The sequence below is a fragment of the Streptomyces sp. NPDC002032 genome (assembly GCF_042890765.1).
GTDB lineage: Bacteria > Actinomycetota > Actinomycetes > Streptomycetales > Streptomycetaceae > Streptomyces.
This window is the reverse complement of record NZ_JBIASM010000002.1, coordinates 365,636-818,948: the sequence shown is the minus strand read 5'-3', so window position 1 is coordinate 818,948 and position 453,313 is coordinate 365,636. Positions and strand designations below refer to the sequence as shown.

Genomic DNA, 453,313 nt, shown 5'->3' with positions numbered 1-453,313 from the left:
CGTAGGCGTGCGGAAGGCGGGCGGGGTCCAGCTTCTGCACCCAGCCGAGGCGGATCATGCGGGCGGCGAGCCAGTCGGTGACGACGATCAGGTCGCGGCCGGTGTCCTGGCCGGCCGCGAGCTGCGGTCGTATCTTCCCGAAGAACTCGACGTTGTCGTTGATGTCCTCGGTGTACTTCACCTGAATACCGGTCCGCTTGGTGAACTCCTCCAGCGTGGGACGGGACTTCTCGTCCTCGCTGGTGTCCATGTACTCGGTCCAGTTGGAGAAGTTGATCTCCTTCTCCCGCTCCGAGTGGTCGTCGGAGGCCGCCGCCGCCGCGCCGCCCTCGCGCTTGGCGGGCGGGATCCCGCAGGAGGTCAGGGCCGAGAGGCCGCCGAGGGTGAGGGCCCCGACGCCGGAGGCGCGCAGCAGCGAACGGCGGGTGAGGGCCCCGCGTCCGCTGGTCAGGCTGCGCCGCATCGCCGCGAGCTGGGGCGCGGAGAGGCGGTCGGGCTCGAACTGCTCCATGGGCTGTGCCCTTTCGGGAGGTGGGCCGCCGGTCGGGCGGCGGGCTGCTATCGGTCCCCGAAGATCGTGCGGTGCCAGTCCTTGGCCGCCACCGCGGTGTTGTCGTACATCACGTGCTTGACCTGCGTGTACTCCTCGAAGGAGTAGACGGACATGTCCTTTCCGAAGCCGCTGGCCTTGTAGCCGCCGTGGGGCATCTCGCTGATGATCGGGATGTGGTCGTTGACCCACACGCAGCCCGCCTTGAGCTCGCGGGTGGCGCGGTTCGCCCGGTACAGGTCCCGGCTCCAGGCGGAGGCGGCGAGCCCGTACGGGGTGTCGTTGGCCAGCGCGAGTCCCTCGTCGTCGGTGTCGAAGGGCAGCACGACCAGGACCGGTCCGAAGATCTCGGACTGCACGACCTCGCTGTCCTGGGCGGCGTCCGAGATCAGGGTCGGCCGGTAGTAGGCGCCCTCCGCCAGCTCCCCGCCCGGGGCCTCGCCGCCGGTGACGACGGTGGCGTAGGCGCGGGCGCGCTCGACGAAGGCGGCGACCCGGTCGCGCTGGGCGTGCGAGACCAGCGGGCCGAGATCGGTGCCGGGCGCGAAGGGATCGCCGAGCCGCACGGTCTCCATCAGCTCCGCGACCCGGGCGACGAAGGCGTCGTGCAGCGGGCGCTGGACGTAGGCACGGGTGGCGGCGGTGCAGTCCTGGCCGGTGTTGATCAGCGAGGCGGCGACCGCGCCGTGCGCGGCGGCCTCCAGGTCGGCGTCGTCGAAGACGAGGAAGGGCGCCTTGCCGCCGAGCTCCAGGTGGAGCCGCTTGACGGTGGCGGTGGCGATCTCGGCGACCCGCTTGCCGACGGCCGTGGAGCCGGTGAAGGAGGTCATGACCACATCGGGGTGGCCGACCAGGTGCTCGCCCGCGTCCCGTCCGGCACCGGTGACGATGTTGATCACGCCGTCGGGCAGCCCCGCCTCCTTGGCCGCCTGCGCGAACATCAGCGAGGTCAGGGGGGTGAGCTCGGCGGGCTTCAGGACGATCGTGTTGCCCGCGGCGATCGCCGGGAGGATCTTCCAGGCGGCCATCTGGAGCGGATAGTTCCAGGGGGCGATCGAACCGACCACGCCGATGGCCTCGCGGCGCACGTACGAGGTGTGGTCGCCGGAGTACTCGCCGGCCGCCTGGCCCTGGAGGTGGCGGGCCGCCCCCGCGAAGAAGGCGGTGTTGTCGATGGTCCCCGGTACGTCGAACTCCGTGGACAGCTTGAGCGGCTTCCCGCACTGGAGCGACTCGGCGTACGCGAAGTCCTCCGCCTGCTCGGCCAGTACGGCGGCCAGCCGGTGCAGCGCGTCCGACCGCTCCCCGGGGGTGGCGGCCGACCAGGCCGGGAAGGCCCGTTTGGCGGCGGCGACGGCCTCGTCCACGTCCGCGGTGCCGGCCAGTTCGTAAGTCAGCACCTCCTGTCCGGTCGCGGGGTCGACCACGGTGTGCGAGCGACCCGAGGTACCGGACCGGAGCCGGCCGTCGATGTACTGCGCGCCGTCTGCGAAGCGGTCCTTAACCTGGAAGCGGTTACCCATCACGCTCTCACGCTCTCCGTAGCTACAGCTCGAATTGAGTGCCGATCCTGACAGAGGCCTTGTCCTCCGCCAAGTGATTCCGTTGTTGCCTTTTGATTACGCGACGGAATCGGTCGACCATGTGTCGAGACGCGCCCGAAATCCCGTACGAAGTGTCCGTGGTGGCTGAAAGACTCGCGTGCATGGAGATGATCGACACATTGATCGGGCAGGTCAGCCGTGGTGAACGGGTGAAGTACCTGCCCTTCTGGGGGCACCGGCCCCGGCCGGACGGACGGATCGGACCGAGCTGTTTGAGCCAGTGGTGGCCCTCCCCCTTCACTGTGGGTGACGTCCGCTACGCCACCGCCGAGCACTGGATGATGGCCGGCAAGGCCCGGCTGTTCGGGGATGCGGAGGCGGAGCGGGCGGCCCTGGAGGCGAAGAGCCCGGCCGCGGCGAAGAAGGCCGGGCGGCTGGTACGCGGCTTCGAGAACGCCGTGTGGGAGCGGGAGCGGTTCGCGCTGGTCGTGGCGGGCAGCGTGCACAAGTTCGGCTCCGATCCGGCGCTGCGGTCCTACCTGCTCGGGACCGGGTCCCGGGTGCTGGTGGAGGCGAGCCCCGTGGACCGGATCTGGGGCATCGGGCTGGCCGCCGACGACGAGCGCGCCCTCGATCCGGCGCGCTGGCGCGGGCTGAACCTGCTGGGCTTCGCCCTGATGGAGGCCCGGGAACGGCTCCGGGAGCAGACGCCGGCGGAGGCCGGGGAGTGAGCGGAGCGGGGCGCCGCAGGGTGGCGGCCGTCATCCTGCGGGAGGGCAGCGTGCTCATGGTGCGCGAGCGGGGCCGGGGGGACTCCGGACGGCACGACGGGCCGGAGTACTGGACCCTGCCGGGCGGCGGGGTGGAGCCCGGGGAGGACCTGGAGGCCGCGGTGCGGCGGGAGGTCGCCGAGGAGACGGGGCTGCGGGCGCTGTCGGTGCGCCGCTCCCACGAGGCTCCGTACCCCTCCGGCCGGACCACCTGCTTCCGGGTGGAGGTCGGCGCCGGGGAGCCGGTGCTGGGGGTGGACGCGGACCTGGAGTGCGCGTGCCCGCGGATGGTGGGCCTGGTCTGGGTCCCGGTGGCCCGCAGCGCCCCGGACGGGCCGTACATGGTCCCCACCCTGCTGTCCCCGGCGCACCCCTGACCGGCCCCCGGCCCGTGCGGGCGGGGAACCGGCCTGCGGGGCCGGGCGTCAGACCCGGGCGCGCTGGGGGGCGTCGACCTGGGAGATCGAGGCGGGGCCGTGCGGGACGGTGTCTCCGGTGGAGTCGTCCAGCGCGGGCAGGAAGAACATCAGCAGGGTCATGCCTATGCCCAGCAGGACGCCCACCCCGCCGAGGATGATCCCCGCGAGGGCCATCCCGCCGTTGGTGGCTTCGCCGCGGCTCGCCTTGCCCCGGCCGAGCGCGCCGAAGACGATCGCAGCGATGCCGAGGGGGATGCCGCCGACGACCGTGGTGCAGCCGAACACCGCGACGATGCCGAGCACGAGCGCGGTGATGCCGAAGCCGTTGCTGGCGGGCCGGGGGTACCCGGGATATCCGGGGTACCCCGGATATCCCGGGTAGCCGGCCGGGCCGGGAGCGGGCGGCGGCCCGGGGTACGCGTACGCCCCGGGAGCCGGCTGGGCCGGATACCCGTACGCGGCCGACGCGGGTGGCGCGAACGGCGCCTGGGCGGGCGGAGCCTGACCCGCGGGCGGAGCCTGCCCCTCGGCCGGGGTCTGGCCCGGCGCCGTCCGCGCGGGCTCGGCCCATGGGGACGCGGGCTGCGCGGGGGTGGCATCCGCCGGCCCCGGGGCGTGCCCGGGCGGGGTCTGCGCGGGCGCGGCGTCCACCGGCGGCGGAGTCTGCGCGGGCGGTGTCTGCGCGGGCGCCGGCCCGGCCGCCGGCGCGTCGGCGGGCCCCCCGCCCGCCTTGCCCAGATCGACGGCGGGCCGCTCGGGCGGCGCCCACGGATCCCTCGGCTCGGGGCTCTGGTCGGTCATACGGCGCCCCCCTCTCGTACGCCCATGCTATGCGTTGCCGCCGACACTCCCCCGGCCTGCCTACGATGAGGCCGACCCGCCCGCACCGCGTCCTCCCGGAGGCCCCCATGCACGATCTGCACCCCTTCATCGCGGGGCTGCCCAAGGCCGAACTCCACGTCCACCACGTCGGCTCGGCATCCCCGCGCATCGTGGCCGAACTCGCCGCCCGCCACCCCGACTCGCGCGTCCCCACGGACCCCGAGGCGCTCGCCGACTACTTCACCTTCACCGACTTCGCCCACTTCATCGAGGTCTACCTCTCGGTCGTGGACCTGGTCCGCACCCCCGAGGACGTGCGCACCCTCACGTACGAGGTGGCTCGCGACATGGCCCGGCAGAACATCCGCTACGCCGAACTCACCATCACCCCCTACTCCTCCACCCGCCGCGGCATCGACGAGCAGGCCTTCATGGAGGCCATCGAGGACGCCCGCAAGGCCGCCGAGGCCGAGCTCGGCGTCATCCTGCGCTGGTGCTTCGACATCCCCGGCGAGGCCGGTCTGGAGGCCGCCGCCGAAACCGCGCGCCTCGCCGTCGACCTGCGCCCCGAGGGCCTGGTCTCCTTCGGCCTGGGCGGCCCGGAGATCGGCGTGCCGCGCCCGCAGTTCAAGCCGTACTTCGACCGGGCGCGGGCCGCGGGCCTGCACAGCGTCCCGCACGCCGGCGAGACGACGGGCCCGCAGACCATCTGGGACGCCGTCCACGAGCTCGGCGCCGAGCGCATCGGCCACGGCACCAGCGCCACCCAGGACCCCGCACTGCTCGCGTACCTCGCCGAGCACCGGATCGCGCTGGAGGTCTGCCCGACCTCCAACCTCGCCACCCGCGCCGTGCCGGACCTCGACCGGCACCCCGTCAAGGAGATGGTCGCCGCGGGCGTGCTCGTCACCATCAACAGCGACGACCCGCCGATGTTCGGCTCCGACCTCAACAACGAGTACGCGGTCGCCGCCCGGCTGCTCGGCCTCGACGAGCGCGGTCTCGCGCAGCTCGCCAAGAACGCCGTCGAGGCGTCCTTCCTCGACCCGGCCGGCAAGACGGCGCTGAACGCGGAAATCGACGCCTACACCGGCGCGTGGCTGGCCCGCTGACGTCCCGTCGGACGGCTCGACCCCTGAGAATGGGTGCATGAGCACCCTGACGGCCGTGGGCCACCGCGGCGATCCCTACCGCTTCCGTGAGAACACCCTCGCCTCCGTCCGCTCCGCCTTCGCGCGCGGGGCGGACGCGGTGGAGATCGACGTACGACTGACCCGCGACGGGGTTCCGGTCCTGCTCCACGACGAGACCCTGGAGCGGCTGTGGGGCCATGACGTACGGCTCGACGCCGTCACGGCGCCGCAGCTCAAGGAGCTTGCGGAGGGCGGGATCCCGACCCTGCGCGAGGCCCTGATGGCCGCCGGGGCGGGGCGGCTGATGATCGACCTGCCGGGGGCCACGGCCGAGGCCGTCCAGACCGTCGTCGGCCTGGTGCGCGAGTGCGGGGCGCGCGAGCGCACGTACTACTGCGCCGGCCCGAACACCATGCTCGCGGTCCGGGCCGCCGATCCCGGCGCGGAGATCGCGCTGACCTGGACGACGCTCTCGCCCCCGCGCCGGGTGCTGATCGACGCGGTGGCCCCGCGCTGGCTGAACTACCGCTTCGGCCTGGTCGACCGGGAGCTGACGGACGCCCTGCACCGGGACGGGCTGCTGGTGTCGGCCTGGACGGCGGACACGAAGCGGTCGATGCGCGCCCTGCTCCGGGCGGGCGTGGACTCCGTGACCACGAACCGGGTGGACGCGCTGGCCTCCGTACGGGCCGAGCTCGGCCGGTGATACGGGCCTGGGGGGAACGGCTGTGGGCCGCCGACCCGCGCCGGCGGGATGTGGGGCTGGCGCTGCTGGTGCAGGCGGCGGTGACCATTCCGTTCGTGGTGCCCCGCGATCCGCGGGATTCGCCCGCGACCTGGACGGCGTACCTGCTGACCTCACTCGGCACCGTGCCGCTGGTGTGGCGGCGGCGGGCCCCTGTCCTCGTGCTGTTCGGGGTGGTCGCGGCGGGCTCGGTGTACGGGCTCGCCCTGGACGGCCCCGGGCAGCCGCTGCCGTACGCCGGGCTGATCGCCGTCTACACGATCGCGCTGTACTCCTCGGAGCGGGTGCGGACGGTGATGGCCGTGGTCGTGACGGTGCTGGTCTTCGCTTCGGTGGCGCTGAACACGCGGACGGCCCGGGAGCTGCTGTTCGCGCTGTTCGTGTTCGCGGCGGCCTTCGCGCTGGGGCGGCTCCAGGCGACCCGGCAGGCGTACACGCAGGCCGTGGAGGACCGGGCGGCGCAGCTGGAGCGGGCGAACCGGATCGAGGCCGAGCAGGCGGCGGCGCGCGAACGGGCGCGCATCGCGCGGGAGATGCACGACATCCTCTCGCACGCGGTCAGCATCATGATCGTGCAGGCGGAGGCGGGCCCGGTGACGGTCCGCAAGGCCCCGGCGCGGGCGGAGGCGGCCTTCGAGGCCATCGCCGAGACCGGCCGGGACGCGATGGCGCAGCTGCGCACCATGCTGGGGGTGCTGCGCACGGACGAGCCGGCTCCGCGGGCCCCGCAGCCCGGGATCGACGCCCTGCCGGCGCTGCTGGAGCGGGTGCGGGCCGGGGGCCCGGCGGTCTCGTACGCGCGTACGGGCGCGGTGCGCGAGCTTCCGGCGGCGCTGGAGGCGACGGTGCACCGGGTGGTGCAGGAGGCGCTGACCAATGTGGTGAAGCACGCGCGGGCCTCGTCGGTGGACGTAAGCCTGGAGTACGGGGAGCGGGAGCTGACGGTGACGGTCTCCGACGACGGCCGGGGTCCGGGCGGCGACGCGGCGGACGGCAGCCCGGCGGGCGGGGGGCACGGGCTCATCGGGATCCGCGAGCGGGCCGCGGCGCACGGCGGGACGGCCTCGTTCGGGGCCGGGCCGGGCGGCGGGTTCACGGTCGGGGTCCGCCTGGCCGCCGCACCGGCGGAGGTGGTGGGGGCATGACGATCCGTGTGGTGGTGGCCGACGATCAGGAGCTGGTGCGCAGCGGCTTCGCGATGATCCTGGACGCGCAGGACGACATCGAGGTGGTGGCGGAGGCCGGCGACGGCGCGGCGGCGGTGGAGGCGGTGGACCGGCTCGCCCCGGACGTGGCCCTGCTGGACGTCCGGATGCCGGTGCTGGACGGGATCGAGGCCTGCCGGAGGATCTCGGCGGGGAGCAGGTGCCGGACCGTGATGCTGACGACCTTCGACTCGGACGAGTACGTGTACGAGGCGCTGCACGCGGGGGCGAGCGGGTTCCTGCTCAAGGACGTGCGGCGGGATGATCTGGTGCACGCGGTACGGGTGGTGGCGGCGGGCGAGTCGTTGCTGGCCCCTTCGGTGGCGCGGCGGCTGATCGAGGAGTACACGGCGGCGACGGCCCGGCCGGCCGCCGTCCGGGGACTGTCGGCGCAGCGGCTGGAGGTGCTGACGGCCCGTGAGCGGGAGACGCTGCTGCACCTGGGGCGGGGGTTGTCGAACGCGGAGATCGCGGTGGCGCTGACGGTGAGCGAGCACACGGTGAAGTCGCACGTGGGCAACGTGCTGGCGAAGCTGGGCCTGCGGGACCGGATCCAGGCGGTGATCTGCGCGTACGAGACGGGGCTGATCGCCGCCGGTACTCCCTCGCGGGAGTGAGGGGCGGCGTGTCGTATCCCCCGCGCCGGTGAGTTGTCGTACCGCTGAAGACCCCTCTCGCTGGTGATCCGCGACTACGCCCGTGGCCGGGAACATGGAGTCATCGGCGGGGCAGTGGGCCCCGCGGAGCACATCCAGGGGGAGCCCGTCATGAACGTTCGCAGGCGCACGCTGATCGCCACCGCACTGGTCCTCGGGATCGCGGCCGGCCCGGTGGCCGCCGCCCGGGCGGCGACGGTCCCGGCGAGGGTCCCGGCGACGGCTCCGGCGCTGGGGTCGGCCGGATCCACCGGGTCCGCCGGGGCCGAGTTCACGACCCCGCCCGACGCGGCGGCGCTGGCGCGGGCCATCGCGGGGCTGGGCGCCCACCATCCGGACGCGACGGCCGCGCTGGTCCGGGTGGGCGGTACGAGCGGTGTCTGGCGGGGCCGCTCCGGGGTGGCGGACGTCCGCAGCGGGCGCGGGGCGATCGAGGACGCCCGGTTCCGCGCCGGATCGGTGACGAAGACCTTCACGGCGGCCGTGGTGCTCCAGCTGGCCGCCGAGGGGCGGCTGGAGCTGGACCGGCCGGTGCAGCAGTACCTGCCGGGGCTGCTGCCCGGCGGCCCGGGCGGCTTCGCGCCGGTCTCCGTACGCCAGTTGCTGAACTACACGAGCGGGCTGCAGTCGGCGGACGGTCCGGGCGACACCTTCGAGGACGCGTATACCCACCGCTTCGACGTGGTGGACCCGCGGGCGCTGATCGCCGACGCGGTGGCCAAGGGGCCCGAGTTCCGCCCCGGCGAGAAGCAGCGCTACAGCAACATCCACTACACGGTGCTGGGCGTGCTGATCGAGAAGGTGACGGGCATGACGTACGAGAAGGCCGTGTCCGAACGGATCGTCAAGCCGCTGGGTCTTCGGCACACTTCGTTCCCGTCACCCGTCCAGAACCGGATACCGGGCCCGTACAACCGGGGTTACCAGGCGGTGGCGAAGGCCGGTGGCGGCAGCTCGCTGGTGGACGTGACGGAGTGGAACTCCACTTCCAACTGGGCGGCCGGGGACCTCATATCGACCACGGAGGACCTGGAGCGGTTCACGGTGGCGCTGTTCGGCGGCAAGGTCGTGCCGAAGGCGCAGTTGGAGGAGATGTTCACCGTCCCCGATGTGCGGGACGCGGAGTCCGGCGGGCACGCGGTCGAGACGGCCGGCATGAAGGAGTTCGCCCTGGCGGACGGGACTCTGGTGTACGGCAAGACGGGAGCCCGCTACGGCTACAACACGGTGATCGGCGGCACCCGTGACCTCTCGCGCACCCTCGTGTACTCGGTGAACTCCACGGACGCCAAGGGTGAGGAGATGAACAAGGTGGCCATGGGCATCGTGGGGGCGGCCTTCGCCAGGTAGGGGCTTCAGTCGGCGGGCAGGGCTTCCAGCCGCTTGGTCATGCGGCGCAGGGCGAGCAGGGGGATCACCCCGAAGACCCCGAACGAGATGTCGATCACCGTCCACCAGAAGGGGATGCCCCGTACCGCTCCGCAGATCAGGGCCAGCGGGACGATCCCGAGGCAGGCGATCATGCCGGCCTCGACGATCCAGATGTTGCGGACGGGGTCACGGTGGACGCCGTAGAAGAAGACGGCGATCACCAGGTGGGCGAAGGCGAGCCAGTCGGTGCCGTAGAGGAGGAAGGGGTACTGGGCGTCGGCCCGGTCGAGCCCGTCACCCACCCGCCGCAGCCAGTCGTTGCCGACCAGGGAATTGACCCAGTGCAGCTCGGTGACCAGGGGGAAGGCGGTGAGGCCGCTGAGGACCAGGCAGACGACGAACAGCAACAGCCAGGCACGGATCCGCCGTTGGAGGGCGCTTCTCTCGCTCATGGGGGAAGCCTACGCCTAGAACTGAACACGTTCAGCCAATTCCTTGAACATGTTCAGTACTGGCGCAGCCGTATGGTCCGGGGCGGGCCCCGTCAGAGGCCGACGATGGCGTTCCAGCGCTTCGCGAAGGACTGGCGCTCGGCCGAGGAGATGTCCCGGGCCACGACGAGACGCTTGCGCATCTCGCCGTCGGGGAAGATCAGCGGGTTCGCGGCGAGCTCGGCGGTCTCCTTGTCGGAGGAGGCGGCCAGCACCTCACGGGCGGCGGGCACCGGGCAGACGTAGTTCACCGCGGCGGCGAGCCGTGCCGCCACAGCGGGGTCGTAGTAGTAGTCGATGAGGGCCTCGGCGTTGGCCTTGTGCCGGGCGAGGTTGGGGATGAGCAGGCTCTCCGCCCAGAGCTCGGCGCCCTCCTCGGGAACCACGAACTCGATGTCGGGGTTGTCGGCCCGGAGCTGGATGACGTCGCCGGAGTAGGCCTGACAGGCCAGGACGTCGCCCTTGCTCAGATCGGAGGTGTAGTCGTTGCCGGTGAAGCGGCGGATGTGCTTCTTCTTCACCATGCTCTCGACCCGGTCGCACATCCGGTGGAAGTCCGCTTCGGTCCACCGCGTGACGTCGACGCCGTCGCCCTGCATGAGGAGGGCGAAGGACTCGTCGAGGCCCGAGAAGAGCGTCACCTTGCCCGCCAGGTCCGGCTCCCAGAGGTCCTTGACGGACTTGATCTCCCGGCCCAGGGCCTTGCGGTTGTAGGCGATGCCGGTGATCCCCGACTGCCAGGGGACGGTGTGCAGCCGGCCCTGGTCGAAGGCGGGGGAACGCAGCTGGGGGTCCAGGTACCGGGCCACGTTGGCCTGGGCCGTACGGTCCATCTTCTGGGCCCAGCCCAGGTGGACGAAGCGGGCGGCCATCCAGTCGCTGATCACCACGAGGTCGTGGCCGGTCGCCTGGTGGTTCATGAGGGCCGGGCTGACCTTGCCGAAGAACTCGTCGTTGTCGTTGATCTCCTCGGTGTACCGGACCTCGATCCCGGTCTTCTCCGTGAAGGCGTCCAGGGTCGGCCGGCTCTGCTCGTCCTCCTCGTCGGTGTCGATGTAGAGCGGCCAGTTCGAGAAGGCGATGGCCTGGTCCCGGTCCGAGAGGTCCGGGCCCTGCCGCCGGTTCTCCGGAACGTAGGCGGCGGGCACACCACAGCCGGTGAGGGCGGCCAGCAGGCCCGCGGCACCGAGGCCGCGCAGCGCCGCGCGGCGGGAGAAGGCGAGTTCAGGCATGGGCACAGCCTCGGTCAACGCGAAGGGGCGGACAATAGACAAGATGTCTACTGCCCGCCCCATCAGCGGCCTGCGGTGATCAGTGCGTCCGCCACCGCGGCGGCATCGGCCGGTCAGCCGTCGAGCGAGGTCATCACGTGCTTGATGCGGGTGTAGTCCTCGAAGCCGTAGGCGGAGAGGTCCTTGCCGTAGCCGGACTTCTTGAAGCCGCCGTGGGGCATCTCGGCGACGAGCGGGATGTGGGTGTTGATCCACACGCAGCCGAAGTCGAGGTTCTTGGACATCCGCATCGCGCGGCCGTGGTCCTTGGTCCACACGGAGGAGGCGAGGGCGAACTCGACGCCGTTCGCGTACTCCAGGGCCTGGGCCTCGTCCGTGAAGGACTGGACGGTGATGACGGGGCCGAAGACCTCGTTCTGGATGATCTCGTCGTCCTGCTTGAGGCCCGAGACCACGGTCGGGGCGTAGAAGTAGCCCTTCTCGCCGACGCGGTGGCCGCCCGCCTCGACCTTGGCGTGGGCGGGGAGGCGCTCGATGAAGCCCGCGACCTGCTTCAGCTGGTTCGGGTTGTTCAGCGGGCCGTACAGCACGTCCTCGTCGTCCGGCTGGCCGGTCTTGGTGTCGGCGGCGGCCTTGGCGAGCGCGGCCACGAACTCGTCGTGGATCGACTCGTGCACGAGCACGCGGGTGGCGGCCGTGCAGTCCTGGCCGGCGTTGAAGTAACCGGCGACCGCGATGTCCTCGACGGCCTTGGCCAGGTCGGCGTCCTCGAAGACCACGACCGGGGCCTTGCCGCCGAGCTCCAGGTGGACGCGCTTGACGTCCTTCGCGGCGCTCTCGGCGACCTGCATGCCCGCGCGCACCGAGCCGGTGATGGAGGCCATCGCCGGGGTGGAGTGCTCGACCATGGCCTTGCCGGTCTCGCGGTCGCCGCAGACGACGTTGAAGACGCCCTTGGGCAGGACGGAGTCGATGATCTCCGCCATCAGGACGGTGGAGGCCGGGGTGGTGTCCGAGGGCTTGAGCACCACGGTGTTGCCCGCGGCGATCGCCGGGGCGAACTTCCACACGGCCATCATCATCGGGTAGTTCCACGGCGCGACCTGCGCGCAGACGCCGACCGGCTCGCGGCGGATGATCGAGGTCATCCCGTCCATGTACTCGCCGGCCGAACGGCCCTCCAGCAGGCGCGCGGCGCCGGCGAAGAAGCGGATCTGGTCCACCATCGGCGGCAGCTCCTCGCTGGCCGTCAGGCCCAGCGGCTTGCCGGTGTTCTCCGACTCGGCGGCCACCAGCTCGTCCGCGCGCGCCTCGAAGGCGTCCGCGATCTTGAGCAGGGCCTTCTGCCGCTCGGAGGGGGTGGTGTCGCGCCAGGCCGGGAAGGCGGCGGCGGCAGCGGCCATGGCGGCGTCCACATCGGCCTGCCCGGACAGCGGCGCGGTCGCGTACACCTCGCCGGTGGCGGGGTTGACCACCTCGGTGGTCCGCCCGTCGGCGGCGTCCTTGAACTCCCCGCCGATGTAGTTGCGCAGACGACGCAGTTCGGTGGTCACTCCAGCCACTCTCCTGATCACATGTCCAACGATTGAGACGACCCTGCAAGAGTAGCCCCTAGGAAGACGCTTTCGACAGAGCTGGACACCACGAACTACGAAATCCGTGCAATCCGAGATCCCCAACAACGGATTTCATCGCTCACGGGTTGCGGAACAGACGACTCCTCGTGCACAGTGAGGTCGTGGTCAGTCGAAGCGCAGATGCCAGGAACAGACAACCGTCCCCTTCGGTCGATGCTGTGTCCCTGGCGATCATCGAGCAACTGCAGGAGGACGGTCGCCGTCCCTATGCATCGATCGGCAAGGCCGTCGGCCTCTCCGAGGCAGCCGTGCGCCAGCGCGTGCAGAAGCTGCTCGACCAGGGCGTCATGCAGATCGTCGCCGTCACCGACCCGCTCACCGTGGGCCTGCGACGCCAGGCCATGGTCGGCATCAACGTCGAGGGGGACCTCGACCCGGTGGCGGACGCACTGACGGCCATGGCCGAGTGCGAGTACGTCGTGATGACCGCGGGGTCGTTCGACCTCATGGTGGAGATCGTCTGCGAGGACGACGACCACCTGCTGGAGACGATCAACAAGAAGATCCGCACGCTCCCCGGCGTGCGATCAACCGAAAGCTTCGTTTATCTGAAGCTGAAGAAGCAGACCTACATGTGGGGAACCCGATAACCGTGAGCCAGGACCTCTCCAAGACCGCGTACGACCACCTGTGGATGCACTTCACCCGCATGTCGTCCTACGAGAACTCCCCCGTCCCCACCATCGTCCGGGGCGAGGGCACCTACATCTGGGACGACAAGGGCAAGCGCTACCTGGACGGCCTCGCCGGCCTGTTCGTGGTCAACGCCGGTCACGGCCGCAAGGAACTGGCCGAGGTCGCCTACAAGCAGGCGCAGGAACTCGCGTTCTTCCCGATCTGGTCGTACGCGCACCCCAAGGCCGTGGAGCTCGCCGAGCGCCTCGCCCACTACGCCCCCGGTGACCTGAACAAGGTCTTCTTCACCACCGGTGGCGGCGAGGCCGTCGAGACCGCCTGGAAGCTCGCCAAGCAGTACTTCAAGCTCCAGGGCAAGCACACCAAGTACAAGGTCATCTCGCGTGCGGTCGCCTACCACGGCACCCCGCAGGGCGCCCTGTCCATCACCGGCCTGCCGGCCCTCAAGGCCCCCTTCGAGCCGCTGGTCCCCGGCGCGCACAAGGTGCCGAACACCAACATCTACCGCGCCCCGATCTTCGGCGACGACCCGGAGGCCTACGGCCGCTGGTGTGCCGACCAGATCGAGCAGGAGATCCTGTTCGAGGGCGCCGACACCGTCGCCGCCGTCTTCCTGGAGCCGGTGCAGAACGCCGGTGGCTGCTTCCCGCCGCCGCCCGGGTACTTCCAGCGCGTCCGCGAGATCTGCGACGAGTACGACGTGCTGCTCGTCTCCGACGAGACGATCTGCGCCTTCGGCCGCCTCGGCACGATGTTCGCCTGTGACAAGTTCGACTACGTGCCGGACATGATCACCTGCGCCAAGGGCATGACCTCGGGCTACTCCCCGATCGGTGCCTGCATCATCTCGGACCGCCTCGCGGAGCCCTTCTACAAGGGCGACAACACCTTCCTGCACGGCTACACCTTCGGCGGACACCCCGTGTCCTCCGCGGTGGCGCTGGCCAACCTCGACATCTTCGACAAGGAAGGCCTGAACCAGCACGTGCTGGACCAGGAGGGCAACTTCTTCAACACCCTGAAGAAGCTGCACGACCTTCCGATCGTCGGCGACGTCCGCGGCAACGGCTTCTTCTACGGCATCGAGCTCGTCAAGGACAAGGTCACCAAGGAGTCCTTCACGGACGAGGAGACCGAGCGCGTGCTCTACGGCTTCCTCTCCAAGGCGCTCTTCGAGAACGGCCTGTACTGCCGCGCCGACGACCGTGGCGACCCGGTCATCCAGCTGGCGCCGCCGCTGATCGCGGACCAGGGCACCTTCGACGAGATCGAGGGCATCCTGCGCTCGGTGCTCACCGAGGCCTGGACCAAGCTCTAGGCACGGCGCGGTCGGCACCGCCGGCCCACGGCTCCACTAGTCCGAACCACACGGCCCGGATCCCCCGTTCGAGTGAGAACGCGGGGGTCCGGGCCGCGTGCTGTCACCATCCAAGACGTTCATCTCTTTACATCTCATTTGCGGCGCCAGTGACCGAAACGGCTCCGCTTCGTTCCCCCGGACGGAGGTGTACGCCATGGTGGCTCCATCGGACAGTGCCCCGGACCAAGCCCCACCGGCCGACGAGGTGCTCTGGGCACGGTCCCTGCACTACTCCCACAGCGGTTCCCCCGGCCTCATCGGGGTCAGCGCCGGAATGCGCCGGGGCGAGATCCTGGCCGTGACCGGCCCGCGCGGCAGCGGGAAGACCACCCTGCTGCGCTGTCTGAGCGGTCGGCTGGTCCCCGAGCAGGGCGAGGTCTGGTTCGACGGCATCCCCGTCCACACCCTGGGCGCGGTCGTCCGCGAACGGCTGCGCCGCGACCGGTTCGCCTGGCTCGGGCCCGAGCCCCAGCTGCTGCCCGAGCTCAAGGTGTGGGAGAACGTGGCCCTGCCGCTGCTGCTCACCGGCTCCCCCGGGCGCGCCGCCCGGCAGACGGCCTGCGCCTGGCTGGACCGCCTCGACATCGGCGGCTTCGCCCGCAAGCGCCCGGCCGCCCTGACCCGGGCCGAATGCCAGCGCGTGGCCCTCGCCCGGGCCCTGGTCGGGGAGCCCGCCGTGCTCTTCGCCGACGAGCCGACGGCCCCGCTGCACCGCGCGGAGCGTGCCCTGCTGCTCCGCACGCTGACCACGGCCGCCCGCTCGCACGAAATCACCGTGGTGATCGCGACCCACGACGAGGAGACCGCCGCGGCGGCCGACCGAACGCTGGCCCTGCTCGACGGCCGGCCGGCCGGGACCGCGACCGCGGCCGCCGGTACCCCCCGGACCACGGAGGACCAGGCCGCGTGCTCGCTCTCCGCCTAGCCCGCGGCTCCCGCCCCGCGGTCCAGCTGCGCCGACTGCTCGTCGCGGCCGCCTCGGCCGGGACCGGCTTCCTGCTGCTGTACGTCCTCGCCGAGGCGATGGACCGGCCCGCAGGATCGTTGCTCCGGCTGCTGTGGGCCCTGGTGCCGCTCGCCGCCACCGTGCAGCTCGCGGTGGCCGTGGCCCGGACCGACCCGGCGTCCCGGCCCCGCGAGGGGCTCGACGCCGTGGGGCTGGGACCCGTACGGCTCACCCTGGTCGGCGCCGTCTCCACCGCCGTCGCCTGCACCCTGGGCAGCCTCCTGGCCCTGGCCGCCTTCCTGCACCTGCGGGGCGACCTGGCGGGCCTGCCCTTCGACGGCGCCGGAGCCCGGCTGCTCCACGCCGACCAGCCGTTCCCGGTGGCGGCCGCCCTCACCCTGCTGACCCTGATCCCGCTCACGGCCTCCGCCGCCACCGCCCTCGCGCTGCGGCCCCGGCCGCCGATGACTGGGCTCAGCCCGCAGGCCGGGGTGCCCTGGGGGGTGGCGCTCGCCGCCTGCGGACTCACCGTCGAGGCCTACGCCGGCCCGCGCGGGGCGGCCTTCCCGGCCGGCTGGGTCCTGATCGCGGCGGGGCTGGCCCTCGCCGGACCGGGGCTGGCCTACGCCTGCGGCACCCTCGTGCAGTCCGCCCGTCCGGGCGCGCTGCGGCTGCTGGCCGGGCGGGCCCTCCAGGAGGAGGCGCCCCGGCTCGGCCGCCCCCTCGGGGTGCTCTGCGCCGTCGGGGCCGCCGCGCTCACCGCCGTGGCCCTGCGCGACCAGGGCGGGCCGCTGAGCCCCCTCGGCCCGCTCACCGGTCCGGCCGGGGCGCTGGTGGCGCTGTGCGCGGCCGCGACCCTTCTCACATCGGCCGCCGAATCCCGTCGGTCCCGCTCCGCCGCCCGGGCGGCCCTGCTCGACCTCGGAACCCCGGGAACGGTGCTGCGTACGGCGGTGACGCTGCGCGCGGGCGCCCTGATCGCCGTGTGCCTCCCGCTCAGCTGGGGTGTCGCACAGCTCACGTCCATGGCGTTGACCCGCTGAAATGAGCCCTTAGGGTGGGCCGAATGGTCAACCCAGACATCGAGATCGAGACGCTCGCGGAATTCGACCGGGTCGCCGCCCGGGGCTCGCTGAGCGGTTACCGCATCCAGTCGGTCAACCTGCTCGAACGCACCTTCGCCCTGCTGTCCGCGGACACGTCCGACGCCGTCTTCCTCGGCTGCCCGATGGAGCCCGACGCCTCGGCGAAGGTCCGGGCGGACGGCGCGCTCGTCTTCCCGCCGGTACCGGACCTGCCGTTCGACCCGTACCGGGGCCTGCTCTACACGCCGGACGAGCTGTTCGCCGGCCTGGCGGAGGGCTACGAGTCCACCCCGGACGCCCAGGCCTACGCCTGGTTCCAGGAGACCAAGGCCGACGGCGACGTCTTCTCCTCGATGCTGCGCTCCATCCACGACGACGCCGTCTCCGACGCCCTCGACGAGCACCTCGCGGGCACCCCCGTGGTGGGAGTGATGGGCGGCCACGCGATGACCCGCGGCAGCGCCGCGTACCAGGGCGCGGCCGAGCTCGGCCGGACGCTGTCCCGGTCGGGACTGACGGTGGCCACCGGGGGCGGCCCCGGCGCCATGGAGGCCGCCAACCTCGGCGCCTACCTGGCGCCCGCCCCCGACGAGGCCCTCGCCGAAGCCCTGGAACTGCTGGCCAAGGCCCCTTCCTTCGCCCCGTCGGTCTCCGAGTGGGCGCGCGCCGCCTTCGCCGTGCGGGAGCGCTGGCCCGCGGGCGGCGATTCCGTCGGCATCCCGACCTGGTTCTACGGGCACGAGCCGCCGAACGCCTTCGCCGGCCAGATCGCCAAGTACTTCGCGAACGCCCTCCGCGAGGACGGACTGCTGGCCCGGTCCACGGCGGGCGTGGTGTTCCTGCCCGGCGCGGCGGGCACGGTGCAGGAGATATTCGACAACGCGACGCCCAACTACTACGAGTCGCGTTCCGCGCCGGCCCCGATGGTCCTGGTCGACCGCGTCCACTGGACCGAGCACCTGCCCGCCTGGCCGCTGCTCCAAGCGCTCGCGCGCGGCCGTGCGATGGAGTCCCGGATCGCGCTGGTGGACTCGGTGGACGAGGTTCCGGCGGCCCTCGCCGCAATGCGCTGACCTCCGGAGGCAACTTCCGGAGCCTTTCGCACGTCTGGCAGAGGTACGCAAAACCTGCCAGACGTGAACGGAGCCCTCTGTGCTCATAGGCCTGCTGACCGCTGTCGCGGCGTCCATCTGCTACGGCACGGGATCCGTCCTGCAAGCCGTGGGCTCGCGCCGGGCGGCCCGGACATCCCCGGCCGCCGCCGGGGTGACCGCGCACGGCGGACCGAACCTGGCCTCCACCGCCAAGGCCGCGATGACGTGGGAGTTCATCGTCGGCACGATCCTCGACTTCGTCGGCTTCGGGCTCGGCGCGCTGGCCGCCCGGCTGCTGCCGCTGTTCCTGTCGCAGACGGTGATCAGCGCCAACCTGGTCATCACGGCCGTGCTGAGCGTCAAGCTGCTCGGGATCCGGCTGACCCGCAAGGAGTGGACCTCCATCGGGGTGGTGTGCGCCGCGCTGGTGCTGCTGGCCACGGCCGCCGGGCACGAGGGCGGCCACCACGCGCCGATGTCCACGCACTGGTGGCTGCTGGGCGTGACGGCGCTGATCATCGTCGGCGGCACGGTCGCCGTACGGTTCCTCGGCGCCCGGGCCGCGATCCTGGCGGGCCTGCTGTCCGGCCTGGCCTTCGGCGCGCTGGGCGTCGGCGTGCGCATCCTGAACGGCGTGGAGCCCTTCTCCCTGGGCACGCTGCTCGCGGACCCGGCCCTCTACGCGATCGTGCTGGCCGGAGCCGGAGGCATGTACCTGCACACCATCGCCCTGCAGATCGGCTCCGTGAACGGCGCCACGGCGGCGCTGGTCGTCGGCGAGACCGTGCTGCCGGGCGCCATCGGCGTGCTCTGGCTCGGGGACGCCTCCCGGCCGGGCCTGGCCTGGCTGGCCGTGCTGGGCTTCGTCCTGGCCGTCGCGGGCGCGGTGGCGGTGGCCTGGTACGGCAACCACGACGGCGCCGAGGCGCCCGCGCAGGAGCAGGTTCCGGCCCCGGTGTCCTGAGCTGACCGGCTACGGCAAGCGGCCGCGCTCCCGCCCCCCGCGTTCACCCCCACGGGTGGGCGGGGTGGCGGGGCCGCGGCCGCTGCCGCTTGCTGGGTGCATGGAGACCTCGACCGCCCGGATGGAGACGCCACGCGCCGCGGGAGCGGCGGGCGTCCTCTTCGCGCTGCTGCTGGCGGCCTCGATCGTCCTGATGCGGTACGCGCTCCCCTCCGACGCCGCCCACGCCCCGGTCGACCCCGACCGCCGCTGGGCGGTGAGCACGGCGCTGGAGATCGTGCCCTTCGCGGGCATCTTCTTCCTGTGGTTCATGGGGGCGCTGCGCGCGCACACCGGCGCGGCCGAGGACCGGTTCGTCGCCACCGTCTTCCTCGGCAGCGGCTTCGTCTTCGCCGCCGCCCTCTTCGTCGCCGCCGCCGCGGCGGGCACCGTCCTCGCGGAGAGCACCGGCACCGCGCCCTCCGGTTTCGGCCGCTCCTTCGCGTACACGGTGCTGACCACGTACGGGATGCGGATGGCGGCCGTGTTCGTCTTCGCGACCTCGACCATCGGCCGCCGCCTCGGCGTCTTCCCGCACGCCCTGGCCCTGCTGGGCTTCGGGGTGGGGCTGGTGCTGCTCCTGGCGGGCTCCAGCGTGCCCTGGTCCGAGCTGGTCTTCCCGGCCTGGGCGCTGGCCATCAGCATCTACATCCTGCGGGTGAGCCGGCTGTAGCCCTCCCGGCAGGCGGCCCCCGCCCGGTCCGTGCATGCTGGAAGTCGGGGATGACGGGGGTGTTCGGGCCACGGAAGGGCTGATGCCTCATGAGGCTTGTCGTCGACCTCAACCGCTGCCAGGGCTACGCGCAGTGCGCGTTCCTCGCTCCCGACGTGTTCGCCATGCACGGCGAGGAGTCGCTCCTCTACGATCCTCAGGCCCCGGACGAGCAGCGGGAGCACGTCGAGCGCGCCGTCCACGCCTGTCCCGTGCGGGCCATCCTCGTGGACACGATGAACGGTTCCCTGTCCACCCCGGAGGCGAGCGGTGAGCGGTGACGCGGCCCTGGAACGGCTCAAGCGCGAAGGACGCATCGTGGTGGTCGGCGCCTCGCTGGCCGGTCTGCGGGCCGCCGAGACCATGCGCGAGAAGGGGTTCGCCGGCTCCCTGACGATGATCGGCGACGAACCGTACGAGCCCTACGACCGGCCCCCGCTGTCCAAGCAGGTGCTGCTCGGCAAGGCCGCGGCGGACCGGACCCTGCTCCCCCGCCGCCGCGACATCGACGCCAAGTGGCGGCTCGGGGTGCCCGCGAGCGGCCTGGACATGGCGGCCCGCAAGGTACTGCTCGCCGACGGCGACGCGGTGGAGTACGACCGGCTGCTGATCGCGACCGGCGTACGGGCCCGCCCGTGGCCGCACGAGGACCAGGGGGCGCTGGGCGGGGTCTTCGTGCTCCGCACCCGCGACGACGCCGTCGGCCTGGAACGGGCCCTGGCGGCCGGCCCCCGGCGGGTGCTCGTGATCGGCGCCGGGTTCACCGGCTCGGAGATCGCCTCCGCCTGCCGGGAGCGCGACATCCCCGTGACGGTCGCCGAGCGCGGCGGCGCCCCCCTGGTCGGCGCCCTGGGCGGGGTGATCGGCGAAGTGGCGGCGGACCTGCACCGCGAGCACGGCGTCGACCTGCGCACCGGGGTCATGGTGACCGGCCTGGAGGGCGATTCCTCCGGGCGGGTGCGCGCCGCCCACCTGTCGGACGGCACCTCGCTGGAGGCGGACGTCGTCATCGTCTCCCTCGGCGCGATGCGCAACACCGAATGGCTGGCCGGTTCGGGCCTCGGGGCGGGTCCGCGGGGCATCGCCTGCGACGCGGGCTGCCGGGCGTTCGACATCCGGGGCATCGTCACGGACGACATCTACGTGGCGGGTGACGTGGCACGCTCCCCGCACGCGCTGTTCGGCTACCAGTTCCTGTCCCTGGAGCACTGGGGCAACGCCGTGGCACAGGCCGAGACGGCCGCGCACAACATGCTCAGCGAGAGCGTGGACCGGCGTCCCCACCTGTGGGTCCCGGCGTTCTGGTCCTCCCAGTTCGGCATCAACATCAAGTCGGTCGGGGTCCCGTCGATGGGCACGGAGATCCTCATCGCCCAGGGCTCCCGCGCCGAGCGGCGCTTCACCGGCGTCTACGGCTACCAGGGCCGCGTCATCGGAGCGGTGACCTTCGACAACTGCCGCTGGCTGGAGTTCTACCAGCGGCAGATCGAGGAGACGGCTCCGTTCCCGCTGCCGTTCCCGACGATGGACCGGCGCCCCGAGGGCAACAAGCCGCTCCCCGCGGACTTCCCGGACCCGTCGGTGCCCACCCACGGCCCGACGATCACGCTCAGCGGTTACTCGCCGGCCGACCGGCGGATCACGTTCACCCCCGCCCGCCACTGACCCGGACGCGCCCTCCACCGAGGAGCACGAGGAGCACGAGGCCCCCTCATGACCCAAGACATCCTCCGGCAGATCCTGGACTACTCCAACCGGGCCGACCCGTACCCGCTCTATACGGAGCTCCGCAAGACCCCGGTCTACCACGACGGTTCCGGTCCGTACGTCGTCAGCACGTACTACGACATCCAGAGCCTGCTCCACGACCCGCGGATCAGCTCCGACGCCCGCAACCTGGCCGCGTCGGCCCACGACCCGCTGGCCGAGCCGGGCGAGGAGGAGGAGACGGTCCTGCCGCCGTCCTTCCTCAAGCTCGACCCGCCGGAGCACGACCGGCTGCGCCGCATGACCAACCGGCCCTTCGGGCCCCCGCACTCCCCGCACCGCGTCCACGACATGCGCGGCGAGCTGCACGACATCGTCGGCGGGCTGATCGACGGGATCGCGCGCAACGGCAATGCCGGGGAGATCGACCTGGTCGAGCAGTTCTCCTACCCCTTCCCGGTGACGGTGATCTGCCGGCTGCTCGGCGTGCCCAGCGAGGACGAGCCCAAGTTCCACGTGTGGGCGGACACCCTCGCGGCCAGCCTGGACCCGGACCCCGACGCCGACCCCCGGGAACGCGAGCGGCGCACCCACGACTCCCGGATGGAACTGGGCATGTACCTGTCCGGGCTGATCGAGGAGCGGCGCAAGAACCCGAAGGGCGACATGCTCTCGGAACTGGCCGCGGGCGGCGGACCGGACGGCACGATGACCACGATGGAGGTGCTGAGCACCGCGGCCCTGCTGCTCATCGCCGGTCACGAGACCACCGTCAACCTGATCACCAACGGCATGCTGACGCTGCTGCGCCACCCCGAGGTCCTGGAGCGGCTGCGCACCGATCCGGAACTCTCCGTACCGCTCGTGGAGGAACTACTGCGCTACGAGCCCCCCGTGCAGCTGGTTCCACAGCGCACCACCCTCGCCGACGTCGAGGTCCGCGGCGTGACCGTGCCCAAGGGCGCCTCCCTCTGGCTGATCCTGGCCGCCGGCAACCGCGACCCCCTGCGGTTCGAGGACCCCGACCGCTTCGACCCGGACCGCCAGGACGTCCAGCACCTGGGCCTGGGCAGCGGCATCCACAGCTGCTTCGGGGCACCGCTGGCCCGGCAGGAGGCACAGCTGGCCCTGAGCGAGCTGGCCCGCAGGCTGGAGAACCCCCGGCTGCTGGCCGACCCGCCCCCGTACCGCCAGAACGCGGTGCTCCGCGGTCCGCGCCACCTGCCGGTCGCCTGCGACGGCATCAGGCCCTGACGGGCCCGCGGCGCGCCGGCCTCACGGGGCCCCGGGCAGGACGACCACCTCGGACGGGCTGAAGCCCACCGAGACCCGGTCGCCCACGGCCGGGGCCCCCGCCAGGCCGCACTCCGCCTCCAGCACCGGGCCGGCCTCCGGCCGCAGCAGCAGGGCCACATGGGTGCCGCGGAACGTACGGGAGACCACCTCGCAGCGCAGGCCGTCCGCGGCGAGCACCACCCCGGCCGGCCGGATCAGCAGGTTCCGCTCGCCTTCCGGGGCTCCCGCGGGCACCGGGACCTTCCCCCACGGGGTCGCGGCCGCGCCGCCCGCCACCGTCGCCGGGACCACGTTCTCGAAGCCGAGGAAGCGCGCCACGAACTCCGAGGCCGGACGCTGCCACACCTCCAGCGGGGTCCCCGCCTGCGCGATCCGCCCCTCCCGCATCACCACGACCCGGCCGGCCAGCGCGAAGGCCTCGCCCTGGTCGTGGGTGACGGCGAGCACCGTGGTGCCCAGCCCGGAGAAGAGCGAGCGCAGCTCCACGACGAGCCGCTCCCGCAGCCCCCGGTCGAGCTGGCCCAGCGGCTCGTCCAGCATCAGCAGCCGCGGCGAGGGCGCCAGGGCCCGGGCCAGGGCGACCCGCTGCTGCTCGCCGCCCGACAGCGAGGCCACCGCCCGGCCCTGCGCGCCCGGCAGCCCGACCAGCTCCAGCAGCTCCGCGACCCGGGCCTGCCGGGAGCCGGCCGTCGCACCCCTCATCCGCAGGCCGAAGCCGACGTTCCCGCCGACGTCCCGGTGCGGGAACAGCTGGTGGTCCTGGAACATCAGGCCCACCCCGCGCCGGTGCACCGGCACCGCGGCCTGGTCGGCGCCGGCGAGCAGCACCCGGCCGGCGGACACCGGCTGAAGGCCGGCCACCACCCGCAGCAGCGTGGACTTGCCGCTGCCGCTCGGCCCGAGGACGCAGACGACCTCGTGCTCGGCGACCGCCAGGTCCACCGCGTCCACGACCGCCCGGTCGCCGAAGCGGACCGACACCCCTTCGAGCCGGAGCAGGGTCATCAGAACTCTCCCGAGGTCTTGTCGGGGCGCAGCCGCTCCAGCACCAGCAGGGACACCGCGCACACCAGCATCAAAATCGTGCTCAGGGCCATGGCCTGCCCGTAGTTCATCTCCCCGGCCCGCCCCAGCAGCCGCGCCACGGCCACCGGGAGCGTCGGGTGGTCCGGCCGCGCGATGAACACCGTCGCCCCGAACTCGCCCAGCGAGACCGCGAAGGCGAAGCCCGCCGCGATCAGCAGGGCCCGCCGCACCAGCGGCAGGTCCACCTCCCGCCAGGCCCGCAGCGGCGACGCGCCGAGCACCGCCGCCGCCTCGCGCAGCCGGCCGTCCACGGCACGCAGCACGGGCAGCATCGTCCGCACCACGAAGGGCACCCCGACGAGCGCCTGCGCCAGCGGCACCAGGATCCAGGAGGTCCGCAGGTCCAGCGGCGGCTCGTCCAGGGTGATCAGGAAGCCGAAGCCCACCGTCACCGCGGACACCCCGAGCGGCAGCATCAGCAGCGCGTCGAAGCCCCGTACGAAGCGCCCCCCGCGCCGGGTCAGCGCGGCGGCCGCGAGCCCGCCGACGGCCAAGGCGATGCCGGTGGCGGCGAGCGCGTACCGCAGGGAGTTCCAGATGGCCTCCAGCGGCGGCACCAGGAACGTTCCGCCACCGGCGCCGGCGTCCTGGAGCGCCCGGTAGAAGCCCAGCCCGTACCCGCCGGGCGCGTCGAACGACCGCTCCACCAGCACCGCCAGCGGCGCCACGATCAGCAGCAGCACCGTCAGCAGCACCCCGCCGAGCAGGCCGCGCTGGGCCCCTCCGCGCGGCGGCCGCGCGGTGCGCGCCGGGTCCACGAGCCGCAGGGCGCCCTCGCGCCTGCGCACGGTCCGGGCGTGCACGCCGAGGATCAGGCCGATGGCGGCGAACTGCACCATGGTCAGCACGGCGGCCGTCGGCAGGTCCAGGAGCTGCGCGGTCTGCCGGTAGACCTCCACCTCCAGGGTGGAGTACGAGGGTCCGCCCAGGATCTGCACGACGCCGAAGGAGGTGAAGGTGAACAGGAACACCATCAGCGCGGCGGCGGCGACGGCGGGCGCGAGCGCGGGCAGGGTCACCCGCCGCCACGCGGCGAAGCGTCCGGCGCCCAGCACCCGGGCGGCCTCTTCCTGGCGCGGGTCGAGCTGGGCCCACAGCCCGCCGACCGTCCGTACGACGACGGCGTAGTTGAAGAAGACGTGGGCGAGCAGGATCGCCCAGACGGTGGTGTCCAGCCGGACGCCCCACAGCTCGTCCAGCAGTCCGCCGCGCCCGACCAGCGCCAGGAAGGCCGTGCCGACGACCACGGTCGGCAGCACGAACGGCACGGTGACCAGCGCGCGCAGCAGCTGCTTGCCCGGGAACTCGAACCGCGCGAAGACGTACGCGCCGGGCAGGGCGAGCAACAGGGTCAGCGCGGTGGAGGCCAGCGCCTGCCAGGTGGTGAACCACAGCACGCCGGCGATGTCGGGGCGGGCCAGGACCTCGCCGATGCGGCCGAACTGCCAGCCGTCGTCCGTCTTGAGCCCGCGCCCGACGATCGCGGCGACGGGATAGGCGAAGAACAGCCCGAAGAAGGCGAGCGGCACGGCCATCAGGGCCAGCCGGACGGCCGTGGCGCGCCCGCCCTCCTTCGGGGAGTCCTGCCGCACTACTTCACGACGAGCGCGGACCATGCCTTGACCCACTGCTCACGGTTCTTGGCGATGGTGTCGGGGGCGACCGTTTCCGGCTTCTCGACGACCACGCCGTGCTTCGTGAACACCTCCGGCAGCTTCGCGTCCTTGACCACCGGGTTCACGAACATCTGGAGCGGCATGTCCTCCTGGAACTTCTTGCTCACCAGGAAGTCGACGAGGGCCTTGCCGCCCTCCTCGTTCTTCGCGCCCTTGAGCAGGCCCGCGAATTCGACCTGGCGGAAGCAGGTGCCGGTGGCCACGCCCGTGGGGGCCTCGGCCGGCTGGGGCTCGCCGTAGAGGACCTCGACCGGCGGGCTGGAGGCGTACGAGACGACCAGCGGCCGGTCGCCCTTGGCCTTCTTGCCGCCCGCGGAACCGGAGAAGCGCTCGTTGTAGGCCTGCTCCCACCCGTCGACGACCTCGACGCCGTTGGCCTTCAGCTTGCTCCAGTAGTCCTTCCAGCCGTCGTCGCCGAACTTGCCGACGGAGGCGAGCAGGAAGCCGAGGCCGGGCGAGGAGGTCGCGGCGTTCTCGGTGACCAGCAGGTTCTTGTACTCCGGCTTGACCAGGTCGTCCAGGGTCTGCGGCGGGGCGATCTTCTTGTCGGCGAAGTACTGCTTGTCGTAGTTGACGCATATGTCGCCGGTGTCGACGGGGGTGACCCGGTGCTGCTGGTCGAGCACGAACTCCGGCTTGACCTGGTCGAGGCCCTTGGCCTGGTACGGGGTGAAGATCCCGTTGTCGAGGGCGCGCGAGAGCAGCGTGTTGTCGACGCCGAAGAAGACGTCGCCGCGCGGGGAGCCCTTGGTGAGGATCTCCTGGTTCAGCGCGGCGCCGGCGTCCCCGGACTTCAGGACCTTGACGGTGTAGCCGCTCTGCTGCTCGAACTCCTTGAGGACCGTGTCGGTCACGTTGAAGGAGTCGTGGGAGACCAGGGTGACCGTCTTGGACTTCGGGGCGTCGCCCGCCCCCGCCGGCTTGTCCTTGGCGTCGCCGCCGCCGCAGGCGCCGAGCGTGGTGATGCCCAGCGCGGCCGCGAGCGCGGCGCCCGCGATCTTCTTGGTGGTGCTCACTGGTGAATTCCTCCTGGGATGTCCAGGAGAAGACGCGGCCCTGCCCGGCGCTCTGTGGGAGCGGACGCCGGGCAGGGCGCAACAGCTTGAGTGATGACCGAACTTCCTACCCCGAATGACCGGGGCGAGGTTCAGAGGGTCTGCGGATGACGGTTACCGCACTCTCAGCGCTGTGGCGCTCCCCTGTCGGAATGATGAAGTTGTCCGGCCACAGGGTACCCCGCGGCCGGTTGTGGGCCTTCCTGGCCGGAATCTAGCGCTCGGAGGCCGCCAGCTGGCCGCACGCGCCGTCGATCTCCTGACCGCGGGTGTCCCGCACGGTCACGGGTACGCCGTGCCGCGCGATGGCCTCGACGAAGGCCTTCTCGTCCTCGGGACGAGAGGCGGTCCACTTCGAGCCCGGCGTCGGGTTCAGCGGGATCAGGTTGACGTGCACGCGCTTGCCCTTGAGCAGCCGGCCGAGCAGGTCACCGCGCCACGCCTGGTCGTTGATGTCGCGGATCAGCGCGTACTCGATGGAGATGCGCCGGCCGGACTTCTCCGCGTACTCCCAGGCCGCGCCCAGGACCTCGCGGACGTTCCAGCGGGTGTTCACCGGGACGAGGGTGTCGCGCAGCTCGTCGTCCGGCGCGTGCAGCGAGACGGCGAGGCGGCACTTGAAGCCCTCGTCGGCGAACCGCAGCATGGCCGGGACCAGGCCGACGGTCGAGACGGTGATGCCGCGCTGCGACAGGCCGAGGCCGTCGGGCTCCGGGTCGGTGAGCCGGCGGATGGCGCCGACCACGCGGTTGTAGTTGGCGAGCGGCTCGCCCATGCCCATGAAGACGATGTTGGACAGGCGCGCCGGACCACCGGGGACCTCGCCGTCGCGCAGGGCGCGCATGCCGTCGACGATCTGGTGCACGATCTCGGCGGTGGAGAGGTTGCGGTCCAGACCGGCCTGGCCCGTGGCGCAGAAGGGGCAGTTCATACCGCAGCCGGCCTGCGAGGAGATGCACATGGTGACCCGGTCGGGGTAGCGCATCAGCACGGACTCGACGAGCGTGCCGTCGTGCAGCTTCCACAGGGTCTTGCGGGTGGTGTCCTCGTCGCAGGAGATGTGCCGGATCACCGACATCAGGTCCGGCAGCAGCTCCTGCTGGAGCTTCTCGCGCGAGCCGGCGGGGATGTCGGTCCACTCGGCCGGGTCGTGCGCGTAGCGCGCGAAGTAGTGCTGGGAGAGCTGCTTGGCCCGGAACGGCTTCTCGCCGATCGCGGCCACCGCCTCCCGGCGCTCGGCCGGGGTCAGGTCGGCGAGGTGGCGGGGCGGCTTCTTGGCCCCGCGAGGGGCGACGAAGGTGAGCTCTCCCGGGACGGGACGGGGGGCCATGGGTGGTTCTCCTCAAGTCTGACGAACCCTGCGCGGGCGGTCTCCGCGCGCGAGCGGAGACGAAGTGATGGCACGCCCGACGCCTCGGAGAGCTCACGGGTCCATCCCCGCAGAAGCGGGAAAGCGCGCCACTTGTCAGTGACGCGCTTTCCAGGATAACCCGGACGGGTCAGCCCGTGCCGACGAAGGCCGCGAGCAGCAGCCAGACCACCGGGGCGGTCGGCAGCAGCGAGTCGAGCCGGTCCATGATGCCCCCGTGGCCCGGGAGCAGGGTGCCCATGTCCTTGATCCCGAGGTCCCGCTTGATCATCGACTCGCCCAGGTCACCCAGGGTGGCGCTGACGGCGACCGTGAGGCCCAGCAGCAGGCCCTGCCACCAGGCACCGCCGTCGATCAGGAACTCCATGCACAGCGCCCCGGCCGCCATCGCGAAGGCCACGGCCCCGAAGAGCCCCTCGCGGGTCTTGCCCGGGCTGATGCGCGGCGCCAGCTTGGTCTTGCCGAAGCGCCAGCCCACCGCGTACGCCCCCGTGTCGCTGACCACGGTCAGGACCAGGAAGGTGACGACCCGCTGGGGGCCGTCGTCGGCGGTGAGCAGCATCGCCACGAAAGTGGCCAGGAAGGGGACGTAGAACGCGGCGAAGACACCGGCCGTGACGTCCTTGAGGTAGTCCTCGGGCGGTTCGGTCATGCGCCAGACGAGCACCGCCAGCGCGGTGAGCGCCATCGCCACCCAGGCGCCCTCGGCGCCGCGGACGTATCCGGCGATGATCATGGCCGCGCCGCCGACCGCGAGCGGGACGAGCGGGGCCTTGATGCCCTTCTTCTCCTGGAGCCGGGAGGTGAGCTCCCACAGGCCGACGACGACGGCGACGACGATCACGCCGACGAAGACGGCCTTGACGATGAACAGCGAAGCGAAGATCACCGCACCGAGGCCGACACCGACCCCTATGGCGGCACGCAGATCCCGCCCCGCGCGCTTCTTCGGCGGTGGCGGGGAGGCGTCCTGCGGTGCCTGCGAAGGCGGAGGCGGGGGGCTGGGCATGGGCTCCTGCGGCGGCGTCTCGGCGCGGAACGGGGGGCCGCCGAAGCCGGCGGCCCCCCGATCGCGTGCTTCCCGGTCGTCGAAGTCACGGCCGGCGGCATCGGGCACGATGGGCATGGGCCGAGTGTGCGGGCCCACCAGCGCATCGTATGCGGGACCCGCCGCGACCGGCTCCGCGGCCCAGGGAGAGTCGTTCATCAGACCTCGAGCAGCTCGGATTCCTTGTGCTTCAGCAGCTCGTCCACCTGCGCCACGTACTTCGCGGTGGTGTCGTCGAGCTCCTTCTCCGCACGGCGCACCTCGTCCTCGCCGGCTTCCTTGTCCTTGACGAGCTTGTCGAGGGCGTCCTTGGCCTTGCGGCGGACGGCGCGGATGGAGACCTTGGAGTCCTCGGCCTTGGTGCGCGCGACCTTGATGTACTCCTTGCGGCGGTCCTGCGTCAGCTCGGGGAAGGTCACCCGGATGATGCGGCCGTCGTTGCTCGGGTTGACGCCGAGGTCGGAGTCGCGGATGGCCTGCTCGATGTTGCGCAGGGCGGACGAGTCGAACGGCGTCACGATCGCCATGCGCGGCTCGGGCACCGCGAAGGACGCGAGCTGGTTGATGGGCGTGATGGCACCGTAGTAGTCCGCCACGATCTTGTTGAACATGGCCGGGTGCGCACGTCCCGTGCGAATCGCCGCGAAGTCTTCCTTGGCGACGACGACGGCCTTCTCCATCTTCTCCTCGGCCTCGAGGAGGATTTCTTCGATCACCACGTGCTCCTGCATGTCAGATATGGATGGTTCAGGCGGGCGGGGGCGGTGCGAGCCGCCCGGACCGGGCCCGGCCGGAGCCGGGCCTCGGTGGGGCTCAGACCCGGGTGCCCTGGTCGCTCACGAGCGTGCCGATCTTCTCACCCTTGACGGCGCGGGCGATATTGCCCTCGGCGAGGAGTTCGAAGACCAGGATCGGCAGGGCGTTGTCGCGGCACAGCGTGATGGCCGTGGCGTCGGCGACCTTGAGGTCCCGGGACAGCACCTCGCTGTACTCCAGCGCGTCGAACTTCACCGCGTCCGGATTGGTCTTCGGGTCGGAGTCATAGACCCCGTCGACGCCGTTCTTGCCCATGAGGAGGGCTTCGGCGTCGATCTCCAGGGCACGCTGGGCGGCCGTGGTGTCGGTGGAGAAGTAGGGCATGCCCATGCCGGCACCGAAGATCACGACGCGGCCCTTCTCCAGGTGGCGGACGGCGCGCAGCGGGATGTACGGCTCCGCGACCTGGCCCATGGTGATGGCGGTCTGGACACGGCTGTCGATGCCCTCCTTCTCCAGGAAGTCCTGGAGGGCGAGGCAGTTCATGACGGTGCCGAGCATGCCCATGTAGTCGGACCGGGCCCGGTCCATGCCGCGCTGCTGCAGCTCGGCGCCGCGGAAGAAGTTGCCGCCGCCGATGACGATCGCGATCTCGGCGCCGTCTCGGACCACGGCCGCGATCTCGCGGGCGATGGCGTGCACGACGTCGGGGTCGACACCCAGCCCGCCGCCGCCGGAGAAGGCTTCGCCGGACAGCTTCAGCATGAAGCGGCGGCCCTTCTTCTCGTGGTCGCTCTTGTCGTCGGAAGCGGTGTGGGGGTCCACGCCCTGATTCATGGAGATCTCCTCGTGCACATACGAAGAAGGCCATTGCCGGTGGGTCCTCGCGGTTCCCTCTTCGGCAATGGCCTCCTCGTCAGATCTGCGGTCGCCTCGCGCGTGCGCGGACGACTGCTTCAGACCCTACCGGGGTCCGGTGTCCGTCGCGTACGGACGGACTCAGATGCCGACCTTGATGCGGGTGAAGCGCTTCAGGGTGACACCGGCCTCGTCCAGAACCTTCTGGACGGACTTCTTGTTGTCCAGCGCGTACGGCTGGCCGAGCAGCGTGGCGTCCTTGAAGAAGCCGTTGACGCGACCCTCGACGATCTTGGCGATCGCGGCCTCGGGCTTGCCCTCGGCGCGGGTGGTCTCCTCGGCGACGCGGCGCTCGGACTCGACGATCTCGGCCGGCACCTCGTCCGCGGTGAGGTACTTCGGCGCGAAGGCGGCGATGTGCTGGGCGATGCCCTTGGCCAGCTCGGCGTCGGCCTTGTCCAGCTCGACCAGGACACCGATCTGCGGGGGCAGGTCGGGCATGGTGCGGTGCATGTAGGAGGCCACGAAGGCACCCTGGTACGCCGCGAAGCGGTCCAGGACGATCTTCTCGCCGAGGTTGGCGTTGGCCTCGTCCACGAACGCCTGGACGGTCTTGCCGGCCTCGATCTCGGACGCCAGCAGCGCCTCGATGTCGGCGGGGGCGGTGGCGGCCACGTGGGCGGCGAGCTGGTCGGCGACGGCCAGGAACTTCGGGCTCTTGGCCACGAAGTCGGTCTCGCACTTCAGCTCGACGAGCACGCCGGAGGTGGCGTCGTCGGCGATCAGGGAGGTGACGGCACCGTTCTCGGCGGAACGGCCCTCGCGCTTGGCGACACCCTTCAGGCCCTTGACGCGCAGGATCTCGTTGGCCTTGGTGACGTCACCGTCGGCCTCGACGAGCGCGTTCTTGCAGTCCAGCATGCCGGCGCCGGTGAGCTCGCGGAGCTTCTTGACGTCAGCGGCGGTGTAGTTCGCCATGAGTCTGTGATTCTCTCTCGAAGTCGTGGATCTACGGGTGAACGGCGGAGGAGTCGCGCTCGTGGCGCGGCTCCCCCGCCGTCATCGTCCGTGCTGCGGGTGCCCGGCGGATGAACGCCGGACCCCCTCAGTGGGTGGGTCAGGCCTGGTCGGCGTCGGCGGCCGGAGCCTCGACGACGGCCTCGGCGTCGGCCTCGGCCGCGGGGGCCTCGGTCTCGGCGTCGGCCTCGACGACCGGAGCCTCGGCCGCGGGGGCCTCGGCGTCGTCGGCCTTCTTCTCACCCTCGAGCAGGTCGCGCTCCCACTCGGCGAGCGGCTCGGCGGCGGCCTTCTCGCCCGGCTTCGAGTCACCGGTCGCGGCACCGGAACGGGCGATGAGGCCCTCGGCGACGGCGTCGGCGATCACGCGGGTGAGCAGGGTGACGGAGCGGATCGCGTCGTCGTTGCCCGGGATCTTGTAGTCGACCTCGTCGGGGTCGCAGTTGGTGTCGAGGATCGCGACGACGGGGATGTGCAGCTTGCGCGCCTCACCGACCGCGATGTGCTCCTTCTTGGTGTCGACGATCCAGACGGCGCTGGGAACCTTCGACATCTCGCGGATACCACCGAGGGTCTTCTCCAGCTTGGTCTTCTCGCGGGAGAGGACCAGGAGCTCCTTCTTGGTGAGACCCGAGGCGGCAACGTCCTCGAAGTCGATCGACTCGAGCTCCTTCAGACGCTGCAGGCGCTTGTAGACGGTGGAGAAGTTGGTGAGCATGCCACCGAGCCAACGCTGGTTGACGTACGGCATGCCGACGCGCGTCGCCTGCTCGGCGATGGCCTCCTGCGCCTGCTTCTTGGTACCGACGAACATGATGGAGCCACCGTGCGCGACGGTCTCCTTCACGAACTCGTAGGCGCGGTCGATGTACGACAGCGACTGGAGCAGGTCGATGATGTAGATGCCGTTGCGCTCCGTGAAGATGAAGCGCTTCATCTTCGGGTTCCAGCGGCGGGTCTGGTGACCGAAGTGGACGCCGCTTTCCAGCAGCTCCCGCATCGTTACGACGGCCATGGCCATCTCCTTGTTTTCTCGGTTTGGTTCCTGACGCCCCGCCGCGCCCTGCCCCGCAGAAGGGACCGAGAGACGCTTTCACCAGGCCGTTTCGGGCTGGTGCTGGGGCGTGCGAAGTCGACCCGGTGACCCGGATCGCCACAAGAAGTGTACGGGACCCGGCGGTATGCCGGGTGACGCCTTTGTCCACACCCCGTCGGTCATCCACAGGCGCGTCCTGCGCCGGCGTCCGCGCGGGAGCCTGGTGGGCATGACGACACTGCTGCTCACCGTGATCATGGCGCTCGCCCAGACCCTCGTCCCGGGGGTCCGGCCGCTGCCCCCGCCCCTGTCCGTGGCCCGTTGGTGGGACCCGCCGCCCACGCCGTACGCCGCCGGCCACCGCGGGGTGGACCTGTCGGCCCCGGTGGGGGCGCGGGTCCGGGCGGTCGGGCCGGGGCGGGTGCACTACGCCGGACAGGTCGCGGGCCGCGGGGTGCTCTCGCTGACCCTTCCCGGGGGGCTGCGCACCACCTACGAGCCGGTGCGGCCGCTGGTCGCGGAGGGGGAGGAGGTGACGGCGGGGCAGGAGGTCGCGGTCCTCACGGCCGGCTCCCACTGCCCCGGACCCTGCCTGCACTGGGGCCTGCTGACCGGGGAGGACGCCTATCTCGATCCGCTCACCCTGCTCCCCCGCCCCACCCCACGGCTGCTGCCCGCGGCGGAGCCGGAGGGCGGCTCGCCCTAGGGGCGGTCACCTTGGGGGCGGTCGCTTTGCGGGCGGTCGCTTTGCGGGCGGTCGCTTGGGGGGCGGTCGCCCCGCACGCCCCGCAGGGCCATGGCGACGGCGGTCTCGGTCACCACCGCGGGATCCTCCGCGGCGCCGAGCTCGATGCGGCGCACGGCGGCGTCCACGACGCCCTGCAACAGCATCGCGGCCAGCCGCGGCTCCGCCTGGCCGAGGGCGCCCAGCGCCTCGACGATCATCGCCACGAGACCACCGTGCGCGGCGCGGATCTTCTCCCGCGCCCCCGCGTCCAGCTCGCTGGCCGAGATCGCCACCACCGCTCGGTGGCGGCGGTCATCGACCAGCCCCAGCTGGCTGCGCACGTACGCCTCGATCTTGTCCTCCGGCGTCCGCGCCGCCTCCATCGCCGCCTCGATCTCGGCGGCCCACACGGGGAAGTCCACCGCGCACAGCTCTTCTACGACGGCCGCGCGTGACCGGAAGTACTCGTACACGGACGACCGGGCGAGCCCGGTGCGCTCCGCGAGGGCGGGGAAGGTCAGGGCGTCGGTCCCGCCTTCGGACAGCAGGGAACGCGCCGCGTCCAAGAGGGCGCCGCGCTGCATCGACCGGTGCTCGGCCACGGAGGCCGCTCGAATCCTGGGCACGTCCCCACTCTACGGAGGGTGCGCAAGGCCCGGGCCCCGAGCGCGGCCCCTCCCGGGCGGCTCAGCGGCCGACGTCGGCGAGCTTCGCCCGCAGCTGGAGCACCGACTTGGTGTGGATCTGGCTGACCCGGCTCTCGGTGACGCCCAGCACGTTGCCGATCTCGGCGAGGGTGAGCCCCTCGTAGTAGTAGAGGGTGACCACCGTCTTCTCCCGCTCGGGGAGCGTGTTGATGGCCCGGGCGAGCAGTCGGCGCAGCTCGCGGTCCTCGGCCACCTCCACCGGATCGTCGGCGGCGTGGTCCTCCAGGGTGTCCATCAGGGACAGCCGGTCGCCGCCCTCCCCGCCGGCGTGCAGCAGCTCTTCGAGGGCGACCACGTTGGCGAGGGACAACTGGCTGAAGACCGTGTGGAGTTCCTCCACACCGATCCCCATCTCGCCCGCGACCTCGCTCTCGGTGGGGGTCCGCCGCAGCTGGGCCTCCAGCGTGGCGTAGGCGCGCTCCACGGCCCGCGCCTTCTGCCGCACCGAGCGGGGGATCCAGTCCAGGGCGCGCAGTTCGTCGATCATCGCGCCGCGGATGCGGGTGATCGCGTACGTCTCGAACTTGATCGAGCGTTCGATGTCGAACTTCTCGATCGCGTCGATCAGTCCGAACACCCCGGAGGAGACGAAGTCGGCCTGCTCGACATTGGGCGGCAGGCCGACGCTGACCCGGCCCGCCACGTACTTCACCAGCGGCGAGTAGTGCAGGATCAGCTGCTCCCGCAGACGTTCGTCACCCGAGGCCTTGTATGAGCGCCAGAGCAGCTCCAGGGACGAGGGCGCGGTGGACCGCACGCCGCCACGGGCAGCGGGGGGCACCGCAGCGCGGTCGGACCCTGAGGTGTGCTGGGGCATGCTTCGCCTTTGCCGGAGCCGGATTCCTTGGGAGCGTAGCGTGACGGAAGTGTCGCGGTGCGCGAAGAGTACGGGATGACCCGGGGGCCGGGCGGCGTCCGGACTCGCGCGGGCGGCCCGGGACCGGCGCCTGGCGCTCGGTCCCGGCAGCTGCCACCGGGAAGACCGCGTCTCTCATCGCCGTCACTCTTTCACCGGAACGCCCCAGGTCAACGACCGCCTCGCCGGTCGGCTCCGGATTGCGCCCCCTCTCCCGGCGTGCGCGGCGCCAACCGCCAGCCGTCGCCCTGCCGTTCGACGAACCCCAGAGAGTGAAGTTCGTACAGTCTGCCGATGACTTCATCGGTGCCGGTGCCCGCGGCGAGCGAGATCTCCTGCGGTTCGGCGGCCCGGCCCGCCGGGAGGGCTTCGAGCACCCGTGCGGTGGCCGGGGCCAGGAGGTCCCGGGCGAGGACGGGGCCGCGCCGCACGGGGGCCAGCTCGCCCATGCCGCCGACGAGTTCGACGACCTCGGCGGCGTCGGTGACGAGCTCCGCCCCGCCGCGCAGCAGTTCGTGCACCCCGGCCGAGAGGCCGCTGGTGGCGGGCCCGGGCACGCCCATGGTCAGGCGGCCCAGCCGCTGGGCCCGGCGGGCGGTGACCAGGGAGCCGCTGCGCAGCGCCGCCTCCACGACGACGGTGCCCCGGGTGAGGGCGGCGATGACCCGGTTGCGCAGCACGAACCGGCTCGGGGTCGGGTGGGCGCCGGGCGGCAGCTCCCCCAGCACCAGCCCCTGGCGGGCGATCCTGCCGAGCAGCCCGGCGTGCCCGCGCGGGTAGCCGACGTCCACCCCGCAGGCCAGGACCGCGGCGGTGACCCCGCCCGAGGCGAGGGCGCCCCGGTGCGCGGCGCCGTCGATCCCGTAGGCGGCGCCGGAGACCACCACCCAGCCGCGCTCGGCGAGCCCGGCGGCGAGGGTCTGCGCCATGTGGGCCCCGTACGGGGTGCACGCGCGGGCTCCGACCACGGCGACCGAGCGCAGGGCCCAGGTCCGCAGGTCCGGGCCGCCCCGCAGCCACAGCCCGACGGGCCGGGCGTCGCCGAGGTCCTCCAGCTGGGTCGGCCACTGCGCCGACCCGGGGCAGACGAACCGGCAGCCCGCCGCGGCCGCCTCCGCCAGGTCCCGCCGGGGCTCCGCGACGGCGGCCCGTCTGCGGTATCCGGCGAGCCGCTCGGGGCCGACCCCGGTCAGCGCCCCGCACTGCGCCTCGGGGCCGGTCAGCAGGCGCATCAGCCGGACGGCGCCGATCTCGCGCAGCCAGCGCCCGCCGTGCTCGTCCCCGGGTTCCAGCACCCGGGTCAGCGCCGCCCGGGCGAGCACCTCCGGGCCCGGCTCCGGCGCGCCGTCGGCGGCGCTCACGGCTCCGCCCCCGCCCCGGCCGCCAGGACGGCCCCCCGGGCGATCCCGGTGCGCAGCTCCAGCGCGACGGCCACGTCCAGCGCGTCGGGGTGCCCGCGCCCCCGCAGGTCGGCCACGGTCCAGGCGACCCGCAGCACCCGGTCCAGCCCCCGCGCGGTGAGCAGTCCGCGCTCCATGTCCCGCTCCGCCTGGGCCATCGCCCCGGAGCCGGCGGGCCAGCGGGTGCGCAGCTCGTGCCCCGGAACCTCGGAGTTGAGCCGCCACGGGGTCTGCGCCAGCCGGTCGGCGGCCCGCTCCCGGGCCTCACGGACCCGGGCCGCGACGGTGGCGGTGGACTCGCCCCGGCCGCCCCGGCCCAGCAGGTCGGAGCGGGTGACCGGCTCGACCTCCACGCGGAGGTCGACCCGGTCGAGCAGCGGCCCGGACAGCCGGGCCTGGTAGCGCCGGACGACGGAGGGGGGACATTCGCAGCCCGCCCCCAGCAGGCTGTGCCGGCCGCAGGGGCAGGGGTTCGCGGCGAGGACCAGCAGGAAGCGGGCCGGCAGCCGTACCACCCCGGCGGCCCGGGCGATGACCACGTGTCCCGCTTCGAGGGGCTGCCGCAGGGCGTCCAGTGCCTTGCCGCTGAACTCCGCGGCCTCGTCCAGGAAGAGCACCCCGCGGTGGGCCAGGGAGACCGCCCCCGGCCTGGGGATCCCGGCCCCGCCGCCGACCAGCGACTGCATGGTGGCGGAGTGGTGCGGGGCGCAGTACGGGGGCCGGGCGACCAGCGGTTCGCCGGGCGGCAGGATTCCCGCGACGGAGTGGACGGCCGTCACCTCCAGGGAGTCCTGCCGGGTGAGCGGCGGCAGGATCCAGGGCAGCCGCTCGGCCAGCATCGTCTTGCCCGCGCCCGGGGGCCCGCTGAGGAAGAGGTGGTGTCCCCCGGCGGCGGCCACTTCCAAGGCGCGCCGGGCCCGGTGCTGGCCGGCGACATCGGCGAGGTCGGGGACCTCGGCGGCATCCGCGCCGCCCCGGGCCAGGCCCGTACCCAGCCCGGCACCCGGCAGCACCAGCCCCGCGAGCATCGGGTCGGGACGCCCGGCCCGGACCGGTTCCTCCTCGGGCACCACCCCGTCGGTCAGGACCGCGATCAGCTGCCGCAGGCTGCGGACGCCGAGGACGGACACCTCGGGCACCAGACCTGCCTCCCCCGCGCACTGCTCGGGCACCACCACCTGCCGGTACCCGGCCTCGGCGGCGGCGAGCACCGCGGGCAGGATCCCGCGCACCGGGCGGACCCGGCCGTCGAGGCCGAGCTCCCCGATGAGCACCAGGTCGGCGATGGCTCCCGGATCGACCACCTCGGCGGCGCCCAGCACCGCCGCCGCGACGGCCAGGTCGAAATGCGCCCCGGCCTTCGGCACGGACGCCGGGCTGAGCCCGACCGTGAGCTTCTTCTGCGGCCATTGGGCGCCGGAGTTCACCACGGCGGCCCGGACCCGGTCGCGGCTCTCGACCAGCGTCTTGTCGGGCAGCCCCACCAGGGTGAAGGCCGCGACCCCCGGCTCCAGGTCGGCCTGGACCTCCACCAGTACGCCCTCGACGCCCACCAGGGCCACCGAGCAGGCCCGCGCGAACCCCATCACGCCACCCCCCTGACATGCTCGACCCGGGGTGCGCCGCGCCTCGGCAGCAGTACGGCGACGAGGTCGATCCGCACGCCTCCGGCGGGCGGTCCCCCGTGGTCGGCGAGCCAGCGCCCGGCGAGCCTGCGCAGCCGGTCGGCCTTGCCGGCCCGGACGGCCTCCATGGGGTGTTCGAAGCCGCCCGCCCGGCGCGTCTTGACCTCGCACACGACGAGGGCGTCCCCCTCCCGCGCCACGATGTCGATCTCCCCGGTCCGGCAGCGCCAGTTCCGGGCGATCACCGTCATCCCCGACTCGGTCAGCCGCCGCGCGGCGAGGTCCTCGCCGTACCGCCCCAATGCCTGCTGTGCCACGCCCTTCGCGTTCATCCGGCACCACCTCCGTGCCGAGAGTCCCGCGTTCCCGCCCCCGGAGTGGATCTTGGTGGAAAACTCCGGCGATGTGGAAAACCCGCTCACCCTCCAGGGTGAGCGGGCGGTCCGCGACGCCGGGCGCGGCCCCGTCAGGCGCGGGGCGCGGGCCCGGTCAGGCGCCGGGCGCGGGCCCGGTCAGGCGCCGGGAAGTTCGAGGTCGCTCTTGTTGAGCTCCTCGATGTTCACGTCCTTGAAGGTCAGCACCCGGACCTGCTTGACGAAGCGGGCCGGCCGGTACATGTCCCAGACCCAGGCGTCCGCCATCGAGACCTCGAAGAAGACCTCCCCCTGGACCGAGTGCACCTGCATCTCGTAGTCGTTGGTCAGGTAGAAACGACGTTCGGTCTCGATCACGTACTTGAACAGCCCGACGACGTCGCGGTACTCCCGATAGAGCTTCAGCTCCATCTCGGTCTCGTACTTCTCGAGGTCCTCGGCGCTCATGGCATGTTCCCCTTCAGCCGTGCGTCCCCCTATTGTGCGCCAGCGCCGTCCGCCCCTAAACGATTTCCGGGGGCAGGACCACCGGAGCACCCGGAGGACCGTCGTCGAGCAGCGTGCGCAGCAGCCCGGCGAGTCTGGTCGGGTACACCGTCTCACGGGCCGCCAGCAGTTCCCCGGAGGTCCACCACCTGGCTCCCCTGACGCTGCGCCGCTCGAGTTCGGTGAGGCCGCCCATCCGGGTCTCGGTCCGGTCGGTACGGGCGAGGAAGTACCACTCGTCCTGTTCCCAGCGCCGCCCGTCGAAGGGGAAGGAGCAGTACCGGTGCCACAGCACCGGCCCCAGCTCGACCTCTGTGATCCCCGTCTCCTCCGCCAGCTCCCGCAGGGCCGCCTGCTCGCGCGTCTCGTCGCCCTCCAGGCCGCCGCCCGGCGTGAACCACCAGTCGTCGGCCGGATCGGCCGGTTCGAAGCCGTGCAGGAGCAGGATCCGGTCCGCCGGGTCCAGCAGGATCACCCGTGACACCTTCCTCGGCTCCCCCGCGCCGGCGCCGCCGGGTTCAGCGGGCACCCGAGGACTCCCGCCGGCGCCCGCGCCCCAGGATCCGTACGAGGGGACCGTAGGCCGCGCCCAGCAGTACCAGGGCCGCACCGCCCACGACCGCGGCCAGCTGGAGCCGCAGCGGACCGGGCGCGGAGATCCCGCCGGGCAGGGAGGCGAACGTCGCAGGGCGGTCCAGCATCTTCATGGACGGCCACGCCAGCGCGTCGACCCGGGCCGACACCGCCGACCGGGGCACGGTCCCCTGGCCCGCCTCCTGGAGGTGTGCGCGGGAGTCGAGCGAGGCCACGCGGTGGTCGCCCATCAGGAAGAGGTTGCCGTCGGGCACCTTCACCTCGAACGGGACGCCACCGGTCCCGATCGCGGCGACCTCGGTGCCCGCGTGGTCCAGGTAGGGCTCGTCGAGCTCCTTGCCGTTCACGGACAGCCGGCCGCCCTGACCGCAGCAGCGGACGGTGTCCCCGCCCACGGCGACGACCCGCTTGACCATGGGCGAGGCGCCCCACTGCGCGTCGATGAAGACGACCACGTCACCACGGCGCACCGCGTCACCGTCGATCCGCTGCGCCAGCACCCGGTCGTTCGGCCGCACGGTGGGCACCATCGAGTCGGTCGGCACCGTGTACGGCTGGTACATCACCGCGCCCCAGCCGAAGCCGCCCAGGAAGAGCACGAAACCGATGGCCACGGCGATGCCCGACAGCACGTTGCCGAGGCCGCCGCGGCCACCGGTGGTCCCGCGTATTGCCTGTGTTCCGCCCATTGCAGCGCCCCCACCTCGGAGATCGTCGACCTGGGCGGCACCCTACCGGGCGGTACGCCCGTTGGTCAGCCTCCGCCTGCGCCACAGGACGACCGGAACGGCGCCCGCTACGCCCAGCGCGGCCGGGCCGAGCCCGACCGGGGCGAGGCCGGAGGCCCCGAGACCGAGGGCGGTCGCCGCGGCCTGGTGGTTGATGCCGGGCTGGTCGAAGGTGTCCGGGACCGGGAGCGTGGCCCACCGGGTGACCGGCCAGGCGACGACGACGGCCCGCCCGACGACCTTGTCGACCGGCACGAAGCCCTGCGTGGAGTCCTGCATGTGGTAGCGGGAGTCCTGGGAGTTCTGGCGGTGGTCGCCCATCACCCAGATCTTGCCCTTGGGCACGGTGATCGGGCCGAAGGGGGCGTCGTCGCACGGGGTGTTGCCGGGGTAGATGTACGGCTCGTCCAGCTCCTTGCCGTTGACGACGACCGGTCCCCCCTTCTTGCACTCCACGGTGTCCCCGCCGATGGCGATGGTCCGCTTGATCAGGTCCTTCTCCTCGGCGGACGGCATCAGACCGATCCAGCTGAGGGCCTTCTGGGCGAAGTTGGGCTCCGGGGTGGGCTCTCCTGCCAGCCAGCTCGCCGGGTCGTGGAAGACGACGACCTCACCGCGCTCGGGCTCCGAGCCGAACCACGGGGTCAGCTTGTCCACAAGCACCCGGTCCCCGCGCTGGAGGGTGTTCTGCATCGAGTCGGAGGGGATCGAGAACGCCTGGACCAGGAAGGTCTTGATCAGCAGGGCCAGCAGCAGGGCGATACCGATGAGGAGCGGGAGCTCCTTCCAGAACGAACGCTGGGGCCGCGCGGCCGCACCGCCGTCCTCTGTCTCGGTCTCGCGCTCTACGGCGTCGTCCGGCCGCTCCTCGCCCTCGTCGCGTCCGGATCGTGCGCCTACCGCCACATCCCCCACATCCACTCCTCAATCGGAATTCGCGTCCCGCGCCGGATCGGTCGACGGGCCCTCCCCTCCCTTAACGAGCGGGAGTTCCCTAAGGCGCGGGAGACCGAGGACACACTATGCGAACGCCGTGCCCCGCCGACGCCCAAGACGCCCGCGCCGCCGACCGGTTCGCGCCGGGTCCGGCACCGAGAGGAAGGTCGCCGGCTGTTCCAGCTCGCGCCAGTGGCCGAAGGGCCAGGCGATCACCACGGCCCGCCCGACCACACCGTTCTCGGCGATGGTGCCCTCGAAGGCCTCGTCGAGGTGGTAGCGGGAGTCGGCGGAGTTGGCCCGGTGGTCGCCCATCACGAAGAGCCGTCCCGCCGGTACGTGCACCTCGAAACGGATCTCCGAGGGGGCGTTGCCCGGTGACACGTACGGCTCATCGAGCGGCGCGCCGTTGACGGTGACCCGCCCCTGCGCGTCACAGCACTTCACGGTGTCCCCGCCGACGCCGATGGTCCGCTTGATCAGATCCTGCTCGTCGGCGGACGGGAGCAGCCCGATGAAGGTCAGGGCCTGCTTGATCTGCTTGATCCCCGCCGGGTCCTGGGCAGGCCGGGCGGCCTCGCCCTTGAGCCAGCCTCCGGGGTCCTTGAACACCACGACGTCGCCCCGCTCGACCGTGGAGCCGAACCACGGGGTGAGCTTGTCGACCAGTACGCGGTCGCCGATGCGGATCGTCTGCTCCATCGACCCGGAGGGGATGAAGAAGGCCTGCACCAGGAAGGTCTTGAGGAGCAGGGCTATGCACAGCGCGACCACCACGAGCAGCGGCAGCTCGCCCGCCCGCCGGGTGCGCCTGCGCCGCCGGACCCGGCGGGCCAGCCTGCGCCGCTCGGCCCGTCCACCGGGCTCTGCCGCCGTCTCCCGGGCCCCGCCGGGCACCGCCGTGGACGGCTCGGCGCCATCACCGGCACCCGCATCGACACCGACGCCATCACCGGCACCGGTACCGGCACCCGCCGACGCACCCGCCGAGGTACCCGCACCCGCACCGGCCACGTACCGTCCCGGCGGTTCCGCCGCCGGCCCGGGCCCGCGCCACAGCGGCTCGTCCGGCTCCGGGCCGCGCCGCCCCGCCGCACCCTGCTCCGGCCCGCGCCACAGCGGACCGCCGCCCTCAGGACCGCCCCGGCGCGGCGGAAGGGGTTCGCCCGGCAGCGGCTCGCGCGCCGGCGGCGGAGACTGCGGTGCGCGCGCCGCGTCCCGGCCGCCCCGTCCATCCCCGCCGCCCCGTCCGTCCCGCCCATCCCTGCCGACCCGTCCCTCACTACCGTCCCGGCCGCCCCTGGGCCGGCCCCGGCTACCCATGCGAACCGCCGCCCACCCGGGACCAGGCCTGCGCGCCGTTCCCGGGCACCGACCCCCACCGCGTCACCGGCCAGCCGAGCCAGTCGGCCCGCCCGATCACCTTGTCCACCGGCACCATCCCGCCGCCCGGCTCCCCCAGATGGTCCCGCGAGTCCCGGGACTGGGAGCGGTGATCGCCCATCACCCACAGGGTCCCCAGCGGGACGACGATGCGGAAGGGCACCGCCGACGGCGCGTCCCCGGCGTACAGGTAGGGCTCGTCCACGGACACCCCGTTGACCTTGAGCCGGCCGCCGGCGTCGCAGCACACCACGTCGTCCCCGCCGACGCCCACGACCCGCTTCACGAAGTCCGTGTCGGAGGGCTCCGCGAGCCCGAGCGCCGAGAAGGCCCCGTGCACGGCCTCGCCGACGGGGTTGCCCGCCGGGCGCTCGCGCACGAAGGAGCCGGTGCCGTCGAAGACGACCACGTCGCCGCGCCGGGGCTGATCGCCGAAGCGGTACGCCAGCTTGTTGACCAGCACCCGGTCGCCGACCTTCAGCGTCGGCTCCATCGAGCGGCTCGGGATGAGGAAGGGCTGGACCACGAAGTTGGAGAAGAGCAGCAGGAACACGGCGCAGGCCACGCCGAGCAGGCCGGCCCGCCGCCGGGACCGGGGGGATCCCCACCACCCGGAAAACGCAGAACGCGGCCGCCCCTCCCCCTGTCCGGGGGAGGAGTGGCCGCGCTGTGTGAGCTCTGCTTCGGTGTCCATCGGGGGCGAGCCTATCCGGCCGTCCCCTGGAGCCGGAGGGGAGATCAGCGGTCGCGCTTCTCCTTGATCTTCGCGGCCTTGCCGCGGAGCTCACGGAGGAAGTACAGCTTGGCGCGACGCACGTCACCGCGGGTGACGAGCTCGATCTTCTCGAAGATCGGGGAGTGCACGGGGAAGGTGCGCTCGACGCCGACGCTGAAGGAGACCTTGCGAACGGTGAAGGTCTCGGAGACGCCAGAGCCCTGGCGACGGATGACAACACCCTTGAACTGCTGGATACGGGAGCGGTTGCCCTCGATCACGCGGACGTGCACGTTGATGGTGTCACCGGGGCGGAAGGCCGGGACGTCCGTGCGCAGGGAGGCGGCGTTGACGCCATCGAGCAGGTGAGACATGTTCTTCGTCTGCTTTCTTCGCACGACGCCACAGGTCGCCGGTGCGGATTTCCGTAGAGAATTCGGGAGCCGTGGGACATCGCGGGCGACGGTCCCCCTGTGGCAGGGGCGCACGCGAGCACACAGCAGCCACCTATTCTTCCACGGCCGGGGGCCTGCGCCAAAATCGCCCGTCGGCGCTCGGCCTCCAGCCCAGGATACTGAGGATCTCGCGGTCCTTCTTGTCGAAGGCGGAGGCCTCGCAGCGCTCGATCAGGTCGGGGCGGTTGCGCGCGGTGCGGCGGAAGGCCTCGTCCCGGCGCCAGCGGGCGATCTTCCCGTGGTGGCCGCTGAGCAGCACCTCGGGGATGCCCCGGCCGCGCCACTCCGGGGGCTTGGTGTAGACGGGGCCTTCGAGCAGATTGGCCATCTCGCCGGGCGCGAACGAGTCGTCGCGGTGCGATTCGGCGTTGCCGAGGACCCCGGGCAGCAGCCGGGCCACGGCCTCGGTGATCACCAGGACGGCGGCCTCGCCGCCCGCGAGCACGTAGTCCCCGATGGAGACCTCGTACACCGGCATCCGGGTGGCGTACTCGTCCATGACCCGGCGGTCGATGCCCTCGTAGCGGGCCGGGGTGAAGATCAGCCACGGCCGCTCGGAGAGCTCGACGGCCAGTTCCTGGGTGAAGGGACGGCCGCTGGGCGTCGGAACGACCAGCACCGGGCCGCGGGCCCCCGACTCGTACCCGTCGGCCAGCGCCGAATCCAGGGCCTCGCCCCACGGGTCGGTCTTCATGACCATCCCGGGACCGCCGCCGTACGGGGTGTCGTCGACCGTGTTGTGCCGGTCGTACGTCCACTCCCGCAGGTCGTGCACGTGTACGTCGAGCTGGCCGCGCGCCCGCGCCTTGCCGACGAGGGAGACGTTCAGCGGCTCCAGGTACTCGGGGAAGATCGTGACGACGTCCAGCCGCATCAGGCGCCGACCTCGCCCTCGGCCTCGCCGCCGGTCTCCGCCTCGCCCTCGCCGCCGCCCCCGGCCCCGCCCTCACGCGAGGAGGCGACCACCGCGCGGTCGTCGATCAGCCCGGGCGGCGGCGTGATGACGCAGCGCTGCTCCTCCAGGTCGATCTCGGCGACGATCTCCTCCACGAAGGGGATCATGACCTCGGTGCCGTCCGGCCGCTCGACGATGAAGAGGTCCTGCGAGGGCAGGTGGGAGATCTCGGTGATCCGGCCGATCTCCGTACCGTCCTCCAGCACCACGTCGAGGTCCATCAGCTGGTGGTCGTAGTACTCGTCGGGCTCCGCGGGGAGCTCCTCGGGGTCCACCTCGGCGATCAGCAGGATGTTGCGCAGCGCCTCGGCCCCGGTGCGGTCCTTGACCCCCGCGAAGCGGAGCAGGAGCCGGCCGCTGTGCACCCGGCCCGTCTCGATGGTCAGCGGACCCGCCGACGCCGGTTCGGTCTCCAGTACGGCGCCGGGCCCGAGCCGCAGCTCCGGCTCGTCGGTCCGCACCTCGACGGTGACCTCACCCTTGATCCCGTGGGCGCGGCCGATCCGCGCGACTACCAGCTGCACTGTGTGTCTCCGTTGTGGTTTCTCTGTCAAGGGTCGCTCCGCCCGCGGTCGACCGGCGGCGCCCCGCGTGCTCCGCGTGGCCCCGCGCGGCTGCGCTCATGGGCGGAAACGACTCAGGCCGGGGAAGGCGACGAACGCCCTCCCCGGCCCGTGCCGGTGCTTCAACTTCTCAGCGGACCTGGTCCACGTCGACGAGGTCGACGCGGATCCCCCGGCCGCCGATGGCGCCCACGACGGTACGCAGCGCACGCGCGGTGCGGCCGTTGCGGCCGATCACCTTCCCGAGGTCGTCCGGGTGGACCCGGACCTCGAGCACCTGTCCGCGGCGCAGGTTGCGCGAGGCGACCTGCACTTCGTCGGGGTTGTCCACAATGCCCTTCACGAGGTGCTCAAGAGCCTCCTCGAGCATGATCAGGCCTCGGTCGACTCGGCGGTGGCCTCAGCCTCGTCCGCCTTCTTGTCGGCCTTCTTCGCCTTCTGCGTGATGGCCTCGCCCTTGGTCTCGCCGATGCCCTCGAGGGCCTTGGCGAACTCGTCGAAGGAGCGACGCTTGCTCTCCTTCGTCTCCGGCTGCAGCAGCGGCGCGGGGGCGGGGAGGCCCTTGTGCGCCTGCCAGTCACCGGTCAGCTTCAGGATGGCGAGCACGGCCTCGGTGGGCTGGGCGCCCACGGACAGCCAGTACTGCGCACGCTCGGCGTTGACCTCGATGCGCGACGGGTTGTACGTCGGGTGGTAGATACCGATCTCTTCGATCGCGCGACCGTCCCGACGGGTACGGGCGTCGGCGACGACGATGCGGTAGTGCGGCTGGCGAATCTTGCCGAGGCGCTTGAGCTTGATCTTGACTGCCACTGGAGTGGTGTCTCCTGAACTTGACGTGGTTGGGCACATGAGATGCCACGTGGGGTTGCGGTACTCGGGTGCCCGATGGACGCGTCAGCCGGAGGAGAGAGGGGTCCTATGCGACTGTCGAGTACAGCTGTCCATTGTGCCATACGCCCGCGGCACGCCCAGCCGGGGTCAGGAGGCCGCCGCGGTGGCGACCTCCGGGATGCGGAACGGCTTCATGCAGCCGCCGCACACGATCGGCGCCTGGGCCAGGACGGACGGGACCACCCGGACGTTGCGCCCGCAGTCGCACACCGCCTTGACCCGTACGCCGCCGCCCGAGGACCCGTGCCGGGCGGCCGGACCGCGGAAACTGCGCTTGGTGTCGGCGGCCGTGGCGGCCGTGTGCGCCTTCAGGGCGCGCTGGAGCCGCTCCATGGTGGGGCGGTAGCGCTTCTTGGCCTCGGGGTTGAGGGAGACCAGGGAGAACCCGCTGCTGGCGTGCGGCTCCTCGGAGTGGTCCAGCCCCATCTCCTCGGCGATCGCGAGGAATCTGCGGTTGTGGTAGCGGCCGGCTCGCGAGGTGTCACGGACTCCGCGGGCGGCGGCGATGCCGTGGACTGCCTCGTGCAGCAGTCGCTCGAAGGAGAGCTCGGCGCCACAGGCGGACGAGGACTCTCCGATCAGGGACTCGGGCGCGGCAAGGTCAGGCAGCTCGGGGTGGTACCGCTGAATATCGGCCCACGCCTGCGCCAGCTCTGCGGCGAGAACAGGGGGTGTCGTGCTCACGTCGTGACAACGAGCCGAGGTGCCCCGGTGTTCCGATTCCGGGCCATTCCAAATTTTTTGCACGTACCAGTCAGTTCAGTCTGATGCGTCCTGACGAGGACGGGTGCGTCGATCTCAGGAGGAGTCGGTACGTAAGGAGTACCAACGACGACCGAGCCCCCGGAGCGCGGCCGGAGCCGCGCGCCGGGGGCGTGGGGGTGCGTCAGTACGAGCGCGCGACGATGGCGAGGGTACCGGGGGCGTCGTCCGACTCCGGAACCGACCCGTCCGCCGCGACCAGGCAGCGTACGGAGACGGCCTGCTCGGCCAGCTTGGCCTCGCCCTCGGGGCCCAGGTCGGCCCACGGGATGCGCGCCCAGCCACCGGCGATGGCCGCCTCGGCGGCCTCCTCGATGGTCGCGACGTCGGAGGTGCGGGCCTCGCGGCGCTCGCGGGACTCGCGCAACAGCTGCGCCTGGTCCTCGTCGAGGACCTTGGGCAGCAGGTCGAGCAGCGCGGAGATCTGCACGGCCTCCTTGCCGCCGGGGATCCGCCGGGCCAGCATCGCGGTGCCGGCCTCCAGGTCGCGGGGGCCGATCTCGATGCGGACCGGTACGCCCTTGAGCTCCCAGTCCACGGCGCGGCGGCCGAAGGGGGTGTCGACGCGGTCGTCGACCTGGACCCGGATGCCCGCGGCCTTCAGCCGCGCGCCGAGCTCGCGGACCTTCGCCACGGCCTCGTCGCCCTTGATCGCCATGATCACGACCTGGACGTGCGCGAGCCGCGGCGGGACGCGCAGGCCGTTGTCGTCGCCGTGGGACATGATCAGGCCGCCGACCATGCGGGTCGAGACGCCCCACGAGGTCTGCCAGACGAGCTCCTGCTTGCCTTCCTTCGACAGGTACTGCGTGTTGAAGGCCTTGGCGAAGTTGGTGCCGAGCTCGTGGCTGGTGCCCAGCTGGAGGGCCTTGCCGTCGCCCATCATGCCCTCGAGGGTGAGGGTGTTGATGGCGCCGGCGAAGCGCTCCTTGGCGGTCTTGCGGCCGAGCACGACGTCGATGCCGAGCACGTTCGTCATGAAGTCGCCGTAGACGTCGCGGTGGATGCGGGCGGCGTAGTCGCGGGCGTCCTCGTACGTGGCGTGGGCGGTGTGGCCCTCCTGCCAGAGGAACTCGCTCGTACGGAGGAACACGCGCGGGCGCATCTCCCAGCGGACCACGTTGGCCCACTGGTTGATCAGCAGGGGCAGGTCCCGGTAGCTCTGGACCCACTTGGAGAAGTAGTCGTTGATGATCGTCTCGGAGGTGGGCCGGACGACGACGGGCTCGTCCAGCTCCTTGCCGCCGCCGTGCGTGACGACCGCGAGCTCGGGGGCGAAGCCCTCGACGTGCTCGGCTTCCTTGGTCAGGTACGACTGCGGGATGAACAGCGGGAAGTACGCGTTCTGGGCGCCCGCGTCCTTGATGCGCGCGTCCATCTCCTGCTGCATCCGCTCCCACAGCCCGTAGCCGTACGGTCGGATGACCATGGTGCCGCGTACCGGACCGTTGTCGGCCAGCTCGGCCTTGTTGATCAGATCCTGGTACCAGCGGGGGAAATCCTCCGCCTGGGGGGTGAGAACGGGTGCCTTTGCCATGGCGCGAATGGTACGGCGCCGGGCGCACCGAGCGTGAATCGGGTGGCGCACTCCTCTGGACGCGGGGGCCGATGGGGAGTTCTCTGGCAAGGGGGGCCAGGGGGCGACACAGGAATCAGGAGCGCTCTTTCGATGACACCGACGCCGATGGCGACGCTCGTCGCCCGGGACTGGGCGGAGATCCAGGAACGGATGCTGGTACCGCTGTACGAGGCGGTCTACGACCGGCTGGAGGTCGGCCCGGGCAACCGGCTGCTGGGCCTCGGCTGCGGGGCCGGTCTGCCGCTGCTGCTGGCCGCCGGCCGGGGTGCGGCCGCCACGGGAGTGGAGGCGGACCCGGCCCGGCGGGCCCTGGCCCGCGAACGGCTGCTGGAGGTGGTGGCCGCTCCCCCGGCGCCCGCCGCGCGGCCCTACGACGTGCTGCTGGCCTTCTCGCCCTCCCCCGCCGCCCTGGCGGCGGCGCTGCCCGCGGTCCGGCGGGGCGGCGCGGTGGTGCTGGCGGACTGGGGTCCGGCGGAGCGCTGCACGGTCCCCTCGGTGCTGGGCGGCGGCCCGGTGCCCCGGGACCTGGACGCGCTGGCGGCGGAGGCCGGACTGCTGCCGGACGGCTCGGGGCGGGTGTTCTGCCCGTTCGGGTATGCGGATGTGGACAGCGCGGTACGGGGGCTGCTGTCGACGGGGCTCTACGACGCGGCGGCCGATCCGGCGCTGGCGGAGAAGGAGCTGTCCGAGGCGCTTCACCCGTACGAGCGGACCGACGGCGCCGTCTGGCTGCCGAACATCTTCCGCTACGTCGTCGCCCGCGTGCGGTAGGCGGGGCGGGCCGGGCGGCCCGGGCCGCCCGGCGCTACTTCTCCAGGCGGGTGATCCCGGCCGCCGCGTACGCCGCCTTCTCGTCCAGGGTCTCGTTGGCGAGCAGGGCCTCGGCCAGGGCGTCGAGCTGCGGGCGGTGCTCGCGCAGGACGCGGCAGGCCTCCTCGTAGCAGTCGTCGACGATCCGCCGCATCTCGTGGTCCACCGCGTCGAGGGTGGCGGGGGCGGCGGACAGCCCGTAGGGGCTCTGCCCGTCGGACGGGATCGCGGTCAGCCGGCCCACGCGCTCGCTCATCCCCCAGCGGCCGGCCATGCCCCGGGCGAGGGCGGTGACCTGTTCCAGGTCGCTCTCCGAGCCGGTGGTGATGACGTCGTAGACCACGTGCTCGGCGGCCATGCCGCCCAGCGCGCCGATGATGCGGCCGCGCAGGTAGTCCTCGGTGTACGCGTACCGGTCGGCGTCCGGGGCCGAGAGGGTGACCCCGAGGGCGCGGCCCCGGGGGACGATCGTGATCTTGCGTACGGGGTCGGCGCCGGGCCTGAGCATGCCCAGCAGGGCGTGGCCGCTCTCGTGGTAGGCCGTACGGCGGCGCTCGTCCTCCGGCATGACCAGCGAGCGCTCCGCCCCCAGCTGCACCTTCTCCAGGGCGTCGGAGAGGTCCGCCGGGCCGACCTGGGCGCGGCCGCGTTTGACGGCGAGCAGGGCGGCCTCGTTGGCGAGGTTGGCCAGTTCGGCGCCGGTCATGCCCGGGGTGGTCCGGGCGATCTGGTCCAGGTCCACGTCCGGGGCGAGCGGGATGTCGCGGGTGTGGATGCGCAGGATGGCGGCGCGCCCGGCGCGGTCGGGCGGCGAGACGACGACGGTGCGGTCGAAGCGGCCGGGCCGGGTCAGCGCGGGGTCCAGGACGTCGGCCCGGTTGGTGGCGGCCAGCACGATCACGCCCTCGGAGCCGGAGAAGCCGTCCATCTCGGTGAGGATCTGGTTGAGGGTCTGTTCGCGTTCGTCGTGGCCGCCCATGCCGGCGCCCGCGCCCCGGGCCCGGCCGATGGTGTCGATCTCGTCGATGAAGATGATCGCGGGGGCCACCTTGCGGGCCTCGGAGAAGAGCTCGCGCACCCGGGAGGCGCCGACGCCGACGATCATCTCGATGAACTCGGAGGCGGACGCCGAGAAGAAGGGCACCCCGGCCTCTCCGGCCACGGCCCGCGCCAGCAGGGTCTTGCCGGTTCCGGGCGGGCCGGCGAGCAGGACCCCGCGCGGCATCCGGGCGCCCATCCGGCGGTACTGCTCGGGGTTCTTGAGGAAGTCGACGACGTCGTTGAGCTCGCCCTCGACCTCGTCGATGCCCGCCACGTCCTCGAAGGTGGTGCGCTCGGTCGCCGCCAGTTCGACCGGCTTGGGCGGGGTCTTGCGGCCGATGCCGCCCATGCCGCCGCCCATCCCCGCGCTCATCCGGCGGGCGACGAACACCCACAGGACGATCAGGAGCAGCATGGGAGCCAGCGAGAGCAGCAGGTTGGCCAGGAAGCTGCGCTGTTCGACGACCGGCGAGGCCGTCACGGTCACGTTGTGCCGGGTGAGGTTGGACCAGAGTTGGTCGTCCGCGAAGGCGGGGCGCTGGGTGACGAACTTGGTGTAGTCGCCCTTTCCGCCGGGGACGGGCTGCTTGCCCTTGAGTTCGCCCTGGATCGCGTCGCCCTTGGAGTAGATCTTCTCGACGTTGCCGGCGGCGACCTGCTTGCTGAACTCCGTGTACGAGACGACCGGCTCGTCGCCCTCGTTGAAGAAGGACAGCACCACGTTGGCGATCAGGTAGACGATCAGGGCGGCGAGGATCAGGCCGCGCCAGCCGCCGGGCATCCGCTTCTTGGGCGGCGGGGCGGGCGGGGCCCCTTCCGAGCGCCAGGGGGTGTCGGCCCGGTCGCGCGGCGGTACGGGGGTGGGGCTGGGCACGGGGCCTCCTTATGCCGTCCTCCCGGCCGACCATAGGCGACAAACAGGACGTTTGCCCCCGCAGAAACGGGAGGGCCCCGGCCGTGCGCGTGCACGGCCGGGGCCCTCCTCACGTACCGGGTACGCCCGCCCGGTCTACTTCATGAACTTCTTGAACTCGTCCGGCAGGTCGAAGTCCTGACCGCCCTGGCCGCCCGCGGGGAGACCGAACGGGTTGCCGCCGGCGGCGGGCTCGACGGCCTGCGGACCCTGCTCGCGCCGGGCCGCGGCCGCGGCCTCCTCTTCCTTGCGCTTCATCGGGTTGCCGCTCTTGCGCTTGCCCTTGGCCTGCTTGATCTGCTTCTTCTGCCGGCCGGGACCGCCGCCCATGCCCGGGATGCCCGGCATTCCGGGCATCCCGCCGCCCTGGGCCATGCGGGACATCATCTTGCGGGCCTCGAAGAAGCGCTCGACGAGGCTCTTGACGGCGCTGACCTCGACGCCGGAGCCCTTGGCGATGCGGGCGCGGCGGGAGCCGTTGATGATGTGCGGGTCGTGGCGCTCGGCCGGGGTCATCGACTTGATGATCGCGGCGGTGCGGTCCACGTCGCGCTCGTCGATGTTGTTGATCTGGTCCTTGATCTGGCCCATGCCCGGGAGCATGCCGAGCAGCTTGGAGATGGAGCCCATCTTGCGGACCTGCTCCATCTGGGCCAGGAAGTCGTCGAGCGTGAACTCCTTGGGACCCTTGGCGAGCTTGGCCGCCATCTTCTCGGCCTCGGCCTGCGAGAAGGTCTTCTCGGCCTGCTCGATGAGGGTGAGCATGTCACCCATGTCGAGGATCCGGCCCGCCATGCGGTCGGGGTGGAAGGCGTCGAACTCGTCGAGCTTCTCGCCGTTCGAGGCGAACATGATCTGCTTGCCGGTGACGTGCGCGATCGAGAGCGCGGCACCGCCGCGGGCGTCGCCGTCGAGCTTGGAGAGCACGACGCCGTCGAAGCCGACGCCGTCGCGGAAGGCCTCGGCGGTGTTGACCGCGTCCTGGCCGATCATGGCGTCGACGACGAAGAGGATCTCGTCCGGGCTGACGGCGTCGCGGATGTCCGCGGCCTGCTGCATCAGCTCGGCGTCGATGCCGAGGCGGCCGGCGGTGTCGACGACGACGATGTCGTACTGCTTGGTGCGCGCGTACTCGACGGAGTCCTTCGCGACCTGGACCGGGTCGCCGACGCCGTTGCCGGGCTGGGGCGCGTAGACCGCGACGCCCGCGCGCTCGGCGACCACGGACAGCTGGTTGACGGCGTTGGGGCGCTGGAGGTCACACGCGACCAGCAGCGGGGAGTGGCCCTGGCCCTTCAGCCAGAGGCCGAGCTTTCCGGCCAGGGTGGTCTTACCGGCACCCTGGAGACCGGCCAGCATGATCACGGTGGGCGCGGTCTTGGCGAAGCGCAGCCGGCGGGTCTCACCGCCGAGGATGGAGACCAGCTCGTCGTTGACGATCTTCAGGACCTGCTGGCCGGGGTTCAGCGCCTTGCTGACCTCCTCGCCACGGGCCCTTTCCTTGACGTTCGCGATGAAGGAGCGGACGACGGGAAGCGCGACGTCGGCCTCGAGGAGGGCGATACGGATTTCCCGCGCCGCAGCGTCGATGTCCTGCTCGGAGAGGCGGCCTTTGCCCCGGAGGGACTTGAAGGTCGCGCTGAGGCGGTCGGAAAGCGTATCGAACACGGTGGTCGCGATTCCTCGGGTCGGGGGCGTGGTGGTCGTCCCCCAGGGTATCGGGCCACGCCGCCTGCCCGGCCCTGCGGGCGGATTTCCGCCCGGCGGCACCCCTTCCGGTGCGCCGGGGCTGCCTCCCCGGGCCCCGGGCGGGGGTCCGGAGAGGCGGGCGGGAGCCTACGCCAGGGCAGCCGCCACCGCCGTGGCCAGGGCGGCCGCGTCGGGGGCGGGCAGGGGTTTGCCGTCGGTGTCGACCACGTACAGGGTGTCCACCGCGTTGGCGCCGAGGGTCGAGACGTGGGCGCTGCGCACCCGGACCCCGCAGGCCTCCAGGGCGCGCCCGATCCGGTGCAGCAGCCCCACCGCGTCGGGCGCCCGCACCTCCAGGACGGTGGCCAGCGAGGAGACGTCCGGGACGACCGCGACCCGGGGCGGCGGCGGGACCACCCCGCGCCGCCTGGGGTACGCCGCCTCGCGGTCGGCCAGCTTCGCCGGGACGTCCAGGGAGCCGTCCAGCGCCCGGAGCAGGTCGGTCCGCAGCTGGGCGGCCTGCGGCAGCGCCCCGTATTCGGCGGCCACCCGCCAGCGCAGCACCAGGGCCTCGCCCAGCCGGTCGGGGAGTTCCAGGAAGCGCAGCTCGGCCGCCCGTACGGTCAGCCGGTGCAGCGCCAGGACCCCGGCCGCCGCCGGGAGCACCCCGGGCTGGTCCGGGACGGCGACGACGAGTTCGACCCCGACCGCGTCGTCCTCCTCCCGGCGGGTGTGCAGCGCGAGCACCGGTTCCCCGGTGCGCAGGGCCTCCACCGCGAGGCGTTCCTGTTCGGTGGTCGGGATCTCCAGCTCGGCGGGGGCGGGCGCGGCGCCGCTCAGCAGGGCGGCGACCCGGGAGACGAGGTCGGCCACGAGGGAGCCGCGCCAGGTGCTCCAGGCGGCGGGCCCGGTGGCGAGCGCGTCGGCCTCGGTGAGGGCGTGCAGCACCTCCAGGGTGGCGGTGGAGCCGACGGCCTCGGCGACGGCCTTCACCGTCGCGGGGTCGTCGAGGTCGCGCCGGGTCGCGGTGTCGACCAGCAGCAGGTGGTGGCGTACGAGGGTGGCCAGCACGGCGGCGTCCTGCGGGCCGAAGCCCAGCCGGACGGCCGTGTCGCGGGCGATGGTCTCGCCGGCCACCGAGTGGTCGCCGGGCCAGCCCTTGCCGATGTCGTGCAGCAGGGCGGCCATCAGCAGCAGGTCGGGGCGGCCCACCCGGCGGGTCAGCGCGGAGGCCCGTACGGCCGTCTCGATGAGGTGGCGGTCCACCGTCCAGGTGTGCACGGGGTTGCGCTGCGGCCGGCAGCGCACCCGTTCCCAGTCGGGGAGCAGCCGGGTGATCAGCCCCTCGGCCTCCAGCGCCTCCCAGACGGCCACCGTGGGCTCCCCGGCGCCCAGCAGGGTGAGCAGCTGTTCCCGGGCCTCCGCCGGCCAGGGCACGGGCAGCGGCCGGCTCTGGGCCGCGAGGCGGCGTACGGCGTGCAGCGAGACGGGCAGGCCCGCCTGGGCGGCGGCCGCGGCGAAGCGCAGGGGCAGGACGGGATCCCGGTCGGGCCGGGCGGCCAGCGCCAGCACGGCCTCGCCGTCGGACTCCACCACGCCCTCGGCGAGCGGGGCCCGCTCGCCGGCGGTCGCCCCCCGGGCCGCGAGCAGTCCGCGCAGCCGGGGCCGGGCGGCCCGGGCCCGCAGCACCCGGCCGACCTCGCGCCAGGTGACGTCGCCGGCGTAGGAGATCACCCGGGCGGCCTCGTACACCTCGCGCAGCAGCGCGTCCGCGTCGAGCAGTCCCAGCCGGGCGGCGACCTGGGGCTGCTCCTGGAGGGCGAGCCGGTCGCTGGCCCGGCCGGTCACCAGGTGCAGCGCGTCCCGCGCGTCCAGCAGCCGCCGCCGGGCGTCGGCGAGTCCCTCGCGGGGGGCGTCGGCCAGCCAGGAGGCGGCGACGGCCCGCAGCGCGGTGGCGTCGCGCAGCCCGCCGCGGGCCTCCTTCAGGTCGGGTTCCAGCAGGAAGCGCAGCTCCCCGGCCCGTTCGGCCCGTTCCAGGCACAGGGCGTGCAGCTCCGGGAGCCGCCGCAGCGCCTGGTTGCGCCAGTCGGCCAGGACCGTGGTGCGCACCCCGGCGAGCAGCCCGGCGTCCCCGGCGACGAGCCGCGCGTCCAGCAGTCCGAGGTGGGCCTTGAGGTCCTCGGCGGCGGTCTTGCGGGCCTCGGCCGGGGTCCGTACGGAGTGGTCCAGGGACAGTCCGAGGTCCCAGACGGGGTACCAGAGGCGGTCGGCCAGCGTGCTCAGCGCCGCGGGCCGGGCCTTGCCGTCGTGGAGCAGCAGCAGGTCTAGATCGCTGCGCGGGGAGAGTTCCCCGCGCCCGTAGCCGCCGACGGCGACGAGGGCGGCGCCCCGTACGCCGGCCTCCCGGGCCGCGGTGGTGAACAGGGCGTTCAGCCACCGGTCGGACAGCGTGGACAGGGCGGAACGCCGGGCGGGCCCGGACCGCGTCTCCTCCTGGAGGAGACGCAGCCGGGCCGCGGCGTAGCCGCCGGGTCCCGAGCCGTCCGGGCGGTCGTGGCCGTCCGTGCCGTCGGTGGTGTCTTCGACGCTCGTCACCCGGGAGCTCCCGTCACCTAGAGCGCGTCAGCGCCGCGCTCGCCGGTGCGGACCCGGACGACCGAGTCCACGGGGACGCTCCACACCTTGCCGTCGCCGATCTTGCCGGTGCTGGCGGCGCTCACGATGACGGAGACCAGTTCCTCGGCGTCGGCGTCGTCGACGAGCACCTCGATGCGGATCTTCGGTACGAGGTCGACGGTGTACTCGGCGCCCCGGTAGACCTCGGTGTGGCCGCGCTGGCGCCCGTAGCCGCTGGCTTCGGAGACGGTCAGTCCCTGGACCCCGAAGGCGTGGAGGGCTTCCTTGATCTCGTCCAGCTTGTAGGGCTTGACGATCGCGGTGATCAGCTTCATGCGTCGACCTTCTTGCTCGCTGCGGCAGCGGGGGCGGGGGCGGTGGTGCTCCGGGAGGAGATGCCGCCGCCGGCTCCGCTGAAGTCGTAGGCGGTCTCGGCGTGCTCGTGCTGGTCGATGCCGGAGACCTCCACGTCCTCGGATACCCGCATCCCGATGGTCTTGTCGAGGAGGAAGGCCAGGACGGCGGAGACGACGAGGGAGTAGGCGAGGACCGAGAAGACCCCGACGGCCTGCTTGCCGAGCTGGGCCAGGCCGCCGCCGTAGAAGAGGCCGGCCGCGTCGGACTGGACGCCGCCGGTGGCGAAGAGGCCGACGAGGAGGGAGCCCGCGACGCCGCCGACGAGGTGGACGCCGACCACGTCGAGGGAGTCGTCGTAGCCGAAGCGGTACTTCAGGCCGACGGCCATGGCGCACAGCACACCGGCGATGGCGCCGACCGCGATCGCGCCGAGCGGGCTGACGGAGCCGCCCGCGGGGGTGATGGCGACGAGACCGGCGACCGCGCCGGAGGCGGCGCCGAGGGTGGTGAAGGAGCCGTGGCGGAGCTTCTCGTAGCCGAGCCAGGCGAGCATGGCGGCGGCGGTGGCGACCTGGGTGTTGACGAACATGACCGCGCCGACGCCGTCGTCGTTGCCGAGCCAGGATCCGGCGTTGAAGCCGAACCAGCCGAACCACAGCAGACCGGCGCCGAGCATCACGAGGGGCAGGCTGTGCGGGCGCATCGGGTCCTTCTTGAAGCCGACCCGCTTGCCGATGACGAGGATGACGCCGAGTGCCGCGGCGCCCGCGTTGATGTGGACGGCGGTGCCGCCGGCGAAGTCGATGACGCCGAGCTCGAAGAGCCAGCCGCCGGCGCCCCAGACCCAGTGCGCGACGGGGAAGTAGACGACGGTGACCCACAGGGCGGAGAACAGCACCCAGGCGCTGAACTTCACGCGGTCGGCGAGGGCGCCGCTGATCAGGGCCGGGGTGATGACGGCGAACATCAGCTGGAAGACGGCGAAGACGTAGACCGGGATGGTGTAGCCGTCCCACAGCTCGGTGATCCCGATGCCGCTGAGGCCGACGTAGTCGGAGTTCCAGCCGATGAGGGAGCCGGAGTCGGTGCCGAAGGCGAGGCTGAAGCCGAACAGGACCCACAGGATCGTCACGATCCCGAGGCTGATGAAGCTCATCATCAGCATGTTGAGGCTGCTCTTGACGCGGACCATGCCTCCGTAGAAGAAGGCGAGTCCCGGGGTCATCAGCATGACCAGGGCGGAGCAGATGAGCATGAACCCGGTGTTCGCGGCAGACAGGGTCGGGGCGTCTGCCGCGAGGGTCGTGATGGCTGATGCCATCGGCGTCTCCTCGTCGTCGGTACGTCCGCGTGCGGGCGAACGTGAAAACCTGAGCGGCGCAAGGCGTAGGCCGGGGGGGCTGGCCTGGGGACTGGCCGGTTATGAGCCCTGAGATTCGCGCAGGCCGGTTTCCGGCGGCGCCGCTGGGTGTTTCGCCGCGATGACGAAGGGATCGTGCGTGTTACACGTCGATGAACGGAACTCGAAGGCTCCTGGAGCCCCGGGGAGGGCTAGACCGCCTCGGCGGCCTCGGGAAGCCGGGAGGCGAGCAGGTCGGTGAGCCGGACCACCTCGGCGACGTCGCCGTATTCACGGGCGGCGCTGTCGACGGTCTTGCGGAGCCGGTTGTTCACCCGTTCGGAGCGCACCTTTCGCGCCACGTCGAGCGCCTGGTCCACGAGGACCGTGGCCTGCTCGGGTTCCCGCTGGAGGAGGTGGACGGTGGCCATGCCGATGAGGTTCAGGGCGTACGAGCGCTGATGTTCCTCGTCCTTGGAGAAGAGCTCGACGGCCCGCTGCATCACCGGCTCGGCGAGCGAGGCGTAGGTGGGGCTGCGCCCGGCCACGTAGGCCAGGTCGCGGTAGGAGTGGGAGTTCTCGCCGTTGAGCTCGGCCTCGGAGAAGAAGCGGATCCAGTCGGGCTCGGGCTCGCCGTCGAAGCCGATGTCGGAGAAGGTGTCCTCGGCCATCCGCACGGCCCGCTTGCAGCGGCTGGGCTGTCCCATGTTGGCGTAGGCGCGGGCCTCCATCGCATACAGCATGGCCTGGGTGCGCGGTCCGGCGCAGTCGCGGCTGCCGTACTGGGCGAGGTGGACGAGCTCCAGCGCGTCCTCGGGGCGCCCGAGGTGGATCATCTGGCGGCTCATGCTGGAGAGGATGTACGAACCGAGCGGTTTGTCGCCGCCCTCCTTCGCGGCGTGCAGCGCGAGGACGAAGTACTTCTGGGCGGTCGGGTGCAGGCCGATGTCGTAGCTCATCCAGCCGGCCAGCTCGGAGAGCTCCGCGGCGACCTTGAAGAGCCGCTTCATGACCGGGGCCGGGTGGTTCTCCTGGAGCAGGTCGGTGACCTCGTGCAGCTGCCCGACGACGGCCTTGCGGCGCAGTCCGCCGCCGCACTGGGCGTCCCACTGGCGGAACATCACCGTGGTGGCCTCCAGGAGGCCGAGCTCCGGTTCGGAGAGCCGGGGCGGCCGGTGTCCGGCGGCGCCCGCCGCAGCGCCCCCTTCCCGCGCTCCGGGGTCGGCGGCCGGGGCCGGGACGAGCCAGCGCTGCATGGGCTCGATGAGGGCGGGGCCGGCGGAGAGCGCGAGCGAGGTCCCGAGGAAGCCCCGGCGGGCCAGCATGAGGTCGCTGCGGGAGAACTCGCTGAGCAGTTCCACCGTCTGCGGGCCGGCCCACGGCAGGTCGACCCCGGAGACGGAGGGGGTCTGGTGGGCGGTGCGCAGGCCGAGCTGCTCGATGGCGACGACGGAGCCGAAGCGCTCGGAGAACAGCTCGGACAGGATGCGGGGCACGGGTTCGCGGGGCTGCTCGCCGTCGAGCCAGCGGCGCACCCGGGAGGTGTCGGTGCTGATGTGGTGGGCGCCCATCTGGCGGGCGCGACGGTTCACCTGGCGGGCGAGTTCGCCCTTGGACCAGCCGCTGCGGACGAACCACGAGGTCAGCTGATCGTTCCGGTCGGCGGCCTCGCCACTCGTTCCGCTTGCGCCGCTGCCGCTCACTGGAACGCCCCCATCCTGCATCGCCTCTTCACCACGAACCTTGGCCGGAGCGGGTGGCGCCGCCGGGGACCTTCACAGGTCCTTCACAAATTGCCTCCGGCATACCCACGGTCGGGTCCGCCCGACGGGTTCGTGCACCGAAAGTAATCCTACGATCACCCCTGCCGCGAGGTCGATTCCAGAAACGCCACCATTCGCCACCCCTTCGAATGAACTCGCCACCGGCCAGGCGCGATTCACTTGACACCGAGGCGAAACGGAACGGTTGGACGGGAGTGCGCACGGGGCGCGCGCGGCGAGGAGTGCGCCGGGCAGCCCCGGTGGAAGGGCGCACCGCACCCATCCGCCGACCGGTCCCGCCGACGTCGTAACCACCGGCGCGTCCGACCCGTTGGAGGGGGCATGGGCATGGGCTTCACGATCGGCGGCAGCCGCGGCACCAAGGAGTTCCGTTCCGGCGTCCGGCGCCGCGGCCGGACCTCGGAGTGCATGACGGTGGCGGAGTACACGGGGCTGTGGGGCTGGGCCGCGGTCCCCGGCGCCCGGGCCGCGGCCCCGGGCCGCGACTGCTCCTGCGGTCATACGAACTGCCCCGCGCCGGGGGCGCATCCGCTCGACTTCGCTCCCACCGTTCCCGGCGGCGCCACCCTGGACGAGGTCGCCGAGGTGTGGGGCGAGTACCCGGGCGCGGCGATCCTGCTCCCCGTCGGCCGCGCCTTCGACCTGATCGAGGTGTCCGAGGAGGCCGGCCGGCGGGCCCTGGTGCGGATGGAGCGCATGGGGCTGCCACTGGGCCCCGTGACGGTGACCCCGGACGGCCGCGCGCAGTTCTTCGTCGCCCCCGGGGCGGCCGCCGAGCTGCCGCGGCTGCTGTACCGGATGGGCTGGGACGACGCCGATCTGGACCTGCGCGCCCTGGGCGAGGGCTCTTTCCTGACCGCCCCGCCCTGCGACCACGCGGGCCTGGGCCCGGCCGGCTGGCTGCGCGGCCCCGCGCTGGACTGCGCCGGCGGCCCCCCGCAGGCCCGGCTGCTGCTGGGCACCCTGGCCTACATCTGTCACCGCTTCCGGGCGTGAGCCCCGCCCCCCGATCGCCAGTGCCCCCGCATCCGGCGCGGATGCGGGGGCACTGGTACGCGTAAGGGCGGCTGATCCCGGAGCCGGGCCTCAGTCGCCGGTCAGTCGCCGATGAGGGCGTCGACGAACGCCTCCGGCTCGAAGGGGGCCAGGTCGTCCGGGCCCTCGCCGAGGCCGATGAGCTTGACGGGAACGCCCAGCTCGCGCTGGACGGCGACGACGATGCCGCCCTTGGCGGTGCCGTCGAGCTTGGTCAGCACGATGCCGGTGATGTCGACGACCTCGGCGAAGACGCGCGCCTGGGTCAGGCCGTTCTGGCCGGTGGTGGCGTCGAGGACGAGCAGCACCTCGTCCAGCGGGCCGTGCTTCTCGACGACCCGCTTGACCTTGCCGAGCTCGTCCATGAGGCCGGTCTTGGTGTGCAGCCGGCCGGCGGTGTCGATGAGCACGACGTCCGCGCCCTCGGCGATGCCCTCCTTGACCGCGTCGAACGCGATGGAGGCGGGGTCGCCGCCCTCGGGGCCGCGCACGGTGCGCGCCCCGACCCGCTCGCCCCAGGTCTGGAGCTGGTCGGCGGCGGCGGCGCGGAAGGTGTCCGCGGCGCCGAGGACCACGCTGCGGCCGTCGGCGACGAGCACGCGGGCCAGCTTGCCGGTGGTGGTGGTCTTGCCGGTGCCGTTGACGCCGACGACCATCACGACGGCCGGGGTGTCGACGCCGCTCTCGGTCTTCACGGCGCGGTCGAAGTCGGTGCCGAGCAGGGTCAGCAGCTCCTCCTTCAGCAGCGCGCGCAGCTCGGCGGGGGACCGGGTGCCGAGCACCTTGACCCGCTCGCGGAGCCGGTCCACCAGCTCCTGGGTCGGCGCGACACCGACGTCGGCGATGAGGAGGGTCTCCTCGATCTCCTCCCAGGTGTCCTCGTCGAGGTGCTCGCGGGAGAGCAGCGTGAGCAGTCCCTTGCCGAGCGAGTTCTGGGACCGGGCGAGCCGGGCGCGCAGCCGGACCAGGCGGCCGGCGGTGGGCTCGGGCACCTCGATCTCGGGCGCCGCGACCACCGGGTCCTCGATGGCGACCGGCGATTCGGTGACCGGCTCCGCCTCCGGGAGTCCGACCTCCTCGATGGTGCGGCGCGGCTCTTGCGCCGTCTCTACGGCGTCCTCCCCCACCTGCGGTTCGGCAGGCGGGGCAGTGATGGTCGGCGTGCTCGGCGGCGCCGTGGGGGGCAGCTGCTTCTTCTTGCGGCTGCTGACCACGAGCCCGCTGATCGCGCCGACCGCGACCAGGGCGATGACTACAGCAAGGATCAGGATTTCCATAACCACCCCAGTATCGGCCACGGGCCGGCCCAGACCTCGGACCTTGGACGTTCCCACCAGGCCGTAAGCCTCTATTTGTTGTTTTAACGACAAATCTACGATGATGGACGACTTGCCCCCGCCCTCCCCCACCGGAGTACCGCATGCCTGCCGAAGAGACCTCCGTCGAGACCCGCGGCCTGGAGCCCGTTCCCGACGGGGAGCGCGGCGGCCGGGTCCGCGAGCTCGTCCCCACCTGGGTGGCCGCGAACATCAGCGTGCTGCTGCTCACCATGGGCGCGGGACTGGTGATCTTCAACAAGCTGAACATCTGGCAGGTGCTCGTCGTCGCGGTCGCCGCCCCCGTGGTCTCGTACGGGATGGTCGGCCTCATCTCCATCGCCGGCAAGCGCGGCGGGTCCCCCGGCATGGCGCTCTCGCGGGCCGTGTTCGGCCAGCGCGGCAACCTCTTCCCGGGCGCCCTGATCTGGGTGGCCCGCTGGGGCTGGGAGACGATCAACGCGGTCAGCGGCGCCTACGCCGTGCTGACCGTCCTCGATCTGCTCTTCGGCATCAAGAGCAGCACCCCCCTGATCGTCATCACCCTGCTCTTCTTCGTGGGCTGCACCTTCGTGGTCTCGGGGCTCGGCATCAACGCGCTGCGCGTCTGCTCGAAGTGGTCGACGTACCTGTTCGGCGCGTTCAGCGTGCTGGTGCTCGGCTACCTGCTCTTCACCACCGACTGGGCGGCCGTCTTCGGCAAGCCGGCCGGGTCGACGGCGATGATGGTCGCGGGCATCGGCACCATCGCGGCGGGCGGCATCAGCTGGGTGCCCTCCGGCCCGGACTTCACCCGCTACCTGCCCCGGACCGCCTCCTCCAAGGCCCTGGTCGGCGCGACGATCGGCGGCGCGGGCGTGGTCGTCCTGCCCATGGTCCTGATGGGCGCGGTCATGGCCGTCGGCACCCCCGACCTGGCCACCGCCCAGGACCCGGTCTCCTTCATCGGCGAGCTGCTGCCGACCTGGATCGCGGTGCCGTACCTGCTCATCGCCCTCATCGGCATGCTGCTGATCAACTCGATGTCCATGTACTCCGCCGGGTTCACCGCGCAGACCCTGGGCATCAAGGTCCCGCGCGCCTGGGCGGTCAGCGTCAACGCGGTCATCAGCCTGGTCTTCGGGTTCCTGCTGATGGTCGTCGCCACCAGCTTCTTCGGCTCCTTCATCTCCTTCCTGACCCTGCTGGCCGTGGCCTTCTCCGCCTGGATCGGCGTCTTCGGCGTGGACATGCTGCGCCGCACGTCCTACGACGGCGCCGCCCTGCTGGACACCACCCCGGGCAGCGCCTACTGGTACCGGGGCGGTTTCGCCTGGCAGGCGATGACGGCCTGGGGATCCGCCCTGGTGGCGGGTCTGCTGTTCACCAAGGTGGAGTGGTTCAGCGGGCCGCTCGCCTCCACCTGGATCGGCGAGAACGGCCTCGGCTGGGTGACCGGCATCCTCACCTCCGGCGTGCTGTACGCCGTACTGCCGCGCACCGCGGCCCCGGCCGGGAGCGGGGCCGCCGAGGAGCCCGAGCCGGCCGGAGCCCTGTCCAACTGACGCTTCGTCAGCTAGCGTCCCCCTTCGCCCGCCCACCCACCTCCGGCGAAGGGGGACTGCGCCATGCCCATCACCGTGGCCCGGTTCAATCTGGTCGACCCGAACGGCACTCCCGAGACCCTCTCCGCCCGCTACCGGGCGGCCCTGGAGATGGCGAAGTACGCGGACGACCGCGGGATCGACACCGTCCAGACCGAGGAGCACCACGGCGCCGCGAACAACTGGCTGCCCTCCCCCTTCGCCTTCGCGGGCGCAGTGTTCGGCGCCACCCGCCGGATCTCGGTCACCGTCTCGGCCATCATCGGCCCGCTCTACGACCCGCTCCGGGCCGCCGAGGACATCGCGGTCCTGGACCTGCTGAGCGGCGGCCGGCTGGTGACGGTGGCGGGCATCGGCTACCGGCCCGAGGAGTACGAGCAGCAGGGCGTGGAGTGGGGCCGGCGCGGCCGGCTCCAGGACGAGCTGCTGGAGACCCTGCTGAAGGCGTGGACCGGCGAACCGTTCACCTTCCGCGGCCGCACCGTACGGGTGACCCCGCGCCCCCTCACCCGGCCGCACCCGCTGCTGCTGGTCGGCGGGAGCTCCGAGGCCGCGGCCCGGCGCGCGGCCCGGCTCGGGCTGCCCTTCTTCCCCAGCGCCCACCTGCCGGAGCTGGAGGCCTACTACCGGGCGCGCCTGGCGGAGTACGGCACCGAGGGGTTCTGCATGATGCCCGCCGCCGAGACCCCGCTGCTGCACATCGCCGAGGACCCGGACCGGGTCTGGGCCGAGTACGGGGACCGGTTCCTGCACGAGGCCGGGATGTACGCCTCCTGGCAGTCCAAGGACATCCGCAGCGCCGTGCGGTCGGGCGCCCGTTCGGTGGCCGAGCTGCGCGCGGAGGGCGTCTACCGGGTCCTGACCCCGGACGAGGCGGTGGCGTACGCCCGGAGCGCGGGCGAGACGGGGAACCTGGTGCTGCACCCGCTGTGCGGGGGGATGCCCGTGGACGAGGGCTGGCGCAGCCTCCAGCTGCTGTGCGAACGGGTACTGCCCCGGCTCAAGGACTGAGCCGGGGCAGTGCCCGTGGAGGGGAGGGGTGGTGGCGGGGGATGGTTACCCCATCTCCTCCAACGCCTTGCCCTTGGTCTCCGGCACCCACTTGAGGATGAAGGGGATCGAGAGCACGGCGAAGACCGCGTAGATGACGTAGGCGCCGGAGAGGTTCCAGTCCGAAAGGCTCGGGAACGACACGGTGATGGCCCAGTTGGCGATCCACTGGGCGGCGGCGGCCACGCCGAGGGCGGCGGCGCGGATGCGGCCCGGGAACATCTCGCCGAGCAGCACCCAGACCACCACGCCCCACGAGAGGGCGAAGAAGAGGACGAAGCAGTTCGCCGCGATCAGGGCGACGAGCCCCTGGGCGTGCGGCAGGGCGATCTCGCCGCCGCTGGTGTCCTTGTAGGAGAAGGCCCAGGCGGCGAGCCCGAGGGAGACCGCCATGCCCGCGGAGCCGATGAGGGCCAGCGGCTTGCGGCCGATCCGGTCCACCAACAGCATCGCGATCACCGTACCGACGATGTTCACGACCGAGGTCTCGAAGGAGTACAGGAACGAGGAGCTCGGGTCGACGCCGACCGACTGCCACAGCGAGGAGCTGTAATAGAAGATCACGTTGATGCCGACGAGCTGCTGGAAGAGCGAGAGGCCGATGCCGGTCCACACGATCGGCAGGAAGCCGAAGCGGCCACCGAGGAGGTCCTTGAAGGTGGACTTCACCTCGGAGTGGATGGCGCTGTCGATCTCGCGGACCCGGGCGTCGGCGTCGATGCCGTCGCCCTCGACCTCGCGCAGCACCGTCTTGGCCTTCTCCATGCGGCCGACCGAGACGAGGAAGCGCGGGGACTCGGGGATGGCGAAGGACAGCAGGCCGTAGAGCGCGGCCGGGACGACCATGACGCCGAGCATCCACTGCCAGGCTTCCAGGCCGGCGATCTCGCCCCGCTGGTCACCGCCGGCGAGGTTGAGGATGCCCCAGTTGACCAGCTGCGAGACGGCGATGCCGATGACGATGGCGGCCTGCTGGAAGGAGGCGAGCCGGCCGCGGTAGGCGGCCGGCGAGACCTCGGCGATGTAGGCGGGGCCGATCACCGAGGCCATGCCGATGCCGATGCCGCCGACGACGCGCCACATGGCGAGGTCCCAGAGGGCGAACGGCAGGGCGGAGCCGATGGCGCTCGCGGTGAAGAGGACGGCCGCGATCTGCATGCAGCGGATACGGCCGATCCGGTCGGCGATGCGGCCGGCGGTGGCGGCGCCGACGGCGCAGCCGATGAGCGCGGCGGCGATCACCTGGGCAAGGGTGCCGGAGCCGACGTCGAACCGGTCCCGGATGGCCTCGACCGCTCCGTTGATGACGGAACTGTCGTATCCGAAGAGGAATCCGCCCATGGCTGCGGCGGCGGTGATGAAGATGACGTGCCCGAGGTGGTCGGGCTGCGGCGCGCTTCCGCCGCCGGGCGTCGGTGCCTTCGCTGTGCTGCTGGTCAAGGTGTGCTCCGTGGGGGGTTTCGTCCGTTCTCCTAGTGGCGCACAGGTCAAGATCGGGCACCACCGGAAGCCGGGAGACAGCGGAGCGAGCCTATTCGTTCATTTCATGAAGTCAAGGGTCCATGTGAAAGTCGTGTAAACCGCACACGGCGGCGGGTTGACTTCAGTTCTTGAAAGCAGAGGGGGGGTCAGCGCAGACGCTGGCTGATCACCTTCGAGACGCCGTCGCCCTGCATCGAGACTCCGTAGAGCGCGTCCGCGACCTCCATCGTCCGCTTCTGGTGCGTGATGACGATCAGCTGCGAACTCTCCTGGAGCTCCTCCATGATCCGGATCAGCCGCTGGAGGTTGGTGTCGTCCAGGGCCGCCTCGACCTCGTCCATCACGTAGAACGGACTGGGCCGCGCCTTGAAGATGGAGACCAGCAGCGCCACGGCCGTCAGCGACCGCTCGCCGCCCGAGAGCAGCGACAGCCGCTTGACCTTCTTGCCCGGCGGGCGGGCCTCCACGTCCACCCCGGTCGCCAGCATGTCGTCCGGATCGGTCAGCACCAGCCGCCCCTCGCCCCCGGGGAACAGCCGCGAGAACACCCCCTCGAACTCCCGGGCCGTGTCCCGGTAGGCCTGGGTGAACACCTCCTCGACCCGCCGGTCCACCTCCTTCACCACTTGAAGGAGATCGGCCCGCGTTTTACGCAGATCCTCCAGCTGTTCGCTGAGGAACTTGTGCCGCTCTTCGAGCGCCGCGAACTCCTCCAGCGCGAGCGGGTTGACCTTGCCGAGCTGCTGGTAGGCCCGCTCGGCCGCCTTCAGCCGCTTCTCCTGCTGGGCGCGGACGAAGGGGCCGGGCCGGTTGCGCGGATCCCCGGGATCCTCCGGAAGGACCTCGCCGTCGGCCGCCGGGGCCGGCGGAACCGGCTGGTCGGGCCCGTACTCCGCGACGAGCGCGGTCGGCTCCACGCCCAGCTCCTCCAGCGCCCGCGTCTCCAGCTGTTCGATCCGCAGCCGCTTCTCGGCGCCGAGCACCTCGCCGCGGTGCACCGAGTCGGTGAGCTTGTCGAGCTCGGCCTTCAGGTCCCGGCCCCGGCCGCGGGCCTCGCCGAGCTCCCGCTCGGAGCGTCCCTTGGCCTCTTCCGCCGCCGTGCGCTCCCGGTCCGCCCGGCCGATCGACACCTCCAGGTGCGCCAGCAGCTGCCGGGCGCCGTCGGCCACGGCCCGGCCCACCTCGGCCTCGTGGCGCAGCCGCCGGCGACGCCGCTCGGCGCGTGCCCGGGCCTCGCGCTCGGCCCGGGCCGCGCGGTCCAGGCCGTCCGCACGGCCGGCCAGTCCCTTGACTCGCTCCTCGTGGGTGCGCAGCTGGAGGCGGGCCTCCATCTCGGTCTGCCGCGCGTTCGCCCCGTCGGCCGCGAGGCGGTCCCGCGCGGAGGTGTCGGGCTCCCGCTCGGCCGGCATGTCCTCCACGGCCGCGAGCCGCTCCGCGCATTCCTCTACGTCGGCCCGCGCACGTTCCAGCGCCTCCCCGGCCTTGGCTGCGGCCTGGGCGGTGCGCTCCGCTTCGCCGAGGGCCCCCTTCGCCTGCCCGGCCAGCCGCCCGAGCTGCTGGGCGACCCCGGCCCTGGCCTGCTCGCCGGCCCGGCGCCGCTCGGCCAGCTCCTCGGCCAGGGCCGCCGCCGCGGCCCGCCGCTCCCGGGCCGCCTCCTCGGCCCCGGCCAGCTCCCGGCACTCGCCGTCGAGCCGTTCCAGTTCCGCCGCCGCCTCGTCCACGGCGGCCTGCACCTCGATCAGGCTGGGCGCACCGGCGGAGCCGCCGTGGGCGAGGTGAGCGCCGAGGACGTCGCCGTCGGCGGTCACCGCGACGAGCCCGGGGTGTGCGGCCACCACCGCCTCGGCCTCCTCCAGGGAGCCGACCACGACGTGGTCCCGCAGGACCCAGGCCACGGCCTCCCGTGCCTCGGCGTCCCCGGCCACCAGCCGGGCCGCCTCCACCCACGTCCCCCGCGCCCCGTCCGGCGCCACCGCGGCCACCCGTGCACCACCCCCGGGCAGCGGCCCCTCCCCGGAAACCGCTCCCTGACCCGGGGCCGGGCCCGGAGCGAACCCCGCAGCCGAGGCCTGAGCCCGGCCCGAATCCGGCGCCGGCCCCTCGCCCGGACCCGGCGTCTGGCCGGGAAGCGGCGTCCCGGGCCCGGCCGGGGCGGCGGGCTGGGGCGGGACCGCCGGGGGGCGGGGCGGGGTGATCAGGAAGGTGGCGCGGCCGGCGTCGGCTTCGCGCAGGTGCCGGATGGCGTCGGCCGCCGACCCCGGCGAGGCCACGGCCAGCGCGTCGGCGGCGGCCCCGAGCGCCGCCGCGACGGCGACCTCGTATCCCGCGACGACCGTGACCCGCTCCGCGGCCGGCCCCAGCACCCCGGCCAGCCGTTCGCGCGCGGCGAGCAGCGCCCCCGTTCCGTCCTTGCGCCGCAGCCCCAGCGCGAGCGCCTCCCGCCGGGCCGAAACCGCCGCCCGGGACCGCTCCGCCGAGGTCAGCGCCTCCCGGGCGGCGGCCAGGGCGGCCTCCGCCCCGGCCAGCCCGGCCCGCGCCTGCTCGTACTCCCCCTCCACCGAGGGGTCCTCCAGACCGCCGACCTCCTCGGCCAGCGTCTCGTACTCCTCCCGCGCGGCCTCCGCCCGCAGCCGCGCCTCGTCCCGGGCGGCCACCAGCCGGTCGATCTCGGCCTGTGCGGCGCCGGCCCGGGAGCGGGCGGCGCCCAGCCGCCCGGTCAGCCGGGCCAGCTCCTCGCGCCGGTCGGCGATGGCCCGCGCCGCGTCCCGCAGCCGGCGTTCCTCCTCGGCGAGGGCCCGCTCCAGCCCGGCCCGGTGCTCCGAGGTGTCCTCCAGCGCCCGCTCGGCGGCCTCCAGAGCGGCCGTCAGCTCCGCCTCCTGCTCCCGGATCCGCGCGGCCTCCCGCTCCAGGTCCTCGGGGTCGCGGCCGCGCCGCTCCTCCTCCACCGGCGCCGAGGCGCTCTTGACCCGCGCCGCCGCGAGCGATTGCGTCCCCCGCACCCGCTCGGCCAGCTGGGAGAGCTCGTACCAGGTCTGCTGGGCCCGCTGGAGCCGCGGTGCGAGGCGGCGTACCGAATCCTCCAGGCCGGCCTCGCGGTCCAGCGCCTCGGCGAGGGCCCGTTCGGCGGCCTCCTTGCGCTCCTTCAGCGCGGCCTCGTCGGCGACCTCCGCGTCGAGCGCACCGCGCAGCGCGACCAGGTCGTCGGCGAGCAGCCGCAGCCGCGCGTCGCGCAGGTCGGCCTGGATGACCGCGGCCCGCCGGGCGACGGCGGCCTGTCGTCCCAGCGGCTTGAGCTGGCGGCGCAGCTCGTCGCCCAGGTCCTGCACCCGCGCGAGATTGGCCTTCATCGCGTCGAGTTTGCGCAGCGCCTTCTCTTTGCGCTTGCGGTGCTTCAGCACCCCGGCGGCCTCTTCGATGAAGGCTCGGCGGCCCATCGGGTCCGCGTGCAGCACCGAGTCGAGCTGGCCCTGACCGACGATGACGTGCATCTCGCGGCCGATGCCGGAGTCGGAGAGCAGCTCCTGGATGTCGAGGAGCCGGCAGGTGTCCCCGTTGATCTGGTATTCGCTGCTGCCGCCGCGGAACATGATCCGCGTGATGGTGACCTCGGCGTACTCGATCGGCAGCGCGCCGTCGGAGTTGTCGATGGTCAGGGAGACCTCGGCCCGCCCCAGCGGGGGGCGGCCCGTGGTGCCGGCGAAGATGACGTCTTCCATCTTGCCGCCGCGCAGGGATTTGGCCCCCTGCTCCCCCATGACCCACGACAGCGCGTCCACCACGTTGGACTTGCCCGATCCGTTCGGGCCCACCACGCAGGTGATGCCCGGTTCGAAGCGCAGGGTGGTCGCGGAGGCAAAGGATTTGAAGCCGCGCAGGGTCAGGGACTTGAGGTGCACGCCGCCGGACTCTACCTTCCACCGTCGTTGTGGCGGCGCCCATCTGGCCGTACGCGGCTCGCGGCGGGGCCAAGGCGGTGAAAGAAAGAGGCGGTGAAAGAAAGAAGGGACGCCGAAGCGTCCCTTGCAGATCTTGCGTGGCTGGAGTCGAACGACGGGTAAGCGCGCGGATCAGGTGAGCGCAGGCTCCGCCTGGGGTACGTCGAGGTCAATGCTGTCCAGCAGCGAGTCTCCGTGCTGAGCGGCGGCCGCGTTCAGTGCGTCGTTCTCGGACTGGATCCGTCCGAGCTCGGACTCGAGGTCCTGGACGCGCTGCTGAAGCCGTCGCATCTCGGCGAGGAGTCGCGGATCGGAACCGCCGACGTAACCGAGAAGCGCCTTTGCCATGATGGATGGTCCTCCACACTGAGTGACCGACCGAAGCGGTGTGGGTCGTGAGGGAATCGCACCCGCGGATGTCCGGCAGCGACTGTCAGTCACTGCGCTTACTACTGCCAGCACTGCCAAACAGCTCAGGTGCGCGGGGCTTCCAGCGTCTCACCAAAAAGTTTGACGGTCAACACGATCACGCCCCGTATCGGCGGGCGGCCCGGCCCGCGAGGGTGGCGGAGAGATCAGCCTCGTCTCCGAGCCTTCCACGGATCGGGCCGCCGGGCAACGCGTCGGCGACGAATGCGCAGTTCCGACCGGGTGCGCACCGTCCGGAGATCCGATCAGACCATGATCGGTCGATCGGTCACCGAATCGCGAACCCGTCGTAACCACCGCGCGGTGTGCCCCATATCTCTGTCACACCGTCCACCCGTCCGGGCGTGTCGGCGGAGCGGAGCCAGTCGAGCAGCCGGTGGCAATTCTCACGTTGACCTTCGGCCACGACCTGTACTCGCCCGTCGTCGAGGTTGAGCGCGAAGCCGGCCACGCCGCCGATCTCCAGAGCGTTGGCCCTGGTGAACCAGCGGAAGCCCACTCCCTGTACCCGGCCGCGTACCCAGGCGGTCAGGCGGACATCTTCATTCATGCATGAACGCTAACCGGGCAAACACTTTTGGAGCACATCGCCCCCTATGGCTCATCGGCTACAGTCCCCCACCAATGACTCACCCGTTCGGGTGAGGAGCTCGATCTTGCCAGGAAAGGCACGCCGCCGATGGGACGCCACCGACTCCACACCACGCCGCGCCCCGGCGGCCGGCGCCGCACCGTCGTGCGGGGCGGCCTGCTCGGCGTGTCCGTGGCCGTGGCCCTCGGTACGGCGGCCGTGACCACCGGCTTCGTCCCGGTCGGCGGCTCCTTCCCCTACGTCGGCACGGACTCCGGCGGCGACGTACGGGCCGTGGCGAAGCCCTCCCCGAGCCCGGACGGGTCGGACGCCGAGCAGCAGGGCGGCCTGGCCAACCTGTCCGGCCGCGCCTCCTCCGTCCCCGACCCGGGAGCCGGGACGGGCATCCCCTCCGTCACCCCCTCGGCCCCGGCGTCCCCCCCGGCCTCCCCCTCGCCTTCGACGGCGCCCCCGGCCTCCGCCTCCCCCAAGGCACCGGCGGCCGCCCAGCCCGAGGTCAAGAAGCCCGAGCCGGCGGCGCCGGAGAAGAGCCCGGCCCCGGCGACCACGAAGCCCGCGGCCACGAAGCCCGCGGCCACGACCCCCGAGCCGGCCGCCCCCAAGCCCCCGGCCCCCGCGCCCGCCACCCCCTCCGCCACGAAGCCCGGCACCGGGAACTCCGCCGAGGAGACCGCCGTCCTCACCCTGGTGAACCAGGCGCGCGCGCAGGCGGGGTGCGTCCCGGTCCGGGCGAACCCGCCGCTGGCCGCGCTCGCCGGGGCCTTCAGCAAGGACATGGCCGTCCGGGGCTTCTTCGGCCACACCGACCCGGACGGGAACACCCCCTGGAAGCGGGCGGACAACGCCGGGATCGGCGGCCTCGGCGGCGAGAACATCGCCCGCGGGCAGGGTGACGCCGCGTCCGTGATGGACGCCTGGATGAAGAGCCCGGACCACAAGGCGAACATCCTCAATTGCGAATTCCGCACCCTCGGCGTCGGCGTCTACTTCGCCGACGGCGGCCCCTGGTGGACCCAGGACTTCGGCTTCTAGAGCGCGGCGGCCAGCGCGGCGCGGCCCGCCACGACCACGCGGGTGTGCTCGGCCACGCGGCGGCCGAGGTGCTCGGCGGTCGCGAGGTCGGCCTTGTGGACGCCCTCGGGGCCCTCGTCGGAGTTGGTCTGGGCGGCCGCGCCGGAGGAGAAGCCGAGGCGGTTGAGGTCGTACTCGCTGCCGGCGGTGGAGTTCCAGCCCGGCTTCAGGCCCAGGCTGACCCAGCTCATGCCGTGCTGGGAGGCGAGCATCTGGAAGAACTGCAGCGTGTTGAGCTTGTCGCCGGCCTTGGAGGCGGAGTTGGTGAAGCCCGCCGCCACCTTGTCCCGCCACGCGTCGCCGAACCAGCGCTTCGAGGTGGCCTCAGCGAAGACGTGGAAGGCGCCGGAGGCCGTGCCCATGTAGGTCGGGGAGCCGAAGATGATCGCGTCGGACGCGTCGAGCAGTTCCCATTCGGCTTCGGTGATCGCGTCGACCTTGATCAGGTGCACCGTCGCCCCGGCGGCGGCGGCGCCCGCCCGGACGGCCTCGGCGACGACGGCGGTGTGCCCGTAGCCGGAGTGGTAGGCGATGGAGACGACGGGGGCGGCGATGGTGGGCATGGCGGAACTCCTCAAGAGCGTTTCGGGTGCGCCGCGGTCCGCCGGGATGGAGGCGGTGCGACGAGAGAAAGAGAAGCACTAACTTTTGGAAAGCGCAAGCAGACAGTTAGCGCTGCCCGGGAGTACGCTGTCCGTCATGGAGACACCTGTCTGTACCGGGACCGACGCGGCCGGCCTGCCGTTCGACGTCTTCGCGCGCGCCTGCCCCTCCCGGGAAACCCTGGAGCACGTCACCGGACGCTGGGGCAGCCTCACCGTCGGCGCGCTGCGCGAGGGCCCCTGCCGCTTCAACGAGCTGCGCCGCCGCGTCGAGGGCGTCAGCGAGAAGATGCTCTCCCAGACCCTGCACGCCCTGGAGCGCGACGGCCTCGTGCACCGCGAGGCGCAGCCCACCAACCCGCCCCGTGTCGACTACGAGCTCACCCCGCTCGGCCGCGAGGTCGCCGACCGCCTGCTCTCCCTGATCCGCTTCGTGGAGGGCGGCATGGACGAGGTCCTCGCCGCCCGCAGGGTCTACGACGCCGCGCGCGGCGGCCGCTGACAGCGCGGGCAGAAGTAGCTCGACCGGTTCATCCAGGCCCGGCGCCGCATCGGCGTGCCGCAACGGCGGCAGGGCTCGCCCTCGCGCCCGTACGCGTCCAGGGACCGGTCGAAGTACCCGGACTCGCCGTTCACGTTCACGTAGAGGCTGTCGAAGCTGGTGCCGCCGACGGCCAGGGCGGCGCCCATGACCTCCCGCACGTGGGTCAGGAGTTCCGTGCTCCGGGGACGCGTGAGGGTGCCGGTGGGGCGCTCGTAGTGCAGCTTCGCACGCCACAGGGCTTCGTCGGCGTAGATGTTGCCGACCCCGCTGATCAGCGACTGGTCCAGCAGGGCCCGCTTGACGGTGGTGCGCTTCGCCCGCAGCGCGAGGTGGTAGGCCCCCTCGTCGAAGAGCGGGTCCATGGGGTCGCGGGCGATGTGCGCGATGGCGTCCGGCAGGCCCTCGGCGCTGCCGGGAACGGTCTCGTGCAGGGAGAGCCCGCCGAAGGTCCGCTGGTCGACGAAGCGCAGCTCGGTCCCGGCGGAGTCGGCGAAGCGGATCCGGATCCGCAGGTGCTTCTCGTCGGGGGCGCCGGCCGGCTGCACCAGCAGTTGCCCGCTCATCCCGAGGTGCCCGAGGACGGACAGGTCCCGGCCGTCCAGCGGCAGCCACAGGTACTTGCCGCGCCGCATCGGCACCCCGATGGTCCGGCCGGCCAGCCGGGCGGCGAAATCGGCCCCACCCGCCGGGTGGCGGCGTACGGCCCTGGGGTGGAGCACTTCCACCGCGGCGACGGTGCGCCCGGCCACCCATCGCTCCAAGCCGCGCCGCACCACTTCGACTTCGGGCAGCTCGGGCACGGTTTCTCCTCCGGGGTGACACGGATCCGGTCGCTGCCGCCGAGCCTACCGGCCCCGCTCCGGGCCCCGGAAACGGGTCCGCCCCGCCCCCTGCCGGAGCAGGGGGCGGGGCGGGGAAACGTCCCGAAGGAAGCGTCAGGCCTGCGGTGCGGGGTCGACGGGAGCCGGAGCCCCGCCGTCCTCGCTCCCGGCTTCGGCCTCGGCCGTGGCCGTGACCTCCGCCGAGGCGGCGGCGGCCGCGGCCGACGCCGCTGCCGCGATCCGCTCGTCCGCGGCGGCACGGATCCCGCGCCACGCGGACTCCGCCGCCTGCTGTTCCGCTTCCTTCTTGCTGCGGCCGGTGCCGGTGCCGTACGAGACACCACCGACGCGAGCGGCAGCTGTGAAGGTCTTCTCGTGGTCCGGTCCGGTCTCGGTGACCAGATATTCCGGTACGCCGAGGCCTTCGGCCGCCGTGAGCTCCTGGAGACTGGTCTTCCAGTCCAGGCCGGCCCCGAGGTTGGAGGACTTCTCGATGAGCGGGTCGAAGAGCCGGTGAACCAGCTCCGAGGCCGCGTCGAGGCCCTGATCGAGGTAGACCGCGCCGATCACCGCTTCAAGGGTGTCGGCGAGGATGGAGGCCTTGTCCCGGCCGCCCGTGCCCTCTTCGCCCCGGCCGAGCCGGATGAAGGAGCCGAGTTCGAGGCCACGCCCGACCTCCGCCAGTGCACGCGAGTTGACCACCGCGGCCCGCAACTTGGCCAGCTGGCCTTCGGGCAGGTCGGGGTGGGTGGTGTACAGCGTGTCCGTGACCACCAGGCCCAGCACGGAGTCCCCGAGGAACTCCAGCCGTTCGTTGGTGGGCAGACCGCCGTTCTCGTACGCGTACGAACGGTGGGTCAGTGCACGCACCAGAAGGGCGGACTCGAGTCGATACCCGAGCCGCCCTTCCAGAAGCGTGTGGGACGAGGCCGCGTTGTTACTGTCTGCCTGCTTCTCAGCGTTGGACAGCTCAGACATTGCGCCTCTCACCAGCCGCTCAGACCTCGAGGACCTGGCGCTTGTTGTAGGTGCCGCAGCTCGGGCACGCAATGTGCTGGAGCTTCGGCTCCTGGCAACGCTCACACGAAACCAGGGTGGGGACCGCAGCCTTCCACTGCGACCGGCGGTGGCGCGTGTTGCTGCGCGACATCTTCCGCTTCGGAACAGCCACGGCTACTTCTCCTGCTTCTCGGCGGCGCTCTGAACTCCGTCAGACGCAGTGCCGCTCATGTTGTCCTTCTCGTCGTCCTGATCGGTCACGACGAGTCCTTGCAGTGCCGCCCAACGGATGTCGACGGCGTCATGGTGGTGGTCCGGGTCGTCGTTCAGGCTGAGCCCGCAATCGGGGCACAGTCCGAGACAGTCCTCCCGGCACACCGGCTGCAGCGGCAGTGCGAGCACCACCACGTCGCGCAGCAGGGGTTCGAGGTCGAACAAGCCGTCCTCGAGAAAGAGCGTGTCCTCGTCGTCCTCGGCGTCGTCGGCCGGCTCCGCCTTGGAGCGGTTCCGGTCGTCGGCGTCAGGGTACGAGAACATCTCCTGGAAGTCCGCCTTGAGCTCGCGCTCGACGGCCTCCAGACACCTTACGCACTCCCCCACGGCCGATGCACGGGCGGTGCCTGTGACAAGCACCCCTTCCATGACCGACTCCAGGCGGAGCTTGAGCTTCAGCGGCGAGCCTTCCGGCACTCCGATGACTCCGGCCAGACCGAAGTCGGCCGGGGTCGAGATCTCGCTGGACAGCCGCTGCATGGCACCAGGACGCCGACCCAGCTCGTGCGTGTCGAACACGAGGGGGTTGCGGGGGTCGAGGCGGGTATTCAGGGCCGTTCCTGCTTTCACAGATCGCTGAAGATCAAAGTCCTGCCCCACAAGCGGACGACGCTTACGGGCAGCATGGATCGCGGTGCATACGCGCGACCGAAGAGCCAGGATACCCGGCGCTTCGCTCTGAGCCCAATCCGGGTCAGCGCCCCTGCTCGTACTGGCGCAGCTGATCCAGGTTGATCATGCTCGTGTCGAAGAAGCTGGTCTCGTCGAGCGCGGGCTGCTGCGGCTGCTGGTGCATCTGCTGCGTCTGCTGCGCCTGCTGAGGGGCCTGGGGCTGCTGGTAGGCGGCGTACGGATCCGGCTGCTGCTGGTAGGCCGCGTAGGCGTCGGGCTGCTGCTGGACCCCGTAGGGCTGGCCCGCGTACGGGTCCTGGTAGCCGTAGCCGTCCTGCTGGTGGACGGCCGGCTGCTGCGGATAGGCGTACCCGTCGTACTGCGGTGCGGGCTGCTGCGTCTGCGCGGAGATCTGTGCGGGGATCTGCGCGCGGACCGCTTCGGGGGCCGGCTCGGCGAGACCGGCCAGGAAGTCCGCGTCGCTCGACGGGCGGACCCCCGCGGCGCCGGCCGCGTCCTGGGCGGCCATGTGCGCCCCGAGGTCGTCGGTGGGGACCCGGCCGAGCAGCTTCTGGCGGCCCCGGCCGACGGCCTCCAGGGTCTTGGCGAGCACTGCCTCGAAGGTCGCCAGCTTGGTGTCCACGTACGCGTCCGCCTGCTGGCGCTGCACCTGCGGGTCGTGGCTGCGCTCGGGGGCGTCCGTGTCCGCGAAGCCCTGCTCGTCCAGGCCCGGGCCGCGGCCCAGGAGCTTCTCGCGGCCGCGGTCCACCGAGCCGATCGTCTTGCTGAGCACGACCTCGAAGTTGGCGAGCTTGCTGTCGACGTAGTCGTCCGCCTCGGCCCGGATCTCCGCGGCCTCCCGGCGCGCCTCGGCCAGGATCCGGTCGGCCTCGGCCTGCGAGCGGCGGGCGATCTCCGTGTCCGAGATCAGCGAGCCGCGCTGGGCGTGGGCGGACTCGATGATCCGCTCCGCCTCGCGCCGGGCCTCCTCGACCAGCTGCTCGCGCCCGCCGATCAGCTCACGGGCCTGGGCGAGCGAGCCGGGCAGGGCCTCGCGCACCTCCTGCAGCCGGTCGAGGAGCTCCGAGCGGTTGATCACGCAGGAAGCCGACATGGGCATGGACCGGGCGCCGCCGACGGCCGCGACGATCTCGTCGAGCTTCTTCTGTACGTCCATGGGGGCTCGCACTCTCTCTGCCTCGGACGGGTCCTGTGCCGGACGGGACCGCTGACGAGACGACTGTAGGGCCACCGGACGCGGGTGCGGCGCGGACCGGGTGAGCCCGGTCCGGCCGCCGCCGGGTCACTTCGCGCGCAGCCGCTCGGTCAGCGCCGCGTGCACGTGCGCGGGCAGCAGGTGGGCGACGTCGCCGCCCCAGGTCGCGACCTCCTTGACCAGGGAGGACGACAGGAAGCTGTACGTGGGGTTGGTCGGCACGAACAGCGTTTCGACGCCCGACAGTCCCATGTTCATCTGGGCCATCTGGAGTTCGTAGTCGAAGTCGCTGACGGCGCGCAGGCCCTTGACGATGGCGGGGATGTCCCGCTGCTTGCAGAAGTCCACGAGCAGTCCGTGGAAGGACTCGACCTCCACGTTGCCGTAGTCGGCGGTGGCCTCGCGGATCATCTCGATCCGCTCCTCGACCGTGAACAGGCCCTTCTTGGACTGGTTGATCATCACGGCGACGTGGACCACGTCGTAGAGCCGGGAGGCCCGGCCGATGATGTCGAGGTGCCCGTTGGTGATGGGGTCGAACGACCCCGGACAGACGGCGCGGCGCAACTGAATTCCCTCGCTCCCCGGTGCGGGCATCATGAAACTTCGCTGGTGAAGGCGGCGCGACCGTACCAAAGGGTGCCTTCGCCGTACTTGCGGGACCGGAGCGCCTCGAAACCCTCGGGCCACGGGAACGCCCCGCTCCTCGTGCTGCGCTCCACGGTGACGAGCGCATCGCCCGTGAGCCAGCCGTTGGAGCGGAGTGTGAGGAGGATCTCCCCCAGCTCGGCGTGCTCGACGGCGTACGGCGGGTCCAGGAAGACCACGTCGTACGGGTCTGCCTGCGCGGCGGCCGCCACCACCTGCTCGGCCTTGCCCGCCCGGAATTCGGCGCCGGGCAGGCCCAGGGCCGCGATGTTCTCCCGGATGGCCTTGGCGGCCTTGGCGTCGGCCTCGACCAGCAGGGCGTGGGCCGCGCCCCGGGAGAGGGCTTCGAGACCCACGGCGCCGGAGCCGCCGTAGAGGTCGAGGACCCGCGAGCCCTCCACGCCGTGCAGTGACTCCCAGGTGGAGAAGAGCCCTTCGCGCATCCGGTCGGAGGTCGGGCGGGTGCCGGTGCCGGGCGGCACGGTCAGCCGCCGCCCGCCGGCGGTGCCGGCGATCACGCGGGTCATCTGGGGTCCTTCGGTGTCCGGGGGTTCGTACAACGGGCACCCCCATTGTCAGCCCTTCTCCAGGTACCGCTCCCGCTCGGTGTCCAGGAGCGCGTCCAGCGCGGTGCGCAGCCCGGGGAGGCCCGCCAGCTCGGGGTCGGCGCCGACCACGCGGGTGGCCTCCTCCCGGGCCTGGGCGATGACCTCCTCGTCCTCGATGACGGCGAGCATGCGCAGCGAGGAGCGCACGCCCGACTGCGCCTGGCCGAGGACGTCGCCCTCGCGGCGCTGTTCCAGGTCGATCCGGGAGAGTTCGAAGCCGTCGAGGGTGGCGGCGACGGCGGCGAGCCGGGCGCGGGCGGGGCTGGCCTCGTGCATCTCGCTGACCAGCAGACACAGGCCCGGCGCGGAGCCCCGGCCGACGCGGCCGCGCAGCTGGTGGAGCTGGGAGACGCCGAAGCGGTCCGCGTCCATGATCACCATGACGGTGGAGTTGGGGACGTTCACGCCGACCTCGATGACCGTGGTGGCGACGAGCACGTGGACCTCGCCGGCCGCGAAGCGGCGCATGACGTCGTCCTTGTCGGCGGGGTCCATCCGCCCGTGCAGGACTTCGACGCGGAGCCCGGCGAGGGGTCCCTGCGAGAGCTGCCCGGCGATCTCCAGGACGGCGAGCGGGGGCCGCTTGTCGTCGTCCTCCTGCGCGGCCTTCTTCTTCTTGGGTTCGTCCTCGCCGTCTCCGATCCGGGGGCAGACGACGTACGCCTGGTGGCCGTTCTCGACCTCCTCGCGGACGCGTTCCCAGGCCCGGGTGAGGAAGTGGGGCTTGTCCTTGGCGGGTACGACGTGGGTGGCGATCGGGGAGCGGCCGGCCGGGAGCTGGTCGAGGACGGAGGTCTCCAGGTCGCCGAAGACGGTCATCGCGACGGTGCGCGGGATCGGGGTCGCCGTCATGACCAGCAGGTGCGGGGGCTGCTTGCCCTTGGAGCGCAGGGCGTCGCGCTGTTCGACGCCGAACCGGTGCTGTTCGTCGACGACGACGAGGCCGAGGTCGTGGAAGCGGACCTTGTCCTCGATCAGCGCGTGCGTGCCGATGACGATGCCGGCCTCGCCGGTGACCAGGTCGAGCAGGGCCTGACGGCGGGCGGGCATGCCCATGGAGCCGGTGAGCAGGACCACCTTGGTCCCCAGGTCGGAGCCGCCGAGCAGGCCGCCCTCGGCGAGCTCGCCCATCATCTCGGTGATGGACCGGTGGTGCTGCTGGGCGAGCACTTCGGTGGGCGCGAGCATCGCGGCCTGCCCGCCGCTGTCGACCACGGCGAGCATGGCGCGCAGGGCGACCATGGTCTTGCCGCTGCCGACCTCGCCCTGGAGGAGGCGGTGCATGGGGTGGCAGGTGGCGAGGTCGTCGAAGATCTCCTTCGAGACGTGGCGCTGGCCGTCGGTGAGGGTGAAGGGCAGGGTGGCGTCGAAGGCGTCCAGCAGGCCGCCGGGGGCGGGGCGGCGCGGGACGGCCGGGAGCTGGGAGTCGGCGTGCCGGCGGCGGGCGAGGGCGACCTGGAGGACGAAGGCCTCGTCCCACTTCAGGCGTTGGCGGGCGTCCTCGACGTCGGCCTTGCTGGCGGGGCGGTGGATCTTGAGGAGGGCCTCGGTGAGCGGGACCAGTCCGCGGCCCTCGCGCAGGGCGGCCGGCAGGGGGTCGACGGTCTCCTGGACTCCGGGCAGGACGGCGTCGACGCATTTGGTGATCTTCCAGGACTCCAGCTTCGCGCAGGCCGGGTAGATCGGGATGAGCCGGCCGGCGAAGGCGGTCGCCGCGTCCTGGTCGGAGGCGTCCGCGCCGAGCGGTTCGTAGGCGGGGTGGGAGAGCTGGAGCTTGCGGTTGAACATGCCGACCTTGCCCGCGAACATCGCGCGGGTGCCGGGCAGCAGCTCCTTGTGCGGTTTGTGGACGCCGGCGCCGAAGAAGACCAGCTGGAGGCGGCCGCTGCCGTCGGTGATGGTGACTTCGAGGCGTTTGCCGCGGCCTCCGTTGAAGGTGAGGACGCGGGCGTCGGCGACCTGGGCGACGACGGTGACGTGTTCGTCGAGCTGGTTGGCGAGCTCGGCCAGCGGGGTCAGCTCGCCGCGCTCCGCGTACCGCCGGGGGTAGTGGTGGAGCAGGTCCAGGGCCGTGTGCAGGCCGAGCTGCTCGGCCAGCACCTTGGCGGTGGCGGGGCCGAGGGTCTTCTTGAGGTCTTCGTCGAGCGCGGGCACGTGTTCCATTGCACACCATCGCGCTGACAAGCCCGCCGTCCGACCCTTATTCGACCCCGATCAGGAGCGGCGCCGAGTACCGCCCGCCCCGGTAGGTGACGGTGTCGACGGCGAGGTGCGCGTGCTGGACGTACTCCTCCAGGCGCGCGGCGAGGGCGTCGGGGACCTCGGGTCCCAGGACGAGGGTGACCAGTTCGCCGCCGGAGCCGAGCATCCGCGCCAGGACGGCCTCGGCGGTCTCGGGCAGGCCGGGGCCGATGACGGCGATGTCCCCGTCGATGAGCCCGAGCACGTCGCCGGCCTGGCAGATGCCGGCGGAGGTGAAGGACTGCCGTTCGGCGACGGCGAGTTCCCCGTAGCGGGTGGCGCCGGCGGCCGCGGTCATGGCGACGACGTCCTCGTCGAAGCTGGCCCCGGGGTCGTGCACGGCGAGGGCGGCCAGGCCCTGTACCGCGGAGCGGGTGGGGATGACGGCCACCCGTACGCCGTCGGCGCGGGCCTGTTCGGCGGCGGCCGCGGCGGCCGCGCGCAGTTCGGCGGCTCCGGGCAGCAGGACCACCTCGCGGGCGTGCGCCCGGCGGATCGCGTCGAGCAGTTCGGGGACGGACGGCGGTTCTCCGGGGCGGGCCGGCACGGCGGTGGCGCCGGCCTCCCCGCACAGCCCGGCCAGCCCCTCGCCCTGGACCACGGCGACCACGGCCCGCTGGACGGGCGGGGCGGTCGCGCGGCGGCGCTCGTCGCCGAAGTGGGTGATGCGGATCCGGTACGGCCGGCCCGCGACGACCCCGGCCTCGACGGCGGCGCCCGGGTCGTCGACGTGCACGTGGACGTTCCACAGCCCGTCGCCGCCGACCACCACCAGGGAGTCGCCGAGCCCGTCGAGTCGCGCGCGCAGCTCCCCGACCGCCTCCTCCCCGGCCTCCAGCAGGTAGATCACCTCGTACGCGGGCCCGTCCTGCTCCTGCGCGCAGGGCTTCGGCGGCTGCGGTACGGGCACGGCCCGGCCGCGGACCGGCTCGGCGGCGGGTTCCTGCCCGGACAGGGCCTGCCACAGGGCCCCGAGTACGGCGACCAGCCCGCAGCCCCCCGCGTCGACCACCCCGGCCCGGCCCAGCGCGGCCAGCTGCCCGGGGGTCTCGGCGAGGGCCGCCCGGGCCCCGTCGTAGGCGGCCCGGGCCACGTCGGAGGCGGTCGCCGCGGCGCCCCCGGCGGCGGCTCCGACGGCCCCGACGGCCGATCCGGCCCGGGCGGCGGCCCCGGCGACGGTGAGCATGGTGCCCTCGACCGGGTGCGCGACGGCCTGGTACGCCTCCTCGGCGGCCCGGGTCAGGGCCTGCGCCAGCAGCGGGCCGGGCGCCCGGCCCGCGGGCTCGGCGCCCAGCACGTCGGCGACCCCGCGCAGCAGCTGGGCGAGGATCGTCCCGGAGTTCCCGCGGGCGCCTATCAGGGCGCCGTGCGCGTAGGCCCGTACGGCGTCGGAGAGGGTGGGGGCGGGAGCGGCGGGTGTGCCTTCGGTCACGCCGGCGGGATCCGCGGAGCCGTCCCCGAAGGCCGCGGCCAGGGCGCGGTCGGCGGACTCGGCGGTCAGGTAGAGGTTGGTGCCGGTGTCGGCGTCCGCGACCGGGTAGACGTTGATCGCGTCGATGTCCTCGCGGGCCCGGCCCAGTGCGGCCAGGGCCAGCGAGCTCCAGGTGCGCACCGCTTCGGCGTCGAGGGTGTGCGGGCCAGGCTCGTGCGCCACCGGGCGTTCCTCCTTGTGCGGGCCAGGGTTCACCGCAGGGTAACGAAGGCGCCCCCGCGGCCCGGGACCCCGGGGCGGAGGGGGACCCGGACATGGTAGTTTTCTTGGACCGAAGCAGTCGTTGTATGCTGCTCAGGTTGCCCGGCGAGAGTCGGGACACTCGTCCGGCAAGCCACTTCAGATCTCTGATTCCGGTGCGCCGGATTTCACTGTAAGTGCATCTGAAGTCTTTGGAGTGACCTGTGGCTGCCAACTGCGACGTTTGCGCCAAGGGGCCGAGCTTCGGCAACAGCATCTCCCACTCGCACCGCCGCACCTCGCGTCGCTGGAACCCGAACATCCAGCGCGTTCGTGCCGTGGTCAATGGGACGCCGAAGCGCCTCAACGCCTGCACCTCGTGCATCAAGGCCGGCAAGGTCTCGCGCTGACGCCTTACGTCGTCGTAAGCGCAGCCCTTCCGGTTGCCAAAAAGGCCGGTTCACCTAGGTGAACCGGCCTTTTGCCTTGCCCGGACGCCCCCGACGCCCCCGACGCCCCCGATGGGCCTGCGGGGCGGGCTCCGGGGTCTAGGGGCGCTGCCGCCAGGCGTGGTCGACCGGGCCGATGCCGCCGCCGAGCGAGAAGCCGGCCGCGATGGCGCCGGTGACGTACTCCTTGGCCGCCGTGACCGCCTCCGGCACGGCCAGGCCCTTGGCCAGGCCCGCCGCGATGGCGCTGGCGAGGGTGCAGCCGGTGCCGTGCGTATGCCGGTTGTCGTGGCGGGGGGCCCGCAGCCACAGCTCCTCCGAGCCGTCCGTCAGCAGGTCCACGGCCTCGTTCCCGTGCGCGGCGAGGTGGCCGCCCTTGATCAGCGCCCACCGGGGCCCGTAGCCGAGGATGGCGTCGGCGGCCCGTCGCATGCCGTCCTCGTCGAGGACGCGCACCCCGGTGAGCTGGGTCACCTCGTCCAGGTTCGGCGTCGCCACCGTGGCCCGCGGCAGCAGTTCCCGGCGTACGGCGTCCAGCGCGGAGGCGGCGAGCAGCGGGTCCCCGTGCTTGGACACCCCGACGGGGTCCACCACGGCCGGGGCCTCGGTGGTGGCCAGCAGGCCGGCGACCGTCTCCACCAGGACGGCGGAGGACAGCATCCCGGTCTTGACGGCCCGCACCCCGATGTCGTCGGCCACCGCCCGGTACTGGGCGGTGACGGCCTCGGCCGGCAGCTCCCAGACGCCGTGCACGCCGAGCGAGTTCTGCGCGGTGACGGCGGTGAGCACGCTCATGCCGTGCACCCCGAGCGCCATCATGGTCTTGAGGTCGGCCTGGATGCCCGCGCCGCCGCCGGAGTCGGATCCGGCGACGGTCAGGCACGCGGGGGGCGCCCCGGCGTTCATCGCGCGGCGTCCTCGTCGGCCGGGTCGGCGCCGAAGTGGTCCCAGCCTCCGGTGCTCGTCCAGGGGGCCCCGTCCACGGTCACCTGGGGCAGCGCGGATCGGTTGAGGACCTCCCCGATGACCTTCCAGCGGGCCGGGAGCTTCACGTCGGGCGGGAAGGTGGCCACGATGGCGTGGTCCTCGCCGCCGGTGAGCACCCACTGGAGCGGGTCCACGCCGACCGCCTGGCCGATGTCGTGCATCTGGGTGGGGATGTCCACGGCTCCCGAGCGCACGTCGATCCGCACCTTGCTGGCCTCGGCGATGTGCCCGAGGTCGGCGATCAGGCCGTCGCTGACGTCGGTCATGGCGGTGGCGCCGAGTCCGGCGGCCGCCGGACCCGCGTGGTACGGAGGCTCGGGGCGGCGGTGCGCCTCGACGAAGGCCCGCGGGGAGCGGAAGCCGCGCGAGAGGACCGCGAAGCCGGCCGCGGACCAGCCGAGCCATCCGGTGACCGCGACGACGTCCCCGGGCCGGGCGCCGGAGCGCAGCACCGGCTCGTGGTTGCGCAGGTCGCCGAGGGCGGTGATGGCGACGGTGATCGTGTCGCCGCGCACGACGTCGCCGCCGACCACGGCCGCTCCCGCGACCTGGCATTCGTCGCGGATGCCGTCCATCAGCTCGGTGGGCCAGGTGACCGGCAGCTCCGCCGGGACCACGAGGCCGAGCAGGAGGGCCGTCGGCACCGCGCCCATGGCGGCGATGTCGGCCAGGTTCTGCGCGGCGGCCTTGCGGCCGACGTCGTAGGCGGTGGACCAGTCGCGGCGGAAGTGCCGGCCTTCCAGCAGGATGTCCGTGCTCGCCACGACCCGCCGGTCGGGGGCCGACACCACCGCGGCGTCGTCGCCCGGTCCGAGCCGGACCGCCGGGGTGGTGGTGAGCCGTGAGGTGAGCTCCCGAATGAGCCCGAACTCCCCCAGCTCGCCCACAGTGCCCTTCATCGCTGTGCCCCTTCTTGGCAAGTCCGCTTGCGGTCGCGAGCCGTCACAGCTCTGGGTACCGTCAACAGATACGTCAACTTCTGCTCTCCGTGCGCCCCGCACTGCGCGCCGCCGGGCCCGCGGGTCTCCCCGCGGCGTACGGCGACGCGGTACCGTGGCGTCCCTTCTTCCCCGGGCCCGCCCGATCTTCCTGGGCCCATCCGAAGGTTAGGGGAAATGATCCTCGTGGCCGCCCTGGAGGTTCCGTGGTACAGGCGTACATCCTCATCCAGACCGAGGTGGGCAAGGCGTCCTTGGTCGCCGAGTCCATCGGGAAGATCGCGGGGGTGATCCAGGCCGAGGACGTGACGGGTCCGTACGACGTGATCGTGCGCGCCCAGGCCGAAACGGTCGACGATCTCGGCCGCATGGTGGTCGCCAAGGTCCAGCAGGTGGAGGGCATCACCCGCACCTTGACCTGCCCCGTGGTCCATCTGTAGCCCCCGTCTACTCTTGGCCGGTGATGTCATTCCACCGCCGGCCGTTCCGTCTAGCCGCCCTGCTGGCCCTGCTGGCCCTCGCGGGCTGCGCCCCGGGGGATTCCGCGGCCCGGGTGGAGCCGCCGGCCGCTCCGCCGGCCGACGTCGCCGGGCTCTGTGCGAAGCTGCACGCCGGGCTCCCGGAGACGGTGGCCGGTCTGGCGCGGACCCCCACCGAGCCGGAGTCGGATCTGACCGCCTCGTGGGGCGGCTCGGCGATCGTACTGCGGTGCGGTATCCCCAAGCCCCCCGCGATGGCGGATCCGAAGCAGGAGGGCGTCGAGGTGAACGGCGTCGGCTGGCTGCTGGAGAAGACGTCCGACGGTGGCTTCCGGTTCACCACCGGGGCGCGGCTGGCGTACACGGAGGTCCGGGTCGACAAGGAGCATGCCACGGACGCGGGCATGCTGGTCGGTCTGTCCGCCGCCGTGGCCGGGGCGGTGCCCGTGGGCATCTCCTCGTACTGAACCGGTACCGGTCCTTCCGCTCCGGCCCCGCTCACACCGCCGCCCGTCGGCCGCCCCTCTCGGGGCGGACGGCGGGCGGTCGGCTGTACGGGGCCGGGTGCGGCCGGGGGGTGTCCGGCTAGCGCAGCCCGGTGGAGCGGCGCAGGGCCGCCTGGATCAGGCGGTCCACCAGCTCCGGGTACTCGATGCCCGACTCCTGCCACATGCGCGGGTACATGGAGATCGGCGTGAAGCCCGGCATCGTGTTGATCTCGTTGATCACGAACTCGCCGTCCTCGGTGAGGAAGAAGTCGGCGCGCACCAGGCCCTCGCAGGACGCGGCCTCGAAGGCCTCGATCGCGAGCCGCTGCACCTCGGCGGTCTGCTCCGGGGTCATCGGGGCGGGCACGAGTCCGGACGCCGAGTCGATGTACTTCGCCTCGAAGTCGTAGAAGTCGTGGCTGGAGACCGGCGGGATCTCGGCCGGGACGCTGGCCCGCGGGCCGTCCTCGAACTCCAGCACGCCGCACTCGATCTCGCGGCCGCGCAGCAGCGCCTCCACGATGATCTTCGGGTCGTGACGGCGGGCCTCGCGGACGGCCTCCTCCAGCCCGGAGGGGTCGTCGACCTTGGTGATGCCGATGGAGGAGCCGGCCCGGGCGGGCTTCACGAACAGCGGCCAGCCGTGCTCGCCGGCGAAGTCCAGGATCTTCGCGGTGGCGGCGGCCTGGTCGGCCTCCCACTCGCGGGGCCGGATGGTCACGTACGGGCCGACCTTCAGCCCGAAGGAGGTGAACACCCGCTTCATGTAGTCCTTGTCCTGGCCGACGGCCGAGGCGAGGACGCCGGAACCGACGTACGGGATCCCGGACAGCTCCAGGAGGCCCTGCAGGGTGCCGTCCTCGCCGTAGGGGCCGTGCAGGACGGGGAAGACGACGTCGACCTCGCCCAGTGCCTTGGGAACGGCGCCCGGCTCGGTGTAGACGACCTCGCGGCTGGCGGGGTCCACGGAGAGCACGACGGTGCCGTCCGGGGAATCCGCGAGCGCCTCCACGTTCGGGAGGGCGCGGTCCGCGATGGCCATGCGGTCGGGCTCGTCGGCGGTCAGCGCCCACCGGCCGTCCGTGGTGATGCCGATGGGCAGCACCTCGTACTTGGCACGGTCGATGGAGCGCAGCACGGCGCCCGCCGTGACAACCGAGATGGCGTGTTCCGAGCTGCGGCCGCCGAACACGACGGCCACGCGGGGCTTGCGGCCCTGCTGCTCAGGGGTCTGGGGGAGGTTCTCGCTGCTCATATCGCCACGAGGGTACCCGCTCAGACGTCCGGAAAGGACTCAGCGGCGTTCCGGTTTGGCGCTGCGCCCCATCAGTTCCTTCAGCGCGACCAGGGGCGGCTTGCCGTGGTGCACGATGTCGACCACCGTGTCGGTGATCGGCATGTCCACCCCGTAGCGGCCGGCCAGATCCGCCACCGACTGGCAGGACTTGACTCCCTCGGCGGTCTGCTTGGTGACCGCGATGGTCTCCTCCAGGGTCATCCCGCGCCCCAGGTTGGTGCCGAAGGTGTGGTTCCGGGAGAGCGGCGAGGAGCAGGTGGCGACGAGGTCGCCGAGCCCCGCGAGGCCGGAGAAGGTCAGCGGATCGGCGCCCATGGCCAGGCCCAGCCGGGTGGCTTCGGCGAGTCCGCGGGTGATGAGCGAGCCCTTGGTGTTGTCCCCCAGGCCCATCCCGTCCGCGATGCCGACGGCGAGGCCGATGACGTTCTTGACGGCGCCGCCGAGCTCGCAGCCGATGACGTCGGTGCTCGTGTACGGGCGGAAGTACGGGGTGTGGCAGGCGGCCTGGAGGCGCCGCGCCACGGACTCGTCCACACAGGCGACGACGGAGGCGGCGGGCTGCCGGTCGACGATCTCGCGGGCCAGGTTCGGGCCGGTGACGACGGCGACGCGCTCGGCGGGGACCTTGGCCACCTCTTCGATGACCTCGCTCATCCGCTTGGCGCTGCCGAGTTCGATGCCCTTCATCAGGGAGACGAGCACGGCGTCGGCGGGCAGCAGGGGGGCCCAGGCCGCGAGGTTCTCGCGCAGGGTCTGCGAGGGGATGGCCAGGACGGCGAAGTCGGCGTCCCGGGCGGCCTCGGCCGCGTCCGTGGTGGCCCGCAGGTTGGCGGGCAGTTCGACGCCGGGGAAGTAGTCCGGGTTCGTCCGGCCGTTGTTGACGGCGTCGGCGAGTTCCCGGCGGCGGCCCCACAGGGTCACCTCGCAGCCGGCGTCGGCGAGCACCATGCCGAAGGCGGTGCCCCAGGAGCCGGTTCCGAAGACGGCCGCCTTCACGGGACGTGTCACTTGTCGCCCTTCCCCGCGGCGTCTCGCCGCTGCTGCGCCCTGGCCTTGCGGTGGTCGTAGGGCTGCGCGGGCGCACTCTGTCCGCGCAGCTCCTCCAGGAGCTTGGTGATGTCGGCCATGATGGCCTCGGTGGCCCCCTTGAGGACCTCCGGGGTGGGTTCCCGGTCGTAGTACGCCGAAAGGTCGACGGGCGGCCCTGCGAGGACCTGGAGGGTCTTGCGCGGGAACAGCCGGAGCTTGTTCTCGGTGGCGTACGGCGGCATCGCCAGGTTGGCGCCCCACTGGGCCACCGGAATGACGGGGGCCTTGGTGATCAGCGCCACGCGGGCGGCGCCGCTCTTTCCGGCCATCGGCCACATCTCGGGATCGCGGGTGAGCGTGCCTTCCGGGTAAAAGGCCACGCATTCGCCGCGCTCGATGGCGGCGACGGCCGCCCGGAATGCGTCCAGGGCGTTGGTGGTCTCCCGGTAGACGGGGATCTGGCCGGAGCCGCGGAGGATCATGCCCACGAAAGGCACCTTGAAGAGGCCGGCCTTCGCGAGCAATCGCGGCACCCGGCCGGTGTTGTACTGGAAGTGCGCGTAGGAGAGCGGGTCCAGATACGAGTTGTGATTGACGGCGGTGATAAATCCGCCCTCGGCCGGAATGTGATCCATTCCCCGCCAGTCCCGCTTGAAGAGCACTACCAGCGGCGGTTTTGCGATGACCGCCGCCAGGCGGTACCAGAAGCCGATTCTGCGGCGGGGCACTCGGACACCTTCCTCTAGGACCGGTGCGTGGCCTCGGCACCTTGTGGGCCGGACAAGTGTCGCTCCGGGTCCGATCTCTGTCGAGGACACCGTACGCCCCGCTCGCACCGCCGGGGCTCCCTCCGGCCGCTCTGCGGCGACAATGGGCCGACCGGGGGCCGGGCCGCGGCCCGCCGACGGCCTGGGCGGGTGCGCGAGCGCACCGGAGGGAAGGGGTGCGTCACGAACGCCGACTGGAGTCTCGTCGTACCGCTGAAGCCCTTGGCACTGGCCAAGAGCCGTCTCGCGGCGGCGGTCGGCACCTCCCGCGCCGGGCTGGCGCTGGCCTTCGCCCAGGACACCGTGGCGGGGGCGCTGGCCTGCGCTTCGGTCCTGGATGTGGTGGTCGTCACGAACGACCCCACGGCCGGTGCGGAACTCGCCGGGCTGGGGGCGCGGATCCTTCCCGATGCCCCGGGGGCCGGTCTCAACGCCGCGCTGGACCACGGCGCGCGGGCGGTGCGCGCGGGCCGGCCGGGGGCCCGTCTCGCGGCGGTCAACGCGGATCTGCCCGCCCTGCGCCCGTCCGAATTGCTACGGGTGCTCGACCGCGCCGCGACATTTCCCCGGGCATTCCTGGCGGATGCGGCGGGAATCGGGACGACCCTGCTTTCCGCCGGCCCCGGCGTGGAATTGGCACCCGCGTTCGGCGGCCCGTCCCGGGCCCGCCATTCGGCGTCGGGGGCGGTGGAAATCGCCCTGCCGGACGTCGACAGCGTGCGCAGGGACGTGGACACGGCGGCGGACCTGAGGACGGCCCTCTCCCTCGGCGTGGGGCGGCACACGGCCCGATACAGTGCCCGTATGCAGGCGACCGCGTACACGTACGACTCCCGGACCCGCAGCGGCAGTGTGCTGCTGGACGACGGCACCCCGGTGCCCTTCGAGGCCGCCGCCTTCGACGCGGGCGGTCTGCTGCTGCTGCGTCCCGGCCAGCGCGTCCGCGTCGAGACGGACGGCGAAGGCCCTGCGCTGCGCATCACCCTGGTGACCCTGCAAACCTTCTGACCTGCGCCGACGCGGGGCGGACGGCCCCGGCGGAACGCACCGCGGGCCGGCTTCCCCCGTGGGGGAAGCCGGCCCGGCGTGTGTGACTCGTGCCCCTTACTTCTTGCGGGCGGTGGTCTTCTTCGCGGTGGTCTTGCGCGCCGTCGCCTTCTTCGTGGCGGGCGCCTTGGTCGCCGGGGTGGCCTTCTTGGCCGCCGGCGCGGTCTTCTTGGCGGTGGCCGTGGCCTTCTTCGCCGTGGTCGCCTTGACGGCGGTGGTCTTCTTGGCCGGCGTGGCCTTCTTCGCGACCGCGGTCGTCTTCTTGGCGGTCGCCGTGGTCTTCTTCGCCGTGGTCTTCTTCGCGGCCGGCGTGGCCTTCTTCGCCACCGCGGTCTTCGCCGCCGCCTTCTTGACGGTCGTGGCCTTCTTGGCCGCGGCCTTCTTGACCGTCACCGAGGCGGAGCCGCCCGACAGGCTGCCCTTCGGCGCCTTCTTCACGGACACCTCGCCGCCCTTGGGGAGCTTCTTGGTGCCGCTGACCAGGTCCTTGAAGCCCTGACCCGCACGGAAGCGGGGAACCGAGGTCTTCTTGACCCGGACGCGCTCACCCGTCTGCGGGTTACGGGCGTACCGGGCCGGCCGCTCGACCTTCTCGAACGAGCCGAAGCCCGTGACCGAGACCCGGTCGCCCGCGACGACCGCGCGGACGATCGCGTCGAGTACCGCGTCGACAGCGTCCGCGGCCTGCTGGCGGCCGCCAACCTTGTCGGCAATCGCTTCTACGAGCTGCGCCTTGTTCACGTCTTCCCCTTCGGAGACTTCGCCAGAACGAATGTGTTCAAGCTTATTTCGCACGTTAGGCGGATATATACCGCAAATCAAACACGAAACGGGCTAATCACCCTAGTGCCGCAACGTTGTAGGCCGTTACGGAGTTCCTTCGCATCAGTCGCCTTCAGGGAATCGACCCTCGTCGAGGTCCTTCATCAACCTGTCCAGGCGCCTTGCCGCATCGACGAGATCGTGCTTCGCCGCGGCAGTGACGACCAACAGCTTCCGGGACAGCGCCATCCTTACGCCCTCCGGGACTTGCAGTGTGCGCACCCTTGTGTGTGCTTCTTTCAGCCGGTCCGCGACGAGTTCGTAGAGCTCGAGTTGACTGTCGCGTTCCATGCACAGATTGTGCCATCTGGGGCGAGTTGTCGCCTCACGGGGCCTCAACATACGGCGGTGCCCCCCGCCTGAAGGCGGGGGGCACCGTGTTGCCGATGTGATCACCCGAAGGTGAATAAGCGCTGATCAGGCCGGAATCACGCCCGAATCGTCTGCGGCTTGAAGGAGGGGCGGGTGCTTTCGTAAGCGTCGATGTCCCCTTCGTTCTGAAGGGTGAGCGAGATGTCGTCCAGCCCCTCCAGGAGACGCCAGCGGGCGTTGTCGTCGAGTTCGAACTCCGCCTCGACACCTTCGGCTCGGACCTTGCGGTCCACGAGGTCGACGGTGATTTCGGCGGTGGGGTCGGCCTCGGTCAGCTCCCAGAGCCGGTCAACGGTCTCCTGCGGCAGGACGACGGTCAGCAGACCGTTCTTCAGCGAGTTGCCGCGGAAGATGTCGGCGAAGCGGGCGGAGATGACCGTCTTGAAGCCGAAGTTCTGCAGGGCCCAGACGGCGTGCTCGCGCGAGGAGCCCGTACCGAAGTCGGGGCCGGCGACCAGTACGGTCGCGCCCGCCCGCTCGGGGCGGTTCGTCACGAACTCCGGGTCCTTGCGCCAGGCCTCGAAGAGGCCGTCCTCGAACCCGTCGCGGGTGATCTTCTTCAGCCAGTGGGCCGGGATGATCTGGTCGGTGTCGACGTTGCTGCGGCGCAGCGGGACGGCCCGGCCGGTGTGGGTGGTGAAGGCTTCCATGGTTATCGGACTCCGGCGTTCACGGGGGCTTCGGACAGGTCGGCGGGAGAGGCCAGATGGCCCAGCACCGCGGTGGCGGCGGCCACCTGCGGGGAGACCAGGTGGGTGCGTCCGCCCTTGCCCTGCCGGCCTTCGAAGTTGCGGTTGGAGGTGGACGCGGAACGCTCACCGGGCGCCAGTTGGTCGGGGTTCATGCCCAGGCACATCGAGCAGCCCGCGTGCCGCCATTCGGCGCCGGCCTCCTTGAAGACCTTGTCCAGGCCCTCTTCCACGGCCTGGAGGGCCACCCGGACGGAGCCCGGGACGACCAGCATCCGTACGCCGTCGGCGACTTTGCGGCCCTCGATGATGCCGACGACGGCCCGCAGGTCCTCGATGCGGCCGTTGGTGCAGGAACCTACGAAGACGGTGTCGACACGGATGTCGCGCAGCGACTGTCCGGCGGTCAACCCCATGTACTCCAGGGCCTTTTCGGCGGCGTTGCGCTCCGAAGCGTCCTCGTACGAAGCCGGGTCGGGGACGTTCGCCGACAGGGGCGCGCCCTGGGCCGGGTTGGTGCCCCAGGTGACGAACGGGGCCAGTGCGGCGCCGTCGATGACGACCTCCGCGTCGAAGACCGCGTCCTCGTCGGTGTGCAGCGTCTTCCAGTACGCGACCGCCGCGTCCCACTCCTCGCCGGCCGGGGCGTGGTCGCGGCCCTGGAGGTAGTCGAAGGTGGTCTGGTCGGGGGCGATCATGCCCGCGCGGGCGCCGGCCTCGATCGACATGTTGCAGATGGTCATGCGGGCTTCCATCGAGAGCTTCTCGATGGCCTCGCCGCGGTATTCCAGGATGTAGCCCTGGCCGCCGCCGGTGCCGATCTTGGCGATGATCGCCAGGATCAGGTCCTTGGCGGTGACGCCCTCGGCCAGCGCGCCGGTGACGGTGATCGCCATCGTCTTCGGGCGGGCCAGCGGGAGCGTCTGGGTGGCCAGCACGTGCTCGACCTGGCTGGTGCCGATGCCGAAGGCCAGCGCGCCGAAGGCACCGTGCGTGGAGGTGTGCGAGTCGCCGCAGACCACGGTGGTGCCGGGCTGGGTCAGACCCAGCTGGGGGCCCACGACGTGGACGACGCCCTGCTCGACGTCGCCCAGGGAGTGCAGGCGGACGCCGAACTCGGCGCAGTTCTTGCGCAGCGTCTCCAGCTGGGCCCGGGAGACCGGGTCCGCGATCGGCTTGTCGATGTCGAGCGTGGGGGTGTTGTGGTCCTCGGTCGCGATGGTGAGGTCGAGGCGTCGGACCTTGCGGCCGGCCTGACGCAGACCCTCGAAGGCCTGCGGGCTGGTCACCTCGTGCAGCAGGTGGAGATCAATGAAGAGGAGATCGGGCTCGCCCTCGGCGCGCCGGACGACATGGTCGTCCCAGACCTTCTCCGCGAGTGTCCTACCCATCGCTTTCCCTCCGGCCGGCCGGTCGGGCCGGCGCTTATTAGAGATCTGTAGCGCCTGATCGCCCGCTACCCCACGTGCGGAACGACGGCTCGGACCCAGTGGTTCGTGGACCCGCACATACAGACTCGCTGGTTCTTGGAAAAATTGAACTTGCGTTTCACAGTGTGAGACGCGAATATCGTTTCATGGACAACTCTAGCGGCGTCGGCGTTCTCGACAAGGCAGCTCTGGTATTGAGCGCACTGGAGTCCGGTCCGGCCACCCTCGCCGGGCTGGTCGCGGCGACAGGGCTCGCACGACCCACGGCGCATCGCCTCGCCGTGGCACTGGAACACCACCGGATGGTGGCGAGGGACATGCAGGGCCGGTTCATCCTCGGTCCGCGGCTGGCAGAGCTTGCCGCCGCGGCCGGCGAGGACCGCCTGCTGGCGACGGCCGGACCGGTGCTCACACACCTCCGTGACGTGACGGGCGAGAGCGCGCAGCTCTACCGTCGTCAGGGCGACATGCGCATCTGCGTGGCGGCCGCCGAGCGGCTGTCGGGCCTGCGGGACACGGTCCCGGTGGGCTCCACGCTCCCGATGAAGGCCGGCTCGGCCGCGCAGATCCTGATGGCCTGGGAGGAGCCCGAGCGGCTCCACCGAGGCCTTCAGGGCGCGCGCTTCACGGCCACGGCCCTGTCCGGCGTACGTCGCCGCGGCTGGGCCCAGTCGATCGGCGAGCGGGAGCCCGGCGTGGCCTCCGTCTCGGCGCCGGTGCGCGGGCCGTCGAACCGCGTGGTGGCCTCCGTATCGGTCTCCGGGCCGATCGAGCGCCTGACCCGGCACCCGGGGCGCATGCACGCCCAGGCCGTCATCGACGCGGCCGCCCGCCTGACGGAGGCCCTGCGCCGCTCCGGCTGAGCCTGCACCTCCGACCTCCCACCACCCCCGGGTCCGGGGGCGCGAACGACGCCGCACACGTCCTGACTCGCGCCTCCGGGCCCGTACTTGTCCGCCCCGGGCGGCTCCGGGAACAGCGAAGAGGCCCTCCGCGATGATCGCGGAGGGCCTCTCCTGTGCGTACCCCCGACCGGATTCGAACCGGCGCTACCGCCTTGAGAGGGCGGCGTGCTAGGCCGCTACACAACGGGGGCTAGCTGTTACTTCGGTACTACGCTGGGCTACCAGGACTCGAACCTAGAATAAGGGAACCAGAAACCCTCGTGTTGCCAATTACACTATAGCCCAAAGGTCTAGACCAGCTAGACACTGTACCCCCGACCGGATTCGAACCGGCGCTACCGCCTTGAGAGGGCGGCGTGCTAGGCCGCTACACAACGGGGGCCCTAGCGATCCTGCATCAAAACGTCTGGGTGCGACCCTGGACATCTCACGGGAAGGATCTGTACCCCCGACCGGATTCGAACCGGCGCTACCGCCTTGAGAGGGCGGCGTGCTAGGCCGCTACACAACGGGGGCAAGCACTGCGTTACTGCTGAACTGCGCTGGGCTACCAGGACTCGAACCTAGAATAAGGGAACCAGAAACCCTCGTGTTGCCAATTACACTATAGCCCACCGAACTTCAACCCCTTGAGGGGCTTTCGTTTGGTTAGCGCCTCCGTGTCCGGCCTTTCGGCCCGCTCCGGCGGCGCAGAAAGAACATTACCGGATGCCTGACCGTGCTCCAAAACGGGTATCTGTGGCCAGCAGCTCCGGCAGGCGCTCCAGTCCGGCGATCCGGTGCACGCCCGCCGGGCCCGGGCCGCGGCCGCCGTCGCGGTCGAGCCAGACCGCCTCCAGACCGGCGTCGCGGGCTCCCCGGGCGTCGATCTCGGGCTGGTCCCCCACGTACGCCACCTCGCCCGGGGGCAGGCCGAGCGCCTCGCAGGCGGCGAGGAAGGCGGCGGCGTCCGGCTTGCTGACGCCCAGCTCGGCGGCGCAGACCAGCACTTCGAAGCGGTCGCGCAGCCCGAGGTGGCGGAGCTTGGGGTCCTGGTTGGCGGCCGAGGAGTTGGTGAGCACGCCGTGCCGGTAGCCGTGGGCCAGGGCGTCCAGGGCGGGCACCACGTCCGGGAAGAGCGCCCAGGCGGCCTTGTAGTGCGCGACGTAGCGGTCGAACCAGGCGTCGGCCAGCTCGGCGCTCAGCCCGGGTGCGTCGAGGAAGTCCCGTACCCGGTCCTGGCGCTGGCCCCGGAAGGTGACCTCGCCGGCGGCGAAGCGGGCCCAGTTCAGTTCGGTGAGGCGCCGCCAGAAGGCGAGGGCCTCCGCCGGGGTTCCGTAGCGGTCGCCCAGGCCCTCGTCGACGAGGTGCCGGGCCAGGCCCGCCGCGTCCGCACCCGTGTAGTCGAACAGGGTGTCGTCGATGTCCCACAGCACGGCGCGGATCGGCATACGGGCGAGCCTACGCCGCGGCGCCGCCGGGCGGGGGCACGACGGAGAAGTCCGTCAGGGGCCGCCGGCGTCCTCGCCGGGGACGGTACGAGCGCTCCGGCAACGCCGAAGGGGGCGGCGGCCGGGTCGGCCGCCGCCCCCTTCGCGGGGTGCGGATCAGGCGGCGAGCTTCGCCAGCGCCGCGTCGATGCGCGCCAGCGAGCGCTCCTTGCCCAGGATCTCCAGGGACTCGAAGAGCGGCAGGCCGACCGTGCGGCCGGTGACGGCCACGCGGACCGGCGCCTGCGCCTTGCCCAGCTTGAGGCCGTGGGCCTCACCGGCGGTCAGGACGGCCTGCTTGAGGGACTCCGGGTCCGACCAGTCGGCGCCGGCCAGGTTCTCGCGGGCCGTGGTCAGCAGGGCCGTGGGCTCGCCCTTCATGGCCTTGTCCCAGGACGCCTGGTCCTCGACCGGCTCCTTGCGGAAGAGGAAGTCCACGTTCGCCGTGATGTCGGACAGCACCGTCACACGGGTCTGGGCGTGGGGCGCGATGCGCGCCCAGGCCTCGGCGTCGAAGTCCTCCGGCGCCCAGTTGGCGTGCGGGGCCGTGAGCCAGGGGGCGCAGGCGTCCGCGAAGGCCTTCGGGTCCAGCTGCCGGATGTGGTCGGCGTTGATCGCCTCGGCCTTCTTCAGGTCGAAGCGGGCCGGGTTCGCGTTGACGTCCGGGATGTCGAACTTCGCGACCATCTCCTCGATCGAGAAGATGTCCCGGTCCTTGGAGAAGGACCAGCCCAGCAGCGAGAGGTAGTTCAGCAGGCCCTCGGGCAGGAAGCCGCGCTCGCGGTAGAGGTTGAGCGAGGACTCCGGGTCGCGCTTGGAGAGCTTCTTGTTGCCCTCGCCCATGACGTACGGCAGGTGGCCGAACTCGGGCACGCCCTTGGCGACGCCGAGCTCCATGAGCGCCTTGTAGAGGGCGATCTGGCGCGGGGTGGAGGACAGCAGGTCCTCGCCGCGCAGCACGTGCGTGATCTCCATCAGCGCGTCGTCGACGGGGTTGACGAGCGTGTAGAGCGGGGCGCCGTTGGCCCGCAGGATGCCGAAGTCGGAGACGTTCTCCGGGGTGACGGAGATCTCGCCGCGGACCAGGTCCGTGAAGGTGATCGTCTCGTCGGGCATCCGGAAGCGGACGATCGAGGGGCGGTGCTCGCCCTGGTACGCCTCCAGCTGCACCTGGGTCAGCTCGCGGCAGTGGCCGTCGTAGCCGGAGGGCTTGCCGGCCGCGCGGGCGGCGGCGCGGCGGGCGTCCAGCTCCTCGGTCGTGCAGTAGCAGTCGTACGCGTAGCCGCCGTCGCGCAGGCGCTGCGCGACGTCCGCGTAGATGTCCATGCGCTCGGACTGGCGGTACGGGGCGTGCGGGCCGCCCACCTCGGGGCCCTCGTCCCAGGTGAAGCCGAGCCAGCGCAGCGAGTCGAGCAGCTGGGCGTAGGACTCCTCGGAGTCGCGCGCCGCGTCGGTGTCCTCGATGCGGAAGACGAACGTACCGCCGTGGTGGCGGGCGAACGCCCAGTTGAAGAGGGCGGTGCGGACCAGGCCCACGTGGGGGTTGCCGGTCGGGGAGGGACAGAAACGTACGCGGGGGGGTGCCCCCTGCTCGAGCGGAGTCGAGAGCTTGGGGGAGTTCGCGTTAGCCACGCTTGATCACCTTGTTGGTGAGAGTGCCGATGCCTTCGATGGTGACGGCGACCTCGTCGCCGACGTTGAGGGGGCCGACTCCGGCCGGGGTCCCCGTGAGGATGACGTCGCCCGGGAGCAGGGTCATGGCCTCGCTGATGTGGACGATCAGCTCCTCAACCGAGCGGACCATGTCGCTGGTGCGGCCGAGCTGGCGCTGTTCGCCGTTCACGGTGCACTGGATGGCCAGGCCCTCGGCGATCGCCGCCGGGTCGAGGCCGGTCTCGATCCAGGGGCCGAGCGGGCAGGCGCTGTCGAAGCCCTTGGCCCGGGCCCACTGCTTCTCCCGCTGCTGGACGTCGCGGGCGGTGACGTCGTTGGCGCAGGTGTAGCCGAGGATCACGTCCTTGACGCGCTCCTTCGGCACCTCGCGGCACATGCGTCCGATGACCACGGCCAGCTCGGCCTCGTGGTGGACGTCCTGGGAGAAGGAGGGGTACGTGATCGGGTCGCCCGGGCCGACCACCGAGGTGGAGGGCTTGAAGAAGGTGATGGGGGCGTCCGGACGGCCTTCGCTGTCGACGATGGTGTTGCCGAGTTCCGCCGCGTGCTCCGCGTAGTTGCGGCCCACGGCCACGATCTTGTTCGGGAGCACCGGCGGCAGCAGCCGGACCTTGCTCAGCGGGACCTTCGTGCCCGAGAGCTCGAAGTCCGCGAAGGGGATGCCCTTGATGATGTCGAGCACGAGCTCCGCCCCGGCGCCGGGGGCGGCGTCGCCCTCGACCGCGCCGAAGGCGACGTTTCCGTCGATCGAGAACCTGGCGATGCGCACGTGTTGCGTCTGCCCCTCTGGATGTTTCCGCTGGCTGGAGTCTGCGGACTCCAGGCTAACGCGGCGGGCGGCGGCGCTTCGCGTCCTGCGCCGCGGTACTACTGCGCGGCGACGGCGACGGGCGCGTCCATCAGGACGGTGCGGCGCGGGTTCGCGGTCTGGGCCGGCAGCTCGACGGAGTGCTCCGGGGTGGCCGGGGCCGCCTGCAGTTCCTCGGCGTCCTTGAGGTGCGCGAGGGTGGTGCGGCGGGGGTTGGCTATGTTGCGGAACATCATCGTCGTCTTCATCGGAGTTTCGGGCCCTCGGCTCGCTCGTGGGGTGGGGGTCGTCGGATGCGCCGGGTGTGGCGCCAACCCTTTAAAAGGCAAGGCTAAACATCTGAATCCCCGGCTGAACCGGGAAGTAATGGCCACGGCCGTGTGAGTTTGCTCACCAATGACCGGGCAATCCGGGCATAATGGGCAGTCAATTCCGCCCGGAGAAACGGACATTGCGCCACTGAATGAGCCATTCCGCTCCTGATCATCAGGACTGGGACACCTTGCCAGACGCAAGCTTTGATTGGCGTAAGTCCGATTCATCCCGATAGCGGTTCCACGTCGCGTAGCCCGCCCATTACGAAACGTGACCGGCTCGCCGGGGCGACACGCGCACCTTGTTGGAGATCCCCCACTGTGCTGGAATTCGCGGGACCGCCGCGGGAATCAGCCGGCGCGCAGGTGGCGCGAGACAGCGCCGAGCGCGGTGGCAAGGAGAGGGAGACGCGCCGGTCACCGACGACCACCATGGGGCCGTCAGTGCCCCACGACTCGACACCGTGCCGCCGTTCATCCGGCGGGACGCCTGGTCCAGAGGTTGCGACGCTAGTGCAGGGACGATTCAAGAGGGATGGCAAGGGGTCTCCCCAGGCCCGCCAGGGACGTGGGGACGCTGCTGCGGAGCAGGAGCCGCGCGGCGGGACCGACCGTGGCTCCTCACCCCAGCACGCCCAGAACCGCGGGCCGGCTGTCGAAGGAGCGGGCCCCGTCGCCCCGGCCCCGGCCAAGGCGAAGGGCCGCGGGAAGTCCGTCAAGGCGGCCAAGCCCGCCCGGGCCAAGGGCCCGGGCGAACCGGCCGAGCCCGACACGGCGATACCGAAGGCCCCCAGTGGGCCCGGTTCCCGTCTCGCCATGCAGAACTGGCGCATCAGCACGCGACTGGTGTCGCTGCTGACGCTGCCGGTCGTCGCCGCCACCACGCTCGGTGGCTTCCGCATCAACGACTCGCTCAACGACATCGCCCAGCTGGAGCACATGCAGCTGCTGACGACGATGACCCGGCAGGCCACCAACCTGGCCGCCATGCTCCAGGAGGAGCGGGACAAGTCGGCGGGTCCGCTGTCGGTCGCCAACGCCGCCGCCAAGGGCCCCGACAAGCCCCCGGCGGACAAGCCCAACAGCCTCGTCCAGGGCGTCCGCGACCAGACCGACGCCGCCGCCAAGGCCTTCGCCGCCGCGACCGACAAGGTCGACAACGCGCAGGACAAGGACGAGACCCTCAAGTCGATCCGCAACAACATCCTGCAGATCGGCCGCCAGCTCACCGGCATCGAGGACATCCGCAAGAAGGCGTACCAGAACGGTGCCCAGCAGACCGTCACCGAGTACAACGCGCTGATCGTCTCGCTGCTCTCGCTCTCGCAGGACATGGCCCAGGCCACGTCCAGCCCCGAGATGATCAAGCGCACCCGCGCCCTCGCGGCCTTCTCCTCCGCCAAGGAGTACGCCTCCATCCAGCGCGCGATCGTCGCCGCCTCGCTCCCCGAGAGCGGTGACAAGCCGGGCAAGCTGGAGGAGAACGACCGCCTCTACGCGCTCTCCGCGCTGCGCGGCGAGAGCCAGCAGAAGAAGACCTTCGAACTCGTCTACCAGGGCAAGCCCGAGGAACTCCTCGCGGCGCTCGGCGACGGCAACACGGAGATCGGCACCGCCGACCACTACGCCCGCCGCGTGCTGAGCACCCAGGGGCAGTTCGGCAAGGAGAAGAACCGGTCCTGGATGGACTGGTACGACGCCGACGACACCAAGCTCCGCGCGATGGGCGTCATCGAGCTCACCCTGCTCGAGGACATGGAGCAGAAGGCCCGCGAGCTCAAGAGCCAGTCGCAGCAGGACGCCATCATCAACGGTGCCCTGATCCTGCTCGTCCTCGGCGTCTCGCTCGTCGGCGCCTTCATCATGGCCCGGTCCATGATCCGCTCGCTGCGCCGGCTCCAGGACACCGCGACACGCGTCGCCCAGGACCGTCTGCCCGAGCTCGTCAAGCAGCTCTCCGAGTCGGACCCGCAGGACGTCGACACCTCCGTGGAGTCCGTCGGCCTGCACACCCGCGACGAGATCGGCCAGGTGGCCGCGGCCTTCGACGACGTGCACCGCGAGGCCGTCCGCCTCGCCGCCGAGCAGGCCCTCCTCCGGGGCAACGTCAACGCGATGTTCACCAACCTCTCGCGCCGTTCGCAGGGCCTCATCCAGCGCCAGCTCTCGCTCATCTCCGAGCTGGAGTCGCGCGAGGCCGACCCGGACCAGCTGTCCTCGCTCTTCAAGCTCGACCACCTCGCGACCCGCATGCGCCGTAACGGCGAAAACCTCCTCGTCCTCGCGGGCGAGGAGCCGGGCCGGCGCTGGACCCGCCCCGTCCCGCTCGTCGACGTGCTCCGCGCGGCGGCGTCCGAGGTGGAGCAGTACGAGCGCATCGAACTCTCGTCGGTGCCCGGCACCGACGTGGCCGGCCGCGTCGTCAACGACCTCGTGCACCTGCTCGCCGAGCTGCTGGAGAACGCCACCTCGTTCTCCTCTCCGCAGACCAAGGTCAAGGTCACCGGTCACGCGCTGCCCGACGGGCGCGTGCTCGTCGAGATCCACGACACCGGCATCGGCCTCTCCCCCGAGGACCTCGCCGCGATCAACGAGCGGCTCGCCGCGCCGCCGACCGTGGACGTCTCCGTCTCCCGCCGCATGGGTCTGTTCGTGGTCGGCCGCCTGTCCCTGCGACACGGCATCCGCATCCAGCTGCGCCCCTCCGACTCGGGCGGTACGACGGCCCTCGTCATGCTCCCGGTGGACGTCGCCCAGGGCGGCAAGAAGCCGGGTCCCATGCCGGGCCAGGGCGGTCAGGGCGGCCCGGCGGGCGGCCAGGGCGGTCCCGCGGGCGGTCAGGGCGGCCCCGGTGGGCAGGCCTCCGTGCCCGGCGCCGGTACGCGTCCCCCCGTGGGCGCCGGCCAGCAGCGCGGCCAGGTCTCCGGCGGCGCCCAGCGCGCCGCCCTGCCGGGACGTGACGGTGGCCAGGGCCAGCAGCGTCCGCAGGGCGGTCCCGGCGGCGCTCCGGGCCAGGCGCAGGGCCAGGGTGCCTTCGGCGCCGGCGCTCCGCTGCCGGCCCGCGGTCAGGGCGGCGCTTCGGGCGGTCAGGGCGGTCAGGGCGGTCAGGGCGGTCTCCTCGGCGGCGGCCCGCAGGCGCGCCCGGCCGGCGTCCCGCCGGTGTCCCCTCCCCCCGGTTTCCCCCAGGGCAACGGCTTCGAGCGGCCGCAGCAGCAGCCGCAGCCGGGACAGTTCGGCCAGCAGGGGCAGCAGTCGCACCCCCAGCAGCCGCAGCAGTCCCAGCAGTCCCAGCAGCAGTCCGCCCCCCAGGCCCCCGTCCAGCGCCGGCGTCCGCAGCTGCCGCCGCGCGGCGGCGCCCCCCGCCCGGAGCTTCCGGGTACGGGCGCCTCCCCCGCCGGTCAGCCGCAGGCCGCCAGCTGGGGCTCCGGCCAGGGTGGCCAGGAGGTCCCGCGCGGGCACGACGAGCTGTCGGGCCCCGGCTCCACGGCCGAGTTCGCCCGTCCGGACTTCAACGCCCCGCCCCCGCAGGCCACCGGCCCCCACCCGGGCAACAGCACGACCGGCCAGTTCGAGCGCCCGCAGCTCGGCGGCCCGCTGGACCCGTCCGCCACCGGCCAGTTCGCCCGCCCGGGCGGCCCCGGCGCGGGCGGCTACGGCGAGCAGCGGCCCCAGGCCCAGCAGCAGCAGGCGCAGCAGCAGCAGGCGCAGCAGCCGGGCGGCTACGCCCCGGCGCCCGTACCGGCTCCGCGCGCCGACCTGCCGCGGGCCGAGGCTCCGCGGCTGCCGCAGGCCTACCAGGCGGAGGCGCTGCCGCCGGCCCCGGCGCAGCACACCGGCGAGGTCCGTAGCCCGATCTTCGACACGCTGGAGTCGAACTGGGTCCACCAGGAGGGCGCTCAGTCCTCCGGGCAGGCCCCGGCCGTTCCCCAGCAGCCGCAGCAGCCCCAACAGTCCGCCGCTCCGCAGCAGCAGCAGCGTGGCCAGGAGTTCGGGGCCGAGCCCGCCACGGCCCTCACCGGCAGCTCCCCGACGGTGAGCTGGAAGTCGTCCCCGAACGACGAGCTGATGAGGCAGGCCGAGCGCGTGCGCCAGCCCGCCGCCGGCGGCATCACGACCTCGGGGCTGCCCCGACGGGTACCGCGGGCGAACCTCGTCGCCGGGACCGCGCAGCAGCAGGCCGAGGCCCAGGCGGGCCCGCAGGTATCGCGCGCCCCGGACGACGTCCGCGGCCGTCTCACCAACCTCCGACGTGGTATCCAGCAGGGGCGTCAGGCCGGTACCTCCGGCCCCGCGACCGGCAGTTACCACATCGACCCCACTTACCAGCAGGAGCGATAGTTGAGTTCGATGAGCCAGGCGGCACAGAACCTGAACTGGTTGATCACCAACTTCGTGGACAACACCCCAGGGGTGTCCCACACCGTGGTGGTCTCCGCCGACGGACTCCTTCTGGCGATGTCCGAAGGGTTCCCCCGTGACCGCGCCGATCAGCTGGCGGCCGTGGCCTCCGGTCTGACCTCGCTGACCGCCGGGGCCTCCCGGATCTTCGAGGGCGGCGCCGTCAACCAGACCGTGGTCGAGATGGACCGCGGGTTCCTCTTCCTCATGTCCGTCTCCGACGGATCCTCCCTGGCCGTGCTCGCCCACCCCGAGTGCGACATCGGCCTCGTGGGCTACGAGATGGCCCTCCTCGTGGACCGCGCGGGCAGCGTCCTCACCCCGGACCTGCGCGCGGAACTGCAGGGAAGCCTGCTCATCTGACTCGTCACCTCCCGGCCGGACGGTACTTCCGGCCGGGGGGCCGGGCCCCCGTACCCGGAACCCAGTACCCCCGCCAGGCCGTCATCACGTCCCCCCACCGGCCGCCCCGTCAGACGGCACGCTGACCACTGCTGTCCAGCCCGGAGGATCAATGACCCCGCCCCCCGCCTATCCCGATGCGTACGGAGATGCGTACTCGGAAGGCGACCAGCCGCTGGTGCGTCCGTACGCGATGACCGGCGGCCGCACCCGGCCCCGCTACCAGCTCGCCATCGAGGCACTGGTCAGCACCACGGCCGACCCGATGCACCTCTCGACCCTGCTCCCCGAGCACCAGCGCATCTGCACCCTGTGCCGCGAGGTGAAGTCGGTCGCGGAGGTCTCCGCACTGCTGTCGATGCCGCTCGGTGTCGCCCGGATCCTCGTCGCCGACCTGGCGGAGGCCGGAATGGTGGCCATCCACCAGCCGGGCAATGGAGAGGCCGGCGGAACGCCGGATGTAACGCTGCTCGAGAGGGTTCTCAGTGGACTTCGCAAGCTCTGACGGCGGAGCGGCTCCTCGCTCCACCACCTCCGCGAAGATCGTGGTGGCGGGCGGCTTCGGCGTGGGCAAGACCACGTTCGTCGGCGCGGTCTCCGAGATCAACCCGCTGCGCACCGAGGCCGTCATGACGTCCGCCAGCGCGGGCATCGACGACCTCACCCACACCGGTGACAAGACGACCACCACGGTCGCCATGGACTTCGGCCGCATCACCCTGGACCAGGACCTGATCCTGTACCTCTTCGGTACGCCGGGCCAGGACCGCTTCTGGTTCATGTGGGACGACCTCGTCCGCGGCGCCATCGGTGCCATCGTGCTGGTCGACACCCGCCGCCTCGCCGACTGCTTCCCCGCGGTCGACTACTTCGAGAACAGCGGCCTGCCGTTCGTCGTGGCGCTCAACGGCTTCGAGGGACACCAGCCGTACACCCCGGAGGAGGTCCGCGAGGCCCTCCAGATCGGCCCCGACGCCCCGATCATCACCACCGACGCCCGCCACCGCGCGGACGCCAAGAGCGCGCTCATCACGCTCGTCGAGCACGCGCTGATGGCGCGTCTCAAGTAGCACGGTTCGCAAGTGAATACGCCGGGGCGGGCTGTGTCATCGGACACGGCCCGCCCCTGTCGTTCATAACGTTTCGACAGAGAATTGCCGCCAGTTGGGCACAGCGTGCGTTCGGGCGGTGTCACAGAGCGCACAACTGGCCCCGTTTTTGCCGCAGCTCGCTCTTTATGTCCGGTTTATGTGGGTCATAAGGCCCTAGGAACGGCCTGTTCCAACTGTTTGGAACAGGGCCGTTGGCCGTGCTGGAATTCATCGAACTAGCTAGTAGCACCGCCGAGAGGTTGTTGGTCGAGTGAGGCGAAGCAACTCGAGCCCCGCGGATGAACCCGCGCGCGGCAACTTCACCCCGCCGCCGCGCGCGGCCACGTCGCCCGTCGACGTGCCCGTGGAACCACCCGCGAGAAGCGGCAGCACCAGCAAGCTCTCGCCCCGTAACTGGCGCGTGCCGACCCGTCTGAACGCCATCCTCCTCGTACCCGTCCTCGTCGGACTGGTCATGGGCGGCTTCCAGGTCAAGGGTTCGGTCGACAACTGGAACGAGGCGAAGGACGCCGAGCAGACCGCGCGGATCGTCCAGGCCGCGACCGAATACGGCCAGGCGCTCCTGAACGAGCGCGACCTCACGGCGGAGCCCCTGCTGAAGGGCGACCGCACCAACGAGGTCGTGACGAAGGCCTACGCGGCCACCGACGCGGCGAAGGCCAAGTTCGGCGAAGCCGTCAAGGGCCTGCCGAAGAAGCAGGGTCTGGAGCGCCGCCTCCAGCTCTTCCGCCAGGAGGAGCCCAAGCTGGAGCAGGTCCGCAAGACGGCGTACGCCATCCCGGAGACCGCCAAGAAGAACCTCCCCGCGCAGGGCGGCCCCATTCCGACCGAAGAGGGGTACGTGCTGGTCCAGCACTACCTCATGCAGTTCTCCAACGAACTGGGCCTCGGCACCGGAAACGTCACCAGCTACGGCCGCATGGTCTACGCGGTGGAGCTGGCCAAGGCCGCGAACTCGCTCCAGCGCTCCGTCGGCACGCACCTGCTGGTGCGCCCGAACGAGGACGAGAACGTCCGCAAGGCCCAGCTCGTCGCCTTCTCCTCCTACGCCTACCTCGAAGAGATAGCCATCGGCGAGTACGTCGCCGCCGGCACCGACGAGGACACCAACCGGCTGAAGGAGGTCATGGGCAACAAGGCCAAGGAGGGCGCGGAGAAGCTCGCCGCCGCCAAGACGGCCGCCGAGCAGTCAGGCAGCACCTTCAAGGCCCCGCCCGTGGTCAACGGTTCCGCCCTCACCGGCATGACCGAGGCGATAGCCGGCGGCGAGAAGCCCGCCAAGCTCGCGCTGGGCGGCACCACCGCCCCCGCCTGGCAGGCCGCCGCCACCGCCAAGTTCGACGGCTACGCCGAGATCGAGAAGGACCTCCTCGACAAGGCCGTCCAGGACGCCGTCGCGGTGTCCGACAAGTCCCAGAGCGACGCCATCCTCACCGGCGCCATCGTGGTCGTGGCCCTGCTCGCCGCCTTCATCCTGGCCGGCATGATGGCCCGCCAGATGAGCCGCTCGATGCTCCGCCTGCGCAGCTCCGCCTTCGACATCGCCGAGCAGCGCCTGCCGATGCTCGTCGACCAGCTCTCGCGCACCGACCCGGGCAAGGTCGACACCCGGGTGCAGCCGATCCCGATCACCTCCCGCGACGAGATCGGCGAGGTCGCCCGCGCCTTCGACCAGGTCCACCGGGAAGCGGTCCGGCTCGCCGCCGAGCAGGCGCTCCTGCGAGGGAACGTCAACGCGATCTTCACCAACCTCTCCATACGCAACCAGTCCCTGATCGAGGGCCAGCTGACCCTCATCACCGACCTGGAGAACAACGAGGCGGACCCGGACCAGCTGGAGAACCTCTTCCGCCTGGACCACCTCGCCACCCGTATGCGCCGCAACGGCGAGAACCTCCTCATCCTCGCGGGTGAGAACCCGGGCCGCCGCTGGGACCAGCCGGTCCCCCTGGTCGACGTGCTGCGCGCCGCCTCCTCCGAGGTGGAGCAGTACGAGCGCATCGAGCTCTCGGGCGTCTCGGAGGCCGAGATCCACGGCCAGGCCGTGACCGACCTCGTGCACCTGCTCGCCGAGCTGCTGGAGAACGCCACCACGTTCTCCTCCCCGCAGACCAAGGTCCGCGTCAACGCCACGCGTCTGCCCGACGGCCGCGTGATGGTCGAGATCCACGACAAGGGCATCGGCCTCACCGCCGAGGACTTCGCCGACATCAACCACAAGCTGGCCAACCCGCCGACCGTGGACGCCGCGGTCTCGCAGCGCATGGGTCTCTTCGTGGTCGGCCGGCTGGCGGACCGCCACGACATCCGCGTCCAGCTGCGCCCCTCGGGCGAGGCCGCGGGCACCACCTCGCTGGTGATGCTCCCGGACGCCATCACCCACGGTGGCGGTGGCGAGGGCATCCCGGACGACGACTTCACGGTCTCGTCGATGATCCCGCAGCAGCAGGCCCAGCTGCCCGCCCCGCTGCGGACGGCCGCCGAGCTCGGCTTCGACGATTCGCGCTACGACGCCCAGGGCGGCCAGGACGGCGCCGAGCCGCCCCTGGACCCGGTCGTACGGTCGCTGGGCCGCGAGGAGCGCAGGGCGCAGCTGGAGGCGCAGCTCGGCTACCCGCAGGGTCAGCAGGCGCAGCCCGGCCAGGAGCAGCAGCCCGGCCAGGAGTATCCGGAACCTCAGCCGGAGCACGCGTACCAGCCGTACCAGGGCTACGAGCAGCAGCAGGCACCCGCGTACGAACCCCCGTACGAGGACGACCGGCAGCAGCAGGCCTACACGCCGTACCCGGAGCAGGGCTATGCCTATCCGGAAGACGGCTACCAGGAACAGCAGCAGCCCGCTCAGGCGTACGAGGGCGGCTACGGTGAGCAGTCCGCGCAGGCCGAGTGGCCCGCGCAGAACACCTTCCCGGGCTCCTACCAGCAGGAGTACGCGGCCGAATCGGAATCCCAGGCCGCTCCCGAACCGGCCCGGGACCGCGTAGGCTTCGACCGTCCGGGCGCCGCTGCCGACACCGGTCACGAGATGACCGGAGCGGGCCTGCCGCGACGCGGCAGCCAGCAGCAGTGGCAGCCGGCACAGCAGGAAGCGGAGTCCACCGGATCCCTCTTCGAGCAGCGGCCGCAGCGTCAGCAGCAGCCCACTGAGGCGGAGCGGGCCCCGGAGGAAACAGAAGGCACCGCCGCCTGGCGTTCGCGCAACGACGAGCGCTGGCAGCAGGCCGGCAAGCTCCGCGAGCCGAAGGCGGGCGGGGTCACCCCGTCCGGTCTCCCTCGGCGGGTGCCCAAGGCCAACCTGGTCGAGGGCGCTGCGGAGACGACCCCGCAGGGCGGCCCCCAGGTCTCCCGCGCACCGGAGGACGTCCGGGGCAGGTTGAGCAACCTGCGCCGCGGTGTCCAGCAGGGACGCAGCGCGGGTTCCGAGCAGTCAAGTAACAGCTATGACCAGGAGCGTTAGTGTGAGCCCGATGAGCCAGGCGGCACAGAACCTGAACTGGTTGATCACCAACTTCGTGGACAACACCCCAGGGGTGTCCCACACCGTGGTGGTCTCCGCCGACGGCCTTCTTCTGGCGATGTCCGACGGGTTCCCGCGCGACCGCGCCGATCAGCTGGCGGCCGTGGCCTCCGGTCTGACCTCGCTGACCGCCGGGGCCTCCCGCATCTTCGAGGGTGGCGCCGTCAACCAGACCGTGGTCGAGATGGACCGGGGGTTCCTCTTCCTCATGTCCGTCTCCGACGGGTCCTCGCTCGCGGTGCTCGCGCACCCCGAGTGCGACATCGGCCTCGTGGGCTACGAGATGGCCCTCCTCGTGGACCGCGCGGGCAGCGTCCTCACCCCGGACCTGCGCGCGGAACTGCAGGGAAGCCTGCTCAACTGACAGACAGGCCGTGTGTTTCGCGTCATCGCACCGTAGGGTGCGGTGGCGCGGTTCCACAGGGAGTACTGCGTTCTTGGAGTCGGAGGAGGAAACGTGACAACACCCGGAGGACATCCTTATGGCGGCGCGCAGCAGCCGCAGGGTGGGCACGACCAGAACCGATTCAACTTCCCCTCGGCTCCGAGCCGTCAGATGCCGGAGCACAATCCCTACCAGCAGCAGCCGTACGGTCAGCCCCAGCAGCCCCAGCACCACCAGCAGCCGCAGCGCCCTTCGCAGCAGCCGTTGCGCGGCTCCCAGCCGCAGGCCCCCAAGGCTCACAACCCGCTGGTGCGTCCGTACGCGATGACCGGCGGCCGTACCCGGCCGCGTTACCAGCTCGCCATCGAGGCGCTGGTCAGTACCACGGCCGATCCCGCGCGGCTGCAAGGGCAGTTGCCCGAGCACCAGCGCATCTGCCGTCTGTGCCAGGAGATCAAATCCGTCGCGGAGATCTCGGCACTCCTCTCCATTCCTCTTGGTGTCGCCCGCATCCTCGTCGCCGACCTGGCGGAGGCGGGCCTTGTCGCCATTCACCAGCCCGGCGGCGACGAGTCTGCCGGCGGCCAGCCAGATGTGACACTGCTCGAAAGGGTGCTCAGTGGACTTCGCAAGCTCTAACGGCGGAGCGGCTCCCCGCTCCACCACCTCCGCGAAGATCGTGGTGGCGGGCGGCTTCGGCGTGGGCAAGACCACGTTCGTCGGCGCGGTCTCCGAGATCAACCCGCTGCGCACCGAGGCCGTCATGACGTCCGCCAGCGCGGGCATCGACGACCTCACCCACACCGGTGACAAGACGACCACCACGGTCGCCATGGACTTCGGCCGCATCACCCTGGACCAGGACCTGATCCTGTACCTCTTCGGTACGCCGGGCCAGGACCGCTTCTGGTTCATGTGGGACGACCTCGTCCGCGGCGCCATCGGTGCCGTCGTCCTCGTCGACACCCGCCGCCTCGCCGACTGCTTCCCCGCGGTCGACTACTTCGAGAACAGCGGCCTGCCGTTCGTGATCGCCCTGAACGGTTTCGACGGCCACCAGCCGTACACCCCGGAGGAGGTCCGCGAGGCCCTCCAGATCGGCCCCGACGCGCCGATCATCACCACCGACGCGCGCCACCGCGGAGACGCCAAGAGCGCGCTCATCACGCTCGTCGAGCACGCCCTGATGGCCCGTCTGCGCTGACGGCACCCGCCAGTACCTCCGAGCGCCGGGATCCCGCCACGGGACCCCGGCGTTCCGCGTTTCCCCTCGCCCCGCCCCGCGCGTGGCACGCCCTGGCAGGCCGCCCGTTGTGGGATCGTCTGGCCACCGGATCGGCGAGCGGTGAGTCTTGAGGTGATGGGAATGTCCGTGTCCCGCGACGACGCGTACGGGACCTGGTTCTACGAGAGCCAGCAGGACGGCTCGGCGCGGTCCGCCGGGCGCGTGCTGCCGCTGGTGTTCGACCTGGTCCGTCCGTCCAGCGTGGTCGACCTGGGCTGCGGTACGGGCTCCTGGCTGGCGGCGGCCCGGGAGCTCGGCGCGCGGACGGTCCTGGGGGTGGACGGGGACTGGGTCACCGAGGAGGCCCTGCGCATCCCGCCGGAGTGCTTCCGCCGGCAGGACCTCTCGGGTCCGCTCCGGCTGGACGAGGGCCCCTTCGACCTCGCCATGTCCCTGGAGGCGGCCGAACACCTGGACCCGGACCGTGCCGGTCCCCTGGTCGCCGAACTCTGCGCCCTGTCCGAGGTGGTGCTCTTCTCGGCCGCGATCCCCGGGCAGACCGGCAGCGACCACCGCAACGAGCAGTGGCCGGGCTACTGGCGCGACCACTTCGGCCGGTGGGGCTACGAACTCGTCGACTGCCTGCGCACCCGGCTGTGGGACGACCCGGAGATCGAACCCTGGTACGCGCAGAACGCGTACCTGTACGTGAGCGCGGAACGCCTGGCCCGCGACGAACGCCTGCGGGAGGCCGCGGCGGAGACCGGGCGCATGCCGCTGTGCGTGGTGCACCCCGGACTGCTGGCCCTGTTCTCCAAGCCCTTCGCACCCGAGGTGCCCGCCCCGCCGCCGCTGCGTCCCGCGCCCCTGCGCTTCACCACGGCGGCGCGCTAGCCGGGGCCGCCGGCCTCAGGCCCCCGCCGCTACCGCCGTTGCCCGCAGGGCGTAGCCCCGGTTGAGGAGGGTCTGGCGCCGGTAGGGGGCGGGCAGGTCGGGCAGGGCGAGGAGCCGGTCGCAGGCCCGCAGGGAGGCCGCCGGATCCCCGACCCAGTACGCGGTGATGGAGTACTCGAACAGCAGCCCCCAGCGGTAGACCCAGGGCTGGACGAACAGGACGTCGTCCGGGGCCGGGCGGTCCAGGCAGGGTTCGACGAGGGTGTGGGCCGTGCGGTGGCGGCCCAGCAGCCGTAGCCGCGAGACGAGTTCGTAGCGGGCCTCCAGCCGCTGCGGGCGGGCCTCCGAGGCCCGGTCCAGGGCGTCCATCGCGGCGGGCCAGTCGGCGGGGTCACCGCTGTCCCCGTGCAGGACGCCGGCCTGGAGGAGCGACTGGTACACCTCCTCCGGCCAGCCGCCCATGGCGGCACGGCGCTCGTAGAGGCGGATGGCCTCGGCGCGCCGGCCCATGTCGCGCAGGGTCTGGGCGAGGTAGAAGACGGTCCGGCCGTTGTCCGGATCGCGTTCCAGCTCGGCGCCCAGCAGCCGGGCGTCGCGTTCGAACTTGTCGTGCTTGGAGCCGCCGTCGCCATGGTCCTCGATGACCAGGGCATCCAGATGGGCGACCGGCTCCGCGGCGTCACAGGTGATGTACTCGTGGGTGACCCCCTCGTACCGCCACGGCAGCGCTCCGCTCACCAGGCGCTTGATGCGGTATTCGGTGTCCCCCTCGTGGCGGAGCATGTACGAACCGGCCACCAGCGGGGGCAACGGCCCCTCGGCGCGCAGGACGAGGTCCGCGTCGAGGAGGAGCAGGTAGTCGGCCTTTCCCCGGGCGTGGGCGATGTTCAGGCTCCGGTTGTGCCCGAAGTCGACCCAGGGCTCCTCGTGGAGCTCGCCGGGGATGCCGTCCAGAGCACGGCGGATCAGCCGCTGGGTGCCGTCGGTGGAACCGGTGTCGGAGATGACCCAGGTGTCGATGTGCTCCCGTACGGAGGCCAGGCAGCGCTCGATGACGGCCGACTCGTTCTTCACGATCATGCAGAGGCAGAGGGTGGGCTTCACGGGGCGGACCCCAAGGAGCTCGGCGAGGGTACGGGCGGCAGCGCGCCGTGCGGCTGATCCGGCCGGGTGCGCGCGCTGGGCCGAACCGCCGACAGACGGGCGCGGCGCGGACCGGCGCGCGGGAGGCCGGTCCGCGGGATGTCTGCGGACACCGGACCAATCCGGTGATCATCAGATCAGGTACGCCCGAGGAGGGCACATGCGTCCTGAGAACAGGACCAGATCGACCCTGGGCCCGTTGCCCAGACGAGCCGGCTGGCTGACCGGCGGAGCCTTCGCTTCCCTCGCCCTGGTGCTGGCGGGGGCCGTCTCCCCCGCCGCGGCGGCGCCCCCGAGGGAGTCCCAGGGCGGAGGGGACCACTGCTCGACGTCGGACCACCGGCCGAAGGCGGCCCCGTCCGGCGGGCACGACGACGACTGCCGCGGCCCGCAGGGCCCGCGGGGCCCACGCGGCCCGAAGGGCAAGCCCGGCCCGCCCGGTCCGACGGGCCCGACGGGCCCGACGGGAGCCACGGGCGCAACGGGGGCCACGGGCGCCACCGGAGCCACGGGCGCCACGGGCGCCACCGGAGCGACCGGTGCAACGGGCGCCACCGGAGCGACCGGTGCAACGGGCGCCACCGGAGCGACCGGTGCAACGGGCGCCACTGGAGCAACCGGAGCCACAGGGGCCACCGGAGCGACGGGTGCCACCGGAGCAACGGGCGCCACCGGAGCCACCGGAGCGGCGGGCGCCACCGGAGCAACCGGGGCAACGGGAGCAACCGGAGCCACCGGGCCCAGCGGGTGTGGGAACTCGGTGGACTCGATCCTCTCCAACAGCACCGAGGAGTTCAGCGTCTTCCTGATCAACGGGGTGACGTACGGCGGCCACCGCGACGACCCGCAGACCGGGAACTACAAGCGCGAGGACCTGACCACGACCGCGCAGAACCCCGGCTACCCCGACCCGGCCACGGTCTGCACCGCCACCATCTCGTCCCTGGGACAGGTGACGAACTTCAAGGTGATGACCACGGACGGCACCGTGTACGAACTCCAGTGCAATTCCGCCGGCACGATCCTCAACTGCGGTTCCACCACTCCCGGGAACCAGATCCCCTGGAAGAAGCTCGTCATCCAGCCGGTGGCCAGCGGGCCGTTCCTGACCGGGAAAACGGCACCGCGGCGCTGACGCCGGACGGCCGCCCGGCGCACTCCGCCCCGAGGGGCGGGTGCGGCCGGACGGCCGTCGGGGTGGTGCGGGAGGTCAGCCCTGCCAGCTGTGCGGGGCCTGGAAGCCCCGGCTGCGCTCCAGGCGGCGCCAGCCGGCCTGGGAGCGGCGGGTGGTGACGGCCTCTTCCGGGGTGGCGGCGGCGCGGGCGAGCAGGATCGCGGTGATCGCGGCCAGCTCCTCCGGCTCGGCGTTGCCCTTCTCGACCTTCAGCAGGGTGTCCGTAGCGGTGCTCATCGGTGGCGGGTCTCCTTTCGCTCGTTACTGCGGCGGGTTGCCGTGCTTGCGGGACGGCAGATCGGCGTGCTTCGTGCGGAGCATCGCGAGGGCGCTCACGAGCACCTCGCGCGTCTCGGCGGGGTCGATGACGTCGTCCACGAGGCCGCGCTCGGCCGCGTAGTACGGGTGCATCAGCTCTGCCTTGTATTCCTTGACCATCCGGGCGCGCATCGCCTCGGGGTCCTCGGCGTCCGCGATCTGCTTGCGGAAGATGACGTTGGCCGCGCCCTCGGCGCCCATGACGGCGATCTCGTTGGTCGGCCAGGCGTAGGTGAGGTCGGCGCCGATGGACTGGGAGTCCATGACGATGTACGCGCCGCCGTAGGCCTTGCGCAGGATCAGGGAAATCCGCGGGACGGTGGCGTTGCAGTACGCGTACAGCAGCTTGGCGCCGTGGCGGATGATGCCGCCGTGCTCCTGGTCGACGCCCGGCAGGAAGCCGGGGACGTCCAGGAGGGTGATGATCGGGATGTTGAAGGCGTCGCAGAGCTGGACGAACCGCGCGGCCTTCTCGGAGGCGTGGATGTCCAGGACGCCGGCGAGGTGGCCGGGCTGGTTGGCGACGATGCCGACGACCTGGCCGTCCATCCGCGCCAGGGCGCAGATGATGTTGCGGGCCCAGCGCTCGTGGATCTCCAGGACGTCGCCCTCGTCGACGAGTTCCTCGATGACCTTGAGCATGTCGTACGGGCGGTTGCCGTCCGCCGGGACCAGGTCCAGCAGGACGTCGGAGCGGCGGTCCTTCGGGTCGTCGGTCTCGTGGACCGGCGGGTTCTCGCGGTTGTTCGAGGGGAGCATCGTGATGAGGTAGCGGACCTCGGAGATGCAGGTCTCCTCGTCGTCGTACGCGAAGTGCGCGACGCCCGAGGTCTCGGCGTGCACGTCCGCGCCGCCGAGGCCGTTCTGGGTGATCTCCTCGCCGGTCACCGCGCGGACGACGTCCGGGCCCGTGATGAACATCTGCGAGGTCTCGCGGACCATGAAGACGAAGTCCGTGAGCGCCGGGGAGTACGCGGCGCCGCCGGCGCAGGGGCCCAGCATGACCGAGATCTGCGGGATGACGCCGGAGGCCTTGGTGTTGCGCTGGAAGATGCCGCCGTAGCCGGCGAGGGCGGAGACGCCCTCCTGGATGCGGGCGCCCGCGCCGTCGTTGAGGGAGACCAGCGGGGCACCGGCCGCGATGGCCATGTCCATGATCTTGTGGATCTTCGTGGCGTGGGCCTCGCCCAGCGCGCCGCCGAAGATCCGGAAGTCGTGCGCGTAGACGAAGACCGTGCGGCCCTCGACGGTGCCCCAGCCGGTGATGACACCGTCGGTGTAGGGCTTCTTGGCCTCCAGGCCGAAGCCGGTGGCGCGGTGCCGGCGGAGCTGCTCGACCTCCTTGAAGGAACCCTCGTCGAGCAGGAGCGCGATGCGCTCGCGGGCGGTCAGCTTGCCCTTGGCGTGCTGCGCTTCGGTCGCACGGTCGCTGGGGCCGCGCCGGGCCTCCTCGCGGAGGGAGTGCAGCTCGGCCACGCGCCCGCGGGCGTCCGTCGGCCCGCTCGGAGTCTGGTCCACAACGGTCATGTACCGACCTTACGAAGCGCGGCCATGAAAACCCTCCGTTGGTTCTACACAGTCTCGGGCCCCTTCCGCTGTGCGGGCCGGACAGAACCGGCGGGGGATGTAGGGACTCCCCCAGTCGGGACCTTTGACCTTTGTGGAGGTCCTACAAAACCGCGCGACCCGCGCTAGGAAGTTGAAATTTGAACGGAATGGGTCTAGCGTCGTTCTCGTTGAAAGTTCAACGAAAAGTCGCCAGCAGGATCTCCCGAGGAGGAAGCCATGGGTCTCTTCACCCGCCGTCAGAACAACTCCCCCGCCGCGGCCGTCGGCACGCTCGAAGTGGACCCGGCGCTCGCCGCGCTCACCGGTGACTACGTCATCGACCCCAGCCACAGCAGCATCGGCTTCACCGTGCGCCACGCGATGGTCACCAACGTGCGCGGCGCCTTCGCCGAGCACGAGGGCACCCTGCACCTCGACGGCGCCGACCCGTCCCGCTCGACGGCCGCCATCGACGTCACGATCGCCTCGGTCAGCACGGGCATCGCCGACCGCGACGCGCACCTGCGGGGCGGCGACTTCTTCGACGCCGACGCCTTCCCGCTGATGCGCTTCCGCTCCACCTCCGCGGCGCCGCTCGGCGGCGACACGTACCGGATCAGCGGCGAGCTGACGATCAAGGACGTCACGCGCCCGCTCTCCATCGACCTGGAGTTCGCGGGCAGCGCGACCGACGTCTACGGCAACGAGCGCGTCGGGTTCGAGGGCTCGGCCGAGATCCTGCGCTCCGACTGGGGCCTGACCTGGAACGCGGCCCTGGAGGCCGGCGGTGTGATGGTCAGCGACAAGGTGAAGCTGACCTTCGACATCTCGGCGATCAAGCAGGCCTGACGCCGGACGCCGGTCCGGCGCCGGGCCCGGGGGCGGCTACCAGCCGCCCCCGCCGTCGAACCCGCCGCCCCCGTCGAAGCCGCCACCGCCGCCGAAGTCCCCGCCGCCGAAGTCGGACGGGTTGAAGTCGGCCCCGGAGACGTCGCCGCCCTCGAAGCCGGATCCCATGCCGCCGCCGAAGTCGGCGGCGTAGGCGGGCGAGGACATCATCGAGCCGAGCATCGTGCCCACCAGCAGGCCGGGCAGGATGCCGCCGCCGAAGTAGCCGCCGGCCCAGGGACCGTACGCCGGGCCGGCGTCGTAGTAGGGGCGCGGTCCGTGCTCGGTCTCCACGGTGCGCACGGCGGGGTCGAGTCCGTCGCGCAGCCGTACGGCGTCCGCCGCGCAGACCGGAACCGTGCGTGCGGCCCCGCCGGCCGGGGCCCAGGCGGCGTCCTCGGTGCTCGGCCCGTGGCGCGGGTCGAAGAAGCACGGCGCACGGCGCTCCGGCAGGGGCCTGCCCTGGCGGCGCGCGTCGAGACGGGCCAGCGCGAAGCGGCCGTCCTCCAGCGCCTGGGTCACGCCCTGCACCTCTTCCGGGCGCCGCACCGCGGCCATGATCTGCTTGGCCTTCTCGTACGAGTCCAGGCCCTGCTCGTAGTCCTTGCGCATGGCGTCGTCGGCGCCGGGCTCGCCCGGGTGGAAGTCGAGCCGGTCGAGCTCCTCGCCGAAGGCGGTGATGTCCTCGTCCACGACCACGGCGAGGCGGGCGACGGCCTCGCGGCGGGCCTCTTCCTTCTGCCTGCGGCTCCGGCGGACCAGCGCGTACGCCCCGCCACCGCCGATCACCGCGACCGCGCCGAGGCCGATCAGGGTGCCGGCCGGGAAGCCTCCGTCGGCGGACTGCCCGCCCCAGGACGCCGGGGCGTGGCCCTTGACCTGGGGCAGGGCCTGGTCGACGAAGTTGTTGAGCTGGGTGTTCGCGTCCACCGGGGTGCCGGTCTTGACGGCGTCGGTGAGGTTGCGGACGGCGTTGACGGGCATCACGGACCGGTCGGCGCCCGCGTTGAAGCCGTCGCCGAGGCGGATCGCGTACAGCCCGGTGACACCGGTCTCGGCGCGGACGGCGCCGAGCACCTTGTCCTGCGGGAACTCGGCGCTGCTGGGCAGTACGGCCACGAACAGCGGCTTCCCGGCGTCCTTGATCTTCTGGGCCAGGGCGTCGGCCTGCGCCGCGGACAGCTGGGCCCGCGCCCCGGGGTCGACGTAGACCGGGCCCTTCTTGAGGGCCGCCCCGACGTCGGAGACCCCGGTGGCCGCCGCCGCCACGGGGGCGGCCACGAGTCCGGCCCCCGACAGCCCCAGCAGGAGCCCGGCCAGCAGCCGACCGGATCGAACGGAAATCAGCCTGGTCCTCATGCCTATGACGCTACCCGAACCGGAATTTTCCCGTGTGAGCTGGACATAAGCCCCGCTATTCGGCCGGTTCGACGCCCGCGTGCAGGAGGCCGAAGGTGAAGGCGTCCTCCAGGGCCTGCCAGGAGGCGGCGATGACGTTCTCGGCGACGCCGACCGTGGACCACTCGCGGGTGCCGTCCGTCGTGGCGATCAGCACGCGGGTCGTGGACTCGGTCCCGTGCTTGCCCTCCAGGATGCGGACCTTGTAGTCGCTCAGCTCGAACTTGGCCAGCTGGGGGTAGAAACGTTCCAGGGCCACGCGCAGCGCCCGGTCCAGGGCGTTGACCGGGCCGTTGCCCTCGGCCGTGGCGACGATCCGCTCGCCCTTGGCCCAGACCTTGACGGTGGCCTCGTTGGCGTGGGTGCCGTCGGGGCGGTCCTCGACGATGGCCCGCCAGGACTCGGTGCGGAAGTACTTGCGGGCCCGGCCCTCGACCTCGGCGCGCAGCAGCAGTTCGAAGGAGGCGTCGGCGGCCTCGTACGTGTAGCCGCGCAGTTCCCGCTCCTTGACGCGCTCGACGACGCGGGAGATCAGCGCGCGGTCCTCGCCGAGGTCGACGCCGAGCTCCCTGCCCTTGAGCTCGATGGAGGCGCGGCCGGCCATGTCGGAGACGAGCATCCGCATGGTGTTGCCGACCCGCTCGGGGTCGATGTGCTGGTAGAGGTCGGGGTCGACCTTGATGGCGGAGGCGTGCAGGCCGGCCTTGTGCGCGAAGGCGGAGACGCCGACGTAGGGCTGGTGGGTGGAGGGGGTGAGGTTGACGACCTCGGCGATGGCGTGCGAGATGCGGGTCATCTCGGCGAGCGCGCCCTCGGGGAGGACCTTGCGGCCGTACTTGATCTCCAGGGCGGCGACGACGGGGAAGAGGTTGGCGTTGCCGACGCGCTCGCCGTAGCCGTTCGCGGTGCACTGCACGTGGGTGGCGCCCGCGTCGACGGCGGCCAGGGTGTTGGCGACGGCGCAGCCGGTGTCGTCCTGGGCGTGGATGCCCAGCCGGGCGCCGGTGTCGGCGAGGACGGTCGCGACGACGGCGGTGACCTGGGCGGGCAGCATGCCGCCGTTGGTGTCGCAGAGGATGACGACGTCGGCGCCGGCCTCGTGGGCGGCGCGGACCACGGACTTGGCGTACTCGGCGTTGGCGCGGTAGCCGTCGAAGAAGTGCTCGCAGTCGACGAAGACGCGGCGGCCCTGGGCGACGAGGTGGGAGACGGTGTCCCGGACCATCTCGACGTTCTCTTCGAGGGTGGTGCGCAGCGCGAGCTCGACGTGCCGGTCGTGGGACTTGGCGACGAGGGTGATGACCGGGGCGCCGGATTCCAGCAGGGCGCGGACCTGCGGGTCCTTGTCGGCGGAGCCGCCGGCGCGGCGGGTGGCACCGAAGGCGACGAGCTTGGCGTTCTTGAAGTCGATCTCGGCACGGGCCCGGGCGAAGAACTCGGTGTCGCGGGGGTTCGCGCCGGGCCAGCCGCCCTCGATGAAGCCCACGCCGAAGTCGTCCAGGTGCCGCGCGATCGTCAGCTTGTCCGCGACCGTGAGGTTGATGCCCTCACGCTGGGCGCCGTCGCGCAGGGTGGTGTCGAAGACGTGGAAGCTGTCGTCGAGGGCCTCTGTCGGCTCAGTCGCCTCTGGCGTCGTCATGCTGATCTGACTCCTGTCGGATGAGTGGTTCCGGAATCCCGGGTTCCACTGCCCCCATCATCGCGCGCTGCCGGTCCGGCGGGTTTTTCGCCGGGAAACGAAAAGACCCCTCGCGGGTGCGAGAGGTCTGCGCGCGGGTCCGAGGCACGGTGGCCGCTGCCGCGAAGGTTGTCCACGGTCTCAGCGGCCACGGGGGACCGGCGCGCTGCTGTCCATAATCATGAGCTGAGCAGGCACGCTCGCAGTGTGCCACACCGCCCGGCGTCCGTGGACGCCGGTCTCAGCATCCGGTCACCCGTGCGGACGGGCTCATTCCTGGGGGGCGAGCGCGTCCGCGAGGAACTCCCGTACGTGTTCCAGGATGGCCTCGCGGGAGAGCAGCGGCAGCCCGACGGCCAGCTGGATGCTGAACCCGTCGAGCAGGGCCCGCGCCCGGGCCGCCAGCCGGTCGGGGTCCACCGGCCGGAACTCCCCGCGCGAGATGCCCTCGGCGAGGAGGGCGACCAGGTCGCGGTGCCAGGCCCCCTCGATGGCGGCCTGCCGTTCGCGTTCCTGGGGGCCGGCGTTCTGGGACCGGTTCCAGACCTCCAGCCACAGGGTCCAGTGCGGGTCCCGGGGGCCGTCGGGCACGTAGAGGTCCACGTACGCCCGTACCCGCTCGTGCGCGGTGCCGGGCCGGGACAGCAGGGCCCGGCGCTCGGTGCCCAGGGCCGCCTCGCTCCACTCCAGGGTCTGCAGCAGGAGCTCGTCCTTGCTGCCGAAGTAGTAGAGGAGGTGGCCGCTGCTCATGCCGACCTGCCGGCCGAGGCCGGCCATGGTCAGGCCCTCCAGTCCGCGCTCGGCGATCGTGGCCATGGCGGCGACGAGTACGTCCTCGCGCGGGGGCGCGTTCTTGCGCGCCGCCCGTACCGGTACTCCACCCGCCACCATGGGCCACTCCTTCACGAGGTACGCCGGTGGTCCGTGGATCAGACCTTCGGCTGCTGCTGGGTGATGCAGTGGATACCGCCACCCCCGGCGAAAATCGTACGTGCGTCGACGAGGGTCACGGTCCGCTCGGGGAACAGACCGCGGAAGATCTCGGCGGCCTCCTCGTCCCGCGGGTCGTCGAAGGCGCAGAGCACCACGCCGCCGTTGCACAGGTAGTGGTTGATGTAGGAGTAGTCCACCCACTCGCCGTCCTCCTCCAGCACCGTCGGCGCGGGGACCTCGACGACCTCCAGGCGCCGGCCCCGGGCGTCCGTGGAGGCGCGCAGGATGGCGGCGATGGTCTTGCAGCGCTCGTGGTCGGGGTGGGCGGGGTCGGGCTGGGTGTGGACCAGCACCACGCCGGGGCGGGCGAAGGCCGCGACGATGTCCACGTGGCCCTGGGTGCCGTAGGTGCCGTAGTCGCCGGCCAGGCCGTACGGGAGCCAGATGGCCTTCGTGGTGCCGAGGTGGGCGTGGATCTCCGCCTCGACCTGCTGGCGGGTCCAGCCGGGGTTGCGGCCCTCGCCGAGCTGCACGGTGTCGGTGAGCAGCACGGTGCCCTCGCCGTCGACGTGGATGGCGCCGCCCTCGTTGACCAGGCGGGTGCTGAAGGTGCGGGTGCCGGCCAGGTCGGAGACGTGCCGGGCGATCTTGGCGTCGTGGTCCCAGCGGGCCCACTCCTGGGCGCCCCAGCCGTTGAAGGTCCAGTCCACCGCGGCCAGTTCACCGGCGTCGTTGGTGACGAAGGTCGGGCCGATGTCACGCATCCAGGCGTCGTCGAGCTCGCGCTCGACCAGCTGGACGTCCTCGCCGACGACCGCACGGGCGGACTCGGCGTCGCCCGGGGAGACGACGAGGGTCACGGGCTCGTACGCGCGCACGGCGCGGGCGACGGCGCCCCAGGCCTCGCGGGCCTCCGCGAGCTCCTGCTCGTTGGTGAAGGTCGGGTTGGGGCTGGGCCAGGCCATCCAGGTGCGCTCGTGGGGCGTCCACTCGGCGGGCATCCGGAAGCCGGCGTCGGCGGGGGTGTTCGAGGTCATGGCAGGCGTCCTTAAAGGCTCTACAGGAAGTACAGGCGGTTGAGGGAGACCGATTCGGCCGCTTCGGAACGCAGCGGTTCCCCGTCGAGGGAGACGAGTCCGCTGCGCGCGTCCACATCGACCGCGCCCACCCGGGAGTTGAGGAGCAGGTCGCCCGGGCCGATGCCGCGGGTGCCGCGGACGGCGACGCGGCGGCGGCGGGTCGGCATCTCGTCGGAGCCCAGCGCGGCGGCCGCGGCGGAGACGAAGGCGACGGAGATGTCCGCGGCGGTGGCCCCGTAGGAGCCGAACTGCGGTCCCAGCACCAGCGGTTCGCAGGTGTCGGTGGCGGCGTTGGGGTCGCCGGTGACTCCGTAGGCCGGGAAGCCGGACTTGAGGACCAGCTGCGGCTTGGCGCCGAAGAACTGGGGGCGCCAGAGCACGATGTCGGCGAGTTTGCCGACCTCGATGGAGCCGATCTCGTGGGCCAGGCCGTGGGCGATGGCCGGGTTGATCGTCAGCTTGGCCATGTAGCGCAGCACGCGGGCGTTGTCGTCGCCCTCGCCGTCACCCTCCAGGGGGCCGAGCTCGCCCTTCATCTTGGCGGCCATGGCGAAGGTCCGGCGGATGGTCTCGCCCGCGCGGCCCATGCCCTGCGCGTCGGAGGAGGTGATGCCGATGGCCCCGAGGTCGTGCAGTACGTCCTCGGCGCCCATGGTGCCCGCGCGGATCCGGTCGCGGGCCATGGCGGCGTCGCCGGGGAGGTCCGGCTTGAGGTCGTGGACGGAGACGATCATGCCGTAGTGCTCGGCGACCGCGTCCCGGCCGAAGGGCAGGGTGGGGTTGGTGGAGGAGCCGATGACGTTCGGCACGCCCGCCATCTTCAGCACGTTCGGGACGTGCCCGCCGCCGCAGCCCTCGATGTGGAAGGCGTGGATGGTGCGCCCGTCCAGGACGCGCAGGGTGTCCTCGACGGAGAGGCATTCGTTGAGGCCGTCGCTGTGCAGGGCGACCTGTACGTCGTGCTCCTCGGCCACCCGCAGCGCGGTGTCCAGGGCGCGGGTGTGGGCGCCCATGTCCTCGTGGACCTTGAACCCGGACGCGCCGCCCTCGGCCAGCGCCTCGATGAGCGGGGCCGCGTCGGAGGAGGAGCCGCGGGCGAGGAAGCCGATGTTGACGGGCCAGGCGTCGAAGGCGTTGAAGGCGTGCTTCAGCGCCCACGGGGAGTTGACGCCGACGCCCCAGACCGGGCCGAACTCCTGGCCGATGATCGTGGTGACGCCCGCCGCGAGCGAGGCCTCCATGATCCGGGGGGAGAGCAGGTGCACGTGGGTGTCCACGGCTCCGGCGGTGGCGATCATGCCCTCGCCGGAGACGATCGAGGTGCCGGTGCCGACGACGACGTCCACGCCGTCGAGGGTGTCGGGGTTGCCCGCCCGGCCGATCGCGTGGATGCGGCCCTCGCGGATGCCGATCGACACCTTGCGGATACCGAGGACCGCGTCGATCACCAGGACGTTGCTGATCACGACGTCACAGGTCTCGCGGACCGCCGCCGCCTTCAGGTGCAGCCCGTCCCGGGCCGTCTTCCCGAAGCCCGCCAGGAACTCGTCGCCCGGCTTCTGCGCGTCGTACTCGACGCGGACGGTCAGCCCGGAGTCGCCGAGCCGGACCCGGTCTCCGGCGCGGGGGCCGAAGACGGAGGCGTACTCGTGCGGGTCGATGTGCCGGCTGCCGGGAGCGCAGTGGTCGCTGTGGGGGGTCTTCTTGCTCACGCCTGGTCTCCGTCCGCGCTCTCGTTGGTGGCGGGGGTACCGCTCTCGGCAGGGGCGCCGCTGTCGGCAGGGGCGCCGGCCCCGGCGGCGACGCCGAGGTAGCCGCACGCGGCGGCCCGGCGCAGGGCCTCCGCCTTGGCGTCGGGGGCGTCGAGGGGGCCGTCGACCAGCCCCGCGAAGCCGATCGCGATCCGGTCGCCGCCGATCGGGACCAGGCCCACCTCGCCCTCGCCGTGCGGGTCGAACCGTACGGAGGAGCCGGCGGGCACGCACAGCCGCATGCCGTAGGCGGCGGCCCGGTCGAAGTCGAGGCGCGGGTTGGCCTCGAAGAAGTGGAAGTGCGAGGTCACGCTGACCGGCACGGAGGCCGTGTTGCGCACCCGCAGGGTCACGGCCGGCTCGGGCTGCGGGGCGCCCGGGCCCGGCAGGACCGCGCCGGGGGCGTCCTCGCCGAGACCGGCGGCTCCCCGGACCGGGGAGGAGACCACCGCGAGCCGGGACCCGTCGTCGAAGACGGCCTCCACGTGCACCTCGGTGACCACGTCGGCCACGCCGGGCAGCACGTCGTCGGGGCCGAGGACGCTGCGGGCCTCCTCGATGGCCTCCGCGAGCCGCTTGCCGTCGCGCGCGGCCTCGCAGACCGTGTCCGCGATCAGCGCGGTGGCCTCGGGGACGTTGAGCCGCAGACCCCGGGCCCGTCGGGCCCTGGCCAGTTCCGCGGCACTGCGCAACAGCAGTCGGTCACGCTCCGTAGGGGTCAGCCGCACGCCGATCCACCACCTTTTGAGTCGATGGGTTAGAGCATCACTCTAACTCTTCATTTGCTTGCAAGGAATCATTGACCTGGGACCAGGGCTTAGGTCACATTGAATGTCGCTCAAACACATGCGCAACCACCCCCCGCCCTGCCAAGGGAGTCCCCCCATGCCCATCGAACAGCGCGGAGTCGACACCATCCCGGAAGAGGAGCGAACGAGCGGTCCGCGTGACCTGATCTCGATCCTCCTCGGCTCCAACCTCTGCCTCGGCGTCATCGTCTTCGGCTGGCTGCCCCCGTCCTTCGGACTGGGCCTCGTGCCCTCGGTCACCGCCATCGTGACCGGCACGCTCGTCGGCATCGCCTTCACCGCGCCGCTCGCGCTGGTCTCCCTGCGCACCGCGACCAACCTGTCCACCTCCAGCGGCGCCCAGTTCGGTGTACGGGGACGGCTCGTCGGCTCGGTGGTGGGTCTGCTGCTCTCGCTCGGCTACACGGCCCTCACCCTGTGGATCGGCGGCGACGTGATGGTCGGGGCCCTGGCCCGGCTGACCGGCCTGCCCGACACCGGGATATCGCGGGCCGCCATGTACGGGGTCCTCGCCGCGTGTACCGTCGTCGGGGCCGTCTTCGGCTACCGGCTGCTGCTCCGCATGAGCAAGGTCCTGTCCATCGGCATGGTGGTCCTGCTGGCCATCGGCGTCTACGCCTACGCCCCCGACTTCACCAGCGCCGCCCCGCCGGACACCTCGTACCTGCTCGGCTCCTTCTGGCCGACCTGGCTGCTGGCCGCCGTCGCCGCCGGCCTGAGCGGGCCCGTCGCCTTCATCACCCTGCTCGGCGACTACACCCGCTACATCTCCCCCACCCGGCACACCCCCCGCAAGGTGTTCTGGGCCACCGGCTTCGGGCTCCTGATCGGCCTGCTCATCCCGCAGCTGTTCGGCACCTACACCGCGCTCGCCGCCCGGGCCGGCACCGACTACGCCGGCCCCCTCGTGGCCGCCGCGCCCTTCTGGTACCTGGTCCCGCTGCTCGCCGCCGCCGCGGCCGGCTCGGTCGGCAACGCCGGGCTGATGCTCTACTCCATGGGCCTCGACCTGGACGCCATCGTGCCCAGGGCCACCCGGACCAAGGCCACCGTGATCGCCGCGACCGTGGCCACCGCCTTCGTCTTCGTGGGCTCCTTCGAGTGGGACGTCCAGTCCGCGATGACCTCCTTCGTCCTGGTGCTCACCGCGATCGGCACCCCGTGGGCCGTGATCACCCTCATCGGCTACCTCCGCTGCCGCGGGCGCTACGACGCCGACGCCCTCCAGGTCTTCAACCGCCGTTCGGTCGGCGGCGTCTACTGGTACCGGGCCGGCTGGAACGTCCAGGCCACCGCCGCCTGGGCGATCGGCGCGGGCACCGGCCTGCTCGCCGTGACCACCCCCTTCTACGAGGGGCCCCTGCTCGCCCTGACCGGCGGCGTGGACTGCTCCTTCGTCCTCTCCGGCCTGGTCGGCGGCCTGGTGTACGTGGCGCTGACCGCCCGCAGCGCGCCCGCGGGCGCCCCCGCCGCGGCGGCGGCCGCCGCCGAGGAGCCGGCCGCCGCCTGAGGTTCCCCCCGCCGGCGTACGAAGGCCCGCGCTCCCCGATCCGGGAGCGCGGGCCTTCGTACGTACGGGGACGGGGCGGCGGCAGGGACTAGCCGAGCGGGTGCATCCAGCCGTGGGCGTCGGCGGCGCGGCCGGTCTGGAGCTCCAGGAGCGCCTTGCGGAGCTTCATGGTGACCTCGCCGGGCTCACCGTTGCCCTGCGTCCAGTTGGCGCGCTCGGACTTGACCGAGCCGACCGGGGTGATGACGGCGGCCGTGCCGCAGGCGAAGACCTCGGTCAGGGTGCCGTTCTCGTTGTCGCGCTTCCAGTCCTCGGTGGTGATGCGGCCCTCCTCGGCGGTGTAGCCGAGGTCGCGGGCGATGGTGAGGAGGGAGTCGCGGGTGATGCCCGGCAGGAGCGAGCCGGTCAGCTCGGGGGTGACGATGCGGTCGCCGTACACGAAGTACAGGTTCATGCCGCCCATCTCCTCGATCCAGCGGTGCTCGACGGCGTCCAGCCAGACGACCTGGTCGCAGCCGTGCGAGGCGGCCTGGGCCTGGGCGACGAGGGAGGCCGCGTAGTTGCCGCCGGTCTTGGCCGCGCCGGTGCCGCCCTTGACCGCGCGGACGTACTCCTCGGAGAGCCAGACGGAGACCGGCTTGACGCCGCCGGGGAAGTACGCGCCGGCGGGCGAGGCGATGACCATGAAGAGGAACTCGTTGGCCGGGCGGACGCCCAGGCCGACCTCGGACGCGAACATGAACGGCCGCAGGTACAGGGAGGCCTCGCCGGAGTCCGGCACCCAGGCGCGGTCCTGCTTGATCAGGGCGTCGCAGGCCTCGATGAAGAGGTCGGCGGGCAGCTCGGGCATCGCCATCCGGCGGGCGGAGGCCTGGAAGCGCTCGGCGTTGGCGCGCGGGCGGAAGGTGGCGACGGTGCCGTCGGGCTGCTTGTAGGCCTTGAGGCCCTCGAAGATCGTCTGCGCGTAGTGCAGCGTCATGTTCGCCGGGTCGATCGACAGCGGCGCGTACGGGACCAGCTCGGCGTCGTGCCAGCCGCGCCCCTCGGTCCACTTGATCGTCACCATGTGGTCGGTGAAGTGGCGGCCGAAGCCGGGGCTGGCCAGGATCGCCTCGCGCTCCGCGTCGGACAGGGGGGTCGAGGAGGGCTTGAGCTCGATCGTGGGCGTCGTCATGAGTGCTTGTCCTTCACCGGTTGGGTAGGGCGGACCGCGCTCATGTCGTACTAGGACGTCCGAGCTTCCCCGTATTCCGCGGCCTCGCGTTCGATTATCGCCCGGGAGGAGGGTGCGGTGAAACGGGGTCTTTAGCGGCCCTGGGGAGATGGTGGCACCCGGGGCCGCACAGGAGAAGCCGCCGGGTCGGTGGTCGCTGCCCGGCGGCTTCCTGGGGTGGAGCTGCCGGGTCAGCCGGCTACGCGGGCGGCGAGGGCGTCGCCGATCGCATCGGTGGAACGGAAGGTGCCGTCACGCTCGGCGAGGTCGGCGGAGACGGCGTCCTCGATGCGGACGGCCTGGGCCTCGTAGCCGAGGTGGCGCAGCAGGAGGGCGACCGAGAGGATCGTCGCGGTCGGGTCCGCCTTGCCGGTGCCCGCGATGTCGGGGGCGGAGCCGTGGACCGGCTCGAACATGGACGGGAAGGCGCCGGTCGGGTTGATGTTCCCGGAGGCGGCCAGGCCGATTCCGCCGGTCACGGCGGCGGCCAGGTCGGTGAGGATGTCACCGAAGAGGTTGTCCGTGACGATGACGTCGAAGCGCTCCGGCTGGGTGACGAAGAAGATCGTCGCGGCGTCGACGTGCAGGTAGTCGGTGGTGACCTCGGGGTACTCCCGGCCGACGGCGTCGAAGATGTTCTTCCACATGTGGCCCGCGTACACGAGGACGTTGTTCTTGTGGACCAGCGTCAGCTTCTTGCGCGGGCGGGCGTTGGCCCGCTCGTACGCGTCGCGGACCACGCGCTCGACGCCGTACGCGGTGTTGATGCTGACCTCGGTGGCCACCTCGGCGGGGGTGCCGGTGCGCAGGCTGCCGCCGTTGCCGGTGTAGGGGCCCTCGGTGCCCTCGCGGACCACGACGAAGTCGATCTCCGGACGGCCGGCGAGCGGGGTCGCGGTGTTCGGGAAGAGCTTCGAGGGGCGCAGGTTGATGAAGTGGTCGAACGCGAAGCGGAGCTTGAGCAGCAGACCGCGCTCCAGGACGCCGGACGGGACCGAGGGGTCGCCGATCGCGCCGAGCAGGATCGCGTCGTGGTGCTTGAGGGCTTCGAGCTCGGCCTCCGGGAGGGTCTCACCGGTGCGGTGCCAGCGCTGGGCACCGAGGTCGTACTCCTTGGTCTCCAGCTTCACATCCTGGGGCAGGACCGCGGTAAGGACCTTGAGGCCCTGAGCCACGACTTCCTGGCCGATGCCATCACCGGGGATCACTGCGAGATTGAGGCTGGTCGACATGACGGAACCGTACTCCGTGTATCAGCCCTCGGGCATATCGCGTCCACCATATGGACGCGATATGCCCGGGGGGAGGTGCGACGGGAGGTGCGACGGCGGCCGGGCGGCCGTACGGCCTCAGTGGCCGGTCGAGCCGCCGTTGTCGCGGCGGTCCAGGGCGCGCTGGAGGGCTGCGGCGGCGTTCTTGCGGTCGGCGTCGGCCGGGGAGGAGTGGCGGACGCGACGGGTGGCGGCGGAGGTGGGGGTCATGGTGATCGACTCCTTGAGATCACGGCGTGGCGGGGCCACGGATGAGGGGTTCCTTCAAGGCGCCGGAAGAGGCGGGGAGCGGGGCGCCGCAGGGGTTGCCTGCCAGGGGCGCGCGCTCTCGACCGCCATTCGCCGGATCGGCGAGACGTTCGGCTCCTACAAAGCTAGGCCAGGTCCGGCTGTCTGTCTCCGCAATTACTCGGACTTCCTACTATCTGAGACGCCTGACCGCCCGAAAGGCCCCACCGGGAGTTCCGATTTCAGCCCTTCTCCGCCCTGAGTTCCCTGATCAGAGCCCGTACGGCGAAGGTCGATGCCAGTTCCGGTGTGGTGACGTATCCCACCCGCCTCACCGGCCCCCCGGGCCCCAGAGGAGCGATCTCGACGGCGTCCGTGGCCTCCCTCAGCGACAGCTCGGGCATGATCGCCATGCCCAGCCCCCGGCCGACCAGGGTGAGCACCATCGCGTCGTCCTCGGCCTTCACCGCGGCCCGCGGGATCCAGTCCTGCGCCCGCCACCAGTCCCGGGTGTGGGAGCCGCAGTTCTCGTCCCAGTCCAGCAGCGGCAGCTGCCTCGGGTCCGGGTGGCCGGCCGGGTGCACGAGCGCGTACGCCTCCCGGGTGAGCTCCCCGGCCAGCAGCCCCGGCGGGAGTCCTTCGGACGGTACGTCGCCGGGCCCGCCCAGGGTCGCGATGCCCAGGTCCGCCCGCCCGGCGGCCACCTCCCCCGCCGTCCCGGCGCCGAGTTCGCGGACCACCCTGACCTCGGGCCGGATCCCGGGGTGCAGCGCGGCCAGCCGCTCCAGCGCCGGCGGCAGCAGGTGCAGGGCCGCGCTGCGGAAGGCGGCGACGCGCAGCACCCCGCCCGGCACTGCGCCCGGCGCCCCGGCGGCGCGGCCGGCGGCCCGGGCCTCCGCGCCGAGGACCTCGTACAGCCGCAGGATGCGCCGCCCGAGGGCCACGGCCCGCTCCCCCGCCGGGGTGGGCGCGGCCCCGGCCCGCCCGCGCTCGAAGAGCACCGCGCCGACCTTCGCCTCGCTGCCCCGCACGGAGTGCGAGACGGCCGACTGGGTGACCCCCAGCCGGACCGCGGCGGCGGAGAAGCCGCCCGTCTCGGCGACGGCGACCAGCACCCGGAGTTCTTGCGGGACGAGCTCGGCCACGGGGCTGCCACCTCGGAGTATGAGCCGCGCTCATGGATGTGCGGCTTCCATGAGGCCAACCCCCTGCCCGGGCCCGGGATTCCTTCCTACGGTCGTCGCCATGACCCCGCACACCGCTCACGCCGTCCACCTGACCGCCCGCCCCGCCGGCTTCCCCGCCGCCTCCGGTTTCGCGTACGTCCCCTCGCCCGTCCCCGAACCCGCCCCGGGCACGGCGCTGGTGGAGAACCTGCTGCTCTCGGTGGACCCGTACCACCGCGGGCTGATGGACGGCGGCGAGGGCGGCTTCGAGCTGCACTCCCCCCTGGAGGGGCGCGCGGTGGGACGGGTGACCGCCTCCCGGGACCCGGGGCTGTCGGAGGGCGACCTGGTCTTCCACCGCGCGGGCTGGCGCACCCACGCGCTGGTCACCCTGGGGAGGGACGGCACCCGTAAGCTCCGCGGCCATTCGGGCGTCCCCCTGGAGGCGTACCTGTCCGTCCTGGGCGGGACCGGCCTGACCGCGTACGCGGCCCTCACCCGGACGGCCGTCCTGCGGCCGGGCGAGGACCTGTTCGTCTCGGCGGCCGCGGGCGGGGTGGGCACGGCCACCGGCCACCTCGCCCGGCTGCTCGGCGCCCGCAGGATCATCGGCAGCGCCGGTTCGGCGGCCAAGGTCGCCCACCTCACCGGCGTCCTGGGCTTCGACGCGGCCTTCGACTACCACGACGGGCCGGTCGGCGAGCAGCTGGCGCAGGCCGCCCCGGACGGCATCGACGTCTACGTGGACAACGTGGGCGGGGACCACCTGGAGGGGGCGATCGATGTCCTGCGGGAGTACGGACGGATCGCCTGGGTCGGCGGGATCTCGATGTACAACGGCGACCGCTCCCCCGCCGCGCCGCGCAACCTCTTCGAGGTCGTACACAAGTCGCTGCGCCTGGAAGGCGTATTGGTTCGAAATCACACCAATCTGCAGGACGAGCTGGAGGATTTCCTGGTCCCCCATCTGCAGAGCGGCCGGGTGGGCACCGACACCACCGTTGTGCAGGGATTCGACCGCACGGTGGAGGCGTTCCTGGGCATGCTCCGAGGGGACAATCTGGGCAAGATGCTCGTCCGTCTCAAGGACTGATTCCGGCCGACCGGATGTTCACCGAGTTCTTACCGCACGGATGTAGACCTTTGCAGCGGCTCCCGCCACTCTTGCCGTCAATGTGCCAGCGGGGCACCGGAGTTGGAGGCGAGCAGCCAGTGACACCCATCAGCCGCAGAGGTTTCGTGGGAATCGGCGCCGGGCTCGTGGCGGGGGCGACCCTGCCCGCGCTCGCACCGGCGTCGGCGGCCGCGGCCGCCGCGAGCGGCACGATCACCGACGTGAAGCACGTGGTGATCCTGATGCAGGAGAACCGCAGCTTCGACCACTACTTCGGCAGGCTCAAGGGCGTCCGCGGGTTCACGGACCGCGCCGCCGGCAACATCCCGGGCGGCTGGGGCACCTTCAACCAGCCGAACTGGGGCGGGCGCCAGTACCCGTGGAAACTGTCCGCCACACCGCCGGCCGGCGGCGCCGACGGCCAGACCCTCGCCCAGTGCACCGGAGACCTCCCGCACAGCTGGACCTCGCAGCACGCCGCCTGGAACAAGGGCCGGATGGACAACTTCGTCACCGGCGTCGGCAACACCCGCACCCTGGGCTACCTGGACCGCGACGACATCCCCTTCCACTACGGGCTCGCCGACAACTACACCATCTGCGACGCCTACTTCTGCTCGACGCTGAGCGCCACCGGCCCCAACCGCACCTTCCTGTGGAGCGGCAAGATCGACCCGTCCAGCAAGGACGGCGGCGAGGAGTCCGGGCTGACCTGGGAGACCTACGCGGAGGCCCTCCAGCGCGCCGGGATGACCTGGAAGGTCTACCAGAACGCCCAGGACAACTACGGGGACAACGGCCTGGCCTACTTCAAGCAGTTCACGGACGCCGCCCCCGGCACCCCGCTGCGCGAGCGGGGCATGGGATCGGTCCCCAAGGTCACCGGCTCCACCCCGGACGACATCGCCGCCGCCATCCGCGCGGACGTGGTGGCGGGCACGCTGCCGCAGGTGTCCTGGGTCGTGGCGAGCGAGGCCTTCTCCGAGCACCCCTACGCCCCGCCCGGCGACGGCGCGCACTTCGTGGACCTCGTCTACCGGGCGCTGGCGGCGAACCCGGAGGTCTTCGACTCCACCGTCCTGTTCCTCAACTACGACGAGAACGACGGGTTCTTCGACCACGTCCCGCCGCCCATCGCCCCGCCCGGCACCCCCGGCGAGTACATCGACGGCCTCCCGGTGGGCCTCGGTTTCCGCGTGCCGATGCTCGTGATGTCCCCGTGGACCCGGGGCGGCTGGGTCAGCTCCGAGGTCTTCGACCACACCTCCGTGCTGCGCTTCATGGAGACCTGGACGGCGGCCCTCGGAACCCCGGCCAACTGCCCGAACATCAGCGACTGGCGGCGCAAGGTGGTGGGCGACCTGACGGGCGTCTTCGACTTCAAGCACCCGCTCTACGGGGTGCCCTCGGGCCTGCCCTCCACCGCCAAGGTGATCGGGCAGGCGACCTGCGGCCCGATGCCCAACCCGGTCCCGCAGGACAACGCCCTCCCGGCGCAGGAGCCCGGCACCCGCCCGGCGCGCGCCCTCCCGTACCAGGTCAACGGCAACCTCGACCGGCTGGAGTTCGGGGCGGCCGGGCAGATCCTGGCCTGGTTCTCGATGGCCAACCAGGGCGCGGAGGCCAAGCGGGCGGCGCACTTCTCGCTGCACCCGCACCAGTACCGCGACACCACCCCCTACCAGTACACCGTCGAGCCGGGCTCCACCTCGACGGACTTCTTCAACATCGGCCTGGGCAACGGCGCCGGGAAGTACGACATCTCCATGTACGGACCGAACCGCTTCCTGCGCCGCTTCATCGGCGACGCGGCGAAGCCGGGCAAGTCCCTGGAGGTGGCGTCCCGCTTCGCGGTGGAGCCGGGCACCGGCAAGATGGCGATCTGGTTCAAGATGACGAACTCCTCGTCGGCGGCGGTCACCTTCACCATCCGCTCGAACGCCTACCGCACGGACGGCCCGTGGACGTACACCGTCCCGGCGAACTCCTCGCGCGAGGACTTCTTCAACGCGGTGGCCTACAACAAGGGCTGGTACGACTTCACGGTCCTGGCCGGTTCGGACGGGACCTGGTCGCGCCGCTACACCGGCCACATCGAGACGGGCGCGGCCAGCATCAGCGGCAGCTAGGCGGCGTCGGGGGGGCAGCAGCCGGGCGGCCTAGACGACGTCACCCTCGCGCCAGTCGAAGTCGATCCGTCCGGCGGGATCCAGCACGGTCCCGCCGGGCGGCGTCCACACGTAGGCCGAGCCCTCCTCCTCGGGGAGCCGCTCGGGGCCGTGCGGTCCGAGCACCCCCACCGGCCCGGGGTGCGGGCGCCAGCCGCGGGCCCCGTACAGGGCGGCCCCGGCCTCGGAGGCGGACAGGGCGCCGAGTACGTAGGCCCCGGCGATGACCCCCTCCAGGCCCTCCATCACGGCCCCGCCCAGCCCGCGCCGGCGCGCGTCGGCCCGTACGGCCACGGCCTCCACGTACCCGGTGCGCAGGGCGCGGCCGCGGTGCAGCACCCGGCGCTGGACGACGCTGCCGTGCGCGACGAGCTCCCCGCCCCGGTGCACCAGGACGTGCATCCCGCCGAGGGCGTGCTCGAAGTCGGCATCGCCGAAGTCCCCCTCGAAGGCGGCGTCGAGCAGGGCGCGGATCCCGGCGAGGGCGTCCGGACCGAGCTGCGAGGTGTGCGCGAGGCGGGTGCGCGTAGGCGTCATGCCCCCAGTCTGCCGCGCAGCCGCGCCAGCTCCCGCCCGCTCAGCCCGGCGGCCCGGAGGTAGGCCCCGGCGTCCAGCCACCGGGCGGCGCCCTCGGCCAGCGCGTGGACGGTGGTGCCCAGGCCCGCGACGTACTCCTCGATCGTGGTGGCGTCATAGGGCTGCCCCCCGGCGGCGTACCGGGCCCGGACCCGGGGCTCGCTGCGCGCGTGGTCGTCGGCGATCTCGACGGGATCCGCCCCGGCCAGCCGCAGCAGGACCAGCGCGACGATGCCGGTGCGGTCGCGGCCCAGACCGCAGTGGAAGACCACCCCGCCGGGCGGCGCGTCGGCGACGGCGCGTGCGACGGCAGCGACGCGGTCGGGGAAGCGCTCCAGGAAAGGCCGGAAATACGCGGGGGTTCCGAAACCCGGAGTGCCCCACCACACGTCCCAGAAGTCCCGGTGCTCGATCCCGTCGAGCGGTATCCGCAGGGTCGTCAGCCCGGCCGGGCGGGGCGCGTGGTCCACCCCGGGCTCGCCGTCGTTGCGCAGGTCGACGACCGTCCTCACCCCGTGCGCGGCCAGCGTGGTCCAGCCCCGCGCGGTGAGCCCGTCGAGGCTGTCGGACCGGACCAGGACCCCGGGCGCCAGCGTCCCGATGCCGCCGAGGTCGCGGGCGTTGAAGCAGCCCTCCCAGTCCACGAATCGACCGACGTTCGTCACGGTCATAGCCCCCCTGTCAGTACACATCGGACAGCCGTGGAGGACGCGACTCTGGCCTCAGGGGTTCCCCCGCGTGAAGATCGGCGCATGTCGCCCGAAACCCAGCAGTGGACCCCGACCCATGGCCAGCCCTACCGGCCCGTCGCCTACCGGCCCGCGCGCATGCCGAGTCAGGAATCCCTCGCGCGCGCGGCGGAGCTGCGGACCCGGATGGACGAGCGGCGCACCGTACGCCACTTCTCCCCGGACCCCGTCCCCGACCAGGTCGTCCGCGACGCCATCGCCTGCGCGGCCACCGCCCCCTCCGGGGCGCACCAGCAGCCGTGGACCTTCGTACTGGTCAAGGACCCGGCGATCCGCCGGCAGATCCGCGCCGCCGCCGAGCAGGAGGAGCAGATCTCCTACGACGGCCGCCTCGGCGACGAGTGGCTCGCGGCGCTGCGCCCCATCGGCACCGACGCCGTGAAGACCCACCTCACGGACGCGCCGGCGCTGATCGTGGTCTTCCAGCAGCGCTACTGGCTCGGTCCGGACGGCGCGAAGCGCAAGCACTACTACGTCGACGAGTCGGTCGGCATCGCGGTCGGCATGCTCCTGTCCGCCCTGCACCTGAGCGGTCTGGCGGCCCTGATCCACACCCCGAGCCCGATGCGCTTCCTGTCCCACGTGCTTTCCCGGCCCGAGAACGAGAAGGCCTTCGCGGTCATCCCGGTCGGCTACCCCGCCGAGGACTGCGAGGTCCCGGACCTGATCCGCAAGTCCCTGGACCAGGTCCTGGTGGAGGTCTAGCCGCCGCCACCGACGGGTGCGGGCGGTTCCCCGGCCGCCCGCCCACCGAGGACCCCGGCTCGTCCTCCTCGCTGTCCGCGAGGACGCTCTGCCGCAGTCCGCGCATCATCCTCAGCGCTCCGGGAGCGCAGCAGCAGTCGATGACGAGGATGGAGGAAGGTGCCGGGCGCTGCCGGGTGATCAGGCCCTCCGAGACCCACCGCGGGCAGGTGCGGTACGGGGTCCCCGTGGACGAGCCGGGGCCCGAGGTTGAGGAGACGGGTCGCCGTACCGACAACTGCGTTCGGGCTGGCACCGGTTGGGGCGGCCGGAGGGGAAATGGAGACCGCCCCCGCTCCGGACTTGGGGGTACCGGAGCGGGGGCGGGGTTCAGCTGGGGGCCGGATCAGCCCATGTGGGGGTAGCCGTACTCGGTCGGCGGGACCAGGGTCTCCTTGATGGAGCGGGTCGAGGTCCAGCGGAGCAGGTTCGAGGCGGCGCCCGCCTTGTCGTTCGTGCCCGAGGCGCGACCGCCGCCGAAGGGCTGCTGGCCGACGACGGCACCGGTCGACTTGTCGTTGATGTAGAAGTTGCCCGCCGCGAAGCGGAGCTTCTCCATCGTGTCGGCGGCCGCGTAGCGGTCCTGCGCGATGACGGCGCCGGTCAGGGCGTACGCGGAGACGTTCTCCATCTGCGCGAGCATCTCGTCGTACTTGTCGTCCTCGTAGACGTGGACCGCGAGGATCGGGCCGAAGTACTCGGTCGTGAAGACCTCGTTCTCCGGGTCGGTGCACTCGATGACCGTCGGGCGCACGAAGTAGCCCTCGGAGTCGTCGTACGTGCCGCCCGCGACGATCGTGCAGGTCGGGTCGGCCTTCGCACGGTCGATCGCGGCCTTGTTCTTCGCGAAGGAGCGCTCGTCGATGACCGCGCCGATGAAGTTGCCCAGGTCGCGGACGTCACCCATGGCGATGCCGTCGACCTCGGCCGCGAACTGCTCCTTGAAGCCGTCGTTCCAGATGGAGGCCGGAACGTAGGCGCGGGAGGAGGCCGAGCACTTCTGGCCCTGGAACTCGAAGGAGCCGCGGGTCAGGGCGGTCTTCAGGATGGCGCGGTCGGCGGAGGGGTGCGCGACGACGAAGTCCTTGCCGCCGGTCTCGCCGACGAGGCGCGGGTAGGAGCGGTACTTCTCGATGTTGTTGCCGACCGTCTTCCACAGGTACTGGAAGGTCTTGGTCGAGCCGGTGAAGTGGATGCCCGCCAGCTCGGGGTGGTTCAGGGCCACCTCGGAGACGGCGATGCCGTCGCCGGTCACCAGGTTGATGACGCCCTTGGGCAGGCCGGCGGCCTCCAGGACCTCCATCAGCAGGACCGCGGAGTGGGTCTGCGTCGGGGACGGCTTCCAGACGACCACGTTGCCCATCAGGGCGGGAGCGGTCGGCAGGTTGCCGGCGATGGCCGTGAAGTTGAACGGCGTGATCGCGTAGACGAAGCCCTCCAGCGGGCGGTGGTCGCTGCGGTTCCACACGCCGGCGGAGTTCGCGGCGGGCTGCTCGGCGAGGATCTGCCGGGCGAAGTGGACGTTGAAGCGCCAGAAGTCGACGAGCTCGCACGGGGTGTCGATCTCGGCCTGCTGGACGGTCTTCGACTGGCCCAGCATGGTCGAGGCGGCCAGCTTCTCGCGCCACGGACCGGACAGCAGCTCGGCGGCGCGCAGGATGATCGCGGCGCGGTCGTCGAAGGACATCGCGCGCCACGCCGGGGCGGCGGCGAGGGCGGCGTCGACGGCCTCCTGCGCGTCGGCCTCGGTGGCGTTGGCGTAGGTGCCGATGACGGACTTGTGGTCGTGCGGCTGGACCACGTCGAAGCGCTCGCCACCGCCCATCCGCTTGACGCCGTTGATCGTCATCGGGAGGTCGATGGGGTTCTCGGACAGCTGCTTCAGCTGGATCTCGAGGCGCGCGCGCTCCGGGCTGCCGGGGGCGTACGAGTGGACCGGCTCGTTGACCGGCGCGGGGACCTGGGTGACAGCATCCATGGGGCTGGTAACTCCTTGAGCTAGTGGGGTGCCTAGTTCTTGGTGATCATCGAGCGGAGGAAGAAGAGCAGGTTGGCCGGCTTCTCCGCCAGGCGGCGCATGAAGTAGCCATACCAGTCGGTGCCGTAGGCCGTGTAGACCCGCATGCGGTGGCCCTCGGCGGCGAGCCGCACGTGCTCTTCGCTGCGGATGCCGTACAGCATCTGGAACTCGTACTCGTCCAGCTTGCGCCCCGCCTGCCGGGCGAGCTCCTGGCCGATGGCGATCAGCCGCGGGTCGTGGGACCCGATCATCGGGTAGCCGTCGCCCTCCATCAGGATCTTCATGATCCGGACGTACGCCTTGTCGATCTCGGCCTTGTCCTGGTACGCGACCTCGGCGGGCTCCTTGTAGGCGCCCTTCACGATGCGGACGCGGCTGCCGGCGGCGGCCAGGCGGCGGGCGTCGGCCTCGGTGCGGAAGAGGTAGGCCTGGATCACGCAGCCGGTCTGGGGGAAGTCCCGGCGCAGCTCCTCGTGGATGGCGAACATCGAGTCGAGGGTGGTGTGGTCCTCGGCGTCGAGGGTGACGGTGGTGCCGATGGCGGCGGCGGCCTCGACGACCGGGCGGACGTTGGCGAGGGCCAGCTCGTGGCCGCCCTCCAGGGCCTGGCCGAACATGGAGAGCTTGACCGACATCTCGGCGGTCTCGCCCAGGCCCAGCGCGGCGAGGCGTTCGATCAGCGCGAGGTAGGCGTCGCGGGCGGCGTGCGACTGCTCCACGGCGGTGATGTCCTCGCCGACGACGTCGAGGGTGACCTCCAGGCCGGCCTTCGTGAGTTCCTCGACGATCGGGATGACCTGGTCGACCGTCTCACCCGGGATGAACCGGTTCACCACGGGCTTGGTCACCGGGGCGGCGGAAACGATGCGGCGCATCTTGTCGCTGCGCGAGGCGGCGAGGATCACGGGACCCAGCACGGGGCACCTCCAACGGGTGGCAGAAGCGGACTACGGCCGCGCGCGGGGGTGGGCCGCGGCCGTAAGGAAAACGCAAGTAGAACCACCGTGAAACCTAAGGATCTCCACGATCCTCTGCCATCGACAGCTGTCACGCATCCCTGTCCCCTATCTCATACATCTGTCTGAAGGGCCGTCCCCGGGGTGGGAGAATGGGCGCGTGAAGGGCGATTACCAGGACCTGGTCGACGAGATCTCGGCGCTGCTCGGCGCCCCCGCCACGCTGGAGAACCGGGATTTCCGCCTCATCGCCTTCGGCGCCCACGACAGCGACGACGACCTCGCCATGGACCCCGTCCGCACCCGCTCGATCCTGACCCGGCAGTCGACGGCGGCCGTCCGGTCCTGGTTCGAGGCGTACGGGATCACCCGCGCGACCGGCCCCGTCCGGATCCCGGCCGCCCCGGAGGCGGGGGTCTTCCGGGGCCGGATCTGCCTGCCCGTGCGCTACCGGGGCATCGTGCAGGGCTACGTATGGCTCCTCGATCGGGATCCGGGCCCGGAACCGCAGGCGCTGGCCGCGGCCATGGAGGTGGCCCAGCGGATCGGGGTGCTGCTCGCCGAGGAGGCCAGGGCGGGCGCCGACCTGTCCCGGGAGTTCCTCGCCGTGCTCACCGCCGGCCGGGGCTGGCAGCAGGACATGGCGGTGGCGGCGCTGCGGCTGGCGCTGGGGCCGGGGGCCGGGGGACTGCACGCGGCCGTGTGCGTGGCCCCGTGGGCCGGGGAGGCTCCGGCGACGGTGCCGGGGGCGTCGGCGGTGTGCGTGGTCCCGGAGGCCGTCGGCGGGGCCGGGGCGGCGGGGGGCGCGGCGGTGCTCGCCGTCCTGCTCCGGCTGCGTTCGGCGGACGCCCTGGCGCCGGCCCTCACGGCGGTGACCCGCCTCCTCCCCCGCCCCGCCCCCACCCCGGCCCCGCCGACGGCCTCCGGCCCGGCCGACGGGGGCGGTGGCGGTGGCGGCGGTGACGGCGGCGTACGGGGCCACGGCGTCACCGCCGGGGTGTCCGATCCCGTCCGGGCGCTCGCCGGGCTGCCCGCCGCCTGGGCGCAGGCCGTCGCCGCCGCCCGGGCGGCCGCCGCGCAGCCGCGCTTCGGGCCGGTGGCGCAGTGGTCGGCGATCGGCCCGTACCGGATGCTGGCCGCCCTGGCGGCGGACCCCGTGGACGACCCGGCCACCCGGTCCCTGATGGGCCCGGCCCACCGCGAACTGGCCCGCACCGCCGAGGTGTTCCTCGACTGCGCGGGCCAGGCGGGCCGCGCGGCGGCGGCACTGGGCATCCACCGCCAGACCCTGTACTACCGGCTGGGGCGGGTGGAACAGCTGACGGGGCTCGACCTGGACGAGGGCGAGGACCGGCTCCTGCTCCACATGGCTCTCAAGGCCTCCCACCTGCACGGCTGACCGGCCGCCACCACCGCCCGCGCAGCCCGCCCACCCCGCACCCCGCGTACGCGGCGGACGCTCAGCCCGCCTCCGGCTCCTTCGGCGCGGCCGGTACCGGCGCGCCCGTCAGCCCCTCGGCCATCCGGCGCAGCCCCTCCGTGAACTCCTCCGCCGAGGCGGCGCTCGCCGGATCGAACAGCCACTGGAGCATCAGGCCGTTGAGCAGCGCCTGGTAGACGGTGCCGAGGGTGCGCTCGTCCTCCTCGGTGACCTCGTCCTCCGGCGTCCCGGTCAGCATCGAGACCAGGCCCTTGCGCCCCTCCCCCTGCGAGGCGGCGAGCAGGGACCGCAGCTCCGGGAGCCGGTCGCCGCTCAGCGCGACCTCCATGCTGGCGGCCCAGACGGGCGCCGTCGCCTCGTGCTGCGCCAGGACCCCGTCCCACAGTCCGCGCATGCGCTCCAGGGAGCGGTCGGCTCCGCCGAGGCCCGCGCCGTGCACACCCTCCCCCCACTCCTCGATCAGGGCGATGAACGCCTGGGTGAGCAGGGCGTCCTTGGAGCCGTAGTGGTAGCCGATGGACGCCAGGTTGGTGCCGGAGGCACTGACGATGTCGCGCGCGGTGGTGCGCACGAAACCCTTCTCGGCCAGGCACTTCTTGGCGCCTTCGAGCAGATCTTCGCGATGTCCCATACCGCCACCGTAGCAAGACAGCCGTCCTAGACGGAAGTTCCACACATCCGTCATAGACAAGCGTTTATGACGGATGTACATTCCTTCTCATGACGAACCCCGCCGCTACGGCACGCCTCGCCGGACGCCGTGAATGGACCGCCTTCACCGTCCTCCTGCTGCCCCTGCTCCTGGTCTCGATGGACGTCTCCGTCCTGTACTTCGCGATCCCTGCCATCACCCGGGAGCTCGACCCGAGCGCCACCCAGCAGCTCTGGATCTTCGACAGCTACGCCTTCGCCCTCTCCGGCCTGCTGATCACGATGGGCTCCCTCGGCGACCGGATCGGCCGCCGCAAGCTGCTCCTGACGGGCGCCGCCGCCTTCGGCCTCGCCTCCGTCGCCGCCGCGTACGCCACCAGCCCCGGGATGCTGATCGCGGCCCGCGTCCTCCTCGGCATCGGCGGCGCGACGCTGATGCCGTCCACCCTGGCCCTCATCCGCAACCTCTTCCGCGACGAGAAGCAGCGCGGCAAGGCCATCGCCATCTGGTCCGGGGCCATGACCGGCGGAGTCGTCCTCGGCTCGGTGCTGAGCGGCGTGATGCTGAACCACTTCTGGTGGGGCTCGGTCTTCCTGATCAACGTGCCCGCGATGCTGCTCCTGCTGGTCCTGGTCCCCGTGCTGGTACCGGAGTTCAAGGATCCGGCCCCCGGCCGCTTCGACCTGCTGAGCGTCCCGCTGTCCGCGGCCGCCGTGCTGCCCCTCGTCTACGGGCTCAAGGAGATCGCCGCCGAGGGCTTCGCGCCGCTCCGCCTGGCCTGCGTCGCCGTCGGCCTCGCCTTCGGGTACGTCTTCGTCCGCCGCCAGCGCCGCCGCGAGGACGCGATGATCGGCCGGGCGCTGTTCCGGGGCCGCGGCTTCGGCGTGGGCATCGGCCTCAACACCATCGCCGCCTTCGCCATGATGGGTTCGGCCTACTTCACCACCCAGTACCTCCAGTCGGTGCTCGGCATGGGCACCCTGGAGGCCGCGCTCTGGAGCCTCGCCCCCTCCGTCTTCATCGGCGCCGCCGCCCCGGTGAGCGCCGCCGTGGCCCAGAAGACCGACCGGGCCCACGTCATCGCGGCCGGCTTCGTCCTGGCGGCCGCCGGATTCGGCCTGATCTCGCTGGCGGGCACCGACTCCCTGTGGCTGGTGCTGGCCGGAGCCGGAGTGCTGGCGAGCGGCATCGTGACCGTGATGAGCCTGGTCACCGAGCTGGCCCTGGGCTCGGCCCCCGCCGAGAAGGCCGGTACGGCCGCCTCCCTGCTGGAGACGGGCCAGGAGTTCGGCGGCGCGCTCGGCATGGCACTGCTGGGCAGCCTCGGCACCGCCGTCTACCGCTCCGACCTGGCCGGCGCCGCCCCCGCGGCCCGGGAGACCCTGGGCGGCGCGGTCGCCACCGCGCGGCAGGCCGGCGGCGAGGCGGGCGGGCAGCTGCTGGCCCTGGCCCGCGAGGCCTTCGTCCACGGAATGCAGTACGCGGCCTGGGGCGGGGCGGCGCTGCTGCTCGCGGCGGCGGCCCTCGCCCTGGCCCTGGCCCGCGGCGCCGGCGCCCCGGCCCCCGCCCCGGCCGAACCGGCCGGCCCGGCTGCGGCGCCGGCGCGCTGAGCCCCGTACGACGGGGGTACGCGAAAGGGCCCGGGGTGGGTACCCCGGGCCCTTTCGGATGTCGTGCGCAGGTCAGCCGAGGTTGACCGTACGGGCCGACGCGGCGCCGATCTCGTCCGAGATGGCCGCGAGGACGTCCACCGGGACCTCGGCGTCGACGGTGAGGACGACGAGCGCCTCGCCGCCCTCCTCGGCACGGGCGACCTGCATGCCCGCGATGTTCAGACCGGCCTCGCCGAGGACCTGTCCGACCTTGCCGACCACGCCCGGGCGGTCGGTGTAGCGGAGCACGATCATGTGGTCGGCCAGGGCCAGGTCCACGTCGTACTCGCCGACGCCCACGATCTTCTGGAGGTGCTTCGGGCCCGCCAGGGTGCCGGAGACCGACACCTCCTGACCGTCCGACAGCGTGCCGCGCACCGTCACCACGTTGCGGTGGTCCGGGGACTCCGAGCTGGTGGTCAGCCGCACCTCGACGCCGCGCTCCTGGGCGAACAGCGGGGCGTTGACGTAGGAGACCGTCTCGTCGACGACGTCCTCGAAGACGCCCTTGAGCGCGGAGAGTTCGAGCACCTTGACGTCGTGCTGGGTGATCTCGCCGCAGACCTCGACGTCGAGCCGGACCGCGACCTCGCCCGCCAGCGCGGTGAAGATGCGGCCGAGCTTCTCGGCGAGCGGCAGGCCGGGACGGACGTCCTCGGCGATGACGCCGCCCTGGACGTTGACCGCGTCCGGCACGAGCTCACCGGCGAGCGCGAGGCGCACCGACTTGGCGACCGAGATGCCGGCCTTCTCCTGGGCCTCGTCCGTGGACGCGCCGAGGTGCGGGGTGCAGACGACCTGGTCGAGCTCGAAGAGCGGGGAGTCCGTGCAGGGCTCCTTCGCGTAGACGTCGAGACCGGCGCCGGCGACGCGGCCCTCCTTGATGGCCGAGTACAGCGCGGCCTCGTCCACGATCCCGCCGCGCGCGGCGTTGACGATGCGGACGGACGGCTTCACCTTGTGCAGGGCCTCGTCCCCGATGAGACCGAGGGTCTCGGGGGTCTTGGGCAGGTGCACGGTGATGAAGTCGGCGACCTCCAGCAGCTCGTCCAGCGTCAGCATCTTGACGCCCATCTGGGCGGCGCGCGCGGGCTGTACGTAGGGGTCGTACGCGACGACCTTCATGCCGAAGGCCGACATGCGCTGGGCGACCAGGACGCCGATGCGGCCGAGGCCGACGACGCCGAGGGTCTTCTCGCTGAGCTCGACGCCCGTGTACTTGTTCCGCTTCCACTCGCCGTTCTTCAGGGCGGTGTTGGCCTGCGGAATGTGCCGGGCGGTGGCCACGAGCAGACCGCAGGCGAGCTCGGCGGCGGTGACGATGTTGGAGGTCGGGGCGTTCACGACCATGACGCCGGCCTTGGTGGCGGCCGAGACGTCGACGTTGTCGAGGCCGACACCGGCGCGAGCGACGACCTTCAGCTTCTTGGCGGCGGCGATGGCCTCGGCGTCCACCTTGGTCGCGGAGCGGACCAGGATCGCGTCGACGTCGACGATCGCGGGCAGCAGCTCCGCGCGGTCGGCACCGTTGACGTGCCGGATCTCGAAGTCCGGACCGAGCGCGTCCACCGTGGCGGGCGACAGCTCTTCGGCGATGAGTACGACAGGTTTCGAGCTCACGTGGGTCATCCTCACAAGTCCAGTGCGGACGGCCGTCCCGACGGCCGCAGGCGGTGGAGGGGGTAGCCGCGTGGAAGACGCACGACACTGTGGGCCTGACGCGTTGTTCTGAGCAGTGTAGTGGCGGATCCGCACCGGAATTCCGCCTGTACGGAAGGATCACCCGTCCGGGATTGGCCGGGGTGGACAATCCGAACTACAGGACGGCTACATTCCCGCCACCTCGCGCCCGGCTGCCCCCCGCCGATGGGGTGATGCGCGGCGGGGCCGGGACGATCGTCCCGGCCCCGCCGCCTACGAGATCAGCTCTCGTCGTTGTCGACCCAGCTCATCAGCTTGCGCAGCTTCTTGCCGGTGGTCTCCAGCAGGTGGGCCTCGTCGGCCTTCTTGTACTCGTTGTACTTCGGCAGACCGGCCTTGTACTCGGCCATCCAGGTGTTGGCGAACTCGCCGCTCTGGATCTCGGCGAGGACCTTCTTCATCTCGGCCTTGGTGGCGTCGGTGATGATGCGGGGGCCGGTGATGTAGTCGCCCCACTCGGCGGTCTCGGAGACCGACCAGCGCATCTTCTCCAGGCCGCCCTCGTACATGAGGTCGACGATGAGCTTCAGCTCGTGGAGGCACTCGAAGTAGGCGATCTCCGGCTGGTAGCCGGCCTCGGTCAGGGTCTCGAAACCGGCCTTGACCAGGGCGGAGGCGCCACCGCAGAGAACGGCCTGCTCACCGAACAGGTCGGTCTCGGTCTCCTCGGTGAAGGTGGTCTTGATGACGCCCGCGCGGGTGCCGCCGATGCCGGCCGCGTACGAGAGCGCCAGGTCGAAGGCCTTGCCGGTGGAGTCCTGCTCGACGGCGGCGATGCACGGAACGCCGCGGCCCTCCTCGTACTGACGGCGGACCAGGTGGCCCGGGCCCTTCGGGGCGACCAGGGCGACGTCGACGTTGGCCGGGGGCTTGATGAAGCCGTAGCGGACGTTGAAGCCGTGGCCGAAGAAGAGCGCGTCGCCCTCCTTGAGGTGGTCCTTGATGGACTCCTCGTAGATCTCGGCCTGGAGCGGGTCCGGCGTCAGGATCATGATGACGTTCGCCCACTCGGCGGCCTCCGCCACGGAGACGACCTTCAGACCCTGCTCCTCGGCCTTGGCCTTGGACTTCGAGCCCTCCTTGAGGCCGACGACGACGTCGACGCCGGAGTCACGGAGCGACAGCGCGTGGGCGTGGCCCTGGCTGCCGTAACCGATGACCGCGACCTTGCGGCCCTGGATGATGGACAGGTCGGCGTCGTTCTCGTAGAACAGCTCGGCCACTGGGATATCTCCTTGGTGCGCTGGTGTTGCTCCCACCGTACGGCGGGGAACGGAATCTGAGTTTGTCGGTCTCGCCATTCGAGCCGGTGAACCGGGGCGGTCGACCGGCGCGGCGGCGGGGGTCAGGCGCTGCGGTCGAGCGAGCGCAGGCTGCGGTCCGTGATGGACCGTCCGCCACGCCCTATGGCGATCGTGCCGGACTGCACGAGCTCCTTGATGCCGAACGGTTCCAGCATCTTGAGCATGGCGCCCAGCTTGTCGGTGCCGCCGGTGGCCTCGATGGTGACGGCGTCCGGGGAGACGTCGACGGTCTTGGCGCGGAACAGCTGGACGATCTCGACGATCTGCGAGCGCGTCTCGTTGTCGGCGCGGACCTTCACCAGAACGAGTTCGCGCTCGATGGCGTTGTGCGGCTCCAGCTCGACGATCTTGAGCACGTTGACCAGCTTGTTGAGCTGCTTGGTCACCTGCTCCAGCGGGAGGTCCTCGACGTTCACGACGATGGTGATGCGGGAGATGTCGGGGTGCTCGGTGACGCCGACCGCGAGGGAGTCGATGTTGAACCCGCGGCGGGAGAACAGGGCGGCGATCCGGGCGAGGATGCCGGGCGTGTTCTCGACCAGGACGGAGAGCGTGTGCTTGGACATGTGGGGCGTTCTCTCTCTCGGCTCTCTCGGCTCAGTCGTCTTCGTTGTCGCCGAAGTCGGGGCGGACGCCCCGGGCTGCCATGACCTCGTCGTTGGAGGTGCCGGCGGCGACCATCGGCCACACCATGGCGTCCTCGTGAACGATGAAGTCGATCACGACGGGGCGGTCGTTGATCGCGTTGGCCTCGGCGATGACCTTGTCCAGGTCCGCCGGGTCCTCGCAGCGCAGCGCGACGCAGCCCATGGCCTCGGACAGCTTGACGAAGTCCGGGACGCGGGTGCCGCGGCGCGGGGCGAGCGACTCGCCGAGCTGGGAGCCCACCGTGCCGTGGCCGGTGTCGTCCGCGTGCAGCACGGTGTTGGAGTACCGCTGGTTGTAGAACAGGGTCTGCCACTGGCGGACCATGCCCAGGGCGCCGTTGTTGATGATGGCGACCTTGATCGGGATGTTGTTCAGCGCGCAGGTGGCCAGTTCCTGATTGGTCATCTGGAAGCAGCCGTCGCCGTCGATGGCCCAGACCGCGCGGTCGGGCATGCCGACCTTGGCGCCCATCGCGGCGGGAACCGCGTAGCCCATGGTTCCGGCGCCGCCGGAGTTCAGCCAGGTGCGGGGCTCCTCGTACTTGACGAAGTGGGAGGCCCACATCTGGTGCTGGCCGACACCCGCGGTGAAGATCGTGCCCTGCGGCGCCAGCGCGCCGATCCGCTCGATGACCTGCTGCGGCGAGAGGCTGCCGTCCTCGGGCAGGTCGTAGCCCAGCGGGTAGGTCTCGCGCCAGCGGCTGAGGTCCTTCCACCAGGCGGTGTAGTCCCCGGCGTTGCCGTCGGTCAGCTCGGCCTGGACGGCCTGGATCAGGTCGGCGATGACCTCGCGGGCGTCGCCGACGATCGGGACGTCGACCTCGCGGTTCTTGCCGATCTCGGCCGGGTCGATGTCCGCGTGGATGACCTTGGCGAAGGGGGCGAAGCTGTCGAGCTTGCCGGTGACGCGGTCGTCGAAGCGGGTGCCGAGGGCGATCAGCAGGTCCGACTTCTGCAGGGCGGTGACGCCGGTGACCGAGCCGTGCATGCCCGGCATGCCGACGTGCAGCGGGTGGCTGTCGGGGAAGGAGCCCAGGGCCATCAGCGTCGTACAGACCGGCACGCCCGTGAGCTCGGCGAGGACCTTCAGCTCGGCCGTGGCGCCGGACTTCATGACGCCGCCGCCGACGTACAGGACCGGGCGCTTGGCCGCGCAGATGAGCTTGGCGGCCTCGCGGATCTGCTTGGCGTGCGGCTTGGTGACCGGCCGGTAGCCGGGGAGGTCCATGGCCGGCGGCCAGGAGAAGGTGGTCTTCGCCTGGAGGGCGTCCTTGGCGATGTCGACCAGGACCGGTCCCGGGCGGCCGCTCGCGGCGATGTGGAAGGCCTCGGCGATGGTCCGCGCGATGTCCTCGGCCTTGGTGACCAGGAAGTTGTGCTTGGTGATCGGCATGGTGATGCCGACGATGTCCGCCTCCTGGAAGGCGTCCGTGCCGATGGCCTTGGAGGAGACCTGCCCGGTGATCGCGACGAGCGGGACGGAGTCCATGTGCGCGTCGGCGATCGGGGTCACCAGGTTGGTGGCGCCGGGGCCGGAGGTCGCCATGCAGACGCCGACCTTGCCGGTGGCCTGCGCGTAGCCGGTGGCGGCGTGGCCGGCCCCCTGCTCGTGGCGGACCAGGATGTGACGGACCTTCTCGCTGTCCATCATCGGGTCGTAGGCCGGGAGGATGCAGCCGCCCGGGATACCGAAGACGGTGTCGCACCCCACCTCTTCGAGCGAGCGGATGAGGGACTGCGCACCCGTGACGTGCTCAACTGCGGTGGGCTGGTGTCCACCCGTACGGGGCCGCGGCTGCGGATGGTGGGCCCCGGTGGCCTGCTCGGTCATCGGCATTCTCTTCTCGAAGCTGAGGGTTTTACGAGGAGCGGGGGTGCCCCCGGATCAGGGCCGGGGGCGTGTGCCAGTGCAACAAAAAACCCCTCGTGCCTGGTGGCAAGCGAGGGGAGCGCGTCGGTAGCGTTGAGCGGGGACGTGATGGTCCCAGCTTCAGCCGACGCGCTTTCCAAGTACGAGAATTCGGGTGCGCATGGCATTGACCCTCCCTCCGGCGGGAGGTGGATGTCAAGTGGGTGGGACGGGCGTCTCATTATTTGAGCCTCTACGGATGACCATCGAGCCACCGGACGCGCCTGCGGCCAAGGCGTGCTGAGCCGTACCGCCCGGTACTGGGAACGTACCCCTGACGAGCGCACGCCGCAGCCTGTATTCGTCGAGGGGGCCGGAGAAGGCCGCTCCCTGGCCGTGCGAGCACCCCATCGCCCGCAGGGCGGCCACCTGCTCGGGCAGGTCCACCCCGTCCGCCACGGATTGCATGCCCAGGTCATTTGCGATGCGCAACAATCCCGCCGTGATCTTGTGCAGGCGGGCGGATTCGACCACCCCTTCGACCAGCCCCCGGTCGAGTTTGAGCAGGTCCACGGGGAGCCGCCGGAGGGCGCTGATGGCCGCGTAGCCGCTGCCGAAGCCGTCCAGGGCGATCCGGACCCCGAGGCGGTGCAGGGCCGTCAGGCGGCGCTCCAGCTCGTCGAAGGGCACTCTGGGGTCGGAGGCGGCCAGTTCCAGCACCAGCGCCCCGGAGGGCAGTCCGTGCCGGGCCAGCAGCGCCTCCACCGAGCCCCGGGGCAGGGACCGGTCGAGCAGCCGCTGCGCGGTCATCCGTACGGCCACTGGTACGTCGTGCCCCGCCCGGTGGCGCTCGGCGGCCTGCTCGACGGCCTCTTCGAGCAGCCATCGGCCCAGCTCGGCGGTGCGCGAGGCGTCCGGGCCCCCGGCGGCGCCGCCCTCGCTCTGTTCGGCCACCCGGAGGAACTCGGCCGGGGTGAAGAGGATCCCCTGGGCTGAGCGCCAGCGGGCCTGGGCGACGACCACCGTCACCTCACCGGTGGCCAGCGAGACCACCGGCTGGTGCAGCAGGGCGAACTCCCCCTCGTGCAGGGCCGTGCGCAGCCGCCCCGCCAGCTCGGCCTTGCGGACGACCTCGGCCTGCATCTGCGGGGCGTACAGCTCGACGCGGTCCTTGCCCCCCGCCTTGGCCCGGTACATCGCGAGGTCCGCGTTGCGCATCAGGTCCGAAGGGGTGATGCCGGGGTCGGCGAAGGCCACCCCGATGCTGGCGGCGACCCGCACCTCGCTGCCGGCGATGCGGTAGGGCTGCGAGAGGGTGGTCCGCAGCCGCTCGGCGATCTCGTGCACCTGGTACTCGCGGGCGCTGCGGTCGCGGCTGCCGTCGCCGAGGATCAGCGCGGCGAACTCGTCCCCGCCGAGCCGGGCGGCGGTGTCCCCGGCGCGGACGGCGTCCTGGAGGCGGCGGGCGGCCTCGACGAGCAGCTCGTCGCCGGCCTGGTGGCCGATGGTGTCGTTGACCGCCTTGAAGCCGTCGAGGTCGATGAAGAGCACGGCGGTGCTGTGGTCGCCGGCCCGGCGGCCGGTGAGCGCCTGGCGGACCCGCCGGGTGAACAGGGCCCGGTTGGGGAGGTCGGTCAGCGGGTCGTGCTCGGCGCTGTGCTGGAGCTGCGCCTGGAGGCGGACCCGTTCGGTCACGTCGCGGCTGTTGAGGATGAGGCCGCCCTGGTGGCGGTTGACGGTGGACTCCACATTGAGCCACTCGCCGCCGCCCGATTTGAACCGGCATTCGATGCGGGTGGTGGGCTCCTCGGCCGGCGGGGCGGCCAGGAAGCGGCGCACCTCGTGGACCACGCGGCCGAGGTCGTCGGGGTGGATCAGGGTGGCCAGCTCGCTGCCGACGAGCTCTTCCGCCTCGCGGCCGTAGACCCCGGCGGCGGCCGGGCTGACGTAGCGCAGGGTCCCGGTGGGCGCGGCGATCATGATCACGTCGCTGGAGCCCTGGACCAGAGAGCGGAAGTGGTTCTCCTTCTGGGCCAGTTCCTGGGTCAGCGCGATGTTGTCGAGGAGCATGATGCCCTGCCGGATGACGAGGGCGAGGACCACGGTGCAGCCGGTGAAGACGACCATCCGGTCGACCTTCCGGCCGTCGACGACGTTGTAGAGGATGCCGAGGGTGCAGACCGCCGCCGCGAGGTACGGGGTGAGGGCGGGCAGCGAGCCGGTGATGGGCCGGCTGTGCGGGCGGTCGGCGCGCTGGTGCGGGCCGCGGTCCAGCGGCTCGGGCCGATGGGCGCCCCAGGGGGCGTAGGCGAGCAGCAGGGAGCCGGCGAACCAGCCCGCGTCGAGGATCTCGCCGGAGCGGTAGGTGGTGTTCAGCAGCGGCGAGGTGAAGAGCGCGTCGCTCAGGACGGTGAGGGCGAGCGCCGCGATGGCCGTGTTGACGGCGGAGCGGTTGTTCGCGGAGCGGCGGAAGTGCAGGACCAGGACCATCGAGACGAGCGCGATGTCGAGGAGCGGGTACGCGAGCGAGAGGGCGGCGCGCGGGACGCTGCCGGGGGCTCCGGACTGGGCGGTGCGCGCGGCGTTGGCGAGGGCCAGGCTCCACGACAGGGTGAGCAGGGAGCCGCCGATGAGCCAGGAGTCGAGTCCGAGACAGACCCACCCGGCCCGGGTGACGGGACGTTTGGCGAGGACGAGCAGGCCCACGATGGCGGGCGGGGCGAAGCAGAGGAAGGCGAAGTCGGCGAGCGACGGCTCGGGGACCTTCTCGCCGAGGAGCACCTCGTACCAGCCCCAGACGGCGTTTCCGAGGGCTCCCATGAACGAGGAGAAGGCGAACATCAGCCAGGCGCCGCGTTCGCGGCGGTCCACGGTCCGCGCGTAGTGGTAGCAGGAGACCGCGGCCAGTAACCCGGCGGCGCTGAGGCCGAAGTCGCCCATGAAGTTGGCGAGTTTCTCGGACCCCCACCCGAGGGCGGCCCCGACGGCGTATCCGCCGCTGACCACCGCGAGGACGAGCTGCCCCGCCAGACCCTTGCCGCCGCCCGCGACGGGCGGCCGGGTCAGGAGCGCCGCCCCCGGGGGGCTCACCGGGCCCCCTCGCCGGCTGATTCCGGTGCAGCCCAGTCTCGACTGCGTCGCCTCCGGCGGCTCTGCCGCGTCGGATCCTTCGTCCATTGGCCGTGCATCGCCCGTCGCCCCCCAAAGTGTCCGATCACTCCCCAGCGCCAGACGTACGTGGCGCAGCCCCTTGTTCCGGACGATACACCACTTTCGTCACTCAGCGACATACCTTCTCTACTCTCCGTTACCACGAAGGGGGTTGTGGACACCGCGCGCATTCGGGTGGTCGCGCTGCGTGCCCGCCGGTGCGCCTAGCCGGTGACGAGGACGGTGTTCTCCACCGGCTCCCCGGCGGCGAACCGGGTGAGCTGCCGGGCCACCAGCCGCTTCGCCCGCGGCTCGAACGCCGAGCTGCTCCCTCCCACATGGGGCGTGATCAGGACATTCGGAGCATGCCAGAGCGGGTGGCCCGGCGGCAGCGGTTCCGGGTCGGTGACGTCGAGCGCGGCGCGCAGCCGCCCGGTCTCCAGCTCGGCCAGCAGCGCCCCGGTGTCCACGACCGGGCCGCGCGCGACGTTCACGAGCAGGGCGCCGTCCTTCATCCGGGCCAGGAAACCGGCGTCCACGAGGCCCCGGGTCTCCTCGGTCAGCGGGGTGCAGAGGACCACCACGTCCGCGTCGGGCAGCAGCCGGGGCAGCTCGGCCAGGGCGCGCACCGGCCCGTGCGGGGCGGCGCGGGCGGAGCGGGCGACGCGGGTGACGGTCCCGGTCTCGAAGGGGAGGAGCCGGTCCTCGACGGCCGAGCCGATCGATCCGTAGCCGACGATCAGGACGGACCGGTCGGCGAGCGCGTCGTAGAAGCCACCGCGCCACTCCTCGCGGTCCTGGCCGCGGACCATGCCGGGGATGCCGCGCAGGCAGGAGAGGACGAGGGTGAGGGCGAGTTCGGCGGTGCTCGCCTCGTGCACGCCGCGGGCGTTGCAGAGCCGGACGCCCGGGGGCAGGTCGTCGAGGCCGCCGAGGATGTTGTCGATGCCCGCGGTGAGCGTCTGGACGACCTCCAGCGCGGGCATGTGCGCGAACGGGCGCAGCGTCACCGCCTGGGACTTCATGTACGGGGTGACGTAGAAGACACAGTCCGCGGGGTCGGCCGGGAACGATTCCTCGCCGTCCCACCGTCGGTAGCGGAAGGAGCCGGGGAGACCTTCGATCTCCTCGGCCGGGAAGGGGAGCCAGACGTCCCCGGTCGCAGCAGTCATGATCACGAGGCTATGCGAAGGGATGCGGACCGAGCCGTTAGTTTGAGGTCCGGACCGGGAGGGGGACGCAGGGGTGGAGCGCAGGGCGATCGGGGCGGGACCGCTGACGGTCGGGGCCATCGGACTCGGGTGCATGCCGATGAGCTGGGCCTACGCGCCCTCGCGCCGCCGGGGCGAGGAGTCGCTGCGCACCGTGCACACGGCGCTGGACCTGGGCGCCAGCCTGCTGGACACGGCGGATCTGTACGGGCCCTTCACCAACGAGCTGGTGGTCGGGCGCGTGCTGCGGGAGCGGCGGGCGGAGGCCTTCGTGTCCGCGAAGGTGGGGCTGCGCGCCGGGGAGCAGCACGTGGTGGCCGACGGCCGGCCGGGGTACGTGCGGCGGGCGTGCGACGCCTCGCTGCGCCGGCTGCGGACCGACGTCATAGACCTGTACCAGCTGCACCGGGTGGATCCGGACGTCCCCGTCGAGGAGACGTGGGGCGCGATGGCGGAGCTGGTGGGCGCGGGGAAGGTGCGGGCGCTCGGCTTCTGCGCGCTGGGCGCGGGGGCCGGGCCGGGGGCGGGGCGGCGCGGGGACCGCGGCTACCGCTCGACGCTGCGTCAGCTGGAGCGGGTCCAGCAGGTGTTCCCGGTGACGGCGGTGCAGGCGGAGCTGTCGGTGTGGTCCCCGCAGGCGGCGTGGCAGCTGCTGCCGTGGTGCGCGGCGCGGGGGGTGGGGGTGCTGGCGGCGATGCCGCTCGGCAGCGGGTTCCTGACCGGGACGCTGACTCCGGGGCAGGGGTTCGAGGACGCCGACGTACGGGCCCGGCACCCCCGGTTCACGGCGCACGCCATGGCGTCGAACCAGGTGCTGGTGGCGGGGCTGCGGCGGGTGGCGCGGCGGCACGGGCCCGAGGTCACGGCGGCGCAGGTGGCGCTGGCGTGGGTGCTGGCGCAGGGGCCGCACGTGGTGCCGGTGCCGGGGGCGGAGCGGGCGCACTGGGCGGCGGAGAACGCCCGGGCGGCGGAGGTGCGGCTGACGGCCGCGGAGCTGGCCGAGATAGCGGCGCTGCCGGCGGCGGTGGGGGCCTGGGACTGAGCCGCGGCCCCCTGCGGTCGGGGGGCCTGGCGGGCGGGCGGGGTTCCTGGCGGGCGGCGGGTTCCTGGCCGGAGCCGCACAACCACTCGATCGGGTGTACGAGTGGTGGAACTCGATGATGTGCCCGTGAGGTTGAGAAGGGTGGAAGGCGGGACCGGAGGACCTGAGGGGAGTGGGGCCATGCGGTACGGACGAGGGACCGAGGGCGGGGCGGTCGGTGCGCCGGGCGCCGGTGCGGTGGGGTACGGGGGCGGGCGCGCGCGGCGCCGGGGCGTGCTGGCGGTGTTCGCGCTGGCGGGCTGCGGGGCCCTGCTGACGGCCGGCTGTTCCGCCTCGGGAGGGGCGCCGGCGGGTACGGGCGGCTCCCCACCGGGCCCCCCGCCCGCGGGGGCGTCCTCGCCCGGCGCGACGGGCCCGGCGCAGCGGCCGGCGGCCCCGGCCCGGGGTTCGGTGACGGTGTCGGGCGAGGCGGCCAAGGGGCTGCGGTCGCCCTGGGGCGTGGCTCCGCTGCCGGGCGGGGACCTGCTGGTCGCCTCCCGGGACAAGGGCACCATCAGCCGGGTCCGGACGGACACCGGGGCGGTGACGGAGATCGGCAAGGTGCCCGGGGTGGCGCCGGGCGGCGAGGGCGGGCTGCTGGGCCTGGCCCTGTCCCCCTCCTTCGCCTCGGACCGGCTGGTGTACGCGTACTTCACCACCGAGTCCGACAACCGCATCGCGCGGATGCGCTACGACGAGCAGCGCGCGCCGGGACAGCAGCTGGGCGCCCCGGACACGGTGCTGCGGGGCATTCCCAAGGGCGTCGTGCACAACGGCGGCCGGATCGCCTTCGGCCCGGACCGGATGCTGTACGCCGGTACCGGGGAGACCGGGGACAAGGCGCTGGCCCAGGACAAGAAGTCGCTGGGCGGCAAGATCCTGCGGATGACCCCGGACGGGCAGCCGGTGCACGGCAATCCCGAGGCCGACTCCGTCGTCTACTCGTACGGGCACCGCAATGTGCAGGGCCTGGCCTGGGACGAGGACAAGCGGCTCTGGGCCGCGGAGTTCGGCCAGAACACCTGGGACGAGCTGAACCTGATCGAGCCGGGCGGCAATTACGGCTGGCCGGAGGCGGAGGGGAAGGCGGGCAGAGCGGGCTTCCGCGATCCGGTGGCGGTGTGGAAGACGGACGAGGCCTCGCCGAGCGGGATCGCCTGGGCGCAGGGGTCGGTCTGGATGGCCGGGCTGAAGGGCGAACGGCTGTGGCGGATCCCCCTGAAGGGGGCCGTACCGGCGGCGGAGCCGGAGGCATTCCTCCAGGGGAAGTACGGGCGGCTGCGCACGGTGGTCTCGCTCGGCGGGGACAAGCTGCTGCTGGTCACGAGCGAGACGGACGGGCGCGGCTCGCCGGAACCGGGCGACGACAGGATCCTGACCCTGACGGTGAAGTGAGCGGCTCGTGCCCCCGAGGGGGCGGAAAGGCACGGTGGGCGCGGTGTTCAACATGATCCAGGAGCTGTTCGGCCCGGGTTCGCGGCACACCCGGGAGGAGCAGAAGCGGCTGGAGCTGTCCCGGACCGATGTGACCGACGGCGATCCGGGGCGGGGTCCCATAAACCTCGACTCCGGCACGGTCCTCATACGCCCGGACGGGGACGGCCCGGACGGCGAAGGGCCGGACGGGGACGGCCCCGAGGGGCCCCGGGCGGGCCGGGAGGCCGGGGCTCCTTAGGCGCGGTCCGCCGGCGCGGCCGGGGTGAGAGGGGCGAACAGGCGCAGCCGGTGCGCGAGGGCCGCGGCCTCGCCCCGGCCGGCGACGCCCAGCTTGGCCAGGATGTTCGAGACGTGCACGCTGGCCGTCTTGGGGGAGATGAAGAGTTCCTCCGCGATCTGACGGTTGGTGCTGCCGACGGCGACCAGCCGCAGGACGTCGCGCTCGCGGCTGGTCAGGCCCAGCGCTTCGAGGGGGTCGGTGTCCTGGGCGGCGGGGTCCGGGCGGGGATCGTCCGGGGCCAGCGGGAGCCGGGCGCGCTGGGCGAGCAGGGCCAGGTCCTCGCGGAGTCGGCGGCAGCCGAGCCGGTCGGCGGTGGCGTGGGCGTCGCGGAGCAGGGCGCCGGCCTGCTCCCGGTCACCGCCGGAGGCCAGCAGGGCCTCGGCGAGGCGGTGGCGGGCCCGGGCCAGCAGGTAGGGGCGCTGGAGCGGGCGGGCGGCGGCCTCGACCCCGGCCCAGTCGGCGGGGGTGTCGCGGCCCTCGGCGCGCAGCAGCTCGGCGCGGAGGTAGTCGGCGTGGGCGGCCCACACGGGTACCGGGGTGGCCAGGGCCTTGGCGGCCGTGCGCAGCAGGGCCACGGCCTCGTCCCGGCCGGCGTCGGCGGCGGGCAGTCCCCGGGCGTCGGCCTCGGCGGAGGCGGAGGCCAGCAGCAGGGGCCAGGCGTAGCGGTGGTGGCCGAGGGGGAAGCCGTGGGCGACGGCCCCGGCGGTCTCGGCCCGGAGGTCGGTGAGCCGGCCCTCGGCCGCGGCGATGCCGATCGCCAGCCGGTGGAGCGGCAGCCGGTGCTGGGGCTGGGCGTCGTGGGTGCCGAAGTGGGTGTGGGCGGCGGCCAGCTGGTGGGCGGCCTCGGTCAGTTCGCCACGGGCCAGGGCCAGGTAGACCAGACGGGCCGCGGCCATGCCGCGCGGGGGCGCGCCCTGGCCGTCGCGCAGGGTGCGGCGGGCCTCCGTGGCGGCCTCGTCCCAGCGGCCGAGGCTGTACAGGCTCTCGGCCATGTTGCCGCGGAGCCAGGCCTCGGTGTCCAGGAGCCGGGACTTGGCGACGAGCCGGATTCCCTGTTCGGCCAGTTCCACCGCGTCGTGGGACCGGCCCATCGCTTCGAGTTGGGAGCTGAGGTTGATGTGTGCGCGTCCCGCGAGCTGGATGAAACCGAGTTCGGCGGCGCGGTGCATGACGGCCCGCATCTCGGCGAGGCCGCGCTCCGGGTCGCCGGAGTCGACGAGCAGGCTGCCGTGGGTGATCCGGGCGCCGAGTTCGGTCTCCTCGGCGCCGACCATCCGCGCGTACTCGACGGCGCGTTCGGCGGCGGCGAGGTTGTCGGGGCCGGGGTTGTGGAGCATGCCCCAGCCGGCGGCCCGGACCAGGACGTCGGCGTGCACCTGGGACGGGGGCAGCCCCTTGACCAGCTCCTGCGCCCTGGCGATCTCCTCCCAGCCGTCGCCGCGCGCGAGGTTGGCGACCAGCCGGGAGCGTTCGGTCCAGAACCAGGCGGCCCGCAGCGGGTCGGACCCGTCCTCGTCGAGGATCCGCAGGGCCAGTTTGACGAGTTTGAGGGCGCGTTCGCGCTCGCCGCCGAAGCGGGCGGCGACGGTGGCCTCGGCGAGCAGGTCGAGGCGCTGGAGGGGGGTGGTCGCCGGATCGCAGCCGCAGGGCGGGTACACGTCGGTGTAGTCCGCCGGGCGCAGGGCCTCGCGGACCTCGTCGGGGGCGGTGTCCCACAGGTCCATGGCCCGCTCCAGCAGGGTGAGCTGCTCGGAGTAGGCGTGCCGGCGCCGCGCGGTGACCGAGGCGGCGAGGACGGCGGGCAGCGCCTTGGCGGGGCTGTTCGCCGCGTACCAGTAGTTGGCGAGCCGGATGACCCGTTCCTCGGCGCGGACCAGCGTCTCGTCGGCCTCGACGGCTTCGGCGTAGCGCCGGTTGACGCGGGCGCGTTCGCCGGGGAGCAGGTCGTCGCTGACGGCTTCGCGGACCAGGGAGTGACGGAAGCGGTAGCCGTCCCCGTCGGAGGTGGCGAGGAGGATGTTGGCGCCGACGGCGGCCCGCAGGGCCTCGATCAGTTCGTCCTCGCCGAGCTGGGCCACGGCGCGCAGCAGGGCGTACTCGACGGTGGAGCCGCCCTCGGCGACGATGCGCACCACGCGCTGGGCGGCGTCGGGGAGCACCTCGACGCGGACGAGCAGCAGGTCGCGCAGGGATTCGGTGAGGCCGGTGTGGCAGCCGCTCTCGCGGGAGGCGACGAGTTCCTCGACGAAGAAGGCGTTGCCGTCGGAGCGGTCGAAGACCGAGTCGACGAAGGTCTCGTCGGGTTGCGCGGAGAGGATCCCGGTGAGCTGGCGGCGGACCTCGGCGCGGTTGAAGCGGCGCAGTTCGATCCGCTGGACGGTGCGGAGCCGGTCGAGTTCGGCGAGGAGGGGGCGCAGCGGGTGGCGGCGGTGGATGTCGTCGGCCCGGTAGGTGGCGACGAGGACGAGCCGGCCGCTGGCCAGGGTGCGGAAGAGATAGGCGAGCAGGTGCCGGGTGGAGGTGTCCGCCCAGTGCAGGTCTTCGAGGACGAGGACGACCGTGCGGTCGGCGGCGAGGCGCTCCAGCATCCGGGCGGTCAGCTCGAAGAGCCTGGCGGTGCTCTCCTCGTCGTGCGGCCCCCGGGGGGTCTCGCCGAGTTCGGGGAGGATCCGGGCCAGTTCGTCCTCCTGGCCGGCGGCCGCGGCGGCGAGTTCGTCGGGGAGCCGGCGCAGCAGGGTGCGCAGGGCGGTCGAAAACGGGGCGAAGGGAAGGCCCTCCGCCCCGATCTCCACACAGCCTCCGACGGCCACCACGGCTCCGTGGCGCGCGGCTTCGCCGAGGAACTCCTCGGTGAGCCGGGTCTTGCCGACACCGGCCTCTCCTCCGACGAGCAGGGCCTGCGGCTCCTGACCGGCGGCGCGGGTCAGGGCGTCCACGAGTACGGCCAGTTCGTCGGCTCGGCCGACGAACACCGGGCTGACAGATCTGGTCTCCACGTCGCCGAGCATCGCACACGAGTGCGGTTCGACGGGACCCGTTATCGGTGCGCTCCTCATCACGGCCGGATCGCGGTCCGCGGCGCGGCCTACGCGGCGCGGGTGAAGAGACTGCGGTGTGCCCTCACCGGCCTTTCGGATTCCTGGCCGCGCGAGGAGGCGGCACGCGCCTTCTTGGCCTCCATCGCCATCCGGAACAGCTCGGCCTCGCGGATGAGGTCGGCGCGGCGGGCGGTGGCCATCTCGTACTCGAACATCTCGTACTCCCTGGTTGCGTTTCTCGGGCACCTCGTTCGGTGTGATCCAAGATTCGCGTCCCAGAGGGGTCCGCCGCATGGGGCGCATGCCGCATCTGTGGGATGCGGGGTGCCTTAGTCCCCGGCCCCAAGTCCCCGGGGGGACTTAGGGAGGGGCCGTGCGGGGCCGGGGGACGGCTAAGGCGGTGCCTAGGGGTGCGCCTGGGGGAGCCCAGGGGTGCCCGTCGGCGTCCGACGGAGCCCGGCTGTGCCCGGCGGTGCCTACTCGGCGGCCGTGGGGAGGGCGACGAGGAGGTCGAAGTACATGAGGCCGAAGACGAGGACGCCGATGATGCCGAGGGCGACGGCGGCCCAGGCGACGGAGCGGACCCAGACGGGCAGCACCCGGCCGGGGGCGCCGAAGGCGGGGCGGGCCAGGACGAAGACGGCGATCAAGAGGGCCAGGGTGGCCAGGACGCCGTTGACCAGGGCGGTCATGTGCCAGGCGTCGCCGTACAGGGCGGCGATCTTCGCCTTGGCGGTGGTCGCGCCGGCGGACTCGATCTGGCCGATGAGCGTCTGGCGCTCGGCGATCACGCGGGACACCCAGCTGCCGCTGAGGGCGACGAGGGCGAGAGCGGCGGCGACGATGGCGGAGGCGGCGGAGCCGACGCCGGAGCCCTGCGCGGCGGCCCCGGCCGCCGGGTCGGCGTCCTGGTCGAAGTCCTCGTCGGCGTCCTCGTCGGCGTCCACGTGGGCGTCCGCGGCGGGCGTCCCGGCGGGCGTCCCGGCGGCGGCCTCGGGGGTGGTGGCGTCGGCCGGGGTGTTCGGTGCCGCCTTGTCCTCGGCGGTGTCCGCCTCGGCGGCGGTCGGGGCGGCGGTCTTCGTGGTGTCCATGCCGGGCACGGTAGGGGGCGTTTCTGAGAGGTTCCTGAGAAGCTCCGCCCCCCACGGAGCTCCGCCCCGCGCGAGCCCGCCCCGTCCGTCAGCGGGACACCGGGGCCGCCCGCTCCCGGTCCGGGTCCGGCCGCTGCGCCGGAAGCGTCGCCCGGGGGCGGTGTTCGGGCGGCTCGATGCTGATGCGGGGCAGCCGGCGGTCCAGCCAGCGGGGGATCCACCAATTGGCCCCGCCGAGCAGGTGCATGAGGGCGGGGACGAGGAGGGTGCGCAGGACGAAGGCGTCGAGGGCGACGGCGACCGCGAGCGCGATGCCGAACATCGCGATGAGCCGGTCGCCGCTGAGCACGAAGGCGAGGAAGACCGAGATCATGATCACGGCCGCCGAGTTGATCACCCGGCTGGTCTCGGCGAGTCCCACGCGCACGGCCCGCCGGTTGTCGCCCGTCTCCAGCCATTCCTCGTACATCCGGCTGACCAGGAAGACCTGGTAGTCCATGGAGAGTCCGAACAGTACGGACACCATGATCACCGGGAGGAAGGGTTCGATCGGGCCGGCGCTGCCCAGGCCCATGAGCTCGCTCCCCCAGCCCCACTGGAAGACGGCGACGACGACGCCGAAGGAGGAGGCGACGGCCGCGACGTTCATGGCGGCCGCCTTGAGCGGGATGCCGAGCGAGCGGAAGGCCAGCAGCAGGAGTACGCAGCCCAGCGAGATGACCACGCCCACGAACAGCGGCAGCTTCCCGACGATCACCCCGGCGAAGTCGTCGTAGCCGGCCGTCACCCCGCCCACGTGGGCCCGCATCGAGCTGCCCGCCGCGGCGCGCGGGATGACGTCGCGGCGCAGGGTGTCGACCAGTTCGCTGGTCGCCCGGGACTGCGGGGCGGAGCGGGGCACGACCGTCAGGACGGCGGTGTCCCCGCTGCGGTTGAAGACGGCGGGACCGGCCGAGGCGACGCCCCCGGTGGTGCGCACGGCCTCGGCGAGCCGGTCCACGGCGACGTGGTCCGCGGCCCCGCCGAGGCGGGCGACGACGGTGAGCGGGCCGTTCGTACCGGGCCCGAACCCTTCGGCCAGCAGGTCGTACGCCTTGCGCGTGGTGGATCCGGCCGGGTTGTTGCCCTGGTCGGAGGTGCCCAGGTGGAGCGAGAGGGTGGGCAGCGCCAGTACCGCCATGAGGAGGGCGGCGAGCAGGCCGAGCGGTTTGGGGTGGCGTTCGACGAAGGCGGACCAGCGGGCGGCGAACCCGGTGGGCGTCCCGGGCCGGGGGCCCTCGGCGGCGAGCCTGCGGCGTTCGCGGCGCGAGAGGGCCCGCGGGCCGATGGCGGAGAGGAGGGCCGGCAGCAGGGTGACGGAGGCGGCGACGGTCAGGACGACCGTGAGGGACGCGGCCATCGCGACCCCGTCGAGGAAGTTCAGCCGCAGCACCAGCATGCCGAGCAGGGCGACGCAGACGGTGGCCCCGGCGAAGACGACGGCGCGGCCGGTGGTGGCGACGGCGCTCTCGGCGGCCTCGGCGACGCTGAGCCCGCCCGTCAGCCCCTTGCGGTGCCGGGTGACGATGAACAGGGCGTAGTCGATGCCGACGCCGAGGCCGACGAGGGTGCCGAGCATCGGCGCGAAGTCGGCGACGGGCATGGCGTGCCCGAGGAGGGTGATCCCGAAGTAGGCGCTGCCGACGCTCACCAGGGCCGTCGCGATGGGCAGCAGGCTCGCGGCGAGCGAGCCGAAGGCGAGGAAGAGGACCAGGGCGGCGATGGCGACGCCGATGACCTCGGCGAGGTGCGGGCTGGGCGCCTCGGTGAGCCCGACGGCCCGGCCGCCGAGTTCCACCTGGAGGCCGTCGGCGCGGGTGGTGTCGTTGCGGGCCGCCTCCACGACGGCCTTGGCCTGGGACTTGGGTACGGAGTCGGCCTGCCGGTCGAAGGTGACCACGGCGTAGGCGGTGCGCCCGTCGGGGCTGATCTGCGCGGCGGCGGGGTCCGGCCCGTAGGGGCCGGCGACCGATCCGACGCCGGGGAGGGCGGCGATGCTCTCCAGGGCCCGGGTCATGCGCCGTTCGACGTCCGGTGCGCGCACGCTCTGGTGGGCGGGGGTCCGCCACACGACGGTGTCGGTGTCGCCGCCCTGGCCGTGGAAGCCCTCGCGCAGGAGGGCGTGGGCCCGGGCGGATTCGGTGCCGGGCACCTCGTAGTCGTTGGAGAACGCGGTCCCGGCCGCGCCGGCGGCCGCGGCGCTCGCGCCGAGGGTGAGCAGCCAGATCAGGACGGTGACCAGACGGTGCCGCATGCACCACCGTGCGATTGCTGCCAACGGACGTGCTCCCTGGTGGTTCGCGTCCTCACCGGGGTACGGCCCGGGACGAAGGACGCTGGAACAAACGCGTCAACGGACGCGTGAACTCGCGAGCTTCGTTCCGTACGGTCGTGAACTGCCGGACGCGCGAGGGGCGCGGATGGTCTGCGCCCACATCAGACGATCTCAGCGTTTGGTGATCATTGGCCTGTTTCGTGTGCATCGTCACAGGCCGGAGCGGTGGCGCGGGACCTTGGTCAGCCGGCCGGCGGGACCGAAGGCCGGGGATCCGCCCGGTAGCCGGGGACCGAGGGCCACCGCACGGTGAGGACGACCGAGTCCTCCTCCGCGTACCAGGAGTGGTCGACGCCGCGCCCCCAGACCACGTAGTCCCCCTGCTCCGCGAGGACCACGGTCCGGCCGGGGAACTCCAGCCGGAACCGGCCGCTGATGAGGACCTGGAGGGCGGTGCGCCGCTCGCCGGTGACCCACCGGGCGCGCTCGTCGCCCTGGGGGTGGACGCCCCACTTGATCTCGACGTCCTCGCTGTGCCGGGGGTCTCCGGGCTCCTTGAAGTGCCCCAGGAGCCAGCCCCGGTCGGCGGCGGCGTCGGGGGTGGCCCGGCCGGTGTAGATGGCGGATTCGTCGTTCACGGGGCGAGGTTAATGCAGTTGGCAGGCCCGGTCCCAAACTGGTCAGCTGCTCCGATGACGATGGATCCCGATGAACTGCTGAAGGTGCGCGACCACTACGACGCGCGGATGCGGCGCGACGCCCCGCCCGACGCGCCGGGGGCGCGCGTGGAACGGGTGGGGGCGGTCGTCCGGCAGACCGCGCCCGGGGTCGGCTGGAACGGCGTGCTGTGGTCGGACCTCGACGAGGCCACGGCGGACGCGGAGATCGCGGCGCAGGTGGCGCACTTCGCCTCCCGCCCGCCACAGGAGGGGGGCGGCGAGTTCGAGTGGAAGCTGTACTCCCACGACCGCCCCGCCGATCTCGGGGAGCGGCTGCGGGCGGCGGGCTTCGTGCCGGAGCCGCCGGAGACGCTGCTGGTGGCCCGTACGGCCGAGCTCGCCGGGCTGCCCGTCCGGCCGCCGGAGGGGATCACCCTGCGGGTGGTCACCGACGAGGCCGGGGTGGAGCTGATGATGGAGGTCCACCACCGGGCCTTCGGTACGCGCCGGCCCCGGATCCGGGAGCAGATGCTCACCCTGCTGCGGGACGAGCCCCACACGATCGAGGCCGTGCTGGCGATGGCAGGGGAGGTTCCGGTGAGCGCGGCCCGGATGGAGATGCGGCCGGGCAGCCCCTTCGCCGGCCTGTGGGGCGGCGGTACGGACCCCGAGTGGCGCGGCCGGGGCATCTACCGCCTGCTGGTGGCCCACCGCGCCCGGGTGGCCGCGGCCCGCGGCATCCCGTACCTCCAGGTCGACGCCTCGGACGACAGCCGCCCGATCCTGGAACGCCTGGGCTTCGGCGTCCTCGGCGTGACGACCCCTTACATCTGGCCCGCGTCCGCCTGATCCGGCCGCGCGGGGCGGGGGCGGACACACCACCCGCACACACCCCTATAGTTAGGTCAGCCTAACCTAAGACGCTTGGGGAAGAGTGTGAGCAGTGTGAATACCGAGGCCTACGAGGTCTTCCGTGACGGCTGGGGCGTCCCGCACCTCCGCGCGTCCGACCCCCTCCGGCTCTCCTACGCCCAGGGCCGCGTCACCGCCGTGGACCGGGCCTGGCAGCTGGAGGTCGAGCGGCACCGCGCCCAGGGCTCCAGCGCCGCCTTCCTCGGGGCGGAGTGCGTCCCCTGGGACCGGTTCGCCCGCCAGGCCCGCCTGGACGACACCGCCCGGCGCTGCTACGAGGCCCTCGACCCCGGGACGGCGACCTGGGTCCGCGCCTACGTCGACGGCGTCAACGCGGGCCTCGCCGAGGGCGCCGCCCGCGACGGCCGCTTCGCGCGCACCGGCCACACCCCCGCCCCCTGGCAGCCGTGGGTCCCGCTCTCGGTCTGGGTCGCCACGCACATCCTGTTCGCGGGGTTCGCCACGAAGCTCTGGCGCGAGCGCGTCGCCCGCGCCCTCGGCGACGGCGCGGCCACCCTCTTCGCCACCGACGGCCCGGGCACCGCCGGCAGCAACGGCTGGCTGGTCCCGGGCGAGCGGACCGCCTCCGGCGCGGCGATCATCGCGGGCGACCCGCACCGGTTCATCGAGGATCCGGGCGTCTACCAGCAGATACGCCTGGCCTGCCCCGAGTACGACGTCCTCGGCCTGGCCGTGCCGGGCGTGCCGGGCCTCGGCCACTTCGGGCACACCGGCAGCGCCGCCTGGGCGATCACCAACGCCATGTCCGACTACCAGGACCTCTACGCCGAACGGCTGCGGCCCGCGCCGGACGGCGACGGGGTGGAGGCCCTCGGCCCGGACGGCGGCTGGGAGCCGGTGGCCCGGCACACCGAGACGATCACCGTGGCCGGGGGTCCGGACGTCGAGGTCGAGGTCCTGGAGACCGCCCGCGGCCCGGTGATCGTCCGCCCCGAAGCCCCGCAGGCCCCCGAAGCCCCGCAGGCCGCCGAAGCCGACGGCGGTACCCCCGAAGCCGACGCCGAAGCGGACCCCCCGCAGACCCTCTCCCTGCGCTACCCGCCCCGCGTCCGCGCCGACCTCGGCTTCGCCGCCCTCCCCGCCCTGCTGCGCGCCCGCACCGTCGCCGACATCGACCGCGCCCTGGACGGCTGGGCCGAGCCCGTGAACGTCGTCCACGCCGCCGACACCGAAGGCGGCCTGCTGCACCGCGTCGCGGGCGCCGTCCCGGTGCGCGATCCGGCGAACCGGCTCCGCCCGGTCCCCGCCTGGGAGTCCGCCCACGCCTGGCGCGGCTGGGCCCCGACCCCCGCCGAACCCGTCCAGGGCTTCGCCGTGATGGCCAACGCGCGGGGCATCGCCTCCCCGCTCGGCGTGGAGTTCGCGCCGCCGCACCGCGCCGACCGCATCCGCGAACTGCTCAGCGGGTCGGCCGACTGGACCCCGAAGGCGATGGCCGGCATCCACGCCGACACGTTCCTCGCCTCCGCCGGGCCCCTCCTCGCCCTGCTGCCCGGCCTCGACGGCCTCTCCCCCGCCGCCGCCGCGCTGCGCACCCGACTGCTGTCCTGGGACCGCCACATGGCGGCCGGCAGCACGGACGCCACCGTCTTCGCCGCCTTCCGGACGGCGACGGTACACCGCTTCGCCGCCGACCCCGTCTTCGCCGGGCTGGCCGGCGCACCCGAGGGCCCGGAGGTGTTCCACCCCTGGCTCCACCTCCTCCCGAAGGTCGGGTACGCCCTGGAAGGGCTGCTCGGCACCGCCCTGCTGCCCGGCCTCGACCGGGCCGCGCACGTCCGGGCCGCGCTGGAGGAGACGGCGGCCTCCGCGGCCCCCGAGGCCGCCTGGGCCCGCGTACACCGGCTCGCGCCCTGGCAGGCCCTGCCCGGCGCGGACGCCCCGGACGCCCCGGGGGCCCCGGACGACTGGCCGGGCCTGGGCGGCGACCACGACTGCGTCAACGCCACCTCCTCCGTGCCCGGTTTCACCGACCGCTTCGCCCGCGCCTCCGCGGCCCGCTACGTGTGGGACCTCGCCGACCGCGACAGCAGCCTGTGGGTGGTCCCGCTGGGGGCGGACGGCGTCACCGGCTCCCCCCACCACCTCGACCAGCTCCCGCTGTGGGCGCGCTGCGAGCTCGTCCCCGTCGTCACCGACTGGTCCCTCCTCACCAAGGAATCCGCATGACCACCACCCGTCAGCCCGTGCACCACGAAACCGTCGAGGGGTTCGGGACCGTCACCCTCACCCCCGTCGACCCCGCCGCCGACGCCGCCCTGATCCACAGCTGGGTCAGCCAGGAGCGGGCGCGCTTCTGGGGCATGAACGGGGCCGGCATCGACCTGGTGCGGGAGATCTACGAGGACGTCGACCGCCGCACCACCCACCACGCCTTCATCGCCGCGCTCGACGGGGAGCCGGTGGCGCTCTTCCAGACGTACGACTGCGCCGAGGACCGGGTCAGCGAGTGCTACGAGGTCCAGCCCGGGGACGTCGGCGTGCACCTGCTGATCCGCCCGGACGGGGGCGCCCCCCGCGAGGGCTTCACCGGAGGCCTGCTCACGGGCTTCCTCTCCTACCTGTTCCGCGACCCGGCCGTCCGCCGGCTCGTCGCCGAGCCGGACGCGCGCAACGCCAAGGGCATCGAGCGCCTGGTGCGCACCGGCTTCGAGCTCGGCCCGGAGGTGGAGCTCCCGGAGATCGACCTCCCCGAGGTCTATCTCCCGGCCAAGCCCGCCCGGCTGGCCTTCCTCAGCGCGCGGACCGCTCACCGGGGAACTGCGTGATCAGTGCGGCCCGTTCGGCCGGGCGCCCGGCGAAGGGGAGTTGCCCGGTGGGCAGTTCCGCGTACCGCGCACCCGGCACCCCCTCGGCCGGCTCCCGCTGAAGGCTCCCCCCGGTCCCGGGGTGGTCTACGCCGACGACCACGGAAATCGCCCCGCGCCCGGACGCGTCGCGGTCGGACGCCCTACACCCCGAGGTCCGCGCGCATGGCGGCGCGCATCTCCCGGGTCAGCTCCCAGATCGCGTACTGGGCCCGGGACACCGTCTCCCTCGTCTCCCCCGCCTCCGGCGCGTCCCGCTCCAGCCGCTTGACCTGCCCGTACACGGAGTTCAGGGCCCGGTTGACGGCGGACGCGCGCTCCAGCACCGCGTCGGGGGCGACCATCTGCGCCTCCGAGTAGCTGCCCCGGTGCGCGGTCTTCGCCGCTTCGAGCACCTCCCGGTCGGCCTCCTCGACGGCGCGTTCCCGCATCACGTGCAGGTGGCGGTTGAGGGCCGTGGTGAACTGGCGGGAGTCCCGGTTGAGGGCCGCGTAACAGCTGCGCCGCAGCATCAGGTTGTCGCGCGCCTCCGCATGCTCCTGGACGAGCTCCATCTCCCGGCGCTTCGCCCGCTCCGCGCCCCGCTGCGTGAGCAGCGCCCCGCCCAGGGTGCCGGTCACCCCCACGATCGCGATGACCATCGCCCCGATCTCCACCCGCACGCCCCCCATGTCGAATCCGCCCGCCCCGGGCCCAGTCTGCCGGGCCCGGCCGGGGTGCGGAAACGGCTGCGGCCCGTACCGGTCGTGTCGATCGGTACGGGCCGCGGCCGCTGGGTTCCCGGGGGCTACTCGCTGACGCCGAGGCGCTCCAGGATGAGCTCCTTGACGCGCGCGGCGTCGGCCTGGCCGCGGGTGGTCTTCATGACCGCGCCGACCAGGGCGCCGACGGCGGCGATCTTGCCGCCGCGGATCTTGTCGGCGATGGCCGCGTTGCCCGCGATGGCCTCGTCCACGGCCGCGCCCAGCGCGCCCTCGTCCGAGACGACCTTCAGGCCGCGCTTGTCGACGACCTCGTCCGGGGTGCCCTCGCCGGCGAGGACGCCTTCGAGGACCTGGCGGGCCAGCTTGTCGTTGAGCTCACCGGCCGCCACCAGGGCCGCGACGCGCGCGACCTGGACGGGGGTGATGGGCAGCTCGTCGACGGCGACGCCCTGCTCGTTGGCGTTGCGGGCCAGCTCGCCCATCCACCACTTGCGCGCGGCCGTCGGGTCGGCGCCCGCCTCGATGGTGGCGACGATGGAGTCCACCGCGCCCGCGTTGAGGATCGACTGCATGTCGTGCTCGGTGACGCCCCACTCCTGGAGGAGGCGGTTGCGGCGCACGCGCGGCATCTCGGGCAGACCGCCGCGCAGCTCCTCGACCCAGTCGCGGGCCGGGGCCACGGGGACCAGGTCCGGCTCCGGGAAGTAGCGGTAGTCCTCGGCGTTGTCCTTGATGCGGCCGGCCGTGGTGGAGCCGTCCTCCTCGTGGAAGTGCCGGGTCTCCTGCACGATCACACCGCCGGAGGAGAGCACCGCCGCGTGGCGCTGGATCTCGAAGCGGGCCGCGCGCTCGACGGAGCGCAGCGAGTTGACGTTCTTCGTCTCGCTGCGGGTGCCGAACTCGGACTCGGGGGTCGGGCGCAGCGACAGGTTCACGTCGCAGCGCATCTGGCCCTTGTCCATGCGGGCCTCGGAGACGCCGAGCGCCTTGATGACCTCGCGCAGCTCGGCGACGTACGCCTTGGCGACCTCGGGGGCCCGCTCGCCCGCGCCCTCGATCGGCTTGGTGACGATCTCGATGAGCGGGATGCCGGCGCGGTTGTAGTCCAGCAGGGAGTGGGACGCGCCGTGGATGCGGCCGGTGGCGCCGCCGACGTGCAGCGACTTGCCGGTGTCCTCCTCCATGTGGGCGCGCTCGATCTCCACGCGGAAGATCTCGCCGTCCTCCAGCTGTACGTCGAGGAAGCCGTTGAAGGCGATCGGCTCGTCGTACTGGGAGGTCTGGAAGTTCTTCGGCATGTCCGGGTAGAAGTAGTTCTTCCGGGCGAAGCGGCACCACTCGGCGATCTCGCAGTTCAGCGCGAGACCGATCTTGATGGCGGACTCGACGCCGATCGCGTTGACGACCGGGAGGGAGCCGGGCAGACCGAGGCAGGTCGGGCAGGTCTGCGAGTTGGGCTCGGCGCCCAGCTCGGTGGAACAGCCGCAGAACATCTTGGTCTTGGTGCCGAGCTCGACATGGACCTCCAGGCCCATGACGGGGTCGTACGACGCGAGGGCGTCCTCGTACGACATCAGTTCGGTGTAGGTGCTCACGGTGAAACTTCCCTCTCAGCCCAGCAGGACGTCGTCGTCGCCCAGGCGCTTCAGCTCGCGGTACAGGATCGCGAGGCCGGTGGCGATGGCGGCGGCGGACACGACGGCGTCGATCAGCTTCAGCGTGTCGTGCTCGGTGCGGGCCTTGCGGGCCTGCTTGATCACGCTGATGGCGCCGAAGGCGGTGGTGCCGATCGACAGGTAGGTACCGGACTTGGACTTCTTGAAGCCCTTGGCCTTGGACAGTGCACTGGTGCTCACAGCGACGGTGCCTCCTCAAGCAGCGGGTGACCCCAGCGCGCGACGAAGGCGGCCTCGACGGCGGCACCGACCTTGTAGAGCCGGTCGTCCTTCATCGCCGGGGCGATGATCTGGAGCCCGACCGGGAGACCGTCCTCCGGTGCCAGGCCGCAGGGCAGCGACATGGCGGAGTTGCCGGCCAGGTTGGTCGGGATGGTGCACAGGTCCGCGAGGTACATCGCGAGGGGGTCGTCGGTGCGCTCGCCGATCGGGAAGGCGGTGGTCGGGGTCGTCGGGGAGACGATCACGTCGACCTTCTCGAAGGACTTCTCGAAGTCCTGCGTGATGAGCGTGCGGACCTTCTGGGCGGAGCCGTAGTACGCGTCGTAGTAGCCGGAGCTCAGCGCGTACGTACCCAGGATGATGCGGCGCTTGACCTCGTCGCCGAAGCCGGCTTCGCGGGTCAGGGCGGTGACGTCCTCGGCGGAGCGGGTGCCGTCGTCGCCGACGCGCAGGCCGTAGCGCATGGCGTCGAAGCGGGCCAGGTTCGAGGAGCACTCGGACGGCGCGATCAGGTAGTACGCGGCCATCGCGAGGTCGAAGGACGGGCAGTCCAGCTCGACGATCTCGGCGCCGAGCTCCTTGAGGAGCTCCACCGACTCGTTGAAGCGCTGGACGACACCGGCCTGGTAGCCCTCGCCGGCGAACTGCTTGACCACGCCGACGCGCATGCCGGCGACGGAGCCGTTGCGGGCCGCCTCGACGACCGGCGGGACCGGGGCGTCGATGGAGGTGGAGTCGAGCGGGTCGTGACCGGCGATGACCTCGTGCAGGAGCGCCGCGTCCAGGACCGTGCGGGCGCAGGGGCCGCCCTGGTCGAGGGAGGAGGAGAAGGCGACCATGCCGTAGCGGGAGACCCCGCCGTACGTGGGCTTGACGCCGACGGTGCCGGTGACGGCGGCGGGCTGGCGGATGGAGCCGCCGGTGTCCGTGCCGATGGCGAGGGGGGCCTGGAAGGCGGCCAGCGCGGCCGCGGAGCCGCCGCCGGAGCCGCCGGGGATCCGGGTGAGGTCCCAGGGGTTGCCGGTCGGGCCGTAGGCGCTGTTCTCCGTCGACGACCCCATGGCGAACTCGTCCATGTTGGTCTTGCCGAGGATGACGACGTCGGCTTCCTTCAGCTTGCGCGTCAGGGTGGCGTCGTAGGGCGGGATCCAGCCTTCGAGGATCTTCGAACCGACGGTGGTCGGGACCCCGACGGTGGTGAAGATGTCCTTGAGCGCGAGCGGGACGCCGGCCAGCGGGCCGAGCTTCTCGCCGGCGGCCTTCTTGGCGTCGACGGCGCGGGCCTGCGCGAGGGCACCCTCGCGGTCGACGTGCAGGAAGGCGTGGACCTTCTCGTCGGTCGCGTCGATGCGGGCCAGGTGGGCCTCGGTGACCTCGACGGCCGTGAGCTCGCCGGAGGCGATCTTCTCGGCGGTCTGGGCCGCGGTGAGCTTGATGATGTCAGTCATGGCTGTTAGTCCTCCCCCAGGATCTGCGGCACCTTGAAACGCTGCTGCTCCTGGGCGGGAGCGCCGGAAAGCGCCTGCTCGGGGGTGAGCGACGGACGGACCTCGTCCGCGCGCATGACGTTCGTCAGCGGCAGCGGGTGGGAGGTCGGCGGAACGTCTTGGTCGGCGACCTCGGAAACGCGGGCGACCGCGCCGATGATGTCGTCGAGCTGTCCAGCGAAGTGGTCGAGCTCTTCGCTCTTCAGCTCCAGACGTGCCAGCCGAGCGAGGTGGGCGACCTCCTCGCGCGTGATGCCAGGCATGCAGCGATCCTCTGGGGGTGGTGAGTGTGTAGGTTTCGGGCCCAATCCTATGGGGCCCGCCCCCCGACGCACTAAACGGTTGCCCCCGGACGCCCGGCGCGCCCCCGCGCCCGCCGCCCCGGCCGCGCCTCAGGTGGCGCCGGTCGGGGTTTCCGAGGTGGCCGCGGCCGCGGCCGCGAGTTCGGCCGTGATGTCGGCCGGGCGGCGCCAGCCGCGCTCACCGCGGGCCAGCAGCCACGCCGTGGCCTCCTGGGGAGGCATCGCGGCGGCCACCAGCCACCCCTGGACGGCGTCGCAGCCCAGGTCCCGCAGACGCTCCCAGGTCTCGTCGTCCTCGACGCCCTCGGCGACGACCAGCAGGCCGAGGGAGTGGGCCAGGTCGACCGTGCACCGGACGATCTCCGCGTCCTGCGCGTCCACCGCCAGGCGGGCGACGAAGGACCGGTCGATCTTGAGCTCGCTGACCGGCAGCCGCCGCAGGTGCACGAGCGAGGAGTAGCCGGTGCCGAAGTCGTCCAGCGACATCTTCACCCCGTGCCCGGTCAGCCCGGCCATGGTGTCCGCCGCCCGCTGGGGGTCCTCCAGCAGGACGTGTTCCGTTATCTCCAGCTGGAGACCGCTCGCCGGCACCCCGTGCCGGGCCAGCCGCGCGGCGACGGCGCCCGCGAAGCCGGGGGTGTGGACGTCGCGCGGAGACACGTTGACGGCGACCGGCACCTTCAGGCCCTGGGCCCGCCAGCGGGCGACCTGCGCGAGGGCCGTCTCCAGGACGTACTCGGTGAGGTGCGGCATCAGCCCGGAGGTCTCGGCGATGGCGATGAACTCGTCGGGGGGGACCCGCCCGCGCTCCGGGTGCACCCAGCGCACCAGCGCCTCCAGCCCGGCGACGTGCCCGTCGAAGCGGACCTTCGGCTGGTAGTGGAGCTCCACCTCGCCCGCGTCCAGGGCGCGCCGCAGGTCACCGAGGAGGCCGAGCCGGTCGGGGGTGTTGCTGTCGCGCTTGGACTCGTAGACCTCGACGCCGGTGCGGTCCCGCTTCGCCTGGTACATGGCGACGTCGGCCCGCCGCAGCAGGCCCTCCGCGTCCAGGGCGTGGTCGGGGAAGACGGCGAGTCCCGCGCTGGCCTCCAGGACGAGGGTGAGCCCGTCCAGGTCCAGCGGGGAGCTGAGCTCGGCGACCAGGTGGCGGGCGACGCGCTGGGCGCTGGTGGTGGAGTCCGCGATGGGCAGCAGGACGGCGAACTCGTCGCCGCCGAGCCGGGCCACCTCCGCGTCGGGCGGCAGCGCCTCCCGCAGCCGGTCCGCGATCTGGAGCAGCAGCCGGTCCCCCGCCAGGTGGCCGAGGGTGTCGTTGACGGCCCGGAACCGGTCCAGGTCGATCAGCACGAGGGCCGCGCGGGTGCCCGACCGCTCGGCATCGTCCAGCGCGGACCAGGTCCGCTCCAGCAGCCACTGCCGGTTCGGCAGGCCGGTCAGGGTGTCGCGCAGCTGCTCCTCGGCCCGGGCGCGGGCGATCCACAGGGTGGAGTCGAGCGCGATGAGCGGGACGGCGAACAGCGGCAGCAGCACCGGCTTCGCGCAGGCGACCACGCAGATCAGCGGGGCGATGCCGAGCAGGGCCGCGGCGACCAGCGCCTGCCGGAGCAGGGCGGTGCGGGCCACCGTGGGCAGCCCGCTGCCGCGCGGGTTGAGCGCGAACCACAGCAGGACCCGGGTGACGAGCAGGTAGGAGACGGCCACGAGGACCACCTCGGGGACGGCCGCGAAGTCCCAGGTGGTGGGCAGCCAGGGGGACTCGACGGTCGGCGCGTCGCCGAAGGCGGCCAGGACCAGGCCCCCGGCGCCGATGCCGAGGAGGTCGACGGAGCCGTGCAGCAGGCCCTGCCGCCAGCGGTGCCGGCGCGCGGCGCCGACCAGGGAGACCACCGCGAGCGAGACGAGTCCGGCCGGGACCCATCCGTAGAGGAGGAGCACGCCGAGGGTGAGCGCGGCGCCCGATCCGGTGCCGCCCCACCAGCGGTCCCGGCCCAGCGCGACCAGGTGGCCGACGATGATTCCCGTGAGCAGGGCCAGCGCCCAGCCGACCGTGCCTCCGGGGAACAGCGCCTGACGATCGGTCAGTGCCGAGACGACGCCGCCGAGGAGGACCACGGCGGACAGGCCCACGATGACGAGGGGCAGCACGGTGCGCCGCCGCCGTCCCGGGCCGCCCGGCCCGGGGTCGTGGGCGCGGGTCCCCGGCGTCCTGGCGCCCAGGACGCCGAGCCGTCCCGCCCGCATGGACGGGGTGTCCCCGCCGAACTCAGGTGACGGGTCGGCGCTTTCGGTGGGTTTCATGCCCGTCCCTCTCACAGCCGGCGATGCCGATGTCACGCGATGGCCCCGGTGTCATGCCATCACGGCCGGAAGCGCGTCAGGCAGCCGTGCACGACAGGCACACCCCACAACAGTAGGACGCGAGAGGCTCCCAGGGGCAGCGGTCGGCGGCGGTTGCCCGAATGCGACCCAGCCATCCTCATCAGTACGGTATCCGCCGAACGGGTGAGTTTGGACCAGGACCCCCGGGTCACCCGTCCGATGATCCGACAGGTCACCGCCCCCCGGCCAGGCTTGTACCGGCCGTTTACCACCGGGCACCGCGCCGGGCGTGCGCCCGCCCGTACGGCCGCACGCCACGCATCCGTTCGCCCCGGCCGCTCCGCCGCGGTGCCCGCCCGCGGGCCGCCCCCGCGGCGGTCACCCGATTACTACTCGGCCCCGCCGTCGCCGTCCAGGGGGAGGGCCGCCTCGCGGGCCGCGTCCGGGCCCTGTTCGAGCAGGACCGCGAATCCGGCGTCGTCGAGGACGGCCAGTTTCAGCTGCACCGCCTTGTCGTACTTGGAGCCGGGGTTGTCGCCGACGACGACGAAGGAGGTCTTCTTCGACACCGATCCGGTCACCTTGGCCCCGCGGCTCTGCAGGGCCTCCTTGGCGCCGTCCCGGGTGTGGCTCTGCAGGGTGCCGGTGACGACGACGGTCAGCCCCTCCAGCGGCCGCGGCCCCACCTCCTCGCCGGAACCTTCCTCCTCCATCCGCACGCCGGCCTCGCGCCACTTGCGCAGGATCTCCTGGTGCCAGTCGACGGCGAACCACTCCTTGAGGGAGGCGGCGATGATCGCCCCGACGCCCTCGGTGGCGGTCAGCTCCTCCTCGGTGGCCTGCTCGATGCGCTCGATCGAACGGAACTCGCGGGCGAGGGCCTCGGCCGCGACCGGGCCGACGTGCCGGATCGACAGGCCGTTGATGATGCGGGCGAGCGGGCGCTCCTTGGCCGCCGCGATGTTCTCCAGCATGGCCAGGGCGTTCTTCTTCGGCTCGCCCTTCTGGTTGGCGAAGACCGTGACGATCTTCTCCTCGCCGGTCTTCGGGTCCCGCTTGGGCAGCCCGCTGTCGGGGTCGAGGACGTACGCCTTGATCGGGAGCAGCTGCTCGATGGTCAGGCCGAAGAGGTCGCCCTCGTCGAGCAGCGGCGGCTCGGCGGGCTCCAGCGGGCCGGTGAGCGCGGCCGCGGCGACCATGCCGAAGTTCTCGATGTCCAGGCTCTGGCGGCCGCCGAGGTAGAAGAGCCGCTCGCGCAACTGGGCCGGGCAGGTCTGGCCGTTGGGGCACCGGACGTCGATGTCCCCCTCCTTCATGGGCCGCAGCTCCGTACCGCACTCGGGGCACTCGGCGGGCATCACGAACTCCCGCTCGCTGCCGTCGCGCAGGTCGACCACCGGCCCGAGGATCTCGGGGATGACGTCGCCGGCCTTGCGCAGCACGACGGTGTCCCCGATGAGCACGCCCTTGGCCTTGACGACCTCCTGGTTGTGCAGGGTCGCGAACTCCACCTCGGAGCCCGCCACCGTCACCGGCTCCACCTGCGCGTACGGGGTGACGCGCCCGGTGCGGCCGACGCCGACCTTGATGTCGATCAGCTTGGTGTTGACCTCCTCGGGCGCGTACTTCCAGGCGATGGCCCAGCGCGGGGCGCGGGCCGTGGAGCCGAGCCGGCCCTGGAGGCCGATCTCGTCGAGCTTGACGACCACGCCGTCGATCTCGTGCTCCACCGAGTGCCGGTTCTCGCCGAAGTACGCGATGAACTCGCGGACCTCGGCGAGCGAGGAGACCACCTTGTTGTGCTGCGCCGTGGGCAGCCCCCACTCGTGCAGCAGCTCGTAGGCCTGCGACTGGCGCTCGATCGCGAAGCCCTCGCGGGCGCCGATGCCGTGCACCACCATGTGCAGCGGGCGGCTCGCGGTGACCTTCGGGTCCTTCTGCCGCAGCGAACCGGACGAGGCGTTACGCGGGTTGGCGAAGGGCTTGCCCTCGGCCTCGACGAGTCTCGCGTTGAGCTCCTCGAACTTCTCCATCGGGAAGAAGACCTCGCCGCGGATCTCGACGAGGGCCGGGATCCGGTCCCCCTTGAGGCGGTCCGGGATCCCGGCGATGGTGCGGACGTTGGGCGTGACGTCCTCGCCGGTTCGGCCGTCACCACGGGTCGCGGCGCGGGTGAGGCGGCCGTTCTCGTAGGTGAGGTTGACGGCGGTGCCGTCCACCTTGAGCTCGCACAGGTAGTGGTAGTCCGAGGTGTTCGCGTCACGGGCCACCCGCTCGGCCCAGGCGGCGAGTTCCTCGTCGTCGAAGGCGTTGTCGAGGGAGAGCATCCGCTCCCGGTGCTCGACGGAGGCGAAGTCCGTCTCGTACGCCCCCGCCACCTTCTGGGTGGGCGAATCGGGGGTGCGCAGCTGCGGGTACTGCTCCTCCAGCGCCTCCAGCGAGCGCAGCAGCTTGTCGAACTCGGCGTCGCTGACGACCGGCTGGTCGTTCACGTAGTACCGGAAGCGGTGCTCCTCGACCTGCTCGGCGAGCAGCTGGTGCTGCTCGCGCACCGCCGCCGGTACTGCCGTGTCCTGCTGTTCGGCTGCCATGCCGTGTCCTCCCGTGGCCCGTCTCGACCGTCACTCAGGGTTGTCGGCGAGCGACCTCGCCGCTCTGACGCAGTGCGCCTGCACCGCGCGCGCGTAGGCGGGCGAGGCGCCCGCCAGCCCGCACGAGGGGGTGACCACGACGGACTCGGCGAGAGCCCCCGGGGACAGCCCCAGCCTGCGCCAGAGCTTCCTGACACCCATGACGCTACCGCCCGGGTCCGACAACGGGCCGTCGACGCCGGGTACCACTCCGGCGAAGAGTTTCGTGCCGCCTTCGACCGCCTCGCCGATGGCGTCGTCCTCGCGCTCGGTGAGCAAGGAGAAATCGAACGAGACACCCGTCGCGCCGGCCCGGCGCAGCAGCGCGAAGGGGACCTCGGGGGCGCAGGAGTGCACGATGACCTCCCCGTCGTGGACGGCGAAGAGCTCCCGGAGCGCGGATTCGACGACCTGCCGGTCGACGGCCCGGTAGGTGCGGTAGCCGCTGGCGGAGCGGACCCGGCCGAGCAGGACGGCGGTGAGCGAGGGTTCGTCGTACTGGAGGACGATCTCGGCGCCGGGGATGCGCCTGCGGACGTCGGCCAGGTGCTCGCGCACGCCCTCGGCGAGGGATCCGGCGAGGTCGCGGCAGGCTCCCGGGTCCTGGAGCAGGGCTTCGCCGCCGTGCAGTTCCAGGGCGGCGGCCAGGGTCCACGGGCCGACGGCCTGGACCTTGAGCCGGCCGGTGTACCCCTGGGTGAACTCCTCCAGGGCGTCGAGGTCCTCGCCGAGCCAGGAGCGGGCGCGCCGGGTGTCGCGGCCGGGACGGTCGCTGATGCGCCAGCCGCTGGGCTCGACGTGCGCGTACAGGTCGACGAGCAGGCCGAGCGAGCGGCCGATCATGTCGGCGCCGGGTCCGCGCGCGGGCAGTTCGGGCAGGTACGGGAACTCCTCGAAGGAGCCGGTGACGGTCTTGGCGGCCTCGCGGGCGTCCCCGCCGGGCAGCGAGCCGACGCCGGTGGCGCTCGCGCTCATCGGCCCGGCCGCACGGTCAGGTCGTTGACCTCGGCGTCGCGCGGGAGGTCGACGGCCATGACGACGGTGGTCGCCACCGATTCGGGGTCGATCCAGTGGGCGGGGTCGTACTCCTTGCCCTCCTGGGAGTGCACCTTGGCCTGCATGGGGCTGGCGGTGCGGCCCGGGTAGACGGAGGTGACGCGGATGCCGTTCGGCTTCTCCTCGGCGCGCAGGGAGTCGGCGAGGGCCTTGAGGCCGTGCTTGGAGGCGGCGTAGGCGCTCCAGTCGGCGTGCGCGGCGAGGCCGGCTCCGGAGTTCACGAAGACGACGGTGGCCTTGGATGCGCGCAGGGTGGGCAGCAGCAGCCGGGTGACCTCGGCGGGGGCGATGAGGTTGACGTTGAGCTGCTGGTGCCAGGTCTTGGGGCGCAGGTCCGCGACGGGTCCGAGGTCGACGATCCCCGCGATGTGCAGGAGGGAGTCGATCCGCTCGGGGACGGCCTGCTTGGAGAAGGCCCAGGAGAGCCGGTCGGGGTCCGCGAGGTCCCCGACGAGCACTCCGGCGCCGGGGAAGCGTTCGACGAGCTGCTTGCCGCGCGCGGCGTCGCGGGCCAGGAGGACGATGTCGTCGCCGCGCGCGTGCAGGCGGGCCGCGACGGCGGCGCCGATGCCGGATCCGGCACCGGTGATCAGGTGAGTAGCCATACCGCCCATGCTCGCACCCCGGCGCGGTGCCTCAGAGTGCGGCCGCACGCAGGGCCGCGGCGGTCGCCGCCGCGTCGTAGTCGGCCGGGACCCCTTCGACGAGGAGGACCTCGGCGGGGATGTGGTCCGTGCGCAGCGGGAGGATGGCCTGGTAGGCGTCGGAGGCGTACCAGGCGCGGGCCCGGTCCATGTCGGGGAAGCCGATGACGACGACGGTGCCGGGGAAGGGACCCTCCAGGACCTCCACCTCCGCGCCGTGCACGAGGAACCGGCCCTCGAAGGGGTCCAGCGTCGACTGCATGGTCTCGATGTACCGGAGGATGTCCTCGTTCATCGAGACGGGGCGCAGGTGGGCTATGGCGTAGGCGGTCACGGTGTACTCCCCTGTCGTGTCGGCGGGCCCCGTGGTGCGGGCCGTTGCGGCGATCATGTCAGGGGGCGGCCGCGGCGGCGATGACCCCGGAGGTCATGCCCGCGCGGGGGCGGGGCGGAAGGTGCGCCGGTAGGCGATCGGCGAGAGGCCGAGCGAGGCCCTCATGTGCTGGCGCAGGGAGTTGCCCGAGCCGAAGCCGGCCCGGTGCGCGACCAGGTCCACCGGCAGGTCGCTGGACTCCAGCAGGTGGCGGGCCAGTTCCAGGCGCTGGACGGTGAGCCACTGGACCGGGGTCATGCCGACCTCGTCGCGGAAGCGGCGGGTGAAGGTGCGCAGACTCATCCGGGCGTGGTCGGCGAGCTCGGCGAGGGTGACCGGCTCGGCGAGGCGCTCCAGGGCCCAGGCGCGGGTGGCGGTGGTGGTGGCGACGGTGGGTTCGGGGACGGGCCGGTCGATGTACTGGGCCTGGCCGCCGTCGCGCCACGGCGGTACGACGCACAGGCGGGCGGCGCGGTTGGCGACGGCGGTGCCGTGGTCGGCGCGGATCAGGTAGAGGCACAGGTCGATGCCGGCGGCGACGCCCGCCGAGGTGAGGACGTCGCCGTCGTCGACGAAGAGGACGTCCTCGTCGAGCAGGACGCGCGGGAAGGCGCGCTGGAACTCCGGGGCGTGCGCCCAGTGCGTGGTGGCGCGCCGCCCGTCGAGGAGTCCGGCGGCGGCGAGGACCTCGGAGCCGGTGCAGATGGACACGGTCCGGGTGCCGGGCCGGATGTGGGCGAGGGCGTCGACGAGGGCCGGCGGCAGGGGTTCGCCGCGCAGCAGTCCGGGCATGGCGTGGGCGGGCGGGATGATCACGGTGTCGGCCGCGGCGAGCGCCTCGGGGCCGGCCGTGACGCCGATGGTGAAGCCCGCGTCGCTGGCGACGGGGAGGCCGTCCGCGGTGCAGACGGTGACCTCGTAGAGGGCGCCGCCGTCCCCGGCGCGGGCGTTCCCGAAGACCCTGGAGGGCATGCCGAGCTCGAAGGGGGCGACGCCGTCGAGGGCGAGTACGGCGATTCGATGCAAAGCGGGCATGGCCAGATCCTGTCACATGGTGACTGTTCGGCCAACACCACGAGCGGCTCCCGGGCCGGAAGCTGGTCTCACCTTCCGGAACCCGGGGGGTGACACAGCAAACAGTTCCAAGGAGACATCCATGCGCGCCGTCGTCGTCAGCCAGTGGGGCGGACCCGAGGTCCTCGTCGAGACCGAGATCGACCGGCCCGAGCCCGGGCCCACCGAGATCCTGGTCCGGGTGCACGCCGCGGGTGTGAACCCGGTCGACTGGAAGGTCCGGGGGTCCGGCGCGCTCATCGCCTGGGACGCGGTGCCCGTGGTCGGCTGGGACGTGTCCGGCACCGTGGAGGCCGTGGGCGCGGGCGTGACGGTCTTCGAGCCGGGTGACGAGGTCTTCGGCATGCCGCGCTTCCCCAGGCAGGCGAGTGGTTACGCCGAGTACGTCACCGCGCCGGCCCGGCAGTTCGTACGCAAGCCCGGGGCCCTGGACCACGTGGCGGCGGCCGCGCTGCCGCTGGCGGCGCTCACGGCCTGGCAGAGCCTGGTGGACACCGCCGACGTGCGGCCGGGGCAGCGGGTGCTGGTGCACGCGGCGGCCGGCGGGGTGGGCCACCTCGCGGTCCAGATCGCCAAGGCGCGCGGCGCGTACGTGATCGGCACCGCCAGCGCCGCCAAGCACGAGCTGCTGCGCGAGCTGGGCGCGGACGAGCTGATCGACTACCGGAGCACCGACTTCTCCGAGGCGCTGCGGGACGTGGACGTGGTCCTGGACACCATCGGCGGGGACTACGGACGGCGCTCGGTGAAGGTGCTGAAGCCGGGCGGCCACCTGGTCACGATCGCCGGCGTCGAGGGCGTGGACCCGGACGCCGACGGGGTGCGGGTCAGCTCGGTGCTGGTGGAGCCGGACCGGCAGGGCATGGCCGCGATCGCCGCCCTGGTCGAGGACGGCCGGTTGCGGCCGCTGATCGACACGGTGCTGCCGCTGGAGCAGGCGGCCAAGGCCCACGAGATCGGCGAGCGCGGCCGTACCACCGGCAAGATCGTCCTGACGGTGGTCTAGGGCGGATACGCCCTGGCAGGCCTTCCCGGATCAGACCGCGGCGGCGGCCCGCGTGGTCGTGGCGATGGTGGCGGAGCCGAGCACCCGGGTGCCGTCGTAGAGGACGATCGCCTGGCCGGGGGCCACGCCGCGGACGGGCTCCGTGAAGCGCACCCGCAGCTCGCCGTCCACCATCTCGGCGAAGACCTCGCTCTCGCCGCCGTGGGCACGCAGCTGCGCGGTGTAGGTGCCGGGGGCGGCGGGGGTGGAGCCGCACCAGCGGGGGCGGATCGCGGTGAGGGCGCTGACGTCGAGGGCCTCGACGGGGCCCACGGTGACGGTGTTGTTCACCGGGGAGATGTCGAGGACGTAGCGCGGCTTGCCGTCGGGCGCCGGGTGGCCGATGCGCAGGCCCTTGCGCTGGCCGATGGTGAAGCCGAAGGCGCCCTCGTGGGTGCCGACCTTCTCGCCCGTCTCGTCGACGATGTCGCCCTCGGCCTTGCCGAGGCGGTCCGCGAGGAAGCCCTGGGTGTCGCCGTCGGCGATGAAGCAGATGTCGTGGCTGTCGGGCTTCTTCGCGACGGCCAGGCCCCGCGCCTCGGCCTCGGCGCGGATCTCTTCCTTGGTGGTGAGGGTGTCACCGAGCGGGAAGAGGGCGTGGGCGAGCTGCTTCTCGTCGAGGACGCCGAGGACGTAGGACTGGTCCTTGGCCATGTCCGAGGCGCGGTGCAGCTCGCGGGTGCCGTCCTCGTTGAGGACGACGGTGGCGTAGTGGCCGGTGCAGACGGCGTCGAAGCCGAGGGCGAGGGCCTTGTCGAGGAGCGCCGCGAACTTGATCTTCTCGTTGCAGCGCAGGCACGGGTTCGGGGTGCGGCCGGCCTCGTACTCGGAGACGAAGTCCTCGACGACGTCCTCGCGGAAGCGCTCGGCGAGGTCCCAGACGTAGAACGGGATGCCGATGACGTCGGCGGCGCGGCGGGCGTCGCGGGAGTCCTCGATGGTGCAGCAGCCCCGGGCGCCGGTCCGGAAGGACTGCGGGTTCGCGGAGAGCGCCAGGTGGACGCCGGTGACGTCGTGCCCGGCTTCGACCGCGCGGGCGGCGGCGACGGCGGAGTCCACACCGCCGGACATGGCGGCCAGGACGCGAAGGGGGCGGGCGGTGCGCGGCAGGTTCTCAGTCATAGCACCGTCCAGGGTACGGGGAACCGCGCGGGGGTACGGCGCGTTATCGCCTGTGGGGGGTGGATCACGTGGTGGAGCGGGGTCGGCAGGGCAAGGAGGACCCGGGGAATCCGGGCAAGGGGGGCGCGCGCCGGACCCGGCGGGCGGTGCTCTTCGGCGGGCTCGGGGTGCTCGCGGTGGCCGCGCTCGCGGGCCGGGAGGAGATCGGCCGGGCCTGGTGGCTGCTGCCGGGGGTGAGCAAGCCCCGCAAGGAGGGCGAGCTGGACCACGCGGGGGCGAGCTGGACCGCGGCGTCCCCGGCGAACTGGCGGATGGCGGACCGGCCCGATGACTACCGGGTGGACCGGATCGTGGTGCATGTCACCCAGGGCAGCTTCGCGTCCTCGGTGGACGCCTTCAAGAACCCCTTCCACAAGGCGTCGGCGCACTACATAGTCCGCAAGGACGGCCATGTGGAGCAGATGGTGCGCGAGCTGGACGTGGCCTTCCACTCCGGCAATCGCGCCATGAACGAGCGCAGCGTCGGCATCGAGCACGAGGGGTTCGTGGACCGTCCGCAGGACTTCACGGACGCCATGTACGCGGCCTCGGCGCGGCTGGCCGCCGATGTCTGCCGCCGCTACGGCATACCGGCGGACCGGGGGCACTTCCTCGCCCACTCCGAGATACCGGGCACCGACCACACGGATCCGGGCCCCCACTGGGACTGGGACCGCTACCTCGGGCTGGTCCGCGCCGAGCTCGCGGCGCCGGCCCCCGCGCCGAAGCCCACGCAGAGCCCGGCGGGCTGACACCCCCTAGCTGAGGCCCGCCGTGCGGGCGCGGTCCACCGCCGGGCCGATGGCGGCGGCCACCGCGGCGACGTCCTCCTTCGTGGAGGTGTGGCCGAGGGAGAACCGCAGGGTGCCCCGGGCGAGCTGCGGGTCGGTGCCCGTCGCGAGCAGGACGTGGCTGGGCTGGGCGACGCCCGCGGTGCAGGCGGAGCCGGTGGAGCATTCGATGCCCTGCGCGTCCAGGAGCAGCAGCAGGGAGTCGCCCTCGCAGCCGGGGAAGCTGAAGTGGGCGTTGGCGGGGAGCCGGTCGTCCGGGTCACCGCCGAGGACGGCGTCGGGGACGGCCGCCAGGACGGCGCGGACGAGGTCGTCGCGCAGGGCGCCGACCTCCGCGGCGAAGGTCTCGCGCCGTTCGGCGGCGAGCACCGCCGCGACGGCGAAGGCGGCGATGGCCGGGACGTCGAGGGTGCCCGAGCGGACGTGCCGCTCCTGCCCGCCGCCGTGCAGGACGGGGACGGGGCTCTGGTCGCGGCCCAGCAGCAGCGCGCCGATCCCGTACGGCCCGCCGATCTTGTGCCCGCTGACGGTCATGGCGGCGAGGCCGCTGTCGCCGAAGCGGACGTCGAGCTGGCCGAGGGCCTGCACGGCGTCGGAGTGCATCGGGATGGCGAACTCGCGCGCGATGGCGGCCAGTTCGCGGACCGGCAGGACGGTGCCGATCTCGTTGTTGGCCCACATGACGGTGGCCAGGGCCACGTCCTCGGGAGCCCGCTCGACCGCTTCGCGGAAGACCTCGGGGTGGACGCGCCCGTAGCGGTCCACGGGCAGGTACTCCACCCGCGCCCCCTCGTGCTCGGCGAGCCAGTGCACGGCGTCGAGGACGGCGTGGTGCTCGACGGGGCTCGCGAGGATGCGGGTGCGGGCGGGATCGGCGTCGCGGCGGGCCCAGTACAGGCCCTTGACGGCGAGGTTGTCCGCCTCGGTGCCGCCCGCGGTGAAGACCACCTCGCTCGGGCGGGCGCCGAGGGCCTCGGCGAAGGACTCGCGGGCCTCCTCGACGGTGCGGCGGGCCCGGCGGCCGGCGGCGTGCAGGGAGGACGCGTTACCCGTGGCGGCGAACTGCGCGGTCATCGCCGCAGCGGCTTCCGGCAGCATCGGCGTGGTCGCGGCGTGGTCGAGGTAGGCCATGATCCCCCGATTCTACGAGTCCCCGCGGCCCGCGGGTTCCCCGCGGTACGCGGGGCCCGTGCGGGCGGCCGCCCGGGCCGCCCGCGGGGCCGCCGCTCCGGGCCCGCGCCCCGGCTCCGGGACCCGGCCGGGACGGCGTCGCGGACCGGGCGGGGCCGGGTGGGGGCGGGTGGGGGCGGGCCGGGGCGGGCGGCTACGGGCGCGGGGCGCGGGCCAGTTGGCGGGACTGGGCCACCAGGTGGTCCGTGGAGTCCCAGACCTCGGCGTCCTCCTCCAGGAAGCCCCCGGCCAGGTTGCGGGTGACGATGGCCACCCGCAGCGGCCCGGGGGCCGGGCGGCGGCGGACGTGGGTGGTGAGCTCCACGGTCGGGGCCCAGCCCACCAGGCCGAGGTCGAAGGCCGTCGGCGGGAGCGCGTCCACCGCGAGCAGCAGCGACAGCGGATCGGCGTCGCGGCCGTCGGCCAGCCCGAACCAGGCGCGCATCTCCCCCTTGCCCGAGGGCGCGCCGACCGCCCAGCCGGCCGTCGCCGGGTCCAGCCGCAGCCGGAGCCGGTCGACGATGGCGGAGCTGCCGGGGATCGGGGCCGGGCCGGCCTCGGGCCCGAGGCAGTCCTCGTAGGCGGGCATGACGGGCGGCCGCGCCACGGTGTGCACCGAGTCCGGGAGGGCCGCGAGGTCCCCGTACGAGGCGAGGACGCGGATGCGCTCGACCTCGGCGCCGGTCTCGTCGAACTGGAACAGGGAGGCCTGGCCGGTCGAGAGGTTCCGGCCGGCCCGGACGACCTGGGTGCGGATCACGGCGGGGCCGGGCACCGAGGAGGTCAGGTAGTGGGCGGAGACGGTGAAGGGGTCCGGGTGCGGCAGGGCTGCCGACAGGGCCCGGCCGACCAGGGCCAGCAGGTATCCGCCGTTGACGGCGGTGATGATCGTCCAGCCGGCGGAGAGCTCCGCGTCGTACACCCCGGGCTCGCCCGCGCGGGGGGCGATGGTGGTGTCGCGGTCGAACTCGCTGTCGCCGATGGTGGCCTGGGCAGCTGCGTATGACATGGCTCGACGGTACACCGCTAAGCTACTGAGCGGTAGCTTTTACTAGGGCTCTTCGGCCACGGCGGACCGGCGGTTCCAGGCCAGGGGGGCCCGCCAGTGGTAGCGCATCGCGAGCAGGCGCAGCACGAAGGTGGTGACGATGGCGACGCCGGTCGTCACGGCGTTGAGCACGCCGAGCCCGATGAACACGGCCACCATCGAGGCGCCGGCCATCGCCGGGACGGCGTACATCTCGCGGTCGCGCAGCAGCGAGGGCACCTCGTTGACGAGGACGTCGCGCAGCACGCCGCCGCCGACGGCCGTGGCCAGGCCGAGCGCGGCGGACGCGGTCAGGCCCAGGCCGTACTCGTAGGCCTTGGTCGTGCCGGTGACGCAGAACAGGGCGAGGCCGGCGGCGTCGAAGACGTTGATCGCCCGGTTGATCCGCTGCACCTCGGGGTGCAGGAAGAAGACCAGCGCGGCGGCCACCAGGGGCGTGACGAAGAAGCTGAGCTCGCCGAAGGCGGCGGGCGGCACGGCGCCGATCACCAGGTCGCGGAAGAGGCCGCCGCCGAGGGCGGTGACGAGGGCGAGGACGGCGATGCCGAACACGTCGAAGTTCTTGCGTACGGCGAGCAGGGCGCCGGCCGTGGCGAAGACGAAGATGCCCGCGAGGTCCAGGGCGTGCTGGACGTCGGGCGGGAAGAGATCGTGGAGCACCCCGACATTGTCGCCCGCCGCCGGGGGTGGCTCCGCCGGCCGGCTCCGCCGGCCGCACGGTACGGCGGAGCCGGGCCCGGCGCGCGACAGCCCCTCGGGCCGCAGCCCGGCAGGACGGACCGGCGGGGCCGGCCCCCCGGGGACTCCGCCCCGGACCCCCGCGCCTCGAACGCCGGCGAGGCTGGATTGCGCCCCCGGCGGGATCACCCGCCGGCCGGGCTGGATCTTGGCCTCCGGGCCGGGTCGGGGGGTGGTGGGGCGGCCGCTACTCCGGCCCACCACCCCCCGCGTCACTGCGCCCGGCCGGGGCTACGGCGCGACCGCGTCCACCGCGTCCGCCGCGCCCGGCAGCGCCGGGTCGCCCGGCGCCTGGTCGGGGGCGTTCTCCGGGTGGTGGCACGCCACCTGGTGCCCGGTCTTCAGGGCCACCAGCGGCGGGTCCACCTTCGTGCACATCTCCGTCGCCTTCCAGCACCGCGTGTGGAAGCGGCAGCCGGCCGGCGGGGAGATCGGCGAGGGCACGTCGCCCTTCAGCAGGATGCGGCCGCTCTTCGCGCCGCGCCGCCTCGGGTCCGGTACCGGCACCGCCGACATCAGGGCCGTCGTGTACGGATGCATCGGGGCCCCGTACAGCGACGTGCGGTCGGCCAGCTCCACGATCTTGCCGAGGTACATCACCGCGATGCGGTCCGAGACGTGCCGGATGACCGACAGGTCGTGCGCGATGATCACGTACGTCAGGCCGAGCTCCTCCTGGAGGTCGTCCAGCAGGTTCACCACCTGCGCCTGGATCGACACGTCCAGCGCCGACACCGGCTCGTCCGCGACGACCAGCTTCGGCTTGAGGGCGAGCGCCCGCGCGATGCCGATGCGCTGGCGCTGGCCGCCCGAGAACTCGTGCGGGTAGCGGTTGAAGTGCTCGGGGTTCAGCCCGACCAGCGACAGCAGCCGCTGCACCTCCGCCTTCACACCGCCCTCGGGGGTGACCTTCTGGAGCCGGAACGGCGCCCCGACGATCGTGCCGACGGTGTGCCTCGGGTTCAGCGAGCCGTACGGGTCCTGGAAGATCATCTGCACGTCGCGGCGCAGCGGGCGCATGCCGGACACGCCCAGGTGCGTGATGTCCCTGCCCTCGAACTCGATCTTCCCGCCGGTCGGTTCGAGCAGCCGGGTGATGAGCCGGCCCATCGTGGACTTGCCGCAACCGGACTCGCCGACGATGCCGAGGGTCTCGCCCCGCCGGACCTCGAAGTCGATGCCGTCCACGGCCTTGACGGCCCCGGCCTGGCGGCGCAGCAGCCCCTTGCTGAGGGGGAAGTGCTTGACCAGCCCGGTCACCTTCAGCAGCGCGTCCCCGTGGTCCGCCTCAGGTGTCTCGGGCGTCTCGGGCGTCTCGGTCACGGTCTCGCTCACAGCTTCGGCGCAATCTCTTCGGTCCAGATCCGGGTCCGCTCCTCCTGCGACATGTGGCAGGCGGACCAGTGCAGGCTCTCGTCCTGGGTCAGCTCGGGACGCAGGGTCCGGGTGATGCCGCCCTTGGGGATGTCCGCGTAGGGGCACCGCGGGTTGAACGCGCAGCCGCTCGGGATGTTGATGAGGCTGGGCGGCGAGCCCTTGACCGGGATCAGCCGCTCGGTCTGGTCGCGGTCGATGCGCGGCATGGAGCCCAGCAGGCCCCAGGTGTAGGGGTGCCGGGGGCCGTAGAAGACCTTCTCGGCGGTGCCGCGCTCGACGCACCGGCCGCCGTACATCACGAGGATGTCGTCGGCCATCTCGGCGACCACGCCGAGGTCGTGCGTGATCATGATGACCGCGGACCCGAACTCCTTCTGGAGGTCCCGGATCAGGTCGAGGATCTGCGCCTGGACGGTGACGTCCAGAGCCGTGGTCGGCTCGTCCGCGATGAGCAGCTCCGGGTTGTTGACCAGCGCCATCGCGATCATCGCGCGCTGGCGCATGCCGCCGGAGAACTCGTGCGGGTAGGCGTCCACCCGCTGGTGCGGCTCCGGGATGCCGACGCGGTCGAGCATCTCGATCGCGCGGATGCGGGCCTTCTTCTTGTCGACGTCGTGGTGCGTCCGGTACGCCTCGACGATCTGCTTGCCCACCGAGTAGTACGGGTGCATCGCGGACAGCGGGTCCTGGAAGACCATCGCCATCTTGCGTCCGCGCAGGCGCCGTACGCGGTCGGCGTCGGCCGCGACCAGGTCCTCGCCGTCGAGCACCACCTCGCCCGAGATGTGCGGGCGGCTGCGCGCGTTGCCGGTGCGGTGCAGGCCCATGATCGCCAGCGAGGTGACCGACTTGCCGGAGCCCGACTCGCCCACGATGCCGAGGGTCTTGCCGCGCTGCAGGTCGAAGGAGAGGCCGTCGACGGACTTGACCAGGCCGTCGTCGGTCGGGAAGTGGACCCGCAGGTCGCGCACCGAGAGGAAGGCAGCCCCGTCGGCCGGGCCTGCCTGCTCGGGCACGAAGGCGGGCGCGCCGTTGTTCTGGTTCTCGGTCACGTCAGCCTCACGCGCGGGTCGATGACGACGTACAGCAGGTCCACGATCAGGTTGGCCATCACCACGAAGAGCGCGGCGAGCAGGGTGACTCCCATGATCACGGGGAGGTCGCCCTGGCTGATGGCGGCGACGGCCGCCGTCCCCAGGCCCTGGAAGTTGAACGTGGTCTCGGTGAGCACCGCACCTCCGAGGAGGCCGCCGAGGTCCAGGCCGAACATGGTGACGATCGGGGTGAGGGTGGAGCGCAGGGCGTGCTTGCGGATGACCACGCCCTCCTTGAGTCCCTTGGCCCGGGCCGTGCGGATGTAGTCCTCGCCGAGGACCTCCAGCATGGTCGCCCGGGTGATGCGCGCGTAGGTCGCGGCGAAGAGGAAGGCGAGGGTGATCCAGGGCAGCAGCAGGCTGTTGAGCCAGGCCAGTGGATCCTCGGTCAGGGGTTTGTAGTTGGAGACGTTCAGCCAGCCGAGGCTGTAGACGAAGATCGCCGGGGCGACCATGCCGGTGAAGAAGATCGGCAGGGAGACGCCGGCGAGCGCGCCGACCATCACCGTCCGGTCGATGGCGGTCCTGCGTTTGAGCGCGGAGACGACGCCGGTGGCCACGCCCGCGAGCACCCAGATGACCGCCGCGCCGAGGGCGAGCGAGAGGGTGACGGGGATGCGGTCCATCATGGTCTGCCAGACGGGCGCCTCGGTCTTGAAGGAGTAACCGAAGCACGGGGCGGCGCAGTGGGTGACGCCCGTGCCGCCGTCGTAGTCGCGGCCGGCGAAGATTCCCTTGACGAAGAGCAGGTACTGCTCGGAGATCGGCTTGTCGAAGCCCATCTTGACGCGGATGCCCGCCAGGGCGGTCTCGTTGGTCTCGCGTCCGGCGTACATGAGCGCGGGATCGCTGCCGGTCAGCTTCGGGACCGCGAAGAAGATGCCGAAGGTGACCACGGAGACCACCAGCAGCGTGGCGGCGACGTTGAACAGCCGCCGTATGAGGTAGACGAGCACTGCAGTCGGCCGCCCGGCGCGGGTGGCCGCCGCCCCTCGTGGGGACGGCGGCCACCGCCTGCGGCCTTCACCTGCCCTTCGGACTAGCGCATGTGCGGTGAAGGCACTTGCCTGTGGTGTTACGTGGTACGTGGTGCGTGGGGCTCGGGCCGGGAGCCGGCCGGGGCCGCTACTGCTTGATGCCCACGGTGGCGAGGTCGATCTTGCCGAAGGACTCGTTGAAGTAGACGTTCGTCAGGCGCGGGTTGTGGTAGACGAGCGCCTTGTCGAAGTTGATCGGCAGGTAGAGCGCCTTCTCCATGACCTTCTTGTTGATCTGCGTGTAGAAGGGCGCTGCCTCTTCCGGAGACTTGGCGGCGGCCGTCTTGAACAGGCCGTTGATCTCCGTGTCGTTGATCATCGTGTAGTTGTTGTTGCCGTTCGGCAGGATGAACGAGCCGTCGACCAGGGGCTGGAGGAAGCCCGAGCCGGAGTTGTAGTCGGCACCCCAGCCCATGACGATGATGCCGTAGCCCTTCTTCTTCACGTTCTCGGGCGAACCGATCACGGAGGAGTTGAGCTTGCCGTCGTACTGGTCGATGGTCGCCTTGATGCCGACCTTCGCGAGCGAGGCCTGGAGGGACTCGGCCGTCTTCACCTCGGGCGCCTTGTTGTTGCGCACCGCGATGGTGGTCTCGAAGCCGCCCTCCTTGCCGCAGGCCTTGAGGGCCTCCTTGGCCTTGGCCTCCTGCGGCTTGCCCTTCGTCAGACCGAACGGGTCGTAGCCCTTGTCCGAGCCGGGGACGCCGGGCGGCAGCATGTTCGCGCCGAGGTCACCGCTGGTCGGGCCGCCGCGGGCGGTCTGGAGGGACTTCGGGTCGGCCGCGTAGATGACGGCCTTGCGGCACTCGATGTTGTCGAACGGCGCGACCGTGGTCGGGAAGGCGAAGTAGCGGATGTAGCCCGTGAACGGGTTGTCCGCGTTCTTCTTGAGGTTCGTGTCCTTGAGGATCTTGTTCTTGGCGGCCTGCTGCACACCGGTGCCGTCGATGGCGAGGTCGATGTCGCCGGAGAGCAGGCGCTGGTCCATGTCGTCCGGGTTGGTGGTCACCGTGAAGGAGACCTTGTCCGGCAGGCCCTTGCGGATCGGGTCCGTCTTCGGGTCCCAGTTCTCGTTGCGGACGAAGGTCGCGCCCTTGCCGGCGGTGAAGCTCTCCACCTTGTAAGGGCCGGTCGAGATCGGCTTGTTGGTGTAGGTGGCCCCCGTGTCCTTGCCCACCGGGACGGGCGAGGAGGTCGGCATGGCCAGCAGGTAGCTGAAGTCGGCGTTGGGGCTCGCCAGGTTGAAGACGATCGTCTTGTCGTCCGGCGTCTGGACGGACTTCAGGCCCATCTTGTCCGGGTCGGTGTCCTTGTACGGGCCGGGGTACTTCTGGCCCTGGTCGAGGACGTCGATCAGGTAGGTCGGGCCGCCGGACAGCACGTCCTGCGCGAAGACGCGCTCGATGCCGTACTTGACGTCCTTCGAGGTGATCGGCGTGCCGTCCTCGAACTTCACACCGTCCTTGAGCTTCACGGTGTAGGTCTTGCCGTCGTTGGTGACGACCGGCAGGGCCTCGGCGAGGTCCGGGACCGCCTTGGTGCCGTCCTTGCCCGGCTTCGCGTCGTAGGCGAGCAGGCTGCGGACGTACAGGCGCTGGATGTCCCAGACGAAGCCGTAGTAGGCGCGGGCCGGGTCGAGGTAGTCGACGTCCTGCGGGGACCAGAGCTTGAGCTCGCCGCCCTTGGCGTCGGAGGCGTTGATGACGCCATCGGCGGCGCCGCTGTAGCCCTTGGCGCTGTCGGCGTCCTTGTTGCCGTCCTTGGTGCCTCCGTCGCCCCCGCACGCGGCGGTCATCGACAGGGCGGCGATCACGGCGGCGATCGCCAGGGCCTGCTTTCTGCGGATCACGGTTGTCCAACCTCCATAGGTGGTGAAGCGAAGAAGCGGTTCAGCTGCCCTTGGGGTCGAGTGCGTCACGCAGCCCGTCCCCGAAGAGGTTGAACGCCAGGACGGTGATGAAGATCGTCATACCGGGGACCACCATGTACATGGGGTCGTCCTGGTAGATGGGGACGGCGTCGGAGAGCATCTTTCCCCAGGAAGAGGTGGGCGGCTTGACGCCGGCGCCCAGGAAGCTGAGGGCCGCTTCCGTCAGGATGTTGGTCGGGATGATCAGCGTGGCGTAGACCAGGATCGGCGCGACCAGGTTCGGCAGCAGCTCCTTGACGAGGATGTAGCCGCGGCCGGCGCCGAGGCTGCGCGCCGCCTCGACGTACTCGCGTTCCCGCAGGGAGATCGTCTGGCCGCGGACGATGCGTCCGATGTACGGCCAGCCGAAGAAGCCGATGACGAGGATGAGCACGCCCATCCGCACGCCCGAACCCTCGAAGCCCCAGACGGAGTTGGGGACCACGGAGACCAGGGCGATGGTGAACAGCAGCTGCGGGAAGGCCAGCAGCAGGTCCATGAGGCGGCTGATGACGCCGTCGACCCAGCCACCGATGAAGCCGGCGAGGGCGCCCAGGAAGCTGCCGAGGACCACCGAGACGAAGGCGGCCAGGAAGGCGACGATCAGGGAGATGCGGGCGCCGAAGACGATGCGGCTGAACACGTCGCGCCCGTTGGTCGGTTCGACGCCCAGCAGGAAGTCGGAGCTGATGCCGCCGAAGGAGCCGACCGGCGTACCCAGGTCCGGGTCGATCATGTCCTCGTGGAACTCGTTGGGATCGTGTCCCAGCAGGCTCACGATCAGCGGCGCGAAGACCGCCACCAGGATCAGGAGGATCACGACCACACCGCCCGTCAGCGCGATCTTGTCGCGCTTGAGCCGCATCCAGGCGATGCGGCCGGGCGAGCGGCCTTCGATGGCCTTGGCAGGGACGTCGGCTACGGACACGGGTGCGGGCGTTTCCGCGCTCGTGTCGTGCAGTGGTGCCGTCATCGTGGTGGGGACCCCTCTCGGCCGACGGGTGGCCGGCCCATGCCCGCCGCTGTGGCGGCGTTGGTGCGGAGTGGCGCTCGGAGTGCTCGGGACACCCGGAACGCGTGCGAAGTGCGGTGGAGGTGCGGTGCGGAGCGGAATGCGGTGCAGCCGAGGTACGGAAGTGCGGGAGGTGCGGGAGGTGCGGGAAATGCGGTGGTGCCGTGTGGAACAACAAGCGAAGACCACGTGCCGAACCGTGCCCTGGAAGGACTGACCGGCTCTTGGGTGGGGAGTCTTCATCGGGCGCTCGACCAGCCGCCAGACCCGCAGATGAATGGATGCGCAAACGTGATCTGAGCCTTGAGTTCCCGTTATCCGGACTCCGCTCACGGCTCAGCGGAGCAAGACCGTCCGTTCGGTACGCAAACGGACATGACGCCCAACTCGCAAGAGGGGTGCGCCTATTGGACGCCCATCATGGGTGATATCCGGACAAGCGGAAGGCCGCCGGGAACCGTGGTTCCCGACGGCCCGTGGTCCGTCGCGGGGGCCCGTCCCAGGTCGCGGGCACAGCCGGACAACTCCCTGTAGGCGGGTCGGTACTCGGCCCGTGCGGGCCTGCGGGGAGGCGTGCCGGATCCCTAATAGGCCGCGGCCTGGCCTTCCCGGTCGTAGAACGGACGGGTCTGGGCGCGCAGCCACATCGCCACCGGGTCGTGCTCGTCCGCCAGCGCGACCGTGCAGACCGGCACCCCTTCGGGCACCGCGCCGACCGACTGGCGCATCATCTCCCGTACGGACTCCAGTGCGGGCGCGGAGGCGTCGTACAGGTCGAGCCCCACCGCCAGGTACGCCGACCCGAGCGCGGGCTGCACCCAGGCGCGGCGCAGCGAGCGGACGGCCGGCGTGCGGTGCGCGTGCTGGGTGAGCAGTCCGTAGAACTGCGGGAGCTCCAGGGCCGGCTCGGACAGCCGCAGCGGGCCCGCGGGCATCCGGTCCAGGCCGGTGGCGACGCGGCGCAGGTCGGCCCAGGGAACGCCGAGGCCGCCGCCCTGCGCGTGCGGGTTGACCCACAGGCCCCACCGGTCGGGGTAGAGGGCGCGGGCGATGTCCCGGCCGGTGACCACCTCGTAGCCGCGGTTCCAGCCGCTGGCGGCCAGCTCCTGCGGCGAGGTCACGCAGGGCGCGTACCCCAGGCCCTCGACCTCCATGCCGCCGTACTGGGCGTCCGGCGAGCCGGGCTGCCCCTGCCACAGCAGCATCCACAGCCGGCCCTCGGCGAGGGCGTGCAGGAATGACTCGTAGCCCTCATAGCGCCCGGGAGTCACCTGGCGCAGCATGTGCTCGACCTGCCCGGCCGCGGCCGTGCCTGACGCACTCACCCGGTACCCCTCTTCGTCCGCCCGTCGTCCACCCGTACCCACCAGCTTAAGCGGCGCTAGGGAAGGTAGAAGGGGCGTACGCGCTCACGAATCCAGTCCGTGACCGGGTCCTCGGCCGCGTCCAGCAGGATCAACTGCACCGGCCAGGGCGCCGGTACGCGGGCCAGGGCGCGTCCGAGGGCCGCCAGCGGGGCGTCCCGGGTCACGGGATCCCATCCCACCAGCCGGACACCGACGAAGAGCTGGGGCGGCCCGGCCTCGACGCTGGCGAGGCAGCGGTGCGCGGCGGCGACCACGCCGGTGGCGCGGAACTCCTCGGCGGCGGCGGCGAGGAAGTCGACCGGGTCCTCCTGCCAGTCGGGCTCGAAGAGCCGGACGCGGCCGCCGCCGGCGGGACCGTCGAGCGCGGTCCGCCCGGTACGGCACAGCTGCGCGACGGCCGCCGGGGGCAGCGGTACGCCGACGGCGCCCTCGGGGTTCACGGCGATGCCCAGCTGCGGGGGCAGGCCGCGGGCGAACTCGACGGCGGGGGCGACGGCGAAGTCCATGGCGGGCCCGGCGCAGAAGCGGAACTGGGCTTCCGAGCTGTAGACGGGGACGTACGCCTCCCCGCCGATCTGCATCGTGGGGAGGTCCAGGGCGGCGTGCCCGGGGCTGCCGCCGTGGGGCAGCGGGACCCACACCTGGCTGCGGCCGAGCGCCTCCAGGATGCGCGGCCCGGCGTCCGCGGCGCCCAGGGCCGCCCCGAGGACCTGTTCCAACTCGTTCGCCGGCCAGCCGCTGCCCTGCATGTACGCCCTCCGTAAGGCTCCGCCCCGATGTCGCCCCGAGGCTACCGCCCGCCGCGCGGCCGCCGGTCAGCGGTGGAAGGCGATCCGGGTCACGGCGGCGGCCGAGCGGCGGTCGAGCAGGACGGCGGAGGCGCAGCCGGCCGGGAGGCGGCCCGCCTCGGCCTCGCGCAGCAGCCGGCCCACCGCGCCCCGGTGCCGGGCGAAGGCGTACGCCGAGACGCGGCGGCCCCGCGCGGCCTGGCCGGACGCGGCCTCCTCGGCGGTGGTGTCCAGCAGCAGCAGGTGCAGCGAGCGGCCCCGCCGGCGGGCGGTGGCGGCGAGCAGGGCGCGCACCCACACCTGGGTGCCGCAGTCGTGGACCACCAGGGAGGACCCGGAGCGCAGCCGCCGCCAGAGCCCCCAGTAATGGGCGGCGCGCACCAGCGGCCGGTACACCGCGTACGGCAGGGCCCCCGGCATCCGCCGCTCCCAGCGTTCGCGGGCGTCCTGGGAGTCGATGCCGTCCTCGGCCGCGCGCTTGATCAGGGTGCTCTTGCCGCCGCCGGGCAGCCCGGAGACCACCACGATGTCCCCGTCCGCGAAACCGAGCCGCCGCGGGCCGGGGGCGGCGGCGCCGCGCAGGTCGCGCACCGGGCCGGCGGTCCGCCGCCGGGGGCCGCGCTGTGCGCTGTGCTGTGCGCCGTGCTGGGTGCCGTGCTGGGGCGGGACCCCGTCGGCCCACGCCTGGGGCCCCGTCGTCGTCAGCGCTCCGAATCTCCGCACAGTGATCGTCTCCCCCCGATGCCGGGCCGCCGGGACCCGATGCCCACTGAGTGTAAAGAGACGGTAATCCCGGGGTCCCGGTTCCGGTCCGTCCGTTCTGCGGGGCCCCACTGCCCGTTCCCGAGCGGCCCGTGCAATGATGTGCGCCATCTGGACACCAACTGCATACCGGCCGCTTGAATCCGCGCGGGAGAGTCCCGGCACGCCGCGAGGCCGTGCCCGGGCGCCGAAGGAGCAAGTACCTCCCTTGAATCTCTCAGGCCCCGTACCGCGTGGATGAGGCAGATCTGAAAAGCGAGCCGCGCGCGTCCGTCCCCGACGGCCGCCGCGCGCTCCACCCAAGGTGCAAGCCCAGGGCGTCCCGTCCTTCACACGGGGAACTCTCGGCGAACCTCTCAGGTTCCGATGACAGATGGGGAGGATCGTCCTCGTCATGTCATGCCCTGGGACCCGGGAGCCACACCCATGAGCACTGCCCCCCGCCTGACCGCGCTCGACGCGCTGCACCGCCAGCTCGGTGCGACCATGACCGACTTCGCGGGCTGGGACATGCCGCTGCGCTACGCCAGTGAGCGCGACGAGCACAACGCCGTGCGCACCAAGGCCGGCCTCTTCGACCTGTCCCACATGGGCGAGATCACGCTGACCGGCCCCGAGGCCGTCAAGGTGCTGGACTACGCGCTGGTCGGCAACATCTCCACCGTCGGCGTCGGCCGCGCCCGCTACACGCACATCTGTCAGGAGGACGGCGGGATCCTGGACGACCTGATCGTCTACCGCCTGGGCGAGACCGAGTACATGGTCGTCGCCAACGCCTCCAACGCCCAGGTCGTGCTGGACGCGATCACCGAGCGCGCCGCCGGCTTCGACGCCGAGGTGCGCGACGACCGCGACGCCTACGCGCTGATCGCCGTGCAGGGCCCCGAGTCCCCCGGCATCCTGAAGTCGCTGACCGACGCCGACCTGGACGGCCTGAAGTACTACGCGGGCCTCCCGGGCACCGTCGCGGGCGTGCCCGCCCTGATCGCGCGCACCGGTTACACCGGCGAGGACGGCTTCGAGCTGTTCGTCTCCCCGGAGCACGCCGTGGAGCTGTGGCAGGCGCTGACGAAGGCGGGCGAGGGCGCCGGCCTGGTGCCCGCCGGCCTGTCCTGCCGCGACACGCTGCGCCTTGAGGCGGGCATGCCGCTGTACGGGCACGAGCTGACCACCTCGCTCACCCCCTTCGACGCGGGGCTGGGCCGGGTCGTGAAGTTCGAGAAGGAGGGGGACTTCGTCGGCCGCGCCGCGCTGGAGGCCGCCGCCGAGCGCGCCGCGACGAACCCGCCCCGCAAGCTGGTCGGTCTGATCGCCGAGGGCCGCCGCGTCCCGCGCGCCGGGTTCCCGGTGGTCGCCGACGGCCGGGTGATCGGCGAGGTCACCTCCGGCGCCCCGTCCCCGACCCTGGGCAAGCCGATCGCCATGGCGTACGTCGACGCGGCGCACGCCGCGCCCGGCACCTCCGGCGTCGGCGTGGACATTCGCGGTACGCATGAGGCGTACGAGGTCGTGGCGCTGCCGTTCTACAAGCGGCAGAAGTAGTCACCACCGCCGTGGGGCCGGCCGGCCGTACGGCGGTGTCCGGGCCCCGTGCGCCCGTCCCGGTACGCGAGACCACTGTTCACATCCACTCCCCCGCATCCAGGAGAATCAGGTCATGAGCAACCCCCAGCAGCTGCGTTACACCAAGGAGCACGAGTGGCTGTCGGACGCCGTGGACGGCGTCGCGACGGTCGGCATCACGGAGTTCGCGGCCAACGCGCTCGGTGACGTCGTCTACGCCCAGCTCCCCGCGGTCGGCGACACCGTCACCGAGGGCGAGACCTGTGGCGAGCTGGAGTCGACCAAGTCCGTCAGCGACCTGTACTCCCCCGTCTCCGGTGAGGTCGTCGAGGCCAACCAGGACGTCGTGGACGACCCGGCGCTCGTGAACTCGGCTCCGTTCGAGGGTGGCTGGCTGTTCAAGGTGCGCCTGTCGCAGGAGCCGAAGGACGTGCTCTCCGCCGACGAGTACGCCGCGCTCACCCACTCCGACAACTGATACCCCAGGGGATCTTGATGTCCGTACTGAACACCCCTCTCCACGAGCTCGACCCGGACGTCGCCGCCGCCGTCGACGCCGAACTCGTGCGCCAGCAGTCGACCCTGGAAATGATCGCGTCGGAGAACTTCGCTCCGGTCGCCGTCATGGAGGCCCAGGGCTCGGTCCTGACCAACAAGTACGCCGAGGGCTACCCCGGCCGCCGCTACTACGGCGGCTGCGAGCACGTCGACGTGATCGAGCAGATCGCGATCGACCGCATCAAGGCGCTGTTCGGCGCCGAGGCGGCGAACGTCCAGCCGCACTCCGGTGCGCAGGCCAACGCCGCCGCGATGTTCGCGCTGCTGAAGCCGGGCGACACGATCATGGGCCTGAACCTGGCCCACGGCGGTCACCTGACCCACGGCATGAAGATCAACTTCTCCGGCAAGCTCTACAACGTGGTCCCGTACCACGTCGACGAGTCGGGCCAGGTCGACATGGCCGAGGTCGAGCGCCTCGCCAAGGAGTCCAAGCCGCAGCTGATCGTCGCCGGCTGGTCCGCCTACCCGCGCCAGCTGGACTTCGCCGCCTTCCGCCGCATCGCGGACGAGGTCGGCGCGTACCTGATGGTCGACATGGCGCACTTCGCCGGCCTGGTGGCCGCGGGCCTGCACCCGAACCCGGTGCCGCACGCCCACGTCGTCACCACCACCACGCACAAGACCCTCGGCGGTCCGCGCGGCGGTGTCATCCTGTCGACGCAGGAGCTGGCCAAGAAGATCAACTCCGCCGTCTTCCCGGGCCAGCAGGGCGGCCCGCTGGAGCACGTGATCGCCGCCAAGGCCGTGTCCTTCAAGGTCGCCGCCTCGGAGGAGTTCAAGGAGCGCCAGGTCCGCACCCTGGAGGGCGCGAAGCTCATCGCCGAGCGCCTGGTCCAGCCGGACGTCACCGAGGCCGGGGTCTCCGTCCTGTCGGGCGGCACCGACGTGCACCTGGTCCTGGTGGACCTGCGCAACTCCGAGCTGGACGGCCAGCAGGCCGAGGACCGCCTCCACTCGATCGGCATCACGGTCAACCGGAACGCGATCCCGAACGACCCGCGTCCGCCGATGGTCACCTCCGGCCTGCGCATCGGCACGCCGGCGCTCGCCACCCGGGGCTTCGGCGCCGAGGAGTTCGCCGAGGTCGCGGAGATCATCGCCGCCGCCCTGAAGCCCGACTTCGACGCGGCGGACCTCACGGCGCGCGTCTCCGCGCTCGCCGCGCAGTTCCCGCTGTACCCCTCGCTGTAACGGCGAGGGGGAGGGCCCGGCCGTGTTTTCCACAGGGCCGGGCCCTTTTCATGACCCGTTTCGTGACCAATGTCCTCGGTGGATGTCACCTATCGCCCCTGAAACACTCAAAAAACGGCAAATAGGCTGCACATAAAGGAATCCCCTCCAGGACGGACACCCACCCCATGGACATGAGCGCGGCGCACAGGAAGGGCCTCAGTCTCTTCGCGCTGATCATGATCGGCATCGGTTCGATCTTCGGGTCCGGCTGGCTCTTCGGCGCGGGCACGGCCGCGCAGGTCGCGGGTCCCGCGGCGCTCGCCGCCTGGGTCATCGGCGCGGTGTTCATCGGCATGATCGCCATGTCCTACGCGGAGGTGGGCGCGGCCTACCCGATCCCCGGCGGCATGGCCCGCTACGGCGCCCTCTCGCACGGGCCGGTGCTCGGCTTCATCACCGGCTGGGCGGTCTGGATCGCGGTCGCCTCGCTGATCCCGATCGAGTCCATCGCCGCGACGCAGTACATGTCCTCCTGGAGCTTCGGCTGGGCCCGGGACCTGGTCGACGCGCGGTCCCACCAGCTGACCGCCTCCGGCATGGCGGTGGCGCTCGGCCTGACCTTCCTGCTCTGGCTGTCCTGCTACTGGTCGGTCCAGCTGCTCGCGAAGATCAACGCCGCCCTCACCCTCGTCAAGTTCGCCATCCCGGTGCTGGCCGTGGCCGCCCTGATCGCCTCCGGATTCCACACCGAGAACTTCACCGCCCACGGCGGCTTCGCCCCGAACGGCTGGACGGCCGTCCTGACCGCCGTGACCACCTCGGGCGTGGTCTTCGCCTTCAACGGGTTCCAGGCCGTCGTCAACCTCGGCGGCGCCGCCAGGAACCCCGGCCGGGCCATCCCGATCGCCCTGGTAGGCGCGCTCTCCCTGGGCCTGGTGATCTACCTCGCCCTCCAGGCGGCCTTCCTGGGCTCCGTACCGCCGGAGCACCTGGCGCAGGCCGGCGGCTGGTCGGGCGTGAACTTCAACAGCCCCTTCGCCGAGCTCGCCAAGCTGCTGATGATCCACTGGGTCGTGGTGCTGCTCCAGTTCGGCGCCTTCATCTCCCCCGCCGGCTCCAACATCGCCAACGTGGCCTCCGCCGCGTACATGGTGCAGAACCTCTCCGAGACGGGCTTCTTCCCCAAGCGGCTCAAGGAGACCCACCCCGTCTACGGCACCGCCCGCCCGGCGATGTGGACGAACCTCGGCTTCTCCGTCCTGCTCCTGGTCACCGTCGGCCACAGCTGGAAGACCCTGGCCCCGATCATCTCGGCCGCGATGGTGATCTCGTACCTGATCGGCCCGGTCGCGGTCGGCGTCTTCCGCCGCACCAAGCCGGGCCTGCCCCGCCCCTTCCGGCTGCCCGCCGCGAAGCTCCTGTGCCCCCTGACCTTCGTCTTCGCCGCCTGCGCCCTGTACTGGTCGAAGTGGCCCAACACCGGCATCGTCACCGCCCTGACCCTGCTGGCCGCCCCGGTCGCCGCGCTGGTCCTGTTCCGCAAGGGCGTGAAGGACCTGGGCCGCCAGTTCGCCCCCGCCTGGTGGATCGTCTTCTTCCTGGGGGCCCTGTCCCTGCTGTCCCACCTCGGCTCCACCGACTTCGGCGGCCGCGGCGTGCTCCCCGGGGGCGCCGACATCGCCCTGGTGGCCGCCATGGCGCTCGTTACGTACTTCTGGGCCGTACGGGCCGGCGTCCGGGCCCACCACGCGGGCCTGCCCGGCCCGGACCCGGTCCTGGACGGCTCCGAAGGCCCTGACAACGGCTCCACGGCACCGGAGCGCGAGCTGACCCACGTCTGACCGACCCGTCCGGGAGCCGAACCGTTCACCTGTACGCGTTACGCTCGACTGCCGGACAAAATCCGCAGATCAACCCCTGATCACCACCCCTGCCCCCTCCCCACCCACGAGCAGACAAGGGAGTCCGCCAGTGGCCATCTCCGTCTTCGACCTCTTCTCCATCGGTATCGGCCCGTCCTCCTCCCACACGGTCGGCCCGATGCGGGCGGCGCGCATGTTCGTGATGCGGCTGAAGAAGGACGGTGTCCTCGCCCAGACCGCGTCCGTGCGCGCCGAGCTCTTCGGCTCGCTCGGCGCGACCGGCCACGGCCACGGCACCCCCAAGGCCGTCCTGCTCGGCCTGGAGGGGCACTCCCCCCGCACGGTGAACGTGGAGACCGCCGACGCCGAGGTGGAGCGCATCCGCCGGAGCGGCCGCCTGCGCCTGCTGGGCGCGGAGATAGGCGAGGTCCACGAGATCGCCTTCGACGAGCCGAACCAGCTGATCCTGCACCGCCGCCGCTCGCTGCCGTACCACGCGAACGGCATGACGCTCTTCGCCTACGACGAGTCCGGCACCCCGCTGCTGGAGAAGACCTACTACTCGGTCGGCGGCGGCTTCGTCGTGGACGAGGACGCGGTCGGCGAGGACCGGATCAAGCTCGACGACACCGTGCTGAAGTACCCCTTCCGCTCGGGCGACGAGATGCTGCGCCTCGCCAATGAGACCGGCCTGTCGATCTCCTCCCTGATGCTGGAGAACGAGAAGGCCTGGCGCACCGAGGAGGAGATCCGCGAGGGCCTCCTGGAGATCTGGCGGGTCATGCAGGCCTGCGTCTCGCGGGGCATGTCCCGCGAGGGCATCCTCCCCGGCGGGCTGCGGGTCAAGCGCCGGGCCGCGGGGACCGCCCGCCAGCTGCGCGCCGAGGGCGACCCGCAGGCGCACGCCATGGAGTGGGCGACGCTGTACGCGATGGCCGTGAACGAGGAGAACGCGGCGGGCGGCCGGGTCGTCACCGCGCCCACCAACGGCGCCGCGGGCATCATCCCGGCGGTCCTGCACTACTACATGAACTTCGTGCCGGGCGCGGACGAGGACGGTGTGGTCCGCTTCCTCCTCTCGGCGGGCGCGATCGGCATGCTCTTCAAGGAGAACGCCTCGATCTCGGGCGCCGAGGTCGGCTGCCAGGGCGAGGTCGGCTCGGCCTGCTCGATGGCGGCAGGCGCCCTCGCCGAGGTGCTGGGCGGCACCCCCGAGCAGGTGGAGAACGCGGCCGAGATCGGCATGGAGCACAACCTCGGCCTGACCTGCGACCCGGTCGGCGGCCTCGTCCAGATCCCCTGCATCGAGCGCAACGGCATGGCCGCGGTGAAGGCCGTCACGGCCGCCAAGATGGCGATGCGCGGCGACGGCAGCCACAAGGTCTCCCTCGACAAGGTCATCAAGACCATGAAGGAGACCGGCGCCGACATGAAGGTCAAGTACAAGGAGACCGCGCGCGGCGGTCTCGCGGTCAACGTCATCGAGTGCTGACCCCCGCTCCGGCCGCTTTGCTCCCGAGTGGGCGAACTCCTCACCGGTTCGATGTTTGAACCGAGTTGATCACGCTTGCGAGGGAACAAGGCGGTCTGGGCACTCGCCGAGATCCTGGGCAGCGGAGCCGGCGGCAGCAACCTCGGCAACTCCTCCATCGCGCGGCCTGCCGCCGCAGGCCCCCCCGAGCCCGCTCTCCCCCCGAGGGCGGGCTCGTCCGCGTCCCGGCTACGATCGGGCACGCGGACGCACCGCATCCGGCGCCAAGTGCGGCTTTACCGTGGACCGTTGAGGGGTGCGAGCCGCCCGTCGCGGCTGCGGGCCGGGCTCGCCGGGACCGCGCGAGGGTCCCGGAATCGGGCCGAGCGGCCCGCCCGGCTCGGGACCTTCGGCCCCGGGGAGTGCCGGATGCGTCGGCTAGCGTGCCCGAAGGGGGGCACGTGAAGGCCCACCGCGCGAAGAGAGGCAGAGCCACCATGGCCACCACCGAACACCGCGTCCTGCCGTTGCGGCTGGAGGCCGCACCGCTGTCCGTCCCCCTGACCGGCGCCTTCGTCTACCGCACGGACCGGCCGTACGAGCTGGCCGTCGACTTCCGCGGCGCCGGGACGCACCTCGCCCGCTGGGTCTTCTCGCGGGAGCTGCTCCTGGACGGGCAGACCTGCGGCACGGGCGAGGGCGACATACAGGTGTGGCCGCTGCGCCGGGGCACCGAACCGCGCGTGTTCCTCGCCTTCAGCAACGGCGCGCAGAGCTGTGTGGTCTCCGCCCGCGCCAAGGACGTGCGGGAGCTGTGCCGGCGGATGACCGAGCTGGTCCCGCGCGGGCAGGAGCGCCGCCACTACGACCTGGACGCGGAGCTGAGCGCGCTGCTGGCGCACTGAGGGAACCGCCCGGCCCCCCGCGGTGTCCTTCCCGGTGACAGGCCAGTCCCCGTCTCACGAGAATCGGGGGGACGTCATGCGTCACCCGTACCGCACGCGCCGCCGCCGGACCGTGGCCCTGGCCACGGGCGTCCTGCTCACCGCCGGGCTCGCGCTCTGCGCGCCCGCCTCGGCCGCCGCCGCCTCCGGCCCGGCCGCCACCCCATCGGCCCGCTCCCAGACCCCGCTCGTCGTGAACGCCCGCTGGGGCGGTCACTGCACGTACGACCGGATCGTCATCGACCTCCAGGGCGCCGCCCCGCCGGTCACCGTCACTCCCGTCTCCCAGCTGGTCTACGACGGGTCCGGCAAGCCCGTCCCGCTGCCCGGGACGTACTTCCTGGAGATCCGCCTGCACCCCGCCGCCGGGCACGACGACGCGGGCCAGAACGTCTACCAGGGCCCCAAGCTCCAGAAGATCCAGCTCAGCAAGCTCAAGGGCCTCGCCCTGACGGGCGACTACGAGGGGTACGTGACCTTCGGCGCCGCCTTCGACACCCAGCCGGTCTTCACCACCAGCGTCCTGCACTCACCCGAGCGGTACGTGGTGGACGTCGCGCACCCCGCCACCTGCTGAACCGGGACGGCGGCCGCTCCGCGCCCCTGGCGGCCCGGAGCGGCCCGGAGCGGCCCCGCCCTAGCGGTGTTCGGGGTTGGGGAAGTCGAAACGGCAGCCCGCGTCCCACAGGGAGCGCTGGTTGCCGTGCGCGGGGAAGCCGCCGGCGCGCTTGAGGAGCGCGGCCAGGTGCATCAGGTTCCAGGACATGAAGGTCGTGTTGCGGTTGGTGAAGTCGTTCTCCGGACCGCCCGACCCCGGGTCCAGGTACGAGGGACCGGGCCCGGCCTCGCCGATCCAGCCCGCGTCGGCCTGCGGCGGGATCGCGTAGCCGAGGTGCTGGAGGCTGTAGAGGACGTTCATCGCGCAGTGCTTGACGCCGTCCTCGTTGCCGGTGATCAGCGCTCCGCCGACCCGTCCGTAGTAGGCGTACTGGCCCCGGTCGTTCAGCAGCGAGGAGCAGGCGTAGAGCCGCTCGATGACCTGCTTCATCACGGAGCTGTTGTCCCCGAGCCAGATCGGGCCGCAGAGCACGAGGATGTCGGCGTCCATGATCTGGCTGTAGAGGACCGGCCACTGGTCGCTCTCCCAGCCGTGTTCGGTCATGTCGGGCCAGACGCCGGTGGCGATGTCGTGGTCGACGGCCCGGATCAGTGAGGTCCGGGCTCCGGCCGCCTCCATGACGGCGCGGCTCCTGGCGATCAGGCCCTCGGTGTTGCTGGTCTCGGGCGAGCGTTTGAGGGTGCAGTTGACGTAGACGGCGGAGAGGTCCGGGTAGGCGAAGGACCCGGCGGGCGCGGAGGAGTCGGCTGGCACGCCTCCCAGCCTCGCCCGGGGTCGCGGGGGGCGCCAGCGGGGCGCGCCCGTCCGGGCCACGGCCCCGGAGGCAGAGCTCCTCGCGGCCGGGAGCGGAACGGTGTGGCCGGCTGGGACAGCCGGCCGTCGGGGGGCACAGGTGGGCGGAACTCCCTTTTCGGGCGGGATGGTTGGAGCGGATCGTGGCGCCGGAAACACAGCGGGTGACCATCAAGCGGAATGCGGCGGCCCGCCCGGCGGGGCCGGGGCGGGTTGTTACCGGTCCGTGCGGGCGACTAGGGTCAGCGGGCCTTGGTGTTCGGGAAACCGGTGCAAAACCGGTGCGGCCCTCGCCACTGTGATCGGGAAGTCCGGCTCCACTCCTGCGGGAAGCCACTGGGCCCGCGCGGGAGACCGCAGGGGCCCGGGAAGGCGGAGACAGGGCATCAACCCGTGAGCCAGGAGACCGGCCGGGGCGCGTCGTCCATCCACGAGGTGCTGGAGAGGTCTCCCAACCATGCATATAGCCGAGGGGTTCCTGCCCCCCTTGCACGCGGCCGCCTGGGGCGTCGCGTCCGCCCCGTTCGTCGTCCACGGTGTCCGCGCCCTCACCCGCGAGGTGAAGGCCAACCCGGAGAGCACCCTGCTGCTCGGCGCGTCCGGCGCGTTCACCTTCGTGCTGTCCGCGCTCAAGATTCCCTCGGTGACGGGCAGTTGCTCGCACCCGACCGGGACCGGACTCGGGGCCATCCTGTTCCGGCCGCCGATCATGGCGGTGCTGGGCACGATCACCCTGCTCTTCCAGGCCCTGCTGCTCGCGCACGGCGGGCTCACCACGCTCGGCGCGAACGTGTTCTCGATGGCCATCGCCGGCCCCTGGGCCGGCTACGCCGCGTACCGGCTGCTGCGCAAGTGCGGCGCGCCGCTGATGGTGACCGTCTTCGCCGGGGCGTTCGTCGCCGACCTCGTCACCTACTGCGTGACCTCCGTCCAGCTGGCGCTCGCCTTCCCCGACCCGGCCAGTGGGTTCCCGGGCGCGCTGGAGAAGTTCGCGGGCATCTTCGCCCTGACCCAGATCCCGCTCGCGGTGAGCGAGGGGCTGCTGACCGTCCTCGTGATGCGGCTGCTGATGCAGTCCAGCAAGTCCGACCTGGTCCGGCTCGGGGTCGCCAAGCTGACCGGCACCGGCGCGGCGCAGCAGGCCGCGACGCGGCAGGGGGCGGCGCTCTGATGGCGATGACCCGGAACGCGAAGATCAACACCCTGCTGCTGCTCGTGGTGGCGGCGCTGGCCGTGCTCCCGCTCGCGCTGGGGCTCGGCGACGGCAAGAAGGAGCCCTTCGCGGGCGCGGACGCGCAGGCGGAGTCGGCCATCACGGAACTGAAGCCGGACTACGAGCCCTGGTTCTCCCCGCTCTACGAACCCCCCTCGGGGGAGGTCGAGTCGGCGCTGTTCGCCCTCCAGGCGGCGCTCGGCGCGGGCGTGCTCGCGTACTACTTCGGGGTCCGCAAGGGCCGCCGTCAGGGCCTGGCCCAGGCGGCCGCTTCGGCCCCCTCGGCGGATTCGGCCCCCGCGCCGGTCGTGGCCCCCGCGCCGGAGGCCTAGCCGGTGCTGCCGATCGACGTGGCGGCCCACGGCAGCCGCTGGCGGGGCCGGCACCCCCTGGAGAAGGCCCTCCTCGGACTCGGGCTGACGGTCACCGCCGTGTGCCTGCCGCCCTGGCCCGGCGGCCCACTGGTCGCGGCCGCCACCCTCGCCGTGCTGCTGGGCCCGGCCGGGGTGGCGGGCCGGCGGCTGTGGCGGGCCTTCCGGGTGCCGCTGGGCTTCTGCGTGACCGGGGCGCTGCCGCTGCTGGTCTCGCTGGGCGGCCCGGACGGCTTGTTCGCCCTCGCCCCGGACGGGCCCCGGCAGGCGGCGGAACTCCTGCTGCGCACCTCGGCGGCCTCCCTCGGCGTGCTGCTGTTCGCCTTCACCACCCCGGTCTCGGACGTGCTGCCCCGGCTGGTGCGGGCCGGGGTGCCCGCCCCGGTGGTGGACGTGGCCCTGGTCATGTACCGGATCGGCTTCCTGCTGCTGGACTCCATGGCGCAGGTGCGCCGGGCCCAGGCGGCCCGGCTCGGGCAGACGAGCCGGGCGGCGGTGTGGCGTTCGCTGGCCGGGCTCGCGGCGACCACCTTCGTCCGGGCCTTCGACCGCGCCGCCCGGCTCCAGGAGGGGCTGGCCGGGCGCGGCTACGACGGCGCGCTGCGGGTCCTCGTACCGCAGGCGTCGCTGTCCTGGCGGTTCCTCGCCGCCTCCGCCGCCCTGCTGACCGCCCTGGTCGCGGGGACCCTCGTACTGAAGGAGCTGTACCTGTGACCGTGGTGGTGGAACTGTCCGGCGCGGGCTACGCCTACGAGGACGGCCCGGCCGTGCTGTCCGGCGTGGACTTCGGGATCGAGGGGGGCCGGGCGCTGGTCCTGCTCGGCCGCAACGGCAGCGGCAAGACCACGCTGATGCGGCTGCTCAGCGGGGGCCTGCGGCCCGCGCCCGGCACGTTGCGCCTGGACGGCGCCGAGGTGGCGTACGACCGGGCGGGGCTGACCCGGCTGCGGACCTCGGTGCAGCTGGTGGTGCAGGACCCGGACGACCAGCTCTTCGCGGCCTCCGTCGAACAGGACGTGTCCTTCGGGCCGATGAACCTGGGGCTGCCGCTGCCGGAGGTCCGCGAGCGGGTCGGGGCCGCCCTCGCCGCCCTGGACATCACCGCGCTGCGGGACCGGCCCACGCACCTCCTGTCGTACGGGCAGCGCAAGCGGGCGGCCATCGCGGGCGCGGTGGCGATGGCCCCGCGGGTGCTGATCCTGGACGAGCCGACGGCCGGGCTGGACCCGGACGGGCAGGAGCGGCTGCTGGACGTGCTGGCGGGCCTGCGCGCGGCGGGCACCACGGTGGTGATGGCCACCCACGACGTGGACCTCGCGGTGCGCTGGGCCGACGACGCGGCGGTGCTGACCCCGGCGGGCATCCGGACCGGTCCGGCCGGGGAGCTGCTGGCCGACCCGGAGCTGCTGGCCTCGGCGGGCCTGCGTCAGGCCTGGTCCCCGGCGGTGACCGCCCTGCTGCGCGCCCGCGGGCTGCTGGCCGCCGGGGCTCCGGGGCCCCGCGTCCCGGAGGAACTGGCCGCCTGGCGCACGGGCGCGCCCGCGAAGTAGCGCCGGGCGCCCGGCGGCCAGGCGCCCGGCGGAGGAGCGGCGGCTTACGGGCGGCGGCGTACGGCCCGCCGCAAACCTAGGATGGCCGCATGTCGCTGCCGCACGCCATCCTCACCGCCCTGCTGGAGAAGCCCTCGTCGGGGCTGGAACTGACCCGGCGCTTCGACAGGTCGATCGGGTACTTCTGGTCGGCGACGCACCAGCAGATCTACCGGGAGCTCGGGCGGCTGGAGGAGGCCGGGCTGATCCGGGCGCTGCCCAGCGAGGGGCCCGTGCGCGGTCAGAAGAAGGAGTACGAGGTGCTGCCCGAGGGCAGCGCGGAGCTGGCCCGGTGGGTGGACGAGAGCCAGGACCCCAAGCCGATGCGCGACGCCCTGCTGCTGCGGCTGCGCGCGGCGGGCGTGGTGGGGCTCCAGGGGCTGGGGCCGGAGCTGCGGCGCCATCTGGCGCTGCACCGGGAGCAGCTGGCGAAGTACGAGGCCATCGAGGCCCGGGACTTCCCGCCGGACCGGGACGCCGTGGAGGACCGGCTGCGCCGGCTGGTCCTGCGCGGCGGGATCGCCCTGGAGGGCTTCTGGCTGAGCTGGCTCGCGGAGGCCATCGAGGAGGTCGAGGACACGGCGGGCGCCCCCGGGAACTGAACGCGCCCCCGCACCGGAGGCCGGTACGGGGGCGGGGGCGCGGGGCTTCAGCGGTTCAGAGCGGCCCAGAACTCGTCGAAGCTCAGCAGGCCGTCGCCGTTGGCGTCCTTGGAGGCGACCACGGCGTCCGCGACCGAGGCGGTGACGAACGCGTCACCCATCGCCTTCATGGCCGCGCTGTACTCGTCGGCCGTGATGAAGCCGTCACCGTTCACGTCGAACTTGTTGAACGTCGCCCGTGCGCTCTCGATGTCCGCCACTGGGTCCACCCCTTCTTGGTGCTTGTTGACCGGCTCAGGGTAGCGCCACCTGCGGCGGGTCCCGTCCGCGGGTCCCGTTCGGGCGGCAGAAAGAAATTCAATTACCCTTCCGTAACGCGGAAGCGATAATTCCAGCCAACAAATAAGCCTTCCACTTGTCACGCTCCGGCATCACCGCATAACGTACAGACATTGCCGCCACACCAGGAGCGCAGGGCTCCCAGGGACAAGCGGCAACAAGGGCGATCACACACAGGTGACGATCACAGCTGACGCATCATTCGAAGTTCTGCCCTTCACCCGCACCTGCCGTCATATCTGGGAAGATGGCGACCATGTGCTCATCGGAGTGAGTCCCGGCAACAGCTACTTCAGCTCCGAGCGCATATCCAGCCTCACCCGCTGGGCCACGACCCGATTCGCCCAGGTCGACTTCGTCTACGCGGACCTCCACGTGGACCGGATGTTCGCCGCTTTCGGCTACACCCGGGAACACGCGGAGAAGCGTGCGGCGAAGGAGATCAAGGCGGTCCGCAGAAGGATTCTCAAAGGCGTCGAGGAATCAGGGCCTCAGCATGCCGAGATCCGGGTGAGGGCACTTTCCGAGTTCCAGTCGAACCCCGTGTACCAACTTCTGCACCGACGCGTACTCCATTTCCTGGAGACGGACGACGTATTCCGGAAGGGCTGCGAGGAGATGGCCCTCCACTTTGTCGGCTCGAAGTTGCCGGAAGGTGAATCCATCACGGACGCGCAGTTGCAGGTCTGTTTCGATTACATGGCAGCGGAGCTGCCGTTCTTCGTGGACACCCCGAGCATTCTGGACGTGCCGTCCTCGGTGGCGGCCTACCACGTCAAGATGCCGATGACCGATGTCCTCTTCGCCCGGGGCGGCGGCCTGCGCGCGACCCGCAACCAGGCGTACGCCGTCGTACGCCCCGAAGCCGCCGCGCCCGCCGCGCCCGCCGCACATGGCACCGCACCCACCGAAAGGACCGCCGATGAGCGTCGAGCAGCTTGAGGGCACGCGGGACCGGGAGCGCCCGCTCCTCGACTTCCCCCTCTCCCGGCGCGGTGACGTGCTCCCCGAGGAGTGCGCGTGGCTGCGCGAGAAGGCCCCGGTCGCCCGGGTCCGCACGCTGACCGGGGACCAGGCCTGGCTGGTCAGCAGCTACGCGCTGGCCAAGCAGGTGCTGGAGGACGAGCGGTTCAGCCTCAAGGACACCGCGAACGCCGGGGTGCCCCGCCAGTACGCGCTGACGATCCCGCCCGAGGTCGTCAACAACATGGGGAACATCCAGAGCGCCGGGCTGCGCGACGCGGTCATGAAGGCGCTCAACCCGCGCCGGGCGGGCCTGCGGGAAGAGCTGCGCACGATGGCGGGCGAGCTGATCGACGCCCTCGTCGCCGAGGGCGGGCCGGCGGATCTCCGGGCGGGGTTCGCCGACCCCTTCTCGGCGTTCCTGCACTGCCAGGTCCTCGGGGTGCCCTTCGCCGACTGGCGGCGGCTGATGTCGGGGCTGGACGTCGCGTTCATGACCGCCCGCGAGCCCTTCGCCGACTCCGCGCTCAACTGGTACAAGGACGTCGGTCACTTCGCCGACGCGCTGCGGGCCCAGCTCGCGCTGCCCGCCGAGGAGCGTACGGGGCTCCTCGGCCGGTTCGCCGGGCTGCGGGAGGCCGATCCCGAGTCCTCGCACCTGACGGACGAGATGTTCGCGACCGTCGCCGTCTCCCTCTTCGGGGCCGGCGCGGTCTCCACGTCCGCGTTCCTGGTCCTCGCGGTCCTCGCCCTGCTCCAGCGCCCGGAGCTGATCGGGTACCTGCGCGCCCACCCGGAGCGGATGGGCCGGGCGGTGGACGAACTGCTGCGCTGGAACCTGTCCGTGGGCGACGGCCTGCCGCGGATCGCGCTGGCCGACGTCCAGGTGGGGGACGTCCTGGTGAAGCAGGGTGAGCTGGTGCTGGTCCTGCTGGAGGGGGCCAACTTCGATCCAGACGCCTTCGAGCGGCCCGACGAGCTGGACCTGGAGCGCGAGCCCTCCCACCCCCACCTCGCCTTCGGCGCCGGCCGGCACTTCTGCCCGGCCTCCGCGCTGGGCCGGGCGCACGCCGAGATCGCGCTGGAGGTGCTGGTCGAGCGGCTGCCCGAGCTGAGGCTGGCCGTCCCCGCGGAGAACCTCGTCTGGCGGACGGGGTTCATCAAGCGGCTGCCCGAGCGGCTGCCGGTGGCCTGGGTCTAGCCGGCCCACCGGGCCCGGCGCCCCGAACCCGGTGTCCCGGGAGCTGTGCGAGCTCCCGGGGCACCGCCGCCCGGCGCCCGGCGCCCGGCGCCCTAGCGGAAGATGCCGGTGTGGCCGAGGGAGTAGCGGCCCGGCTGCGGGTACACGGCGAGGCCGTGCGGTCCGTCACCGACGGGGATCCGCGCCAGTTCCCTGCCACTGGCGGTGTCGATCGCGTAGACCTCGGAGTTGTAGCGGCCGGACAGCCACAGCACCTTGCCGTCGGCGGAGACCCCGCCCATGTCCGGGCTGCCGCCGTCGGGCAGCTCCCACTTCTTGGTGAGCCGGTTCTCCTTGAAGTCGAAGACCGAGATGGTGCCCTCGCCGCGGTTGGAGACGTACATCTCCCGGGAGTCGCGGCCGACGTACAGGCCGTGGCAGCCCTTGCCCGTGGGCAGCAGCTTGGGGACGTCGAACTTGTCGCCGCTGAGGACCCACATGCCGTGCGCCATCATGTCGGCGACGTAGAAGGTCTTTCCGTCGGGAGAGATCTTGACGTCCTGCGGCATCGCGCCCTCGAAGGGCAGTTTCTGCTGGCCGACGACTTCCATCTTCTCGGTGTCGACCTTGAGCAGTTCGCCGGAGAACTCGCAGCTCACGATGAAGTAGCGGCCGTCCGCGGAGAAGTCGGCGTGATTGACGCCGAAACAGGTCACCGGGACGGTTTTCACGCGCTCCATGGTGTGCGGATCGCGGAAGACGAGTTCGCGGTCCATGGAGGCCATCACGACGGCGTACTTCCCGTTGGGCGTGAAGTACAGGTTGTACGGGTCGTGCACCTCGACGGGCTCCCCGGCCTCGCCGGTGGCCGGGTTGATCGGGGTGAGCGTGTGCCCGCGGTTGTTGTTGACCCAGAGGGTCTTCATGTCCCAGGACGGCACCACGTGCTGGGGCTGCGCGCCGACCGGGATGGTGTCGATGACCTTGTAGGTGGCCGGGTCGATGACGGACACCGTGTTGGAGTTGGTGTTCGGCACGTAGACGCGCGACGGGAAGTCCTTGACCACCGGGGACAGCTGGTTCGGCCGGTCCGCCGCGTACACGTCGGCCGGGTCGAGCACCGGGGGCATCCCGGCGAGGCCCGGAGGGACGGCCGGGACGGCCTTGACGGGACGGGCCGGCCCCTTGGAGCCGAGTGCCTCCGGTTCGCCCTTCCCGCCGGATCCGCAGCCCGCCAGGGCGGCGAGGACCAGTCCGGCGAGGAGTGCGGTGGCCTTCCGGGGAAGGCGGTTCGTCGTCATGAGGTCAGCAGCTCCGTGGTGGTCACCGCGCGCAGTCTGCGACGCGCGAGTTCTTCGAGGAGGGGCGGCAGCGCGTCGACCGTGTCCGCGTAGCCGAAGTGCAGGCTCACCACCGATCCGCCCTGGATCGTCCCGGTGACGGTGCGCAGCACGGCCGCGGCGCCGGGCGAGGTGAAGTCGAGCGAGTCCACGTCGTACGAGAGGACGTGCGGGTAGCCCGCACGCTGGGCCAGCTCGCGGACGAGCGGGGAGGCGTACTGGGTCTGGGAGGGCCGGAACCAGGTGCCGATCGATCCGGTGAGCCGTTTGATTCGCTGCGCGCAGCCGGTGATCTCGGCGTAGGCCTCCGCCTCGGGCAGGTCGTTGATCGCCAGGTGGCGCTGGGTGTGGTTGCCGAGCTCGTGGCCGCCGTCCAGGACGCGGCGGGCCATGTCCGGGTGATCGTCGAGCCAGGTGCCGATGGCCAGTACGGTGACCCGCGCGCCGGCCTTCTCGGCCTCGCCGAGGAGGGAGCGGGCGATGGCCGGGTCGCCGTTGCCGTGGAAGGTGAGGGCGACGGCGGGACGGTCGCGCGGCCCGTGCCCGATCTCCACCGGCTGGCCGGGGAAGCGGTGGGGCGCGGGGGCGGGGCCGGCCGGGGCGGGTTTGGCCCGGCCCGGGCCGGCGGAGGCGGAGGCGGTGGCGGAGGCGGTGGCGGAGGCGGCGGGTCCGGCGGCGGTCCGGTCCGGCGCGCAGGCAGCGGTGAGGCCGGCCAGGGCGGCGGCGCCCGCGCGCAGGGCCGCGCGGCGGCCTGGTGGTGAGAACACCTGCCCATTTAAGAGGTGAATGGGCGAGAACATAACGATTGACCCGATTCGGGACCTACGCCGCCAAAGGGCCGGACGGGTGGCCGCTCGCTGCGTAGTCGATGATTCACGCAGAGCTGCGGATAGTTATTCATGGAATGAGAGGCGAGTGGCCCACCTCACCTAAGATTTAGGTGGAAACTCTTACGATATGCATACTTACGTCCGACTTGGGACTTTTGGCGTTTGGACCCTCGTCTGCCATAGTCGGAATCACGGCTTCCCTTTGACCCGAGCGAAGTCCTCCGCCGAGGATCACACACCCCATCGATCCTCGGCGCACCCATGAAACCCCCGCAGCGCCCCATCACGGCGACAGGGGGTTTCTGGCGTTTCCCGGGCCGGTACGGGCCTCCGGCGGGCTCCGGCAGCCCTAGCGGTCGGCGACGCGCATCTCGAACCAGGTGATCTTGCCGCGCGGCAGCAGGTCCGCGCCCCAGCGGTCGGACAGCTTGTCGACGAGGAACAGCCCGCGGCCCGTGACGTCCAGCTCGTGCACCGGCATCAGACAGGGCAGCCCGCGCGAGGGATCGCGCACCTCCACCCGGATCCAGCCCCGCCGGCGCACCATCCGTAAGCCGAAGGTTCGCGCCCCGGTGTGGCGCACCGCGTTGCCGACGAGCTCCGAGACCAGCAGGACGGCGTGCTCGGCGATCTGCGGCGAGAGGCCCCAGAAGCGGATCACCACGCTCTGGGTGAGCCGGCGGGCGGTGCACGCGGACTCCGGCATGGACGGCAGCGTCACTTCCTCCTCGGCCGGGTTCCCGTACGACTCCAGCGCCTGGAGGCCCCGTTCGTCTTCGACCGCCGCCGTGAGCCGCACGGCCGAAGCGCTGCTGCGCTGCCGCGGCTGTTCCACACCCTCCAGGCCCGCCATGCACCCATCATGGACGGCCGACGCGCCCGTCCGGGCCGTTCCCCGGGAAAACACCCTCCGGGGCCACGGGCCCCGGAGGGGCGGTCCGGCATATGCGAAAGGCAACCGGGAACCGGTACAACGGACCTGACCTGCGGTGACGTTGAGCTCTACGGTGATCACCCTCAGTGGATCTTCCGGTCCGCTTAAGGTTCTCTTAAGGCCTGGCTAATCCACTCGCAGGGGGTGTCCGGCAACGCCCCCGCCGGCGCTGTGGCACCGCTGTGGCACCGGTGTGGCGCGCCTAGAGGAACTTCGCCTTGCCCGGGCCCTCTTCGACGAAGCTGCGCATCCCGCGCTCGCGGTCCTCGGTGGCGAACAGGCCCGCGAACCAGGTGCGTTCGATGGTCAGGCCGGTGTCGATGTCCGCCTCCAGACCCGCGTCCACGCACTCCTTCGCGGCGCGCAGCGCGAGGGCCGGGCCCTGCGCGAGCTTCGCGGCCCAGGCGTGCGCCTGCCCGTAGACCTCGGCGGCGGGCACGATCCGGTCCACCAGCCCCAGCGCGAGGGCCTCTTCGGCCTTGACCATCCGGCCCGTGAAGATGAGGTCCTTGGCCTTGGAGGGGCCGATCAGCCGCGACAGGCGCTGGGTGCCGCCCGCCCCCGGGATCAGGCCGAGCAGGATCTCGGGCTGGCCGAGCTTCGCGTTGTCGGCGGCGATGCGGTAGTCGGCGCACAGGGCGAGTTCGCAACCGCCGCCCAGCGCGTAGCCGGTGACGGCGGCGACCACGGGCTTGGGGATCCGGGCGACGGCGGTGAAGGCGTCCTGGAGACCGCGGGACCGGGCGACCATGGCCGCGTGGTCCATCACCTGCATCTCCTTGATGTCCGCGCCGGCCGCGAACACCTTCTCCCCGCCGTAGAGGACCACCGCGCGCACGTCGGCGCGGTCGGTCGCCTCCAGCGCGAGTTCGCGCAGCCGGTCCTGGGTGGCGACGTCCAGGGCGTTCATGGGCGGGCGGTCCAGCAGGATGGTGCCGACGCCTTCGGAGACTTCGAGAGAGATGGTCATACGGGGAAGGTTAGCGCCGGTTAACGCACGTCGGCCCGGTGCTGTGGGTCACAGCACCGGGCCGGCGGACTACGCGGGGAGGGGGATTACTTGGTCCACTCCGCCCAGTCCATGTTCCAGCCGTTGAGGCCGTTGTCCGGGGCGATCTGCTTGTCCTTGGAGTTCTTCACGACGACCACGTCGCCGATCAGGGACTCGTTGTAGAACCAGGCGGCGGGGGTGCTGTCGTCACCGGCGCCGCGCTCGTCCTCCAGGCCGACGCAGCCGTGGCTGACGTTCTCCGAGCCGAAGGTGCTGGAGGAGGCCCAGTAGTTGCCGTGGACGAAGGTGCCCGAGTTCGACAGCCGCATCGCGTGCGGGACGTCGGAGATGTCGTACTCGCCGCCGAAGCCGACGGTGGCGCCGTTCATCCGGGTCACCTTGTACTTCTCGCTGATGACCATCTGCCCGTTGTAGGTGGTCGTCGCGGGGGCGCCCGCGGTGATCGGGATGTCCTTGAGGACCTTGCTGTCCCGGACGACCTGCATGGTGTGCGCGCTCGCGTCGACGGTGGTGACCTGGGAGCGGCCGACGGTGAAGGTGACCGTACGGGTCTGCTTGCCGTAGACGCCGGGGCGGCCCTCGACGCCGTCGAGGGCGATCTTCACGGTGACCTTGGTGCCCGCGGCCCAGTACTTCTCGGGGCGGAAGTCGAGGCGGTCGTTGCCGAACCAGTGGCCCTCGACGGGCACGGAGGGCTCGGCCGTGACGGTGATGGCCTTCTCGACGGCCTCGGTGTTGGTGATGCCCCGGGTGAAGTTGACGGAGACCGGCATGCCCACGCCGACGGTCGAACCGTCCTCGGGCGTGTAGTGGCCGACGAAGGTGTTCTGCGGGGTGAGGGTGGTGAAGGCGGTGTCCTTCGCGGACTCCCGGCCGGCCTCGTCCTTGGCGACCGCGTGCACCTTGTACTCGGTGGCGGCGGCCAGGTTGCGGGCGGGCTCCCAGCTCAGGCCGTCGGCGGCCAGCTTGCCCTCCACCGCGTTGCCCTTGGTGTCGGCGACCGTCACCGCGCTGAGCTTGCCGCCGGTGCTGGAGACCTTCAGGACGCCGCTCGTCGCTACTTCCTTGGCCCCGTCGTCCGGCTTGACGCTCACGGTGGCCTTGGAGGCCTCGGTGCCGCTCTTGGCCCCCGCCGTCGTCCCCTTGGCGTCGCTCCCGCCGCTGCCCCCGCTGGTGTCTCCGCCGCCACTGCACGCGCTGGTCAGCAGCAGGGCCGCCCCCAGCACAAGGGCCGGCAGGCCGGTGCGGACTCGGCCGCGTATCGGCTGCAGGTTCACTCGTGTTCTCCCCATGTCCCCCGCGCGCGGACAGTCGCGCGCTTGTCGACAGGAAATCACATGGGCGGAGTACGAAAAGGCACGGTCATGTCACTGTTCAGTCCCAAGTGACGCAACCGCGGATGCGTCAGTCGTCGGTACCCGGCTTGGTACCCCAGACGTAGACGGCGTCCCCTTCCGACAGCAGGTTCCACAGGCGTTCGGCGTCCGGCACCGAGAGGTTCACGCAGCCCGCCGAGCCGCCGTTGGCGTAGAGGTTCCCGGGGCGCCCGTGCAGGGCCTGGCCCCCGTCGAAGAACTGGGCATAGGGCATGGGGGCGTTGTCGTAGAGCGAGGAGTAGTGGTCCTCGTGCCGCCAGTAGATCTCGTGCCAGCCGGGGCGGGTCTCCTGCTCGTCGCGGCCGGTCCGGACGGGCACCGGCGCGAAGACGACGCGGCGGCCGCTCTGCACCCACAGGAGCTGGCGCTCCAGGTCGACGCAGGTCACCCGGTCCTCGCGGACGGGGCAGTGGCCCGCGGCGTTGGGGTTCGCGCGGGCGGCGACGGCCGTCATCGTACGGAACGCGGCGAGGCCGGCGTACCCGTCGGCGGGGGTGACTCCGTTCGCGCGCTGGAAGGCGCGGACGGCCGCGCAGTCGGCCGGTGACTGGACCCCGTCGACGGGGCGGTGCAGATGGGCCTCCAGCTCCCGCTGGTAGGGGCCGGTGCCGGCCGTGCAGGCGGTCTCGGGCTCGGGCTCGGGGGCGGCGGCCAGGGCCGGGGCCGGCAGGGCGGCGAGCGCGAGGAGCGCGACCAGGGCGGCCGCCGCGGCCGTACGCGGTGTCGGGCGCAGGGTCATCGGTCCTCCTCGGGCCCGCCGGCGGGGCCGTCGCGCCCCAGCCAACCCGCGGGGGCGGCAGGCCGCGCGCGCGGCTGCGCCGACGGGGTGAGGGGCTCACTCCGCCGGCGCAGCGAGGAGGCCGGGCGCGCGGCCGGCCGTGGGGGGGGTGGTGCGGTCAGGCGTCCGGGCCCTCGTCCCCGCGCCCGTCGTGCCCGTCGTGCCCGTCGTGCCCGCCGTGCCCGCCGTCGTGCTTGCCGTCGTGCTTGCCCTTGCCGTGGTCGTCGCGCTTGTTGCGGACGGTGACCTCGACGTGGTTGCCGGGGGCCCGCTCCGTCACGTGCAGCGGTCCGATCACCCGGTCGCGCGGCAGGACGTAGCCCTCGGGGACGTCCGTCTCCACGAGGTAGTACCAGCCCTCGGAGAGCGCGTCGAAGTCACAGACGCCGACGCGGTCGGTCGCGCAGCCGTCCTTGGCCTTCTGGTCGGCGTTGATGCCGCGGGTCTGCAGGCCCGGGGTGCCGTTGGTCTCCTTCCAGACCTCGAACACCGCCCCGCGCAGCGGCCGGCCGGTCTTGACGTCCTTCTTCAGGACGCGCAGGGAACCCGTCGGGTCCTCGCTCGTCCTGCGGTTCGAGATGGTGATCACGCGGCCCTGGACGACGTCGCCCGGCGTCAGCTCGAAGGCGGTGACGGGGTCCGCGGGGTCCTGGTAGCCGTCGGGGAGGCCGACCTCCCGCCAGTAGTAGGTCTCGCCGACCGGCAGTTCGACGGTGCAGCTGCCCTGGGGGCCGGTCACGCAGAGGCCGTCGAGCCGCTCGTCGGCGTCCGCGCCGAGGGGCTGGAGGCCGGGACGGTCGTTGGTCTCGCGCCACAGCTCGAAGCGGGCCCCGGGCAGCGGGGCGCCGGTGTCCCGGTCGGTCTTGAGCAGGACGACCCTGGCGCCCGGCACGGCGGTCCGTTCGTTGACGGCCCGCGCCGTGACCCCGGCCCGGGCGTTCTCCCGGGTCAGCGTCAGCGGGAAGACCGGGTTCGCGGGCAGGTCGTGGCCGACCGGGGCCGCCGTCTCCCGCCAGTAGTACGTGCCGAGCTCCACGGTGCGCTCGCAGCGGCCGCTCGCCGGGGTCGTGCAGTCGGCCACCTTGGTGTCGGGGGTCGCGGTGCCCGTCTGGAGGCCCGGTACGCCGTTGGTCTCGTGCCACAGCTCGAACGTGGCCCCGCCGAGGGGGTTGCCCTCCCCGTCCACCTTGGTCACGGCCACCGCGCCGGTCGGCTCGGGGGCCGGACCGCAGTCGGGGAGGTCGCCCGTGAAGGGGTAGGCGTGGAACTCCTGGCCCCCGCCGCCGGCCGTGTCGCTGCCGTGGGTGACGGAGCCCGTGGTGAAGAAGCGCCCGTTGATGCCGGGCAGCGTCACGGTGGTCTCGGAGGCCTGGTTGCCCATCAGGAAGCTGCCCTGGAACTGGCCGGTGCCGATCAGGTTCACCGTGGAGGCGTCCGGGAAGTTCCACAGCAGCCGCTCGCGGTAGGCGTTGAGCGGATCGGTGTCCACCAGGCCGCCGCTGTAGGTGTTGATGGTGCGGGTGGTACCGAGGACGTTGACGAGGACCGTCGCGCCGGCCGGGATGCCCGTGAACCGCACGCCCTGCTGGGCGCCCCGGGGTCCGGCCAGGTCGGCGTCCACGTTGAAGACCTGGAGCCGGGAGGTGCCGTCCCCGGTGAACAGCGTCTCCGAGCCGCTGTTGACGACCGTGCCCGTCGCCGGGCGGGGGCGGCCGTCGACCTTGGCGTAGCACTGGCTGGCGGCGCTGAGGCGGTCGCGCAGTCCGGCGTACGGGGCGACGGCGGCCGCGTCCTTGACGAGGGTGCCGGTCACGGTGCCGGTGACGCTGCCCGCGTGGCGGACCACTCCCCGGTCGGCGATCAGGGTCTCGCCCGCCGCGACGGTGACGTCGCCGCCGGTGGTGAGGAAGTCCGCGCCGTCGGGGGGCGGGACGAGGGAGCCGGCGCCGACGATGCCGACGTTGTAGCGGGAGTCCCCGCCGGCCAGCTTGTCCTGGTCGAAGCCGCCGAGGACGACCAGCCGGCCCTCGGCCTCGGAGGCCCGTCCGCGGACCCGGAACTGGCCCCCGGCGAAGATGTTGACGGCGTTGTCGCGGCCCTTGATGCTGCCGTCGCTGCCGATCGGCGGGAAGGGGCTGGGGCACTGGCCCGGAACGCAGGGACCGAGGCCGCCGGGCAGCGGCGCCCGCAGGACTCGGGCGGCCGGGGGGTGGGCGTCGGGGCCCGCCGCCAGGGCCGTGGGGGACCCGGCGGCCAGTACGGCCCCGATCGCGAGCCCCAGGGTCCAGTTCCTTGCTGACATGACGCTCCGTCCGTATCCGCTGATGGCCCTGACAGGCTGCGGTCGGGCCTCGGCGCGGCGGCCGGACGACACTCCCGCACGGCGGGATTCCGGTCCGACAATCACTCGATTGCGGGGGCGGACCGGGACGGACGGCGGGGCGGGCGCCCGGTCAGCCGAGGGCGGATCCGGCGGCCCAGTCCGCCCAGGACATGTTCCAGCCGCCCAGCCCGTTGTCAGCCGCGACGATCCGGTCCTGCGAGTTCACGACCTCCACCACGTCCCCGACCAGGGTCCGGTCGAAGAACCAGCCCGCCGGGGTGTCCGAGCCGCCGCCCTTGTCATCGCGCAGTCCCACGCAGCCGTGGCTGGCGTTGGTGTGGCCGAACGTGTCCGGGCTGGCCCAGTAGTTGCCGTGCAGGAAGGTGCCCGAGTTGGTGAGCCGCATGGCGTGGGGGACGTCGGGGATGTCGTACTCGCCGCCGAAGCCGACGGTCTGCCCGTTCATCCGGGTCACGTCGAACATCTCCATCACCACCATCCTGCCGTTGTAGGTGGTGTTCTTGGGCGCCCCGGCGGTGATGGGGACCGTGGACAGCAGCCGGCCGTCCCGGCGGACCTCCATGGTGTGGGCGGCGGCATCGACGAGGGAGACCTGGGAGCGGCCGACGGTGAAGCGGATGGTCTTGTCCTGGATGCCGTACGAGCCGGGCGCGCCCTCGACGTCCCGCAGGTCCATCGTCACGGTGACCTCGGTGCCGGGCTTCCAGTACTCCTTGGGCCGGAAGTCGAGGCGCTCCTCGCCGAACCAGTGGCCGACGACGGGCACGGCCGGCTCGGAGGTGACCTTGATGGCCCGTTCCACGTCGGCCCGCCGCTTGATGGAGCGGTTGAACTTGAACGAGACGATCATCCCGGTGCCCACCGTGGAGCGGTTCTCGGGCTTGAAGTAGCCGATGAACCGCTCCTCGGGGACGTAGGTGGTGAAGGTGGTGTGCCGGGCCTGGCGGCGGTCGTGCCCGTCGAGGGCGACCGCGTCGACGGTGTACTTGGCGGCGAGCGCGAGCCGTCCGGCCGAGGGGTCCGGGCTCCAGCTGAGCCCGTCGGCGGCGATCGTCCCCGGGACCTGCTCCTGCTGGGCGTCCTCGACCTTGGTGACGACGACGCGCTCCAGCCGGCCCTCGGGCACCTGCACCCGCAGCGGGCCCTCGGCCGGCACCCCCTTCGCGTTGTCCTCGGGGGTGATCCGGATCGCCTCGTCCGGCGACCGGCGTTTGCCGGGCAGGGCGACCTCCACCGGGGAGCCGCCGTCCTTGGTGCAGCCGGCCAGGCCGCCCAGCAGGGCCGCCCATACCGCCACGGCGGCCAAGCCCGCCCCTGCCCGCCTCGTCAGAAGAGTCACGCCCCGTCCAACGACCGGCCCCTCCCGGGGAAACGTGAGGGCCGGGCACGTTCCGGGCAGAACTGTCCGGGCAGAACAGTGGGAAGGACCAGACGGGGGCGGGCCCAGGCCGGGACGCCGGGGCCGCACTCCCCCGCCGGTACCCAGGAGCCGTGGAGGCGGGCAGTGTCGAGCGCAGCCGAGCAAGAGGCGGTGGATGCCGCCGCCAGCAATGCCGTGGGCGGACCGGAGACGACGACGGGCAGGGACGGCATGGACGTCGTGCGCGAGCGGGTCCAGGCGCAGGTGCTGCGGGCGGCCGCGCATCCCTCGCCGCCCGTGTGGCCGGGGTCCTCACATCCCCTGGGGGCGCGCTTCCACCTGGGGCCCGGCGGGGTCGCGGGCACCAACTTCGCGCTGTGGGCCCAGGGCGCGGAGGCGGTGGAGCTGTGCCTGTTCGACGGGCGGGGCGGGGAGACCCGCTGCGCCCTGACCGAGCTGACGCACGAGATCTGGCACGGTTTCGTGCCGGGCGTGCTGCCCGGGCAGCGCTACGGCTTCCGGGTGCACGGCCGCTGGGACCCCTGGACGGGCGCCCGCCACAACCCGGCGAAACTGCTCCTGGACCCGTACGCACGGGCCGTGGACGGGGACTTCACGCTGCCCGCGGAGGTGTACGGGCACGTCCGGGACTGGCCCCAGCAGTACATCGCCGACACCGTGCGCGACGACCGGGACTCGGCCCCGTACGTCCCGAAGGGGGTGGTCGTCCACGACGACGACGACTGGGCGGACGACGTCCGGCCGAAGACGCCCTGGGCCGATTCGGTGATCTACGAGCTGCACGTGCGCGGGTTCACGATGCGCCATCCGGGTGTTCCCGAGGAGCTGCGCGGCACGTACGCGGGGCTGGCGCATCCGGCGGCGGTCGAGCACCTGACGCGGCTCGGCGTGACGGCGGTGGAGCTGCTGCCCGTGCACCAGTTCGCGCACGAGGACCACCTGCTGCGGCGGGGCCTGCGCAACTACTGGGGCTACAACTCGGTCGGCTACTTCGCCCCGCACGCGGGGTACTCCTCCAGCGGGACCGCGGGGCAGCAGGTCGGCGAGTTCAAGCGGATGGTGAAGGCGCTGCACGCGGCGGGCATCGAGGTCATCCTCGACGTGGTCTACAACCACACGGCGGAAGCCGGGGAGCTGGGCCCGACGCTGTCGCTGCGCGGGATCGACAACCGGGCGTACTACCGGCTCCAGTCCGACCAGCGCCGCTACGCCGACTACACGGGCTGCGGCAACACCCTGCACGCCGGGCGGCCGCACGTGCTGCGCCTGATCACCGACTCGCTGCGCTACTGGGTGACGGAGATGGGGGTGGACGGCTTCCGCTTCGACCTGGCGGCGGCGCTGGCCCGCTCGATGCACGACGTGGACATGCTCTCGCCGTTCCTCGCGGTGATCGCCCAGGACCCGGTGCTGCGCCGGGTCAAGCTGATCGCGGAACCGTGGGACGTGGGTTCGGGCGGCTATCAGGTGGGGGCCTTCCCGCCGCTGTGGACGGAGTGGAACGACCGCTACCGCGATGCCGTGCGCGACTTCTGGCGGGGCGCCCTGCCCGACGTACGGGACCTCGGCTACCGGCTGTCGGGCTCCAGCGACCTGTACGCGTGGGGCGGGCGCAGGCCCTACGCCTCGGTGAACTTCGTGACGGCGCACGACGGTTTCACCCTGCGCGACCTGGTCACCTACGAGCGCAAGCACAACGAGGCGAACGGCGAGGCGGGCCGGGACGGGACCAACGACAACCGGTCGTGGAACTGCGGGGCGGAGGGCGAGAGCGACGATCCCCGGATCGGGGCGCTGCGCCGGCGTCAGCTGCGCAACCTGCTGACCACGCTGCTGCTGTCGACCGGGGTGCCGATGCTGGTGGCGGGCGACGAGTTCGGCCGCACCCAGGGCGGCAACAACAACGCGTACTGCCAGGACAACGAGACGGGGTGGGTGGACTGGTCGCTGCTGTCCGATCCGGCGTGGAACGAGCTGTTCGCGCTGACCCGGCGGCTGATCGCGCTGCGCCAGGCACACCCCGTGCTGCGGCGGCGGGCGTTCTTCTCCGGGCGGGCGCAGGGCGCGGACGGGCTGCGGGACCTGGCCTGGTTCACCCCGCGGGGCGAGGAGATGACGGAGCGGGACTGGTACGCGCCGGCCGCGGCGGTGGGCCTGTACCTGTCGGGCCGGGACATCCCGGGCCGTGACGAGCGGGGGGCGCAGGTGACGGACGACAGCTTCCTGGCGCTGCTGCACGCCGGGGACCGGCCGGTGGAGTGGATGCTGCCGGGCGCGCCGTGGGCGGCCTCGTACGAGCTCGTGCTGGACACGGCGCGGGAGGCGCAGGCCGCCGCGCCCGGCACCCGGCACCGGGGCGGCGGGGCGCTGACGGTCCCGGCCCGGTCGGTGCTGCTGCTGCGGGTGGTGTCGTAGGGGCCGCGGCGGCCCCCTGCGATGATGTGCCCTTCGTACGAACGCGCGTGCAGCGGCACGCGTGTGCCATCGAGGGGCTCAGGGGTACGCATGGCGAGTGTCGGGACCGCGCTGCGGGAGCTGCGCGGGGCGCAGAAGTCGGCGAAGGGCGTGTCGCTCTACTCCCGGTTCGTCAACCGGCCCGCCGGCCGGTACCTGGCCGCCGGGTCGTACGCGCTGGGCCTCACGCCCAACCAGGTGACCCTGGTCAGCGCCGTCTTCAGCTTCGCCGCCGTGGCGGCGGTCGCGCTGGCGGCCCCGTCGTGGGGGCTGGGGGCGGCCGTGTGGGCCGCGCTCGCGGTGGGCTTCGCCTTCGACTCCGCCGACGGGCAGCTGGCCCGGCTGCGCGGGGGCGGCAGTGCGGCGGGCGAGTGGCTGGACCACGTCGTGGACTGTGCCAAGCTCACCGCCCTGCACACCTGTGTGCTGATCGCCTTCTACCGCTTCCCCGACGCCTACGGGACGGGCTCGGACGGCTGGCTGCTGGTGCCGCTGGGGTTCCAGTTCGCCTCGGTCGTCACCTTCTTCGGCGGTCTGCTGACCGAGAAGCTCAAGGCCAAGCCCGCCCCGGGCAGTGCCGCCGCCGCGCCGTCGACCCTGCGCGCGGTGGCGTTGCTGCCCGTGGACTACGGGGTGTTCTGCCTGGTGTTCCTGCTGCTCGGCGGCGGGGCGCTGTTCCGCTGGGCGTACGCGGGTCTGGGCGCGGTCGCCGCGGTGTTCCTGCTGGCGTTCCTCGCCAAGTGGTTCCGGGAGCTCAGCGCCGTTCGGCGGTGAGGGGTTCGGCGTGCGGCTGTGCGAGCGCGTCCAGGGCCCGGCGCAGCTGGGTGCTGGACGTGTGCACGGTGTAGGGGAAGTAGACGACCTCGACCCCGTGGGGGGCGAAGTCCCGCTCCAGCCGGTCGCCCTTGGGCGTGCCGCGCCAGTCGTCGCCCTTGAAGATCACGTCGAAGCGGACCTGCTTCCAGGTCTCGACCTTGTCGGGGACCGTCTCGACGAAGGCGGCGTCGACGTACTTGACGCTGCGGACGATCTCCAGCCGCTCGACGAGCGGGATCATCGGGCGGCGCCCCTTGGCCCGTTCGGCCATCTCGTCGGACACCACCCCGGCGACCAGGTAGTCGCACTGGCTCCGGGCGTGCCGGAGGATGTTGAGGTGCCCGATGTGGAACAGGTCGTAGGCCCCGGGCGCGTAGCCGACCCGGTACGGTCCGCGCGCCGCCGCGGCAGGTCCGGACATGCCGTACTCCGTCATCAGTTACCCCCCAGCGGCCACACCCCCCGGTGTGGCGGATGAGCAGACAATAGCGCGCACGTTCCCCACCCTGCGGGTGAACGCATAGGGTGACGTGCGCATCATCCAGGGGAGAAGGGGACGTTCAGTGTCCACATCCGGTCACCGGCGCCTGCTGCTGGTTTCCACCAACTACGCCCCCGAGCACGCGGGCATAGGCCCGTACGCCACCCAGATCGCGGAGCACTGGGCACGGTCCGGCCATGAGACCCATGTGCTGGCGGGCATGCCGCACTATCCGGCCTGGTCCGTGGAGCCGGAGTACAAGGGGGCGCTGCGGCGCACGGAGCGGCGTGCGGGGGTCACCGTGCACCGGCGTGCGCACACGGTGCCTTCGCGTCAGACCGCCGTCAAGCGCGCCCTTTTTGAAGGATCGATTCTGCTGCACGGCGCCGTGGCCCCGCCCCGGATGCCGAAGCCGGACGCGGTCCTGGCCCAGATGCCCAGCCTGGCGGGCGGCGTGCTCGGCGCCCGGCTCGCGGCGAAGTGGAAGGTGCCCTTCGTCCCGGTCGTCCAGGACCTGATGGGGGCCGCCGCCGCGCAGAGCGGGATCAGCGGCGGCGACAAGGCGGCCGCGGTGGCCGGGAGCGCGGAGGCCTACGCGCTGAAGCGCGCCACGCTGGTCGGCGTCATCCACGAGACCTTCGTGGACCGGGTCGTCGGCATGGGCGTGGACCCGGCGCGGATCCGCCTCGTGCCCAACTGGTCGCACGTGCCGCGGCCCACCAAGCCGCGCGGGGAGACCCGCCGCCACCTCGGCTGGGCGCCCGGGCAGACCGTGGTGCTGCACTCCGGGAACATGGGGCTCAAGCAGGGGCTCGAAGTCCTCGTCGGCGCCGCCCGGCTCGATCCGGACGTCCGGTTCGTCCTCATGGGCGACGGCAGCCAGCGCGGCGCCCTCGCCGGGCTGGCCGCCGACGTGCCGAACCTGGACATCATCCCCCCTGCCGCCGACGGCGAGTTCCCCGATATCCTCGCGGCGGCGGACGTCCTCGCGGTCACCCAGCACGCGGCCGTGCTCGACATGAGCGTCCCGTCCAAGCTGACCTCCTACTTCCAGGCCGGCCGGCCCGTCGTCGCGTCCGTCGCGGCCGAGGGCGGGACCGCCCAGGAGGTGGAACGTTCCGGCGCGGGGGTGCTCGTACCCCCGGAGGACCCCGCGGCCCTGCTGAAGGCCGTACGGGCCCTGGCCGAGGACCCCGAGGGGGCGGACGCGCTGGGCGCCGCCGGGCCCGTCCACGTGGCGGCCCACCTGAGCCGTGAGGCGGGCCTGGCCCGCATCGACGCACTGATCGACGAGGCACTTGGGGGTCTCCAGCCGTGATCGAGACGAACCGCCCGGCAGCCGCCCCGGCCGAGGACGAGCCGGATCTCCTGCGGGACCAGTTCAAGCAGCTGCTGCGCTACCGCCGGCTCATCGGCGCGGGCGTGGGCATCGGCCTGCTGGGCGGCGTCTACCTCGGCATCTCCACGGCGGACACCTACGTCGCGACCGCCGACATCGTGCTGCGCGCCCCCACCGACGACCCGTTCAACCCGAGCCTGGCGCCCGACAAGGCCATCAACATCGGCTCCGAGCGCCAGGTCGCGCTCTCCAGCTCCATAGCCGAGCAGGCCGCGAAGAAGCTCGGCATGCCGCCCAAGGACCTGGGCGCGCTCCGCAGCGGGCTCCAGGTGACCAACCCGCCGCAGACGATGGTCCTCCGCTTCACCTACACCTCGTCCTCCCCCCGGGAGGCCGCCAAGCGGGCCAACGCGCTGACCGAGGCCTACCTGCTCAAGCGGCAGGAGGCGCTCGACGCCACCCGCGACAAGATGGTCAAGGGGTACGAGGACCAGCGCGACCCGGTCGCCAAACAGCTCGACGACACCGCCCGCCAGGCCAACAACCTGCCGGCCGGCACGGCCCGCGACTCCGCGCTGTCCGCCAAGACCGACCTGCAGAGCAAGGTCAACACCCTCAACAGCAACATCGCCAAGCTCGCCGCCCTGGACATGACCCCCGGCCGGGTCACCAGCCCCGCGACCGCGCCCGGCGCGCCCGACGGACCGGGCCTGCCCATGTCGCTCGCGCTGGGCGCGGCCGTCGGCCTGGCCCTCGGCCTGCTCGCCGCCTGGGTCCGGCTGGTCTTCGACCCGGCGCCGCGCTCCGAGGGCGACGTGGCCCGGGCCCTGCGCGCCCCCGTCCTCGGCTACCTGCCCCGGGACAAGACCGGCGGCGGACCGCTGCTCGCGGCCGGCGAGGCCGACCCCCGGCTCGCCGAGGAGTACCGCTCGGTGGCCTTCCGCCTCGCCTACGACTCCCGCTTCGCCGACCGGCGCCGGCTGCTGGTGGTCGCCCCGCGCGGCTCCAGCGAGACCGCCGCCGCCGTGGCCGTGAACCTCGCCGCCTCCTTCGCCGAGACCGGCAAGGACGTCCTGCTCATCGAGGCCGACCTGCGCACCCCGGTCCTGGCCAGCCAGCTGCCCACCGACGCGGGCGGCCGGCCCCGCTGGAGCCAGCCCGGCGCCACCGGTTCCGCGCCGGGCGGCGACGCCGACTGGCCCGACGGACGCCAGCTCGTCGTGGACGCCGGCGAGTCCGGCGCCTTCGACCTGATCCCCGGCGAACGCGTGCGCAACGTCGCCCGCGCGCTGACCTCCCCGCGCTCCACCCGGCTGATCTCCGAAGCCGACTCCCCCAACTCCACCGTCGTGGTGCTCGCCCCGCCCGTGCTCTCGTACGCCGACGCCCTCGCCCTCGTCGACCGCGTCGACGGCGTCCTGGTCGTCTGCGACCCCCGCGCGGTGCACCGCAGCGACCTCGCCCGGATCCGCGAGCTCATCAGCGGCGCCGGCGGCACCGTGCTCGGCGCGGTGCTCCACGCCCCGCTGCCCGGCGAGAAGCGCGGCGGCGGCAGGGCCGGGAAGGCCGGCGCCGCCGCGGCCGGGCCGACGGCCCCGCAGCCGCTCACCCGGGAGCCCGCCGGGGCCGCCGGGGCCGCCGGGGCCACCGCGCCCGAGCAGCCCCTCGCGGGCGACGGCAGCGACACCGTGGCCCTGCGCACGGTCCGTACGGGCCGGCGGTGAGCCGGCGGGGCCTCGCCGCCGTCTCCTCCGTCCTGGACCAGGCCGCCTCCAGCGCCACGAACATCCTGGTGCTGGTGCTGGCCGCCCGGCTGTCCTCGGCGTCCGGCTTCGCCGGCTTCTCGATGGTGTACGTGACCTTCACCGTGCTCCTCGGGCTGAACATGGCGTACGTCGGCCAGAGCGTGGTCCTGGAGAAGGGCGAGCGGCTGGCGGTGGTGTGCCGCTCCTCCGTGCTGTTCACCGCCGCCGCCGCCACGGTGGCCGGGCTCGCGCTGGCGGCGGCGGGCCTGGCGCTGCCGGGCGCCACCGGCGGCGGGTTCCTCGCCCTGGGGCTCGTCCTGCCGCTGGTCCTCGTACAGGACGGGCTGCGCTACTGCTTCTCCGCGCTGCGGGCGCCCCAGCGGGCGCTGGCCGCGGACACGCTGCGGCTGGTGTGCGTGGTCGCGGCGCTGGCCGTCCAGCCGGCCGGGGCCTCCCCCGCCCGGCTGGTGCTGGTCTGGGGGCTGTCGGCGGTGCCGGCGCTCGCGCTGGGGCTGTGGCTGCTGCGGCCCTCCGTACGCGGGGTGCGGGCCGAACTGCGTCCGTACCTGCGGCGCGGGCACCTCGGGCAGCGGTTCGTGGTCGAGTTCGCGGTCGGCAACGGCTCCAGCCAGCTCGCGGTGCTCGGACTCGGGGCGTTCGCCACCCCGCTGGCCGTCGGCGCGCTGCGCGGGGCGACCACCCTCTTCGGCCCGCTCAACGTGCTGTTCAACTCGGCGAACGCCTTCGGCCCGCCGGTGGTGGGCCGGGCCCCGGGCAAGCGCGGGGTGGTCCGGCTGACCGTGCTGATGGGCGCGGCCCTCGCCGTGCTCGGCGGCGGCTGGGCGGCCGTCCTGTACGCCCTGCCCGACCGGCTCGGCCGCCACCTGCTCGGCGACACCTGGGCGGCGGCCTCCGCGCTGCTGCCCGCGACGGGCGCGCAGTACGCGGTGATGGGACTGGGCACCTGCGCCCTGCTGACGCTGCGGGTGCTGAACCCGAAGGCCACCCTCTCGCTCCAGGTGGTCTTCTCCCTGCTGTCCGTGGGCCTGCTGCTGGCCGGGTACGCGCTGGGGGGCGTGGCCGGAGCCGCCTGGGGCCTGGCCCTGGGGTCGGCCGCGAAGGCGGCCGCGGGCTGGCTGCGGGTGACCCGGCTGGAGGTCCCCGCCCCCGGACCGGGCGCCGCCCCGGCCGCGCCCGCGCCGGGAGCGCTCAGCGCAGGGTCGTGACCCGGTCGGTGCGGTACGTGGCCACCAGCGCGAGGCACAGGCCCGCGATGGCGACCCGGCCCGAGGCCTGGAGCAGGGGGCCGCGCAGCAGGATGAAGGAGTACCCGGCGACCAGCGGGACCACCGTGGAGATCAGGCTGCCCGGGGGTGAGCGGCGCGTGGCGCGCTTGGCGTAGCGGCGGTCGACGCGGGCGGCCGCGTACCCGATGGCCAGGAGTCCGCCGCCCATGCCCAGCGGCCCGAAGTCGAGCCACAGTTCGGCCCAGACCGGGGAGGAGAGGTTGGTGTTGACCGTGCCCATCCACTGGCCGACCATCACGCCGGTGTCGCGCGGCTTGCCCGGCCACACCGAGCGGGGCACCGCGAAGAAGACGGAACCGGCCAGCTGGCGCCCGTAGAAGTGGCCGGGGCCGGAGTTGGAGAAGGTGATGGTGTTGGCGAACATGCCGATCTGGTCGTAGTCCTTGAGCGCCATCGGCTCCAGGAACGAGGTCGTCTCGACGGGCTTGTAGTTCTTCTCGTCGTAGCGGAAGCGGTCCGCGAAGGGGAAGACGAGGAGGGCGATCACCACGGCCATCGACAGCGCCACCCGGTACATGGCGGCGCTCACCGGGAAGACCGTGAAGAGCAGCGCGAACATGACGGTGAGGAACCAGTAGCGCGGGTTCGAGACCGGGTTGTTGACGATCAGGTTGAGGACGGCGAGCGCCGCCCAGGTGACGATGACCGAGACCTTGCGGCGGGCGAACCGCGAGGTGATCAGCCAGCGCGTGTACAGCAGCAGGGCGAGCAGCGCCGGTACGGTCCCGAAACCGCGCAGCAGCGCCTGCCCGGCCTGGCCGTCGCCGTTGGAGACCCCGGCCTCCTCGATGCCCGCGATGATCTCCTGGCGGCTGGAGAAGAACACCGCCGGTCCGCCCAGCTTCACGATGAAGGCGGCGCTGCCCAGGAAGGCCAGGGCGGTGAGCAGTTGGAGGCGCCTGCGGTGGACCATCAGCGGCCGCGGCTCCTTGGGGGAGCCGCCCGCGCGGCCCGCGGGCCGGTGGCGGGCCAGCAGGACGCCCACGTCGAAGGCCGTGCAGCCCAGCAGGACGAGGCCGATGGCGACGGTGAGGTCGGAGCGCGGTCCGACGACGGGCGTGGGGACGCGGCCGAGGACGGCCTGGGCGAGGGGGGCCACGCCCATGGCCATGTAGACGAAGAGCCAGAAGGAGCCCTGGAGCAGCTTGCGGCGGCTGGTCAGCACCATCGCGGAGAGCCGCGCGCCCGCGTACATGGCCAGCAGCAGCTGGAGCCAGAAGGCGGCGTCGCGCTGGCCGTCGCCGGACTGGACGGCGACGAAGAACGGCAGGAAGACGGTGAACCCGAGGGCGAGGGGGACCGACAGCGCCCGCGAGAGCAGCGTGCGCGGGGTGGTGACCCGGCCCCACCGGGAGTCGTCCGCGGGGAGCGGCGGCGCGGGTGCGACGGCGGGCTCGCGCATGTCCGTAACCACTGTTGCCCCCACCCCTGTGCGTGATCCGCGCGCAGTCTAGTCTGAGCGTTCGACGGCCGGGGAGGCGCGTCGGGGGACGATGAGGGGCGACCGTTGCGCGATCTTCCTGCCTTCACGCTGGCCGGGTACGACAAGGGGCGCGGACTGCTGACGCAGGCCCTGTGGTTCGCGGTGATGAACACGCTCTTCATGGCGTGGTTCTGTCCGGCCCGGGTCCGGGTCGCGCTGCTGCGGGCCTTCGGGGCCGAGATAGGCGAGGGCGTGCTGATCCGGCACAAGGTGCGCGTGCTGTGGCCCTGGAAGCTGACCGTCGGGGACCACACCTGGATCGGCGAGGGCGCCTGGCTGCTGAACCTGGAGCCGGTGACCATCGGGTCCCACGTGTGCCTCTCGCAGGAGTCGTTGCTGTGCACCGGCTCGCACGACCACCGCGCCGCGGACTTCCGCTACGGCAACGCCCCGATCGTGGTCGAGGACGGCGCGTGGGTGGCCGTACGGGCGACGGTGCTGGCGGGCGTGACGGTCGGGCGGTGCGCGGTCGCGGGCGCCGGGTCCGTCGTGCACCGGGACCTGCCGGAGCTGACCCTGCAGACCCAGGACGGGCGTCGCCGCCCGGTGGAGGAGCCCAAGTGAGCAGTACGCCGAAGGTCCTGCACGCGGTCACGCTGCACTCGCCCTCGCACGCCTTCGGCGGACCGGTACGGGTCGCGCTGAACCTGGCCAAGGGGCTGCGGGAGCGCGGTCACCGGGCCCGGCTGCTCGCCCTCGGGGAGGGCTTCGACCCGTGGCCGGACTCCGTGGAGGGGGTGCCCGCCACGCTGTTCCCGGCCCGGCGGATCCTCCCGCTCGGCTTCAGCGGCATGACCTCGCCGGCCCTGCTGGCCTCGGCGGGCCGGCTCGTGCGCGAGGCCGACGTGGTCCACGTCCATCTGGCGCGGGACCTGGTGACCCTGCCGGTGGCGCTGGCGGCGCTGCGGGCGGGCAGGCCGCTCGTCCTGCAGACCCACGGGATGGTGGACCCCAGCGGGAAGGCGCTGGCCAAGGTGCTCGACGCGGTGGCGGTACGCCGCCTGCTGCGCGGCGCCGACGCGCTGCTGTACCTGACCCCGCACGAGCGGGAGGGGCTGGAAGCGGTGGTGGGGGGCGCCCTGCCGCGGGCGGTCCGGCTGGTCAACGGCACCCCGGCGCAGGAGGGGCGGCCGGCCCCGGCCGGGCCGCCGCGCATCCTGTACTCGGCCCGTCTCCAGGCCCGCAAACGGCCCGTGGACTTCGTGGACGCGGCTCCGGCCGTGCTCGCCGCGCACCCGGACGCGCACTTCGTGGTGGCCGGTCCCGACGAGGGCGAACTGGCCCGCGTCCGCTCCCGGATCACCGCCCTGGGCCTGTCGGACCGGTTCACGGTGCCGGGTGCGCTCTCCGGTGCGCAGGTCCTCGCGGAACTGCGCCGGGCGCACGTCTACGTCCTGCCGTCGGTGGACGAGCCCTTCCCGATGTCGGTGCTGGAGGCCCTCGCGGTGGGCGTCCCGCCGGTCGTGACCCACTCCAACGGCCTGGCCCGGGAGATCGCCGCCGCGGGCGCGGGCCGGGCGGTCGAGCCGGGTCCGGCGGGCGTGGCGGAGGCGGTGCTCGCCCTCCTGGACCCGGCCGCCAACGCCGCGGCCTCGCTCGCCGCCCGCGAACTGGCCGCGAAGTCCTTCTCGATGGACGCCGTCCTCGACACCCTGCTGGGCGTCTACGAGGGCATCGGGCGCTGACGGCGGGGGCGCGGGTTACAGGATGTCGCGGCGTTCCTCGACGACGGGGACGGCGCCCACGGCGCGGCGGCGCTTGAGGACGCTCGCGTAGACGCCGAGGCCCACGGCGCCCGCCAGCATCATGATCACGCCGACCAGGTCGACGTTGACGCTCTCCATCTTCCAGTCGCTCGCGAAGGTGAGGATGGCCCCCACCACGATCAGGGCTATGCAACCGCCGATACCGCGCACAGGAATCGCCTCCACAGGGGTCTTCTGGTCACCCGCGAGTACCCGGCGAACGGACGCGGAAACGCCGCTGCCGCCCGGGAGTTCGGGCGGCAGCGGCGCGGGCGGGCGGGGCGGTCCCGGTTACCGCCCCGGTTACGCGGGGACCCAGGCGTAGCAGCCCGTCGAGCGGAAGGCGGAGGTGCCGGCCGGGACGGTGGCGGTGATCTTGTCACCGGCCTTGGGCGGGGCCTCCGGGCCCGACGCGAGGACGCCGCCGTCCTTGCCCTTGGCCTCCCAGGTGCAGGTGGTGCTCTGGGTCAGCGCCCGGTAGGTGCCGGGGGCCGGAGCGGTGGCCGGGGCGTCGCCGAACCCCCGGGCCGCCACGGCCAGGACCGGCTTCTGCTCCGGGCACAGCAGCTCGACGGCGTCCTTCGCCCCGGTGATGTCTCCGGAGATGATGGCGGCGGCCGCCGCGTCCTTGTCCCGCTTCGCGGTGCGTTCGATCCGCTGGCAGGTCTCCTGGCCGTTCTGGAGGACGGCGGCCGGGTCCGTCTTCGCGGGGACGCGGCCGCTCAGGTACTTCTTCTCGTTCTCCTTGAAGGTGCCCGTCTTCGGGGTCAGCTTCGCGTCCGGCAGGACCGGGCCGGTCGGCTTGGCGTCGGGCGCGGCGGGCCCGGCGGGCGGGGGCGTGGCGTCCGCCGGGTCGGGGGCCGAGGACGAGGCCGGCGGCTTCGGCGTGGCCGCGGCGCCGGCGGAGGCCTTGCCGTCGCCGTCGGAACCGCAGGCGGTCAGCGTCAGGGCGGCGGCCAGGAGGGCGGCGGCCGCGGCGGAGCGTCGGTACATCAGGTGGCTCCCGTACGGGTTCGGAAAGGCGTACGGGGCCCGGCACGTGTCGGCCGGGCCCCGTACACCGTCAGGCGGTTACTTCTGGCCGAAGGTGAGGATCAGCTGCGGAGCGGCGTCCGCGGCCGTCGACTCCGAGGACCACAGCCACATGGCGTCGGTGCCCGTGCTCGTCAGGCCGAGGCTGTAGCCGCTGCCCAGCACGGCGGAGACCGCCGTGGTGTCCAGCTCGACGTTCTGGACGGCCGAACCGTCCGGCACGCCCGCGATGGTGCCGAGCGGGGTGGTGCCGAGGGTGGGCTTGGTGTTGAACGTCGTGCCCGTGCCGCTCCAGTTCCCGGTGACCGGGACCACCGAGACGGTGTCGGCGGTGCCGGCCCCGGCCTGGGTGGAGGTCTTGAACTGGAGGGAGGCGCTCTTGAGGACCTGCCCGGCCGGTGCGGCCGGGAGGGTGAAGCGCAGGTAGGACTCGTACGCGGAGCTGCCGCGGACGGCGAGCTGCGTGGACGTGCCGTACGCGGTGCCCGGGGCGCCCTGGTTGATGTAGGTGTCCTCGGACGCGACGACCTTGGAGACCGTGTCGGTGGGCGCCTTGGCCAGGTCGAAGTGGGACTTGACCTGGGCCTGGGTCAGCGCCGACGGGTAGACGGCCGTCTCGTCGATGGATCCGGCGAAGAAGTTGCTGATCGGACGGGACGGCCAGCTGCTGAGGTTGTCGCCGCCCACGTGCCAGAAACCGGTGTAGGACGTGGAGTTGGTCGCGCTGTTGGTGCCCTTGTTCTGGCCGTCGACGTAGAGCGTCATGCCGCCGGGACCCTGCGTACCGACGACGTGGTGCCACTTGTTGTCGTTGTACGTCTCGAACAGGCCGGTGCTGATGGTGCGGGCCGAGCCGTTGTAGACGCCGAAGACCAGCCGGCCGGTGTTGGTCATGTAGATCTGCTTGTCGTAGGACCCGCTCGCGTTGACCGTGTTGTTGCCGAAGCCGATCAGCTTGCCCCCGCGCGTGGTGCCGGTCTTGAACCACGTCTCGATGGAGTACGCGGCGCCGACCGACTGGCGGTGGTCGCTGTAGACCTGCTGCGTGGTGCCGTTGAAGCCCATCGACGTGCTGGCGCCGGTGATCGCGCCGGGGCTCTGGCGCAGCGTCGGGGCGGCCACCTGGACGCCGCCGGTGTTGCCGGAGACCGAGGAGTCGGCCACGTACGGGCTGACGGTGTCGTCGTAGCGCCAGTACAGGTTGGCGCCGTCCGCGCGGACCTTGTCCGGGTAGGCCTGGACGGAGGCCGGGACGGTCACGGAGACGTTCGCCGACAGGGCGCTGGTGTTGCCCGCGCCGTCGGTGGCGGTCACCCGGTAGCTGTAGACCTGGCCGGCCTTGACGGTGGTGTCGGTCCAGGACGCCTGCGGGCGCTCCCACTCCAGGGAGTCCGCGGAGACCGTGGCGATCGGGGTCGCCGAGCCGCTGCGGTAGATCCGGTACGTCAGCTTGCTGTCGTCCTGGTCGTAGCTGGTGCGCCAGCGGACCTGGGCCTCGCCGGGCTTGACGCTGCCCGCGCTGGCGACCGGGGTGGTCGGGGCGCCGACGTCGCCGGTGGAGGCGAAGCGGGTCAGGGCCTGCTGCGGCGCGCCGTTGATGAGGGTGAACTCACCACCGACCCACATGTACTTGACGTCGCCCTTCTCCGCGACGGACATGACGCGCGGGCCGATGCCCTCGCCGATGCCGTCGTTCGCGGTGGGGTGCCAGCCCAGCTTCGGCGGGCTCGGCACGAAGCCGTCCACGGGCGCGGGGGCGGCGCCCTGGTGGTCGGTCTGCTGGGCCAGCAGGAAGTTGCGCTTGCCGTCGGGGAACTGGTTCTCCAGCGAGCAGTCGTGCGCGTGCGAGGAGCTGTAGAGCACCCCGTCGTAGGGCAGCACGTACTGGGTGGCGCCCAGGCAGCGGTCGCGCCACTTCTCGTTGAAGGAGGTGTCGAGGCCGATGCGGCCGTCGAAGACACCGCCGCCCGAGCCCTCGTTGCCGGTGTAGTAGCCCGTCGCGTCGGCCGCGATGTGCTTGACCACCGAGTTGGAGGGGATGGTGGAGTAGGTCTTGGCGACGGCGCCCGTAGTGGCGTTGACGACCGCCAGGGCGTGCGTGTTGGAGCCGTTGACCGAGAAGAAGTCTCCGCCGAGCAGGACGTTCTTGCCGTCGTTGCTGAGCTGGATCGCGCGGCCCGGCTCGTCCGCGTTGGCGGTGAACGGCTTGAGGGCGCCGGAGCCGGCGTCGACCGCGGCGAACCGCTCGCGGGTCTGGCCCTCGACCGCAGCGAAGTCGCCGCCGAGGTACAGCGTGTCGTCCGTGACCGCGAGCGCGCGCACGGTGGCGGGGACGCTCGGGTGGAACGATGCCTTGGGGGTGCAGCTCTCGATGTCGATCGCCGCGAGGCTGGAGACCGGGGTGCCGTTGACGGCGCCGAAGTAACCGCCCGCGTACAGGGTCTTCTTGTCCTTCGAGACGGCGAGCGCCCGGACGGTCGCGGTGCCGTCGCCGACCGTGAAGTCCAGCTTGCAGCTGGTGGGGTTGCCCGTGGCGGCGTCGAGCGCCACGAAGTTCACCGCGTCCTGCTCGGTGCCGCCGGCACCGTCGGGCGGCCGGACCGCCGAGAAGGTGCCGCCGGCGAAGACGGTGCCACCCGCCTGGTCCATGGCGAAGACGACGCCGTTCGGCTGCCAGGTGGGCAGTTCGTCGGCGGTGAATGCCACGGGCGGCGTGATGGCGGACGCCTCGGGCATCAGCACCAGGCCCAGGCCGGTGCCGGCACCGGCCAGTGACAGGGCGAGGGCAGCAGTCAGCCCTCTGGATCTACGCATGAGCCCCCCAGGGCAATTGCCCGGTTTGATGGCTGGAACTATCCGAACAGCCATATGTACTGGCGCAGACTAGGGCTCACGCGAGTGCCCGGTCACCTCCCTTGACCCATTGCATACCAACTTGGAATCAACCGGGTTCAGCACGGAGGGCGCATCTCAGACATATGGCGGGTTTGCCCCGGTCACCACTGCGCGGAAATGCGGAGATGACCGGGACACGGCAAATCGTAGGGGAAATCCAGGGCCTCAGCGGTCGATGCGGACGCTCGCGCCCGCCAGTTGGTCCTCGACCTGGCGCACGTCCGCGTCCACCATGATCCGGGCCAGTTCGGCTACCAGGACCGACGGCTTCCAGCCGAGGAGTTCCTGCGCCTTGGAGGCGTCGCCGATGAGGGCGTCGACCTCGCTCGGGCGCTCGTACTTGGGGTCGTAGCGCACGTGCTCGTTCCAGTCCAGGCCCGCGTGGGTGAAGGAGGACTCGACGAACTCGCGGACGGTCGCGGCGACTCCGGTGGCCACCACGTAGTCGGTCGGCTCGTCCTGCTGGAGCATCCGCCACATCGCGTCCACGTACTCCGGGGCGTAGCCCCAGTCGCGGACCGCGTCGAGGTTGCCGAGGTAGAGGTGGTCCTGGAGACCGGCCTTGATCCGGGCGACCGCGCGGGTGATCTTGCGGGTCACGAAGGTCTCGCCGCGGCGCGGGGACTCGTGGTTGAAGAGGATCCCGTTGACCGCGAACATGCCGTACGCCTCGCGGTAGTTGACCGTGGTCCAGTACGCGAACACCTTGGCGGCGCCGTACGGGCTGCGCGGGTGGAAGGGGGTGTTCTCGTTCTGCGGCGGCGGCGTCGCGCCGAACATCTCGGAGGACGAGGCCTGGTAGATCCGGGTGTCCACGCCGCTGGCCCGGATGGCCTCCAGCAGCCGCAGCGCGCCGAGGCCCGTGACGTCACCGGTGTAGAGGGGGGCGTCGAAGGAGACCCGGACATGGGACTGCGCGCCCAGGTTGTAGACCTCGTCGGGGCGTATGTCGCGGAGCAGGTTCACCAGGGCGACGCCGTCGGACAGGTCGGCGTGGTGCAGGACGAAGGACCGGTTGGCGGTCTGCGGGTCCTGGTAGACGTGGTCGATCCGCTCCGTGTTGAAGCTGGAGGACCGCCGCACGAGCCCGTGCACCGTGTAGCCCTTGGAGAGCAGGAGCTCGGCGAGGTACGAGCCGTCCTGTCCGGTGACGCCGGTGATCAGTGCGGTCTTGCCCATGGGGTCCCCCAGGTTGTCGTTGCTGTACGTCGTGGTGAGGCGGTGCCTCTGGTGTGCGCGGGTCGCGCGGACCGGGCCCCGGCGGGGGGCGCACCGGGCGTGCGGACCGGGGTCCGCGACCGGATCCGTACCGTACTTCCTCGCCGGGGCCCCCGCGTGGCCGGGGCGCCGGGCGCCGGGTCCGGGAGGGCGGGGTGTGCGGTGCCGCCCGGCGGCGGACTGGCATCATCGGCGGTATGACAAGTTCGCCGCTCCTGCCCCCGCACGCCCGCGTCTTCGTCGCCGGACACCGTGGCCTCGTGGGGTCCGCGGTCGTGCGCCGCCTGACCGCCGACGGCCACGAGGTGCTCACCCGCGGCCGCGCCGACCTCGACCTGCGCGACGCCGCCGCGACCGGGGCGTACCTGCGCGACGTGCGCCCGGACGCGGTCGTGCTGGCCGCCGCCAAGGTCGGCGGCATCATGGCCAACAGCACGTACCCGGTGCAGTTCCTGGAGGACAACCTCGCCATCCAGCTGAGCGTCATCGCCGGCGCGCACGCCGCCGGCGTCGGCCGGCTGCTCTTCCTCGGGTCCTCCTGCATCTACCCGAAGCTGGCGCCGCAGCCCATCCGCGAGGACGCCCTGCTGACGGGCCCGCTGGAGCCCACCAACGAGGCGTACGCCCTCGCGAAGATCGCCGGCATCGTCCAGATCCAGTCGTACCGCAAGCAGTACGGGGCCTCGTACATCTCGGCCATGCCGACGAACCTCTACGGGCCGGGCGACAACTTCGACCTGGAGTCCTCGCACGTCCTGCCCGCCCTCATCCGCCGCTTCCACGAGGCCGCCGCGGAGGGGCGCGAGGAGATCACGCTGTGGGGATCGGGCACCCCGCGCCGGGAGTTCCTCCACGTCGACGACCTCGCGGCGGCCTGCGCGGTGCTGCTGGCGGGCTACGACGGCGACGAGCCCGTGAACATCGGCTGCGGCGAGGACCTCACCATCAGGGCCCTGGCCGAAACCGTCGCCGAGGTGACCGGGTTCCGGGGCCGGCTCGCCTGGGACACCTCCAAGCCGGACGGGACCCCGCGCAAGCTGCTCGACGTGTCCCGGCTGAGCTCGCTGGGCTGGAAGCCGGGCATCCCGCTGCGCGACGGCATCGCCTCCACCTACCGCTGGTGGCTCGACCAGAGCCGGCAGGGCTGAGTCCACCCCGGCCCCTCAGTACGCTCCGCGACCGTCGACGACGGCGCGGATCGTACGGCCCATCACGTCGACGTCACTGGTGAACGACCAGTTGTCGACGTACTGGAGATCTAGCTGAATCGTTTCGTCCCAAGACAGGTCCGACCGCCCGCTGATCTGCCACAGGCCGGTCATGCCGGGCCGCACGGTGAGCCGGCGCAGTTCGACCTCGTCGTACCGCGCCACCTCCTCGGGCAGCGGCGGGCGCGGGCCGACCAGCGACATGCTGCCGGTCAGCACGTTGAACAGCTGCGGCAGTTCGTCCATCGAAGTGCGGCGCAGCAGCCGGCCGGCCCGGGTCACCCGCGGGTCGCGGCGCATCTTGAACATGAGGCCGTCGTTCTCGTTGGCCCCCGCCAGCTCGGCCTTCAGCCGGTCGGCGTCCACCACCATGGTGCGGAACTTCCACATGACGAACGGGACGCCGTCGCGCCCGATCCGGCGCTGGCTGTAGAAGGCGGGACCGCGCGAGCCGAGCCGGATCGCCAGGACGACCGCCAGGAACAGCGGGGAGAGCAGCAGCAGTCCGGCCGCCGCCCCGGCCCGGTCCAGCGCCGATTTGAGCAGGGTCTGCATCCCCCGGCGCACGGGCGGCGCGACGCGCAGGACGGCGAGCCCGCCCGCGGAGAGAGTTTCCAGCCGCTTGACGGATATCTCCACCAGTCCGGGGAAGACGGCCAGTTCCAGGCCCTCGTCGTGCAGCGCCCAGGCCACCCGGCGCAGCCGCTCCCCCGCGAACCGGGTGCCCGGCGCCACCAGCACCAGGTCGGCGTGGTGGCTGCGGACGGCGCCGAGGACGGCGGGCCAGTCGCCGGCCGGCGACTCGGGCATCGCGGCCTCCAGCCGCGCGGCGACGGGCACCCCGCTGGCCAGCGCTCCCTCGCCGACCGGCACCACGCCGACGACCACGTACGGGTGGTCGGTGCGGGCGGCGAGGCGGGAGATGAGGTGTTCGGCGGCGTCGGGTTCGCCGATCACCAGCACCCGGCTGACGGCGTGCGCCTCGCGGCGGGCGGCCGAGAGGTGGCGGTAGGTCAGTTTGTGGCAGGCGACGGTGACGAGGAGGGCCGGCAACAGGGCGCCGAGGGCGGCCAGCCGGGGGGTGCTCTCGCCGGTCAGCACACGGGCGACAGCCAGGACACCGACGAGAATGAGCCAGTCGTGTACGACGGGCAGCACGCCGCGGGATTCTCCCAGCGTCCGGAAGGCGTAACGTCGGCGCAGGGCCTGCACTCCGGTCCACGCCACGGCGGCGGTGAGCGCGCAGGCGACCGGCCTGGCCTGCTGGGCGGCGTCGAAGACCAGGCCGACGGGCACGGCGGCACCGACGAAGTCGGCGGTCACGGCGGCCGGGAGGTACCGGCGGGCCTTGTCACCGAGCCGTCGCGCCGGGGCGGTTGTCAGCCCCTCCGCATCAACGGCCGGTCTGGCCACTCTTTGCGCAGGAAAATGAACATGCCTCATGGGCCCCCCTGGCACGTGGTCTATGGCGGCGGCGCGTGCCCGTGGCTTCCCCTGGCGACGGGCATCGGTCGCACCGGGAAACAGTACGACAAACACCCGTACGTTAAATGCCGTTTGGGTTAACGGCGCCTCCCGTTGCCCAAGCGTTAGCAACCGGTATCAACTATTCCGGGCGGCGCACCCCTCCCTTGCACACGAAGGTGAATGGTTCGGATACCGGATACGTATCTTCGGACAACGGACTGTTTCCAGCCAACCTTTTGACGCGCCCCTGACATCACAGCCCGCAGATGGCACTCTTCGACCGTTCATCGCACCAGCCCTGATCTGCCCGGAGGCCCACCCAGCCATCCGGAACCCCCCTTGCAGAAGGAGTCTGCGTTGAGTTCGACCCCCCAGAGGCGTGCCACTGCGGCCGGAGCACTCGTAGCCGCGGCAGCCCTGCTCGCCGTAGGTATACAGGCCGGTACCGCCAACGCCGACGCCACCGCGTCGCAGGCCGCCAAGGTCGCCCAGCCCAACCCGGGCGCGGCCAACCGCGCACTCAGCGCTTCGGAGCGTGCGACGCTCCTGGCAGACGCCAACTCGACCACCGTGCAGGCCGCCAAGGCCCTCGGTCTCGGTGGCGGCGAGAAGCTCGTCGTCCGCGATGTGGTCAAGGACGCGGACGGCACCACGCACACCACCTACGAGCGGACCTACAACGGTCTGCCCGTCCTCGGCGGCGACCTCACGGTCCACGCCAAGGGTGGTGTCACCAAGAGCGTGACCAAGGCCACCAACCACGAGATCAAGGTCGCGGACACCTCCGCCACCGTGACCCCCTCGGCCGCCGAGGGCACCGCCTTCGCCGCGCTGTCGGCCGCCGGCGGCAAGGACGCCAAGGCGGAGCAGGGCGCCCGCAAGGTGATCTGGGCCGCCGAAGGCGCCCCGGTCCTCGCCTACGAGACCGTCGTCGGCGGCTTCCAGAGCGACGGCGTCACCCCGAGCAAGCTGCACGTGATCACCGACGCCAAGACCGGCGCGAAGATCACCGAGTGGCAGGCCATCGAAAAGGGCATCGGCAACACCGAGTACAGCGGCCAGGTCACCCTGGGCACCTCGCAGTCGGGCAGCACCTACACGCTGACCGACGCGGGCCGCGGCGGCCACAAGACGTACGACCTCAACGGTGGCAGCTCCGGCACCGGCACGCTCTTCTCGAGCACGTCGGACACCTGGGGCAACGGCCTGCCCTCCAACCGCCAGACCGCCGGCGCCGACGCCGCCTACGGCGCGCAGCTGACCTGGGACTACTACAAGAACGTGCACGGCCGCAACGGCCTGCGCAACGACGGCGTGGCCCCGTACAGCCGGGTCCACTACGGCAACGCGTACGTCAACGCGTTCTGGGACGACTCCTGCTTCTGCATGACCTACGGCGACGGCACGGGCAACAACCACCCGCTGACCTCCATCGACGTGGCCGCGCACGAGATGACCCACGGCCTCACCTCCGTCACGGGCAACATGACGTACAGCGGTGAGCCCGGCGGTCTGAACGAGGCGACCTCCGACATCATGGCGGCGGCCGTCGAGTTCAACGCCAACAACGCCAACGACGTCGGTGACTACCTCGTCGGCGAGAAGATCGACATCAACGGCGACGGCACCCCGCTGCGCTACATGGACAAGCCGAGCAAGGACGGCGGGTCCAAGGACTCGTGGTACTCCGGCCTCGGCGGCCTCGACGTGCACTACTCGTCGGGCCCGGCCAACCACGTGTTCTACCTGATGTCCGAGGGCTCCGGCGCCAAGGTCATCAACGGGGTCAGCTACAACTCGCCGACCGCGGACAACCTCCCGGTCACCGCGATCGGCCGCGACGCCGCCGCGAAGATCTGGTTCCGCGCGCTGACGGTGGGCTACTTCAAGTCCAACACCAACTACGCGGCCGCCCGTACGGCGACCCTCCAGGCCGCCGCCGACCTGTACGGCTCCGGCTCGGCCACCTACAACAACGTGGCCAACGCCTGGGCGGGCATCGCCGTCGGATCGCGCCCCGCACCCAGCGGCGTCTCGGTCACCGCGATCCCGAACCAGACCACCCAGATCAACACCGCTGTGAGCCTTCAGGTCCAGGCGACCAGCACCAACCCGGGTGCGCTGAGCTACGCGGCGACCGGCCTGCCGGCCGGCCTGTCGATCAACTCCTCCACCGGCCTGATCTCGGGCACGGCCACCACCGCGGGCACGTCCAACGTGACCGTGACGGTGACCGACTCGGCGAGCAAGACCGGCACGACGTCGTTCACCTGGACGGTCGGCACCTCCCAGCAGAACGTCTTCGAGAACACGAACGACTACGCGATCAACGACAACGCCACGGTCGAGTCGCCGATCACCGTGTCGCGCTCCGGCAACGCGCCGAGCACGCTCAAGGTGGACGTCGACATCAAGCACACGTACGTCGGTGACCTGAAGGTCGACCTCGTCGCCCCCGACGGCACCGTCTACAACCTGCGCAACCGCACCGGCGGCAGCGCGGACAACATCATCCAGAGCTTCACCGTGAACGCCTCCTCCGAGGTCGCCAGCGGTGTCTGGAAGCTGCGCGTCGCGGACCTCGCGGCCGCCGACACCGGCAAGATCGACAGCTGGAAGCTCACCTTCTGATCCCTTCGGGGACCGTGGTGAAGCACAGCTGAACCGATGGATCACGGGGCCGCCCGGGAGAAGACCTCCCCGGGCGGCCCTGTTCCATGTGCCCCTCCCCCACGGGACCTTCGGCGGGAGCCGGGGACCTTCGGCGCGGGCCCGCGGGCGGCCGCGGAGAGATAGTGGAACCAGCGAACCTACGCAACCGTAGGTTCGGGTGACCACCGAGTGACGGACGTGCCGCATGCCCCAGCCCCCCACGAACGCACCCGCCGCGCCGCGCCCCTGGCTGATCCAGGGCGGCATGGGCGTCGGCGTCTCCGGCTGGCGCCTGGCCCGGGCCGTGTCCGTCACCGGCCAGCTCGGCGTCGTCTCCGGAACCGCGCTGGACGTCGTACTGGCCCGGGTGCTGCAGAGCGGCGACCCGGGCGGCCACGCCCGCCGGGCCCTGGCCGCCTTCCCGGTCCCCGAGCTCGCCCGGGACGCGCTGGAGCGCTACTTCCGCGCGGACGGCCCGCCCGAAGGCAGCGCCCCGCTGCGCGCCACCCCCCGGCTGCGCGCGAGCGGCGGGGCGCAGGCGGAGGTCCTCACCGTCCTCGGCAACTTCGTCGAGGTATGGCTCGCCAAGGAGGGACACGACGGTGTCATCGGCATCAACTACCTGGAGAAGATCCAGCTGGCCACCGCGCCCGCGATGTTCGGCGCGATCCTGGCAGGCGTCGACCACGTGCTCGTGGGCGCGGGAGTACCCGGTCAGATCCCGGCCCTCGCCACCCGGCTGGCGCGCCGCGAACCCTGCGTCACCCGGATCGCGGTAGCGGGCGACGAGGAGCCCCTGGACCACCTCTTCGACCCGGCGGCGCTGCTGGCGGGGCACCGGCCCGGTCCGCTGCGCCGCCCGCGGGTGCTGGCCATCGTCTCGCTGCCGGTGCTGGCGGCGTACCTGGCCCGGGACGGGGCCACCCGCCCCGACGGGTTCGTCATCGAGACCAGCGGGGCGGGCGGCCACAGCGCCCCGCCGCGCGGCCCGATGAGCCTGGACGCGGCCGGCGAGCCCGTCTACGGCCCCCGGGACCACCCCGACCTGACGAAGATGGCCGCCCTCGGGCTGCCGTTCTGGCTCGCGGGCGGGCAGGCGAGCCCCGAGGCGGTTGCCGCCGCCCGGGCGCGGGGGGCGGCCGGGGTGCAGATCGGCAGCGCCTTCGCGCTGTGCGAGGAGTCGGGGATGGCCCGGCACCTGCGCGAGGAGCTCCTCGGCCGGGCGTACGCCGGGACCCTGACGGTCCGCAACGACCCGGCGGCCTCCCCAACCTCCTTCCCCTTCAAGGTGGCGGAGCTGCCGGGGACGGTCTCCGAGCCGGAGGTGGCCGGGGCCCGGCGCCGGGTCTGCGACCTGGGGTTCCTGCGCACGCCGGTACGGGGTCCGCGCGGGCTGGTCTACCGGTGCGCGGCGGAGCCGGTGGCCGCGTACGTCCGCAAGGGCGGCACGGCGGCGGACGCGGAGGGCAAGCGGTGCCTGTGCAACGGGCTGCTGGCCACGATCGGGCTGGCTCAGCGGCGGCCGGGCGGGCGCACGGAGCCGCCCCTGGTCACGATCGGCAAGGACCTGTCCTTCCTGCCCCGGCTGTCCCCGGACGCCTCCCCCTATACGGCGGCGGACGTGGTGGAGTGGCTGTCGGCGGGGCGGTGCACCCCTGAGCCCCTGAGCCCCTCAGCCCCTGAGCCCCTGAGCCCCTGAGCCCCTGAGGGCGTACGGCGCGGGCGGGCCCGGCGCCCCCACGGGGTGCCGGGCCCGGTCGTACGGGGCGGGGCGGGATCAGCCCATCGAGCCCATGACGCGGTCGAAGAGGCCGCCCGCGCGGTGCTGCGCGGTGCGCGGGGTGGCGCTGCGGTCCTCGTCGTGGCGGTCGTCCCAGTTGTTGTCGTCGTCGTCGTGACGGCCGTGGTGCTCGTGGACCGGCTTGAAGAGGACCGACCGGACGTTCAGGCCGTCCGCCCGCTCGCCCGGGCGCAGGGTCTCCTGGGCGTCCCCGCCGCAGCTGCCGTCCCGGAAGAGGACCGCCAGGGACTCCGTCTCGTTCTTCACGGCGAAGGCCGGATGGCGCTGGGCGTGGGTGAGCTGGTAGCAGGTGTCGTTGTCGCCCGGGTGGATCTGCCCGGTGCGGGTGTCACCGTCCCCGTCGGCGAACCGGTAGTAGAGGACGCCGAGGCCGTCGTGGTGCGGGTCGGCCAGTGACTGTCCGGCGGTCGGCAGGACGAGCGCGAGGGAGGCGAGGACTGCGGCTGCGATGGTGCGTGGGCGCATGAAAGGTCCGTTTCTCGGGTTCCGTCGGTGCCCGTTCCGGTGGGCATCCGCGGGCAGCGTAGGAGCGGACCCGACAGCGGAAACGGTTCGGCATGCGCAGTGCGTTCGAAGGTTCACCCTCCCGGATCGCCCCTGAGCCATCCGCCCGGCCCTGCCGCCGGGGCGGTCGGGAAGGCCGGGGCCGGGCGGCGGGGCCGGGTCAGGCCTGGGTGCGGTCCCCGGTCCCGCCCTGTGCCGGTACGGGGGCCTGGGCGGCCGGCGCGGCGGCGGAAGCAGCGGCGGCGGACGCGGTGACGGCGCCGGCCGCCTGTGCCGGGCGGCGGATCAGGAGGACCACCGCGAGCGCGCCCGCCAGGCCCATCGCCCCCGAGGCCACGAAGGTGTCGCGCAGCCCGCTCGCGAAGGCGGCCTCCACCCACTCCCGCGCGGCCGGGGCCGCCGCGAGCAGCTGCCCGGCCCCGCCGGAGGCCAGGACGTCGGCGCTCTCGCGCGGCTGCCCGCCGAGCTCGGAGACCAGCCCGGCGTGGAACACCACGCCCAGCACCGCGATGCCGAGGGCGTTGCCCAGCTGCCGGGCGGTGTTCAGCGCGCCGCCCGCCATGCCCGCCCGGGCCGGGGCCACGGCGGCCATCGCGGTCGCCGCCAGCGGCGGGGTGGCCATGCCCACCCCGATGCCGGTCAGCACCAGCCCCGGCACCAGCGCCTCCCAGCCGTCCCCGGCGTCCAGCATCCAGGCCTGGAGCAGCGCCCCGACGCCGATCAGCAGCAGCCCGCCGCCGATGCTCAGCCGCGCGGGGGCCCCGTGCAGCAGGCGACCGGCCACCGCCGAGACCGTGAAGGCGGCCAGGCTCAGCGGCACCAGTACCAGGCCCGCCCGGACCGGCCCCATCCCCTCGGCGGACTGCAGCCACAGGGAGACGTACATCAGGTAGGAGAAGGCGGCCCCGGACAGCAGCAGGGCGCCCGCCATGACGGCGACGAAGTTCCGGCTGCGGAACAGCGAGAGGTCCAGCATCGGCCGCGAGCTGCGCAGTTCGACCAGGACGAAGGCGGCGAAGGCGGCCGCGGCCAGCCCCAGCAGGCCCAGGGTGGCGGCGGAGGTCCAGCCGTTCTCGGCGACCCGGATCAGGGCGTACGTCAGGGTCCCGGCGCCCGCCATGAAGGTGGCCATGCCGGGCAGGTCCAGGCCGGTGGCGTGCGGATTGCGGGACTCGGCCACGGCCTTGAGCGTCACCCAGACGGCCACGGCGCAGACGGGCAGGTTGATGAAGAAGATCCAGCGCCAGCCGAAGTGCGCGGTCAGCAGCCCGCCGATGATCGGTCCGGCCGCGGCGGCGGCGCCGCTGACGGCGCCCCAGACGCCGAACGCGACACCGCGGTCGCGGCCCTGGTAGGCGGAGCTGAGCAGGGCCATGGTGGTGGCGAACATCGCGGCGCCGCCGATGCCCTGCACGGCGCGGAAGGCGATCAGCTCGGCGGGGCCGCCGGCCACGCCGCAGGCCAGCGAAGCGGCGGCGAAGACCGCGAGCCCGCCGAGGTAGACGCGGCGGCGCCCGATCCGGTCGGCGAGCGAGCCGGCGCCGAGCAGCAGGGCCGCCAGGGCGAGGGCGTAGACGTCCATCACCCACTGGAGGCCGGTGAAGCCGGTGTTCATGTCCGCGGCCATGTCGGGAAGGGCGACGGTCACGATCGTGACGTCGACCAGGAGCATGAAGGCCCCGAGGCAGACCGCCGTCAGGGGTAGCCATTTACGCATGGGAAGTTCTCCTCGGGAACCGGGCGGGGGATGGTCCCAAAATGACAGCCGGACGGCCCGCACCCCCATCCAGCCCCGGTCCGGTGACGGATTTCCGACACCATCGGCCCTGTCATGATGGAAAGCATGAAAGACGCGGAACTCGACTCCCTCGACCTGGCGCTCATCCAGGCCCTGATGATCGACGGCCGGGCCCCCTTCAGCCGGCTCGCGCAGGTGCTGGAGGTGTCGGACCAGACCGTCGTGCGCCGCTACCGCAGGCTGCGCACCAGCGGGCTGGTGCGGGTGGTGGCGCTGCCGAACGGCCGGCGGGTCGGGCTGTTCGAGTCCTGGCTGCGCGTGCAGTGCGCGCCGGACGCCTCGCTCGCGGTCGCCGAGGCGCTGGCCCGCCGTCCGGACGTGGCCTGGGTGAACCTGAGCTCCGGCGGCACCGACATCCACTGCGCCACCCGCGCCCGCACCCGGGAGGACCGCGACGGGCTGCTCCTGGACAAGCTGCCGCGCACCCGCCGGGTGACCGGGGTCAGCGCGCACACCATCCTGCGCATGTACACGGGCGGCCCGGAATGCTGGTTCGGCCTGGACGTGCTGCGCCCCGACCAGGTGGCCGCGCTGGAGCAGCCCGCGCCGACGGGCGGTACGGAGCGGTACACGATGGACGCCACCGAGCTGGCGCTGCTGGCCCTGCTGCGCCGCGACGGCCGTACGGGCTTCCCGGAGCTGGCCCGGGCCACCGGGCTGTCGGAGTCCACGGCCCGGCGCCGGGTGGAGCGGCTGCGCGCCGAGGGGGCGGTCTACTTCGACGTGGAGATCGTGCCGGGCACGCTGGGCTTCGAGGCCGAGACCGTCCTGATGCTGACCGTGCAGCCCGCCCTGCTGGCCGAGGTGGGGGCGGCGCTGGGCGGGTACCCGGAGGTGCCGTTCGCGGCGGCGGTGACCGGGACGGCGAACCTGCTGGCGGTGGTGATCTGCCGGGACACCGACGCCCTGTACACCTTCCTGACCGAACGGGTCGGCGCGCTGCCCGGGATCCGGCAGGTGGAGGTGGTGCCGACGCTGCGCAACATCAAGCGCGCCGGGATGCTGGTGGAGGACGGGCGGCTGGTGGACCCGCCGCCCGTCCCCTGAGCCGCGCCGTCAGCGCAGCAGTACGCCGCCCACCGGTTCGGCGTCCAGCGGCGCGGCGACCAGGCCCAGTTCGGCCGGGGTCGCCAGCAGCGGGTGCGCCGGCAGCACCCGTACGGTGTAGCCGAAGGGCCCCGTCCGGTCGAGGGCGAGCGGGCCCTCGTACACCCAGCGGCCCTCCAGGTCGGGACCGGCGGCGGGCTTGAGCGGGAAGCTGCGCCCGTCGCGGATCACGTCCTGGGCGTCGACCCGGCCCGCGACGGCCTGCACCTCGACGTCCTCGGGCGTGAGCGAGTCCAGCGCGACCCGCACCCGCAGGGTGAGGGTGGCGCCGAGCTCGGCGGTGCCGCCGACGGGCGCCTCGGCGACCGCCTCGACGTGTTCGACGGCCACCCGGGGCCAGGCCGCCCGGGCGCGGCCCTTCCACCAGGCGAGGTCCCGCGCGGCGGCGGGGTCCAGGGCCCGGTGGGAGAGGGCGGCGGGGGCGTAGAGCCGCTCGACGTACTCCCGCACCATCCGCCCCGCGAGCACCTTCGGGCCCAGGGACACCAGGGTGCGGCGGACCATCTCGATCCAGCGCACGGGCAGTCCGCTGCGCCCCGTCCGGTCGTAGAAACGGGGTGCGACCCGGCTCTCGATCAGCTCGTAGAGGGCGCCCGCCTCCAGGTCGTCGCGCCGGTCCTCGTCCGTGCCGAGGCCGTCGGCGGTGGGGATGGCCCAGCCGAAGTCGGGCTCGAACCACTCGTCCCACCAGCCGTCCAGGACGGAGAGGTTGAGGCAGCCGTTGAGCGCGGCCTTCATCCCGCTGGTGCCGCAGGCCTCCAGGGGGCGCAAGGGGTTGTTGAGCCAGACGTCGCAGCCCGGGTAGAGCTTCTGCGCCATGGCCATGCCGTAATCGGGCAGGAACACGATGCGGTGGCGCACCCGGGGGTCGTCGGAGAAGCGGACCAGCTCCTGGACGAGCCGCTTGCCCCCGTCGTCGGCGGGGTGGGCCTTGCCGGCGACGACGATCTGCACGGGCCGGTCGGGGTCCAGCAGCAGCCGGCGCAGCCGCTCGGGGTCGCGGAGCATCAGCGTGAGCCGCTTGTACGAGGGCACGCGGCGGGCGAAACCGATGGTCAGCACGTCGGGGTCGAGGACGGAGTCCACCCAGCCGAGCTCGGCGTCGGCGGCCCCGCGCTGCTTCCAGGAGGCGCGCAGCCGGTCCCGTACCTCCTGGACGAGCTGCTCGCGCAGGACCCGGCGCACGTCCCACACGTCCTGGTCCGCGATCTGGGCGACCGCGTCCCAGCGGGGCGAGCCGCCGACGGCGAGGGCGTCCTCGGTGCGGCCGGGCCCGATCTGGCGGGCGCCGAGCCGCATCACCTCGGGGGCCACCCAGGTCGGGGCGTGCACGCCGTTGGTGACGGAGACGATGGGGACGTCGGCCGCGTCGAAGCCCGGCCAGAGCCCGGCGAACATGCCCCGGCTGACGGCCCCGTGGAGGGTGGAGACGCCGTTGGCGCGCTGGGCGAGGCGCAGGCCCATGACCGCCATGTTGAACACCCCGGGGTCACCGCCGGGGTAGGTCTCGGCGCCGAGCTCCAGGATCCGGTCGACGGGGACGGAGGGCAGTTCGCCGCCCTCGCCGAAGTGGCGGGCGACCAGGGAGCGCTCGAAGCGGTCGATGCCGGCGGGGACGGGGGTGTGGGTGGTGAACACGGTCCCGGCGCGGACCGCCTCGACGGCGGCGTCGAAGCCGAGCCCCTGCTCCCCTTCGAGTTCCCTTATGCGTTCGAGGCCGAGGAAGCCGGCGTGGCCCTCGTTGGTGTGGAAGACCTCGGGGTCGGGGTGGCCGGTGATCGCGCAGTAGGTGCGGACCGCGCGCACCCCGCCGATGCCGAGCAGCATCTCCTGGAGGAGGCGGTGGTCGCTGCCGCCGCCGTAGAGCCGGTCGGTCACCTCGCGGGCCCCGGCGTCGTTGTCCTCGACGTCGGAGTCGAGGAGCAGCAGCGGGACCCGCCCGACGTGGGCCCGCCAGATGTGCGCGTGCAACGACCGGCCGCCGGGCAGCGTGAGCGACACCCGAGCGGGGGTGCCGTCCTCGTGGCGCAGCAGGGCCAGGGGCAGCTCGTGGGGGTCGAGGACGGGGTAGTGCTCCTGCTGCCAGCCGTCGCGGGACAGGGACTGGCGGAAGTAGCCGTGCCGGTAGAGCAGACCGACGCCGACGATCGGGACGCCGAGGTCGCTGGCGGCCTTGAGGTGGTCGCCGGCCAGGATCCCGAGGCCGCCCGAATACTGGGGCAGGGCTGCGGTGATCCCGAACTCGGGGGAGAAGTAGGCGATGGCGGCGGGCAGCTCGGCACTGTGCTCGTGGCTCTGGTACCAGCGGCCGCCGTGGACGTAGTCGTCGAGGTCGGCGACGGCCACGGCGAGGCGCCGCAGGAACCGCCGGTCTGCGGCGAGCTCCTCCAGGCGGGCGGCGGGCACGGCACCGAGCAGCCGGACGGGGTCGCCGCCGGCGGCCTGCCAGCCCTCGGGGTCGACGGATTCGAAGAGTTCGCGGGTTTCCGTATGCCACGACCAGCGCAGGTTGCGCGCGAGTTCGGCGAGCGGCATGAGGGACTCGGGGAGGACGGGGCGCACGGTGAATCGACGGATAGCCTTCACGTGTTCCACCTTCGCAGGGGATGACGGATCGGAGCGGCCGCACCACGCTGTGCACCCGCGCATCGCCCCCGGAAGGCTAGCGCCACCCCCTCCCCCGGACCATCCCGCCTCGGCCGGTGACGGGCGGGCGCGGCGCGCCCCGCCGGACCCCGTTCGGTACCGGCCGACTTGACGGAGCCTCGGCGGATGTCGATCCGGGGCTTGGAGATCCGCGTGCCACTACGTACGAGTAGTTAACCGAGAGCGCGGATTGGGCGGGGGGTGAGTGGGGCAGGGCTCTGCGGGTACGCGAGGTACACGCACGGCGCACCCGCCACCAACCTTTCCCCGCCACCCGAGTGAACGCGGACAGGAGCGGCCATGCCCGCAGCCCAGCCGTCTTCCGAGCGGCTAGAAACAGAGCGAACAGAGCGTGCACTACCGGCTGCCCTCGCGGCCGGCCTGTTGTCACCGAGCCCTGCGAACTGCCCCCAGGTGATCCCATCATGATCGGTCGCATTCCCGTGCTGGACGTCCGCCCCGCCGTCGACTGCGGCGCCAGACCCGCCAAGGCGGTCGTGGACGAGGTCTTCGAAATCTCCGCAACCGTGTTCCGTGAGGGACACGACGCCGTGGCAGCTCACGTCGTACTGCGCGATCCCAGCGGGCGGCTGCGCCCGCCCGTTCCGCTGAGCGAGCTCGCCCCCGGCACCGACCGGTGGGGAGCCCGGGTGTCCGCCGAGACGGAGGGGAGGTGGACCTACACCGTCGAGGCGTGGAGCGATCCGGTCGCCACCTGGCGCGCGCACGCCGCGATCAAGATCCCGGCGGGCCTCGACACCGGCCTGACCCTGCTGGAGGGCGCGGAGCTCTACACGCGGGCCGCGGCCAAGATTCCCAAGCGGGACGGCCGCGAGGCCGTCCTGGCGGCGGCCGACGCGATGCGCGACGAGGACCGGCCGGTCCCCGCGCGGTACGCGGCGGCGCTGGCCCCCGCGGTGGACGCGGCGCTGGCCAGGCGCCCGTACCGGGAGCTGGTCACCGCGGCCAAGGCCCTCCCCCTGCTGGTGGAACGCAAGCGGGCGCTCTTCGGTTCCTGGTACGAGATGTTCCCGCGCTCCGAGGGCGCGGTCCTGGAGCCGGGCGCGGCGCCGGTCAGCGGAACCTTCCGTACGGCCGCCGAGCGGCTGCCGGCCATCGCCGCCATGGGCTTCGACGTCGTGTACCTGCCGCCCGTCCACCCCATCGGCTCCACTTACCGCAAGGGCCCCAACAACACGCTCTCCGCCGGGAGTTGGGACCCGGGCGTACCGTGGGCCATCGGCTCCACGGAGGGCGGCCACGACGCCGTCCACCCCGAGCTCGGCACCATCGAGGACTTCGACGCCTTCGTCGCGCGCGCCCGCGAGCTGCGCATGGAGATCGCGCTCGACTTCGCCCTCCAGTGCTCCCCGGACCACCCGTGGGTGGAGAAGCACCCGGAGTGGTTCCGCCACCGCGCGGACGGGACGATCGCCTACGCCGAGAACCCGCCGAAGAAGTACCAGGACATCTACCCGGTCCACTTCGACACCGACATGGCCGGCATCGTCGCGGAAACGGTCCGGATCCTGCGGTACTGGATGGAGCACGGCGTACGGATCTTCCGCGTCGACAATCCGCACACCAAGCCCGTCGTCTTCTGGCAGAAGGTGATCGCGGACGTCAACAAGACCGACCCCGACGTGATCTTCCTGGCGGAGGCCTTCACCCGGCCCGCCATGATGCGCGCGCTGGCCGCCGTCGGCTTCCAGCAGTCGTACACGTACTTCACCTGGCGCAACACCAAGGCCGAGCTGACCGAGTACGTGACCGAGCTGGCCGGGACCCGTTCGGCCTCCGTGATGCGGCCGAACTTCTTCGTCAACACGCCCGACATCCTGCACGAGTACCTCCAGCACGGCGGCCGTCCGGCCTTCGAGGTGCGGGCCGTGCTCGCCGCCACCCTCTCCCCCACCTGGGGCGTCTACGCCGGCTACGAGCTCTGCGAGAACGAGCCGGTGCGCCCGGGCAGCGAGGAGTACGCGGACTCCGAGAAGTACGAGCTGCGGCCGCGCGACTGGGCCGCAGCCGAACGCGAGGGCCGCTCCATCGCCCCGCTGATCACCACCCTGAACCGGCTGCGGCGGCGCAACCCCGCCCTCCAGCAGCTGCGGGACATCCACTTCCACACGACCGACAACGAACAGGTGATCGCCTATTCGAAGCACGCCGGAGCCAATTCCGTACTGGTGGTCGTCAACCTCGATCCGCACCACACCCAGGAGGCGACGGTCTCGTTGGACATGCCGGTACTCGGCCTCGACTGGCACGGGTCCCTCGCGGTGCGCGACGAGCTCACCGGCGAGACCTATCACTGGGGCAGGGCGAACTACGTGCGCCTAGAGCCGGGCCGAACGCCCGCGCACGTGCTGGCCGCTCTGCGACCGTCCCCGCCCACCGGAGGGTCACCCACCACATGATGATCAACGATCCCGTCCACGACACCTTCGAGGACACCCCCGCCAAGGACCGCGATCCCGACTGGTTCAAGCGGGCCGTCTTCTACGAGGTCCTCGTCCGCTCCTTCCACGACAGCAACGGCGACGGCGTCGGCGACCTCAAGGGGCTCACCGCCAAGCTGGACTACCTCCAGTGGCTCGGCGTCGACTGCCTGTGGCTGCCGCCGTTCTTCGCCTCGCCCCTGCGCGACGGGGGCTACGACGTCTCCGACTACACCTCCGTCCTGCCCGAGTTCGGCGACCTGGCGGACTTCGTCGAGTTCGTGGACGCCGCGCACACCCGCGGCATGCGGGTGATCATCGACTTCGTCATGAACCACACCAGCGATCAGCACGAGTGGTTCCAGCAGTCGCGCAAGGACCCGGACGGACCGTACGGCGACTACTACATGTGGGCCGACAACGACAAGCAGTACCAGGACGCCCGCATCATCTTCGTCGACACCGAAACCTCGAACTGGACGTACGACCCCGTACGCAAGCAGTACTACTGGCACCGCTTCTTCTCGCACCAGCCGGACCTCAACTACGAGAACCCGGCCGTCGTGGAGGAGATCGTGTCCGCCCTGCGCTTCTGGCTGGACCTCGGCATCGACGGCTTCCGCCTCGACGCGGTGCCCTACCTGTACGCCGAGGAGGGCACCAACTGCGAGAACCTCCCGCGCACCCACCAGCTCCTCAAGCGGGTCCGCGCCGAGATCGACGCGCACTACCCGGACACCGTGCTGCTCGCCGAGGCCAACCAGTGGCCCGAGGACGTCGTCGACTACTTCGGCGACTTCGCCACCGGCGGGGACGAATGCCACATGGCCTTCCACTTCCCCGTCATGCCGCGCATCTTCATGGCCGTCCGAAGAGAGAGCCGCTACCCCGTCTCCGAGATCCTGGCCAAGACCCCGGCGATCCCGGACCGCTGCCAGTGGGGCATCTTCCTGCGCAACCACGACGAGCTCACCCTCGAAATGGTCACCGACGAAGAGCGCGACTACATGTACGCCGAGTACGCCAAGGACCCGCGGATGCGGGCCAACATCGGCATCCGGCGCCGGCTCGCCCCGCTCCTCGACAACGACCGCAACCAGATGGAGCTGTTCACCGCCCTGCTGCTGTCGCTGCCCGGTTCGCCGGTGCTCTACTACGGCGACGAGATCGGCATGGGCGACAACATCTGGCTCGGCGACCGCGACGGGGTGCGCACCCCGATGCAGTGGACCCCGGACCGCAACGCCGGTTTCTCCTCCTGCGATCCGGGCAGGCTGAACCTGCCGGTCATCATGGACCCGGTCCACGGGTACCAGGTCACCAACGTCGAGGCGGCCATGGCGTCGCCCTCCTCGCTGCTGCACTGGACCCGCCGGCTGATCGAGATCCGCAAGGCGAACCCCGCCTTCGGCCTCGGTTCGTACACCGAACTGCCCTCGTCCAACCCGGCCGTCCTCGCCTTCCTCCGCGAGTTCGGGGACGACCTGGTGCTGTGCGTGCACAACTTCTCGCGCTTCGCGCAGCCCACCGAGCTGGACCTGCGGTCGTTCAACGGACGCGTCCCCGTGGAGCTCACGGGCGACGTGCGCTTCCCGCCGATCGGCCAGTGGCCGTACCTGCTGACCCTGGCGGGCCACGGCTTCTACTGGTTCCGTCTGCGGACGGACCAGCGCGCCGACTGACGGGGCCGATGTACGGGGCGGGCACTCATTCGGGTCAACCGCCCGCCCCTGTACGGATCATCCTGACCCGACACTCGCACCTACCGGAGAAGCAACTGCCGCGCATCCGGGACACTCTGCGCATTCTGTGACGGCCCGGGGAAAGGACTCGACGCCATGTCGGAGGCTTCATCCGCCCGGAGCCGGCTGACGGCCGACCGGGCGACCGGGATCGGCCCGCTGGAACCGATGCTGCGGGCCTGGCTGCCCGCCCAGCGCTGGTTCGCGGGCAAGGGCCGCGCCATCAGCAGGATCAGGGCCGTTTCCGCGGCCGAGCTGCTCCCACCGGGTTCCACCCCGGGGCTGCTGCACCTGCTCCTCGACGTGGACGGGGACTGCTACCAACTCCTGCTCGGCATCCGCCCGGCCCCCCTGCCGCCCACCCTCGCGCCCGCCCTGATCGGGCACGCGCAGAGCGGACCCCACGCGGGCCGGGCCGTGTACGAGGCCCTGGGCGACCCCCGGCTCGCCTCGATGCTGCTGGAGCGCCTGCGCTCCCCCGGCACCCTGGGGCCGCTGCGCTTCGACCGGGACCCGCACACCCCCGTCCCGGCCGGACTGGCCCCCCGCCCGCTGTCCGGCGAGCAGACCAACTCCTCTCTGATCTACGGGGATTCGTACATCCTGAAGGTGTTCCGCCGGGTCGGTCCCGGGGTCAACCCCGACCTGGAGCTGCCCAGGGCGCTGGCCGCCGCGGGCTGCGCCCGGGTGCCCGCGCCCGTCGCCTGGTACGAGGCGGAACTGCCCGGTGGAGAACCGTTGACCCTGGGCGTGCTCCAGCCCTACCTGCGCGGCTCCGACGACGGCTGGCAGCTGGCCCTGCGCCGGCTCGCCGCCGGCGCCGACTTCACCGCGGAGGCGCACGCGCTGGGCCGGGCCACCGCCGAGGTGCACAGCGCCCTGGCCGCCGCCCTGCCCACGGTGGCGCTGGGCCCCGAGCAGACCGCCCGGCTCGCCGCCGGGATGACCGCCCGGCTGGCCGCCACCGTCCGCGAGGTGCCCGCGCTCCAGCCGTACGAGGCCGGGCTGCGCGGCGCCTTCGACGCCCTGGCCGCCTCCCGGGGCGCGGGGGTCCCCGCCCAGCGCATCCACGGCGACCTGCACCTGGGGCAGACCCTGCGCACCGCCGACGGCAGCTGGGCACTGATCGACTTCGAGGGCGAGCCCGCGCGGCCGCTGGCCGACCGGCGCCGTCCCGAACCGGCCGTGCGGGACATCGCCGGAATACTGCGCTCCTTCGACTACGCCGCCCGCTCGCACCGGCCGTTCGCCCCCGCCTGGGCGGACGCCTGCCGCGCGGCGTTCTGCGAGGGCTACGCCCGCACCACCGGCCGCGACCCGCGTGAGGACGCCGTCCTGCTGCGCGCCTACGAGACCGACAAGGCGGTGTACGAGGCCCGCTACGAGTCCCGGCACCGTCCCGACTGGCTGCACGTCCCGATGGCGGCGATCCGCCGGCTGTCGGAACCCCAGCGGCCGGCCCACCGCATGCCCCCGCCGGCGAACCCCGCCGCCACCCCCCACCCGAAGCCCCCGAGGAGGCCGCTCGCGTGAGCGCCGCACGACAGCCGTCACCGACCGTCCGCGACAAGGCCGCAGCCGCACCCGCATCCGCACCGGCACCGGAGTCCGACGCGCCTGCCGCGCCCGCCACGCCCGCCACCCCGAAGGGGACCCGCGCCCCCCGGGCCCGCCGGGGCGCCCCTCCGCACGGGGTGCGTCCGGCCCCCGCGCTCGGCGCGGAGGAACGGGCCCGGCTCCTGGAGGGCCGCCACCACGATCCGCACGGGGTGCTCGGCGCCCGTGCGCAGCGCGGCGGCGTCGCCTTCCGGGTGCTGCGCCCGTACGCGAAGGCCGTCACGATCGTCGCGAAGGGGCTGCGGGCGGAACTCTTCGACGACGGGGACGGCCTCTTCTCCGGGCTGCTGCCCCTGACCGGGGTGCCGGACTACCGGCTCCTCGTGACGTACGACGGGGACGAGATCGAGGTCCACGACCCGTACCGGTTCCTGCCCGCGCTCGGGGAGCTGGACCTGCACCTGATCGGTGAGGGCCGGCACGAGGAGCTGTGGACGGCGCTGGGCTCGCAGCCGATGGAGCACCAGGGGGTGCGGGGCACCCGGTTCACGGTGTGGGCGCCCAATGCCCTGGGCGTGCGGGTGAGCGGGGACTTCTCGTACTGGGACTCGGTCGCGTACCCGATGCGCTCGCTCGGTGCGAGCGGGGTGTGGGAGCTGTTCCTGCCGGGGGTCGCCGAGGGGGCCCTGTACAAGTACGACGTCACGCGCCCGGACGGCGGCCACACCCTGCGGGCCGACCCGATGGCGCGCTACGCGGAGGTCCCGCCGGCGACCGCCTCGATCGTCACGGCCTCGCGGTACGAGTGGCAGGACGCCGACTGGATGGCGCGGCGCGGGCAGCGGGCGCCGCACCAGGCGCCGCTGTCGGTGTACGAGCTGCACCTGGCGTCGTGGCGGCCCGGGCTCTCCTACCGCCAGCTCGCCGAGCAGCTGCCGGCGTACGTGAAGGAACTGGGCTTCACGCACGTGGAGCTGATGCCGGTCGCGGAGCACCCCTTCGGCGGCTCGTGGGGCTACCAGGTCACCGGTTTCTACGCGCCGACCTCCCGCATGGGCTCCCCGGACGATTTCCGCCTCCTCGTGGACGCGCTGCACCGGGCCGGGATCGGGGTGATCGTCGACTGGGTGCCCGCGCACTTCCCGCGCGACGCCTGGGCGCTCGCCGAGTTCGACGGCCGGCCGCTGTACGAGCACCAGGACCCGCGCCGGGCCGCGCACCCGGACTGGGGGACGCTGGAGTTCGACTACGGGCGCAAGGAGGTCCGCAACTTCCTGGTGGCCAACGCCGTGTACTGGTGCCAGGAGTTCCATGTGGACGGGCTGCGCGTGGACGCGGTGGCCTCGATGCTCTACCTGGACTACTCCCGCGAGGAGGGCGACTGGTCACCGAACGCGCACGGCGGCCGGGAGGACCTGGACGCGGTCGCGCTGCTCCAGGAGATGAACGCCACCGTCTACCGGCGCTGCCCGGGCGTGGTGACGATCGCGGAGGAGTCCACCGCCTGGGACGGGGTGACCCGGCCCACGGATTCGGGCGGCCTGGGCTTCGGGCTGAAGTGGAACATGGGCTGGATGCACGACACCCTCGCGTACGTGTCGAAGGAGCCGGTGCACCGCAAGTACCACCACAACGACATGACCTTCGGGATGGTGTACGCCTTCAGCGAGAACTACGTGCTGCCGATCTCGCACGACGAGGTGGTGCACGGCAAGCGTTCGCTGGTGTCGAAGATGCCGGGCGACTGGTGGCAGCAACGGGCCACGCACCGCGCCTACCTGGGCTTCATGTGGGCCCACCCGGGCAAGCAGCTGCTGTTCATGGGGCAGGAGTTCGCCCAGGGCTCGGAGTGGTCGGAGGCGCACGGCCCCGACTGGTGGCTGCTGGACTCCTCCTACCCGGCGGCCGGTGACCACCGCGGCGTACGGGACCTCGTGCGCGACCTGAACCGCACGTACACGGCCTCGCCGGCGCTGTGGGAGCGCGACTCCGTGCCGGAGGGCTTCGCGTGGGTGGAGGCGGACGCCACCGAGGACAACGTGTTCGCCTTCCTGCGGTACGCGCACGACGGCTCGCAGCTGCTGTGCGTGTCGAACTTCTCGCCCGTGGTGCGGCACGGCTACCGCGTCGGGGTGCCGGAAGAGGTGCCGCAGTGGCGCGAGGTCCTCAACACGGACCTGGAGGCGTACGGCGGGAGCGGCGTCCACCACGCCCGGCCGCTGCGCCCCGAGCCGGTACCGGCCCAGGGGCGCGCGGCGAGCCTGCGGATGACGCTGCCGCCGATGGCGACGGTGTGGCTCAGGCCGTCGTAACGGCGGGCCGCTGCTCCAGGTGCTCTTCGAGTTCCTGGAGCAGCTTGCGCTTGGGGCGGGCCCCGACCATCTGGCGCACGGGTTCGCCGTCCCGGAAGACGATCAGGGTCGGCGCGGCGAGCACGCCGTAGCGGGCGGCGGTGGCCGGGTTGCGGTCGACGTCGATCTGGACGACCTTGAGCCGGCCGGCCTCCTCGGCGGCGATGGCGGACAGGACGGGGGCGAGCTGGCGGCAGGGGCCGCACCAGTCCGCCGTGAACTCCACCAGTACGGGCAGCCGCCCCTCCTCCAGTACCTCCGCGGTGAAGTCGGCGTCGGTCACTTCGGACACGCCCCGGGCGTGGATCATGTCGTTCCCCTCTCGTGTGGGTGGTGCGGTCAGCCGGTCATCTCGCAGCGCGGCGCGGGGGGTTCCCCGCCGGCGACGGTCGCCGCGGCGATGCTCTCGGCGGCGATGGCCTCGGCGGCGGCCAGCTGCCGGGCGACCTGCTCGCGTACGCCGGCGAGCTGGCCGATGAGCTCGTCGAGCTCTTCGAGCTTGCTGCGGTAGACGGCCAGGGAGGCCGGGCAGGAGTCGCCGGCCGGGTGGCCGGCGCGCAGGCAGTCGACGAAGGGCCGGGTCTCCTCCAGGTCGAAGCCGAAGTCCCGGAGCGTGCGGATCTGCCGTAGCAGGCGCAGGTCGTCCTCGTCGTAGTCGCGGTAGCCGTTGCCGGTCCGCCGTGCGGCCAGCAGTCCGCGCGATTCGTAGTACCTGAGGGTCCGTGTGCTGGTCCCGGCCCGCTTCGCCAGTTCGCCGATGCGCATGGGCCGACCGTATTCCTTGACGCCGACGTCAAGGCAAGGGCCCTCGCCGCCCCCGTGGGCGAGGGCCCTCGTCATGGGTCACGTACGGGAGGGGGCACGGGTTCGCGGTGTGTGACGGGGATCACATGCCGAGTGTCGGGAGGCGCCTGAATTGGAGTGGCCGGATCCGTACGCTGTGGAAGGATCATCGACCAATCCGATTACCGGACAGTCGCAGGGAAACCCGGCCAAACCGTCGAACTTCCTCGTACTTTCCTATGAGTTATGAGCTTGTTTGTTTGGTTGGTAGTCGTCATGGCTCAGCCACTCCTACGGTGTGCCGTGTGCACTCCAGCCCCCCTTTCAATGCCCCCGCCGCGCGTCGTCTGCGCGCGGCCCTGGGCATGGCTCCCGGTCATGTCGCCTATGGCCTGCGGGCCCAGTACGGACTGCTCGTCGCGCCCGAAACCGTGATGGCCTGGGAACGGGGCGAGCTGTCCCCCACCTCCGCCGAACTCACGGCACTCGCCGGCGTGCTCTGGTGCTCCCCCGGGGAACTGCTCGCCGAGCCCGTCACCCTGCGCGAACACCGCCTGGCCCGGGGCATGGACCCCGAGGACCTGGCCCGCCGGATCGGGCTGGACGCGGGCTCGTACCAGAAGATGGAGGACACCGGACGCTGGAAGGGCAACGAACGCCAGTCCGCCGCCCTCGCCTCGACGCTCGGCCTGAACCTCGCGCAGTTCGTGACGGCGACGGGCAAGGAGGAAGAGCTCGCCGGACTGCTGCGCAGTGCGGTCACCACCCGCTGGCAGGCGTACGTGAAACCGGTGGCCAAGCTGCTGCCGGTGCCCAAGGCCCATCTGGAGCGGGTGCTGGAGCGGCTCCACAACGACTACCAGTCGCGGATGGTGGCCACCCTGAGCTGGGGCGGCGGCCAGGGCGCGGACGGGGCCGGGGACTCGGGCCGGGAGTTCCTCGCGGAGATCGTGGACCGCTTCTGGTCGATGGCCGGCGGTGCGGGATAGGTCACACGCGCGGCGCCCCGGGGTGCCCGCCCGGGACGACGAAGCGGCCCCGGGCGCTCCGAGGAGGAGGCGCACCGGGGCCGTTCGGCTGAGAAGAGGGGCCGGAGGTCCCGGCCGCACCGGCCGGGCGGGCCGGTCAGAAGACGGACTCGGCCTCGTACATCCGGTGGTCCGGCACGGTCTTCAGCTCGGTGACGGCGTGCGCGAGGGGGGCCATCACGATGTCGGTGCCGCGCAGGGCGGTCATGTTGCCGAACTCGCCGCGGTGGACGGCCTCGACCGCGTGCCAGCCGAAGCGGGTCGCGAGGACGCGGTCGTAGGCGGTGGGGGTGCCGCCGCGCTGGACGTGGCCGAGGATGACCGGACGGGCCTCCTTGCCCAGGCGCCGCTCCAGCTCGACGGCGAGGCGGTTGCCGATGCCGGCGAAGCGCTCGTGACCGTACTGGTCGATCTCGCCCTTCTCGTACGGCATGGAGCCCTCGGCCGGGTGCGCGCCCTCGGCGACGCAGACGACGGCGAACTTCTTGCCGCGGGCGAAGCGTTCCTCCACCATCTTCACCAGGGCGTCCACCTCGAAGGGGCGCTCGGGCAGGCAGATGCCGTGGGCGCCGCCGGCCATGCCCGACTCCAGGGCGATCCAGCCCGCGTGCCGGCCCATGACCTCGACGACCATCACGCGCTGGTGCGATTCGGCGGTGGTCTTGAGGCGGTCGATGGCTTCGGTCGCGACCATGACGGCGGTGTCGAAGCCGAAGGTGCGGTCGGTGGAGGAGATGTCGTTGTCGATCGTCTTCGGTACGCCCACCACCGGCATCCCGGCGTCGGAGAGCATCCGGGCGGCCGTCAGGGTGCCCTCGCCGCCGATCGGGATGAGGGCGTCGATGCCGTAGCGCTTGGCGAGCTCCTGGGCGTTCTCGGCGGCCTCGTGGAGGCGGGCGCGCTCCATGCGGGCCGAGCCGAGGATCGTGCCGCCCCGGGCGAGAATGCCACTGACGGCATTGATGTCGAGCGGACGGTAGTGGCCGTCGAGGAGGCCCTTGAAACCGTCCTCGAAACCGATGACCTCGTCCCCGTGCCCGACCAGGGCGCGGTGTACGACCGACCGGATGACAGCGTTGAGACCCGGGCAGTCGCCGCCTGCGGTGAGAACTCCGATACGCATCGTGCTGTGTCTCCTGCTCCTGGTCGTACCTGGCCGTACGCGTGCGGACGGACGGCTGTACATATGAAGGGCGTATTGGTGAAGCCTGTCCGATTGTTCCACGGGCCAGGGGGGAGGCGCGCTCCGTACCGATCCGCCCCCAGGGCCTTTCGGCCCCCTCGGACAGGCCCTTTTTCCGGCGGGCGCCCTACCGATCCACAGAGGTATTGTCAAGAGGTCAAGCCCACCCCAACTGGGTCAATCGACTCCCAGGCACACATGGACGGAGAGCACGCGTGACGCGCAGCGTGTATGTGACCGGTATCGAGCGGGGGGACGGCCGCCAGGTCGTCGAACTGGGCATCATGGAGCTCCTGGCCCGGCAGACCGGCCGGGTCGGCGTCTACCGTCCACTGCTCCACGATGGGCCCGACCGTCTGTTCGACCTGCTCAAGGCCCGCTACCGCATCGAGCAGGACGCGACGACGGCCTACGGCATGGAGTACCAGGAGGCCTCGGCGATCCTGGCCGAGAAGGGCACCGACGAGCTGGTGTCCCGGCTGGTCGACCGCTACCACCGGGTGGCCCGCGACTACGAGGTCATGCTCGTCCTCGGCACCGACTACGCCGATACGAACCTCCCCGACGAGCTGGCGCTGAACGCCCGCCTCGCCAACGAGCTGGGCGCGGTCGTCGTCCCCGTGGTCGGCGGCACCAAACGCCCCGCCGAGTCCGTGCGCGCCGAGGCCCGCAACGCCTACCGCGCCTACCAGGGCCTGGGCTGCCACGTGGTGGCGATGGTCGTCAACCGGGTGGCCGCCGAGGACCGCGACCTCATAGCCGAGCGGCTCGCGGCCCGGCTGCCCGTGCCCTGTTACGTCCTGCCCGACGACAAGTCCCTCTCCGCCCCCACCGTCGCCCAGATCACCGCGGCCCTCGACGGCGAGGTGCTCCTCGGCGACGAGGCCGGGCTGGCGCGCGACGCCGTGGACTTCGTCTTCGGCGGCGCGATGCTCCCGAACTTCCTGAACGCCCTGACCCCCGGCTGCCTGGTCGTCACCCCCGGCGACCGCTCCGACCTGGTCATCGGGGCACTGGCCGCGCACACCTCGGGGACCCCGCCGATCGCCGGCGTGCTGCTGACCCTGAACGAGCGGCCGGCCCCGCACATCCTGGAGATGGCCTCCCGGCTCGCGCCCGGCACCCCGGTGGTGTCGGTGGCCGGCAACAGCTTCCCGACGGCGGCCGAACTCTTCGCGCTGCAGAGCCGGTTGAACTCCGCCACCCCGCGCAAGCTGGAGACCGCACTCGGCCTGTTCGAGCGGCACGTGGACACCTCCGAGCTGCGCGACCTGCTCTCGGTCGCCCGCTCCGAGCGGGTCACCCCGATGATGTTCGAGCACGAGCTGCTGGAGCGGGCCCGGTCCGAGCGCCGCCGCGTGGTGCTGCCCGAGGGCACCGAGGAACGGGTGCTGCGCGCCGCCGACGTGGTGCTGCGCCGCGGGGTCTGCGACCTGACCCTGCTGGGCGAGGAGCCCGCCATCCTGAAGAAGGCCGCGGACCTGGGCATCGACATCTCGGGGGCGCAGCTGATCGACCCCGCCACCTCCCCCCTGCGGGAACGGTTCGCCGCGTACTACGCCAAGGCGCGCGCCCACAAGGGCATGACCATCGAGCTGGCCGGCGACGTGGTCACCGACGCGAACTACTTCGGCACCCTGATGGTCCAGGAGGGCTTGGCCGACGGCATGGTCTCCGGCTCGGTGCACTCCACCGCCGCCACCATCCGCCCCGCCTTCGAGATCATCAAGACCAAGCCGGAGGCCTCCATCGTCTCCTCCGTCTTCTTCATGTGCCTGGCCGACAAGGTCCTCGTCTACGGCGACTGCGCGGTCAACCCGGACCCGAACGCCGAGCAGCTCGCCGACATCGCCGTCCAGTCCGCAGCCACGGCCGCCGCCTTCGGGGTCGAGCCGCGGATCGCGATGCTCTCGTACTCGACCGGGACCTCCGGCTCCGGCGCCGACGTGGACAAGGTCCGCAAGGCCACCGAGCTCGTCCGCGCGCAGCGGCCCGACCTGCTGATCGAGGGGCCGATCCAGTACGACGCCGCCGTGGAGCCCTCGGTTGCGGCCACCAAGCTGCCGGAGTCCGAGGTGGCCGGCCGGGCGAGCGTGCTGATCTTCCCCGACCTCAACACGGGCAACAACACGTACAAGGCCGTGCAGCGTTCGGCGGGCGCCGTGGCGGTCGGACCGGTGCTCCAGGGTCTGCGCAAGCCGGTCAACGACCTCTCCCGCGGGGCGCTGGTCCAGGACATCGTCACCACCGTGGCGATCACCGCGATCCAGGCGCAGACCGAGCGGGCGTCGGGGGCGATCCCCGACGCCTGAGCCCGCCCGCCGCCCGCGCCCCCACCATGGCGCGCACCTCCCGCCCGTAGCACCGTCCCCTCCCGAGAAGGCTCCGCACCCGTGACCGCAACGCGCGTACTCGTCCTCAACTCCGGCTCCTCGTCCGTCAAGTACCAGCTCCTCGACATGGCGGACCACTCCCGCCTGGCCGTGGGCCTGGTGGAGCGGATCGGCGAGGAGACCTCCCGGCTGTCGCACGAGCCCCTGACGGGGCCGGGCGCCGCGGGCGGCAAGCGCGAGCGCACCGGACCGATCGCCGACCACCGCGCCGCCCTGGAGGCGGTGGCCAAGGAGATGCGCGCCGACGGAATGGGCCTGGACTCCCCCGAGCTGGCGGCCGTGGGCCACCGGGTGGTGCACGGCGGCACGAAGTTCACCCGGCCCACGGTGATCGACGACGCGGTGCTCGCGGAGATCCGCGACCTCATCCCGCTGGCCCCGCTGCACAACCCGGCCAACGTGATGGGCATCGAGGTGGCCCGCTCGCTGCGCCCCGACCTCCCGCAGGTGGCCGTCTTCGACACGGCCTTCCACTCGACGATGCCGGAGCACGTGGCCCGGTACGCGATCGACGTGGCGACGGCCGACAAGTACGCCATCCGGCGCTACGGCTTCCACGGCACCTCGCACGCCTACGTCTCCCGGGCGACGGCCGCGCTGCTGGGCAAGCCGGCCGAGGACGTCAACGTGATCGTGCTCCACCTGGGCAACGGGGCCTCCGCCTCGGCCGTCCGGGGCGGGGTGTGCGAGGAGACCTCCATGGGCCTGACCCCGCTGGAGGGCCTGGTCATGGGCACCCGTTCGGGCGACCTGGACCCGGCGGTGGTCTTCCACCTGGCCCGGGTCGGCGGGCTGTCCGTCGAGGAGATCGACTCGCTGCTGAACAAGAAGAGCGGTCTGCTGGGTCTGTGCGGCGACAACGACATGCGCGAGGTGCAGCGGCGCGCGGACGAGGGCGACCCGGCGGCGCGCCTCGCGCTGGCGGCGTACGTCCACCGTCTGAAGAAGTACATCGGCGCCTATACGGCGGTACTCGGGCGGGTGGACGCGGTGGTGTTCACGGCGGGCGTCGGCGAGAACGCGGCCGCCGTCCGGGAAGCTGCGGTGGCCGGTCTGGAGGAGCTGGGTCTGGCGCTGGACCTCCAGGCCAACGCGGAGCGCTCCGGCGAGCCGCGTCTCATCTCGGCGGAGTACGCGCGGGTGGCCGTGGCGGTGGTGCCGACGGATGAGGAACTGGAGATCGCGGACCAGGCGTACGCGTTGGTTACCCAGTAGTCACTTGGACTTTCCACCAGACGGAATATTCCGCTACGAAACAAACCGATAGGATCCGCTCCATGCGCCGTTCCAAAATCGTCTGCACGCTGGGCCCCGCCGTCGACTCGTATGAGCAGCTGAAAGCGCTCATCGAGGCAGGTATGAACGTGGCCCGATTCAACTTCAGCCACGGATCCCAGGCAGAACACCAGGAGCGGTACGACCGCGTCCGGAAGGTCTCCGAGGACACCGGGCGAGCGGTCGGCGTCCTCGCCGACCTCCAGGGCCCCAAGATCCGCCTGGAGACCTTCGCCGAGGGTCCCGTCGAGCTGGTGCGCGGTGACGAGTTCACCATCACCACCGAGGACGTCCCGGGCGACAAGTCCATCTGCGGCACCACCTACAAGGGTCTCCCGGGCGACGTCGCCAAGGGTGACCAGATCCTGATCAACGACGGCAACGTCGAGCTCCGGGTGACCGGGGTCGAGGGCCCCCGGGTCAAGACCATCGTCATCGAGGGCGGTGTCATCTCGGACCACAAGGGCATCAACCTGCCGGGTGCCGCCGTGAACGTCCCCGCCCTGTCGGAGAAGGACGTCGACGACCTCCGGTTCGCCCTGCGGATGGGCTGCGACATGGTCGCCCTGTCCTTCGTCCGCGACGCCGGCGACGTCAAGGACGTCCACAAGGTGATGGACGAGGAGGGCCGCCGGGTCCCCGTCATCGCCAAGGTGGAGAAGCCGCAGGCCGTCGAGAACATGGAGGCCGTGGTCGCGGCCTTCGACGCGGTCATGGTGGCCCGCGGCGACCTCGCCGTCGAGTACCCGCTCGAAAAGGTCCCGATCGTCCAGAAGCGGCTCATCGAGATGTGCCGCCGCAACGCCAAGCCGGTGATCGTCGCGACCCAGATGATGGAGTCGATGATCACCAACTCCCGCCCGACCCGCGCCGAGGCCTCCGACGTGGCCAACGCGATCCTGGACGGGGCGGACGCGGTCATGCTGTCGGCCGAGTCCTCGGTGGGTGCCTACCCGATCGAGACCGTCAAGACGATGTCGAAGATCGTCGCGGCGGCCGAGGAGGAGCTCCTGTCCAAGGGCCTCCAGCCGCTGGTCCCGGGCAAGAAGCCCCGTACCCAGGGCGGCTCCGTCGCCCGCGCGGCCTGCGAGATCGCGGACTTCCTCGACGGCAAGGCGCTCATCGCCTTCACCCAGTCCGGGGACACGGCCCGCCGGCTCTCGCGCTACCGCGCGACCCAGCCGATCCTGGCCTTCACCACGGACGTCAACACCCGCAACCAGCTCACGCTGAGCTGGGGCGTCGAGTCCTACGTCGTCCCGCACGTGGACAACACCGACGCGATGGTCGACCTCGTGGACGGCGAGCTGCACAAGCTGGCCCGCTACAACGAGGGCGACACCATGGTCATCACGGCCGGCTCGCCCCCCGGCGTCCCCGGCACGACCAACATGGTCCGCGTCCACCACGTGGGCGGCAGCCCCCGCGGCTGACCGCCGCCACCCCACCTCTGCCGCACAGAGACCGAGGGCGGCACTCCGGATCCCGATGGGATCCCGGGGTGCCGCCCTCGGTGCGTCCGACGCGGCCCGCGATCCCGCGCCTGACCTGTGGGCTGCCTGTGCGATCCCTGTGCGTTTTCTACCTGCCGGTAGGGATGGCCGAAAATCGCTACCGGAGGTAACCAAGATCGTGACAGTGTCAGGCCACGCCTTGGGGGAAGGCAGAACACTCATCACACGCGCCTGACCAGCGCATACACACGTACGTGCCTTCCTTCGGGCTGCCCGAGCACTCCAAGGAAAAAGGCAGACACGTGCACAGATCGACCCTTCTGAGGGGCAGGAGCCCAGCCATCCGGGCCGCCGTACGCCGCGGCCTCGCCGGCACCGCCCTCGCCACCAGCGCCGCCCTGCTGGCCGGCCTGATCAGCGCCGCCCCGGCGTCGGCGGTGGAGATACCGCCGGACGACGAACCGGCGTACCGGCCGATCAGCCTGGGCACCGATGCCCGCATGGACCGCTGCGCGGGCGGTTTCGCCCTGCACGTCGGCGGCCCGGAATTGAAGAAGGCGGCGGCCAAGGCCCTGACCGGCACCCCGGCCGAGCTCGCCGCTGCCACCGACCTGAGCATGGGCATGGACCCGCTGCGCCAGGCGATGCTCAAGGACCGGGACGCCTACGCGGGCTCCTTCGGCGAGGCGAGCGACCGGCGGGACCGGTGGCAGGCGTCGAACAAGGTCTACTGGGAAACCGGGGACCGGGGTGGGGTCGCGCGGTACGCCCCCGAGTTCGACAAGGACATCGTCGCCTTCACCTACGACCTGCGGAACCTGTACTACCGGCTGGGCGAAGACGGCCACGCTCCGGCCACCAAGGCCGCCACCGACAAGGCGCGGGAACTGGCCGCCCAGCTCAAGGGCCAGGACCTCAACCTGGACTTCGTCACCGACTCCCTGCTGGGCGACGCGGAGAAGGCCGAGTACAACTACGGCTCCGCCACCGCCAGCGACATCGCCCGCTACCTGCGGCTCGGCGGCTACATGAAGCAGGCGCCGGCCGAGAACTCGGTCGAGTTCCGTCTTGAGGTCGAGGCCCTCAAGGCCGCCTGGGGCGCCTGTGACAGCCGCAACCCGATCGACTTCTACCGGGTCATGTCCCCGATCGTCGTGACGGCGCACCTGGAGTGGGAGCAGGAGTACGCCGCCCAGACCACCGCGCGCAACGAGATCGTCAACGCCGAGGTCAGCGCCGCCACGGAGGCCCGCAAGGCCACCGAGGCCATGATCGAGTCCCTCGGCCAGGCATGGCTCGCCGACCAGATCCTGACCTGGCAGAAGTACTGGGCGGGCCAGCCCGCCAACGCTTCCAACCGGCCCGCCGCCGCCGTGTTCACCCAGGCGACGAAGGACCTGGCGACGGCCCGGACCCGGGCGGCCGACCAGGTGAAGCTCGCCGCGGCCGCGTCGACGGCCGCCAAGACCGCCTCGGACAAGGCCGGCACCGCCCAGAACACGGCCTGGGCCATCGCGGACGCGGCCAAGACCCCGCGCGGGCGCGGCCTGCTGTTCGCCCAGCAGTCCGTCCAGGTGGCCAAGGCCTCGGCCGCGGCCGCCGAGGCGGCGTCGAAGGCCGCCCTGACCGCGTCGAACGCCGCGAAGGCGACCGTCGCGGACAGCAAGACCCTCTACGCCCTGGCCCAGACCCAGTCGCACGCGGTGAACACCGAGTTCCGCCGCATCGCCGCGCAGGAAGCCGCCGCCCAGGCCAAGGCCGCCGCGACCTCGGCAGCGGCCCAGGCGAAGGAAGCCGCGGACAACGCCACCAAGGCGAAGGCCGCCCAGGCGAAGGCCGAGACCGCCCAGGCCACCGCCAAGGCCGCCGCAGAGAACGCCAAGGCACAGCGCCTCAAGGCGGAGCAGGAACGCGACGTCGCCAAGGCGGAGCACGCCAAGGCGACGGCGGCACGGAACAAGGCCCTGGCGGCCGAGGGCCGGGCCACCACCGAACGAGAGGCGGCCGCCAAGGCCAAGGCCGCAGCCGAGAACGCGGGTGATACCGCCGCGGACAAGCGGGACGCCGCCGAGGCCTCCGAAGCCAAGGCCGCACTGGCCCGAGACAACGCGGCCGAGGCCGAACGCACGATGCGGGCGAAGGACGCCCGCGCCGCCGCCCTGGAGTCGGCGGCCGCCGCCGCCGAGGGCACGGCGGCGGCTGGTGACAGCCGCAAGGCCGCCACGGAGGCACGTACCGCCGCCAACGACGCGAAGGGGGCGGCGGGCCGGGCACGTACCGCCGCCGACGAGGCGGGTACCGCGGCGGTCGACGCCCGCGCCGCCGCCACCCGCGCCGACGGCGCCGCCGCGCGGGCGCAGGCCGCGTACGACAACGCGAACTCGCAGTGGTGGAACAGCTACGCGGCCGCCCAGACCGCGCACGCCGCGGCTGCCGAGGCGATCGACGCCTCGGCAGCCGCGTCCGCGAACGTCGTCAAGGCCGAGCAGGAGGCGAAGAAGGCTCAAGCCGCCACGGTCCAGGCCAAGAAGGACGCCACCGCCGCCAAGGCCGAGGCCGAGCAGACCTCGGCCTGGTCCGTGGCCACTGCCGGGCACGCCTTCGCCACCTCGCAGGCGGCCCTGGCGGCCCGCGACTCCGCCGCCGAGGCAGCCAAGCCGGCCAACGCCGCCATCGCGATCGGCACCCCGTACCGCCAGTCGGACTCTGCCGCGGCCTTCGCGGTCTTGATCGGCCAGACGGCCAAGCCCCTCGCCGACCAGCAGGCGGCCGCGGCTACCGCCAGTTCCGCCGAGGCCACGAAGGCGGCTGCCGCCGCTCAGGCACTCGCCGACAAGGCGAGCGGCGACGCCAAACTCGCCGCGCAAGCCGCTGCTGCCGCCGCCGCGGACACGGCCGCGGCCCTGAAGTCGGTGGCCGCGGCGCGCGCCTCCGCCACCACCGCCGCTGCCGCCGCCAACGCCGCGAAGACGGCGGACACCAAAACGACGGAGTACAACGCCCAGGCCGGAGCCGAGGTCGTCCTCGCCGGGAGCGCGTCGAGGGATGCCGCGAGCGAGGCGGCGGCCGCGAACAGCGAGGCCACCGAGGCCGAGAAGAGCGCCGCCAACGCCCGTACAGCGGCGAACGCGGCGACCGCGGACGCGAACGCGGCGAGCAGCACGGCCACCAAGGCCGAGTCCGACGCGAAGGCCGCCGAAGGCGCCGCCGCCAATGCCCAGCAGTCCGCGAAGGACGCGGACGCCTCGGCGGACCGGGCCGAAGAGGCCTACCGCAAGTGGGAGGAAGAACTCCGCGCCGCGCAGCTGGCCTCCGCCAAGTCCAACGGCGGCCCCGGATACGGCGGAGCCGACCTGAACGTCAGCGAGGAGGACGCGCTGCGCAAGGCCTGTGGACAGGCCTGCGTGGACGAGTACCGCGCCGCCCTCGCCGCAGCCAACAAGGACGTGATCGACTGGGCGATCGAGAACGGCGGCCAGATCCTCCTCGACGTCCTGGGCGTCACCGACGCGAGGAAGTGCTTCTCCACCCTGGACGTGGAGAGCTGCCTGTGGACGGCACTGAACGTCATCCTCGTCGGCGCCGCGGTGCTGAAGATCCCCCAGCTCGCCGTGGCCGTGGCGAAGATCGCCAGCGGGCTCGGCAAGTACTTCGCCGTGACGGCGTCCGCCGCCCAGACGCTGGCGCGTCTGAAGCCGCTCGCGATCGTCAGCGCACACGTGCCGTTCAGCGCCATCCGCGTCACCAGCGCGGCGGGCATCAGTCCCACGCTCCTCAAGCGCGCCGTCGAAGCGGGCGGCTACAAGTGGACGATCAGCACGGGCCACGCCTTCCACCGGGCCCACGACGCCCGGAAGGGCGAGGTGGCCTTCCCCGCGCTGGACACGACACACCTGAACCCCGACGACATCGAAAAGGCGCTCATCCTCAAGACCCTTGAGCACATGGGCAAGGGCGGGAGCATGGAGGGACTGCAGAAACTGGACGTCGTCGTCGACGGCATCAGGATCATGGGGCACATCTTCAAGGTCGGAGCGGACAAGATCTCCCTGTCGACGTACTACCAAATCGCAATGTGACCGGACAGGGAACCACCGTGACAGATCTGATGAAGCTGGGGCGCGGAGTCGTCCCCGAGGACAACCCGGACGTTACCCCCGTGCAGTTCGGCATCGCCGAGTTCGAGTACGTCGAGAAGATCATCTACGCCGACCCGGACGAGATCCTCTCGATGGTGCGCGCGCTGAAGGCCGAGAACTTCATCGGGCTCCCCCCCTGGGCGCGCAACCTGGCCTACCGGATCGTCTGCCTGCAGCGACCGGATGACGCCGCGCTGCTGCGCGAGGCCGCGGACGATCTCCTCGCCTTCGGTCCCGACTGGGACGACATCGCCGAGGACCTCCAGGCCAAGGCAGACCGCATGGAGCAGGAGGGCGGCACCGGCTCCGCTTCCTGACCCCGCACCGCAACGGGTCGTGGCCCGCACCCCCGAGGGGGTGCGGGCCACTTCCGCGCAGGGGGTACCGGACTACTTCTCCGCCGGGCCGATGTACGTCTTCAGGCCCGGGACGGTGAGGTTGCCGCCGAACTGGCCGGCCTGGACGACCTTGACGTTCGTGAAGAACGCGAAGGGGACGTTCAGGGGCGGCGGGCTGTTCGGGGTGAACTCGATCGGGATGAGACCGAAGAGGTTGCCCTTCAGGCTCTCGGTGTACATCGTCACCTTGGCGTCCCGGATCGTGGACGTCGAGCCCGGGCGGGACTTCAGGTGGGCGACGGTGCTGCCGGTGCCGACCGTCTGGTACAGGTCCTTGATGTCCAGCGAGTCCGCGGTGAACTTCAGGACCTTCTTGATCTTGCCGCCCGCCGTCTTCACCTCGACGATGCCCGCGTAGTCCAGGCCGTAGAGGGTCAGCATCGAGCTGTCCAGGTACCAGGGCTCGTCCGGCAGGAGCGGGACGCCCGGCTCCAGCTTCGCGTCGGCCAGGGCCTTGGCGTCGAGGGTCGGGCAGGGGAAGGGCTGCTTGCCGTCCGGGTCCGTGGACGCCGAGGTGGAGGGTGACGGCGAGGGGGAGGCGTCGGGGCCGGTCGCGTCGTCGGCCTTCTTGCCGTCGGCGGTCTTGCCCGTCTCGTCCTTCGGGGTCTTGGCGGTGTCCTTGACGTCCTGGGACAGCTCCTTGACGCCGGCGCCCGCCTTCTGCGCCGCCTCGCGGATCGCGTCCGCCGCCGGGTCCTTGGCCTTCGCCGTGGCGCTCGGGGTGGGCGCCGGCGTCGGGGTGGCCGGCTTCTGCGCGTCCTTGAGCGGCCTGCCGAGCGCGTCGACGAGCCCCTTGAGGGCGTCGCCCACTCCCAGCGGGTCGAGCGGGTTCGTGCTCTTGGCCGAAGGGGACGGGGAGGACGGGGAGGGCGCGGAGGAGGGGGTGCTCGCGGACGGCTTGGGCGCCGGGGGCACCTTCGTGTCCGCTGCCTTCTCCTTCGTACCGGAGCCGGCGGCCGAGCCCGAGGGGGTGGTGACCGGCTTCGGGGTCCCGCTCGCGCCCGGCGAGGGCGTCGCGGTGGGCGACGTGCTCGGCGAAGGGGTCTTCGAGGGAGACGGCGAGGCCGACTCGGAGGGCTCGTCGGAGCGCGTCACGCAGGGGCCCGGCGCGAAGGGGATGTCCTTCTCGTCGGCCAGGGCCAGCTTCGGCGTGATGCTCATCCCGACGAGCACGGCGGTCGGCATCGCGGCCAGCGCCATCGTCTTCCCGACGGGTATCTGGAGCTTGGTCAGCAGCGACTTCCTGGGCGCCGCGTGCCGCGGGCCCCTTCTTTCACGGGACTCTGCGCCAGGGGTCGCCCCCCGCTGCGTCTCGTCACCCCGCACTGTTCCTCCCGCCATCGGCGTGGGCAGTCTTCTCGGTCACGTAGGCCGTATCCATGTCACGGGGCCCGGGGAACGGCAGGGAGCCGCCGGCGAATCCCTCCGCCTCGGCCGTCTCCATGTCCTGCGGCTCCGGCTCCGCCGGCCTTCCCGGTGCCCAGGACAGCGCGAGCGCGCCGCCGAGCAGGGAGAAGAGGAACCCGAAGAAGAAGCCGCCCAGGTTCGACACCGGCAGGGAGACCAGCGCGAGGAGGATCGCCGCGACACCGGCGAACACCCGCATGGCCTGCTGGAACCAGAGGGCGATGCCGAGGGTGATCAGCAGGATGCCGATGATCAGCGAGCCCGCTCCGGCGGTCGTCGCCATGGCGATGGTGACGTTGCCCAGCCGGAGGTCCGCGTACGGGAAGTAGGCGATCGGCACGCCGCCGATGGCGGTGAAGAGCCCCGCCCAGAAGGGCCGTTCCCCCCTCCAGGCACGGAAGCGGTAGTACACCACGGTGAACCAAGCGTCGTCTGCGGCGCGAACCGGGGCCTGGGGGTTCATGGACAACAGCTCCCTGGAAACGGTGGTACGGAAACTCTGTGGAGCCCGCGGGGACGGACGGCGGCGTGCGCCGCCCGCCCTCGCGGTCACTCGGCCAGGACCGGCTACTTCTCGTCCTTGTAGCACGGCTCGTCGCCGCTGAGCAGACGGAGCTTGAGGTTGGGCAGCGTGAAGGTGCCCGCCGTCGTCGCCCACGCCTTCTGACGGACGTTCGTCAGCACGGCCTTCTTGGCGCGCTGCGAGAACAGACCACCGCTGGCTACCGTGTTGGCCTGCGGCGCGGTCGGGTGGTCCTTGTCCGCCGCGTCCGCGACCGCGACACCGATGTCCAGGTCGGTGAACTTGGCGTCGGTGTCCAGCTCGGCGACATCCAGGTAGATGTTCTCCGCGACCGCCGGCGTGCCCTTGTTGCCCGTCCGCAGCTGCATCGTGATCGCGCCGATGCCCGGGATCGGGGTCACCAGCGACTGGCACATGTTGGTGATTTCCGCGTGGCGGAACCCGGAGATGGTGACCGGGTGCTGGGCCTCGCCCTTGCCGTCCGCGGTCTTGCCCTTGGCGACGCTGCCGTACTGGAGCAGGTCGTCACCGTCGAGCTTGTCGGCCGAGACCTTGAAGTCCTGGCCGGAGACGCTGAAGGACGCCGCGAGGGCACCCTGCGCCAGACCCACACCGACCGCGGCCGTGGCCGCGATGCTCGGCACCATGACGAGCGCGAAGCGCTTCCATCTGGTCCCACCACGAACCTGAGAACTCATACTTCGTTCCTCCTTCTCGGACGTACATCTCCGGTCCGGGCCGTGCCCGTCCTGGGATGGGAGAAGTGCTACGTCCTCGGGAAGGAGCGCAGGAGGCCGGGGTGTGGCTGTGCCACGTCCCGTACACCGGCGATCACCCCCGAGCGACAACCACTGGGCCACGCGTTCGCGCAACCTGGAGGACAGGCACCGCCGGGTGTGGCGGAGACCCCCCTGTCCCACGGCCGGTGCCACTGCCACCGGCCGGCTCGGTGGGGACCCTCCACCGCGGCTCCGGATGAGCGGCACTGCGGGAAGGACCGAGCGTCGCCGATCGTGGTCCATTCCCGGCCGGGGCACAAGGGGGTTCGTTACTGGCGGGTAACGGCTGGATAACCGGAGTGCGACCCGGCGGCGTCGGGCGGCCACACAGGGTGTCACCCTGGGCCACGACAGATCGGTGGAAGAGCGAACCAACCGGACAGTTCACGGGGTTCGACTTACTACGAGTAACAGCGGCCGCGATTGCCAAGTTTTGGCAAAGCGCGGCCGCTGTTTATCTACGTGTCAACAAATCGCCGGGGCCCGCGATCACCCCGGAAGGCTCGGACGTGCCTAGAAGAGCACCCGCGCCAGTGCCGTACGGGCGGCCGCGACCCGGGGGTCGTCCGCCCCGATGACCTCGAACAGCTCCAGGAGCCGGACGCGTACGGCGTCCCGCTCGTCACCGAAGGTGACCCGGACGGTGTCCACCAACCGCCCGAAGGCATCGGCCACGTGTCCGCCCGCCAGGTCCAGGTCGGCCGCGGCCATCTGCGCGGCCGGGTCCTTCGGATTGGCGGCCGCCTCGGCGCGCACCGTCTGCGGGTTCAGGTGCTGCACCCGCGCCAGCAGCTCGGCCTGGGCCAGGCCCAGCTTCGCCTCGGTGTTGGCCGGGTCCTCGGCCAGGACGCTCTTGTACGCACGGACGGCGCCGTCCATGTCGCCCTCGTCCAGCGCCGCGACCGCCGCCTCCAGCAGCGCGTCGTACGGACCGGCCGCCGGCTCCGGGGCCCGCTCGGCCGGGGCGCCCTCGGCGCCGGGGTCGACCTGGAGGCCGATGAGGCCGAAGCGCTCCTCGGCGACCTGGACCAGCTGGGCCAGGGTCTCGCGGATCTGCTGCTCGGGAGCCACGCCCTGGAACAGGGGCAGGACCTGGCCGGCGACGACGGCGAAGACGGCCGGGATGCCCTGGATGCCGAACTGCTGCATCAGCATCTGGTTGGCGTCGACGTCGATCTTCGCCAGGACGAAGCGGCCGTTCGCCTCGATGGTCATCCGCTCCAGGAGCGGGCTGAGCTGCTTGCACGGCTCGCACCACTCGGCCCAGAAGTCGAGGACGACCGGGACCTCGTTGGAGAGCTGGAGGACGTCGCTTTCGAAGCCGGCCTCGTCTACGTCGATCACGAGCGCGGACGGCGGTACGGCGCCGCCGGGCGCACCGCCCGCGCCGGCACCGCCCTGGCGGGCGGCCTCCGCGCGCGCCTGCTCGGCCTTCGCCTTGGCTTCGCCGGCCGCCTTCACCGCGGCGAGGTCGACGACGCCGCTCATGGACATGTTTCTGGGCTGCATGCGTACATCCTCCCCCGTGTGCGCGCGCCGACGAAAAGGATCCCGAAAGATCGTCCCGCGAATCGTGCGAATCGCGGTGGAACGTGGTGCGGCGCCGGGTCCCCACCTGGCGCCAGTAGCCTTCGCGTGGTTGTCGCTCTTTCGCTACGAGCCGTAGCGTAACTCCCCCGGGCCGCCCGCGCCCCGTGATCTGAACCACAGCGACGGGCCCCCCGACGGTTCCGCTACTGGCGGGTATGGTCTCGGCCATGCGCAACCCCAGCCCCGGCACCAGCCCCCCGCCCGGCCGCACCGGCCGCCCCCGCAGTGCGGCGGCGGACGCGGCGATCCTGGCGGCGACCCGGGACGCGCTGGTGGAGCTGGGCTGGTCGAAGCTGACGATGGGGGACGTATCGGCCCGCGCGGGCGTCGCGAAAACCACCCTGTACCGGCGCTGGGCGGGCAAGAGCGAGCTCGTCGTGGACGCCGTCGCGGAGCTGTTCGACGCGCTGGAGCTCCCGGACCGGGGCTCGCTCGAAGCGGACATCGAGGACGTGGTGCTGCAGTTCGCGCAGCTGCTGCGGCGCCCGGAGGCGCGTACCGCCCTGATGGCGGTGGTCTCCGAGTCCACCCGGGACGAGGCCCTGCGGTGCCGGATCCGGTCGGCGATCGTGGACCGGCAGAAACGTCTCGTCGTACTGGGTCGCGAACGGGCCCAGGCCCGCGGGGAACTGCCGTACGAGGAGGACGAAGCCCTCGCCGGACTTGCCACGGACCTGATCTTCGACGTGATCGCGGGCACGGTGGTGCACCGCGCCCTGGTCAGCTGCGAGCCGGTGGACGAGGTCTGGGTGTCGGCCTTCACCGCGCTGCTGATGCACGGCCTGCGCGGCGCCGACCGCCCCTGAGGATCCCGGAACGGCGAAGGCCGGTCACGCCCGCGCCGTGCGGCGGGGGGCGTGACCGGCCTCGCGGACCGTCCGTCAGAAGCCGGGCGGCTCCGTGTAGGTGCCCCACTCCTCGCGCAGGACGTTGCAGATCTCGCCGAGCGTGGCCTCGGCCCGTACGGCGTCCAGCATGGCCGGGATCATGTTCGAGCCGTCACGGGCGGCGGCCAGCATCTGCGCGAGGGCGGCGCTCACCTTCGCGTCGTCGCGGCGGCCCTTGCGCGCCGCGAGCTCCTGGACCTGTACCCGCTCCACCTCGTGGCTGACCCGGAGGATCTCCAGGTCACCGGTGACGGAGCCGTGGTGGACGTTGACGCCGACGACCCGCTTGTCGCCCTTCTCCAGGGCTCGCTGGTACTGGAAGGCGGACTCGGCGATCTCGCCGGTGAACCAGCCGTCCTCGATGCCGCGCAGGATGCCGGAGGTGATCGGCCCGATGGGGTGCCGGCCGTCCGGGTGGGCGCGCAGGCCGCGCTCCCTGATCTGCTCGAAGATCTTCTCGGCGTCGGCCTCGATGCGGTCGGTGAGCTGCTCGACGTACCAGGAACCGCCCAGCGGGTCGGCCACGTTGGCGACGCCGGTCTCCTCCATCAGCACCTGCTGCGTGCGCAGCGCGATCTCGGCGGCCTGTTCGCTGGGCAGGGCCAGGGTCTCGTCGAGGGCGTTGGTGTGCAGGGAGTTGGTGCCGCCGAGGACGGCCGCGAGGGCTTCGACGGCGGTGCGCACCACGTTGTTGTACGGCTGCTGGGCGGTGAGGGAGACGCCGGCCGTCTGGGTGTGGAAGCGCAGCCACATGGTCTTGTCGGACTTCGCCCCGTAGACCTCCTTCATCCAGCGCGCCCAGATGCGGCGGGCGGCGCGGAACTTGGCGATCTCCTCGAAGAAGTCGAGGTGCGCGTCGAAGAAGAAGGAGAGGCCGGAGGCGAAGTGGTCGACGTCCAGGCCCCGGGAGAGGCCGAGCTCGACGTAGCCGAATCCGTCGGCGAGCGTGTAGGCGAGCTCCTGCGCGGCCGTCGCCCCGGCTTCGCGGATGTGGTAGCCGGAGACGGAGAGCGGCTTGTAGGCGGGGATGCCGTTCGCGCAGTACTCCATGAGGTCGCCGATGAGGCGCAGGTGCGGCTCGGGTTCGAAGAGCCACTCCTTCTGGGCGATGTACTCCTTGAAGATGTCGGTCTGGAGCGTCCCGTTGAGGACGGCCGGATCGACGCCCTGCCGCTCGGCGGCGACCAGGTACATGCAGAAGGCGGGCACGGCGGGCCCGGAGATGGTCATGGAGGTGGTGACGTCGCCGAGCGGGATGTCCTTGAAGAGGACCTCCATGTCGGCGGCGGAGTCGATGGCGACCCCGCAGTGGCCGACCTCGCCGAGCGCGCGGGGGTCGTCGGAGTCCCGGCCCATGAGGGTGGGCATGTCGAAGGCCACGGAGAGACCGCCGCCGCCGGCGGCCAGGATCATCTTGTAGCGCTCGTTCGTCTGCTCGGCGTTGCCGAAGCCGGCGAACTGGCGGATGGTCCACGTCCGGCCCCGGTAGCCGGTGGCGTGCAGACCACGGGTGTAGGGGTACTCCCCCGGCCAGCCGATGCGCTCGAATCCCTCGTACGAGTCGCCGGGGCGGGGCCCGTAGACGGGATCGACGTCATCTCCGGAGAGCGTCGTGAAATCGGCCTCGCGCTTGCGGGCCTTGTCGTAGCGGGCCTGCCAGCGACGGCGGCCTTCCTCGATGGCGTCAGCATCCATACCCATGAATTTACTAGGACGTCCTAGTAAATGTCGATGGGAAACCCCGGGGAGTCGTCCCCGGGGTGTTCCGGTCGAGCTGTGCTCTAGGCCTTCGCGGTCGCGAGACCGTCCGCGACCAGCGGCTCGACCTCGGCGCGGACCTTGCGCTCGACGAAGAAGGCGGCGAGCGGGATCGTGCCCGACACCAGGACCCACAGCAGCTTGCCGAAGGGCCACTTCGCCTTGGAGCCGAGGTCGAAGGCGAAGACGAGGTAGATCATGAACAGCACGCCGTGGACCTGCGAGACCGCGAGGGTCAGGCCGGCACCGGTGTCGAAGCCGTACTTGGCCACCATGCAGGCGCAGAGGATCAGGAGCATGACCGCGGTCACGTAGGCCATGACGCGGTAGCGGGTCAGCACGCTTCGTTTCATGGCGTCGAGCCTAACCGTCCGTTTTGCGCGATCTTGACGCGGCCCCACCCCGCCCGCTCCCCGCCCGCTGCCCGCCCGCTGCCCGCCCTCGTCTGCTCGTCCTACTTGTCCTCGAAGTCGGCGGCGGCCACGCGCAGGGGGCGCAGCAGCGCGAAGATCTCCGCGCACTCCTCCGCGTCGTACGCGCCCAGCCCGAAGTCGATGTCCATCAGGGCCTTCGTCGCGGCCTCGACGACGGCGCGCCCTTCGGGCGTGATGGAGGCGAGCGTGCCGCGGCCGTCCTGCGGGTTGGGGCGCTTGGCCACCAGGCCGGCCCGCATCAGCCGGTCGATGGTGTTCGTCACCGAGGTCGGGTGGACCATCAGGCGCTCGCCGATCTTCGACATCGTCAGCTCCCCCGCCTGGGAGAAGGTGAGCAGCACCAGCGCCTCGTACCGCGCGAACGTGAGTCCGTACGGCTTGACCACCGCGTCGACCTCGGCCAGGAGGATCTGGTGGGCGCGCATGATCGAGGTGATCGCGGCCATGGAGGGGACCGGTCCCCAGCGGCGCTGCCAGAGCTCGTCGGCGCGGGCGATGGGGTCGAAGGGAAGGCTGAGCGGCTTGGGCACCCACCAGACCCTACCGGGCCGCTATTTGGCGGTCAGCCCCGTCTCACGACTCGGCCCGGGGCGCGAGGAGCGCGCGGGGCGGCCCGGAGTGCGCGGGGGCTCCGTGGCGCGCAGCTCGGCGAGGAGCAGCAGGACGACGGCGGTGCCGAGGACCGCGGCGCCGGTGACCACGGCGTGTGCCGGAAAGAACTCGGCGGCGGCTCCGGCCAGGGCCATGCCGACGCCCTGGAGGGTCATCAGGCCGGTGCTGAGCAGGGTCATCGCCCGGCCGCGCAGCTCGTCGGGGACGGCGTCCACGTACATCCGGTCGAGGTCGAGCGCGTACGCGTGCGCGAGCCCGGACAGCAGGAGCGCCGCGAGGACGACGGGCACGCCGGGCCGGACGGCGTAGGCCAGCAGCGACAGCGGGGCGAGGGCGGCCAGCGGGGCGGTGAGCCGTGCGCGGGTGCGGGCCGAGAGGAGGGAGCCGGCCGCCAGTTCCCCGGCGATGGTGCCCACGGGGAGCGCGCACATCAGCAGCCCGAGCGCGCCGGTGCCCGCGCCGATGCCGGCGGCGTACGGGGTGAGGAGCGCCTCCGGGACGACGGCGAAGGCGGGCGGCAGCCAGCACAGCAGGGTGAGCGCCCGCAGCCGGCGGTCGCCGAGGAGGACGCCGAGCCCGCCGCGGAGCGGGCTCCGGGCGGTGGTGGCGGCGGCTCGGGCGGGGCGGTCGCGGGTGCCGAGGCGCAGCAGCAGGGCGGAGGTGAGGAACCCGGCGGCGGTGAGGGCGACCGCCCCGCGCGGGGCGAGGAAGGTCAGCAGCAGTCCGCCGAGGCCGAAACCGGCGAGCTGGGCGCTCTGGGAGACCATGCGCAGCAGCGAGCGGCCGAGGACGAAGTCCTCGCCGGGGCCGAGGATGTCGGCGAGGGAGGCGCTGCGGGCCCCCTGGAACAGCGGGGCGACGAAGGCCATGGCGCAGCGCAGGACGAGGATCCCGGCGACCGGGGTGCCCGGCCAGACCATGGCCGCCGCGCAGGCGGCGCAGAGCAGGTCGCAGGCGACGAGGAGCCGGCGGGCGGGGTACCGGTCGGCGAGCCCGGCGAGGAGGGTGCCGCCGAGGGCGTAGGGGAGGAAGCCGAGGGCGAAGGTGAGCGCGCTCATCAGGGCGGAGCCGGTGGCGCGGTAGACGAGGACGGTGAGGGAGATCTCGGCGACGACGACGCCGAGCAGCGACAGCAGGTGCGCGGCGAACACGGCCCGGAACTCCCCCACCCGGAACAGCCCCCGATACCCCCCACCGGCCCCCACCCCGGCAGCTGAGCCGGGCGCCAGGGCGGGCGCCGGGGCGGAGGCCGAGGGCGGGGCCGAACCGGAACCGGACACCGGACCGGACGCCGCGCCGGGGGCCGAGGGGGAGGTCGGGCCGGAGCCGGCCGCCGGGCCGCCCGCTGAGCCGGGGGCCGGGGACGGGGCGGAACCGAAACCGGACACCGGACCGGACCCCGGGGCGGGCGCTGAGCCGGGGGCCGGGGGCCGGATCGGACCGGAGCCGGCCACGAGACCGGGGGCCGCACCGGTGTCCGACACGGGGGCCGGGCCGGAGGCCGGGGGCGGAGTCCGGCCGGAGCCGGCCGCCGGACCGTGGTCCGGGGCGGGCGCCGGGCCGGGGGCCGAGGGGGAGGTCGGGCCGGAGCCGACCGCCGGACCGGACCCCGGGGCGGACGCCGGGGCGGGGGCCGGGCCGGAGGCCGGGGCGGGGGCCGGGCCGGAGGCCGGGGGCGGGGCGGAACCGGAGCCGGACGCCGGGCTGGACCCCGGGGCGGACGCCGGGGCGGGCGCCGGGCCGAAGGCCGGGGGCGGGCCCGAACCGGAACCGGACACCGGACCGGACGCCGGGCCGGGGGCCGGGCCGGAGCCCGGCGCCGGGGACGGGTCGGGGGTGGGGGGAAAGGGCATGGGGGTAGCTTCGGGTGGGGTGGGGGTGCGGGCCAGGGATTCGGTCCAGGGCGAATCCGGACCGCGCGACGGAAGCACGGAAGCACGGAAGGACGGACGGCACGGCATGGGCAACCACTTCCGCTTCGGCCCGGCCGACCTGCTGCGCTGCCGCTTCGGGATCTCCCCGCGCTGGGAGACGCAGGAGGCCGTGCGCGTACTGCTGCGCCCGCACCGGCAGGCGTACCACCTGCCCTGGCTACGCCGGATCCGCGCCGCCGCGGCCGGGCTGGACCTGCGGCCGCTGTGGCTGCTGATGCCGCGCAAGGGGCATCACCCGGACCTGCTCAGCCCGCCCCCGCTCGGCCCCTCGGTGACCTTCGAGGAGGAACTGGCCCGGGTCCGCGCGGCCGCCGACGATCCCGGGGCGGCGTACGAGGATCTCCGCAGGTCCCTGGCCTGCACCCCGGGCGCCCTGGAGAGCCCCCTCGGCCGGCGGCTGCTGGCGGATCCCGCGCGGGCGGTGACGGAGCTGGCCGATCTGACGGAGGCCGCCTGGCGGGCCCTCGTCGCCCCGCACTGGCCGCGGCTGCGGGCCCTGCTGGAGGCGGACATCCTCTTCCACTCCCGGCGGCTGGCGGCGGGCGGTCTCGAAGCCCTCTTCGACGGGCTCCACCCCGATCTGCGCTGGCACGGCGCGACCGGCACGCTCAGCGTCGAGCGCCCCTCCCACCACGACCGCGAACTCGGCGGCCAGGGGCTCCTGCTGATGCCGAGCGCCTTCGTCTGGCCGGAGGTGGCCGGCGGCTACGACCCCCCGTGGCAGCCCACCCTGGTGTACCCGGCGCGGGGCATCGGCGCGCTGTGGACGGCCTCGCCCGGACCGGCCCCGCGCGCGCTGGCCGGCTTGCTGGGGCGGGCCCGGGCGGAGGTGCTGTGCGCGCTGGCCGAACCGGCCTCGACCACCACCCTGGCCGCGCGCCTGGGCCTGGCGCCCTCGACGGTCTCGGCCCACCTGTCGGCCCTGCGCGCGGCGGGCCTGCTGATCCCTTCCCGCCACGGCCGCCAGGTCCTCTACGAACGCACCCCCCTGGCCATCGCCCTGACCACGGGCGGCTCCCCGTAGCCCGGCCACGCGGCACGCCGGCGGAAAAGGAGGCGGAGGAGGAGGCGGAGGAGGAGGTCAGCCCTCCGCGAGGTGGCGCTCCACCGTTTCGATCTTCGAGGTCATGCCGTCCGAGACGCCGGGCCGGATGTCGGCCTTGAGGATGAAGGAGACCCGGGGCGCCCGCGCCTCCACGGCGGCCACCGCGCGCCTGACCACGTCCATCACCTCGTCCCACTCGCCCTCGACGGTGGTGAACATGGCGTCGGTGCGGTTCGGCAGCCCGGACTCGCGCACGACGCGCACCGCGTCGGCGACGTACTCGCCGACCTCTTCACCGACCCCCAGCGGGGTCACCGAGAACGCGATGATCACGCTTCGGCCGCCTGACGCGCGCGGGCGGCGATGACGCTGTCGGCCTCGTCGCGCTTGAGCAGCTTGTCTCCGTACAGCCCGCCGAAGGGCAGCAGGGCGAGCAGGAAGAAGAGGGCCACCTTCTTGAGCGGCCACTTCGCCTTGTTCCACACGTCGAGCAGGAAGAGCGCGTAGATGACGAACAGGATCCCGTGCAGGATCCCGAGCGGCATCATCAGGTAGTCGATGTCCGTCGTCCGCTTCAGCAGCGAGCCGAAGATCAGCAGGGCCGGGAACGACAGCGCCTCCGGAACGGAGATGAGGCGCAGCCGGTGCAGGGCGGAGGCGGTCTTGATGTCCACGTGGAACCTTCGGGAGTGGCGGCCGGGGTCCTCCCCAGTGTCTCAGCCGCCCCCGCCGATCTTGTTCCGGGTCCCCGGCCCGCACGAGTGTGGCGCATATCGGCCACCGGGCCCTGTTCGGGTCCGCCCGCTGCCGATACCTTCATCCCCGTGGCTCAGTTCCGACTCCAAGGCAGCAAGGTGCTCGCCGTCGACCTGACCGGTGACGCCGTGAAAGCGAAGAACGGCGCCATGGTCGCGTACGACGGCCAGATGGCCTTCAAGAAGATGACAGGCGGCGGCGAAGGCCTCCGCGGGATGGTGACCCGCCGGCTGACCGGCGAACAGATGACGGTGATGGAAGTACAGGGACACGGCACCTGCTTCTTCGCAGACCGCGCGAGTGAGATCAATCTGGTCAATCTGCGCGGCGAGAAGCTCTACGTCGAGTCCAGCAACCTGCTGTGCACGGACGCCGGGCTGCGCACCGGCACGACCTTCACCGGCCTGCGCGGCGCGACCACGGGCAACGGGCTCTTCACGACGACCGTCGAGGGCTCCGGCCAGGCGGCGATCATGTCGGACGGCCCGGCCGTGGTGCTGCGGGTCAGCGCCCAGTACCCGCTGTCGGTGGACCCGGGGGCGTACATCGCGCACACCGGGAACCTCCAGCAGTCCTTCCAGTCCGGGGTGACCTTCCGCACCCTGATCGGCGAGGGCTCCGGCGAGGCCTTCCAGATCCGCTTCGAGGGCGAGGGCCTGGTCTACGTGCAGCCCAGCGAGCGCAACACCATCGGGGGCGACGTCTGATGCCGTTCCGCGAGATCAACTCGAAGATGGTCGAGGCCCAGGTGGTCCCCGGGCAGAAGATGTACAGCCAGCGCGGGGCGATGCTCGCCTACCGCGGCGAGGTCTCCTTCACACCGAGCCTGACCGGGGGTCAGGGCGGGGTGATGGGCATGATCGGGCGCCGGGTGGCCAACGAGCAGACGCCGCTGATGAGCGTCGAGGGCAACGGCACCGTGATGTTCGGCCACGGCGGCCACCACATCCAGGTGATCGGCCTGACCGGCGAGACCCTCTACGTCGAGGCCGACCGGCTGCTCGCCTTCGACGGCACCCTCCAGCAGGGCACCATGTTCATGGGCTCGCAGGGCGGTGTCATGGGCATGGTGCGCGGCCAGGTGACCGGCCAGGGCCTGTTCACCACCACCCTCAAGGGCCACGGCTCCGTCGCCGTGATGGCACACGGCGGGGTCATCGAGCTCCCCATCACCCCGAACCGGCCGGTCCACGTCGACCCGCAGGCGTACGTGGCCCACCACGGGGACGTCAGGAACAAGCTGTCGGCCGCACTGGGCTGGCGGGACATGGTCGGACGCGGTTCGGGCGAGGCGTTCCAGCTGGAGCTGTCCGGCCAGGGCGCCGTCTTCGTACAGGCCTCGGAGGAGAAGCTGTGAACTTCGGTCCCGTGATGGGCGGACCCGGCGGCCCGACGGTCTTCGACCCGCACAGCCTGCCCTCCGACGACAACGTGAACGCGTACACCTTCTGCGTGGAGCTCAAGGGGAACCAGTGGTTCCTGCAGAAGGGCAAGATGGTCGCCTACTACGGGCGCATCGAGTTCAACGGCATCGGCAACGGCCGCTTCGACCGGCTGCTGCGCACCAGCTTCCACTCACCGCTGCACGCCGCCGACTGGGTGGTGGCCGAGGGCCAGGGCAAGATGCTGCTGGCCGACCGGGCCTTCGACGTGAACTCGTACGACCTGGAGAACGGCAACCTGACCATCCGGTCGGGGAACCTGCTGGCGTACCAGCCCACGCTCGCCCTCAAGCAGTCGATCGTCCCGGGCTTCCTGACCCTGATCGGAACCGGGAAGTTCGTGGCGGCGTCCAACGGCCCGGTGGTGTTCATGGAACCGCCGATGCGCGTGGACCCGCAGGCGCTGGTCGGCTGGGCGGACTGCCCCTCGCCGTGCCACCACTACGACCACGGCTACATGACGGGCGTGATGGGCGGACTGCGCTCGCTCACCGGCCTCGGCGGCACCTCGGGCGAGGAGCACCAGTTCGAGTTCGTCGGAGCGGGGACGGTCCTGCTCCAGTCGTCGGAGATGCTGATGGCCGAGCAGTCGGTCGGAGCGGTGGGCGCCGGAGCCGCCACGGGCGACGCCCAGGGCGTCCCGGGGGCGGGTCAGGGTCCGCTGGGGCAGCTGGGCGTGCCGCGGATGCCCGGACAGCTGGGTGACCTCCAGCGAAGGCTCGGACTGTGAGGCCCGGTGGTGCCGGGTGAGACACCGGGCGAGACCGGGGAGACCCGGCAGCACCTGCCATTTTTGTACGTAATTCAACTTCTTAGGTAGAGTTCATTCATGGAGACCATGGAGACCGAGACTGCCACCCGCTGGCTGACCGATGCCGAACAGTGTGCCTGGCGCACCCACCTGGACGTCAGCAGACTGCTGATGCACCAGCTGGAAAAGGATCTCCAGCCCTTCGGACTCACCAACAACGATTACGAGATCCTCGTGAACCTCTCGGAATCGGACGGCCACCGGATGCGCATGAGCGATCTGGCCACCGCCACGCTGCAGTCCAAGAGCCGGCTGTCCCACCAGATCACCCGCATGGAGACGGCGGGCCTGGTCCGACGCGTGAACTGCGAGTCCGACCGCCGCGGCCTGTACGCCGTGCTCACGGACGAGGGCATGGAGACCATGCGCAAGGTGGCCCCGCAGCACGTGGCGTCGGTGCGCCGGCACTTCATCGACCTGCTGCCCCCCGAGGCCCTCGCGGCCCTGCGGGAGTCGCTGCGGCCCGTCGCGGAGCACCTGCGCGACAACCGCGGCAAGATCTGAGCGCAGCACGCCCCCCGCCAGGGGGTACGGACGCCCTCCACGGGGCGGGGGCGGTGCCACCCGTGGCACCGCCCCCGCCCGCGCTCAGCCCTCCGTCAGGCCGTCCAGCAGCGCGTCGGCGGCCGTGTACGGGTCCAGCTCGCCCGCGGCGACCCGTACGGCCAGCGCGTCGAGCCGGGCGTCCCCGCGCAGGTCGGCGAGCCGGCCGCGCAGGGTGGTGATCGCGATGGTCTCGACCTCCCGGGCGGCCCGGGTCGCCCGGCGCCCGTCCAGCACGCCGTGCTCCTCCATCCACGCCCGGTGCTTCTCCAGCGACTCGACGAGCTCGTCGATGCCCTGCCCGCGGGCCGCGACCGTCTTCACGATCGGCGGCCGCCAGTCGCCCGGGCCGCGGGACTCGCCGAGCCCCAGCATGTGGTTCAGCTCCCGGGCGGTCGCGTCCGCGCCGTCCCGGTCGGCCTTGTTCACCACGTACACGTCGCCGATCTCCAGGATCCCGGCCTTCGCGGCCTGGATCCCGTCGCCCATGCCGGGGGCCAGCAGCACCACCGAGGTGTCCGCCTGCGAGGCGATCTCCACCTCGGACTGCCCGACGCCCACCGTCTCGACCAGGATCACGTCGCAGCCGGCCGCGTCCAGCACCCGGATCGCCTGCGGCGCCGCCCAGGCCAGACCGCCCAGGTGCCCCCGGGTGGCCATGGAGCGGATGTAGACCCCCGGGTCGGAGGCGTGGTCCGACATCCGGACCCGGTCGCCGAGCAGCGCCCCGCCCGAGAAGGGCGAGGACGGGTCCACGGCGAGCACGCCGACCCGCTTGCCGGCCTTGCGGTAGGCCGAGACGAGGGCCGAGGTCGAGGTCGACTTGCCGACCCCGGGCGAACCGGTCAGGCCGACCACGTACGCGCCGCCGGTCAGCGGGGCCAGGGCGGCCATCACCTCGCGCAGGTGCGGGGACGCCCCCTCGACCAGTGAGATCAGCCGGGCCACGGCCCGCGGCCGGCCCTCGCGGGCCTGCGCCACCAGCGTGGGGACGTCCACCGTCGTCATACGGGCCGCCTACGCCTTCGGAACGCGGATCACGAGGGCGTCGCCCTGACCGCCGCCGCCGCACAGCGCGGCCGCGCCGACCCCGCCGCCGCGGCGCTTGAGCTCCAGCGCCAGGTGCAGCACCACGCGGGCGCCGGACATGCCGATCGGGTGCCCCAGGGCAATGGCGCCACCGTTGACGTTCACCTTTTCCGGGGTCACGCCGAGGTCCTTCATTGACTGCACGGCGACCGCCGCGAAGGCCTCGTTGATCTCGATGAGGTCCAGGTCGGAGACCTCAAGGCCGTCCTTCTTCAGGGCGTGCAGGATCGCGTTGGAGGGCTGCGACTGGAGCGAGTTGTCCGGGCCGGCCACATTGCCGTGGGCGCCGATCTCGGCGATCCACTCCAGGCCCAGCTCCTCGGCCTTGGCCTTGCTCATCACGACCACGGCGGCGGCGCCGTCGGAGATCTGCGAGGAGGTGCCGGCGGTGATCGTGCCGTCCTTGGCGAAGGCCGGGCGCAGCTTGCCGAGGGACTCCACCGTGGTCTCGGCGCGGATGCCCTCGTCGGCGGAGAAGAGCACCGGGTCGCCCTTGCGCTGCGGGATCTCCACCGGGGTGATCTCGGCCTCGAAGACGCCGTTCTTCTGCGCGGCGGCGGCGCGCTGGTGGGAGGCCGCCGCGAACTCGTCCTGCGGGGCCCGCTCGATGCCCAGCCGGGTGTTGTGCTTCTCCGTGGACTCGCCCATCGCGATGTTCTCGAAGGCGTCGGTGAGGCCGTCGTAGGCCATCGCGTCGAGCATCTCGATGGCGCCGTACTTGAAGCCCTCGCGCGACTTCGGCAGCAGGTGCGGGGCGTTGGTCATCGACTCCTGGCCGCCCGCGACCACGATGTCGAACTCCCCGGCGCGGATGAGCTGGTCGGCGAGCGCGATGGCGTCCAGGCCCGAGAGGCACACCTTGTTGATGGTGAGCGCGGGCACGTTCATGGGGATGCCGGCCTTCACGGCGGCCTGGCGGGCGGGGATCTGGCCCGCGCCGGCCTGGAGCACCTGGCCCATGATCACGTACTGGACCTGGTCGCCGGCGATGCCGGCCCGTTCCAGCGCGGACTTGATGGCGAATCCGCCGAGGTCGGCGCCCGAGAAGGACTTCAGCGAGCCGAGCAGGCGCCCCATGGGCGTGCGGGCCCCGGCGACGATCACTGAAGTGGTGTTGTTCGTTCCGGACATGAGGCACAGCCCCTTGGATGAGGAGTGAACGAGGGTTTACCTGAATGTACTGAGCGGTACCCGCGCAGTCACCCGGCAGTCGGTGTGATCGCTGGCACGTTGCGTAACCACCCTCCGCGGCGGTGCACTGGTCCCATGCTGACAAGAATCGACCACATCGGGATCGCCTGCTTCGACCTCGACAAGACCGTCGAGTTCTACCGTGCCACGTACGGGTTCGAGGTGTTCCACACCGAGATCAACGAGGAGCAGGGCGTGCGCGAGGCCATGCTCAAGATCAATGAGACCTCGGACGGCGGGGCCTCCTACCTCCAGCTCCTGGAGCCCACCCGCGAGGACTCCGCGGTGGGCAAGTGGCTGGCCAAGAACGGCGAGGGCGTGCACCACATCGCCTTCGGCACCGCGGACGTCGACGGGGACTCCGAAGCCATCCGCGGCAAGGGCGTACGGGTCCTCTACGACGAGCCGCGCACCGGATCCATGGGCTCCCGGATCACCTTCCTGCACCCCAAGGACTGCCACGGAGTCCTGACCGAACTGGTCACCAGCAACCCTGATCACTGATGCCCCCATTCCCCGGCCGGTAGAGTGGCACTGGCTCGGCCGGGGTTCGGTGCGGAGACGGGGTCGGGGCCCGAACCCCTGCCCCGGTATCTGACACCATTCCCCGGGGGCGTCGTTCAGCGGGCGAGCGATGCTCATTTGGGAGTGAGCTTGCGACCAGGGGACGGATGGGACCGCGCTGTGCGGGGCTACGAAAGCCAGGAGAGCCAACAGGCTGAAGCCGACCATCTCTCGCGCTTCGAAGCCGAGATGGAGCGGCTGAAGAAGGAGCGCGGGAAGGCCGTCCAGCACGCCGAAGACCTGGGGTACCAGGTCGAAGTGCTGCGCGCCAAGCTCCACGAGGTACGCCGCAATCTCGCGTCCCGGCCCGCTTACGACGGCGCGGACATGGGATACCAGGCGGAGCAGCTGCTCCGCAATGCCCAGATCCAGGCGGACCAGATGCGCTCGGACGCCGAGCGCGAGCTGCGCGACGCCCGGGCCCAGACCCAGCGCATCCTCCAGGAGCACGCCGAGCACCAGGCGCGTCTCCAGGCCGAGCTGCACTCCGAGGCCGTCAACCGGCGTCAGCGCCTGGACCAGGAGCTCAACGAGCGCCGCCAGACGGTCGAGGCGCACGTCAACGAGAACGTCGCCTGGGCCGAACAGCTGCGCGCGCGGACCGAGGCCCAGGCGCGCCGGCTCATGGAGGAGTCCCGCGCCGAGGCCGAGCAGGCGCTGAACGCCGCCCGCGCCGAGGCCGCGCGGTCCGTCGAGGAGGCCCGCCGGCGGCTCGCCGCCGATGCGGAGGCCGCCCGTACGGAGGCCGAATCCACGCTGCTGCGCGCCCGCAAGGAGGCCGAGCGGCTGCTCGCCGCCGCCTCCGCCCAGGCCCAGGAGGCCACCGAGCACGCCGAGCGGCTGCGCAGCACCACCACCGCCGAGGCCGAGCAGACCCGGCAGCAGACGATGGACCTCGGCCGGGTGGCCGAGGCGCGGGTCCAGGAGGCCGACGGGGCGCTGCGCAGCGCCCGCGCGGAGGCCGAGGCCCTGCTCGCGGAGGCCAAGGAGAGCGCGGCACGCCAGCTCGCCTCGGCGGAGTCCGTCAACGAGCAGCGCACCCGCACCGCGAAGGAGCAGGTCGCCCGGCTGGTCGGCGAGGCCACCAAGGAGACCGAGGTCCTCAAGGCCGAGGCCGAGCAGGCGCTGGCCGATGCCCGCGCGGAGGCCGAGCGGCTGCGCACGGAGGCCGGCGAGCAGGCCCGTGCGGCCGCCGCCGAGGACACTGCGGCGCAGCTGGCGAAGGCGGCCCGGACGGCCGAGGACGTACTGAACAAGGCCTCGGAGGACGCCCGGGCCACCACCCGCGCCGCCTCCGAGGAGGCCGAGCGGATCCGCCGCGAGGCGGAGTCCGAGGCCGAACGGCTGCGCGCGCAGGCCGCGGCCAGGGCCGATGAGCTCAAGGGCGCCGCGAAGGACGACACCGAGGAGTACCGGGCCCGTACGGTCGAACTCCAGGAAGAGGCCCGGCGGCTGCGCGGCGAGGCCGAGCAGCTGCGCGCGGAGGCCGTCGCCGAGGGCGAGCGGATCCGCGGGGAGGCCCGTCGCGAGGCGGTCCAGCAGATCGAGGAGGCGGCCCGTACCGCCGAGGAGCTGCTCGGCAAGGCCAAGGCGGACGCGGACGAGCTGCGCGCCGGAGCCGGCGCCGAGAGCGAGCGGGTCCGCGCCGAGGCCGTGGAGCGGGCGACGACCCTGCGCCGGCAGGCCGAGGAGACCCTGGAGCGCACCCGGGCGGAGGCCGAGCGGCTGCGCGCGGAGGCCGCCGAGCAGGCCGAGGCCGTGGCCGCCGAGGCGGACGCGGCGGCCCGGGCCCGGCGCGAGGAGACCGAGCAGGCCCTGGCCGCGAAGCGGGCGGAGGCCGAGCAGGAACTCCTGCGCCTGCACACGGACGCCGAGGGCCGGCTGACGACGGCCGAGCAGACGCTGCGCGACGCCCGCGCGGCGGCGGAGGCCATCCGCAAGGAGACCGCCGAGGAGAACGAGCGGCTGCGCGCGGAGTCGGCGGAACGCATCCGCGGCCTCCAGGCCCAGTCGGAGGCGGAGGCCGACCAGCTGCGCACGGAGGCCGCGGACGACGCGGGCCGGGTGCGCGCGGAGGCCGAGCAGGCGTCCGTACGGCTGCGCGCCGAGGCGGAGGCGGAGTCGGAGCGGCTGCGCACCGAGGCCCAGGAGACCGCCGACCGGCTGCGCGCGGAGGCCAAGGCCGCCGCGGAGCGGGTCGCGGCGGAGGCCGCGGAGGCGCTGGCCGCCGCCCAGGAGGAGGCCGCGCGGCGCCGCCGGGAGGCCGAGGAAACCCTGTCGGCGGCCCGTACCGACGCCGGCAACGAGCGGGCGCAGGCCCGCGAGGAGAGCGAGGAGCTGCTGGCGCAGGCCCGCAAGCGCTCCGAGGAGGCCACCGCCGAGGCGGTCTGGCTGACCGAGGAGGCGGAGCGGCGCGCGTCGGAGCTGGTCGCGGCGGCCGAGGCCACCGCGCAGCAGGTGCGCGACTCCGTGGCCGGGCTGCACGAGCAGGCCGAGGAGGAGGTCGCCGGGCTGCGCAGCGCGGCCGAGCACGCGGCGGAGCGCACGCGCTCCGAGGCGGTGGAGGAGGCGGACCGGGTCCGCGCCGACGCCCACGCGGAGCGGGAGCGGGCGGCCGAGGACGCGGCCCGGGTGCGCAGCGAGGCCCGCGTCGAGACGGACGCGGCGAAGGCCCTGGCGGAGCGCACGGTCGGCGACGCGATCACCGAGGCCGAGCAGCTGCGGGCCGACACGGCGGAGTACGCCCAGCGCGTGCGCACGGAGGCGACGGACGCCCTGGCGGCGTCCGAGCGCGACGCGTCGCGGACCCGGGCGGACGCCCGGGAGGACGCGAACCGGATCCGCGGCGAGGCGGCGGAGTCCCTGGAGGCCGCGCGCACCGAGGGCGGCCGGATCGTCGACGAGGCGACCGCGGAGGCGCGGCGCCTCACCGAGGAGACCCTCGCGGCCAACGCCGCCACGGTCGACGAGGCCCGGGCGGAGGCCGAGCGGCTCACCAGCGAGGCGGAGCGGGCGGCGGAGGCCGCCCGCGCCGAGGCGGCCACGACCCTGGACGAGGCCCGCGCCGAAGCGGGCCGGCTGCGCAGCGAGGCCGCCGAGCAGGCGGACCGGCTCATCACGGAGGCCACCGCCGAGGCGGAGCGGCTCACCGAGGAGATCCGCGCCGCCAACGAACTCACGGTCGGCGAGGCGCAGGAGGCCGCCGACGCGCTGCGCGCGGAGGCCGCGGAGACCGTGGACGGGGCCCGCGCCGAGGCGAACCGGCTGCGCGGCGAGGCCGCCGAGCAGGCGGACCGGCTCATCACGGAGGCCACCGCCGAGGCGGAGAAGCTCACGGCGCAGGCGGCGCAGACGCTGGCCGCGGCGGAGCGGGACTCCACGCGGATCCTGGTCGAGTCGCGCGCCGAGGGCGACCGGCTGGTCGAGGAGACCCGCGCGGCGAACGAGCTCACGGTCGGCGAGGCCGCGGCGGAGGCCGAGCGGCTGCGCACCGACGCGGCCCGCGCCCTGGACGAGGCCCGGGCGGAGGGCGGCCGGATCATCGGCGAGGCCACCGCGGAGGCGGAGCGCGTCACGGTCGCCGCGAACGAGACCCTGGCGAGCGCCGAACGGGAGGCCGAGCAGCAGCTCGACGAGGCGCGTGCCGAGGCCGGCCGGCTGCGTACGGAGGCCGCCGAGCAGGCGGACCGGCTCATCACCGGGGCGACGGCGGAGGCGGAGAAGCTCACCGAGCGGACCCGCAAGGACAACGAGCGCACGGTCGGCGAGGCGCGCGACGAGGCCGAGCGGCTGCGCGCCGACGCGGCGGAGGCGCTGGCCTCGGCCCAGGAGCACGCGACGCGCACCCGTTCCGAGGCGGAGCGGGTCAAGGCGGAGGCGGCGACCGAGGCGGAGCGCGTGCGCACCGAGGCCCGTACGGAGTCGGAGCGGCTGCTGGACGAGGCGCGCGAGGCGGCCAACAAGCGCCGCAGCGAGGCGGCGGAGCAGGTCGACCGGCTCATCACGGAGGCGGCGGCGGAGGCCGAGAAGCTGACCTCGGACGCGGGCCGGCAGGCCCTGGCGGCGACCACGGCCGCCGAGGAGCAGGCCGACGCGATGGTCGACGCGGCGCGCAAGGAGGCCGCGCGGATCACCTCGGAGGCGACCGTCGAGGGCAACTCCATGGTGGAGAAGGCCCGTACGGACGCCGACGAGCTGCTGGTCGGGGCGCGGACGGACGCGGCCGCCATAAGGGAGCGGGCGGAGGAGCTGCGCGCGCGGGTCGAGTCCGAGGTCGAGGAGCTGCACGAGCGGGCCCGCCGGGAGTCGGCGGAGCAGATGAAGTCGGCCGGCGAGCGCGTGGACAAGCTGGTGCGCGCGGCGACCGAGCAGAGCGTCGCGGCCGAGGCGAAGGCCAAGGAGCTGGTGTCGGACGCGAGCAGCGAGGCGAGCAAGGTCCGCATCGCCGCGGTGCGCAAGGCGGAGGCGCTGCTCAAGGAGGCCGAGCAGAAGAAGGCGGAGCTGTCGCGGCAGGCCGAGAAGGCGCTCGCCGAGGCGCAGGCCGAGGCGGAGCGGCTGGTCGACGAGGGCCGTCGTGAGCTGGAGGTCCTGGTGCGCAGGCGCGAGGACATTCAGGCGGAGATTTCCCGTGTCCAGGACGTTCTTGAGGCGTTGGAATCATTCGAGGCGCCTTCGGGTGGCGCGAAGCCCGTGGTGGGCGGCCAGGGCGCGGGGGGCGTGAAGGCCGGCGCAACAGCGGGTTCCACACGATCGGGTGGTAAGACGTCAGAGGGCTAGTCAGAACGCTGAGATGTGTGCTTCTGAAGGAGGTTCAGGCGAACGAGTGACAAGCATTCTGTCGCCTTGCCACTCAAAAGGGGTGTCATTGTCCAGGGCAAACCCGGATTGACTCGATGACACGCCGCCCGGGCGCCTAGGATTCCCCTTAACACCTCACGTAGCACCTCATCGGTCTCATTCGACAGGAACCCCATGAGCGACACTTCCTCCCCCTTCGGCTTCGAGCTCGTGCGGCGTGGTTACGACCGCGGTCAGGTGGACGACCGCATTACCAAGCTGGTCTCCGACCGCGACAGCGCCCTTGGACGTATCAACTCTCTGGAAAAGCGGATCGAGGAGCTGCACCTCGAAACGCAGAACGCCCAGGCCCAGGTGAGCGACGCCGAGCCGTCGTACGCCGGCCTCGGTGCCCGGGTCGAGAAGATCCTCCGGCTGGCCGAGGAGGAGGCGAAGGACCTCCGTGAGGAGGCCCGTCGCGCGGCCGAGCAGCACCGCGAGCTGGCGGAGTCGGCCGCCCAGCAGGTGCGCAACGACGCCGAGTCGTTCGCGGCGGACCGCAAGTCGAAGTCGGAGGACGAGGGCGTCCGCATCGTCGAGAAGGCCAAGGGCGACGCCGCCACCCTGCGTTCGGAGGCCCAGAAGGACGCGGCCTCCAAGCGCGAGGAGGCCGACGCGCTGTTCGAGGAGACCCGCGCGAAGGCCGCCCAGGCCGCCGCGGACTTCGAGACCAACCTGGCCAAGCGGCGCGAGCAGTCGGAGCGCGACCTGGCCTCGCGTCAGCAGAAGGCGGAGAAGCGCCTCGCGGAGATCGAGCACCGTGCCGAGCAGCTGCGCCTGGAGGCGGAGAAGCTCCGTACGGACGCCGAGCGCCGGGCCCGCCAGACGGTGGAGACCGCGCAGCGCCAGGCCGAGGACATCGTCGCCGACGCCAACGCCAAGGCCGACCGCATCCGCAGCGAGTCCGAGCGCGAGCTGGCGGCGCTCACCAACCGCCGCGACTCGATCAACGCGCAGCTGACCAACGTCCGCGAGATGCTGGCGACGCTGACCGGCGCGGCCGTGGCGGCCGCGAACCCGATCGTCGACGACGAGCCGGTGACCCGGGGCGTGCCGGCCCAGCAGAGCCGCTGACACCGGGCGGCAGCGCAACTGCCGACGTTGGGCCGTGCGTCACCCTTTTGAGGTGGCGTACGGCCCTTCGGCGTTCTAGCGTGGCCGCATGATCGAGCTTGAGGGACTTACCAAACGATTCGGCGCCAAGACCGCCGTGGACAACCTCAGCTTCCAGGTCAGACCGGGGGTGGTCACCGGCTTCCTCGGCCCCAACGGGGCGGGAAAGTCCACGACCATGCGCATGATGCTCGACCTCGACAACCCGACCAGCGGTACGGTCCGGATCGACGGGAAGCACTACCGGGACCTGCCGGAACCGCTGAAGTACATCGGGGCGCTGCTGGACGCGAAGGCGATGCACGGCGGCCGCAGCGCGTACAACAACCTCTTGTGCCTGGCGCAGTCGAACCGGATCCCGGAGCGGCGCGTCAGCGAGGTGCTGGACATGGTCGGCCTGACGGCCGTCGCGCGCAAGAAGTCGAAAGGATTTTCGCTCGGTATGGGACAGCGGCTGGGAATCGCCGCCGCCCTGCTCGGTGATCCGGAAATCCTGATGTTCGACGAACCGGTCAATGGTCTGGACCCGGAGGGAATTCTCTGGATCCGCAATCTGATGAAGGGCCTGGCCTCGGAAGGAAGGACGATCTTCGTCTCCTCCCACCTGATGAGCGAAATGGCCCTGACCGCAGACCATTTGATCGTCATCGGGCAGGGAAGGCTGCTGGCGGACCTCTCGATGGCCGATTTCATCCACCAGAACTCCCGCAGCTACGTACGGCTGCGCTCGCCGCAGCAGGAGCGGCTCAAGGACGTCCTGCACGAGGCCGGGATCAACGCCATCAGCGTCCCGGCCACCGGCACGCTGGAGATCGACGGCGTGGAGACGGCGCGGCTCGGCGAGCTGGCCGCCCAGCACCAGATCGTGCTGCACGAACTCAGCCCGCAACGGGCTTCACTGGAGGAAGCGTTCATGCGCATGACGGCCGACTCCGTCGAGTACCACGCCCACGCGCTGGGTGCGCCCGGCGCGGCCGCCGGCGGGCCGGCCGGGCCGGCCGCCGCCCCCGCCTGGGGTGCCGGCTTCGAGGCGACGCGCAAGGGCGGCGAGTGACCATGTCCACCTTCCCCGCCGTCCTGCGCTCCGAGTGGACCAAGATCCGCACGGTCGCCTCCACCAGCTGGACCCTGGCCACCGCGCTGCTGATCACCGCCGCCGCCGGCACCGGGATCTGCGCCGCGGTCAACGCGACCTTCGATGACCTCCCCAAGGACCAGCAGGTCACCTTCGACGCGACCCAGATGAGCTTCTCCGGGATGCTCCTCGGGCAGCTCGCGATCCTCGTCTTCGGCGCGCTGGTCGTCGGCAGCGAGTACAGCACCGGCATGATCCGCACCTCCCTCGCGGCCGTGCCCCGCCGCGGCCGGCTGCTGCTGGGGAAGATCACCGCGGCGACCGCGCTGGCCCTGGTGGCCGGCGTGGCCACCGGCTTCGTGTCCTTCTTCCTCGGGCAGGCCGTCCTCGGCGAGCACAGCACCGGTCTGGGCGGGGAGAACGTGCTGCGGGCGGTGATCGGCGTCGGCCTCTACATGGCGCTGCTCGCCCTGTTCTCCATCGGCGTCTCGATGGTGCTGCGCAACACGGCCGCCTCGATCGCGGTCCTGGTGACCTTCATCCTGATCCTGCCCATCGTGCTCAGCGTGGTCGACAGCACGCGCAAGATCGCCGAGTACCTGCCCAGCCAGACCGGTTCCGCGATCATGCAGACCGTCTCGGCGTCCTCGAGCGGCTCCGACGCCCCCTACGGGCCGTGGGGCGGCCTCGGGCTCATGGCGCTGTGGGCGCTCGCCGCGGTGGCCGGCGGGTACCTGACGCTGGCGAAGCGGGACGCGTGAGGGCCTTGGTCCCGTGACGGCCTCGGTCCCGTGAGGGCCCGAGGCTCCCGGCGTCCGTCGCGCGACGGACGCCGGGAGTACTACGGGTGATCCCCGAGCCGGATCTCAGGGGTCGATCAGGGATCCGGTCCGGGAGGGAACCGCAAGGGACTCGATATCCTCTTAAGGCTTACGCGGACGAGAGCCGTCCGGGCCTGGCAAGGGGCAGCACGATGATCGAGGCAGTCGGCCTGACCAAGCGCTTCGGCGCCAAGACCGCCGTCGACGGGCTGTCCTTCCAGGTCAAGCCGGGTCGTGTCACCGGTTTCCTGGGGCCCAACGGCTCCGGCAAGTCCACGACCATGCGCATGATCCTCGGGCTGGACCGGCCCACCTCCGGCGAGGTCACCATCAACGGCCTCCCCTTCCGGGAGCTGCCGAACGCCCAGCGGCACGTAGGGGCCCTGCTCGACGCCAAGGCCGTGCACGGCGGCCGCCGGGCCCGCACGCACCTGCTGTCCATCGCCCAGCTCTCCGGGATCCCCGAGAAGCGGGTCGACGAGGTGCTGGGCGTGGTCGGCCTCCAGGACGCCGCCCGGCAGCGCACGAAGGGCTTCTCGCTCGGCATGGGCCAGCGGCTCGGCATCGCCACCGCCCTGCTCGGCGACCCGCAGGTCCTGCTCTTCGACGAGCCGGTCAACGGCCTCGACCCCGAGGGCATCCGCTGGGTCCGCAACCTGATGCGCCAGCTCGCCTCCGAGGGGCGCACCGTGTTCGTCTCCTCCCACCTGATGAGCGAGATGGCGCTGACCGCCGACCACCTGATCGTGATCGGCCGGGGCCGGCTGCTGGCCGACATGAGCACCCAGGACTTCATCACCCACAACTCGGCCGGATTCGCCCGGGTCCGCGCGGCCGGCAACGGCCCCGACGGCCGGGTCACGCTCGGCTCGGCGCTCACCAGGGCGGGCGGCCGGGTGCTCCAGGAACCCGACGGGGCACTGCGGGTGACCGGACTGGAGCTGCCCCGCATCAGCGACATCGCGCACGAGACCGGCGTGCGGCTGTGGGAGCTGGCCCCGCACCGGGCCTCGCTGGAGGAGGCCTACATGCGGATGACCCAGTCCTCCGTCGAGTACAGCTCCTCCGACGACCCCCGCGCGGAACTGTGGGAGCCCGAGCCGCTGAGCCTGCCCGTGTGGGAGGACGAGGCCGAGGCCCCCGTCGTCCCCGAGGACACCGCGGCGAGCTTCTTCGCTCCCCCGCCGCCCGGATCCGGGCGCCCCTTCCTGATGCCCGGCAGCGCCGCCGATCTCACCGGCTCCGCCAAGAACAGCACCGAGGACCCCAGATGACCACCACCCCCGGCGCGAACCCGGCGGCCGCCCCGGCGGCGAACCCCGCCGCGGGCGCGCGGCAGCCGGGCGGCTACAGCTCGCCGCTCCCCACGCCCCGGCCCCACCTGGGGCACGCCCTGGCCTCGGAGTGGACCAAGCTGACCTCGGTGCGCTCCACCCTGTGGACCCTCGGCTCCCTCGTGGCCCTGGTGGTCGGCATCGGCCTGATCGCCGTGTCCCAGACCACCTCGCGGGACTACGAGCAGCTCCCCTTCACCGCTCCCGCCGTGTTCGGGCTGATGATCGGCCAGATCGCGGTGATGGTGCTCGGGGTGCTGACGGTCTCCTCCGAGTACGGGACCGGGCTGATACGGAGCACCTTCACGGCCTCCCCCGGGCGGCTGCGGGTGCTCACCGCGAAGTACCTCGTCCTCGGGACGGCCGCCTTCTGCGTCACGCTGGGTGCGGTGGCGGTCGTCGGCATCGCGGCCGCGCTCGTGCACAACGGCCCCGCGGCCGGGCACCACGGCTGGAGCGAGTGGGCGAGCGCCCTGGCCGGCTGCTTCTACGTCACCTTGCTGGGGGTCCTCGCCCTGGCCGTCGGGGCCCTCGTACGGCACTCGGCCGGCGGGATCGCGGTCATGCTCGGCGTGGTCACCATGCCGCCCGTCCTCGGGGCGATCATGACGGCCTGGCCCGCCAGCGAGGCCGTCGGCATGGTGGTCGTCCGCTACAACGCCCCGATGGGGCTGGTCCAGCTCTTCGGGGTGCCCAACAGCGGGATGGACGGCAGCCGGACCCCGAGCGACCTGGCCCAGCTGGGGCTGCTGGTCCTGGTGACGGCGGCCGCCGTCGCCGCCTCGTACGCGGTGGTGCGACGGCGCGACGTCTGAGCCGCCGCCACGGCGGTGTGCGTCAGTGCCTCGGCGCGTTGCGGGACCGCTGCACCTTCGTGGTGCGGCGGTCCTTCGCGTTCCAGCAGGCCTTGTGCCAGTGCCGCCGGTCGTCCACGCCGCCGTACTCGGGCCAGGCCACCAGGTGCGGGGTGCCCGAGGGGATCTCCTGGTCGCAGCCGGGGCAGCGGTAGCGCTTGCCCGCCGCGCTGGCGCCCGCGACGTGCCGGATCCGCCACTCCTCGCCCTGGTACTCCTCGGTCCGCTCCAGCCCGTACCGGTCGAGGCCGGTGCGGGGTCGTTCCTCCGGAGTCTCGCCGCCCTTGGGGCGGTTGTGGCGCGGTGACACGTATACCTCACGAAGGGGCGGCCGACAGTGACTTTCTCCCAGACTACGCGCAGCGAGCCCGGGTACCCGCAGGGTGGCTGAGGAAGGCCCGCGGTCAGAAGAGAACCGGCCCGACAATCTCAATAACTTTCCTGTCAGGCCGTGCCTTTGGCACGTGTCAGACGTTGTTGCCATCAGACGTTGATCCCATCAACGAGTCGGTCCACCTGGGGGAGGCCGCGTCAGCCGCGAGGAGGCTAAGGGCGATGCGCGTTGGAGCGTTTGTACTGGCGGCCCAGTTCCCGGGCCAGGGCCAGGGCGAGGCACTGCACCGGGCGGTGCGGACCGCCGAGGTGGCGGAGGAGGCCGGGCTGGACTCGGCCTGGCTCGCCGAGCACCATTTCGTGCCGTACGGGGTCTGCCCGTCGGCGGTGACCCTGGCGGCGCTGCTGCTGGGCCGGACCCGGCGGCTGCGGGTGGGCACGGCGGTGAGCGTGCTGCCGAGCACCCACCCGGTGGCCCTCGGGGAGCAGGCGGCCCTGCTCCACGTCACCTCGGGAGGGCGGTTCACCCTGGGGGTGGGGCGCGGCGGGCCGTGGGTGGACCTGGAGGTCTTCGGCGGCGGCCTGGAGGCGTACGAGTCGCACTTCCCGGAGGATCTCGACCTCCTGCGACGCTGGCTGAGCGAGCCCCGGGTGGGCGACGCCGGCGGCCGGTACGGGTTCCGGGAGGTGGCCGTCGTACCGCGGCCGGCGGAGGCGCTGGACGGCGACGGGACGGGGCCGGAAGTGATCGTCGCGTGCACCTCCCCGGCGTCGGTGCGGCTCGCCGCCGAGCGGGGGCTGCCGATGCTGCTGGGCATGCACTGCGGGGACGGGGAGAAGGCGGAGATGGTCGCGCTGTGGCGGCGCATCGCGCTGGAGGCGGGGCACTCCCCCGAGGCCGTACGGGAGGCCGGGCACGTCTCGGCCGGGGTCTGCCAGCTGGCGGACCGCACCGTGGACGCGCGGGAAGCCCTGTTGAAGGCGATGCCGGGCTGGTTCCGGCAGGGCCTGGACGCCCATGTGACGGTGGACGGCAGGCAGCGCGCGATGCGCGACCCCGTCGCCTACACGGAGCTGCTGTGCGACCTGCATCCCGTCGGCAGCCCCGCACTGGCGGCGGACCGGCTCGCGGCGACCTCGGAGCGCACCGGCATCACACGTTTCGCCCTGCTGACGGAGGGCTCGGGCGACCTCGCCGCGACGGAGGAGAACGTACGGCGCCTCGGCGCGGAGGTCCTGCCGCTGCTGGGCTAAGCCGTGGGGCAGGGCACGGCGGTCGGGACCAGGGCTGCCGCTCCGGTGTCAGTCGCACCTCCCGCGACACGGAGCGGCAGCGAAGTACGGGTCCGGCTAGCAGTCGCGGAGCTCCGGCGACTGGTTGAGCAGCTGGCCGCGGATCGAGGTGAACTTGGCCAGCCGGTCGTCCACCGAGGAATCCAGCGGGAACACCGCCAACCGGTGACAGTTCTGGAATGCCAGGCGCACCCCGAAGTGCCGCTGGAGCGCACCGCGTATCGCGTCACTCGCGAGCGCGCGCAGCAGCTGCCCACGGGCCTGCTCGTCCGGCGGCGGCGTCTGGTTGTCGGCGAACTGTCCGCCCTCAACCTCCAGCTGGGCCACCAACGAGCTGATCATCTCCCATGCGTAAGGCAGGGAGGTCCGGACGCAGTCGACGAAGGCTGCTTCGTCGACCTCGCCTCGCTCGGCCTGTTCGAGTAGGGCCGGTGAGACGTCGAGCGACATGGGTTCTCCTCTCGTGACCCCGGACGTTTGGGTTGCCGGAGTCTTACGGGCAGGGAAGGAGGACGGCGACGCAGCGTGCACGCTCGACAACCTCCCGCTCACCACGGTAGGCGCCCACCGGGTGCCGCACCAGGAGAATGCGCATACAACGCGCCATCGGCGAACGGGGCTTTCAGGGGCGAATCGCGTGGAGGCCTTCCCGTCGAGTAGCGTTGCCGACCATGCGTCTCGTCATTGCCCGCTGCTCCGTCGACTACGCGGGCCGCCTCACCGCCCATCTGCCCTCGGCACCCCGTCTGATCCTCGTGAAGGCCGACGGCAGTGTCTCGATCCACGCGGACGACCGAGCGTACAAACCGCTCAACTGGATGTCGCCCCCGTGCACCCTCAAGGAGGGGAGCGGGGACGAGGCGGGCGTCTGGACCGTCGTCAACAAGGCGGGCGAGAAGCTCATCATCACCATGGAAGAGGTCCTCCACGACTCCTCCCACGAGCTGGGCACCGACCCCGGGCTGATCAAGGACGGTGTCGAGGCGCACCTCCAGGAGCTGCTGGCCGACCGGATCGACACGCTCGGCGAGGGCTACACGCTGATCCGGCGCGAGTACATGACGGCGATCGGGCCCGTGGACATCCTGTGCCGGGACGCGTCGGGCGCGACGGTGGCGGTGGAGATCAAGCGGCGCGGCGAGATCGACGGCGTCGAGCAGCTCACCCGGTACCTGGAGCTCCTCAACCGCGACCCGCATCTGGCGCCGGTGCGGGGCGTGTTCGCGGCGCAGGAGATCAAGCCGCAGGCGCGGGTCCTGGCCCTTGACCGGGGCATGGACTGCGTGGTCCTCGACTACAACGGCCTCCGGGGCATCGAGGACGACAAACTCCGCCTGTTCTGATCCTTTCCACGGCGTGGAAGGCCCCCCGAGCCACCGGCTCGGGGGGCCTTCGTCGTACTTGCCGGGCGGCCTCGGGGGCGGTCAGGCGGCCGCCGAGGCCGACGGGGGCTGGGCCGCCGTCGGGGACTGCGCGGCGGCCGAGGTGGCCGGGGAGGCCGGCGGCCCCGTCGCCGGCGGTGGGCCGGTCGCCGGCGGTGGGCCGGTCGTGGGCGGGGGCTCGGTCGGCGGATGGACCGGCGTCGTGGCCGGCGGCTGCGGGGTCACCGGCGCGGTCGGCGGCTTCGGGGTGGGCTTCGGGCCGGGGTCGGTCGCCGGGGGCCGTGACGGGCCGTCGGTGCGGGCCGGCGGGGTCGGCCGGCCGGGCTGCTCCTTGCCCGTCGGCGGGGCGGTCGGCGCGGAGGCGGCCGGCTGCGGGGCGGAACCGTCCCCCCCGCCGTTCCCCGGCACCCGCGGCGGAACCACCGCCGGGGCGTCCGGGGTCGAGGACACGGCGGGGGCCGTCGGCTGCCGCTCGTCGTCCGAGGACATCGCCAGGCCGACCACCGTGCCGAGCGCCACCACCGTGAGGGCCCCGGCGGCGGCCAGCAGCACCGTCTTGCGGCGCCCGGCCGGGTCGGGTCCGGGGCGGCCGGGAAGCGGGGTGCGGGGGGTCCGCGGGTTCTGCGGGGTCTGCGGGGTCTGCGGGAAGGCGTCGTCGAACGCCTGGGACAGCGTCGTCGGCGTCGCCGACGCGGGCCCGGTGCCGCCGATCACGGGGGTCACCCGGGTGACGGCCTCCGAAGCCGCGGGCAGCGCGGGAAGGCCAGCGGCCGGCTTCGGCTTCACGACCGACACCGGCGGGGCCTGAGGGACCGGCGTGATCGGCGTGATCGGCGACAGCGGCGCGGTCACGGCTGCGGGCAGCTCCGGCGCACCCCCCGGGGCCGACGCACGTCCCACGGCCGGCCAACCACCCGAGGCCGACGGACCCCCCGGGGACGGCGTCCCCTCTGCGGCCGACGCACGTCCTGGGGCCGACGCACGTCCTGCGGTCGGCCAACCTCCCGAGGCCGACGGACCTCCCGGGGTCGACAGACCGCCCGGGGTCGGTGTCACCCCTGGGGCCGGCGTACCTCCTGCGGCCGGCCAACCCCCCGAGGCCGACGTACCTCCCGGGGTCGGCTTGCCGCCCGGGGTCGGCGTAGCCGGCGGGCCCGGTACGGCCGGCGGGGCCAGCCGCAGGGGTGGCGAGGCCTCTGCGCCCAGCGCCTCCCGGTCGGTGACGAGCGCCAGCGCCCGCCGTCCCGCGACCGTTCCCCGCTTGTCGGCGAGCGCGCCGCGCAGGCCTATGGAGGCCTCCAGTTCGGCCCGGGCCCGCTCCAGCCGCCCCTCGCACAGTGCGAGGACGCCCAGCTCGTGGTGGAAGTAGGCCTGTTCCGCGACCTCCCCCGCCTTGCGCGCGGCCTCCGCGCCCGCGCGCAGCACCCGCTCCCACGCCTCCCAGTGCAGGGAGGCCGCGAAGGCCGGTGCCGCCGTGCGGGCCAGGAGTACGGCGGCCACCACATCGGCCCCGGCCAGCGCGGCCAGCACCGCGTCGGCCTCGGCCGCGACCCGCTCCGGGGTCACCGAGGCGTGCCCGGTCCACCAGGCGTAGTGCCGGGCGGCGGTCCGCGCCTCCTCGGCGGCGGTGTCCCCGTACCCGGCCTCCTCCAGCTGCCGCGCGACCCCCTCCGCGAGCCGGTACCGCGGTCCGACGGGGGTGATCAGCCCGCAGCCCAGCAGTTCCGCGACGGCGGTGTCCGCGTGCGTGTCGCCGACCAGCGCGGGCAGGTGCGCGTGGTGCGGGAGTTCCCCGCCCAGCGCGCAGGCGATCCGCAGGGCGGCGCGGGCCGACTCGCTGGCCCGGGAGGCCAGCAGTTCCGCGGGGGCCGCGCCCTCGGCGAGGGTGGGCAGCGGCACGGGTGCGGCGTCGCGGGGGCGTTCCTCGAAGACGCCGGGCTCCTCGTCCTCGTCCTCGGCGGTGCTCCGGTTGAGCTCGTCGCGCTGCCGCAGCAGGGCTCCGGCCTGGACGAAGCGCAGCGGCAGCCCCTCCGAGGCGAACCGCAGGTCGCCCGCCCAGGCGGTCTCCTCCTCGGTGAGCGGCCTGCCCGCGGCGGCTTCCAGCAGGAGCAGGCAGTCGGCCTTGCCGAGCCCGTCGAGGAAGACCTCCTCCAGGTGGGAGTCGTCGGAGGGGGACTTGGCGTGGGGCGCGGCGGCGAGCAGGTAGGCGCACTCGGGGGTGGCGCGCAGCAGCTCGTCGAGGGCGGCGCCGCCCAGCTCCAGGTCGTCGAGGAGGACGATCGCGCCGATCTCGGCGGCCCCCGCGAGGAGTTCCGTACGGTCGGGCCGCCGGCCGGGAGCCTCGTACACGGCGGCGTACAGGGAGTGCAGCAGCTCGGCCGGCTGCTGGACGCCGTGGCCGCCGAGCCGGACGACGCCGTCGGGGGCGAGTCCGGAGCAGGCTTCGGCGACCGCGTCGAGCAGCGTGGTACGGCCGGATCCGGCCGGTCCGGTCAGGCGTACGGAGCGGCCGCGCCCCAGCAGGCGGACGATCCTGTCCCGCTCCTCGGTACGTTCCGTCGAGGGCCGCACGGGCGGGGGCGGTCCGGGCAGCACGGGGGGCCGGGCGGCGGCGTCCCGGTCCGCGCGGGCGGCGGCGTCGCGCCTGGCGGGACGGCCGCCCGCGGCGGGAGCGGCGCCGGGGCGCAGGTTCTCGATCTCGCTGCCGTCGACGGGGTTGACGGTCAGGGTGAAGTCGCCGCTGGTCAGGGTCACGATCCGGGCGGGCGCGGGCGAGGCCTGGGCCCCGGCGGGGGACGGCGCGGCGGGCTTCCCCGACGTCAGGGGGGGCCAGGACGGGCCGGCGGGCCCGGAACGCCCGGACGGGCCGGACGGACCGCCCGTGGGCCGGTCCACCGGCTGTCCGCCCGGTTCGGGCTGCCCCTGCGTACCGTCCGTACGGTCCATGACCAAGTCCCCCGATCGCGTCGCGCGCGCCGTCGCCGCCGTCATTACGCCCGGCCTTCGCTCACGCCGCTGTCGCTACTGGTCCGGTTTCCGCCCGAACCCTAGACCGTGGCCGGTCCCGCGGGAACCGCAGGGGTGCCTTCAGCACCGGACCGTTACGTTTCCTCCGGATACGCCCGGGACGTTCCGGCGGCCCCCGGTCAGTCCTTGCGGCCGGTGACGGCGACGGTGACGCCGAGGCCGATCATCGCGAGGCCGCCGGTGCCGCCCACCATGGACAGCCGTCGCGGCGATCCGGCGAACCAGCCGCGGGTGGTGGCCGCGACCAGACCCCAGGCGCTGTCGGAGACGATCGCGATGACGTTGAAGACGAGGCCGAGCTCCAGCATCTGGAGCGTGACGTGGCCGGCGCCGCGGTCCACGAACTGGGGCAGCACGGCCGCGAAGAAGACAATGGTCTTGGGGTTGGCCACGCCCACCGCGAAGCCCTCCGCGACGGTCCGCAGGCTGCCGTGCGCGGCCGGGGCGTCCCCGGCGAAGGCCTCGCGCAGGGAGCCGCGCTGCCGGAACGCCCGGGCGCCCAGGTACACGAGGTAGGCGGCGCCGATCAGCTTCAGGGTGGTGAAGACGAGGACGGAGCGCTCGACGACGGCCCCGACGCCGAGCGCCACGGCCACGACGAGCACGTACGCCCCGAGCGTGTTGCCGACGACCGTGGTCAGCGCGGCGCGGCGGCCCTGCGCCAGGGCGCGGCCGATCACGAACAGCACGCTGGGGCCGGGGATGACGATCAGCAGGGAGGACATGGCCGCGAAGGCCAGCAGCCGGTCGGTGGACACCATGGGCCCATGAAAGCCGACGCCCGGCCCCGCCCGCAGCCCCTTTTCGCCCGGCCCGCCAGCGCCCGGTCAACCGCCCCCGGCCACCGCCCGCGCCCCCGCCCGGTCCCCGCTCCGGCTCACACCCGGGGCAGGGACTCCGCTTCCAGGCCGCCCTCGATCGCGAGGATCCGGTGCAGCCGGGTCGCCACGAGCAGCCGCTGCATCCGGTCCGGCACCCCGCGCAGGACCAGCCGGCGGCCGGTGCGGCCGGCCCGCCGGTGGGCGCCCATGATCACGCCGAGGCCGGTCGCGTCCCAGGAGTCCAGGCCGGTCAGGTCGAGCACGAGGTCGCCGTGACCGTCGTCGAGGGCGGTGTGCAGGACCGTACGGGCGTCCGCCGCGCTGCGCACGTCGAGGCGACCTCCGACCGCGAGTTCGGCGTGGTCGCCCCTGATGTGCATGTGTGCTCCCCGGCTGTACTGCGTGCGTGCGGTCCGACTGATCCGTGATCGGCAACTCTCACTGCAACTGACTGCCCCGCGGGTGGGGAAGTTGCCGACCGTGAGCGAACCGATACCTAATTCACCCCGAAGGGGTGCGGAGATTCGAACGGTCGTGCTCAGTGCTTGTAGAAGCCCTGACCGCTCTTGCGGCCGATGTCGCCCGCGTCGACCATGCGGCGCATCAGCTCCGGCGGCGCGAACTTCTCGTCCTGGGACTCGGTGTAGATGTTGCTGGTGGCGTGCAGCAGGATGTCGACGCCGGTGAGGTCGGCGGTGGCCAGCGGCCCCATCGCGTGCCCGAAGCCCAGCTTGCAGGCGATGTCGATGTCCTCGGCGGAGGCCACGCCCGATTCGTAGAGCTTCGCGGCCTCGACGACCAGCGCGGAGATCAGACGGGTCGTCACGAAACCGGCGACGTCGCGGTTGACGACGATGCAGGTCTTGCCGACGGACTCGGCGAACGCGCGGGTGGTGGCCAGGGTCTCGTCGCTGGTCTTGTAGCCGCGCACCAGCTCGCAGAGCTGCATCATCGGGACGGGCGAGAAGAAGTGCGCGCCGACGACCCGCTCCGGACGCTTCGTCACGGCCGCGATCTTGGTGATCGGGATGGCGGAGGTGTTGGAGGCGAGCACCGCGTCCTCGCGCACCAGGTCGTCCAGGGTGCGGAAGATCTCGTGCTTGACTTCAAGCTTCTCGAAGACGGCCTCGACGACGATGTCCACGTCGGCGACCGCGTCGAGGTCGGTGGTCGTGGTGATCCGGGCGAGGGCCGCCTCGGCGTCCTCGGCCGTGAGCTTGCCCTTGGCGACGAAACGGTCGTACGAGGCCTTGATCCCGTCCGTGCCCCGGGTCAGCGCGGCGTCGGTGACGTCCCGCAGGACGACGTCCCAGCCGGCCTGTGCGGAGACCTGAGCGATCCCGGAACCCATCAGTCCAGCACCGATGACGGCGAGCTTCCCAGCCACTGCACACCCCTCGTTTCGCGTACGGCCCCAGTCTCACGGCCCCTCCGGCGGAGACTAGCGCGCACGGGGGACGGTGTGACCGCGAAGTAACACGCGTCACGTCTCAGATGACGGACATCACACCGGGACGGGTCAGCAGTGCGCGGGCCGCCCGCAGTTGGCCCGCACTACCCTGGCGCCATGGTGAACCTGACGCGTATCTACACCCGTACCGGCGACAAGGGCACGACCGCCCTGGGCGATATGAGCCGTACCCAGAAGACGGACCTGCGCATCTCCGCGTACGCGGACGCCAACGAGGCCAATGCCGCGATCGGGGCGGCCGTCGCGCTGGGCTCGCTGCCGCCGGAGGTCGTGAAGGTGCTGGTCCGCGTGCAGAACGACCTCTTCGACGTGGGCGCCGACCTGTGCACGCCGGTCGTGGCCGACCCGCAGTACCCGCCGCTGCGCGTCGAGCAGTTCTACATCGACAAGCTGGAGGCGGACTGCGACGCCTTCAACGAGGACCTGGAGAAGCTGCGCAGCTTCATCCTCCCGGGCGGCACCCCCGGCGCCGCCCTGCTGCACCAGGCCTGCACCGTGGTGCGGCGCGCCGAGCGCTCGACGTGGGCGGCGCTGGAGGTGCACGGCGAGGTCATGAACCCGCTGACGGCCACCTACCTCAACCGCCTCTCCGACCTCCTCTTCATCCTGGCGCGCACGGCCAACAAGGAGGCCGGGGACGTCCTGTGGGTCCCCGGCGGCGAGCGCTAGAGCGCTAGGGGGTGTCCGGGGTGGTGGCCGGGGCCTTGCGGGGCCAGATCACGTAGGTCGCGGCGATCACCCCCTGGATGACGAGGATCCGCAGGGCGACGGCCTGCCACGACCGCAGGCCGGAGGTGTCGGCGGCGTCGCCGACGTACCAGATGCCGGCCTGGAGCAGGGCGAGCGCGACGGCCGCCCCGGCCAGGGTCCGCGCCCACAGCTTCCACTCGTGGACCGCGCGGGCCGTGCCGTAGAGCGCGCCGGGCGGCTTCGGGCCGTCGCCGAAGCGGTGGGCGGCGTGCCGGTCGAGCCACTTCACGGTGTAGTGGCCGTAGGCGACGGTGTAGCCGATGTAGAGGGCGGCGAGGCCGTGCGTCCAGCTGGGTTCGCCGCCGTTCTTCAGGTCGATGACGGCGGCGGCCAGCAGGGTCAGCTCCAGCAGCGGTTCGCACAGCAGGACGGCGGCTCCCAGCCGGGGCCTGCGGGCGAGGTAGCGCAGGCCGAGCCCGAGGGCCAGCAACACCCAGAAGCCGGCCTCACAGACGATGACGAGGGTGACGAGCACGGCACGCTCCGTTCGGCGACGGGAGGAGGCGGGTTGGGGTTCCCTTCCAGGCTGGCGGCCGCCGGTCGCCGCCGCGTCGTCGCCGGTGACGAAAGCCGGCTGCATCCTTCGATGTAGCGGGGCGGCGGGGCCTCCGCCCCCGCGGCGAGGTCCGGGGCCCCGCGGACCGTGTTGGATGGGAGCGTGCTCCCGAAGATCCCTCTCCCGCACCGCGACGACGTCCTGCTCGCGGTGGCCAGCGTGTCCGCCGGCCTGCTCCTGTGGTCGCTCGGGGTCCACGCGAACAACCGGCAGCTGCTGCCCGCCTGGGCCGCGCTGGTCCCGCTGGCGGTGCTCGGCTCGCTGGAGCTGGTGCGCCGTACGATGCCCCGCCTCACGCTGGCCGTCGGCACCGCCGGGCTGATCGCGGACCAGTTCACGGTGGGCAGCATCGCCACCGTCCTGATCTTCACCGACCTGATGTACGCGGCCGTGGTCTACGGCAAGCCCGCCATGGCCCGCCGGCTGCCGGTCAGCACCGGTCTGATCACCCTCGTCACCACCATCGCCGCCCTGGCCTGGCTGCGCACTCCGCAGGCCCTGCTGATCGGTGTGATCACCGGCATCGTCAGCTTCGCCCCCGCGCTGACGGGCGCCACCCTGCGCAACCACCGCGAGGCCGCGGAGGCCGCCCGGCTGCGCGCCGAGCAGACGGCGCTGCTGGCCGAGATGGACCGTACGCAGGCGGTGGCGGCCGAGCGCGCACGGATGGCCCGCGAGCTGCACGACATGGTGGCCAACCACCTCTCGGCCATCGCCATCCATTCCACCGCCGCGCTGTCCATCGACTCCCCCGCCGTCAGCCGGGAGGCCCTCGGGGTGATCCGGGAGAACAGCGTCCAGGGGCTGGCCGAAATGCGCCGGCTGATCGGTCTGCTGCGCGAGGCCGGGGCCGGGCAGGAGGCGGTGGCCGTGCCCTGCCTGGACGGGCTGGAGGCCCTGGTCGCCCGGGCCCGGACGAACGGGGCGGCCAGCGGGCTGGACTTCGCCCTGCTCGACGCGCGGGAGGACGGGCCGGCGCTGCCCGCGCCGGTGGAGCTGGCCGCGTACCGGATCGTGCAGGAGTCGCTGACCAACGCGCTCAAGCACGCGGCCCCCGGCACGGTCACGGTACGGCTGGCCCGCGAGCCCGGCGGCGGCCCGCTCACGGTGGGGGTGGATTCCCCGTACGGGGACCGGCCCGGCCCCCGCGCACCCGGCTCCGGGGCGGGGCTGATCGGCATGAGCGAGCGGACGGAACTGCTCGGAGGTACGTTCACGGCGGGCCCCGCCGGGACCGTCTGGCAGGTGCGGGCGTCCCTGCCCGCCGAGGATAAGGCGGTACGGGAATGACCATCAGGGTCGTGGTGGCCGAGGACCAGAGCGCCGTCCGGGCCGGACTCGTGCTGATCCTGCGCAGCGCGGGGGACGTCGAGGTGGTGGGCGAGGCGGCGGACGGCGAGGAGGCGGTGCGCCTGGCGCGCGAGCTGCGGCCGGATCTGGTCCTCATGGACGTGCAGATGCCGCTCCTGGACGGGGTTTCGGCCACCCGCCAGGTGGTCGGCGAGGGGCTGGCCGACGTCCTCGTGCTGACCACCTTCGACCTGGACGAGTACGTCTTCGGGGCGCTGCGGGCGGGTGCCTCGGGCTTCCTCCTCAAGGACGCGGACGCGGCGGAGCTGATCGCCGGGGTGCGGACGGTGGCGCGCGGCGAGGGGCTGATCGCCCCGGCGGTGACCCGGCGGCTGATCGCCGAGTTCGCCGCCCCCCGGGTGGTGCGCGCTCCCGTGCCCCCGGCGAAGGCGGCGGCGGTGGAGTCGCTGACGCGGCGCGAGCGGGAGGTGCTCGGGGCGCTGGGTGAGGGGTTGTCGAACGCGGAGATCGCGGGGCGGCTGGAGATGGCGGAGGCGACGGTGAAGACCCACGTCAGCCGGTTGCTGGGGAAGCTGGGGCTGCGCAGTCGGCTCCAAGCAGCCGTGCTGGCACAGGAGTTGGGGATGCGGCCGGGCGCTTGAGATGAGGTCTGGACCTCTTGACGCTTGGTCCAGACCTTTCTAACCTCACCGCAACACTGTGGTGAGCGTGCCATGCCAAAGCCCCCGAGAGGGGCTCCGGCACCGCGTGCTCACGGGCGGCGCAGGTCCCACCCCCATGGAGCAGCCGGCCCCACGGCCGCTCCGGACCTACGGAGGAGCACCCTTGAGCACAGCACCCCCACGACGTACCCGACTGTTGCGGAGGCTGGCCGCCACGGTGGCCGCCCTCGCCCTGCCCGTCGCCGGCCTCGTCGGCCTGGCGGGGCCCGCGCAGGCCGCCGCGTCCGCGACCGCCACCTTCACCAAGGTCTCCGACTGGGGCTCCGGCTTCGAGGGCAAGTGGACGGTGAAGAACACCGGCACCACCACCCTCAGCAGCTGGACCGTGGAGTGGGACTACCCCTCCGGCACCTCGGTCACCTCCGCCTGGGACGCCACCGTCACCAGCGCCGGCACCCACTGGACGGCCAAGAACGTCGGCTGGAACGGCACCCTCGCCCCCGGCGCCACCGCCAGCTTCGGCTTCAACGGCGCGGGCCCCGGCGCCCCCGCCGGCTGCAAGGTCAACGGCGGCTCCTGCGAGGGCGGCACCACCCCCACCGACAACCCGCCCTCGGCCCCCGGCACCCCCACCGCGACCGGCGTCACCGAGACCGCGCTCACCCTGTCCTGGTCGGCGGCCACCGACGACAAGGGCGTCAAGAACTACGACGTCTACCGCGGCGGCAGCAAGATCGCCACGGTCACCGGCACCACCTTCGCCGACTCCGGCCTGACCAAGGGCACCACGTACTCCTACACGGTCACCGCCCGCGACACCGCGGACCAGACCGGCCCCTCCTCCGGCTCCGTCTCGGTGACCACACCGGGCGGCGGCGGCACCGACCCGGGCAACCCCGGCGACCCGGGCGCCAAGGTGAAGCTCGGCTACTTCACCGACTGGGGCGTCTACCAGCGCAACTACCACGTGAAGAACCTGGTGACCTCCGGCTCGGCGGCCAAGATCACCCACATCAACTACGCCTTCGGCAACGTCCAGAACGGCAAGTGCACCATCGGTGACTCCTACGCCGACTACGACAAGGCCTACACCGCCGACCAGAGCGTCGACGGCGTCGCCGACACCTGGGACCAGCCCCTGCGCGGCAACTTCAACCAGCTGCGCAAGCTGAAGGCCAAGTACCCGAACATCAAGGTCATCTACTCGTTCGGCGGCTGGACCTGGTCCGGCGGCTTCGGCCAGGCCGCCCAGAACCCGGCCGCCTTCGCCCAGTCCTGCTACGACCTGGTCGAGGACCCCCGCTGGGCGGACGTCTTCGACGGGATCGACATCGACTGGGAGTACCCGAACGCCTGCGGGCTCTCCTGCGACACCAGCGGCGCCGCCTCCTTCAAGAACCTGATGTCGGCCCTGCGCGCCAAGTTCGGCGGCTCCAACCTGGTCACCGCCGCGATCTCCGCGGACGGCTCCAACGGCGGCAAGCTCGACCTCGCCGACTACGGCGGCGCCGCCCAGTACGTCGACTTCTACAACGTCATGACGTACGACTTCTTCGGAGCCTGGGACGCCAAGGGCCCGACCGCCCCGCACTCCCCGCTGACCTCCTACGCCGGCATCCCGATCGCCGGCTTCAACTCCGAGGCCGCCATCACCAAGCTCAAGGGCAAGGGCATCGCCGGCTCCAAGCTCAACCTCGGCATCGGGTTCTACGGCCGCGGCTGGACCGGAGTCACCCAGGACGCCCCCGGCGGCGCCGCCACCGGCCCCGCGCCGGGCACCTACGAGCAGGGCATCGAGGACTACAAGGTCCTCAAGACCAGCTGCCCGACCACCGGCACCGTCGCCGGCACGGCCTACGCCAAGTGCGGCAGCAACTGGTGGAGCTACGACACCCCCGCCACCATCGCCGGGAAGATGACCTGGGCCAAGCAGCAGAACCTGCGGGGCGCCTTCTTCTGGGAGTTCAGCGGCGACACCGCGAGCGGCGAACTCGCGAACGCGATCCACACCGGACTGCAGTGATCCCCACGCACCGCCCGGTGGAATGACGAAGCCGGGGAGACGGGTCCGCCCCCGTCTCCCCGGCTTCTGCGTACGTCCGCCGTTCCTACGCCACGTTCACCCGCTGGCCGGGAGGCGCCGCCTCCAGCCAGGCCAGGAAGCCGGTCAGCGCGTCCTCGCTCATCGCCAGCTCCAGGCGCGTCCCACGGTGGGAACAGCCGAGCACGATGGCGTCGGACAGCAGGGCCAGCTCCTCCTCGCCCTCGGGCGCACGGCGGGAGAGCACCTCGATCGAGGAGCGCTCCAGCAGCCGGCGCGGGCGCGGGGAGTACGAGAACACCCGGAACCACTCGATCCGGTCACCGCTGTAGCGGGCGACCCCGTAGACCCAGCCCTTGCCGGAGACGTCCGGCTCATCGGACACGGCCCAGCGCAGGCTGCAATCGAAGGTCCCGCCGGAGCGCTGGATGAGTCTGCGGCGCAGCCCGAAGACAAACAGCCCGATCACCACCAGGGCTACGACCAGGCCGCTCACAAGCAGAGCGAGGAGCATCTTCACCGACCTCCTCGCTCATCGAAATCACGCAGAACAAAAAACGGATCCGCATCGCCTCAGCCGCGACCCGGTCTGGAAAATTCCAGAACGGACCGCGGCTGAGGTGTCACACTCTTCGGTGCGGAGCTCAGTGCCCCGTCACCGCGCGCAGCCGGACATCGGCGCGACGTTCGGCGGCCGCGTCGGCCTCCGACTTCGCGCGCTCCAGTGCCCGCTCCGCCCGCAGGACATCGATCTCGTCCGCGAGCTCGGCGATCTCGGCCAGCAGGGACAGCTTGTTGTCCGCGAACGAGATGAATCCGCCGTGCACCGCGGCGACGACGGTGTTGCCGTCGCCCGTGCGGATGGTCACCGGGCCCGATTCCAGCACACCGAGAAGCGGCTGGTGACCGGGCATGACGCCGATGTCGCCGGACGTGGTGCGGGCGACAACAAGGGTGGCCTCGCCGGACCAGACATTGCGGTCCGCCGCGACCAGCTCGACGTGCAGCTCAGCAGCCAAGGTGGCTCCTCGGGTCACCACCCGGCGGTTCGGCCGGGTGTTGGGTCAAATTCTAATGGGCGTGGGGAGAGGGACGGGACACACCCCGCCCCTCTCCGTCAATCTGCGAACCGGAAGCGCTCCACGGGGGAGCGCGCCCGATCAGGAGACGCCCAGCTCCTTGGCGTTGGCCTTCAGGTCCTCGATGCCACCGCACAGGAAGAACGCCTGCTCGGGGAAGTGGTCGTAGTCACCGTCGCAGATGGCGTTGAACGCGGTGATCGACTCCTCCAGCGGCACGTCCGAACCGTCCACGCCGGTGAACTGCTTCGCCACGTGGGTGTTCTGCGACAGGAAGCGCTCGACGCGACGGGCACGGTGGACAACGAGCTTGTCCTCCTCGCCCAGCTCGTCGATACCGAGGATCGCGATGATGTCCTGGAGGTCCTTGTACTTCTGCAGGATCCCCTTGACGCGCATCGCCGTGGCGTAGTGGTCCGCCGCGATGTACCGCGGGTCGAGGATGCGGGACGTCGAGTCCAGCGGGTCCACGGCCGGGTAGATGCCCTTCTCGGAGATCGGACGGGAGAGAACCGTCGTCGCGTCGAGGTGGGCGAAGGTGGTGGCCGGCGCCGGGTCGGTCAGGTCGTCCGCGGGGACGTAGATCGCCTGCATCGAGGTGATCGAGTGACCGCGGGTCGAGGTGATGCGCTCCTGCAGCAGACCCATCTCGTCAGCCAGGTTCGGCTGGTAACCCACGGCGGACGGCATGCGACCGAGAAGGGTCGACACCTCCGAACCGGCCTGGGTGTAACGGAAGATGTTGTCGATGAAGAAGAGCACGTCCTGCTTCTGCACATCGCGGAAGTACTCCGCCATGGTCAGACCGGCCAGCGCGACGCGCAGACGGGTGCCCGGGGGCTCGTCCATCTGGCCGAAGACGAGCGCCGTCTTGTCGATGACGCCCGAGTCGGCCATTTCCTCGATGAGGTCGTTGCCCTCACGGGTACGCTCACCGACGCCCGCGAAGACCGACACACCGTCGTGGTTGTTGGCGACGCGGTAGATCATTTCCTGGATCAGAACGGTCTTGCCGACACCGGCACCACCGAACAGACCGATCTTTCCACCCTTGACGTACGGGGTGAGAAGGTCGATGACCTTGACGCCGGTCTCGAACATCTCGGTCTTCGACTCGAGCTCGTCGAAGCGGGGCGCCTTGCGGTGGATGGGCCAGCGCTCGGTGACGTTGGCGTTCTCCTCCGGGTAGTTCAGCACCTCACCCAGGGTGTTGAAGACCTTGCCCTTGGTGAAGTCACCGACGGGGACGGTGATGCCCTCGCCCGTGTCGGTCACCGGGGCCTGGCGGACCAGGCCGTCGGTCGGCTGCATCGAGATGGTGCGGACGAGGCCGTCACCCAGGTGCTGCGCGACCTCGAGGGTCAGGGTCTTCAGCGCGCCGTCCTCGGCCGGGTCGGCGACCTGGACCTTGAGGGCGTTGTAGATCTCGGGCATGGCGTCGACGGGGAACTCCACGTCGACGACCGGGCCGATGACCCGGGCGACGCGGCCCGTGGCGGCGGCCGTCTCAACAGTGGTCGTCATTACTTGTCACTCCCCGCGGTCGCGTCAGCCATGGCGCTCGCGCCACCGACGATCTCGCTGATTTCCTGGGTGATTTCGGCCTGGCGGGCCGCGTTGGCAAGCCGGGAGAGGCTCTTGATGAGATCCCCGGCGTTGTCGGTGGCCGACTTCATCGCACGGCGGCGGGCGGCGTGCTCGGAAGCGGCCGACTGCAGCAGTGCGTTGTAGATGCGGCTCTCGACGTAGCGCGGCAGCAGGGCGTCGAGGACGTCCTCCGCCGACGGCTCGAAGTCGAACAGCGGACGGATCTCGCCCTTCGTACCGGTCTCCCCCTCAGCCTCTTCGAGGCTGAGCGGCAGCATCCGGCCGTCGACGGCGTTCTGCGTCATCATCGACACGAATTCCGTGTAGATGATGTGCAGCTCGTCGACGCCGCCCTCGGCCGTGTCCAGCTCGATGGCCTCGATCAGAGGTCCCGCGACGCGCTTGGCGTCGGCGTAAGCCGGGCTGTCGGTGAAGCCGGTCCACGAATCCGCGATCTTGCGCTCGCGGAAGCCGTAGTAGGCCACACCCTTACGGCCGACGATGTAGGTGTCGACGTCCTTGCCCTCGCCGCGCAGCCGCTCGGTGAGCCGCTCCGCCTGCTTGATGGCGTTCGAGGAGTAGCCGCCCGCCAGACCGCGGTCGCTCGTGATGAGCAGGACCGCGGCCCGGGTGGGCTGCTCGACCTCGGTCGTCAGGGCGTGCTTGGTGTTCGAGCCGGTCGCCACCGCGGTCACCGCACGGGTGAGCTCGGTCGCGTACGGCATCGATGCCGCCACCTTGCGCTGCGCCTTGACGATGCGCGAGGCGGCGATCATCTCCATCGCCTTGGTGATCTTCTTGGTCGCCGTGACGGCACGGATGCGACGCTTGTAGACCCGGAGCTGCGCTCCCATGAGTCAGGTCCCTTCCGTCGTCACTTGGAGACGTTGACGGCCGGCGCGTCCTCGCCCAGGAGCTTGCCGTCCGAGGTCTCGAACTGCTGCTTGAAGGCGGCGATGGCGTCGGCGATCGACGTCAGGGTGTCGTCCGACATCTTGCCGCCGTCGGCGATGGAGGTGAGGAGGTCCTTGCGCTCGCGGCGCAGGTGCTCCAGCAGCTCCGACTCGAAGCGACGGATGTCGGCGACCGGGACGTCGTCCATCTTGCCGGTGGTGCCGGCCCAGACGGAGACGACCTGCTCCTCGACGGGCATCGGCTGGTACTGGCCCTGCTTCAGCAGCTCGACCAGGCGCTTGCCGCGCTCCAGCGAGGCCTTCGAGGCGGCGTCCAGGTCGGAACCGAAGGCGGCGAACGCCTCCAGCTCGCGGTACTGGGCGAGGTCCAGGCGCAGACGGCCGGACACCTGCTTCATGGCCTTGTGCTGGGCGGAGCCACCGACGCGGGAGACCGAGATACCGACGTTCAGCGCCGGGCGCTGGCCCGCGTTGAACAGGTCGGACTCCAGGAAGCACTGGCCGTCGGTGATGGAGATGACGTTGGTCGGGATGAACGCCGACACGTCGTTCGCCTTGGTCTCGACGATCGGCAGACCGGTCATCGAACCGGCACCCATGTCGTCGGAGAGCTTCGCGCAGCGCTCCAGCAGACGGGAGTGCAGGTAGAAGACGTCACCCGGGTAGGCCTCGCGGCCCGGCGGGCGGCGCAGCAGCAGCGACACGGCGCGGTAGGCGTCGGCCTGCTTCGACAGGTCGTCGAAGATGATCAGGACGTGCTTGCCGGCGTACATCCAGTGCTGGCCGATGGCGGAACCGGTGTACGGCGCCAGGTACTTGAAGCCGGCCGGGTCGGACGCCGGGGCGGCGACGATCGTCGTGTACTCCAGCGCGCCGGCGTCTTCCAGGGCGCCGCGAACGGACGCGATGGTCGAGCCCTTCTGGCCGATGGCGACGTAGATGCAGCGGACCTGCTTGTTCACGTCGCCCGAGCGCCAGTTGTCGCGCTGGTTGATGATCGTGTCGACGGCCAGCGCGGTCTTGCCGGTCTGACGGTCACCGATGATCAGCTGACGCTGGCCACGGCCGACGGGAACCATCGCGTCGATGGCCTTGTAACCGGTCTGCATCGGCTCGTGCACCGACTTGCGGACCATGACGCCCGGAGCCTGCAGCTCCAGGGCGCGACGGCCTTCGGTCGCGATCTCGCCGAGACCGTCGATCGGGTTGCCGAGCGGGTCGACGACGCGGCCGAGGTAACCCTCGCCCACGCCGACGGAGAGCACCTCACCGGTGCGGTGCACCGGCTGGCCCTCTTCGATACCGCTGAACTCGCCGAGGACGACCGCACCGATCTCGCGCTCCTCGAGGTTGAGGGCGAGACCGAGGGTGCCGTCTTCGAACTTCAGCAGCTCGTTCGCCATGGCGGAGGGCAGGCCCTCCACCTTCGCGATGCCGTCGCCGGCAACGCTGACCGTTCCGACCTCCTCGCGCGAGGCCGCGTCCGGCTGGTACGACTGGACAAAGTTCTCCAGTGCGTCCCGGATCTCCTCCGGCCGGATCGTGAGCTCCGCCATCTGGGTTCCCTGCTCTCCTTGTTGGGCCTGAAGCTTCTTAGGGGTCTGGGGGCGACCCCCAGGAATCTTCTGCAAGTTCTGCACGGCCCAACCGGGCCGCTAGGAATGCTTTGTTCTGTTGGTGCTGGTCAGCGGGTCATGCGGCGCGACGCCTCGGCGACGCGGTCCGCGATGGTGCCGTCGATGACCTCGTCGCCGACTCGCACCGAAATCCCGCCGAGGACCTCGGGGTCCACGTCGAGGTTCAGGTGCATCTGGCGGCCGTACAGCTTGGCCAGCACTGCGCCGAGGCGCTGCTTCTGGATGTCGCTGAGCGGAACCGCGCTCGTCACGGTCGCGACCATGCGGTCACGACGCTCGGCGGCGAGCTTGGAAAGGGATTCGAGTCCCGCTTCCAGGCTACGTCCACGCGGGTGCGTGACGAGACGGGTCACCAGGCGCTCGGTGACGGCGTTCGCCTTGCCGCCGAGCAGGCTGCGCAGCAGCCGGCCCTTGGCGGAGGCGGTCGCCGCGCGGTCGGTCAGCGCGGACCGCAGCTCGGTGCTCGACGCGACGATCCGGCCGAAGCGGAAGATCTCGTCCTCGACGTCGTCCAGACCGCCGGCCTGCTGGGCCGCCGTGAGGTCGGCGGTGGCCGCCAGCTCCTCCAGCGCGTCCACCAGGTCGCGGGACTGCGACCAGCGGGACCGGGCCATGCCGGACACCAGGTCGAGGGTTTCCCCGCTCACCTGTCCGGACAGCAGCCGGCCGACGAGCTCGGCCTTGGCCTCGCCGGACTGCGCCGGGTCCGTGATGACCCGACGCAGCGAGACCTCACGGTCGAGCAGCGCGGTGACGGCTGCCAGCTCATCGGCGAGCTTCGCCGCGTCGACGGACGTGTTGTCCATCAGCGCGTCGAGACGCTCGCGCGAGGAGGCCAGCGCCTCGCGGCTCGCTCCGTTCATCGGGCCGCCTCGGCCTTCTCCTCGAGCTCGCCGAGGAAGCGGTCGATCGTGCGGCTCTGCCGGGCGTGGTCCTCAAGGGACTCGCCGACGAGCTTTCCGGCCAGGTCGGTGGCGAGCTTGCCCACGTCCTGACGCAGCGCCTGAGCGGCTGCCTTGCGGTCGGCCGCGATCTGGGCGTGGCCGGCAGCAATGATCTCCTCACGCTGCCGCTGGCCCTCTGCGCGCAGTTCTTCCTTGAGCGCAGTGCCCTGCTCAAGCGCGTCCTGGCGCAGACGCGCGGCCTCGTGCCGGGCTTCGGCGAGCTGGGCCCTGTACTGCTCCAGCACGCTCTGGGCCTCGGTCCGGGCCTCTTCTGCCTTCTCCATGCCGCCTTCGATGGCCTCGCGGCGCTCTTCCAGAACCTTGTTGATGTTCGGGAGGAGCTTCTTCGCGAGGACGCCGAAGACGATGACGAAGGCGAGCAGACCGATGACGAGCTCGGGGATCGGCGGGATGAGGGGATTCTGAATCTCCTCAGCTGCCAGCGGTACCAGGGCGATCACATCAGTGCCTTCCGTCGTAAATGTTTCTCAGTCGAGAGCGATCAGGAAGGGACCGGGTAGACGAAGCCCATGACGAGACCGATCAGGGCGAGCGCCTCACAGAGGACGAAGCCGAGGATCTGGTTCTGGCGGATCAGACCGGCAGCCTCGGGCTGGCGGGCCAGGGCCTGGGTACCGTTACCGAAGATGATGCCGACGCCGACGCCGGGGCCGATCGCGGCGAGGCCGTAGCCGATCGCTCCGAGGTTGCCCTGGAGGTTGACCGCAGCGAGGGTCTCGAGAGCAGACATGCCGTTTCTTCCTTCTGTTTCACGGGCCGGTGGGGGTTGGCCACCGGATGTATAGGGGGTCCGACCGTCAGTGGTGCTCGGCGAGAGCACCCTGGATGTAGCTGCACGCAAGCAGGACGAACACATACGCCTGCAGTGCCTGGATGAACAACTCGAAGATGGTCATCACGAGAACCATCAGGAACGAGACGCCGGCGTAGGCGATACCGATGCCGTTGAGCAGGTACCAGCTCGCGATGGTGAAGATCAGCAGCAGCACGTGACCCGCGAACATGTTCGCGAAGAGACGGACCGCGTGGGTGAACGGCCGGATCAGCATGTTCGAGAGGAACTCGAACAGCATGACCACCGGGAACACCGGGCCGAGCGACTTGTCGTAGGCCGTGATGTTCTTGATTCCGCCGACGAAACCGTGGCGCTTGAAGGTGAGGCTCACCCACAGCACGTACACGATGGCGGCGAGACCGGCCGGGAAGGCGATGACCGACGTGACCGGGAACTGGGCCAGCGGAATAATGGACCAGATGTTCATGATCCAGATGAAGAAGAACAGCGAGACCATGAGGGGGACGTACTTCTCGCCCTCACGCTTGCCGAGCGTCTCGTAGACCACTCCGCGGCGGACGAAGTCGTAACCCGCCTCACCGACCATCTGCAGCTTGCCGGGGATCAACTTCGGCTTGTTGAATGCCGCCCAGAAGAACCCCACGACGACGACCGTGCTCAGCAAAGCCAGCAGTATCGGCTTGTTGAACTCAATACCGCCGACCGTGAACATCGGCTTGAACAGGAAGGAGTGCAGGCCGGGGGTCGGGAAGCCGCACCCTTCGAAGATGTGACAATCGATCTCGAAGGCGAGCGTCGTGGCGTCACTCACCGCGAGCTCCTTCTACTTGGCGCATGGGTACGGCAACCTCATTGTGTCGGCGCGGCCTGCGACCGCGGAACGGCACTGGACTGGACTGGCGGATACTTATGTGCGGCGGTTGGGCTTCAAGCGCTGACAACACCCATCAGCCGCTGTCTACCGCCGCCCGCGCAAACCCTGCCGCAGCTGTGGCGAGACGATAGCAAACGAGCGGAAGCCTCTTTACACCCGGCCTACACGTTACGAGGACGTCCGGGCCCCTTCTGGCTCCACATAAAGGATTTTCGACTTCATGTGCGCCCGGACCTGAGCCGCCATCCAGACCAGAGTGGCTGCGAGCAACGTGAAGGCGGTGCACTTGGTGTCGAAGACCGCGACGCGCTTGACGATGCTCAGCACGATCATCAGTACAAGGATCTGCGTCGTGTAGAGCAGGAGACCCATCATCTGGAAGAGATGGGGCAGAGAGCGCGCGGTCCGCTGGAGGGCGACCAGCCCTCCTCCCATGAACACGAGGACGAGCGCCGCGCCGAAGGCGGCACCCAGCGCGCCCTTGCCACCCGCGAGGGCGGCACTGACCGCGATCCCGACACCGCCGACGACGGTGGTGGGAACGACGCAGTGCAGGAGAGTTCGGGCGTCGTTGGACTGCATGGGGGCAGCTCCTCCGGCGAGGTGTGGGTGGGTTCTGGTTACCGTCAGTGGACGGCGGTGACCCGGGAGTGAACTGGCCTGCTGGAAGACGGTCGCACAACGGTCTTCACGCTCTCACCCGGGCGCTTGCGAACGGTATCACAAAGTATTTGATGCAGACTTTACTCAATTATTATGCCGCTCGTCACACGGATGGGTCAATCCTCGCTCACCTGAGCATGAGTGGGCGGGTCCGCGGACGCGGCAAGGACCTGTCCTGGGACCAGTATCTACGCTCCCGGGCGGGTCCCGCCCCACGCCGGGGGCTCAACTGGCCGGGCGGGCCTCCCCGCAGACGCGCGGCGGCCTCGCCGATGCCGGCCGGCGAAGGGGCCGCGGACAGCGCGGGCAGGGTGCGGCCCGTGGCGAAGTGCCGGTCGGACTCCCCCTGTTCCCGGAGGCGCGCGGCGCGGCCGCCGGTGAGACCCCGAGGTTCGTGCGAATGATTCGACCCAGCCTCTTGCGCACCTCGATCACCCCTGCGGGGCCGTCGGCGACGCTGTCGTCGAACCGGTCTCCCCGCGCAGCCTGCGCCGCATTGCCGCTCCGCCGGAGTTTCGGTTTCGGAATCGGAATTGACCTCTCCCGAAACGCGAATTCGCCGCATGCCGGCCGGTGCGGGCTCCCCGGCGGCAACCCCTGGCCCGCCAGGGCGTACGCCCGCGCGAGAGGCGCTCACAAGCGGCTTTCCGCGGTGTCCGAGGGTCCGCCGCCGGCGTCGGACCGTCCGTGACTTCCCCCCGAAGAGCTCAATTCGCGCCCCCCTCGGGCGGGTTCACCGATGACCGACGAAGCGCATCCGGTTGATTGCCCCAAGAAGACAGCGGCCGGTCTCCGGCAATCCCCTCATTTCCGTAACAGAGCGTGGTCCAGTGCTCCTAGGGGCCGAACTAGGGGTTTCCCCGGGCAGGGGGATGGATCACCCTGGGACGGTGAGGTGCCGACGCCGGGTCGAACCGACACGCCGGGGAGGGGCAGCGGAATGAATGGGAACCACCGCCTCGCGCTCCCCGGAGCCGGCCTTCCTGCCGCCCACGGCGGCAGGCTGATGGCCATCAGTGACCTTCACGTGCGGCACGAACGCAACCGGGACGTCCTGCACGGCCTGCGGGCCGGCTCCCCGGCGGACTGGCTCATCGTGGCCGGGGACGTCGGGGAGACCGTGTCCGACATCGAGAGTTCCCTCGCCCTGTTGCGGGACCGGTTCGCCCAGGTGGTCTGGACACCCGGCAACCACGAGCTGTGGACCGATCCCGCCGACCCGGTACGGCTGCGCGGCGAGGAGAAGTACCAGCACCTCGTCGACATCTGCCGCCGGCTGGACGTCATCACACCGGAGGACCCCTGCCCGGTGTGGAACGGGGTGGGCGGACCCGCCGTCATCGCCCCGCTGTTCGTCCTCTACGACTACAGCTTCCGCCCGCCCGGCGCCCGTTCGAAGGAACACGCGCTCCGCCTCGCGGACGAAGCCGGAGTGGTCTGCACCGACGAGTTCCTCCTGCACCCCGATCCGTACCCGTCCCGGGAAGCGTGGTGCCGCGCGCGGCTGGCCGTCACCCGCGACCGTCTCGACGCACTGCCACCGGACCTGCCCACCGTCCTGGTCAACCACTTCCCCCTGGTCCGCGACCCCACGAGGGTCCTGCGGTACCCCGAGTTCGCCCTGTGGTGCGGAACGACCGGCACCGCCGACTGGCACCGCAGGTACCGGGCGGCCGCGGTGGTCTACGGACACCTGCACATCCCCCGCACCATCCACTGCGACGGCGTCCCGCACCACGAGGTGTCCCTCGGCTACCCGAGGGAGTGGGAACGGCGCGCGACCCCTCCGGGGCGGCCGGTCCAGATCCTGGGGAACGCCTCCGTGGTGGCCGCCGCCCGCAGCTGACGGCGCACGGCCGGAGCCCGGGGCGGGGCGGGGACGAGAGAAGAGGGAATCATGATCGAGGAAGTCCTGCCCTCCCACGTCCACGCCCACGAGGCGTTCGAGCACGTGCCGTTCTCCTCCCTGTACCCACAGGAGGCGGCCCTCGTGGCCCGGTCGGTCGAGCGCCGCCGCCGCGAGTTCGCCACCGCCCGGTACTGCGCCCACCGGGCGCTCGCCGCCCTGGGCGTTCCGGCGGCCCCCCTGCTCGCCACCCCCCGCGGGCTCCCCGTCTGGCCCGGCTCGGTGCGCGGCGCGATCACCCACACGGCCGGGTACCACGCGGCGGCCGTGGCCGACGGTTCCCGGGTCGCGGCCCTCGGCATCGACGCGGAACCCGACAGCCCGCTCCCCGGGGGCGTGCTCGCGAGCATCGCGCTGCCGCAGGAAATCGCCCAGATCAGGGAACTCGCCGCCCGTCATCCCGCCATCCATTGGGACAAGCTGCTCTTCAGTGCCAAGGAGAGCGTCTACAAGGCGTGGTTCCCGCAGACATCGCTCGCGCTGTCGTTCGAGGACGCCCTGATCCGGATCGACCCGGTCCGCCGCACCTTCTCCGCCCGCGTGCTCCCGTCCGTCCTGGTCCGCGCCCACCCCGGCCTCAGCTCCTTCGCCGGCCGCTGGACCACCCGTGCGGGCACCGTCCTCACCGCGATCACGGTGGACGCCGCCCCCGCCGGCGGCCGGGACACCGCGGGCCGCCACCCCGACCCCGTGGCGCTCCGGCGCCCCCCATCACACCCGTGAGGAGCACATGACGCCCGGCATCTCCCCCGCCACGGAACGGACCCCCCGGTTCAGCACCTCGGTGTCCGCCAACGCCCGTCTGCGGGAGCTGGTCGAGCGCGGCGGGCGCATCCTGCCGCTGCTCGTCGACCGTCCCACCGCGTCGGGGCTCGACTCGGACGCCCCGCCCGCCCTCGGCCACGTGGGCCGCGCCGGGGTGGCCGTCGACTCCATCGACGACATGCGGGTGCTGCTCAGCGGCATCCCCCTGGACCGGGTCTCCCTGTCCCTGGACGTGGACGCCGCGGCCGCGCCCCTGATCCTGCTCTACCAGCTCGTCGCCGAGGAACACGGCGTTCCCGCGGCACGGCTGCGCGGATCGGTCCGGGGCGACGTGCTCAAGGAGTTCATCGCCCCCGGCGGCACCTGCCTCTTCCCGCCCGCCCCGGCCATGCGCCTGACCCGGGACGTCCTGCGGTACTGCCGGATCTCCCTGCCCCACTGGGACGTCCTGTCCGTATGCGGTCACGACCTGGCCGAAGCCGGCGCCGACCCGGCCCAGGAGGTCGCGTTCGCCCTCACCAACGGCATCGCCTACGTCCGTACGGCGGTGTCCGCGGGCGTGAACGCGGACACCTTCGTCCCGGGGCTCACCTTCTGCCTCTCCGACGGCGGCAGCCGGACCGAGGTCCTGGCCAAGTTCCGGGCGGCCCGGCGCATCTGGACCCGGGCCGTGAACGAGCAGTTCGGCCCGGACCGGGCCGGCCGCACGGGGCCGCGCCCGGGCGGCCCGTCCCCGGGGACCGCTCCGCCGCCGCGCGGCGGCCGGCCGTGGCGGCGCGCCGACGCCTCCCGGGAGATCGAGGCGGCGGCGGTCGCGCTGATGGACAGCATCGAACGGCTGGGCGGCGCCGTCCGGGCCGTCGAGCGCCGGTTCCAGAGCACCATCCTGCCCGGGAACGGACACCCGCCCGGCCCGTCCGGCGTGGAGGCGCGCGGCGACGAGGCCCGTGCGGCACACCGGGGCCAGAGCGAACGGCTGGCGAAGCTGCGGGCCTGGCGGGTCCAGTCCGCGGTGGACGACGCGCTGGCCCGGCTGGCGGAGGCCGCGCGCGGCGACGGCAACGTCATGTTCCCGATGCGGTCGGCCCTGGCGGCCAGTGCCACGGTCGGCGAGATCTGCGGCACCCTCCGCGGGGTGTGGGGCAGCCATCCCACCCGGGCCGCCCGGCCCTGACGCCCCGCCCCGCGCCCGGGGCCGGGCGGTGTCCCGGACCCGGGCTCAGGTGCGCTCGCGCTCCTTCGTGCCGGTCCCGCCGCCCCCGCGGCGGGACAGCTCGGACAGCGCGGTGGAGCCGTTCAGCCCGTACGAGGCCGGAGTGCGCACGGCCTCGCCCCCGTCCGCCGTCCCGGCGGACACCCGGGCGGCCCGGGCGGGCACCTCGCGGCGCACCGGCGCCGCGCGCCGGTAGCGCGGCGGGACCAGCGCCTCGGCCCAGCGCGGGGTCCGCGGGGTGAACCGCGGCAGCAGGAGCAGGACGAGGCCCAGCCCGCTCAGCGCGGCGATGGCGAGGACGATCCACATCGAGGTGGAGTGCACCGAATAGGCCACCGCGCCAAAGGCGATCAGCCCGGACCAGAAGTACATGATCAGCACGGCGCGGCTGTGGGAGTGCCCGAGTTCCAGCAGCCGGTGGTGCAGGTGCCCGCGGTCGGCGGCGAAGGGCGACTGGCCCTTCCAGGTGCGCCGCACGATGGCGAGGACGAGGTCCGCGACCGGGATCGCGACGATGCTCAGCGGCAGCACCAGCGGGATGAAGGCGGGCAGCATCGCGTGCGTCGCGTTGCGCTCACCACCCGCGAAGAGCGCCATCGTGTCGGGGTCGACCTGACCGGTGATGGAGATGGTCGAGGCGGCCAGGACCAGGCCGATCAGCATCGACCCGGAATCGCCCATGAAGATGCGCGCGGGATGCATGTTGTGCGGCAGGAAGCCCAGGCACATGCCCATCAGGATGGCGGCGAACAGCGTCGCCGGGGCGGCCGCCTCGATGCCGTAGCCGAACCAGATGCGGTAGCCGTAGAGGAAGAACGCGGTCGACGCGATGCAGACCATGCCGGCCGCCAGACCGTCCAGCCCGTCCACGAAGTTCACCGCGTTGATGGTGATCACGACGAGGGCGACGGTGAGCAGGTTGCCCTGCCACTGGGTGAGCGCGACCGTCCCGATGCCGGGGACCGGGATCCACAGGATGGTCAGGCCCTGCATCACCATCACGCCGGCCGCGATCATCTGCGCGCCCAGCTTGATCAGGGCGTCGATCTCGAACTTGTCGTCCAGGACGCCGACCAGCCAGATCAGCGCCGCGCCCGAGAGCAGGGCCCGTGGTTCGTTCGACAGCTCGAAGACGCCGTTGAGGTTGCGCAGGTGGTCGGCGACCAGCAGGCCCGCGCACAGACCGCCGAACATCGCGATGCCGCCGAGCCGTGGAGTCGGTTCCCGGTGCACGTCGCGGGCACGGATCTCCGGCATGGCGCCGGCCGCGATCGCGAACTTCCGCACGGGCCCGGTCAGCAGGTAGGTCACCGCGACCGTGACGCAAAGCGTCAGCAGATATTCACGCACGGGCTGCCCCAGATGTATCGCCGGCCATCTCAGCCCCACACATTAGCCGTGATGTCATCGCTCAAAAGGACGCACGGGTACCCCGTGCCGGTTGCGGTACGCCCGCTGTGCCCCCTTTACTCCCCGTACGGGGGAAATTCCGTGGTCAGCTCGCCGACCTCCTTACGGGTGCCCGCCGCCGCGCCGCCGAGCGCGGCCGTGAACAGCTCCGCGATCCGGGCCATCTCCCGCTCCCCCATGCCCTGCGTGGTCACCGCCGCCGTGCCGAGACGGATCCCGCGCTGGTCCCCGTACGGCAGGGCACAGGTGTCCAGGACGATCCCGGCGGCCGCGAGCCGGCCGCGGGCCGTGGGCCCGTCGAGACCGAGCCGGCCCGGGTCGGCGCTGATGAGGTGGGTGTCGGTGCCGCCCGTGGTGACCGCGAAGCCCCGCTCCCGCAGGGCCGCGGCCAGTGCCCGCGCGTTGGCGACGACCTTGTGCGCGTACGTGGTGAAGGCCGGGCCGGCCGCCTCCCCGAAGGCCACCGCCTTCGCGGCGATGGTGTGCATCTGGGCGCCGCCCTGGGTGAAGGGGAACACCGCCCGGTCGACGCGTTCCGCGAACTCGGCCCCGCACAGGACCATCCCGCCGCGCGGACCGCGCAGCACCTTGTGCGTGGTCGCGCAGACCAGGTCCGCGTACGGCACCGGGCTGGGCGCGGCGCCGCCCGCCACCAGGCCGATCGGATGCGCCGCGTCGACGATGAGGTAGGCCCCGACCTCGTCGGCGATCTCCCGGAACGCCGAGTACTCGGGGTGGCGCGGATAGGAGATCGAGCCGCACACGATGGCCTTGGGCCGGTGCGCCCGGGCCAGCTCCTGCACCTGCGCGTAGTCGATGAGCCCGGTGTCGGCGTCGACCCCGTAGCCGATGAAGTCGAACCAGCGGCCGGAGAAGTTCGCGGGCGAACCGTGCGTGAGGTGCCCCCCGTACGGGAGCCCCATGGCGAGGACCGTGTCCCCGGGGCGCAGCAGGGCGGCGTAGGCGGCCAGTACGGCGGAGGATCCGGAGTGCGGCTGCACGTTGGCGTGCTCGACCCCGAACAACGCCCTGGCCCGCTCCACGGCGATCCGTTCGGCCAGGTCGGCGTACTCGCAGCCACCGTGGTGACGGGCGCCGGGATAGCCCTCGGCGTACTTGTTGGCGAGCGGGGAGCCGAGGGCGGCGAGCACGGCGGCGGAGGTGAAGTTCTCGGCGGCGCTCAGCTGGAGCGTCCGCGCCTGCCGCTCGCGCTCCCCCTCGAACACGTCGGCCATCTGCGGATCCTGCTGCCGCAGCAGGTCCGTGGGCTGGGTGATGACGCTCATGGCGCGACTCCAGGGGCTACCCGTCAGGTACCAGCCACGATAGCCCCGCCCCCCTGAACCCGCCCCACGGCGGGCCCGGCGGCCCGAACCCGGATCCGGCCGCGCCGTCAGCGGCGGGCGTTGACGCCCGTCAGGGCCGTGACCACGGGGTCCAGCGCCTGGTTGATCTCGTCGCCGATCGAGCGGAAGAAGGTGATCGGCGCCCCGTACGGGTCGTACACCTCGTCGGCGTCGGCCGACGGCGCCAGCAGCCAGCCGCGCAGCGCGGCGGCGGCCCGCACCAGGGCCCGGGCGCGCTCGGCCATGCCGTCGTCCAGCGGCGGCAGCGTCGCCGGGTCTATCGCCCGCACGAGCCGGGTGAACTCCTTCAGCGTGAAGGTGCGCAGTCCCGCCGAGTGGCCCATCGAGATGACCTGCGCCCGGTGGTCCCGCGTCGCGGTCAGCACCAGGTCGGCTCGTATGACGTGCTCGTCCAGCAGCTCGCGGCCGGTGAAACCGGAGGCGTCGGCGCCGAAGTCCGCGAGGACGGCGGCCGCGTTGGCCTCCATCGGCGCCCCCTCGTGCCCCCAGGTGCCCGCGCTCTCCACGATGAGGTCACCGGAGACGAGACCGAGGCCGCCGAGCCGGTGCGACAGGGCGTGCCGCGTCAGCCGCTCGGTGATCGGCGAGCGGCACACGTTGCCGGTGCTGACGTGGAGTATGCGGAAGGGGTCTCCCCCGGCGCTCACCGGGACCTGGCCCCTTGCTATGCCACGCCCCTCAGGGCTCACGGGGCCACCTCGAGGTCGGGTACGACCTCGCGCAGCTGCTCGGCGGTCAGGGCCCCCGCACGCAGCAGCACGGGCACCTTCCCGGTGACGTCGACGATCGACGACGGCAGGGTGCTGGGGGTCGGGCCGCCGTCCAGGTACACGGACACGGAGTCGCCCAGCATCGCGCGCGCCGCGTCACAGTCCTCCGGCGCGGGGTGCCCGGAGAGGTTGGCGGAGGACACGGCCATCGGGCCGACCTCGGTCAGCAGCTCGATCGCGACGGGGTGCAGCGGCATGCGCACGGCGACGGTCCCCCGGGTCTCCCCCAGGTCCCAGGCCAGCGACGGCTGGTGCCGGGCGACGAGCGTGAGCCCGCCCGGCCAGAAGGCGTCGACGAGCTCCCACGCCTGCTCGGAGAAGTCCGTGACCAGGCCGTGCAGCGTGTTCGGGGAGCCGATGAGCACGGGGGTGGGCATGTTGCGGCCCCGCCCCTTGGCGGCGAGCAGGTCACCGACGGCCTCGGGGCTGAAGGCGTCCGCACCGATCCCGTACAGGGTGTCGGTGGGCAGCACGACGAGCTCGCCGCGGCGCACTGCGGATGCGGCTTCGCGCAGACCCGTCTTGCGGTCCGTCGCGTCGTTGCAGTCGTATCGCCGGGCCATCAGCGGGCCTCCTCGTACAGCGGGGTGGTGGCGGGAAGGGTGGTCGCGCAGGTCACGGCATCGCCTTGCGGGCGGTCGCGAAGCGCGGCCGGTTGTTCAGGTCGGGGTGGTCGGCGGAGTCGGCCCAGCCGCGCTCGTCGGCGAAGATCCACGGCACCTGGCCGCCCTGGGTGTCGGCGTGCTCGATGACGACGATGCCGCCGGGCCGCAGCAGCCGGTGCGCGGTGCGCTCGATGCCGCGGATGGTGTCGAGGCCGTCCTCGCCGGAGAACAGCGCCATCTCGGGATCGTGGTCCCGGGCCTCGGGGGCCACGTACTCCCACTCGGTGAGCGGGATGTACGGCGGGTTGGAGATGACCAGGTCGACCTGGCCGTCCAGCTCGGGCAGCGCGCTGAGCGCATCGCCCTGGTGGACGCTGACCCGGGAGCCCTCGGCGTTCTTGCGGGTCCAGCGCAGCGCGTCCTCGGACAGCTCCACGGCGTGCACGCGCGAGCGCGGCACCTCCTGGGCCATGGCGAGCGCGATGGCGCCGGAGCCGGTGCACAGGTCCACGATCAGCGGCTCGACCACGTCCATCGCCCGGACGGCCTGTATGGCCCAGTCCACGACGGACTCCGTCTCGGGCCGCGGCACGAAGACCCCGGGCCCGACCTGGAGCTCCAGGTAGCGGAAGAAGGCGCGGCCGGTGATGTGCTGGAGCGGCTCGCGCGCCTCGCGGCGGGCGACGGCCTCCCAGTAGCGGGCGTCGAAGTCCGCGTCCTTGACGTGGTGCAGTTCCCCCCGCTTGACGCCGTGCACGAAGGCCGCGAGCTCCTCCGCGTCGAAGCGCGGTGAGGGCACGCCGGCGGCGGCCAGCCGCTGGGTGGCCTGGGCCACCTCGGCAAGCAGCAAGTTCACGCTGGTCCTCCGGGCTGCTGTCGTACGGGGGGTGGTGCGGGGATCGGGCGGGATCAGTGCGCGGCGGCGAGCTTGGCCGCGGAGTCCGTGTCCACGCAGGCCTGGATGACCGAGTCGAGGTCGCCGTCGAGCACCTGGTCCAAGTTGTACGCCTTGAAACCGGTCCGGTGGTCCGAGATCCGGTTTTCCGGGTAGTTGTACGTACGGATCTTCTCCGAGCGGTCCACACTGCGCACCTGGCTGCGGCGCACGTCGGAGGCCTCCTGCTCGGCGGCTTCCTGCGCGGCGGCCAGCAGGCGCGAGCGCAGGATGCGCATGGCCTGCTCCTTGTTCTGGAGCTGGCTCTTCTCGTTCTGGCAGGAGGCGACCACACCGGTCGGGAGGTGCGTGATGCGCACGGCCGAGTCGGTGGTGTTGACGGACTGGCCGCCGGGGCCGGAGGAGCGGTACACGTCGATGCGGAGGTCGTTCATGTTGATCTCGACCTCGACCTCCTCGGCCTCCGGGGTGACGAGCACGCCGGCGGCGGAGGTGTGGATGCGGCCCTGGGACTCGGTGGCCGGCACGCGCTGGACGCGGTGCACGCCGCCCTCGTACTTCAGCCGGGCCCACACGCCCTGGCCGGGCTCGGTCGCGCCGTTGCCGCCCTTGGTGCGGACGGAGACCTGGACGTCCTTGTAGCCGCCGAGCTCGGACTCGGTGGCGTCGATGATCTCGGTCTTCCAGCCCACGCGCTCGGCGTAGCGCAGGTACATGCGCAGCAGGTCACCGGCGAAGAGGGCGGACTCGTCGCCGCCGGCTCCGGCCTTGACCTCCAGGAGCACGTCCTTGTCGTCGCTGGGGTCGCGCGGGACGAGCAGCAGGCGGAGCTTCTCGGTGAGCTCGTCGCGCTGGGCGCTCAGTTCCTTGGCCTCGGCGGCGAAGTCCGGGTCGACGGCCGCGAACTCCTTGGCCGTCTCGATGTCCTCGGCCGACTGCTTCCAGGCGCGGAAGGTCGCCACGATCGGGGTCAGCTCCGCGTAGCGCTTGTTCAGCTTGCGCGCGTTGGCCTGATCGGAGTGGACCGAAGGGTCGGCGAGCTTCTTCTCAAGATCGGCGTGCTCGCCGATCAGTTCCTCGACCGCCTCGAACATCGGGTGCTCCTGTGGTGAAAGTCAAAAAATGGGCTGGCTTGCCGGTACGACGACAAAGGCGCCGGTCCGGCCACCCCCGTCTCATCAGGGGGCGGCCGGATACCGGCGCCTGGGTCGCGCTACTTCTGGGCCGCACCCTTGCCGAAGCGGGCCTCGAAGCGGGCCACGCGGCCACCGGTGTCGAGGATCTTCTGCTTGCCCGTGTAGAACGGGTGGCACTCGGAGCAGACCTCGGCACGGATGGTGCCCTCGGTCAGGGTGCTACGGGTGGTGAACGACGCGCCACAGGTGCAGCTGACCTGGGTCTCGACGTACTCGGGGTGAACATCGCGCTTCAAGGTGTCTCCTAGATTCGGGAGGGCGCCGGGTCGCAGGAGCCGAATTGCGCACTGCGTGAACCGGGGCCGACAGACCAGTCTGCCAGGACCGGGCCGCCTGTCAAAATTCTGAGGACGCTCCCCTCAACGGGGAGGGGGGTGCGGGTATTCCCGCCGGTCGCGGCGGGGCCGTCACTGGACGATGGACCCGGCCTCGCTCTTGTCCCCGGTGGAGTTCTCGGTGGCCGCGGCGGGGATCGGCTGGTCGGCCAGGAGGGCTTCCCAGACCATCTTGGACTCCTTGGCCAGCGGGGCCACGCGGTCCTTGTCCAGCGGGTCCCGCGTCACCGGCAGGGTGATCATGTGCATGTTCTCGGCGCCGATGCCCTGGAGGCCCTGGGCGAATCCCGCGAGGGACTTCACGTCGCCGAGCGCCTTGTCGGTGGTGATCGCCTTGGTCGCGGAGTCGGCGAGGTCGTAGAGCTTCTTGGGGTTGTCGAACACCCCGACGCCCTTGACCTGCTTGATCAGCGCCTTGATGAAGGCCTGCTGGAGCTGTATTCGGCCCAGGTCACTGCCGTCGCCGACGCTCTTGCGGGTCCGCACCAGGCCGAGGGACTGTTCGCCGTTCAGCTTGTGGGGGCCGGGCTGGAGGTCGAGGTGGCTGCCCCCGTCCTTGATCGGCTTGGTGGTGGTGAGCTGCACGCCGCCCAGATTGTCGATGATCTTCTTGAAGCCGGTGAAGTCCACCTCGATGTAGTGGTCCATGCGGATCCCCGACATCGCCTCGACGGTCTTGACCGCGCAGGCGGCCCCGCCGATGGTGAAGGCCTCGTTGAACTGCGCGCGCTGCCGGGGGGCGCTGCTCTTGCCCTTGCCGGTGGGGCAGGCGGGCCGCGGGAGCATCGTGTCGCGCGGGATCGACACGACGCTGGCCTGCTTGTGGCCCTCGTAGAGGTGGATGATCATCGCCGTGTCGGAGCGGGCCGAACCGCCGTCGTCCGCGCCGTACTCGCTGTTCGCCCCTTCGCGGGAGTCCGAACCGAGGACGAGGATGTCCATCGAGCCGTTGTCGACGTTGGCGGGGCGGTCCTTGCCCAGCGCCTGGTCGATGTCCACGGTCTTCAGGTTGCCGTTGAGCTTGAAGTAGAACCAGCCGAGGCCGCCACCGCCCAGCAGGACGACGCCCGCGGCCGTCCACGCGGCGATGGTGAGGGCACGCCGGCGCTGCGGCGGTTTACGTCGGCGCCGGGTGGCGGCGCGTCGGCCGCGACCCTTGCTTTCCTCGCTCATGCTCTCCTCAGTCCTGCGTGCGTTGCCCGCCGCGTCTCTCATTCAGACGGACTAGTGCGTTCCAGGGTTCCACGGTGTAGAGAGCGGGGGAACCATCGGGGCGGTCATCGGGAGCCGGCATCAGCAGCCCGTGACGGACTGCCCACCCACCGTGGCCCCTCGGCGCGGCGGGGGGCGGTGGAGGGGGCCCGGGCGGGGTGCGCGTGTGGCGAAGGTCGCACGGGCCGGGCGGGCGCCGGACACGACGAAGCCGCCCCCGCCGCGGAGGCGGCGGGGGCGGCTTCGGTGATGCGCGGACCCGGTCAGTCGTCGTTCTTGCCGGCCGGGGTCGTCTTGGCGATCTGCATCAGGAACTCGGCGTTCGACTTCGTCTGCTTCATCTTGTCCAGCAGCAGCTCGATCGCCTGCTGCGAGTCGAGCGCGTGCAGCACCCGGCGCAGCTTCCAGACGATGGCGAGCTCCTCCGCGTTGAGGAGGATCTCCTCCTTGCGGGTGCCCGACGGGTCGACGTCGACGGCCGGGAAGATGCGCTTGTCGGCGAGCTTGCGGTCGAGCTTGAGCTCCATGTTGCCGGTGCCCTTGAACTCCTCGAAGATCACCTCGTCCATGCGCGAGCCGGTGTCGACCAGCGCGGTGGCCAGGATGGTCAGCGAGCCGCCGTCCTCGATGTTGCGCGCGGCACCGAAGAAGCGCTTCGGCGGGTACAGCGCGGTCGAGTCGACACCACCGGACAGGATGCGGCCGGAGGCCGGGGCGGCGAGGTTGTACGCGCGGCCCAGACGGGTGATCGAGTCCAGCAGGACGACCACGTCGTGGCCGAGCTCGACGAGACGCTTGGCGCGCTCGATGGCCAGCTCGGCGACGGTGGTGTGGTCCTCGGCCGGGCGGTCGAAGGTCGAGGAGATGACCTCGCCCTTGACCGACCGCTGCATGTCGGTGACCTCTTCCGGACGCTCGTCGACCAGGACGACCATCAGGTGGCACTCGGGGTTGTTGACCGTGATCGCGTTGGCGATCGCCTGCATGATCATGGTCTTGCCGGTCTTCGGCGGAGCCACGATCAGACCGCGCTGGCCCTTGCCGATCGGCGACACGAGGTCGATGATGCGCGTGGTCAGCACGCCCGGGTCGGTCTCCAGACGGAGCCGGTCCTGCGGGTAGAGCGGAGTCAGCTTCTGGAACTCCGGGCGGCCGCGGCCGGATTCGGGCGCCATGCCGTTCACCGAGTCCAGACGCACGAGGGCGTTGAACTTCTCGCGGCGCTCGCCGTCCTTGGGCTGACGGACCGCACCGGTGGTGTGGTCGCCCTTGCGCAGCCCGGCCTTGCGGACCTGGGCCAGCGAGACGTACACGTCGTTCGGGCCCGGCAGGTAGCCCGAGGTCCGGATGAACGCGTAGTTGTCGAGGATGTCGAGGATGCCCGCGACGGGGATCAGCACGTCGTCGTCGGCGACCTGCGGCTCGCTCGGCGCGAACTCGTCGCGGCCACGACGGCCACGGCGGTCGCGGTAGCGGCCGCGACGGCCACGGCGGCCGTCCTCGTCGAAGTCGTCCTGCGGGCCGTTGTCCTGACGGTCCTGCCGGTCCTGACGGCCCTGCTGACCCTGCTGGCCCTGGCCGCGGCCGCCCTGCTGCTGGCGGTCGGCGCGGTCCTGACGGCCCCCGCCCTGACCCTGGCCGCCCTGGCCCTGACCGCCCTGACCCTGGCCGCCCTGGCCCTGGCCCTGGTCGTCGGCCTTGGCCCCGCGCTCGCGGCGGCCCTGCTGACGCTCGGCGCGGTCGCCGCGCTCACCGCGCTCGCCCCGCTCGGCGCGGTCACGGCGGTCACGCCGGGTACGGCCCTCGCCGGCCTCCTGCGTCTGGCCCTGGCCCTGGGCGGCGACGGCGGTCACTGCCTCGGCCTTGGGCTCGGCCGAGACGGCCGCGGCGGCCTCGGTCTTCTGCTCGACCTGCACGACGGCGGGGGCCGAGGTCTCCGGGCTGCCGGAGGGGGCGGTCGCCCGACGGCGGCGGCGCTCGCCCGCCGGGGCCTCGTCCCCGCGCTCGGTCTCGCTCGCGCGGGAGGGGCCGCCGGCCGGCTGGCCGGGAATGTCGATCTGCGCCGCGACGGCGGGCTTCTCGGCGGGCGCCGCAGCGGCGGCCTCGCCCGTACGGGCCTTGCTGGTGGCACGGCGCTTCGGCTTGGTCTCGGCGGCCTCGGCGGCGGCGGCCGGAGCCGCGGCCTTGGGGGCGCTGCCGCCCTGCGCCTCCTTGATGACCTCGATCAGCTGGCTCTTGCGCATCCGCGCGGTGCCCCTGATTCCAAGGCCCGACGCGACCTGCTGCAGCTCGGCCAGGACCATGCCCTCAAGGCCGGTGCCGGAGCGGCGACGCTTGGGCGCGGCGCCCGCGGCGGGGGCACTGGTGTCGACGTTGGTGTCGGCAGCGCCCATCAGATCGGTGGTGTCGCTCACGAAGGGTCCTTCCCTGGAGCGGACGTCGGCCTGTCTGGCTCGGCGACCGGTTGTGCTGTCCGACGACGGGCCATGACCTGATGGGGCATGAACCGCAGCCGGGGCGGTGGTCCGCCGGAAGATGTACGGCGGAGGGGAATGTGCATGGGTGGTTCCGGCGAGAAGCCCCCGAGCTGGAAGCGTGGGAATGTCACGCCGATTCCGGAGCGTGCTCGAAACTGCTGGCAGCGATCAAAGCAGTCGGGGAGGCTCCCGGAAGAAAGGTGGTCCCGGATGGGGACACTGAGCACCGAGCCATGGCGGCTTCGGATGCGCACTTGAGACTAACACTACCGGATCCAACAGACATTCCCCCTCTCAATCACCGGCTATAGCCCCCTCCGCAGGTGGGCGGCCTGCCCGGCCGCCCGCCCCCGGCGGGCCGTGTCGTCACGACACGGACTGGCCGCCCTGGGCACCCAGCGGAAGGACGCTCGCGCCCGCGGCGTCGAGGGCGAGCCGGTTGGCCGCCCACCCCTCGCCCGCGAGCCGCGCGACCTTGTCGGCCGCGTCGTTGTCGACCAGCGCGAGGACCGTGGGGCCCGCGCCGGAGATGACCGCGGGGATCCCGTCCGCCCGCAGCCGGCCCACGAGCGCGACGCTCTCGGGCATCGCCGGGGACCGGTACTCCTGGTGCAGCCGGTCCTCGGTGGCGGGCAGCAGCAGCTCGGGACGCCTGGTCAGGGCCTCCACGAGCAGGCCCGCGCGGCCCGCGTTGACGGCCGCGTCCACATGCGGCACGGTGCGCGGCAGCAGACCGCGCGCGGTCTCCGTCAGCACCGGGTTGGAGGGCACGAAGACCACCGGAACGATGGAACCGGCCGGGTCCATACGGATCGCCCGGGCACTGCCCCCGTCCATCCAGGCGAGCGTGAAGCCGCCGAGCAGACAGGCGGCGACGTTGTCGGGGTGGCCCTCGATCTCGGTGGCGAGCTCCAGCAGCGCCGCGTCGTCGAGCTTCGCCTCGCCGCCTATCGTCACGGCGCGGGCGGCGACGATGCCGGCGCAGATGGCGGCCGAGGAGGAGCCGAGGCCCCGCCCGTGCGGGATGCGGTTGGCGCAGACGACCTCCAGGCCGCGCGGCTGGCCGCCCAGCAGGTCGAAGGCGGTGCGCATGGACCGTACGAGGAGGTGGCTCTCGTCCCTCGGGAGGGTGTCGGCACCCTCGCCCGCGATGTCGATGTTCAGGCCGGAGTCGGCGACGCGGACGACCACGTCGTCGTAGAGCCCCAGAGCCAGACCGAAGGCGTCGAAGCCCGGGCCGAGGTTGGCACTGCTGGCGGGGACGCGCACGCGTACGGCGGCGGCGCGGAACGCTGGACCTGCCATCGGTCGATGACACTCCTTGTGACTGTGCGAGATCTGGTGGCGGTGCGGGATCTTCGCTGCGAAATGTACTGGACTGCGTACGACACCCGAAGGCCCCCGGGGCAGCACCACGGTCCGGGGCGCGGTGGCGGATGTAAGTACAGCGTATCGAAGGAAGGTTCTCCCGCGACATAGGGCGCACAGGAGGCGCACGATGCGTGTCGCGGCCCTCCCGGCGGGCCGCCGCGGATTCCGGTGCCGTACGGGGCCCCGTTGCCGGGTTCCGGAAGTTTCCGGAACCCGGCAACGGGGCTGACGGGGCGCGGTGGCCCCGGGGGTCTGGCGGGCCCGGGTCAGATCAGGCCGAGACGGGCGGCCGCGGCTTCGGCGTCCACCGGAATGGTGACCGGCGCGGGAGCGCCGGCGACCGCCCAGTCGGGGTCCTTCAGGCCGTTGCCGGTGACGGTGCACACGATCCGCTGGCCCGGGTCGACCAGGCCGGCCTCGGCGGCCTTGAGCAGACCGGCCACCGAAGCGGCCGAGGCGGGCTCGACGAAGACGCCCTCCTGAGCGGCCAACAGGCGGTAGGCGGCCAGGATCTGGCGGTCCGTCACCTCGTCGATGAAGCCGCCCGACTCGTCCCGTGCGGCCAGCGCGTAGTCCCAGGAGGCCGGGTTGCCGATGCGGATCGCGGTCGCGATGGTGTGCGGCTCCTTGACGATCTCCCCGCGCACGATCGGCGCGGAGCCGGAAGCCTGGAAACCCCACACGCGGGGCGTACGGGAGGCGAGGCCGTCGGCCTTGTACTCCTTGAAGCCCTTCCAGTACGCGGTGATGTTGCCGGCGTTGCCGACGGGCAGCACGTGGATGTCGGGGGCGTCGCCGAGCGCGTCCACGATCTCGAACGCGGCCGTCTTCTGGCCCTCGATGCGCACCGGGTTGACGGAATTGACCAGCGCCACCGGGTAGTTGTCGGACAGCGCGCGGGCCAGGTCCAGGCAGTCGTCGAAGTTGCCGTCAACCTGCAGGATCTTGGCGCCGTGCACCAGCGCCTGGCCCATCTTGCCGAGCGCGATCTTGCCGCGGGGCACGAGCACCGCGCAGACCATGCCGGCGCGCACCGCGTAGGCGGCGGCGGAGGCCGAGGTGTTGCCCGTGGAGGCGCAGATGACGGCCTTGGCGCCGTCCTCCTTGGCCTTGGTGATGGCCATGGTCATGCCGCGGTCCTTGAAGGACCCGGTGGGGTTCGCGCCCTCTACCTTGAGGTGCACCTCACAGCCGGTGCGCTCGGAGAGCACCTGGGCGGGGACGAGGGGAGTGCCACCCTCGCGGAGCGTGATCACCGGAGTCGTGTCCGTCACCGGCAGGCGGTGGCGGTACTCCTCGATGATGCCGCGCCACTGGTGGGTGCGATTGCTGCTCATGGGTCCTTACTCCCCTTCAACACGCATGATGCTGGCGACACCGCGCACGGTGTCCAGCTTCCGCAGCGCCTCGACGGTCCCGGAAAGGGCGGCGTCGGGCGCGCGATGGGTGACGACGACGAGGGAGGCCTCGCCGTCCTTACCCTGCTGACGGACGGTGTCGATGGAGACACCGTGCTCCGCGAAGGTCGTCGCCACCTGGGCGAGCACGCCCGGCTTGTCCGCCACATCGAGGCTGATGTGGTAGCGGGTGACGACGTCCCCCATGGTGCTGACCGGCAGCTGGGTGTACGCCGACTCGCCGGGCCCCTTTGCCCGGGCGAGCTTGTTGCGGCAGACCGCGACCAGGTCGCCGAGTACCGCGGACGCGGTCGGGGCGCCGCCCGCGCCGGGCCCGTAGAACATGAGCCGCCCGGCGGCCTCGGCCTCGACGAAGACCGCGTTGTACGCCTCGCGGACGGAGGCGAGCGGGTGGCTGAGCGGGATCATCGCCGGGTGCACGCGGGCCGTCACGGACCGGCCGTCGGCGGCGCGCTCCAGGATCGCCAGCAGCTTGATGGTGCAGCCCATGCGCTTGGCGGAGGCGAAGTCCGCCGCGCTGACCTCGGTCATGCCCTCGCGGTAGACGTCGTCGAGGCGCACGCGGGTGTGGAAGGCGATGCCGGCCAGGATGGCGGCCTTGGCGGCGGCGTCGTAGCCCTCGACGTCGGCGGTCGGGTCGGCTTCGGCGTACCCGAGGGCGGTGGCCTCGTCGAGGGCCTCCTGGTAGCCGGCGCCGGTCGAGTCCATCTTGTCGAGGATGAAGTTCGTCGTGCCGTTGACGATGCCCATCACGCGGTTGATCTTGTCGCCGGCCAGGGACTCGCGCATCGGTCGGACCAGCGGGATGGCGCCCGCGACGGCGGCCTCGTAGTAGAGGTCCAGACCGTGCGTCTCGGCCGCGGCGTGCAGCGCGGCGCCGTCCTGGGCGAGCAGCGCCTTGTTCGCCGAGACGACGGAGATGCCGTTCTCGAAGGCGGTGGTGATCAGGGTGCGGGCGGGCTCGATGCCGCCGATGACCTCGATGGCCACGTCGATGTCGCCGCGTTTGAGCAGGGCGGTCGCATCGGTGGTGATCAGCGCCGGGTCGATGCCCTCGCGCACCTTGGAGGGACGGCGCACCGCCACGCCGGCGAGTTCGACGGGCGCGCCGATCCTGGCCGTCAGATCGTCGGCGTGCGTCGTCATGATGCGCGCCACCTCTGAGCCGACCACTCCACAGCCCAGCAGCGCCACCTTCAGCGGACGCGTACGCATCATTCGACCTACGCCTTTCGATCTTCCATCCGTAACCCGCGCGCGGATGCGTGCGGGTCCTGAACCAGTCTCACTCAATGGACAGCACTTTCCATCCTCGGTCCATTGAGTGAGACACCGTTGGGATACCTATTTTGGGGGTCCGGGGGCTTTCCCCAGAAATATGGGAATCACCCGAGGTCGAGACGCAGGAGATCTTCCTCCGTCTCGCGCCGGACGATCACCCGGGCCTGCCCGTCGCGCACGGCGACGACGGGCGGGCGGAGCGCGTGGTTGTAGTTGCTGGCCATGGAGCGGCAGTACGCCCCGGTGGCCGGGACCGCGAGGAGGTCGCCCGGCGCCAGGTCGGCGGGGAGGAAGGCGTCCTTCACGACGATGTCGCCGCTCTCGCAGTGCTTGCCGACGACGCGGACCAGCATGGGCTCGGCGTCCGAGACGCGGGAGACCAGGGTGACCGCGTACTCGGCGTCGTACAGCGCGGTGCGGATGTTGTCGGACATGCCGCCGTCGACGGAGACGTAGGTACGGAGCCCTTCGAGGGGCTTGATCGTCCCCACCTCGTACAGGGTGAACGCCGTGGGGCCGACGATCGCGCGGCCGGGCTCCACGGAGATCCGGGGGGCCCGCAGCCCGGCGCTCTCGCACTCCCGGGCCACGATCTCGGTGAGGGACTTGGCGATCTCGTGGGGCTCGCGCGGGTCGTCGGCGGAGGTGTAGGCGATGCCGAGGCCGCCGCCGAGGTCGATCTCGGGAAGCTCGACGCCGTGCTCGTCGCGGACGGCGGCCAGCAGCTGGATCACCCGCTTGGCGGAGACCTCGAAGCCGGCCATGTCGAAGATCTGGGAGCCGATGTGCGAGTGGACGCCGAGCAGTTCGAGGCTCTCGTGGCCCAGCGCCCGGCGGACGGCTTCGGCGGCGGAGCCGTCGGCGACGGCGATGCCGAACTTCTGGTCCTCGTGGGCGGTCGCGATGAACTCGTGCGTGTGCGCCTCGACGCCCACCGTCACGCGGATCTGCACGGGCTGGCGCACACCGAGCTCGCGGGCGACGTGCGCGACGCGGGCGATCTCCTGGAAGGAATCGAGGACGACGCGGCCGACGCCGGCCTCGACGGCCCGGCGGATCTCGGCCTCGGACTTGTTGTTCCCGTGGAAGGCGATCCGGTCGGCGGGCATTCCGGCGGCGAGCGCGGTCGCCAGCTCCCCGCCGGAACACACGTCCAGATTCAGTCCCTCTTCCTTCAGCCACTTCACGACGGCCTTGGAGAGGAATGCCTTGCCGGCGTAGAAGACGTCCGCTTCCTTGCCGAAGGCGTGGGCCCAGGCGCGGCAGCGGGCGCGGAAGTCCTCTTCGTCGAGGAAGTAGGCGGGGGTGCCGAACTCCTCGGCGAGCCGGGTCACTTCCATGCCGCCGACGGTCACGACGCCGTCGTCGTTGCGCCCGACGGTGCGCGCCCAGACCTTCTCGTCCAGCGCGTTCAGGTCGGCGGGCGGCGGTGCGTAGTGGCCCTCGGGCAGGACGTCGGCGTGGCGGGGCCCGGCGGGGTGCGCGGAACGGCTCATCGGAATCTCTCTTCGCGGGTCACAGGAAGTCGGGGGCGTCCATGCCGAGCAGGGCCAGGCCACCGGCCAGCACCGTCCCGGCGGCTTCGGCGAGGGCCAGCCGGGCACGGTGGGCGGCCGAGGGTTTCTCGTCCCCTCGGGGCAGGACGTGGTGCTGGTGGTCGAGGAGCACGTCGGCGACGGTGACGAGGTGCCGGCAGAGCCGCTCGGGCGCCCGGTGGTGCGCGGCGGCCTCGAGGACGAGGGGGTGGTCGGCGAGCAGGCCGGCGAGGGCGCGGCAGTCGGCGGCGTCGGCTTCTGCCGTGTCGGAGGCTTCTGCCGTGTCGGGGGCTTCTGCCGTGTCGGGGGCTTCTGCCGTGTCGGGGGCTTCGGCGGCTTCGGCGGGGAACCCGAGGCCGGCGGCGCCCCGTACGAGGGCCCGGGCGCGGGAGTGGGCGTACCGGACGAGGAAGGGCTCGTTCGACTCGTCCTGGGCGAGGAGCCCGGAAGGGAAGGAGGGGGTCTCGCGGGGCGGGACGGCGAGCATGGCCCAACGGGCGGCGTCGGCCCCGAAGCGGGCGACCACGTCCCCGTCGCGCCGGGCGACGGGGGCGACGGCGAGGTCCTCCCCCTCTTCCCGGCACCCCTGGGCGGCCCGGATCCGGGCGACGGCCTCGCGCACGGCCCGCTCGCGGGGCCCGACGGCTTCGGCCCAGCGGAAGGGCCCGGCCTCGAAGGCCCCCTCGGCGTACCCGTACCGGGGACCGCGGCGCAGGACCTCCCGTACGAGGGCGGCGTCGGAGCGGGGGGCGAGGGTGAAGTTGAGGAACCCGGCGCCGGTGACGTCGACGCGGGCGATCCCGGGCTCCGCGCGCAGCAGCGCGGCCAGGGTGTTCGCCACATCGAGGGGGGCCCGCCGGGCGCGGTCGGCGCCCTTGGCCAGCTGGAAGGCGACGGGGCTGGCGTACTCCCCCGCACCGCCGGGCCGCGTCCGCTCGACGACCACCCGCTCGGGCACGGTCCCGCCCAGCTCACCGCCCTCGACGGCACGGCGTACGGCGCGTACGACGGCACGAGAGAGGTCGGCGGGAATCACGGCACCCAGCCTAGGCGAGAAGGCCCGCGCGCCCGCATCTGGTTTCGCCATGTGAACAGGAACGCGAAACGCCGGGTCCCCTCACACGCCGCGGCCGGCGGGCGCGCCGCCCTTGCGCTCGCGCCGGTCCTTGCGCTCGACGAGCCTGCGCACGACGCGCACCAGCTCGGCGGGCTCGAAGGGCTTGGCGACGAACGCGTCGACCCCGGCGGCGATCCCGGCCTCGACCTCGTACTGCGCACAGGCACTGACGATGGCGACGGGCAGGTGCCGGGTCCGCGGATCGGCCCGCAACTGCGCGGCCGCCCCGAACCCGTCCAGCCGGGGCATGACCACATCAAGGGTGATCGCATCGGGCCGCACGCGGTGGACGATGTCCAGACACTCGGCACCATCGTTCGCGGTCACGACCTCGAAGCCCTCCAGCTCGAGATTGACCTTGATCAGCTGCCGGATGACCTTGTTGTCGTCGACAACAAGCACCCGGCCCGAGGCGCCTGGCACAACTCGAGAGTAGGTCGCCCTAAGCTCCCGCGTCCGGGTTTTCGCCACTTCCACCCCCTCCGGGCGACCGGCCCGCCCCTCCCGCCCAAAACGGTTCCTGATCACCCCGGGGAAGCTGGTAGTGTTCAACCCGTCGCCGCAACGCGGACGACGCGCCCCCGTAGCTCAGGGGATAGAGCAACGGCCTCCGGAGCCGTGTGCGCAGGTTCGAATCCTGCCGGGGGCACTCCAGCTGCTAGTGTGTAAGTGTCGCTGACCAGCTGAAGTGCCAAGCATGAAGGCCCGAACTCAGTCCCACTGAGTCCGGGCCTTTGTCGTTGTCACGCACTGGTCGCGACAGACCTGCGATGGACACCGCGAGCCGGACAGACGGCTATACATAGGGTCTGCGGCCCCCACTCGCGCAGTGGCACCACGGCCGCTGTCCGGACCCCCCCCTGCGGCCTCGCCCCAGAGAGCGCGAACCACGTAGCACGATCCGGAGCAGGCCACCGCCGGGCTCATGATGCGGCACCCATGCCCCTGGGCAAGAGCCTTGTGATGGCCGAGTCAGGGCACGACGCCGGCGATCGAGGCCCTCAGAGCCACACGTCAGTCACCTCCGCTTGGCGCACCTCGCTGTCACCCCCAACCGTCCGAATGCGGGCAGCGATTCAGGATCGGTAGTTGCCAAGCTCATCGTCAGTGCCTGTTCGTATGATCCCTCCATGGATGCGGTGGAGGTCGCGACAGCGATCGCACGTGGCAACGCTTGGTCGTTCTTGGTCGTGGGAGAGGAACGGCAGTTCCAGGGGAACGCCGGCTACGAAGACGTCGTGGAGGAGTCCTACAGCTACGACTCGACTGTCGGAAACCATCGCCGGGTGTCAGTGGGTGATCTTGTCGTCGTCCGTACCGGCCGCGAGGCCCTTGGCATCGGGTACGTGGAAGAGGTGGAGGTGATACCTGACCAGGAGAAGCCTCGTAGTCGGTGCCCGCAGTGTGGGAGCACCGGGTTCAAAGAACGGACGTCCCAACAACCCCGCTACCGGTGCAGCCCGTGCGCCACCGTCTTCGACCACCCGAGGGTCGAGACGATTCGGGTGACCAACTACAGGGCTCACTACGGCGGGACCTGGCAACCCCTCGAAGGCAGCTTGGACAAGGCGCGGCTGGCCGAACTCAGCCTCAGCCAGTCCGACCAGCAGTCGATCAAGGCCATGGACAGGGCGAAAACGCTTGCTGCGGTGGCATCACGAGGGATTCGCCTCCCCCGTCAGAGCCGGTCGGCCGTCGCACAAGGGCACCGCCCCTTCGAGTTGCCAGGCGGGCGCAGGCGAACGACGGCAGCAGCTCGACGCGGTCAGGATGCATTCCGCAGAGCCCTGGTCCGCCAGTACGGGCTGGTCTGTGCCGTAACCGGCGCGGCGCCGGCAGAGGTGCTGGAGGCCGCACACCTTCGGCCGTTTTCGACGACGGAGCGGCATCTCATCGGGGAGGGGCTGCTCCTGCGCTCGGACATCCACCGACTCTTCGACAGCGGCCTACTGGCCATCAGTCATGACCTGACCGTGCGGGTCGCACCGAGCATTGCGGGCCACGCCGCATACAGCCACTTGGACGGTTCATGCCTGCACATTCCGGAGGCAGCCCCACTGGATCGCGCAGTGATTGCGGAGCACCACGCCGCGACCATCGCCACGTGGTGACGCGGATGTCCGCGGCCTGCTGCATCGTTTGGTCTACCGGGGTTTCGGCCCTGGGGAGGACGACCGGGGGCCGAAGGCGGGAGAGGGTTGGTCCGTGCGGACAACCATCGGATACACCCTCGAAAGCATCGGCTACGTCATAGGAGCCCAGGGGCTCATCAGCTTCGTCTCGATGACCTTCTTCGGCGCGGAGTGGGGCTGGATGCACAAGGTCGTCGACCTTTCGTCCACCGCCTGCCTCGGTGTCGTCGTCGTGGCGCTCGCGCTCGTCGTCGGCGGGGTGAAGACGCGGAAGGCGCCCGGGCGGCGGGGGGCCGCCTGACGGGCGGGCGCGTCCGGCGTGCCCTGCGCTCGTGACGCGGCCGACTCGCGCCTCAGGGGCCCGGGTTGGGGTCCGGTCGGCGGGTGAGGGACGGGAGGGTCGTCAGGGCGAGGGTGGCGGCGGAGAGGGAGACGAGGCCGCCCGCGGAGAGGGCCCAGCGCGGGCCCCAATGCTGGGCGAGGAAGCCCGTGACGAGGGCTCCCAGCGGGGTCGTGCCCTGGAAGATCACCGTGTAGAGGGCCATCACCCGGCCCCGGTAGGCGGGGTCGGAGCCGAGCTGGACGCGGTGGTTCGAGGCCTGGGCGAAGTACATCATCGTGAAGCCGGTCAGGATCAGCAGCAGGCAGGCCACCGGCAGGGTCGGTGCCAGGCCCGTGACGGCCTCGGTGGCGCCGAACGCCAGGGCCGAACCCGTCACCACGAGGGCCGTCGGCCGGCCGCGGCGGGCCGTGGTGGCGAAGGCGGCCAGCAGGGAGCCCGCCGCCAGGGAGCTGCTGAGCAGGCCGAAGGCCGTGGAGTCGGTGTGGAACTCGGTCTTGGCCAGCAGGGGCAGCGTCAGCTGGAAGTTGAACCCGGCCAGGCCCAGTACGCCGACCAGCGCCAGCGGCAGCATCAGGTCCGGACGCCGGCCGATGTAGCGCAGCCCGTCCACCACCCGGGGCTTGGCCGGGCGGGCCGCGGCGACGTGGAGCTCGGCCGGGCGCATCAGGGCGACGCTGATGACCGTACCCAGGTAGCTCACCGCGTTGATCAGGACGACGGCCGCGACGTCGAGGCGGGCGATGAGGAAACCCGCGAGCGCCGGGCCCGCCACCCGCGCGGCGTTGAAGTACGCCGCGCTCATCGCGGAGGCGTTCGGCAGGAGTTCGCCCCCGACCATCTCGCCGACGAACGAGATCCGGGTCGGCGCCTCGACCGAGTTGACGGTGCCCAGGGCCAGGGCGAAGAGCCAGATGTGCCAGAGCCGGACCTCGCCGAGCAGGATCCACAGCCCGAGCGCCAGCGCGAGCACCCCGGACGCGCCGTTGGCGAGCATCAGCAGGCGCCGCTTGCTGTGGCGGTCGGCGAGCCGGCCCCCGTACAGGGTCAGCAGCAGCACGGGCGTGAACTGCAGGGCCGTGACCACGCCCAGCGCGCTGCCCGAGTCCCCGGACAGCTCCAGCACCAGCCAGTCCTGCGCGACGACCATCATCCAGGTGCAGGTCACGGAGAGCAGCTGCCCCAGGACGAACAGCCGGAAGTTGCGCACCGACAGGGACTGGAAGGTGCGCCTCAGGGTCTCCACGGTTCGGTCGGTTCCCTTTCCACAGCCCCGCGCCGCCACCGCGGCCGCCTGGGGAACACGGTCGTCCCGCTCCCTCGATTCTGCGTGGTGCCGGTCCGCGGGCCACTTCCGGTGGTCTGTACGAGGGGGGTGGGGCCGGTCTGTGGGTTTTGGGGGGTGGGTGGAGGGCGGGGGCGTGCGTAGGGTGGTTGACGAGGCCGCGTTGTGCCGTTGACCTGGCACTTTGCGGGAAGACAGGCGGACGGGATGGGGCTACGAGGATGCGTGAGCTGGCGGAGACCGCACGGCGGTGGGTGGCCGAGGGGCGGGTCGCGTTCCTGGCGCGGCCGGTGACCGAGCAGGGGTTCGGACCGCGGGATCCCGCCGGGGCCGTGCTCGTGGACCCGCGGGGCGAGTGCGTGGGGGCCCTGTACCGGGGGGTGTTCGACGCCGAGCTCGTCGCGGAGGCGGGTGCGCTGGACGGGGACGGGGACGGGGCCGGGGACCGGGCCCGGGTGTGCGAGCTGTCCGTGGGCGCCGGTGAGGCCGTCGAGGCGCGGCTGACCTGCGGCGGCCAGGCCGAGGTGCTGTTGCAGCCGCTGGCGGCGGTGCCGGAGCAGTGGTGGGAGCTGCTCGGCACGGGGGCCGGGGTGGCGCTGGTGACGCGGCTCAACGAGGCCGCCGACCGGGCGGAGAGCCGGGTCGTACGGGTCGGCGGGACGCCCGCGGACGACGCCGAGCGGCGGGCCGGGGAGCTCCTCGGGACGCGCCGACCCGGGCGGGACGCCCTGTACGGGGGGTCCGGGCTGGTGCTGGTGGAGGCGTACCCCTCGGCGCCGCACGTGGTGATCGGCGGGGCCGGGGAGCTGGCCGAGGTCATCGGGGCGCAGGCGGCGCTGCTGGGGTGGGAGGCCGTCGCCGTGGAGAGCGCGGCCGAGGCGGAGAAGGTGCTGACCGCCCATCGCGACGCGGCCTGCCTGGTGCTGCTGAGCCACGAGCCGGACTTCGACGTGCCGGCCCTGCGTACGGCGCTCGCGCTCGGGATCCCGTACGTCGGGGCGCTCGGCTCCCGCCGGACCACCGCGCGGCGCCGGGAGGGTCTGGTCGCGGCCGGGGTACGGGAGGCCGAGCTGGCGCGGGTGCACGGGCCGATCGGGCTGGACCTCGGCGCCAAGACCCCGGCGGAGACGGCGCTGGCGATCTGCGCCGAGATCCTCGGGGTGCTGGGCGGCCGGGAGGCACAGGGGCTGCGGGACTCCGACGGCCCGCTGAGGTGATTCTTTTCGGTCGACCGCGTGAATCCTGACTAAAAGCGGGAAAATAGGACGTATGAACACGACCCTGATCTCCCTCGCGTTGGACAGGACACTGACCAACATCGCGTGGTTCCTGGTCGTCGGGCTCGCCGTCGTCGGAGTCCTGCTCGGCGGATTCGTGCTGGGCAGGCGGGTGCGCGACCACGAGCCCGCACCCCCCACCCCCGAGACGCAGCCCCACCTCCCGCAGGGCGGTGCGGTGTACGAGGTCCGCGAGGAGCGGGATTACGTCGAGATCCCCGAGGGCGGTCTGCGCCCGCACGAGATGCAGGGGTACGGGAACTTCGGGTCCCGGACCCACGATCACCCGGTCGAGGCCCGCGCGGAGCGGGAATCCGGCTACGCACCGCAAGAGGGGCCGGGCCCGCACCCGCAGCCCGGCGCCCCGCCGGACGCGGGCCGCGGCGCCCACGCCTGACCCGGGACCCCCGGCCCCGGGCCCGCGCCCGGCCCGGCACTCCGATCCCGCCCCCGGGCCCACGCCCGACCCCGGACAGCCGGACACCCGTCCCCGACCCCTGCCCCCCCTGACGACCGAGACCTCTGGCCCGCGTCCGCCGCGGGTCAGAGGTCCGTCTCCGTCCGGGTCACAGGAGGTCGGTCCGCAGCCGGAGCACCTCCGGCGGCGGATGCCGGGCCGAGCTGCGCCGGACCTCGGCGGCCAGCGGCGGGTCCAGCGGGCGGAACGGCACTTCTCCGAGGCCGATCGCGGTGACGGTGGCCCCGGCCGGGGCCGTCCGCGTACGGGCCGCGACGGCCGCCGCCACCTCCGTGCGCAGCGCGGCCGACAGCGGGCTGGAGACCAGCGGCTCCTCGTCGTCCTCCCCCGGCAGCACCAGGACGAGCGCCTTCGGGTGCCGCGGGGTGCCGGTGAAGCCGACCACGGCCGCGTCCGCGACGTCGGTGTGGCGCAGCTTGCGCCAGCTGCGCCGGCCGGCCGGATAGGCCTCGTCGAGCCGCTTGACGACCAGGCCCTCGATGCCACTGGCGGGCAGGGTCTCGTACCAGGTCTCGGCGAGCTCCGGATCGGTGGTCATCGGTACCGGTTGCAGCGGCGGGCCCAGCGGCAGGAGCAGGTCGACGAGGAGCGCCCGGCGGCGTTCGTAGGGCCGGCCGCGCACGTCGAGCCCGGCCAGCTCCAGCACGTCGAATGCGGCGTACGAGGCGGGCAGGGACTGCGCGAGCACCGCGGCCCGGACCCCCGTGGCGGCCGCGGCGCGCCGCTGGACCAGCGCGAAGTCGGTGCGCCCGGCGTGCCAGACCACCACCTCCCCGTCCAGGACGGTTCCGGCGGGCAGTTGCCGGGCGGCCGCCACCAGCTCGGGGAAGGCGGCGGTGACCACGCGGCCGGAGCGGGCCTGGAGCACCACGTCGGCCGTCGTGCGCCGGACGAGCAGGCGGTGGCCGTCGAACTTGGGCTCGTACGCCAGTCCCGCCCCGCGCGGCAGGGTCCGTACGGACGCGGCCAGCGCCACCCGGATCACGGCAGTCTCCCGGCCCGGTCCGGGTCGGTCAGCGGGGCGAACAGGTCGCCGTCGCGGGCCAGCCGCGGCGCGATGTCGTCGGCGAGGAACACCAGGTCGGAGGGGTCCCGGCTGTCCCGGCAGGCCTCGGTCTCCGCCCACGAGACGGGTGCGGAGACGGTGGGCAGGGGGCGGGCGCGCAGCGTGTAGGGGGCGGCGGTGGTCTTGGCGGCGGCATTCTGGCTGTGGTCCACGAAGACCTTTCCCGGGCGCAGCGCCCGGGCCATCCGGTGCACGACGAGGCCCGGGAGGGCGGCCTCGGCCTCCTGCGCGAGGGCCTTCGCGTACGCGGACACGCGCGCGGACGGGGTCGGCTCCAGGGCGACGGCCAGGTGCAGGCCCTTGGAGCCGGAGGTCTTGACGTGGGCCTCCAGGCCGTCGGCGGCGAGGCGCTCGCGCAGCCAGAGGGCGGCGGCGCAGCATTCGACGACGGTGGCGGGCGGGCCGGGGTCGAGGTCGAGGACGATCCGGTCGGCGACGGCCGGGCTGCCGGCGGTCCACTGGGGGGTGTGGAGCTCCACGACGAGGTTGGCGGCCCACATGAGGGTCGGCAGGTCGCTGACGACCACCTGCTCGGCGCGCTCGTCCTCGGAGTGCGGAACGGGGGCCGTCCTCACCCATGCGGGGGTACCGGGCGGCGGGTTCTTGGTGAAGAAGAGCTGCCCGTCCGGGCCGTCGGGGTAGCGCAGGAAGGAGACCGGGCGGTCGTGGACGTGCGGGAGCAGGGCGGGCGCGACGGTGGCGTAGTAGTGCAGCACCTCGCCCTTGGTGAAACCGGTCCGCGGGTACAGGACCTTGTCCAGGTTGCTGAGCGCGATGCGACGCCCCTCCACCATGGTGATCGGCGTCATACGATGAGATTGCCACGAATCAGGAGGAACCGTGCGATCCATTTGGAACGGGGCGATTTCCTTCGGCTTGGTCAGCATCCCGATCAAGCTCGTCAACGCCACCGAGAGCCACTCGATCTCCTTCCGTCAAATCCATGTGACGGACGGGGGCCGCGTCCGGTACCGCAAGGTGTGCGAGCTCGACGGCGAGGAGGTGCCGGCCGCCGAGATCGGCAAGGGGTACGAGGAGGCGGACGGGTCGATCATCCCGATCACGGACGAGGACCTGGCACGGCTGCCGATCCCCACCGCGAAGACGATCGAGATCGTCTCGTTCGTACCCGCCGAGGAGATCGACCCGCTCCAGATGGACGCCGCCTACTACCTCGCCGCGAACGGCGCGACGGCCGCCAAGCCGTACACGCTGCTGCGGGAGGCGCTCAAGCGGAGCCGGAAGGTCGCGATCGCCAAGTACGCGCTGCGGGGGCGGGAGCGGCTCGGCATGCTGCGGGTCGTCGACGACGTGATCGCGATGCACGGCCTGCTGTGGCCGGACGAGATCCGCGCCCCGGAGGGCGTGGCCCCGGAGGGGTCGGTGAGCGTGCGCGAGGCCGAACTGGACCTGGCCGACGCGCTGATGGCCACCCTGGGGGAGGTGGAGATCGCCTCGCTGCACGACGACTACCGGGAGGCCGTGGAGGCCATGCTCGCGGCGAAGGCGGGCGCCGGGTTCGAACCGGCGGAGCCGGCGGCGGAGCCGGCCGGTGGCCAGGTCATCGACCTGATGGCGGCGCTGGAGAGCAGCGTCCGGGCGGCGAAGGCCTCGCGCGCCGGGGGCGATGGCGGTGGCGGTGGCGGTGACGCCGCCGACGCCGGGGGCGGGGCCGAGGTGACGCCGATCCGGCGGAAGGCGGCGCCGGCCCGGTCGGCGGCGGCCGCGCCGAAGGCGGTGGGCGGGAAGAAGTCGACGGCCTCGGCGGGGGCCGGGGCGGCCGGGAAGGCGGCCGCCGGGCGGAAGACCGCGTCGGTGGCCAAGACGACGGCCAGGACGGCCAAGTCGGGGGCTTCGGGGGCCTCGGCCAAGTCGGGCGGATCGGCGGCGGCCGCCACGAAGTCGGCTTCGGCCACCGCCAAGTCCACGGCGGCGCGCGGCAAGCCCGCGGCCGCGAAGTCCGGCGCGGGAGCCACGAAGAAGGCCACGGCCGCGGCGGCCAAGAAGGCGGCCCCCCGCAAGCGGAGTTCGGCCTGACCCGGGTGCCGCGCCTCAGCCGCCCCACCAGGTGGGGTGGGTGCGGGCCAGGGTGAAGAGGGCTTCGATGTCGGGGGGTTTGAGGGTCACCGGGGCTGCCGTGAGGGTGGCGGCGGCGGTCGGCGGCTGGAGGACGAGGACGTCCCGGACCGTCGGCGCCACCTCGACGCGCGAGGCGTCGGCCAGCGCGAGCACCGGGGTCACCGGCGCGGTCAGCACCCGGGCCGCGTAGGCGGCCGCCCGGCGGATCCAGCGGGGGTCCGGGGTGGGTTCGCCGCGGCCCACCGTCAGCAGCAGGTCGCCGACCCGGGCGCGTTGGCGGCGGCCCGGGACCGTACGGACGACGAGGATGCCCGGCGGGCCGATGAGCAGGTGGTCCAGCAGCCCGAGGCCGGGCAGCGGAATGTCGTGCAGGGCCCGCCAGTGCGCCTCCGACTCCTCCAGGAGGTCCAGCTCGGCCCCCATCCGTTCCCGGGCCTGGAGTTCCTGCCGCATCCGGTGCCGGGTCCGGCTGCCGGGCGATCCGTACGCGAGCTCGCCGAGCAGCCGTTCGCCGGGGCGGTTCGGCGCCAGGTCCTGGTCGGGCCGCAGGGCGAGCCGGCGCAGGTCGGCGGCGGTGGGGACGGGGGGCGGCCCGATGGTCCACCCGCCGCTCAGGTACGGGCGCAGGGCCGCCAGTACCGCCTCGCGCCGGTCGTCCGCGAGGACGCTGATCCGGTTGGTCCGCCGGTCGTACCAGGCCACCGCCCGGCCGTCCGGCCGGTTGACGTAGAGCCTGCCCCGGCCGGGCCGGCCGCTGGGCACCACCTTGAGTCCGCGCATCGGCCTCACCCCCGCCGTCCATGGGAGCAGCCGGGACCGTCCACGGCAATCCCTCGGTTGTGTAACAGCTCCGTCGGCTCCTTGCCGCCTTGCTGTTACACGTCCACCGCCGTACTGCAACGGCCGGGCCCTACGTTGGTGCCGCCCGGGACCGCCGGGACCCCTCCCGTACCGAAGGATTCCCGTGAGTACCGTCAGCCGCCGCTCAGCCGTTCGCGCCGCCGCCGTGACCGCCTGTGCGGCCGGCGTGCTGGCGCTGCCCGCGGGCGCGGCGTTCGCCGACGGGGTGCCGGCCGCCTCCGGCACGCAGCGGACGCTGCTCAAGAGCCTCTCCCTGGCGGACGGCCTCTCGACGGCGAAGGTGTACCGGGTCGCGAAGGACGCGTACCAGGCCGAGATCCAGCGTGCGGGCGCCACCGTGGCGACGCTGAACAGCCGGGACGGCTTCACCGGCTTCGGCACCACCGGCGAGCTGCACACCGCGCTGCGGCCCGACGGGCGGCTGTCCTCCTGGGTCGGGGAGACCCTTCCGGAGGGCGGCTCGCACGCGGTGGCGGGCGACGGGTACAAGACCGGGACCCGGCACGGGGGCGGAGCGCCCGGTGCCGGTGACTCCGGCGCGGGCGGTGGGCGGGTGCTGCCCGCCACCGTGGAGGGCGGCGGGCACGAAGGGGCCAAGGGCACCGGGACCGTACGGGCCCTGCGGCTGCACGCCCTCGCCGAGGGGCCGGGCGAGGGCGTGCTGCTGCTCGCCGCGGGCGGCGGAATCGCGGCCGTCGGAGCGGCCGGGCTGGGCTTCGCGATGCTGCGGCGCGGGCGCACCGAGGGCTGACCGGGCCGGGGCGGTGGCGGGCCTGGCCGCCTGGTCGTTCGGGCGACCCGGCTGGTCGTGGGGCTGACCCGACCGGCCGCGGGGCTTGGGCCCTGGGTGCGGGTGCGGGTGCGGGTGTGGGTGTGGGTGCCGCCGGTGGGTGCCGGGTGTCCGGTGAACGGACGCGGCGGCAAAAAGGGCGTTTCTCTGCATAAAGTTGACGGATTCGACCGTATGTCATGCAGAGGAGGCCTTCACCGTGCGAAACCGACCGTTCCGCTCGGGTGCCGCCCTGCTCCTGGCGCTGCTGCCGCTGCCCCTGCTGGCGGGGTGCGGGGACCCCGGGGGGCTGTCCGCCGCCGGGCCGACCCCGACCGCGAACGGCCCCGTACACCTGTGGCCGGAGCGCAAGGGTGCCGACGTACCGCCCGCCGATCCGGGGGGCGCGCCACCCGTCTACGTACAGGGTCTGCCGAAGGTTCCCGATCAGAACGTGCACGATGTCGACCCGGTGGCCCTGCTCCAGGCGGAACTGCGGGCCCATCCCGGGGCCGTGACCGGACCGGACGGGATGCCCGCGGAGACGGCCGACGCGATCAGGGACTGCGGAACGGCGCGGGAGGAACCGGGGAAGTGCCCGGTGCGCAAGCCGTACTACCGGGACCTCACCGGGAACGGCAAGGACGAGGTCGTGGTGGGCGTCGACTTCCCCGACAAGATGATGTCCGTACGGGTCTACACGGCGGACGCCGACGGACGGCTCAACCGGATCATGGCGACCACCCAGACCGTCATCTCGGTGGAGCTGGCCGGGCAGGACGTGATCCTGCGGGTACCGAGCGGGAACCCGGGCTACGAGCTGATCACCGCCTGGTCCTGGGACCCGAAGCAGAAGACGATGCTGCCGGAGAGGGAGCAGGTCGTACGGGTACCGGCGCGGCCGCGGGCCTCGGCGGGGGCCGGGGCCGGCGCCGACGCCGGGGAGGAGAGCGGGGCCGGGGCCGGTGCGGCGGCCGGTGCGGGGGGCGCGCCGTGAGGCGGGTGCTGCCCGCGTGGACGGCGTCGCTGACCTGGAAGTCGGCGTGCTTCATCGTGGTGATGTGCTGCTCGCTGGCGGCGGTGGTGGGCGCGCTCGTCCACGTCGAGGTGACCCGGCAGACCGTCGCGACCGCCCGCGACAAGGCACTGAACAGACTGAACGACGCCGCCCTCGCGTACGAGGACGGCGAGGACCTGCCGCGCGGCGCCGGCCTCGATCCGGCGGGGCTGCCGCCGCAGCTGCGGGCGCTCGCGGTGAGCGGACAGCGCGGGACGCTCGTCGGGGAGTTCCGCGGGCGGCCCCTGATGTGGGCGGCGGCTCCGGCGGACGGCCGGGCGCTGGCCACCGCCGTCGACTACGGGCAGAGCGCCCGCACGATCCGGGGCCTGGACAACGCGATCATCGGCTCCTCGCTGCTGGCGCTCGGCGGGACCCTGCTGGTGGGGGCCTTCGCCGTGAGCCGGGTGACGCGGCGGCTCCAGCAGACGGCGGCGGTCGCCCGGCGGATCACCGGCGGTGACCTCGACGCGCGGGTCGGCGATCCGCGCACGAAGGACCCCTCGCGGCACCAGGACGAGGTCTCGACGGTCGCGGGGGCGCTGGACACGATGGCGACGACCCTCCAGGCGAAGCTGCTGAGCGAGCAGCGGTTCACCGCCGATGTCGCGCACGAGCTGCGCACCCCGTTGACCGGGCTGCAGGCGGCCTCGGAGCTGCTGCCGGAGGGGCGGCCGACGGAGCTGGTGCGGGAGCGGGTGGGCACGATGCGGCAGCTGACGGAGGACCTGCTGGAGATCTCCCGGCTGGACTCCGGGAGCGAGCGGGTGGACACCGACCTGCACCAGCTGGCGCGGCTGGCGCACCGGGTGGTGCGGGCGTCGGGGACGGACACGGAGGTGCGCGTCCTGCGGGACGCGCACGTGGAGACGGACCGGCGGCGGCTGGAGAGGGTGCTGGGGAACCTGGTCGCGAACGCCCACAAGCACGGGCGGGGGCCGGTGGTGGTGACGGTGGACGGGCCGGTGGTGACGGTACGGGACCACGGCGACGGGTTCCCGGACTACCTCCTGGCCCATGGGCCGCAGCGGTTCCGCAGCGGCGGCAAGGGGCACGGGCTGGGGCTGACCATCGCGGTGGGGCAGGCGGCGGCGATCGGGGCGGAGCTGGAGTTCCGGGGGGCGGAGGGGGGCGGGGCGCTGGCGGTGCTGACCCTGCCCGTGCCCTAGCCGGGCGGGGGGCGGGGGCGTGGGGCGGGGCCGGGCGGGGCCGGCGCCGGGCGGGGCCGGGGTGGGCCGGGCTGCGGGGGCGGCCGGGGCGGGGGTGGGGTGTCGTCCGGGGCGGGCTTCGATGTTCGGCGCCCTGGGGTGGTCGGGACGGCGGGCGGGACATCGCGCCGAAGTCATCTCGTTTTAGCCCCGGACGACACCCCACCCCGGCCCCGGCCTTGGGTGACCGCCTGGTGTGCCGGCCCCGGTTTTGGGTGACTGCCGGGTGGGGTGACTGCCGGGTGGGCCGGGCCCGGTCTGGGGTGGGTGCCGGGTGGGGCTATGGCTTGGGTTTGGTCCAGGGCCAGCGGGGCCTTGGCTTTTCGCCCGTCGGGGAGAAGGTGTACTTCCAGCCCTTCTGGAGGCCCAGCCGCTTCGAGTAGCCCGCCGGGACCCGCTCGTACAGCAGGACCGTCGGGGGCCCGCCGTCCGGGGCGGGGACGGGGATCTCGTACCACTTCGGCGGGTGGCCGGTCGGGCCGAGGAGGATCGGGAGGATCCTGCCGTCCATCGGGCCGCCCTCGAAGGGGGTCGCTTCGCTTCTCACCCCACCAGTGTCACAGCAGGTGCGCGGCCTCGGAGACCACGGGGATCACGCGCCGGGCGAGTACGCCGACGGGGCCGTCCGCCGACTCCAGGGCCAGCGCGGCCCGGGCGGCCGCCGCCGTTTCGGGGTCGGTGGCGGCGGTGGCGGTGAGCAGGGCGACGAACTGGTCCAGCAGCCAGTCGCGCAGCTCGCCGGCCTCGGGCTGCCTGCCCTCGTCGATCCAGATCAGCGAGGCGGCCTCGACCGCCGTGATCCAGGTGCGGACCATCATCCGCAGCCGGGGGCCGGGGCTCGGGGTGCCGAGGTGGAAGAGGATCTGTTCGGCCGCCGCGCGGCGGATCCCGTCGACCGTCGCCGTGGTGCGGGAGGTCTCGACGACGCTGCCGCCCTGGAGGAGGGCGGAGAAGCCGGTGTGGTGCTCGTCGACGAAGGCCAGGTAGCGGTCCAGGGCCCGGGAGAGCCGCCGGGTGAGGGGGCCGTGCTGGGGCTCGGCGAAGCAGAGTTCGAGGACGTCGGCGGCGGAGCGCAGGGCGGCCTCGTAGAGCTGCTGCTTGCCGCCGGGGAAGTAGCGGTAGACGAGCGGGCGCGAGACACCGGCGGCCTCCGCGACGTCGTCGAGGGAGACCTCCTCCGGGGCCCGGTGCGCGAACAGCGACAGGGCCGCGTCGAGGAGTTGGGCCCGCCGCTCCTCGACGCTCAGCCTGCGGTACGCGCGTACGGTCATGCACGCAGGGTAGACGACGCCCCCTCAGGCCAGCAGGCCCGAGCTCTTCCACAGCCGGCGGCCCACCCCGCGCAGGACGCCGATGTCGTCCAGGAAGTCGGTGAGCCGCTTGGCGCCCGTCTGCATCACCTCGCGGCGGTGGCCGCTGGCGCGGACCTGGGCTACGGCCTCGTGGCGGTCCAGCCCGATGTTGTCGTAGACCTGCGGGTTGACGAAGGCGAGCGAGAAGACGCGGGCGGCCTCCCCGCAGCTGATCCGGGTGAGTTCCTGCTCCCAGCGCGGGGCCGTCAGCATCTGGCGGCGCAGTTCCTCGCGGGCGTAGCGGACGTGCCGGGCCTCTTCGATGACGTGGATGCGGGTGACGCCGCGCACCAGCGGCTGGATCCGCTCGTCCGGGAAGGTGAGGCGCTGCATCCAGTCGAGGATCTCCTCGCCGAGGAGGGTGCAGGCGAAGGAGCCGGGGGTGGTGGAGACCGTCTTGAGGATGCGGGCGAGGTTGTGGTTGACCCGGGAGACGGGGTAGGCGGGGGTGCCGCTCTCGCGGATCATGCGGGCGAACATCATCGAGTGACGGCACTCGTCGGCGATCTCGGTGAGCGCGTAGCGGACGTGATTGCTGGTCAGCGACTTGTCGTAGATGTGCCGGACCAGCAGCTGCATGAGGATGATCTCGAACCAGATGCCGAGCGAGCCGAGGGCCGCGGCCTCGTGGCGGGAGAGGTCGATGCGCTGCTCCTCCCCCATCTTCTTCCACAGCGGGGTGTCGTAGAGGGAGAGCAGCTCGGGCGGCCAGTAGTACTTGCCGTCGATCGGCGGGGCGTCCCAGTCGAGTTCGGTGTCGGGGTCGAAGGAGTGCTTCGCGGAGGATTCCAGCAGTCGTTCGGCGATCTGCTCGCGGTCCTTGAGCGGGCCGAGGGCGTCCCTCAGCGCGGCTCGCTGCGTCACGGTCGTCATGGCTTCGGGCACCTCTTGGTCGGGTTACCTGCGGTCACCTCTTATGAGACTGCTTGTCAGCAAGGTCGTCAATCCCTCGCGCACGACTTGTTGACCCCGCGTCTACCACCGTGTGACGCTGCCAACCACCGAGTCCCGTAAGGCAGTCGAGGAGGCGTCAGTGTCGACGCACGAGCTCTACACCACATCCCCGGGCGAGGGCGTATGGCAGGTCCCCGCCTCCGGCGCGGCCCGCTTCAGCTGGGAGTACGACGGAGGCCGCGAACGGCTCCTCGCGCTCTACCAGAAGGGCAAGGACAAGCAGTGGGACGGTGCCAAGCGCATCGACTGGGGCATCGAAGTGGACCCGTACGACCCGCTCGGCACGCCCGACGACGTCCTCACGCTGTACGGGACCCGGTACTGGGCCAAGATGACCGACCGGGACAAGGGCGAACTGCGCCGCCACTACAGCGCCTGGAACTTCAGCCAGTTCCTGCACGGCGAGCAGGGCGCGATGGTGTGCGCGGCACGCATCGTGGAGTCGGTGCCGGACCTGGACGCGAAGTTCTACTCCGCCACCCAGACCATGGACGAGGCCCGGCACGCCGAGGTCTTCGGGCGCTTCCTGCACGAGAAGGTCGGGATGCTCTACCCGGTCAACGACAGCCTCCGGGGCCTGCTCGGCGACACCCTGCGCGACTCCCGCTGGGACATGCCGTACCTGGGCATGCAGGTGCTCATCGAGGGGCTGGCGCTGGCCGCGTTCGGGATGATCCGCGATACGACGGACAAGCCGCTGCCCAAGCAGATCCTGGCGTACGTCATGCAGGACGAGGCCCGGCACGTGGCCTTCGGGCGGATGGCGCTGCGGGACTACTACAAGCAGCTCACGGACGCCGAACTGCGTGAACGCGAGGAGTTCGTGATCGAGGGCTGCTACCTGATGCGCGACCGGCTGCGCGGGGTGGAGGTGCTGGAGAACTTCGGGATCCCGAGGCGGGAGGCGGAGGAGTTCAGCGAGCGCTCGGAGTTCCTGCACCTGTTCCGCAGACTGCTGTTCAGCCGGATCGTGCCGTGCGTCAAGGACATCGGGCTGTGGGGTGCGCGGCTCCAGAAGGCCTATCTGGACATGGGGGTCTTCGAGATGGGCGACTCCAGTCTCGATCTGCTGATGAGCCAGGACGAGGAGATCGCCGAGGCCCTCGACCGCGAACGCTTCGCCGCGGAGGAGCGGGAGCGGGCGGCGGAGGTGGCGGACGTGATCCGGGAGGGGGCCGGTGGCGGGGAGGGACCGGTTTAGGGCGGGTCCGGGGCTGGGACGCCGGCCGGCGGGAGCGGGTACCGGCTTGGGGGGGGCGGCTCGCGGGGGCGGATCCGTCAGCGCGGCTGTCGCGGCGGGCCCGCCAGGGCGGCCTGCATCACCGCGCGGGCGATCGGGGCCGCCGCGCCGTTGCCGCTGATGTCGCCGCGGACCGCCGAGGCGTCCTCGACCACCACCGCCACCGCCACCGCCGCCTGCGGGGCCTGCCGGGCGCGGGCCCAGGAGATGAACCAGGCGTACGGGGTGCCCGCGTTGCCGACGCCGTGCTGGGCCGTGCCGGTCTTGCCGCCGACGACCGCGCCGGGGATCGCCGCGTTGCGGCCGGTGCCGTTCTCCACGACCCTGACCATCAGCTCCTGCATCAGCAACGCCGTGGGCGGGCTCATGGCGCGGCTGAAGGTGTGCTCGGCGGTACGGCGGACCCGGGAGCCGTCCTCCTGGGTGGTGCCCTCGACCAGGTACGGGGTCTTGAGCTCGCCGCCGTTGGCGACCGCCGCGGCCACCATCGCCATCTGGAGCGGGGTCGCCCTGGTGTTGAACTGCCCGATCGAGGAGAGCGCCAGCTGGTCGGGGCTCATGTCGGTGTCGAAGTTCGACCGCGACACCCAGGAGGGCACGCGCAGCCCCGCGTCGTTGAAGCCGAAGCGGTCCGCCGCCGCGACCATCCGGCGCAGGCCGACCTGTACCCCGATCTTCGCCATCACCGTGTTGCAGGAGAACTGCACCGCCTCCGCCATGGAGGCGTCCTGGCAGCCCGTGCCCGCGTTCGGCAGCAGGGTGCTGGTGCCGGGGAGCGGGTAGGGGTCGGGGGTCTGGGTGGGGGCGTCGGCGTCGGTGACCACGCCCGCGTCGAGGGCGGCGGCGGCCGTCACGATCTTGAAGGTGGAGCCGGGCGGGTACGTCTCGCGCAGCGCCCGGTTGAGCATCGGCTTGGCGGGGTCCGCGTTCAGCCGCTGCCAGGCCGCCTTGACCTTCGCACCGGTCCCGGAGAGCAGGCCCGGGTCGTAGGAGGGGCTGCTGACCAGGGCCAGGATCCGGCCCGTCGCCGGTTCCACGGCGGCGACGGCCCCGCGCTTGCCGCCGAGCCCCCGGTAGGCGGCCCGCTGCACGGCGGCGCGCAGGGTGGTCACGGCGTCGCCGCCGCCGGGGCGGCCGCGGGAGAGCTCGTACCAGAGGGGAAAGGCGGAGAGCCCCGGGTCGGTGCCGGACAGTACGGCGTCCTCGGCGCGCTCGACGAAGCTGGTCCCGTACGTCTGGGAGGAGAAGCCGGTGACGGGCGCGTAGAGGGGGCCGTCGGCGTACGTCCGCTCGTAGCGCAGGAGCTGGCCGCTGTCCCGGGAGCCGGTGACCGGTCTGCCGTCGACGAGGATGTCCCCGCGCGGTTCGGCGTAGCGCGCGACGGCGGGCCGCTTGTTGGCGGGGTTGGCCCCGTAGGCGGCGGCCTCCCAGACCTGCACCCGGCCCACGTTGACCAGCAGGGCCACGAGCAGCAGCGCGCAGAAGTACGCGCACCAGCGGATGTAGCGGATCACGCGGCGGCCTCCTCGGCGGGGCGGGGGCGGCGGGCGTTGTCGCTGAGCCGGACCAGCAGCGCGACGATGATCCAGTTGGTGACGACGGAGGAGCCGCCCTGGGCGAGGAAGGGCATGGCCATGCCGGTCAGCGGGATCAGGCCGGTCACCCCGCCCGCGATGACGAAGACCTGGAGGGCGACGATCGAGGCCAGCCCGGTGGCGAGCAGCCGCCCGAAGGGATCGCGCAGCGCGAGCGCGGCGCCGAAGCCCCGGGACACGAGGAGCCCGTAGAGGATCAGGATCGCGGCGAGGCCGGCGAGGCCGAGCTCCTCGCCGGCGGTGGCGAGGACGAAGTCGGATTTCGCGGCGAAGCCGATGAGGAAGGACTGGCCGTGGCCGAGGCCGGAGCCGAGGAGGCCGCCGGCGGCGAAGGCGAAGAGGGACTGGGCGAGTTGGCCGGGTCCGTCGCCGCGCTCGATGGAGGCGAAAGGATTCAGCCAGTCGTCCACGCGGCCGTGCACGTGCGGTTCGAAGGTCCCGACGGCGTACGCGCCGAGCGCGGCCAGGAGCAGCCCGATGGCGATCCAGCCGATCCGGCCGGTGGCCGTGAACAGCATGATCACGAACAGGCCGAAGAAGAGGAGCGAGGTCCCGAGGTCCCGCTCCAGGACCAGCACCCCCACGCTGAGCAGCCAGATCGCCAGGATCGGACCGAGGACGCGGCCGGGCAGCAGGCGCAGCTTCCAGAAGAGCCGGCGGCCGGTGAGGGCGAGGGCGGTGCGGTTCGCGGCGAGGTAGGCGGCGAAGAACACCGCGAAGAGGATCTTGGCGAACTCCCCCGGCTGGAAGGAGAGACCGGCGAACCGGATCCAGATGTGGGCGCCGTTGACGGCCGGGAAGAAGACCGGGACCAGCATCAGGGCGAGCGCGACCGTGACGGAGAGGTACGCGTACTTCTGGAGCGCCCGGTGGTCGCGCAGCCCGGCCACGACCAGGACGAAGAGGGCCACCCCGAGCGCCGACCAGCGCAGCTGGTCGCCCGCGCCGCTCTCGCCGGGGGTGGCGAGGTCGAGGCGCTGGATCAGGACCAGGCCGAGGCCGTTGAGCAGTACGGCGATCGGCAGCAGGAGGGGGTCGGCGTAGGGGGCCCGGAACCGGACGGCGAGGTGCGCGAGCAGCGCCGCGCCGCCGAGGCCCGCGGCGTACCGGGCGGCGGGGCGGGGGGTGTGGCCGCTGTCCGCTAGGCCGACGTAGAGGTGGCCGAGCACGGAGATCAGGACCGCGCCGGCGAGCAGTGTCAGCTCGATGCCACGGCGCTTGGCGGCGCGGACATCGGGGGGCGGGGGCGGAGCGGGCTCCGTCACCTTCGCCGTCAGAGCGGTCATATGGGGAAACGTAGCAAGGCTGGGGCAGGTATGTCCGGTTATGTCATAGTGTGCCGAAGAGTCGTCAGAAACGGTCAGGAGTAGGGAGCCCCGGCTCATGGGACCAGTGGAATTCATCGTCCTCGCCTTCCCGGAGGAGCAGCTACGGGTCCCGGCGGTCGAGGCCGTGATGGGCCTGCGCAAGACCGGGGTGGTCCGGCTGATCGACGGCCTCGTCACGACGAAGACGGCCTCGGGCGAGGTGAGCGCGGCGGAGTTCGACGAGTACGTGGAGCTGCGCGGCCTGCTGGCGGGCCGCGACGTGGCCCGGCTGATCGGGCCCGAGGACGTGCGGGAGGCCGCCGAACTGCTGGAACGGGGCAGCTGCGCGCTGCTCCTGGTGGTCGAGCACGTCTGGGCGCAGGACGCGGCGGTCGCCGTACGGGCGGCGGGCGGCCGGATCGTAGGCTCGGTCCGGATCCCGGCGGAACGGGTGGAGGTGGCGTGATGTTCATCCGGCCGGTGGGCGTGACGGTGTCGGCGGCCACCCGCCCGGCGGGCCACCCGCTGCTGCGCGGCCTGCTGCGGCGGGCGGCCGGTGCGGCGGAGTGGGCGACGCCGGAGGGTGCGGCGGAGGAACTGGAAGCGGCGCTGGACGCCGCGGCCCCGGAGGAGGAACCCTTCGGCCGGCCGGTGGCGCCCCCGGCGGCACCGGAACCGCCCGCGGCACCGGAGCCCGAGCCCCCGACCCCGGCGAAGCCCCCCTCACCCCCACCCGCGCCCCCGGCCACCCTGGCGGCGGAGCTGACCCAACTCGCCGACCTGACCACCCAGGGCCTCCTGACCCCGGAGGAGTTCACCCTGGCCAAGGCCCGCCTGCTGCGACCCTGAACGCGGCTCCGGGTGGCCGGGTCTCAGCTGATCGGCCTCAGGGAGGGTTTGGTGGTCTCCCGTCAGTCTCATCGTCCTTCCGTGTCGTGCCGGTCCCTCAAGGGCGCTCCTTCGTCGCGTCGCTTCGCGATGGCCTTCGGCCACCCTTGACCGACCGTCCCGCCACGGAAAAACGAAGACTGCCGGGAAACCCCCAAAAGAACGTTCACGGGGCACGACTGACAGTCCTGTCCTCGTCAGGGAGCCAAGACCCCCACCCCCAAGGCCTGGGGCGACCCGACATCCAGCCCTCCCAGCCCACGTTCGGGGCCAGGGGCAGCCAGACCACACCAAACAGCGACCAGAACAACCGGGCGGGACATCCGGCGCGTCAGATCGCTACGCGCTTCTCCCGGCATAGCGTCCGCCGGCCGTCTTGGGCTGGACATAGACGACCGCTGCGGCTCCTGGGTGAGCGGGTGGAAACCGGGCAGTCAGCGGATGGCTGGGCCCTGGTCGGCTCGCCAGTCGTTGATGCGCTTGCGGATGCTCGGCACCATCGGGAGGCCGTCCGTTGCCTCGGGTGTGAACCAGGCGACCTCGGACGACTCGTCCGATGCCCGCAAGGTTCCGCCGGTGGGCCTGGCCAGGAGACAGATGGAGAACTCCTGTCGCACCTCGCCGTCGTCGTACGCGAACACGTGGCCCGGATTCGTGTAGGTGCCGACGATGCCCGTGATCTCGACGATGATCCCGGTCTCCTCAAGGGTTTCCCGGACAGCGCAGTCGCCGATGGACTCGCCCAGTTCCATTTTGCCGCCGGGCAGGGCCCACATTCCGTTGTCGGTACGGCGCTGCAACAGGATCCGCCCCTCCGCATCCACCACGACGGCGGAAGCCGCAGGCACCAGGCTGTTCGCCTCCGGCGCCCCGGGGTCGTCCTCATAGTCACGCCTGGCCATCGCCACTCGCCTCCCTGATGTCGCGGCCCCGGCTCCACAACTCCTCGACATGTGCAGCGAACCGGTCGAACATGCCGTCTGACTGGCGTCGCCGGAGATGCATCATCGGGGAATCGTGCCCGATCTTGCGGGCCAAGATCGGTGTCACGATCATCTCGTCGTCGAACCGAAAGACCGACAGGTTCACATGACCGGTCTCAAGGCGCCCCTCAATGCCGGTGACATCCCGCAGCTTCGCCAGCTCGCTCAACGTCACGGCGATCCGGGTCGATAGCGTCAGGGGAACGCCCTCTTCGGCTTCTCTGGCCGTAGTGACGGGGCTGTCCGGGTCGCCTACGAGGAACCGAACGCGGCAGCCGCTCTGCGCTTTACGGCGCAGGGCGCCGCCCAAGTTGGCTTGTTCGAGCCACAGGAAGTAATTGGTGTATCCCGCGAATACCAGCTCGCGTTGTGCCTTCGTCACCAGCGAGCGCCATAGGCTGGCTGGTGCTGCCGAGCGATAGGGAAAGACCTGCACTATCTCCCGGTCCGGCCCGGTGGCGAACGCGGCGCTGATTGCGTTGGGCCACATGTTTCCCTCCTCCTCCCCTAACGCTTCGCAGACCGCCCACCGATGGCGGGCGTGCGGGACACGATTGGGCTCGGTGATCCACCGCCCCACCGTCTTCGCGTCGACCCCGCAGTGCTCTGCGAGCTGTTTCTCGGTCATCTTGGCAGCCGCCATCGCACGACGCAGTGCGTGGTTCACAGTCCGCTCCGTGGGTTCTTGGGAACGGAACAGACCGTAGTGGTGAAGCGTCCCGAACGTCCTGCGAACGGTGTAGTAACGCCCTGACGTGCGAGCCAGCCTGAGCCATGGACTTGTGGGAGCGGCCGACGCTCCGTCCACTGCGAGAAAGCGGTGCAGGCGCATGGTGAGGAAAAAGACGGAGCCGGCACGGTGGCACGAGGCGCCGCTATCGCTCCCCTTGAGGGAGCTCCAGACGACGCCCGAGCCGGTGGCCGACTGCCCGGAATGTGTCCGGCTGGACCTGCTCCGAGCCTCTGCGGTCACCGAAACCTACGTGGACCGCTCACTCATCACCGACTGCAACATTCTGCTCAGGATGCACGGGACGGGTCACTGATGGACATGCAGACGTGGCGGGACGGTCATGCGCGAGCGACGAATGCCGCCGAGTCGATCCGAACGGTTCTCACCGCCCTGGGGGTGCCCGAATCCGCTTGGAGCGGCTTGCGCCCCACGGTGACACGCTCAGGCCATCCCTACGTCCACCTGGGCCAACTCCCTGCCGAGGTGATCGAGCATCTCGCCGAACTGCTTCGGTCCGCCCACAGCACGTCGTGAGCCGCAGCAGTCTTCTATGTCCAGCCCCAGACGGCCGGCGGACGCTATGCGGGAGAAGCGTGTAGCGATCTGATGCGCCAGATGTCCCGCCCGGTTGTTCTGGTCGCTGTTTGGTGTGTGGCTGGCCGCCCCCGGCCCGGAATGCGAGGCGCACGGGCCGGATGTCGGGTCCGCCCAGGCCTCATGGGCGGGGGCCTCGGCTCCCTGAGAAGGATCGGTCAGGCTCACTGCCCCGTGAACGTTCTTTTGGGGGTTTCCCGGCAGTCTTCGTTTTTCCGGGGCGGGACGGTCGGTCAAGGGTGGCCGAAGGCCATCGCGAAGCGACGCGACGAAGGAGCGCCCTTGAGGGACCGGCACGACACGGAAGGACGATGAGACTGACGGGAGACCACCAAACCCTCCCTGATGCCGCTCCACTGAAACCCCGCCCCCCGGACCCCGCCCCGCCCCCCACCCCCCCCAACCGAGTGAGGCCGCCCTCGCGCCCGACGTGGTCGGGCGGGAACGGGGGCGGGGGCGTGGGAGATTGGGCGTGGAGGGTGATTAGATGACTAAACGACTGGTGTGGGCCGTTTGTCTTTCCGCCGTGATCGGCGTCGTCGCGCCGCCGCCGCCCGCCGCGCGGGCCGAGCCCGTCGGGGAGTTGCTGACGCGGCTCCAGGGGCTGTACCAGAAGGCCGAGGAGGCCAGTGAGGCCTACAACGCCACCGAGGTCGCCCTCAAGGCCCGGCAGGACGAGGAGCGGAGGCTGACCACCGAGCTCGGGCGGACCCGCAGCGCGCTCGGCGCCGAGAAGGCCATGGCCGGGCGGCTGGCCCGGGAGCAGTACCAGGGCACCCTCGGCCTGTCCCCGTACCTGCGGATGCTGCTCTCCGGCGACCCCCAGCAGGCCGTCGACCAGCGGCGGATCGCCGCCCGCCAGGGCGCCCGGCAGGCCGCGGCCGTGGCACGGCTGGAGCAGGGCGCGCAGCGGGCCGACGCCCTGGCCGCGGCGGCCCGCAAGGCGCTCGACGCGCAGCAGGGGCTCGCCGCCGAGCAGCAGCGGCAGCAGCGGGAGGTCTCGGGCCGGCTCAAGGAGGTGGAGCGGCTGCTGGCGGCGCTCACTCCCGAGGAGCTGGCCGGGCTGGGCCGGCGCGAGGCCGCCGTCACCGCCGGGGCGCAGCGGGAGCTGGTGGACTCCGGCCGGCTGCCCGCCCGTACGGGTACGCCGACGGCCGCGGGCGGTTCGGCGCTGCGGTACGCGACGGCGCAGATCGGCAAGCCGTACGTGTGGGGGGCGGAGGGCCCGGCCGCCTTCGACTGTTCCGGGCTGACCTCGCGGGCCTGGCAGCAGGCCGGGCGCGCCATCCCCCGGACCAGCCAGGAGCAGTGGGCGCAGCTGCCCCGGGTGCCGCTGGACCGGCTGCGGCCGGGGGATCTGGTGGTCTACTTCCCGAAGGCGACCCACGTGGCCCTGTACATCGGGGACGGCAAGGTGATCCAGGCCCCGCGTCCGGGCGCCACCGTCAAGGTGTCGCCGATCGCCGCGAACCCGCTGCTGGGGGCGGTGCGGCCGGATCCGGACGGGGTGCCGCTGGCGGAGTTCACCCCGCCGCCGCTGCCCGAGGGCGCGACGGCGGGGGACGACACCGGCTACTCCTCGGAAGAGGCGGACGGCGGCGGGGACGGCAGGGACGACGCGACCTCGGCGAGGTAGTCGGCCGCGTCCTCGGGGTCGTAGAAGTAGCCGTCGAAGTCGGCCGGGTTGTCGAAGCCGTTGGCGAAACGGTCCGCCACCGGCTGGAGCTGCCCGGCCGCGCCGATCAGGTTCAGCACGTGCTCCGGCGGGACGCCGAGCATGGCGTTGCTCCACTCGGTCACCGGCTTGCCGGTCGTGAACCAGTACTTGTCGAAGGTGGCCTTCATCCACGCCTCGTCGAACGGTTCATCCCCGTGCATCAGGATCGAGGACAGGTACGAGGCCGCGCACTTGGCCGCCGCGTTCGAACCCTGCCCGGTGATCGGGTCGTTCGCGACGACCACGTCACCGACGCCCAGGACCAGTCCCCCGCCGGGCAGGCGGCCGACCGGGTTGCGGACCACCGGCGCGTACCGGCCGGCGAGGGTGGCGCCCGCGTCCGTCAGCTCGACGTTCTTCGCCCGGGCGTACTCCCAGGGCGTGAACTTCTCCATCAGCTCCAGCGTGAGCGCGAGGTGCTCGGCCGGGCCGCTCACGCCCCGGAACACGTCGATCGGGCCGCCCGGGACGCCCTCCCAGAACAGGATGTCCGCGCGGCCCGAGGTGGTGAGGGTGGGCATCACGAACAGTTCGCCGGCCCCCGGGACCAGGTTGCAGCGCACGGCCTCGGTGTCGGGGTGTTCGGGGCGCGGCCCGAGCCCGTGGACGTAGCTGACGGCGAGGGCGCGCTGCGGGGCGTCGTACGGGGAGCGGGCGGCGTTCCGCTCGAACATGGAGACCAGCTCGCCCTTGCCCGCGGCGACCAGCACCAGGTCGTAGGTGCGGGAGAAGAAGTCGAGGTCGGCGACGGACGCGCCGTGGATGACCAGCTGGCCGCCGCGCTGCGTGAAGGCGTCGAGCCAGCCGGACATCTTCAGGCGCTGGTCGACGGACTGGGCGTGGCCCTTGAGCCGGCCGAGCCAGTCGACGGGGCGGGAGGAGTCGGGGGCGGCGACCGAGACGCCGACCCCCTGGATCCGGGGGGCCTGGCGCTCCCAGAAGTTCAGTCCGAGGTCACGCTCGTGCTGGAGCGCCGTGTCGAACATGCACTGCGTGGACATGACCCGGCCGGTGCGGATCTCCTCCGCCGTCCGGTTGGACATGAGGGTGACCTCGTAGCCCTTCGCCTGGAGGCCGAGGGCGAGCTGGAGGCCGGACTGGCCGGCCCCCACGACAAGTATCCTGCGCATCTGACGATCTCAATCTGCGGAGTCCGCGGGGCGGTTGGGCTATTCGGGGGTGGCGTCCAGCGCGTGGCCCACCAGGGTCAGCAGGGATTCGACGACCGTGTCCCGGCGCCGCGCGTCCATGATCACCACGGGCACCCCGGGCGGGATGGTGAGCGCCTCGCGGACGTCCTCCACCTCGTACGGGCGCGAGCCCTCGAAGTGGTTGACGGCAACCGCGTAGGGGAGCCCGCAGCTCTCGAAGTAGTCGAGGGCGGGGAAGCAGTCCCGCAGCCGGCGCGTGTCGGCCAGGACGAGCCCGCCGATGGCGCCGCGCACCAGGTCGTCCCACATGAACCAGAACCGCTCCTGGCCCGGGGTCCCGTACACGTACAGCACGAGGTCGTCGGCGAGGGTGATGCGGCCGAAGTCCATGGCGACGGTCGTGGTGCTCTTGTCCGGGGTGCCGGAGAGGTCGTCGGTGGAGGCGCCGGCCTGGGTCATCACCGCCTCGGTGCGCAGCGGGGCGATCTCGGAGACGGAGGCCACGAAGGTGGTCTTGCCGACGCCGAAGCCGCCCGCGACCAGCACCTTGACGGCGACGGGCGCGCGCGAGCGGTCGTACTGCCAGGGCTGGGCGGGCTCGTCGGACGGCAGGACGGCGGCCGGGGCGAAACCGGCGCCCGGACCGGGAACGGCCCCCGGCGCAGTCCCCGGAGCAGCCCCCGGGACGGCCTCCGAGGCGGACCGGTCAGAGACGGCGGAGCCCACTGAGCACCCTTTCCAGCAGCGCGCGTTCGGGCCGGCCGGCGCCGTGCCCGCCGGCGTACACGCGGATCCGGCCCTGGTCGGCGAGGTCGCTGACGAGGACCCGGACCACGCCCAGCGGCAGCTTCAGCAGGGCGGCCACCTCGGCGATGGTCCGCATCCGGCGGCAGACCTCGACGATGGCCCGCATCTCGGGCGTGCGGTCCGGCGTCCTGGCCGGGCCGGTGTCGAGGGCGGCGACGAAGGTCTCGACCAGCAGCACCTGCGTGAAGCGGGTGCGGCCGCCCGTGAGGGAGTACGGGCGGACGCGGGCGGGGCGTCGGTCGGCGCCGCGTATCGGCAGCCGGTCGGAGGCCGTACTCCTCACGGGGTCTTCTCCATCGACTGGCGCAGCTCGCTGCGGACTTCGGGGGTCAGGACGTGTCCGGCGCGGCCGACGAACAGGGCCATGTGGTAGGCGACGACGCCCATGTCGCAGTCGGGCGTGGCGTGCACGCCGAGCAGCGAGCCGTCGCTGATGGACATGACGAAGACGGAACCGTTCTCCATCGCCACCATCGTCTGCTTGACGTGGCCGAACTCCATGAGGGCGGCCGCGCCCGTGGTGAGGCTGCCGAGCCCGGAGACGATGGTCGCGAGGTCGGCGGAGGCGCCGCGGGGGCCCTTGGGCCGGTCACCTCCCCGCGCGGACTCCCCCGCCGGGGCGGAGGAGAGCAGCAGCAGCCCGTCCGAGGAGACGACGGCCACGGAGTTGACCCCGGGCACCTCCTCCACCAGGTCGGTCAGCAGCCACTGCAGGTTGCGGGCCTGGGTGCTCAGTCCGTACGTACTGGGCGCGGTCATGTGCGAGCCTCCTGTGCGGTGTCCCCCTGGTCGGTGTGTCCCCGCCCCTGCCCCAGGTCCTGCGCGAGCTCGGCGGCGGCCACGCGCCGCCCGTCCTGGGCGCCCTGGTAGAAGCCGCCGAGGCGGCGGCGCAGCTCGTCGGCGTCGACCCGGCGCGGCTCGGGGCGGGCCGCGGCGGGGCGTCCGGCGGCGGGGCCGGGGACGGATCGGGGGGTGCGCTTGGGCAGGCCCTTGCCGGTGACGGGGGCCGCCGCGGGAGCGGTGTCCGCGTCGTGGCCGGGGTGGCTGCCCTGGCGGGGCACGAAGCCGTCCTCGGCGTCGGCGGTGCGCAGGTGGGCCGTGGGCTCCGCGTCGGGGGCGGCGGCGGTGCGCGTGGGCGCGAGCAGCGACAGTCCCTCGTCGTGTACGGAGACCACCGGTGCGGCGTCCGGCCCCCCGGCGGGCTCCCCGGGCGCGGGGTCAGCCACCGTGGGCGCCCCGCCGTCGGCGTCGGCGGCGCCCCGTGCGAGGGGCTCCTGCCCGGCACCGGTCCCGGCGCCGGCTCGGCCGGTGTCCGGGGTCACGGTGAAGGCCTGCTCGGCGGACGGCGGCCGCGCGTCCTCGAAGCCCTCCGCCTGGGGCACGACCCGGGCCAGCAGCTCCTCGGCCGGGGTCTCGGCGAAGGGGTCGGCGGACACGGTGAAGACCTGGTCGGCGGGGGGCGGCGGGGCGTCCTCGAAGGCCTCGCCCAGCGGCACCACCCGCGCGGCGGCGGCGGACTCGGCGGCGGCGGACTCGGGGGCGGCGGGGCCGGCCAGGTCGGGGCCGCCCTCGGGGGCCGCGTACGCGCCGGCGGCGGGATCGGCGTACCCGTACGCCCCGGCTTCGTCCCGGGCGTCGCCGTGGGTCTCCGCCGCGGAGCCCGCCGTCACAGCACCCTCACCCACAGGGGCCACGTCCACACCGGCCTCGTCCGCACCGGCCACGTCCGCACCGGTCTCACCCGCGAGGCTCTCGTCCACCTCGGCCTCGTCCGCCGGGCCCTGCGGCTCCGGGTCGAAGGCCTCGGCCAGGGTGACCACGCGGGCCGGGGCGTCCGGTTCCACGGGGTCCTGGCCGGCGGCGGCGTCCGTGTCCGCGTCCTGCTCGGGGCGCGGCCTGGGCGGGAGGGTGTTCTCGTTGGCCTCGGCGACCACCCCGGGCAGCAGGAGCGCGGGCGCGCCCGGCGAGGCCAGGGTGTGCACCGGGGAGAGCGGCGGGGCACTGGGCAGCAGGGACGCCGGTACGACGACCAGTGCCTCGGTGCCGCCGTGCCGCGGGGCGCGCAGTTCGGCCGTCACGCCGTGGCGCCCGGCGAGGCGCCCGGCGACGTACAGGCCGAGGCCCAGGCCGTGTTCGGCCTCGGGCTCCTCGTCGTAGGCCTCGGGGGTGGACAGGCGCAGGTTGAGCGCGGCGAGCCGGTCGCCGGTGACGCCGATGCCCTCGTCGAGGACGGACAGCACCACGTCGCCGGAGTCGTGGAGCCGGCCGGTGACCTTCACCTTGACCTCGGGCGGGGAGAACGTGGTGGCGTTCTCCAGGAGTTCGGCGAGGACGTGCGAGATGTCGTCGGCGGCGTGGCCGGCGATCTGGATGCCGCCGGGGAGGGTGGCGAGGTCGACGCGCTCGTAGCGCTCGATCTCGCTGACGGCGGCGCGCACGACGTCGACCAGCGGCACCGGCTGGCTCTGCCCGTGGCCGTGTTCCTGTCCGGCGAGGACCAGCTGGTTCTCGTTGTGGCGGCGCATCACGGTCGCCAGGTGGTCCAGCTTGAAGAGGGTGGCGAGCCGGTCGGGATCGCCCTCCTTGGACTCCAGCTCCTCGATGACGGTGAGCTGGCGCTCGACCAGGCCGAGGGTGCGCCGCGAGAGCGAGACCGAGGTGGCCGACATGACGCGCCGGTGTTCTTCCAGCCCGGCGCGCAGTTCCTTCAGTTCCGTCTCCAGGGCCTGGCGGCCGGTGGAGAGGGCTTCGGCGCGGCCGATGAGGCGGCGGCGGTCGGCGTCGAGTCCGGCGATCTTGGTGTGCAGGGAGACCGTCTGGTCCCGTACGGCGTTGAGGTGGCGGACGACCTCGGCGAACTCGTCGTTGCGGCCGGTGAAGCGGACCGGTTCGACCGAGCCCTCGGCCGTGGTCAGCCGCTCGGCGCCGCGGCGCAGGACCGACAACGGCCGGGTCAGCGAGCGGGCGATGGCGGTGGAGAAGCCGATGACGAAGAGGAAGAGCAGGCCGAGCCCGGCGACGACCAGTTCGAGGCGGGTCACGTCGTCGTCGCGCAGGGTGGCGAGGGCGGTGGCCCGCTGCCCGGCGAGGGTGGACTCCACCGAGCGCATGCGGTCGAGCCGGGCGGTGAGGGCGGCGCCCACGGCTCCGGCGTCGGCCTTGCGGTCGGCCGGGGTGAGGGTGGGCCGGTCGGTGAGCCGCTTGAGGTGGTCCTCGGCGGTCTTGACCTCGGGGCCGGTGACGGTGACGGCGAGGGTCTGCCGTACGTCGGGGCGGGCCGCGCGGTTGAAGTCGTCCAGCGCGGCCTGTTCCCGGACCCGGGAACGCTGTGCGGCGGTGGTGAGTTCGTCGGCGACGGCGGAGTTCGGGAGCTGCTCGCCGCGGGGGACGGCCAGCGCGGCGAGCAGCAGTCCGCGGGTGGCGGAGGCCTGGTCGACGGCCTGGCCCAGGGGGGCCATGGGCCGGGTGACGGCGAGGGCGGCCTCCGCGCGGGGCGGGGTGAGTTCGGCGAGCCGGTCGCCGGGCGCGAGGAGTTCGGCGATGAGGCCGGAGTAGGCCTGGTGGGCGGCGAGGGCGGTGCCCTTGCCGTCGACGGCCTCGGCGCGGACGCCCTTGATCCGGCCGAGGGCGCGGGTGACGTCCCCGTCGGCCTCGGGCTGGAGCTCGGCCATCTGGCGGTCGGTGCGCGCGGTGCGCTCGTCGACGGCCGCCTTGGCGCTGGCGGGCCGGCCCTTCGCCGCGTACTCGGCGACGGCGTCGCGCTCGTCACCGAGGAGGTGGGCGAGGGTGAGGGCGTGCTGCGTCTGTTCCGCGAGGGTGACCAGGCGCTGGGAGTCGTTCAGTTCCCTGCTGGCGGAGACCACGGCGGGGGCGCCGGCCGCGAGGACGGTGAGTCCGGCGACGGCCACTCCGACCACCAGCCTGCTGCGGACGCGGACGCGCCGTCCTGCGTTGGCGGGTCCGTCGGCGCTGGCGGTGCCGTTCTTCCGAGACCGCTTCTTCTGCACCGGTGCTCGCAATCCTGTACGTGTGCTCGTGCTCGTCTACTCGTGTGGCCGAGGTAACGGCCGGTCAACAAGTAAACGCCCCCTGCCCCCTCGTACCGCCTCAGACCTTCGCAGTGTGTTGGGAGGAGAGCCGCACATCGCCCACCCGGCCACTCGAAGGAGTGAACATCACAGAGGAGTGGCCGACCAACTCGGGCACCCCGTGTCAGGGGGCGTCCGTGGACGGGCGGTTGAAAGATCCAGCCGGGCTTTGGCAGTATGCCCGCCCACATCGGCGCGGGGCGGTGGGCCGCGGCGTCCGGGCGGCCGTCCGACACCGCCGGATATTGGTACAGACCTTCTGTCGTACGGGAGTTCCGCGCGGGCAGAATGTCCCCATGCGCATCGACCTGGCCTCGGCCCCCGGCGATCCGGAACGCCCCAACGAGGACTGGGTGTCGGCCTCGGCACCTGCGGCGGGCGGTGGCGTCCTGGTGGTCCTGGACGGGGTCACCCCGCCGCGCGGCGACGACGGCTGCGTGCACGGAGTGCCGTGGTTCTCGGCGCGGCTGGGCGGCCGATTGACCGAACTGTCCGGATCGCGGCGGGACATGCCGCTGGACCGGATCCTGGCGCGGGCCATCGGCGACACGGCCGACGCCCATCGCGGGACCTGTGACCTTTCTCACGTCCGGACCCCGCAGGCGACGGTCGTCGTGGTGCGCTGGGACGCGTCCCGCGTGGAGCACCTGGTGCTCTCGGACTCCGTGCTCCTGCTCCGCGCGCCCGGGGGCGACGTCACCGCCGTGCTGGACGACCGGCTGGACCGGATCCCGCGCGAGGTGCTCGGCTCGGTGGCCGCGACCGACGCGCTGCGCAACGCGGACGGGGGCTTCTTCACGGCGGCCGCCGATCCGGCCGTGGCGGCCCGGGCGGTCTCCGGGAGCACCCCGCGCGAGCGGGTCCGGGCGGTCGCGGCGCTGACGGACGGGGCGAGCCGCTGGACGGACACCTTCGGGGAGGGCGACTGGACGGCCTGCCTGGACGTGCTGCGCGAGGAGGGCGCCGCGGGGCTGATCGGGCGGGTGCGGGCCATCGAGTCCGATCCGCTGCGGCCGCCGGCCCGCCACAAGCGCCACGACGACGCCTCGGCGGTCTACGCGGAACTCTGAACCCGGGGGCTCCCCCGGCCGGGCCCCGACCGGGCGCGCGGCGGCGGCCCAACCCGGCGCACGGCGGCGGCCGGCCCGGCGCGCGGCGGCGCCCCGGCTCACTCCTCGCCGGAGTTCAGCTGGTTGAGCAGCCGGGCCAGTTCCGCCACTTCGCCCCGGTCCCAGTCGGCGAGCTTGCGCATGTACTGCTCGCGCCGGGCCCCCCGTACGCGCAGGAAACGGGCCCGGCCCTCCTCGGTGAGGCCGACGAGGAAGGCGCGGCCGTCGGCGGGGTCAGGCTCGCGGGCCACCAGGCCCAGCAGCTCCAGGGCGCGCAGCTGGCGGCTCATGGTGGCCTTGCCGACCCCGAAGTAGCCGGCCAGCTCGGTGGCCCGCTGGCGCCCGGCCGCCTCCAGCCGGACCAGCAGCCCGTACGCGGCGGGCTCCAGCTCGGGGTGCAGGGCCCGGGCCATCTCGCCGGAGGAGGCGCGGGCCCGCCGGAGGAAGACGGACAGTTCCCGCTCCAGGGCAAGGAACTCCTGGTCTTCGCTCCCGTGCACGTCCGGCTCCGCTCTCTGGTGGCTCAGGGGTGTCTCCGGGGGCCCGTACGGGCTCCCGGTGCGGGTTCAGTATTTCGCAGCGGGCGCGCCGACGGCCCGGGGCCCCGCCGAAGCGGGTCCCGGGCCGTGTGCCGTCCCGTTCGCAGGTCAGGCGGCCTTGGTGAAGGAGACCTCGGCGGCGGAGAGGGCCAGCTCCAGCACCTGGCGCACGTCCGTCACCGGGTGCACCTCCAGCGTCTCCAGCACCTCGGCCGGGACGTCGTCCAGATCGGCCTCGTTGCGCTTCGGGATGATCACGGTGGTCAGGCCCGCCCGGTGCGCGGCGAGCAGCTTCTGCTTGACCCCGCCGATGGGCAGCACCCGGCCGGTGAGGGAGACCTCGCCGGTCATGGCCACGTCGGTGCGGACCTGGCGGCCGGAGAGCAGCGAGGCGAGGGCCGTGGTCATCGTGATGCCCGCGCTGGGGCCGTCCTTGGGGACCGCTCCGGCGGGGAAGTGGATGTGCACGCCCCGGTCCTTGAGGTCGGCTACGGGCAGTTCCAGTTCGGCCCCGTGCGAGCGCAGGAAGCTCAGCGCGATCTGCGCCGACTCCTTCATGACGTCGCCCAGCTGGCCGGTGAGGGTGAGCCCGGCGGCCCCGGTCTCGGGGTCGGCGAGCGAGGCTTCGACGAAGAGGACGTCACCGCCCGCGCCGGTCACGGCGAGACCCGTGGCCACGCCGGGGACGGCGGTGCGCCGTTCGGCCGGGTCCTGGGCGGACTCGGGGACGTGGTGCGGGCGTCCGATCAGGGCGCGCAGGCCGTCGGCGCCGATGCGCAGCGGCAGCTCGGTCTCGCCCAGTTCGTGCTGCGAGGCCACCTTGCGCAGCAGCCGTGCGAGGGAGCGCTCCAGGGTGCGCACGCCCGCCTCGCGGGTGTACTCACCGGCGAGCCGGCGCAGGGCGTCCTCCTCCAGGACCACCTCGTCGGCGCCGAGTCCGGCGCGTTCCAGCTGCCGGGGCAGCAGGTGGTCGCGGGCGATGACGACCTTCTCGTCCTCGGTGTAGCCGTCGAGTCGGACGAGTTCCATGCGGTCGGCGAGGGCTTCGGGGATGGCTTCCAGGACGTTGGCGGTGGCCAGGAAGACGACGTCGCTGAGGTCCAGCTCCACCTCCAGGTAGTGGTCCCGGAAGGTGTGGTTCTGGGCCGGGTCCAGGACCTCCAGGAGGGCGGCCGCCGGGTCTCCGCGGAAGTCCGACCCGACCTTGTCGATCTCGTCGAGCAGGACGACGGGGTTCATGGAGCCGGCTTCCTTGATGGCCCGGACGATCCGGCCGGGCAGGGCGCCGACGTAGGTGCGGCGGTGGCCGCGGATCTCGGCCTCGTCGCGGACGCCGCCGAGGGCGACGCGGACGAACTTGCGGCCCATGGCGTGGGCCACGCTCTCGCCGAGGGAGGTCTTGCCGACGCCGGGGGGCCCGACGAGGGCCAGGACGGCTCCGCCGCGGCGGCCGCCGATGACGCCCATGCCCCGCTCGGAGCGGCGCTTGCGGACGGCGAGGTACTCGGTGATGCGGTCCTTGACGTCGCCGAGCCCGGCGTGTTCGGCGTCGAGGACGGCGCGGGCGCCGCGGATGTCGTACTCGTCCTCGGTGCGCTCGTTCCAGGGCAGCTCCAGCACGGTGTCGAGCCAGGTCCTGATCCAGGAGCCCTCGGGCGACTGGTCGCTGGAGCGTTCCAGCTTCTCGACCTCCTTGAGGGCGGCCTCGCGCACCTTCTCGGGCAGGTCGGCGGCCTCGACGCGGGCGCGGTAGTCGTCGGACTCCTCGCCGTCCTTCTCGCCGTTGATCTCGCGCAGCTCCTTGCGGACCGCTTCGAGCTGGCGGCGCAGCAGGAACTCGCGCTGCTGCTTGTCGACGCCGTCCTGGACGTCCTTGGCGATGGACTCGGCGACGTCCTGTTCGGCGAGGTGGTCGCTGAGCGCCTTGACGGCGAGCCTGAGGCGGGCGATCGGGTCGGCGGTCTCCAGCAGTTCGACCTTCTGGGCGACGCTCAGGAAGGGCGAGTACCCGGAGTTGTCGGCGAGGGCCGAGACCCCTTCGATCTGCTGGACCCGGTCCACGACCTGCCAGGCCCCGCGCTTCTTGAGCCAGCTGGTGGCGAGGGCCTTGTACTCCTTGACGAGCTCGGTGACGGCCCCGGGCAGCGGATCGGGCACCTGCTCGTCGACGGTCTCGCCCTCGACCCACAGCGCGGCGCCGGGGCCGGTGGTCCCGGCCCCGATGCGGACGCGGCCGCGGCCCCGGATGAGCGCGCCGGGATCCCCGTCGGAGAGCCGCCCGACCTGCTCGACGGTCCCCAGCACACCGGTGGCGGCGTACTTGCCGTCGACCCGCGGCACGAGCAGGACCCGGGGCTTGCCGTTCCCGGCCGCCGCCTGCGCCGCCTCCACCGCTCCGCGCACTTCGGCGTCGGACAGGTCCAGCGGTACGACCATCCCAGGCAGCACGACCTCGTCGTCGAGCGGCAGCACGGGCAGGGTGAGCGTTACGGACGTCGAAGCCATGATCTTCCCTCCGGCAGTGAAGTTGAGCTATGCCGACTCAATGCATGTGCGCCTCCCAATGTTCCCCACGGTCCGTTCGCCGGGGGCGAACACCCCTACCGGGGAGGGGCGGGGCGGCGGGCGGCGCCCGCCGGGGCGGGGAAGAGTAACGAGACGTTGCGTCTTGACCAGCCCGCCGGACCGGGGCAGACTGGACCCAGCCCACGAGACGGAACGTCTCGTCTCACCGATGACGGGAGCACCGCATGCGCACTTCAGCCGCCGACACCGGCCGCGTCTGGTTCATCACCGGCGCCAGCCGCGGCCTCGGGCGTGCCTTCGCCGACGCGGCACTGGCCGCCGGCGACCGCGTCGCCGTCGCCGCACGCACCGCCGGGCCGCTGGCGGAGCTCGCCGCCGCCCACCCCGGCCGGGTGCTGGCCCTCCCCCTGGACGTCACCGACCGGGACGCGGTCTTCGCGGCCGTCGCCGCGGCCGTCGGCCACTTCGGCCGGCTCGACGTCGTCGTCAACAACGCCGGGACGCTCACGATGGGCATGGTCGAGGAGTTCACCGAGGCCGAGGCCCGCGCCCAGCTGGACGTCAACTTCTTCGGGGCGCTGTGGGTGACCCAGGCCGTGCTGCCCGTCCTGCGCGGGCAGGGCGCGGGGCACCTCGTGCAGATCTCCAGCATCGGCGCGCTCGCCGGCTTCGCGAGCACCGGCCTCTACAGCGCGAGCAAGTGCGCCCTGGAGGGGATGAGCGAGGCCGCGGCCATGGAGGTCGCCGGCTTCGGGGTGAAGGTGAGCATCGTCCAGCCCGGGGGCTACTGGACCGACCTCTACGCGGCCATGGGCTCCACCACCCCCCGGGAGGCGTACGGTCCGCTGCGGGCCGAGCTGGAGGCGCAGTTCTCCGAGGGGTCCGTCGACAGCGACCCGGCGCTCGCCGCGCGGGCGCTGCTCGCGCTGGTCGACAGCGAGGAGCCGCCGCTGCGCCTGCTGCTCGGGAGCATGGTCTACGACCTGGCCTTCGACATCGCGCGGCGGCGGATGGAGACCTGGGCGGGCTGGGAGTCCGTCAGCCGCGCCGCGGAGGCGGCGGTGTCCGCCCCGCCGGCCTGAGGGCCGCGTCGGCCGCAGACGTGGCGGCCGCCCTCGTGGTGCGGCCGCTGCCGTACCCGACCCCAGGGGTTCCCCCTCCCGCCCGCCGAGCCCCGGGACACGGTGAACCGGCCGGCGGGAGGGGGCGGCGCGTCAGGGGCCCGTGGCCACCGGGCGGTCCGGTGAGGGCAGGCCCCATTCGCTCCAGGAGCCGTCGTACACCGCCGTGTCCCGGTATCCCGCGAGAGCGGCCCCCAGCGCGAGCACGCACGCCGTGACCCCGGACCCGCAGCTGAAGCGGAGCCGCTCGCGGCCGCCGGTCACCGCCTCGAAGGCCGTACGGAGCTCGCCCGGAGGCCGCATCCGCCCGTCCGGGCCCCGGAGCTCCCCGAACGGCAGGTTCACCGCGCCCGGCATGTGGCCACCGCGCAGCCCCGGCCGGGGCTCGGGGGCGGCGCCCTCGAAGCGCTCCCGGGTGCGGGCGTCGAGCACGGCGGCGGCCGGGTCGGCCAGGGCCGCCGCCACCGCGGCGGCGTCCACCAGCAGCCCGGCGCGCGGCCGGGCGGTGAAGGAGCCGCGCGGGCCCTCGTACGCCGCCGCCGCGGGCTCGACGGGCAGTCCGGCGGCACCCCAGGCGGGCAGGCCCCCATCCAGGACGGCCGCCCGCTCGAAGCCCATGGCGCGCAGCATCCACCAGGCGCGGGCGCTGGAGTAGATCCCGGCGGCGTCGTAGACGACCACGGTGGCGCCGTCGTCGAGGCCGAGGCCGCGCATCGCCTCGGCGAACTCCGGGGCTGCGGGCATGGTGTGCGGGGCGGCGGCGGTGTGGTCGGACAGGGCGCCGTCGAGGTCGAAGGGGCGTGCGCCGGGGATCCGGGCGGCGGCCCCCCGGTGCGCGCCGACGGAGGCGTCGAACAGGACCGGCCCGTCCCGGCCGATCCGCTCCGCGAGCCACTCGACCCCGACGAGCGGCCCGAACCCGGGGCTCTCGGACCCCTCGGACGCGGCGGGGGCCGAGAGGGGCGGTGGGGCCGATGGCGATGGTGGGGTCGAGGGGGATGGTGGGGGCATGCGGCACCTCCGGAGGCGCGACGGGCCCCGCCCGCCCGGGCGTCGGGCCCGCCGGGTGTCTGACGCGGGCCGCCCCATCCTCCCCGCCCCCCGGGGCCGCCCTATCCGCAGCCCCCCGGTCTCGCGTACACCGCCACGCGCGCGCCCCGGACCGGGGTGAGCGAGCAGCGTTCGAAGGAGGCGGTCAGGGTGTCGCGTTTGGCGGCCTCGCGGGGGTACGGGTCCAGGGGCTGGTCGGGCGGGTCCAGGAGGGCGATGACCCGGGGGGCGTCCCGCAGGGCCTCCCGCAGGGCCTCCCGGATGCGCTCCGGCGGGAGTTCGGCGCCCTGGAGGGTGCGCGAAGCGGCCGGGGAGCGGTCCAGGGCCACGTCACGCAGGCCCGCGTAGAGCGTGGGCGAGGAGAGCAGCCATTCGCGCCGCCGCGCGGGCATGAACAGCACCGCGTCCCCGGGCCGCGCCCGCTCCCGCACGGCGGCGGCCACCGCGAGCACGTCGTCCTTGCGGCTCTCGGGGGTCCGCAGCCACGCCGACCACCAGCCGAACGGCACCAGCAGCGCCGCCGCCAGCAGCCACGGCCCCCACCCCCGGGCCCGCGCCGCCCGGCCCCCGGCCAGGAGGGCGAGCCCGGCGAGGGCGTAGAGGACGTACCGGTCGACGTACCAGGGGTGCACCAGCGAGACCGCCATCAGCAGCCCCGGCGGCAGCAGCGCGAGCGGTACGGCGACCCGTACGAGGGCCGTGAGGTCCCGCTCGGCGGCGCCCCGCGCGAGCAGCAGCACCGCGCCGGCGAGCACCCCGTACGCCGCCCAGTCCTGCCAGGACGGCCGGCCGAGCCAGCCGAGCTGCGCCTGCGCCTGGCGGGCGCTGACCAGGGCGAGCGGCAGCAGCCCGGCGGCCACGGCGGCGGCGCTCCAGCACCAGCCGCGCGAGTGCCGGGCGACGGGGGCGTGCGCGAGCAGGGCGAGGGCGGCGAACTCGTGCAGCCAGCAGCCGAGGAGCAGCACGGCGGCGTACGCGGCCCACCGCTCGCGCAGCATCAGGTAGGTGGCCCAGACCACGGCCGCGGCGACGAGGGCGTACGAGCGCCCCTCCTGCGCGTAGGCCTGCACGGGCGGGAGCAGGGCGTAGGCGGAGCCGGCGATCAGCGCGGCCCGCCCGCCCGCCAGCCGGTGCGCGACCGCGGCCACCCCGGCGGCGGCGAGCGCGGCGCCGGCCACGGACGGCAGCCGCAGCGCCCACAGGCCTCCGTCCCACAGGCCGAACACCCCGTGCATCAGCAGGTAGTAGAGGCCGTGGACGGCGTCGACCCGGCCGAGGAGCGCGGCCAGGTCGGGCAGGGGGCGGTGGGCGACCTGCCAGGTGGTGGACTCGTCACGCCACATGCTGCCGCCGCCGGGGCCGCGTTCCAGGGCGAGCAGGCCGAGGAGCACGGCGAGGAGCGGCGGCAGCCAGCGCCAGGGGGCGGTGCGGCGGATGGCGGCCTCCGGGGGCTCGGGCGCCCGGGTGCCGGGTGCTTTCCGTGGCGGGGCGGGGACTCCATACTCGGGGTTCGGCCGAGTCCCCGCGGAGGTGGGTGTGCGAACGTCCCGAGTGTGTGCCGCGGTGGCGGCGGTACTGGTGGGCGCGGCGGCCGCGGCCGGCTGCGGGCCCGGCGACTCCGGCGACCGGCCGGCCTCCTCCCCGCCGGCGTCCGCATCGGCGTCCGCATCGGCGTCCGTCTCCTCCTCCGCATCCGCGGACCCCCCGGCGCGCACCCCGCCCGCGAGCCCTTCCGCGAGCCCCTCCACCACCGCTCCCCCCTCGGCGTCCGCGACCCTGCTGCGGGTCTCGCGCACCGGCGGCTACGCGGGCCGGACCCACACCCTCCGCATCGCCCAGGACGGCTCCTGGACCCGGCTCGGCGCCGCCGGCCGGCCCGAGGGAGCGGGCACGCTGGACCCGGCCCGGCTGGAGGCGCTGCGGGCGGCCCTGCGGGAGGCGGACCTGCCCCGGCTGCCCCGCTCCGCGACGGCGGACCCGCCGGTCAGGGACGGTTTCACCTACTCCTTCGCCCACGGCGGCGTCGAGGTCTCCGCCGACCAGAACGCCCTCGCACCGGGTCTGGCGAAGGTGCTGGCCGCCCTCCCGGGCTTCGACCCGGGGTCCTAGGGCCGCCGCCCGGTGTCGCCGCCGCGTCCGCGGGTACTCCGTACGGGGGTGCCGGGGCGCGGGGCCGCCCGGGGCCGCGCACCGTCCGGCGGGCCTCCCGGGGGCCGGGCGTCACCCGGCGGTCACTGTCCGAACCGCACATAGCCGCAGGCCGGTGCCTCCTCTACGCTGCACCCCAACACGCGACACGCGGGATCTTCAGGGGCGGGACATGGAACAGACACACACCACCCACAGCGGCGCCGCGGCCACCCCCGGCGCCCAGCGGCGCGTGCTCGTGGTCGAGGACGACCGCACCATCGCCGACGCCATCTCGGCCCGGCTGCGGGCCGAGGGCTTCCAGGTACAGACGGCGTACGACGGCCCGGCCGCCGTGGCGGCGGCCGAGAGCTGGCTGCCCGAGCTGCTGGTGCTGGACGTCATGCTGCCCGGCTTCGACGGGCTGGAGGTGTGCCGCCGAGTGCAGGCGCAGCGGCCCGTCCCGGTGCTGATGCTCACCGCCCGCGACGACGAGACGGACATGCTGGTCGGCCTCGGGGTCGGGGCCGACGACTACATGACGAAGCCGTTCTCCATGCGCGAGCTGGCCGCGCGGGTCCACGTACTGCTGCGCCGGGTGGAGCGGGCCACGCTGGCCGCGCACACCCCGCGCGGGGCGACGCTGCGCCTGGGCGACCTGGAGATCGACCACGCGCAGCGCCGGGTGCGGGTGCAGGCGGAGGACGTGCACCTGACGCCGACGGAGTTCGACCTGCTGGTGTGCCTGGCGGGGACGCCGCGCGCGGTGCTCTCGCGCGAGCAGCTCCTCGCGGAGGTGTGGGACTGGGCGGACGCCTCGGGCACCCGTACGGTCGACAGCCACATCAAGGCGCTGCGCCGGAAGATCGGCGCGGAGCGGATCCGTACGGTCCACGGCGTCGGGTACGCCCTGGAGACGCCGGCGCAGCCGTGAGCGGCCGCGCCCCCGGGCCGGGGCTGCGGCCCTATTCGCCGTTCTCCATCAAGACGAAGCTGGGCACGCTCGTCGTGGTGTCGGTGTTCATCACCACGGGCCTGCTGATGGTGGCCCTGCGCACGGCGACGGAGCTGCGGTTCATCACGGTGTTCTCGGTGATCGCCTCGATGCTGATCACCCAGTTCGTCGCGCACAGCCTGACGGCGCCGCTGGACGACATGACGACGGTGGCCCGGGCGATATCCCACGGGGACTACACGCGCCGGGTGCGCGGGGCGGGCCGCCGTGACGAGCTGGGCGATCTGGCCGCGACGATCAACCTGATGGCCGACGATCTGGAGGCCGTGGACAGGCACCGTAAAGAACTGGTCGCGAACGTCTCGCACGAGCTCCGCACGCCGATCGCGGCGTTGCGGGCGGTGCTGGAGAACGTCGTGGACGGGGTCTCGGAGGCCGATCCGGAGACGATGCGCACGGCGCTGAAGCAAACGGAACGGCTCGGCCGGCTGGTGGAGACCCTGCTGGACCTCTCCAGGGTGGACAACGGGGTGGTGCCGCTGAGGGCCCGCCGCTTCGAGGTGTGGCCGTATCTGTCGGGGGTGCTGAAGGAGTCGGGGCTGGCGGCCGCCGGGCGGCCCGGCCTGGCGTCGGGCTCGGGCGGGCACACCCGCAACGACGTGCACCTTCACCTGGACGTCTTCCCGACCGAGCTGACGGCGTACGCGGACGCGGAGCGGCTGCACCAGGTGGTCGCGAACCTGATCGACAACGCGGTCAAGCACAGCCCGCCGCACGGCCGGGTGACGGTCCGGGCGCGGGCGGGCCAGGCGGCCGGGAGCCTGGCCCTGGAGGTCGTCGACGAGGGACCCGGAATCCCGGAGGCCGAGCGCCACCGGGTCTTCGAGCGCTTCAACCGGGGCGCGGCGCGGGGCGGGGACGGGGGCACCGGTCTGGGTCTGGCCATCGCCCGCTGGGCCGTCGGCCTGCACGGGGGCCATATCGGCGTGGCCGAATCGTCACGGGGTTGCAGAATCCTCGTCACACTTCCGGGCAGCTCACCGGCATCGTCTTGACGTAGGGTTCTGAAGGGAAGGACATGATCTCGGCCACATGTGCCCGGGGTCGTCAGGGGTGCGAAGCCGCGGGGGTCGCAACCTGGATGCCCCCTACCCGAACCACGCTTGTTTCCCGCCATTCCACGTGGTGAAACCCGCCGTTCGGTGTGACCTGCGCGACGGAAGTCCCGCCCGGCCTGCATCACACCGCGGGGGAGGCGTAGCCTTTATTCCCGCTGTCCATACCTTGTGAAGCGGAAGAGGGCGGTTGCCGCCGTGTCGCCACAGTCCCCCAGTAACCCGAGCACCACGACCGACGCAGCAGAGGGCGGGAAGACCCCTGCCTCAGGCTTCGGCGCGAATGAGTGGCTCGTCGACGAGATCTATCAGCAGTACCTCCAGGACCCGAATTCGGTCGACCGGGCCTGGTGGGACTTCTTCGCCGACTACAAGCCGGGTGGCGCTGTCGCTCCGGTGAAGTCGGACAGTCCCGGGAAGTCCACGACGACGGAGGGCGCCTCCGCACAGGCCGCCACCTCCGCCCCAGCCCCTCAGGCCACCGTCGCCGCCGCCACGGGGGCGGCGCGCGCCGTGCCTCCCGCGGCCGGCAACGGCCTCGCGGGAGCGGCTCCGGCCGCCCCGGCCTCTCCGCCTGTGTCAGCTCCTGCCCCTGCTCCTGCCACCCCCTCTGGTGCCCCTGCTGTGACTGTCACCCCCCAGGCCCCGGCCGCCGCACCGGCCGCTCCTGCCCCTCAGACTCCGGCCGCCGCTCCCGCAGCACAAAAGGCCGCGCCCGCCACCGAGGCCCCCTCCGGCCCCGAACTGGTGACGCTCCGCGGCCCCGCTGCTGCCGTGGCCAAGAACATGAACGCCTCGCTGGAGGTGCCGACGGCCACGTCCGTGCGCGCCGTCCCGGTGAAGCTGCTGTTCGACAACCGCATCGTCATCAACAACCACCTCAAGCGCGCCCGGGGCGGGAAGATCTCCTTCACGCACCTCATCGGCTACGCGATGGTGCAGGCGATCAAGGCCATGCCGGCCATGAACTACTCCTTCGCGGAGAAGGACGGCAAGCCGACCCTGGTCAAGCCGGAGCACGTGAACTTCGGCCTCGCGATCGACCTGGTGAAGCCGAACGGCGACCGCCAGCTCGTCGTCGCCGGCATCAAGAAGGCCGAGACCCTCAACTTCTTCGAGTTCTGGCAGGCCTACGAGGACATCGTCCGCCGGGCCCGCGTCGGCAAGCTGACGATGGACGACTTCACCGGCGTCACCGTCTCGCTGACCAACCCCGGCGGCCTGGGCACCGTGCACTCCGTGCCCCGCCTGATGCCCGGACAGTCGGTCATCATGGGCGTCGGCTCCATGGACTACCCCGCCGAGTTCCAGGGCACCTCGCAGGACACCCTGAACAAGCTGGGCATCTCCAAGGTCATGACCCTGACCTCGACCTACGACCACCGGGTCATCCAGGGCGCGGCCTCCGGCGAGTTCCTGCGCATCGTCGCGAACCTGCTGCTGGGCGAGAACGGCTTCTACGACGACGTCTTCGAGGCGCTGCGCATCCCGTACGAGCCGGTCCGCTGGCTCCGGGACATCGACGCCTCGCACGACGACGACGTCACGAAGGCCGCCCGCGTCTTCGAGCTGATCCACTCCTACCGGGTCCGCGGCCACGTCATGGCCGACACCGACCCGCTGGAGTACAAGCAGCGCAAGCACCCCGACCTCGACATCACCGAGCACGGGCTGACCCTGTGGGACCTGGAGCGCGAGTTCGCGGTCGGCGGGTTCTCCGGCAAGTCGATGATGAAGCTCCGCGACATCCTCGGCGTGCTGCGCGACTCGTACTGCCGCACCACCGGCGTCGAGTTCATGCACATCCAGGACCCGAAGCAGCGCCGCTGGATCCAGGACCGCATCGAGCGCCCGCACACCAAGCCGGAGCGCGAGGAGCAGCTGCGCATCCTGCGCCGCCTGAACGCGGCGGAGGCCTTCGAGACGTTCCTGCAGACGAAGTACGTCGGCCAGAAGCGCTTCTCCCTGGAGGGCGGCGAGTCCGTCATCCCGCTGCTCGACGCCGTCATCGACTCGGCCGCCGAGGCCCGCCTCGAAGAGGTCGCGATCGGCATGGCCCACCGCGGCCGGCTGAACGTCCTCGCGAACATCGTCGGCAAGTCGTACGCGCAGATCTTCCGCGAGTTCGAGGGCAACCTCGACCCGAAGTCCATGCACGGCTCCGGCGACGTCAAGTACCACCTGGGCGCCAACGGCACCTTCACGGGCCTGGACGGGGAGCAGATCAAGGTCTCGCTCGTCGCGAACCCCTCGCACCTGGAGGCGGTGGACCCGGTCCTGGAGGGCGTGGTCCGCGCCAAGCAGGACATCATCAACAAGGGCGGCACGGACTTCACGGTCCTGCCCATCGCCCTGCACGGCGACGCGGCCTTCGCGGGCCAGGGTGTGGTCGCCGAGACGCTGAACATGTCGCAGCTGCGCGGCTACCGCACCGGCGGCACCGTGCACGTGGTCATCAACAACCAGGTCGGCTTCACCGCCGCCCCGGAGTCCTCGCGTTCCTCGATGTACGCGACCGACGTGGCCCGCATGATCGAGGCGCCGATCTTCCACGTGAACGGTGACGACCCGGAGGCCGTGGTCCGCATCGCGCGGCTCGCCTTCGAGTTCCGCCAGGCGTTCAACAAGGACGTGGTCATCGACCTCATCTGCTACCGCCGCCGCGGCCACAACGAGTCCGACAACCCGGCGTTCACGCAGCCGCTGATGTACGACCTGATCGACAAGAAGCGCTCGGTGCGCAAGCTGTACACCGAGTCCCTCATCGGTCGCGGCGACATCACCCTGGAAGAGGCGGAGCAGGCGCTCCAGGACTTCCAGGGCCAGCTGGAGAAGGTCTTCGCGGAGGTCCGCGAGGCCGCCACGCAGCCCGCGGTCGCCCCGCCGGCCCCGGTCTCGCAGGCCGACTTCCCGGTCAGCGTGAACACCGCGGTCTCCCAGGACGTCGTCAAGCGGATCGCCGAGTCCCAGGTCAACATCCCCGACGGGGTCACCGTCCACCCGCGTCTGCTGCCGCAGCTGCAGCGCCGCGCGGCGATGATCGACGAGGGCACGATCGACTGGGGCATGGGCGAGACCCTGGCCTTCGGTTCGCTGCTGATGGAGGGCACCCCGGTCCGGCTGTCCGGCCAGGACTCCCGCCGCGGCACCTTCGGCCAGCGCCACGCGGTCCTCATCGACCGCGAGACGGGCGAGGACTACACCCCGCTGCTGTACCTGTCGGACGACCAGGCCCGCTACAACGTCTACGACTCGCTGCTCTCCGAGTACGCGGCGATGGGCTTCGAGTACGGCTACTCGCTGGCCCGGCCCGAGGCGCTGGTGCTGTGGGAGGCGCAGTTCGGTGACTTCGTCAACGGCGCGCAGACCGTCGTCGACGAGTTCATCTCCTCCGCGGAGCAGAAGTGGGGCCAGACCTCCGGCGTCACCCTCCTGCTGCCGCACGGCTACGAGGGCCAGGGCCCGGACCACTCCTCGGCCCGCCCGGAGCGTTTCCTCCAGCTCTGCGCGCAGAACAACATGACGGTCGCGATGCCGACCCTGCCGTCGAACTACTTCCACCTGCTGCGCTGGCAGGTCCACAACCCGCACCACAAGCCGCTCATCGTCTTCACCCCGAAGTCGATGCTGCGTCTGAAGGCCGCGGCGTCGAAGGCGGAGGAGTTCACGAACGGTTCGTTCCGTCCGGTCATCGGTGACGCGACGGTGGACCCGAACGCGGTCCGCAAGGTCGTCTTCTGCGCGGGCAAGGTCTACTACGACCTGGAGGCCGAGCGGGAGAAGCGCGGCATCACGGACACCGCGATCATCCGCATCGAGCGCCTGTACCCGCTGCCGGGTGCGGAGCTCCAGGCGGAGATCGCCAAGTTCCCGAACGCGGCGAAGTACATCTGGGCCCAGGAGGAGCCGGCGAACCAGGGTGCGTGGCCGTTCATCGCGCTGAACCTGATCGACCACCTCGACCTGGCCGTCGGCGCCGACATCCCGGCCGGCGAGCGCCTGCGCCGCGTGTCGCGTCCGCACGGCTCGTCGCCGGCGGTGGGCTCCGCGAAGCGCCACCAGGCGGAGCAGCAGCTCCTGCTGAACGAGGTCTTCGAGGCGTAGGCCTAGGCGTAGGCCTGGACGTAGGCCTGGACGCAGTCGAAGGCGTGGGCGCGGTCACCGCGCCGAGCCGGACAGCCGGAAGGCCCGGCCCCCTCGTGGGGCCGGGCCTTCCGGCTGTCGCGTACGGGCGGGGGCCTACGGCTGGGGTTCGAAGTCCCAGTAGGGGCGGGTCTGCTGGCGGGCCGAGACGGTGTGGACGTGCTGGGGGCCCAGGGTGCGGGTCAGGGACTTCAGGCCGGCTTCCTCGTGCTTGGAGGCCTCCGCGTCCTCCCGTACCGCGCGGAGGTCCGCGGCCAGGGCGATCTGGGCGCTCAGCGTCATCGGGTGGTCGGGGCCGAGGACCCGTTCCGCGCCGCGCAGGGTCTCGCGGCTGAGGTCCACCGCCGATTCCAGCCGGCCGGTGATGTTGCGGTGCCCGGTGGCGTTCAGGGCGCAGCCCAGGGTCCAGGGGTGGCGGTCGCCGAGGGCGCCCCGCATGCCGACCAGGGCCTGTTCGGAGAGGTTGAGCGCCTCGGTCCGCTCGCCCTGGGCGCGCAGCACGAGGGCGAGGTTGCCGACGGTGCCGATGCTGTACGGGTGGGCGAGGCCCAGCTGGGTCTGGTAGCCGCGCACGACCTCCTCGGAGATCCGGCGGGCCTCCTCGATGTCCCCGTACTCGCGCAGGTAGGTGGCGTAGTCGGAGGCGACCATCAGGGTCCAGGGGAATTCGGCGCCGAACACCCGGGTGGAGCGTTCCAGGACGCCGCGCAGCCGGGATCCGGCGCCGGGGATGTCGCCGGAGCGGCGCAGGCACATGCCGAGGTTGTGTTCGGCGCGCAGGGTCTGGGGGTGGTTGGGGCCCAGGACCTGGGTGTTGAGCTTGAGGCCCTGCTCCTGGCGGGCGAGGGCCTCGCGGTAGCGGCCCATGAGGCGCAGGCCCATCGCGCAGCCGATGCCGGAGGAGAGGGTGGCGATGTGCCGGACCCGCAGCACCCGTTCGCGGCGGCGCAGGGTGTCGAGGTCGGTGTCGTAGGCCTCCTGGTAGCGGCCGAGCAGGCGCAGGGCGACGGCGACGTTGTTCTGGGCGTTGAGGGTGGTGGAGTCGTCCTCGCCGAGGAGTTCGCGGTAGGTGGCGAAGGCGTGCTCCAGCAGTTCCCTGGCCCGGTCGAACTTGGCGGTGCTGAGCAGGACTCCGGCGTAGGTGCTGGTGGCGCGCAGGGTCTCCAGGTCGCGGTGGCCGCGTTCGGCGACGAGCCGGTCGGCGACGGAGCGCGCGAGGGTCTCGGCCTGCCGGAAGTGGCCGAGCATGCGCAGGGCGCCGCCGTAGTGGTAGCTGAGCTCGCGGACCTGGTCGTGGTCGTCGCCCAGCATGGCCCGCCAGACCGCGTCGGTCTGTTCGGACAGGCGCAGACAGGTGCGGTACTCGCCGGCCAGGATCAGGTAGCGCAGACAGTGCAGCAGGAAGTTCTGGATGCGGGGGTTGCTGCTGGTCAGGACGCCGGCCGAGTCGAGGTGCGGGATGAGTTCGGCGTACCGGGGCCAGAGCCGGGAGTCGGTGGGGCGGCCGGGGTCGGCGGCGGCGAGGACCTGGCGGACGGCGCGGGAGAGCTGGTCGGCCTCGTCCTCGGCGAGGTTGCCGCGGACGATGTTGTGGACCATGCGGTGCAGCTGCACCGTCTCCAGTCCGCCGCCCTCCTCGACGGCGAGGTCGGAGTACTCCAGGCGGACGACGGAGAACTGGACGAGCTTGTTGAGCGCGGCGTTCCAGCGGACCTGGTCGTTGATCAGCCCGGCGAGGTGCTCGGGGACGTCGTCGGCGGGGAACTCGCGCAGCAGCCGCAGCGGGACCCGGCCGGGCGCGAAGAAGACGAACAGCCGCAGCAGGGCGAGGGCGTCGGGGAAGCTCTCCCGGACGTTGTTGAGGAGTATGGCCAGCGCGGTCGGGAAGGGCAGCGGGTAGTCGTCGGAGAGGGTGACGGCCTCGTGGGAGTCCAGCCGGTGGCGCAGGAGTTCGAGGTACTCGCCGACGCGCATCGGGGAGTCGGCGAGCCAGCCGGCGGTCTGGTCGAGGGCGAGAGGATAGTCCTCCAGCGCCTCGGCGAGCTGGTCGGCCTCCTCGCCGGTCAGGCGCAGGGCCCGGCGGCGGATGAAGGTGATGGACTCGGGGCGGGCGTAGAGGGGGACTTCGACGAGGCTGGTGTGCCGGGCGGCCCATTCGCGGTTGCGGGAGGTGATGATCACGTCTCCGGCGCCGGAGGGCAGCAGGTCGGTGAGGTCGTCGGGGCTGTCGCAGCCGTCGAACACGATCAGCCACCGGTGGTACGGAGACCCGCGCCGCAGCGCCTCCAGTACGGCCCGGATCTGTTCGCCGTAGCTGCCGGCGCCGCGGGGCAGGCCGAGGGCGGGCGCGAGGTCGGCGAGGCGTTCGCGCAGGGTGGGCCGGTCCTCGGCGGGCACCCACCAGACGACGTCGTACTCGGAGGCGAAGCGGTACGCGTACTCGGTGGCGACCTGCGTCTTGCCGACGCCGGAGAGGCCGAGCAGGGTGACGGTGGAGGCGCCGGGCGGGGCGTCGGTGAGGGCGGCGCGCAGCCGGCCGATGACGTCGTTGCGTCCGGTGAAGCGCGGGTTGCGGCGCGGGACGCGGCCCCAGATCTCGGGCGGGTCGTTGGGGAAGCGGGGGCCGCGGCGGCCGCTCTCGGTGCCGATCCGGTCGGTGGGCAGCTCCAGGCGGCGCAGGACGCGGTACTCGGCCTCGTAGGAGTCCAGGCCCCACAGGTCGGTCTTCTCCAGCGCGGCGACGGCGCTGGGCAGCGGGGCGTCGGTGAGGCAGACGGCGGCGAACCGGCCGGGGTGGGCCTCGGTGACGGCGCGCAGCGCGGTGTTCCACTCGTCGTCCGTGTGGGTGCCCGCGGAGAAGTAGCGCTCGCTGAGGACGAGGAGGACCTTGCCGCCGGCCCGGGGCAGGTCGTCCAGGGCTTCGGTCAGGCCCGGGCTGGTCTGGGGGTCCCAGCGCTGGAGCGCGACGCGGTGGCCGTGCTCTTCCAGACGGTGGGCGATCCACGCCGCCCAGGGGCGGTTGAAGCCCGCGAAGCTGATGACGAAGCGCTGCGGCGGGGCGGCTCCGTCGCGGTCGAGTCGCGTACCGGTACCGGTCATGCGGCCGTCTCCCTGGGGTCCGGGCGGTGGACGGGGTGTGAGGCGGTGCGGAGAGGGGCGGGGTTGAAAGGTACCGCAGCGGACGGCCCCTCAGACCTGTACGAATGGGGCGAGTTCGGGGTGGGCCTCGCACCAGGCGCGGCGCTCGCGCTCCAGGGCCCGGCGGGCGGTGGCGTGCTGGTCCCCGGGGGGCGGCAGTTCGTCCATGGCCCGCTCGGCGACGATCATCCCGTCCACGAACTCGGCGCCGGTGACGGTGAGTTGGGGCTGGGCCCGCAGGACGGGGAGGACGGCGGCGACCTGGGCGCGGATCCGGGCGTGCTGGGCCCAGGCGCCGCGGGCCCCGTAGAGCGCGGCGCGCTGCCAGTAGCCGGCCAGGGCCAGGTGGGCGTACGCCCCGTGCAGGAGCCCCTCCAGGGGCCTGGGGTCGGCCCGCCAGGGGGCCCAGTGGCGGGGGGTGCGGTCGGCGGTGTGCAGGGTGAGGATGTCGGCGAGCGCGGCGAGCTTGCCGTGCTGGACCTCGTGGACCAGGGTCGCGGCCAGCGCGGGCGGGGCCTGTCCGCGGGCCAGGACGGAGCCGGCGGCCGCGGGGAGGGTGGCGCCGCTGGACCGGGCGCCGCCGGCGAGGGGGACCACGGAGCGCAGCAGCAGGCCGACCTCCTGCGCGCGGGTGGAGTCGTAGCGCTCCAGCAGGGTGAGCGCGCCGGTCCACTGGGTGTCCCAGCGCTTGTGGCCCTTGGGGGTGAGCCGGCGGGCCGGGCGCACGGCCGCCGGGGGCCGGGCGGCGGGGGCGCGGTAGGGGTCGAGGTCGTCGAGGGAGGTGCGGCCGCCGGGCAGGGGGTGCAGGGGGAGGGTGGCGCCGGTGTCCCAGGAGCGGTCGGTCAGGGCGACCGGGCCGGGCCGGTCGGGGCGCAGCAGCCCGAGGGTGGGCAGGGCGAGTCGCCCGCCCACCGGGCGCAGGGTGGTCTTGAAGGTGATCCGGGCGCGCAGCGCGGCGGCGACGGCGAGCGCTCCGAGGTAGCCGAGGTCGGGCGGGGGCCCCTGGGGCGCGTGCAGGCGGCGCAGGGTCTCCTCGGCCCAGACCCCGGTGGCGGGGTAGTGCAGGACGTCGCGCACGGCCTCGGGGTCCTGGTGTTCGGCCTCCTCCAGCAGGGCCCAGCGCTCGGCGCTCTCGGCGCCGGAGGCGGCGTCGAGCACGGCGCGCAGCAGCAGGAGGCGCTTGGAGCGGCGTACGTCGCACACGAGGCGGAGGCCTTCGGGCGTGGGCTCGGTGGAGGCGAGCTCGCGCAGCACGCGGGAGCTGACGGCGAACGGGGCGAGCTCGGTGAGGGGGGCGGGGCGGGCGGCGCCGGCGGGGCTGTCGGGGTCGGCGGGTCCGTGGGGGCTGCCGGGTCCGTGGCGCCTTACGGGGCTCGGGGAGCCCGGGGTGCCGGTGGAGGCCGGGGTACCGGCGGAGGTCGGGGTGCCGGCGGAGGTCGGGGTGCCGGCGGAGGCCGGGGTGCCGGCGGAGCCCGGGGTGCCGGCGGAGCCCGGGGTACCGGCGGAGGCCGGGGTACCGGCGGAGGCCGGGGTACCGGCGGAGGCCGGGGTACCGGCGGAGCGGGCCTGGGGAACGGGCGCGGGGATGGGGCCGGATCGGGGCTCGGGACACGGGCCGGTGGGCGCCCCCGCCCCGGGGACCGCGGCTCCGGTGCGCCGGGTCATGACGCGGCCCGTCCCGTCGTCGCGGCCGCGTGCAGGGCCCCGGCGACGTGCCGGATGACGGCCTGGAGGTCGGCGCAGTACACGGACGGCCGCCGGAAGCCCTCCCCCGCCCGGTAGCGGTGCGGGTAGTGGCCGCCGCCGCACACCTCGACCAGGTCGCAGGCCCGGCAGTCGGCCGCGAGGGCGTCCCGGCCCAGCTGGCGGGCGGCGAAGCCGGGGTGGTCGAGCAGCTCGTCGAAGCTGTGGGTGTCGAGGGTCATGCCGGTCGCGGCGGCCCCTTCGTAGGCGGACTTCAGGGAATCGGCCTGCTCGATGGCGCCGTCGGTCTCCACGACGGCGGTGGTGGCCGGGGCCAGGCCCAGGGTCTCGGTGGCTTCGGGCAGGCCCAGCAGCAGGGCGATGACCTCTTCGAAGAGCCGGATGCGGGTGCGCCGCACCCCGTCGTGCCACCAGCGTTCGAAGACGGCCAGCAGCCAGTCCGCGTACGGGGTGCCGTGCGCGGTGCCGCCGGGCGGCGGGTTGCTCCAGTTGGCCAGGGGCAGCAGCAGGCCGACGCTCGGCGGGGCGAAGGCCAGCAGGGACTCGTACGTCTCCACCGGATCCTGCGCCAGGTCCACCACGCACAGCACCCCGGCGTAGCTCGCCGGGTGCCGGGCGAGCAGCCGCAGTCCCCGGGCGGCCGCGCCGAAGCCGGGCCGGCCGGCGTGGTCCACGCGGCGGGCGTTGTGCGCGGCGAGGCCGCCGTCGAGGCTGACGCCGACGCGGATCCCGGCGGCGGCCAGCGCGGCGAGCCGGCCGCGGGTCAGCAGCGTGCCGTTGGTCTGGACGCTCGCGGTGACCCGGGTGCGGGGCGCCCGGCGGGCCAGGGCCGCCCGTACCGCCTCGACGGGCGCGGCCAGTTCGGCGGGCGCGGCCAGGAGGGGTTCCCCGCCGTGCAGGACGAGGTCCACGCGCGGCAGCTCGTGGACGGCGGCGTGCTCGGCGATCCGCTCGGCGGCGCGCAGGGCGGTGGCGGGGGTCATGGCGGCGGGGCGGGTGCGCCAGCTCTGGTCGGCCATCTCGTAGACGTAGCAGTAGGTGCAGGCGAGGTTGCAGCGGCTGTGGGTCTTGAGGACGAACTGCCGGATCGGCCACGCGCGGTGGCCCGCGGCGCGCAGGGCGGGCACGTCGAGCAGGGCGTAGGGCCAGGGGGCGTGGCGGGCGTGCCGGTCGGGGGTCCGGTGCGCGGGCGGTACGGGGCCGCTCGTGATCGCTGGGGTCATCGCCTGTGCCTCCCTCCCCCGGCGGATTGCCCATCCCTGCCCTCCGGACGGCCCCGGCTAACGGCGGAAAGTGGTCAACTCCCGTGGGGGCGGCGTCAGGCGACGCCGGAGTCGAAGGCGTTGAGGATCTCGGCGGGGTGGGTGACCCGCTCCACCAGGCCCGCGATGACCTCCGCGAGGACCGGGTGGTCGATGCCGCGCAGTGCGGCCAGGTCGAGCCCCGAGAGGTCCGGGAGCCGCCCGGGACACGGGCGGGCCGGCGCTGTCGCTTCCTGACGTCCGCTCACCATGGGCTGCCCGTTCCCCTGTCGTCGCGTGTGGTCGTGTGGGCTCGCGTGTGGCCGCGCGTCGTCGCGCGTGGTCGTGGATGCTCGCCCGTGCTCGTACGTCATCGCGCCCGGCCGTCCGGGCGCCTGTGCCGCTCCCCTGCCTGCCCTTTCCCTCCGCCCGGCGGGGGGAAACGGATCACAGCGCCTCCTCCAGGACGCGGATCCGCTCCTGGAGCACGGCAACGGCCGCGATGGCGGCCGGGAGGTCGTCTTCCGGGGGGTCGAGGCGCCCGCGCAGTTCCAGGGCGGCCCGGTAGGCGTCGAGGGCGGCCCGGGGGCGGGCGAGCCGCTCCAGGACCTCCCCGCGCAGCTCCTGGACCCGGGCTGCCAGCCGGACCGCCGTGCCGGAGGAGCGCCGTTCGTCCGGGTCGGCCTCCAGCGCGGCGCGCCAGGCCCGGCGGTAGGAGTCCGCCGCGCGGTCGAGGCGGTCCGCGGCGCGGGTGTGGGCGTGGATCTCCTGCTGGACGTCCCCGTGCTCCCGCCAGGCCAGGGCCCGCTCCAGCGGGCGGTGGCCCGGCCGGGCGGCCAGCTCCAGCAGGTACTCCGCCTCGCGGAGGTCCACCAGGTCCCCCTCGTAGGAGTGGCGCAGCCGCAGCCCGGCAGCCAGCCGCAGCAGCCGGTGCGAGGCCCGGGGGTCGGACTGGGGAACGGCCGCGCGGCTCTCGCGCAGCACCCGTACGGCGGTGGACGCGAAGGCCCGCCCGTCGGCGTGCCGGGCCCGGTCCAGGAGTACGTCGCCCCACTCGGGCAGCAGCTCCCCGAAGGCCTCCTCGTCGCGGGGGATCAGCCGCCGGGCCCGCCCGTAGGCGTCGGCGGCGGCGTCCAGGGCCGCCGGGTCCCCGTCGCGGGCGTACCGGGCCCGGTGCACGCGGGCCAGGCAGACCAGGGCGGCGAGGCGCGGCCCGGGGTCGTCGGCGGCCTCGACCAGGGCGCGCACCAGATGCCCGGCCGCCTCCTCCAGCCGCGCGGGCAGGTGGCGCAACGCCTCGGCGAGATCCACCCGAACCCGCGCAACCCGCCGCGCCGTCCCCCCACCGCCCGCTCCCGCGCCCCGGGCCCCGGGCCCCCGCGCGGCTCCGGCCCCCGCGGCCCGCTGACCTCCGACCCCGTCACCAGCCCCCGACCCCAGGGCCTCCGGCCCCCGCGCGGCTCCGGCTCCCGCCGCCCGGTCACCGCCGGATCCGTCGTCCGGTCCAGCCCCGCCGCCCGCTCCCGCTCCCGAGCCGCGAGCGCCGCCGCCGTCCCCGGCCACGGCCCCCGACACCAGTCCGACCCCGGCGCCTGCGGCCCGCTCACCCCCGGCTCCCTCGGCAGCGACCCCGTCACCCGCATCCGGGCCCGGGGCCTCCGGGACCCGCGCGGCAGCGGCTCCAGCCGCCCGACTGCCACCGGATCCGTCGGCGGACCCGACCCCGCCACCCGCATCCGGGCCCCGGGCCTCCGGCACCCGCGCCGGTCCGGCTCCCGCCGCCCGATCACCCCCGGATGCGTCGTCCGGTCCAGCCCCGCCGCCCGCTCCCGCCGGGGGGCGGCCGGCCCCGGGACCCGCATCGTGGGGCGGGGCACCCCCGTCGGGGGCCCGTACCGGGCCGCTGCGGGCAGCTCCCCCGGAGGCTCCGGGCGCACCCGGGGCGCTGCTCGGCGCGGCTCCGGACCCGGTCACGGATGCCGGGGCGGTGCCGGTCCGACCGCCGGCGTCGGCGTCGGCGTCCGGCGCACCGGGGTTCCCCCCGGGACCGCCCGGGCCCCCACGGGCCGGGGCCGGCCCGGGAGGGCCCTCGGGGCCCCGGCCCAGGAGGGCGGTCAGGGCCGCCGTCAGGTGGGCGGCGGCCCGTTCGGCCAGGGCCGTGCGGGCGGCCGGGTCCGGGGTGTGGGGCAGCAGGGCCAGCAGGACGCGGCCCAGCGCCAGGTCCGGCTCCGGGTGCGCGTCGGGGCCCGGGCCGGGGGCGGCCAGGGCCTCCAGCGCGGCCCGGGCCTCGTGCAGCGGCCCGGCGTCGTCGCGCAGCGCGCTCAGCCGGATCAGGGTCCGCGCCCTGCGCACCGCACAGTCCAGCCGAAGCTCCGGACCGGCCGCGGCGGCGGCGCCCGCCACCGCGAACTCCCGGTCGGCGGCGGCCAGCAGCTCCGCGTCGGGTGCGCCCGCCAGCGCCCGCTCGTACAGCACCCGGCCCCGGGCCGCCCCGGCCGGCGGGGTGTCCAGCCCGGCCACCGCCCGCTCGGCCTCGTCGAGGAGTTCGGGGTCGCGCTGGAGCGCCCACAGCCGCAGCAGCGCCCCGGCCAGCTCGGTCTCGGCCTCCTCCGGCGGGTCCCCGGGCCGGGCCGGGACCGCCACGGCGTGCCGCAGGAGGGCCGCGGCCTCGTACAGGGCCCGGGCGTCGCCGTCCGCGAGGCGTTCGCGCGCCGCCCGTACCCCGGCGGCCCGGCCGCTCCGGGCGGGCGCGGGCGGCTCCGGGTCCGGGTCCGGGTCCGGGAGGGGAGCGGCGGCGTCCGGGTCCTCCTGCGGGGGGCCGGGCAGGTAGCGGCGTACGACCTTCGCCGAGACGTGCGCGAAGGCCTGCGGGAGCCTCCCGGCGGGCACCCGGCCCTCGCCCGCCTCGTCCTCGGGATCCGCCGCCGGGATGCCCGTCAGCTGGGAGACGGCGAGCGCGGGGAAGTTCCGTACGCCCCGGCCGAAGTGCGCCAGCACGTACTCCGAGCAGTGCTTGAGCACCAGCGCGGCCTCGTCCCGCCCCAGCGGCCCCAGCAGCACGTCCTGCACCCCGGGGACGAACTCGTACCACTGCCCGGGGGTTTCGCCGCTGCGCCGCAGCAGCCCGCTCAGCAGCACCTCGGCCAGGTCGGACGGCTCCGAGTCGGGCAGCATCGTGCGCTGGACGAGCCGCATCACGGGCAGCGTCAGCGGCGCCGCCGCCAGGTAGACGGCGAGCTGTACGGCGCCGGGCGCGGCGGAGGAGCGGAAGCGGCGCACCAGTTCACCCGGCGGCCGGGCGGTGCGCGGCAGCGGGACGGGGGCGGCGGGGTGGCGGGCGAGGACCCGGCCCACTTCGGCGGGTACCGGGCCGGTGCCGAGCCCGGCGACGAGCCGGGCCCAGGCCCCGAGGGCGGTCGCGTGGGGCGGCAGCACGGGCACGGTGAGCCCGCCCGTGCGCTGCCCGGGCCGCGGCGGTCGCTCTGACCGGAACCTCAGCCTCATCCCGCCGCCGGCGCCCCCGCCACCGCCACCGCCGTCGGCGCGCTCCAGCACTCCGCGCTCGGTCGGCAGCCAGCTGCGGCTCCACAGCCGCTGCGGGAGGGGCTGAACGACGACGCAGGGCGAGCACTGCGCCCACCGGTGGAGCAGCCGTTGGGCCTCGCCCTCGCGCCACACGGGTCCGGCGCAGTCGGAGACGACCATGGTCAGCACCCGTCCGGTGGGGTCGCGCAGCTGGTCGCCGGAGCGCAGGGCGCCACCGGGCGAGGGGCCGCGTCCGACGGCCGCGGTGCCGTCCGCGAGCCGGTGCAGGTAGTGCGCCTGGACGTCCCGGAAGGCGCCCAGCCGCTCGCAGACGGACCGCAGTTCCTCGAACATCTCCTGCCACACCGCCATGGAGGGCGAGGCGTCCATCACCAGGCGTACGGTCGCCTCGCGCCGGCTCTCCGGCCGGAGCACCGGGATGACCAGCCCCAGGGCGCGGGCGCTGGCCTCGGCGGTGGCGCTCTCGTCGAGGACGGTACGGGCGGGCGGGCCGGGCGGCCGGTGCCGCTGGAGGGCGCGCAGGGCCCGCTGGATGTCGAGGATCCGGGGCAGGGCGGCCGCCCCGGGCACCCGGACCGGCACCCCGCCCCCGACTGGAATTTCAGCATCCGGATCGATCTCGGACTCCTGCCGGGCCCCGGCCGCGTAGAGCCTGACCGGATCTTCAGGATCCGCTTCTTCCCGTGGACGGGGCGCGGGCCCGGTCTCCGCCGCCGGCTCCCCCGGCGCGTCCCCCTCGGTCCCGCCGGGCCCGGCGCGTACGGGTTCCGGTGGCGCGGCGGCGGCCGGTGACGGGACGGCCGGGCGCGTGTGCCCGGCCAGCCAGAGGGCGTCGGCCAGTTCCCCGGCGCCGGGGTCCAGCCCGGCACCCCGGAGCAGCCCGGCCAGCACCCGGATCCCCAGCTCGGCGCCCCCCGCACCGGACGCCTCCGCCCCGGACGCCTCCGCCCCGGACGCCTCCGCCCCGGGCGCCTCCGCCCCCGGGGCTGCCGCCCCGGAGGCTTCCGGCTCATGACGCCCCGGCGCCTGCCGCTCCGGGTCAGGAGGTCCGCTCACGGGGCCTCACCTCGGACGGTCGAGCCGCTGGATGAGCAGGTCCGCCAGGTCCTCCCGGGTGGGCGGGGCGGCGTAGTGCGTCAGGTAGATGGCGTTCAGCAGCTGGTCGGCGGCCACCAGCTCCGAGCGGGAGCGGCTGAGGAACTCCCTGATCAGGTCCGCGCCCAGCCGGGCGGCCTCCTCCCCCAGGTGCGCCCGGACCATGGTGGCCAGCCGCTTCTCCCCCGGCTGCCCCAGCTTGAGCTGGATGCACCGGCGGAGCAGCGCGGCGGGGAAGTCCCGTTCCCCGTTGCTGGTCAGGATGATGAACGGGAAGGCCCGGCAGCGCACCCGGCCGCCCCGGACGGTGACCTTCCCGCCGTCGTCGGTGAGCACCTCCACCTCCGGCTCGGAGTCGGCGACCCGCTCCAGCTCGGGCAGGGTGAACTCGCCCTCCTCCAGCACGTTCAGGAGGTCGTTCGGCAGGTCGATGTCGCTCTTATCGAGCTCGTCGACGAGCAGCACCCGGGGTTTCGCGGTCGGCAGCAGCGCCGTCCCCAGCGGCCCCAGCCGCACGTACTTCCCGATGCCCGCACCGGAACCCCCGCCCGGCCCCGCGCTCCCCGCGCCGCCCCCGCCGGCGGCGATCTGCACGTCCTGGAGGCGGGCGAGCGCGTCGTAGCGGTACAGCCCGTCCTGGAGCACCGTCCGCGACACCACCGGCCAGCGCAGCACCCGGCCGAGCTTCAGCTCGTGGGCGACGGCGTGCGCCAGGGTGGACTTCCCGGTGCCGGGGTAGCCGGTGACCAGCAGTGGCCGGCGCAGGTAGAGCGCGGCGTTGATGGCCTCCAGTTCCTCCGGTTCGGGCCGGAGCAGTTCGGCGGCCTGCCGGTGGGCGCCGAGCCGGCGCGCCACGTTCCCGTCGGCCGTACCGGCCGCGCCGCCGGGTTCGGCGACGGGGCCGCCGTCGAAGTCCCGCCACGGCGGCGGATCGGGCAGCGCCGCGATCCCGTCGTGGGGTTCGCCCACGCCCCGGTAGATGAGCCATTCGTCGTTCACGGCCGTTCCCTCCCACGCAGCACGCGGCTCACAGGTCCCCCTGCAACGGTTCCTCCTCGGGCAGTGCCCGCTCCGGGTCCTCCCATACGAGGGCCAGCCCGGCGGCCCAGTAGGCGTCGGGGTCCGCCCCGTAGGCCCGTACTCGCAGGGCTTGCACGCGCTGCGGCAGCAGCGCTCCCCGCCCCGCCTCGGCCAGCTCCTCCCGCAGCCCGCGGTGGAACGGTGCGCAGGAGGCTCCCGGGTCGGCGGGGGGCCGCCGGCTCACCAGCACCCCGTAGCCCGCGTCCCGCAGGACGTGCAGCGCGCCCAGGGTCGGTTCGGTGCCGGCCGCCCGGCACAGCACGGGCAGGGTGTTGTCCGCCAGCCCCGCCGCCCAGTCGGGCGAGGGGCTGCGGGGGCGGCCCCGCGAGCAGTCGGCGCGCTGGTCCAGGAGCGGTCCGCCCTGCACCCGCGCCCACCGCGCGGCGGCCCCGCCCACGCCGGTCCCGCCCACGCCGGAGCCACCGGGCACACCCGGAACGCGGGCCCCGCCATCCCCCCGCGCCACATCCGAAACGCCGCCCGCCCCCGAGCCGGCACCCCCGCCCCCGCCCTCGAACCGGAACACCACCGGCCGCTGGACCCCCACCGGCACCCCGCCGGACACCGTCCAGGCATCCACCGCGAGCCCGAACAGGCCCGGCGCGGCCGCCACTTCGAGGAGCGCGGCCGCCTCGTGGGTGTCGCAGCGGCGGAAGCCCTCGGCGAGGGGTGCCCGCAGCGCCTCCGGCAGCCGGTCCAGCCGGGTGCGCACGCCCGCCTCGACCGGGGTGACCCGGCCGGGCTGGGCGGGGCCCGCCAGGACGGAGACCCGCCAGTCGTAGACCTCCTCCCAGCCGTGCGCCCACACCTCCAGCAGCACCGACGGCCCGGCCGGCAGGGTCCGCTCCCGCCGGGCCGGTCCGTGCGCCGACCGCCCGGCGAGGGCGCGCCGGCGCCGGTCCCGTTCGGCGAGGCCGCGCTCGTGCCGCTCGCCCAGCTCCCGGCGCAGCGGGCGCCACAGCCGTTCCGCGGTGGCCCGCACCCAGTCCCACAGTTCCTCGTCGGCGCCGGGCGCCGGGGGTTCGCGGTGGTCGGCCACGCTCACGTCGGTCGCGTACCGGAGCATCGCCGCGGCCTCTCCGCCCGCGCCCGGCGGGTCGTGGAGCAGCCCGAGTCCGTCGCGCCAGCTGAGCGGGGCCGGCAGCCCGGGGTCGGGTTCCTCGCCGCGGGCCCGTTCGGCCAGCTCGCGGACCGCCTCGGAGGAGCCGGGCGGTGGCAGTTCGGCCAGCAGCCCGCACAGGGTGGTGCGCTCGCCCGGGGTGAGCCTGCCGCGGCCGCCGCCGTACGGGTCCCCGTCCCCGGCCGGGAGCTCGTCGTGGACGTCGGTCCAGGTCCGGCGGCTGTCGAGGTCGCTGAGGTGGCGGTCGTAGTGGTAGAGGTCGTGGGCCTGCATGACCCTGCGGTAGAGCCCGGTCTGGCCGGTCGCCGCCAGCGGCAGGGTCCGTAACTGGGCCACGGACACGGCGAGGCCGCCGCCGCTCCCGTGCCGCCGGGCCTTGACCACCCCGACGACCTCGCCGCGCGCCAGGTCCACCACGGGGCCGCCGGACATGCCGGCCTCGATCTCGTCGTCGTCGCCGAGGCGGATCGCGGCGCCGTTCGCGGCGGTGCCCCGCAGCCGGGTGGTGCGGCCGGTGATCTCGCGGATGCCGAGCTCCTCGGTGCAGCCGAAGTACGCGGCCTCCTCCATCCGGGGTCTGGCCCGGTCGGTCAGCCACACGCAGGCGTGGGATATCGGCGAGAGCACCCGGACCAGGGCCAGGTCGGGCAGGTCCCACAGGGCCCGGCGGCCGGGCCGGCGCTCGTCCAGGCGCTCGGGCAGGACGCACTCCACGCGCCCGGTGACCGTACCGGTGCCCGCGTCACCCCCGTAGCCGGGGCCGTACGCGCCCGACGGGGAGCCGGCGCCGCGGACCGGTCCGGAGAAGAAGCTGATGCCGACCTCGCGCCCTGACAGAGGCACCGCCGCGCCACCCCCTTCACCGACCACGTGCGCACACGTCAGGACCCAGCCCGGGGCGATGAAGAAGCCGCTGCCCCAAGTGGGTCCGGTCACCTCGTCACCGGGGTTCTCATACCCGCCCGGGGGCGCGTGGACGCGTACCGTGGCGGCCCGGACCAGGGGCTCCAGGAGCTCGTAGGCGCGCGCGGAGCCTGCCGTGCGCCCGTCCGGCATCCCGTGCCCCCCGTCCCCCGCTGGTCCCACCGAGGCCGTCCACGCTAGCGCTGCGGGCGGGACGGCGGGAGGTGTCGCCGGGACCCGGCTTATCCTGGCGGGAAACACCCCATCACCCCATGGCACGGAGCCCGACTTGTACTTCACCGATCGCGGCATCGAGGAGCTGGAGAAGCGGCGCGGCGAGGAGGAGGTCACCTTCGAGTGGCTGGCCGAGCAGCTGCGGACCTTCGTCGACCTCAACCCGGACTTCGAGGTCCCGGTGGAACGCCTGGCGACCTGGCTCGCCCGCCTCGACGACGAGGACGAGGACGAGGAGTAGCGGCAGCAGCAGGAGCGCGGGGGGAGAAGACCCCCGCACACGGCCGAGGGGCCCGACCGCGAACGGTCGGGCCCCTCGGTCGTCCCGGGCGGGCAGGGCGCCGGATCAGGCGGCCTTGGTCTCCCAGAAGATGCGGTCGATCTCGGCGATCAGTTCGAGCGCCTTGGCACCGGTCGCCGGGTCGTTCGACGCCTTGGCGGCCGAGAGGGCCTTCAGGGTGTCGTTGACCAGGGTGTGGAGCTGCGGGTACTTCTCGAAGTGCGGGGGCTTGAAGTAGTCGCTCCAGAGCACCGACACGTGGTGCTTCGCGAGCTCGGCGCGCTGCTCCTTGATGGTGATGGCGCGGGCGCGGAAGTCGGCGTCCTCGTTGGCCTGGTACTTCTCCTGGACGGCCTTGACGGACTCGGCCTCGATACGGGCCTGGGCCGGGTCGTACACGCCGCAGGGCAGGTCGCAGTGGGCGGAGACCTTCACCTTGGGGGCGAAGAAGCGGGAAAGCATGGAGTGGGTCCTCCTCGTGATCGTCTTCTCAAGGGTGGAGGTTACTCGCTGAGAATCCGGAAATCGCGGGCGCCCCCATGGGCTTAGGACAAAAGTCCAGGGGCGGCCGGGGTGCGGTGAGCGAATGTACGGGACCCTGCGGCAGCATGCGGGGAGGCAGAGGAGGCCTTACATGGCGGAGAACAAGCGCCCGCGGGGGCGCATCGGCATCAGCGAGGTGACGGGCCCGTCGATGGCCCCCACCCTGGACGACGGGGACCGGATGGTGGTCCGTTACGGGGCGTTGGTCCGGCCGGGTGACGTGGTCGTCTTCCGCCATCCGCTCCAGCAGGACCTGCTGGTCGTCAAGCGGGCGGCCGAGCGCCGTCCGGGGGGCTGGTGGATGCTCGGCGACAACCCGTTCAACGAGACCGGGGACAGCACCGACTACGGCGCGGTCCCCGAGGAGCTGGTGCTGGCGGTCGCCCGGCTGCGGCTGCGGCCGTGCCCGGACGGTCAGCGCTCGCTGAGGGCGTGGCTGTCCTGGGCGGTGTCGGCGGTGCGCCCGATGCGCGCGGACTCCTCGGCCTCCAGCCGCTTGCGGGCGCGGTAGGCGGCGACGTTGGCGCGGGTGGCGCAGCGGTCGGAGCAGTAGCGCCGGGAGCGGTTGGTGGAGGTGTCGAGGTAGGCGTTGCGGCAGGGCGGCGCCTGGCACAGGCCGAGCCGGTCGGGGCCGTGCTCGGTGAGGTGGAAGGCCAGGCCCATGGACGCGATCGCGGCGTAGCCGGCGGAGGCGTTGGAGGGGTGGTCGGCGAGGTGGATGTGCCAGTCGGGGCGGCCGTCCGGGCCGACGAGCTCGTGGCCGGAGACCTGCGGGCTGACCGGGAACTCCATGAGCAGGGAGTTCAGCAGGTCGACGGCGAGGACGTGGTCACCGCCGTCGGCGGCTTCGAAGACGGCGCGCAGCCGGCCCCGGACGTTGCGGAAGCGGGTGACGTCGGTGTCGGTGACCCTGCGGGCCATCTGCACGCTGGCCCCGAAGAGGGCGCGGACGTCGTCCACCGAGGTGAGGGCGTCCTTGTTGCGGGCCGGCTCCTCGGTGTTGACCAGGCGCACGGCATAGTCCGAGTAATGGGCCAGTTCCACTTGTAGTCCTTACGGATGCGGATTAGTGTCTGCGGGAGCCGCGGTAACGGCTGGTATTGGTTCGAGGGTATTACGTAGGGAGGGGTTCTCGATGGCGGATACGGTGACCGGCTCGTTCGGTACGGACTGGCAGGCGTGGCAGGACAGCTGGGACCGCCAGCAGGAGTGGTACATGCCCGACCGCGAGGAGCGGTTCCGGGTGATGCTGGACATGGTCGAGGCCCTGGTGGGCCCCGCCCCCCGGGTCCTGGACCTCGCGTGCGGTACGGGAAGTATCACGGACCGGCTGCTCAAGCGGTTCCCGCTGGCCTCCAGCACGGGGCTGGATCTGGACCCCGCGCTGCTGACGATCGCCCGGGGCCACTTCGCGGGCGACGACCGGGTCACCTTCGTGACCGCCGACCTCAAGGACCCCGGCTGGCGCTCGGCGCTCCCCCACGAGACCTACGACGCGGTGCTGACCGCGACGGCCCTGCACTGGCTCCCGAGCGCGGACCTGGCCGTCCTGTACGGACAGCTCGCCCCGCTGGTCCGCCCGGGCGGGGTCTTCATGAACGCCGACCACATGCCCGACCCGGCCACCCCGCGCATCGACGCCGCCGAGCACGCCCACCGGCACGGGGTCATGGACGCGACCCGGGCCCGGCTCGGCGTCCCGGACTGGCGCGAGTGGTGGGCGCTGGCGGCGGCCGACCCGGTGCTGGCCGAGCCCACGAAGGCCCGCTTCGCGATCTACGGGGAGCACGCCGACGGTGACACCCCGGACGAGGCCTGGCACGCCCGCGCCCTGCGCGAGGCCGGCTTCGCGGAGGCCCGCGCGGTCTGGCGCTCGCCGTCGGACGCGCTGGTCCTGGGCCTGAAGTAGGAACTTCGGCTCCGGGCGGAGCCCGGGCACGACGCCCCGGGCATGACGCCCCGGGCATGACGGAGGGGCGGTACGGGATCCCGTACCGCCCCTCACAGTTCTCGCGCCCCGCGCCGCGGGGTTACAGCACCTTGGACAGGAACGCCTTCGTCCGGTCGTGCTGCGGGTTGCCCAGGACCTCGCGCGGGTGGCCGGATTCGACCACGACGCCGCCGTCCATGAAGACGAGGTTGTCGCCGACCTCGCGGGCGAAGCCCATCTCGTGGGTCACCACGATCATGGTCATGCCCGACTCGGCCAGGTCCCGCATGACGTCGAGGACGTCACCGACGAGCTCCGGGTCGAGCGCCGAGGTGGGCTCGTCGAAGAGCATCAGCTTCGGCTCCATGGCGAGCGCGCGGGCGATCGCCACGCGCTGCTGCTGGCCGCCGGAGAGCTGGGTGGGGTAGTTCGCGCCCTTGTCGCCGAGGCCGACCCGGTCCAGGAGCTTGACGGCGCGCTCGCGCGCCACCGCCTTGGACTCGCCCTTGACCATGACCGGGGCTTCCATGACGTTCTCTATGGCCGTCATGTGCGGGAAGAGGTTGAAGCGCTGGAAGACCATGCCGATGTCCCGGCGCTGGGCCGCGACCTCGCTGTCCTTCAGCTCGTAGAGCTTCTCGCCCTTCTGCTTGTACCCCACCAGGCGGCCGTCGACCGAGAGCCGGCCGGCGTTGATGCGCTCCAGGTGGTTGATGCACCGCAGGAAGGTGGACTTGCCCGAGCCGGACGGGCCGACCAGGCAGAAGACCTCCCGGGGGGCGACCTCCAGGTCGATGCCCCGGAGGATGTGGGCGGCGCCGTACGACTTGTGGACGCCTTCTGCCTTGACCATCGGCTGGGCGGTCACTTCGCCACCTCCGTACGGCGGAACATGTTCAGGTTGGCCTTCAGCCGCTCGAACGGCGTCGGCGGCAGGCTGCGCAGCGAACCGCGGGCGTAGCGGCGCTCCAGGTAGTACTGGCCGACACTGAAGATGCTGGTCAGGGTCAGGTACCAGATGGACGCCACGAAGAGCATCTCCATGATGGCGCCGGCCGTGGTGCCGATGTTGGAGCTGGCCCGCAGGAGTTCGGGGTACTGCACCGCCGAGACCAGGGAGGAGGTCTTCAGCATGTTGATGAACTCGTTCCCGGTCGGCGGGATGATCACGCGCATCGCCTGCGGCAGCACCACGCGGCGCATGGTCTGCATCCGGGTCATGCCGAGCGCGTGCGAGGCCTCGCTCTGGCCCTCGTCGACGGACTGGATGCCGGAGCGGACGATCTCCGCCATGTAGGCGCCCTCGTTCAGGCCGAGGCCCAGCAGGGCGACCATGAACGGGGTGAGGACGTCGACCGTCTCGTTCTTGTAGATCGGTCCCAGGTTGATGTACTGGAAGATCAGCGACAGGTTGAACCACACCAGCAGCTGGACGTACACCGGGGTACCGCGGAAGAACCAGATGTAGAGCCAGGACACGAAGCTCGTGACCGGGTTCTTCGACAGGCGCATCACGGCGAAGAGGATGCCGAGCACGAGGCCCAGCGCCATCGACGAGATGCTGATGACGACGGTGTTGCCGAGGCCGCTGAGGACCGAGGGGTCGAACAGCTTGTCGCCGACCGTCGCCCAGATGATCTTGCCCTGGGAGAACGCGTAGACGAGCCACGCGAGCAGTACGGCCACGACCACGCCGCTGATCCAGCGGCCGTAGTGGCGTACGGGGATTGCCTTGATGGCCTCGTAGGGGGTGGTGCCCGAGGCCCCGGGCCCGGCCGGCGGAGTGTCGGCCGGACCCTTGTCGATCTTGTCAGTCACAATGACTGCCCTTCAGTGGAGCGCTCGGTGTTACTTGCCCGCGTTGACCGTGGCGGAGGGCACGGCGCTGTCCTTGACGTTCCACTTCTCCAGGACCTTGCCGTAGGAGCCGTCCTTGATGATGGCGTCGAGCGCTTCCTTCAGGGCGTCGCGCAGCTGCGCGTTGTCCTTGGAGACCGCGATGCCGAAGAGGCCGACGTCGGCCTGCTGGCCGGCGACCTCGAAGTCGTTGCCGCCGCCCGAGGTCTTCGCGGTGTACGCGGTGACCGGGTAGTCGTTCAGGTCGGCCACGGCGCCGCCGGCCTTGACGCGGGTCTGCGCCTCGGCGTCGGTGTCGAAGGCCTCGATGGTGAGCTTCTTGTCCCCGCACTTCTCGGCCTGCGCCTTGAAGGTGTCCTCGTACGTGGTGCCGCGCTGGACGGCGACCGTCTTGCCGCACAGGTCGTCGAGGGTCTTGATGTTCTGCGGGTTGCCCTTCTTGACCAGGAGGGAGACGCCGGAGGAGAAGTAGTCGACGAAGTCGACGCCCTTGCCGATCTTGGCGCCCTTGTCGTCCAGGCCCTCCTGGCGCTTCTTGTTGTCGGTGATCGACGACATCGCGATGTCCTGGCGGCCGGTCTCCAGCGAGGTGATCAGGCCGTCGAAGGTGCCGGAGGTGAACTGGAACTTCACACCGAGCTGCTTGCCGAGCGCGTCGGCGATGTCGGGGTCGACACCGACGATCTTGCCGCCGTCGACGAACTCCATCGGCGCGTAGGCCGTGTCGGAGCCGACCTTGACGACACCGGCGTCCTGGATCTTCTTCGGGAGCTTCGAGAACAGCGGGGCGCTGTTGTCGGTCTTGCCCGAGCCGGTCGAGGAGCCCTTGTCGGTCTGGTCGCCACAGCCGGTCAGGATCAGGGCGCCGGCGACCGCGATCGCGCCGACCGCGGCGATCCGGGACCGGGCGGCGGTCGTACGGCGGGTGGTGCTTGCGGTCATGAGCTGGTTCCTCCGACAGGGGTGGAAAAGCATCCGAGAAGGGTCGGGCACGCACCATCGAGTGTCGCGACCTTGTGTGATTACGGCATCTTGCCATTCGGACTGACGCATTCAGGCTGCCCATCAGGTCAAAATCAGATAACGGGCGCCCCCGACTACCCAACAGGACTGCGGGCAAGGGCCCTCGGAGCGACACAAACCGGCGTGACCAGCCCTTTTGCCACCACTATTTGCGGTGTGTCTCACCCATCGGACAGAGGGCTTTGGACTTTTAGCCAAAAACCGGACAGTCGGCCTACAGTTGAGCGGGAATCGACTCGTCTGGGCGGCCGTTCTTCCGGTAGAACAGATCCTTACACCCCTCATCCGGGGCTCAGGGCGCGCGTGCGGCGCGCCCGCGCGTACGAACCTCCCCTTCGCGGAGGCGGGCCAACCGCCGAGGCGAAGAACGGACGCGGTGCCCGCCCACCCCTTAACCAGGAGTGGCCACCCTCAACGATTCAAAGGACTTAAGGGGTCACACAAAGTGGCAGCGGAGATCGTCAACCCTCGCAGTGACAGTGCGACGGACAACAACCCCGACGCGGTGTTCGCGCTGCACCGGGGCGGCAAGATGGCCATTCAGGCCACGGTGCCGGTCAACGACAAGGACGACCTGTCCCTGGCGTACACGCCCGGCGTGGCGAAGGTGTGCAGCGCCATCGCCGAGCAGCCCGAGCTCGTGAACGAGTACACCTGGAAGTCCAACGTGGTCGCCGTCGTCACCGACGGTACGGCCGTGCTCGGACTCGGTGACATCGGTCCCGAGGCCTCCCTCCCCGTCATGGAGGGCAAGGCGATTCTGTTCAAGCAGTTCGGTGGGGTCGACGCGGTGCCGATCGCGCTCGCCACCAAGGACACGGACGAGATCATCGAGACGGTCATCCGCCTCGCTCCGTCCTTCGGCGGGGTCAACCTGGAGGACATCTCCGCGCCCCGCTGCTTCGAGATCGAGCGCCGCCTCCAGGAGGCGCTGGACATCCCGATCTTCCACGACGACCAGCACGGCACCGCCATCGTGACGCTGGCCGCCCTGCGCAACGCCGCGAAGCTCACCGGCCGTACCCTCGGCGACCTGCGCGCCGTGATCTCGGGTGCGGGCGCGGCGGGCATCGCCATCGCCAAGATCCTCGTGGACGCCGGCATCGGCGACGTCTGCGTCACCGACCGCAAGGGCGTCGTCTCGGCGTCCCGGTCGGACCTGACGGACGTCAAGGCCGAGATCGCGGGCCTGACGAACAAGTCGGCCCTGAACGGCTCCCTGGAGGAGGCCCTCGCGGGCGCGGACGTCTTCATCGGCGTCTCCGGCGGCACGGTCCCGGAGGAGGCGGTGGCCTCGATGGCGAAGGACGCCTTCGTCTTCGCCATGGCCAACCCGAACCCGGAGGTCCACCCGGACGTCGCGCACAAGTACGCGGCGGTCGTGGCCACGGGCCGTTCGGACTTCCCGAACCAGATCAACAACGTGCTCGCCTTCCCCGGCATCTTCGCCGGCGCCCTGAAGGTGCGCGCGACCCGGATCACCGAGGGCATGAAGATCGCCGCCGCCGACGCCATCGCCGGCGTCGTGGGTGACGAGCTCGCCGCCGACTACGTGATCCCCTCGCCGTTCGACCCGCGCGTCGCCGAGGCCGTCACGGCCGCGGTCGCCGCGGCGGCGAAGGCCGACGGGGTGGCCCGCCTGGCCTGAGCGCCATGCCGAGCTGTACGGGTGAGGCCCGGCCGGAGCGATCCGGCCGGGCCTCTTCGCGTACGACGCACCCTCCCGGCCCCCGAACCGGGAGGGGTCGCCACGTCACGTGAGCGGCATGACAGGCTCATGGCGAGCGCGCCGCATGGCTTGAATATTACCCCTCTCCGGAGGCCCTCCATGCGTTCCGTTTACGTGCATAGGGCCGCTAAATCGCCTGCTACCGGCGGTGGTTGAGGATCGAACAACAGCTTCCACTCCGATGCGGCGGCGATCTTCGGCCACTGGCCAGGCGGCCCTACCGACCGGTAGCCTCTGGCGCCATGTTCGCTGCCTACGCCGCCCGAATCGACCGTGACCAGCCGCTGAGCGGCCTCGTGCTGGGCGACCGCCCCGCACCCGAGGCCCGTCCCGGCTGGGTGACCGTGAACGTCCGCGCCGCCTCCCTCAACCACCACGACCTGTGGTCCCTGCGGGGAGTCGGCCTGGGCCAGGAAAAACTCCCGATGATCCTCGGCTGCGACGCCGCGGGGACCGACCAGGACGGCAACGAGGTCGTCCTGCACTCCGTGATCGGCCAGAGCGGCCACGGGGTCGGTCCGGACGAGCCGCGCTCGATCCTGACCGAGCGCTACCAGGGCACCTTCGCCGAGCAGGTGACCGTCCCCGCCTGGAACGTCCTGCCGAAGCCCGCCGGACTCTCCTTCGAGGAGGCCGCCTGCCTGCCGACGGCCTGGCTGACGGCCTACCGGATGCTCTTCACCAACGCCGGGGTGCGCCCCGGGGACTCGGTGCTCGTCCAGGGCGCGGGCGGCGGCGTCGCCACCGCCGCGATCGTCCTCGGCAAGGCGGCCGGCCTGCGGGTCTTCGCCACCAGCCGGGACGCGGCCAAGCGCGCGCGGGCCGTGGAGCTGGGCGCGCTGGAGGCGTACGAGCCCGGCGCGCGGCTCCCGCAGCGGGTGGACGCGGTCATCGAGACGGTGGGGGCGGCGACCTGGTCGCACTCGGTCAAGTCCCTGCGCCCGGGCGGAACCCTGGTGATCTCGGGCGCCACCAGCGGCGACCGGCCCGCGCACGCGGAGCTGACGCGCATCTTCTTCCTGGAGCTGAAGGTGGTCGGCTCCACGATGGGCACCAAGGACGAGCTGGAGGATCTGCTGTCCTTCTGCGCGGCCACCGGGGTCCGCCCCGTCATCGACGAGGTGCTGCCGCTGGACCGGGCGCGCGAGGGCTTCGAGAAGCTGGAGGCGGGGGACCTCTTCGGGAAGGTCGTCCTCACGGTCTGAGTCCGTCAACCAGGGTTGACACTCCTCCCGTGTCAACCTACATTGACAGGCATGACGGAAGCCACGGATCTCGCCGCACAGGCCGGGGACCAGGACCCGCGCGTGGGCCTGCGTTCCGTCGCCGCCCTCCGGCGGCTGCTGGAGCAGCTGGAGGCGGTACAGGTACGCAGTGCCCGCGCGCAGGGCTGGTCCTGGCAGGAGATCGCGGCCGAACTCGGCGTCAGCCGGCAGGCCGTGCACAAGAAGTACGGGAGGCTCTGATGTTCGAACGCTTCACCCCTGACGCCCGGGACGCGGTGACGGGCGCGGTCGACGAGGCCCGCCGCGCCGGGGCCGCCACGGTCACCGAGGAGCACCTGCTGCTCGCCCTCGTCGACCGGGGCGTACTGGACCCGCTCGGCGTGGACCGGGAGGCCCTCGGGACCCGGCTCGCCGAGTCCCGGCGCCGGGGCGGCATGTCCCGCGCCGACCAGGAGGCGCTCGCGGGGCTCGGCATCGACCTCGACGAGATCGTCTCCCGCGTCGAGGAGACCCACGGCGCGGGCGCCCTCGCGGCCCCGGCCCCCCGCCGGCGCACCCTGGGCGCCTCGCTCCGCTCGGCCCTGGGCCGCCCGGAGCGAGGCGGCCGCGCCGGACCCCGCGTCCGCCTCACCCAGGGCGCCAAGAAGGCCCTGGAACAGTCCCTGCGCATCGCGGTCGGCCGCAAGGACGACCACATCGCCACCCTGCACCTGCTGCTGGCCCTGCTGTCCCGGCCGGGCACGGTCTCCGAGGCCCTCGCGGACCACGGGGTCACCTACGCCTCGGCCGAAGCGGCCCTGGCCGCCTGACCGGAGCCGGGCCGGCCGATCCGGGCCGGCCCGCCCGTACCCGACGGCCCCGGGCTTCCTATGCCCCGGGGCGCAGTCCGGCCTCGATGCGGGCGGCGGCCGCGGCCAGGTGGGCGCGGGCCTCGGCCAGCTGGGCCGGGGTCACGCCGTGGTCGCGGGCGGCGTCGCGGACGGCGTCGCGGAAGCGGTCCAGCAGCCGGTCGAGGTCCCGGGAGGGATCCGCACCCGGCGTCAGGTCCTCGGCCCAGGCCGCACCCGCCGGGCCGGGCGCACCGGCCGTCTGCGCCGGCGCCGGGTTCGCGGCGCCCGCGCCGCCGAGCCAGGCCCCGGCCAGGCTGCCCAGCATCCCGCCCGACTTCGAGAACTGCTCCTGGAGCTGCGCGGCGATCCGCTGGACCTCCTCACGGGCCCGCTCCTGGGCCTCCTTGGCCTGGCGACGGGCCTGCTGGGCCTCCTCGCGGGCCCGGCGGCTCTCGTCCTTCGCCCGCCGCGCCTGCTCCTTCCACTCCTGCTTCGCCTTGCGGAGCTCCTCCTTGGCGGTCTTCCAGGACTCGTCCTCGACCTGGGTGGCCGTCGCGGAGGCCGCGGCCCGCATCTCGCGGCGCAGGTCGCCGGCGGCGCCGCGGACGTCGTCGCGGATCTCGGCGGCCAGTTCGGAGACGGAGTCGCGGATCTCCAGCTCCAGGTCGGCCAGCTCACCGCCGCGGTCGGCCAGTTCGGCCCGGCCCGCCTCGGTGATGGAGTACACCTTGCGCCCGCCTTCGGTGGCGTACGTGACGAGTCCCTCCGCCTCCAGCTTCGCCAGCCGCGGGTACACGGTGCCCGCGGAGGGCGCGTAGAGGCCCTGGAAGCGCTCCTCCAGCAGGCGGATCACCTCGTAGCCGTGGCGGGGCGCCTCGTCGAGCAGCTTGAGCAGGTAGAGGCGGAGGCGGCCGTGGGCGAAGACGGGCGGCATGTCAGAGCACCTTCTTGTCGAGCTGGAGGGGGGCGTCGGCGTCGGCCTGCGGGCGGCGCAGGAGGGCGATGGACCCCGAGACCGTGGTGGCCCGCAGGGTGCCCGCGCCGGTGCCGAGGGTGCCGGTGATCCGCTTGGCGCCGAGCTGGCCGGAGACGCGCAGGTCCTCGAAGGCGTTGGAGACGCCGCCGGTGGCCGTGTTGGCCTCCACCTTGGCGTCGGCCGGGTGGGGCAGCCGGATGGCGACCTCACCGGAGACGGAGTTGAGGACGATGTCCACCGGCTTCGGGGCGGCCGGGTCCGGGGCCAGGTCGATGAGCATGTCGCCGCTGACCGAGTCGGCCCGTACGCTGCCGCCCGCACCGTCGACGACCGTCAGGCCGCCGGAGACGGAGTGGAAGCCGAGCTCACCCGTGAGGGACTGCGCCTCGACGCTGCCGGAGACGGTGTGCGCCTTGACCCGGCCGGAGAGCCGTACGAGGGTCGCGTCACCCGAGACGCCGTTGACGTCGGCCGGGCCCGAGATGCCGGAGACGAAAGCGGCGGCGCTGACGGTGGCCAGCTGCACCCGGGTGGCGGCCGGGACGGTCAGCGTCACCGTGACGCTGCGCTCCCAGGCCTTGCGGCCCCCCTCGGACGAGCCAGACCAGGCCTTCCACGGCTTGCTCTCGAACCACTCCTTCAGCCCCTGGGAACCGTTCCAGGGGAGGTCCTCGTACGACAGGGTGAGCGTGCCGCCCTCCTGCACCACGTGCAGCGGCGGTCCGTCGACCTCCGACACCTCCAGCCGGGCCGGCCCCCCGTCTGCCGCGGCCACCACGTTCACGGTGCCGCCGACGACCCGGACGCGCAGGTCGGTCACCGGCTGCTCGAAGGCCAGCTTCTGCGGTGCGGCGACGGACCACGTCATCTGCTCTGCCATGGTGCTGCTCCTCCTCGTGAACGCAACATATCGCGTCTTCTCCAGAACACGATATATCGCGGCAGGGGGAAGTCAAGCGGTGCGACGCGCGGAAGCCCCGGCCGGGACGGCCGGGGCTTCGGGGCGGGCCGGGCGCGGGAGGGCGGGGCTAGGCCACGAGCAGCGGGCTCGCGTGGTGGCGCAGCCAGGCCCGGTACGGCGGGGTGCTCAGGGCGGCTTCGCGATAGGCGTCGCGGAGGTCCTCGTAGGCCTCGGCGTGCGCCCCGGGCCGCGTCGCGAGCAGCAGCCGCACCGCGAGCGGGTCCCCCGACAGCGGCCGGATGGCCATGTCGTCGCGGGGTCCGGAGGTGGGCTGGCAGGGGGCGACCGCCTCGCCGGAGACGATCAGCGAGGTGGCGGTGTGGTAATCGGCGTGCAGCACGGGCGGATCGAGCCCGGCACCGGCGAAGACCCTGCGCAGGCCGTCCCATTCGCCGTCGACGGAGGGGTCGACCGTCCAGCGGTCCTGCGCCAGATCCCGTAACTCCACCACCGGCGACCGCGCGGCCGGGTGGTCCCGGGCCATGGACACGAACTGCGGCTCGCGCTCCATCAGCACGCGCAGCTCCAGCCCCTCCGGGACCCGCAGCGGGAAGCCCTCGACCTCGTGCACGAACGCCACGTCCAACTGCCCGGCGGCCACCATCCGCAGCAGCGCGTTCGCCGACACGTCGACCACCAGCGAGGTCTCCGTCTCCGGCGCGCGCCGGTGCAGCCGCCGCAGCCACCCCGGCAGCGCCCGGCTCGCGGTCGAGCCGATCCGCAGCCGGGGCCCGCGCGCGACCGCCCGCGCCTCGGCGACCAGCGCCGCCATCTCGGCCAGCAGCGGCCGGGCCCGCCCGAGCACGGTGCGCCCGAACGGAGTCGGCCGGCAGCCGGTCCGTTCGCGCAGGAACAGCTCGCCGTCCAGGGCCCGTTCGATCCTCCGCAGCTGGGTCGTCAGCGAGGGCTGGCTCACGCCGAGCTGCCGGGCCGCCTTGTGCAGGCTGCCGGCGTCCGCGATGGCACACAGTGCGCGCAGGTGCCTCACCTCGAGCTCCATGACCCGAGAGTAGGGCGGGGCCGGTGGACCGCACCAGCCACCGATAGCCCCCCGAATCCCGCCATTCTCACGCCAGTTGCCCTGTCGCAATCTTCTCGATAGGGCGGCGCTATCGGGCGCTGACATCATCCCCCGGCGCCTCGCGCTCCCTCAGACTCCGGTACCGGACGACCCATCCACCCCCCACCGCACCGGCTGAGTAGGAGCCCCCCACATGCGCCACTCCCGCAGGATCACGCTGTCCGCCACCCTGGGCCTCGGCCTCGCCGCCGCCCTCGGCGGCGTGGTCCCCACCGCGAGCGCCTCCCCCGCCCCGGCCGGCAACCCGGCCAGTTACGCCGCCTACGAGCGCTCGCAGGAGAACGAGGCCGCCAACCGCGCCTTCTTCGAGGCCGTGCGCCGCTCGGTCGCCGAGCAGCAGGCCGCCCACCCGGGCCTGCGGGCCGTCACCGTCACGTACAACACCAACAACGCGCCGAGCTTCCGCAGCGTGATCGCCCGTTCCACGCAGATATGGAACAGCTCGGTGTCGAACGTGAAGCTCCAGGAGGTGTCCTCGGGCGGGAACTTCTCCTACTACGAGGGCAACGACTCCCGCGGCTCCTACGCGAGCACGGACGGCCACGGCCGCGGCTACATCTTCCTGGACTACGCCCAGAACCAGCAGTACAACTCCACCCGCGTGACGGCGCACGAGACCGGTCACGTGCTGGGCCTGCCGGACCACTACTCGGGTCCGTGCAGCGAGCTCATGTCGGGCGGCGGGCCGGGCACCTCGTGCACCAACCCCAACCCGAACAGCGCCGAGCGCTCGCGCGTCAACCAGCTCTGGGCCAACGGCCTGGTCGCCTCCGGCATGGACGCCAAGGGCTAGCCCCGGACGGAGCACCCGGCTGCCGGCCCGGCGCGGCCACCCGGAACGTCACGGGCGGCCGCGCCGGGCCGGCGCGCGTCCAGTGCCGCGTCAGGCAACGTGGCGCGGGCAGTCCGGGTTCCGGCAGGGGCCCGGGCCCCACTGGGGTACGAAGATGCCGAGCGACTTGCGCCGTCGGACGAGGGTGTCGACGGCGTTTCCGCAGGCCGGGCACGTGTACTGCTCGTGCCCGGCCCGCGGGGCGACCGTCCCGTGCGCGTGCTGCTGCTGTGCGGCCATGCCTCCACGGTAGGCCGCTCGGCCGCGGCGGCGCACGGCGCGGGCCGGCGCGGGCCACTGCGGGCCGGCGCGGTCAGCGCTTGACGGCGTACGAGGTGATGATCTGGCCGCCTCCGAGGGCGGTGCAGCCGGTCAGCTCCAGCGGCCGGACGCCGAATCCGGCCCGGGACATCGGCATGCCGGTGCCGACCACGACCGGGTAGGTCTTGACGATGTACTCGTCGATCTCCTCGGCGAGCTGCCCCGCGAGGTCCGCGCCCCCGCAGAGCCAGATGTCCAGCCCGTCCCGCGCCTTCATCGCGCGGACCGCGGCCGTCACGTCCCCGTCGATCAGCCGTACGCCGGGGTCCGGGGCGACGGTGAGGGAGCGCGAGACGACGTACTGCTCGCGCATGTGGCCGTACGGGCTGGTCATGCCCGCCTTGAGGCCGGGCTCGTAGGTGCGGCGGCCCATGAGAACCGCGTCGAACCGCTTGGGGGCGGCGCCCTCGATACCGAGCTGGGTGCGCCCGGCCGCCGAGATGGTCTCCGGGTACTCGGCCACCAGGTGCCCGATGAACTCGGGGTCGAGGTGCGCGTAGAGGAAATCGGCATCGCCGTCCGGGTCGCCGATGAAGCCGTCGACGGTGGTGGCGATGAAGTACGTGAGCTTGCGCAAGCGCTTCTCTTTCACTGGACAGTGCCACCGCTCCGGGGCACGCCAGTGAAAGTACTTCACCTGAAGTACTTCAGGCAACCCTTTTAGATGAACTCCCCCTCACCCCCGCGGCTTGCGCCACATCGGCCACATCAGCGGCCCGTCCGGCAGCCGCACCGCCGTGCCCGTGAACTCCCAGCCGAGCCGCTCGTAGAGCCGCATGCTCCGCTCGCTGCTCGCCTCCAGGTACGCCGGGAGCCCCTCGCGGTCGCAGCGCTCCAGGACCGGCCTGATCAGCTCGCTGCCCAGCCCCTCGCCCTGCCGCTCCGGGTCGACCGCGATCATCAGCAGGTACTCGTGCTCCTCGCCCGTCGGGTGGACCTCCCCGGTCAGCCGCCCGACCAGCTCGCACCGCTCGTTGCCGGGGTCGGCCACCGCGCGCATCTTCGCCGGGACCTCGTCCTCACCCTCCGGTTCGCCGGCCGGGATCCGCAGCCACAGCGCCGCCGCCGAGCCGTCGGCCGCGTAGTCGATCCGCCCCTCGGCCAGGGCCACGTCCACGAAGACCCCGAGGAAGCGGCCGTGCACGGCGGCCCGGTGCTCCGGATCGGGGAAGACCCAGCTGCTCACCGGGTCACTGCGGAAGGCCTCGTCCAGCAGCCGCGCGACGGCGTCCCGGTCCGACTGATCCGCCTGACGTATCTCCAGCACCACGGGTCACACCCTTCACTCAAGTCACTCAAGTCTCAACAACCCTGAGTGATCCTAGAGTTGGGGCACCCGTGCGGAAAGGCCCGTTCCGGCACCTCTCGGCACCGGAACGGGCCTGACCCCTCCGCTTCCCCGGCCTCACTTCGTGCGGCGCGTCACGAACTCCGCCAGCGCCAGCAGACCGCCCGCCGCCGCCAGGTCCGGGACGGCCCGCGACAGCTCCTGCACCGCCCGCCCCATCCGGTCGGCGGCATGGGCCTGCGCCCAGTCGCGACCGCCCGCCCGCTCCACCGCACGGGCCGCCACGCGTACGTCGTCCCCCTCCATCGGGCCCGCGTACAGGGCGGCGAGCTCCTCCCCGGCCCCGGTGCCCGAGGTGAGGGCGGCCACGACCGGGAGGGACTTCTTGCGGGCGATCAGATCGGCCCCGGCGGGCTTGCCGGTGTGGCCCGGATCGCCCCAGATGCCGATCAGGTCGTCGATCAGCTGGAACGCCAGCCCGGCCTCGCGGCCGAAGGCGTCCATCGCGTCGACCTCCTCCGGCCCGGCCCCCGCGTACAGCGCGCCCAGGGCGCAGGCGCAGCCCAGCAGGGCCCCGGTCTTGGCGGTCGCCATGGTCAGGCACTCGTCCAGCGAGACGTCCGGGCGCCGTTCGAAGGCGCAGTCCGCCTGCTGGCCGGCGCACAGCTCGATCACGCAGGCCGTGAGCCGGGCCGAGGCCGCCGCGGCGGCCGGATGCGGCTCCTCGGCGAACAGGCGCAGCGCGAGCGCCATCATGGCGTCGCCGGTGATGATCGCGTCGGCCGTGCCGAAGACGGTCCAGGCAGTGGGCCGGCCGCGCCGGCGGGTGTCGTTGTCGATGACGTCGTCGTGCAGCAGCGTGAAGTTGTGCGCCAGCTCCACGGCCACCGCCGCCCGTACGGCGGCGCGCGCCTGCGGGTCGCCGGCCGGCGGGCCCCCGAGGGCCTGCGCGGAGGCGAGGACGAGCGCGGGCCGGATGGCCTTGCCCGCGCTGCCCGCCGCCGGGCGGCCGTCCTCGTCCTGCCAGCCGAAGTGGTACATCGCCACCCGTCGCATGGATCCGGGCAGGCTCTCGACGGTCCGGCGCAGCTCCGGATCGACCGTCCGCCTGGTGCGCTCCAGCAGGGCCGCCGCCTCCTGCCCCTCCCCCGCGGCGAGGGCGTTGGCGGTCATCAGCGCCAGCGGCCGATCTCGACGTTCTCCAGGACGCCGAGCGCGTCCGGGACCAGCACCGCGGCGGAGAAGTAGGCGGTGACCAGGTAGGAGATGATCGCCTGCTCGCTGATGCCCATGAAGCGCACCGACAGGCTCGGCTCGATCTCGTCCGGGATGCCGGGCTGGTGCAGGCCGATCACGCCCTGCTCGTCCTCGCCCGTACGCATGCACAGGATGGAGGTCGTACGGGCGTCGCTGACCGGGATCTTGTTGGACGGGAAGATCGGCACCCCGCGCCAGGCCGGCACCCGGTGGCCGCCGACGTCCACGGACTCGGGGTAGATGCCGCGCTTGTTGCACTCGCGGCCGAAGGCGGCGATGGCCTTGGGGTGCGCGAGGAACAGCTTGGAGCCGCGCCGCATCGCGAGGAGCGCGTCGAAGTCGTCCGGGGTGGGCGCGCCGTCGTGGGGCTGGATGCGCTGGTCGTAGTCGGCGTTGTGGAGCAGGCCGAAGTCGCGGTTGTTGAGCATCTCGTGCTCCTGGCGCTCGCGCAGCGCCTCGACCGTGAGCCGCAACTGCTGCTCGGTCTGGTTCATCGGCTGGTTGTACAGGTCGGCGACGCGGGTGTGCACGCGCAGGACCGTTTGTGCAATGGAGAGTTCGTACTCGCGAGGCCGGGCCTCGTAGTCGACGAACGTGCCGGGCAGGACGGCTTCGCCCTGGTGGCCGGCGGAGAGGTCGATCGCGGCCTCGCCGTACTTGTTGGTGCGCTGGGCGGGCATGGACCGCACCTCGTCGAGGTGCGCGCGCAGCGAGTCGACGCGGTCGGCGAGGAGCTGGAAGTCCTGCCGGGTCAGGACGAGCGCGGTGCCTGCGGTGGCGGCGCGGGCGGTGTACTCCCAGATCGCCTCCGCGTCGGTGAGGGCGCCCTCGCCGAAGAAGGCGCCGTCGGCGACGGTGCGCAGGACGGCGTCCTCGCCGTAGGGGCCGGGGCCGATCTGGTCGATGCGGCCGTGGGCGAGCAGGAAGACCTGGTCGGCGGGGCTGCCGAAGGAGGTGAGTTCCTGGCCGGCCTCGAAGTCGATCTGGCGGCAGCGGGCGGCGAGCTCGGTGAGGGCGTCCTCGTCGGCGTAGTCGCGCAGGACCGGCAGCTCGCCGAGCTCGGCGGGGATGACCTGGACCTGGGTGCCGGTCTTGATGAATTCGACGATGCCGTTGCCCACCGAGTAGCTCAGCCGGCGGTTGACGCGGTAGGTGCCGCCCTGCACCGAGACCCACGGGAGCATCTTCAGCAGCCACCGCGAGGTGATCTCCTGCATCTGCGGCGCGGACTTGGTCGTGGTTGCCAAGTTCCGCGCGGCCGAAGTGCCGAGACTGCGTTGCGGTGTCTGGGCTTCGGATTCGGAACCTGCCTGGACCGACATGTCTTTCCCTTTCGATCACTCCATGAGTCTGCGGAACGGAACACTTCCAGCACGCAACGTGGTGGGACCATTACACAAAAGGGTGGGACTACTCCGTGTGGGTCTGGGCAACCTAGGGAGTTCAACAGCCGCGCGGCACCCTCCCCGCACCCCGCCGGTTCCAGCCACGGCGCGCACACCCGGTCCATAAGTTGTATCTGTGATGCAAGTTTTCTAGGCTGCCGGCATGCGGCTGACCCGATTCACGGACCTGGCGCTGCGCGTCCTGATGCGCCTGGCCGTCGAGGACACGGAGCTCCCCACCACCCGGGAGGTGGCGGCGACCATGGAGGTCCCGTACACCCACACGGCCAAGGTGGTCGCCCGCCTGCAGCATCTCGGGCTGGTCGAGGCGCGGCGGGGCCGGGGCGGCGGGCTCGCCCTGACCGCCGCGGGCCGGGCCGCTCCGGTCGGCGGGCTGGTGCGCGAGCTGGAGGGCGCCGGTGACGTCGTGGACTGCGACGGCGCCGCGCCGTGCCCGCTGCGCGGGGCCTGCGTCCTGCGCGGCGCGCTGCGCCGGGCCCAGGAGGCGTTCTTCGCGGCGCTGGACCCGCTCACGGTGAACGAGCTGGTGGCGGCCCCGACGGGGCCGTTGCTGCTGGGCATTTCGGGCGGATCCGCAGGCCGGGCCGAAAGTCCCGGACTCCCGGGCCGGATGGCCGATTAGTTGCGCCGCTCCCCCCGCCTAGGCTGACGAGGGGAAGCCTTCCGAACGAACGTACGCACCACGGCACGCCCATGCCCCCGGATAAAAATACGCATCTCAGATGCCAATTAAACGAGGAGTTCCGCATGCTGTCCGAGAAGTCGGCCGCGACCGTACGCGCCACCCTGCCCGCCGTCGGGGCGGCCATCGGCGACATCGCGGAGCTCTTCTACACGAAGCTCTTCGCCGCCCACCCGGCCCTGATCCGGGACCTGTTCAACCGGGGCAACCAGAACACCGGACTCCAGAAGCAGGCCCTCGCCGGCTCGGTCGCGGCCTTCGCCACCCACCTCGTGGCCCACCCGGACACCCGCCCCGACGTCATGCTGAGCCGCATCGCGCACAAGCACGCCTCCCTCGGCGTCACCCGCGAGCAGTACCCGGTCGTCCACCGCCACCTCTTCGAGGCCATCGCCGAGGTGCTCGGCGACGCCGTCACCCCCGAGGTCGCCGAGGCCTGGGACGAGGTCTACTGGCTGATGGCGAACGCCCTCGTCACCCTGGAGGAACGCCTCTACGCCGAGCAGCGGGTCACCGCCGGCGACGTCTGGCGGGAGTGGACCGTGGCCGCCCGCGTCGAGGAGACGGCGGACTGCACCACCTTCCACCTCGTCCCCGCCGACGGGGCGCCCGCGCCCTCCTTCAAGCCCGGCCAGTACGTCTCCGTCCAGGTCGAACTCCCCGACGGCGCCCGCCAGATCCGCCAGTACAGCCTCTCCAGCGCCCCCGGCTCCCCGGTCCGCTCGATCACCGTCAAGCGGGTGCACGGCCCGGCCGCCGGCGGCCCCCACGGAGAGGTCTCCCACCACCTGCACGCCACCGTCCGCACCGGCGACACCCTGCGCGTCTCGGCCCCGTACGGCGACCTCGTGCTGCGGGACCTGGCCGCGCCGGTGCTGCTGGCCTCGGCCGGGATCGGCTGCACCCCCATGCTGTCGATGCTCGAACACCTCGCCGCCACCGGGCACGCCGCCCCGGTCACCGTCCTGCACGCCGACCGCAGCCCCGCCGACCACGCGCTGCGCTCGGACCACCGGGCGCTGACCCACAAGCTCCCCGACGCCTCGGCCCGCTTCTGGTACGAGGCCGGCGCCGGGCCGGGCGACGCCACCGGCCTGCTCGACCTGGAGTCCGTCCCCCTCGCCCCCGGCACCCAGGCCTACCTGTGCGGCCCGCTCCCCTTCATGCGGGCGGTGCGCGCGCAGCTGATCGCCAGGGGGGTCCCGGCCTCGGACATCCACTACGAGGTCTTCGGACCGGACCTCTGGCTCGCCTCGGCCTGAACCGCGCCCGCTGGCCGGATCCGCTCGCACACCGTACGAAGGCCCTAGCGGCGGAACGGCTGCCTCCATTACACCGGTACGTAACGAGCCGAACACACAGGGTGTCCGGTACGCACCGCACGAAGGAGGCGGCCATGTCCGCACCCATGTCCGCTGACCGGTTCCTCGCCGCCTTGCGCGCCGAAGGCCTCACCGTCGTCGAGGTCGGCAACTGGCGCACGCACAACCGCAACCACAAGGGCCCCTGGGGACCGGTGAACGGAGTGATGATCCACCACACCGTCACCCAGGGCACCGACTACAGCGTGCAGCTCTGCCGCGACGGGGACTCCGAGCTGCCCGGCCCGCTCTGCCACGGCGTCATCACCAAGGACGGCCACGTCCACCTCGTCGGGTACGGCCGCGCCAACCACGCCGGAGCCGGAGACTCCGACGTCCTGGCGGCCGTGATCGCCGAACGGCGCCTCCCCCCGGACCACCACGCCGACACCGACGGCAACCGCCACTTCTACGGCTTCGAGTGCGTGAACCTCGGCGACGGCGAGGACCCCTGGCCGGCCGTCCAGCTCGACGCCATCGCCCGCGCGGCCGCCGCCGTCTGCCGGGTCCACGACTGGGGCTCGCGCTCGGTCATCGGCCACCTCGAATGGCAGCCCGGGAAGATCGACCCGAAGGGCTTCACGATGGACTCCATGCGGGCCCGCGTGGCCGAACGCCTCAAGTAACCGAAGCCCGGGCCCCGGCCGCGACGGCGGGGACGGGAGCCACGGCAGCGGCGGGAGCGACGGGAGCGCCCCACAATGGACGGGTGGACCGTCCCGTGAACCTCGACCAGCTCCTGCGCCCGCGCCCGCCCTCCCCGTTGCGGGAGGTCCGCGACGAGCGGTTCGAGCGGTACGGCGTGCGGCTGCTCCTGAAGCGGGACGACCTCGTGCACCCGGAGCTGCCCGGCAACAAGTGGCGCAAGCTCGCGCCCAACCTCCGGGCCGCCCTGGCGGCCGGCCAGGACCGGCTGGTCACCTTCGGCGGCGCCTACTCCAACCACCTGCGGGCCACCGCCGCGGCCGGCCGGCTGCTCGGCCTCGGCACGGTCGGCATCGTCCGCGGGGACGAGCTGGCCGGGCGGCCCCTCAACGACTCCCTCGCCCGCTGTGCGGCCGACGGCATGCGGCTGCACTTCGCGACCCGCGCCGACTACCGCCGCAAGGCCGAGCCCGCGACCCTGGCCCGCCTGCTGGAGTCCGCCGGGGCGGCCGGCGCCCACCTGATCCCCGAGGGCGGCAGCAACGCCCTGGCCCTGGAGGGCTGCGCGGAACTCGGCCGCGAGCTGCGCGGCACCTGCGACGTGGCGGCGGTGGCCTGCGGTACGGGCGGCACCCTGGCCGGTCTCGCGGCCGGCCTGGCCCCCGCCCAGCGGGCGCTGGGCGTACCGGTCCTGGCCGGGGGCTTCCTCGGCGCGGAGATACGTTCCCTCCAGGCGGCGGCCTTCGGCGGCCCGGCCGGCGACTGGAGCCTGGCCGAGGGCTTCGACCACGGCGGCTACGCCCGCGTCCCGGCGGCCCTGGACGCCTTCGCCGCCGACTTCGCCGCCCGCCACGGCCTCCCGGTGGAACGCGTCTACGTGGCGAAGCTCCTCTGGGCCCTCACCGCCCTGGCCGAAGCCGGCGCCTTCCCCCGCGGCACCGCCCTCGCGGCGGTCGTCACGGGCCGGCCGTAGGCGTCGCCGGGCGGCGCTACGTCTCCTCCCGGTAGGCGGCCGCCTCCTCCAGGTCCAGCCTGCGCAGCAGCCCCCGCAGCATCTCGTCGTCGATCCGGCGCCGGTCGCGCAGGGACACGAACACCTCCCGCTCGGCCTCGATCATCTCCCGCGCGAGCCGCCGGTAGACGTCGTCCGCCGACTCCCCCGTCAGCGGGTTGACCTCCCCCAGCCGCTCCCACACCGCGTTGCGCCGCCGCTCCAGGACCGTCCGCAGCCGGTCCACCAGCGGCGGCGGCAACGAGCTGTTCGCCGGGGACTCCAACAGCTCCGTCAGCCGCTCCTCCGCCGCCCGCGAGGCCTCGCTCTGCGCCTGCGCCTCCGCCAGGGTCTCCGCCTGCTGGTCCTTCACCGGCAGCTTCAGCGCCCGGATCAGCGGCGGCAGGGTGAGCCCCTGCACGACCAGGGTCCCGATGACCGTCGTGAAGGTGAGGAAGAGGATGAGGTTGCGGTGCGGCACGCTCATCGGCACCGAGAAGGCGATCGCCAGCGAGACCACCCCGCGCATCCCGGCCCACCCCACGATCACCGGCGCCTTCCAGTCGGTGTCCGGCTCCCGCTGCCGGATCCGCTCCGAGAACCAGCGCGGTACGAAGGTCGCCGGGAACACCCACAGGTAGCGGGACACGACCACCGCGAGGAACACCACCAGCGCGTACCCGGCCGCGGCGAGGACCTCGTACTCGCCCAGCCCCTTGAGGACCACCGGCAGCTGGAGCCCGATCAGCGCGAAGACCACCGACTCCAGCACGAAGGAGACCACCTTCCACACCGCCTCCTCCTGGAGCCGCGTCGCGAAGTCCACCTGCCAGTTGCGGTGCCCCAGGTACAGCGCGACCACCACCACCGCCAGCACCCCCGACGCGTGCACCCGTTCGGCCGCCGCGTACGCCACGAAGGGGATCAGCAGCGACAGGGTGTTCTGGAGCAGCGGCTCCTTCAGGCGCTTGCGCAGCTGGTGGATCGGCACCATCAGCAGCAGACCCACGCCGACCCCGCCCACCGAGGCCAGCAGGAACTCCGCGATCCCGCCCGCCCAGCCGACGCCGGTCCCCACCGCGGCGGCCAGGGCCACCTTGTAGGCGGTGATGGCCGTGGCGTCGTTCACCAGGGACTCGCCCTGCAGGATCGTCGTGATCCGGTTCGGCAGCCCGAGCTTGCGGGCGATCGCCGTCGCCGCGACCGCGTCCGGCGGGGCGATCACTGCGCCCAGTACCAGGGCCACCGGCGGCGTCAGCCCCGGCACCACCATGTAGGCCACCCACCCGACGGCCAGCGTCGCGAAGAGCACGTACCCCACCGACAGCATCGCGATCGGCCGCGCGTTGGCCCGCAGGTCCAGGTACGAGCTGTCCACCGCGGCCGTGTGCAGCAGCGGCGGCAGCAGCAGCGGCAGCACGATGTGCGGGTCGAGCGTGTACGAGGGCAGCCCCGGCACGTACGCCGCGATCAGTCCGACGGCGACCAGCAGCAGCGGCGCGGGCACCGGCGTCCGCCGCGCCAGCCCCGCCACGGCGGCGCTCCCCGCCACCAGCGCCACCAGCGGCAATACCTCCATGCCGATCCCATCCCCACTCATCGCCCGGCCGTACGCTGGCCATCATGAGCGAGTGCACCCACGTTGCCGAACTGCCGCGCCCCGAGCCTGTCCCGCATGCTCCGACCTGCCCGGAATGTGAGGCGCTGGGAAGTCATCCCGTGCAGTTGCGGATGTGCCTCCAGTGCGGGTACGTGGCCTGCTGCGACTCCTCCCCGTACCGGCACGCCACCGCGCACCACGAGGCAACCGGCCATCCGGTGATGCGGAGCTTCGAACAGGGCGAGAGCTGGCGGTGGTGTTTTGTCCACGGTTCGATCGTCTGAAGCGGGGTAGGTCAACCCTCCGCCGGTTCCCCCGAATTGGGCCCGCACACCCCTAGCCACTGTGCGTACCCGAGGGCTTACCATCAGTCACCCGACAGAGGCCGAGCCCGGCCGGGGCGCTCCCAAAACGGGCGCCACGAGGGGTGCCGCGACACGATCGCCCGGATCGCGATAGCGTCACCGGCGAACAGAGCTCGTACCACCTTGGAGGTGAGGGTGTCCCAGATCGCAGGCGAGCCCGGGACCCAGGACTTCGTGGAAGTCCGGCTGCCCGCTGCGGGTGCCTACCTGTCGGTGCTGCGAACGGCCACGGCCGGCCTCGCGGCACGTTTGGACTTCACCCTCGACGAGATCGAGGACCTCCGCATCGCGGTGGACGAGGCCTGCGCGATCCTGCTCCAGCAGGCCGTGCCCGGCTCCGTCCTCAGCTGCGTCTTCCGGCTGATCGACGATTCGCTGGAAGTGACCGTGTCGGCACCGACCACCGACGGGCGCGCCCCGGAGCGCGACACGTTCGCGTGGACGGTCCTGTCGGCGCTGGCCGGCAAGGTCGAGGCGACGGTCGAGGAGAACAAGACAGTGAGCATCAGCCTCTACAAACAGCGCGGCGCGGGGCCAGGCCCGGCGTGAGCGGCGGGGAGATCCCGGTGCGGGGCGGGGATCGGCCCCGGGTACGGCACGAGGTCGACGGGGGCATCCCGGAACAGCAGCACGCCCGGCCGCACCCGGCTGACGCGGATGCGGAAGACGGCTTTTTGGACTCGGCGGAGCGACGGGCGGGCCCTGTGAGCGAGAACCAGCACGAGGAAGCACAACCAGCGCAGCCACCGGCCGCGGCTGCCACGGCCCCGGCCCCGGCTCCGGCCGCGCTGCCGGATCCGCGGGACCGCAGCGGCGCACGGGCCCTGTTCTTCGAGCTGCGCGAGCTGCCCGAGGGTTCGCCGCAGCGGGCGGAGCTGCGCAACCGGCTGGTCCGGATGCACCTGCCGCTGGTCGAGCACCTGGCGCGGCGGTTCCGCAACCGGGGCGAGCCGCTGGACGACCTGACGCAGGTCGCCACCATCGGCCTGATCAAGTCGGTGGACCGGTTCGACCCGGACCGCGGGGTCGAGTTCTCGACGTACGCCACGCCCACCGTGGTCGGCGAGATCAAGCGGCACTTCCGTGACAAGGGCTGGGCGGTACGGGTGCCCCGGCGCCTCCAGGAGCTGCGGCTCTCGCTGACCACGGCCACGGCGGAGCTGTCGCAGCAACACGGCCGCTCGCCCACGGTGCACGAGCTGGCGGAGCGGCTCGGGATCTCCGAGGAGGAGGTGCTGGAGGGGCTGGAATCGGCCAATGCCTACAGCACGCTCTCCCTGGACGTCCCGGACACCGACGACGAGTCGCCGGCCGTCGCGGACACGCTGGGCTCGGAGGACGAAGCGCTGGAGGGCGTCGAGTACCGCGAGTCCCTCAAGCCGCTGCTGGAGGGGCTCCCGCCGCGCGAGAAGCGCATCCTCCTGCTCCGCTTCTTCGGCAACATGACCCAGTCGCAGATCGCGCAGGAGGTCGGCATCTCGCAGATGCACGTCTCGCGCCTGCTGGCCCGCACCCTGGCCCAGCTCCGCGACAAGCTCCTCGTGGAGGAATAGCGGAAGAGCGGATTGGCGGCACAGGAGTAGCGGACTATCGGGCCTGGTCCGCGGGCCCGATGCCGAGCGCCTCGGTCGCCGTCGGGTTCACCAGGAGCGCGGCGACGGCCACCGCGGCCAGGGCCAGGGCGGCGGCGGCGATCCGTACGGCGCCGCCGGTGTTCCACAGCGTCCAGGCCACCGGCAGCGCCATCAGCTGGGTGATCAGTGCCGGGCCGCGGCTCCAGCGGCGGCCCCGGCGCAGTCCGCGCGCCGCGACCAGCGGGAGCACGGCGAGCCCGAGCAGGGTGAGGCCCCCGGTCTCGGCCTGCTGCGGGGAGTCGGGGTGGCCGGCGATGCCGACGAACAGCATGTAGACGCCGAGCCCGGCCAGGGCCAGGCCCTCCAGGGCGGTGAGCACCGCGGCGGCGGTCAGCCGTCCGGGCAGCGGCGCTGCGGACGCGGCGCCCGCGGTCGGGTCGGCGGCGGGGGTGCGGGGGGTCGGCTCTTTGCTCACCCCAGCAGCGTAGTCGGGTGCCGCGGGGCGCCGGCGGTACGGTCGATAGCGATCGCATATGACGGGGTGGGTACTCTGGCGCTCATGCGTGCACTTCTCGTGGCCAACCCAGCAGCGACGACGACCAGTGCGCGCACGCGCGACGTCCTGACCCACGCGCTGGCCAGCGAGATGAAGCTGGAGGCGGTCACCACCGAGTACCGGGGGCACGCCCGCGACCTGGGCCGCAAGGCCGCGCACGACGGGGTGGACCTCGTGGTGGCGCTGGGCGGCGACGGCACCGTGAACGAGGTCGTCAACGGTCTGCTGCACGAGGGGCCCGATCCGGAGCGGCTGCCGCGGCTCGCGGTGGTGCCGGGCGGCTCGACGAACGTGTTCGCGCGCGCCCTCGGACTGCCGAACGATTCGGTGGAGGCGACCGGCGCCCTGCTCGACGCGCTGCGCGAGCAGCGCGAGCGGACGGTGGGCCTGGGTCTGGCCGCGGGGACACCGGGCACCGAGGACGAGTCGGTACCGGCGCGCTGGTTCACCTTCTGCGCGGGTTTCGGCTTCGACGCGGGCGTGGTGGGGCGGGTCGAGCAGCAGCGCGAACGCGGCAAGCGTTCGACGCACGCACTGTACGTACGACAGCTGATGCGGCAGTTCTGGGAGGAGCCGAACCGCCGGCGCGGGACGATCACCCTGGAACAGCCCGGCGCGGATCCGGTGACGGATCTGGTGCTGTCGATAGTCTGCAACACCTCGCCGTGGACGTACCTCGGCAATCGTCCGCTTTACGCCTCTCCGGACGCGTCGTTCGATACCGCGCTTGACGTATTGGCGCTCGACCGTTTGTCAACTCCGGCGGTCGCCCGGTACGCCACGCAGCTCCTGACCTCGACTCCTGAGCGCGGTCCGCACGGCAAGCACGCGGTGTCTCTGCACGATCTGACCGACTTCACCTTGCATTCGAAGGTTCCCCTCCCCTTCCAGATGGACGGGGACCACCTGGGACTGCGCACCAGCGTTCGGTTCACAGGCGTACGCCGTGCACTGCGTGTGATTGTGTGAGTGGAAGGCCCCAAAGTCCTTTCACTCGAACGTTTACACGCCGGTCCACCCCTAGGAACTAGGGCTGTGACCTAGTCGACACCGACGAATCCAAAAAAACTTTCCGGAAGGGGTTGTATCCCCGTCCGAGGTTTGCGAATCTCTACATGGCGATCGGGACAGCCCGCAGAACCCGGCACCCATACAGACCGCCAGAACCCCTCCACGAATCTTCGGACCCCACCAGGCAACTGGAGGTCGGCCCTTCCCTCACGGGGGGATTCGTGAAAGCGTTCACATTCACAAGCAACCTGCCCGCAATACAAGGAGATGGAGCAGCCATGGACTGGCGTCACAACGCCGTTTGCCGCGAGGAAGACCCCGAGCTCTTCTTCCCCATCGGCAACACCGGTCCTGCGCTGCTGCAGATCGAGGAAGCCAAGGCCGTCTGCCGCCGCTGCCCCGTCATGGAGCAGTGCCTGCAGTGGGCGCTCGAGTCCGGTCAGGACTCCGGCGTCTGGGGCGGTCTCAGCGAGGACGAGCGCCGCGCGATGAAGCGCCGCGCCGCTCGCAATCGGGCGCGCAACGCCACCGCCTGACATCGACTTTCGAGCCTCGAGCCGCAGCGCGTAGTAACCGTATAAGCGCTCAGCAACGTGCTCTTGAGCCCCGGACCGAGAACCTTCGGTCCGGGGCTCAGTGCTGTGCCCGTCACGTGGAGTGACGGAGGCGGGGTGGCTCGCGCCGGCTACTTCTGTGGGCTCGCCGGTATGTCGAGGACGACCCGGGTGCCGCGCGGCTCGGCCCGGACCATGTCGAAGGTGCCGCCGAGCTCCCCCTCCACGAGGGTCCGTACGATCTGCAGCCCGAGGTTGCCCGCCCGCTGGGGGTCGAAGCCCTCGGGCAGGCCGCAGCCGTCGTCGAGCACCGTGATCAGCAGCCGGGCATCGGCGCGGCCGGTGCCGGAGCGGGTCGCGGACACCTCGACGGTGCCGCCCTCCCCCTGTGTGAAGGCGTGCTCCAGGGCGTTCTGCAGGACCTCGGTCAGCACCATCGACAGCGGAGTGGCGACCTCCGCGTCCAGGATCCCGAAGCGGCCGGTGCGCCGGCAGCTCACCTTGCCGGGCGAGATCTCGGCGACCATCGCGATCACGCGGTCGGCGATCTCGTCGAACTCCACGCGCTCGTCGAGGTTCTGAGACAGGGTCTCGTGCACGATCGCGATCGAACCGACGCGGCGCACCGCCTCGTTCAGCGCCTCGCGGCCGGTCTCCGAATCCATCCGCCGGGCCTGGAGCCGCAAGAGGGCCGCCACGGTCTGGAGGTTGTTCTTCACCCGGTGGTGGATCTCCCGGATGGTCGCGTCCTTGGTGATGAGTTCACGTTCGCGACGGCGCAGTTCGGTCACGTCGCGGCACAGGACGAGGGAACCGATCCGGGTCCCCTTGGGCTTGAGCGGGATGGCCCGCAGCTGGATGACCCCGCCGTTGCCCTCGACTTCGGTCTCCCGGGGGGCCCAGCCGCTCGCCAGCTTCACGATCGCCTCGTCCACCGGGCCCCGGGTGGGGGCCAGTTCGGAGGTGGTGGTGCCCAGGTGCTGGCCGACCAGGTCCGAGGCGAGGCCGAGACGGTGGTAGGCGGAGAGCGCGTTGGGGGACGCGTACGTCACCACGCCGTCGGCGTCGAGCCGCATCAGGCCGTCTCCGGCGCGCGGGGAGGCGTCCATGTCGACCTGCTGGCCGGGGAAGGGGAAGGAGCCCGCGGCGATCATCTGGGCGAGGTCGGAGGCGGACTGGAGGTAGGTCAGCTCCAGCCGGCTCGGTGTACGCACGGTGAGCAGGTTGGTGTTGCGGGCGATGACGCCGAGCACCCGGCCCTCGCGGCGCACGGGGATCGACTCGACGCGCACCGGGACCTCCTCCCGCCACTCAGGGTCACCCTCGCGCACGATGCGGCCCTCGTCGAGGGCGGCGTCGAGCAGCGGGCGGCGGCCGCGGGGCACCAGGTGGCCGACCATGTCGTCCTGGTACGAGGTGGGGCCGGTGTTCGGCCGCATCTGCGCGACCGAGACGTACCTGGTGCCGTCGAGGGTGGGCACCCAGAGCACGAGGTCGGCGAAGGAGAGGTCGGAGAGCAGCTGCCACTCCGAGACCAGCAGGTGGAGCCACTCCAGGTCGGTTTCACTGAGAGCGGTGTGCTGGCGTACGAGGTCGTTCATGGAGGGCACCTGGCGAGCGTACCCCGGGTACGGGGATGACTTTTCCCACGGCCAATACCCAGGAGTACCCAGGAGGGGCCCTGTCCGCGTACTGTTGGAGGAAGTGACGGGATTGCGGACCGCGTCATTGGATGGACAGAACAGATTGGTCTAGTCCACAATTGCATCAGGCTTCCGCCCTCCCCGCACAGGAGGACGGATAGAGGTAACCGCGCGCTCTGCCCTGACCGCGCAGGCACCTCCCAACCGGCCGTCGGGAACCGCACACCCGTCGGCCGTAAGTACTCCGGGCTACGGTGCCGGGCGGGCTGAGGGTCCCGTCCAGCACCGTGGCCCAGAGGAAATGATCTGTCGCGGAACGTGTGCGGCGCGGGTCGAATTCCCTGATCGAATTCCCCGCCCGCCGCAGTGAATGCCCGCTGGAATTCCGTACCGGCCGGCTACCGCCCGACCACCGCCCGGGCCGCTGACCGGCCGCTGCCGCCCGGACTACGCGGGCCAGCCGCGCATCGCCAGCGCCGCCACCGCTTCCAGCTCCTCCCTGCCCGCCCCGTCGCGCGACTGCTGCGACATCCCCTGGAGCACGGCCCCGGCATAGCGGGCCAGCGCGCGGGCGTCGGTGTCCGCGGGCAGCTCCCCGGTGGCGATGCCGGCCCGGATGCGGCGCTCGAAGACCTCCAGATTGGCGGTGCGCCGCTCGCGCAGGGCGTCGGCCACCTCCCGCGAGGTGGTGTTGACCGCCGCGCTGATCACCATGCAGCCCGGCGGGTGGGCGGGGTCGGTGTAGATCTCGGCGGCCTCGTGCAGGATGCGGGCGATGGCCGCGCGGGCGGTGGGCTCCTCGGACAGCGCGACGCTCACGAAGTCCGCGTAGCGGCCCCCGTAGACGACCACGACCTCGTCGAAGAGCTTGCGCTTGTCACCGAAGGCGGCGTAGAGGCTGGGCGCGCCGATGCCCAGGGTCCGGGTCAGGTCGGCGATGGACGTCGCCTCGTAGCCGTGCTCCCAGAAGGTGAGCATCGCCTTCTCCAGGGCGGCTTCCCGGTCGAAGGAACGGGGCCTGCCACGCTGTCCGGTCACCATGGACCCGATTCTATAGCGGTCGTTAGGGAATCTGCTACGGTCCCTTCTGTAACGACCACTAGCGAATGCTGAAGGGGGGCGCGTCATGGGCGTGCTCAAGGGGAAGACGGCACTGGTCACGGGCGGCAGCAGGGGGATCGGCCGGGCGGTGGCGGAGCGGCTGGCGCGGGACGGGGCGCTGGTCGCGGTGCACTACGGGCACAACGAGGCGGCCGCGCGGGAGGCGGTGGAGGCGATCGGGGCGGCCGGGGGCCGGGCCTTCGCCCTCCGGGCGGAGCTGGGGGTGCCGGGGGACGCGCGGGCGCTCTGGGCGGCGTACGAGGCCCATCCGCTGGCCACGGAGCGGGTGGACGTGCTCGTGAACAACGCGGGGGCGGCGGCCTTCGCGGGCATCGAGGAGACGGACGAGGAGACCTTCCAGCGGATCCAGGCACTCAACGCGCAGGCCCCGTTCTTCGTGATCAAGCACGGGCTGGAGCGGCTGCGCGACGGCGGGCGGATCGTCAACGTGACCGGGACCCCCGCCCTCGCCCTGCCGGCCATCCTGGCCACGATCATGGCCAAGGGTGCGGTGAACGCGCTGACGGTGTCCCTGGCGGCCGCCCTCGCCCCGCGCGGCATCACCGTCAACTCGGTGGGCCCCGGGATCACCGAGACCGACCTGAACGCGGCCTGGCTCGCCGACCCGGCGGCCCGCGCGCACGCGGCCTCGCGGTCCGTCTTCGGCCGGGTCGGCACGGCCGCCGAGGTCGCCGACGTGGTGGCGTTCCTGGCCTCGCCGGACTCCCGCTGGGTGACGGGTCAGCACCTGGACGCCACCGGCGGCCTCCAGCTGGCCCTCCAGCCCGCCTAGACGGCCCCGGGCCGCCGCTCCCGGCCGGGCGGGCGAGCAGCGGCGAACGGGACCACCATGGAGGGGGAAGCGGACGGGCGGGCGGCCGGACGGATGCGGGCGAGGGCCCGCCACGGGCGGGCGGGCTCTGCTAGATTGGTCTATACCACAAGTGTCCCCACCTCTCTCAGATCGGCAGGCCCCGCGTGGAAGTTGTCATCGTCCCGGACGCCAAGGCAGGCGGCGAGCTCATCGCGGAGGCCATGGCCGCCCTGGTCCGCCGCAAGCCCGACGCCCTGCTGGGCGTGGCGACCGGCTCGACCCCGCTGCCCATCTACGAAGCCCTCGCCGCCAAGGTCGCGGCCGGCGAGGTCGACGCCTCCAACGCGCGGATCTGCCAGCTCGACGAGTACGTCGGCCTGCCGGCCGGGCACCCCGAGTCCTACCGCGCCGTCGTGCTGCGCGAGGTCGTCGAGCCGCTCGGGCTGACGGAGGCCTCCTTCATGGGCCCCGACGGCTCCGCCGCCGACGTCCAGGCCGCCTGCGTGGCCTACGACCAGGCGCTCGCCGCCGCCGGCGGGGTGGACCTCCAGCTGCTGGGCATCGGCACGGACGGCCACATCGGCTTCAACGAGCCCTGCTCGTCGCTGGCCTCCCGCACCCGGATCAAGACGCTGACGGAGCAGACCCGCGTCGACAACGCGCGCTTCTTCGAGGACGACATAGACCAGGTGCCGCACCACGTCATCACCCAGGGCATCGGCACCATCCTGGACGCCCGCCACCTGGTCCTGCTGGCCACCGGCGAGGGCAAGGCCGAGGCCGTCGCGCAGACCGTCGAGGGCCCGCTGTCCGCGCTGGTCCCCGCGTCCGCGCTCCAGCTGCACCGGCACGCCACGGTCGTCGTGGACGAGGCGGCCGCCTCGAAGCTGAAGCTGGCCGACTACTTCCGCCACACCTTCGCCAACAAGCCGGCCTGGCAGGGCCTGTAGGCGCGAGGCGCGTTCCGTACGCCGGCGCACCGGCGTACGGAAAGGGCCGGGCCCCCCTCCTCGGGGGCCCGGCCCTTTCCGCGTGGCCGTACCGGACGGACGGCGCCGGGCCACCCCCGTGACGGGTGCCCGGCGCCGGCCTAGCCCCCGGTCCCGCCCGCGATGACCTCGGCGGCGGCCTGCCCGCAGACGCGGGAGGCACCGTGGGTGGCGACGTACAGGGCTCCGCGCGGCTCGGCCCGCGGGACGCCCATCTCGACGACCACGGTGGCGGGCCGGGCCGCCACGAGCGCGTCCAGGACCTCGGTCATCCAGGGGTGGCGGTGGGCGTCGCGGACCACGGCGACGACCGTACGCTCCCCCGCGTCGGCCAGCACCTCGCCCGCGCCGGAGCCCTCGGGGTACACGCCCGACTCGGTGCCCGGGACCAGGGCGGCGAGCTCCGCGGCCACCCCCCACGGGGTCTCGTCGCCCACCGCGATGTTCGCGACGGGGGCGAGCGTGGCCACGTACGGGGCGGACACGGGGGCCGCCGTGCCCGAGACGGACAGGGCGCGGCGGGCCGCCGTCAGGCCGATGCCGGACGCGCGGCTCCCCTCCGGTCGCGCGTCCGGCCGGATCCGGGGGCGGGCCCACGCGGCGAGGGCACGCACCCGGGCGGCGGCGTCGGCGAGCCGTTCCTCCGGGAGCGTGCCCTCGCGTACGGCGGCCACGAGGGCGTCCCGCAGGCCGAGGACGGTCCCCTCGTCGGCCAGTCCCCCGCCGACGCAGATCGCGTCGGCGCCGGCCGCGATGGCCAGCACCGAGCCGCGCTCGATGCCGTACGTCCCGGCGATGGCGTTCATCTCCATGCCGTCGGTGACGATGAGGCCCTCGTAGCCGAGCTCCTTGCGCAGCAGGCCGGTCAGGATCTGCGGGCTGAGCGTGGCCGGGCGGGTCGGGTCCAGGGCGGGCACCAGGATGTGCGCGCTCATGACGGCCTTGCTGCCGGCCTCGATGGCCGCCTTGAAGGGGACCAGTTCGCGGATCTGGAGGGTGTCCAGGTCCACGTCGATGCGGGGCAGCGCGTGGTGGGAGTCGACGTTGGTGTCGCCGTGGCCCGGGAAGTGCTTGGTGCAGGCGGCGACGCCGGCGGCCTGGAGGCCCTCGACGTACGCGGCGGTGTGCCGGGCGGCGAGCGCGGTGTCGGCGCCGAAGGAACGGACGCCGATGACCGGGTTGTCGGGGTTGGAGTTGACGTCCGCGGACGGCGCCCAGTTGAGGTTGACCCCGCACTCGGCGAGTCGGCGGCCCAGCTCGCGGGCCACCTCGCGGGTCAGCACGGTGTCGTCGACGGCGCCGAGGGCCAGGTTGCCGGGGAAGGACGAACCGTCCCTGACCTCCAGGCGGGTGACGTCGCCGCCCTCTTCGTCGATGGCGACGAGGACGTCGTCCCGCTCGGCGCGCAGCTGCGCGGTCAGCGCGGCGAGCTGGCCGGCGGTGACGATGTTGCGGCCGAACAGGCCGACGGAGGCGAGGCCTTCGCCGACGAGGCGCAGCACCCAGGCGGGGGCGGTGGTGCCCTCGAAGCCCGGCTGGAGGACGGCGAGTGCGTCCCGGGTCAGGGTGTCGGTGTGGTGCGCAAGGACAGTCATGGGCCGTTATCCCTTCACGGCGCCGGCGGTCATGCCGCCGACGGCCTTGCGCTGGAGGAAGATGAAGATCAGCAGGACCGGTACGGCGAACAGCGAGGACGCGGCCATGGTGGCGCCCCAGTCGTTGCCGAAGGCGGTCTTGAACTGGGTCAGCCACAGCGGGAGGGTCTGCGCGGTCTTGTCCTTGTTCAGGATCAGGACCATCGCGAACTCGTTCCAGGCGGTGATGAACCCGAAGAGCGAGGTGGACATCAGTCCGGGGGCCAGCAGCGGGAAGATCACCTTGCGGAAGGCCTGGCCGCGGGTGCAGCCGTCGATCTGGGCGGCCTCCTCCAGCGTCACCGGGACGGCGGCGATGAAGCCGCGCAGGGTCCAGATGGTGAAGGGCAGGACCATCACGAAGTAGATCGCGGTGAGCAGCGGGAGGCTGTTCAGCATCTCGCTGTCGCGGGCGATCATGTACATCGCGATGACCATGACCTCCCAGGGAGCCATCTGCGCCATCATCACGGCGAGGACCATGCCCTTGCGGCCCCGGAACCTCATGCGGGCGATGGCGAAGCTCGCGGCGAGGGCGACGAGCAGGGCCAGCAGGACCGCGCCGACGGTGACGACGAGGCTGTTGGTGACGTACGTCCAGAAGTTGTCGACGCCGGTGGCCTTCTGGAAGTTGTCCATCGTCGGGGTGAAGACGAAGACCGGGTCCTTGGTGAGGATCTCGCTCGACGGCTTCAGGGCCGAGGCGAACATCCAGTAGACCGGGAAGAGGAAGAGGAGCGCCAGCACGAGGGCGCCGAGGTTCTTGGCGACGGTGCCGGGCCGCAGCGGTTGGCGGGTGCGCAGCCGCTGCGCGGGCCGCTCGGACGGGGCGGACTGGGCCGGCTTCGGGGCGGTGGTGGTGCTCACTGCTCCTCCTCCTGCTTCAGGATCAGGCGGAAGTAGAAGGACATGATGACGATCAGGATCAGGATCGTCAGGACGGAGATCGCGGCGGCGAGGCCGTAGTGCGACTGGCTCTGGCCCTCGACGTAGGCGAAGACCGGGAGGATCTCGGACGCGCGGTCGGGGCCGCCCTTGTTCATCGCGTAGACCTGGGTGAAGGCCTTGAACACCCAGATCACCTCCAGGAAGGTGGTGATCAGGAAGAAGGGCTTGAGCTGCGGGAAGACGACCCTCCAGAAGGTCTGCCAGCCGTTGGCGCCGTCCATGCGGGCGGCCTCGTACAGTTCGGCGCCGACGGTGGTCAGCGCGGCGTACATGTTGAGGGCGACGAAGGGGATGGAGCCCCAGACCACCAGGACGGTGACGATCGTCAGGGTGGACAGGCCGGTCTCGAACCAGTTGTGCTGCTCGTAGCCGGAGAAGCCGGCGGTGCGCATCACCCAGTTCATCACGCCGAACTGCTCGTCGAACAGCCAGTAGAAGACCTGGACCGAGGCGACGATCGGCATGGCCCAGGCCATCACCAGTGCCATCGACAGGACCAGGCGCATCTTCTTGCCGAGCTTGTTGAGCAGGACGCCGATGAGGCTGCCGATCGCCATGATCAGGACGACGTTGGCGAGGGTGAAGCCGAAGCTGCGCAGGACGACGGTCCAGAAGTTCGAGTCGCCGAGCAGCTGGGTGTAGTTGTCGAAGCCCGCCGAGGGGTACTTGCGCTGGATGAACTCGATCTTGTTGATGTCCTGGAAGGACAGGATCACGTTCTTGATCAGCGGGTACACGAGCAGGACCAGCATGCTGAGCGCCGCCGGCGCGATCAGCAGGTAGGGCAGCCACCCCGTGGGGAGCGGCTTTCTGCCCCCGCGAGGAGACGGATGACGGGGGCCGGGGGCAGGCGCGTCGGGCCGTCCGGCGGACTTCTGTGGTGCGTCCTTCGGAACGGTCGGCGCCGCTCCCTGGGAGTGCACGGTCATGTCTGGGCTTCCTCGCGGTTGACTGTGGAGTCAAATGCGCGACCGGGGGCGCGGCGGGCGCTGCGGGGCGCCTGCCGCACCCCCCGGTGCGATCACACTGCTGGGTGCTGCGGGTGCTGCGGGTGACGCGGTGCTGGGTGCCGCGTCACCTGATGCTGCGGGGTGGGACTACTTGTTGATGCGGTTCGCGATTTCCTTGTCCGCGTCCGCGCCCGCCTTGGCGGCGTCCTCGCCCTTCAGGACCTTGGTCATGAACTCCTTGATGGGGTTCGGCTCGGTCTCGACGTTCGCCCAGCCGGCCGTGACCGGGGTGATCTTGCCGGAGACGGAGGCCTTGGCCATGGCCTCGGCGAAGGAGCCCGGGGCGGCGGCGAAGTTCGCGGCTGCCTGGTTCGGGAGCAGGGCGCCCTCGGTGGCGGCGGCGTACTTGGTCATCTGCTCCTTGCCGGAGGCGAGGGCGAGCCACTCCTTGGCGAGCTCCTTGTTCTTGGAGCGCTCGGCCACGGCGAGGTTCGAGCCGCCGAGGAAGACGGAGCCCGGCTTGTCGGCGGTCTTGCCCGGGATCGGGAAGTAGCCGAAGTCGCCTTCCTTGCCCGCGTCCTTCAGGGCCTTCAGCGCGCCCTGGGCCTCCCAGCCGAGACCGATCCAGGACGAGACGCCGCCCTTGGGAACGATGTCGGTGGACTGCTGCGGGGTGGCCTCGTCCTTGTCCTTGGGGGCGGTGGAGTAGGACTGGAGCTTCTTGTAGAAGTCCATCGCGGAGGCGGCCTGGGCGGTGCCCAGCTGCCCCTTCCACTTGCCGCCGTCCTTGACGGCGAGGTCGCCACCCTCGTCCCAGACGAAGCCGGCGAGGATGTACCAGCTCTGGCCGGGGAGGTAGATCGGCTGCGAGGCCGGGTCCGAGGCCTTCAGCTTCTCCAGGCCGGCCACCCACTCGTCGCGGGTCTTCGGCGCCGTGATGCCGGCCTTCTCGTAGGCCTTCTTGTCGTAGATGACGACGCGGTTGGCGGCGTACCACGGAGCGGCGTAGAGCTTGCCGTCGACCTCGGCGGAGGACAGCATGCCCTTCGACCAGGCGTCGGCGCCGAGCTTGGACTTGTCGCCGGAGAGGTCGGCGAGGCCGCCGGTGACCGCGTAGCCGACGGTCTGGGTGTTGCCGAGCTCCAGGACGTCCGGCGGGGTGTTCTCGGAGAGGGCGGTGGTGACCTTCTCCTGGATGCCGGTCCACTTCTGCTCTTCGACCTTGACCGTCACACCGGGGTGCTTGGCCGAGAACTCCTTGTTGACCTCGTCGATCCAGGCCTTCGGAGCGGAACCGTCCATCACCCAGACGGTGATCTCCTTGGCCGCGCCACCCGACGCGTCGGCCTTCGCCTTGTCGTCGCCGCCGTTGCCGCATGCCGCGACTCCGACCATCATGCCCACGACACCGACCGCCGCAATGAGCTTGCGCTTCACGCCACCCTCCTCAGGGATGCTGCCTGCAACTTCCCTCGCCCGCCGCGGTGACGTACGTACCAAGTACTGCCCGTGGGGCCGGGATCCGATCCATATTGGTTTAGACCAGTACCCGGAGCTTGGCCTAGACCTTTAGGGGTGTCAAGGGTCTAATGAGCGGGTGCTCGGTCCGTTATCGGACCGACACCTGGGGGAGGAAGGAGGCCTGTCCTCCCACCCGTGTCACGATGTGACCGCACATATCGGAGGAGCCGGTGACGGCAGCGAAACTGGAGTCGGGAAGGCGGGCGGCGATGGCCACCGAAGGGGCGAGCGCGGAGCCGGAAGGCGGGGCGGCCACTCGCACGGCACGCGTGCCCAAGTACTACCGGCTCAAGCGGCACTTGCTCGACATGACCGAAACGCTCCCCCCGGGCACCCCGGTGCCGCCGGAGCGCACCCTCGCCGCCGAATTCGACACCTCCCGGACCACGGTCCGGCAAGCCCTCCAGGAACTCGTCGTCGAGGGCCGCCTGGAGCGTATCCAGGGCAAGGGGACCTTCGTCGCGAAACCGAAGGTCTCGCAGCCCCTGCAACTCTCCTCGTACACGGAGGACATGCGGGCACAGGGCCTGGAGCCGACCTCCCAGCTCCTGGACATCGGCTACGTCACCGCCGACGACACCCTCGCCGGGCTCCTCAAGATCGCCACCGGCGGACGGGTCCTGCGCATCGAGCGGCTGCGGCTGGCCAGCGGCGAGCCCATGGCCATCGAGACCACGCACCTGTCGGCCAAGCGCTTCCCCGCGCTGCGCCGTTCGCTCGTCAAGTACACCTCGCTCTACACAGCCCTCGCCGAGGTGTACGACGTCCGCCTCGCGGAGGCCGAGGAGACCATCGAGACCTCGCTGGCCACCCCGCGCGAGGCCGGACTGCTCGGCACCGACGTCGGCCTGCCCATGCTGATGCTCTCGCGGCACTCGCTGGACGCCGACGGCGAACCGGTCGAATGGGTGCGTTCGGTGTACCGCGGCGACCGTTACAAATTCGTGGCCCGTCTCCAGAGGCCCGCCTTGTAGAAGACGGTTGACTCATGTTCGACCCACGGTGGACGCTCGTACCGCTATGCGGACGGGGGCTTACGTCCACCGGTCGGGCCCCCGTAGATTCCCTGCGCTTACGCAGATGATCAACGAGGGGACGAGGATCATGCCGGAACCGGAAGCAACAGGGACAGATCGGGCGCCAACCTCCGGGAACGCGGCGGGTCCAGGCGTCCGGCCTGGCTCGCCGTCCCCGTCGGGCGCCCCGCCGGACTCCCCGGCCAGCGGGCTCACCCCGCGCTCCATCGCCGTCTGGGTCGGCGTGGCCCTCGTCGGGGCCCTCGGCTGGGGCGTGCTGGCGCTGTCCCGCGGCGAGGAGATCTCGGCCGCCTGGCTGCTCGCCGCCGCACTGGGCTCGTACGCCATCGGGTACCGCTTCTACGCGCGCTTCATCTCGGACCGCGTCCTGAAGCTGGACAAGACCCGGGCCACCCCCGCCGAACGCCTCGACAACGGTGTCGACTTCCACCCCACCGACCGGCGCGTGCTCTTCGGCCACCACTTCGCCGCCGTCGCCGGCGCCGGCCCGCTCGTCGGCCCGGTGCTCGCCGCGCAGATGGGATACCTGCCGGGCACCATCTGGATCGTCGCGGGCGTGATCTTCGCCGGCGCCGTCCAGGACATGGTGACGCTCTTCTTCTCCACCCGCCGCGACGGCCGTTCGCTCGGCCAGATGGCCCGCGACGAGATCGGCCCGGTCGGCGGAGCGGCCGCCCTGCTGGCCGTCTTCGTCATCATGATCATCCTGCTGGCCGTGCTCGCCCTCGTCATCGTGGGCGCGCTGGCGCACTCGCCGTGGGGCGTCTTCTCCATCGGCATGACCATCCCGATCGCCCTCTTCATGGGCGTCTACCTGCGCGTCCTGCGACCGGGCCGGGTCACCGAGGTCTCCGTCATCGGCGTCGCCCTGCTGCTCCTCGCGATCGTGGCGGGCGGCTGGGTCGCCGAGTCCTCCTGGGCGGAGTTCTTCACCCTGGAGAAGGAGACGCTGGTCATCTGGATGGTCGCGTACGGGTTCATCGCCTCGGTGCTGCCGGTGTGGCTGCTGCTCGCCCCGCGCGACTACCTCTCCACCTTCATGAAGGTGGGCACCATCGGCCTGATGGCGGTCGGCGTGGTCATCGCGATGCCGACGCTGCGGATGCCCTCGGTCACCGACTTCGCCGCGCGCGGCGACGGCCCGGTCTTCGCCGGCTCGATGTTCCCCTTCGTCTTCATCACCATCGCGTGCGGGGCGCTGTCGGGCTTCCACGCGCTGGTCGCCTCCGGCACCACCCCGAAGATGATCCAGAAGGAGACCCAGGTCCGGGTCATCGGCTACGGCGCGATGCTCACCGAGTCGTTCGTCGCCATCATGGCCGTGATCGCCGCGTGCATCATCGAGCCCGGCCTCTTCTTCGCGGTCAACTCCCCCGCCGGCGTCATCGGCACCACCGTGCAGACCGCCTCCGAGGCCGTCACCCACTTGGGCTTCGCCATCAGCCCCGAAGCCCTCGCCCAAGCCGCGAAGGACGTCGAGGAGACCAGCCTGCTGTCCCGTACGGGTGGTGCGCCGACCTTCGCACTCGGAATGTCGGACATCTTCTCCTCCGTGATCGGCGGGTCCGGGATGAAGGCGTTCTGGTACCACTTCGCCATCATGTTCGAGGCGCTCTTCATCCTGACCACGGTCGACGCGGGCACCCGCGTCGGGCGCTTCATGCTCCAGGACACCCTGGGCAACGTGCACAAGTCCTTCAAGGACGTCAGCTGGAAGCCGGGCGTCTGGGCCGCGAGCGCGATCGTGGTCGGCGGCTGGGGCTACTTCCTGTGGGTCGGCGTCAAGGACCCGCTGGGCGGCATCAACCAGCTCTTCCCGCTGTTCGGCATCGCGAACCAGCTGCTCGCCGCCGTGGCCCTCGCCGTCTGCACCACGCTGCTGGTGAAGTCGGGCCGGCTCAAGTGGGCCTGGATCACGGCGGTCCCGCTCGCGTGGGACGTGGCCGTCACCCTCACCGCCAGCTACCAGAAGGTCTTCTCCGATGACGTGAAGGTCGGCTTCTTCGCGCAGCGCGACAAGTACCAGGGCGGCATCGACGCCGGGAAGGTGCTGCCACCCGCCAAGAGCATGGACGACATGCACACCGTGGTCACCAACGCCACGGTCGACGGCGTCCTGTCGGTGCTGTTCGCCGTGCTGATCCTCATCGTGCTGGCGGACGCGGCCCGGACCTGCCTGCGGGCCGTCGCCGACCCGGGCTCGGTCAGGCTCTCCGAGGTGCCGTGGTCCGAGTCGAGGATCGTCGCCCCGGCCGGACTGCTCGCCACCCCCGAGGAGAAGGCCGAGCTCGCCGCGGCCGGTCTCGACGGCGGCGGCGGCCGGGTCGTGGAGCCAGTCCGGTGAGCCGCGTCCGCGGGGCGCTGGCGAAGGCGCGTTACTACGTACGGGAGTTCTCGGGCGAGGCCGCGTACGACCGCTACGTCGCCCACGCCCGCTCCCACGACCCGGACGCCGAGGTGCTGACCCGGCGGGCCTTCGAACGGGCCCGTACGGACTCCCGGGAGGCGGACCCCCGCGAGGGCTTCCGCTGCTGCTGAGCACACCGTCCCGCGCGCGGCGAAGGGCCGCCCCGCCCTCCCCCTCCGGGAGGCGGGGCGGCCCTTCGCGCGGAACGACGGGGGTGCACACTCGGGGCCATGGACATCGAGATCCGGGCGGCCCTGCCCGCCGAATACGAAGAGCTGGGCGAGATCACCGCACGCGCGTACGTGGGCGACGGACTCCTCGCCTCCGACGCGGCCTTCTACGCCGGCGTCCTGCGCGACGTGGCCCGGCGGGCCGCCGACGGCGAGGTGCTGGTGGCCGTCGCCGAGGACACCCTGCTGGGCGGTGTGACCTTCGCCCCACCCGGCAGCCCGCTCGCCGACATCGCCGGGCCCGCCGAGGCCGAGTTCCGGATGCTGGCCGTAGCCCGCGAGGCCCGCGGACGCGGCGCCGGCGAGGCCCTGGTGCGGGCCTGCCTGGCCCGCGCCCGCGAGCTGGAGGGGGTCACGCACCTGGTGCTCTCCACCCAGCGGGACATGAGGGCGGCCCAGCGGATCTACGCGCGGCTCGGCTTCATCCGTACGCCGGAACGCGACTGGGCCCCCGTCCCGGGACTGACGCTGCTCACGTACCGAGTGGAGCTGTGACACCACGCTGAGCAAGGCCCGACACAACATGTGGGGGCTACCGCAGCGGGCCGCCCCCACATGTATGCTCATGCCTGCTGTCGCCGCAGGGGAATCCGGTGCGAATCCGGAACTGTCCCGCAACGGTATGAAGTGCACCCATTCGTGCTTCGCAAGTCCGAGGACCTGCCGACAGCGCACCCGGCTCGACCGAACCGGGTGCCGACCACGTCCGGGCCTCGCGGTTGGGCCGGTGGACGCCATGCGGTGGGGTACGCGTACCCGCCATGCCCGCATGCGCCCGCTCGCGCCCCGCCCCACCGATGACCGGGCCGAGCGAGGGAGAGCTCCCCCCGTGACCATCGCGCCCGCCGCACCGCGCGCCGAGTCCGACCAGCCCGCAGCCGCATCCGAGGCCGGGGGCCCCGGGGCCGCGCTGCTGCGCACCCTCACCGAGCTGACGGCCGACCTCCCCGACACCGACCCGGGCCGGGTCGCCGCCGCCGCCCTGCGCGGCCGCAGCTCCGTCGCGGACGAGGCCGAACTGCGCGGGCTGGCCACCGAGGCCGCCGCGGGCCTGATCTCCGAGGACCCGGCGTACTCCCGCCTCGCCGCCCGCCTGCTCACGCTGGCCGTGGCCGAAGAGGCCGCGGGCCAGGGGGCCGTCTCCTTCGCCGAGTCCGTCGCCGTCGGCCACCGCGAGGGCCTGATCGCCGACCGCACCGCCGAGTTCGTCGCCCTGCACGCCGCCCGGCTCGACGCCCTGGTGGAGCACGCGCTCGCCGAGGGCGCGGACGACCGCTTCGGCTTCTTCGGCCTGCGCACCCTGCACAGCCGCTACCTGCTGCGCCACCCCCTCACCCGTCAGGTGATCGAGACCCCGCAGTACTTCATGCTGCGCGTGGCGTGCGGCCTCGCGGATCACACTGCGCTTGATTCAACGAGTGTCCAGGCCGTCGAGGAAGTGGCCTCGCTCTACCGGCTGATGAGCCGCCTCGACTACCTGCCGTCCTCCCCCACGCTCTTCAACTCCGGCACCCGCCACCCGCAGATGTCCTCCTGCTACCTGCTGGACTCCCCGCTGGACGAGCTGGACTCGATCTACGACCGCTACCACCAGGTCGCCCGCCTCTCCAAGCACGCCGGCGGCATCGGTCTGTCGTACTCCCGCATCCGCGCCCGCGGTTCGCTGATCCGCGGCACCAACGGCCACTCCAACGGCATCGTGCCGTTCCTCAAGACCCTCGACGCCTCCGTCGCCGCCGTGAACCAGGGCGGCCGCCGCAAGGGTGCCGCCGCCGTCTACCTGGAGACCTGGCACGCGGACATCGAGGAGTTCCTGGAGCTGCGCGACAACACCGGCGAGGACCAGCGCCGTACGCACAACCTCAACCTCGCCCACTGGGTGCCGGACGAGTTCATGCGCCGCGTGAACGCCGACGGCCAGTGGTCGCTGTTCTCCCCGGCCGACGTGCCCGAGCTGGTCGACCTGTGGGGCGACGCGTTCGACGCCGCCTACCGCAAGGCCGAGGCGGACGGCCTGGCCCGCAAGACCATGCCCGCCCGCGACCTGTACGGCCGGATGATGCGCACCCTCGCGCAGACCGGCCAGGGGTGGATGACCTTCAAGGACGCCTCCAACCGCACGGCGAACCAGACCGCCGAGCCGGGCACGGTCGTCCACTCCTCCAACCTCTGCACCGAGATCATCGAGGTCACCAACGACGGCGAGACTGCCGTCTGCAACCTCGGTTCGGTCAACATGGGCGCCTTCGTGGTGGACGGGCAGATCGACTGGGAGCGCCTGGACGAGACCGTCCGCACCGCGGTGACCTTCCTCGACCGCGTCGTGGACATCAACTTCTACCCGACCGAGCAGGCGGGCCGCTCCAACTCCCGCTGGCGGCCGGTGGGTCTGGGCGCGATGGGCCTCCAGGACGTCTTCTTCAAGCTGAAGATGCCCTTCGACTCCCCCGAGGCGAAGGCCCTGTCCACCAAGCTCTCCGAGCGCATCATGCTGGCCGCGTACGAGGCCTCCTGCGACCTCGCCGAGCGCAGCGGCCCCCTCCCGGCCTGGGAGCAGACCCGCACCGCCCGCGGCGTCCTGCACCCCGACCACTACGACGTCGAGCTGAACTGGCCCGAGCGCTGGGACGCCCTGCGCGCCCGGATCGCGAAGACCGGCATGCGCAACTCCCTGCTGCTCGCCATCGCCCCGACGGCGACCATCGCCTCCATCGCGGGCGTGTACGAGTGCATCGAGCCGCAGGTCTCCAACCTCTTCAAGCGCGAGACGCTCAGCGGCGAGTTCCTCCAGGTCAACGGCTACCTGGTGGAGGAGCTCAAGAAGCTCGGCGTGTGGGACGCGCAGACCCGCGAGGCGCTGCGCGAATCCAGCGGCTCCGTCCAGGGCTTCGGCTGGATCCCGGCCGAGGTGCGCGAGCTGTACCGCACGGCGTGGGAGATCCCGCAGCGCGGTCTGATCGACATGGCGGCGGCCCGTACGCCGTTCCTCGACCAGGCGCAGTCGCTGAACCTGTTCCTGGAGACGCCCACCATCGGCAAGCTCAGCTCGATGTACGCGTACGCCTGGAAGCAGGGTCTGAAGACCACGTACTACCTGCGCTCGCGCCCGGCGACGAAGATCGCCCGCGCCGCCTCCGGCAGCGCCGTGCCGGCCGCCGCCACCCCCCTCCCCCAGGCCGTCGACGCCGACGCCCTGGCCTGCTCCCTTGAGAACCCCGAGTCCTGCGAGGCCTGCCAGTAATGAGCTCCACCGCCAAGAACCTGCTCGACCCGGGCTTCGAACTGACTCTCCGCCCCATGCGCTACCCGGACTTCTACGAGCGCTACCGGGACGCGATCAAGAACACGTGGACCGTCGAGGAGGTCGACCTCCACTCGGACGTCGCCGACCTCGCCAAGCTGACCCCGGCCGAGCAGCACATGATCGGCCGTCTGGTCGCCTTCTTCGCGACCGGTGACTCGATCGTCTCGAACAACCTGGTGCTGACGCTCTACAAGCACATCAACTCCCCGGAGGCGCGCCTGTACCTGTCGCGCCAGCTGTTCGAGGAGGCCGTGCACGTCCAGTTCTACCTGACGCTGCTCGACACCTACCTGCCCGACCCGGACGACCGCGCGGCGGCCTTCGACGCGGTCGAGGAGATCCCCTCGATCCGCGAGAAGGCGCAGTTCTGCTTCCGGTGGATGGACTCGGTCGAGAAGATCGACCGGCTGGAGACGAAGGCCGACCGCCGCCGTTTCCTGCTGAACCTGATCTGCTTCGCGGCCTGCATCGAGGGCCTGTTCTTCTACGGCGCCTTCGCGTACGTGTACTGGTTCCGCTCGCGCGGCCTGCTGCACGGCCTGGCCACCGGCACCAACTGGGTCTTCCGTGATGAAAGCGCCCACATGAGCTTCGCTTTCGAGGTCATCGACACCGTCCGCAAGGAGGAGCCGGACCTCTTCGACGCCGAACTCCAGCAGCAGGTCACGGACATGCTGAAGGAGGCCGTGGAGGCGGAGCTGCAGTTCGGCCGCGACCTGTGCGGTGACGGCCTGCCGGGCATGAACACCGAGTCGATGCGCGAGTACCTGGAGTGCGTCGCGGACCAGCGCCTGATCCGCCTGGGCTTCCCGGCGGTGTACGGCTCGCAGAACCCGTTCTCGTTCATGGAGCTCCAGGGCGTCCAGGAGCTCACGAACTTCTTCGAGCGCCGTCCGTCGGCCTACCAGGTCGCGGTCGAGGGCACCGTCGACCTGGACGAGGACTTCTAGTCCGTCCGCGCCACGGCGAAGGCCCCGCTCCGGATTCCGGGGCGGGGCCTTCGTCGTGCGGGCGTGTCCCGTGCGGGATCAGGCGTTCGGGACGACCTCGTAGCGCGGGGTGCCCTCTTCCATCTGGCGCAGGGCGTCCTTGCGCTCGCGCTTGGAGAGGCGGTCGATGTACAGGTACCCGTACAGGTGGTCGGTCTCGTGCTGGAGGCAGCGCGCGAAGTAGCCCGTACCGCGGACCTTGATCGGGTTGCCCTGCGCGTCCTGGCCGGTGACCTCGGCGTAGTCCGGGCGGGCCAGGGAGGCGTACGCGGTCGGGACCGACAGGCAGCCCTCGTTGGAGTCGTCCAGCACCCGCCCGGCGGCCGGCAGCTCGACCAGCTTCGGGTTGACCACGACACCGGTGTGCCGCTTGCCGTCGTCGTCGGGGCAGTCGTAGACGAAGACCTTGGCGTCGACGCCGATCTGGTTCGCGGCCAGGCCCACGCCCTCGGCGGTCTTCTGGCTGGCGAACATGTCGTCGATCAGCTGCGCCAGCTCATCGCCGAACTCGGTGACGTCCTTGCACTCCCGGTGCAGCACCGGGTTGCCGACCACCGTGATGGGACGGGAGGTACCGCGTTCGCGGTGGGCGAGCTCGCGCGCCTCACAGTCCTCGGTGTCCACGACGTAGCCCTCGTCGTCGATCGGGGTCACCTGGTTCTCCTGCTGCGCCATGTCCGCCGTACGCCTTCCCTCAAGTCCGTGGTGTGCCCGTACAGCCTACGGCCCGGGGTCAGCAGACTTCTTCGAGATCCCGCCACTCGCGGCTGTCCGGGCTGTCGGCGACCCATCCGTCGAGCAGTCCGCGCACCAGACCGGCCGGGGCCGCGATGCCGCATTCGCGCTCGGGCACCCACAGGGAGCCCGAGCCGGCGGTCCGGTGGCCGAGCGGGCCGGGGTGGCCCGGTTCGCTGTGGTCGTGCGGATCGAGGTGGTCGCCGTCGCCCTCGCCGCTGGGCATCGCGCTCTCCGAGCAGGTCCGGCACAGCAGCCGTACCGACGAGGACCAGTCCTCGGCGGCGAAGCCCGCGTCGGAGGCCAGCTGCTCCAGGGCGTCGCGGTCGGCCTCGGTGGCCGCCTCCAGCAGCACCACCCAGGTCGGCACCGGGGAGGGCGCCCAGAGCTCGATCTCGTCGAAGACCGGGTAGGAGGGTCCGGCGGCGGTGATCCGCTCGCCGTGCGGGACCCCGTCGTGGAGGACGACCTCGCCCCAGCGGCGTCCCGAGGAGGGCAGCGGGATGGACAGGACCTCCATCCGGGCCGGATCGAGCCTGCGGCCCCACACGACCTCGGCCTCCCCTTCCGGGGACAGCCGCACGGCGGCGCTGCCGAGTTCCATGCCGACCGGTTCACCGCTGTGCCTGCCGTGGTGCGAGCCCGCGCCGTGCGAATCCCCGGGCACCTTCAGCCCGTACGCCTGCCAGGCCCGGCGGGCCAGCGGCCAGTCCTGGAGCGCGGTCGCCGCGATCCCGACGTTCCACCAGTCCGGGGCGCCGGCCTCGCGGTCCAGCAGGGCCACGGCGCGCAGCCCGGCGGCCCGCGCCTGTTCCCAGTCGTGGCGGAACTTGTGCAGCAGGGCAAGGTTGAACCAGGACTCGGACAGCCAGGGCTCCAGATCGGCCGCCCTGGTCAGCAGCGCTCCCGCGTCCTCGTACCGACCGTCGCCGATCAGCGTGAACGCGCGGTCGGTGGCCTGCCGCCACGAGGCGGAGGGCCGATGCCGTACCTTCCCGAAGATCCTCACGATTCCCGCCTGCCTGGGGGCACCTCCCAGCGGTAGCTGGGGGACAACGGTGCAGCCTCACGGACACCCTCACGGACACTCCTACTGCATCCAACCATGCCCGCTCGGACGGCCGCTCATTACCCATGGGTTACCCCGGTGGAACGGGAACGACTCCGGCCCGCCCGCCGCTGGCCAGAACCCTCGCCAAGGACTCCACGACCTCCGGCTGGTAGTCGTGCCCGGTGCCCAGCCGGAGCTGTTCCAGGGCGGCGAGCGAGCCGCCCGGGTGGCGGCTCCCGCCGACCAGGTCGTCGTACGCGTTCACGGCGCGCACGATGCGGGCGGCGACGGGCTGGTCCCGGTACGGCTCGGCCTGCCGCTCCACGATCACCGCGACCTCCGCGGGCACCCCGGTCTGCCGGGCCACCTCGCCGCCGAGCCCCGCGATCCGGCGGGCCTCGTCGGCGGGCAGCCCGGCGGTGGCCCCGGAGGGCACGGGGTCGACCAGCGAGAGCTGGCCGATGTCATGCATCAGGGCGGCGTACTCCAGCACCGTGAGCTCCCGCTCCGAGAGCCCCAGCTCCCGCCCCACGGCGCAGCTCAGGGCGGCGACCCGGCGGGAGTGGCCCGGCGGGGTGTACCCGGCGATCTCGGTGGCCCGCGCCAGGGAGGTGATGGTCTGGCGGTAGGTGGTGCGGATCGCGGCGATCCGGTGGAAGGACATCTGGGTCAGCAGCAGCGGCACGCTGAACACGGGCAGGGCCCACAGCCCGGCCACGGCCACGCCCAGGGCCATCACCACCCCGGTGGCGCAGATCGCGGCGCCGACCCCGAGCTGGGCGCGCAGCTCGTCGCGCAGCAGCGGCCCGTACGGGCGGCCCGTGCGGTCCCCGGCCAGGGCGGCGGCGAGCACGGCGTCGCACAGGGCGCTGAGGCCGAGCAGGAGCAGCAGGAACAGCACCAGGAACGGACCCTGCCCGATCCGGTCCTCCAGCCGGCCGGAGTGGTAGAGCGGCTGGAAGCAGACGGCGGCGAAGGCGACGGTCAGGACCCGGCGGGCGACGTGGTCCAGGGCCGGTCCGCGGCCCCGGGCCACGTGCGGGACGCTCCCGGCGAGGGCGGCCGCGACGACGACGGCGACGGTCTGCAGGACGCCGTGCTGGGTGGGCTGCCCGGCGTCGGGGCCCAGCAGCGCGTACGCGAGGGCGCCGGCGGAGCCGAGCGGGGCGGGCTCGCGCTCTCCGCGCGCCGGGTGGCCGGCGGCCCCGCGGCGGTGGTCGGACCGGGCGAGCTCCCCGACGGCGATGAGGGCGCCGAAGGCGAGGGCGGCGCCGGGTTCGTACACGCCGGTCCACAGGGTGTGGCCGAGCCCCACGAGGGTGAGCAGCCCGGCGGCGGCCCGCACGCCCCAGGCGGTGGCACCCCTCACCGCGCACCCCGCCCGGGCGCGGGCCGGTCGGACGCGCCGGGGCGGCCGGGCGCGCCGGGCCGGTCGGACGCGCCGGGCCGGTCGGACGCGCCGGGCCGGTCGGGCGCGGGCCGGTCGGGCGCGGGCCGGTCGGGGGCCGGGCGCCCCTCCGCCGGGGCCGCTTCCCGGCCCTGGCCCGGCAGCCCGGGCAGGGCGGGCGGCGGGGCGGGCACGCCGGGCGGGGGCTGCGTCCCGGGCCCGACGGCGGGGACGGGGACGGAGGCCGCCGGGGCCCCCGGGGCACCGCCCGCGGCGATCACCTGGAGGTCGTCGTCGGAGGTGACCACGGGGTGCCAGCCGTGCCGCCCGATGGCGCCGACCAGCGCCCGCACCACGGCCGGATCGAACTGCGCCCCGGCGCAGCGCTCCAGTTCCGTCAGGGCCACCGGCACCGGCCGGGCCCTGCTGTAGGAGCGGGTCGAGGTCATGGCGTCGAAGGAGTCGGCCACCGCCACCACCCGGGCCAGCACCGGGATCTGCTCCCCGCTCAGCCCGTACGGGTAGCCGCGCCCGTCGACCCGTTCGTGGTGGTGCAGGATCGCGGAACGGGCCTCCCCCAGGAACCCGATGCCCCGGACCATCTCGTGCCCGTACTCGGGGTGCAGTTCGATGATCCGGCGTTCCTCGGGCGTCAGCGGGCCGTCCTTGCGCAGCAGCCGGGTCGGCACGCCGAGCTTGCCGACGTCGTGCAGGATCCCGGCGATGCGGACGACCTCCAGCCGGTCGTCGGCCATGCCCAGCTCGCGGGCGATCATCGCGGAGGCCTGGCCGACGCGTTCGCTGTGTCCGCGCGTGTACCGGTCCTTGATGTCGACGGCCTGGACCAGGGCGCGGATCGTGGCCCGGTGGGCGGCTCGCTCGCGGTGGTACTGGGCGAAGACCCAGCAGGAGATGTACATCGGCAGCAGGACGAGCAGGGCCGCGGGGATCCCGTACGGGCTGCGCCACAGCACGGCCATCATCAGCCCGGCGAGGCCGTGCACGCAGTGCGGGGCGAGGGAGCGGGTGAGGAGCCCCTGCCAGGCGGTGGCGGCGGGCCGGCGTTCGGCGGCGGCCAGGACGCCCCCGTCCAGCGCGGTCAGCACCAGGCAGAAGACCACGGCCGCGGCGGTGGCCGGGAGCATCACGTACGGGAAGTCGGCCACCCAGGCGGACGGGTCCGCGCCCGGTCCGGCGCCGTCCGGCCCCGGCGGGGCGCCCGCGGCCGCGCGCGAACCGGCGAGTGCCGCGCGGCCGCCGAGCAGTCCGTAGACCCCGCCGGCCGCCCACGCCGCGACGGCCTGCTGGGCGGCGTGCCACACCCGGCGCACCCCGGCGGGGCGGGTGACGACGGCCTGGGCGAGCCCGCCGGGCACGGCCACGAGCGCGGCGGCGGCTGGCGGCAGCAGGAAGACGGCGGCGGTCAGGACGGGGAAGAAGGAGCCGATGCCCTCGGGCACCCGGCCGCCCACCAGGGGGCAGGTCCGGAGCAGTTCGCAGCCGAGGTAGAGCACGGCCAGCAGGGCGACGGCCGGCCAGGGCGTGGCGGGGTCCGCGAGGGCCGGGGCGGCGCACGCGGCCGCCGCGAGCACGGCGGCGAGGACGTACGCGCGCGCCGTCGGCGGAAGTGCCCGCATGGCGCTCTCCTCCCCCTGTGCCGTGGCACGCCGGGCACCGGATCGCACCGGTACCGAGAGGGGAGGATAGGTCGCCCCCCGCGGAAAGCAGGGGACATTTTCGCATTGCGCCGTACGGAGGCCCCCGGATTAGCACCTTCGGGTGAACGAAGTGGCTTTCCGGGGGCCGTTGTTCAGGTGTTTCAGCCGGGCGCGGGTCCCGCCGTCACGTCGTGGTCGGGCACGGCCTGGCCCGAGCGGATCAGCTCGATCCGGCCCATGACCTTGGAGCGCAGATCGCTCGGCACGTCGTCCGAACCGCAGCAGCGCTTGACCAGCTTCTTCACCGCCTGCTCCAGGCCGTACTTCTCCAGACAGGGATTGCACTCGCCGAAATGCGTCTCGAACTTCGTGCAGTCACTGTCGGGCATCTCGTGGTCCAGGAACTCATAGAGATGGTCCAGGACCTCCGCGCACTCCGTCTCGTGCGGCTCTCCGCAGCTCATGAGCCCGAGCCTTTCAGGTCGTTCGACTCTCCCGCGCCCGCGGGGACCAGCCCGCGCTCACGGGCGTAGTCCTCCAGCATTCCGCGGAGTTGACGGCGGCCACGGTGCAGTCGCGACATGACCGTACCGATGGGTGTACCCATGATGTCCGCGATCTCCTTGTACGCAAACCCCTCCACGTCGGCAAGATAGACCGCGATGCGGAACTCCTCCGGAATGGCCTGGAGCGCTTCTTTCACGTCGGAATCGGGCAGGTGGTCGAGCGCCTGCGATTCCGCGGAACGCAAACCCGTGGACATGTGCGACTCGGCGCGCGCGAGCTGCCAGTCCTCGATCTCCTCCGCCGCGCTGCGCTGCGGCTCGCGCTGCTTCTTGCGGTAGGAGTTGATGAAGGTATTGGTCAGGATGCGGTACATCCACGCCTTGAGGTTGGTGCCCTCGCGGAACTGGTGGAAGGACGCGTACGCCTTCGCGTACGTCTCCTGGACCAGGTCCTCGGCGTCGGCCGGGTTGCGCGTCATGCGCAGCGCGGCGGAGTACATCTGGTCGAGGTAGCCGAGGGCGTCCCGCTCGAAACGCGCGTTGCGCTCCGCGGTCGTCTCCTGCGCCTGGCCTTCGTCGGTCCCAGCGACAGGACCCACCTCCTCCGACAGCGTGGCGGCTCCGAAAGCGGATCCGCTCGAATCGGAGAATAGTCGACCATCCCGGCCTTCCGCCGCCCGAGGCGAAGCGCTCTTGGGCGCGGGCAGCACCGTCCAGTCCAGGTCAGCGGCCTGCCGACGGTTCTGACTGATGACCTGGGTCATGCGCTCCCTCTCCTCCGACGATTCCCCTGCGTTGCGACACTCCGCACAACAGGCGGCCGGGGCAGGGCATTCCCGGGCGCGCCAAGGGTTCTCGCGGGCGCCGGGGCCCGAGCGGCGGCGGGTGAGCGGGATCACTGCGGAATCCGTCAGGTCGCCGCTGCGCCGGCGTCACCCGATGAGCCGGTCGAGCCACGGGCCCACCGCCCCGGTGATCACGGCGAGCGCCTCGTCCTGGGTCGGGGCGCCCCTCTTCGGCACCGCGAAGCCGTGGTCCCCGCCCGGCACCTCCACCAGTTCGTACGGGTCCCCGCCGGCCGGCCGCGGGAACTCCCCCGGGTTCCCGAACGGGTCCCGGCCGCCCTGCACCACCAGGGTGGGCCGCCCGGCGTCCAGCAGTTCCCCGGCCCGGGACTTCTCGGGGCGGCCCGGCGGGTGCAGCGGGAAGGCCAGCGCGAGCACCCCGGCCGCGTCGAGCGCGGCGGCGGTGCGGCAGGCCACCCGCGCCCCGGCGCTGCGCCCGCCGGCCACCACGGGCAGGCCGGGCCGCAGCAGCGCGGGCCACACGGCCCGCCAGCCCTCGTCGAGCACCTTGGGGGCGGCGGCGACCTTCTTGCCCGCGACCCGCCAGGGCTGCTCCACCAGGGCGACGGTGACCCCGCGCGAGGGCAGCGCGGCGGCCAGGGCCATCAGGTCCCGGGCCCCGGTGCCGCCCCCGGCGCCGTGGCCGAGGGCCAGCACGAGCCGTGCGGCGGGGGCGGTGTGCCAGAGGACGCGGGCCTCGCCCGCCGGGGTGTCGACGCTCTCGGTGGTCATCCCCCGATCATGCCGCCCGCCGGGCTCCGTGGAGCGCGGACCCGCAGGTCAGGCCCGGGAACCGGGCCGCGTCAGAAGAGGGTGGGCTCCTGCGGCGCGGCCAGCTCGGCGAGCAGCTCCGGCCCGTTGTTGCGTACGTCGCTCACGGCGGTGGACACCGGGTAGGCGCGCATCAGCCCGCCGGGCGGCGGCGCGAGCAGGCCCCGCAGCTCGTTCTCGTCGGTGCGGGCCGGGTCCAGCCAGGCGTCCCAGCGGTCCGGGGTCAGCATGAGCGGCATCCGGGGATGGATCTCGGACAGCGAACGCGGCCCCTCGGCGGGCGTACCGGCCAGCGGCCCGGTCTCGGCCTCGGCGGTGATCACCGAGCAGGTCGCCCACCAGGCCCGCGGGTGCTCGGCGGGCAGCGCCGGGTCGCGCCAGAACTCGTAGATCCCGGCCATCGCGAAGACGGAGCCGTCGGCGGGCAGGACGAAGTACGGCTGCTTGCGGGAGCGCTTGCGCTTCCCCTCGACCTCCAGCTCGCGCTCGTCGTGGGCGGTGACCCACTCGTAGTAGCCGTCGGCGGGCAGGATGCAGCGGCGCTGGGCGAAGGGGCGGCGGAAGGAGGGCTTCTCGTGCAGGGTCTCGGACCGGGCGTTGATCATCCGGGCGGCGCCCTCGGGGCTCTTGGCCCAGGAAGGGACCAGACCCCACTTCAGGACCCGCAGCTGGCGGACCGGACGCGGATCCCGCGCGTCTTTCAGGGGACGGTCCAGGACGACGTGGACCTCTTTGGTCGGCGCCACGTTCCAGTCCGGGGCCGCCGCCTGGAGCGGCTCCCACCGCTCGACCCCGAAGATCCCCGCCAGCTCCTGCGGCGTACGACTCGCCGCGAACCTTCCGCACATGTACAGCCTCCCCTCCGCACCACACCCAGCACCCCGACGACCCGCCCCGCACGGTCCGGCGTCAGGTGTCCGTACGTGTCCGCGCTCGCGCCGGTGCTCCGGCGAGAGCGCCACGCCGACACGTGGACCTGACAAGAGTGGCAGACCGCTCCCGAGCACCGCCGGGGCGCACCACTCCCTGAGACCGGGCGGCGCCCCCGGAGGCCTCACGGAGGTGCGTCGGGGGCGGCCGGCGGCCAGGGAACCGCATCGGCGGCCGACGGCAGGAACCCCGGCCGGGGTTCCGGGCGTCCTACTCGGCGCCAGGCCGGCCGCAGTGCTGCCGACGGTCCGGGAGGGCCTCCACCGGGCCCGGCACGGAACCCGCACGGATCCGGCGCCGGTACGGCGCAGGCGCCGGGTCGGTGGTGCCGGGCGGGCGGCTCCCCTGCCTTCCGTACACGGCTGGCACACTGCCATGGCAGCCGCCCCCCACCGCGAGGAGTCCGCCTCTCCATGGACACCACCACGACAGCCGGTCTCTGGGACCGGCTCACCGGCATACAGACCGAGCCCGACTGGTGGCTGGTGGTCCTGACGGGCCTGGCGGCCCTGGTGGCGGTGGGGCCCCGGCCGGTGTGGCTGCTGTCGCGCAACGCGATCACCATCGCCCACGAGGGCGGCCACGGGCTGCTCGCGCTGCTCACCGGGCGCCGGCTCGACGGCATCCGGCTGCACTCGGACACCAGCGGGGTCACCGTCAGCCGCGGCAAGCCCACCGGGCTCGGCATGGTCCTGACGGCCGCCGCCGGGTACACGGCCCCCTCGCTGCTGGGTCTGGGCGGGGCGGCGCTGCTGTCGGCCCACCGGATCACCCTGCTGCTGTGGGCGGCGACCGCGCTGCTGCTGGCGCTGCTGGTGATGATCCGCAACGCGTACGGCCTGATGACGGTGCTGCTGACCGGGGCCGCCTTCGTCCTGGTCTCCTGGCTGGCGCCGTCCGGGGTACAGGCGCTGTTCGCGTACGCGGTGGTGTGGTTCCTGCTGCTCGGCGGGGTGCGGCCGGTGTTCGAGCTCCAGGCCAAGCGCCGCCACGGCGGGGCGCCCGATTCGGACGCCGACCAGCTCGGGCGGCTCACCCACGTGCCCCCGCTCGCGTGGCTGCTGCTGTTCCACGCGGTCGCGCTGTGCTCGCTCATCGGCGGCGGCCGCTGGCTGCTCGGGCTCTGAGACGGGCCCGCGATCAAGATCTGAGCCGGACGCGAGCCACTAAAGTGGTGGCCATGACCGAGACCCCCGCGCTCCACGCCCTCTGGCCCGCTCCGCTCGCGGACGGGGCCGTCCACGCCACCGTCACCGTGCCCGGGTCCAAATCGGTCACCAACCGCGCCCTGGTCCTCGCCGCCCTCGCGTCCGAGCCCGGCTGGGTGCGCCGCCCGCTGCGCTCGCGCGACTCCCAGCTGATGTCGGACGCCCTGCGCGCGATGGGCGTCGGCATCGAGGAGACGGTCTCCTCCAGCTCCGCGGGCGAGGGCGCCGGCGGAGAGGCCTGGCGGATCATCCCGGCCGCCCTGCACGGCCCGGCCACCCTCGACGTCGGCAACGCGGGCACGGTCATGCGCTTCCTGCCGCCCGTCGCCACCCTCGCCTCCGGCGACATCCGCTTCGACGGCGACCCGCGCTCCTACGAGCGCCCGCTCGGCGAGGTCATCAAGGCCCTGCGGGTCCTCGGCGCCCGGATCGACGACGACGGCCGCGGCGCGCTGCCGATGACCGTCCAGGGCGGCGGGGCCCTGGAGGGCGGCACGGTCGAGATCGACGCCTCCAACTCCTCCCAGTTCGTCTCGGCGCTGCTGCTGTCCGCCCCCCGCTTCAACCAGGGCGTCGAGGTCCGGCACACCGGTGCGACGCTGCCGTCCATGCCGCACATCCTGATGACGGTGGACATGCTCCGCGCCGCGGGCGCCCAGGTGGACAGCCCGGAGGCGGGCGGCGAGCCGAACGTCTGGCGGGTCTCCCCGAGCGCGCTGCTCGGCCGCGACCTCGTCGTGGAACCGGACCTCTCCAACGCGCAGCCCTTCATGGCCGCGGCCCTGATCACCGGCGGTACGGTGACCTTCCCCGACTGGCCGGCGCGCACCACGCAGCCCGGTGACGCGCTGCGCGAGATCTTCACCGAGATGGGCGGCTCCTGCGAGCTGACCGAAGCGGGCCTGGTCTTCACCGGCAGCGGCAAGATCCACGGCATCGACGTGGACCTGGGCGACCTGGGCGAGCTGACCCCGGGCATCGCGGCGGTCGCCGCCCTGGCCGACTCGGAGTCGGTGCTGCGCGGCGTCGCGCACCTGCGGCTGCACGAGACGGACCGCCTGGCCGCGCTGACGGCGGAGATCAACGGCCTCGGCGGCGACGTCACCGAGACCGCCGACGGCCTGCGCATCCGCCCGCGCGCCCTGCACGGCGGCGTCTTCCACACCTACGACGACCACCGGATGGCCACCGCGGGCGCGGTGATCGGCCTCGCGGTGAAGGGCGTGGAGATCGAGAACGTGGCGACGACCGCGAAGACCCTGCCGGACTTCCCGAAGATGTGGACGGACATGCTGGAGCGAACTCCCCGGGTAGCGGGAGCGTAGGGCCGGTCATGCGCAGGTACGGCAAGCACACCGACGAGGACGACATCCGCCAGCGCCCGAACCCCAAGGGCAACCGGCCGCGGACCAGCATCCGGCCCAAGCACGAGGACGCGGCCGAGGGCTTCGTCCTGACCGTGGACCGGGGGCGGCTGACCTGTCTGGTCGAGGACCGCACGGTGCACGCGATGAAGGCCCGCGAGCTGGGACGCAAGGCGGCGGTCGTCGGCGACCGGGTTTGGATCGTGGGGGACCTGTCCGGCAAGAAGGACACCCTCGCCCGGATCGTGCGCATCGAGGCGCGCAAGTCCGTCCTGCGGCGCACCGCCGACGACGACGACCCGTACGAGCGGGTGGTCGTCGCCAACGCCGACCAGCTGGCCATCGTCACGGCGCTGGCGGACCCGGAGCCCCGGCCGCGCATGATCGACCGCTGTCTGGTGGCCGCGTACGACGCCGGGCTGGAGCCGCTGCTGGTGCTCACCAAGTCCGACCTGACCTCCGCCGACAAGATCCTGGAGATCTACTCGACGTTCGGTCTGAACTACGTCGTCACCAACCGCGAGGAACTGGCGACCGGGGACGCGGCCGAACGGGTGCGCGAACGGCTGAACGGCCGGATCACCGCCTTCGTCGGCCATTCGGGCGTCGGCAAGACCACCCTGGTGAACTCGCTCGTCGCCGAGGGCCGCCAGCGCGCCACCGGCGTGGTCAACGCGGTGACCGGCCGCGGCCGGCACACCACCACCTCGGCGCTCGCGCTCCCGCTGCCGGGCGGGGACGGCTGGGTCATCGACACCCCGGGCGTACGCTCCTTCGGCCTGCACCACGTGGACCCGTCCCGGGTGATCCTGGCCTTCCCGGAGCTGGTGCCCGGCACCGAGGGGTGCCCGCGCGCCTGCAGCCACGACGAGCCGGACTGCGCGCTCGACCAGTGGGTGGAGGACGGCCACGCGGACCCGGCGCGGCTGTACTCGCTGCGCCGGCTGCTGCAGACCCGGGAGCGTCGCGAGGGCGACTGACCGGTCGCCGGGGTTTGCAGGACGCCCTGTCTGGTAAATGCATCATCGCACCAAGTGACGTGACGTCACGCGAGGCGGGGAGGCAAACGACATGGCGTGGCTGCTGGTCGTGGTCGCGGGATTCCTGGAGACCGGTTTCGCGGTCTGCCTGAAGCTGTCCCACGGTTTCACCCGGCTGTGGCCGACGATCGCCTTCGCCTGTTTCGCGCTGGGCAGCTTCGGCCTGCTGACCCTGGCCCTGAAGAAACTGGACGTCGGCCCGGCGTACGCGGTGTGGACGGGCATCGGGGCGGCAGGGACCGCCATCTACGGCATGGTCTTCCTCGGCGACCTGGTCTCCACCCTCAAACTCGTCTCGATCTCGCTGGTGATCCTGGGCGTCATCGGGCTCCAGCTGTCCGGTTCGGCGCACTGAGCGGCGCCGCCGCGGCCAGCCTCAGCAGCTCGGCCGGCCCGCGCTCCCGCTCCGCGCCCCCGGCCGCGTCCTCCCCCGGGGCTATCACGTAGGACAGCGCGAGGCGTACGGCGAGCTCGCAGCGCCAGGCCGGTTCGGGGCTCAGCGCGGCCACGGCCCGGTCCCGTACCGCCCGGGCCAGGTCGCCCGGCGCGAGCGCCTGCCGGTTGCCGGGCGGCGGCGGCACGGGCAGCGCGAGGTCCCAGCCGCCGGTCAGCAGGGCCCGTACGAGGGGCTGGGTGCGGGCGGCCCGTACGGTCCACTCCGCCAGTTCCGCGAGCCGCCCCTCGGCATCCGCCCGCCCGGGGCGCGGCCCGCTCTCCAGCGCCCGGTCGACCCCGTCCAGGTACCCCTGGGCCGCCCGGCGCACCAGGGCCCGGCCGAGGCCCTCCTTGCCGCCGAACTCGTTGTAGAGGGTCTGCCGTGACACGCCGGCGGCGGCCGCGACCTCCACCATCCGCACGGACGGCCAGGGGCGCGCGGACAGCGCCGCCTCGGCCGCTTGCAGCAAGGACTCCCGGCCCGCCGGCATCGTCGCCTCCCCGCTGTGGGTCTCCCGCTGGGTCCCCCGTCAGAGTTGACGGGCCGACAGATCCTGTCAAGGGCGCGTCCCCGGCCGCACTCTGGACGCCGTTCGCCGGGCCGCGGGAGTGTCGATACTGTTCGGGCATGCCCGAGTATGCCGATGACCTGCGCCTCGCCCTCGAACTCGCCGACGCCGCGGACGCCGCCACGATGCAGCGGTTCCGCGCCCTCGACCTCCAGGTCGAGACGAAGCCGGACATGACCCCGGTGAGCGAGGCGGACAAGGCCGCCGAGGAGATCGTCCGGGCCGGGATCCTGGCCGCCCGCCCCCACGACGCCATCCTGGGCGAGGAGTACGGGCTCCAGGGCGACGGCCCGCGCCGCTGGGTCGTGGACCCGATCGACGGTACGAAGAACTACGTGCGCGGGGTCCCCGTCTGGGCGACCCTGATCTCGCTGATGGCCGAGGACGCGGACGGGGTGTTCCGTCCGGTCGTCGGCGTGGTCTCGGCCCCGGCGCTGGGCCGGCGCTGGTGGGCCGCGCAGGGCTCGGGCGCCTTCTCGGGGGGCGCGCTGGGCGAGCCGGCCCGGATCGGGGTCTCGAAGGTCCCGGCGCTGGGCGACGCCTCCTTCGCGTACTCCTCGCTGAGCGGGTGGGAGGAGCAGGGGCGCCTGCCCGGCTTCCTGGACCTGACCCGCGCGTGCTGGCGTACGCGGGGCTACGGGGACTTCTGGCCGTACATGATGGTCGCCGAGGGCTCCCTGGACCTGTGCGCCGAGCCCGAGCTGAACCTGTGGGACATGGCGGCCATCGCGGTCGTGGTCCAGGAGGCGGGCGGCAGCTTCACCGACCTGGACGGCGTGGCGGGCGTACACGGCGGGAACGCGGCCGCCTCCAACGGACTGCTCCACGAGGAGATGCTGGCGCACCTGCGCCC

Annotated in this window: 401 protein-coding genes, 6 tRNA genes, 1 pseudogene and 4 riboswitches (2 of these 412 cut by a window edge); of the genes and pseudogenes, 160 read left to right on the top strand and 248 right to left on the bottom strand. The window is 72.5% G+C overall.

From position 1 onward, the window contains the following. Both ACFYYT_RS07855 and ACFYYT_RS07850 read right to left on the bottom strand, forming a co-directional pair. On the bottom strand, positions 1 to 511 hold the 5' portion of the coding sequence (locus tag ACFYYT_RS07855; protein WP_351818342.1) for a spermidine/putrescine ABC transporter substrate-binding protein. It extends 743 nt beyond the left edge of the window; the window shows 511 of its 1,254 coding nt (coding positions 1-511); it begins with the start codon at positions 509 to 511; its stop codon lies off the left edge, out of view. A 47-nt stretch (positions 512 to 558) separates the two neighbouring features. After that, positions 559 to 2,073, bottom strand: coding sequence for a gamma-aminobutyraldehyde dehydrogenase (locus ACFYYT_RS07850; RefSeq protein WP_351818444.1), 1,515 nt, complete (start codon positions 2,071 to 2,073; stop codon positions 559 to 561). Between the two features lie 182 nt (positions 2,074 to 2,255). On the opposite strand from ACFYYT_RS07850, the gene ACFYYT_RS07845 reads away from it, so the two are divergent. Together ACFYYT_RS07845 and ACFYYT_RS07840 are read left to right on the top strand one after the other, a co-directional pair. Continuing rightward, positions 2,256 to 2,825 carry an NADAR family protein gene (locus ACFYYT_RS07845; RefSeq protein WP_351818339.1) on the top strand — a complete coding sequence of 190 codons (570 nt, stop codon included), beginning with the start codon at positions 2,256 to 2,258 and terminating at the stop codon, positions 2,823 to 2,825. Further along, positions 2,822 to 3,241: an NUDIX hydrolase gene (locus tag ACFYYT_RS07840; protein ID WP_351818336.1), complete on the top strand. Its 420-nt coding sequence runs from the start codon at positions 2,822 to 2,824 to the stop codon at positions 3,239 to 3,241. Before ACFYYT_RS07845 ends, ACFYYT_RS07840 begins: the two co-directional genes overlap by 4 nt. Before the next feature lie 48 nt (positions 3,242 to 3,289). Here the strand turns inward: ACFYYT_RS07840 and ACFYYT_RS07835 are convergent, their stop codons facing one another. Beyond that, positions 3,290 to 4,084 (bottom strand): DUF4190 domain-containing protein, encoded by a 795-nt coding sequence (locus tag ACFYYT_RS07835; RefSeq protein ID WP_351818333.1) that lies wholly within the window; start codon positions 4,082 to 4,084, stop codon positions 3,290 to 3,292. A 107-nt stretch (positions 4,085 to 4,191) separates the two neighbouring features. Here ACFYYT_RS07835 and ACFYYT_RS07830 point away from each other — a divergent pair, with 107 nt between their 5' ends. From ACFYYT_RS07830 to ACFYYT_RS07810, 5 genes are all read left to right on the top strand, one after another. Continuing rightward, positions 4,192 to 5,217, top strand: a complete 1,026-nt coding sequence (locus ACFYYT_RS07830) for an adenosine deaminase (RefSeq protein WP_351818330.1) — start codon at positions 4,192 to 4,194, stop codon at positions 5,215 to 5,217. Positions 5,218 to 5,254: 37 nt separating this feature from the next. Then, positions 5,255 to 5,944, top strand: a complete 690-nt coding sequence (locus ACFYYT_RS07825; RefSeq protein WP_351818327.1) for a glycerophosphodiester phosphodiesterase — start codon at positions 5,255 to 5,257, stop codon at positions 5,942 to 5,944. Next, entirely contained in the window at positions 5,941 to 7,128 is a 1,188-nt protein-coding gene (locus tag ACFYYT_RS07820; protein ID WP_351818324.1) for a histidine kinase, read from the top strand. The genes ACFYYT_RS07825 and ACFYYT_RS07820 overlap by 4 nt, the downstream gene beginning before the upstream one ends. Then, complete coding sequence (locus ACFYYT_RS07815; protein ID WP_351818321.1) at positions 7,125 to 7,805, top strand: response regulator transcription factor; 681 nt, start codon at positions 7,125 to 7,127, stop codon at positions 7,803 to 7,805. The genes ACFYYT_RS07820 and ACFYYT_RS07815 overlap by 4 nt, the downstream gene beginning before the upstream one ends. 150 nt (positions 7,806 to 7,955) lie before the next feature. Continuing rightward, positions 7,956 to 9,194 (top strand): serine hydrolase domain-containing protein, encoded by a 1,239-nt coding sequence (locus tag ACFYYT_RS07810; RefSeq protein ID WP_351818318.1) that lies wholly within the window; start codon positions 7,956 to 7,958, stop codon positions 9,192 to 9,194. Between the two features lie 5 nt (positions 9,195 to 9,199). Here ACFYYT_RS07810 and ACFYYT_RS07805 read toward each other — a convergent pair whose 3' ends face one another. The 3 genes from ACFYYT_RS07805 to ACFYYT_RS07795 form a co-directional block, all read right to left on the bottom strand. Continuing rightward, positions 9,200 to 9,667, bottom strand: a complete 468-nt coding sequence (locus ACFYYT_RS07805) for a hypothetical protein (RefSeq protein WP_351818315.1) — start codon at positions 9,665 to 9,667, stop codon at positions 9,200 to 9,202. 92 nt (positions 9,668 to 9,759) lie between these two features. Beyond that, a complete protein-coding gene (locus tag ACFYYT_RS07800) occupies positions 9,760 to 10,938 on the bottom strand; it encodes a spermidine/putrescine ABC transporter substrate-binding protein (protein ID WP_351818312.1) in 1,179 nt (392 codons plus the stop codon). A gap of 113 nt (positions 10,939 to 11,051) precedes the next feature. Then, positions 11,052 to 12,491, bottom strand: a complete 1,440-nt coding sequence (locus tag ACFYYT_RS07795) for a gamma-aminobutyraldehyde dehydrogenase (protein WP_351818309.1) — start codon at positions 12,489 to 12,491, stop codon at positions 11,052 to 11,054. 170 nt (positions 12,492 to 12,661) lie between these two features. On the opposite strand from ACFYYT_RS07795, the gene ACFYYT_RS07790 reads away from it, so the two are divergent. From ACFYYT_RS07790 to ACFYYT_RS07745, 10 genes are all read left to right on the top strand, one after another. After that, positions 12,662 to 13,165 (top strand): Lrp/AsnC family transcriptional regulator, encoded by a 504-nt coding sequence (locus ACFYYT_RS07790; RefSeq protein ID WP_351818306.1) that lies wholly within the window; start codon positions 12,662 to 12,664, stop codon positions 13,163 to 13,165. After that, the gene (locus tag ACFYYT_RS07785) at positions 13,150 to 14,529 is read left to right on the top strand and encodes an aspartate aminotransferase family protein (RefSeq protein ID WP_031144108.1); all 1,380 of its coding nucleotides are present in this window, start codon (positions 13,150 to 13,152) and stop codon (positions 14,527 to 14,529) included. The genes ACFYYT_RS07790 and ACFYYT_RS07785 overlap by 16 nt, the downstream gene beginning before the upstream one ends. A gap of 196 nt (positions 14,530 to 14,725) precedes the next feature. Next, on the top strand, positions 14,726 to 15,496 hold the full coding sequence (locus tag ACFYYT_RS07780) for an ATP-binding cassette domain-containing protein (protein WP_351818303.1): 771 nt from the start codon (positions 14,726 to 14,728) through the stop codon (positions 15,494 to 15,496). Continuing rightward, on the top strand, positions 15,478 to 16,560 hold the full coding sequence (locus ACFYYT_RS07775) for a hypothetical protein (protein ID WP_351818300.1): 1,083 nt from the start codon (positions 15,478 to 15,480) through the stop codon (positions 16,558 to 16,560). The genes ACFYYT_RS07780 and ACFYYT_RS07775 overlap by 19 nt, the downstream gene beginning before the upstream one ends. Positions 16,561 to 16,583: 23 nt before the next feature. Next, entirely contained in the window at positions 16,584 to 17,675 is a 1,092-nt protein-coding gene (locus ACFYYT_RS07770; RefSeq protein WP_351818297.1) for an LOG family protein, read from the top strand. Positions 17,676 to 17,754: 79 nt separating this feature from the next. Next, a complete protein-coding gene (locus ACFYYT_RS07765) occupies positions 17,755 to 18,660 on the top strand; it encodes a hypothetical protein (RefSeq protein ID WP_351818294.1) in 906 nt (301 codons plus the stop codon). A gap of 100 nt (positions 18,661 to 18,760) precedes the next feature. Next, on the top strand, positions 18,761 to 19,372 hold the full coding sequence (locus ACFYYT_RS07760) for a hypothetical protein (RefSeq protein ID WP_351818291.1): 612 nt from the start codon (positions 18,761 to 18,763) through the stop codon (positions 19,370 to 19,372). A gap of 89 nt (positions 19,373 to 19,461) precedes the next feature. Then, positions 19,462 to 19,692, top strand: coding sequence for a ferredoxin (locus ACFYYT_RS07755; protein ID WP_351818288.1), 231 nt, complete (start codon positions 19,462 to 19,464; stop codon positions 19,690 to 19,692). Continuing rightward, positions 19,682 to 21,076 carry an FAD-dependent oxidoreductase gene (locus ACFYYT_RS07750; RefSeq protein ID WP_351818285.1) on the top strand — a complete coding sequence of 465 codons (1,395 nt, stop codon included), beginning with the start codon at positions 19,682 to 19,684 and terminating at the stop codon, positions 21,074 to 21,076. Before ACFYYT_RS07755 ends, ACFYYT_RS07750 begins: the two co-directional genes overlap by 11 nt. A 48-nt stretch (positions 21,077 to 21,124) precedes the next feature. Next, the gene (locus ACFYYT_RS07745; RefSeq protein ID WP_351818282.1) at positions 21,125 to 22,372 is read left to right on the top strand and encodes a cytochrome P450; all 1,248 of its coding nucleotides are present in this window, start codon (positions 21,125 to 21,127) and stop codon (positions 22,370 to 22,372) included. A gap of 21 nt (positions 22,373 to 22,393) precedes the next feature. Here the strand turns inward: ACFYYT_RS07745 and ACFYYT_RS07740 are convergent, their stop codons facing one another. From ACFYYT_RS07740 to rpsB, 9 genes are all read right to left on the bottom strand, one after another. After that, positions 22,394 to 23,419 carry an ABC transporter ATP-binding protein gene (locus ACFYYT_RS07740; protein WP_351818279.1) on the bottom strand — a complete coding sequence of 342 codons (1,026 nt, stop codon included), beginning with the start codon at positions 23,417 to 23,419 and terminating at the stop codon, positions 22,394 to 22,396. After that, positions 23,419 to 25,035: an iron ABC transporter permease gene (locus tag ACFYYT_RS07735; RefSeq protein ID WP_351818441.1), complete on the bottom strand. Its 1,617-nt coding sequence runs from the start codon at positions 25,033 to 25,035 to the stop codon at positions 23,419 to 23,421. Before ACFYYT_RS07735 ends, ACFYYT_RS07740 begins: the two co-directional genes overlap by 1 nt. A gap of 56 nt (positions 25,036 to 25,091) precedes the next feature. Continuing rightward, positions 25,092 to 26,192 (bottom strand): thiamine ABC transporter substrate-binding protein, encoded by a 1,101-nt coding sequence (locus ACFYYT_RS07730; protein WP_351818277.1) that lies wholly within the window; start codon positions 26,190 to 26,192, stop codon positions 25,092 to 25,094. Between the two features lie 85 nt (positions 26,193 to 26,277). Further along, a riboswitch (TPP riboswitch) is annotated at positions 26,278 to 26,387 on the bottom strand. 58 nt (positions 26,388 to 26,445) lie between these two features. Beyond that, positions 26,446 to 27,561: a 23S rRNA (adenine(2503)-C(2))-methyltransferase RlmN gene (gene rlmN, locus ACFYYT_RS07725; RefSeq protein WP_351818275.1), complete on the bottom strand. Its 1,116-nt coding sequence runs from the start codon at positions 27,559 to 27,561 to the stop codon at positions 26,446 to 26,448. A gap of 169 nt (positions 27,562 to 27,730) precedes the next feature. Then, complete coding sequence (locus ACFYYT_RS07720) at positions 27,731 to 28,807, bottom strand: phosphatidate cytidylyltransferase (protein WP_351818272.1); 1,077 nt, start codon at positions 28,805 to 28,807, stop codon at positions 27,731 to 27,733. Next, on the bottom strand, positions 28,807 to 29,364 hold the full coding sequence (gene frr, locus ACFYYT_RS07715) for a ribosome recycling factor (RefSeq protein ID WP_351818270.1): 558 nt from the start codon (positions 29,362 to 29,364) through the stop codon (positions 28,807 to 28,809). The genes ACFYYT_RS07720 and frr overlap by 1 nt, the downstream gene beginning before the upstream one ends. A 97-nt stretch (positions 29,365 to 29,461) precedes the next feature. After that, a complete protein-coding gene (pyrH, locus tag ACFYYT_RS07710; RefSeq protein ID WP_351818267.1) occupies positions 29,462 to 30,241 on the bottom strand; it encodes a UMP kinase in 780 nt (259 codons plus the stop codon). Positions 30,242 to 30,403: 162 nt separating this feature from the next. Beyond that, on the bottom strand, positions 30,404 to 31,240 hold the full coding sequence (gene tsf, locus ACFYYT_RS07705) for a translation elongation factor Ts (RefSeq protein ID WP_351818264.1): 837 nt from the start codon (positions 31,238 to 31,240) through the stop codon (positions 30,404 to 30,406). A gap of 139 nt (positions 31,241 to 31,379) precedes the next feature. Then, positions 31,380 to 32,294 carry a 30S ribosomal protein S2 gene (gene rpsB / locus ACFYYT_RS07700; RefSeq protein ID WP_351818261.1) on the bottom strand — a complete coding sequence of 305 codons (915 nt, stop codon included), beginning with the start codon at positions 32,292 to 32,294 and terminating at the stop codon, positions 31,380 to 31,382. Between the two features lie 250 nt (positions 32,295 to 32,544). On the opposite strand from rpsB, the gene ACFYYT_RS07695 reads away from it, so the two are divergent. Then, positions 32,545 to 33,021 (top strand): M23 family metallopeptidase, encoded by a 477-nt coding sequence (locus ACFYYT_RS07695; RefSeq protein ID WP_388607116.1) that lies wholly within the window; start codon positions 32,545 to 32,547, stop codon positions 33,019 to 33,021. Here the strand turns inward: ACFYYT_RS07695 and ACFYYT_RS07690 are convergent. The 18 genes from ACFYYT_RS07690 to proS all read right to left on the bottom strand — a co-directional run bounded on the left by ACFYYT_RS07690 (position 33,018) and on the right by proS (position 48,012). Next, a complete protein-coding gene (locus ACFYYT_RS07690; RefSeq protein ID WP_351818435.1) occupies positions 33,018 to 33,644 on the bottom strand; it encodes a TetR/AcrR family transcriptional regulator in 627 nt (208 codons plus the stop codon). The genes ACFYYT_RS07695 and ACFYYT_RS07690 overlap by 4 nt on opposite strands. Positions 33,645 to 33,729: 85 nt before the next feature. Further along, a complete protein-coding gene (gene whiG / locus ACFYYT_RS07685; protein ID WP_351818258.1) occupies positions 33,730 to 34,566 on the bottom strand; it encodes an RNA polymerase sigma factor WhiG in 837 nt (278 codons plus the stop codon). Between the two features lie 209 nt (positions 34,567 to 34,775). Beyond that, on the bottom strand, positions 34,776 to 35,966 hold the full coding sequence (dprA, locus tag ACFYYT_RS07680; protein WP_351818256.1) for a DNA-processing protein DprA: 1,191 nt from the start codon (positions 35,964 to 35,966) through the stop codon (positions 34,776 to 34,778). Further along, complete coding sequence (locus tag ACFYYT_RS07675; RefSeq protein ID WP_351818253.1) at positions 35,963 to 37,591, bottom strand: YifB family Mg chelatase-like AAA ATPase; 1,629 nt, start codon at positions 37,589 to 37,591, stop codon at positions 35,963 to 35,965. Before ACFYYT_RS07675 ends, dprA begins: the two co-directional genes overlap by 4 nt. Then, positions 37,591 to 37,962 (bottom strand): YraN family protein, encoded by a 372-nt coding sequence (locus ACFYYT_RS07670; RefSeq protein ID WP_351818250.1) that lies wholly within the window; start codon positions 37,960 to 37,962, stop codon positions 37,591 to 37,593. The genes ACFYYT_RS07675 and ACFYYT_RS07670 overlap by 1 nt, the downstream gene beginning before the upstream one ends. Before the next feature lie 180 nt (positions 37,963 to 38,142). Continuing rightward, complete coding sequence (locus ACFYYT_RS07665) at positions 38,143 to 38,451, bottom strand: DUF2469 domain-containing protein (RefSeq protein ID WP_214947872.1); 309 nt, start codon at positions 38,449 to 38,451, stop codon at positions 38,143 to 38,145. Positions 38,452 to 38,506: 55 nt separating this feature from the next. Further along, on the bottom strand, positions 38,507 to 39,019 hold the full coding sequence (locus tag ACFYYT_RS07660) for an NUDIX hydrolase (protein WP_351818247.1): 513 nt from the start codon (positions 39,017 to 39,019) through the stop codon (positions 38,507 to 38,509). After that, on the bottom strand, positions 39,009 to 39,773 hold the full coding sequence (gene lepB, locus ACFYYT_RS07655; RefSeq protein ID WP_351818244.1) for a signal peptidase I: 765 nt from the start codon (positions 39,771 to 39,773) through the stop codon (positions 39,009 to 39,011). The genes ACFYYT_RS07660 and lepB (ACFYYT_RS07655) overlap by 11 nt, the downstream gene beginning before the upstream one ends. Positions 39,774 to 39,815: 42 nt before the next feature. After that, a complete protein-coding gene (gene lepB, locus ACFYYT_RS07650) occupies positions 39,816 to 40,718 on the bottom strand; it encodes a signal peptidase I (RefSeq protein ID WP_351818241.1) in 903 nt (300 codons plus the stop codon). A 114-nt stretch (positions 40,719 to 40,832) separates the two neighbouring features. Next, positions 40,833 to 41,645, bottom strand: a complete 813-nt coding sequence (lepB, locus tag ACFYYT_RS07645) for a signal peptidase I (RefSeq protein ID WP_385320569.1) — start codon at positions 41,643 to 41,645, stop codon at positions 40,833 to 40,835. 418 nt (positions 41,646 to 42,063) lie between these two features. Continuing rightward, entirely contained in the window at positions 42,064 to 42,825 is a 762-nt protein-coding gene (lepB, locus tag ACFYYT_RS07640; RefSeq protein ID WP_351818238.1) for a signal peptidase I, read from the bottom strand. Between the two features lie 44 nt (positions 42,826 to 42,869). Next, positions 42,870 to 43,220 (bottom strand): 50S ribosomal protein L19, encoded by a 351-nt coding sequence (gene rplS / locus ACFYYT_RS07635; protein WP_030227407.1) that lies wholly within the window; start codon positions 43,218 to 43,220, stop codon positions 42,870 to 42,872. A 133-nt stretch (positions 43,221 to 43,353) separates the two neighbouring features. Further along, a complete protein-coding gene (trmD, locus tag ACFYYT_RS07630; protein ID WP_351818235.1) occupies positions 43,354 to 44,175 on the bottom strand; it encodes a tRNA (guanosine(37)-N1)-methyltransferase TrmD in 822 nt (273 codons plus the stop codon). Next, positions 44,175 to 44,780 (bottom strand): ribosome maturation factor RimM, encoded by a 606-nt coding sequence (gene rimM, locus ACFYYT_RS07625; protein ID WP_351818232.1) that lies wholly within the window; start codon positions 44,778 to 44,780, stop codon positions 44,175 to 44,177. Before rimM ends, trmD begins: the two co-directional genes overlap by 1 nt. A 169-nt stretch (positions 44,781 to 44,949) precedes the next feature. Next, positions 44,950 to 45,189: an RNA-binding protein gene (locus ACFYYT_RS07620; RefSeq protein ID WP_030011889.1), complete on the bottom strand. Its 240-nt coding sequence runs from the start codon at positions 45,187 to 45,189 to the stop codon at positions 44,950 to 44,952. 2 nt (positions 45,190 to 45,191) lie between these two features. Then, positions 45,192 to 45,632, bottom strand: coding sequence for a 30S ribosomal protein S16 (gene rpsP / locus ACFYYT_RS07615; RefSeq protein WP_030859859.1), 441 nt, complete (start codon positions 45,630 to 45,632; stop codon positions 45,192 to 45,194). A gap of 168 nt (positions 45,633 to 45,800) precedes the next feature. Next, a complete protein-coding gene (locus ACFYYT_RS07610; RefSeq protein WP_351818228.1) occupies positions 45,801 to 46,397 on the bottom strand; it encodes a hypothetical protein in 597 nt (198 codons plus the stop codon). Positions 46,398 to 46,599: 202 nt separating this feature from the next. Next, entirely contained in the window at positions 46,600 to 48,012 is a 1,413-nt protein-coding gene (gene proS, locus ACFYYT_RS07605) for a proline--tRNA ligase (protein ID WP_351818225.1), read from the bottom strand. A gap of 132 nt (positions 48,013 to 48,144) precedes the next feature. Between proS and ACFYYT_RS07600 the strand changes: the two genes are divergently transcribed. Next, positions 48,145 to 48,825 carry a methyltransferase type 11 gene (locus ACFYYT_RS07600; protein WP_351818222.1) on the top strand — a complete coding sequence of 227 codons (681 nt, stop codon included), beginning with the start codon at positions 48,145 to 48,147 and terminating at the stop codon, positions 48,823 to 48,825. A 34-nt stretch (positions 48,826 to 48,859) separates the two neighbouring features. Here the strand turns inward: ACFYYT_RS07600 and ftsH are convergent, their stop codons facing one another. The 6 genes from ftsH to ACFYYT_RS07570 all read right to left on the bottom strand — a co-directional run bounded on the left by ftsH (position 48,860) and on the right by ACFYYT_RS07570 (position 58,522). Beyond that, positions 48,860 to 50,686, bottom strand: a complete 1,827-nt coding sequence (gene ftsH, locus ACFYYT_RS07595) for an ATP-dependent zinc metalloprotease FtsH (protein WP_351818432.1) — start codon at positions 50,684 to 50,686, stop codon at positions 48,860 to 48,862. A gap of 228 nt (positions 50,687 to 50,914) precedes the next feature. Next, on the bottom strand, positions 50,915 to 52,486 hold the full coding sequence (gene ffh / locus ACFYYT_RS07590) for a signal recognition particle protein (protein ID WP_351818219.1): 1,572 nt from the start codon (positions 52,484 to 52,486) through the stop codon (positions 50,915 to 50,917). A gap of 168 nt (positions 52,487 to 52,654) precedes the next feature. After that, the gene (locus tag ACFYYT_RS07585; RefSeq protein ID WP_351818216.1) at positions 52,655 to 55,102 is read right to left on the bottom strand and encodes a [protein-PII] uridylyltransferase; all 2,448 of its coding nucleotides are present in this window, start codon (positions 55,100 to 55,102) and stop codon (positions 52,655 to 52,657) included. 17 nt (positions 55,103 to 55,119) lie between these two features. Then, entirely contained in the window at positions 55,120 to 55,458 is a 339-nt protein-coding gene (locus ACFYYT_RS07580; RefSeq protein WP_351818213.1) for a P-II family nitrogen regulator, read from the bottom strand. Next, the gene (locus ACFYYT_RS07575; RefSeq protein WP_351818210.1) at positions 55,455 to 56,801 is read right to left on the bottom strand and encodes an ammonium transporter; all 1,347 of its coding nucleotides are present in this window, start codon (positions 56,799 to 56,801) and stop codon (positions 55,455 to 55,457) included. Before ACFYYT_RS07575 ends, ACFYYT_RS07580 begins: the two co-directional genes overlap by 4 nt. A 230-nt stretch (positions 56,802 to 57,031) precedes the next feature. Continuing rightward, positions 57,032 to 58,522 carry a hypothetical protein gene (locus ACFYYT_RS07570; protein WP_385322475.1) on the bottom strand — a complete coding sequence of 497 codons (1,491 nt, stop codon included), beginning with the start codon at positions 58,520 to 58,522 and terminating at the stop codon, positions 57,032 to 57,034. A 408-nt stretch (positions 58,523 to 58,930) separates the two neighbouring features. Here ACFYYT_RS07570 and ACFYYT_RS07565 point away from each other — a divergent pair, with 408 nt between their 5' ends. Further along, entirely contained in the window at positions 58,931 to 59,599 is a 669-nt protein-coding gene (locus ACFYYT_RS07565) for a bifunctional DNA primase/polymerase (RefSeq protein WP_351818204.1), read from the top strand. Positions 59,600 to 59,700: 101 nt separating this feature from the next. Here the strand turns inward: ACFYYT_RS07565 and ftsY are convergent, their stop codons facing one another. Beyond that, positions 59,701 to 60,915 (bottom strand): signal recognition particle-docking protein FtsY, encoded by a 1,215-nt coding sequence (gene ftsY / locus ACFYYT_RS07560; RefSeq protein WP_351818201.1) that lies wholly within the window; start codon positions 60,913 to 60,915, stop codon positions 59,701 to 59,703. Positions 60,916 to 61,058: 143 nt separating this feature from the next. Here ftsY and ACFYYT_RS07555 point away from each other — a divergent pair, with 143 nt between their 5' ends. Further along, positions 61,059 to 62,498 (top strand): cytosine permease, encoded by a 1,440-nt coding sequence (locus ACFYYT_RS07555; RefSeq protein ID WP_351818198.1) that lies wholly within the window; start codon positions 61,059 to 61,061, stop codon positions 62,496 to 62,498. Positions 62,499 to 62,561: 63 nt separating this feature from the next. After that, positions 62,562 to 63,548: an LLM class flavin-dependent oxidoreductase gene (locus ACFYYT_RS07550; protein ID WP_351818195.1), complete on the top strand. Its 987-nt coding sequence runs from the start codon at positions 62,562 to 62,564 to the stop codon at positions 63,546 to 63,548. Positions 63,549 to 63,593: 45 nt separating this feature from the next. On the opposite strand, the gene ACFYYT_RS07545 is transcribed toward ACFYYT_RS07550, so the two are convergent. The 4 genes from ACFYYT_RS07545 to ACFYYT_RS07530 form a co-directional block, all read right to left on the bottom strand. Continuing rightward, complete coding sequence (locus ACFYYT_RS07545) at positions 63,594 to 65,027, bottom strand: sugar porter family MFS transporter (RefSeq protein WP_351818192.1); 1,434 nt, start codon at positions 65,025 to 65,027, stop codon at positions 63,594 to 63,596. A 188-nt stretch (positions 65,028 to 65,215) separates the two neighbouring features. Continuing rightward, a complete protein-coding gene (locus tag ACFYYT_RS07540; RefSeq protein WP_388607108.1) occupies positions 65,216 to 68,965 on the bottom strand; it encodes an AAA family ATPase in 3,750 nt (1,249 codons plus the stop codon). Positions 68,966 to 69,136: 171 nt separating this feature from the next. Next, on the bottom strand, positions 69,137 to 69,352 hold the full coding sequence (locus tag ACFYYT_RS07535) for a hypothetical protein (protein WP_030227372.1): 216 nt from the start codon (positions 69,350 to 69,352) through the stop codon (positions 69,137 to 69,139). Between the two features lie 349 nt (positions 69,353 to 69,701). Further along, a complete protein-coding gene (locus tag ACFYYT_RS07530) occupies positions 69,702 to 69,983 on the bottom strand; it encodes an acylphosphatase (RefSeq protein ID WP_351829733.1) in 282 nt (93 codons plus the stop codon). 129 nt (positions 69,984 to 70,112) lie between these two features. On the opposite strand from ACFYYT_RS07530, the gene ACFYYT_RS07525 reads away from it, so the two are divergent. Next, entirely contained in the window at positions 70,113 to 71,057 is a 945-nt protein-coding gene (locus ACFYYT_RS07525; protein ID WP_351829735.1) for a CAP domain-containing protein, read from the top strand. Here ACFYYT_RS07525 and ACFYYT_RS07520 read toward each other — a convergent pair. Then, complete coding sequence (locus ACFYYT_RS07520; RefSeq protein ID WP_385323298.1) at positions 71,054 to 71,659, bottom strand: flavodoxin family protein; 606 nt, start codon at positions 71,657 to 71,659, stop codon at positions 71,054 to 71,056. The genes ACFYYT_RS07525 and ACFYYT_RS07520 overlap by 4 nt on opposite strands. 136 nt (positions 71,660 to 71,795) lie before the next feature. Here ACFYYT_RS07520 and ACFYYT_RS07515 point away from each other — a divergent pair, with 136 nt between their 5' ends. Next, positions 71,796 to 72,200 carry a helix-turn-helix domain-containing protein gene (locus ACFYYT_RS07515; RefSeq protein ID WP_351829738.1) on the top strand — a complete coding sequence of 135 codons (405 nt, stop codon included), beginning with the start codon at positions 71,796 to 71,798 and terminating at the stop codon, positions 72,198 to 72,200. Here the strand turns inward: ACFYYT_RS07515 and mutM are convergent. The 9 genes from mutM to ACFYYT_RS07470 form a co-directional block, all read right to left on the bottom strand. Next, positions 72,173 to 73,042, bottom strand: a complete 870-nt coding sequence (gene mutM, locus ACFYYT_RS07510) for a bifunctional DNA-formamidopyrimidine glycosylase/DNA-(apurinic or apyrimidinic site) lyase (protein WP_351829740.1) — start codon at positions 73,040 to 73,042, stop codon at positions 72,173 to 72,175. The genes ACFYYT_RS07515 and mutM overlap by 28 nt on opposite strands. A 135-nt stretch (positions 73,043 to 73,177) precedes the next feature. Continuing rightward, entirely contained in the window at positions 73,178 to 74,041 is an 864-nt protein-coding gene (gene rnc / locus ACFYYT_RS07505) for a ribonuclease III (protein ID WP_351829742.1), read from the bottom strand. A 19-nt stretch (positions 74,042 to 74,060) separates the two neighbouring features. Further along, positions 74,061 to 74,234, bottom strand: coding sequence for a 50S ribosomal protein L32 (rpmF, locus tag ACFYYT_RS07500; RefSeq protein WP_003965982.1), 174 nt, complete (start codon positions 74,232 to 74,234; stop codon positions 74,061 to 74,063). Between the two features lie 2 nt (positions 74,235 to 74,236). Continuing rightward, complete coding sequence (locus ACFYYT_RS07495) at positions 74,237 to 74,887, bottom strand: DUF177 domain-containing protein (RefSeq protein ID WP_351829770.1); 651 nt, start codon at positions 74,885 to 74,887, stop codon at positions 74,237 to 74,239. Between the two features lie 142 nt (positions 74,888 to 75,029). Continuing rightward, the gene (locus tag ACFYYT_RS07490; protein ID WP_351829743.1) at positions 75,030 to 76,124 is read right to left on the bottom strand and encodes a cell division initiation protein; all 1,095 of its coding nucleotides are present in this window, start codon (positions 76,122 to 76,124) and stop codon (positions 75,030 to 75,032) included. 126 nt (positions 76,125 to 76,250) lie between these two features. Continuing rightward, the gene (gene coaD / locus ACFYYT_RS07485; RefSeq protein ID WP_351829746.1) at positions 76,251 to 76,730 is read right to left on the bottom strand and encodes a pantetheine-phosphate adenylyltransferase; all 480 of its coding nucleotides are present in this window, start codon (positions 76,728 to 76,730) and stop codon (positions 76,251 to 76,253) included. 29 nt (positions 76,731 to 76,759) lie between these two features. Beyond that, on the bottom strand, positions 76,760 to 77,338 hold the full coding sequence (gene rsmD, locus ACFYYT_RS07480; protein WP_351829748.1) for a 16S rRNA (guanine(966)-N(2))-methyltransferase RsmD: 579 nt from the start codon (positions 77,336 to 77,338) through the stop codon (positions 76,760 to 76,762). 48 nt (positions 77,339 to 77,386) lie between these two features. Further along, a complete protein-coding gene (recG, locus tag ACFYYT_RS07475) occupies positions 77,387 to 79,582 on the bottom strand; it encodes an ATP-dependent DNA helicase RecG (RefSeq protein ID WP_351829751.1) in 2,196 nt (731 codons plus the stop codon). Positions 79,583 to 79,619: 37 nt separating this feature from the next. Beyond that, positions 79,620 to 81,314, bottom strand: coding sequence for a DAK2 domain-containing protein (locus ACFYYT_RS07470; protein WP_351829754.1), 1,695 nt, complete (start codon positions 81,312 to 81,314; stop codon positions 79,620 to 79,622). Between the two features lie 242 nt (positions 81,315 to 81,556). On the opposite strand from ACFYYT_RS07470, the gene rpmB reads away from it, so the two are divergent. Further along, positions 81,557 to 81,742 carry a 50S ribosomal protein L28 gene (gene rpmB, locus ACFYYT_RS07465; protein WP_073911113.1) on the top strand — a complete coding sequence of 62 codons (186 nt, stop codon included), beginning with the start codon at positions 81,557 to 81,559 and terminating at the stop codon, positions 81,740 to 81,742. A 138-nt stretch (positions 81,743 to 81,880) separates the two neighbouring features. Here the strand turns inward: rpmB and thiD are convergent, their stop codons facing one another. Beyond that, positions 81,881 to 82,687: a bifunctional hydroxymethylpyrimidine kinase/phosphomethylpyrimidine kinase gene (thiD, locus tag ACFYYT_RS07460; protein ID WP_351829757.1), complete on the bottom strand. Its 807-nt coding sequence runs from the start codon at positions 82,685 to 82,687 to the stop codon at positions 81,881 to 81,883. Then, positions 82,684 to 83,667 carry a thiamine-phosphate kinase gene (locus tag ACFYYT_RS07455; RefSeq protein ID WP_351829758.1) on the bottom strand — a complete coding sequence of 328 codons (984 nt, stop codon included), beginning with the start codon at positions 83,665 to 83,667 and terminating at the stop codon, positions 82,684 to 82,686. The genes thiD and ACFYYT_RS07455 overlap by 4 nt, the downstream gene beginning before the upstream one ends. A gap of 245 nt (positions 83,668 to 83,912) precedes the next feature. On the opposite strand from ACFYYT_RS07455, the gene ACFYYT_RS07450 reads away from it, so the two are divergent. After that, on the top strand, positions 83,913 to 84,146 hold the full coding sequence (locus ACFYYT_RS07450) for an Lrp/AsnC ligand binding domain-containing protein (RefSeq protein WP_351829759.1): 234 nt from the start codon (positions 83,913 to 83,915) through the stop codon (positions 84,144 to 84,146). 23 nt (positions 84,147 to 84,169) lie between these two features. After that, positions 84,170 to 84,652 (top strand): DUF3515 family protein, encoded by a 483-nt coding sequence (locus ACFYYT_RS07445; protein WP_351829762.1) that lies wholly within the window; start codon positions 84,170 to 84,172, stop codon positions 84,650 to 84,652. 118 nt (positions 84,653 to 84,770) lie between these two features. On the opposite strand, the gene ACFYYT_RS07440 is transcribed toward ACFYYT_RS07445, so the two are convergent. From ACFYYT_RS07440 to ACFYYT_RS07430, 3 genes are read right to left on the bottom strand one after another with little or no spacing between them, the layout of a single operon-like run. Beyond that, complete coding sequence (locus ACFYYT_RS07440; protein WP_388607101.1) at positions 84,771 to 85,928, bottom strand: D-alanine--D-alanine ligase family protein; 1,158 nt, start codon at positions 85,926 to 85,928, stop codon at positions 84,771 to 84,773. A 39-nt stretch (positions 85,929 to 85,967) separates the two neighbouring features. Next, a complete protein-coding gene (locus tag ACFYYT_RS07435; RefSeq protein WP_351830579.1) occupies positions 85,968 to 86,978 on the bottom strand; it encodes an NAD(P)H-dependent glycerol-3-phosphate dehydrogenase in 1,011 nt (336 codons plus the stop codon). Beyond that, positions 86,975 to 87,727, bottom strand: a complete 753-nt coding sequence (locus ACFYYT_RS07430; RefSeq protein ID WP_351830581.1) for a lysophospholipid acyltransferase family protein — start codon at positions 87,725 to 87,727, stop codon at positions 86,975 to 86,977. The genes ACFYYT_RS07435 and ACFYYT_RS07430 overlap by 4 nt, the downstream gene beginning before the upstream one ends. A gap of 189 nt (positions 87,728 to 87,916) precedes the next feature. Here ACFYYT_RS07430 and cofC point away from each other — a divergent pair. Next, positions 87,917 to 88,555 (top strand): annotated as a pseudogene (gene cofC, locus ACFYYT_RS07425) (2-phospho-L-lactate guanylyltransferase); the annotation flags it as partial. 315 nt (positions 88,556 to 88,870) lie between these two features. Here the strand turns inward: cofC and ACFYYT_RS07420 are convergent. The 4 genes from ACFYYT_RS07420 to leuC form a co-directional block, all read right to left on the bottom strand. After that, positions 88,871 to 89,554 carry an HU family DNA-binding protein gene (locus tag ACFYYT_RS07420; protein ID WP_351830584.1) on the bottom strand — a complete coding sequence of 228 codons (684 nt, stop codon included), beginning with the start codon at positions 89,552 to 89,554 and terminating at the stop codon, positions 88,871 to 88,873. 144 nt (positions 89,555 to 89,698) lie between these two features. Then, positions 89,699 to 89,926, bottom strand: a complete 228-nt coding sequence (locus tag ACFYYT_RS07415; RefSeq protein WP_351830586.1) for a hypothetical protein — start codon at positions 89,924 to 89,926, stop codon at positions 89,699 to 89,701. 137 nt (positions 89,927 to 90,063) lie between these two features. Further along, complete coding sequence (leuD, locus tag ACFYYT_RS07410) at positions 90,064 to 90,657, bottom strand: 3-isopropylmalate dehydratase small subunit (RefSeq protein ID WP_351830589.1); 594 nt, start codon at positions 90,655 to 90,657, stop codon at positions 90,064 to 90,066. Between the two features lie 2 nt (positions 90,658 to 90,659). Continuing rightward, a complete protein-coding gene (gene leuC, locus ACFYYT_RS07405; protein ID WP_351830592.1) occupies positions 90,660 to 92,087 on the bottom strand; it encodes a 3-isopropylmalate dehydratase large subunit in 1,428 nt (475 codons plus the stop codon). A gap of 185 nt (positions 92,088 to 92,272) precedes the next feature. Here leuC and ndgR point away from each other — a divergent pair, with 185 nt between their 5' ends. Then, complete coding sequence (gene ndgR / locus ACFYYT_RS07400) at positions 92,273 to 92,989, top strand: IclR family transcriptional regulator NdgR (protein ID WP_007266782.1); 717 nt, start codon at positions 92,273 to 92,275, stop codon at positions 92,987 to 92,989. A gap of 160 nt (positions 92,990 to 93,149) precedes the next feature. On the opposite strand, the gene ACFYYT_RS07395 is transcribed toward ndgR, so the two are convergent. The 9 genes from ACFYYT_RS07395 to ACFYYT_RS07355 all read right to left on the bottom strand — a co-directional run bounded on the left by ACFYYT_RS07395 (position 93,150) and on the right by ACFYYT_RS07355 (position 97,230). Further along, positions 93,150 to 93,222 (bottom strand) — tRNA-Glu (locus tag ACFYYT_RS07395). Positions 93,223 to 93,244: 22 nt separating this feature from the next. Further along, a tRNA-Gln gene (locus ACFYYT_RS07390) sits at positions 93,245 to 93,316 on the bottom strand. A gap of 24 nt (positions 93,317 to 93,340) precedes the next feature. Next, positions 93,341 to 93,413, bottom strand: a tRNA-Glu gene (locus tag ACFYYT_RS07385). Positions 93,414 to 93,474: 61 nt separating this feature from the next. Next, positions 93,475 to 93,547: transfer RNA gene (locus ACFYYT_RS07380), tRNA-Glu, on the bottom strand. A gap of 26 nt (positions 93,548 to 93,573) precedes the next feature. Beyond that, positions 93,574 to 93,645: transfer RNA gene (locus tag ACFYYT_RS07375), tRNA-Gln, on the bottom strand. 87 nt (positions 93,646 to 93,732) lie between these two features. Beyond that, the gene (locus ACFYYT_RS07370; protein WP_351830595.1) at positions 93,733 to 94,461 is read right to left on the bottom strand and encodes an HAD family hydrolase; all 729 of its coding nucleotides are present in this window, start codon (positions 94,459 to 94,461) and stop codon (positions 93,733 to 93,735) included. Between the two features lie 156 nt (positions 94,462 to 94,617). After that, positions 94,618 to 96,132, bottom strand: coding sequence for a glutamate--tRNA ligase (gltX, locus tag ACFYYT_RS07365; protein ID WP_351830598.1), 1,515 nt, complete (start codon positions 96,130 to 96,132; stop codon positions 94,618 to 94,620). Next, complete coding sequence (locus ACFYYT_RS07360; protein ID WP_351830600.1) at positions 96,125 to 96,943, bottom strand: fumarylacetoacetate hydrolase family protein; 819 nt, start codon at positions 96,941 to 96,943, stop codon at positions 96,125 to 96,127. Before ACFYYT_RS07360 ends, gltX begins: the two co-directional genes overlap by 8 nt. Before the next feature lie 98 nt (positions 96,944 to 97,041). After that, positions 97,042 to 97,230, bottom strand: coding sequence for a hypothetical protein (locus tag ACFYYT_RS07355; protein ID WP_351830602.1), 189 nt, complete (start codon positions 97,228 to 97,230; stop codon positions 97,042 to 97,044). Between the two features lie 579 nt (positions 97,231 to 97,809). On the opposite strand from ACFYYT_RS07355, the gene ACFYYT_RS07350 reads away from it, so the two are divergent. The 9 genes from ACFYYT_RS07350 to ACFYYT_RS07310 all read left to right on the top strand — a co-directional run bounded on the left by ACFYYT_RS07350 (position 97,810) and on the right by ACFYYT_RS07310 (position 109,229). Beyond that, positions 97,810 to 101,634, top strand: coding sequence for a nitrate- and nitrite sensing domain-containing protein (locus ACFYYT_RS07350; RefSeq protein ID WP_388607098.1), 3,825 nt, complete (start codon positions 97,810 to 97,812; stop codon positions 101,632 to 101,634). Positions 101,635 to 101,643: 9 nt separating this feature from the next. Further along, entirely contained in the window at positions 101,644 to 102,057 is a 414-nt protein-coding gene (locus ACFYYT_RS07345) for a roadblock/LC7 domain-containing protein (RefSeq protein WP_008739864.1), read from the top strand. Positions 102,058 to 102,208: 151 nt separating this feature from the next. After that, positions 102,209 to 102,601 (top strand): DUF742 domain-containing protein, encoded by a 393-nt coding sequence (locus tag ACFYYT_RS07340; protein ID WP_351831676.1) that lies wholly within the window; start codon positions 102,209 to 102,211, stop codon positions 102,599 to 102,601. After that, positions 102,582 to 103,166: an ATP/GTP-binding protein gene (locus ACFYYT_RS07335; protein WP_266573764.1), complete on the top strand. Its 585-nt coding sequence runs from the start codon at positions 102,582 to 102,584 to the stop codon at positions 103,164 to 103,166. Before ACFYYT_RS07340 ends, ACFYYT_RS07335 begins: the two co-directional genes overlap by 20 nt. Positions 103,167 to 103,458: 292 nt before the next feature. After that, positions 103,459 to 106,665, top strand: coding sequence for a nitrate- and nitrite sensing domain-containing protein (locus ACFYYT_RS07330; RefSeq protein ID WP_351831617.1), 3,207 nt, complete (start codon positions 103,459 to 103,461; stop codon positions 106,663 to 106,665). A 10-nt stretch (positions 106,666 to 106,675) separates the two neighbouring features. Continuing rightward, the gene (locus ACFYYT_RS07325) at positions 106,676 to 107,089 is read left to right on the top strand and encodes a roadblock/LC7 domain-containing protein (RefSeq protein WP_030037347.1); all 414 of its coding nucleotides are present in this window, start codon (positions 106,676 to 106,678) and stop codon (positions 107,087 to 107,089) included. Between the two features lie 93 nt (positions 107,090 to 107,182). Then, complete coding sequence (locus ACFYYT_RS07320; protein WP_351831615.1) at positions 107,183 to 107,749, top strand: DUF742 domain-containing protein; 567 nt, start codon at positions 107,183 to 107,185, stop codon at positions 107,747 to 107,749. After that, entirely contained in the window at positions 107,730 to 108,314 is a 585-nt protein-coding gene (locus tag ACFYYT_RS07315) for an ATP/GTP-binding protein (RefSeq protein WP_136214583.1), read from the top strand. Before ACFYYT_RS07320 ends, ACFYYT_RS07315 begins: the two co-directional genes overlap by 20 nt. Before the next feature lie 162 nt (positions 108,315 to 108,476). Beyond that, positions 108,477 to 109,229, top strand: coding sequence for a methyltransferase domain-containing protein (locus tag ACFYYT_RS07310; protein ID WP_351830187.1), 753 nt, complete (start codon positions 108,477 to 108,479; stop codon positions 109,227 to 109,229). A 15-nt stretch (positions 109,230 to 109,244) separates the two neighbouring features. On the opposite strand, the gene ACFYYT_RS07305 is transcribed toward ACFYYT_RS07310, so the two are convergent. Continuing rightward, positions 109,245 to 110,333, bottom strand: coding sequence for a glycosyltransferase (locus ACFYYT_RS07305; protein ID WP_388607094.1), 1,089 nt, complete (start codon positions 110,331 to 110,333; stop codon positions 109,245 to 109,247). Between the two features lie 799 nt (positions 110,334 to 111,132). Between ACFYYT_RS07305 and ACFYYT_RS07300 the strand changes: the two genes are divergently transcribed. Next, complete coding sequence (locus tag ACFYYT_RS07300; RefSeq protein ID WP_351830192.1) at positions 111,133 to 111,507, top strand: hypothetical protein; 375 nt, start codon at positions 111,133 to 111,135, stop codon at positions 111,505 to 111,507. A gap of 75 nt (positions 111,508 to 111,582) precedes the next feature. Here the strand turns inward: ACFYYT_RS07300 and ACFYYT_RS07295 are convergent, their stop codons facing one another. Beyond that, on the bottom strand, positions 111,583 to 111,783 hold the full coding sequence (locus ACFYYT_RS07295; protein WP_351830195.1) for an acyl-CoA carboxylase subunit epsilon: 201 nt from the start codon (positions 111,781 to 111,783) through the stop codon (positions 111,583 to 111,585). 24 nt (positions 111,784 to 111,807) lie between these two features. Continuing rightward, a complete protein-coding gene (locus tag ACFYYT_RS07290) occupies positions 111,808 to 113,391 on the bottom strand; it encodes an acyl-CoA carboxylase subunit beta (RefSeq protein WP_351830197.1) in 1,584 nt (527 codons plus the stop codon). A 258-nt stretch (positions 113,392 to 113,649) separates the two neighbouring features. Between ACFYYT_RS07290 and ACFYYT_RS07285 the strand changes: the two genes are divergently transcribed. Continuing rightward, positions 113,650 to 114,261 carry a YceI family protein gene (locus ACFYYT_RS07285; protein WP_351830199.1) on the top strand — a complete coding sequence of 204 codons (612 nt, stop codon included), beginning with the start codon at positions 113,650 to 113,652 and terminating at the stop codon, positions 114,259 to 114,261. A gap of 36 nt (positions 114,262 to 114,297) precedes the next feature. Here the strand turns inward: ACFYYT_RS07285 and ACFYYT_RS07280 are convergent, their stop codons facing one another. From ACFYYT_RS07280 to ureA, 6 genes are all read right to left on the bottom strand, one after another. Continuing rightward, positions 114,298 to 115,659, bottom strand: a complete 1,362-nt coding sequence (locus ACFYYT_RS07280) for a hypothetical protein (RefSeq protein WP_351830202.1) — start codon at positions 115,657 to 115,659, stop codon at positions 114,298 to 114,300. A gap of 55 nt (positions 115,660 to 115,714) precedes the next feature. Then, complete coding sequence (gene cimA, locus ACFYYT_RS07275; RefSeq protein WP_351830205.1) at positions 115,715 to 117,337, bottom strand: citramalate synthase; 1,623 nt, start codon at positions 117,335 to 117,337, stop codon at positions 115,715 to 115,717. 309 nt (positions 117,338 to 117,646) lie between these two features. After that, positions 117,647 to 118,267, bottom strand: coding sequence for a TetR/AcrR family transcriptional regulator (locus ACFYYT_RS07270; protein ID WP_351830208.1), 621 nt, complete (start codon positions 118,265 to 118,267; stop codon positions 117,647 to 117,649). Between the two features lie 38 nt (positions 118,268 to 118,305). After that, positions 118,306 to 119,346, bottom strand: a complete 1,041-nt coding sequence (locus ACFYYT_RS07265; protein ID WP_351830210.1) for an agmatine deiminase family protein — start codon at positions 119,344 to 119,346, stop codon at positions 118,306 to 118,308. Between the two features lie 20 nt (positions 119,347 to 119,366). Next, complete coding sequence (locus tag ACFYYT_RS07260) at positions 119,367 to 121,100, bottom strand: urease subunit alpha (RefSeq protein WP_351830212.1); 1,734 nt, start codon at positions 121,098 to 121,100, stop codon at positions 119,367 to 119,369. Beyond that, positions 121,097 to 121,867: an urease subunit gamma gene (gene ureA, locus ACFYYT_RS07255; RefSeq protein ID WP_351830214.1), complete on the bottom strand. Its 771-nt coding sequence runs from the start codon at positions 121,865 to 121,867 to the stop codon at positions 121,097 to 121,099. The genes ACFYYT_RS07260 and ureA overlap by 4 nt, the downstream gene beginning before the upstream one ends. Before the next feature lie 157 nt (positions 121,868 to 122,024). On the opposite strand from ureA, the gene ACFYYT_RS07250 reads away from it, so the two are divergent. Further along, on the top strand, positions 122,025 to 123,458 hold the full coding sequence (locus ACFYYT_RS07250) for a cytosine permease (RefSeq protein ID WP_388607089.1): 1,434 nt from the start codon (positions 122,025 to 122,027) through the stop codon (positions 123,456 to 123,458). Positions 123,459 to 123,546: 88 nt separating this feature from the next. Here ACFYYT_RS07250 and ACFYYT_RS07245 read toward each other — a convergent pair whose 3' ends face one another. From ACFYYT_RS07245 to ACFYYT_RS07230, 4 genes are all read right to left on the bottom strand, one after another. Then, positions 123,547 to 124,632, bottom strand: a complete 1,086-nt coding sequence (locus ACFYYT_RS07245) for a branched-chain amino acid aminotransferase (RefSeq protein WP_351824918.1) — start codon at positions 124,630 to 124,632, stop codon at positions 123,547 to 123,549. 230 nt (positions 124,633 to 124,862) lie between these two features. After that, on the bottom strand, positions 124,863 to 125,903 hold the full coding sequence (locus tag ACFYYT_RS07240; RefSeq protein ID WP_351824920.1) for a 3-isopropylmalate dehydrogenase: 1,041 nt from the start codon (positions 125,901 to 125,903) through the stop codon (positions 124,863 to 124,865). Between the two features lie 117 nt (positions 125,904 to 126,020). Further along, complete coding sequence (locus tag ACFYYT_RS07235) at positions 126,021 to 126,152, bottom strand: hypothetical protein (protein WP_256462237.1); 132 nt, start codon at positions 126,150 to 126,152, stop codon at positions 126,021 to 126,023. Positions 126,153 to 126,412: 260 nt separating this feature from the next. Beyond that, entirely contained in the window at positions 126,413 to 127,315 is a 903-nt protein-coding gene (locus ACFYYT_RS07230) for a LysR family transcriptional regulator (RefSeq protein ID WP_351824922.1), read from the bottom strand. Between the two features lie 100 nt (positions 127,316 to 127,415). On the opposite strand from ACFYYT_RS07230, the gene ACFYYT_RS07225 reads away from it, so the two are divergent. Both ACFYYT_RS07225 and ACFYYT_RS07220 read left to right on the top strand, forming a co-directional pair. Beyond that, entirely contained in the window at positions 127,416 to 128,429 is a 1,014-nt protein-coding gene (locus ACFYYT_RS07225) for an NADP-dependent oxidoreductase (RefSeq protein ID WP_351824925.1), read from the top strand. 119 nt (positions 128,430 to 128,548) lie between these two features. Continuing rightward, positions 128,549 to 130,579 (top strand): phosphocholine-specific phospholipase C, encoded by a 2,031-nt coding sequence (locus ACFYYT_RS07220; RefSeq protein ID WP_351824928.1) that lies wholly within the window; start codon positions 128,549 to 128,551, stop codon positions 130,577 to 130,579. A 30-nt stretch (positions 130,580 to 130,609) separates the two neighbouring features. Here ACFYYT_RS07220 and ACFYYT_RS07215 read toward each other — a convergent pair whose 3' ends face one another. Together ACFYYT_RS07215 and ACFYYT_RS07210 are read right to left on the bottom strand one after the other, a co-directional pair. Beyond that, positions 130,610 to 131,155 (bottom strand): GNAT family N-acetyltransferase, encoded by a 546-nt coding sequence (locus ACFYYT_RS07215; protein WP_351824931.1) that lies wholly within the window; start codon positions 131,153 to 131,155, stop codon positions 130,610 to 130,612. Then, a complete protein-coding gene (locus tag ACFYYT_RS07210; protein ID WP_351824933.1) occupies positions 131,152 to 131,865 on the bottom strand; it encodes a tyrosine-protein phosphatase in 714 nt (237 codons plus the stop codon). Before ACFYYT_RS07210 ends, ACFYYT_RS07215 begins: the two co-directional genes overlap by 4 nt. An 81-nt stretch (positions 131,866 to 131,946) precedes the next feature. Here ACFYYT_RS07210 and ACFYYT_RS07205 point away from each other — a divergent pair, with 81 nt between their 5' ends. Continuing rightward, complete coding sequence (locus tag ACFYYT_RS07205; RefSeq protein WP_351824936.1) at positions 131,947 to 132,648, top strand: nitroreductase family protein; 702 nt, start codon at positions 131,947 to 131,949, stop codon at positions 132,646 to 132,648. A gap of 385 nt (positions 132,649 to 133,033) precedes the next feature. Here ACFYYT_RS07205 and pruA read toward each other — a convergent pair whose 3' ends face one another. Next, a complete protein-coding gene (gene pruA / locus ACFYYT_RS07200; protein WP_351824939.1) occupies positions 133,034 to 134,665 on the bottom strand; it encodes an L-glutamate gamma-semialdehyde dehydrogenase in 1,632 nt (543 codons plus the stop codon). Between the two features lie 32 nt (positions 134,666 to 134,697). Next, complete coding sequence (locus ACFYYT_RS07195) at positions 134,698 to 135,624, bottom strand: proline dehydrogenase family protein (protein WP_351824941.1); 927 nt, start codon at positions 135,622 to 135,624, stop codon at positions 134,698 to 134,700. Positions 135,625 to 135,823: 199 nt separating this feature from the next. Between ACFYYT_RS07195 and ACFYYT_RS07190 the strand changes: the two genes are divergently transcribed. Beyond that, entirely contained in the window at positions 135,824 to 137,062 is a 1,239-nt protein-coding gene (locus ACFYYT_RS07190; protein ID WP_351824944.1) for a helix-turn-helix domain-containing protein, read from the top strand. Between the two features lie 61 nt (positions 137,063 to 137,123). Here the strand turns inward: ACFYYT_RS07190 and ACFYYT_RS07185 are convergent, their stop codons facing one another. Continuing rightward, complete coding sequence (locus ACFYYT_RS07185) at positions 137,124 to 137,735, bottom strand: TetR/AcrR family transcriptional regulator (RefSeq protein WP_351824947.1); 612 nt, start codon at positions 137,733 to 137,735, stop codon at positions 137,124 to 137,126. A gap of 89 nt (positions 137,736 to 137,824) precedes the next feature. On the opposite strand from ACFYYT_RS07185, the gene ACFYYT_RS07180 reads away from it, so the two are divergent. After that, positions 137,825 to 139,366 (top strand): MFS transporter, encoded by a 1,542-nt coding sequence (locus ACFYYT_RS07180; protein ID WP_351824949.1) that lies wholly within the window; start codon positions 137,825 to 137,827, stop codon positions 139,364 to 139,366. A 72-nt stretch (positions 139,367 to 139,438) separates the two neighbouring features. Here the strand turns inward: ACFYYT_RS07180 and serA are convergent, their stop codons facing one another. From serA to ACFYYT_RS07150, 6 genes are all read right to left on the bottom strand, one after another. Beyond that, positions 139,439 to 141,028 carry a phosphoglycerate dehydrogenase gene (gene serA, locus ACFYYT_RS07175; protein ID WP_351824951.1) on the bottom strand — a complete coding sequence of 530 codons (1,590 nt, stop codon included), beginning with the start codon at positions 141,026 to 141,028 and terminating at the stop codon, positions 139,439 to 139,441. Positions 141,029 to 141,330: 302 nt separating this feature from the next. Next, positions 141,331 to 142,332: a ketol-acid reductoisomerase gene (gene ilvC, locus ACFYYT_RS07170; protein ID WP_351824954.1), complete on the bottom strand. Its 1,002-nt coding sequence runs from the start codon at positions 142,330 to 142,332 to the stop codon at positions 141,331 to 141,333. A 122-nt stretch (positions 142,333 to 142,454) separates the two neighbouring features. Continuing rightward, positions 142,455 to 142,979, bottom strand: coding sequence for an acetolactate synthase small subunit (gene ilvN, locus ACFYYT_RS07165; RefSeq protein WP_351824957.1), 525 nt, complete (start codon positions 142,977 to 142,979; stop codon positions 142,455 to 142,457). 31 nt (positions 142,980 to 143,010) lie between these two features. Beyond that, on the bottom strand, positions 143,011 to 144,897 hold the full coding sequence (locus tag ACFYYT_RS07160; protein WP_351824960.1) for an acetolactate synthase large subunit: 1,887 nt from the start codon (positions 144,895 to 144,897) through the stop codon (positions 143,011 to 143,013). A gap of 228 nt (positions 144,898 to 145,125) precedes the next feature. Next, positions 145,126 to 147,999, bottom strand: a complete 2,874-nt coding sequence (locus ACFYYT_RS07155) for an EAL domain-containing protein (RefSeq protein ID WP_351824963.1) — start codon at positions 147,997 to 147,999, stop codon at positions 145,126 to 145,128. Between the two features lie 284 nt (positions 148,000 to 148,283). Further along, a complete protein-coding gene (locus ACFYYT_RS07150; RefSeq protein ID WP_351824966.1) occupies positions 148,284 to 149,231 on the bottom strand; it encodes a 2-hydroxyacid dehydrogenase in 948 nt (315 codons plus the stop codon). A 73-nt stretch (positions 149,232 to 149,304) separates the two neighbouring features. Here ACFYYT_RS07150 and ACFYYT_RS07145 point away from each other — a divergent pair, with 73 nt between their 5' ends. The 3 genes from ACFYYT_RS07145 (at position 149,305) to ACFYYT_RS07135 (ending at position 152,026) form a co-directional block, all read left to right on the top strand. Continuing rightward, a complete protein-coding gene (locus ACFYYT_RS07145; RefSeq protein ID WP_351824968.1) occupies positions 149,305 to 150,312 on the top strand; it encodes an aldo/keto reductase in 1,008 nt (335 codons plus the stop codon). Positions 150,313 to 150,492: 180 nt separating this feature from the next. Continuing rightward, complete coding sequence (locus ACFYYT_RS07140) at positions 150,493 to 151,746, top strand: PQQ-dependent sugar dehydrogenase (RefSeq protein WP_351824971.1); 1,254 nt, start codon at positions 150,493 to 150,495, stop codon at positions 151,744 to 151,746. 52 nt (positions 151,747 to 151,798) lie between these two features. Then, positions 151,799 to 152,026, top strand: coding sequence for a DUF6191 domain-containing protein (locus tag ACFYYT_RS07135; protein WP_351825027.1), 228 nt, complete (start codon positions 151,799 to 151,801; stop codon positions 152,024 to 152,026). On the opposite strand, the gene ACFYYT_RS07130 is transcribed toward ACFYYT_RS07135, so the two are convergent. The 5 genes from ACFYYT_RS07130 to ACFYYT_RS07110 form a co-directional block, all read right to left on the bottom strand. Beyond that, the gene (locus ACFYYT_RS07130) at positions 152,023 to 155,076 is read right to left on the bottom strand and encodes an AAA family ATPase (protein WP_388607081.1); all 3,054 of its coding nucleotides are present in this window, start codon (positions 155,074 to 155,076) and stop codon (positions 152,023 to 152,025) included. The two genes, ACFYYT_RS07135 and ACFYYT_RS07130, sit on opposite strands and share 4 nt — an antisense overlap. A 77-nt stretch (positions 155,077 to 155,153) precedes the next feature. Then, positions 155,154 to 155,321 carry a hypothetical protein gene (locus tag ACFYYT_RS07125; RefSeq protein ID WP_351824977.1) on the bottom strand — a complete coding sequence of 56 codons (168 nt, stop codon included), beginning with the start codon at positions 155,319 to 155,321 and terminating at the stop codon, positions 155,154 to 155,156. A 261-nt stretch (positions 155,322 to 155,582) separates the two neighbouring features. Next, the gene (locus ACFYYT_RS07120; RefSeq protein WP_351824980.1) at positions 155,583 to 156,197 is read right to left on the bottom strand and encodes a hypothetical protein; all 615 of its coding nucleotides are present in this window, start codon (positions 156,195 to 156,197) and stop codon (positions 155,583 to 155,585) included. Positions 156,198 to 156,285: 88 nt separating this feature from the next. Continuing rightward, positions 156,286 to 158,514, bottom strand: coding sequence for an MMPL family transporter (locus ACFYYT_RS07115; RefSeq protein WP_351824983.1), 2,229 nt, complete (start codon positions 158,512 to 158,514; stop codon positions 156,286 to 156,288). A gap of 239 nt (positions 158,515 to 158,753) precedes the next feature. Further along, on the bottom strand, positions 158,754 to 159,149 hold the full coding sequence (locus ACFYYT_RS07110) for a signal peptidase I (protein WP_351824986.1): 396 nt from the start codon (positions 159,147 to 159,149) through the stop codon (positions 158,754 to 158,756). Positions 159,150 to 159,209: 60 nt separating this feature from the next. Between ACFYYT_RS07110 and ACFYYT_RS07105 the strand changes: the two genes are divergently transcribed. The 3 genes from ACFYYT_RS07105 (at position 159,210) to ACFYYT_RS07095 (ending at position 162,871) form a co-directional block, all read left to right on the top strand. Then, entirely contained in the window at positions 159,210 to 160,019 is an 810-nt protein-coding gene (locus tag ACFYYT_RS07105) for a GNAT family N-acetyltransferase (protein ID WP_351825030.1), read from the top strand. An 87-nt stretch (positions 160,020 to 160,106) separates the two neighbouring features. Continuing rightward, the gene (locus ACFYYT_RS07100) at positions 160,107 to 162,272 is read left to right on the top strand and encodes a penicillin acylase family protein (protein WP_351824989.1); all 2,166 of its coding nucleotides are present in this window, start codon (positions 160,107 to 160,109) and stop codon (positions 162,270 to 162,272) included. Further along, positions 162,269 to 162,871 (top strand): GNAT family N-acetyltransferase, encoded by a 603-nt coding sequence (locus ACFYYT_RS07095; RefSeq protein ID WP_351824992.1) that lies wholly within the window; start codon positions 162,269 to 162,271, stop codon positions 162,869 to 162,871. Before ACFYYT_RS07100 ends, ACFYYT_RS07095 begins: the two co-directional genes overlap by 4 nt. A 182-nt stretch (positions 162,872 to 163,053) precedes the next feature. On the opposite strand, the gene ACFYYT_RS07090 is transcribed toward ACFYYT_RS07095, so the two are convergent. The 11 genes from ACFYYT_RS07090 to ACFYYT_RS07040 all read right to left on the bottom strand — a co-directional run bounded on the left by ACFYYT_RS07090 (position 163,054) and on the right by ACFYYT_RS07040 (position 175,358). After that, entirely contained in the window at positions 163,054 to 163,581 is a 528-nt protein-coding gene (locus ACFYYT_RS07090; RefSeq protein WP_351824995.1) for a hypothetical protein, read from the bottom strand. 116 nt (positions 163,582 to 163,697) lie between these two features. Next, positions 163,698 to 165,188 (bottom strand): Asp-tRNA(Asn)/Glu-tRNA(Gln) amidotransferase subunit GatB, encoded by a 1,491-nt coding sequence (gene gatB / locus ACFYYT_RS07085; protein ID WP_351825033.1) that lies wholly within the window; start codon positions 165,186 to 165,188, stop codon positions 163,698 to 163,700. Between the two features lie 36 nt (positions 165,189 to 165,224). Beyond that, the gene (locus tag ACFYYT_RS07080; protein ID WP_351824997.1) at positions 165,225 to 165,470 is read right to left on the bottom strand and encodes a hypothetical protein; all 246 of its coding nucleotides are present in this window, start codon (positions 165,468 to 165,470) and stop codon (positions 165,225 to 165,227) included. After that, entirely contained in the window at positions 165,467 to 166,960 is a 1,494-nt protein-coding gene (gene gatA / locus ACFYYT_RS07075; RefSeq protein WP_351825000.1) for an Asp-tRNA(Asn)/Glu-tRNA(Gln) amidotransferase subunit GatA, read from the bottom strand. Before gatA ends, ACFYYT_RS07080 begins: the two co-directional genes overlap by 4 nt. A gap of 5 nt (positions 166,961 to 166,965) precedes the next feature. After that, complete coding sequence (gene gatC, locus ACFYYT_RS07070; RefSeq protein ID WP_007266718.1) at positions 166,966 to 167,262, bottom strand: Asp-tRNA(Asn)/Glu-tRNA(Gln) amidotransferase subunit GatC; 297 nt, start codon at positions 167,260 to 167,262, stop codon at positions 166,966 to 166,968. Positions 167,263 to 167,391: 129 nt separating this feature from the next. Then, positions 167,392 to 169,599, bottom strand: a complete 2,208-nt coding sequence (locus tag ACFYYT_RS07065) for a bifunctional diguanylate cyclase/phosphodiesterase (protein WP_351825003.1) — start codon at positions 169,597 to 169,599, stop codon at positions 167,392 to 167,394. 410 nt (positions 169,600 to 170,009) lie between these two features. After that, entirely contained in the window at positions 170,010 to 172,211 is a 2,202-nt protein-coding gene (gene ligA, locus ACFYYT_RS07060) for an NAD-dependent DNA ligase LigA (RefSeq protein ID WP_351825006.1), read from the bottom strand. A gap of 30 nt (positions 172,212 to 172,241) precedes the next feature. Further along, complete coding sequence (locus tag ACFYYT_RS07055; protein ID WP_351825009.1) at positions 172,242 to 173,225, bottom strand: methionine synthase; 984 nt, start codon at positions 173,223 to 173,225, stop codon at positions 172,242 to 172,244. Then, positions 173,222 to 173,911, bottom strand: coding sequence for an SDR family oxidoreductase (locus ACFYYT_RS07050; RefSeq protein ID WP_351825012.1), 690 nt, complete (start codon positions 173,909 to 173,911; stop codon positions 173,222 to 173,224). The genes ACFYYT_RS07055 and ACFYYT_RS07050 overlap by 4 nt, the downstream gene beginning before the upstream one ends. A 31-nt stretch (positions 173,912 to 173,942) precedes the next feature. Then, complete coding sequence (locus ACFYYT_RS07045) at positions 173,943 to 174,284, bottom strand: DUF1330 domain-containing protein (RefSeq protein WP_351825036.1); 342 nt, start codon at positions 174,282 to 174,284, stop codon at positions 173,943 to 173,945. A gap of 93 nt (positions 174,285 to 174,377) precedes the next feature. Then, positions 174,378 to 175,358, bottom strand: coding sequence for a helix-turn-helix domain-containing protein (locus tag ACFYYT_RS07040; protein WP_351825015.1), 981 nt, complete (start codon positions 175,356 to 175,358; stop codon positions 174,378 to 174,380). 121 nt (positions 175,359 to 175,479) lie between these two features. Here ACFYYT_RS07040 and ACFYYT_RS07035 point away from each other — a divergent pair, with 121 nt between their 5' ends. Then, positions 175,480 to 176,403 (top strand): NADP-dependent oxidoreductase, encoded by a 924-nt coding sequence (locus tag ACFYYT_RS07035; RefSeq protein WP_351825018.1) that lies wholly within the window; start codon positions 175,480 to 175,482, stop codon positions 176,401 to 176,403. Between the two features lie 30 nt (positions 176,404 to 176,433). On the opposite strand, the gene mnmA is transcribed toward ACFYYT_RS07035, so the two are convergent. Next, a complete protein-coding gene (gene mnmA, locus ACFYYT_RS07030) occupies positions 176,434 to 177,564 on the bottom strand; it encodes a tRNA 2-thiouridine(34) synthase MnmA (RefSeq protein ID WP_351825021.1) in 1,131 nt (376 codons plus the stop codon). A gap of 59 nt (positions 177,565 to 177,623) precedes the next feature. On the opposite strand from mnmA, the gene ACFYYT_RS07025 reads away from it, so the two are divergent. After that, positions 177,624 to 178,355 (top strand): N-acetylmuramoyl-L-alanine amidase, encoded by a 732-nt coding sequence (locus tag ACFYYT_RS07025; protein ID WP_388607075.1) that lies wholly within the window; start codon positions 177,624 to 177,626, stop codon positions 178,353 to 178,355. A gap of 6 nt (positions 178,356 to 178,361) precedes the next feature. Here ACFYYT_RS07025 and ACFYYT_RS07020 read toward each other — a convergent pair whose 3' ends face one another. The 11 genes from ACFYYT_RS07020 to ACFYYT_RS06970 all read right to left on the bottom strand — a co-directional run bounded on the left by ACFYYT_RS07020 (position 178,362) and on the right by ACFYYT_RS06970 (position 190,663). Further along, on the bottom strand, positions 178,362 to 179,525 hold the full coding sequence (locus ACFYYT_RS07020) for a cysteine desulfurase family protein (protein WP_351825024.1): 1,164 nt from the start codon (positions 179,523 to 179,525) through the stop codon (positions 178,362 to 178,364). Between the two features lie 193 nt (positions 179,526 to 179,718). Then, positions 179,719 to 180,573, bottom strand: coding sequence for a thioesterase family protein (locus tag ACFYYT_RS07015; RefSeq protein WP_351826420.1), 855 nt, complete (start codon positions 180,571 to 180,573; stop codon positions 179,719 to 179,721). A gap of 42 nt (positions 180,574 to 180,615) precedes the next feature. Further along, positions 180,616 to 181,272 (bottom strand): trimeric intracellular cation channel family protein, encoded by a 657-nt coding sequence (locus ACFYYT_RS07010; protein WP_351826419.1) that lies wholly within the window; start codon positions 181,270 to 181,272, stop codon positions 180,616 to 180,618. Positions 181,273 to 181,581: 309 nt separating this feature from the next. Continuing rightward, positions 181,582 to 182,685, bottom strand: coding sequence for an ABC transporter ATP-binding protein (locus ACFYYT_RS07005; RefSeq protein WP_385318932.1), 1,104 nt, complete (start codon positions 182,683 to 182,685; stop codon positions 181,582 to 181,584). Then, on the bottom strand, positions 182,682 to 183,743 hold the full coding sequence (locus ACFYYT_RS07000) for an ABC transporter ATP-binding protein (RefSeq protein ID WP_351826427.1): 1,062 nt from the start codon (positions 183,741 to 183,743) through the stop codon (positions 182,682 to 182,684). The genes ACFYYT_RS07005 and ACFYYT_RS07000 overlap by 4 nt, the downstream gene beginning before the upstream one ends. 32 nt (positions 183,744 to 183,775) lie before the next feature. Further along, a complete protein-coding gene (locus ACFYYT_RS06995; RefSeq protein WP_351826418.1) occupies positions 183,776 to 184,777 on the bottom strand; it encodes an ABC transporter permease in 1,002 nt (333 codons plus the stop codon). Positions 184,778 to 184,946: 169 nt separating this feature from the next. After that, positions 184,947 to 186,653 carry an ABC transporter substrate-binding protein gene (locus tag ACFYYT_RS06990; RefSeq protein WP_351826426.1) on the bottom strand — a complete coding sequence of 569 codons (1,707 nt, stop codon included), beginning with the start codon at positions 186,651 to 186,653 and terminating at the stop codon, positions 184,947 to 184,949. A 94-nt stretch (positions 186,654 to 186,747) separates the two neighbouring features. Continuing rightward, the gene (locus ACFYYT_RS06985) at positions 186,748 to 187,740 is read right to left on the bottom strand and encodes an ABC transporter permease (protein ID WP_351826417.1); all 993 of its coding nucleotides are present in this window, start codon (positions 187,738 to 187,740) and stop codon (positions 186,748 to 186,750) included. 623 nt (positions 187,741 to 188,363) lie between these two features. Further along, on the bottom strand, positions 188,364 to 189,104 hold the full coding sequence (locus ACFYYT_RS06980; RefSeq protein WP_351826416.1) for an enhanced serine sensitivity protein SseB C-terminal domain-containing protein: 741 nt from the start codon (positions 189,102 to 189,104) through the stop codon (positions 188,364 to 188,366). A gap of 56 nt (positions 189,105 to 189,160) precedes the next feature. Beyond that, a complete protein-coding gene (locus tag ACFYYT_RS06975; RefSeq protein WP_351826415.1) occupies positions 189,161 to 189,895 on the bottom strand; it encodes an enhanced serine sensitivity protein SseB in 735 nt (244 codons plus the stop codon). Between the two features lie 66 nt (positions 189,896 to 189,961). Continuing rightward, positions 189,962 to 190,663, bottom strand: a complete 702-nt coding sequence (locus ACFYYT_RS06970) for an AAA family ATPase (RefSeq protein WP_388607150.1) — start codon at positions 190,661 to 190,663, stop codon at positions 189,962 to 189,964. 171 nt (positions 190,664 to 190,834) lie between these two features. After that, positions 190,835 to 190,938, top strand: a riboswitch (glycine riboswitch). A 184-nt stretch (positions 190,939 to 191,122) separates the two neighbouring features. On the opposite strand from ACFYYT_RS06970, the gene gcvT reads away from it, so the two are divergent. From gcvT to ACFYYT_RS06935, 7 genes are all read left to right on the top strand, one after another. Continuing rightward, positions 191,123 to 192,238 carry a glycine cleavage system aminomethyltransferase GcvT gene (gene gcvT, locus ACFYYT_RS06965; protein ID WP_351826413.1) on the top strand — a complete coding sequence of 372 codons (1,116 nt, stop codon included), beginning with the start codon at positions 191,123 to 191,125 and terminating at the stop codon, positions 192,236 to 192,238. 115 nt (positions 192,239 to 192,353) lie between these two features. Beyond that, entirely contained in the window at positions 192,354 to 192,737 is a 384-nt protein-coding gene (gene gcvH, locus ACFYYT_RS06960) for a glycine cleavage system protein GcvH (protein ID WP_351826412.1), read from the top strand. Between the two features lie 17 nt (positions 192,738 to 192,754). After that, positions 192,755 to 194,011, top strand: coding sequence for a serine hydroxymethyltransferase (glyA, locus tag ACFYYT_RS06955; RefSeq protein ID WP_351826411.1), 1,257 nt, complete (start codon positions 192,755 to 192,757; stop codon positions 194,009 to 194,011). 167 nt (positions 194,012 to 194,178) lie between these two features. Continuing rightward, the gene (locus ACFYYT_RS06950) at positions 194,179 to 195,834 is read left to right on the top strand and encodes an APC family permease (protein ID WP_351826410.1); all 1,656 of its coding nucleotides are present in this window, start codon (positions 194,179 to 194,181) and stop codon (positions 195,832 to 195,834) included. A gap of 130 nt (positions 195,835 to 195,964) precedes the next feature. Further along, the gene (locus tag ACFYYT_RS06945) at positions 195,965 to 197,347 is read left to right on the top strand and encodes an L-serine ammonia-lyase (RefSeq protein ID WP_351826409.1); all 1,383 of its coding nucleotides are present in this window, start codon (positions 195,965 to 195,967) and stop codon (positions 197,345 to 197,347) included. A gap of 476 nt (positions 197,348 to 197,823) precedes the next feature. Further along, positions 197,824 to 198,231 carry an SsgA family sporulation/cell division regulator gene (locus tag ACFYYT_RS06940; protein ID WP_351826408.1) on the top strand — a complete coding sequence of 136 codons (408 nt, stop codon included), beginning with the start codon at positions 197,824 to 197,826 and terminating at the stop codon, positions 198,229 to 198,231. Positions 198,232 to 198,307: 76 nt separating this feature from the next. Further along, positions 198,308 to 198,847: a hypothetical protein gene (locus tag ACFYYT_RS06935; RefSeq protein ID WP_351826407.1), complete on the top strand. Its 540-nt coding sequence runs from the start codon at positions 198,308 to 198,310 to the stop codon at positions 198,845 to 198,847. Between the two features lie 60 nt (positions 198,848 to 198,907). Here ACFYYT_RS06935 and ACFYYT_RS06930 read toward each other — a convergent pair whose 3' ends face one another. Further along, positions 198,908 to 199,642: a flavodoxin family protein gene (locus ACFYYT_RS06930; RefSeq protein ID WP_385318947.1), complete on the bottom strand. Its 735-nt coding sequence runs from the start codon at positions 199,640 to 199,642 to the stop codon at positions 198,908 to 198,910. Positions 199,643 to 199,917: 275 nt separating this feature from the next. Then, a riboswitch (cobalamin riboswitch) is annotated at positions 199,918 to 200,111 on the top strand. Positions 200,112 to 200,138: 27 nt separating this feature from the next. Between ACFYYT_RS06930 and ACFYYT_RS06925 the strand changes: the two genes are divergently transcribed. The 5 genes from ACFYYT_RS06925 (at position 200,139) to ACFYYT_RS06905 (ending at position 203,456) form a co-directional block, all read left to right on the top strand. Then, complete coding sequence (locus tag ACFYYT_RS06925; RefSeq protein WP_351826406.1) at positions 200,139 to 200,852, top strand: energy-coupling factor ABC transporter permease; 714 nt, start codon at positions 200,139 to 200,141, stop codon at positions 200,850 to 200,852. Between the two features lie 5 nt (positions 200,853 to 200,857). Continuing rightward, on the top strand, positions 200,858 to 201,226 hold the full coding sequence (locus tag ACFYYT_RS06920; protein WP_351826424.1) for an energy-coupling factor ABC transporter substrate-binding protein: 369 nt from the start codon (positions 200,858 to 200,860) through the stop codon (positions 201,224 to 201,226). Positions 201,227 to 201,229: 3 nt separating this feature from the next. Continuing rightward, a complete protein-coding gene (gene cbiQ / locus ACFYYT_RS06915; protein WP_351826405.1) occupies positions 201,230 to 201,979 on the top strand; it encodes a cobalt ECF transporter T component CbiQ in 750 nt (249 codons plus the stop codon). After that, a complete protein-coding gene (locus tag ACFYYT_RS06910) occupies positions 201,976 to 202,815 on the top strand; it encodes an ATP-binding cassette domain-containing protein (RefSeq protein WP_351826404.1) in 840 nt (279 codons plus the stop codon). Before cbiQ ends, ACFYYT_RS06910 begins: the two co-directional genes overlap by 4 nt. 89 nt (positions 202,816 to 202,904) lie before the next feature. Further along, complete coding sequence (locus tag ACFYYT_RS06905) at positions 202,905 to 203,456, top strand: PadR family transcriptional regulator (RefSeq protein WP_351826403.1); 552 nt, start codon at positions 202,905 to 202,907, stop codon at positions 203,454 to 203,456. Positions 203,457 to 203,503: 47 nt separating this feature from the next. Here ACFYYT_RS06905 and ACFYYT_RS06900 read toward each other — a convergent pair whose 3' ends face one another. After that, positions 203,504 to 203,716, bottom strand: coding sequence for an EF-hand domain-containing protein (locus ACFYYT_RS06900; protein WP_351826402.1), 213 nt, complete (start codon positions 203,714 to 203,716; stop codon positions 203,504 to 203,506). 256 nt (positions 203,717 to 203,972) lie between these two features. Here ACFYYT_RS06900 and ACFYYT_RS06895 point away from each other — a divergent pair, with 256 nt between their 5' ends. Together ACFYYT_RS06895 and ACFYYT_RS06890 are read left to right on the top strand one after the other, a co-directional pair. Next, on the top strand, positions 203,973 to 204,737 hold the full coding sequence (locus ACFYYT_RS06895; protein WP_351826401.1) for a tRNA-dependent cyclodipeptide synthase: 765 nt from the start codon (positions 203,973 to 203,975) through the stop codon (positions 204,735 to 204,737). Next, positions 204,718 to 205,959, top strand: a complete 1,242-nt coding sequence (locus ACFYYT_RS06890; protein WP_351826400.1) for a cytochrome P450 — start codon at positions 204,718 to 204,720, stop codon at positions 205,957 to 205,959. Before ACFYYT_RS06895 ends, ACFYYT_RS06890 begins: the two co-directional genes overlap by 20 nt. Positions 205,960 to 206,051: 92 nt before the next feature. Here the strand turns inward: ACFYYT_RS06890 and ACFYYT_RS06885 are convergent, their stop codons facing one another. The 8 genes from ACFYYT_RS06885 to ACFYYT_RS06850 form a co-directional block, all read right to left on the bottom strand. After that, positions 206,052 to 207,239 (bottom strand): hypothetical protein, encoded by a 1,188-nt coding sequence (locus ACFYYT_RS06885; protein ID WP_351826399.1) that lies wholly within the window; start codon positions 207,237 to 207,239, stop codon positions 206,052 to 206,054. Then, positions 207,236 to 208,078 (bottom strand): polysaccharide deacetylase family protein, encoded by an 843-nt coding sequence (locus tag ACFYYT_RS06880; protein ID WP_351826398.1) that lies wholly within the window; start codon positions 208,076 to 208,078, stop codon positions 207,236 to 207,238. Before ACFYYT_RS06880 ends, ACFYYT_RS06885 begins: the two co-directional genes overlap by 4 nt. Before the next feature lie 379 nt (positions 208,079 to 208,457). Beyond that, a complete protein-coding gene (locus ACFYYT_RS06875) occupies positions 208,458 to 209,066 on the bottom strand; it encodes an ATP-binding protein (RefSeq protein ID WP_385322428.1) in 609 nt (202 codons plus the stop codon). Between the two features lie 178 nt (positions 209,067 to 209,244). Then, on the bottom strand, positions 209,245 to 210,012 hold the full coding sequence (locus ACFYYT_RS06870; RefSeq protein ID WP_351826396.1) for an enoyl-CoA hydratase-related protein: 768 nt from the start codon (positions 210,010 to 210,012) through the stop codon (positions 209,245 to 209,247). 86 nt (positions 210,013 to 210,098) lie between these two features. Further along, the gene (locus ACFYYT_RS06865; RefSeq protein ID WP_385321730.1) at positions 210,099 to 211,346 is read right to left on the bottom strand and encodes an Ig-like domain-containing protein; all 1,248 of its coding nucleotides are present in this window, start codon (positions 211,344 to 211,346) and stop codon (positions 210,099 to 210,101) included. A gap of 112 nt (positions 211,347 to 211,458) precedes the next feature. Continuing rightward, a complete protein-coding gene (locus tag ACFYYT_RS06860) occupies positions 211,459 to 212,169 on the bottom strand; it encodes a L,D-transpeptidase family protein (RefSeq protein ID WP_351826395.1) in 711 nt (236 codons plus the stop codon). Positions 212,170 to 212,326: 157 nt separating this feature from the next. Next, positions 212,327 to 214,510 carry a choice-of-anchor A family protein gene (locus ACFYYT_RS06855; protein WP_351826394.1) on the bottom strand — a complete coding sequence of 728 codons (2,184 nt, stop codon included), beginning with the start codon at positions 214,508 to 214,510 and terminating at the stop codon, positions 212,327 to 212,329. A 151-nt stretch (positions 214,511 to 214,661) separates the two neighbouring features. Beyond that, positions 214,662 to 215,858, bottom strand: coding sequence for an Ig-like domain-containing protein (locus tag ACFYYT_RS06850; RefSeq protein WP_351826393.1), 1,197 nt, complete (start codon positions 215,856 to 215,858; stop codon positions 214,662 to 214,664). A 285-nt stretch (positions 215,859 to 216,143) separates the two neighbouring features. Here ACFYYT_RS06850 and glgX point away from each other — a divergent pair, with 285 nt between their 5' ends. Further along, positions 216,144 to 218,348 carry a glycogen debranching protein GlgX gene (glgX, locus tag ACFYYT_RS06845; RefSeq protein ID WP_351826422.1) on the top strand — a complete coding sequence of 735 codons (2,205 nt, stop codon included), beginning with the start codon at positions 216,144 to 216,146 and terminating at the stop codon, positions 218,346 to 218,348. Positions 218,349 to 218,438: 90 nt separating this feature from the next. Beyond that, complete coding sequence (locus ACFYYT_RS06840; protein WP_351826392.1) at positions 218,439 to 219,161, top strand: CDP-alcohol phosphatidyltransferase family protein; 723 nt, start codon at positions 218,439 to 218,441, stop codon at positions 219,159 to 219,161. Here the strand turns inward: ACFYYT_RS06840 and ACFYYT_RS06835 are convergent. Further along, complete coding sequence (locus tag ACFYYT_RS06835) at positions 219,142 to 219,624, bottom strand: adenylyltransferase/cytidyltransferase family protein (protein WP_351826391.1); 483 nt, start codon at positions 219,622 to 219,624, stop codon at positions 219,142 to 219,144. The two genes, ACFYYT_RS06840 and ACFYYT_RS06835, sit on opposite strands and share 20 nt — an antisense overlap. Before the next feature lie 172 nt (positions 219,625 to 219,796). Between ACFYYT_RS06835 and ACFYYT_RS06830 the strand changes: the two genes are divergently transcribed. From ACFYYT_RS06830 to ACFYYT_RS06820, 3 genes are read left to right on the top strand one after another with little or no spacing between them, the layout of a single operon-like run. Continuing rightward, positions 219,797 to 221,002, top strand: a complete 1,206-nt coding sequence (locus ACFYYT_RS06830; protein ID WP_351826421.1) for a glycosyltransferase family 4 protein — start codon at positions 219,797 to 219,799, stop codon at positions 221,000 to 221,002. After that, positions 220,999 to 222,747: a lipopolysaccharide biosynthesis protein gene (locus ACFYYT_RS06825; RefSeq protein ID WP_388607064.1), complete on the top strand. Its 1,749-nt coding sequence runs from the start codon at positions 220,999 to 221,001 to the stop codon at positions 222,745 to 222,747. The genes ACFYYT_RS06830 and ACFYYT_RS06825 overlap by 4 nt, the downstream gene beginning before the upstream one ends. Continuing rightward, positions 222,744 to 223,994 (top strand): hypothetical protein, encoded by a 1,251-nt coding sequence (locus tag ACFYYT_RS06820; protein ID WP_385364488.1) that lies wholly within the window; start codon positions 222,744 to 222,746, stop codon positions 223,992 to 223,994. Before ACFYYT_RS06825 ends, ACFYYT_RS06820 begins: the two co-directional genes overlap by 4 nt. On the opposite strand, the gene ACFYYT_RS06815 is transcribed toward ACFYYT_RS06820, so the two are convergent. Continuing rightward, positions 223,978 to 225,477 carry a hypothetical protein gene (locus ACFYYT_RS06815; protein ID WP_351826387.1) on the bottom strand — a complete coding sequence of 500 codons (1,500 nt, stop codon included), beginning with the start codon at positions 225,475 to 225,477 and terminating at the stop codon, positions 223,978 to 223,980. The two genes, ACFYYT_RS06820 and ACFYYT_RS06815, sit on opposite strands and share 17 nt — an antisense overlap. 105 nt (positions 225,478 to 225,582) lie before the next feature. On the opposite strand from ACFYYT_RS06815, the gene ACFYYT_RS06810 reads away from it, so the two are divergent. Together ACFYYT_RS06810 and ACFYYT_RS06805 are read left to right on the top strand one after the other, a co-directional pair. Beyond that, positions 225,583 to 226,122: a WcaF family extracellular polysaccharide biosynthesis acetyltransferase gene (locus ACFYYT_RS06810; RefSeq protein ID WP_351826386.1), complete on the top strand. Its 540-nt coding sequence runs from the start codon at positions 225,583 to 225,585 to the stop codon at positions 226,120 to 226,122. Beyond that, complete coding sequence (locus tag ACFYYT_RS06805) at positions 226,119 to 227,243, top strand: glycosyltransferase (protein WP_351826385.1); 1,125 nt, start codon at positions 226,119 to 226,121, stop codon at positions 227,241 to 227,243. Before ACFYYT_RS06810 ends, ACFYYT_RS06805 begins: the two co-directional genes overlap by 4 nt. Positions 227,244 to 227,258: 15 nt before the next feature. On the opposite strand, the gene ACFYYT_RS06800 is transcribed toward ACFYYT_RS06805, so the two are convergent. From ACFYYT_RS06800 to gmd, 4 genes are all read right to left on the bottom strand, one after another. Next, positions 227,259 to 227,489, bottom strand: a complete 231-nt coding sequence (locus ACFYYT_RS06800) for a hypothetical protein (RefSeq protein WP_385319377.1) — start codon at positions 227,487 to 227,489, stop codon at positions 227,259 to 227,261. Positions 227,490 to 227,606: 117 nt separating this feature from the next. Further along, on the bottom strand, positions 227,607 to 228,296 hold the full coding sequence (locus tag ACFYYT_RS06795) for a hypothetical protein (RefSeq protein ID WP_351826384.1): 690 nt from the start codon (positions 228,294 to 228,296) through the stop codon (positions 227,607 to 227,609). Between the two features lie 78 nt (positions 228,297 to 228,374). After that, positions 228,375 to 231,149: a DNRLRE domain-containing protein gene (locus ACFYYT_RS06790; RefSeq protein WP_351826383.1), complete on the bottom strand. Its 2,775-nt coding sequence runs from the start codon at positions 231,147 to 231,149 to the stop codon at positions 228,375 to 228,377. 246 nt (positions 231,150 to 231,395) lie between these two features. Then, a complete protein-coding gene (gene gmd, locus ACFYYT_RS06785) occupies positions 231,396 to 232,409 on the bottom strand; it encodes a GDP-mannose 4,6-dehydratase (RefSeq protein ID WP_351826382.1) in 1,014 nt (337 codons plus the stop codon). 236 nt (positions 232,410 to 232,645) lie between these two features. Here gmd and ACFYYT_RS06780 point away from each other — a divergent pair, with 236 nt between their 5' ends. Then, a complete protein-coding gene (locus ACFYYT_RS06780) occupies positions 232,646 to 233,596 on the top strand; it encodes a GDP-L-fucose synthase (protein WP_351826381.1) in 951 nt (316 codons plus the stop codon). Between the two features lie 15 nt (positions 233,597 to 233,611). Here ACFYYT_RS06780 and ACFYYT_RS06775 read toward each other — a convergent pair whose 3' ends face one another. After that, complete coding sequence (locus tag ACFYYT_RS06775) at positions 233,612 to 235,099, bottom strand: sugar transferase (RefSeq protein WP_351826380.1); 1,488 nt, start codon at positions 235,097 to 235,099, stop codon at positions 233,612 to 233,614. A 381-nt stretch (positions 235,100 to 235,480) separates the two neighbouring features. Here ACFYYT_RS06775 and ACFYYT_RS06770 point away from each other — a divergent pair, with 381 nt between their 5' ends. Then, positions 235,481 to 237,754: a M4 family metallopeptidase gene (locus tag ACFYYT_RS06770; protein WP_351826379.1), complete on the top strand. Its 2,274-nt coding sequence runs from the start codon at positions 235,481 to 235,483 to the stop codon at positions 237,752 to 237,754. Positions 237,755 to 237,980: 226 nt separating this feature from the next. Further along, the gene (locus ACFYYT_RS06765; protein WP_351826378.1) at positions 237,981 to 239,474 is read left to right on the top strand and encodes a nitronate monooxygenase; all 1,494 of its coding nucleotides are present in this window, start codon (positions 237,981 to 237,983) and stop codon (positions 239,472 to 239,474) included. A gap of 78 nt (positions 239,475 to 239,552) precedes the next feature. Here ACFYYT_RS06765 and ACFYYT_RS06760 read toward each other — a convergent pair whose 3' ends face one another. After that, the gene (locus tag ACFYYT_RS06760) at positions 239,553 to 240,041 is read right to left on the bottom strand and encodes a hypothetical protein (protein ID WP_351826377.1); all 489 of its coding nucleotides are present in this window, start codon (positions 240,039 to 240,041) and stop codon (positions 239,553 to 239,555) included. Positions 240,042 to 240,240: 199 nt separating this feature from the next. Beyond that, entirely contained in the window at positions 240,241 to 241,797 is a 1,557-nt protein-coding gene (locus ACFYYT_RS06755; protein WP_351826376.1) for an MFS transporter, read from the bottom strand. Positions 241,798 to 241,923: 126 nt separating this feature from the next. Between ACFYYT_RS06755 and ACFYYT_RS06750 the strand changes: the two genes are divergently transcribed. Then, a complete protein-coding gene (locus ACFYYT_RS06750) occupies positions 241,924 to 242,925 on the top strand; it encodes an Lrp/AsnC family transcriptional regulator (RefSeq protein ID WP_351826375.1) in 1,002 nt (333 codons plus the stop codon). Between the two features lie 9 nt (positions 242,926 to 242,934). Here ACFYYT_RS06750 and glgP read toward each other — a convergent pair whose 3' ends face one another. Then, complete coding sequence (gene glgP / locus ACFYYT_RS06745) at positions 242,935 to 245,571, bottom strand: alpha-glucan family phosphorylase (protein WP_351826374.1); 2,637 nt, start codon at positions 245,569 to 245,571, stop codon at positions 242,935 to 242,937. Positions 245,572 to 246,056: 485 nt separating this feature from the next. Between glgP and ACFYYT_RS06740 the strand changes: the two genes are divergently transcribed. From ACFYYT_RS06740 to glgB, 4 genes are all read left to right on the top strand, one after another. After that, entirely contained in the window at positions 246,057 to 248,051 is a 1,995-nt protein-coding gene (locus ACFYYT_RS06740) for an alpha-1,4-glucan--maltose-1-phosphate maltosyltransferase (protein ID WP_351826373.1), read from the top strand. Beyond that, positions 248,048 to 249,754: a maltose alpha-D-glucosyltransferase gene (gene treS / locus ACFYYT_RS06735; RefSeq protein ID WP_351826372.1), complete on the top strand. Its 1,707-nt coding sequence runs from the start codon at positions 248,048 to 248,050 to the stop codon at positions 249,752 to 249,754. Before ACFYYT_RS06740 ends, treS begins: the two co-directional genes overlap by 4 nt. A 156-nt stretch (positions 249,755 to 249,910) precedes the next feature. After that, positions 249,911 to 251,347, top strand: coding sequence for a maltokinase (locus ACFYYT_RS06730; RefSeq protein ID WP_351826371.1), 1,437 nt, complete (start codon positions 249,911 to 249,913; stop codon positions 251,345 to 251,347). Beyond that, the gene (gene glgB / locus ACFYYT_RS06725) at positions 251,344 to 253,683 is read left to right on the top strand and encodes a 1,4-alpha-glucan branching enzyme (RefSeq protein WP_351826370.1); all 2,340 of its coding nucleotides are present in this window, start codon (positions 251,344 to 251,346) and stop codon (positions 253,681 to 253,683) included. Before ACFYYT_RS06730 ends, glgB begins: the two co-directional genes overlap by 4 nt. Here the strand turns inward: glgB and trxA are convergent. Together trxA and ACFYYT_RS06715 are read right to left on the bottom strand one after the other, a co-directional pair. Then, complete coding sequence (gene trxA / locus ACFYYT_RS06720) at positions 253,670 to 254,032, bottom strand: thioredoxin (RefSeq protein WP_351826369.1); 363 nt, start codon at positions 254,030 to 254,032, stop codon at positions 253,670 to 253,672. The genes glgB and trxA overlap by 14 nt on opposite strands. A 29-nt stretch (positions 254,033 to 254,061) precedes the next feature. Continuing rightward, the gene (locus ACFYYT_RS06715; protein WP_351826368.1) at positions 254,062 to 254,487 is read right to left on the bottom strand and encodes a MerR family transcriptional regulator; all 426 of its coding nucleotides are present in this window, start codon (positions 254,485 to 254,487) and stop codon (positions 254,062 to 254,064) included. 383 nt (positions 254,488 to 254,870) lie between these two features. Here ACFYYT_RS06715 and ACFYYT_RS06710 point away from each other — a divergent pair, with 383 nt between their 5' ends. Next, the gene (locus ACFYYT_RS06710; RefSeq protein ID WP_351826388.1) at positions 254,871 to 255,494 is read left to right on the top strand and encodes an XRE family transcriptional regulator; all 624 of its coding nucleotides are present in this window, start codon (positions 254,871 to 254,873) and stop codon (positions 255,492 to 255,494) included. Between the two features lie 136 nt (positions 255,495 to 255,630). Here ACFYYT_RS06710 and ACFYYT_RS06705 read toward each other — a convergent pair whose 3' ends face one another. Next, positions 255,631 to 256,656: an ATP-dependent 6-phosphofructokinase gene (locus ACFYYT_RS06705; protein WP_351826367.1), complete on the bottom strand. Its 1,026-nt coding sequence runs from the start codon at positions 256,654 to 256,656 to the stop codon at positions 255,631 to 255,633. A 275-nt stretch (positions 256,657 to 256,931) separates the two neighbouring features. On the opposite strand from ACFYYT_RS06705, the gene pta reads away from it, so the two are divergent. The 5 genes from pta to ACFYYT_RS06680 all read left to right on the top strand — a co-directional run bounded on the left by pta (position 256,932) and on the right by ACFYYT_RS06680 (position 266,294). Continuing rightward, complete coding sequence (pta, locus tag ACFYYT_RS06700) at positions 256,932 to 259,028, top strand: phosphate acetyltransferase (RefSeq protein WP_351826366.1); 2,097 nt, start codon at positions 256,932 to 256,934, stop codon at positions 259,026 to 259,028. Between the two features lie 81 nt (positions 259,029 to 259,109). Further along, positions 259,110 to 260,324, top strand: a complete 1,215-nt coding sequence (locus ACFYYT_RS06695) for an acetate kinase (RefSeq protein ID WP_351826365.1) — start codon at positions 259,110 to 259,112, stop codon at positions 260,322 to 260,324. A gap of 62 nt (positions 260,325 to 260,386) precedes the next feature. Beyond that, positions 260,387 to 261,817, top strand: coding sequence for a pyruvate kinase (pyk, locus tag ACFYYT_RS06690; protein ID WP_351826364.1), 1,431 nt, complete (start codon positions 260,387 to 260,389; stop codon positions 261,815 to 261,817). A 323-nt stretch (positions 261,818 to 262,140) separates the two neighbouring features. Beyond that, the gene (locus tag ACFYYT_RS06685; RefSeq protein WP_351826363.1) at positions 262,141 to 265,917 is read left to right on the top strand and encodes a hypothetical protein; all 3,777 of its coding nucleotides are present in this window, start codon (positions 262,141 to 262,143) and stop codon (positions 265,915 to 265,917) included. Between the two features lie 17 nt (positions 265,918 to 265,934). Further along, a complete protein-coding gene (locus tag ACFYYT_RS06680) occupies positions 265,935 to 266,294 on the top strand; it encodes a hypothetical protein (RefSeq protein WP_351826362.1) in 360 nt (119 codons plus the stop codon). Between the two features lie 72 nt (positions 266,295 to 266,366). Here ACFYYT_RS06680 and ACFYYT_RS06675 read toward each other — a convergent pair whose 3' ends face one another. The 4 genes from ACFYYT_RS06675 to ACFYYT_RS06660 all read right to left on the bottom strand — a co-directional run bounded on the left by ACFYYT_RS06675 (position 266,367) and on the right by ACFYYT_RS06660 (position 270,593). Next, positions 266,367 to 267,701 carry a hypothetical protein gene (locus tag ACFYYT_RS06675; RefSeq protein WP_351830871.1) on the bottom strand — a complete coding sequence of 445 codons (1,335 nt, stop codon included), beginning with the start codon at positions 267,699 to 267,701 and terminating at the stop codon, positions 266,367 to 266,369. Beyond that, complete coding sequence (locus ACFYYT_RS06670; protein WP_351830873.1) at positions 267,691 to 268,245, bottom strand: DUF6114 domain-containing protein; 555 nt, start codon at positions 268,243 to 268,245, stop codon at positions 267,691 to 267,693. The genes ACFYYT_RS06675 and ACFYYT_RS06670 overlap by 11 nt, the downstream gene beginning before the upstream one ends. A 104-nt stretch (positions 268,246 to 268,349) precedes the next feature. Then, positions 268,350 to 269,003 carry a DUF6230 family protein gene (locus ACFYYT_RS06665; protein ID WP_351830876.1) on the bottom strand — a complete coding sequence of 218 codons (654 nt, stop codon included), beginning with the start codon at positions 269,001 to 269,003 and terminating at the stop codon, positions 268,350 to 268,352. Positions 269,004 to 269,597: 594 nt separating this feature from the next. Beyond that, complete coding sequence (locus tag ACFYYT_RS06660) at positions 269,598 to 270,593, bottom strand: tetratricopeptide repeat protein (protein WP_351830878.1); 996 nt, start codon at positions 270,591 to 270,593, stop codon at positions 269,598 to 269,600. 248 nt (positions 270,594 to 270,841) lie between these two features. Here ACFYYT_RS06660 and ACFYYT_RS06655 point away from each other — a divergent pair, with 248 nt between their 5' ends. After that, a complete protein-coding gene (locus ACFYYT_RS06655; RefSeq protein WP_351830881.1) occupies positions 270,842 to 271,480 on the top strand; it encodes a TetR/AcrR family transcriptional regulator in 639 nt (212 codons plus the stop codon). 75 nt (positions 271,481 to 271,555) lie between these two features. Here the strand turns inward: ACFYYT_RS06655 and ACFYYT_RS06650 are convergent, their stop codons facing one another. The 4 genes from ACFYYT_RS06650 to ACFYYT_RS06635 all read right to left on the bottom strand — a co-directional run bounded on the left by ACFYYT_RS06650 (position 271,556) and on the right by ACFYYT_RS06635 (position 275,516). After that, positions 271,556 to 273,256, bottom strand: coding sequence for a methylmalonyl-CoA mutase family protein (locus ACFYYT_RS06650; protein WP_351830884.1), 1,701 nt, complete (start codon positions 273,254 to 273,256; stop codon positions 271,556 to 271,558). Between the two features lie 86 nt (positions 273,257 to 273,342). Then, the gene (locus tag ACFYYT_RS06645; RefSeq protein ID WP_351830887.1) at positions 273,343 to 273,672 is read right to left on the bottom strand and encodes a DUF3817 domain-containing protein; all 330 of its coding nucleotides are present in this window, start codon (positions 273,670 to 273,672) and stop codon (positions 273,343 to 273,345) included. A 101-nt stretch (positions 273,673 to 273,773) separates the two neighbouring features. After that, positions 273,774 to 274,283, bottom strand: a complete 510-nt coding sequence (locus ACFYYT_RS06640; RefSeq protein WP_351830889.1) for a MarR family transcriptional regulator — start codon at positions 274,281 to 274,283, stop codon at positions 273,774 to 273,776. A gap of 21 nt (positions 274,284 to 274,304) precedes the next feature. Beyond that, positions 274,305 to 275,516 (bottom strand): MFS transporter, encoded by a 1,212-nt coding sequence (locus ACFYYT_RS06635; protein ID WP_388607053.1) that lies wholly within the window; start codon positions 275,514 to 275,516, stop codon positions 274,305 to 274,307. A gap of 808 nt (positions 275,517 to 276,324) precedes the next feature. On the opposite strand from ACFYYT_RS06635, the gene ACFYYT_RS06630 reads away from it, so the two are divergent. Continuing rightward, positions 276,325 to 277,323, top strand: coding sequence for a DUF5937 family protein (locus ACFYYT_RS06630; RefSeq protein WP_351830134.1), 999 nt, complete (start codon positions 276,325 to 276,327; stop codon positions 277,321 to 277,323). Between the two features lie 57 nt (positions 277,324 to 277,380). Here the strand turns inward: ACFYYT_RS06630 and ACFYYT_RS06625 are convergent, their stop codons facing one another. Both ACFYYT_RS06625 and ACFYYT_RS06620 read right to left on the bottom strand, forming a co-directional pair. Then, on the bottom strand, positions 277,381 to 277,677 hold the full coding sequence (locus ACFYYT_RS06625; protein ID WP_351830131.1) for an MTH1187 family thiamine-binding protein: 297 nt from the start codon (positions 277,675 to 277,677) through the stop codon (positions 277,381 to 277,383). Continuing rightward, positions 277,674 to 278,018 carry a DUF3817 domain-containing protein gene (locus tag ACFYYT_RS06620; RefSeq protein WP_351830130.1) on the bottom strand — a complete coding sequence of 115 codons (345 nt, stop codon included), beginning with the start codon at positions 278,016 to 278,018 and terminating at the stop codon, positions 277,674 to 277,676. Before ACFYYT_RS06620 ends, ACFYYT_RS06625 begins: the two co-directional genes overlap by 4 nt. A gap of 150 nt (positions 278,019 to 278,168) precedes the next feature. Between ACFYYT_RS06620 and ACFYYT_RS06615 the strand changes: the two genes are divergently transcribed. The 4 genes from ACFYYT_RS06615 (at position 278,169) to ACFYYT_RS06600 (ending at position 280,857) form a co-directional block, all read left to right on the top strand. After that, a complete protein-coding gene (locus tag ACFYYT_RS06615; protein WP_351830128.1) occupies positions 278,169 to 278,807 on the top strand; it encodes an AIM24 family protein in 639 nt (212 codons plus the stop codon). Next, a complete protein-coding gene (locus tag ACFYYT_RS06610) occupies positions 278,807 to 279,457 on the top strand; it encodes an AIM24 family protein (protein WP_351830126.1) in 651 nt (216 codons plus the stop codon). Before ACFYYT_RS06615 ends, ACFYYT_RS06610 begins: the two co-directional genes overlap by 1 nt. A 14-nt stretch (positions 279,458 to 279,471) precedes the next feature. Continuing rightward, on the top strand, positions 279,472 to 280,272 hold the full coding sequence (locus ACFYYT_RS06605) for an AIM24 family protein (protein WP_351830142.1): 801 nt from the start codon (positions 279,472 to 279,474) through the stop codon (positions 280,270 to 280,272). A 108-nt stretch (positions 280,273 to 280,380) separates the two neighbouring features. After that, complete coding sequence (locus ACFYYT_RS06600) at positions 280,381 to 280,857, top strand: MarR family transcriptional regulator (RefSeq protein WP_351830139.1); 477 nt, start codon at positions 280,381 to 280,383, stop codon at positions 280,855 to 280,857. A gap of 84 nt (positions 280,858 to 280,941) precedes the next feature. Here the strand turns inward: ACFYYT_RS06600 and meaB are convergent, their stop codons facing one another. Together meaB and ACFYYT_RS06590 are read right to left on the bottom strand one after the other, a co-directional pair. Next, complete coding sequence (meaB, locus tag ACFYYT_RS06595) at positions 280,942 to 281,904, bottom strand: methylmalonyl Co-A mutase-associated GTPase MeaB (RefSeq protein WP_351830124.1); 963 nt, start codon at positions 281,902 to 281,904, stop codon at positions 280,942 to 280,944. A gap of 9 nt (positions 281,905 to 281,913) precedes the next feature. Next, entirely contained in the window at positions 281,914 to 283,116 is a 1,203-nt protein-coding gene (locus tag ACFYYT_RS06590; protein ID WP_351830121.1) for an acetyl-CoA C-acetyltransferase, read from the bottom strand. Between the two features lie 135 nt (positions 283,117 to 283,251). On the opposite strand from ACFYYT_RS06590, the gene mce reads away from it, so the two are divergent. The 7 genes from mce to ACFYYT_RS06555 all read left to right on the top strand — a co-directional run bounded on the left by mce (position 283,252) and on the right by ACFYYT_RS06555 (position 293,734). Next, positions 283,252 to 283,680, top strand: coding sequence for a methylmalonyl-CoA epimerase (gene mce / locus ACFYYT_RS06585; RefSeq protein WP_030235855.1), 429 nt, complete (start codon positions 283,252 to 283,254; stop codon positions 283,678 to 283,680). A gap of 180 nt (positions 283,681 to 283,860) precedes the next feature. After that, on the top strand, positions 283,861 to 288,516 hold the full coding sequence (gene scy / locus ACFYYT_RS06580) for a polarized growth protein Scy (RefSeq protein ID WP_351830118.1): 4,656 nt from the start codon (positions 283,861 to 283,863) through the stop codon (positions 288,514 to 288,516). Between the two features lie 195 nt (positions 288,517 to 288,711). Then, positions 288,712 to 289,650: a cellulose-binding protein gene (locus ACFYYT_RS06575; RefSeq protein WP_351830115.1), complete on the top strand. Its 939-nt coding sequence runs from the start codon at positions 288,712 to 288,714 to the stop codon at positions 289,648 to 289,650. A gap of 88 nt (positions 289,651 to 289,738) precedes the next feature. Beyond that, complete coding sequence (locus tag ACFYYT_RS06570) at positions 289,739 to 290,743, top strand: ATP-binding cassette domain-containing protein (RefSeq protein WP_351830112.1); 1,005 nt, start codon at positions 289,739 to 289,741, stop codon at positions 290,741 to 290,743. A 2-nt stretch (positions 290,744 to 290,745) separates the two neighbouring features. Continuing rightward, positions 290,746 to 291,525 carry an ABC transporter permease subunit gene (locus ACFYYT_RS06565; protein ID WP_351830136.1) on the top strand — a complete coding sequence of 260 codons (780 nt, stop codon included), beginning with the start codon at positions 290,746 to 290,748 and terminating at the stop codon, positions 291,523 to 291,525. A 212-nt stretch (positions 291,526 to 291,737) separates the two neighbouring features. Then, on the top strand, positions 291,738 to 292,859 hold the full coding sequence (locus ACFYYT_RS06560) for an ABC transporter ATP-binding protein (protein ID WP_351822402.1): 1,122 nt from the start codon (positions 291,738 to 291,740) through the stop codon (positions 292,857 to 292,859). Continuing rightward, on the top strand, positions 292,856 to 293,734 hold the full coding sequence (locus ACFYYT_RS06555; protein ID WP_351822400.1) for an ABC transporter permease: 879 nt from the start codon (positions 292,856 to 292,858) through the stop codon (positions 293,732 to 293,734). The genes ACFYYT_RS06560 and ACFYYT_RS06555 overlap by 4 nt, the downstream gene beginning before the upstream one ends. A gap of 22 nt (positions 293,735 to 293,756) precedes the next feature. On the opposite strand, the gene ACFYYT_RS06550 is transcribed toward ACFYYT_RS06555, so the two are convergent. After that, a complete protein-coding gene (locus tag ACFYYT_RS06550; protein ID WP_351822397.1) occupies positions 293,757 to 294,083 on the bottom strand; it encodes an ATP/GTP-binding protein in 327 nt (108 codons plus the stop codon). A 245-nt stretch (positions 294,084 to 294,328) separates the two neighbouring features. On the opposite strand from ACFYYT_RS06550, the gene ACFYYT_RS06545 reads away from it, so the two are divergent. Further along, complete coding sequence (locus ACFYYT_RS06545; protein WP_351822394.1) at positions 294,329 to 295,360, top strand: LLM class flavin-dependent oxidoreductase; 1,032 nt, start codon at positions 294,329 to 294,331, stop codon at positions 295,358 to 295,360. Between the two features lie 96 nt (positions 295,361 to 295,456). Here the strand turns inward: ACFYYT_RS06545 and ACFYYT_RS06540 are convergent, their stop codons facing one another. Continuing rightward, on the bottom strand, positions 295,457 to 295,849 hold the full coding sequence (locus tag ACFYYT_RS06540) for an SCO5389 family protein (protein WP_351822392.1): 393 nt from the start codon (positions 295,847 to 295,849) through the stop codon (positions 295,457 to 295,459). Positions 295,850 to 296,070: 221 nt separating this feature from the next. Between ACFYYT_RS06540 and nucS the strand changes: the two genes are divergently transcribed. Further along, positions 296,071 to 296,742 (top strand): endonuclease NucS, encoded by a 672-nt coding sequence (gene nucS / locus ACFYYT_RS06535; protein ID WP_351822389.1) that lies wholly within the window; start codon positions 296,071 to 296,073, stop codon positions 296,740 to 296,742. A gap of 81 nt (positions 296,743 to 296,823) precedes the next feature. Here nucS and ACFYYT_RS06530 read toward each other — a convergent pair whose 3' ends face one another. From ACFYYT_RS06530 to ACFYYT_RS06515, 4 genes are all read right to left on the bottom strand, one after another. Beyond that, positions 296,824 to 299,727 (bottom strand): ATP-binding protein, encoded by a 2,904-nt coding sequence (locus ACFYYT_RS06530; RefSeq protein WP_351822386.1) that lies wholly within the window; start codon positions 299,725 to 299,727, stop codon positions 296,824 to 296,826. A gap of 200 nt (positions 299,728 to 299,927) precedes the next feature. Beyond that, positions 299,928 to 300,569: a LysE family translocator gene (locus tag ACFYYT_RS06525; protein ID WP_351822383.1), complete on the bottom strand. Its 642-nt coding sequence runs from the start codon at positions 300,567 to 300,569 to the stop codon at positions 299,928 to 299,930. 116 nt (positions 300,570 to 300,685) lie between these two features. Further along, complete coding sequence (locus ACFYYT_RS06520) at positions 300,686 to 301,009, bottom strand: STAS domain-containing protein (protein ID WP_125603340.1); 324 nt, start codon at positions 301,007 to 301,009, stop codon at positions 300,686 to 300,688. A gap of 158 nt (positions 301,010 to 301,167) precedes the next feature. After that, positions 301,168 to 302,016 (bottom strand): 3-hydroxyacyl-CoA dehydrogenase family protein, encoded by an 849-nt coding sequence (locus ACFYYT_RS06515; protein WP_351822380.1) that lies wholly within the window; start codon positions 302,014 to 302,016, stop codon positions 301,168 to 301,170. 180 nt (positions 302,017 to 302,196) lie between these two features. On the opposite strand from ACFYYT_RS06515, the gene ACFYYT_RS06510 reads away from it, so the two are divergent. Then, positions 302,197 to 302,769 (top strand): cob(I)yrinic acid a,c-diamide adenosyltransferase, encoded by a 573-nt coding sequence (locus ACFYYT_RS06510; RefSeq protein WP_351822377.1) that lies wholly within the window; start codon positions 302,197 to 302,199, stop codon positions 302,767 to 302,769. A 4-nt stretch (positions 302,770 to 302,773) separates the two neighbouring features. Here the strand turns inward: ACFYYT_RS06510 and ACFYYT_RS06505 are convergent, their stop codons facing one another. Then, positions 302,774 to 303,325 (bottom strand): hypothetical protein, encoded by a 552-nt coding sequence (locus ACFYYT_RS06505; protein WP_351822374.1) that lies wholly within the window; start codon positions 303,323 to 303,325, stop codon positions 302,774 to 302,776. 183 nt (positions 303,326 to 303,508) lie between these two features. Here ACFYYT_RS06505 and ACFYYT_RS06500 point away from each other — a divergent pair, with 183 nt between their 5' ends. The 3 genes from ACFYYT_RS06500 to ACFYYT_RS06490 all read left to right on the top strand — a co-directional run bounded on the left by ACFYYT_RS06500 (position 303,509) and on the right by ACFYYT_RS06490 (position 307,402). After that, the gene (locus tag ACFYYT_RS06500) at positions 303,509 to 304,696 is read left to right on the top strand and encodes a histidine kinase (protein ID WP_351822372.1); all 1,188 of its coding nucleotides are present in this window, start codon (positions 303,509 to 303,511) and stop codon (positions 304,694 to 304,696) included. After that, a complete protein-coding gene (locus tag ACFYYT_RS06495; protein ID WP_351822369.1) occupies positions 304,693 to 305,358 on the top strand; it encodes a response regulator transcription factor in 666 nt (221 codons plus the stop codon). Before ACFYYT_RS06500 ends, ACFYYT_RS06495 begins: the two co-directional genes overlap by 4 nt. Before the next feature lie 136 nt (positions 305,359 to 305,494). After that, positions 305,495 to 307,402 (top strand): glycoside hydrolase family 18 chitinase, encoded by a 1,908-nt coding sequence (locus tag ACFYYT_RS06490; RefSeq protein ID WP_351822366.1) that lies wholly within the window; start codon positions 305,495 to 305,497, stop codon positions 307,400 to 307,402. 85 nt (positions 307,403 to 307,487) lie between these two features. Here ACFYYT_RS06490 and ACFYYT_RS06485 read toward each other — a convergent pair whose 3' ends face one another. The 10 genes from ACFYYT_RS06485 to ACFYYT_RS06440 form a co-directional block, all read right to left on the bottom strand. Beyond that, complete coding sequence (locus ACFYYT_RS06485) at positions 307,488 to 307,934, bottom strand: DUF2550 domain-containing protein (RefSeq protein ID WP_351822363.1); 447 nt, start codon at positions 307,932 to 307,934, stop codon at positions 307,488 to 307,490. 130 nt (positions 307,935 to 308,064) lie between these two features. Next, positions 308,065 to 308,439, bottom strand: a complete 375-nt coding sequence (locus ACFYYT_RS06480; protein WP_351822360.1) for a F0F1 ATP synthase subunit epsilon — start codon at positions 308,437 to 308,439, stop codon at positions 308,065 to 308,067. 141 nt (positions 308,440 to 308,580) lie between these two features. Beyond that, positions 308,581 to 310,023 carry a F0F1 ATP synthase subunit beta gene (gene atpD, locus ACFYYT_RS06475; protein ID WP_008738184.1) on the bottom strand — a complete coding sequence of 481 codons (1,443 nt, stop codon included), beginning with the start codon at positions 310,021 to 310,023 and terminating at the stop codon, positions 308,581 to 308,583. After that, positions 310,023 to 310,940, bottom strand: a complete 918-nt coding sequence (locus ACFYYT_RS06470; protein ID WP_351822357.1) for a F0F1 ATP synthase subunit gamma — start codon at positions 310,938 to 310,940, stop codon at positions 310,023 to 310,025. Before ACFYYT_RS06470 ends, atpD begins: the two co-directional genes overlap by 1 nt. 20 nt (positions 310,941 to 310,960) lie before the next feature. Next, entirely contained in the window at positions 310,961 to 312,556 is a 1,596-nt protein-coding gene (atpA, locus tag ACFYYT_RS06465) for a F0F1 ATP synthase subunit alpha (RefSeq protein ID WP_351822354.1), read from the bottom strand. 128 nt (positions 312,557 to 312,684) lie between these two features. Continuing rightward, on the bottom strand, positions 312,685 to 313,500 hold the full coding sequence (locus ACFYYT_RS06460) for a F0F1 ATP synthase subunit delta (RefSeq protein WP_351822352.1): 816 nt from the start codon (positions 313,498 to 313,500) through the stop codon (positions 312,685 to 312,687). Beyond that, the gene (locus ACFYYT_RS06455) at positions 313,497 to 314,042 is read right to left on the bottom strand and encodes a F0F1 ATP synthase subunit B (protein WP_351822349.1); all 546 of its coding nucleotides are present in this window, start codon (positions 314,040 to 314,042) and stop codon (positions 313,497 to 313,499) included. Before ACFYYT_RS06455 ends, ACFYYT_RS06460 begins: the two co-directional genes overlap by 4 nt. Positions 314,043 to 314,083: 41 nt before the next feature. After that, entirely contained in the window at positions 314,084 to 314,332 is a 249-nt protein-coding gene (locus ACFYYT_RS06450; protein WP_351762174.1) for a F0F1 ATP synthase subunit C, read from the bottom strand. 67 nt (positions 314,333 to 314,399) lie between these two features. Continuing rightward, positions 314,400 to 315,209 carry a F0F1 ATP synthase subunit A gene (gene atpB / locus ACFYYT_RS06445; protein ID WP_351822346.1) on the bottom strand — a complete coding sequence of 270 codons (810 nt, stop codon included), beginning with the start codon at positions 315,207 to 315,209 and terminating at the stop codon, positions 314,400 to 314,402. 231 nt (positions 315,210 to 315,440) lie between these two features. After that, on the bottom strand, positions 315,441 to 315,854 hold the full coding sequence (locus ACFYYT_RS06440) for a hypothetical protein (RefSeq protein WP_351822343.1): 414 nt from the start codon (positions 315,852 to 315,854) through the stop codon (positions 315,441 to 315,443). A 1,021-nt stretch (positions 315,855 to 316,875) separates the two neighbouring features. Here ACFYYT_RS06440 and ACFYYT_RS06435 point away from each other — a divergent pair. Genes ACFYYT_RS06435 through ACFYYT_RS06425 form a run of 3 tightly spaced genes read left to right on the top strand, consistent with a single transcriptional unit; the run spans position 316,876 to position 319,780 of the window. After that, the gene (locus tag ACFYYT_RS06435) at positions 316,876 to 317,781 is read left to right on the top strand and encodes a metallophosphoesterase (RefSeq protein WP_351822340.1); all 906 of its coding nucleotides are present in this window, start codon (positions 316,876 to 316,878) and stop codon (positions 317,779 to 317,781) included. Between the two features lie 51 nt (positions 317,782 to 317,832). Further along, positions 317,833 to 318,564 (top strand): 4'-phosphopantetheinyl transferase superfamily protein, encoded by a 732-nt coding sequence (locus ACFYYT_RS06430; protein WP_351822337.1) that lies wholly within the window; start codon positions 317,833 to 317,835, stop codon positions 318,562 to 318,564. Between the two features lie 7 nt (positions 318,565 to 318,571). Further along, positions 318,572 to 319,780, top strand: coding sequence for a methylmalonyl-CoA mutase family protein (locus ACFYYT_RS06425; protein WP_351822334.1), 1,209 nt, complete (start codon positions 318,572 to 318,574; stop codon positions 319,778 to 319,780). A 45-nt stretch (positions 319,781 to 319,825) separates the two neighbouring features. On the opposite strand, the gene ACFYYT_RS06420 is transcribed toward ACFYYT_RS06425, so the two are convergent. From ACFYYT_RS06420 to ACFYYT_RS06350, 15 genes are all read right to left on the bottom strand, one after another. Further along, on the bottom strand, positions 319,826 to 321,181 hold the full coding sequence (locus ACFYYT_RS06420; protein ID WP_351822411.1) for an MraY family glycosyltransferase: 1,356 nt from the start codon (positions 321,179 to 321,181) through the stop codon (positions 319,826 to 319,828). A gap of 104 nt (positions 321,182 to 321,285) precedes the next feature. Continuing rightward, positions 321,286 to 322,515, bottom strand: a complete 1,230-nt coding sequence (glyA, locus tag ACFYYT_RS06415) for a serine hydroxymethyltransferase (protein ID WP_351822331.1) — start codon at positions 322,513 to 322,515, stop codon at positions 321,286 to 321,288. Between the two features lie 107 nt (positions 322,516 to 322,622). Further along, complete coding sequence (locus ACFYYT_RS06410) at positions 322,623 to 323,285, bottom strand: protein-tyrosine-phosphatase (protein WP_351822328.1); 663 nt, start codon at positions 323,283 to 323,285, stop codon at positions 322,623 to 322,625. Then, positions 323,282 to 323,929 carry an L-threonylcarbamoyladenylate synthase gene (locus tag ACFYYT_RS06405; protein WP_351822325.1) on the bottom strand — a complete coding sequence of 216 codons (648 nt, stop codon included), beginning with the start codon at positions 323,927 to 323,929 and terminating at the stop codon, positions 323,282 to 323,284. Before ACFYYT_RS06405 ends, ACFYYT_RS06410 begins: the two co-directional genes overlap by 4 nt. Positions 323,930 to 323,981: 52 nt before the next feature. Next, entirely contained in the window at positions 323,982 to 324,827 is an 846-nt protein-coding gene (gene prmC / locus ACFYYT_RS06400) for a peptide chain release factor N(5)-glutamine methyltransferase (protein ID WP_351822323.1), read from the bottom strand. A 53-nt stretch (positions 324,828 to 324,880) separates the two neighbouring features. Beyond that, positions 324,881 to 325,960, bottom strand: coding sequence for a peptide chain release factor 1 (prfA, locus tag ACFYYT_RS06395; RefSeq protein WP_351822321.1), 1,080 nt, complete (start codon positions 325,958 to 325,960; stop codon positions 324,881 to 324,883). A gap of 119 nt (positions 325,961 to 326,079) precedes the next feature. Further along, a complete protein-coding gene (gene rpmE / locus ACFYYT_RS06390; protein ID WP_351822319.1) occupies positions 326,080 to 326,298 on the bottom strand; it encodes a 50S ribosomal protein L31 in 219 nt (72 codons plus the stop codon). Positions 326,299 to 326,469: 171 nt separating this feature from the next. Further along, positions 326,470 to 327,570, bottom strand: a complete 1,101-nt coding sequence (locus ACFYYT_RS06385; protein WP_351822316.1) for an LCP family protein — start codon at positions 327,568 to 327,570, stop codon at positions 326,470 to 326,472. A gap of 302 nt (positions 327,571 to 327,872) precedes the next feature. Further along, entirely contained in the window at positions 327,873 to 330,023 is a 2,151-nt protein-coding gene (gene rho / locus ACFYYT_RS06380) for a transcription termination factor Rho (RefSeq protein WP_351822313.1), read from the bottom strand. A gap of 429 nt (positions 330,024 to 330,452) precedes the next feature. Further along, entirely contained in the window at positions 330,453 to 331,391 is a 939-nt protein-coding gene (gene thrB, locus ACFYYT_RS06375) for a homoserine kinase (RefSeq protein ID WP_351822310.1), read from the bottom strand. Positions 331,392 to 331,723: 332 nt separating this feature from the next. Beyond that, entirely contained in the window at positions 331,724 to 332,794 is a 1,071-nt protein-coding gene (thrC, locus tag ACFYYT_RS06370; RefSeq protein ID WP_351822307.1) for a threonine synthase, read from the bottom strand. Positions 332,795 to 332,800: 6 nt separating this feature from the next. Then, on the bottom strand, positions 332,801 to 334,093 hold the full coding sequence (locus ACFYYT_RS06365) for a homoserine dehydrogenase (protein ID WP_351822304.1): 1,293 nt from the start codon (positions 334,091 to 334,093) through the stop codon (positions 332,801 to 332,803). Between the two features lie 167 nt (positions 334,094 to 334,260). After that, positions 334,261 to 335,652, bottom strand: a complete 1,392-nt coding sequence (lysA, locus tag ACFYYT_RS06360; RefSeq protein ID WP_351822301.1) for a diaminopimelate decarboxylase — start codon at positions 335,650 to 335,652, stop codon at positions 334,261 to 334,263. Between the two features lie 19 nt (positions 335,653 to 335,671). After that, the gene (nrtL, locus tag ACFYYT_RS06355; protein ID WP_351822298.1) at positions 335,672 to 336,727 is read right to left on the bottom strand and encodes an ArgS-related anticodon-binding protein NrtL; all 1,056 of its coding nucleotides are present in this window, start codon (positions 336,725 to 336,727) and stop codon (positions 335,672 to 335,674) included. Between the two features lie 81 nt (positions 336,728 to 336,808). Continuing rightward, positions 336,809 to 337,333, bottom strand: coding sequence for a response regulator (locus ACFYYT_RS06350; protein ID WP_385322110.1), 525 nt, complete (start codon positions 337,331 to 337,333; stop codon positions 336,809 to 336,811). Positions 337,334 to 337,385: 52 nt separating this feature from the next. On the opposite strand from ACFYYT_RS06350, the gene ACFYYT_RS06345 reads away from it, so the two are divergent. The 3 genes from ACFYYT_RS06345 (at position 337,386) to ACFYYT_RS06335 (ending at position 339,241) form a co-directional block, all read left to right on the top strand. Then, a tRNA-Arg gene (locus ACFYYT_RS06345) sits at positions 337,386 to 337,457 on the top strand. A gap of 481 nt (positions 337,458 to 337,938) precedes the next feature. Beyond that, entirely contained in the window at positions 337,939 to 338,919 is a 981-nt protein-coding gene (locus tag ACFYYT_RS06340) for an HNH endonuclease (RefSeq protein ID WP_351822295.1), read from the top strand. 94 nt (positions 338,920 to 339,013) lie between these two features. After that, positions 339,014 to 339,241 carry a hypothetical protein gene (locus ACFYYT_RS06335; protein ID WP_351822292.1) on the top strand — a complete coding sequence of 76 codons (228 nt, stop codon included), beginning with the start codon at positions 339,014 to 339,016 and terminating at the stop codon, positions 339,239 to 339,241. A gap of 52 nt (positions 339,242 to 339,293) precedes the next feature. On the opposite strand, the gene ACFYYT_RS06330 is transcribed toward ACFYYT_RS06335, so the two are convergent. Continuing rightward, on the bottom strand, positions 339,294 to 340,526 hold the full coding sequence (locus tag ACFYYT_RS06330) for an MFS transporter (protein WP_351822289.1): 1,233 nt from the start codon (positions 340,524 to 340,526) through the stop codon (positions 339,294 to 339,296). Between the two features lie 260 nt (positions 340,527 to 340,786). On the opposite strand from ACFYYT_RS06330, the gene ACFYYT_RS06325 reads away from it, so the two are divergent. After that, on the top strand, positions 340,787 to 341,782 hold the full coding sequence (locus ACFYYT_RS06325) for an XdhC family protein (RefSeq protein WP_351822286.1): 996 nt from the start codon (positions 340,787 to 340,789) through the stop codon (positions 341,780 to 341,782). A 52-nt stretch (positions 341,783 to 341,834) separates the two neighbouring features. Beyond that, positions 341,835 to 342,239 carry a DUF6479 family protein gene (locus ACFYYT_RS06320; protein WP_351822283.1) on the top strand — a complete coding sequence of 135 codons (405 nt, stop codon included), beginning with the start codon at positions 341,835 to 341,837 and terminating at the stop codon, positions 342,237 to 342,239. A gap of 169 nt (positions 342,240 to 342,408) precedes the next feature. Here ACFYYT_RS06320 and ACFYYT_RS06315 read toward each other — a convergent pair whose 3' ends face one another. After that, positions 342,409 to 343,302, bottom strand: a complete 894-nt coding sequence (locus ACFYYT_RS06315; protein WP_351822405.1) for an ATP-dependent DNA ligase — start codon at positions 343,300 to 343,302, stop codon at positions 342,409 to 342,411. Then, positions 343,302 to 344,195: a non-homologous end-joining DNA ligase gene (gene ligD, locus ACFYYT_RS06310; protein WP_351822280.1), complete on the bottom strand. Its 894-nt coding sequence runs from the start codon at positions 344,193 to 344,195 to the stop codon at positions 343,302 to 343,304. Before ligD ends, ACFYYT_RS06315 begins: the two co-directional genes overlap by 1 nt. 31 nt (positions 344,196 to 344,226) lie before the next feature. Here ligD and ACFYYT_RS06305 point away from each other — a divergent pair, with 31 nt between their 5' ends. Beyond that, positions 344,227 to 345,423, top strand: a complete 1,197-nt coding sequence (locus ACFYYT_RS06305) for a Ku protein (protein ID WP_351822277.1) — start codon at positions 344,227 to 344,229, stop codon at positions 345,421 to 345,423. Positions 345,424 to 345,438: 15 nt separating this feature from the next. On the opposite strand, the gene ACFYYT_RS06300 is transcribed toward ACFYYT_RS06305, so the two are convergent. After that, positions 345,439 to 346,245 carry a nuclease-related domain-containing protein gene (locus ACFYYT_RS06300; protein WP_351822274.1) on the bottom strand — a complete coding sequence of 269 codons (807 nt, stop codon included), beginning with the start codon at positions 346,243 to 346,245 and terminating at the stop codon, positions 345,439 to 345,441. A gap of 184 nt (positions 346,246 to 346,429) precedes the next feature. Between ACFYYT_RS06300 and ACFYYT_RS06295 the strand changes: the two genes are divergently transcribed. The 3 genes from ACFYYT_RS06295 to ACFYYT_RS06285 all read left to right on the top strand — a co-directional run bounded on the left by ACFYYT_RS06295 (position 346,430) and on the right by ACFYYT_RS06285 (position 349,321). Then, a complete protein-coding gene (locus tag ACFYYT_RS06295) occupies positions 346,430 to 347,077 on the top strand; it encodes a hypothetical protein (RefSeq protein WP_351822271.1) in 648 nt (215 codons plus the stop codon). A gap of 238 nt (positions 347,078 to 347,315) precedes the next feature. Then, positions 347,316 to 348,092 (top strand): hypothetical protein, encoded by a 777-nt coding sequence (locus tag ACFYYT_RS06290; RefSeq protein ID WP_351822268.1) that lies wholly within the window; start codon positions 347,316 to 347,318, stop codon positions 348,090 to 348,092. Next, positions 348,089 to 349,321, top strand: a complete 1,233-nt coding sequence (locus ACFYYT_RS06285) for a HAMP domain-containing sensor histidine kinase (protein ID WP_351822265.1) — start codon at positions 348,089 to 348,091, stop codon at positions 349,319 to 349,321. The genes ACFYYT_RS06290 and ACFYYT_RS06285 overlap by 4 nt, the downstream gene beginning before the upstream one ends. Positions 349,322 to 349,640: 319 nt before the next feature. On the opposite strand, the gene ACFYYT_RS06280 is transcribed toward ACFYYT_RS06285, so the two are convergent. From ACFYYT_RS06280 to ACFYYT_RS06270, 3 genes are read right to left on the bottom strand one after another with little or no spacing between them, the layout of a single operon-like run. After that, positions 349,641 to 349,907, bottom strand: a complete 267-nt coding sequence (locus ACFYYT_RS06280) for a hypothetical protein (RefSeq protein WP_351822262.1) — start codon at positions 349,905 to 349,907, stop codon at positions 349,641 to 349,643. A gap of 10 nt (positions 349,908 to 349,917) precedes the next feature. Beyond that, positions 349,918 to 350,631, bottom strand: a complete 714-nt coding sequence (locus ACFYYT_RS06275) for a helix-turn-helix domain-containing protein (RefSeq protein ID WP_351822259.1) — start codon at positions 350,629 to 350,631, stop codon at positions 349,918 to 349,920. A 24-nt stretch (positions 350,632 to 350,655) separates the two neighbouring features. Continuing rightward, positions 350,656 to 351,585 carry a diiron oxygenase gene (locus ACFYYT_RS06270; RefSeq protein WP_351822256.1) on the bottom strand — a complete coding sequence of 310 codons (930 nt, stop codon included), beginning with the start codon at positions 351,583 to 351,585 and terminating at the stop codon, positions 350,656 to 350,658. Positions 351,586 to 351,745: 160 nt separating this feature from the next. Between ACFYYT_RS06270 and ACFYYT_RS06265 the strand changes: the two genes are divergently transcribed. Then, entirely contained in the window at positions 351,746 to 352,867 is a 1,122-nt protein-coding gene (locus ACFYYT_RS06265; RefSeq protein WP_351822253.1) for a ferritin-like domain-containing protein, read from the top strand. A gap of 77 nt (positions 352,868 to 352,944) precedes the next feature. Here the strand turns inward: ACFYYT_RS06265 and ACFYYT_RS06260 are convergent, their stop codons facing one another. Both ACFYYT_RS06260 and ACFYYT_RS06255 read right to left on the bottom strand, forming a co-directional pair. Beyond that, the gene (locus tag ACFYYT_RS06260) at positions 352,945 to 354,420 is read right to left on the bottom strand and encodes a penicillin-binding transpeptidase domain-containing protein (protein ID WP_351822250.1); all 1,476 of its coding nucleotides are present in this window, start codon (positions 354,418 to 354,420) and stop codon (positions 352,945 to 352,947) included. Then, the gene (locus ACFYYT_RS06255; RefSeq protein WP_351822247.1) at positions 354,417 to 355,787 is read right to left on the bottom strand and encodes an FtsW/RodA/SpoVE family cell cycle protein; all 1,371 of its coding nucleotides are present in this window, start codon (positions 355,785 to 355,787) and stop codon (positions 354,417 to 354,419) included. The genes ACFYYT_RS06260 and ACFYYT_RS06255 overlap by 4 nt, the downstream gene beginning before the upstream one ends. A gap of 97 nt (positions 355,788 to 355,884) precedes the next feature. Between ACFYYT_RS06255 and ACFYYT_RS06250 the strand changes: the two genes are divergently transcribed. Both ACFYYT_RS06250 and ACFYYT_RS06245 read left to right on the top strand, forming a co-directional pair. After that, positions 355,885 to 356,274, top strand: coding sequence for a DUF6325 family protein (locus ACFYYT_RS06250; RefSeq protein WP_351822244.1), 390 nt, complete (start codon positions 355,885 to 355,887; stop codon positions 356,272 to 356,274). Further along, positions 356,274 to 356,657, top strand: coding sequence for a hypothetical protein (locus ACFYYT_RS06245; RefSeq protein WP_351822241.1), 384 nt, complete (start codon positions 356,274 to 356,276; stop codon positions 356,655 to 356,657). The genes ACFYYT_RS06250 and ACFYYT_RS06245 overlap by 1 nt, the downstream gene beginning before the upstream one ends. Positions 356,658 to 357,130: 473 nt before the next feature. Here the strand turns inward: ACFYYT_RS06245 and ACFYYT_RS06240 are convergent, their stop codons facing one another. Both ACFYYT_RS06240 and ACFYYT_RS06235 read right to left on the bottom strand, forming a co-directional pair. After that, entirely contained in the window at positions 357,131 to 357,598 is a 468-nt protein-coding gene (locus ACFYYT_RS06240; protein ID WP_351822238.1) for an NUDIX domain-containing protein, read from the bottom strand. After that, positions 357,585 to 358,346, bottom strand: a complete 762-nt coding sequence (locus ACFYYT_RS06235) for a DUF5919 domain-containing protein (protein ID WP_351822235.1) — start codon at positions 358,344 to 358,346, stop codon at positions 357,585 to 357,587. The genes ACFYYT_RS06240 and ACFYYT_RS06235 overlap by 14 nt, the downstream gene beginning before the upstream one ends. Before the next feature lie 1,147 nt (positions 358,347 to 359,493). Here ACFYYT_RS06235 and ACFYYT_RS06230 point away from each other — a divergent pair. After that, positions 359,494 to 360,642, top strand: a complete 1,149-nt coding sequence (locus tag ACFYYT_RS06230; protein ID WP_351819448.1) for a C40 family peptidase — start codon at positions 359,494 to 359,496, stop codon at positions 360,640 to 360,642. Here ACFYYT_RS06230 and ACFYYT_RS06225 read toward each other — a convergent pair. The 5 genes from ACFYYT_RS06225 to ACFYYT_RS06205 all read right to left on the bottom strand — a co-directional run bounded on the left by ACFYYT_RS06225 (position 360,579) and on the right by ACFYYT_RS06205 (position 366,688). After that, a complete protein-coding gene (locus tag ACFYYT_RS06225) occupies positions 360,579 to 361,853 on the bottom strand; it encodes a styrene monooxygenase/indole monooxygenase family protein (RefSeq protein ID WP_351819451.1) in 1,275 nt (424 codons plus the stop codon). The two genes, ACFYYT_RS06230 and ACFYYT_RS06225, sit on opposite strands and share 64 nt — an antisense overlap. A 39-nt stretch (positions 361,854 to 361,892) precedes the next feature. After that, complete coding sequence (locus tag ACFYYT_RS06220; RefSeq protein ID WP_351819622.1) at positions 361,893 to 362,486, bottom strand: ATP/GTP-binding protein; 594 nt, start codon at positions 362,484 to 362,486, stop codon at positions 361,893 to 361,895. A 94-nt stretch (positions 362,487 to 362,580) separates the two neighbouring features. Continuing rightward, positions 362,581 to 362,964, bottom strand: a complete 384-nt coding sequence (locus ACFYYT_RS06215) for a DUF742 domain-containing protein (RefSeq protein ID WP_351819454.1) — start codon at positions 362,962 to 362,964, stop codon at positions 362,581 to 362,583. After that, positions 362,961 to 363,440, bottom strand: coding sequence for a roadblock/LC7 domain-containing protein (locus ACFYYT_RS06210; protein ID WP_351819457.1), 480 nt, complete (start codon positions 363,438 to 363,440; stop codon positions 362,961 to 362,963). The genes ACFYYT_RS06215 and ACFYYT_RS06210 overlap by 4 nt, the downstream gene beginning before the upstream one ends. After that, a complete protein-coding gene (locus ACFYYT_RS06205; RefSeq protein WP_351819460.1) occupies positions 363,437 to 366,688 on the bottom strand; it encodes a nitrate- and nitrite sensing domain-containing protein in 3,252 nt (1,083 codons plus the stop codon). Before ACFYYT_RS06205 ends, ACFYYT_RS06210 begins: the two co-directional genes overlap by 4 nt. Positions 366,689 to 367,065: 377 nt before the next feature. Between ACFYYT_RS06205 and ACFYYT_RS06200 the strand changes: the two genes are divergently transcribed. Next, the gene (locus ACFYYT_RS06200) at positions 367,066 to 367,839 is read left to right on the top strand and encodes a hypothetical protein (protein WP_351819463.1); all 774 of its coding nucleotides are present in this window, start codon (positions 367,066 to 367,068) and stop codon (positions 367,837 to 367,839) included. Between the two features lie 98 nt (positions 367,840 to 367,937). Here ACFYYT_RS06200 and ACFYYT_RS06195 read toward each other — a convergent pair whose 3' ends face one another. Further along, on the bottom strand, positions 367,938 to 368,378 hold the full coding sequence (locus ACFYYT_RS06195; RefSeq protein ID WP_351819466.1) for a MarR family transcriptional regulator: 441 nt from the start codon (positions 368,376 to 368,378) through the stop codon (positions 367,938 to 367,940). 147 nt (positions 368,379 to 368,525) lie between these two features. Beyond that, positions 368,526 to 370,922, bottom strand: a complete 2,397-nt coding sequence (gene lon, locus ACFYYT_RS06190; RefSeq protein ID WP_351819469.1) for an endopeptidase La — start codon at positions 370,920 to 370,922, stop codon at positions 368,526 to 368,528. Between the two features lie 245 nt (positions 370,923 to 371,167). Here lon and ACFYYT_RS06185 point away from each other — a divergent pair, with 245 nt between their 5' ends. Beyond that, positions 371,168 to 372,025, top strand: coding sequence for an SDR family NAD(P)-dependent oxidoreductase (locus ACFYYT_RS06185; protein ID WP_351819472.1), 858 nt, complete (start codon positions 371,168 to 371,170; stop codon positions 372,023 to 372,025). 132 nt (positions 372,026 to 372,157) lie between these two features. On the opposite strand, the gene ACFYYT_RS06180 is transcribed toward ACFYYT_RS06185, so the two are convergent. Together ACFYYT_RS06180 and ACFYYT_RS06175 are read right to left on the bottom strand one after the other, a co-directional pair. Further along, the gene (locus ACFYYT_RS06180) at positions 372,158 to 373,075 is read right to left on the bottom strand and encodes a sulfurtransferase (protein ID WP_351819474.1); all 918 of its coding nucleotides are present in this window, start codon (positions 373,073 to 373,075) and stop codon (positions 372,158 to 372,160) included. 101 nt (positions 373,076 to 373,176) lie between these two features. Further along, a complete protein-coding gene (locus tag ACFYYT_RS06175) occupies positions 373,177 to 374,505 on the bottom strand; it encodes a hypothetical protein (RefSeq protein ID WP_351819477.1) in 1,329 nt (442 codons plus the stop codon). Between the two features lie 145 nt (positions 374,506 to 374,650). Here ACFYYT_RS06175 and ACFYYT_RS06170 point away from each other — a divergent pair, with 145 nt between their 5' ends. The 4 genes from ACFYYT_RS06170 (at position 374,651) to ACFYYT_RS06155 (ending at position 381,415) form a co-directional block, all read left to right on the top strand. Beyond that, on the top strand, positions 374,651 to 375,223 hold the full coding sequence (locus ACFYYT_RS06170; RefSeq protein ID WP_351819480.1) for a hypothetical protein: 573 nt from the start codon (positions 374,651 to 374,653) through the stop codon (positions 375,221 to 375,223). A 211-nt stretch (positions 375,224 to 375,434) separates the two neighbouring features. After that, positions 375,435 to 376,175 carry a response regulator transcription factor gene (locus tag ACFYYT_RS06165; protein WP_351819483.1) on the top strand — a complete coding sequence of 247 codons (741 nt, stop codon included), beginning with the start codon at positions 375,435 to 375,437 and terminating at the stop codon, positions 376,173 to 376,175. After that, positions 376,172 to 377,251 carry a HAMP domain-containing sensor histidine kinase gene (locus tag ACFYYT_RS06160; RefSeq protein ID WP_351819486.1) on the top strand — a complete coding sequence of 360 codons (1,080 nt, stop codon included), beginning with the start codon at positions 376,172 to 376,174 and terminating at the stop codon, positions 377,249 to 377,251. The genes ACFYYT_RS06165 and ACFYYT_RS06160 overlap by 4 nt, the downstream gene beginning before the upstream one ends. A 258-nt stretch (positions 377,252 to 377,509) precedes the next feature. Further along, positions 377,510 to 381,415, top strand: a complete 3,906-nt coding sequence (locus ACFYYT_RS06155) for a multifunctional oxoglutarate decarboxylase/oxoglutarate dehydrogenase thiamine pyrophosphate-binding subunit/dihydrolipoyllysine-residue succinyltransferase subunit (RefSeq protein WP_351819489.1) — start codon at positions 377,510 to 377,512, stop codon at positions 381,413 to 381,415. A gap of 135 nt (positions 381,416 to 381,550) precedes the next feature. Here the strand turns inward: ACFYYT_RS06155 and fxsT are convergent, their stop codons facing one another. From fxsT to ACFYYT_RS06120, 7 genes are all read right to left on the bottom strand, one after another. Further along, a complete protein-coding gene (fxsT, locus tag ACFYYT_RS06150) occupies positions 381,551 to 384,553 on the bottom strand; it encodes an FxSxx-COOH system tetratricopeptide repeat protein (RefSeq protein ID WP_351819492.1) in 3,003 nt (1,000 codons plus the stop codon). Positions 384,554 to 384,643: 90 nt separating this feature from the next. After that, the gene (locus tag ACFYYT_RS06145; RefSeq protein ID WP_351819495.1) at positions 384,644 to 386,257 is read right to left on the bottom strand and encodes an aKG-HExxH-type peptide beta-hydroxylase; all 1,614 of its coding nucleotides are present in this window, start codon (positions 386,255 to 386,257) and stop codon (positions 384,644 to 384,646) included. Next, positions 386,254 to 387,519, bottom strand: coding sequence for an FxsB family cyclophane-forming radical SAM/SPASM peptide maturase (locus tag ACFYYT_RS06140; protein WP_351819498.1), 1,266 nt, complete (start codon positions 387,517 to 387,519; stop codon positions 386,254 to 386,256). Before ACFYYT_RS06140 ends, ACFYYT_RS06145 begins: the two co-directional genes overlap by 4 nt. A gap of 95 nt (positions 387,520 to 387,614) precedes the next feature. Next, positions 387,615 to 387,809 carry an FxSxx-COOH cyclophane-containing RiPP peptide gene (gene fxsA / locus ACFYYT_RS06135; RefSeq protein WP_351819501.1) on the bottom strand — a complete coding sequence of 65 codons (195 nt, stop codon included), beginning with the start codon at positions 387,807 to 387,809 and terminating at the stop codon, positions 387,615 to 387,617. A gap of 175 nt (positions 387,810 to 387,984) precedes the next feature. After that, the gene (locus ACFYYT_RS06130) at positions 387,985 to 392,139 is read right to left on the bottom strand and encodes an SAV_2336 N-terminal domain-related protein (RefSeq protein WP_351819504.1); all 4,155 of its coding nucleotides are present in this window, start codon (positions 392,137 to 392,139) and stop codon (positions 387,985 to 387,987) included. A 6-nt stretch (positions 392,140 to 392,145) separates the two neighbouring features. Next, a complete protein-coding gene (locus tag ACFYYT_RS06125) occupies positions 392,146 to 393,177 on the bottom strand; it encodes a MoxR family ATPase (RefSeq protein ID WP_351819507.1) in 1,032 nt (343 codons plus the stop codon). Between the two features lie 28 nt (positions 393,178 to 393,205). Next, the gene (locus ACFYYT_RS06120) at positions 393,206 to 395,434 is read right to left on the bottom strand and encodes a trypsin-like peptidase domain-containing protein (RefSeq protein WP_351819510.1); all 2,229 of its coding nucleotides are present in this window, start codon (positions 395,432 to 395,434) and stop codon (positions 393,206 to 393,208) included. Positions 395,435 to 395,570: 136 nt separating this feature from the next. Here ACFYYT_RS06120 and ACFYYT_RS06115 point away from each other — a divergent pair, with 136 nt between their 5' ends. Continuing rightward, positions 395,571 to 395,756, top strand: coding sequence for a DUF6104 family protein (locus tag ACFYYT_RS06115; RefSeq protein WP_030190019.1), 186 nt, complete (start codon positions 395,571 to 395,573; stop codon positions 395,754 to 395,756). 105 nt (positions 395,757 to 395,861) lie between these two features. On the opposite strand, the gene sodN is transcribed toward ACFYYT_RS06115, so the two are convergent. Beyond that, positions 395,862 to 396,257, bottom strand: a complete 396-nt coding sequence (gene sodN / locus ACFYYT_RS06110) for a superoxide dismutase, Ni (protein WP_007266490.1) — start codon at positions 396,255 to 396,257, stop codon at positions 395,862 to 395,864. A 124-nt stretch (positions 396,258 to 396,381) separates the two neighbouring features. Here sodN and sodX point away from each other — a divergent pair, with 124 nt between their 5' ends. Beyond that, positions 396,382 to 396,849, top strand: coding sequence for a nickel-type superoxide dismutase maturation protease (gene sodX / locus ACFYYT_RS06105; protein WP_351819514.1), 468 nt, complete (start codon positions 396,382 to 396,384; stop codon positions 396,847 to 396,849). Here sodX and ACFYYT_RS06100 read toward each other — a convergent pair. Further along, positions 396,753 to 397,382: a CGNR zinc finger domain-containing protein gene (locus ACFYYT_RS06100; RefSeq protein ID WP_351819517.1), complete on the bottom strand. Its 630-nt coding sequence runs from the start codon at positions 397,380 to 397,382 to the stop codon at positions 396,753 to 396,755. The two genes, sodX and ACFYYT_RS06100, sit on opposite strands and share 97 nt — an antisense overlap. A gap of 91 nt (positions 397,383 to 397,473) precedes the next feature. On the opposite strand from ACFYYT_RS06100, the gene ACFYYT_RS06095 reads away from it, so the two are divergent. Beyond that, entirely contained in the window at positions 397,474 to 398,247 is a 774-nt protein-coding gene (locus tag ACFYYT_RS06095) for a class I SAM-dependent methyltransferase (protein WP_351819520.1), read from the top strand. A 121-nt stretch (positions 398,248 to 398,368) separates the two neighbouring features. Here ACFYYT_RS06095 and ACFYYT_RS06090 read toward each other — a convergent pair whose 3' ends face one another. From ACFYYT_RS06090 to ACFYYT_RS06080, 3 genes are read right to left on the bottom strand one after another with little or no spacing between them, the layout of a single operon-like run. Continuing rightward, a complete protein-coding gene (locus ACFYYT_RS06090; RefSeq protein ID WP_351819625.1) occupies positions 398,369 to 399,121 on the bottom strand; it encodes an amino acid ABC transporter ATP-binding protein in 753 nt (250 codons plus the stop codon). Positions 399,122 to 399,132: 11 nt separating this feature from the next. Beyond that, positions 399,133 to 400,086: an amino acid ABC transporter permease gene (locus ACFYYT_RS06085; RefSeq protein WP_388607024.1), complete on the bottom strand. Its 954-nt coding sequence runs from the start codon at positions 400,084 to 400,086 to the stop codon at positions 399,133 to 399,135. Between the two features lie 30 nt (positions 400,087 to 400,116). Continuing rightward, positions 400,117 to 401,067: an ABC transporter substrate-binding protein gene (locus tag ACFYYT_RS06080; RefSeq protein WP_351819523.1), complete on the bottom strand. Its 951-nt coding sequence runs from the start codon at positions 401,065 to 401,067 to the stop codon at positions 400,117 to 400,119. Positions 401,068 to 401,593: 526 nt separating this feature from the next. On the opposite strand from ACFYYT_RS06080, the gene ACFYYT_RS06075 reads away from it, so the two are divergent. The 4 genes from ACFYYT_RS06075 to ACFYYT_RS06060 all read left to right on the top strand — a co-directional run bounded on the left by ACFYYT_RS06075 (position 401,594) and on the right by ACFYYT_RS06060 (position 404,912). Continuing rightward, positions 401,594 to 402,796: an NADP-dependent malic enzyme gene (locus ACFYYT_RS06075; protein ID WP_385323674.1), complete on the top strand. Its 1,203-nt coding sequence runs from the start codon at positions 401,594 to 401,596 to the stop codon at positions 402,794 to 402,796. 323 nt (positions 402,797 to 403,119) lie between these two features. Further along, positions 403,120 to 404,082: a zinc-binding dehydrogenase gene (locus ACFYYT_RS06070; protein ID WP_351819526.1), complete on the top strand. Its 963-nt coding sequence runs from the start codon at positions 403,120 to 403,122 to the stop codon at positions 404,080 to 404,082. A gap of 51 nt (positions 404,083 to 404,133) precedes the next feature. Continuing rightward, positions 404,134 to 404,343: a helix-turn-helix domain-containing protein gene (locus ACFYYT_RS06065; protein WP_267012281.1), complete on the top strand. Its 210-nt coding sequence runs from the start codon at positions 404,134 to 404,136 to the stop codon at positions 404,341 to 404,343. Next, a complete protein-coding gene (locus tag ACFYYT_RS06060) occupies positions 404,343 to 404,912 on the top strand; it encodes a Clp protease N-terminal domain-containing protein (RefSeq protein WP_351819529.1) in 570 nt (189 codons plus the stop codon). The genes ACFYYT_RS06065 and ACFYYT_RS06060 overlap by 1 nt, the downstream gene beginning before the upstream one ends. Before the next feature lie 58 nt (positions 404,913 to 404,970). On the opposite strand, the gene ACFYYT_RS06055 is transcribed toward ACFYYT_RS06060, so the two are convergent. The 3 genes from ACFYYT_RS06055 to ACFYYT_RS06045 form a co-directional block, all read right to left on the bottom strand. Beyond that, on the bottom strand, positions 404,971 to 405,867 hold the full coding sequence (locus tag ACFYYT_RS06055) for a helix-turn-helix transcriptional regulator (protein WP_351819532.1): 897 nt from the start codon (positions 405,865 to 405,867) through the stop codon (positions 404,971 to 404,973). Position 405,868: 1 nt separating this feature from the next. Beyond that, positions 405,869 to 406,789, bottom strand: a complete 921-nt coding sequence (locus tag ACFYYT_RS06050) for a DUF4097 family beta strand repeat-containing protein (protein ID WP_351819535.1) — start codon at positions 406,787 to 406,789, stop codon at positions 405,869 to 405,871. A 148-nt stretch (positions 406,790 to 406,937) separates the two neighbouring features. Continuing rightward, entirely contained in the window at positions 406,938 to 407,870 is a 933-nt protein-coding gene (locus ACFYYT_RS06045; protein ID WP_351819536.1) for a LysR family transcriptional regulator, read from the bottom strand. 214 nt (positions 407,871 to 408,084) lie between these two features. On the opposite strand from ACFYYT_RS06045, the gene snpA reads away from it, so the two are divergent. Further along, positions 408,085 to 408,744 carry a snapalysin gene (gene snpA / locus ACFYYT_RS06040; protein ID WP_351819539.1) on the top strand — a complete coding sequence of 220 codons (660 nt, stop codon included), beginning with the start codon at positions 408,085 to 408,087 and terminating at the stop codon, positions 408,742 to 408,744. A gap of 90 nt (positions 408,745 to 408,834) precedes the next feature. On the opposite strand, the gene ACFYYT_RS06035 is transcribed toward snpA, so the two are convergent. From ACFYYT_RS06035 to ACFYYT_RS06015, 5 genes are all read right to left on the bottom strand, one after another. After that, positions 408,835 to 409,023, bottom strand: a complete 189-nt coding sequence (locus ACFYYT_RS06035; protein ID WP_351819542.1) for a hypothetical protein — start codon at positions 409,021 to 409,023, stop codon at positions 408,835 to 408,837. A 73-nt stretch (positions 409,024 to 409,096) separates the two neighbouring features. Then, a complete protein-coding gene (locus ACFYYT_RS06030; RefSeq protein ID WP_351819545.1) occupies positions 409,097 to 409,681 on the bottom strand; it encodes a dihydrofolate reductase family protein in 585 nt (194 codons plus the stop codon). A 99-nt stretch (positions 409,682 to 409,780) separates the two neighbouring features. Then, a complete protein-coding gene (locus ACFYYT_RS06025) occupies positions 409,781 to 410,374 on the bottom strand; it encodes a GNAT family N-acetyltransferase (protein ID WP_351819548.1) in 594 nt (197 codons plus the stop codon). 135 nt (positions 410,375 to 410,509) lie between these two features. Further along, positions 410,510 to 411,565: a family 2 encapsulin nanocompartment cargo protein polyprenyl transferase gene (locus tag ACFYYT_RS06020; protein WP_351819550.1), complete on the bottom strand. Its 1,056-nt coding sequence runs from the start codon at positions 411,563 to 411,565 to the stop codon at positions 410,510 to 410,512. Then, positions 411,565 to 412,971: a family 2B encapsulin nanocompartment shell protein gene (locus ACFYYT_RS06015; protein WP_351819553.1), complete on the bottom strand. Its 1,407-nt coding sequence runs from the start codon at positions 412,969 to 412,971 to the stop codon at positions 411,565 to 411,567. Before ACFYYT_RS06015 ends, ACFYYT_RS06020 begins: the two co-directional genes overlap by 1 nt. A 226-nt stretch (positions 412,972 to 413,197) precedes the next feature. Between ACFYYT_RS06015 and ACFYYT_RS06010 the strand changes: the two genes are divergently transcribed. The 4 genes from ACFYYT_RS06010 (at position 413,198) to ACFYYT_RS05995 (ending at position 416,716) form a co-directional block, all read left to right on the top strand. Beyond that, positions 413,198 to 413,677 carry an Rrf2 family transcriptional regulator gene (locus ACFYYT_RS06010; RefSeq protein WP_351819556.1) on the top strand — a complete coding sequence of 160 codons (480 nt, stop codon included), beginning with the start codon at positions 413,198 to 413,200 and terminating at the stop codon, positions 413,675 to 413,677. Positions 413,678 to 413,802: 125 nt separating this feature from the next. Further along, a complete protein-coding gene (locus tag ACFYYT_RS06005) occupies positions 413,803 to 414,999 on the top strand; it encodes a globin domain-containing protein (RefSeq protein ID WP_351819559.1) in 1,197 nt (398 codons plus the stop codon). Positions 415,000 to 415,133: 134 nt separating this feature from the next. Continuing rightward, on the top strand, positions 415,134 to 415,724 hold the full coding sequence (locus tag ACFYYT_RS06000) for an N-acetylmuramoyl-L-alanine amidase (protein ID WP_351819562.1): 591 nt from the start codon (positions 415,134 to 415,136) through the stop codon (positions 415,722 to 415,724). A gap of 83 nt (positions 415,725 to 415,807) precedes the next feature. Continuing rightward, complete coding sequence (locus tag ACFYYT_RS05995; RefSeq protein WP_351819565.1) at positions 415,808 to 416,716, top strand: pyridoxal-phosphate dependent enzyme; 909 nt, start codon at positions 415,808 to 415,810, stop codon at positions 416,714 to 416,716. A 16-nt stretch (positions 416,717 to 416,732) separates the two neighbouring features. Here ACFYYT_RS05995 and ACFYYT_RS05990 read toward each other — a convergent pair whose 3' ends face one another. After that, positions 416,733 to 418,313, bottom strand: a complete 1,581-nt coding sequence (locus tag ACFYYT_RS05990; RefSeq protein WP_351819568.1) for a Na+/H+ antiporter — start codon at positions 418,311 to 418,313, stop codon at positions 416,733 to 416,735. A gap of 44 nt (positions 418,314 to 418,357) precedes the next feature. Here ACFYYT_RS05990 and ACFYYT_RS05985 point away from each other — a divergent pair, with 44 nt between their 5' ends. From ACFYYT_RS05985 to ACFYYT_RS05975, 3 genes are all read left to right on the top strand, one after another. Beyond that, the gene (locus ACFYYT_RS05985) at positions 418,358 to 418,618 is read left to right on the top strand and encodes a UBP-type zinc finger domain-containing protein (protein ID WP_351819571.1); all 261 of its coding nucleotides are present in this window, start codon (positions 418,358 to 418,360) and stop codon (positions 418,616 to 418,618) included. 216 nt (positions 418,619 to 418,834) lie between these two features. Then, the gene (locus tag ACFYYT_RS05980; protein WP_033218654.1) at positions 418,835 to 419,248 is read left to right on the top strand and encodes an anti-sigma regulatory factor; all 414 of its coding nucleotides are present in this window, start codon (positions 418,835 to 418,837) and stop codon (positions 419,246 to 419,248) included. Positions 419,249 to 419,265: 17 nt separating this feature from the next. Next, positions 419,266 to 420,252 (top strand): RNA polymerase sigma factor SigF, encoded by a 987-nt coding sequence (locus ACFYYT_RS05975; protein ID WP_351819575.1) that lies wholly within the window; start codon positions 419,266 to 419,268, stop codon positions 420,250 to 420,252. A 34-nt stretch (positions 420,253 to 420,286) separates the two neighbouring features. On the opposite strand, the gene ACFYYT_RS05970 is transcribed toward ACFYYT_RS05975, so the two are convergent. Further along, complete coding sequence (locus ACFYYT_RS05970; protein WP_385322043.1) at positions 420,287 to 420,748, bottom strand: hypothetical protein; 462 nt, start codon at positions 420,746 to 420,748, stop codon at positions 420,287 to 420,289. Positions 420,749 to 420,832: 84 nt separating this feature from the next. On the opposite strand from ACFYYT_RS05970, the gene ACFYYT_RS05965 reads away from it, so the two are divergent. Beyond that, positions 420,833 to 421,798, top strand: coding sequence for a diacylglycerol kinase family protein (locus tag ACFYYT_RS05965; protein ID WP_351819578.1), 966 nt, complete (start codon positions 420,833 to 420,835; stop codon positions 421,796 to 421,798). A 320-nt stretch (positions 421,799 to 422,118) separates the two neighbouring features. After that, positions 422,119 to 422,376, top strand: coding sequence for a WhiB family transcriptional regulator (locus ACFYYT_RS05960; RefSeq protein WP_004937597.1), 258 nt, complete (start codon positions 422,119 to 422,121; stop codon positions 422,374 to 422,376). 149 nt (positions 422,377 to 422,525) lie between these two features. Here the strand turns inward: ACFYYT_RS05960 and ACFYYT_RS05955 are convergent, their stop codons facing one another. Both ACFYYT_RS05955 and ACFYYT_RS05950 read right to left on the bottom strand, forming a co-directional pair. Further along, positions 422,526 to 423,995: a PAS domain-containing sensor histidine kinase gene (locus ACFYYT_RS05955; protein ID WP_351819580.1), complete on the bottom strand. Its 1,470-nt coding sequence runs from the start codon at positions 423,993 to 423,995 to the stop codon at positions 422,526 to 422,528. Between the two features lie 489 nt (positions 423,996 to 424,484). Next, on the bottom strand, positions 424,485 to 425,078 hold the full coding sequence (locus ACFYYT_RS05950) for a TetR/AcrR family transcriptional regulator (protein WP_351819583.1): 594 nt from the start codon (positions 425,076 to 425,078) through the stop codon (positions 424,485 to 424,487). A gap of 85 nt (positions 425,079 to 425,163) precedes the next feature. On the opposite strand from ACFYYT_RS05950, the gene ACFYYT_RS05945 reads away from it, so the two are divergent. Beyond that, entirely contained in the window at positions 425,164 to 425,931 is a 768-nt protein-coding gene (locus ACFYYT_RS05945) for an SDR family oxidoreductase (RefSeq protein WP_351819586.1), read from the top strand. Between the two features lie 185 nt (positions 425,932 to 426,116). Further along, complete coding sequence (gene nagB / locus ACFYYT_RS05940; protein WP_351819588.1) at positions 426,117 to 426,902, top strand: glucosamine-6-phosphate deaminase; 786 nt, start codon at positions 426,117 to 426,119, stop codon at positions 426,900 to 426,902. Between the two features lie 140 nt (positions 426,903 to 427,042). Here nagB and ACFYYT_RS05935 read toward each other — a convergent pair whose 3' ends face one another. The 4 genes from ACFYYT_RS05935 to ACFYYT_RS05920 form a co-directional block, all read right to left on the bottom strand. Beyond that, positions 427,043 to 428,536 (bottom strand): glycoside hydrolase family 3 protein, encoded by a 1,494-nt coding sequence (locus ACFYYT_RS05935; RefSeq protein ID WP_351819591.1) that lies wholly within the window; start codon positions 428,534 to 428,536, stop codon positions 427,043 to 427,045. Positions 428,537 to 428,542: 6 nt separating this feature from the next. Then, on the bottom strand, positions 428,543 to 429,379 hold the full coding sequence (locus tag ACFYYT_RS05930; protein WP_351819635.1) for a carbohydrate ABC transporter permease: 837 nt from the start codon (positions 429,377 to 429,379) through the stop codon (positions 428,543 to 428,545). Between the two features lie 59 nt (positions 429,380 to 429,438). Beyond that, positions 429,439 to 430,452 (bottom strand): sugar ABC transporter permease, encoded by a 1,014-nt coding sequence (locus ACFYYT_RS05925; protein ID WP_351819593.1) that lies wholly within the window; start codon positions 430,450 to 430,452, stop codon positions 429,439 to 429,441. 168 nt (positions 430,453 to 430,620) lie between these two features. Next, the gene (locus tag ACFYYT_RS05920) at positions 430,621 to 431,910 is read right to left on the bottom strand and encodes an extracellular solute-binding protein (protein ID WP_351819596.1); all 1,290 of its coding nucleotides are present in this window, start codon (positions 431,908 to 431,910) and stop codon (positions 430,621 to 430,623) included. Between the two features lie 293 nt (positions 431,911 to 432,203). Between ACFYYT_RS05920 and ACFYYT_RS05915 the strand changes: the two genes are divergently transcribed. The 6 genes from ACFYYT_RS05915 to ACFYYT_RS05890 all read left to right on the top strand — a co-directional run bounded on the left by ACFYYT_RS05915 (position 432,204) and on the right by ACFYYT_RS05890 (position 439,922). Beyond that, positions 432,204 to 432,968 carry a GntR family transcriptional regulator gene (locus ACFYYT_RS05915; RefSeq protein ID WP_351819638.1) on the top strand — a complete coding sequence of 255 codons (765 nt, stop codon included), beginning with the start codon at positions 432,204 to 432,206 and terminating at the stop codon, positions 432,966 to 432,968. 130 nt (positions 432,969 to 433,098) lie between these two features. Continuing rightward, positions 433,099 to 435,375 (top strand): carbon starvation CstA family protein, encoded by a 2,277-nt coding sequence (locus ACFYYT_RS05910; RefSeq protein ID WP_351819599.1) that lies wholly within the window; start codon positions 433,099 to 433,101, stop codon positions 435,373 to 435,375. Then, positions 435,372 to 435,569, top strand: coding sequence for a YbdD/YjiX family protein (locus ACFYYT_RS05905; RefSeq protein ID WP_351819602.1), 198 nt, complete (start codon positions 435,372 to 435,374; stop codon positions 435,567 to 435,569). The genes ACFYYT_RS05910 and ACFYYT_RS05905 overlap by 4 nt, the downstream gene beginning before the upstream one ends. Positions 435,570 to 435,668: 99 nt before the next feature. Continuing rightward, on the top strand, positions 435,669 to 436,163 hold the full coding sequence (locus ACFYYT_RS05900) for a GNAT family N-acetyltransferase (RefSeq protein ID WP_351819605.1): 495 nt from the start codon (positions 435,669 to 435,671) through the stop codon (positions 436,161 to 436,163). A gap of 57 nt (positions 436,164 to 436,220) precedes the next feature. Beyond that, a riboswitch (cobalamin riboswitch) is annotated at positions 436,221 to 436,351 on the top strand. A 146-nt stretch (positions 436,352 to 436,497) separates the two neighbouring features. After that, a complete protein-coding gene (locus ACFYYT_RS05895; RefSeq protein WP_351819608.1) occupies positions 436,498 to 438,909 on the top strand; it encodes a ribonucleoside-diphosphate reductase subunit alpha in 2,412 nt (803 codons plus the stop codon). After that, positions 438,909 to 439,922, top strand: coding sequence for a ribonucleotide-diphosphate reductase subunit beta (locus tag ACFYYT_RS05890; protein WP_351819610.1), 1,014 nt, complete (start codon positions 438,909 to 438,911; stop codon positions 439,920 to 439,922). The genes ACFYYT_RS05895 and ACFYYT_RS05890 overlap by 1 nt, the downstream gene beginning before the upstream one ends. A 78-nt stretch (positions 439,923 to 440,000) precedes the next feature. On the opposite strand, the gene def is transcribed toward ACFYYT_RS05890, so the two are convergent. The 8 genes from def to ACFYYT_RS05850 all read right to left on the bottom strand — a co-directional run bounded on the left by def (position 440,001) and on the right by ACFYYT_RS05850 (position 447,762). Then, positions 440,001 to 440,636 (bottom strand): peptide deformylase, encoded by a 636-nt coding sequence (def, locus tag ACFYYT_RS05885; protein ID WP_351819613.1) that lies wholly within the window; start codon positions 440,634 to 440,636, stop codon positions 440,001 to 440,003. A gap of 58 nt (positions 440,637 to 440,694) precedes the next feature. After that, positions 440,695 to 441,705 (bottom strand): hypothetical protein, encoded by a 1,011-nt coding sequence (locus ACFYYT_RS05880; RefSeq protein WP_351819616.1) that lies wholly within the window; start codon positions 441,703 to 441,705, stop codon positions 440,695 to 440,697. 130 nt (positions 441,706 to 441,835) lie between these two features. Further along, a complete protein-coding gene (locus ACFYYT_RS05875) occupies positions 441,836 to 443,116 on the bottom strand; it encodes an HD domain-containing protein (RefSeq protein WP_351819619.1) in 1,281 nt (426 codons plus the stop codon). Next, positions 443,113 to 444,771 (bottom strand): HD domain-containing phosphohydrolase, encoded by a 1,659-nt coding sequence (locus ACFYYT_RS05870; protein WP_388607012.1) that lies wholly within the window; start codon positions 444,769 to 444,771, stop codon positions 443,113 to 443,115. Before ACFYYT_RS05870 ends, ACFYYT_RS05875 begins: the two co-directional genes overlap by 4 nt. A gap of 182 nt (positions 444,772 to 444,953) precedes the next feature. Then, positions 444,954 to 445,256: a mycothiol system anti-sigma-R factor gene (rsrA, locus tag ACFYYT_RS05865; protein ID WP_136213975.1), complete on the bottom strand. Its 303-nt coding sequence runs from the start codon at positions 445,254 to 445,256 to the stop codon at positions 444,954 to 444,956. Beyond that, the gene (locus ACFYYT_RS05860; protein WP_267012850.1) at positions 445,253 to 445,897 is read right to left on the bottom strand and encodes a sigma-70 family RNA polymerase sigma factor; all 645 of its coding nucleotides are present in this window, start codon (positions 445,895 to 445,897) and stop codon (positions 445,253 to 445,255) included. The genes rsrA and ACFYYT_RS05860 overlap by 4 nt, the downstream gene beginning before the upstream one ends. A 333-nt stretch (positions 445,898 to 446,230) precedes the next feature. Beyond that, a complete protein-coding gene (locus ACFYYT_RS05855; protein ID WP_351829320.1) occupies positions 446,231 to 446,875 on the bottom strand; it encodes an alpha/beta family hydrolase in 645 nt (214 codons plus the stop codon). Between the two features lie 71 nt (positions 446,876 to 446,946). Next, on the bottom strand, positions 446,947 to 447,762 hold the full coding sequence (locus ACFYYT_RS05850; protein WP_351829318.1) for an SOS response-associated peptidase: 816 nt from the start codon (positions 447,760 to 447,762) through the stop codon (positions 446,947 to 446,949). Positions 447,763 to 448,257: 495 nt separating this feature from the next. On the opposite strand from ACFYYT_RS05850, the gene ACFYYT_RS05845 reads away from it, so the two are divergent. From ACFYYT_RS05845 to ACFYYT_RS05830, 4 genes are all read left to right on the top strand, one after another. Then, positions 448,258 to 448,971 (top strand): M50 family metallopeptidase, encoded by a 714-nt coding sequence (locus tag ACFYYT_RS05845; RefSeq protein WP_351829315.1) that lies wholly within the window; start codon positions 448,258 to 448,260, stop codon positions 448,969 to 448,971. A gap of 53 nt (positions 448,972 to 449,024) precedes the next feature. Then, on the top strand, positions 449,025 to 450,377 hold the full coding sequence (gene aroA, locus ACFYYT_RS05840; protein WP_351829312.1) for a 3-phosphoshikimate 1-carboxyvinyltransferase: 1,353 nt from the start codon (positions 449,025 to 449,027) through the stop codon (positions 450,375 to 450,377). Positions 450,378 to 450,385: 8 nt separating this feature from the next. Continuing rightward, complete coding sequence (gene rsgA / locus ACFYYT_RS05835) at positions 450,386 to 451,396, top strand: ribosome small subunit-dependent GTPase A (RefSeq protein WP_351829309.1); 1,011 nt, start codon at positions 450,386 to 450,388, stop codon at positions 451,394 to 451,396. Positions 451,397 to 451,487: 91 nt separating this feature from the next. Next, the gene (locus ACFYYT_RS05830) at positions 451,488 to 451,811 is read left to right on the top strand and encodes a multidrug efflux SMR transporter (protein ID WP_073911826.1); all 324 of its coding nucleotides are present in this window, start codon (positions 451,488 to 451,490) and stop codon (positions 451,809 to 451,811) included. On the opposite strand, the gene ACFYYT_RS05825 is transcribed toward ACFYYT_RS05830, so the two are convergent. Then, positions 451,777 to 452,382 (bottom strand): TetR/AcrR family transcriptional regulator, encoded by a 606-nt coding sequence (locus ACFYYT_RS05825; RefSeq protein ID WP_351829306.1) that lies wholly within the window; start codon positions 452,380 to 452,382, stop codon positions 451,777 to 451,779. The two genes, ACFYYT_RS05830 and ACFYYT_RS05825, sit on opposite strands and share 35 nt — an antisense overlap. Positions 452,383 to 452,519: 137 nt before the next feature. Here ACFYYT_RS05825 and hisN point away from each other — a divergent pair, with 137 nt between their 5' ends. Continuing rightward, on the top strand, positions 452,520 to 453,313 hold the 5' portion of the coding sequence (gene hisN, locus ACFYYT_RS05820; protein ID WP_351829303.1) for a histidinol-phosphatase. 10 nt of this gene lie beyond the right edge of the window; 794 of the gene's 804 nt are visible here — the first part of the coding sequence; the start codon lies at positions 452,520 to 452,522; its stop codon lies beyond the right edge, outside the window.

What these genes read in the sequence shown, in the direction of transcription:
- ACFYYT_RS07205 (WP_351824936.1), top strand. Translation starts at nt 131,947, where the DNA reads ATGTCGCCCGAAACCCAGCAGTGGACCCCGACCCATGGCCAGCCCTAC.
- ACFYYT_RS05910 (WP_351819599.1), top strand. Translation starts at nt 433,099, where the DNA reads ATGCCGGAACCGGAAGCAACAGGGACAGATCGGGCGCCAACCTCCGGG.
- ACFYYT_RS06440 (WP_351822343.1), bottom strand. Translation starts at nt 315,854, where the DNA reads ATGCAGTCCAACGACGCCCGAACTCTCCTGCACTGCGTCGTTCCCACC.
- ftsH (WP_351818432.1), bottom strand. Translation starts at nt 50,686, where the DNA reads ATGCCCGGCGGCTGGCGCGGCCTGATCCTCGCCGCCCTGATCGTCTAC.
- ACFYYT_RS06645 (WP_351830887.1), bottom strand. Translation starts at nt 273,672, where the DNA reads ATGAAACGAAGCGTGCTGACCCGCTACCGCGTCATGGCCTACGTGACC.
- ACFYYT_RS06450 (WP_351762174.1), bottom strand. Translation starts at nt 314,332, where the DNA reads ATGTCTGCTCTCGAGACCCTCGCTGCGGTCAACCTCCAGGGCAACCTC.
- pruA (WP_351824939.1), bottom strand. Translation starts at nt 134,665, where the DNA reads ATGGATGCTGTCACCCAGGTCCCCGCGCCGGTCAACGAGCCGGTCCAC.
- ACFYYT_RS06780 (WP_351826381.1), top strand. Translation starts at nt 232,646, where the DNA reads ATGACAAGTTCGCCGCTCCTGCCCCCGCACGCCCGCGTCTTCGTCGCC.
- ACFYYT_RS07800 (WP_351818312.1), bottom strand. Translation starts at nt 10,938, where the DNA reads ATGCCTGAACTCGCCTTCTCCCGCCGCGCGGCGCTGCGCGGCCTCGGT.
- ACFYYT_RS06240 (WP_351822238.1), bottom strand. Translation starts at nt 357,598, where the DNA reads ATGGCCAGGCGTGACTATGAGGACGACCCCGGGGCGCCGGAGGCGAAC.
- ACFYYT_RS07250 (WP_388607089.1), top strand. Translation starts at nt 122,025, where the DNA reads ATGCCCATCGAACAGCGCGGAGTCGACACCATCCCGGAAGAGGAGCGA.
- ACFYYT_RS07520 (WP_385323298.1), bottom strand. Translation starts at nt 71,659, where the DNA reads ATGCCCACCATCGCCGCCCCCGTCGTCTCCATCGCCTACCACTCCGGC.
- ACFYYT_RS06525 (WP_351822383.1), bottom strand. Translation starts at nt 300,569, where the DNA reads ATGGTGTCCACCGACCGGCTGCTGGCCTTCGCGGCCATGTCCTCCCTG.
- ndgR (WP_007266782.1), top strand. Translation starts at nt 92,273, where the DNA reads ATGGACAACTCTAGCGGCGTCGGCGTTCTCGACAAGGCAGCTCTGGTA.
- ACFYYT_RS06835 (WP_351826391.1), bottom strand. Translation starts at nt 219,624, where the DNA reads ATGTCCGGACCTGCCGCGGCGGCGCGCGGACCGTACCGGGTCGGCTAC.
- ACFYYT_RS07065 (WP_351825003.1), bottom strand. Translation starts at nt 169,599, where the DNA reads ATGAAACCCACCGAAAGCGCCGACCCGTCACCTGAGTTCGGCGGGGAC.
- ACFYYT_RS07130 (WP_388607081.1), bottom strand. Translation starts at nt 155,076, where the DNA reads ATGCTCGGCGACGTGGAGACCAGATCTGTCAGCCCGGTGTTCGTCGGC.
- ACFYYT_RS06460 (WP_351822352.1), bottom strand. Translation starts at nt 313,500, where the DNA reads ATGAACGGAGCGAGCCGCGAGGCGCTGGCCTCCTCGCGCGAGCGTCTC.
- gatA (WP_351825000.1), bottom strand. Translation starts at nt 166,960, where the DNA reads ATGACTGACATCATCAAGCTCACCGCGGCCCAGACCGCCGAGAAGATC.
- lepB (WP_351818238.1), bottom strand. Translation starts at nt 42,825, where the DNA reads ATGGACACCGAAGCAGAGCTCACACAGCGCGGCCACTCCTCCCCCGGA.
- ACFYYT_RS06950 (WP_351826410.1), top strand. Translation starts at nt 194,179, where the DNA reads ATGGACATGAGCGCGGCGCACAGGAAGGGCCTCAGTCTCTTCGCGCTG.
- trxA (WP_351826369.1), bottom strand. Translation starts at nt 254,032, where the DNA reads ATGATCCACGCCCGGGGCGTGTCCGAAGTGACCGACGCCGACTTCACC.
- ACFYYT_RS05825 (WP_351829306.1), bottom strand. Translation starts at nt 452,382, where the DNA reads ATGCCGGCGGGCCGGGAGTCCTTGCTGCAAGCGGCCGAGGCGGCGCTG.
- ACFYYT_RS06710 (WP_351826388.1), top strand. Translation starts at nt 254,871, where the DNA reads ATGGCTCCCGGTCATGTCGCCTATGGCCTGCGGGCCCAGTACGGACTG.
- ACFYYT_RS07720 (WP_351818272.1), bottom strand. Translation starts at nt 28,807, where the DNA reads ATGAACGACTCTCCCTGGGCCGCGGAGCCGGTCGCGGCGGGTCCCGCA.
- ACFYYT_RS06985 (WP_351826417.1), bottom strand. Translation starts at nt 187,740, where the DNA reads ATGACGGCACCACTGCACGACACGAGCGCGGAAACGCCCGCACCCGTG.
- ACFYYT_RS07665 (WP_214947872.1), bottom strand. Translation starts at nt 38,451, where the DNA reads ATGAGCGCCGAGGACCTCGAGAAGTACGAGACCGAGATGGAGCTGAAG.
- ACFYYT_RS05935 (WP_351819591.1), bottom strand. Translation starts at nt 428,536, where the DNA reads ATGACTGTCCTTGCGCACCACACCGACACCCTGACCCGGGACGCACTC.
- ACFYYT_RS07370 (WP_351830595.1), bottom strand. Translation starts at nt 94,461, where the DNA reads ATGCCGATCCGCGCCGTGCTGTGGGACATCGACGACACCCTGTTCGAC.
- ACFYYT_RS06990 (WP_351826426.1), bottom strand. Translation starts at nt 186,653, where the DNA reads ATGACCGCCGCGTGCGGGGGCGACGGAGGCACCAAGGACGGCAACAAG.
- lon (WP_351819469.1), bottom strand. Translation starts at nt 370,922, where the DNA reads ATGGCTTCGACGTCCGTAACGCTCACCCTGCCCGTGCTGCCGCTCGAC.
- ACFYYT_RS07225 (WP_351824925.1), top strand. Translation starts at nt 127,416, where the DNA reads ATGACCCCGCACACCGCTCACGCCGTCCACCTGACCGCCCGCCCCGCC.
- glyA (WP_351822331.1), bottom strand. Translation starts at nt 322,515, where the DNA reads ATGAGCGTCATCACCCAGCCCACGGACCTGCTGCGGCAGCAGGATCCG.
- ACFYYT_RS06490 (WP_351822366.1), top strand. Translation starts at nt 305,495, where the DNA reads ATGGAGCAGCCGGCCCCACGGCCGCTCCGGACCTACGGAGGAGCACCC.
- ACFYYT_RS06665 (WP_351830876.1), bottom strand. Translation starts at nt 269,003, where the DNA reads ATGAGTTCTCAGGTTCGTGGTGGGACCAGATGGAAGCGCTTCGCGCTC.
- ACFYYT_RS07040 (WP_351825015.1), bottom strand. Translation starts at nt 175,358, where the DNA reads ATGCCCGCTTTGCATCGAATCGCCGTACTCGCCCTCGACGGCGTCGCC.
- ACFYYT_RS06925 (WP_351826406.1), top strand. Translation starts at nt 200,139, where the DNA reads ATGCATATAGCCGAGGGGTTCCTGCCCCCCTTGCACGCGGCCGCCTGG.
- ACFYYT_RS05845 (WP_351829315.1), top strand. Translation starts at nt 448,258, where the DNA reads ATGGACACCACCACGACAGCCGGTCTCTGGGACCGGCTCACCGGCATA.
- ACFYYT_RS07015 (WP_351826420.1), bottom strand. Translation starts at nt 180,573, where the DNA reads ATGTCATACGCAGCTGCCCAGGCCACCATCGGCGACAGCGAGTTCGAC.
- ACFYYT_RS07215 (WP_351824931.1), bottom strand. Translation starts at nt 131,155, where the DNA reads ATGACGCCTACGCGCACCCGCCTCGCGCACACCTCGCAGCTCGGTCCG.
- ACFYYT_RS06885 (WP_351826399.1), bottom strand. Translation starts at nt 207,239, where the DNA reads ATGACGACGAACCGCCTTCCCCGGAAGGCCACCGCACTCCTCGCCGGA.
- ACFYYT_RS06540 (WP_351822392.1), bottom strand. Translation starts at nt 295,849, where the DNA reads ATGTCGCTCGACGTCTCACCGGCCCTACTCGAACAGGCCGAGCGAGGC.
- cimA (WP_351830205.1), bottom strand. Translation starts at nt 117,337, where the DNA reads ATGACGACGCCAGAGGCGACTGAGCCGACAGAGGCCCTCGACGACAGC.
- ACFYYT_RS07755 (WP_351818288.1), top strand. Translation starts at nt 19,462, where the DNA reads ATGAGGCTTGTCGTCGACCTCAACCGCTGCCAGGGCTACGCGCAGTGC.
- ACFYYT_RS06705 (WP_351826367.1), bottom strand. Translation starts at nt 256,656, where the DNA reads ATGCGTATCGGAGTTCTCACCGCAGGCGGCGACTGCCCGGGTCTCAAC.
- ACFYYT_RS06590 (WP_351830121.1), bottom strand. Translation starts at nt 283,116, where the DNA reads ATGTCCGGAACGAACAACACCACTTCAGTGATCGTCGCCGGGGCCCGC.
- ACFYYT_RS05990 (WP_351819568.1), bottom strand. Translation starts at nt 418,313, where the DNA reads ATGGAGGTATTGCCGCTGGTGGCGCTGGTGGCGGGGAGCGCCGCCGTG.
- ACFYYT_RS05960 (WP_004937597.1), top strand. Translation starts at nt 422,119, where the DNA reads ATGGACTGGCGTCACAACGCCGTTTGCCGCGAGGAAGACCCCGAGCTC.
- ACFYYT_RS06430 (WP_351822337.1), top strand. Translation starts at nt 317,833, where the DNA reads ATGATCGAGGAAGTCCTGCCCTCCCACGTCCACGCCCACGAGGCGTTC.
- ACFYYT_RS06905 (WP_351826403.1), top strand. Translation starts at nt 202,905, where the DNA reads ATGTCGCTGCCGCACGCCATCCTCACCGCCCTGCTGGAGAAGCCCTCG.
- ACFYYT_RS06270 (WP_351822256.1), bottom strand. Translation starts at nt 351,585, where the DNA reads ATGACGACCGTGACGCAGCGAGCCGCGCTGAGGGACGCCCTCGGCCCG.
- ACFYYT_RS07600 (WP_351818222.1), top strand. Translation starts at nt 48,145, where the DNA reads ATGACACCGACGCCGATGGCGACGCTCGTCGCCCGGGACTGGGCGGAG.
- ACFYYT_RS07310 (WP_351830187.1), top strand. Translation starts at nt 108,477, where the DNA reads ATGTCCGTGTCCCGCGACGACGCGTACGGGACCTGGTTCTACGAGAGC.
- pyk (WP_351826364.1), top strand. Translation starts at nt 260,387, where the DNA reads ATGCGCCGTTCCAAAATCGTCTGCACGCTGGGCCCCGCCGTCGACTCG.
- ACFYYT_RS07355 (WP_351830602.1), bottom strand. Translation starts at nt 97,230, where the DNA reads ATGAAGACGACGATGATGTTCCGCAACATAGCCAACCCCCGCCGCACC.
- ACFYYT_RS07050 (WP_351825012.1), bottom strand. Translation starts at nt 173,911, where the DNA reads ATGGCTACTCACCTGATCACCGGTGCCGGATCCGGCATCGGCGCCGCC.
- ACFYYT_RS07760 (WP_351818291.1), top strand. Translation starts at nt 18,761, where the DNA reads ATGGAGACCTCGACCGCCCGGATGGAGACGCCACGCGCCGCGGGAGCG.
- ACFYYT_RS06435 (WP_351822340.1), top strand. Translation starts at nt 316,876, where the DNA reads ATGAATGGGAACCACCGCCTCGCGCTCCCCGGAGCCGGCCTTCCTGCC.
- ACFYYT_RS07825 (WP_351818327.1), top strand. Translation starts at nt 5,255, where the DNA reads ATGAGCACCCTGACGGCCGTGGGCCACCGCGGCGATCCCTACCGCTTC.
- ACFYYT_RS07245 (WP_351824918.1), bottom strand. Translation starts at nt 124,632, where the DNA reads ATGACGACGCCCACGATCGAGCTCAAGCCCTCCTCGACCCCCCTGTCC.
- ACFYYT_RS06015 (WP_351819553.1), bottom strand. Translation starts at nt 412,971, where the DNA reads ATGTCGGTCCAGGCAGGTTCCGAATCCGAAGCCCAGACACCGCAACGC.
- ACFYYT_RS06860 (WP_351826395.1), bottom strand. Translation starts at nt 212,169, where the DNA reads ATGACCCTGCGCCCGACACCGCGTACGGCCGCGGCGGCCGCCCTGGTC.
- ACFYYT_RS07160 (WP_351824960.1), bottom strand. Translation starts at nt 144,897, where the DNA reads ATGCCGATGACCGAGCAGGCCACCGGGGCCCACCATCCGCAGCCGCGG.
- ACFYYT_RS07280 (WP_351830202.1), bottom strand. Translation starts at nt 115,659, where the DNA reads ATGAGGACCAGGCTGATTTCCGTTCGATCCGGTCGGCTGCTGGCCGGG.
- ACFYYT_RS07340 (WP_351831676.1), top strand. Translation starts at nt 102,209, where the DNA reads ATGACCCCGCCCCCCGCCTATCCCGATGCGTACGGAGATGCGTACTCG.
- ACFYYT_RS07525 (WP_351829735.1), top strand. Translation starts at nt 70,113, where the DNA reads ATGGGACGCCACCGACTCCACACCACGCCGCGCCCCGGCGGCCGGCGC.
- ACFYYT_RS06840 (WP_351826392.1), top strand. Translation starts at nt 218,439, where the DNA reads ATGGCGAGTGTCGGGACCGCGCTGCGGGAGCTGCGCGGGGCGCAGAAG.
- ACFYYT_RS06650 (WP_351830884.1), bottom strand. Translation starts at nt 273,256, where the DNA reads ATGGATGCTGACGCCATCGAGGAAGGCCGCCGTCGCTGGCAGGCCCGC.
- ilvN (WP_351824957.1), bottom strand. Translation starts at nt 142,979, where the DNA reads ATGTCCAAGCACACGCTCTCCGTCCTGGTCGAGAACACGCCCGGCATC.
- ACFYYT_RS07240 (WP_351824920.1), bottom strand. Translation starts at nt 125,903, where the DNA reads ATGTCGACCAGCCTCAATCTCGCAGTGATCCCCGGTGATGGCATCGGC.
- ACFYYT_RS07285 (WP_351830199.1), top strand. Translation starts at nt 113,650, where the DNA reads ATGGGTCTCTTCACCCGCCGTCAGAACAACTCCCCCGCCGCGGCCGTC.
- ACFYYT_RS06120 (WP_351819510.1), bottom strand. Translation starts at nt 395,434, where the DNA reads ATGCCGGACGGGCGCACGGCAGGCTCCGCGCGCGCCTACGAGCTCCTG.
- ACFYYT_RS06605 (WP_351830142.1), top strand. Translation starts at nt 279,472, where the DNA reads ATGGGCGGACCCGGCGGCCCGACGGTCTTCGACCCGCACAGCCTGCCC.
- ACFYYT_RS06545 (WP_351822394.1), top strand. Translation starts at nt 294,329, where the DNA reads ATGCGCGTTGGAGCGTTTGTACTGGCGGCCCAGTTCCCGGGCCAGGGC.
- rsgA (WP_351829309.1), top strand. Translation starts at nt 450,386, where the DNA reads ATGCGCAGGTACGGCAAGCACACCGACGAGGACGACATCCGCCAGCGC.
- ACFYYT_RS07695 (WP_388607116.1), top strand. Translation starts at nt 32,545, where the DNA reads ATGACGACACTGCTGCTCACCGTGATCATGGCGCTCGCCCAGACCCTC.
- ACFYYT_RS06140 (WP_351819498.1), bottom strand. Translation starts at nt 387,519, where the DNA reads ATGACCCCAGCGATCACGAGCGGCCCCGTACCGCCCGCGCACCGGACC.
- ACFYYT_RS07830 (WP_351818330.1), top strand. Translation starts at nt 4,192, where the DNA reads ATGCACGATCTGCACCCCTTCATCGCGGGGCTGCCCAAGGCCGAACTC.
- ACFYYT_RS07745 (WP_351818282.1), top strand. Translation starts at nt 21,125, where the DNA reads ATGACCCAAGACATCCTCCGGCAGATCCTGGACTACTCCAACCGGGCC.
- rnc (WP_351829742.1), bottom strand. Translation starts at nt 74,041, where the DNA reads ATGTCTGAGCTGTCCAACGCTGAGAAGCAGGCAGACAGTAACAACGCG.
- ACFYYT_RS06520 (WP_125603340.1), bottom strand. Translation starts at nt 301,009, where the DNA reads ATGCACATCAGGGGCGACCACGCCGAACTCGCGGTCGGAGGTCGCCTC.
- tsf (WP_351818264.1), bottom strand. Translation starts at nt 31,240, where the DNA reads ATGGCGAACTACACCGCCGCTGACGTCAAGAAGCTCCGCGAGCTCACC.
- ACFYYT_RS07810 (WP_351818318.1), top strand. Translation starts at nt 7,956, where the DNA reads ATGAACGTTCGCAGGCGCACGCTGATCGCCACCGCACTGGTCCTCGGG.
- ACFYYT_RS07125 (WP_351824977.1), bottom strand. Translation starts at nt 155,321, where the DNA reads ATGTTCGAGTACGAGATGGCCACCGCCCGCCGCGCCGACCTCATCCGC.
- ACFYYT_RS06750 (WP_351826375.1), top strand. Translation starts at nt 241,924, where the DNA reads ATGAAAGACGCGGAACTCGACTCCCTCGACCTGGCGCTCATCCAGGCC.
- ACFYYT_RS06485 (WP_351822363.1), bottom strand. Translation starts at nt 307,934, where the DNA reads ATGCTCCTCGCTCTGCTTGTGAGCGGCCTGGTCGTAGCCCTGGTGGTG.
- ACFYYT_RS06095 (WP_351819520.1), top strand. Translation starts at nt 397,474, where the DNA reads ATGGCGGATACGGTGACCGGCTCGTTCGGTACGGACTGGCAGGCGTGG.
- ACFYYT_RS06070 (WP_351819526.1), top strand. Translation starts at nt 403,120, where the DNA reads ATGTTCGCTGCCTACGCCGCCCGAATCGACCGTGACCAGCCGCTGAGC.
- ACFYYT_RS07575 (WP_351818210.1), bottom strand. Translation starts at nt 56,801, where the DNA reads ATGGCATCAGCCATCACGACCCTCGCGGCAGACGCCCCGACCCTGTCT.
- ACFYYT_RS06560 (WP_351822402.1), top strand. Translation starts at nt 291,738, where the DNA reads ATGATCGAGGCAGTCGGCCTGACCAAGCGCTTCGGCGCCAAGACCGCC.
- ACFYYT_RS06255 (WP_351822247.1), bottom strand. Translation starts at nt 355,787, where the DNA reads ATGACCGCTCTGACGGCGAAGGTGACGGAGCCCGCTCCGCCCCCGCCC.
- ACFYYT_RS05985 (WP_351819571.1), top strand. Translation starts at nt 418,358, where the DNA reads ATGAGCGAGTGCACCCACGTTGCCGAACTGCCGCGCCCCGAGCCTGTC.
- ACFYYT_RS06320 (WP_351822283.1), top strand. Translation starts at nt 341,835, where the DNA reads ATGAACACGACCCTGATCTCCCTCGCGTTGGACAGGACACTGACCAAC.
- ACFYYT_RS06340 (WP_351822295.1), top strand. Translation starts at nt 337,939, where the DNA reads ATGGATGCGGTGGAGGTCGCGACAGCGATCGCACGTGGCAACGCTTGG.
- sodN (WP_007266490.1), bottom strand. Translation starts at nt 396,257, where the DNA reads ATGCTTTCCCGCTTCTTCGCCCCCAAGGTGAAGGTCTCCGCCCACTGC.
- ACFYYT_RS06145 (WP_351819495.1), bottom strand. Translation starts at nt 386,257, where the DNA reads ATGACCCGGCGCACCGGAGCCGCGGTCCCCGGGGCGGGGGCGCCCACC.
- ACFYYT_RS07265 (WP_351830210.1), bottom strand. Translation starts at nt 119,346, where the DNA reads ATGACCTCGAACACCCCCGCCGACGCCGGCTTCCGGATGCCCGCCGAG.
- ACFYYT_RS05870 (WP_388607012.1), bottom strand. Translation starts at nt 444,771, where the DNA reads ATGCGGGCACTTCCGCCGACGGCGCGCGCGTACGTCCTCGCCGCCGTG.
- ACFYYT_RS06230 (WP_351819448.1), top strand. Translation starts at nt 359,494, where the DNA reads ATGACTAAACGACTGGTGTGGGCCGTTTGTCTTTCCGCCGTGATCGGC.
- ACFYYT_RS06815 (WP_351826387.1), bottom strand. Translation starts at nt 225,477, where the DNA reads ATGCGCGAGCCCGCCGTCGCACCCGCGCCGCCGCTCCCCGCGGACGAC.
- ACFYYT_RS07345 (WP_008739864.1), top strand. Translation starts at nt 101,644, where the DNA reads ATGAGCCAGGCGGCACAGAACCTGAACTGGTTGATCACCAACTTCGTG.
- ACFYYT_RS07055 (WP_351825009.1), bottom strand. Translation starts at nt 173,225, where the DNA reads ATGAGCGCGAGCGCCACCGGCGTCGGCTCGCTGCCCGGCGGGGACGCC.
- gcvT (WP_351826413.1), top strand. Translation starts at nt 191,123, where the DNA reads ATGAGCACTGCCCCCCGCCTGACCGCGCTCGACGCGCTGCACCGCCAG.
- ACFYYT_RS06065 (WP_267012281.1), top strand. Translation starts at nt 404,134, where the DNA reads ATGACGGAAGCCACGGATCTCGCCGCACAGGCCGGGGACCAGGACCCG.
- ACFYYT_RS06715 (WP_351826368.1), bottom strand. Translation starts at nt 254,487, where the DNA reads ATGCGCATCGGCGAACTGGCGAAGCGGGCCGGGACCAGCACACGGACC.
- ACFYYT_RS07140 (WP_351824971.1), top strand. Translation starts at nt 150,493, where the DNA reads ATGCGGTACGGACGAGGGACCGAGGGCGGGGCGGTCGGTGCGCCGGGC.
- ACFYYT_RS07740 (WP_351818279.1), bottom strand. Translation starts at nt 23,419, where the DNA reads ATGACCCTGCTCCGGCTCGAAGGGGTGTCGGTCCGCTTCGGCGACCGG.
- ACFYYT_RS05830 (WP_073911826.1), top strand. Translation starts at nt 451,488, where the DNA reads ATGGCGTGGCTGCTGGTCGTGGTCGCGGGATTCCTGGAGACCGGTTTC.
- ACFYYT_RS06740 (WP_351826373.1), top strand. Translation starts at nt 246,057, where the DNA reads ATGATCGGTCGCATTCCCGTGCTGGACGTCCGCCCCGCCGTCGACTGC.
- ACFYYT_RS07295 (WP_351830195.1), bottom strand. Translation starts at nt 111,783, where the DNA reads ATGAGCACCGCTACGGACACCCTGCTGAAGGTCGAGAAGGGCAACGCC.
- ACFYYT_RS06630 (WP_351830134.1), top strand. Translation starts at nt 276,325, where the DNA reads ATGGGCAACCACTTCCGCTTCGGCCCGGCCGACCTGCTGCGCTGCCGC.
- ACFYYT_RS06765 (WP_351826378.1), top strand. Translation starts at nt 237,981, where the DNA reads ATGCCCCAGCCCCCCACGAACGCACCCGCCGCGCCGCGCCCCTGGCTG.
- ACFYYT_RS06010 (WP_351819556.1), top strand. Translation starts at nt 413,198, where the DNA reads ATGCGGCTGACCCGATTCACGGACCTGGCGCTGCGCGTCCTGATGCGC.
- ACFYYT_RS06020 (WP_351819550.1), bottom strand. Translation starts at nt 411,565, where the DNA reads ATGACCGCCAACGCCCTCGCCGCGGGGGAGGGGCAGGAGGCGGCGGCC.
- ACFYYT_RS06610 (WP_351830126.1), top strand. Translation starts at nt 278,807, where the DNA reads ATGCCGTTCCGCGAGATCAACTCGAAGATGGTCGAGGCCCAGGTGGTC.
- ACFYYT_RS06555 (WP_351822400.1), top strand. Translation starts at nt 292,856, where the DNA reads ATGACCACCACCCCCGGCGCGAACCCGGCGGCCGCCCCGGCGGCGAAC.
- ACFYYT_RS07550 (WP_351818195.1), top strand. Translation starts at nt 62,562, where the DNA reads ATGCCCATCACCGTGGCCCGGTTCAATCTGGTCGACCCGAACGGCACT.
- ACFYYT_RS06795 (WP_351826384.1), bottom strand. Translation starts at nt 228,296, where the DNA reads ATGTACCGACGCTCCGCCGCGGCCGCCGCCCTCCTGGCCGCCGCCCTG.
- ACFYYT_RS06385 (WP_351822316.1), bottom strand. Translation starts at nt 327,570, where the DNA reads ATGAGCGAGGAAAGCAAGGGTCGCGGCCGACGCGCCGCCACCCGGCGC.
- ACFYYT_RS06760 (WP_351826377.1), bottom strand. Translation starts at nt 240,041, where the DNA reads ATGCGCCCACGCACCATCGCAGCCGCAGTCCTCGCCTCCCTCGCGCTC.
- atpA (WP_351822354.1), bottom strand. Translation starts at nt 312,556, where the DNA reads ATGGCGGAGCTCACGATCCGGCCGGAGGAGATCCGGGACGCACTGGAG.
- rsrA (WP_136213975.1), bottom strand. Translation starts at nt 445,256, where the DNA reads ATGAGCTGCGGAGAGCCGCACGAGACGGAGTGCGCGGAGGTCCTGGAC.
- ACFYYT_RS07035 (WP_351825018.1), top strand. Translation starts at nt 175,480, where the DNA reads ATGCGCGCCGTCGTCGTCAGCCAGTGGGGCGGACCCGAGGTCCTCGTC.
- proS (WP_351818225.1), bottom strand. Translation starts at nt 48,012, where the DNA reads ATGGCAAAGGCACCCGTTCTCACCCCCCAGGCGGAGGATTTCCCCCGC.
- ACFYYT_RS05955 (WP_351819580.1), bottom strand. Translation starts at nt 423,995, where the DNA reads ATGAACGACCTCGTACGCCAGCACACCGCTCTCAGTGAAACCGACCTG.
- ACFYYT_RS06920 (WP_351826424.1), top strand. Translation starts at nt 200,858, where the DNA reads ATGACCCGGAACGCGAAGATCAACACCCTGCTGCTGCTCGTGGTGGCG.
- ACFYYT_RS06890 (WP_351826400.1), top strand. Translation starts at nt 204,718, where the DNA reads ATGAGCGTCGAGCAGCTTGAGGGCACGCGGGACCGGGAGCGCCCGCTC.
- ACFYYT_RS07620 (WP_030011889.1), bottom strand. Translation starts at nt 45,189, where the DNA reads ATGCTCGAGGAGGCTCTTGAGCACCTCGTGAAGGGCATTGTGGACAAC.
- ACFYYT_RS06210 (WP_351819457.1), bottom strand. Translation starts at nt 363,440, where the DNA reads ATGACCGCGCCCAGTACGTACGGACTGAGCACCCAGGCCCGCAACCTG.
- ACFYYT_RS07770 (WP_351818297.1), top strand. Translation starts at nt 16,584, where the DNA reads ATGGTCAACCCAGACATCGAGATCGAGACGCTCGCGGAATTCGACCGG.
- ACFYYT_RS05925 (WP_351819593.1), bottom strand. Translation starts at nt 430,452, where the DNA reads ATGACCGTGCACTCCCAGGGAGCGGCGCCGACCGTTCCGAAGGACGCA.
- ACFYYT_RS06035 (WP_351819542.1), bottom strand. Translation starts at nt 409,023, where the DNA reads ATGGCCGCACAGCAGCAGCACGCGCACGGGACGGTCGCCCCGCGGGCC.
- ACFYYT_RS07515 (WP_351829738.1), top strand. Translation starts at nt 71,796, where the DNA reads ATGGAGACACCTGTCTGTACCGGGACCGACGCGGCCGGCCTGCCGTTC.
- ACFYYT_RS07185 (WP_351824947.1), bottom strand. Translation starts at nt 137,735, where the DNA reads ATGGGACATCGCGAAGATCTGCTCGAAGGCGCCAAGAAGTGCCTGGCC.
- ACFYYT_RS06655 (WP_351830881.1), top strand. Translation starts at nt 270,842, where the DNA reads ATGCGCAACCCCAGCCCCGGCACCAGCCCCCCGCCCGGCCGCACCGGC.
- ACFYYT_RS07850 (WP_351818444.1), bottom strand. Translation starts at nt 2,073, where the DNA reads ATGGGTAACCGCTTCCAGGTTAAGGACCGCTTCGCAGACGGCGCGCAG.
- ACFYYT_RS07440 (WP_388607101.1), bottom strand. Translation starts at nt 85,928, where the DNA reads ATGAGCAGCGAGAACCTCCCCCAGACCCCTGAGCAGCAGGGCCGCAAG.
- ACFYYT_RS07565 (WP_351818204.1), top strand. Translation starts at nt 58,931, where the DNA reads ATGGGCTTCACGATCGGCGGCAGCCGCGGCACCAAGGAGTTCCGTTCC.
- treS (WP_351826372.1), top strand. Translation starts at nt 248,048, where the DNA reads ATGATGATCAACGATCCCGTCCACGACACCTTCGAGGACACCCCCGCC.
- ACFYYT_RS07090 (WP_351824995.1), bottom strand. Translation starts at nt 163,581, where the DNA reads ATGGGGGGCGTGCGGGTGGAGATCGGGGCGATGGTCATCGCGATCGTG.
- ACFYYT_RS06250 (WP_351822244.1), top strand. Translation starts at nt 355,885, where the DNA reads ATGGGACCAGTGGAATTCATCGTCCTCGCCTTCCCGGAGGAGCAGCTA.
- ACFYYT_RS06510 (WP_351822377.1), top strand. Translation starts at nt 302,197, where the DNA reads ATGGTGAACCTGACGCGTATCTACACCCGTACCGGCGACAAGGGCACG.
- trmD (WP_351818235.1), bottom strand. Translation starts at nt 44,175, where the DNA reads ATGCGGCTGGACGTCGTCACGATCTTCCCCGAGTACCTGGAGCCGCTG.
- ACFYYT_RS06470 (WP_351822357.1), bottom strand. Translation starts at nt 310,940, where the DNA reads ATGGGAGCGCAGCTCCGGGTCTACAAGCGTCGCATCCGTGCCGTCACG.
- ACFYYT_RS07150 (WP_351824966.1), bottom strand. Translation starts at nt 149,231, where the DNA reads ATGACTGCTGCGACCGGGGACGTCTGGCTCCCCTTCCCGGCCGAGGAG.
- ftsY (WP_351818201.1), bottom strand. Translation starts at nt 60,915, where the DNA reads ATGGAAATCCTGATCCTTGCTGTAGTCATCGCCCTGGTCGCGGTCGGC.
- ACFYYT_RS06865 (WP_385321730.1), bottom strand. Translation starts at nt 211,346, where the DNA reads ATGGGGAGAACACGAGTGAACCTGCAGCCGATACGCGGCCGAGTCCGC.
- ACFYYT_RS05965 (WP_351819578.1), top strand. Translation starts at nt 420,833, where the DNA reads ATGCGTGCACTTCTCGTGGCCAACCCAGCAGCGACGACGACCAGTGCG.
- mnmA (WP_351825021.1), bottom strand. Translation starts at nt 177,564, where the DNA reads ATGACTGAGAACCTGCCGCGCACCGCCCGCCCCCTTCGCGTCCTGGCC.
- ACFYYT_RS07555 (WP_351818198.1), top strand. Translation starts at nt 61,059, where the DNA reads ATGCCTGCCGAAGAGACCTCCGTCGAGACCCGCGGCCTGGAGCCCGTT.
- ACFYYT_RS07835 (WP_351818333.1), bottom strand. Translation starts at nt 4,084, where the DNA reads ATGACCGACCAGAGCCCCGAGCCGAGGGATCCGTGGGCGCCGCCCGAG.
- rpsB (WP_351818261.1), bottom strand. Translation starts at nt 32,294, where the DNA reads ATGGCCGTCGTAACGATGCGGGAGCTGCTGGAAAGCGGCGTCCACTTC.
- lepB (WP_351818244.1), bottom strand. Translation starts at nt 39,773, where the DNA reads ATGGGCGGAACACAGGCAATACGCGGGACCACCGGTGGCCGCGGCGGC.
- meaB (WP_351830124.1), bottom strand. Translation starts at nt 281,904, where the DNA reads ATGACGACGGTGGACGTCCCCACGCTGGTGGCGCAGGCCCGCGAGGGC.
- ACFYYT_RS07325 (WP_030037347.1), top strand. Translation starts at nt 106,676, where the DNA reads ATGAGCCAGGCGGCACAGAACCTGAACTGGTTGATCACCAACTTCGTG.
- ACFYYT_RS05950 (WP_351819583.1), bottom strand. Translation starts at nt 425,078, where the DNA reads ATGGTGACCGGACAGCGTGGCAGGCCCCGTTCCTTCGACCGGGAAGCC.
- thrB (WP_351822310.1), bottom strand. Translation starts at nt 331,391, where the DNA reads ATGGCAGGTCCAGCGTTCCGCGCCGCCGCCGTACGCGTGCGCGTCCCC.
- ACFYYT_RS06870 (WP_351826396.1), bottom strand. Translation starts at nt 210,012, where the DNA reads ATGACCATCTCTCTCGAAGTCTCCGAAGGCGTCGGCACCATCCTGCTG.
- ACFYYT_RS07120 (WP_351824980.1), bottom strand. Translation starts at nt 156,197, where the DNA reads ATGGACACCACGAAGACCGCCGCCCCGACCGCCGCCGAGGCGGACACC.
- glyA (WP_351826411.1), top strand. Translation starts at nt 192,755, where the DNA reads ATGTCCGTACTGAACACCCCTCTCCACGAGCTCGACCCGGACGTCGCC.
- ACFYYT_RS06225 (WP_351819451.1), bottom strand. Translation starts at nt 361,853, where the DNA reads ATGCGCAGGATACTTGTCGTGGGGGCCGGCCAGTCCGGCCTCCAGCTC.
- ACFYYT_RS05915 (WP_351819638.1), top strand. Translation starts at nt 432,204, where the DNA reads ATGGCCACCGAAGGGGCGAGCGCGGAGCCGGAAGGCGGGGCGGCCACT.
- ACFYYT_RS06405 (WP_351822325.1), bottom strand. Translation starts at nt 323,929, where the DNA reads ATGGCCCGGCGATACGACTGCAACGACGCGACGGACCGCAAGACGGGT.
- ACFYYT_RS06050 (WP_351819535.1), bottom strand. Translation starts at nt 406,789, where the DNA reads ATGGCAGAGCAGATGACGTGGTCCGTCGCCGCACCGCAGAAGCTGGCC.
- ACFYYT_RS07815 (WP_351818321.1), top strand. Translation starts at nt 7,125, where the DNA reads ATGACGATCCGTGTGGTGGTGGCCGACGATCAGGAGCTGGTGCGCAGC.
- ACFYYT_RS07490 (WP_351829743.1), bottom strand. Translation starts at nt 76,124, where the DNA reads ATGGACGTACAGAAGAAGCTCGACGAGATCGTCGCGGCCGTCGGCGGC.
- ACFYYT_RS07105 (WP_351825030.1), top strand. Translation starts at nt 159,210, where the DNA reads ATGGATCCCGATGAACTGCTGAAGGTGCGCGACCACTACGACGCGCGG.
- ACFYYT_RS06880 (WP_351826398.1), bottom strand. Translation starts at nt 208,078, where the DNA reads ATGTTCTCGCCCATTCACCTCTTAAATGGGCAGGTGTTCTCACCACCA.
- ACFYYT_RS06790 (WP_351826383.1), bottom strand. Translation starts at nt 231,149, where the DNA reads ATGCGTAGATCCAGAGGGCTGACTGCTGCCCTCGCCCTGTCACTGGCC.
- ACFYYT_RS06570 (WP_351830112.1), top strand. Translation starts at nt 289,739, where the DNA reads ATGATCGAGCTTGAGGGACTTACCAAACGATTCGGCGCCAAGACCGCC.
- def (WP_351819613.1), bottom strand. Translation starts at nt 440,636, where the DNA reads ATGGCGCAGCAGGAGAACCAGGTGACCCCGATCGACGACGAGGGCTAC.
- ACFYYT_RS06275 (WP_351822259.1), bottom strand. Translation starts at nt 350,631, where the DNA reads ATGACCGTACGCGCGTACCGCAGGCTGAGCGTCGAGGAGCGGCGGGCC.
- rsmD (WP_351829748.1), bottom strand. Translation starts at nt 77,338, where the DNA reads ATGACCCGCGTGATCGCCGGCACCGCCGGCGGGCGGCGGCTGACCGTG.
- ACFYYT_RS07135 (WP_351825027.1), top strand. Translation starts at nt 151,799, where the DNA reads ATGATCCAGGAGCTGTTCGGCCCGGGTTCGCGGCACACCCGGGAGGAG.
- gmd (WP_351826382.1), bottom strand. Translation starts at nt 232,409, where the DNA reads ATGGGCAAGACCGCACTGATCACCGGCGTCACCGGACAGGACGGCTCG.
- rplS (WP_030227407.1), bottom strand. Translation starts at nt 43,220, where the DNA reads ATGTCTCACCTGCTCGATGGCGTCAACGCCGCCTCCCTGCGCACGGAC.
- ACFYYT_RS07180 (WP_351824949.1), top strand. Translation starts at nt 137,825, where the DNA reads ATGACGAACCCCGCCGCTACGGCACGCCTCGCCGGACGCCGTGAATGG.
- ACFYYT_RS06060 (WP_351819529.1), top strand. Translation starts at nt 404,343, where the DNA reads ATGTTCGAACGCTTCACCCCTGACGCCCGGGACGCGGTGACGGGCGCG.
- ACFYYT_RS06565 (WP_351830136.1), top strand. Translation starts at nt 290,746, where the DNA reads ATGTCCACCTTCCCCGCCGTCCTGCGCTCCGAGTGGACCAAGATCCGC.
- ACFYYT_RS05945 (WP_351819586.1), top strand. Translation starts at nt 425,164, where the DNA reads ATGGGCGTGCTCAAGGGGAAGACGGCACTGGTCACGGGCGGCAGCAGG.
- thiD (WP_351829757.1), bottom strand. Translation starts at nt 82,687, where the DNA reads ATGAACGCCGGGGCGCCCCCCGCGTGCCTGACCGTCGCCGGATCCGAC.
- ACFYYT_RS07780 (WP_351818303.1), top strand. Translation starts at nt 14,726, where the DNA reads ATGGTGGCTCCATCGGACAGTGCCCCGGACCAAGCCCCACCGGCCGAC.
- ACFYYT_RS06090 (WP_351819625.1), bottom strand. Translation starts at nt 399,121, where the DNA reads ATGGTCAAGGCAGAAGGCGTCCACAAGTCGTACGGCGCCGCCCACATC.
- glgX (WP_351826422.1), top strand. Translation starts at nt 216,144, where the DNA reads ATGGACGTCGTGCGCGAGCGGGTCCAGGCGCAGGTGCTGCGGGCGGCC.
- ACFYYT_RS06300 (WP_351822274.1), bottom strand. Translation starts at nt 346,245, where the DNA reads ATGCGCGGACTCAAGGTGGTGCCCAGCGGCCGGCCCGGCCGGGGCAGG.
- ACFYYT_RS07530 (WP_351829733.1), bottom strand. Translation starts at nt 69,983, where the DNA reads ATGAATGAAGATGTCCGCCTGACCGCCTGGGTACGCGGCCGGGTACAG.
- ACFYYT_RS06730 (WP_351826371.1), top strand. Translation starts at nt 249,911, where the DNA reads ATGTCGGAGGCTTCATCCGCCCGGAGCCGGCTGACGGCCGACCGGGCG.
- ACFYYT_RS06000 (WP_351819562.1), top strand. Translation starts at nt 415,134, where the DNA reads ATGTCCGCACCCATGTCCGCTGACCGGTTCCTCGCCGCCTTGCGCGCC.
- sodX (WP_351819514.1), top strand. Translation starts at nt 396,382, where the DNA reads ATGTACGGGACCCTGCGGCAGCATGCGGGGAGGCAGAGGAGGCCTTAC.
- nucS (WP_351822389.1), top strand. Translation starts at nt 296,071, where the DNA reads ATGCGTCTCGTCATTGCCCGCTGCTCCGTCGACTACGCGGGCCGCCTC.
- ACFYYT_RS07845 (WP_351818339.1), top strand. Translation starts at nt 2,256, where the DNA reads ATGGAGATGATCGACACATTGATCGGGCAGGTCAGCCGTGGTGAACGG.
- ACFYYT_RS06045 (WP_351819536.1), bottom strand. Translation starts at nt 407,870, where the DNA reads ATGGAGCTCGAGGTGAGGCACCTGCGCGCACTGTGTGCCATCGCGGAC.
- ACFYYT_RS05890 (WP_351819610.1), top strand. Translation starts at nt 438,909, where the DNA reads ATGAGCTCCACCGCCAAGAACCTGCTCGACCCGGGCTTCGAACTGACT.
- ACFYYT_RS06755 (WP_351826376.1), bottom strand. Translation starts at nt 241,797, where the DNA reads ATGCGTAAATGGCTACCCCTGACGGCGGTCTGCCTCGGGGCCTTCATG.
- gatC (WP_007266718.1), bottom strand. Translation starts at nt 167,262, where the DNA reads ATGCCTGGCATCACGCGCGAGGAGGTCGCCCACCTCGCTCGGCTGGCA.
- ACFYYT_RS06245 (WP_351822241.1), top strand. Translation starts at nt 356,274, where the DNA reads ATGTTCATCCGGCCGGTGGGCGTGACGGTGTCGGCGGCCACCCGCCCG.
- ACFYYT_RS06080 (WP_351819523.1), bottom strand. Translation starts at nt 401,067, where the DNA reads ATGACCGCAAGCACCACCCGCCGTACGACCGCCGCCCGGTCCCGGATC.
- ACFYYT_RS06005 (WP_351819559.1), top strand. Translation starts at nt 413,803, where the DNA reads ATGCTGTCCGAGAAGTCGGCCGCGACCGTACGCGCCACCCTGCCCGCC.
- ACFYYT_RS06055 (WP_351819532.1), bottom strand. Translation starts at nt 405,867, where the DNA reads ATGCCGCCCGTCTTCGCCCACGGCCGCCTCCGCCTCTACCTGCTCAAG.
- gcvH (WP_351826412.1), top strand. Translation starts at nt 192,354, where the DNA reads ATGAGCAACCCCCAGCAGCTGCGTTACACCAAGGAGCACGAGTGGCTG.
- ACFYYT_RS06495 (WP_351822369.1), top strand. Translation starts at nt 304,693, where the DNA reads ATGACCATCAGGGTCGTGGTGGCCGAGGACCAGAGCGCCGTCCGGGCC.
- aroA (WP_351829312.1), top strand. Translation starts at nt 449,025, where the DNA reads ATGACCGAGACCCCCGCGCTCCACGCCCTCTGGCCCGCTCCGCTCGCG.
- ACFYYT_RS06180 (WP_351819474.1), bottom strand. Translation starts at nt 373,075, where the DNA reads ATGCCCCCACCATCCCCCTCGACCCCACCATCGCCATCGGCCCCACCG.
- ACFYYT_RS07095 (WP_351824992.1), top strand. Translation starts at nt 162,269, where the DNA reads ATGACCACCACCCGTCAGCCCGTGCACCACGAAACCGTCGAGGGGTTC.
- whiG (WP_351818258.1), bottom strand. Translation starts at nt 34,566, where the DNA reads ATGCCCCAGCACACCTCAGGGTCCGACCGCGCTGCGGTGCCCCCCGCT.
- recG (WP_351829751.1), bottom strand. Translation starts at nt 79,582, where the DNA reads ATGGAACACGTGCCCGCGCTCGACGAAGACCTCAAGAAGACCCTCGGC.
- ACFYYT_RS07270 (WP_351830208.1), bottom strand. Translation starts at nt 118,267, where the DNA reads ATGGTGGCGGGTGGAGTACCGGTACGGGCGGCGCGCAAGAACGCGCCC.
- pyrH (WP_351818267.1), bottom strand. Translation starts at nt 30,241, where the DNA reads ATGAATCAGGGCGTGGACCCCCACACCGCTTCCGACGACAAGAGCGAC.
- mce (WP_030235855.1), top strand. Translation starts at nt 283,252, where the DNA reads ATGCTGACAAGAATCGACCACATCGGGATCGCCTGCTTCGACCTCGAC.
- ACFYYT_RS07675 (WP_351818253.1), bottom strand. Translation starts at nt 37,591, where the DNA reads ATGGGGTTCGCGCGGGCCTGCTCGGTGGCCCTGGTGGGCGTCGAGGGC.
- ACFYYT_RS07805 (WP_351818315.1), bottom strand. Translation starts at nt 9,667, where the DNA reads ATGAGCGAGAGAAGCGCCCTCCAACGGCGGATCCGTGCCTGGCTGTTG.
- ACFYYT_RS07290 (WP_351830197.1), bottom strand. Translation starts at nt 113,391, where the DNA reads ATGACCGTTGTGGACCAGACTCCGAGCGGGCCGACGGACGCCCGCGGG.
- ACFYYT_RS06365 (WP_351822304.1), bottom strand. Translation starts at nt 334,093, where the DNA reads ATGATGCGTACGCGTCCGCTGAAGGTGGCGCTGCTGGGCTGTGGAGTG.
- ligA (WP_351825006.1), bottom strand. Translation starts at nt 172,211, where the DNA reads ATGGCAGCCGAACAGCAGGACACGGCAGTACCGGCGGCGGTGCGCGAG.
- ACFYYT_RS07735 (WP_351818441.1), bottom strand. Translation starts at nt 25,035, where the DNA reads ATGGCCGTGCCGCTCGCCTTCTTCGGGCTGTTCTTCGCCTATCCCGTC.
- ACFYYT_RS07580 (WP_351818213.1), bottom strand. Translation starts at nt 55,458, where the DNA reads ATGAAGCTGATCACCGCGATCGTCAAGCCCTACAAGCTGGACGAGATC.
- ACFYYT_RS06600 (WP_351830139.1), top strand. Translation starts at nt 280,381, where the DNA reads ATGGAGACCGAGACTGCCACCCGCTGGCTGACCGATGCCGAACAGTGT.
- ACFYYT_RS06425 (WP_351822334.1), top strand. Translation starts at nt 318,572, where the DNA reads ATGACGCCCGGCATCTCCCCCGCCACGGAACGGACCCCCCGGTTCAGC.
- ACFYYT_RS07415 (WP_351830586.1), bottom strand. Translation starts at nt 89,926, where the DNA reads ATGGAACGCGACAGTCAACTCGAGCTCTACGAACTCGTCGCGGACCGG.
- ligD (WP_351822280.1), bottom strand. Translation starts at nt 344,195, where the DNA reads ATGACGCCGATCACCATGGTGGAGGGGCGTCGCATCGCGCTCAGCAAC.
- ACFYYT_RS07670 (WP_351818250.1), bottom strand. Translation starts at nt 37,962, where the DNA reads ATGAACGCGAAGGGCGTGGCACAGCAGGCATTGGGGCGGTACGGCGAG.
- ACFYYT_RS06670 (WP_351830873.1), bottom strand. Translation starts at nt 268,245, where the DNA reads ATGAACCCCCAGGCCCCGGTTCGCGCCGCAGACGACGCTTGGTTCACC.
- ACFYYT_RS07020 (WP_351825024.1), bottom strand. Translation starts at nt 179,525, where the DNA reads ATGGCCTACCTCGACCACGCCGCGACCACGCCGATGCTGCCGGAAGCC.
- ACFYYT_RS06660 (WP_351830878.1), bottom strand. Translation starts at nt 270,593, where the DNA reads ATGCAGCCCAGAAACATGTCCATGAGCGGCGTCGTCGACCTCGCCGCG.
- ACFYYT_RS06185 (WP_351819472.1), top strand. Translation starts at nt 371,168, where the DNA reads ATGCGCACTTCAGCCGCCGACACCGGCCGCGTCTGGTTCATCACCGGC.
- ACFYYT_RS06935 (WP_351826407.1), top strand. Translation starts at nt 198,308, where the DNA reads ATGCGTCACCCGTACCGCACGCGCCGCCGCCGGACCGTGGCCCTGGCC.
- ACFYYT_RS06775 (WP_351826380.1), bottom strand. Translation starts at nt 235,099, where the DNA reads ATGAGGCATGTTCATTTTCCTGCGCAAAGAGTGGCCAGACCGGCCGTT.
- prfA (WP_351822321.1), bottom strand. Translation starts at nt 325,960, where the DNA reads ATGTTCGAGGCGGTCGAGGAACTGATCGGCGAGCACGCCGATCTTGAG.
- ACFYYT_RS07455 (WP_351829758.1), bottom strand. Translation starts at nt 83,667, where the DNA reads ATGAAGGGCACTGTGGGCGAGCTGGGGGAGTTCGGGCTCATTCGGGAG.
- ACFYYT_RS05855 (WP_351829320.1), bottom strand. Translation starts at nt 446,875, where the DNA reads ATGACCACCGAGAGCGTCGACACCCCGGCGGGCGAGGCCCGCGTCCTC.
- lysA (WP_351822301.1), bottom strand. Translation starts at nt 335,652, where the DNA reads ATGAGCCGTTCCGCGCACCCCGCCGGGCCCCGCCACGCCGACGTCCTG.
- ACFYYT_RS07445 (WP_351829762.1), top strand. Translation starts at nt 84,170, where the DNA reads ATGTCATTCCACCGCCGGCCGTTCCGTCTAGCCGCCCTGCTGGCCCTG.
- ACFYYT_RS05900 (WP_351819605.1), top strand. Translation starts at nt 435,669, where the DNA reads ATGGACATCGAGATCCGGGCGGCCCTGCCCGCCGAATACGAAGAGCTG.
- ACFYYT_RS06165 (WP_351819483.1), top strand. Translation starts at nt 375,435, where the DNA reads ATGGAACAGACACACACCACCCACAGCGGCGCCGCGGCCACCCCCGGC.
- rlmN (WP_351818275.1), bottom strand. Translation starts at nt 27,561, where the DNA reads ATGGCCCCCCGTCCCGTCCCGGGAGAGCTCACCTTCGTCGCCCCTCGC.
- ACFYYT_RS07535 (WP_030227372.1), bottom strand. Translation starts at nt 69,352, where the DNA reads ATGGCAAAGGCGCTTCTCGGTTACGTCGGCGGTTCCGATCCGCGACTC.
- ACFYYT_RS06200 (WP_351819463.1), top strand. Translation starts at nt 367,066, where the DNA reads ATGCGCATCGACCTGGCCTCGGCCCCCGGCGATCCGGAACGCCCCAAC.
- ACFYYT_RS06325 (WP_351822286.1), top strand. Translation starts at nt 340,787, where the DNA reads ATGCGTGAGCTGGCGGAGACCGCACGGCGGTGGGTGGCCGAGGGGCGG.
- ACFYYT_RS05850 (WP_351829318.1), bottom strand. Translation starts at nt 447,762, where the DNA reads ATGTGCGGAAGGTTCGCGGCGAGTCGTACGCCGCAGGAGCTGGCGGGG.
- ACFYYT_RS06855 (WP_351826394.1), bottom strand. Translation starts at nt 214,510, where the DNA reads ATGTCAGCAAGGAACTGGACCCTGGGGCTCGCGATCGGGGCCGTACTG.
- ACFYYT_RS06940 (WP_351826408.1), top strand. Translation starts at nt 197,824, where the DNA reads ATGGCCACCACCGAACACCGCGTCCTGCCGTTGCGGCTGGAGGCCGCA.
- ACFYYT_RS06530 (WP_351822386.1), bottom strand. Translation starts at nt 299,727, where the DNA reads ATGGACCGTACGGACGGTACGCAGGGGCAGCCCGAACCGGGCGGACAG.
- ACFYYT_RS07210 (WP_351824933.1), bottom strand. Translation starts at nt 131,865, where the DNA reads ATGACCGTGACGAACGTCGGTCGATTCGTGGACTGGGAGGGCTGCTTC.
- ACFYYT_RS07235 (WP_256462237.1), bottom strand. Translation starts at nt 126,152, where the DNA reads ATGACCCCCACCTCCGCCGCCACCCGTCGCGTCCGCCACTCCTCCCCG.
- atpD (WP_008738184.1), bottom strand. Translation starts at nt 310,023, where the DNA reads ATGACGACCACTGTTGAGACGGCCGCCGCCACGGGCCGCGTCGCCCGG.
- ACFYYT_RS06975 (WP_351826415.1), bottom strand. Translation starts at nt 189,895, where the DNA reads ATGCAGGGCAGCGGCTGGCCGGCGAACGAGTTGGAACAGGTCCTCGGG.
- fxsA (WP_351819501.1), bottom strand. Translation starts at nt 387,809, where the DNA reads ATGGTGAGCGGACGTCAGGAAGCGACAGCGCCGGCCCGCCCGTGTCCC.
- leuC (WP_351830592.1), bottom strand. Translation starts at nt 92,087, where the DNA reads ATGGGTAGGACACTCGCGGAGAAGGTCTGGGACGACCATGTCGTCCGG.
- ACFYYT_RS06575 (WP_351830115.1), top strand. Translation starts at nt 288,712, where the DNA reads ATGAGCGACACTTCCTCCCCCTTCGGCTTCGAGCTCGTGCGGCGTGGT.
- thrC (WP_351822307.1), bottom strand. Translation starts at nt 332,794, where the DNA reads ATGAGCAGCAATCGCACCCACCAGTGGCGCGGCATCATCGAGGAGTAC.
- fxsT (WP_351819492.1), bottom strand. Translation starts at nt 384,553, where the DNA reads ATGACCGGTACCGGTACGCGACTCGACCGCGACGGAGCCGCCCCGCCG.
- leuD (WP_351830589.1), bottom strand. Translation starts at nt 90,657, where the DNA reads ATGGAAGCCTTCACCACCCACACCGGCCGGGCCGTCCCGCTGCGCCGC.
- gatB (WP_351825033.1), bottom strand. Translation starts at nt 165,188, where the DNA reads ATGTCGTACGAGGACGCCCTCGCGTCGTACGACCCCGTCATGGGCCTG.
- snpA (WP_351819539.1), top strand. Translation starts at nt 408,085, where the DNA reads ATGCGCCACTCCCGCAGGATCACGCTGTCCGCCACCCTGGGCCTCGGC.